Here is a 458,722-nt window from a genome sequence, read left to right on the forward strand (position 1 = left end):
CATGGGGCTCGGTGGGGTGGGGACCCTGGTGTCGGCGGCGCTGGTGGTGCTGATCGGCACCTATCTGATCACCTCGGCCAACGCGGGCACGCTGGTGATCAATACGATTCTGGCCGGCGGCGATCCGGAGCCGCCCACCGCCCATCGCTTGCTGTGGGGCGGCCTGCTCGGGCTGTTGACCGCCGTACTGCTGATGGCCGGCGGTCTGGAGACCCTGCAGGCGGCCGTGATCATGGCCGCGCTGCCCTTCTCGGTGGTGATCATGCTGATGATCGCCGGGCTGCTCAAGGCGCTGCATCGCGAGCGCTTTGCGGCGCGGACCGGCGAGCGGGTCGAAGCGCCGCGCGAGCCCTGGGCCGATCTCGACAATGCCGGTACCGAGCCGGTGCCGGTCTCCGAGGATGAGGCCCACAAGCCGAACTGATGATCGCCGACGAGGAGAGCCGTCATGCCGTTGGTCATGGGAATGAGTGTCCTGCTGGCCTGCCAGTTTGCCGGGGAGCTGCTGGCCCGGGGGCTGGCGTTGCCGATTCCGGGCCCGGTGCTGGGCATGGTGCTGCTGCTGGTGGGGCTGGTGGTGCTGGGGCGCGTGCCGGACAGCCTGCGGCTGACCGGCGAGGGGCTGCTGCGCTATCTGACGCTGCTGTTCGTGCCGGCCGGGGTGGGGCTGATGGTGCATGCCCGGCTGATCGGCATGGACCTGGTGGCCATCCTGGCCACCCTGGTGGTCTCCACGGCGGTGACCCTGGCGGTCACCGCCTGGGTGCTCGATCGTCTGCGGCGCCGTGCGGCCCGGGATGACGTGTCATGACCGTGGTGCCGCTGGACCAGCTGTGGGTCTACCTCTCCGGCCACCCGCTGCTCTCGCTGCTGGTCACCCTGCTGGCCTTCGCCCTGGCGGTGCGGATCGATCGGATGCTGGGCGGCACGCCGCTGGTGCACCCGGTGACCCTATCGATCGCGCTGCTGATCGGTTTTCTGCTGCTGGTGGACATGGACTATGCCACCTACTTCGAGGGCGCCCAGTTCATCCATTTCCTGCTGGGGCCGGCCACGGTGGCGCTGGCCATTCCGCTGTTCGATCATCGCGAGCGCATTCGTCGCCTGCTCTGGCCGCTGCTGCTGGCCTGTATCCTGGGCATCGTCACGGCGGTCGGCTCCACCCTGGGCCTGGCCCTGGTGCTGGGCGCCCAGCCGGAGACGCTGCTGAGCCTGGCGCCGCGCTCGGTCACCTCGCCCATCGCCATGGGCATCGCCGAGCAGATCGGCGGCATTCCCTCGCTGGCGGCGGGGCTGGTGCTGGTCACCGGCTCCATCGGCTGTGCGCTGGGGCCGGGGATCTTCCGCCTGCTGCGCATTCGTGATCCTGCGGTGCAAGGCTTTGCCCTGGGGCTCTCGGCCCACGGTTTCGGTACCGCCCACGCCTTTGCGCGTATCGGCGCCATGGCCGGTGCCTTCTCGGGGCTGGCAATGGGGTTGACGGGGCTCTTGACGGCCTTTGTGCTGCCGCTGTTGGTCAGGCTGTTCGGGCTGAACTGAGAGGCCAGAAAGGCGGCACCGAGGTCGGCGCCGCCCGGCTGCCAGGGGAAGGAGGCGTCAGATCTCCTCCCAGATGCGCTGGCGGAAGTCGTTGGGCAGGTTAGCCACGTGATGCATCCGCTTCATGTGGTGGTCGGCCATCTCCTTAGCGATGTCCTGATAGCAATCGCGGAGCTTTTCGGGGTCATCGCCGTGGGTGTCGTAGCAGGCGGCCAGGCGCTCGCTGGCCTCGGCCATCGCCTTCAGAAACCGGGCCTCCTGATGCATCACCTCGGAAAAACTCGCCATCCAGGCCAGCTGTATCCGGGCCATGGGATTAACGCCCTGCAGCCACTGCTGGGTCCACCACTCCATCATCGGGTTGGCCGCGTCGAGTGCGGGAGCGTTGCCGGTGTCGGGTTTGCTGTTGGTCATGTCGAGCTCCTGTGCCTCCTGTGTCAGGGTGGCGATCAAAGGGTGTGTATCCACTTACAGTATAGGTCAGCCGGCGGGTTGGGCCGCCCGGCCGGCGCGTGGAAATCCATGCCGTTGATGCACATCAATATGCGGTAGTTTTCCCTGCCGAGGCGGGCTGTGCCATGCTGATGGCTCTATGGCGTAGCGTGGGGGCTTGGCGATGTGGCGAGTGGTCAAATCGGTGCTGGCGGCCTTCTTCGGGGTGCAAAGGAGCAGCGGCGCCGTGAGGACTTCGAGCAGGGCAGTCCGGTCGCCTTCATTCTGGTGGGGCTGCTGTTGGCTGCGGGGCTGGTGGCGGTGATAGCCGCCATCGCCATCCTGGTAGCGCGCTGAGGCTGGGTCAGAAGCCTGGCGGCCTCGCCGGCTTCTTGGGCAGCGCCGAGGCTCGCTGCCGGGGGGCTGCGTTGATTGGTCCGTTAGCCAGCCTGCCGTCTCTCTCAGCAAGAGGCTGGCAACCCCTTCTATACTTTTTCCAAGCAGCGGCTAATGTTCCGTTCAGCCAACGGACGAGCCAACCCTGACCTCGGCCGGCCGCTGATAAAGACAATGACAAGAACAGGAGGCGTCAATGCGCACTCTGCTCGTCCGGATGGCGGGAGGGCTAAGCCTGCTCGGCACCAGCCCGCTGGCCTTGGCCAGCGGCTGGAATATGCCGGTGGGGGTTACCGACCTCAGCAGTGAGATCTACACCCTGCACATGACCATCTTCTGGATCTGCGTGGTCATCGGCGTGATCGTGTTCGGGGTGATGTTCTACTCGCTGTTTCGTTATCGCCACTCCAAGGGCGCCAAGGCCGCGAACTTCCACGAGAATACCACCGTAGAGGTGATCTGGACGGCGATTCCGATGCTGATCCTGATCGGGATGGCGATTCCGGCAACGGCGACGCTCAAGAAAATCTATGATGCCTCCGATGCCGAGCTCGATGTCATGGTGACCGGCCAGCAGTTTCGCTGGCGCTATGAGTACCTCGGCGAGGATGTCGCCTTCACGTCCAACCTCAGCACGCCTCGCGCCCAGATTCGCCGCGATGAGCCGTTTGGCGAGAACTACCTGCTGGAAGTCGATGAGCCGCTGGTGCTGCCGATCAATCGCAAGGTGCGCTTTCTGTTCACCGCCGATGACGTGATCCACTCCTGGTGGGTGCCGGAGTTCGCCGTCAAGCAGGACACCATTCCGGGTTTCATCAACGAGAACTGGGTGCGTATCAACGAGCCGGGGATCTACCGCGGGCAGTGTGCCGAGCTGTGCGGTGTGGGGCATGCCTTCATGCCCATCGTGGTGCATGCCATGGAGGAAGACGATTTCGACACCTGGCTGGCCGAGCGCCAGGAGGCCGCCGCCGAGGAGGCGCTGGGGGTGGATCGTGACTGGGAGCGCGAGGAGCTGATGGAGCGCGGCGAGGGCGTCTATGCCGCAATCTGCGCGACATGCCACCAGGCGGAGGGCGAGGGCTCGCCGCCGGCCTTCCCGGCCCTGGCGGGCAACCAGCGAATGCTCGACGACTTCGACTGGCACGTTGACACCATCATCAACGGCGTGTCCGGCACCGCCATGCCGGCCTTTCGCAGCACGCTCAATCCGGTCGAGCTGGCAGCGGTGATCACCTATACCCGCAACGCCTGGGGCAACGATGCCGATGACGAGATCCAGCCCTCGCAGATTGCCGACATGCTGGGACGCTGACGCGGCCAGGTCGAGATCACCAGGACAGACACAGAACAATGAGATGGGAGACTTCCGATGGCCCCTAAGGTACCTCCTCAGCCGTCCCTGGAGCACAGCAGTCCGACTGCCGCCGCCGGAGGGCACGCCCACGAGGCGCCGCCCAAGGGCATCATGCGCTGGCTGCTGACCACCAATCACAAGGAGATCGGCAGCCTCTATCTGATCTTCTCGCTGGTGATGTTCTTCATCGGCGGCATCTTCGCGCTGGTGGTGCGCGCCGAGCTGTTCCAGCCCGGCATGCAGCTGATTCAGCCGGAGTTCTTCAACCAGATGACCACCATGCATGGGCTGATCATGGTCTTTGCGGCGGTGATGCCGGCCTTCACCGGCCTGGCCAACTGGATGATCCCGCTGCAGATCGGTGCCCCCGACATGGCGCTGCCGCGGCTCAACAACTTCAGCTTCTGGTTGCTGCCGGTGGCCTTCACCCTGCTGCTGGCGACGATGTTCATGCCCGGTGGCGGGCCCAACTTCGGGTGGACCTTCTACGCGCCGCTTTCCACCACCTATGGGCCACCCTCGACGACCTTCTTCATCCTGGCACTGCACATCGCCGGGATCAGCTCGATCCTGGGCGCGATCAACATCATTGCCACCATTCTCAACATGCGCGCCCCGGGCATGCGCATGATGGACATGCCGCTGTTCGTCTGGACCTGGCTGATCACCGCCTTCCTGCTGATCGCGGTGATGCCGGTGCTGGCCGGGGTGATCACCATGATGCTCATGGACATCAACTTCGGCACCAGCTTCTTCGATGCCTCCGGTGGCGGCGACCCGGTACTGTTCCAGCATCTGTTCTGGTTCTTCGGGCATCCCGAGGTGTACATCATGATCCTGCCGGCCTTTGGCATCGTGTCGGCGATCATTCCGACCTTCGCCCGCAAGCCGCTGTTCGGCTACGCCTCGATGGTCTACGCAACCGCGGCCATTGCCGTCCTGTCGTTTCTGGTGTGGGCGCACCACATGTTCGTGGTGGGCCTGCCGCTGGCCGCCACGCTGTTCTTCATGTACGCCACCATGCTGATCGCGGTGCCCACCGGGGTGAAGGTCTTCAACTGGATCACCACCCTGTTTCGCGGCTCGATCAGCTTCGAGCCGCCGATGCTGTTCGCCCTGGCCTTCGTGGTGCTGTTCACCATCGGCGGCTTCTCGGGGCTGATGCTGGCCATCGCCCCGGCCGACTTCCAGTATCACGATACCTATTTCGTGGTGGCACACTTCCACTACGTGCTGGTCCCGGGAGCGGTGTTCGCGATCATGGCGGGGGTCTACTACTGGCTGCCCAAGTGGACCGGCCACTATCCCCATGAGCGTCTCGCCCAGTGGCACTTCTGGCTGTCGGTGATCGGGGTCAACCTGACCTTCTTCCCGATGCACTTCTCCGGGCTGGCCGGTATGCCGCGGCGAATTCCCGACTACGCCCTGCAGTTCGCCGATTTTAACCTGGTGTCGAGCCTGGGCGCCTTCCTGTTCGGCTTCTCCCAGCTGCTGTTCGTCGCGGTGGTGATCCTCTGCGTGCGCGGGGCAAAAGGGCCCCGGCCCAGGCCTGGGACTACGCCGAGGACCTGGAGTGGACCGTGCCGAGCCCGGCGCCGCTGCATACGTTCGAAACGCCGCCCACCTACCGCCGGCCGGAGCACTGACACCGGGGCTGTGAGCAGGAGGATGCGATATGAAACGCAGCGACATGGATCAAGAAGCGCAGCGGGGAATACGCCGCACGGTATGGCGCAGCGTGGCCGCCCTGGTCGGGATGTTTGCCTTCGCCTTTGCGCTGGTGCCGCTCTATGACGTCTTTTGCGAGGTCACGGGCATCAACGGCAAGGTGAATACCTCGGCCCAGGCGCTGGTCAAGGAGGAGGTGGATCAGTCGCGCTACGTTACCGTGCAGTTCGTAACGCGAAGTGGTTCTGGGCTGCCCTGGCGGCTGGATGTAGAGACCCGGCAGGTCCGCGTGCATCCGGGGCAGTCCACCGAGGTCAATTTCTCGTTCAATAACCGGAGCAACGGTGAGAGCTGGGGGCGCGCGGTGCCCAGCGTCTCGCCGTCACGGGCCTCGCCGCACCTTCGCAAGGCCAGCTGCTTCTGCTTCGAGGAGCAGCGCCTGGAGGCCGGTGAACGGCTCGAGCTGCCGCTGGTGTTCCAGCTCAGCCACGACCTGCCCGCAGACGTCAATACCGTGACCCTGGTGTACACCCTCTACCCGGTGGAGAGAGGCGAGCCAACGCTTCAGGCGAGCGCCAAGGCCCTGGAAGGACTGGAAGGAGATGAGGCATGAGCGGCAGCTACTACGTTCCAGCCACCAGCAAGTGGCCGGTGCTCGGCTCGGTGGCACTCGGCGTCATGATGGTGGGGCTCGGCATGGTGCTGGTCTACGATCGCGGCAGCCTGATCATGCTGGCCGGCATGGTGGCGGTGGTGGCCGTCATGGCGCTATGGTTTCGCGACGTGGTGCACGAGTCGCGCAGCGGTCTCTATGACAGCCAGATGGACCGCTCCTTTCGCTGGGGGATGGGCTGGTTCATCTTCTCCGAGGTGATGTTCTTCGCGGCCTTCTTCGGTGCGCTCTTCTACGTGCGTACCTTCGCCTTGCCCTGGCTGGGCGGTGAAGGGGAGAAGGGCATCAGCGCCCTGCTGTGGCCGGAGTTCACTGCCCACTGGCCGCTGCTCAGCCCGCCCGATCCTTCGGTGCCCGGGCCGGCGCAGGTCTTCAGTCCCTGGCATCTGCCCCTGGTCAACACCCTGATCCTAGTCTCCTCGAGCATCACCCTGACCGTGGCCCACGAGGCCCTGAAGGAGGGGCACCGGCGCGTCTGTCGCAACTGGCTGGCGGGCACGGTGCTGCTGGGGCTCTGCTTCATCGTCATTCAGGGCGTGGAGTACTACGAGGCCTACGCCCACTACGGCATCACGCTGGAGGCGGGCATCTACGGTGCCACCTTCTTTATCCTGACCGGGTTTCACGGGGTTCACGTCATCGTCGGCACCATTATCCTGGCGGTGATGCTGGTGCGCGTGATTCGCCAGCACTTTACGCGAGAGGACCACTTCGGTTTTGAGGCCTCCTGCTGGTACTGGCACTTCGTCGACGTGGTCTGGATCGGCCTGTTCCTCTTCGTCTACGTGTTCTGAGGCGCCGGCCGCGAACAGCCCGCGCTGGTCTGTCAGGGTCGGCGGGGCTAACCGCCCAGGCTGCCGAAGAAGAAACCGTAGAAGAGCAGGGCAATCAGCAGTGCCGCCAGGCCCACGCGAACTTTCAGGGAGGTCAGCAGGCGGCGGGACTGGGTGCCGTCACGCAGCAGAAAGCCGGCTCCAGCAGCGAGGCTGGCCACCATGGCCAGGAATACCACGGCGATCAGGGTCTTCAAGAACATGGCACACTCCATGAAAGGTCAGGCGTCAGGGGAGGGGCGGAGGGCGGCCAGCGGCCTGCCGGGCTGGCGACTGGGGCTCTGGTGTGCCCTCTGGTCGCTGCTGGTGGCGCTCGGCCTCGCTCTGGGACTATGGCAGTGGGAGCGGGCCGAGGACAAGCGCGAGTATCTTGCCGCCCTGGAGCGCGCGCCCACCCTGGAGGCTCCCACCGAGTCGCCGCCCAACGGGGCCAGCCTGATCCTGAGCGGTGAATTCCTGGGCGACGAGACCCTGTTTCTGGATAACCGGATCCTCGACGGCCGCCTGGGCGTGGCCGCGCTGACGCCGCTACGCACCGATGACGGACGCCTGTGGCTGATCCAGCGCGGCTTCCTGGAGACCGGGCCGACGCGTGACATGCCCAGCGTGGCCACCCCGGAGGGTCGCGTCACCCTGCAGGGACACTGGCAGCCCGCTGGGGATGCCGGGCCCCTGTACGGGCCCAATCGCGAAGGTCGGCGCCTGCAGCAGATCGACCCCTTGGCCTGGCGCGAGCTGGGCGACTTCGCCCATGCCGGCTGGCTGCATCAGGAGAGCGGGCCCGGCCGGCTCAAGGCCTGGTGGCAGCCCAGCGTGATGCCGCCCAGTCGCCATCTGGGCTATGCCGTACAGTGGTGGGGGCTCGCCCTGGCCGCTCTGGCGGTCATGGTGATCGGTGGTCGCCGCCTGGCCCGCGACCGCCGGGAGAGCCGCCGTCTTGTCTGTTCCGAGGAGAATCCCGCGCGCCCCAGCAAGCCATAAGACCCCGTCGCCCCCTGAACCCTCGCCGTCAGCGGCTGAAGCTGATCGCATTGATCGCCATCTTCGCGCTGCCGCTGACGACCGCCTGGGCCATGCTGCAGTGGCGCATCGGCATTCCCGAGCAGCGTACCGCCCACGGCGAGCTTGCCCCGGCGATTCCGTCACTTGCCCACTGGCCGCTCGCCGAGCTCGGTGACGCGGGCGAGGCGGATGTCTGGCTGCTGGCCTTCGACTGTTCCCAGGACTGTGCCGCACTTGCCGACCAGTGGTGGCGCCTGCACCGCGCCCTGGGGCGTGAGGCGCCGCGGCTGGGGCGCCTGAGGATCGGCGGCAGCGGCGAGGTGCTGCCGGGAGAGTGGCAAGCGAACTGGCGCGGTCAGCCGCCCGAGTGGCAGTCGCCGGGGCGTGCCTGGTTGCTGGCGCCGGGCGGTGAGGCGCTGCTGACCTATCCGCCTGGGGTGGCGGCGCGTGATGTGCTGGACGACATCAATCATCTGCTGCGCGTGAATCCGGAGAGCCGTGCCCAGCGAGAGCGCCAGGTCAGCCAGCGTTGATCGCGGCAGTTGTGCTTGAACGGAGTCGAGGGGCAAGCTGAGAGCGAGAGACGTGACCGGGCGGATCTGACAAGGAAAAGACAATGCGGATAGCGTCGACGGCAGGGGGCCGTGAATCGATGGGAGAGGCGTTCGCGGCGCGCCTGCGGCTGCTGCTCACCCTGAGCTTGATCGGAGTGGTCTTTACCAGCGTGGTCATCCTGGTGGGGGTCTGGACCCGGCTGGTGGATGCCGGCCTTGGCTGTCCCGACTGGCCCGGCTGCTACGGCCGGCTGGTGGTGCCAGACGCCGAGCGGGCCATGGCGCACAGCCCCGACGCGCCCCTGGAGGTCTTCAAGGCGTGGGTCGAGATGATCCACCGCTACGTGGCCTCGGCCCTGGGGCTGCTGGTCATCGCCCTGCTGGCCCTGGGGGCGAGGCTGCGGCACCGGCCCGGCTACCCCTGGGGGGTGAGCATGGCGCTGCTTGTCGTGATCCTGCTGCAGGGCGCCTTCGGGGCCTTCACGGTGACCCTGAAGCTGTGGCCCCAGGTGGTGACCCTGCACCTGCTGGGCGGGCTTGCCGTGCTGCTGCTATTCCTGTGGCTGCACCTTCGGCTGCGCCGGTTCGCCGCCGGTGACGACGGCCGTGCGCCGCGGCGTCGCCTGACCCCGCTGTGGGGGCTCGCCATGCTGCTGCTCCTCCTCCAGCTGGCGCTGGGCGGCTGGGTGTCGAGCAACTATGCGGGGATCGCCTGTCAGGGCTTTCCCACCTGCAACGGCCAGTGGTGGCCGGCCATGGACTGGAGCGAGGGCTTCCATCTGACCCAGACCGTGGGGCCCAACTATCTGCACGGCCAGCTTCACCATGATGCCCGCGTCGCCATTCATCAGGGGCACCGCCTGGGCGCGGTGGCGCTCGGCCTGGCGCTGCTGGCGCTGGCGGTGCGCTATCGGCGCGAGGCGCGGCTGCGGCCCTGGCTGGGTGGCCTGATGGCCGTCTATGGCCTGCAGTTCGGGCTCGGCGTCGGCAATGTGCTGCTGTGGCTGCCGCTGTGGCTGGCGCTGCTGCATACCGCCGGTGCCGTGGCCCTGGTGCTGCTGCTGGCGCTTGCCGTGTGGCAGTGGCGAGAGTCCGGCATTGGTGTGGAAACCGGTACAACAGAAGCGGATAAGGAGTGGGCGCATGGCTAATGCGGTATGGAAACGGGATCAGCCGAAACGCGCACTGATGCTGCTGGGGGATCAGATGATGGCCGACTGGTCCTGGCAGGACCTGCTGACGCTGTGCAAGCCTCGGGTCGTGGTCGTGATGCTGGTCTGCGCCCTGGTGGGCATGGCGCTGGCCACGCCGCTACTGCCGTCGCCGAGCACGGTGCTCTTCGGCCTGGTCGGTATCGGCCTGGCGGCGGGGGCGCTGCCGCCTTCAACCATGTGGTGGACCGCCGCCTCGATGCGCTGATGCTGCGCACGGCCCGTCGTCCGCTGGCCAGCCAGCGCATGCCCACCGCGCTGGCGCTGGGCTGGGCGACGCTGCTGTCGATCGCCGGCATCTCCCTGCTGCTGTGGCAGGTTAATGCGCTGACGGCCTGGCTGACCCTGGGTCGCTGATCGGCTATGCGCTGATCTATACCGCCTTTCTCAAGCGTGCCACGCCGCAGAACATCGTGATCGGCGGCGTGGCGGGGGCCGCACCGCCGCTGCTTGGCTGGACGGCGGTCACCGGTCAGCTCGGCCCCGAGCCGCTGCTGCTGATGCTGATCGTCTTCGCCTGGACGCCGCCGCACTTCTGGGCACTGGCCATTCACAAGCGCGACGAGTACGCCCGGGCGGGGGTGCCGATGCTGCCGGTGACTCACGGCGAGGCCTTCACTCGCCTGCAGGTGTGGCTCTACGGCTGGCTGACCGTGGCGGTGACCCTGATGCCCTTCGTCATCGGCATGAGCGGCGTGGTCTACCTGGTGGGGGTCATGGCCCTCAATGCGCGCTTCATGTTCTGGAACTGGAAGGTGTGGCGCGGGCGCGACCCGCGGGCGCCACTCGCCGCCTTCTGGTTCTCGATCCGCTATATCCTCGGGGTGTTCGGCGTGCTGCTGCTCGATCACTACGCCGGTGCCTGGGCGCTGTGAGCGCTCCTTCGAGCGCGACCGTGCTGCCGGATTGCGAGACGCTGCGCACCCTATGCGAGCGCGCCGGCGATGCCATCCTGGCGGTGCGGCGGGAGGGGTGGCATACGCACCGCAAGGCCGACGGCAGCCCGGTGACCGAGGCCGACCTCGCCGCCCACCGCTGCCTGGCCGATGGGCTCCCGGCGCTGCTCGACGTTCCGCTGCTCTCGGAAGAGCAGGCCGCGATTGCCTGGAGCGAGCGGCGCCGATGGCGCTGCTACTGGCTGGTGGACCCCCTGGACGGCACCCGCGAGTTCGTCGACGGCTATGACGACTACACGGTCAACGTGGCGCTGGTGGAGGAAGGCGCGGTGCGCCTGGGGCTGGTGCATGCGCCGGCGCTGGGGGAGAGCTGGGCGGGCGCTGCAGGGCTCGGCGCCTGGCACTGGGTCGGTGGCACTCGCACGCCCATAGTGGTGCGCCCCGAGCGGCCGACGAGAATCCTCGCGAGTCGGTCCCACCTGGACGAGGCGACCCGAGAGTGGCTGGCCGGCTACCCTGAGGCGAGCCTGAGGCGCTGTGGCAGTTCGGTGAAGTTCTGCCGTATTGCCGAGGGGCAGGCCGACTTCTACCCGCGCTTTGGTCCCACCTGCGAATGGGACACTGCAGCCGGGCAGGGGGTGCTGGAGGGGGCCGGCGGGGCGGTGATCTCCCTCTCCACGGGACGCCCCTTGCGCTACAACGCGGCGAACAGCCTATTCAATGGCGCCTTCGTGGCGGTTGCCGACCGCTCGCTTATGGCGACCCCCGACGCCGGTAGGCGCTGAGCGTCGATGCGGCGGGGCCGCTTGCGGTACAATCCCTTCCCCATCCTCTGACAGTCTGGACGTGCCCATGACGACGACGACCGCCCTGATCCTGCTGGCGCTGGGCCTGGCCATCATTGCCGGCCTGGGTGCCTATGCCTATACCCTGTGGCAGGAAGTTCGGCGCCGCGACGCCTGGCGGCAGGACGAGCTGCGCCGAGCCCATGAGAACTGCCTGGAAAATCTCGAAATGGTGGCCGCCGCTCTGCTTCAGGAGCAGGTTGATATTACCGAGGGATCGTGGCGGATCAAGGTGCTGCTGGAAATACTCGATCCGCGCCTGAGCGAGCGCCCCGATTTCCAGCCATTCGGCGACGTTCATGCCCGCACTCGGCATCTTCACACCCACTCGGCGCGCAAGGCGCTGACCCCGCGTGAGCGAATGCGCGAGGATCGCGAGCGGCTCGAGGTAGAGGCGGAGCTGCGCCAGCCGGTGCTCGATGCCGCCCGTGCCGTGCTGGAGTTTCGGCGCGGCTGGCCCGATAGCCTGCACTAGCCTTCCCTGGCTCGGGGGAGCGGCACCTTCCCCACGCGCGGATCTTTCTGGACTTGTACTCCTTGTTGAGGTTGTATCGTTTTTTGCCTTCCGGCATCCTCTCGGGCCCGTCTCCGAGTGGCGTTCCGTGGACTGACTGTTGTCCGGTAATGCTTTGAGCGGCGGCGAATAACGCCTACACTTCACTCGCCGGGCCGAAGAATGCCCGGAACTTTCGGGGTCCTCGTCAGCGGATTGCTCGAGAACGAATCAAGAAGGAGTCTTGTATGAAAAGATCTACGACTGGCTTGCTGTTGGGTTCTGCACTGGCTATTGGCCTGTCCGGCTGTGCGACCCCGACGACCGAACCCTCCTCCGACCGTCCCTGGTACCAGCAGCCGGTAGTCTGCGGTATCGCTGGCGGCCTGATCGGTGGCAGCATCGGCTATGCCACCAGCGGCAGCTCCGATGAAGAGCGCAACGCCGCGCGCGGTGGTACCGTGGGCGCGGGTATCGGCGCCATGCTGTGTGCCGACCGCACCCCTGAGCCGGTGGCCGAGCCGGAGCCCGAGCCGATGCCGGAGCCGCCGCCCCCGCCCGCCTTCGAACCGGTGGTGCTCGATAGCGCGGTGACCTTTGCCTTCGACTCCGCCAAGCTGCGGCCCGAGGCGCGCCCGGTACTGGACGGCGTCGCCGACACGCTGCGCGAGAATCCCGAGGTGCGCGTGCGCATCGAGGGCCACACCGACTCCATCGGCTCGCCGCAGTACAACGAAGGCCTTTCCCAGCGTCGTGCCGACTCCGTCAGGGCGTACCTGGTCTCCCAGGGGATCGACGAGTCGCGCATGATGACCCGGGGCTACGGCGAAGCGCGTCCGGTCGCCACCAACGAGACCGACGAGGGTCGCGCGCAGAACCGTCGCGTGGAAATCCTCAACTGGGACTGATCCGCGTATCGCGTTCCAGGGTCCGCCGAGCGGACCGAGCACCTCAGGGGCACCTTCGGGTGCCCCTGCTGCGTGTGCGAACGTGGCGGGAGTGGCGCGGCTTTGTTAGGCTAGCAGCCTGTCGGACTTAACGCTGATCTGCTACAAAAGCCGGGCTTTCGGCCAATTTCATCGTTCTGATTCGTTAAATAGCGCGCTATTCGCCTCATCAGCTCGATAAACTTGTCTCGAAATCCGGCTTTCTCGCGACGATCGGTCAAATCCGACAGGCTGCTAGGCGGCTGCCGTGACGCGCGGCGGGGCGGCGTTGCCGCACCCGTATCGTCCAGAGTAGTGGGCGGGCCTCGCCTTCACGCGCCAGTTCTGTACCTGATTCACGCCATCAATCGCGCCATGTGATCCTTGGTATGGATCACCACTGTGCAAAGGACACTTCAATGCCCATCGTGACCCTGCCGGACGGCAGTCAGAGATCCTTCGACGAACCCCTTTCCGTGATGCAGCTGGCCGAATCCATCGGGCCCGGTCTTGCCAAGGCCTGTGTGGCCGGCCGCATCGACGGCGAGCTGGTGGACGCCGCGGACGTCATCGACCATGACGCCGACGTCGCCATCATCACCGCCCGCGACCCGGAAGGCCTGGAGGTCATCCGCCACTCCTGTGCCCACCTGATCGGTCATGCGGTGAAACAGCTCTACCCCGAGGCCAAGATGGCCATCGGGCCGGTGATCGACGATGGCTTCTACTACGATATCGATTTCGGCGAGTCGATCACCCCGGAGGATCTGGAGGCGATCGAGAAGCGCATGAAGGCGCTCATCGACACCGAGTACGACGTGGTGCGTGAGTACGTCGACCGGGACAAGGCGATGCTGACCTTCCTGCACCGCAACGAGCCCTACAAGGAGGAGATCGTCCGCGAGATCCCCGAGGGCGAGACCATCCGCCTCTACCATCACGATGAGTATACCGATATGTGCCGGGGCCCCCACGTGCCCAATACCCGGCACCTCAAGGCCTTCAAGCTCACCAAGCTGGCCGGCGCCTACTGGCGGGGCGACGCCTCCAAGCCGATGCTGACCCGCATCTACGGTACCGCCTGGGCGACAAGAAGCAGCTCAAGGGCTATCTCAAGCGGCTCGAGGAGGCGGAGAAGCGCGATCATCGCAAACTGGCCAAGCGCATGAACCTCTTCCATCTGCAGGAGGAGGCGCCGGGCATGGTGTTCTGGCACCCCAACGGCTGGACCATGTACCAGGCGCTGGAGCAGTACATGCGCCGCGTGCAGATCGAGCACGGCTACCAGGAGATCAAGACCCCCAGGTGGTGGACCTGTCGCTGTGGAAGAAGTCCGGCCACTGGGGCCACTACAGCGAGCTGATGTTCATTACGGAGTCCGAGAAGCGCGAGTATGCCATCAAGCCCATGAACTGCCCCTGTCACGTGCAGGTGTTCAACCAGGGCTTGAAGAGCTACCGTGACCTGCCGCTGCGCCTGGCCGAGTTCGGCAGCTGTCATCGCAACGAGCCCTCCGGGGCCCTGCACGGGCTGATGCGGGTGCGCAGCTTTACCCAGGACGATGCGCATATCTTCTGCACCGAGGGGCAGATCCAGGCCGAGGCGGAGGCCTTCATTCGGCTGACCCTGCAGGTCTACCGGGAGATGGGCTTCGAGGACGTGGAGCTCAAGCTCTCGACCCGGCCGGACGACTTCCTGGGCGAGCCGGCGCTCTGGGATCGCGCCGAGGCGGGGCTCGAGGCGGCGCTCAATGCCATCGATCTCGACTGGGAGCTGCAGCCGGGCGAGGGCGCCTTCTACGGGCCCGAGATCGAGTTCTCCCTGCGCGACTGCCTCAACCGGGTCTGGCAGTGCGGTACGCTGCAGCTCGATTTCAACCTGCCTGGTCGTCTAGGGGCGCAGTACGTGGACGAGGACGGGGCGCGCAAGACCCCGGTGATGCTGCACCGGGCGATCCTCGGCTCCTTCGAGCGCTTCCTCGGCATCCTCATCGAGCACTATGCCGGCGCCATGCCGCTGTGGCTGGCCCCCGAGCAGGCGGTGGTGCTGACCATCACCGATGCGCAGCGCGACTTTGCCCTGAAACTGGAGCAGCGTTTGCAGAAAGTTGGCCTTCGCGTCAAGGCGGACTTGAGGAACGAGAAGATCGGCTTTAAAATCCGCGAGCATACGTTGCAGAAGGTCCCTATCTCCTGGTGGTGGGAGATAAGGAAGTCGAAGCCGATTCGGTGGCAGTGCGGACCCGTACCGGCGACGATCTGGGTACCATGACCGTGGATGCCTTCGTCGACCGGATTCAGGCCGAGCGGCAGTAGCGACATCTTCCAAGGCTAAAGTGGAGACGGAACCATCAAGCGAAGCAACCCAAGAGGGCGCGTCCAGGATAAGCGCCCCCCGATGAACGAGCGCATTACCGAGGATCAGGTTCGCCTGATCGACAGCGACGGCGAGCAGCTGGGCATCGTGCCCACCAGTGAAGCACTGGAGCGCGCCGAAGCGGCCGGAATGGATCTCGTGCAGATTTCCAATGCCGATCCGATCGTTTGCAAGATCATGGATTACGGCAAATTCGTCTTCGAGCAGAAGAAGCAGAAAGCGGCTCAGAAGAAGAAGACGAAGCAAATTCAGGTTAAGGAAGTCAAGTTCCGGCCTGGCACCGACGAGGGCGACTATCAGGTCAAGCTGAAAAACCTGACGCGTTTCCTCGAAGGTGGCGACAAGGGCAAGGTCACGCTGCGGTTTCGCGGCCGTGAAATGGCGCACCAGGACATCGGCCGCAAGCTGATGGAGCGGATCGCCGCGGATCTCGAGGAGATCGGGACCGTGGAGTCCTTCCCCAAGATGGAAGGGCGCCAGATGATCATGATCATCGCCCCCAAGAAGAAGTGATCCGAAGGCCTGTCCAACGGGTGGCCGGCGCAAGCGTCGGCCATCGGCCCCGGATTTTCTGAAAAACCTCGAGCGGAGTTTTCCTCATGCCGAAAATCAAGACCAACAGCGGCGCTGCCAAGCGCTTCAAGAAGACAGGTAACGGCTTCAAGCACAAGCAGTCCTTTCGTAGCCACATCCTGACCAAGAAGTCCACCAAGCGGAAGCGTCAGCTGCGCGGGATGAAGCAGATCCACGACGCCGACAAGGCCCTGGTGCAGCGCATGCTGCCCAACCTCTAAGCCGCTGGTCGACCAACTTTAACGTCAGGAGAATGCCATGACTCGTGTCAAGCGTGGTGTCGTCGCTCGTCGTCGTCACAAGAAGATTCTGAAGCAGGCCAAGGGCTACTACGGTGCCCGTTCGCGCGTCTTCCGCGTCGCCAAGCAGGCCGTCATCAAGGCCGGCCAGTATGCCTATCGCGACCGCCGTCAGCGCAAGCGCCAGTTCCGCGCCCTGTGGATCCAGCGGATCAACGCCGGTGCCCGTCAGCACGGCCTGTCCTACAGCCGCTTCGTCGGCGGCCTGAAGAAGGCTGGGATCGAGATCGATCGCAAGGTGCTGGCCGATCTGGCCGTGAACGAGAAGGCCGCTTTTGCCGCCATCGTCGAGAAGGCCAAGGCTGCCCAGTAAGTGACATCGGCCGATGGTGACGGGCCGGCGCGGTTGGCCGGTCCACTCAGTCGCCATCCTGTCGCAGGGGAAGAGCAGCCGCTCTTCCCCTGTTTTTTTTGGTTCTTCGTACTTTAGCTTGAACATGTTTGGCAGGTTTTATGGTGGGAGGCCGGCTCTGCCGGGCGAAGGCGCCGCAGGCGCCCTTTGGGTAGCGCTGCGCGCTACTTCGCGAGCTAAAGCTCCCTCCCACAGGGCAAGTTCACGCAAGTCTGCGATGAATCGTTTTTTTGTCCCAGGCTGACTTATTTTCGGAGCGCAACGGATGGACCACCTTCCCACACTGGTTGCCGAGGCCCGACACGCCATCCAGGCCGCCGACAGCATGCCGGCCCTCGATGAGCTGCGGGTCCGCTATCTCGGCAAGAAGGGCGAGATCACCGCCCTGCTGAAGGGGCTTGGCAAGCTGCCGGCCAAGGAGCGCCCCGCGGCGGGCGAGCGCATCAACCAGGCTAAACAGGCGCTGGCCGAGGAGCTGGAGGCGCGGCGTCAGTCCCTCTCCCGGGCGGCGCTGGAGGCCCGGCTCGCCGCCGAGCGTCTCGACGTGACCCTGCCCGGCCGCGGCCAGCCCAGCGGCGGGCTGCATCCGGTGACCCGCACATTGGAACGCATCGAAGGGCTCTTCACCCGCATCGGCTACGAGGTAGCGGTAGGGCCGGAGATCGAGGACGACTACCACAACTTCGAGGCGCTCAATATTCCCGCCCACCATCCGGCGCGGGGCATGGCCGACACCTTCTACTTCGATGCCACCCGGCTGCTGCGCACCCACACCTCGCCGGTCCAGGTGCGGACCATGAAGGAGCAGGCGCCGCCGATTCGCATCGTCTGCCCCGGTCGCGTCTATCGCAGCGACTCGGATCTGACCCATACGCCGATGTTCCATCAGGTCGAGGGCCTGCTGGTGGACGAGGACGTCAGCTTCGCCGACCTCAAGGGCACCATCGAGGATTTCCTCCACGCCTTCTTCGAGCGCGATGATCTCTCGGTGCGCTTCCGTCCCTCCTATTTCCCCTTCACCGAGCCCTCCGCCGAGGTGGATATCCAGTGCGTGATGTGCGGCGGCGAGGGCTGTCGGGTCTGCTCCCACAGCGGCTGGCTGGAGGTGATGGGCTGCGGCATGGTGCATCCCGAGGTGTTCCGCCACTCGGGCATCGATGCCGAGCGCTACACCGGCTTCGCCTTCGGCATGGGGGCCGAACGCCTGGCCATGCTGCGCTACGGGGTCAACGACCTGCGGCTGTTCTTCGACAACGATCTGCGCTTCCTGCGCCAGTTCGCCTGACCACGCGGCCCGACATCAACTTCGGCAGAAAACAGGATTTGTCATGAAATTTTCCGAACAGTGGCTGCGTGACTGGGTCTCGCCGCAGCTGGGTGCCCAGGCGCTGGCCGACCAGATCACCATGGCGGGGCTGGAAGTGGATGCCGTGGAGCCGGTGGCTGCCGCCTTCGAGGGCGTCGTGGTGGCCGAGGTGCTGGAGAAGACCCAGCACCCCGATGCCGACAAGCTCAATGTCTGCCGGGTCGATGATGGCTCCGGCGAGCCCGTCCAGGTGGTGTGTGGCGCGCCCAACGTGGCGGTGGGGCAGAGGGTGCCCTTCGCCCGGGTCGGCGCCGTGCTGCCCGGTGACTTCGCCATCAAGAAGGCCAAGCTGCGCGGTCAGGCGTCCCACGGCATGATCTGCTCGGCTTCGGAGCTGGGCCTGGAGGAGGAGACCTCCCACGGTATTCTCGAGCTGCCGATTGCCGCTCCCGTGGGCGAGGATTTCCGTGCCTGGATGGGGCTCGACGACCACACCATCGAGGTGGACCTGACCCCCAATCGCGGCGACTGCCTGAGCCTGAAGGGGCTGGCCCGCGAGGTCGGGGTGCTCAACCGGCTGACGGTCCAGGGCCCCGAGATCGCCCCGGTGGCCGCCGCCCACGACGAGACCTTCCCGGTGCGCGTCGAGGATAGCGAGCGCTGTCCGCGCTATATCGGCCGCTTGATCAAGGGTGTCGACGTCAGCGCCGCCACGCCGCTGTGGATGGTGGAGCGGCTGCGTCGCAGCGGCATCCGCGCCATCGACCCGGTGGTCGATGTCACCAACTATGTGATGCTCGAGCTGGGGCAGCCGCTGCACGCCTTCGACCGCGCCAATCTGCACGGGGCGGTAGTGGTGCGCCTGGCCCGCAGGGGGAGCGGCTGGTGTTGCTCGACGGCCAGGAGATCGAGCTGCGCGACGATACCCTGGTGATCGCCGATGAGCGTGGCCCCCTGGCCATCGCCGGGGTGATGGGTGGCGAGCACTCCGGCGTCAGTGCCGAGACCCGGGATATCTTCCTGGAATCGGCGTTCTTCACGCAGCTGGCGGTGGCTGGTCAGGCGCGCACCTACGGCCTGCATACCGATGCCTCCCACCGCTTCGAGCGCGGCGTCGACCCCCAGCTGACCCGCGAGGCCGTGGAGCGGGCCACCGCGCTGCTGCTGGCGATCACCGGCGGCGAGCCGGGGCCGCTGGTCGAAGCGGCGAGCCAGGCCAACCTGCCCGCGCCCCGGCGGGTGACCCTGCGCGCGGCGCGGCTCGAGCAGGCGTTGAGTAAGGCGCTGCCCGCCGATGAGGTGACCGATATCCTGCAGCGGCTGGGCATGCGGGTCAGCGTTGAGGCGCAGGGCTGGCAGGCGGAGGTGCCTAGCTGGCGCTTCGACATCGCCATCGAAGAGGACCTCATCGAGGAGGTGGCGCGTATCCACGGCTACAACCGCCTGCCGGTGCGCCGTCCCGCGGCCCGCCTGGCGCTTCGCCCGGATCACGAGGCGCGCACGCCGCTCTCCCAGCTGCGTCGCCAGCTGGTGGCCCGGGCTACCAGGAAGCGGTGACCTACAGCTTCGTGGCCCCGGAGCTGCAGCAGGCGCTGCTGCCCGACGCCGTCTCGCCGCGGCTGGCCAACCCGATCTCCAGCGATCTGTCGGTGATGCGGGCGAGCCTCTTCCCGGGCCTGGTGCGGGCGCTGGAGCACAACCTCAACCGTCAGCAGACCCGGGTGCGGCTGTTCGAGACCGGGCTGATCTTCCGCGGCGACCTGGACGATCTGCAGCAGATTCCCATGGTCGGCGCCCTGGTGTGCGGCAGCCGCGAGCCCGAGGGCTGGAGCGGCGACAAGTCGCGAGTGGACTTCTTCGACCTCAAGGGCGATCTGGAGAGCCTGATCGCCATGGGCGGTGAGCCCGACGCCTGGCGCTTCGAGCCCGGGAGCATCCTGCCCTGCATCCCGGACAGAGCGCGCGGGTGCTCTATCGCGGCGAGCAGGTGGGCTGGATCGGCGCCCTGCATCCCGGGGTGCGGGAGACCCTCGGGCTCAAGAGCGATGCCCTGCTGTTCGAGGTACGCCAGGATGCGCTGCTGCGCGGTCGGCTGCCGGCCTTCACGCCGCTGTCGCGCTTCCCCGAGGTGCGTCGCGACCTGGCCTTCCTGGTGGGCGAGCAGCAGCCGGTCCAGGCGCTACTGGACTGCGTGCAAGCGCAGGCCGGTCAGTGGCTCGAGGCGCTTCGGCTGTTCGATGTCTATCAGGGCAAGGGCGTGCCGGAGGGTCACAAGAGCGTGGCCCTGGGCTTGACCTGGCAGCATCCTTCGCGCACGCTGAATGACGAGGAAATCAATCAGTTGGTCGATGCCATCGTCGCCGAGTCGCGTCAGCACCTGGGTGCCGAGCTGCGCGGCTGAAGCCGGGGAAAGTGAAAACGCCGGCGGCGGGCTGGACCGCCACCATGAGGGAGACAACATGGGCGCGTTGACCAAAGCGGAGTTGGCCGAGCACCTCCACGCCGAGCTGGGCTTGACCAAGCGGGAAGCCAAGTCGATGGTGGAGGCCTTCTTCGAGGAGATCAGGGCCTGCCTGCGCGAGAACGAGCAGGTCAAGCTGTCTGGTTTCGGCAACTTCGATCTGCGCGATAAGCGCGAGCGGCCGGGCCGCAATCCGAAGACCGGCGAGGAGATCCCGATCTCTGCACGGCGCGTGGTCACCTTTCGTCCCGGCCAGAAGCTGAAGAGCCAGGTCGAGGCCTACGACGGCCCGCCGCCGCGCTGAACGGCGCTGCGTCAGGAGGGGCGTGCCAGCCATCGTGCACGATGGCTGGCACGCCGGGCCGGTAGAAGGGAGGGCGCGTGCCGGGGCGGTGGGGTTAGACCCCGCCGCCACGCTCGATCAGCCAGGTGATCACCACCTTGAACACATAGCCCAGGATGCCGGCGCCGAGCACCACGAACAGCATCAGGGTGCCGAACGTTCCGGCGCGGGACTTGCGTGCCAGGTCCCAGATGATAAAGCCCATGAACAGGATCAGCCCGCCGATCATGATCGGGGTGATCCAGGCTTCGAAGGTTTCCAGCATGTCATCTCCATCAGGTGAAGTCCGAGTATTGTACTCGGACTTTTCGCGAGGTGCATGGAGCGCTTGGGCGACCCAGAGCGATGCTGTCGGGCCTGCCCCGGCCATGTTAATATCCGATCAAAATACTCAGGTATAACGACGACATGCCAAAGCTGAAAATCTTCGTTGGAACCATGTATGGCGGCGCCCTCGATGTCGCCGAGCAAGTCAGCCCGCTGTTCGAATCGGCCGGCTATGAGGTGGCGATCCTCGAGCAGCCTAACCTGGAGGAGCTGGTCGATCCCTTGCCGGATCTGGCGCTGTTCTGCGTCTCTACCACCGGCAGCGGTGACTTCCCGGGCAACTTCGTGCCCCTGGCCCGGGCCCTCGACGAGCAGAGCCCAGCGCTTTCCGGCCTGCGCTACGGTCTCATCGCCCTGGGCGACAGCTCCTACGGCGAGACCTTCTGCGGGGCCGGACGGCGGCTGGACGAGATGCTTCAAGGGCTGGGGGCCAGCCGTTTGGGCGAGCGGTTGGAGGTCGATGCGATGGAGACCTTCATGGCCGATGACGCGGCGCTGCCCTGGGTGGAAGCCTGGATCGATGCCCAGCAGTTGAAGGTAGCCTGATGAAGGTGCAGCCCACCGCTGAGCGGCTCAGTATCATGCTGGGGCTGGTGGTGCTGATGATGGCCACCGTGCCGCGCTATCTGGCCGGGGGGATGACAACCGGCTCACCCTGATCCTGATGGCCGGGGCAGCGGTCGCCGCAGTCTCAGTGGCCCACTGGCGCATGCTGGAACCGTCGGAGCGGCGGCGCCTGCCGACGCTGCTTTGCCGCTTCGGTCTCTGCCTGGTGGCCGGGGCCATCCTGATGGGCGGATGGCATGCGCTGTTCACGGCCTGGATCAGCTGGCAGCTGCTGATCGCCCACGGCGCCACCCTGGGCCTGCTGCTGCACGTCCTGTGGCTCTGGTGGCGTCCGACCGCTGCCAGCTAACCGGGGCCGCCAGGGCGCCTGGCGGCGCCAGTCGCGACGGGGACCGGCGCTCCTACATACGATACATTCTAATGTAGCATCTTCAGATCGCGACAGGAGGCGCAGCCTCCCAGCGGTGTTGCGTACGGAGTCGATAGCCACCCAACACAGCCACCATTCGTAATGCCCCGCGCTACCCCAGCCGATAGCAGGGCTCGTACGCCTTGCCGGGCAGCTTCATCCGGCCCTGGGCGACGAAGGAGCCGAGCAGGTCGTCGAGCCGGGTCATCAGCTCGGGCTCGGCGTGCAGGGTAAAGGGGCCCTGGGCGGCGATGGCGCGAATCCCCTGCTCCTTGACGTTGCCCGCCACGATGCCCGAGAAGGCCCGCCGCAGGTTGGCGGCCAGCTCATGGATGGGCTGCTGGCGATGCAGGGCCAGGCCGGCCATGCTGTCGTGCGTCGGCTCGAAAGGCGCCTGGAAGTCCCGGGCGATGGTCAGGCGCCAGTTGAAGTGAAAGGCGTCCTGCTGATCGCGTCGGTAGACGGTGACCGCATCGATGCCCTTGCGCATGGTGCGTGCCACCTCGACCGGATCGTCGATGATGATCCGATACTTGGCGCGGGCCTTGTCGCCCAGGGTATAGGCCAGAAACTCGTCGATACGCCGGAAGTAGTTGGCGGCGTTGGCCGGCCCGGTGAAGATCACCGGCATCTCCATGTCGGCGTTGTCGGGGTGGAGCAGGATGCCCAGCAGGTAGAGAATCTCCTCGGCGGTCCCCACGCCGCCGGGAAAGACGATGATGCCGTGGCCGACGCGCACGAAGGCCTCCAGGCGCTTCTCGATGTCGGGCATCACCACCAGCTCGTTGACCAGCGGGTTGGGGGCCTCGGCGGCGATGATGCCGGGCTCGGAAACCCCCAGGTAGCGGCCCTCGCTGCGCCGCTGCTTGGCGTGGGCCACGTTGGCGCCCTTCATGGGCCCCTTCATGGCGCCGGGACCGCAGCCGGTGCAGATGTCGAGCTCGCGCAGCCCCAGGTGGTAGCCCACGTCCTTGGTGTATTCGTACTCCTCGCGAGTGATGGAGTGCCCGCCCCAGCACACCACCATGCTGGGATCGCGGCCGGGCTTGAGGGTGCCGGCCTTGCGCAGGATGTGAAAGACCGCGTTGGTGGTGCCTTCGCCGGTGGAGAGGTCGAAGCGCTTGTGGGTCTGAATCTCGTTGTAGACGTAGACGATATCGCGCAGCACCGAGGAGAGATGCTCGCGGATACCGCGAATCATCTTGCCGTCGACGAAGGCCTCGGCGGGCGCATTGCTGAGCTTGAGACGGATCCCGCGGTCCTGCTGCAGGACCTCGATATCGAAGTCCTTGTAGGCCTCCATCAGCTCGATGCTGTCGTCGGTCATGCTGCCGGTGCTCAGTACCGCCAGGGCGCAGCGGCGCAGGATGTCGTGCAGGCCGCTCTTGGAGGTGTCGCGCAGGCGATTCACCTCGTGCTGGGAGAGCACCTCGAGGCTGCGTAGCGGCGAGACGGTGCTGGAGACGGTCTGTGGCGACATGAGAACGGCGGTATCGGGCATTGAGGAAACGTCCGTGTCGGAGGCTAGCGGAGCAAAACGTGTGTCTTGCTGCGATGCTAACATGCCGGCGGTGAGGGCGCAGCGCTGCGTCGAGGGGGTGGGGCTGCTAGAATGGCGCCACCCGGTCCTGTCCGATCTCGCAAGCGATGCCCATGTTCAATGCCCTCTATTTTCGTACCTTCGTGACCCTCGTCGAGACCGGCAGCTTCACCCGCACTGCCCAGCGCCTGGAGATGACACAGCCCGGGGTCAGTCAGCACGTGCGCAAGCTGGAGCAGTACCTGGGCAAGTCGCTGCTGGATCGCCGCGGGCGACGCTTCTCCCTGACTGAGGCCGGTCGTCGCGCCTACGATTACGGGCTGCGGCTGTTCGCCGAGCACGAGCAGTTCCGCCACTCCCTGGATGACGAAGCCCTGGATTCCGGCGAGTGCCGAATTGCCTCGCCGGGCAGCGTGGGCCTGATGTTCTACCCCGATATCCTCGGCCAGCAGCAGATGTATCCCGGGCTCACGGTCAGCTACAGCTTCGCCTTCAGCCAGGAGATCGTTGCCGATGTGCTGGCCGGGCGCCACGATCTGGGCATCATCACCGAGCCGGTGCGCCATGCGGAACTGGATTGCACCCTGTGGCACCAGGAGCCGCTCTGTCTGGTGGTGCCGGCGGACTTTGCCGGTACCAGCCTGGCCGAACTGATGGGCATTGGCTTCATCAACTACTCCGATGGCGTCAACCACGCCGGGGCGCTGCTGCGCAGCAACTATCCTGGAGAGTTCCGCTCCATGAGCCAGTTCCGGCGGCAGGGTTTTACCAACGAGGTGGCCATGGTGCTGGACGCGGTGGCGCGGGGGCTGGGGTTCACCGTGGTGTCACGGCTGGTGCTGGAGACGTCGCCCTGGCAGCGTCAGGTCAAGGAGCTGGATCTGGCCGTCGTGGAACACGAGACCCTGCACCTGGTGACCCGCTCCGGGACCCGGGTGCCGCGCCGCTATGCGCGTTTGCTGGAGGGATTTCGCGATCAGCGCCTGCGTGAGCGTTTCGGTCACGCGGAGGGAGGTGCGCCGCTTTGATCGCCGCGGCGTTCCGCGATGCGCTGCGCCCCGCCGTCTGGCGGGGCGCAGTGCCTTCGGGGGGAATCAGTCGCGGTACTCGTCGATGCTCGGGCAGGAGCAGATGAGCTGCCGGTCCCCATGCACGTTGTCGACCCGATTCACCGCCGGCCAGACCTTGGCGGCCTTGACCGCCTCGGCGGGGAAGGCGCCAAGCTCGCGGTCATAGGGTCGCTCCCACTCGGGATCGATCAGGTCGGCCATGGTGTGGGGGGCGTGGACCAGCGGGTTGTCGTCCGCCGGCCACTCGCCGCGCTCTACCCGGGCGATCTCTTCGCGGATGCTGATCATGGCGTCGCAGAAGCGATCGATCTCGTAGCGTGACTCCGACTCGGTGGGTTCCACCATCAGCGTTCCCGGTACCGGGAAGGACATGGTGGGGGCATGGAAGCCGTAGTCCATCAAGCGCTTGGCGATATCCTCCTCGCTGATGCCGGAGGCGGCCTTGAGCGGGCGGATGTCGATGATGCACTCGTGGGCCACGGTGCCGTTGTCGCCCTTGTAGAGCACCGGGTAGTGGGCTTCGAGCCGGCGGGCGACGTAGTTAGCGTTGAGGATGGCAAGCTCCGTGGCCTCGCGCAGGCCACGCTCGCCCATCATCTTGATGTAGGCCCAGGAGATCGGCAGGATCGAGGCGGAGCCGAAAGCCGCCGCCGAGACCGCGCCGCAGTCGGCGTTGACGCCGGTGATAGGCGTCACCACATGGTTGGCGACGTAGGGCGCCAGATGGGCCTTGACGCCGATCGGTCCCATGCCCGGGCCGCCCCCGCCGTGGGGGATGCAGAAGGTCTTGTGCAGATTGAGATGGCTGACATCGCCGCCAAAATCGCCGGGGCGCGCCAGGCCCACCTGGGCATTCATGTTGGCCCCGTCGATATAGACCTGTCCCCCGTGGCGGTGGACGATCTCGCAGACCTCCCGCACATTGGTCTCGAAGACCCCGTGGGTGGAGGGGTAGGTGATCATGATCGCCGAGAGGCTGTCGCTGTGCCGTTCGGCCTTGGCGCGCAGATCGTCGATGTCGATGTTGCCGTCCTCGTCGCACTCCACCACGACTACCTTCATGTGGGCCATGGCCGCAGAGGCGGGATTGGTGCCATGGGCGGAGCTGGGGATCAGGCAGATGTCGCGGTGCCCCTGGCCCTGGGCGGCCTGATAGCGACGAATGGCCACCAGGCCGGCATATTCGCCCTGAGCCCCGGAGTTGGGCTGCATGGAGATATGCTCATAGCCCGTCACTTCGACCAGGAAGGCCGCCAGCTCGTCGATCATCTGCTTGTAACCCACCGCCTGCTCCCGGGGGGCGAAGGGGTGGATCTGGGCGAACTCCGGCCAGGTGATGGGGATCATCTCGCTGGTGGCGTTGAGCTTCATGGTGCAGGACCCCAGCGGGATCATCGCGTGAGTCAGCGAGAGATCTTTGTTCTCCAGGCGCTTGAGATAGCGCAGCATCTCGGTTTCGCTGCGGTAGCGCTGGAAGGTGGGGTGCTGAAGAAACGCGGAGCGGCGCCGGCAGGCAGCGGGGATGCCGCTCTTGCCTTCGGCGACGACCGCCTCGTCCAGGGCGGTCACCGACAGCCCGTGCTCCTCGCCCAGCAGCACGTCGAACAGGATGTCGAGATCGTGGGCGGTGGTGGTCTCGTCCAGGCTGATGCCGATGTCGCCGTTCTCGAAATAGCGCAGGTTGATCTCGTGGGTCATGGCACGACCATGGATCTTGCCGGCGTCCACGCCGGTGAGTCGCAGGGTATCGAACCAGCTGTCATGCGCCAGCGACACGCCCTTGCGGCTAAGGCCCTCGGCGAGAAGGGTGGTCAGGCGATGGATGCGCGTGGCGATGGTCGTAAGCCCCTCGGCACCGTGGTAGACGGCGTAGAAGCCGGCGATATTGGCCAGCAGGGCCTGGGCGGTGCAGATATTGGAGGTGGCCTTCTCGCGACGGATGTGCTGCTCGCGGGTCTGCATGGCCATGCGCAGGGCGGTGTTGCCGCGACTGTCCTTGGAGACGCCGATGATGCGTCCCGGGATCGAGCGCTTGAGCTTGTCGGTGGTGGCGAAATAGGCGGCATGGGGGCCGCCGTAGCCCATGGGCACGCCGAAGCGCTGGGTGTTGCCCACCACGATGTCCGCCCCCAGGGCGCCGGGCTCGGCGAGTAGCACCAGGCTCATAATGTCGGCGGCCACGCAGGTCATGATGCCCTTCTCCCGGGCGGCGTCGAGGAGCGGGGCCAGGTCGCGGACCTCGCCGCTCTGGCCGGGGTACTGGAGCAGGGCGCCGAAGACATCGTGGGCGGCGAGATCGCCGGCGGGGCCGACGACCAGCTCGAAGCCGAAGTAGTGGGCGCGGGTGCGCACCACGTCCAGAGTCTGGGGCAGGACGTCGTCGGCGACGAAGAAGGCGCGGCTCTTGGTCTTCTTGTTGGCGCGCTGACACAGCGCCATGGCCTCGGCGGCGGCGGTGGCTTCATCCAGCAGCGAGGCGTTGGCCAGCGTCATGCCGGTGAGGTCCATGACCATCTGCTGGAAGTTGAGCAGACCCTCCAGGCGACCCTGGGCGATCTCCGGCTGGTAGGGGTATAGGCGGTGTACCAGCCGGGATTCTCCAGGACGTTGCGCTGGATGACGGCCGGCACATGGGTGTTGTGGTAGCCCTGTCCGATGTAGGTCTTGAAGACCTTGTTCTGCTTGGCCAGACGCTTCAGGTAGTCGAGGGCCTCCGCCTCACTCTTCGGCGGGTCCAGGTCGAGCTCGCGGTCGAGGCGGATGTCCGCCGGCACGGTGCGCTCGATCAGAGTGGCGAGGCTGTCCAGCTCCAGCGTCGCCAGCATGGCGGCAACATCATCGGCTCCGGGGCCGTTGTGGCGTCGGATGAAGGCGTCGTGATCGGCCAGTTCGGCCAGGCGGCGATTGTCGAGAACCATGAGGCACCCTGTGCAGTGGCGGATGGAGTCGAGAGGTAGGGGTAGGCCCCGGCCCAGCGGCCGGGGCGGAACATCAGTCGTCGGCGTCGGCCACGGCCCGGTAGCCGTCCGCGTCGAGCAGTTCGTCGAGCTGCGCGGCGTCGTCGAGGCGCAGCTTCATGATCCAGCCCCCCTCGTAGGGCGCTTCATTGACGGTTTCCGGGGCGTCTTCCAGCGCCTCGTTGACCTCGATGATCTCGCCGGCCAGGGGGGCGTAAAGATCCGAAGCGGCCTTGACGGACTCGATCACGCCGAATTCATCGCCCTTTTCCAGGCTGCGACCCGACTTCCGGCAGTTCGACGAAGACCACGTCGCCCAGGGCCTGCTGGGCGTGATCGCTGATGCCGATGGTGACGGTGCCGTCGCCGTTGTCCAGCACCCATTCGTGGCTGTCGTTGTAGCGCAGGTTGGCAGGAATCGTGCTCATAGTGATTTCCTATACGAAAAAGGTTTTCTGACCGGGGAGATGCTAACGCCATTGGCGGCATTTGGCGAGCCTGGGTATGTCATCCAGGGGCAGATGCCGCTGCCTGGCGCCTTCAGGGTGGCCTGCTTGCTCGCTGTCGTCCAGTCGGTCTTCCGCCACCCGCTCGCCGGACAGGCGATATTCGACAGCTTGGCCGGCCCTCACTAGGCTAAAGGCGTGCTGCAGCGCCAGGACTCTCTCGCGCTCCGTCGGGACGAGCCGCCCGGTACTCTTGGTGCCTGCGTGTTTCCGATAAGAAACCCTGGGCTCGCCGAGGCGGCCGGCTAGGCGGGCGTAGCGGGGCAGGTCGCCTTTTGCCGGGCTGGCGTATGAATGGTGGTTTCCGCTATGGTACGCCGGTTCGCCATGGCGATCATGTGCTAATGCCGCGTCACAGCATGACAAAGTCCCGAGCCAGGGGTGTCTGCCGTTGATCTGTGGCACCGGCGGGCATAACAAAAAGTGCAAGACAACCTGAGGGAGACGTTCGTGGAAACCTTGACATCGATCTTTACCGCCATCAACAGCGTGGTCTGGGGCCCGTTGATGCTGATCCTGCTGCTTGGGGTGGGGCTTTATCTCCAGCTGGGTCTGAAGCTGATGCCGATCCGCAAGCTGGGGACCGGCTTCAAGCTGATGTGGCAGGGACGTGACGCCGAACCGGCCCCGGGCGTCAAGAAGACCAAGGAAGAGGAAGGGGAGATCTCCCCCTTCAACGCCCTGATGACGGCGCTTTCCGCCACCATCGGGACGGGCAACATCGCCGGTGTGGCCACGGCCATCGCCCTGGGGGGGCCCGGCGCGGTGTTCTGGATGTGGATCACGGCGCTGGTAGGCATGGCCACCAAGTTCGCCGAGGCGGTGCTGGCCGTGCGCTACCGGGAAACCGACAGCACCGGCTACCATATCGGCGGGCCGATGTTCTATATCAAGAACGGCCTGGGCAAGAAGTGGCTGTGGCTGGGGGGCGCCTTCGCCTTCTTCGGCGCGGTGGCCGCCTTCGGTATCGGCAACACCGTGCAGTCCAACTCGGTGGCCGATGCCCTGGATTCCACCTTCAACATTCCCCACTGGCTCACCGGGGTGGTGATCATGGTGCTCGCCGGTGCGGTGATCCTGGGCGGGATCAAGCGTATCGCCAAGGTGGCCGGCAAGCTGGTGCCGGTCATGGGGATCGCCTACATCGTCGCCGGGCTGCTGGTGCTGGTCGTCAACGCCGGTCAGATCGGTGAGGCGTTCGGCATGATCTTCTACTACGCCTTCAATCCCCATGCGGCGGTTGGCGGTTTCGCCGGGGCGGCGGTGATGGCGGCGATTCGCTTCGGCGTCGCGCGCGGCATCTTCTCCAACGAGGCGGGGCTGGGCAGCGCCCCCATCGCCCACGCGGCGGCCAAGACCAAGAACCCGGTGCGCCAGGGCATGATCGCCATGCTCGGTACCTTCATCGATACCATCATCGTCTGCACCATCACCGCGCTGGTGATCCTGACCTCGACGGTGTGGATCGAAGGTGAAGCCGGTGCCTCGCTGACGGCGCTCTCCTTCGATGCGGCGCTGCCCGGCTTCGGTAACCAGATCGTCTCGGTGGCGCTGGCCATCTTCGCCTTTACCACCATTCTCGGCTGGTCCTTCTACGGCGAGAAGTGCTTCCAGTTCCTGTTCGGGACCCGCTCGATCATGCTCTACCGCGTGCTGTTCGTGGTCGCCATCCCGCTGGGTGCCATGGCCAACCTGGGCTTCATCTGGCTGATGGCAGATACCTTCAACGCGATGATGGCGATTCCCAACCTGATCGCCCTGGCCCTGCTGTCGCCGGTGGTGTTCAAGGTCACCAAGGACTACTTCGACGGCAAGGAGGTGCTGCCGGGCGAGGACCTCGACCACAGCAAGAGCTGATTGACGGCGACGTCTTCGGGGTGCCCTGTGGAGCACCCCGCTGCGTTGGGCCCCGTCGGTCTCAGCGCCCGTCGCGGCCGTGAACGCAACATCAGATGAGGAAACCCCTATGAGCGATCTCAAGCATACGCCGCTTAATGCCTTGCACCGGGAGCTCGGCGCCAAGATGGTGCCCTTCGCCGGCTATGACATGCCGGTTCAGTACCCGCTCGGGGTCAAGAAGGAGCATGAGCACACCCGGACCGCCTGCGGTCTCTTCGATGTCTCCCACATGGGACAGGTCCTCTTGCGGGGGCCGCGTCCCGCCCAGGCGCTGGAGACGCTGGTACCGGCCGATATCGTCGGCCTGCCTGCCGGTATGCAGCGCTATGCGCTGTTTACCGGGCAGGAGGGGGAATCCTCGATGACCTCATGGTGGCCAATGTCGGCGACCATCTGCATCTGGTGGTCAATGCGGCCTGCAAGGATCAAGACGTAGCGCTGCTGGAGACCGGCCTGGATGTCGAGCACAGTATCGAGGTGCTCGACCGCGGCCTGCTGGCCCTGCAGGGCCCCCAGGCCGCAGCGGTCATGCAGCGGCTCTGCCCGGCGGCCTGCGAGATGGTCTTTATGCAGCACGGGCGCTTCGAGATTGACGATATTCCGGTGTGGGTGAGCCGCAGCGGCTATACTGGCGAGGATGGCTTCGAGATCTCGGTGCCGGCCGATCACGCCGAGACGCTGGCTCGCCGGCTGTTAGCGGAAGAGGAGGTCGAGGCGATTGGCCTGGGCGCCCGGGATTCGCTGCGACTGGAGGCGGGGCTCTGTCTCTACGGCCACGATATCGACACCGAGACCACGCCGGTCGAGGCCGGGTTGATCTGGGCCATCGGCAAGCCGCGCCGGCGCGGCGGCGAGCGGGCGGGCGGCTTCCCGGGGCCGACGTGATCCTGCATCAGGTCGAGGTCAAGGATCACCGCCGCAAGCGCGTGGGCCTGCTCGGGGAGGGGCGGGCGCCGGTTCGCGAGGGCACGGCGCTGTTCGGTGCCGATGACCAGCGTATCGGCACCGTCACCTCCGGCGGTTTCGGCCCCAGCGTCGGCAGGCCGGTGGCCATGGGCTACGTGGACATCGAGCAGGCCGAGGTCGGGACCACGGTCTACGCCGAGGTCCGCGGCAAGCGGCTGCCGATGATCGTCAGCAAGATGCCCTTCGTGACGCCCGGCTACTATCGCGGCTAAACATATGGCTCTTCGCATTTTAGCGTGAACATGTTTGGCAAGCTTCAAGGTGGGAGGTGGGAGGCCCGCTCTGCCGGCGGTTCGACGCTTCGACGAAGGCGCCGCAGGCGCTCCATGGGTAGCGCTGCGCGCTACTTCGCGAGCTGAAGTCGAGGCGTCGAACCGTCCCTCCCACAGATCCTGTTCACGTCAGTATGCGATGAACTTTATCCTTCCGACCCCCAGCGGGTAGCTCCTCCGGCGCCCCCGGCTCATCATGAGTCGGGGTGCCGTTGGTTCATGAGGGCCGGATAAGCCGAAAGGTCAGGCTGATGCGCAGCCCCTGGCAGCGCCGTGGCAGCAGGGCGTGCTGCAGCTGGTGCTGCACCCCAGACCCCATCAGCAGCAGGCTGTCGTGGGGCAAGGGGACGTTGAACGCTTCCCGCGAGCGATCCTTCCAGCGGAAGCGCAGCGGACGCTCCGCCCCCAGGCTCACCGCCGCGATCAGCGGGTCGGGGCCTAGCTCCGGTTCGTCATCGCTGTGCCAGCCCATGCGCTGCTCTCCGTCAGCATAGCGGTTGAGCAGCACGCTGTTGAACTCGGCCGCCATGCCGCGGGCCGCCAGGCGGGCGATGACGGCGTCACGGATAGCGGCCACCGTGGGATGCCAGGGCTCGGGGCTGAACCCTTGGCCTGAGTAGCGATAGCGAGCGTCGCGATCGCCCATCCATACCTGGCGGCGCGGGATCGGATGCTCGCGTCCGAACAGCCGCAGCCGGGGCTGCTGCCACGCCAGCTCGGCATTCAGACGGGCCAGGGCCTCGCTGGCCCGCGGCCCGCCGAGCAGGTCATCGAAGCGGCGCAGCACGGGCGAAGCGTTGAGCAGGGTGTCCGGTGGGGCATGGGTTAACGAAGCACGCGCTGCGGATCGATGGGCTTGCCGCCCTGGCGGATATCGAACAGGAGGTCGTGACGCTCGGTGGCGTTGCTCAAGCCCACCTCGCACAGCGGCGTGCCCTGGCTGACCCTGGTGCCGTCCTGCACCAGCAGCGCGTCGCACAGGGCATAGACGCTCTGCAGGTTGTCGCTGTGATGCACGATCACCACCCGTCCGAGCTGGCGCATGCTGCCGGCGAAGCGCACGTCGCCGTCGGCCACGGCCTTGGCCTTGGCGCCGTTGCCGGTGGCCAGCAGCATGGGCTGCAGGGTGCCGCGGCTGTCGGTGCCGAAGGAGCGCACCACCCGGTAGTCGTCCAGGGGCCAGGGCCAGTTGCCCGCCGAGGCGGGCAGGGCACCGTTGCTGCCAGAGGGCGATGATGCCGATGAAGTCGACGAGGCGCGCGACGACCCGCTGGCCGCGCTGCGGCGAGCCCCCCGCTGCTCGAAGAGGGGCGGCTCGCCGTTGCCGATGCCGCGGCGCCACTGCCGCGCAGCGGCACCTGGATCACCTGCCCGACCCTGAGCTGGGTGGGCTGGGTGCCGGGGTTGGCGGACTGGATGCGCGATGCCGTGGTGTTGAAGCGCCGGGCGATGCCGGAGTAGGTGTCGCCGGGACGCACCTGGTAGCGATAGGGGCCGCCGGAAGGCGCACGCTCCTGGTGAGTCGGCACCAGCAGGCGTTGGCCCACCGCCAGGCGGCGGGCATCGACGCCGGGGTTGAAGCGCTCCAGGCGGGCCAGGGGTACGTCGGCTCTGGCAGCGATGGCGCCCAGCGTATCGCCGCGCTGCACGGTGATCCAGTGGCCGGCGATGCCGGGGTCGCCGCTGCGCTGCACCTCGCCGCCCGATGAGGCACAGGCGGCCAACGTCAGCAGCATCAGCAGGGTCAGCGTGAATCGAGGGCCGCGTCCTTTTCCTGCCACAGGGCGTTGAGCCATGAGTGGAAGCGCTCCTTGTAGTCCGGGTCGTCTTGATAGTCGCCTTCCAGCATCCACGCGGGGACCGGCAGGCGCCTCGCCTCGAACCTGGCGGCGCCCTCGCGGCCGCACAGGAAGTCCCAGAAGCTGGGCGAGGGGTTCTGGTAGCTCAGGGTGACGTCGATGATGCCGCTCAGGCGGTCTCCCAGCAGGTTGACCACCTGGGCGATGCCGCCGGCCCGGGGTTGGAGCAGGTGGCGATAGGGAGAGCCCTGGGCGCGATGCTTGGCGGGGGTGAAGCGCGTTCCCTCGACGAAGTTGTAGATGGCGATGGGCCGCTCGCGGGCGTGCCGGCACATGCGCTCGGTGGCTTGCTGGTCGCGTCGCGCCAGATGCGGGTGACGCTCACGCTGCTCCCGGCTCATGCGGCGCAGCATGGGGAATTCCAGGGCCCAGAACGCCAGCCCGACGATCGGCACCCAGATCAGCTGGCGCTTGACGAAGAAGTGCGGCATGGGGATGCGCCGGTGAAGGGCCAGAAACAGCATGAAGATATCGGTCCAGCTGCGATGATTGGAGAGCACCAGCCACCACCGGTCGCGCGACAGTCCCTCCGGCAAGCGAACATCCAGCTGGGGATTGAGCCAGTGCCGCATCCACCACAGGTTGATGCCGATCCAGTTGAGCGCCACGGCGTTGAGGCCCCTGAGCACCAGCCGACGCAGCCGGCGTCCGGGGGTGATCAGCTTGACCAGGGTCAGGGCGATAAGGGGGATGCCCCAGCCCAGCGTGGTGATGATCATCAGCAGGATGCTGACGAGCCCCTTGAGGGTCGACATGCCGCTCTCCTTCAGCGGGTGATAACGGTAGGTGCCAGTGGATCATGCTAATGGATCGCGGCGGGGCTGCCCAGCGGTTGTGCATGCCCGTCCTCAGGGGGAGCGGGCGCGACCGGTTCTGCGGCCAGGGTGCTCTGGAGTACCTCGTGCAGCGCCCGGGCGGCGACCGAGAGCTCCTGTCCGGCGCTGATGACCACGCCCACCGTGCGGCGGATCTGCGGGTCGCGCAGCGGCAGGCAGCGGGCCCCCAGCTCCTGCATTTGGGCATGGCACAGGGCCGGTACCGCACTGACGCCCAGCCCGCTGGCAACCATGTGACCGACGGTGGCCAGCTGATGACTCTCGAAGGCGACCGGCAGCTCGGAGTAGCGGCGACCCAGCGCCTGTTCGAGCAGGATGCGCACCATGGATGGGCGCTGCAGGGTGATGAAGTCGTAGCGCAGTAATGCCGGCCAATGCACCTCCTCGGCCTCGGCGAGGGGAGAATCGCGGGGCACCACGGCCACGAAGGTGTCCTCGAAGAGCGGCAGGAAATCGATGCCTTCGCGCGTTTCCGGCTCGAAGGCGATGCCGAGCTCGACCTGTTGGCGACGCACCATGTCGATGACCTGCTCGTTGATCACATCGTGCACCGTCACGTTGACGCGCGGGAAGCGCTCGCGAAAGACGCGCAGGGCCGGCGGCAGTCGGTTGCAGGCGAAGGAGGGCATGGCCGCCACGGCGACACGACCCAGCTGCAGGGTAAAGCGCTGACGCAGCAGCTCCTCGGCGTTGTCCCAGTCGGCCAGCAGCCGCTTGGCCAGCGGCAGCAGGGTCTCGCCTTCCGGGGTCAGGCGCACGCTGCGGGTGCTGCGGATCAGCAGCGGTCCGCCAAGACTCTCCTCCAGCCCCTTGATGGCCAGGCTTAGCGCCGGTTGCGACAGGTGCAGCCGTTCGCAGGCCTGAGTGAAGCTCAGCGTCTGGGAAACGGCGAGGAAGGCGCGCAGCTGCTTGGCGGTCATGCTCATGGATTATTTATTTGCCAATCCGATTAATTGATAAAAAAAACAAACTTAACAAATATATTGGCCGAGTCAACACTGAAAGCGTATCGTCATTCATCCATCCCACAACAAAACGAGGCTTTGCGATGGCCGGATTCGACAAGCGCGTCTACTCCTACGAAGAGGCAATGGCTGGCATCGAGAGCGGCATGACCGTGATTGCCGGGGGCTTCGGGCTGTGCGGTATTCCCGAGAACCTGATTGCCGAGATCAAGCGCCGCGGCGTCTCCGATCTGACCGTGATTTCCAACAACTGCGGCGTCGATGGGTTCGGCCTGGGGCTGCTGCTGGAAGATCGCCAGATCAGCAAGATCTATGCCTCCTACGTCGGCGAGAACGCCCTGTTCGAGCAGCAGATGCTCAACGACGAAATCGAGGTCGTGCTCACTCCCCAGGGCACCCTGGCCGAGAAGATGCGCGCCGGCGGCGCCGGTATTCCGGCCTTCTACACCGCCACCGGCTATGGCACGCCGATTGGCGAAGGCAAGGAGGTGCGCGAGTTCAACGGTCGCCACTATATTCTTGAAGAGGCCATGACCGGCGATTTCGCCATCGTCAAGGGCTGGAAAGCCGACCGCTACGGCAACGTGATGTATCGCCATACCGCGCAAAACTTCAACCCCATGGCAGCGACCGCCGGCAAGATCACCGTGGTCGAGGTCGAGGAGATTGTCGAGCCGGGGGAGCTGGAACCTAGCCAGATCCATACCCCGGGCATCTACGTGGACCGTATCATCCAGGGCTCCTTCGAGAAGCGCATCGAGAAGCGCACCGTGCGCGAGAGCTGAGCGTACGGCACGGCTTCCTGACGGCCGGCCTTCGATGCCGGCGCTTCTCAACCGAACACAAGAGGCAACAAGATGGCACTGACTCGCGAACAGATGGCTCAGCGCGTGGCGCGTGAACTCCAGGACGGCTTCTACGTCAACCTGGGTATCGGCATCCCCACCCTGGTGGCCAACTACATTCCCGATGGCATGGATGTCATGCTCCAGTCCGAGAACGGCCTGCTGGGCATGGGACGCTTTCCCACCGAAGACGAAGTCGATCCGGACATGATCAACGCCGGCAAGCAGACCGTGACCGCGCGTCCCGGGGCGGCGATCTTCTCCTCGGCGGAATCCTTCGCCATGATCCGTGGCGGTCATGTCGACCTGACGGTGCTTGGCGCCTTCGAGATCGACCAGCACGGCAACATCGCCTCCTGGATGATTCCCGGCAAGCTGATCAAGGGCATGGGCGGTGCCATGGACCTGGTGGCCGGCGCCGAGAATATCATCTGCACCATGACCCACGCCTCCAAGCACGGTGAGTCCAAGCTGCTCGAGCAGTGCACGCTGCCGCTGACCGGTGCCGGCTGCATCAATCGGGTGCTCACCGATCTGGCCTATCTCGAGATCGAGAACGGCGCCTTCATCCTCAAGGAGCGGGCGCCGGGCGTATCTGTCGAAGAGATCGTCGAGAAGACCGCCGGCAAGCTGGTGGTCCCCGAGCATGTGCCGGAGATGACCTTCGATACTGTCTGATGGCGAGAGGTCAAGGCAGTCACGAGACCCGGGCGTCCAGCGCCCGGGTCTTCATGTTAACGTGATGAAAAATTGACCGGCCTGATCGCCATCCCGGCAGGCTCTCGTCAGAGGCGCGTTACCCCGGCGTCTTGCACAACGTTATCCACAGAATCTGTGGATAACCGCAGGAGGTGCTCAGCAAACATCCGTGAGATCCCTCGCCCCATCGACTCGGGCGGGAGCCGTCACGCGATCTCGCAGCGCGTGTGGTGGGGCAGCAGCAGCTCGACCGCCCGCTCGTGGTCATGGCTCAGGCACTTCTGGACGAGCGCCAGGCCGCCCAGATCGATGCGGTGCTCGTGACCCTGGGCGAAGGCCAGGCGGCGTGAGCAGGTGGGGTAGAAGCTGTAGTCGAGCAGCGGCGAGATCGGAAAGATGCCGTGATGCCGGTCCGGGTTGCCCGCAGCCCGGCCTGGGCGAGACCGGCATCGAGGGTCGCCAGGTCGCTGCCGAGGCGCTCACAGTCGAAGCCGGCATGGTGCATGCTGGGGCCCATGACCGCCAGCCAGCCGGCCAGGGGGTGGGCGTTGCATAGCGTCTGGTAGGTGGCCCAGTCGGGCATCGGCCAGGGGCGGCCGCGGCACAGAAGGTTCTGGCCGCGCCGGTCCTGAGGATGCGTCTGCGATACCAGCTGGGTCAGCTGGTCGCGCGGTTGACGCGAGAGGGTACCCAGCTGCAGTTCGGCCAGCACCAGCCAGGCACCGTCATCCGGCGGCATCAGCAGGGTGACCAGCAGGCCGCGGTCGGCCATGGCATAGTGATGCATGGGGCGATAGCCGATATGGCCCAGGGTCGGTACCAGCTCGGCGGCCGAGAAGGGGCTCTGATTCAGGGTCAGCAGCGCCAGGTACTCCGCCGGGGCATTCGTGGGCCACAGGCGCAGGGCGCCGACATCCGGATGCTGATGGATGTAGTCGAGCCATAGCTGCTGGACAAATTCTTCCCGTTGCATCGTCCCCGTCCCTCTGTCCTGATGCCCCCTGTCGTCACGACCTAAGTATAGGGCGTGGCGGCGAGAGGCTTTCAACGGGGGAACGACGCTTAGGGGGTTGGGGCCGCCCGACGGCGGCCCGGCACGGGGCGTCAGTCGGTGGTGGCGGGGGCCAGCAGGGCCTGCTCGCGGACGTACTGATCGAATTCGGTAAAGCCGCCCACATGGGTCTGGTCGACGAAGATCTGCGGCACCGTCGTCACCGGCTTGCCGATGGTTTTCTCCATGTCGGCCTTGGTGATGCCCTCGGCATGGATGTCCACGTAGCGGTGGCCCTGAATGGCACCGGCGCCTTCCAGTCGTTCGGCCAGCGCCTGGGCACGGACGCAGAAGGGGCAGCCGGGACGGCCGAAGATCACGACGAACATGGCGGTTCTCCTTGCGAATTCATTCGCCGCATTGTGACCGATCGCGCCAGCCGCCGCCAATAGCGGCACGCTAGCGCGGCCATTGCGGTGGGCTATGCGGTGGGCCTCAGAGGTCGGCCAGCTCGTTGGCATCGGCAGCGCGCAGCAGCTCACCCAGCTCGGCATGAATTTCGGGTCCCCGACCAGCAGGTTCTCCCCGTAGAGATCGTCGGGGATGCCCTTGGGGCAGGGGTAGAGATGGCCGGCGCGGGCCCCGGCTTCGCGGGCGATCAGCCAGCCGGCGGCGAAGTCCCATGGAGACACACTTTCATAGTAGGCATCGAGGCGTCCGCAGGCCACGTCGCACAGGTCCAAGGCGGCGGAGCCGTTGCGTCGTACATCCTGGCAGTGGGCGAGCACCGCCATCAGTCGGCGCATGAGCGGGGGGCGGCTGTCGCGGCGATAGGGGAAGCCGGTGCCGATGAGACAGCGCTGCAGATCGGTGGTGCGGCTGGCGTGGATCGGTTGATCGTTGCACCAGGCACCTTGCCCGAGCAGGGCGCTGAAGGTTTCGCCGAGGAAGGGGGCATGCACCACGCCCAGTCGCGTCTTGCCCTCGCTGAACCAGGCGATGGAGACCGCGACATGGTGCAGTCCATGAGCGAAGTTGACGGTGCCGTCGATCGGGTCGATCACCCAGAGATCGTCGCCCCGGCTCAGCACCTCGCGATCCGGCGCAAGCTCCTCGCTCAGTCGCGTCTCGCCGGGCAGGTGGGCGTCCAGCCGTTCACCGATCAGGGTGTCGATCTCCATGTCCACGTCGGTGACCAGCTCCTGGCCGTGCTTGTAGCGGTGGCCGAAGACCTGGCGGTGACGGGCGTCGATGATGCGCTCGCCGGCTTCCCTGGCAATCGTGACGGCAAGCTCGAGGCGCTGTTGCGGTGTCATGGGCATTCCTCGTCGCGGGGGAACTGCCAGAATAGCAGTCGCGAGGCGGCCTTGCCGGAAGGGGCGCTCGACAATTGTCAGTCATCAGAGGAGGCGTCATGCAGGCCCCGAGCCCAGAGCAGTACGAACGGCTACGCGAACTCGCCGCGGCCTGGCAGCGCCAGCAGGGGCGCGACATGAAAGCGGCGCCGCACTATAACCCGAGGCTCAGCGTCGACGCGCTCTGCTTTCAGCGCTGGTCGTTCACGGACGTGGACGACTACCTGGTCGGCGCCCTGGTCGCACCGGTGTCGCTATCGCTGGTGCTGGTGCCGGTGGACCCGGGAAGCCCGGCGCCACTCAGCGATGAGCGCAGGCGCTTTGCACTGCCCTCGGGTCGTTACGAGTTCCTGGTGGAAAGACTCGAGTCGTCGCTGTGGCTGTGGCGCTGCGAGCTGTTGGACGACCTCTCCGATCTGGGCTCACGCCAGGAGGCGAGCCGACTGGCTCAGCGTCTGATGGACCGAGTGATGGCGCCAGCGCCCGCGCAATGAGGCTGGTGTCATCGCCGACCTGGGCTTATGCTGGCTCTGTTCTGCAGGGCTGGGAGCGGCCCTGACTCATCGGTGAGCACGAGGAGGTGTTAATGTCGAATGCAACGACCGCCGCGCCGCGAGTTGCCCTGGTAACCGGCACTGCCAGCGGCATCGGAGAAGCCGTGGTGGGCCATTTTCGCGAACTGGGGTATCAGGTGCTGGCGGTGGACTTCAATGAGCAGGCCCGCGAGAAGGCGGACGCCGTTGGCGCGGCCTTCTTTCAAGCCGACCTGACCGACGGTGACGCCTGCAAGGCTGCGGTGGCGGAGGCAATCAAGCGCTTCGAGCGCGTGGATATCCTGGTCAACAACGCCGGCATCCAGCACGTGTCGCCCATCGAGGACTTCCCTGAGGCCAAGTGGCGCCAGATTCTCGACCTGATGCTCACTGCCCCCTTCCTGCTCAGCCAGGCCGCCTGGCCGTCGATGCGCGCCAACGGCTGGGGCCGCATCATTAATATCGCCTCGGTGCACGCCCAGGTGGCATCGCCCGGCAAATCGGCCTACATCAGCGCCAAGCACGGCATGATCGGGCTGACCAAGACGGCTGCTCTGGAGGGTGGGCCCCAGGGTATCACTGCCAATGCCGTCTGCCCGGCCTATGTGAAGACGCCTCTGGTCGACAACCAGATCGCCGATCAGGCGAAGCTCCACGGTATGGAGGAGCAGGCGGTGGTCGAGCAGATCATGCTGAAGAACGCCGCCGTCAAGCGGCTGATCCAGCCCCATGAGGTGGCCGAACTGGTGGCCTATCTCGCCTCTGACGCCGCCGGTGCAGTGACCGGCTCGAGCTTCAATATCGACCTTGGCTGGACGGCCCAATGACCCGGCTTCGCCGGGAGCTATAAGCTTTAAGCTGTAAGAAAAACCGACGTCACTGGCCAGGCCGGTGGCAACTTCTCGGCTTACGGCTTACGGCTTACCGCCGCACCGGTCGCTTCTGCAGCTTGCGCTGCAGTGTGCGCCGGTGCATCCCCAGGGCGCGGGCCGTGGCGGAGATATTGCCGTCGTGCTCCTGCAGCACCTTCTGGATATGCTCCCAGGCGATGCGGTTGATCGAAGGCGGATTGTCGGCGACTTCGGCATCCGGGTCGCCTCCTTCGCGGCCCAGGGCGACCAGGATCTCCTCGGCGTCGGCCGGCTTGCACAGGTAGTTGACGGCGCCTAGCTTGATGGCCTCGACGGCGGTGGCGATGCTTGAGTAGCCGGTCAGCACCACCACGCGGCAGTTGGGGACCGCTTGCAGTAGCTCCGGCAGTAGTTTGAGCCCCGAGCTGTGCTCCAGCTTGAGATCCAGGGTCGCGAGCCCGGGGCGATGGCGGCGGGCCAGGGCCAGCGCCTGCTCGGCGTCGTGTGCCACCAGCACTTCGAACCCGCGTCTGGCCATGGCTCGCGACAGCACATGGCAGAACATCTCGTCGTCGTCGATGATCAGCAGGCGTGAATCGGCATCTTGCATGGCATCCTCGTCGGTTTGAGTGGCTCAGGCGGCACTGTGGGGGAGCGTCACTTCCGTCAGCGTACCCCCTCAGGATGATTATACAGGCTCACGCCGCCGCCGAATCGGTTGATCGTGGCGTGGGTGAGAAACAGCCCGATGCCCAGCCCCTTGCTCTTGGTGGAGACGAAGGTCTCGCCTAGCTGGTCGGCAATGGCCATGGCGACGCCCGGCCCATGATCGCGGATATCGATGGTCACCTCGTCGGCGGTCCAGTCCAAACGAATGCTGATGTCGTCGGGATTGGCGTCAGCGGCGTTGTTGAGCAGATTGGTCATGGCCTGGTCCAGGGTGGTGTCCACCGTCAGCCAAGGGATGCCTCGCTGGCCGACGATCTCAAGACGGTGGCTGACGTCCGGGCGCAGTACCAGCCAGCGCTGTACCACGCTGGCCAGCCAGTCGCGGGCGTCACGCCGCTCTGGCTCGGCCATGCGGCGCCGATCGGCGTGCTCCACCAGATGGCGGAGTCGCGACTTGCAGACATCGACCTGCTGGCGCAGCAGGTCGATGTCCTTCTCGAGCGCCGGGTCGCCGCGGGCATCCTCGCGCATCTCGCTGAGCAGTACCGCCATGGTGGACAGCGGCGTGCCCAGCTCATGGGCGGTGCCGGCCGCCTGGGTGGCCACTGCGACCACCTGTTCGTTGCGCAGGGCCGCCTCCCGGGTGCGCGACAGCGCCTGGTCGCGGTTGCGCAGCGCATGGGCCATCTTGTAGATGAAGAAGGTCACCAGCCCGGCCGACAGGCCGAAGTTGATCCACATGCCGAGGATATGCAGGTCAAATGGCGAGTTGCCTTGATGGGTCAGCTGGGGGACCGGATGGTAGGTCACCATCAGCAGGGTGTAGGCGGCCATGGCGGTGGCGGCGATGACCCAGGCGTGTCGCCAGGGCAGGGTGGCGGCGGCGATGGTCACCGGCACCAGATAGTAGTTGATGAAGGGGTTGGTAGAGCCGCCGGTGAAATAGAACAGCAGCGTCAGGCCCAGCACGTCGGCAAGCAGGTGAAAGACGTATTCCGTGTCGGTCACGACCCATTGGCGACCGAGGCGCCACCAGGTGAAGAGATTGATCAGGCCCATGCCGACGATGACCGCGATCACCGCCGCCAGCTGTAGGGCGAAATCGAGCAGTTCCACCCCGACGATGGTGGCGATCAGAAAACCGGTCCAGGTGATGCCGCGTACCAGGGTCAGGCGGACCAGGTTGCGACTGGGTGTCGACAGCGGCAGGGGCGGGGCGGCGGGCATACTGGCGTCCTGGTTCCGAGTGGCGGGTTGGCGACATGATAACCCCAGGAGCCCCTCGGGCTTAACGCCGATCTGCTGACGATTCGCGACGTCGTCAGGTGCCTGGCCCGGTCGGGTGGCGCACTCTGCTGGCCAGCCCCGGCGTGGCGTGCCACGCTCACTGTGACAGCCAGCGGATAGCGAGACCCCCTCATGAGCGCCCAGACTCCGCCCCCCCAACGCCGCCTGCGTGGCAGGCCCCGTGGCCGTGAGCTCGATCTCGACGAGCTCGCCGCGCTGCGCACCCTGCTGGGTGATGAGCGCACCCAGCCCGACCTTCGCCGGCGCGACCTTCTGATCGAGCACCTGCATGCCGTTCAGGATGCCCGTGGACATCTGCCGCTGTCGGCACTGCGCGCCCTGGCCGCCTACATGAACCTGCCCATGGCGGCGGTCTACGAGACGGCGACCTTCTACGCCCATTTCGATGTCATTCACGACGAGCAGGTGCCGCCGCCGGCCACCACCGTGCGCGTCTGCGACTCGCTCTCCTGCCAACTGGCCGGCGCGGCGGCCTTGAAGAGGGCGCTGGAGGCCGAAGTGGACCCGGCCGAGGTGCGGGTGGTGCGGGCCCCCTGCATGGGGCGCTGTGACACGGCGCCGGTGGTGGAGGTGGGGCATCGCCACCTGGGAAGCGCCACCCCCGAGGCGGTGGCGACGCTGCTTGAGGATGGCGAACGGCACCCCGAAGCCATCGCCTGGCCGCGTCTGGCGGCCTACCGCGAAGCGGGGGGTATCGCCTGCTGGAAGCCTGTCGGGCGGGAGAGGTGACGGTCGCGGCGCTGATGGCCGAGCTGGAACGGGCCAACCTGCGCGGCTTGGGTGGCGCGGGATTTCCCACCTTCAAGAAGTGGCACTTCGTGCGCCAGGAGGCGGGCCCCCGCTACTGCGTGATCAACGCCGACGAGGGAGAGCCCGGCACCTTCAAGGATCGCTATTTCCTTGAGCGCGAGCCGCATCGTTTCCTCGAAGGTGCGCTGGTCAGCGCCTGGGCGGTGGAGGCCTGCGTCCTCTATATCTACTTGCGGGACGAATATCCCGGTCTGCACCGGGTGTTACACCAGGCGATTGTCGAGCTGGAAGCGGCCGGCCTGGTCGCGCCTGGCTTCGTGGTGCTGCGCCGCGGCGCCGGCGCCTACATCTGCGGCGAGGAGTCGGCGCTGATCGAATCGCTGGAGGGAAAGCCCGGCAAGCCCCGCCACCGTCCGCCCTTCGTCGCCCAGAAGGGGCTCTTCGATCGGCCGACCCTGGTCAATAATGTGGAGACCGTCTACTGGATTCCGCTGATTCATGAGCGGGGAGCCGAGTGGTTCGCCGGCCAGGGGCGTCAGGGGCGGAAGGGCCTGCGCAGCTTCTCGGTGTCGGGACGGGTCAAGCGCCCGGGCGTGCACCTGGCGCCGGCCGGCATCACCCTCAACGAGCTGATTGAGGAGTATGGCGGCGGCATGGCCGAGGGACATCGCCTGGTGGGCTATCTGCCCGGCGGCGCCTCGGGAGGCGTTCTGCCGGCGACCAAGGCGGACATTCCGCTCGATTTCGACACCCTGCAGCCCCACGGCTGTTTCATCGGCTCCGCGGCGGTGATCGTGCTCTCGGATCGCGACGACCTGCGGGCGGTGGCCACCAACCTGCTGGCCTTCTTCGCCGACGAGTCCTGCGGCCAGTGCACGCCCTGCCGGGTCGGCAGCGAGAAGATGCTGGCGCTCCTCGAGCGCGAGAGCTGGGACGCCGCGGCCCTCGAGCGCCTTGCCCAGGTGATGATGGATGCCTCCATCTGCGGCCTTGGCCAGGCGGCGCCCAACCCGGTGCTGGGGCTGCTCAAGGATTTCCGCGGCGAGCTCGCCGCCCAGAACGTGATCGTCAAGGGGTGATGTCATGACCCAAGAACGCTTTACCCTGACCCTTGACGGTGTCGAGGTCGCCGCTCGCCGCGGGGAGACCCTTTGGCAGGTGGCCAAGCGCGCCGGCGAGACCATCCCGCACCTCTGTTTCAACGACGCTCCCGGCTACCGGGCCGACGGCAACTGCCGCGCCTGCATGGTGGAGATCGAAGGCGAGCGGGTGCTGGCCGCCAGCTGCCTGCGGGAGGCAGTCCCCGATATGGTGGTCAAGAGCGCCAGTTCCGAGCGCGCCCGGGTGGCCCGTGAAGGGGTGATGGAACTGCTCGCCGTGGATCAGCCCGAGCGCGACGCGAGCCCCGACCGCTCGAGCCACTTCTGGGCCATGGCCGACAGGCTCGCCGTGGATGCCTCGACGGTGCGCCGGTGGCTGCCCGGCCGCGACGAACGCGCCGCGCCGACCGTACACCATGTGGCGCCCCGCGAGGGCTCCCCGGTCCGGGACCGCTCGCACACCGCTATGGCGGTCAACCTCGAGGCCTGCATCGAGTGCAACCTCTGCGTGCGGGCCTGTCGTGAGGTGCAGGTCAACGACGTCATCGGCCTGGCCCACCGCGGCGCGGCATCGAAGATTGTCTTCGACTTCGATGACCCCATGGGGAGAGCACCTGCGTGGCCTGCGGCGAGTGCGTCCAGGCCTGCCCCACGGGCGCGCTGATGCCGGCCACCCTGGTGGATGCGCAAGGCCGAGGCGACGCCGCCGTGGCCGACCGTCAGGTCGACTCGGTGTGCCCCTACTGTGGGGTGGGCTGCCAGCTCAGCTACCACGTGAAGGATAACCGCATCCGCTTCGTCACGGGCAAGAACGGCCCGGCCAACCAGGGGCGACTCTGCGTGAAGGGGCGCTTCGGCTTCGATTATCCCAACCATCCGGCGCGCCTGACTCGCCCGCTGATCCGCCGCGACGGCGTGCCCAAGCGGCTCGACCCGGCCTTCGCCCCGGCCGAGCCGCTTACCCACTTCCGTGAGGCGAGCTGGGAGGAGGCGCTGGCCCTCGCCGCCCATGGGCTGGCCTCGCTCAAGGCCGCCCATGGGCCCGCCGCCCTGGCCGGCTTCGGCAGCGCCAAGTGCTCCAACGAGGAGGCCTGGCTGTTCCAGAAACTGGTGCGCACCGGCTTCGGTTCCAATAACGTCGACCACTGCACCCGGCTCTGCCATGCCAGCTCGGTGGCGGCGCTGATGGAGTGCATCGGCTCGGGGGCGGTGACCGCCTCCTTCATGCAGGCGGCCAACGCCGAGGTGGTAATCCTCACCGGCTGCAACCCGGCCATCAATCACCCGGTGGCGGCGACCTTCTTCAAGCAGGCGGCCAAGCGCGGTACGAAGTTCATCGTCATCGATCCCCGCGGCCAGGCGATGGATGCCTATGCGCACCGCCGCCTGCGCTTCACTCCCGGCACCGATGTCTCGCTGTTCAATGCCATGCTCAATGTCGTCGTCACCGAAGGGCTGCAGGACGACGCCTATATCGCCGAGCATACCGAGGGCTTCGCGGCCCTCAAGGCCCATGTGGCGGAGATGACACCCGAGGCCATGGCGCCGGTGTGCGGCGTCGACCCGGCCACGATTCGCGAGGTGGCACGGCTCTATGCCACCGCCGAGCGGGCCATGATCTTCTGGGGCATGGGGATCTCCCAGCACACCCACGGCACCGACAACGCCCGCTGCCTGATCTCGCTGGCGCTGGCCTGCGGCCACACCGGGCGCCCCGGTACCGGCCTGCATCCGCTGCGCGGTCAGAACAATGTCCAGGGGGCCTCCGATGCCGGGCTGATCCCGATGGTGCTGCCCGACTATCAACCCGTTGGCGATGCCCAGCTGCGTGCCGCGTTCGAGGCGTTATGGAACACCCTCCTCGATGAGACGCCGGGGCTCACCGTGGTGGAGATCGTCCACGCCATTCACGAGGGCACCGTGCGCGGGATGTACATCCTCGGCGAGAACCCGGCCATGTCCGACCCGGACCTGGAACATGCTCGCGCCGCTCTGGGCAAGCTCGAGCACCTGGTGGTGCAGGACCTCTTCGTAACCGAAACCGCCCAGTTCGCCGACGTCATCTTGCCGGCTTCCGCCTGGCCGGAGAAGGACGGCACCGTGACCAACACCAATCGCCAGGTGCAGCTCGGCCGCGCGGCGGTGCCGCTGCCCGGTGAGGCCAAGCCGGACTGGTGGATCATTCAGGAAATCGCCCGTCGCCTGGGCTTGGCCTGGGACTATGGGCACCCCCGGGAGGTGTTCGCTGAAATGAAGCGGGGTATGGCGTCGCTGGATCACATCAGCTGGGAGCGCCTGGTGTGCGAGACCTCGGTGACCTATCCCTGCGCGGCCGACGACGCGCCGGGAGACGATATCGTCTTCAGCGATGCCTTCCCCACCGCGAGTGGCCGGGCGACGTTCTCGCCGACGCTGCCGCTGCCCCCGGACGAGCCGATCGACGCCGATTACCCGGTAGTGCTCACCACCGGGCGACAGCTGGAGCACTGGCACACCGGGGCCATGACCCGACGTGCCCGGGTGCTCGACGACCTGGAGCCCGAAGCGGTGGCGACCCTGGCGCCGGGGGAGCTGCGGCGCCTGGGCGTGACGCCCGGCGAGGCGATCACCATCACCACCCGCCGCGGCGCCATCACCCTGGCCGCCCGGGTCGACCCGGCGATGCCCGAGGGCATGGTCTTCGTGCCATTCTGCTACGCCGAAGCGGCGGCCAACGTGCTGACCAACCCGGCGCTGGACCCCTTCGGCAAGATTCCAGAGTTCAAGTATGCCGCGGCGCGGCTGGCCAAGGCCTAGCGGCGCCCTGACACGCCGGGTGAGACGCCCAGCGACATCTCGGCGTCGCTCTCACCGATGTTGGCGGGGTGGCCGCTGCCTATTCTGCGGCTAACCAGCGCCTTGGTGGGGCAGCTGATTGGCTGGGTGGCTTGCCTGGCGCGGCCGCGTAAGAGGAGGAGCGCCATGTATCGGCTCCGTCAGTGGGTGGTCCGCCACTCCCGTCTCTTCGAGCGTTTGTACCGGCGCTTCGAACCGCTGCTGTTGCGGCTCGAGCCGCTGTGCCGAGGCGTGGGCTACCGGCGCCTGGAGCCGCCGGTTCGTGGCGTCGAAAAGGTCGTCAAGGGGGCGCTGTTCGACTGCCAGATGTGCGGCCACTGCGTACTCAGCGACACGGGGATGGCATGCCCCATGAACTGCCCAAGCAGATGCGTAACGGGCCCTGTGGCGGGGTGCGCAGTGACGGCCACTGCGAGGTGGTGCCGGAAATGAAGTGCGTCTGGGTCGAGGCGTGGGAGGGCAGCCGGCACATGCAGTACGGTGACCGCATCCAGGTGGTCCAGGCCCCGGTGGATCACCGCTTGATCGGCCGCTCCTCCTGGCTGGGCGTGATCCGTGAACGCGCCCGAGAGCGGCCGCACGACACAGACGTGGGGAGCCGGCTATGAAGTTCGACGACGAGCCGGTCCCCGGCTATTCGCTGCCGATCCTGCCGGGGCATGACTCGCCGGGGCGCTTCGAGCGGGTGCTGCGGGCGGGGAAGTTTGCCGTTACCAGCGAGATCGACCCGCCGGACTCCGCCGACCCGGCCGAGGTGCTCAAGCGAGCCGCTATCTTCGACGGCTACGTGGATGCCATCAACGCCACCGACGGCTCCGGTGCCAACTGCCATATGTCGAGCGTCGGCGTCTGCTCGCTGCTGACCCGGGTGGGCTATGCCACCATCCTGCAGATGTCGTGCCGCGACCGGAATCGCATCGCCATCCAGGGCGAACTGCTGGGGGCCGCCGCCATGGGCGCCTGCAACGTGCTCTGTCTGACCGGCGACGGCGTTCAGGCAGGCGACCACCCCCAGGCCAAGCCGGTATTCGACCTGGATTCGATGTCGCTGCTGGAGATCGCCCGTACCATGCGCGACGAGCACCGCTTCCAGAGCGGTCGTCCGATCGAGACGCCCCCGCGGCTGTTTCTCGGCGCGGCGGAGAACCCCTTCGTGCCACCCCACGATTGGCGGGCCGGACGCGTGGCCAAAAAGGCCGCCGCCGGGGCGCAGTTCATCCAGACCCAGTACTGTTTTGATGTGCCGCGACTGCGGGATTTCATGGCCCGGCTGGGGGACCTGGGCCTGCTGGAGGGCCCTCGGCGAGTCTTTGTCCTGCCGGGGATCGGCCCGCTGGCCTCGGCACGCAGCGCCCGCTGGATTCGCCGCCATGTGCCGGGAGTGTATATTCCCGATGCGGTGATCGCCCGCCTGGAGGGGGCCCGGGATCAGCGGGCCGAAGGCAAGCGGCTGTGCATCGAACTGCTGCAGCAGATCCGCGAGATCCCCGGGTCAGCGGCGCGCATATCATGGCCTACCGCCAGGAGCATACGGTGGCCGAGATCATCGACGCCACCGGCGTTCTCGAGGGGCGCACCCCCTGGTATCCCGGGCGCGACGACCCCGCTCAGCGTAACCCCGAATCCCCGGCGTCCGCCTGCGAGGCGCCGCCCGATCAGCCCCAGGATACCGAAGGGGTCTCCTGAGCGGGCATTGTCGCTGCGCTTGCGCTCGACTCGGCCCTACAACTGCCGGCCGGGAAGGCTTAGAATGCGCGCAATCCTTCATTCACGCGCGGTGCCGGCCGGGCCGGGACCGCACTGACGGCGACACAGACTTCATGTCGGAATCCTCCCTGGCCCGGGAAGTCGGGCTGCGTAGAACCTTCGCGATCATCTCCCACCCCGACGCGGGCAAGACCACCATCACCGAGAAGATGCTGCTGTTCGGCAATGCGATTCAGCTGGCCGGCTCGGTGAAGAGCAAGCGCGATGACCGCCACGCCACCTCCGACTGGATGAAGATGGAGCAGGAGCGGGGCATCTCGGTGACCACCTCGGTGATGCAGTTCCCCTACGGCGGCCGCATCGTCAACCTGCTCGACACCCCGGGCCACGAGGACTTCTCCGAGGACACCTACCGCACCCTTACCGCGGTGGATTCGGCGCTGATGGTGATCGACGGCGCCAAGGGCGTCGAGGCGCGCACCATCAAACTGATGGAGGTGTGCCGCCTGCGCACCACGCCGATCCTCACCTTCGTCAACAAGATGGACCGCGACATTCGTGACCCCATCGAGGTGATGGACGAGGTGGAGACGGTGCTCGACATCCAGTGCGCGCCCATGACCTGGCCCATCGGCATGGGACGCCACTTCAAGGGGGTCTATCACCTCTATAATGACGTGATCCACCTCTATACCCAGGGGCAGGGAAGCCGGATTCCCGATGACAAGCGCATCGAGGGGCTCAACAATCCCGAGGTCGATGCGCTGCTCGGCGAGGATGCCGCCGAGGAGTTGCGCATGGAGGTGGAGCTGGTGCGCGGCGCCTCCCACGAGTTCGACCTGGCGGCCTACCGGCGCGGCGAGCTCACCCCGGTCTACTTCGGGACCGCCATGGGCAACTTCGGCGTGCGCGAGATGCTCGACGGCTTCGTCGAATATGCGCCACCGCCCCAGCCGCGGGAGACCGACACCCGCAGCGTCGAGGCCACCGACGAGCGCTTCACCGGCTTCGTCTTCAAGATCCAGGCCAACATGGACCCGCGCCACCGTGACCGCATCGCCTTCCTGCGGGTCTGTTCCGGCAAGTACGAGAAGAACATGAAGATGCGCCATGTGCGGATCGGCAAGGACGTCAAGATCGCCGATGCGCTGACCTTCATGGCGTCCGACCGCTCCCACGTCGAGGAGGCCTGGCCGGGCGATATCATCGGGCTGCACAACCACGGCACCATCCAGATCGGCGACACCTTCACCCTGGGCGAGGACATGCGCTTCACCGGCATTCCCCACTTCGCGCCGGAGCTGTTCAAGCGGGTCCAGCTCAAGGACCCGCTCAAGCTCAAGGCGCTGCAGAAGGGCCTGCAGCAGCTCTCTGAGGAGGGCGCGACCCAGCTGTTCATGCCGCTGGATAACAACGACCTGATCCTCGGCGCCGTGGGGACCCTGCAGTTCGACGTGGTGGCCCACCGCCTCAAGGAGGAGTACAAGGTCGACTGCGTCTACGAGCCGGTCAACGTCAATACCGCCCGCTGGATCTACTGTGACGATGCCAAGAAGCTCGAGGAGTTCAAGCGCAAGGCCAGCGCCAACCTGGCCATGGACGGCGGCGGCTACCTGACCTACATCGCCCCGACCCGGGTCAATCTGCAGATGACCCAGGAGCGCTGGCCGGAGATCCGCTTTGCCGCCACCCGGGAGCATTGACCGTATCACACTAAGCCGGATCGCTCGGGTTGATCCGGCGGCGGGCCCCGGAGCGCCGGACCGACGAGGAGGCGCTGTGAACCCCTCCCTGGGCGCTACCGATGCCCTGCTGCGCTCTCGCGTCCCGCTCCACTTGCAGGTCCGGTGCTGGCCATCCATGGCCAGCCCGTTCGGAGGAATCCTCCTCACCCCTGGCGCAGGACCTCCTCTTCGGCCCGCCCCGGCACTCCTCTCTTCGAGCACTCAGCAAGGCTGAAGTTTTTGGTTCATCGCAGACTGGCGTGAAGTGGCTTTGTGGGAGGGACGGTTCGACGCCTCGACTTCAGCTCGCGAAGTAGCGCGAAGCGCTACCCAAGGGGCGCCTACGGCGCCTTCGTCGAACCGCCGGCAGAGCTGGCCTCTCACCTTGAAGCTTGGCAAACATGTTCACTATAAAGTGCGAAGAGCCAAGTTTTTTCCTTGTACCTTGCCCCTTGCCCCTTGCCCCTTGCCCCTTGCCCCTTGCCCCTTGCCCCTTGTAACTTCTACCCATGCTGATCGACGCCCACTGCCACCTGGATTTCCCCGACTTCGACGCCGACCGCGAGGCGATGTTCGAGCGGGCCCGGGCGGTGGGCGTCGCCCACTTCGTGGTGCCGGGCACCACCCGTGAGCGCTGGCCGGGGGTGCTGGCATTGGGCAGGCGCGACGATGTCAGCGTCTGCCTGGGACTGCATCCCTATTTCATGGATACCCACGTAGAGGGCGTCCTGGACGCCCTTGAGCAGGCCCTGGCGGCTCACTGCGGGGGCGTCTCACCCAGGGTCGTGGCGGTCGGCGAGTGTGGGATTGACGCCCGCCTCGAGGCGAGCCTGGACGCCCAGTGGGACTATTTCGATGCCCAGCTGCGCCTGGCCAAGGTCTACCGCCTGCCGGTGGTGATTCACTGCGTGCGCGCCAACGACCCGGTGGCCAAGCGGCTGCGCCAGCTCGACCTGCCGGCCGGCGGGCTGATCCACGCCTTCGCCGGCTCGCCCGAGCAGGCGCTTCGCTTTCTCGATCTGGGCTTCACGGTCGGGCTGGGGGCGCGGTGACCCACGAGCGCGCGAGGCGGCTGCATCGCGCGGTGGCCGCGCTGCCCGACGACGGCTATGTGCTGGAGACCGATAGCCCCGACATGCCGCTGGCCGGCCGCCGTGGCGAGCGCAATGAGCCCGCCAGGATCGCCGAGGTGGCCCGGGTGGTGGCGGCACATCGCGGCCAGGCAGTGGAGGACGTGGCGGCGCATAGCACCGCCACGGCCCGACGGCTGTTCGGGGTCGAGGGCGAGGCGTCGCGCTAGGCGCGTTACCTCGAGGTCGCCAGCTGCTCCGGATCCAGGCGCTCGATGGGGTAGGGCAGCTTCAGTTGCTTGAGCTGCTGGCCAGCGACCTGGAGGGGGCCGGTGTCGTCCTTCTGCGTCAGGACGGCAAGGATCTCGGGTTGACCATCAGGCGTCGAGCTCGGCGGCGACTACCTCACCTCGGGACTTGTCATTTTCGTCAGTCACCGCGGCCCCCAGGACGGGCAGGGTGTCGCCCTCCAGCTGGGCCCGCACCAGGCGTTTCTTGACCTGGCCGCGGAAGTGGGCACGGGCCACGACCTCCTGGCCGGTGTAGCACCCCTTCTTGAAGCTGATCCCGCCTAGCGCCTCCCAGTTGAGCATCTGCGGGAGCAGCGCATCGCGATGATGAGGCGTCAGCCAGGCCAGGCCGGCCTGGATGTCGTGCAGGCACCAGACGGCGTTGCCCACTGGGGCTGCCTGAGCGGTGAGCTGGCTGAAGGCCTCGATGGCACGCTCGCTTGGCAGGCAGGCCAGCAGGCGTGGGCGGGTGCCAGGATGGGCCAGCAGCTGAATGTCACCCTGGCTGATCTGGTGCCAGATTGCCGGTGGCACGGCGTCGAAGCGCACCTCGCCCAGCGCCAACGCTTCGCGGCCGATCAGGCCGATGAGCGCGAGGTCGTCGCGGACCTTGAGTTCAGTCTTATAGAAGGCGGCAAACTTGCCCAGGTGCTCGGCCAGGGGGGCCACCAGTCCGCGATGCATCAGCAGCCGGTAGTGCTCCGGCGCCACCTGCATCAGCTGGGCGTTGGCGAGCATGCGCCCCTTGGGGGTGCAGAAGCAGGTCAGAGGGGCGAAGTCTCCGTCGGCGAGATCGACCTGGGCGCTGGCCTGGCCCTGGAGGAAGCGTGCCGCATCGGTGCCGATCACGTCGAGAACACCGAGGTGAACGAGGGGAGCGACCACGGTGCCCTCGAGGGCCTGTCGGGCCGGGCTGCTGCCTTCCTGGGCAGTCGGGAATTCGACGCGATCATCCACGCGCCGGCCGCCCAGGGCGTCAATCCAGTCACTCATACCGTTGGCTCCAGCTGGTTCGCTTTGAGATAAGGGGAATCGTTATCAATGACTGTTATGCGGGCGGTGGGCGGGGATTGCAAGCGGCTGCCTCGCTCGCCATGCCCGTGCTAGACTCGCTGCTTTATTGGTTTGCCAGATCAGGAGGCCCGCATGGCCCATCAGTCGCTCAGTTTTCGGGGGGTCGAGAATGCCGAACAGGTCAATCGCATTACCACCGCCCTGATGATGCTCGACGGCGTCGAGAGTGCCGAAGTGGGGCGGCACGGCGCCGAAGTGGAGGGCCGGGTGCGCCGTGAGGCGCTGATCGAGGCGGTGAAGTCCCTGAAACTCGGCATCGAGGTGGAATAGATGACCATTCGGATCGTCACGGAGCATAACGGCCGCTATCGCCAGCGGGTGGACATTGAGGGCTTCGAGGATCTGTTCGTCGACGTGCCCAAGCCCTACGGCGGCGACGGCACGGCGCCGGACCCGCATGACTATTTCGATCTGTCCTTGGGGGCCTGCAAGGCGATCACCGCCCAGATGTATGCCCGACGCAAGGAGTGGCCGCTGGACGGGGTCAGCGTCACCGTGAAGCGTGATGAACGCGACGAGGCCAAAGGCGTCTATCGTCTCGAGGTGTACATGATCTTCCACGGCATCGATGACCCGGCCCAGCGTGCACGGCTCGAGGAGATCAGCCACAAGTGTCCGATTCATCGCCTGATGACCACCTCCACGGTGGAGATCACCACGCGCAGCGACCTGGGCTGAGCGCGCCGCTGCCGGCCTCTGCCCCATCCAGGAGCCACCATGAGCAAGCCCTTTCGCCTGCAGTCGAACTTTCAGCCGGCCGGCGACCAGCCCGACGCCATTGCCGGCTTGGTCGGCGGCCTTGAGTCGGGGCTCGCGCATCAGACGCTGCTGGGGGTGACCGGCTCGGGCAAGACCTTCACCATGGCCAACGTGGTGCAGACCCTGCAGCGCCCGACCATCGTCATGGCGCCCAACAAGACCCTGGCGGCCCAGCTCTACGGCGAGTTCAAGGCGTTCTTCCCCGACAACGCCGTGGAGTATTTCGTCTCCTACTACGATTACTACCAGCCCGAGGCCTATGTCCCCGCGTCGGACACCTTCATCGAGAAGGACGCCTCCATCAACGACCATATCGAGCAGATGCGCCTGTCCGCCACCAAGGCGCTGCTGGAGCGTCGCGATGCGCTGATCGTGGTCTCGGTGTCGGCGATCTACGGCCTGGGCGACCCCGACCAGTACCTGAAGATGCGCCTGCACTTCACCCGCGGTGAGCTGATCGACCAGCGCGCCTTCCTGCGCCGCCTGGCGGAACTGCAGTACACCCGCAACGACATGGACTTCAAGCGCGGCACCTATCGGGTGCGGGGCGATGTCATCGACATCTATCCGGCGGACTCCGACGAGGAGGCGGTTCGCGTCGAGCTCTTCGACGACGAGATCGATGGGATCAGCCTGTTCGATCCGTTGACCGGCGAGGTGCGGGGCAAGGTGCCGCGCATGACCATCTACCCCAAGTCGCACTACGTCACGCCGCGGGAGACGATCCTGGGGGCGATCGATGAGATCAAGGCGGAACTGGCGGATCGCCTGGCCTGGCTGCGCCAGCACGACCGGCTGGTGGAGGCTCAGCGCCTGGAGCAGCGGACCCTCTACGATATCGAGATGATGCTGGAGCTGGGCTACTGCAACGGCATCGAGAACTACTCGCGCTATCTCTCCGGACGCAATCCCGGCGAGCCGCCGCCCACCTTCTTCGACTACCTGCCCGACGACGCCCTGCTGTTCATCGACGAGAGCCACGTTAGCGTTCCCCAGGTGGGTGGCATGTACAAGGGCGACCGCTCCCGGAAGGAGACCCTGGTGGAGTACGGCTTCCGGCTGCCGTCGGCCCTGGACAACCGCCCCATGACCTTCCAGGAGTGGGAGCGCATCTCTCCCCAGACGATCTTCGTCTCCGCGACGCCGGGCCCCTACGAGGCCGAGCACGCGGGTCAGGTGGTGGAGCAGGTGGTACGGCCCACCGGGCTGCTCGACCCGGAGCTCGAGGTGCGCCCCGCCAGCACCCAGGTGGACGACCTGCTCTCGGAGATTCGCCTGCGTGCGGAGGTGGGCGAACGGGTGCTGGTGACGACGCTGACCAAGCGCATGGCGGAGGACCTCACCGAGTACCTGGATGAGCACGATGTGCGGGTGCGCTACCTGCACTCCGATATCGATACCGTGGAGCGGGTGGAGATCATCCGCGACCTTCGCCTGGGCAAGTTCGACGTGCTGGTGGGCATCAACCTGCTGCGCGAGGGGCTCGATATTCCCGAGGTCTCGCTGGTGGCGATCCTGGACGCCGACAAGGAGGGCTTCCTGCGCAACGAGCGCTCGCTGATCCAGACCATCGGCCGGGCGGCGCGTAACGCCCACGGCAAGGCGATTCTCTACGGCGATCGGGTGACCGACTCCATGCGTCGCGCCATGGACGAGACCGAGCGGCGCCGCGCCAAGCAGATTGCCCACAACGAGAAGCACGGCATCACGCCGACCACCGTGACCCGCTCGGTGGCCGATATCATGGAAGCCGCCCAGGCTCCGGGGAAGAAGGGCAAGGGGCGGCGCAGCGAGCGCAAGGTGGCCGAGGGGGCCGCCGTCTACGACCCCGCCTCGCTGTCCCCGCCGACCTGGCCAAGGAACTGTCGCGGGTGGAGGATGCCATGTTCGAGGCGGCCCAGAACCTGGAGTTCGAGGAGGCGGCCAGGCTGCGCGACCGGCTGCATGAGCTCAAGGAGCGGCAGCTGGCGCTGGGGTAGGCATCGTTGATTGTCTGCTGCGCTCGCCACGGAGCGAGGGGCGCCGGGGCAGGCCGAAGAGGAGGTCCGATTCCAGGGAAGGAAATCGGTAGCGTACAGGGAAGTATTTACAGCGCCTCCTCATAGGCCTGTCCGCGGATCAGCCCCGAGCGGGCCATGATCGCCGGATTCGTTGCTGAGAACGTAAGGAAAAGGGATGCCCGAAGGCCCTGAGATCCGCCGTGCCGCCGACCGGGTGCACGAACAGTTGGCCGGCCGCCGTCTGGACCATGTCTGGTTCGCCTTTCCCGAGCTGGCGCCGGAGGCGGCCGGGCTGGTGGGGCGCGAGGTCACGGCGGTGGACAGCTGGGGCAAGGCGCTGCTGACTCGCTTCGACGACGGTCGGGTGCTCTACTCCCACAACCAGCTCTACGGCGTCTGGAAGCTCCACGACGCCGAGCGCGAGCCGGATACCGAGCGCTCGCTGCGGGTCCGGCTGGTGGCCGAGGGCAGGGCGGCAAGTCTCTATAGCGCCTCGGACGTTTCGCTGTGGCAGGCCGAGCGGCTGTCGGAGCATCCATTTCTCTCCCGTCTCGGCCCCGACCTGCTCACCCACGGCGTCACGGTAGAGCAGGCCATGGCACGCCTCCAGCAACCGAGGTTCCAGCGCCGAGGCCTGGGCGGGCTGCTCCTGGATCAGGCGCTGTTTGCCGGGGTCGGCAACTATCTGCGCTCCGAGATTCTCTTCTTCGCCGGCCTCCACCATAAGGCACGACCCCTCGAGCTGGACGAGGCGGCGCTTGCCCGGCTGGCCCGCAGCCTGCTTGGGATTACCCGGCAGGCCTACGAACAGGCGGGGGTGACCAATCGTGGCGACTGGGCCAAGGCCGAGCGGGCGCGGGGCGCGTCTTTCCGGCGCTGGCGCTTCGCCGTGTTCGAACGCGATGGCCTGCCTTGCCACGCCTGCGGAGCCGCCGTCGAGCGGCGAAGGGTCGCGTCGCGGCGGCTGTATCGCTGCCCGGTCTGTCAGCCAGGCTGCTAGCGGTGTTTTATACCGTTATCTATCCCGGCCAAATCGCTACGCATACGACCTTGGCGGCAAGACGCTGTCGACAAAGAGGGGATAGGGCAGAATCCGCCCCCGTTCGAGCCCGCCGTGCCGGCCGTGAAGTCGCCTCGAGAGCGGGCATGCCGACAATGCCGAGGAGTTCCTTGCCCATGACCGTGATCCGCCAGGACGATCTGATCGACAGCGTCGCCGATGCGCTGCAGTACATCTCCTACTACCATCCCAAGGACTTCATCGACGCCATGGCGGCCGCCTATGAGCGCGAAGAGAATTCCGCGGCCAAGGACGCCATCGCCCAGATCCTGATCAACTCGCGGATGTGCGCCACGGGGCACCGCCCGATCTGCCAGGACACCGGTATCGTCACCGTCTTCGTGCACGTGGGGATGAACGTGCGCTTCGAAGCGGACATGAGCCTCGACGATATGATCAACGAGGGGGTGCGTCGCGCCTATCAACTGCCCGACAACGTGCTGCGTGCCTCGGTACTGGCCGACCCGGACGGCGCCCGCAAGAACACCGGCGACAACACCCCGGCGGTGATCCATCACAAGATCGTCCCCGGTGACACCGTCGAGGTCCATGTGGCCGCCAAGGGGGGCGGCAGCGAGGCGAAGTCCAAGTTCGCCATGCTCAACCCCTCCGACAACGTGGTCGACTGGGTGCTGGAGCAGCTGCCCAAGATGGGCGCCGGCTGGTGCCCGCCCGGCATGCTCGGCATCGGCATCGGCGGTACCGCCGAGAAGGCCATGGAGATCGCCAAGGAGGCGCTGCTCGACCCCATCGACATCCAGGAACTTCAGGCCCGTGGCCCGTCCAATCGTGCCGAGGAGCTGCGCCTGGAGCTGTTTGACAAGGTCAACAAGAGCGGCATCGGCGCCCAGGGCCTGGGCGGGCTGACCACGGTGCTCGATATCAAGGTCAAGGACTACCCGACCCACGCCGCCAACAAGCCGGTGGCGATCATCCCCAACTGCGCCGCGACCCGCCACGCCCACTTCACCCTGGACGGCTCTGGTCCCGCTGCGCTGCCGGCGCCGAAGCTGGAGGACTGGCCGGAGATCACACGCGAGGCGGGGGCAACGTCAAGCGCGTCGACCTCGACAGCGTGACCCCGGAAGAGGTGCAGAGCTGGCAGCCCGGTGACACCCTGCTGCTCAACGGCAAGCTGCTCACGGGCCGCGATGCCGCCCACAAGCGCATGGTGGACATGATCGCCAAGGGCGAGCCGCTGCCCGTGGACATGAAGGGGCGCTTCATCTATTACGTGGGGCCGGTGGACCCGGTGGGCGACGAGGTGGTCGGCCCGGCCGGCCCCACCACCGCCACCCGCATGGACAAGTTCACCCGTACCATGCTGGAGGAGACCGGCCTGCTGGGCATGGTGGGCAAGGCCGAGCGCGGCCCCGCCGCCATCGAGGCGATCCGTGACAACCGGGCGGTCTACCTGATGGCCGTGGGCGGCTCCGCCTACCTGGTGGCCCAGGCCATCAAGAAGTCTCGGGTGGTGGGCTTCGAGGATCTCGGCATGGAGGCGATCTACGAGTTCGAGGTGGAGGACATGCCGGTCACCGTGGCGGTGGACAGTCAGGGCACCTCGGTGCACCAGACCGGCCCGGCCAAGTGGAAGGAGATCATCGCCGAGCGGGCCTGATCTGACGGCCAGTCTGCGAGGAGAAGGACCCCCTCTGCGACTTGTCCCTCGCTTTCCGTAACGGTGATAGTCGACGGAACGGCCCCGCCATCTGGCGGGGCCGCGGCGGTTTGGGGTATGCTGTAGAACGCTGTTTTTTCAGGGAGAGAACATGGCATCCTGGCTGTTCGGGCTGGTGATTTTCCTGGTTCATGTGCTGGGGTTCATATCGGCGGGGCTGGCGCTGATGTCCAGCCGTACCTCCCAGGGCGCCGTGGCCTGGATCATTTCCCTGGTGACGCTTCCCTACCTGGCGGTGCCGGCCTACTGGATCTTCGGCCGGCCGCGCTTCTATGGTTACGTCTCCGCTCGAGGCGAGCGCGACACCGTGCTGCGCCGGGTTCTGGCGCGCTACCGCGAGCTGGTCGAGCCCTACCTGGCGCATGCGCGGGATCCGGACATCCGAGCCGTCGAGCAGCTGGCGATGATGCCGCTGACCAGCGGCAATCGCGCTCAGCTGCTGATCGACGGGCAAGCGACCTTCGACAGTATCTTCGCCGGCATCGACGCCGCCGAGGACTATGTGCTCGTGCAGTTCTTCATCGTGCGTAATGACGCCCTGGGCATGCGCCTCAAGGAGCATCTGGAACGGGCCACCGAGCGCGGGGTGCGGGTCTACTTCCTTTACGACGAGGTGGGGAGCCGCAAGCTGCCGGAAGGCTATCTGCGCGATCTCGCCGAGGTCGGTGTGGAAGTGACCGCGTTTCGCTCGTCCCGGGGCTTCAAGCATCGCTTCCAGCTCAATTTCCGCAACCACCGCAAGGTGCTGGTGGTGGACGGCAAGGAGGGCTGGCTCGGCGGTTTCAACGTGGGGGTCGAATATCTCGGTCAGCATCCTCGCCATGGCCCCTGGCGCGACACTCACCTGAAGCTCACCGGGCCTAGCGTGCTAGGCCTGCAGGAGGCCTTCTGGGAGGATTGGCACTGGGCGACTGGCGAGGTGATCTGGCTCTGCTGGGAGCCCCAGACGACCTGCGTGGAGTGTCAGAACGTGGTGATCGTGCCCTCCGGTCCTGCCGATCGGCAGGAGACGGCGAGCCTGCTGGTGCAGCACGCCATTCACAGCGCCCATGAGCGGCTGTGGGTGACCAGCCCCTACTTCGTGCCCGATCAGGGGGTGCAGGATGCCCTGCGGCTGGCTGCCATGCGCGGCGTCGACGTGCGCATCATGATTCCCGAGCACCCGGACCACCTGCTGGTCTATCTCTCGGCGTTCTCCTTCCTGCCGGATATGGTGCGGGCCGGGGTCAAGGTGTATCGCTACCAGCCGGGCTTTTTGCACCAGAAGGTGATGCTGATCGATGACAGCGCCGCCAGCGTTGGCACGGTGAATCTGGACAACCGCTCCTTCCGGCTCAATTTCGAGATCACCGCCTTCATTCCCGACCGTCGCTTCGCCGCCGAAGTGAGGCTGATGCTCGAGCGGGATTTTGCCGCGTGTCGCCGGATCGGCTATGACGAGCTGCAAAATCGCGCCCTGTGGCGCAAGCTGGTCTCCCGAGCGGCCTATCTGACCTCGCCGATCCAGTAGCCGCTTGGGTTCGCATCGTCGCTGGGGTACATTAGTGCCTGCCAAAACGGACCGTTCTGCTGCCATCAATCGGCACGCCAAGCACGGTCTTGCTGTGAATCAACGCCTGTCATCGGGAGCCGCGGTGAACCTCGAGACCAAATGGCTGGAAGACTTCGTTGCCCTGGCCAATACGCGCAGTTTTTCGGCTTCGGCCCGCCAGCGACATGTCACCCAGCCGGCCTTCAGTCGTCGCATCCGCTCGCTGGAGCAGGCGGTGGGGGTAACCCTGGTGGATCGCTCCACCACCCCCATCAATCTCACGCCGGAAGGGCAGCTGTTTTTGATCACCGCGCGTAATCTGGTGGAGCAGCTCAACGAGTGTCTGGGCCATCTGCGCGGTGTCTCCATGGCCCGTGAAGCGCTGGATATCGTCGCGGCGCACTCCCTGGCATTGAGCTTTTATCCGCAGTGGATCTCGCGTCTCCAGGAGGGGCTGGGGGAGTTGCCGACGCGCCTGGTGGCGATGAACGTCGGCGAAGCCATCCATGTGCTACGCGAAGGCAACTGCGACCTGATGCTCGCCTATCACGACCAGCACGCCACCATGCAGCTCGATGCCGAGGTCTTCCCCTCCTTTTCCATCGGCCAGGTCAAGATGCTGCCGGTCAGCCTGCCGGACGACAGCGGGCGACCCCGTTTCAGCCTCGACAGCCAGGCGCCGATTCCCTACCTCGCCTATACCCAGGGGGCCTTCCTGGGGCGCAGCGTGCGCATGGTGCTGAAGAACGACCCGCTGCGGCTCCGACTGCGAACCGTCTACGAAACGGCCATGGCCGAGGGGCTGAAGGGGATGGTGATGCAGGGGGTAGGGCTGGCCTGGATTCCCGACTTCTGCATACGCGAGGAGCTCAACAGCGGCCGGCTGGTCCGGGCCGGCGACGAGAAGTGGGACGTGCCGCTGGAGATCCGTCTGTATCGCTGTTCGCTGGTTCACAAGCCGGGTGTCGAGAAGCTGTGGCGACAGATGCAGAAGCTGCCGCGCGATTTTCTCCAAGCGTGAGAAGAAAGGGGCTCTTGCTGCGCTCGCGAGACAGGCTCCTGCTTTTGCCGTGCTATATCCCGCCGAAATCGGCCGGCAGCCCGAGGAAGTTCTGAATGATGAAGAAGTGGTCCTCGAACAGGCTCTCGGGTTCGAGCTCTGCCAGGGGCACCCAACGGGCGTGATCGCCCCCCTTGACCGGCTTGAGTCGGGGGAGCTGCTGGTCGGGGCGCAGGGCGAAGTAGAAAGCTTCGGCCAGGGTTCGGCCCCGCCAGCTGCGGTGGGGCTCGTCGAACAGCCGCTGACCGCGCAGCGACCCCTTGAGTACTGGCTCCGGCACCTTGAGGCGCACCCGTTCACGCAGCTCCCGCAGGCAAGCATCCAGCAGCCGCTCATGGGGGTTGATGAAGCCGCCGGGCAGGGCAAGCAGCCCCTTGCCGGGGGCTGCCGTGCGCCGCACCAGCAGCACATGGCCCGACTGCACGACCACCGCGTTGACGGTCACGAAGATGGGCGGGTAGGGCGCCTGGGCCCAGGCCTGGCGGTACTGTTCCAGCAGCTGCTGCTCTTCCAGCAGCTGGCGATGGGCATCGCCATCGACGAACTGACGTAGCGCGGTGCAGACACCGGGCGGTAAATCGTGAGTCGCCCCGGTGCTCAGGTAGTCGGCGGCCGATGAAGCGGAGCGAAACAGCCGCTCGCGAATCTGGCTGGCGGAAATGCCCTCGACCAGCGGCACGCTTGCCGACTCCCACTGGGGAACAGCGACAGGTAGTAGCTCGACTGACCGCGACTGGCGCCGATCAGGCCGATGCGCGGCAGGCGGGCATGATGGTGGCCGGCGATGTCGCGCACCTTGCGCTGCACGTCGCGTACCCAAACATCGTCGTTGTAGAGGGCGTCGAGCAGCGGCACGATCGCCAGGCGCGCATTCTCTTCGTCGTCGAAGCAGCCGCGCAGCATGGCCTGGCGCTCGTCGAAGCGCCAGGGGTTGCGCAGCGAGCGCGCCTGCCAGGCGGAGCCGACCAGCACGATGACCTGGCGGGCATGGCGCAGTGCTTCGTTGATGACCGCCAGGTGTCCAAGGTGGGGCGGCTGAAAACGGCCGATGAAGACCAGGCAGTCGAAATCGGGCGTGGGGGCGGGCATCGGCGGATCCTTCGCTGGCGGCTCGGGGTGCCCATTATGGTCGGGGCTCTGTGGGGCTGCAATCCAGGACAAGCAGCTCGCGCCTGAATCGCATATGCTCAGACGGGATGCTTAACGAACAGGGAGGTGGTGTGCGAAAGCGTGGATGGCAATTCTGGTGGCAGGTGACGCGCGATGCCGTGAATCAGTGGCTGGAGCGCAACGCCTTCAGCTATGCCGGTTCGCTGGCGTTCTACACCCTCTTCTCGCTGGCTCCCACCATCATCATTGCGGTCACGGTGATTGGCGTGGTGCTGGGCGAGGATGCGGCCCAGGGGCAGATCGTCGCTCAGCTCCAGGGGACGCTGGGCGAAGAGGCGGCCCGGGCCATCGAGCAGACCGTGGCGGCGTCACGGATCGAGGAGAGCGGTCTGCTGCCGACGCTGCTCGGGGTCGGGGCCCTGGTGGTGGGGGCCACCACGGTCTTTGCCCAGATGCAGTTCTCGCTCAATACCCTCTGGGGAGTGACCGCCAAGCCCAGCAGCAACAGCCTGCTGGTCTTTCTCAAGAATCGCCTGCTGTCTCTGGCCGTGGTGCTGGCGATCGGTTTCATCCTGCTGGTGTCGCTGGTGCTCGGCGTGCTGGTGCGCGCTATGCTCCATGCTGGCGATGAGCTGGTGCCCTTCATCGGCCTGCTTGGCACCGGCGCCGAGTTTCTGATTTCGCTGCTCATGGTGGCACTGCTGTTCGCCACCATCTTCAAGGTGTTGCCCGATGTGGTGCTGGGCTGGCGAGACGTTTTGGTGGGGGCGGTGGTAACGGCGCTGCTGTTTTCCGTGGGGCGCAGCGTGATCGCCGCCTACCTGGCCTATACGGCCACGGCGTCCGCCTACGGGGCGGCGGGGTCGGTGGTGATGGTGCTGCTGTGGGTCTACTATTCGTCCCTCATTCTCCTGTTTGGCGCGGCCTTTACCCGCAGCCACCTGCTGGCCCGGGGGCGCGAGATCGTCCCCGCAGTACTGCGGTGGTGGTCCGTCGCGAGCTGCTGGGAGAATGACGACTTCGGGCGGCGCCTGCCGCCCGAAGGTGCGAGTGCGGGATCAGCCCGCCAGGCGTTCGCGTGCCAGCTGGTCGGCGATCACCGCCGGGCTGGTCCCCTCGGCGATGGCGCGAACGAAGATCTCGTCCAGGGTGTCGGCGATCCGCTCCACGTGGGCCATCACGGCGTCGCGGGAGTAATCCTCGCGACGCTGCCACTCCACCTCGATGACCCCGCCCGCGTTGGCGACGTAGTCCGGCGCATAGAGAATGCCGCGGTCATGCAGCTGCTCGGCGACCTCCGGGGTGGCCAGCTGATTGTTGGCCGCCCCGCAGACCACGCCGGCCTTCAGTCGGTCTACCACTGAGGGGGTGAGGACCGCCCCCATGGCGCAGGGGCGAAGACATCCACCTCGGCGTCGATGATCGCCTCTGGAGCAGTGATCTCGGCGCCAAGCTCTTCGGCCAGCGCCCCGAGGGCGTCGCGGTCGATGTCGGTCAGCACCAGGCGGGCGCCGGCGGCATGCAGCTGGCGGGCCAGATAGGCGCCGACGTGGCCAACGCCCTGGACGGCGACGCGCAGGCCATCCAGATCATCTCGCTTCAGTCCATGACGTACAGCGCTGCGCAGGGCGCAGAAGACGCCGTGGGCGGTATAAGGGGAGGGGTCGCCGGATTCGCCGGGGCGGCGGCCCAGGCCGCTGACGTGGTCGGTGGCCTCGTGGATGAAGCGCATGTCCGCTTCGCTGGTGCCGGAATCCTCGGCGGTGATGTAGCGACCGCCTAGCGAGTCGACCAGTCGGCCCATGGCGCGCAGCAGCTCGGGGGTCTTGTCGCGGCGCGGGTCGGCGATGATCACCGCCTTGCCGCCCCCCAGCGGCAGGTCGGCCAGGGCCGACTTGTAGGTCATGCCGCGGGACAGGCGCAGCACGTCGGTGAGGGCCTCGGCTTCGCTGGCGTACGGGAAAATGCGCAGGCCGCCCAGTGAGGGGCCGCGTCGGGTATCGTGAATGGCGATGATGGCGCGCAGACCGCTCGCCTCGTCGCTGCCGAATACGATCTGCTCATGGTGATCGAATTCGGGGTGGTCGAAGACCAGCATGGCGTGTCTCCCTTGTGAGGACGCTTGTTGTTGTGCCCGATCAGGGCGTTGGTGGGCGGCCGTTGCTTGTGGCGGTGACGCGCCCTACTGTTCAGGTTAGAGCATTCCGCATGCCACGGGAACCCTGGGCAGGGGGCGCCCGGGGGCTGGGGCCGGGAGCGATGTGCCATGGAGACATTGGAGGGAGAGACAATGAGCAAGCGCTGCGTGAAGGCATTGGTGGTGGGCAAGGTGCAGGGAGTCTGGTACCGCCGGGCCGTACAGGAGCAGGCCTTGCAGCACGGGGTCACCGGGCATGCCAAGAACTTGCCCGACGGCCGGGTGGAGGTGCTGCTCTGCGGGGATGGCCAGGCGGTCAATCAGGTGGCGGCCTGGCTCTGGCAGGGACCGCCGAACGCCCGGGTCACCCACGTGGAGCTCGAGTCGATCGAGCCCCGGGACCCGGATAACTTCGTTACGCTGTGAGGCGTCCTAAGCGAGACGCCCACGGCTAGCCGAGGGTGTCGGCGATCCACTCCACCACGGCGGGGCCGTCCGCCTCGAGGCAGGCCTCCACCACCGGGGTGCGCGCCCAGCGCGATTCGATGAAGGCGCGTCCTTCGGGGGCAAAGACGGTCTGTCCCTCGGCGTCACCCTCGGTCGCCACCGTCAGGTGGCCGGGAGCCGTGGTGAAGAGATCGGGACGCAGCAGCCAGGCCAGGGCGCAGCTGTCGTGGGGGCAGCAGCCGTCGATGCCCAGGAAATCGCGATAGAAGTCCCGGTAAAAGGCATAGCTGCCGGCCAGCACCTCACCGAGAGCGCCCTGGGCCTTGGCGATGCGCGTCATGTGGGCGGGCCCCAGCACGCAGCGGTGCGTGACATCCAGCCCCACCAGGGTTAGCGGCCAGCCGGCGGTGAGCACCCGCGCCGCGGCGTGGGGGTCGTTGAACATGTTGGCCTCGGCCACCGGCGTCACGTTGCCGCCTTCCCGGATCGAGCCGCCCATTACCACCACTCGCTTGACCTTCTCGACCAGCTGCGGATCGAGCTGCAGTGCCGCGGCCAGATTGCCCACCGGTCCGACGCTGACCAGGGTCACCTCGCCGGGCCTAGCATTGACGGTATCGACGATGAACTGCGGTGCGCTGCGCGGATCGGGCGAGCCCGTGACCGCCGGCAGGGCGATGTTGCCGAGCCCGTTGTCGCCATGAATATGGGCGGGCGCCGGATGCCTGGGTTTGACCATAGGAACGGCGGCGCCCTGGGCCACCGGCACCGCTCGCTCCGCGAGCTGGCACAGCAGCAGGGCGTTGTGGGTGGCGGTTTCTACGTCGACGTTGCCGAAAGTGGTGGTCAGGCCCAGCAGCTCGATCTCCGGGTGGCGCAGGGCGATGGCGATGGCCTGGGCGTCGTCCACGCCGGGGTCGGTATCGAAGAGAATCGGATGAGACACGTTGGCTCCTTGAAGTGGCTCAGAAGGGAGGTCAGGCCGACAGGCCGTCGCGCAGGGCGTCATCGACGGCGTCGCGGGTTGGTATGCTCTCGGCGGCGCCTGCTTGCTGTACGCCGAGCGCCGCGGCCATGGCGGCGCGCTCCAGGCAGGCGGACATCGAGCCGCCGGCCTGCAAGGTGGCCAGGAAGTAGCCGATGAAGGTGTCGCCCGCTCCGGTGGTGTCGACGGGGCGCACCGGGATGGCCGGCTGATAGCAGCGCTCGGTGCCTGCCTGGTACCAAGCGCCTTCGCCGCCCAGGGTCAACACCGTGGCGGTATCGGGCAGCCGCTGGCCGAGCCGGGTCAGCAGTACCTCGGCGTCGGCCGCCTCGTCGACATCTGCCAGCCGTGCGGCCTCGACGCGATTGACGAACAGCAGGCGGCAGGCCTCGAGCGGCAGCGCCTGGACGGCATCGGTCATCGGCGCCGGGTTGAAGGCGATGTTTAGCCCGCGATGGCGGGCGTGCGCCATCAGCTCGGACAGGCCGTTGCATTCGTTCTGCGCCAGCAGCCACTCGCCGGGATTCGTCGCTTCGACCCACTGGGCGAGGAGGGCGGGATCGAAGCCGTGGTTGGCGCCGGGGTGCAGGATGATGGCGTTCTCGCCGCGGTCATCGACCTGAATGATGGCGTGGCCGCTGGGCTCGTCCACCAGCTCCAGGTGAGAGACATCCACGCCGGCCCCGGCTAGGGTTTCTCTTGCCCAGGCGTCCTGGCGGCCCAGGCGGCCCCAGTGGGTGACGCTTCCACCCGCCAGCGCCATGGCCAGCGACTGGTTGGCCCCCTTGCCGCCCAGCCCCACACGGTAATCGCGGCTGGTCAAGGTCTCGCCGGGGTGCACCAGATGCGGCACCCGGTAGACATGGTCTAGGTTGATGGACCCGAAGTTGTAGAACATGGTCGGCCCTGCGGTGAGCGAAACAGTGCCCTGAGTATCGAAGCGTCGGCCGTGAGCTGCAACCTTGCCGATATTTATACCGTTATCTTTTACTACAATATAACAAGCCCGAACGACCCGTTCCTCGAGCTGGGGGCGCCTCCAGTCACCTAGGCGCCCTGGCGGAGGCTACCGGCGTTGGCATTGAACGCCAGCTCAGGCAACGCCGCCGGGAGGCTGCGCCTCCAGTCGCGACCTGAAGGTGCTCCTACATTAGAGAGCTTCGTCTGTATGAGCGCTCGGTTCGGCGCCCCGACTTTGCATCGCGACTGGCGATTAGTCGCTTAGATTGTCGGCGGTAAGGTCCACGATACGCTGTCGCGCTTCCGGGGTGATCCAGGCGTTGTGCGGTGTGACGATAAGGTTGAGTGACTCGTACAGCGCATCGAGCAGGGCGTGGCCGTCCCGGGGCGGCTCTACCGGCAGGACATCGACGCCGAGACCGCCTAAGCGGCCCTCGCGCAGCGCGGCCAATGCCGCCGATTCGTCGATGATGCCGCCGCGGGCGCAGTTGATCAGCAGTGCGCCGGGCTTGACGCTGGCCAGCAAGGAGGCGTCGACCAGGTGGTGGGTGGCATCGCTCAGCGGACAGTGCAGGCTGATGACATCGGCCTGGGGGCCAGCTCCGCCAGGGAGGGGCGCGGGTCGGCGGCCTCGTTTCCCGGGCGTGCCGCAAAGCTTATCGCCATGCCGAAGGCCTCGGCCAGTCGGCCCACCCGGGAGCCGAGCTCGCCCTGGCCGACGATGACCAGGTGCTTGCCCTCGAGCTGCAGTGTGGCGTGATCCATCAAGCAGAAGAAGGGGCTCTGGTTCCAGCGTCCCGAGGCCACGTCACGCTGATAGAGTGGCAGTCGATTGGCCAGGGCCAGCATCAGCATCAGGGTATGCTGGGCGACGCTGGCGGTACCGTAGGCGGTGACATTGCGCACCCTGATGCCGAGTCGCTCGGCGGCCGTCATGTCAATGTTATTGGTTCCGGTTGCCAGCACGCAGATGAGCCGCAGCTGAGGCAGCGCTTCCAGGGTGGCGGCGTCCAGCACCACCTTGTTGACGATGGCGACCTCGGCATCGGCCAGGCGCTCGGCCACCTGGGCGGTGGTGCTGTGCTGGTGGACCTCCAGGTCATCCACCCGATGGCGGATTGGCGAGAGGTCGATCTGGTTGCCGAGGCTGGCGGCGTCGAGAATCACGGCTTTCATGGGGAATCCTTCTAGGTGACGGTGCAGCCGGACTGGGACAGGTCGTGCCAGGCAGGTATAATACTTGGCTTTTGCGGCAGGCTTGGAATCCGCGTCGGCCGGCCCTATATCGCTGCAGGTAATGTGCCGTCGAATTCAGGAGTGAGTAGAACCATGCCCATCTACGAGTATCAGTGCAAGGCCTGCGGCCATCGTCTGGAAAAGTTGCAGAAGATCAGCGCCGCCCCTCTGACCGACTGTCCCGCCTGTCAAGCCAGCGAACTCCAGCGGCTGGTTTCCGCCGCAGGCTTCCGCCTGGCCGGCGGCGGCTGGTACGAGACCGACTTCAAGTCCGGCAGCAAGAAGAATCTTGCCGGCGATTCATCAAGCGACGCCAAGAGCGCCTCCAAGGACAGCAAAGCGTCGCCCAAGAAAGATGGCGCGGCGGCCTGAGGGCCGCCCGTCGTAGCACCCTACGATCAACGCAACAGAACAGGATACGACATGCGCAGCCATTATTGCGGCCAGCTGAACGAGACCCTGGTGGACCAGACGGTCACCCTGTGCGGCTGGGTACACCGTCGCCGTGACCATGGGGGCGTGATCTTCCTCGATATGCGCGATCGCGATGGCATCGCCCAGGTCGTGGTCGATCCCGACACCGCCGAGGCCTTCGCCAACGCCGACCGCGCCCGCAGCGAATACGTACTGCGCATCCAGGGCCGTGTACGGCTGCGCCCGGAAGGCACCCAGAACCCCAACATGCCCACCGGCATGATCGAGGTATTGGCCAAGGAGGTGGAGGTCCTCAATACCGCCGCCACGCCGCCGTTTCAGCTCGATGAGCATGGCAAGGTGGGTGAGGAGGTACGGCTCGAGTACCGCTACATCGACCTGCGTCGCCCCGAGATGATCGACAAGCTGCGCCTGCGTTCGCGGATCTCCCACAGCGTTCGCGCCTTCCTCGAAGGGCAGGGCTTCCTGGACATCGAGACCCCGGTGCTCACCCGCGCCACCCCCGAGGGTGCCCGCGACTACCTGGTGCCGAGCCGCACCCATGCCGGCAGCTTCTTCGCCCTGCCGCAGTCGCCCCAGCTGTTCAAGCAGCTGCTGATGGTGGCAGGCTTCGATCGCTACTATCAGATCGCCAAGTGCTTCCGCGACGAGGACCTGCGCGCCGACCGCCAGCCCGAATTCACCCAGATCGACCTGGAGGCTTCCTTCGTCTCCGAGGACGACATCATGGGCGTCACCGAGGCGATGATTCGCCAGCTGTTCCAGGAAGTGCTGCAGGTGGCGCTGCCCGACTTCCCGCGCATGACCTATGCCGAGGCCATGGCGCGCTTCGGCTCCGACAAGCCCGACCTACGCATTCCGCTCGAGCTGACCGACGTCGACGACCTGATGCAGCAGGTGGATTTCAAGGTGTTTTCCGGCCCCGCCAGCGCCGAGGATGGCCGCGTGGCCGCCCTGCGCGTGCCCGGCGGCGCCAAGCTCTCGCGCAAGGAGATCGACGAGTACACCAAGTTTGTCGGCATCTACGGCGCCAAGGGCCTGGCCTGGATCAAGGTCAATGAGCGTGCCAAGGGGCTCGAGGGCCTGCAGTCGCCCATCGTCAAGTTCATGGAGAACGTGGTCGAGGCGCTGCTCGACCGGGTGGGGGCTGAGGATGGCGACATCATCTTCTTCGGCGCCGACAAGGCGCGCATCGTCAACGAGGCGATCGGTGCGCTGCGCGTCAAGCTGGGCGAGGATCTCGACCTCTATACCCAGGCGTGGGCCCCGCTCTGGGTGGTGGACTTCCCGATGTTCGAGGATGACGACAAGGGCGGCCTGACGCCCCTGCATCACCCCTTCACGGCGCCGTCCTGCTCGCCGGAGGCGCTGCGCGATAACCCGGCCGCCGCACTCTCCCGCGCCTATGACATGGTCATCAACGGTACCGAGCTGGGCGGCGGGTCGATTCGTATCCACGACCAGGCCATGCAGCGCACGGTGTTCGAGATCCTCGGCATCGGCGAGGAGGAGGCGCGCGAGAAGTTCGGCTTCCTGCTCGATGCCCTGCAGTACGGCGCGCCGCCCCACGGCGGTTTGGCCTTCGGCCTCGACCGCCTGGTGATGCTGATGGCCGGTGCCCGCACCATCCGCGAAGTCATCGCCTTCCCCAAGACCCAGAGCGCCGGCTGCCTGATGACCGACGCCCCAGGGGAGGTCAGCCAGGATCAGCTCCGCGAGCTCAATATCCGCCTGCGCCAGAAGGTCAAGGTGGAAGAGCCCCAGACGTAAGCGCCGCCATAGCCTGAAGCACGACACCGGCGCCCCAAGGGCGCCGGTGTCGTATGCTGGAGACATCTCGATCTCTGCCGAGGAGAATCCCATGCCACCGCGTCTCCGGGCCATCGTGGCCTGCCTGCCATGCTGATTCTGGGGATCGACCCCGGCTCGCGTATCACCGGGTACGGGGTGCTGGACGTGTCGCGTCCCGCGCCGCGCTACGTGACCTGCGGCTGCATCCGTATCGACGTGGCCCAGCCGGTGGCCCAGCGCCTGGCCCAGGTCTACGCCGGCATCAGTGAGCTGGTGGCGGTGCACGGGCCGGGCGAGTTCGCCATCGAGCAGGTGTTCATGTCGAAGAACGCCGACTCGGCGCTCAAACTCGGCCAGGCCCGCGGGGCGGCCATCGTCTGCGCGGCCAATCACGGTCTGGCGGTCAGCGAGTATGGGCCGCGCCAGATCAAGCAGGCGGTGACCGGCAGCGGCGGCGCCGACAAGGCCCAGGTGCAGCATATGGTGGCCGCCATCCTGGGGCTGTCCGGCACGCCCCAGGCGGATGCCGCCGACGCCCTGGCGATTGCGCTGACCCACGCCCACGCCCGTCTCGGGCTGCTCACCACGGGCAGTTTTGGCGGCCATCGAGCCCGGCGGAAGGGGGCCTCGTGGCGGGATTTCCGGCCATGACAGCGTCGCCTTTTGGCAACGCCTTGCGATTGTCGAACAGCGTTTTATGGCAGGCTGGTCAGCCGCCCAAGCGACCAGTATAGTGGCCCATGATGGCACGGTGGCGTTGGCCGCCGTTCACCCTGGCAGGATTGATAAGCCCCATGATTGGACGCCTGCGTGGCACCCTTCTCGACAAGCAACCCCCCTGGCTGGTGGTAGACGTGGCCGGCGTCGGTTACGAACTGGAAGCCTCCATGACGACCCTGGTGGCCCTGCCGGGCAACGGGGAGAGCGTGTCGCTGTATACCCACCTCAGCGTGCGCGACGACGCCCACTTGCTCTACGGCTTTGCCCGGGAGCAGGAGCGGGCACTGTTTCGTGCCCTGATCAAGGTCAACGGTATCGGCCCCAAGCTGGCCCTGGCGATTCTGTCGGGGATGGACGAGGACGCCTTCATCCGCTGCGTGATGGATGATGACGTCAAGTCGTTGACGCGCCTGCCGGGGGTGGGCAAGAAGACCGCCGAGCGGCTGATCATCGAGATGCGCGACCGCTTTCCCCACTGGGAGGCCAGCCAGGGCGCGGTGGGCCTGGATCGGCCGGTCGCGCCCGGCGATCAGACGGCGTCGGGGAATGCCCTGGCCGATGCCGAGGCGGCCCTGGTCAGCCTGGGCTACAAGCCGGCCGAAGCGACTCGGATGCTCTCCGGCCTGGACGAGACGCTGGCCACCGAGGCGTTGATCAAGGCGGCGCTGACGCGTCGGCTGGCGGGTTGAGCGGGGAGGGGCCCTAAACGTGGAGGCGAGTTGCCGGGATGCTTGAGACCGACCGATTGATCGCCGCCGATGAGCGGGAGGGCGAAACGGGCGTCGATTACGCCATTCGCCCCAAGCGGCTGGCCGAGTACATCGGTCAGCCCCGCGTGCGCGAGCAGCTGGACATCTTCATCAGCGCGGCCCGCGGACGCGACGAGAGCCTCGACCATACCCTGGTGTTCGGCCCGCCGGGGCTTGGCAAGACCACGCTGGCCAACATCATCGCCGCCGAGATGGACGTGGGGCTCAAGTCCACCTCCGGCCCGGTGCTGGAGCGCGCCGGGGATCTCGCCGCCATGCTCACCAACCTGCAGCCTGGCGATGTGCTGTTCATCGACGAGATTCATCGCCTCTCCCCGGTGGTGGAGGAGATCCTCTATCCGGCCATGGAGGACTTCCAGCTCGATATCGTGATCGGCGAGGGGCCGGCGGCACGGTCGATCAAGCTCGACCTGCCGCGCTTCACGCTGGTCGGCGCGACAACCCGGGCCGGCCTGCTGACCTCGCCGCTGCGCGATCGCTTCGGCATCGTACAGCGCCTGGAATTCTACGGCATCGATGATCTGACCGAGATCGTGTCGCGCTCCGCCGGGCTTTTGGGGGTCGCGACCGACCGGGCAGGCGCGCTGGAGGTGGCGCGCCGCTCCCGGGGCACCCCGCGTATCGCCAATCGCCTGCTGCGCCGGGTGCGCGACTACGCCGAGGTGCGCGCTGGCGGGCGCATCGATGCCGAGGTGGCCGACCAGGCGCTCAACATGCTCCACGTCGATCATCACGGGCTCGACCATATGGATCGACGCCTGCTGTTGGCGATGATCGAGAAGTTCGACGGGGGGCCGGTGGGCGTCGACTCGCTGTCGGCGGCCATCGGCGAGGAGCGCGACACCATCGAGGATGTGATCGAGCCCTACCTGATTCAGCAGGGGCTGATGATGCGGACGGCCCGGGGCCGGGTCGTCACCCGTCAGGCCTGGCAGCACTTCGGCCTGGCGCCCCATGACCAGGCCCAGGATGCCAGCGGCGAGGTGCGGCCGTGAGCGAGTTCCGTCTACCGGTGCGCGTTTACATCGAAGATACCGACGCCGGTGGCATCGTTTATTACGTCAACTATCTCAAATACATGGAGCGGGCTCGCAGCGAGTGGCTGCGCAGCCACGGCATCACCCAGCGCGAGCTGTTCGATGCCGGCATTCAGCTGGTGGTCCATCGGCTGGAGTGCCGCTACGCCAGGCCTGCCCGCCTGGATGATGGCCTGGAGGTCAGTGCCGCCATTCAGTCCCATGGCCGCTGTCGCCTGAGCTTTGCACAGACGGTGCGGCGAGGCGGGGAACCCTTGTGCGATGCCAGGGTCGACATCGCCTGTCTGGATGCTGCCCGCCTCAGGCCCACGCCATGGCCGCCGGCGCTCGCCGCGGTCCTTACCGGTTAACTGCAAGATTGACGAGGATGCCCGTGAACGACTCCATGTCCATTCCCCACCTGATCATGAGCGCCAGCACCGTGGTGCAGCTGGTCATGCTGATCCTGGTGATCGGTTCGATTCTCTCCTGGGTAGTGATCTTTCAGCGCACCTTCGTGATGCGCCGCGCGCGGCATACCCATCAGGCCTTCGAGGAACGCTTCTGGTCCGGCGTCGACCTCAACGAGCTGTATCGGGAGACGCCCGCCGAGCAGGAGACCCAGGGCGCCGAGCATGTCTTTCGCGCCGGCTTTCGTGAGTTCAACCGCCTGTTGACCAAGACCAAGAGTCCCGAGGCGATCCTCGACGGCGTCCAGCGCAGCATGCGGGTGGCCTGGTCACGGGAGGAGGATCGCCTCACCCTGCACCTGGTATTCCTGGCCACGGTGGCATCCGCCAGCCCCTATATCGGCCTGTTCGGTACCGTCTGGGGCATCATGGGGTCTTTCCAGTCGCTCTCCATGGCGCAGCAGGCCACCCTGGCCACGGTGGCGCCATGGATCGCCGAGGCGTTGATCGCCACCGCCATGGGACTGTTTGCGGCGATTCCGGCGGTGATCTTCTATAACCGTCTCTCCGCCGAGTCGGGCCGGCTGCTGGGCAAATACGAAGATTTCGCCGAGGAGTTCCACTCCATCCTGCACCGCAACCTGCAGGGTCGCAGCGAAGCCGGCGCCGCCTGAGGGAGTCGCACATGAACGGACCTTTCAATCGCGGCGGACGGCGCAAGCCGATGGGCGAGATCAATGTCGTGCCCTTCATCGACGTCATGCTGGTACTGCTGGTGATCTTCATGATCACCGCGCCGATGCTCACCCAAGGGGTCCAGGTGGATCTTCCCCAGGTGACCTCCGAGCCCATGGATGCCCAGGAAGATAACGAACCCATCGTGGTCTCGGTGGACCGCGAGGGTGGCTACTACCTGCAGCTGGGCGGCGATGAAACCCGCGTCGATCTCGATGAGCTCGCCGAGCGGGTGATCATTCTGCTGGATCGACAGCCGGGCACGCCGGTGATGGTCCGCGGCGACCGCAGCGTGCCCTACGGTGAGGTCGTGACCCTGATGAGTACCCTGCAGGTGTCTGGCGTGGCCAATGTCGGGCTGATTTCCGAGCCTCCCCCGCGTGACTGAGGAGCGAGCAGACGGCATGGTGCGACAGCAGCGGCAGGGACACTCTCGGGATGATCGGCCGGTCGGCTACGGCCTGCCTACGGTGCTGGCAGTGGGCTTGCATCTGGTGGTGGTGGTGCTCAGCGTGGTTACCCTTCCCCAGCGCGAGCCGGAACACCAGACGAGCTCATCGTCCAGGCCACCCTGGTCAGCACCGAGACCACCACCGACCAGGCCCAGCGCGCCGAGGAGGCCCGTGCAAGGGCCGCGGCACGCCAGGCGGAGGAGGCGGAGGCCGACGCCGAGCGCGAGGCCGAACAGGCCGCCGCGGAAGCGGCGCAGCGCGAGGCCGAACAAGAGGCCGCCCGGGAAGCGGAGGCGCTTGCACGTGAAGAGGCGCGCCAGGCCGCCGAGGCCGAGGCGGCGCGACGCGCCGAGGAGGCCGAGCGACAGGCCGAGCTGCGTGAGCAGCAGGAGGCAGAGCGTGAGCGCCAGCGGGAAGCGGCCGCCGAGGCCGAACGGCAGCGACAGCTCGAGGCGCAGCAACGAGCGGAGGAGGAGGCCGAGCGCCAACGGCAGGCCGAGGAAGAGGCTCGCCGTCAGCAGGAGGCCGAGGAGCGCCGCCGCGCCGAGGAGGAGGCCGAACGCCAGCGGCAGGCCGAGGAAGAGGCCCGCCGTCAGCAGGAGGCCGAGGAGCGCCGCCGCGCCGAGGAGGAGGCCGAACGCCAGCGGCAGGCCGAGGAAGAGGCCCGCCGTCAGCAGGAGGCCGAGGAGCGCCGCCGCGCCGAGGAGGAGGCCGAACGCCAGCGTCAGGCCGAGGAAGAAGCCCGCCGCCAGCGCGAAGCCGAAGAGCGTCGCCGCGCCGAGGAGGAGGCCGAGCGTCGCCGTCAGGCGGAGGAGGAGGCCCGGCGTGCGGCCGAGGCCGCCAGCCAGGGCCTCGACCGTGCCATCGAAGGGGAGTCCGAGGCGGTGGCCAATGCCCGCCAGGCCCAGGAGGCGGCCAACAGTTTCATCAACCTGGTGCGGCGTGCCGTGGAGCAGGCCTGGGTGATTCCCCGGGGGCCGGCGGTGGACTGGAATCCACCGTGCAGGTGCAGCTTGGGCCCTCAGGCGAACTGTTTGGCGCTAGCATTACTCAGAGTAGCGGGGACAGCGCTTTCGACCGTTCGGCCCTTCAAGCCGTGGAGGCCGCCGCCCCGTTCGGGGAACTGCGCCAGCTACCTGCCGCGGCGCAACGTGACTTCCGACAATTCAACCTGCGATTCAGACCGGGGATGTACGCTGATGAGAGCCCTGATGACCGCCTGGTTCGGCGCCATGCTGCTGATGTTTGGCACCCTGGCCCATGCCAATCTGACCATCGAGATTACCCGCGGCAGCGACCGCGCCACGCCCATTGCCGTGGTGCCCTTTGCCGAGGACGGGGAGAGTCTGCCCGAGGACGTCGCGCGCGTGATCAGCGACAACCTGGAACGCAGCGGCTACTTCGAGCCACTGCCGCGAAGCGCCATGTTCGACCGGCCGGCGACCGGCGATGACGTCAGCTTCGGTGAGTGGCGCGCCCTGGACGTGCGCTATCTGGTGGTAGGGCGCGTCGCTCGCGAGGGGGACGGCTATCGGATTCGCTATGAGCTGATGGACGTTAGCGGCGCCCGTCGCATGCTGGGCGAGACGGTGACAGCGAGCAGCGGTGAGCTGCGTGGCGGGGCGCACTACATCAGTGACCAGATCTTCGAGGCGATTACCGGCATTCGCGGCGCCTTCGCCACGCGTATTGCCTACGTCACGGCCCAGGGGGTCGGTGACGACATGCAGTTCGGCCTCTATGTCGCCGATGCCGACGGCCGCAACAGCCAGCAGGTGCTCAGCTCCCGTGAGCCCATCCTCTCGCCCGCCTGGTCACCCGACGGTCGCAAGCTGGCCTACGTCTCCTTCGAGACCGAGCGTCCGGCCATCTACATCCAGGAGTTGGCCACTGGCCAGCGGGTGCGGGCGACCTCCTTCGAGGGAATCAACGGGGCGCCGGCCTGGTCGCCCGACGGCCGCAAGCTGGCCATGTCGCTCTCCAAGGACGGCCAGCCGGAGATCTACGTGATGGATGTCGGCGCACGCAGCGTCGAACGCATTACCAACAGCTCCAGCATCGATACCGAGCCGGCCTGGTCCCCGGACGGCCGCAGCCTGCTGTTTACCTCCGATCGCAGCGGTGGTCCTCAGCTCTATCGCCACGACCTGAGCGGTGGCCAGGTCGAGCGCTTGACCTTTACCGGCAACTATAACGCTCGGGGGCGCTTCTCACCGGACGGCGAGGCGATCTTCTTGATCCACCGCTCGAGCAACGGCTACCAGGTGGCGCGCCAGGACCTGGAGTCGGGGCGCCTGGTAGTACTCAGCGAATCGCGCTGGGACGAATCTCCCAGTGTTGCGCCCAACGGGACCATGGTAATCTTCGCCACCCAGGCAGGAAACAGCGGGGTGCTGAGTGCCGTATCGGCCGACGGGCGTTCCTCTTACCGGCTACCCTCGGCACAGGGTGATGTGCGCGAACCCGCCTGGTCGCCGTTCTTAAACTAATGCTCGATGAACCCTGTCATTCGAATCCTTCAAGGAGTTTGACGATGCTATTCAAGTCGCATGCCAGAACCCTGGCCATCGCCCTGTCGCTGGCGGTCGTGGCCGGCTGTTCCAGCACCGGCGGAACACAGGACGGGACCGTGGATCGTGCCCGTGACGGCGCTGCGGGGACCGGCGTGGCCGGCACCGGCCAGGTGAGCGGTACCGGCGTGGGCACCAACGGCGCGCGTGCCGGCCAGCAGGCCGACGGCCGCATCCCGGAAGTGCGCACCATCTACTTCGACTTCGACCGTGACAACATTCGCTCCGAGTTCGAGTCGGTGCTGATTGCCCATGCCCGCTATCTGCGCTCCAACCCCAATGCGCGTGTCGTGCTCCAGGGGCATACCGACGAGCGTGGCACCCGCGAGTACAACATGGCACTGGGCGAGCGCCGGGCGCGTTCCGTCGAGCGCTTCCTGGGCGTGCAAGGCGTTTCGCCCTCGCAGCTGGAAATCGTCAGCTACGGTGAGGAGCGCCCGGCCGTTCGCGGTCACAATGACGAGGCCTATGCCCAGAATCGTCGGGTGGTCTTCGCCTACTGAGGAAACGGGCGCAGCCTGCGCCGATGGAGACATGCATGAGACACGGTCTGAAAGGGCTGTGCGGCGCGGGAGCCCTGGTGCTCCCGCTGCTCGTAGTGAGCCCGACAATGGCGCAGCAGCGCCCGATAGTGGAAGACCTCACGGCCCAGTCGCGCAGCTTCCTCGACCATACGGAAGTGCGCGAGGAGGCCGGAGGCAGCCTGGTGATCTTCAACCAGGTCCAGGAGCATCAGCGCGAGATTCAGCAGCTGCGTGGCGAGATCGAGGAGCTGCGCCACCAGCTCCAGCAGCTACGCAACCAGACCCGCCAGCAGTATCTGGATCTCGATGAGCGCCTGATGGCCGGCAGTGCCGGCATCGAGGCGGCGCCCGAGGTGGATGCCGACGCCGCCCGCCAGGTCGCCGAGGCTCCGTCTCCCAGCGGCGTAAGCGCCGATGCCCAGGCGGCCTACCAGGCGGCCTTTGCGCGGGTCCAGGCCCGGGAGTTCGAGGCGGCGATCAATGCCTTCGAGACCTTCGTGGTCGAACACCCCGACAACAGCCTGACGGCCAACGGCCACTACTGGCTCGGCGAGCTGCACTCGGCGCAGGGCGATCTGGAGCAGGCGGAATCGGCCTTCCAGCGGGTCATCGAGGAGTATCCGCAAAGCAGCAAGGTGCCCGACGCCCTTTACAAGCTGGGCCTGGTCAAGGCGCGCCAGGGGGAGCCGGACACCAGTCGTGCCCTGCTGGAGCGGGTCCGCGAGGACTTCCCTGACAGCAGTGCCGCCAGCCTTGCCAACGACTTTCTTCGCCAGTCCCTGTGAGGCTGGCCACCGACCAAGGAGCCACCATGAGCTGCAAGATCGACTACCAGGCACCGGCCGATCTGCTGAAGGACCGCATCATTCTCGTCACCGGCGCCGGTGACGGAATCGGCCGGGCCGCTGCCCTGGCCTTTGCCGGCTGTGGTGCCACCGTGATCCTGCTAGGGCGCACCACCAGTAAGCTGGACAAGGTCTACGATGAAATCGAGGCGGCCGGCGGGCCGCAGCCGGCTATCGTGCCGCTCAACTTCGAGGGGGCGACCCTGAAGGACTACCATGACATGGCCGAGACCCTGGACAAGGAGTTCGGGCGGCTCGACGGTATCCTGCACAACGCCGGCCTGCTGGGCCGTATCACCCCCTTCGAGCAGTACAATCCGGAGCTGTGGGAGCAGGTGATGCAGGTCAACCTCAACGGTCCGGTGTGGATGACTCAGGCGCTGCTGCCGCTGCTGGAGGCGTCCAAGGATGCCTCGGTGGTCTTTACCTCGTCCAGCGTCGGGCGCAAGGGGCGTGCCTACTGGGGAGCCTATGCCGTCTCCAAGTTCGCCACCGAAGGCTTCATGGAAGTGCTTGCCGACGAGGTCGAGCATCGCGGCATGATTCGTGTCAACAGCCTGAATCCCGGCGCGACGCGCACCCGCATGCGGGCCACCGCCTATCCAGGTGAAGATCCCGATAGCCTGCCGACGCCCGAATCGATCATGCCCACCTACCTGTGGTTGATGGGGCCCGACAGCCGCCGGCATAACGGCGAGCGCTTCGACGCCCAGCCGCCGAAGTGACGAGAGCCTACGCCACCTTAGAGGTCACTGCCCAGTAGGGCCTCAACCAGCGCCTCGCCGGTATCGAACCAGCGGTCCGCCGGCCAGCCGCGATAGTCCTCGCCCTCCTCGATATAGCCGTAACCTACCGCAATAGCAGCCATCCCGGCGGCGCGAGCCGCCTGGATGTCGCGCAGGTGGTCACCGATGTACCAGCACGCGCCGGCCTCTACCCCCAGCTGGCGGGCCGCGGCCCAAAGCGGTTCCGGCGCCGGTTTCTTGACCGGCAGGTCATCGGCGCAGAGCAGGGCGCCGGGGGTCATGCCCAGCGCTTCAATCAGCGGTGCGGCAAAGGCACGCGGCTTGTTGGTGACGATTCCCCAGGGCCGTTGCTGCGCCTCCCAGTGAGTCAGCAGACCTTCCAGCGGCGAGAATATCCGGCTCTCGGCGGCCACGGCTTGGCCGTAGGCCTCGAGGAGATACTGCCTGGCATCGGCATGCCCCGGGTGGGTGACATCCAGGCCCAGGGCCAGCGCCACCAAGGCGCTGCCACCGTTGGAGACCTGGGCGCGGATTACCGGGTAGGGCAGCGGGTCCAGCCCGTGGTGGTGGCGCAGCGCGTTGGTGGCGCGAGCCAGGTCGGGCGCGGTGTCGACCAGGGTGCCATCGAGGTCGAAGAGCAGGGCCCGGGGGTGCTCCATTACTGCGGCTCCCGGCGGCAGTGCATCAGATAGTTGACCGAGACGTCGTGTGCCGATAGCCGGTAGCGGCGTGTCAAAGGATTGTAGACCAGTCCGTTCTGCTCATGCACCGCTAACCCCGCCTCGCGGCACCAGCCGGCCAGCTCCGAGGGGCGAATGAACTTGCGGTAGTCATGGGTGCCCCGGGGCAACATATTGAGCAGGTATTCGGCGCCAAGGATCGCCAGGGCATAGGCCTTGGGGTTGCGATTGAGCGTGGAGAAGAAGACATGGCCGCCGGGTTTTACCAGGGTCGCGCAGGCGCGAATCACCGAGCCTGGATCGGGGACATGCTCGAGCATCTCCAGGCAGGTGACCACGTCGTACTCGCCGGGATGGGCGTCGGCCATCTCCTCGGCGCTGGCCTGCCGGTAATCCACCTCTACGCCGCTTTCCTGGGCGTGCAGGCGCGCTACGCCCAGCGGCGCCTCGCCCATGTCGATGCCGGTCACCCGGGCGCCGCGATGGGCCATGGCCTCGGCGAGAATGCCGCCGCCGCAGCCGACGTCGATCACCTGGCGACCGGCCAGGCCGCAGCGGGCATCGATGAAATCCAGGCGCAGCGGGTTGATGTCGTGGAGGGGCTTGAACTCGCTTTGCGGATCCCACCAGCGTCCGGCCAGCGCCTCGAACTTCGCCACTTCGGCCCGGTCGACATTGTGGCGGTGGGGGAAGCACCATCCTGGAGGGTTGCGCTCATCTGATCTCTCCGTGTAAGGGGCGGCGCACGTGGCATCAACCGGCGCCTTCGGTATCATGGTGCCCATTCTACCCGTAGCCGCCGCCGCTTTCCCATGCCCGAGCGCACCCTGGCCCGGACACCATGCCCGCGGCGGCCGCATTCAACCGCCGTTTATCCCGACAAGGAAGGCGTCATGATTCGTAAGGCCGTTCTCCCCGTGGCCGGCTTCGGCACTCGCTGCTTGCCGGCATCGAAGGCAATTCCCAAGGAGATGATCACCATCGTCGACCGCCCGGTGATCCAATACGTGGTGGAAGAAGCGGTGGCGGCCGGGATTCGCGATATCGTGCTGGTGACCCATGCCAGCAAGAGCGCCATCGAGAACCACTTCGACACGCACTACGAGCTCGAGGCCAGCCTGGAGGCGAAGGGCAAGCAGGCGCTGCTCGAGGAGCTCAGCGCCATCGTGCCCGACGACGTCAACATCATCAGCGTGCGGCAGGCACAGCCGCTTGGCCTGGGGCATGCGGTGCTCTGCGCGCGTCCGGTGGTGGGCGACAGCGAGCCGTTTGCGGTGCTGCTCCCCGACGTGCTGGTGGCTGGCGAAGCGGGCGCCTCCAACGATCTGGCACGCATGATCGAAGCCTATGAGACGCGTGGCTGTGCGCAGCTGATGGTGGAGGAGGTGCCCTGGGAGCGAGTCGACAGCTACGGTATCGTGGCCCCCAAGGGCGCAGCGCCCGGCCCCGGCGAAGGCTGCCCCCTGGCCGGGTCGTCGAGAAACCGTCGCGCGACCGGGCACCCTCCAACCTGGCGGTGATCGGCCGCTACGTACTGCCCGGACGGATCTTTGCCCTGCTGGCCGACACCCCACCGGGTGCCGGCAACGAGATCCAGCTCACCGATGCCATCGACTCTCTGCGCCAGAGTGACGGCGTCGACGCCTGGCGGATGCACGGCACGACCTACGATTGCGGCCATCCCCTGGGCTATCTAGAGGCGATCCTCGCCTACGGTCGTCGACATCCCCGCCTCGGGGAAGGGGTTCGCGAACTGATCGACCGTTACGGCCGGATGGAGTGAGCGCCATGCGCGTGGAAATTCATGGCAGTGAGCTGGCGGCAGCAACGGCGGCCGCCGCGCTCTCCTGGGTGGGGCATCGGGTGCACTGGGTGCCCCATGTCGACATGCCCTGGTCATCGCTGGTTGAGGCCGACTGGCTGCAGCGCGAGCCCGAGCTCATGGCTCGACTGGCAGAGGGGCGGCAGCAGGGGGCGCTGACGCTGGAGGGCAGTGGCGACCGACGCGAACCGGGGCGAGTCGAGATCCTGTGGCTTGCCCTCTCGCCCGAGCAGCGCACCGAGGCGGGCGAGCGGGTCGCCTCCGCTGCCGCGGCCCATGATGGCCCGCTGGTGCTGGTCAACAACTCGACGTTTCCGGTCGGTGAGACCGAGCGGCTCGAAGCCTGCCTGAACGGTGCCGAGCGTCGTGCGGTGACGCTGGTCGACATGCTCGAGGAGGGGCGCGCCTGGCAGACCTTCACGCGACCCTCGCGCTGGTTGCTGGGCTGCGACGACGGCCGCGCCGAGGCCCAGGTGCGCGAGCTGTTGCGCGCCTTCAACCGCCGTCGCGACGCCTTTCAGCGCATGCCCCGACGCGCTGCCGAACTCACCAAGCTGGCCACCATCGGGATGCTGGCAACCCGGATCAGCTACATGAACGAGATCGCCGGCCTCGCCGACACCCTCGGCGTCGACGTGGAGTACGTGCGCCAGGGCATGGGGGCCGATTCGCGAATCGGCTACGAGTATCTCTATCCAGGCTGCGGTTTCGGCGGGCCCCACTTCTCTCGCGACCTGATGCGCCTGGCCGACGTCCAGGAGGCCAGCGGCCGCCACTCGGCACTGCTCGAGCAGGTGCTCGACATCAACGAGCAAAAAGGAGACCCTGTTCCGCAAGCTCTGGGCGCACTTCAGGGGCCGCCTCGAGGGCCGGACCCTGGCGATCTGGGGCGCCGCCTTCAAGCCGGGCTCCGCGCGCATCGACCATGCGCCGGTCTTGACCCTGCTTCGGGCGCTGTGGGCACAGGGCGTGCACGTTCGGCTGCATGACCCGGCCGCGACCCCGTCGCTGCGGGCCGAGCTTGGTGACCACCCGCTGCTGGAGCTGTTCGATGGCGACCCCTATGCCGCCAGTGAGGGGGCCGATGCCCTCATGCTGGTCACCGAGTGGAAACACTACTGGAACCCGGACTGGGCGCGCCTGGCCGGCCAGCTTCGCGAACGACTGCTGCTCGATGGCCGCAATATCTATGACCCGGACCATGTGGCGAGCTGGGGACTGACCTACCGCGGTATCGGACGCCGAGCCGATGCCGGCACACGAGACGCATCGCGTTGAGACGATGGCGTGCGTCTCGCGGGGCCGCCCGCCTACAATGGGCAAGCGCCTGCCGCCCATGGAGACAAGGAGTTAGCCATGTCCGAAGCGCGTCCGCCTGAGCGGCGCCCGATCGTGCCGGACCCGGATGCCAGCGTGTCGCGCCTGCACAGGACGCGACCGCCGGCCCCGCGGCTCTGGCCGCTGTATGTCCTGCTGCTCTTGCTGTCGGGCGCGGTGGGGGCGCTGGGCTGGTTTGGCTGGCAGGAGAGCCAGCGCCTGGAGAGTCAGTGGGAGCGGCTGGCCGGCGAGATATCCAACGTACATGCGCGCTTCGATGTAGAAGAGGGCCGAGGGGAGCGCTTGGACGGCATAGCGTCCAGGCTCGACGCGGTGGAGGCGCGCGGAGACAGTCTCGCCACGCGTACCGCCGACCTGGAGGTCGAGCTGCAGCAGTCGGCCGTGGGGGATCATGCCCGGCTCGAGGCGCTGACCGAGCGTGTAGACGACCTTGCCGACCAGGCCGAGACGCGTGACGCCATGCTGGCGGCGCTGCAGGTGTCGCTGGATGCCTTGGAGCGCGCCGGGGAGGAGGGGCGAGAGGCATTGGCCATGCGCCTGGAGACCTTGGACGAGGCGGGCGAGCGGCGTGCTCAGCGGCTGGAGAGCGAGCTCAGCGCCGAACGTGAGGCGTGGCAATCCCGCCTCGAGCGGCTGACCGAGGCCCAGCGTGAGATGGCCGATGACCTGGCGCAGTCGCGGCGGTCTCAGGAGGCACTGCAGGAGGACATGCGTCGCGTCCAGGAGCGCGCCGACCAGCACCAGGGCGAGCGGGAGGAGCGGCTCGAGGCGCTGTCGGCCCAGCAGCGTGAGTTGGCCGAGGAGCTTGAAGCCCTGGCGGCGAGCCGTGAAGATGAGCAGGAGGGCGTCGTCGGTCTGCAGGGGCGGCTCACGGCCTTGGAGGCCGAGCTGCGCGAACTGCGACAGGCGCAGCTGGCCCTCAGCGCGGGGCTGGAGGCCCTGCGGCAGTAGCTTCGTCTCTCGCCTCGCTCCGGCAGGCCGGGGCAACGAAGCAGAGTCACCCGGCCGGAGGGACGTGCCGCCGGGAAACAGGAGTCAGTCAGGAAGCCGTTGATATGGGAAGACGCGTGATATCACGCCTGGTGGCAGCGGCCTTGTGTCTTGGCATGACTCACGCTGTGTTCGCCCTCGATGCCCGTATTCGCGGGCTGGAAGGCGATGTGGCCGACAATGTACGCCATTACCTCGATGGCCTGGATGCCGCGCAGTATGGCCGGGCTCGCCTCGAGAGTGAAATCCTGCGGCGCACCCGCGAGGCGATGCGCGTCTACGGCTACTACGAGCCCGTGATCGAAAAGGAATTGGACGGTCGCGACCCGCCACGCCGGGTGACCCTCACCATCGAGCCGGGGCCACAGGTGCGCATCGAGGTGCTGGACATCCGTCTCGATGGCGACGCCGCCGACGATCGGCCCTTTCGACGGGCCGTGGACGATTTTCCGCTGGCCCTGGGCGACCCGCTTCGCCATGCCCCTTGGGATCGCCTGCGCAATCGCCTCGCCGCTTTGTCGCTTGAGCGCGGCTACTTCGACTGGCGCTTCATCGACCGGCGTATGGAGGTGCGACCCTTCGATGAGAGCGCCCGGCTTTATCTGGCCCTGGACAGCGGGCCACGCTATCGCTTCGGCCAAGTGTCCATTCGCGGCAGCCATATTGTCGAAGACCGGCTGCGGCGGATGACGCCCTTTACGCCCGGCGACCCTTACCTGGCTGGCGATGTTGCCCTCTACAACCAGCGCTTGGGGCAGGCCGGCTGGTTTGGCTCGGTCAGCGTGCGCCCGAGGCTCGATGCGCGTCGGGAACTGGCCCTGCCGCCGCCGCGCCTGAGCTGGTGGAATGAGGTAGGTGTGTCAGGCGAGTCGGCGCCTGGTCCCGACACGGCCCCGTCGATATCCACTCCACGATTGACCCCGGATGCCCTGGCAACGGCGGCGGCGCTGCGCCCACCGCAACGCCCGGAGATGCCGATCGACGTGGTCGTCACCCCGGCCGACCGCCATCAGTTCGAGGTGGGGGTTGGCTACGCCACCGACGTTGGGCCCCGGCTGCGCTTTGGTTGGGATCAGCCCTGGATCAACCGCTACGGCCACAGCCTCGACCATGATCTCTTTATCTCCCAGCCGGAGCAGCAGCTCACGGGCACCTACCTGATGCCGCTGGACAATCCACTGCGCGATCAGTACCGCCTCCAGTACGGCCTGCGGCATCGTGATAGTGACGATACGCGCACCCTCGAAAGCAGCGTGGAACTGGCCCGGCGCTGGGAGTTCGACAACCGCTGGGTCCAGACGCTGTTCGTTCGCGCTACCTTCGAGGACTTCACCCAAGGGGGGAGTCCGATAGCGTCCTGATCTGATTACCCCGGCGTCAGCTGGTCGCGCACACGGACTCGCGACCCGCGTTTCCCCACCTGGGGCGATCGCCAGCGAATCGCCTTCGAGTATTCCGACTCGCTGTGGGGGTCCGACGCCGACTTCCTGCGCATGACCGGTGACACCGAGTGGATCCGCATGCTGGGCGACAACCATCGCTTCCTGACTCGACTTGGGCTGGGGGCGATCGAGACCGATGATTTTTCCAAGGTGCCGCCCTCGCTACGCTTCTTCACCGGTGGGGATCGCAGCGTACGCGGCTACGCCTACGAGAGCCTGGCCCCGCGAAACGAGGAGGGGCGGCTGCGAGGCGGTCAACAGCTGCTCACTGCCAGCGCGGAGATTCAGCGGCGGGTGACCGGCGACTGGTGGGGCGCGGCCTTCGTCGATACCGGTGACGCCTTCGATGACTGGGCCCCCGACTCGCTCAACACCGGGGCTGGTCTCGGCGTTCGCTGGATCTCACCGGTCGGGCCGGTACGTTTCGACGTGGCTCATCCCTTCGACGACGAGGAGAATGCGTGGCGCCTTCATTTCGCCATTGGACCGGAGTTCTGAGAGCTCGCTTTCCCTGCGTGCGCTTTCCCCGCAGCTGGGCCCTGTTACGGGCCCTGCTGTGGCTGCTGGTGGCCGTGCCGCTCTGGTGTTTGGGGCTAGTGTTGCTGGTCCTCGGTCTCGCGCTGTCGCCCTGGGGCAGCGGGCTGCTGCTGGAGGAGGGGGCCAAGCGCGGCTTCTATGAGCTGGCCGATGCCGAGGGGGCGCCGCTGGACCGACTGGTGCTCCACGATTTTGCCGTCGAAGCCGGTCCCGCCTCGCTGCGCCTGCAGCGTCTGGAGCTGGCCTGGGCGGATGACTGCCTGTTGAGGGGGCAGCTGTGCATCGAGCGGCTGGCCGTGGAGGGCGCGCGACTGCGTCTCGGCGCCGGTGAGCCCGAGGAAACGGTCGAGGCGCCGGCCGCGGAGGAGCCGCTGGAGGCGATTCGCCTGCCCTTTCCCGTGGCGGTTCGTGCCCTGTCGCTGGTGGACGTCGACCTGCGGCTGGCCGACGGCACCCGCATCGTCTTCGACGATTTCAGCAGCGGGGCCGAGGCCCGCGAGTCGACCGTCACCCTGCTCCCCACGCGGCTTCGCGGCCTGGGCATCCAGCTGCCGCTCTCCGCCGGGGCGCGGCTCGCCCTCAGCGAGGCCGAGCATGAGGGAGCCAGGCTTGAGGCCGAGGCGATCGATGCCGCCATTGCCGTGCAGTCGCCGCTGCCGGCGGTGGCCGCCGCAGAGCTGGAGGGCCTCGCCGCGGTGCCGCTGGAGGAGCGCGACCGCTTCGTCCTCCCCGAGATCGAGCTGCCGCTGCACCTGCGGGTGCCGGAATTGATCGTCGAGGACGCGACCGTGGCTGGCCCCTTGGACTACGCCATTCAACGCCTGTCGGTGAGCCTCGAGGCCCAGGGGCATGTGGTCGAGATCTCGCCTCTCGAACTGGCCACGCTCGATACCGATGCCAGCCTGTCGGCTCGGGTAGCGCTGCGCGACGACTACCCCCTGGAGGCTCACCTCCATGCGGCCCTGTGGCTACCCGAACGCTTCCCGGAGCTGGCCGGCGAGCGCCTGGATCTGCGGCTGAACGGTAGCCTGGGGGCATTGGAGGTGGCCTTGCAGGCCCGGGGCCCCGTCGATGCCCAGCTGACGGCCGAGCTGGATGCGCTGGACCCGACCCTGCCGTTTACGGCCTCGTTGACCAGCGAGCTGCTGCAGTGGCCGCTGCCGCGGCGCGGCGACGATAGCATCGCGCCGGAAGAGCAGACGGCACCGGCCGTCCCCTACCTGGCCGAGGATCTGGCCCTGCGCCTGGAAGGCAGCCTGCTGGCCTATCGGGCCGCGCTGTCGCTGCGCGTGGAGGGGCCGGAGGTACCCTTGACCCGGGTGGCGCTGTCTGGGAGCGGCGACTTCGAGCACTTCACCTGGACACCGTTGTCCCTCTCGCTGGGCCGCGCCTCGGTGGTCAGCCGTGGTCGGGCCAGCTGGGCCGAGGGGCTCGATGTCGAAGCCGTGCTGCGGCTGGACAACCTCGATCCCGGGGACTTCACCGATGCAGTGCAGGGGCGGCTCAGCGGCGATGTCGACCTGGCCTTTTCCCAGTCGCCCGAGGGGTGGGACCTGAGGGTTCCAAGGCTTGCCATCGGCGGTGAACTGCAGTCGTTGCCACTTTCGCTACAGGCGCGACTGGCGGGGGATAGCGAGATGCGCTGGGACATCGACGAGCTCGATGTTCGCCAGGGGGATAACCGCCTGACCGCCCGAGGCCGGGTCTCAGAGACCCGGCTGGCCCTCGATGGCGAGCTCGACCTGCCGGCCCTGGACACGCTTCACGATGCGCTTGGCGGCACCCTGGCGGGGCGCTTCAGCGCCGCCGGCAGCCTGGAGGCGCCGCAGCTCGATCTGTCACTGAGCGGCGAGGGCCTGGCGTTTGCCGAGGATCGGCTCAGCAGCCTCGAGCTCTCGGGCCGCGTCAGCGGCATCGACGACCCCGACCTCGACCTGAACCTGGCCATCGCAGGGCTCGACGCCGCTGGCCAGCGCTTCAGCGACGTGACCCTGGCCCTCGATGGTCGCCTCTCGGCACACCGCCTGACCCTCGAGGCGGTGGCCGGGCGTGGCATGCCGCTGACGCGGGCGGCCTTGGCACTGGAGGCGGGGCTCTCCGCGGATCGCCAGCGTTATGCCGGGCAGCTGTCGCCGCTGGAGGTGGACAGCGAGGCCGGTGATATCCGCCTCGAGGCGCCCCTGGCATTCGATGCCGATATCGGCGCCGGCAGCGCCCAGGTGCAGCCCTTCTGTCTACGTCGCGAGCAGGGAGGCAGGGTGTGTCTCGATGAGCCCCTCCAGGCAAGCGCCGAGCAGGGCCGGGCGGTGCTCTCCGTCAGCGATTTGTCCATGGAGATCCTCGAGCAGTGGCTGCCACCGGAGTGGCGCGCCGAGGGGGAGACGCGTCTCTCCCTGACCGCCGAGTGGCGCCAGAGCGGGGCCCAGTGGGGGGCCCAGGCGGATCTGGTGACCACGCTGTCGTTGCAGGGACTCGACGCCTACGGACAGCCATGGACGCTGCCGAACAGCCGCCTGACGCTACAGCTGGACGCCAGCCAGGCGCGCGTCGATCTCGACCTGGGACTGCAGCTGGATGACGCCGGGCGGATCGGCCTGGCGCTGGCCCTCGACGACCCCCGGGCGTGGCGGCCTGGATGGCCGACTGGTCCTTGAGGATATTCGCCTATCGCGCTATCGGACGATGGTCACCGGCATGGATGTGCTGGAAGGGCGCTTGGTCGGCGACGTACGCATCACCGGCAGCCGCGATGCGCCGCAGCTCGACGGCAGCATCGCGCTGGAGGGGCTGCGCGCCAGCGGTCTCGATCTTCCCCTTAGCGTTGAGGATGGCCGGGTTCGGCTCCGCCTGGCGGGCGAACGCGGCGATATTGACGGCACGCTGGTCACCGAGGATGGCCGCCTGGAGATCGTCGGCGATGCGGCCTGGCCGGCGCCGGACGCCTGGCGGCTGGCCATCGATCTGGACGGCACCCGACAGCCGCTGCTGGTGACCACGCCGGAGTTCGGTCGGCTACGGGTAGCCCCGGATATTCGCGTACGTATCGACCCCAGCCTGCTGCAGGTACGCGGTGCGGTGCAGGTGCCCTGGGCGCGGCTGGAGGTGGGCGAGGTCCCAGCCGCGGCGGTCAGCCCGAGCCCCGACGAGATCATCATCACCCGCCGCGACGAGGAGCGGGCACGGCGCGCCGCCGAGCGGGCAGATCTCGATGACGATGCTGGAATGGACGAAACGGCCGCGGCGGCCCTGCGCGAAGCGGGCATGGCCATGGACGTGCGCATCGATCTGCGTCTGGGGCCCGATATGCAGCTGGACGCCTACGGCCTTCAGGCCGGGCTCCGTGGCGTTCTGGAGGTGCGCCAGCAGGCCGGCCCGGTTCAGCTGTTTGGCGACGTCAATCTGCTGGACGGGCGCTTCCGGGCCTTTGGGCAGGATCTGCTGATCCGCCAGGGGCAGCTCTTCTTCAGCGGGCCGCCGGATCAGCCGCTGCTGGACTTCGAGGCCATCCGCAATCCCGATGTCACCGAGGACGGGGTGATCGCCGGGCTGCGTGTCTCGGGCTTCGCCGCCGAGCCGCGCCTGGAGATTTTCTCCGAGCCGGCCATGGACGAGGCGCGGGCGCTTTCCTACCTGCTACGCGGTCGGGCACCTCGTGACGGTGACGCCGACGGCGCTCTGACCTCGGCACTGATCGGCCTGACCCTGGGCAGACCGGTGGTGCGGTGGGAGCTATCGGCGAGGCCTTCGGCATCGAAGATCTGGCGCTGGAAACCGCCGGCGCAGGCGAGGACCAGCAGGTGGTGGTCAGCGGCTATATCACCGAGGATCTGCGGGTAAGCTATGGAGTGGGGATCTCTCGCCCATCGCCGAGCTCACCCTGCGCTATACGCTGTGGCGAAACCTCTACCTGCAGGCGGTTTCCGGGGCGGCCCAGGCGCTCGACCTGGTCTATTCCTTCAGCCTGCCGGGAAGACCCCCGCGGACCGACGCCACTTCCACAGGAGATAGACCATGAGGCTCGATCCTTCCCGTGCCCTGCCGGGCCGCGACACGCCGCTCAGCGTCTCGGGGGTGCATGCCGTCAACGGCCGTTCGATGCTGCCGCCATTCCCGGCGGGACACGCCGTCATCGTGCTAGGACTCGGCTGTTTCTGGGGTGCCGAGCGGCTGTTCTGGCAGCTGCCTGGGGTCTACGTGACCGCCGTCGGCTATGCCGGCGGCACCACGCCCAACCCCACTTACGAAGAAACCTGTAGCGGCCGGACCGGCCATGCCGAAGTCGTGCAGGTGGTCTACGCCCAGCCGAGCTGGCACTCACCGACCTGTTGCGGGTCTTCTGGGAGGCCCATGACCCGACCCAGGGCATGCGGCAGGGCAACGACGTGGGCAGTCAGTACCGCTCGGCCATCTATACCCACGATGATGCCCAGCTGGCCGAGGCCGAGCGCAGCCGTGACGCTTACCAGCGCTCGCTATCCCAGGCAGGGAAGGGGGCCATCACGACCGAGATCGCCCCGCTCACGGCCTTCTACTACGCCGAGGAGTACCACCAGCAGTATCTGCACAAGAATCCCGGGGGCTACTGCGGCCTCAAGGGCACCGGCGTCAGCTGTCCGATCGGGTCAGGTTGACGGCCCCGGTGGCGGTGATTAGCAGGTTATCCTCGATGCGAATGCCGCCGTGGGGCGCCAGGTGGTCGACTCGGCCCCAGTCGATATCCCGTCCGGCAGGCCGGTCGCGCAGCGGCGCCAGCAGCATGGGGATGATATCGAGCCCCGGTTCCATAGTGATCACCATGCCCGCTTCCAGCTCACGGGTCAGGCGCAGGGCGGGGTCTGCGTCGGGTGGCGGCAGCGGGCTGCCGTCGGGGTTGCAGCGCCCGGCGACGTCGTGCACCTGCAGGCCCAGCAGATGGCCCAGACCATGGGGCAGAAGGCTCGCGTGATGCCGCCGGCTACCGCCGCCTCGGCCGAGCCGCGTATCAGGCCGTGCTCCAGGAGCAGCGCGCCCAGTTCGTCGTGCATTCGCTGATGCAGCGCCACATAGCTCACGCCGGGGCGCAGTGCGGCGATCAAACGCTGCTGCAGGGCCGTGACAGCCTCGACCAGCGGAAGGAACGCGGCATCGGCATCCCGGCCGGACCAGGTGCGGGTGATATCGGCGCAGTAGCCACGCACCCGATGCCCGGCATCGACCAGCAGGCTGTGCTGACGCTCGGGCGCCTCGCGATCATAGTGCTGGTAGTGAAGCACACCGCCATGGGCGTTGATGCCAACGATATTGCCGTAAGGGACCTCGCTTTCCCGCTGGCGTGAGGCCTTGAGGTAGGCAAGCTGAACGTCGAGCTCGCTGTCACCGGCCAGGAAGGCATCGCGGGCCGCCCGGTGGCCGCGCATGGCCAGTCGGTTGGCGTCGCGCAGGCAGGCGACCTCGTAGTCGCTCTTGCGCACCCGCAGCTCATCCAGCACCGCCGTCAGCGGCGCCGGATCGAGCTCGGCGCCCAGGGCGTGAGCCGTGGCCGAGTCCACGTCGCCCAGCACGGCGAAGCGCCCTGGGGGCAGCGACGGCGGCGATGCCGTGTCGCGGGGGACGATGGCAAACCGCTGGGCCCAGGCCTCGTCAGGCAGCTGCGGGGCGAGATGCCAGAAGTCCCGGGGGGCATGAAGATAGAGGGTGGGAGGCTGCCCGGCACGTACCAGCAGCCAGCTGCGGGACAGCCCGGCCAGCGGTACCCAGTGCAGAAAGTGCCCGTAGGTGGCGAAGCTGGCCTCCTGGTCGTCGGCGAAGTGGCGATGCGGGTGGCCGCTGTAGAGCAGCACGCCGTCGTAGCCCAAGCCCTCGAGCAGGCGTGCATATGCCTCTTCGAGACCATCGAGATGATGCCCCTGAGCATCGGCGAAGAAGTCGGTCATAAAAGGCTCCGGAAGGCGCCGTGGTGCCTTCCCAAAAGTCATGGAAGGAACGCGAGGAGTCACGCCCATGGCGCACGGGAAGGGGATCAGGCCCCCGGCGCCAGGCGCTCGATGCGGTAGAGTTCGGTGGTCTGTTCCAGGCCCTCGATGGTGCAGTCCAGATCCTTGATATGGCCGTCGTGCAGCCCGAAGACCCAACCGTGGATGGCCAGCGGCTGACCGCGCTGCCAGGCATGCTGGACGATCTTGGTGTGGCTGAGGGTGGTGACCTGCGCCTTGACGTTGAGCTCGCACATCCTGTCGACCCGTTCATCCAGGTCGAGGGTGTCCAGCTCGGCACGGTGCTGCGCATAGAGTTCGCGCACGGAATGCAGCCAGATATCGACCATGCCGCTGTCGCCACCGGCCACGGCGGCCCGAATCCCGCCGCAACCGTAGTGGCCGACGATCATGATATGGCGCACCTTGAGCACGTCTACCGCATACTGCACCACTGACAGGGCATTGAGGTCATTGTGGTGAAGCAGGTTAGCCACGTTGCGGTGAACGAACACCTCGCCGGGGGGCAAGTCGATGATCTGGTTGGCCGGCACCCGGCTATCGGAGCAGCCGATCCACAGGTAGCTGGGGCTCTGCTGCTGGGCCAGGCGGTCGAAGAACGCCGGATCCTGGCGGCGAATGCCCTCGGCCCATTGGCGGTTGCGTGTGACGAGCTGCTCGATCTCTGCTTCCATGACTCACTCATGTCGTGTCGTGCATTGGCGGTTGACCGCAGCGCGGCCGCCGCGGAGGCGGTCGGCTGCGACGCTGCGGTAATGGTACCATCGCTGCACCAAAGACCCACGGCTTCAGGAGAACGACGTGTCCGAGTTCGACTATGACCTCTTCGTGATCGGCGCCGGTTCCGGCGGTGTGCGCGCCGCCCGTACCGCGGCGGCCACGGGGGCCCGCGTAGCCATTGCCGAGGATCGCTACCTGGGTGGTACCTGCGTGAACGTAGGCTGCGTACCCAAGAAGCTTTACTCTTATGCCGCGCATTTCCACGATGCCTTCGAGGATGCCAATGGCTTCGGCTGGCAGCTTCCGGCGCCGCCGTCGTTCGATTGGGCCACGCTGCGCGACAACAAGAGCAGCGAGATTCAGCGTCTCAACCAGATCTATGCGCGACTGCTCGACGGTGCCGGGGTGCGCCTGATCAACGGTCGGGCCAGGGTCGTCGATGCTCATTGTGTGGAAATCGCTGGCGAGACGATCAAGGCCGAGAAGATCCTCGTTGCCGTAGGCGGCTGGCCATGGGTGCCGGCGTTTCCCGGCAGCGAGCACGCCCTGACCTCCAACGAAGTCTTTGATCTGGAGCGCTTTCCGACGCGATTCCTGGTGCTGGGCGGCGGCTATATCGCCGTGGAGTTTGCCAGCATCTTCAACGGTCTGGGTAGCGATAGCCACCTGGTCTATCGGGGCGATCTCTTCCTGCGCGGTTTCGACAACGAGGTGCGGGAATTCACCCGCGATGAGATGGCCAAGAAGGGCGTCAAGCTGCATTTCGGGACCAATATCGAACGCATCGATAAGACCGAGACAGCGCTGCGCGTGACCCTGACCAGTGGGGAGGTGCTCGAGGTGGATGCGGTACTCGCCGCCACCGGGCGCAAACCCAACCTGTCAGGGCTGGGGCTGGACGCCCTGGGCGTCGACCTCAATGCCGACGGGAGCGTGCAGGTCAATGAGCGGTTCGAGACGTCGGTGCCCTCGATCCTGGCCCTTGGCGATATCACCGGTGGGCCCGAGCTGACCCCGGTGGCCCTGGCCGAGGCCATGCAGATGGTTGAATACCACTTCGGCCAGTGCGAGCCGGCGCCATTGGACTACGCCAGGATCGCCACCGCGGTGTTCTGCCATCCCAATATCGGCACCGTAGGGCTCTCCGAGGAGCAGGCCCGGGAGCAGTACGGAACGATTCGCGTCTACCGCACCGATTTTCGCCCCATGAAGCATACGCTCTCCGGCAGCGAGGAGCGCTGCCTGATGAAGCTGATCGTCGACGATGCCAGCGACGTGGTGGTCGGCGCTCATATGGTGGGCGAGGAGGCCGGCGAAGTGATCCAAGGCATCGCCATCGCCGTGCGTGCCGGCCTCACCAAGGCCGATTTCGATGCCACCGTGGGCATTCACCCCACCGGTGCCGAAGAGTTCGTCACCCTGCGAACGCCGACGCGTTAAAGGCGTCCTGCGCCAGCGGATTGTGACGAGGCGTCTTCCAGCAGTACCGTTGTCACGGGCCACCTTCGGGGGCCCGTTCCCGTTGAGGATGAGGGGCAGAGTGCCGGCGAGACTGGGCTAAACTAATCATGTGGCAGGGGCGAGCCCGCTTCCATAATCTGACGTTATGGAAGCGGGCAGCAGCCATAATGGCAATTTTGATTTGGTCGCAAGCCCCTGATATCATGCTCACCGACATCGCTACAGCGAAGCCTAATCATGAACGTGACACCGCAGCCTTTTACCCCCTCTGCCGACCTGGCACGCCCAGCGTGGCCGATGCCGTGGTCGGCAGCGATGCCGCACCGCTGTTCATCCGCAAGCCCAACCCGGATGATGGCTGGGGAATCTATGAGCTGGTCAAGTCTTGTCCGCCGCTGGACGTGAATTCCGCCTACGCCTATCTGCTGCTCGCCACGCAGTTTCGTGATACCTGCGCCGTGGCGACCAACGAGGAGGGGGAAATCGTCGGCTTCGTTTCCGGCTACGTAAAGAGCAATGCCCCCGATACCTACTTCCTGTGGCAGGTTGCCGTGGGTGAGAAGGCGCGCGGCACCGGCCTGGCCCGGCGGCTGGTCGATGCCGTCATGGGCCGCCCGGAACTCGCCGAGGTCCATCATCTGGAGACCACCATCACGCCGGACAACCAGGCGTCCTGGGGGTTGTTCCGGCGGCTTGCCGATCGCTGGCATGCGCCGCTCAACAGCCGTGAGTACTTCTCCACGGATCAGCTCGGCGGCGAGCATGATCCCGAAAACCTGGTGCGCATCGGCCCCTTCGATACCGGCCGGTTGTAACAGGTCCCGCCCCATCAGGCGTGAGGCTCTGTCTGAAAAGTCGACGAGCGATGGTCAGACAAGGCAAAAATCGGTGAAAAGACGGAGTTTACGGCTTGTAAATGAGTACTTTGATCGGACTCGCGCACGAGCCGATTTTTAACGCCGTATGACCGAGCGCAGGCACTTTTCGGACAAAGCCTAGCCCGTCATTCGCGCGGGGCGGTCCACGACTGACCGTCCGCGCTCTTGGTTACCCATACTCTCAGCAAGGAGGTCGCTCAATGCAGACCCAGCTTCTCGAACGCATGGAATCCGAAGTCCGTACCTATTCTCGCTCCTTTCCGGTGGTGTTCACCCAGGCCCGCAATGCGCGCCTGACCGACGAGAATGGACGCCAGTACATCGACTTCCTGGCCGGGGCCGGCACCCTGAACTACGGCCACAACAATCCGAAGATCAAGCAGGCACTGCTCGACTACCTGGCCGAGGACAATATCATCCACGGCCTGGATTTCTGGACCGCCGCCAAGCGCAACTACCTCGAGACGCTGGAAGAGGTGATCCTCAAGCCCCGCGGCCTGGACTACAAGGTACAGTTTCCCGGGCCCACCGGCACCAATGCCGTCGAGGCCGCCATTCGCCTGGCGCGTAACGTCAAGGGTCGCCACAACATCGTTACCTTCACCAACGGGTTCCACGGCGTGACCATGGGAGCCCTGGCTACCACCGGCAACCGCAAGTTCCGCGAGGCCACCGGGGGAGTGCCTACCGTTGGCGGCGCCTTCATGCCCTATGACGGCTACCTGGGCGACGGCACCGATACGCTGGACTACTTTGAGAAGCTGCTCACCGACAAGTCGGGCGGCCTGGACGTGCCGGCCGGGGTGATCGTCGAGACCGTGCAGGGGGAGGGCGGTATCAACGCCTGCGGCACCGAGTGGCTGAAGCGTCTGGAAGGCATCTGCCATGCCCACGACATCCTGCTGATCGTCGACGACATCCAGGCGGGCTGCGGGCGTACCGGCAAGTTCTTCAGCTTCGAGCACGCCGGCGTGACGCCGGATATCGTCACCAACTCGAAGTCGCTCTCCGGGCTTGGACTGCCGTTCTCCCAGGTATTGATGCGTCCCGAACTGGATGTCTGGAGCCCCGGTCAATACAACGGCACCTTCCGCGGCTTCGCGCTGGCCTTTACGACGGCCGCAGCGGCGCTGCGCGAGTACTGGTCCGATGACGCTTTCGCCAAGGAAGTGGAGCGCAAGGGGCAGGCGGTTGCCGAGCGGTTCCAGCGCATTGCGGCCTGGATCAGCGAGCAGGGCATCGAGGCCAGCGAGCGCGGCCGCGGCCTGATGCGCGGCATCGACGTGGGCAGCGGCGAGGTCGCCGACAAGATCACGGCTCAGGCCTTCGAGAATGGCCTGGTGATCGAGACCAGCGGCCAGGACGGCGAAGTGGTCAAGTGTCTCTGTCCGCTGACCATCAGCGACGAGGACCTGGTCGAGGGCCTCGATATCCTCGAGGCCAGTGCCAAGCAGGCGCTGAGCTGAACACGGAATAGTGGATGCCGAGCGCGACAGCGGGCTCGGCATCTGCTGAAATTGAGAAGAGCCCCGTCCCGGGCGGCCTCACCAGGGCCGCCCATTTATTACCGAATTATCGGGAGTCACATCCATGATCGTACGCAACCTTGAAGTCGCGCGTGAGACCGACCGGCTGGTGAAGGCCGAGAATGGCAACTGGGACAGCACTCGTCTCTGCCTGGCCGACGATGGCGGTAGCTGTTCCTTCCACATTACGCGCATCTATGCAGGGACCGAGACGCATATCCATTACAAGCACCACTTCGAAGCGGTCTACTGCATCGAGGGTGACGGCGAGGTCGAGACCCTGGCCGATGGCAAGATCTGGCCGATCAAGCCGGGCGACATCTACATTCTCGATCAGCACGATGAGCATCTGCTGCGCGCCTTCAAGACCATGCACCTGGCCTGCGTCTTCACGCCGGGGCTGACCGGCAATGAAGTGCACCGCGAAGACGGCTCCTATGCACCGGCCGAAGCCGACGACCAGAAGCCGCTCTGATCGTCGCGAGCAAGACGGCGTGGCACCCCGAACCCTTGGGTTCGGGGGTGCTGCTTGTCAGATCGGTGCCGCCGCCGCATCGGCTTGGCTGAAATGCCCGCATGACGTTGGTTCGCAGAATTTATATTATGTTAAATTAGCCAATATCGGGAAGTTGGACAAACCCACTGTGAACTCCTTATCATCCGTTCGCTATGCCAGCCCATTTGCCACCCTCGCCAGACTTACCCCTTGAGGGTCGCCATCCCGGAGGTCCTTGCCTATCATGCGTCTCCCATCGCCGATCGTCGCGCCATGGCTGCTAGGCACGCTCCTGCTGAGCGGCTGTGCCCTGATGCCGGACCAGCGGGCCGAGCCCGATCAGGTGCTGACGCCCGACGCCTTCGAGATGCGCATCGCCGAGCTGGAACGCCATCTGGGTCAGCGCTGTGATATCCAGGCGCAGCGGCTGGTCAGCCAGGACCTTCGTCAAGATGAGCTGAACGCCGATATCCGTGAGGTCGGCAGCCTCCTGCGGCTGCTGCGTGGAGACATCGAGCGCCTGGAACGGCGCGAGGATGAGCCGGTCATCGTGGCGACCGAGTGTGCCGACCGGCAGGCCAACGGTGCGCTGGAGAACAAGGAGCTGGTGGGCCGCTCCGAGTGGATCGGCCTGCCCGATATCGGTACCTACCTCAAGGCTCGTGTCGACTCGGGGGCCAATACCTCGTCGCTCTCCGCCACCGAGATTACCCGCTTCGAGCGCGACGGCGAAAACTGGGTGCGGTTCAAGCTTGGCCTGACCGACGATGACGTGGTGGTCGAGGACGTCCGCGACGAATGGATCGAGGCGCCGGTGGAGCGTCGGGTTCGCATCCTGCAGGCCGCCGGCACGGAATCTCGCCCGGTGGTCAGCCTGATCATGACCCTAGGCGATATCCGCGAGCCGGTCGAGTTCACCCTCAACGATCGGACCCACCTCAACTATCCGGTGCTGCTGGGACGTCGTTTTCTGATGGACCTGGCCATCATCGACGTTGCCGAGACCTATCTCCATCCCCGCCCCGAGTTTCCGGGCGGACGGCCCGCCGATGAGGCTCATGAGGATGAGATCGGCGACCAGGATGAAGACGAGGGCTGAGCCTCGCCCACCCTGCCCTGCAAGGACTCTTCATGTCACGACTGCCCTTCTACTTGATCGTGGGTTTGCTGCTGGCCCTAGGTATCGGTTTCAGCGTGCATCGGCACGTTCAGTTCGAAGTGCCCTGGACCCGGGCGAGCAGCGCCAGACCTGGGAAGTGGAAGCGGTCATCGATTTTACGGCCCTGGGAGAGCCCGTACGGGTGGATTTCGCCCTGCCCTCCCACCAGCGCGGCTTTCGGATCCTGACCGAAAATACCGCCTCGCCGGGCTATGGCCTCTCCTATCTTCAGGATGACGCCGGTCGCCGCGCTCAGTGGTCGATTCGCGAGGCCGCTGGCAGCCAGCAGCTTTACTACTCCCTGCGCCTGTTGGTCACCGACGAACGCGACCAGCAGCCGATACCGCGGCCGCCGCTGCGCAATAGCGTCTGGGAGCAGCCCTACAACACCGCCGCCGCCCAGGTCATCGACCGTGCCTGGGCGCGAAGTGCCGACCCCTATACGTTCGCCCGGGAGCTGATCCGCGACTTCAGCGACGAGCGCCAAGGGAGAATGCCCGTCTGTTGCTGACCCAGTTCGACCGCGGCCCCCTGCTGGTACGGCTGCTCAATCAGGCCGGCGTGCATGCCCGCGAGGTGAGCGGTCTGTTGCTGGAGGATGGGCGGCGCCGACAGTCGTTGACCTCCTGGATTCAGGTCTATGAGGATGACCGGCGCTGGTCGCTGTTCAATCCCGTTACCGGCCAACAGGGGAGCCCCGACAATCTGCTGCTGTGGGAGAGCGGCGGCCGCGCGGTACTCGAGGTCGAGGGCGGCAGCAACTCCCGGGTGAGTTTCTCGATGCTCTCGCGCAGCCAGCCGGCCGCGGCGGCGGTACGCAGCCAGCTGGCCAACGACACCCTGCTCAACTTCTCGATCCACAGTCTGCCGCTGGAGGAACAGGCGCTCTTCCAGACCATCCTGCTGATCCCCATCGGCGCCCTGGTGGTGGTCTTTCTGCGCATCATGGTGGGGATCAAGACATCGGGCACCTTCATGCCGGTGCTGATCGCCCTGGCCTTCATTCAGACCACGCTGCTGACCGGGCTCATTGGCTTCTTGCTGATCGTGGCCGTCGGCCTGGTGATACGCAACTATCTCTCCTACCTCAATCTATTGCTGGTGGCGCGAGTCTCGGCGGTGATCATCACGGTCATCGCCATCATCTCGCTATTCTCGGTGCTCTCCTATCGGGTGGGGCTAAACGCCGGGCTGACCATCACCTTCTTCCCGATGATCATCCTCTCCTGGACCATCGAGCGGATGTCGATCCTCTGGGAGGAGGAAGGCCCCGAGGAGGTGCTTATCCAAGGGGGCGGCAGCCTGATCACGGCGGTGCTGGCCTACCTGGCCATGAACAATCCCTGGGTTCGGCACATCACCTTCAATTTCCTTGGCGTACAGCTGATCCTGATGGCACTGATCCTGCTGCTTGGCAACTACACTGGCTATCGCCTGCTCGAGCTGCGCCGCTTCAAGCCCGTGACCGAGGACTGACGCTATGTGGGCACGCCCCAGCCAACTGTTTCGCCGCGGCATCATCGGCATGAACCGGCGCAATATCCGCTACATCGGCCGCTATAACGATCGCCGTCTCTACCCGCTGGTGGATGACAAGCTGCAGACCAAGCTGCTGGCCGAGCGTCATGGCATCACCACCCCGGCACTGATCGGCACGGTAACCACGCAGTTTGGCGTCAAGCACATCCGCAGCATGGTGGCCGGGCATGCCGGTTTCGTGATCAAGCCGGCCAAGGGCAGCGGCGGCAAGGGCATCCTGGTGATCGAGGGCTGCGATGGCGACGGCTATCTCAAGCCCAGCGGGGCGCGTCTGAAGCTGGCGGACCTGGAGCGTCATGTCTCCAATATTCTCTCTGGGCTCTACTCGCTGGGCGGCTCGCCCGACGTGGCCGTGGTAGAGGCGCTGATCAATTTCGATGAGTCGCTCTCCGCCTACACTTATGAGGGGGTGCCCGATATCCGCGTCATTGTCTTTCGCGGCTATCCGGTGATGGCCATGATGCGGCTGTCGACGGCGGCCTCCGACGGCAAGGCCAATCTGCATCAGGGGGCCGTGGGCGTGGGGCTCGATATCGCCACCGGGGTGGCGCTGCGCGGGGTTCAGTACGACCGGGCGCGTGCCGACCATCCGGACACCGGCCATGAGCTGGCCAGCCTGCGTATCCCCGACTGGCAGACCCTGCTGACGTTGGCGGCCAGCTGCTATGAGATGACCGGCCTGGGCTATCTGGGCACCGACATGGTGCTGGATCGCCATCGTGGCCCTATGCTGCTGGAGCTCAATGCCCGTCCAGGGTTGGCGATCCAGATGGCCAATGGCGAGGGGTTGCGGCCGCGCCTGGACCTGATCGAGCAGCAGGTCGAGGGGGCAGGCGTCGAAGCGCGGGTGGCCTTCGCCCAGCGCCAGTTCGCTCGGCGCGGCGAGCTGCAGCTGCCTCTCGAGCCCCGCCCCTCACTGGTGGCTCCGGCCCCCAGCGCGTAGAATGGGGAGCGTTACCTCAGCAGCGGATCGATCATGGCCGACTCCACCACCCTGCTCCTGCAGGCTGAACGACAGTGTCAGCGACACGGTGCCCGTTTCACGCCGATTCGTCGACGCGTGCTGGAGATGATCGCCGACGCCAGTGGCGGCCTCAAGGCGTATGAGCTTCTCGACCGGCTGGCCGTGGAGCACGCCGCCGCCCGCCCGCCGACCATCTATCGCGCCCTGGACTTTCTGATCGACCAGGGGCTGGTGCACCGCATCGAGTCGCTCAACGCCTATGTCGCCTGCCCCTGTCCCGAGCACGCCCACGGCTTCCAGCTGCTGATCTGCCGCGACTGTGGCCGCGTCGAGGAGCTGCACCTGGATGATGTCAATGCGCAGCTCGACGCCCGCGCCCAGACCCTGGGGTTTCGCATCGAGCGTCAGACCATCGAACTACTGGGGCGTTGCGAGAGCTGCCAGGAGAGTCGCCAGGGGGCGGCCTCGCAGGCGTCTTGAGCTCGATATCTCGATCCGCCGCCCTATTTTCACCCGCAGGAGCTCCAATGGCCGAGACCTTCAAGGAACTGGAGCGTGCCCAGCGCGACTCGCGCTGGCCGCGTGATGCCATTCTCAATGCCGTACGCTTCAACGCCGATGGCCTGATCCCCGCCATCGCCCAGCAGCATGACAGCGGCGAGGTGTTGATGATGGCCTGGATGAACCGTGAGGCGCTGGACGAGACCCTCGAGACCGGCCACGTCTGCTATTGGTCGCGGTCGCGGGGCAAGCTGTGGCGCAAGGGGGAGTCGTCGGGTCAGCAGCAGCACCTGTGTACTGCCCGCCTAGACTGCGACGGCGACACCCTGCTGCTGCAGGTGGATCAGACCGGACCGGCCTGTCATACCGGGCGGCGCAGCTGCTTCTATGTGGCGCTGGAGGGCCAGGAAGCGCGCATCAGCAGTGACCCGCTGATCGACCCCGACACCCTCTACGCCAAGGACAGGGGCTGAGCGATGCCCCGCAGGCTAGCCTGGCCGTTGGGGCTCATGCGCCGAGCGTCCCTGCTGCTGCTGGTCGCCCTGGTCAAGCTCTATCAGGTGACGCTTAGCCCGCTGCTGGGGCCGCGCTGCCGCTACTGGCCGAGCTGCTCCCACTACACCCTGGAAGCTCTGCGTGTCCATGGGCCTCTGAAGGGCAGCCTGATGGCGATCAGGCGGATCTCCCGCTGCCATCCCGGCTGCGAGGGGGGCATCGACCCGGTGCCCGGCGGGCCCAGTGAGCGCCTCTGCCGGGAGGACCCGGAGCTCGACGAGCATTTCCGTCCTCGCTCAGCCCCGGGAAGCAGCGCGCGCGACTGAGCGCCCCTCAGGCCGCCTCCTGCTCGGCGATCTCATAGATGCGTGCCAGCATACTGTTCAAGCCGTTGCTGCGGGTCGGCGACAGGTGCTTGTCCAGGCCTAGGTCGGAGAGGAAATGCGGGCTGGTGTCGCGGATTTCCGCCGCCGGACGATCGTTGTAGATGCGCATCAGCACCGCGATCAGACCCGAGACGATGGCGGCATCCGAGACGGCGTCGAAATGCAGCCGCCCCCCTTCCCGGCGGTGATGCATCCAAACGTTGGACTGGCAGCCCTGGATCTTGAGCTCGGGGGTCTTCCACGACTCGGGAAAGTCGGGCAGCTGTTTGCCCATGTCGATGATGTACTGGTAGCGATCCATCCAGTTATCGAACATCTCGAACTCTTCGAGCAGCTCCTGCTGAGCCTGCTCGGCGGTGGTCTCGGCACTCATGGCGACTCCTAGTAAGCGATGGCCCCCATTATATCGTCTCGGCGCCGCCATCACGATCCTTCGGGCAGGCCGTGGGCCTGCTGCTGGCGATGCCACTCTTCCTCCTCCGCATGCAGGTAGATCGCGGTGGTGTCGAGCCGGGCATGGCGGGCGGTGCCGGCCAGGTAGCGCAGCTCCACGCCGGCCTGGGCCTGATGGGTCAGGGCGGTATGGCGCAACCAGTGGGGGACGCCCGACGCAGCCGGATCACCTCGGCCCTCGCCTGCTCCCCGCCTCGCTCTCCAGCGCAACGGCGGCCTGCTGGAACGTCTCGCGTATCAGCCGGTAGAGTCGGTTGTCACCCAGTCCGCGCTGGCCATCCAGACGGCGCAGCAGCGGGCTCGACTCGTCCGGGGTGGGATGGGCCGGCAGGCCCAGCTGCTCGCGCCACTGGGTCAGTAGCGCGAGCATGTCCGGCGGCACCGGAATCTGCGCCACCTTGCCCCCTTTGCCCACCACCCGCCACCACCAGCGCCCCTCGCGGCGCGCGAAGTCGCCCATGCGCGCCGCGGCCATCTCGCTGATCCGTGGGGCCAGCAGATAGGCGAAGCCGAACAGCAGCCGGCGCCGGGCGTGTTCGAAGCGCGCCCGCTCGTCGGCCCCTCCTCCGGCGCCCGGGCCAGCCACTGCCATAACCACTCCCACAGCGGCCGCTCCAGGTAGCGTTCGACCCGCTGCCGGCGATTGTCGAGGCGGCGGCGCTTGTCACGCATCAGCCGAAAGGGGTTGTGGGCCACCCATCCTGCCTCGGCCAGCCAGGCGAACAGCCCCTGCAGGATCACCAGGCTCTGGCGTCGGCTGGCCGGCGACAGCGGGCCTCGGAAGGGCTTCCAGTCGGGGCTGTGCCGCGGGCGCGGCGGCCCGATCCAGCGCTCCCGGGGGCGGGGATCGCCAAGAAAGGCCTCGAAGGCCTCCAGATCCTCGCGCCGGAGATCCCCGAGCGCCCTGCCCCGCTCACCCAGCCAGAGCAGGAGTCGCTCGGCCTCGCGCCGGTAGGCCCGCAGCGTCTGGGGGCTGGCGTGATACTCGGCCAGCCACTGGGCTACCGCCTCCCCGTCGCTGCGCGCCGCGATATAGGCGCCCTGCCCGGCGACTGGCCAATCGACCAGATCGGGCACGACGCTCGTCGGGACCGGCTCACGGCTCATTCTGCGCTCTCCTCACCTTCCCTCTCCTCACTTGCACCAATGACGCTGGCGGACTGCTTGCCGCCATGCATAGCGAGGGGCGCTGGGGCAAGCCGTAGAGGAGGTCCTGCGCCAGGGATGGCGCCGGTAGCGTACAGGGAGGTATTCACAGCGCCTCCTCAAAGGGTTGCCACCAGATTCAGCCCCGAGCGGTGGCTGGTTGCCAGTCAGTATCCCAGCTCCCCAGCCAGAAAATCAAGATAAGCCGCGTAATCTTGATTTTTCTCCCATTAAAATAAATAATATTACAGTTACGTAATACGTAATAATCTTCCCTTTCGCGACCTCCCGCGCTATCCTGCCGCCAGTGCCGACGCCCTGGTGCGTGCCGGCCGCAGGAAACCGCCGATCCGACGGCAAGCTGACGAGGAGAGCGAGATGGCACGCAGCGGTGTGCGGTACGAGGACGTCCAGCGGGCGATCGACACCCTGCTCGCCCGGGGGATGCTCCTGGCGTTCAGAAGGTTCGCGAGGTGCTGGGCACCGGCAGCTTCACCACCATTAGCGAACACCTCAGGGAGTGGCGAACGCGGCGCGAGGAGAACCGTGACCGCCCGCCGCCGCGCAGCATGCCCGAGGAGATTCAGCAGCTTGCCGAGCAGCTGTGGAAAACGCCCAGGAAGCCGCCGGCGAGGCCCTGGCGCACTATCGGGAGGAGGCCGATGGCAAGGTGGCCTCGGCCGGCCAGGCGGCCGATGAGGCGAGGCGAGATGCTGAAGATGCGGCGCAGCGGGAGGCCGCCCTCGCCGCCCACCTGGCCGCCGTCGAGCAGCGCCTGGAGGCGCGCAGTGCCGAGCTGGCCAGGGTCGAGGCCGAGCGTGACCAGGCCCATCGGCAGCAAGAGCAGCTCGAGGCGCGGCTGGTGCAGGCCGCCCGGCGCGGGGAGGCGTTGCAGGCGGAGGTGGAGCGGCAGGCTCAGGCCCACCGGCAGCGGCTGGAGGAACTCGAGACCCACCATCGGGCCCGCGAGGCCCAGGAGGAGGAGCGTCACGAGGCCGCCGAGGCCCGCCTCATGGCGCTGCTGGACGACCTGCGCCAGGAGCGCCAGGCCGCGGACAAGCGTCAGGCGACCAGGGAGCAGCAGTGGGAGCAGCGCCTGGCGTCACTGCAGGAGGCGCTGCAGCAGGCGCGTCGCGCCCTGACCGAGGAGGAGCAGGCGCACCGGGAGACCCAGTGGGCCAGGTCCCGCGCCGACGAGCAGGCCGAGACCCGGCGACAGGCCCAGGCGCTGCTGCAGGGGCGGGTCGAGGAGCAGCGCCGCCACCTAGACGAGCAGAGGGAGCGGATTCAGGCCCTGGAAACGGCGCTGGCCCGCCGGGAGCAGCAGCTGGCAGACCTGGCACCGGCCGATGGCGATGGCACGGCTGCAGTTACCGCAGAAGGCCCCGCCGTGGCGGGGCCTTCCGATGCATCGACACGAGCCGATTCAACCGACGGGGACGGCCGCTAGCGGTTGGCGCTCCCCTGGGCGGAGCGCCTCCGGCAGGGGGGTCACCGATAGTAAGCGTTGGTGGTGTCGGTGTGGTCGGTGACGTCGCGGATGCCAGCGAGCTCGGGAATCCGCTCCATCAGGGTTTTCTCGACACCCTCCTTGAGGGTCAGGTCCACTGCCGCACAGCCCTGACAGCCGCCGCCGAAGGCCAGCACGGCGACGTTCTGCTCGGTCAGCTCGATCAGCTTGATCTCGCCGCCGTGGGCGGCCAGGCCGGGATTGATCTCGCTATAGAGGATATAGTTGACGCGATCCTCCAGCGGGCTGTCGGCATTGACCTTGGGCATCTTGGCGTTGGGCGCCTTGATGGTCAGCTGTCCGCCCATGCGGTCGGCGTTGAAATCGACCACGGCTTCCTCGAGGAACGGAATGCTGTGCTTGTCGACGAACACCCCCAGCTTGTCGAGATCGAGCCGCTCGTCGCTGGGCTCCTCTTCACCCGGGCGACAGTAGGCCAGGCAGGTTTCCGCATAGGGGGTGCCGGGCTGGGTGATGAAGATGCGCACCGCGATGCCCTCGACGCTCTGCTTCTCGAGCAGCTCGGCAAGGTAGTCCTGGGCGCTGTCGGTAATCTGGATGATCTCGCTCATGTTGGTCTCGCTGGTCGGGCCGCCCCGCAGGCCGGCCATAGGTGACATGCCTGTATGGTAAGCAAAAGCATCCGGCGAGACAATCCCGACTATTTTGGTCGGCTTTTAACCACGCCCTGCCCTCGCTGCGCCGATTTTGCTACCATGTGCGGCCAACTCGGCCGCGCACGAGAAGACGCTTTCAAGCGCTGGCGCGGCTCCCCACCCTGGACGTGACTACGCTGGAGACCGACCCAACCCATGGCCGCCGTTCCCTCTGCCCTGACCGCCACCCTCACCGAGCGCCTCGGCGAGCGCATCCTGATGCTCGACGGTGGCATGGGCACCATGCTGCAGAACGCCGGGCTCGATGAGGCCGATTTCCGCGGAGAGCGCTTCGACGACTGGCCCTCCGACCTCAAGGGCAACAATGATCTGCTGGCGCTGACCTGCCCCGACCTGGTGATCCGCATTCATCGGGAATACCTGGAGGCCGGCGCCGACATCGTCGAGACCAACACCTTCAACAGCACCCGCCTCTCCCAGGCAGACTATGGCATGGAAGCGCTGGTGGTCGAGCTCAACCGGGAATCGGCGCGTCTGGCCCGCCAGGTCTGCGATGCCGTGGCCGCCGAGACCGGGGTGCCGCGTTACGTGGCCGGGGTGCTGGGTCCGACCTCGCGTACCGCCTCGCTATCGCCGGACGTCAACGACCCGGCCAAGCGCAATGTCACCTTCGACGAGCTACGCGACAACTACTACGAGGCGGCCGAGGCGCTGATCGAGGGCGGCTCTGACCTGATCCTGATCGAGACGATCTTCGACACGCTCAACGCCAAGGCGGCGATCTTTGCCCTCGAGCAGCTGTTCGACGAGCGCGGCGAGCGCCTGCCGGTGATGATCTCCGGCACTATCACCGACGCCTCCGGTCGCACCCTCTCCGGCCAGACCACCGAGGCGTTCTGGAACTCGGTGCGCCACGCCCAGCCGTTCTCCATCGGCCTCAACTGCGCGCTGGGGGCGGAGGAACTGCGTCCCTACCTGGAAGAGCTCGCCACCAAGGCCGATACCTTCGTCTCGGCCCACCCCAACGCCGGCCTGCCCAACGAGTTTGGCGAGTATGACCAGACCCCGGAGGAGATGGCGGCCATCGTCGCCGAGTTCGCTCAGAGCGGGCTGGTCAATATCATCGGCGGCTGCTGCGGCAGCACGCCCGAGCATATCGCCGCCATTCACGCCGCCATCGCCGAAGTGGCGCCGCGGAAAGTGCCCGAGCGCGCCCGCGCCTGCCGCCTGGCGGGGCTCGAGCCCTTCAACATCGAGAAGGGGTCGCTGTTCGTCAACGTCGGTGAGCGCACCAACATTACCGGTTCGGCTCGCTTCAAGCGGCTGATCGTCGAGGAGGACTATACCACCGCCCTGGAAGTGGCGCTGGAGCAGGTGGAGAACGGCGCCCAGGTCATCGACATCAACATGGACGAGGGCATGCTGGAGTCCGAGGAGGCGATGGTGCGCTTCCTCAACCTGATCGCCGGAGAGCCGGATATCGCCCGGGTGCCGATCATGATCGACTCGTCCAAGTGGGAGATCATCGAGGCGGGCCTGAAGTGCGTGCAGGGCAAGGCGGTGGTCAACTCCATCTCCCTCAAGGAGGGCGAGGCCGCCTTCGTCGAGCAGGCGACCCTGTGCCGCCGCTACGGCGCCGCCGTGGTCGTGATGGCCTTCGACGAACAGGGACAGGCCGACACTTTCGCGCGCAAGATCGAGATCTGTCAGCGCGCCTACCGCACCCTGGTCGAGGTGGTGGGCTTCCCCCCGAGGATATCATCTTCGACCCCAACATCTTTGCCATCGCCACCGGCATCGAGGAGCACGACAACTACGCGGTGGACTTTATCGAGGCCACCCGCTGGATCCGCGAGCACCTGCCCCACGCCATGGTCTCCGGCGGCGTCTCCAACGTGTCGTTCTCCTTTCGCGGCAACAACCCGGTGCGCGAGGCGATTCACTCGGTTTTTCTCTACCATGCCATCCGCGCCGGGCTGACCATGGGCATCGTCAATGCCGGCCAGCTGGCGGTCTATGACGACCTGCCGGCGGAGCTGCGCGAGGCGGTGGAGGATGTGGTCCTCAATCGGCGCAGCGACGGCACCGAGCGGCTGCTCGACCTGGCCGACAAGTACAAGGGGGACGGCAGCGGCGGCGCCAAGAAGGAAGACCTGGAGTGGCGCAGCTGGGAGGTCGAGAAGCGCATCTCCCACGCCCTGATCAAGGGCATCACCGCCTATATCGAGGAGGATACCGAGCAGGCCCGCCAGCGTGCCGCCCGCCCCATCGAGGTGATCGAGGGGCCGCTGATGGACGGGATGAACGTGGTCGGCGACCTGTTCGGGGCGGGCAAGATGTTTCTCCCCCAGGTGGTCAAGTCGGCCCGGGTCATGAAGCAGGCGGTGGCCTACCTGATCCCCTATATCGAAGCCGAGAAGAGTGACGATACCCAGGCCAAGGGCAAGATCGTCATGGCGACCGTCAAGGGCGACGTCCACGATATCGGCAAGAATATCGTCGGCGTGGTCCTGCAGTGCAATAACTACGACGTCGTCGACCTGGGCGTGATGGTGCCGGCGGAGAAGATCCTGCAGACGGCCAGGGCCGAGAACGCCGATATCATCGGCCTCTCGGGGCTGATCACGCCATCGCTGGACGAGATGGTTCATGTGGCCAAGGAGATGCAGCGTCAGGGCTTCGAGCTGCCGCTGCTGATCGGCGGGGCCACCACCTCCAAGGCGCACACCGCGGTCAAGGTCGAACCCGGCTACGAGCATCCCGTCATCTACGTGGCAGACGCGTCCCGGGCGGTCGGGGTTGCCGGTAAGCTGCTCTCGCCGGAGCTCAAGCCGGGCTATACCGCCGAGATTCGTGCCGAATACGCCCAGGTTCGCGAACGCAATGCCAAGCGTCGGCCGAAGGCGGCCGATCTCAGCTACGCCGAGGCCCGGGCGAGAAAGCTGCCCATCGACTGGGCCGGCTATACGCCCCCAAGCCCCGCCTTCACCGGCCTCAAGGTCTTTCACGACTACGACCTGGAGGAGCTCATCGAGCGCATCGACTGGACGCCCTTCTTCATGAGCTGGGAGCTGGCCGGCAAGTATCCGAAGATCCTCGACGACGCCGTGGTCGGCGAGGCCGCGCGCAGCCTCTTTGCCGACGCCCAGGTCATGCTGCGCAAGCTGATCGACGAGCGCCACATCGAGGCGCGCGGCGTGATCGGCCTATGGCCAGCCAACAGCGTCGACGATGACGTCATCGAGGTGTATGCCGACGAGTCACGCACCCGGGTGATCGAGCGGCTGCACCATATTCGCCAGCAGACCACCAAGAACCGCGACGGCGTCTGCTACAGCCTGGCCGACTTCGTGGCCCCCCGTCCCGATGCCGGCGGCAAGCCCGACTGGATCGGCGGCTTCGCGGTGACCACCGGTCACGGCGTCGAGGCACTGGCCGAGCGCTACAAGGCCGCCGGCGACGACTACAGTGCGATCATGGTCCAGGCGCTGACCGATCGCATGGCCGAGGCCTTCGCCGAGCGCATGCACGAACGGGTGCGCAAGGAGTTCTGGGGCTATGTCCCCGACGAGACGCTGGACAACCAGGCGCTGATCGCCGAGAAGTACCAGGGCATCCGTCCGGCGCCCGGCTACCCCGCCTGCCCGGACCACACCGAGAAGGCCACGCTCTTCCGCCTGCTCGACGCCACCGAGAACAGCGGTCTGGTGCTGACCGAGAACTTCGCCATGTGGCCGGCGGCGGCAGTATCGGGCTGGTACTTCTCCCACCCCCAGTCGAAATACTTCTCCACCGGCAAGATCACTCGGGACCAGGTCGAGGCGCTGGCCAGTCGCAAGGGCATGTCCTTGACGGAACTGGAGCGGTGGCTTGCTCCGGTGCTCTCCTACGACCCGAGCTGATGGCCGCGGTGCGTCACGATCCTGCAGGGGCCGGGCTGCTGCCCTCCCCCTGCGGCGACAGAAGATTCTGCGCCTGGCCCTGCCGATCATCGCCGGCATGCTCTCCCAGAGCCTGATCAACCTGATCGATGCGGCCCTGGTGGGGTCGCTCGGCGAGGTGCCCCTGGCCGGGGTGGGGATCGGCGGCTATGCCATGTTCCTGATCACCGCCCTGGTGTTCGGGCTCTCCTCCGGTGTGCAGGCTCAGACCGCTCGGCGGCACGGCGAGGCAGACTGGGGGCAGCGCGCCATGCCGCTCAATGCCGGCCTGTTCATCGCCTTGTTGGCGGCACTGCCGCTGACCGCGCTGTGCTTCTGGCAGGCCCCCCGGCTGCTGGCGCTGATCAACCAGGATCCGGCGGTCAGCGCCGTGGCCGTGGAGTACTTTCGCTGGCGAGTGCTGTCGCTTGCTGCCGTGGCGATGATCTTCTGCTTTCGCGGCTACTGGAACGGCATCCAGCAGACCGGCATCTATCTGCGCATCATCCTGTTCATGCATCTGGTCAACGTGTTGGCCAGCGTGGTGCTGATCTTCGGCTATCTGGGGCTGCCGGCCATGGGCGCCGCCGGCGCGGGGCCGGCACCACCCTATCACTGTTCGCGGGGCTTGCGGTCTGGGCGGTACTCTCCCTGCGTCATGCCACTGGCAGCGGCTTTCTGGCCGCCCTGCCACGCCGGCTAATCTTCGTCACGACCCTGCGCCTGGCCACGCCCCACTCCTTCCAGCAGCTGTGGTTCGCCGCCGGCTATGCGGTGCTGTTCTGGATCCTTGGTCGGATCGACACCGCCAGTGTGGCGGTGGGGCACGTGCTGGTGAACCTTTCGCTGCTGCTGATCCTGCCCGGGGTGGGGCTGGGCATGGCGGCGATGAGCCTGGTGGGCGAAGCCCTGGGCCAGCGCGCTCACCGCGAGGCGCACCGCTGGGGGTGGGACGTGGTGCGCCTGGCCTGGCTGTGTCTCGCGGCCCTGGCGCTGCCCATGGCGCTGCTCCCCGAGCAGGTGCTGGGGCTGTTCCTGCATGACCCGGCGCTGATCGCGCTGGGACGCCTGCCGCTGCAGCTGGCTGCGGCGATGATCGTGCTCGACGCCGCCGCCCTGGTGCTGGGCCAGGCGCTGCTCGGTGCCGGCGCCAACCGCACCGTCATGACCACCACCCTGACCCTGCAGTGGCTGGTGTTCCTGCCCCTGGCGTGGTGGGTCGGGGTAGTGCTGGAGTTCGGGCTTTTGGGCATCTGGTGGGCCCAGCTCGGCTACCGCTGTCTCAATTCGGCCTGGTTCGTGTGGATCTGGCAGCGACGCCGCTGGCAGTCCGTGCGGATATAGCAGGCGCCCCAGGGATTTGACCTCTTATATGACTTTTTGTATAAAAAGTATGAATATTTATTCTTTCATAGAATAATGCCGAGGCGTTAAGGTGCCCCTGACGCTTCGCCACTCTCACTGCAGCAGGATCGGCTGAATGTATCGCTACGACAACCACGATCAGACCCTGGTCAATGAACGCGTCGCCCAGTTTCGCGACCAGATGAATCGCTATCTGGACGGGCGACTCAGCGAGGAGGAGTTTCTGCCGCTGCGCGTGCAGAACGGTCTCTATGTCCAGCGGCACGCTCCCATGCTGCGCATCGCGATCCCCTACGGCCTGCTGGCCTCCTACCAGCTGCGCAAGCTTGGCGACCTGGCCCGGGACTATGACCGTGGCTACGGCCACTTCACGACCCGCACCAACCTGCAGCTCAACTGGCCGAAGCTGGAAACGGTGCCGGACATGCTGGCCGAACTCGCCAGCGTGCAGATGCATGCTATCCAGACCAGCGGTAACGACATTCGCAACACCAGTACCGATCAGTTTGCCGGCGTGGCCGAGGACGAAGAGGTGGACCCCCGCCCCTGGTGTGAGCTGATCCGCCAGTGGTCCACCTTCCACCCGGAGTTCACCTACCTGCCGCGCAAGTTCAAGATCGCGGTGACCGGCGCCGAGGAAGACCGTGCGGCCATTCAGGTGCACGACGTGGGCCTGCGCCTGTGGCGTGACGCCCAGGGCGAGGTGCGGGTGAAAGTGATGGCCGGCGGTGGCCTCGGCCGCACGCCGATGATCGGCGAAACCGTTCGTGAGGACCTGCCCTGGCAGCACCTGCTGACCTATCTGGAGGCCCTGGTGCGGGTCTACAACCAGTTCGGTCGCCGCGACAACAAGTTCAAGGCACGCATCAAGATCCTGGTCAAGGCGCTGGGCGTGGAGGAGTTCCGTCGTCGCGTGGACGCCGAGTGGGCCCACCTCAAGGACGGCCCCCAGACCCTGACCCGCGATACCGTCAGCGATATGCATCGCCACTTCGTCGACCCCGAGCGTCGCCCGGTCACGGCCGAGGCCATCGATGAGTTCGAGCGCCTGCGCACCGAGAACCGCGCCTTCGGTCGTTTCGTCACCAACAACGTCAGCGGCCACAAAGTGACCGGCTACAAGGCGGTCACCCTGTCGCTCAAGCGCAGCGGCCACTCGCCGGGCGACCTGACCTGGGAGCAGATGCACCAGGTGGCCGACCTGGCCGACGACTACAGCCATGGCGAGCTGCGCGTGACCCACGAGCAGAACCTGGTGCTTTCCGACGTGCCGGTGGACCGCCTGCACGCGCTCTGGCAGCGGCTGGGCGAACTGGGACTCGCCAATCCTACCGTCGGCACCTTGGCCGATCTGATCTGCTGCCCCGGCGGCGACTACTGCGGCCTGGCCAATGCCAAGTCGATCCCCGTCGCCCATGCCATCCAGGAGCGCTTCGAGGATCTCGATTTCCTCTACGATCTGGGGCCGCTGGAGCTGAACATTTCCGGCTGCATGAACGCCTGCGGGCATCACCATGTCGGCCACATCGGCATCCTCGGCGTCGACAAGAAAGGCGAGGAGTGGTACCAGATCTCGCTGGGCGGTGCCCAGGGCAACGGCGCATCGCTGGGCAAGATTCTCGGCCCCTCTTTCAGCCGCGAAAGCGTCCCCGAGGTCATCGACAAGGTGCTGCAGGTCTATGTCGGACAGCGTATCGACGGCGAGACCTTCCTGGAAACCTATCGCCGAATCGGTCTCAAACCCTTCAAGGAGCGGGTCTATGCCTGATCAAAACACTCTTAACACGCGCCCCTTCATTCGTCAGGGAAAGCCGGCCGAGGATCGCTGGACGCTGGTGCGCGACGATCAGGCGGCACTCCCCGCGGGCCCGGCGATCGTACCGCTGGCGCGCTGGCAGGCTGGCGAGCCGAACGATGAGCTCGCACCCTGGCTCTCCAGCGACACCGAACTGACGCCGGCGCTGGCCGATGAACTCGCCAAGGCGCCGCTCATCGCCATCGACTTTCCCAAGTTCACCGACGGGCGCGGCTACAGCCTGGCGCGGCTGCTGCGCGAGCGCTATGGCTATGCAGGCGAGATCCGTGCCATCGGGGACGTGCTGGTGGATCAGTGCTTCTTCCTGACTCGCTGCGGCTTCGATGCGTTGTCGCTGCGCGAGGATCAGTGGTTGGAAGACGCCCTGCGCGCGTTGGGCTTCTTCAGCCGCGCCTACCAGCCGGCCGTCGACCAGCCCGAGCCGCTGTTCCGCCGCCGCGAACGGGAGTGGGCCAAGGCCCGCGACTACGCCCCCGCCTACGCCTGATGGCGCGACTAGCGTAGAAGCTCAAGAGACGCCGGGGCCAGAATCGGCCCCGGTTCTCGCGAGTCCTTCCTTATCCCCGGCGTTTCTGCTGCCGCTCGCGGTTGGCGGCGCGGGCGCGCTCACTCTTGCGCAGCATCACCCAGGTGGCGCCCAGGCCGCCGTCCGCCTGCTGAGCGGAGACGAACGCCTGTACCTCCTCGAACTGGGCCAGCCATTTGGCCAGATAGGAGCGCAACACGTTGGGCGGGCTGTCGATCTCCCGGCCGCGGCCGTGAACGATCAGTACCGAACGCAGATCATGGGCATAGGCCTCCTGGATAAAGGGCGGCAGCGCACGCCGGCACTCGGCAAGGGGGCGCCGCAGCAGGTGGAGACGCGCCTGGGCGGTATAGCCGCCGTGGCGCAAGCGGTCGACGACGCCGCTCTGGATGCCGTCGCGACGGTACTCCAGCGGATCGAAGGGCGGCAGCAGATCGACGAAGTCATCGGAGAGGAAGCTGTCCTGCCCCGCCTCGGCCTGAGCGCTCTCGCGGCGGGCCAGCTGGGCGTCGCTCGGCGGGCGGCGCCGAGGCCCCGGATCGGCGCGATCGCCGCCACTCGCCAGTGGCCTGACATCGCCCATCAGCGCCCGGAAGTCCTGATCATCACGTGCCGACTGGGTCATGGGCCACCTCCGCGATTGTCGTATCTGGAAACATCCTACCAGAGCCGGCGTTAAGGGTTGAATCGGACAGCAAAGGGGCAAGCGTGGCAGCATGCCCCTACCGCTTTCGATCAGGAGTTCCCATGACACGCCTGCGCCTTGTGCTGCTTTGCCTGCTGTTGCTCCCGCTGGCGCTGGCCGGCTGGCTATGGTGGACCATGCTGAGTCCCTACACCTACGACCGCCCCGGGCATCTGCCGCCCATCGAGGAGGGAACCCACGAGGTCTTCGTCTATGGCACCCTGCGCTTCGCCCCGGTGCGCTGGGTGGTGATGGGGCGTGCCGGCGAGACCGAGCCTGCGCTGCTCGAGGGCTTTCGCCGCGAGGGGCTGGATCTGACCGAGGCCCCCGGGGAGCGCGTGGCCGGCGAGCTGATCGAGGTAACGTCCCGGGAGCTGGCCCGGCTGGATCGCTACGAGCGTCTGGGCATTCGCTATGAGCGGGTCCGCCTGGAACTGGAGGATGGCCGTGAGGTCTGGGTCTATCGGCGGCTGGCCGAGGCGTCCGCCTTGCTTCTACAATAGCCGCCACCTTCACGCTCCGACGCGAGGCAGACCCCACAATGGCGATTACTCTCCTGCACAATCCCCGCTGCTCCAAGTCGCGCCAAGCGCTGGCGCTGCTTCAAGAGCATGGCGCCGAGGTGCATGTGCGCCGCTACCTAGACGAGCCGCTGAACGAGAGCGAACTGCGTGCGCTGCTGGCACGCCTGGATACCGACGGCGAGGCCCTGGTGCGCACCCAGGAGGCCGAATGGAAGGCCCTGGACGCCGACATCCAGGACCCGGAACAGGTGATCCGGGCCATCGTGGCGCATCCGCGGCTGCTGGAGCGCCCGATCGCCGACGATGGCCGGCGCGCCATCATCGGCCGGCCGCCGGAGGACGTCCTTTCCCTGCTCGGCGGCGATGATCAATTGCCGCCCCGTTCTTCTGTTTCCCACTCACCAGGAACCACGATGCCTGACACCCTGCCCTACGTGCTGATCCTGTACTACTCCCGCTACGGCGCCACCCGCGCCATGGCCGAACAGCTGGCCGCCGGGGTCGAGTCCTGCCCCGGGTCGCGGCCCGGCTACGCACCGTTCCGCCGGTCTCTCCTACCTGCGAGGCAGTGGACCCGGAGATCCCCGCCGAGGGGGCCGTCTATGCTGACCTGGACGATCTGCGGGGCTGTGCCGCCGTGGCGCTGGGTAGCCCGACCCGTTTCGGCAATATGGCAGCCCCGCTCAAGCACTTCATCGATTCCACCAGCGCCCTCTGGATCAATGGCGCCCTGATCGACAAGCCCGCCTGCGCCTTCACGTCCACCTCGAGCCTGCATGGCGGCCAGGAGACTACCCTGATCTCCATGCTGCTGCCGCTGCTACACCATGGCATGGTCTATGCCGGCCTGCCCTACAGCGAAACCGAGCTGATGAGCACTTCCAGCGGCGGCACCCCCTACGGGGCCAGTCACGTCGCCGGCGTGCGCAGCGACCGACCGCTTGGCGAGGACGAGCGCCACCTGGCCAAGGCCCAGGGCAAGCGCCTCGCTCGGCTGGCCCTCGCCCTCGACGCCATGCGCCGGGAGGCACGATGAGACGCTGGCTAGAGGAGTTGGAGGCCCGTCATGGTCTGGATGCCCTGACCGAGCGAGCGCGCCGCCTGGTGCTGGGCAGCTTCATCCTGCTGATGGTGCTGGTGGTGTGGGGCAGCCTGTCGATGCAGGCCGGCGATAACCCCTTGACGCCGATCATCGTCCGCATCCTGCCGCTGGTGCTGTTCCTGCCGTCGGTGATCGGGCAGCGTCCCAGAGGCCACGCCTGGCTGGCATTTGTCAGCCTGCTCTACTTTACTCAGGGGGTGATGGTCGCGACCCTGCCCGGCCAGGGGCTGCGGGGCGGTCTCGAGGCGCTGACCGCCTTGGCGCTGTTCACCGGCTGCATGTTCTATGCCCGCTTTCGCAGTCGCCAGCTGCGTGCCGAAGGTAATCGCTGACCTGGCATGGCATTCGTTCGTAACGCGCTAAATTGATAAGGACTTCAAGGGAGACCGTGATGAATGTAACGCTCAAGACTTGCTTGGTCGCCGGTGGCCTATCGGTGGGAGTGGCAGTGGCCGGTGTCGCCCAGGCCAGCGACATCGAGGATGCCATCCACTATCGCCAGAGCGCGCTGAGCGTGATCGGCTGGCAGATCGGACCGCTGGGCGCCATGGCCCAGGGCGATATCGACTACGATGCCGAAGCGTTTGCCTATCGCGCCGAGAACCTCGCCTTTCTGGCGTCTCTGCCCTGGGAGGGCTTCGTCGAGGGCTCGCTGCGCGGCGATGGACATGGAGTCGACACCGACGCCCTGGCCGCGATCGCCGACGACTGGGCGGACTTCGAGTCACGCCAGCAGACGCTGATCGAGCAGACCGCTACTCTGGCCGAACTCGCCCAGGGGACGACTTCGGCATCATGCGTCGACAGGTGGCCGACGTGGCAGAGACGTGCCGGGGCTGCCACGATAATTATCGTGCCGACTGAGCCGGCGTGATTGCGCGGTGCGTGCGAGTATAGGGGGCGGCTTCCTGCCGCCCCTTTGCTTATAGGTGGGGGCCCTGGCTCAGGCGTTCCACAGCCAGATCACCGGAGCGGCCGCCAGGGCCAGGGAGACGATCAGCCACCACGGGCGGGGGTTGCGGCCCTCGGCCCCCTTGCCAGGCGCATCTTCCGGTGCCCCTGGCAGTGGCTTGCGACCGGTGATCATGGCCACCACCAGACGCTCTCCTTTCAAGCGATGGACGATGAGCGCCACCAGGTGGGCTGCAATCAACATCAGCAGCAGATCGGCATTGAGATGATGCAGTGTCTGCAAGGTACGACTGACATCGCGGCCGAAAAGGCCGTAAAGCGGCGCCCGGAAGAAGATATCATCGGTCAGGAAGAGCCCACTGACCGCTTGAAAGGTCAGTGAAGCCAGCATGATGATGACCATCAGGCCACCTAGCGGATTATGTCCGGCGAAGGCGGGCGGCGGCCCCTTGAGCAGCCGCCAGGCGTAGCGAGCCATTCGCTTGGGCCCGTAGAGAAAATGCCAAAACTGCGCGTGATAGCTGCCCACCCACCCCCAAAGCCAGCGAAACAGGAGCAGCCCGAGCACCACAAAGCCCGCCTTGGCATGTAGCTCCACGGGAAACAGGAAAGGAGCCCCACCCAGCTTCATGGTATAGAAGGAGAGCGCCACACCGGCCACCAGAGCCCAGTGAAACAGCCTGATGGGCAGGTCCCAGACTGGATATCGCATTTCGCCTCCTTGCCACTTCGTGGTTGACTCGACGGTACAATTCCCTTGTCGCCACGGTAGTCCGTTCGCCCCCCTCTACCCTCGTTGACCCTGTGTAAGTCCGATGGGGTGAATCGGGTGTTGTGCTTCATCCCTGCAGCAGCGACCATGTGCAAAATTTACGAGGAGAACGCCATGACACGCAATATCGCCGATATCCGGCGTGACTACGAGGGCGGCCGACTGGAAGAGGCCCAGGCCCCAGAGGACCCCATGGTCCTGTTCGACGAGTGGATGACCCTGGCGTTAGACGTCGAAGGCGATGACGGCAATGTCATGACGCTGGCCACGGTGGACAGCCAGGGGTTGCCCCATGCGCGCATCCTGCTTCTCAAGGGCTATGATGAGCAAGGACTGGTCTTCTACACCAACTACCACAGCCACAAGGGCAGCGAGCTGGCCAATGCGCCCACGCCGCCATGGTCTTCTGGTGGCCGTCGCTTAGCCGACAGCTACGCGTCGAGGGCCGGGTCGAACAGGTCGGTAGCGATGAATCCGATGCCTACTTCAACAGCCGACCACGGGCCAGCCAGCTCGGTGCCTGGATCGCCACCCAGAGCGTGGTGATCCCCGGCCGTAGCTGGATCGAAGAGCGACAGCACCGCTTCGAGCAGGCGTACGAAGGCCAGGAGATCCCGCGCCCCATCCACTGGGGCGGCTACCGCGTGATTCCCGAGATGTTCGAGTTCTGGCAAGGTCAGCCCAGCCGCCTACATGATCGTATTCGCTACGAGAATCGTGATGGCCGCTGGCATCATTTTCGTATGGCGCCCTGATGAGCCGACGAGTAGTTCTCGTGTAACTCCGCCTCCCTCTTGCCCTGATCCCCGGCTCTTCACAGACTGGCGTGAACTGGCTCTGTGGGAGGGAGCTTCAGCTCGCGAAGTAGCGCGCAGCACTACCCATAGGGCGCCTGCGGCGCCTTCGCCCGGCAGAGCCGGCCTCCCACCATAATCAGCCAAACACGTTCACACTAAAGTGCGAAGAACCCGATTCCTGCCGTTGTGGGCGGTGAATCGGGGCTCGCTCAATCCGGTAGACTCTCCAGTCGGTGGCGCTGCCACTCGCTTACCGGCTCGTTGAGCCGCATGACCGCATCCACCACCTGCTCTTCCATGTTGTAACGACAGCGAAATCCCAGGTGCTTCATCAGCGCCCGCATGGGATGATTGTCGACCATGATCTTGCCGATCATCTCCAGAGTCCCGACGCTCTTGCAGTAGGCGATCATCTTCTTCATCAGCAGGCTGCCGAGCCCCTGCCCCTTCATGTCATCGCGGATGATCACCGAGAATTCGGTACGGATATTATCGGGGTCGTTCCAGACCCTCACCACCCCGAGCATCTCCTTGCTGCCGTCCTCGCGTCGGTGTTCGGCGATAAAGGCCATCTGCCGGTCGTAATTGATATGCGAGAGAATCGACAGGTCGCGCTGGGTAAGGTCGGATTTGTTGTGGAAGTAACGAAAACGAATGCTCTCTTCGGAGAGCTGGGTGTGAAAACTGGTAATCAACGGGGCGTCTTCGGCGCGAATCGGCCGCACTTCGACCTCCATGCCGTTCTTCAGGGTCACCCACTCTCTGAGCTCTTCGGGATAGGGCATGATCGCAAAGCGTGCCGGTGCCCCCAGGTCCATGGCGAAGTCCACGGCGATCATGCCGTCGCGGTTAAGCAGCAGGGGATTGAGCTCGAGGCCGCGCAGTTCGAGCAGGTCCGAGGCCATCTGCGACAGTTTGACCAGCAGCTGACAGAGCCGCTCGAGGTCGCGTTCGGGGTCGCTTGAATGCTCGCGAATCAATCGCGCCGCATGGGTACGCCCCACCACGTCGGCCGCCAGGGTCATGTTCAGCGGTGGCAGCGCCACCTGCCGGTCGGCCAGGACATTGACCTTGTAGCCGCCGATGCCGAACACGATGATCGGTCCGAAGATCGGGTCCCGGGTGATCCCGGCGCAGAGTTGCATGGAGTGCTCGCCCCGCTGCATGGGCTGCAGGCAATACTCTCGGATGACCAGGGAGGGAAGCTTCTCGTGGACCTTGTCGGCCAGCCGCCCGACCCCCTCCACCACTTGCTCCGGCGTATGCAGGTCCTGCAGCAGCCCGGCAGAGAGACGGTGCGGATGTTTGCGGTAGCGAAACGGCTGACAGTTGCCCTCGTGAACGACCTTGAGCGCCATGGGCCCATCGATCTCGACGGCGGCGGAGGCGGCCTCCTCTGAGGTGTGCACGTGCCGGCTGGGTGCCACCGGGATACCGTAGGCCTCGAGCACCCTCGCCGTCTCGGAGTGGTACAGGGTCTCGCGCCCCTGGGCCTTGGCCGTCTCGATGAGGGCGCGGCACTCGGCGCGAATATCGGGGGTGGTGGTAAACGGCAGGCTCGGCGGGGTCTCCTGGAGCAGCGCCTGGACGCGCTGGTAGTCCACCATGTGCATGAAGGCTTTGACGGCTTTCTCCGGTGACACATAGGTGGGAATGCCGGCCATGCTGCACTCGTGGCGCGCATAGAGGGCGCCCTCGAGCCCCATCCAACTGGTCAGCAGATTGCGGCGAAACCGCTTGCGGTTGGCGATGATGGCCTGGGCGGTGGTCTTGGAGGGGGCCAGACGGGTTGGCGCATGCACCACCAGCACGGCATCAACCCCCGGGTCGGCGGCAACGACCTCCAGCGCTTCAACCAGCTTCTCGGGCGTGGCATTGCCGCCCAGGTCGACCGGATTTTCCCCCGGTTTGCTCATGTCGAAATCGGCCTTGCGCAACGCCTGCCGAGTCTCATCGCTGAAACTGGCGAGCCGGCCTCCGGCGCTGATCAGCTTATCGATGGCCAGCATGGCAGGGCCCAGACCATTGGAGACGATGGCCAGGCGATCGCCCTTGAGCGGCTTCATCTGGGACAGCGTCATCAGCGCATCGAAGAGCTCATCCGAGTCGTTGACCCTGACCACCCCGGCCCGCGAGAAGGCCGCATCGAAGACCACGTCGCGGTTGGCTACCCCGGGCGTGGGGGGGACATTGGAGAGATCCGATTCGGGTGTGCGACCGCTCTTGATCGCCAGGACCAAGCGATGCCGGGACGCGTCGCGCAGCGCCGTCATGAAGTGCTGGGCGTCCTGGATGCGCTCCAGGTGCAGCAGTATCGCCTGGGTGGGAGCGTACTGGTTGATGTAGTCGATCAGGTCGGGAAGCATGACGTCGACGCTGTCGCCAACGGTGATCAGGTGCGAAAAACCGATCCCGCGCCCGGCGGCCCAGTCGATCATGGCGTTGCCCAGCATGCCGGACTGCCCCAGGTAGGCGACGCGCCCCGCCTTGACCGGCTGACTGGCATAGGAGGCGTTGAGCTTGCGGCCCGGAACGATCAGCCCCATGCACTCCGGTCCCAGCACCCGTATGCCCGACGTCCGTGCCGCTGCAAGCATCTGCTCACGGATCGAACCCTTTCCCTCACTGGCGTCATCGAGGTCGGAGCCGCCGGATAGGACCAGCGCGGCCTTGACCCCGAAGCGTCCCAGGCGGGCAATGACCTTGGGCAGGCTGTGCGCCGGAGAGCAGATCACCGCCAGATCGGGGGCTCCGGCAGGTCGCGGATGCGTGCCACGCCCGGCTGGCCGAAGACACTGGCATAGCCCTTGCGGTTGACCGCCCAGATCGTGCCGGGAAAGCCGGCATCCTGCAGGTTGCGGATGACCAGTCCACCGATGGAGTGGGGCTTCTCCGAGGCGCCGATGACCGCAATGGAGCGCGGTTCGAAGAAGTGTCGCAGAAATCGGGTACCCGAGTCGCTCCCTCCGCCAGCTCTGTTCCAGTCACCCTGTGTACGACTTATTGACACTGTCGTGCAAGGGTTTAAGGACATTAAAGTGATGTCAGTCATTTTGGAGCATACGCATGATCACGGCCTACATAACGCACCCGGACTGCGACCTTCATCATATGGGGCCGGAGCATCCCGAAAGCCCGCTGCGCCTGGAAGCGATCCGGGCCAGGCTGGCGCTGACGGGGCTGCTGCAGCAGACCATGCAGTCAGAGGCCCGTGAGGCTTCCGAAGAAGAGCTCGCCAGGGTCCACCCGCTGCGCCACCTGCGTGCGCTGGACAAGTGCGTACCCCAAACCGGCATCGTGACCCTCGACAGTGACACCATGATGAACCCGGACAGCCTGCAGGCGGCACGGGTGGCCGCGGGGGCAGTTCTGCGCGGCGTCGATCAGGTCTATCGCCGTCAGGCCGATAACGTGTTCTGTGCCGTGCGTCCGCCTGGCCATCACGCCGAAGCCACCGACGCCATGGGCTTTTGCTTCTACAACAATGTGGCCGTCGGTGCCGCTCATGCACGAGCCAAGTACGGGGCCAGGCGCATCGCCATTCTCGATTTCGACGTCCACCAGTGCAACGGCACCGTCGATATCTTCAAGGATGACCCGGAGACATTAATCTGCACCAGCTTCCAGTACCCCTTCTATCCCTGGCGCTACCTGCGCAGCGAATGGCACAACGTGGTCAACACGCCCCTCGAGGCCGGCACCGACAGCGCCGCCTTCCGGCGCGCCATCGAGGACGACTGGCTGCCGGCGCTGCACGCCTTCAAGCCGGAGCTGGTACTCGTCTCGGCGGGCTTCGATGCGCACCGGGAGGATCCCCTGGCGGAGCTCTGCCTGGAGGACGAGGACTTCTACTGGGTGACCCAGCGCGCCCTGGAGATCGCGGCCCTCTACGCGGAAAACCGCCTGGTCTCGGTACTCGAGGGCGGCTATAACCTGGACTCACTGGCCAGCGGTGCCGAGGCGCATCTCAAGGCGCTGCTTGGACAGCCCTTCAGCGAGTGAGCGCCTCGCGAATTCTTGCTGGGCCATCTCAGTGGCTAGGTCATCTCGGCGATGCGCGGCCCGCCATTTATGGTACGCTTTGGGGAAACTCTGTTTCCGATAGTGAACCTGCCGATGACCGCTACCACCGACCAGGATGCCGCGCTGCGCATCGCCTCCGGCCGCAAACCTTTCGTCGAGCCGCTGCGACTCGGTGAGCGCCTCAAGGAGATCCGTCTGGCCAACCAGTGGACGCTCGAGGATGTCAGCCAGCGCACCGGGCTGGCCCGCTCGACCCTGTCCAAAATCGAGAATGACCAGATCTCGCCGACCTTCACCGCGGTGCAGAAGCTGATCAACGGCTTGGGTATCGATCTGCCCCAGCTGCTAACGCCACCCCGAGTGCAGCCGCGCACCATGGGGCGCCGCGACCTGACCCGCGAGGGGGCGGGCCAGCACCACCCCACCCCCACCTACGAGCACGAGCTGCTCAGCTGCGAGCTGGCCCAGAAGCGCATGATTCCCTTCAAGACTATCGTGCGGGCCCGCAGCTTCGATGAATTCAGCGAATGGGTGCGTCACGACGGCGAGGAGTTCCTGACCGTGCTGGACGGCGAGGTTCGGCTCTACACCGAATTCTATGAGCCGCTACGACTGTCGCGCGGTGACAGCATCTATTTCGATAGCGATATGGGGCACGCGCTGGTGTCGATCAGCGAGCAGGATGCCGTGGTACTTTCGGTTTGCACCCCTGGCGGGGAAATGGTCTAGCGGCTAGCCGCGCCGACGATCGCCGGGGCGCCGCGCGGGGATGGCATCGAGCCGCAGCCGTCCGCCGGTATGGATGGCCTGGAAGTGACGTCCCTTGGCGCGGGCGATCAGCAGGACCCCAAATCGCTCCGCAAGCTCGACGCCCTTTTGTGTCACCCCGGAACGGGACACCAGCACGCTGATGCCCATCTGGGCTACCTTGAGCACCATTTCCGAGGTCAGGCGGCCTGTCGTATAGAAGATATCCGCATTGGCGCTGTCTGCCTCGGCCAGCCACTGACGCCCGGCTAGGGTGTCCACGGCGTTGTGGCGCCCCACGTCTTCCACAAAATCCAACACCTCGGCCTGCCGGCACAGGGCGCAGCCATGAACCGCGCCGGCACTGCGGTAGGTCTCGTTAAAGTCACCCAGTCGCGTGAGCAGCGAGTAGAGCACCGACTGCGACAGTTCGGTCGGTGGCAGCGCCTGCAGCGAGGTCGCCTCCAGCAGGCGCCCGAACACCGTGCCCTGGCCGCAGCCGGTGGTCACGGTGCGCTGCCCCAGCCGTGTCTCCAGGTCCTCGGGCTGGCGACGCGTGACCACGGCCGCTGCCTCCACCTCCCAGTCCACGTATACCGCCACCAGGTCTTCGAGGCTGTCGATCAGCCCCTGATTGCGCAGATAACCCACCACCAGGGCCTCGGGATCGGCCCCCAGGGTCATCAAGGTGACGATCTCCCGTCGGTTGAGATAGAGCGTCAGGGCGCGCTCGGCGGCGATGGCCTGGGAGCGAGACTCGCCATATTCGTCGGATACCGGGATCTCCAGCGTGGTGGGCAACCGGGCATGGCTGCGAGTGAGGGCTGGCATGGCCGACTCCTGTCGCTGTCCGTTCCTGCCATGATGGCATGGGTGGTCTCGGCTGTCGTGAAGTCGCCCACGGCGTCGGCGATGCGGGCAGGCCCTATCACTGCCGATTTTGTTATGCTGGAGGATCGCAGCAACACCCAAGCTTGTCGGGAGAGCCCCCATGCAGCACCTGGATGACACCACTCGAACCGAACTCGAGGCGGCAGCGTTTCGCCGTCTGCTCAACCATTTGGACGAACACAAGGACGTCCAGAACATCGATCTGATGATCCTGGCCGACTTCTGCCGCAACTGCCTCTCCAAGTGGCTCGTGACCGCGGCCGAAGAGCGCGGCGCCGAGCTCGACTACGAGACGGCTCGCGAGTACGTCTACGGCATGCCCTACAGCGAATGGAAGCAGAAACACCAGCAGCCGGCCACGGCGGAGCAGCAGGCGGCCTTCGAGGCACGCCAGGCTGCCAAGCAGGAGTCACAAGGTTAATGAGCGAACCGATGATTCCGCTGAACGTGGCCGTACTGACCATTTCCGATACCCGGGATATGAGCACCGATCGCAGTGGCGCCCTACTGAAAGAGCGGCTTGTGACGGCCGGACATCGCCTCGCCGACCGCCAGATCGTCATCGACGATGTCTACCGCATTCGCGCGGCGGTTGCCGCCTGGATCGCCGATCCCGAGGTTCAGGTGATCCTCACCACCGGCGGCACCGGCTTCACCGGCCGCGACTCCACGCCGGAGGCGGTTTCGGTGCTGCTCGACAAGCGTATCGAGGGGTTCGGCGAGCTGTTTCGCCAGCTCTCCTGGCAGGAGATCGGCAGCTCTACCGTGCAGAGCCGTTGCCTGGGGGACTGGCCAATGCCACCGTGATCTTCTGCCTGCCCGGCTCCACCGGCGCCTGTCGTACCGCCTGGGATGGCATCCTGGCGGAACAGCTGGATAGCCGGCATCGGCCGTGCAACTTCGCCAACCTGGTCATCCCCGAACGAGGTCAGCATGGCTGAGCTGCAGTCTGTGGAGACCGCTCTGGCGGCCCTGCTGGAAGGCGTCACCGTGCTATCGACAGAGAGGCTCAGCTGCGAACGAGCCGCCGGTCGCGTCCTCGCCGAGTCGGTGACCGCCAGGCTCGACGTTCCCGCTTTCGACAACAGCGCCATGGACGGGTACGCCCTTCACCATGAGGATGCCGGACGCCCGCTGCCGATTTCCCAGCGGGTCATGGCGGGCCAGCCCGCAGCACCGCTGGCCCGCGGCAACTGTGCGCGTATCTTCACCGGCGGAGAATTACCGCCGGGCGCCGATTGCGTGGTGATGCAGGAGCGGGTCGAGGTCACTGACGGCGAGGCGGTAATGCCGCCGGATATCCCGGCGGGTGATAACCTGCGCCGACGCGGACGTGACGTGTCGGCTGGCAGTCCCCTGCTCGGCGCCGGCCAGCGACTGGAAGCCGCCGCGCTGGGGCATCTGGCAGGGCAAGGCATTACCGAGGTGGCGGTGCGCCGGCGACCGCGGGTCGCCCTGCTGTCCACCGGCGATGAGATCGTCGCCCCGGGCCAACCCTTAGGCCCCGGCCAGATCTACAACACCAATCGCCCGATGCTGTCGCGTCTGCTGGCGCGTTTCGGCGCCGAGGTGGTATGGCATGCCGATGTGCCTGACAGGGCGGACGAGACGCGCCGACTGCTGGACGAGGCGGCCCAGCGGGCCGACGTGGTGGTCTCTACCGGCGGGGTCAGCGTGGGGAAGCGGATCACGTCAAGCAGATGGTCGCCGAACTGGGCCGGCTCGATCTGTGGCGCCTCGCCGTGCGCCCTGGCAAGCCGCTGGCGCTGGGGCGGCTGCCCCGGAGGACGGGCGGCGAGGCGCGCTTCGTCGGGCTGCCCGGCAACCCGGTGTCGTCCTTTGTCGGGTCCTGGCTGTTCCTCCGCCCGCTGATGGGTGCCCTGCTTGGTTGCCCTAGGCTTGCGAGCCTGCCGATGCTGACGGCCCAGGCCGATTTTACCACCGAGACCGGCCCTCGCCGCCATTACATGCGCGTGCGGCTCGCCTTCGATGAAAGCGGGATTCAGGCCCAGGCCTTCCGTGATCAAAACTCGGCGGTGCTCTCTTCCTGCGTGGAGGCCGACGCCCTGGCGGTCATTCCGGAACACAGCCGCATTCAGCCGGGGACTCGGTGAGGTGCCTCTGGCTGCAGGTGCCCTGATGGAGAGGCTGCGCGCTTCGGGGCACGCTCAGGATTCGTCGCCCAGAGCGGCCTCCAGCTCGGGCCAGAGCCGTCGAAAGTCGTCGGCAAGCCGTGCATAGTCGGCTTCGATCCAGGGCACCAGCTCTGCCAGGCGATTGGGGCCAGAGAGGCGGCGACCGATTCCCTGCACCGCTTGGCAGGTGAACGCGAAATCAGCATAGCGGCGCAGCCAGTCCTGTTCGACCAGCAGCGGCATCATGGGCGCCAGGCGCGCCGGCGCTGGCCGGCTGGTCAGCAGACGATAGCAGCGTGGGATGAGCTGTGGCGCATCTCCCCGCAGGCATAGCCGCTTGGCCACGAAATGATCCCACACCAGATCCAGCGCAATCCCGGAAAAGCGCCGCAGCGGCGTCGGTGACCGGCGGCGCGCCTGGCGTACCACCGGATGGGCATCGACGAAGGCATCGACGCGACGATGGTGGCGAATGCCTCGTGCCACCGCAACCGGCCAGGCCGACAAGTCGCTGCCCTTCACGCCGTCGGCAATCAGGTTGCCGTAAAGAAAGTCGTCGCTGCCGCCGCGGGCCAGCCAGGCATGGGCCAGGAAGTTCATGACGGAGCGGACGTCACAGACAGTTGGCTGGCTTGGGGAGGCCCGCCAGGCGAGCTGCCACGCGGGCCGGACTGTCGGGGAAGAGCTTCATCAGATGCAGCGAGCGGCCCTTCTCCGGCCCCAGGGACTGACCCACCGCCTTGACCAGGGGGCGCATGGCGGGTGAGGACTCGAAGCGCGCATAGAAGGCTCGTAACACCTCAATCACCTCCCAGTGTTCATCCGTTAGCGTGCGCCCCTCCTCCTCTGCGAGGGCCTTCGCCACCGCGGGGCTCCAGTCATCAAGATTGACCAGATAGCCTTCGGGGTCCAGGGGAACGCAGTGTTCGCCCGCCTTCAGGTAACGTGCTATTGCCGTGGATGCCATCAGGACCAGCTCACCGTCTTGTCGGCCTCTTCGGTCAACAGCACGAAGCCGTCGACATCGACCACCTGCACGGCGGCATCGCAGCGGCCATCGAGCCCGCGGGCCGCCAGGTCTTCGCGCAGGGCAAACAGTCGACCCTCGACTCCCTCGAAATGGCGAATCTGCGACGGCAGCGCGCCTAGCACGCCATCTTCAATCAGTAGCAGGCGATCCTCCGGCCCCATGCCGGCCAGGGCGTCACGATAGGTCAGGCTGCTGCTGGGGGGGCGATTGAGAATATGCAGGATCATGGAGGCCTCGACGTTGCAGTGTCCCGGACGCAATTCAAAAGGTTAGCACCAGCCGATGGGCGGCAATCAGGGTGGCGATATCGACGGGCCCTAGCGGTCGCGCGGGGAGCAGCATCTCGCCATCGAGGTCGCGCTCCACCAGGGCGGCACGGTCCAGGTAGAGCGCCTCGATATCGTACATGGCCAGCATGTCCAGGGTGGGCGCGGTCCCCTTCTGCCCAGAGGGCCGGGGCCCTGGCCGGGGGTTAGCGCCATGACGCCATCCCCTTGGAACAGCAGGCTAACCGCCTGGCCGAAGGCGGCGGCCACAAGAGCCGCATCGAGCCCCTCGCGAAGCCAGCTGCTCCCCTGGGGAGGATGGCGCAAGATGACCAGCACATCGCCGCCGAGTGGATTGTCTCGCTCGTACATCGCGTCTCCTCAGGGAGAAAAGGTCACCAGGCGATCGCTGCTCAGTCCCAGGTCGATCAGCTGGCCGAGGCCGGTCAGCTCGAAGGGCGGATCGACGCTGTGCCCCGCCTTGCCGTGGCGGCTGGCTTCGCGCTCGTCGAGCAGCCCCCGCCGCAGCGCCGCAGCGATGCAGACCTGCAGGCGGGTGCCGTGCTCGTCGTGAAGGGCTCGCCAGGCATCCAGCAGGTGGGGCTCGTCCTGGGGCGGTGCCGCCAGCCGGGCGGCATTGTAGACGCCATCGTGGTAGAAGAAAACGCTCTCCAGGGTATGGCCTCTGGCGAGCAGCGCCCTGGCGAAGCGCAGGGCGGAATGGGCAGCCTGTCGGCTGTAGGGCGGCCCCTGTACAAGCAGTGCGTAGCGCATCTTGGCTGGTGTCCCGCTATCTCAAACGCACAGGCCCCGCCGGAGCGGGGCCTGCCGGTTTCGCGTGGCGTGTCGCCGTCAGTCGTTGCTCATGATCCCCAGCAGGGCCAACAGGCTGACGAAGAGATTGTAGATCGACACGTAGAGCGTGATGGTGGCCAGAATGTAGTTGGTCTCTCCGGCACGGTGCACGATCTCGCTGGTCTGGTAGAGGATGGCGGCGGAGGCGAAGAGCACAAAGCCCGCCGAAACCATCAGCATCAGGGTGGGGATCTGGAAGATCAGGCCCGCCACCATGGCCAGGATCAGCACGATGGCACCGGCCATCAGGAAGTTGGCGAGGAAGCTGAAGTCCTTCTTGGACACCAGGGCCACGGCCGACAGACCGATGAAGGTCAGGCCGGTCATCGCCAAGGCGTTCATGATCAGCGCGGCACCGTTGGGCAGTGCCAGGTAGGCACTGAGAATGGGGCCGAGCGTGAACCCCATGAAGCCGGTGAAGGCGAAGGTAGCCAGCAGGCCGGCCGCCGAGTTGGCAGTCTTGTGCACCAGGAACATCAGGCCATAGGCGCCGATGAAAAAGACCAGGATGTTCATGCGCTCGATGCCCATGGCCATGGCGGCGCCGGCGGTCACAGCAGAGAACAGCAGCGTCATGGCCAGCAGGCCATAGGTGTTACGCAGCACCTTGTTAGTCGTCAGCGCCGACTGCTGCTGGGTCTGTGTCACATGCGTTTCGTTATAGGCCATCGATCCAGAGCTCCCTGTGGTTGATCTTGGTTGATCACGGCAGTGGACAAAGGATGCCGTCGCTTGGTTCCCGACGCAAGCCCTCGACCTCACAAGGGTCAACGAAAGCTCAGCGCAGTGGGTCAGCACCCAGCAACTGAAGCGCGATGTCGCGTGCGCTATCGCAGAGCGACGGCTCGCTGCGCAGCGCCGGGATATCCAGCCAGACGACCTCGCTGGCATCGTCGCCGGCCTCCCCCAGCCACGCAGCCGCCGACACAGCACCACGACGACCACGTAGTGGTAGGCAAGCTGACCCTCATGATCATAGTGTAGCTGGTCGATGGCGGTGAGCACGCGTACCGGCGCGGCTTCGATGCCGCTCTCCTCGCGCAGCTCGCGAACGGCGGCCGCCAGCAGTGCCTCGCCCGCTTCGATCCGCCCGCCGGGTAGCGCCAATTTTCCCAGGTTGGGTGCCTTGCCCCGTCGCACCATTAGCACGCGCCCTGCCTCCACCAGCGCCGCGGATACGGCAGGGCAAGGCAGGCTGCGGGCGGCTGGCGCTGTGGCTGACATGGCATCTCTCCTTCGAATCCTGTCGGAACCCCTTGACCTAGCGAGGAATACTGGTAGTATTCTCCGCCGTAAGCCGGAGGGATGGCAGAGCGGTTGAATGCACCGGTCTTGAAAACCGGCGTAGGTGAGAGCCTACCCAGGGTTCGAATCCCTGTCCCTCCGCCACCGTTTCAAAGGGGAATCCGCCGTCAGGCCGATTCCCCTTTTTCTGTTCGCCTGGGCGATAACGCGCCTTGAAGTCGAATGTTGCAACGGGTCGCTATCGCTAAGGACAGCCGCGAGCCACCAGCTCGCCGGCCTCCACCAGCGTCAGCTGCCCGGAGTGGAAGGCGCCAGTATCGATATAGTGAACGTTGCCCAGGGTCAGAGGCGCCTCAACGATAGTGTGACCCACGACCACCATGTCGATGCCAGTCACTGGTGTTGTGTCACACCGGGCGATGCGATCACGCCCCCAGAGCAGTCGTTCGGTATCGGCCTGCTCGATCTGCGCCCAGTCGGCCGGGGCTCGGCGTGGACCAGGCCAACCCGCCGTCCCTCCACCTCGATTTCGCGCGCATAGGGCAGGTGCGGGAGCGCCGCCTCGAGGCGGCGACGTGCGTCCCCGCGCCCATGCCGCAGCACCCAGCAACCGCCATTGAGTAGCCAAAGCCCCCAGGCCCCGGCGCTGCCGTCACAGAGCGCCGCCTTGGCCAGCTGCTCGTGATTGCCCATCACACTGAAGAACCAGGGCTCATTGACGAGGGCCAGGCATCTATGGGAGGCCGCACCGCGGTCGATCAGATCCCCCACCGCGAACAGGCGATCCCTGTCGCGCTTGAAGTCGACATTTTGCAGCGCCCGTTCCAGCAGCGGATACTGGCCGTGGAGATCGCCAATGAAAAAATCGCGACCGCGCGTGTTGGCTTGGTGCCTGATCAACTTGATGCGGCCTCCTTCGCAAGCAGCGCCTGCTTGCCCTGTCAGTCGCCCGCGATGCCGAAACGGCTCTGCCTGCTCTTACCATGGCAGACATTCCGCCTTGGCCGCCATCCCCACAGTGCGACGATACCCCGTTGGCGTAGCGTATGGCATGATGGCGCCCTCCTCCCGCCTAGGTAGCTTCGTTTCATGGCATTAAAGGCACGCATTCACCGGGTTCAGCTCCAGGTCGCCGATATGGAGCGCCACTACTACGCCGACCATGCATTGACCGTGGCCCAGCATCCATCGGAAACCGATGAGCGGATGATGCTGCGGCTGCTGGCCTTCGCCCGGCACGCCGATGAGGCGCTGGCGTTTGGGCGCGGCGTGAGCACCGAGGACGAGCCCGATCTCTGGCAGAAGGACCTTACCGGGGCCATCGAACACTGGATTCAGCTCGGGCAGCCCGATGAGAAGAGTGTTCGCCGGGCCTGCGCCCGCGCCAGGCAGGTAACCCTCTACACCTACAGCGGGCATGGCGCCCAGCTCTGGTGGGAACAGCACGGCCACCGGCTCGCCATGTTCGGTAACCTGAGCGTCATCGATGTCGATCCAGCCTCGGTACAGGCGCTAGCGAGCCTGGTCGGCAGAAGCATGAACCTGCACTGCACGCTGCAGGACGGTATGACGTGGCTGAACACCCCGGATGAGTCGGTGGAAGTCGCCTTGACCTGGCGCAAGCACGCAAGCTGATTGCCTTGCCCACCCCGAGCAGGCGGCGGATGCCACCAGGGCATCCACGACCACATCCGGCGGTCAATAGAGCCTCAGGCCCACTCGCGTCACTTTATTCCCCTCCATCTCGCTGACCACCCAGTGAATGCCGTGCCAGTCCACATCGTCGCCCACCACGGGGTGTCCGCCGACGCGCAGCGAGACGAACTCGGCCAGGGTCATCTCCTGCTCGCCGGGGCTGAGTGTCAAGCCATAGACGCCGGCGATGTCGCGCATCAGGGCGTCGCCATCGAAAGTGAAGGTGCCAAAGAAGGCGCGCTCTCGTTTGAGTTTGGCATCGCCGCTGAACAGGCGATTCAGCGCGGGCAGGTCATCGGCACGGCCGATCACGCAGATCACGTCACCGATCCTGAGCCGCGTGCTGCCCTTCGGATGCAGCATGGCGTGTTCACGAAACAGCGCCGAGATCACGGCGCCGGAGGGAAAGCGCAGCAGGCGAATGGGCACGTCATCCAGGTCTTGATTCTCGACCTGATAGACGAACATCTCATAGTCATTCTCCGGCAGAATGCCCAACGGGCCGCGATGGTTGGGCGTCACCCCCATAGGGACCTCGACGCGCATCCAGCGCGCCATCAGCGGCAGGCTGCCGCCCTGGATCAGCAGCGACATCAGCACCACGGCGAAGGCCACATTGAAGTAGAGCGAGGCATTCTCGACGCCGCCGATCACCGGGAAGATCGCCAGCACGATCGGCACCGCCCCGCGCAGCCCCACCCAGGCAATGAAGCCGAGCTCTCGCCAGCGAAACTTGAAGAACGGCTTGATGCTGACCAGTACGGCCAGGGGGCGGGCCACGAAGATCAGCGCCAGGGCGACCAGCGATGCCGGCAGCGCCACCTCGAGCAGCTCCATGGGGCTGACCAGCAGCCCAAGAATCAGGAAGAGGCCGATCTGACTCAGCCAGGCAAGCCCGTCGTGTACCGGCAAGATGAAATTGAGATGACGGCCAGGCTGGTTGCCGATCATCAGGCCGGTCAGGTAGATAGCGAGAAAACCGCTGCCGCCGAGAAAACCGGTAAGGCCGAAGACCGTGAACCCGAGGGCCAGGGCCAGCAGCGAGTAGAGCCCCGGGGCCAGATCGACCCAGCGCAGAAGGCGGGCGATCAGCCAGCCGGCCCCGAGGCCGATCACCAGCCCGAGGCCGAACTGGGTGACCAGAAACAGCAGGGTATCGGCCACCCCGCCGATCTCGCCCACCAGCAGCTCGACCAGCATGATGGTGAGAAAGATCGCCATGGGTCGTTGGTCCCCGACTCGATCTCCAGAGTGGCACTGACCCGCTCATTGAGGTGCACGCCCCGGCCGCTGAGCATGGAGAACACCGCCGCCGCGTCGGTGGAGCCGACGATGGCCCCCACCAGCAGCCCCTGCACCAACGACAGCTCAAAGACCCACATGGCGATCAGGCCGACCAGGGCGCTGGTCAAGAAGACCCCCAGGGTGGCCAGCGTCAGCGCCGGTTTGAACCCCACCCGAAAGGTCTTGAGGCGAGTGCGAAGCCCACCGTCGAGCAGAATCATCGCCAGGGCCAGGTGGCCGATCACGAAGGCCAGAGAGTGGTCGTCGAACTCGATACCGAGCAGACCGTCCTCGCCTGCCAGCATTCCCAGTCCCAGGAAGATCAGCAGCAGCGGCAACCCCACCAGGGTGGAGAGGCGACTGCCCAGCACGCTCAGGGCGATGAGAAACCCGCTGAGCAGAAAGAGGGTGTTGATGGTATCCATGCCATTCCTCGAAACACAATCACGGGCATTATGACACGGCCATCATGACAGAGCAGTGGCCGGCGGCTGGTCACCGGGCCGTCGGCGAAGCTACACTGGCCGCTCGCCGATGGCCCCGCCGCCGCTGGAGATTTCCCACCCCCATGGCCACCTCGACACTTCGATGGTATGTAACCCGCGCTCTGACCCTGACGTTGGCCGCCGCTGCCCTGGCCCCAGGCCCGGCCATCGCTGAGACGCCAGAAGCCCTCTCCGAGGACGCGTCTCCCCTGCACCTTGATTCCGACGTGATGGTTCCCATCCCACTCCATGACGCTGCGCCTGCCGAGACCCCATCGGCGTCTTTCTCGGCGCCTCCCCTGCTCGAGGCACCCGGCGATGCACCGGCTCGGGTGGCAGTACCGCCGATGGTCGAAGGCCCGGGGAGCATCGACCTGGCGCCGCTGCTCGCCCCCTCACCCGTTGAGGACGAAGCGGTAACGGCGGATGAACCGGTGCCCTCGGTGGCCATTGAGCCCGCCGAGCCCATCGCCCCCCGCCGATGACGGCGCTGGAGATCACCCTGGACTGGTATCTCAACCCCCAGCATGCTGCTCTGCTGGTCGCGCGTGAAAAGGGCATGTTTCAGCGCCGGGGGCTGGAAGTCACCCTGACGAGTCCGGCGGACCCGAATGTGCCTGCCAAGCTCCTGGCGGCCGGACGCACCGACCTGGCGCTCGGCCGCCAAGCGCTGCTGCACCTGAAGGCTGGCAGTGGCCTGCCGCTGATCAGAGTTGCCACCCTGATCGACACTCCGCTGGGAGGGGTGGTCCTGAAGCAGTCGCTGGACGAGGCCCCAGGCGAGCCCGAATTGGCTGGCCTGCGGCTTGGCTATACCGATCAGGACAGTCGCGAGGTGGTCCTCACCGGCCTGCTGGCGAAGGAGGGAGGCCTGGACCGCCTCACCACCCTCACCGATGTGAATTTCTCGGCACTGGACGCCATGCGGGCCGAATCACTCGACGGGGTGGTCGTCAACCAGCGCTACCTGCTGCCCCGTCAACTGGCCGATGAGGGTATCGCCACCCGCACCCTGCGCATCGAAGAGCATGGCGTGCCGGTCCACGATGGCCTGATCCTGATGGCCAACCGAGATCGGCTCAATGGCCAGCGTGAGGCGTTTCGGCATCTGCTCGCCGCCTTGGAGGAGGCCAGCCTGTGGATTCTCGATCACCGGGAGGAGGCCTGGGAACTGCTGATCTCGGCCGAGCCGGCCCTGGACGATCCCAACATGCGCGAGGCCTGGGACGATATCCTGCCACGCCTGACACGACGCCCTGCTGCCGTGGATCAGGGGCGCTATCACCGCTTCGAGAGGTTCCTGCTGGATGCCGGTATTCTCGAGGAAGGCTCAACCGTCGAGCGACTGGCCGTGGACCTGGGTACCCCAGGCCCATAGTCATTCGACGCTATGCCGACAGGCTGGCAAGAAAATCGTTTACTGCCGCCTGGAAGGCGTCGGGCTGCTCGGCGTGCAGCCAGTGCCCCGCCGTTTCGAGGGTGACCACCTGGGCCTGGGGCAGCCGCGCGTAGAGAGCCGGCAGCATCTCCTCGGTCACATAGGCGGATCGGCCGCCCCGCAGGACCAGCGTGGGTCCCTCGAAGCTCCCTTCGCCCGGCGGTGCCTGCATGATATCCGGATAGCCCGCCTCGATCTGGTCCAGCCCCAGGCGCGGCGTCAACCTACCTGCCTCGTCTCGCTCCAGGTTGGTAGCCAGAAACAGCCGAGTTGCCCGGTCCTCGACATGCTCGGCCAACAGCGCATCGGCTTCGCGCCGGTTGGCGGGACGCCCGCTCTCCACGCGCCGCAGGCCGGCGAACACCGCATCGTGGCCGTGACCGTAGGCCACGGGGGCAATATCGGCGACGATCAGCGAGGCGACCCGCTCGGGCGCCTGCTGCGCCAGGCTGATCGCTACCTTGCCACCCATCGAGTGACCCAGCAGGTGGGCGCGCTCGATCCCTAGCCGATCCATCAAGCCTAGTAGATCGTCTGCCATCTCCTCGTAGCGCATGCCAGCGACGTGGGGGAGCGGCCGTGATTGCGAAGGTCCACTGCCACAACGCGCCGATCCGCCTGCCACTGCTTGACATGAGAGCGCCAGTTGTCGGCGCTGCCCAGCAGGCCATGCACCACCAGCAGTGGCGTTCCGCTCCCCCGGTATCAAGATAATTGAGATCGACGGTCATCGAGACTCCCATCATAGCGTTGGTCGGTCAGGCGAGCAGCGTCTGGCGCTTGCCCGAAAAGAGGCGAGAATTATACGCCGTTGCCCTGCGCGCTGACCAATGCCCACCGATCTCATGCGCGGAAGGCCAGCCAACGGGGCTCACAAACGCCAGGACGCCGCCCCGTGGGCGGCGTCCTGGCGTTATCGCGCGTCGTTGGCTCGTCGGATCAGACCTGGCGGGCCTCGTGGGCAGCACCCACGGAGCGCTCCTTCATGGCGTCATGCACGTCCTGCAAGCTGGCCGGATCGTCGATGGTGGACGGTACGCCGTACTCCTTGCCGTCGGCGATGGTGCGCAGCAGTTTGCGTAGGATCTTGCCCGAGCGGGTCTTGGGAAGCCGGTTGACCACCAGCACCTGCTTGAAACAGGCGATGGGGCCGATCTTGTCGCGCACCAGGGCGATCAGTGCCTCTTCCAACGCCACCTCGTCGCCGTCGAAGCCGTCTTTGGGGATTACCAGGCCCACCGGCAGCTGCCCCTTGAGGGCGTCATGGATACCGATCACCGCACATTCGGCGACCGCCGGGTGGGCACCGACCACCTCTTCCATTTCACCGGTGGAGAGTCGATGACCGGCGATGTTAATGACATCGTCGGTACGCCCCATGATGAAGAGATAGCCGTCTTCGTCGAAGTAGCCGCCGTCGCCGGTCAGATAATAGCCCGGAAACGCCGCCATGTAGGCACTGTGGAAGCGCTGGGGGTCTCCCCAGACACCCACCAGGCAGCCGGGAGGCATCGGCTGCTGGATCACCACGCTGCCTTGCTCCATCGGCTTGGCCGGCTCGCCGTCGCGATTGAGGATCTGAACGTTAAAGCCGGGGACCGGCACCGTCGCTGAGCCGGCCTTGGTCGGCATGGGCTCTAGGCCCTGCAAGTTGGCAGCAATCGGCCAGCCGGTCTCGGTCTGCCACCAGTGATCGATCACCGGCACGTCCAGCAGATCGTCTAGCCAGTGGAAGGTTGGCGGGTCGAGGCGCTCGCCGGCCAGGAACAGCGCCTTGAGGCAGGAGATATCATACTGCTGCAGCAGCTTGCCGTCCGGATCCTCCTTCTTGATGGCGCGAAAGGCGGTCGGCGCGGTGAAGAAGCTCTTGACCTGGTACTCGTTGATCAGTCGCCAGAAGGCGCCGGCATCCGGCGTCTTCACCGGCTTGCCCTCATAGACCACGGTGGTACAGCCGCGCAGCAGCGGCGCATAAACGATATAGGAGTGGCCCACGACCCAGCCCACGTCTGAGGCGGAGAAGAACACCTCACCAGGCGCGACATCGTAGATCGCCTCCATCGAATAGTGCAGCGCCACCGCATAGCCCCCGGTGTCGCGCACCACGCCTTTGGGCTTGCCGGTGGTCCCCGAGGTGTAGAGCACGTAGAGCGGATCGCTGCCCTTGACCGGCACGCAGTCGGCCGGCTCGGCGGTCTCCATCAGCGTCGCCCAGTCATGATCGCGTGAGCCGAGCTCGGCGGTCAGCTGCTCTCGCTGCAGGATCACACAGGCCTCGGGCTTGTGCTCGCTCTGCTCGATGGCGGCATCGATGATCGGCTTATAGGGAATGACCCTGTCGATCTCGATCCCGCAGGAGGCAGCCACGACGGCCTTGGGCTGCGCATCGTCGATGCGCACCGCCAGCTCATGGGGCGCGAAGCCACCGAATACCACGGAATGGACGGCCCCCAGGCGGGCACAGGCGTACATGGCCATCAGCGCTTCCGGGACCATCGGCATGTAGATGACCACGCGGTCCCCCTTCTCGACGCCCAGCCCCTTCAGCGCTCCGGCAAAGCGCGCGACCTGGTCGCGCATCTCGCGGTAGCTGACGGTGCGCTTGCTGTTCGTCACCGGGGAGTCCCAGAAAATGGCGGGCTGGTCGCCGCGACCCTGCTCCACGTGGTGGTCGAGAGCGGCGTGACAGATATTGAGCTCGCCGTCGACGAACCAGCGGGCATGCTGCTGTTCATCATAGTCAAGGATGGTCTTGGGCGGCGTGAACCAGGGAATCCGGCTTGCCTGCTCTTCCCAGAATGACTCGGGCTGAGTGATAGAGTGCTGAAATTCTGATGAGTAATTGGTCATGAGTGTCCTGTCCGGCGTCAAGTTGCTGCGGTGATTGTTGACACTCTAGAGATTTTTCCGGGATTTTCCCTCATACCATCGGCTAATTTGGGGGTCAAAATAGCAGAGCCTGCGCACATTGTTGACAACACTCAAGCCATTAGCGGCCGATCCCGGGTGAGAATGCGTTGATTCGACGTTTGACAGCCGCCGCTCCACTATCAATGATGACTAAATGAGTAAGCCATGAGCGTTGCCTCCCGGAGATGGCGTACCGACGAGGCGTGTCACGGGCTCAGGGGAACTGCCCGCCGTCGCCCGCCCCGCTTTCGCCATAAGCATCCGGGCAACCAATACGGGGAAACCATCATGAGCACCTCAGCGAGCGCCGCCGCCCGACTCCTGGAGGCTGGCGATGGCGCCATCGACCAGGCCACCGCCCTGCTCAAGGCACTGGCCAACGAAAACCGGCTGCGCATTCTCTGCCTGCTGGACGGCAGGGAGCTGTCGGTCACCGAACTCAACCGGCGGTTGTCGTTGAGTCAGTCGGCGCTGTCGCAACACCTGGCGATTCTGCGTCGTGAAGGGCTCGTCACCACGCGGCGCGCCTCCCAGACCATCTACTACTCTCTGCAGGGCGAGCAGGCCGGCCAGATGGTGGAGGCGCTGACCCACCTGCAGCAACTGTAGCGGTCAGCGTCGCTCCCAGCGTCCGGCATCCAGGCGCTCCAGCAGGCGCTCGATGCCCCGCTCGACGGCGGTGGAGAGTGAGAGGCCCAGCCGCTCCCCTATCGGCCGGCGAGACTCGAGCGTGACACTCACCACTCTCGCCTCTTCCATGCGCGAGACCAAATAGGCCTCGCAGGTGCCCAGGGCGTCGATCAACCCCTTGCCGAGGGCATCGCGGCCGTACCATATCTCGCCTGTGGCAATCGCCTCGATATCCAGGTTGGGGCGGCGCTCTGCGACATGCGCCTTGAACAGTTCATGGGTGTTTTCCAGGTCCGCCATGAACTTTTCGCGCCCCTCCTCGGTATTTTCGCCGAAGATCGTCAGGGTGCGCTTGTACTCGCCGGCGGTGAGCAGCTCCACGTCGATGTCATGACGTTTCAGCAGGCGGTGCACATTGGGCAGCTGAGCCACCACCCCGATCGAGCCCAGTACGGCGAAGGGTGCCGCCCTCAGGTGATCGGCGGCACAGGCCATCATGTAACCGCCGCTGGCGGCCACCTTGTCGACGCACACCGTGGTCGTCAGGCCGGCCTCCCGCAGGCGGTCCATCTGGGCAGCGGCGAGACCGTAAGCGTGGACCAGCCCTCCTGCCGATTCCAGCCGTACCACGACCTCGTCACCCTCCTCGGCTGCCGCCGTCACGGCAGAAATTTCCTCGGCCAGGCGCCCTGCCCCGCTGGCCTTCAGATCGCCGCGAAACTCCAGCACCCACACCGTCGGACGGGGCGTCTTCTCCTGCTGGTGGCGTCCACGGCGTCCGTCGGACTTGTCGCTGCGGCGAAACGCCTTGAGCAGGCGCTTGCGGGCGCCAGGCTCAGATGCCGCCAGCGCCAGGCGACGGCGCCGATACTCGCGGCTGTGATTGAGCTCCTCCAGCCGTAGCCGCATGCGCTCGCCCCCCTCGCCGCGCGCTCGAGCAATCACCGCCACTACCAGCCCCGCCACCAGCGCCAACAGCATCAGCTGGACCAAGAAGGTTCCGATATCCATCAGCCAATCGTTCACCTTGATTCCCCCGCTTCCCTGAAGATGCCATCATCCTGCCCCCGGCTGTCGGCCGGCACAATGGCCTTGATTGAAACAGTCGTTTGAAATATGCTCGGCAGGGTTCGGGCCCTGACGTGCCAAGCCCCGCCTACCCCCTTTTCATAGAGGAAAGCCGCACATGTCCAGCACCACCCTTGAAAAGCTGCAAGACCGCTTCGATGCCCAGGCCGCCGAAGGCATGGACGACGTCTTCCAATTCCACTTCAGCGATGCCGGTAGCCACTATCTGGTGGTCAAGGACGGTAGCCTGGCGATCGAGGAAGGCGAGCATGAAGACCCCAGTGTCACCCTGAGCCTGAGCACCGACACCCTGAAAGGCGTGATGAACGGACAGATCAACGGCATGACCGCCTTCATGACCGGCAAGCTCAAGGCCACCGGCAACGTCATGCTGGCCACCAAGCTCACCAGCCTCTTCCCGGCACGCTGAGGGCAAAGGCAAGGGGCGTGCTCGGCTCTGCGGGCCGCCCCGTGGCTTACCCAGGTGATTCAGTGCCCCCGCTCACCTCCGCGAGGTGAGTCTCGATCAGCGCGCGTGAGATCGAATAGAGGGGAGGCAGCTGGGGAAGCTGCCGTGGGCTGAACCAGGCAGCATCGGCGATCTCCACCCCATCGATGCGAATCCGGCGCGTGGCGGCTTCGGCGAAATAGCCCAGCATCAGCGAATGGGGAAAGGGCCATGCCTGACTACGGTAGTAGCGTAGCCGTCCCACCGTCAGGCCTACCTCCTCGAAGATCTCGCGCCGCACGGCATCCTCGGCCGACTCGCCCGGCTCAATGAACCCTGCCAGCGTGGAATAGCGTCCCGGCGGGAAGCGCGGGCTTCTCGCCAGCAGCAGAGAGTCTCCATGGGTCACCAGGGTAATGATGCATGGCGATATTCGCGGGTAGTTGCGATGGCCACAGCGCCGGCAGTGCATGGCAAACTCGGCATCCAGCGGGGATGCCGGAGCGCCGCAGCGGCCGCAGTAGCGGTGATCGTTGAGCCAAGCGGCGACCTGCAGCGCCGTGGAGAGCAGCGGGAACCACGACTCTGCCAGCAGCGACAGCCAGCGACGGCCATCCGGCCAGCTCGGCTCCGGCTCGTCCTCCAGGGCCAGGGCAACGGGCGTCTCGTGCCAGTAGCACAGCGGCTGTAGTGCTTCGCCCCAGCGCTGCTCGGGCTGAAGCGGTGAACCGTCAGGCCCCGGCGCGATTCGCCCCTGGGCGATACGAATCACCCGACCCATTCCCCCCGAAGGCGGCAGTTCACGACGCAACATGGCGCTTAATGCCCCTTGCTGGCGAATAGCGCCTCGAGATCATCCCAACAGCAATGGCCCGCTGCCTCGCGGATCTGCTCCAGCTTCGCACGATGGGCGGCCCACTCATCATCGGCAGGTTGCTGGATACGCAGACTGCCGGGAGACAGAGAGAGCCGACGAATGGCCAGGCCGCCGCTCTGGACTTGCTCATCGCCCGCGTGCTCTGCGTCCAGCGTCAGGGCGGTCTGCCCGCCGGTCATGGCCAGATAGACCTCGGCGAGAATCTCGGCATCGAGCAGTGCACCGTGCAGGACCCGGCGACCGTTGTCGATCTCGTAGCGCTTGCACAGGGCGTCGAGATTGTTGCGTTGGCCCGGATGCCGGTCGCGGGCCAGCTTCAGGGTATCCAGAATCCGGCAGTGCTCGGCCACCGGGCCCAGTCGCGGCTCCCCGCGCTTGGCCTGCAGCAGCGTGAATTCATGGTCGATGAAGCCGACGTCGAAGGCGGCATTGTGAATGACCAGCTCGGCACCGCGGATGTACTCCCAGAACGCATCGGCGATCTCAGCGAAACGCGGTTCGTCGGCGACCCGTTCATTGGTAATGCCGTGCACCCCGACGGCTTCGGCCTCGATCTCTCGCTCCGGGTTGATGTACTGATGGTAGTTGTTACCGGTAAGACGGCGGTTGACCAGCTCCACCGCACCGATCTCGATCAGTCGATGGCCCTCTCGAGGGTCGATGCCGGTGGTTTCCGTATCCAGGACGATCTGGCGCATTGGCTCGCTCGTGAATCAGGTGGCTCGAAAATCGGGAAAGGGAAGCGCCGACTACTCGACGGCGGCACGGGTAGTGGCACGATGGGCATCGATGGCCTCGTTGGCCAAGGCGTCGGCACGCTCGTTGCCCGGATGGCCGCTATGCCCCTTGACCCAGTGCCATTGAACCCGGTGGCGCTGGGTTTCGGCCAGCAGTTCCCGCCACAGCTCGGCATTCTTGACCGGTTGGCGGGCCGCGGTCTTCCAGCCGCGCTTGATCCAGCCGTGAATCCATTCGGTGATACCCTTGCGCAGGTACTCGGAGTCGGTCCACAGCTCCACCTCGCATTCGCGCTTCAGCTCACGCAGCGCCATGATCGCCGCCATTAGCTCCATGCGATTGTTGGTGGTGTTGGGCTCGAATCCGTTCAGGGTTTTCTCATGGCGACCGCTGCTGAGCACCGCTCCCCAGCCGCCCGGCCCTGGATTGCCGCGGCAGGCGCCATCGGTATAGACAGTGACCCGCGGCAGCGGGTCACTCTGACGGGATTCGTTCAACCTCGGTCGTCCTTTCGCTTTGTCGTCCAACGCGGGTGGCGTGGCCCAGCGCAGCGCCACCGAGCGCGCCACCCAGCCGCAGGCGTGGTTTCTGTGTCTGCACCAGCCGCGAACGGCGCCGGGCACGGATGATATAGCTGTCGCCCAGCGGGACATTGTGTCGGCGCCCCAAGGTCTCCAGCGCGGCATTGCGCGGCAGGCTGCCGGGCAGATGAAATCCGCAATAGTCTACCCGCTCGATCTGGAAGTCGACAAACGCCAGCCAGTCACGCAGACGCCCCGGCGTCCGCCATTCACCCCGCCAGGGCAGGCGTCGACGGCGCCCCGGCAGGGCGCGCGCCAGGCCAGCCGTTCCCAGGGGCGCCCAACCGAAGATTATCAGGCTGCCATCCGCGGCGGTGACACGCGCCGCCTCATGAAGCAGGCGATGAGGATTGGGCAGGATCTCCAACAGGTGATGGAGCACCACCAGGTGCAGGCATTCGTCGGGCAGCGGCAGAGCCTCGGGGGACAAACCAGAGCTGGCAGGGCCTTCGGCCAGCTCAGCAGTCGGCGCCCAGCGCAGGCGGTGGCGTATCGGACACATGTCGATCAGCGTAGGCGCCATGCCAAGCTCCAGGCTGTGTCCACCATGCAGCTGCTCACAGACCGGACCGAGGCAAGCGCGCTCGGTACGCCAGTGGGCACAGCCATCCTCCGTCGCCCAATAGCGGCGCCCCTCGCGAAACAGGCGCGCCAGTGCAGTCGCATCGTGCGCGTTTGACATTGTCTACCAGACCCTCCAAGATACTCGGTTTTGCAGGCCAATAGCATCATATTGGCAGCACTCAGCCGCCTGGCCGACAGCTCCTCGAGCCCGTCCCTTGAGTTAACCGCTAGGCGACGGCCTGGAGCGAGCGCCCTGCTCCTGCGGTGCCCGACGCGACGAGGACACACTGCCCATGCTGAGCGTGACACCGATTCCCGCTTTTGGCGACAACTATATCTGGCTACTCCGTCAGGATACGAACACCGAGGTCTGCGTCGTGGACCCGGGTGACGCGGACCCGGTGATCGAGATGCTGGAACGCGAGAATCTCACCCTGGGCAGCGTCTTGATTACTCACCATCACCAGGATCATGTCGGTGGTCTGCCCGAACTGATACGCCGCTACTCGCCGCGGGTCATCGGCCCTCACAATCCCAGTATCGAGGGGATCGACGAGCGTGTCGGCGAAGGCGACACCTGCCGGGTCATGGGTCGTCGCTTCGAGATAATGGAAGTGCCGGGCCACACCCTTGACCATATCGCCTTCTTTACGGCGGGCATCCCGCCGCTGCTGTTCTGCGGCGACACGCTGTTTTCCGGCGGCTGTGGCCGACTGTTCGAAGGCACGCCTGAACAGATGTACCGCTCGCTGCAGCGTCTCGCCGACTTGCCAGACGACACTCTGGTATTCGCCGCCCACGAGTACACCCTGGCCAACCTGCGTTTCGCCAGCGCCGCGGATCCTCGTAACCCGGATGTGGCCACGGCGATCGCCAACACCGAGCGCGCCAGGGAACTCGACCGCCCCACCCTGCCCAGCCACCTGGGCGTGAGCGGCGTATCAATCCCTTCCTGCGCTGTGCCGAGCCCGAGGTGCGAAGCGCCGCAGCGGCTCACGGCGACACCGACACCGACCAGGCGACCTTCGCAACCCTGCGCGCCTGGAAAGACCGTTTCTGAACCACGATCCCGGACGCCGCGACGAGGAATCGGCCAGCCCGACCTCGTCCCTGCGGCCAGGAGGAGAACGCATGACCTATCGAACGGCACGGCGCCGAGCCATCGGCCTGGCCAGCAGTATCGCCCTGATCGGCGCCTTGGCGGCAGCCGGCACATCCAGTCAGGCTGCCACTCGGGCCACCGCCACCCCTCCGGCTCAGCTGCATTTCTGGGACGCTCTCGAGCTGCAGCCGGCCTCGGGCAACACCTGGGACAGGCTGCGTGACAACCTGGCGTGGCAGGAGAGGGCCCACGACGAACGGGTTCAACGCTGGATCGATCACTACCGCGACAGCCCCCACAACGTGGTAGAGATTACCGAGCGAGCTCGCCCCTGGATGGCCTGGATCATCGAACAGGTCGAGGCGCGCGACCTGCCCGGCGAGATCGCCCTGATTCCGTTCGTCGAGAGCTCTTTCGACCCGAAAGCCCGCAGCCATCGCGGCGCCGCGGGTCTCTGGCAGTTCATGCCGGGTACCGGCGATGCATTGGGCCTGCGACGTCAGCGCGGCTATGACGGTCGCCTGGACGTCGTCGCCTCGACCCGGGCGGCGCTGGACTATATCGAACTGCAGGCCGAACAGTGGTATGACGGCGACCTGGAGCTATCGCTGGCCGCCTACAACGCGGGCGCTGGCACCGTGAACCGTGCACGGCATGCAGCGGGCGCGCGTGGCGAGTCCACCGACTATTGGCACCTGCGTCTGCCTAATGAAACCATGCAGTACGTGCCCAAGCTGCATGCCATCGCGGCAATCATTGCCGAGCCGGAAGCTTACGGTATCGAACTGCCTGACATCGATGATACCCCGGCCTTCGCCAAGATCCCGGTTGACGCTCCGCTCGACCTTGGCCAGCTAGCCCATCAGGCGGGGGTCAGCCCCAGCGAACTGGCGGCCTTGAACCCGGGCCTCACCAACGGCAGCGCCCACCCGTCGACCGCCGAGGTCGTGCTGGTACCAGCGGAGCGTGAAGAGGTGGTCCTGGCGCGCCTGTCCACCCCGGCGCCGAACGCCACACAGGGCGGGGCCGAGCAGCACCTGGTGCAGCAGGGCGACAGCCTCTCGTCCATCGCCGCTCGCTACGGCATCAGCGTCGCCGAGCTAAGGCAGCATAATGGCCTCAACGGCGACGTCATCCATGCCGGACAGACCCTCGCCGTCCCGCGCCGCAGCCTGGCATCCCGATAAGCGGGGCGGCGTCGGAAGAGGTTTACAAGCCACGGCCGGCCTGACACCTTATGGCGGTTATCGCCCGGGCTTCCGGGCCAGGAACCCCATCAAGGACGTCATCGATGACCCTAGCGCTACGCCGCCTGCTGATTGGTACCGTTGCTGGCATGACCACCGTCTTGGCACCGCTGGTGATAGCCGCCGAACCAGCGGTGCCGACGGTCCACGGTCTCGCGCTCTACGACGAACCCGCGCTCCCCACGGATTTCCCGCACTTCCCCACGTCAATCCCGATGCCCCCAAGGGGGCAGCATGACCCGGGCGGCCGTGGGCAGCAGCTTCGATTCCACCAATCCCTTCATCATTCGTGGTACGCCCGCCATTGGGCTGGGCCAGATCTACGATACCCTGCTCGAGGGCAGTCCCGATGAGCCGTTCAGCGTCTACGGGCTGCTGGCGAACGGCATGCGCCTTGACCCCGAGCGCTACTGGATCGAATTCGACCTTCGCGCCGAGGCCCGCTTCCATGATGGCAAGCCCCTGACCGCCGAGGATGTGGCCTTCAGTTTCGAGCTACTGCGCGACGAGGGGAATCCCTTCTATCGCGCCTACTATGCCGATGTGGAGGGTGTCGAAGTCTTAGACACGCACACCGTGCGTTTCACCTTCAGCAGCAATCACTCCCGGGAGCTGCCGCTGATCGTCGGCCAGCTGCCGGTGCTGCCCAAGCACTACTGGGGGGAACGGGACTTCAGCTCACCGACGCTGGCACACCACCCCGGCTCTGGCCCCTATCGCATCGGCGAGGTGGACCCGGGCGACGCATTGTCTATGAGCGCGATCCCGACTACTGGGGACGGGACCTACCGGTCAATCGCGGACGTCACAACATCGACCGCCTTATCTATGATTACTACCGGGATCGCGACATCGCCTGGGAGGCCTTCAAGGCCGGCGTCATGGACTATCGCACCGATGCCCGGGCCGCAACCTGGGCGATCGGTTACGACTTTCCGGCCTATCGCGACGGGCTGGTCCGGCGCATCACGGTGCCGGACGGCCAGCCGGCCACCATGCAGGCCTTCGTGTTCAACCTGCGCCGCGACACCTTCCAGGACCCGCGGGTTCGCGAAGCCTTGAGCCTGACCTTCGACTTTCCCTGGCTCAATGCCAACATTTTCGATGACGCCTACCAGCGTACCGAAAGCTTCTTCCAGAACTCGGACATGGCCGCCCGAGGGCTGCCAAGCGAGGACGAGCTCGCGCTGCTAGAGCCCCATCGCGATGCCCTGCCAGAGAGGTTGTTCGAGGAGCCGACCCCCATCGAGCATCCGCAGGACCTGCGCGAGCGCCTGCGACTGGCCTATGATCTGCTCCAGGACGCCGGCTATGCGGTCGAGGACGGCCGCCTGGTACACGGCGAAACGGGCCAACCCCTTAGCCTGGAAGTGCTGCTCTTCGACAGCGGCCTGGAGCGGGTGGTGCAGCCGATGCTGCGCAACATGTCGCGCCTCGGCATCCAAGGCAGCCTGCGCATCGTCGACATCAACCAGTATCTCAACCGACTACGCAGCTTCGATTTCGACATCATCACCGGCCAGTTTCCGCAATCCAACAACCCGGGCAACGAACAGCGCGAGTTCTGGACCAGCGAGTTTGCCGAGAGCCCTCAAAGCCGTAACCTGATGGGCCTCGCCGACCCGGTGGTGGACGACCTGGTCGAGCGCATGATTCGCGCCGACAGTCGAGAGGAGCTCAACACCATCGCCCGCGCCCTGGACCGGGTGCTGCTGTGGAACTTCGTGATGATTCCCCACTACCACTCCGGCGAGACCCGCATCGCGATCTGGGACAAGTTCGGCTATCCCGAACCTTTCCCAACCTACGGACTCGATCTCGCCGCCTGGTGGGTCGACGTCGAGCGTGAGGCCGAGATCAACCGTCGACTGCGTCGTCGCTGACGGGAATGCCATAAGGAAAGTGCCATCGTGAGTCGCTATGTCTTGCGCCGCCTGCTGCTGATGATTCCAACGCTGATCGGCATCATGCTGCTCAATTTCGTCATCGTTCAAGCCGCGCCGGGCGGCCCGATCGACCAGATGCTGGCCCGCTTCGAGGGCGTGGACAGCATGGCCAGCACCCGGCTCGATGCCGGCGGCGGGGACGTGGTGGTTCGTGACGAGTCTCGAGGAGCGCGCGGGGTCGACCCCCAGTTTATCGAACAGCTCGAAGCCCAGTTCGGCTTCGATCAGCCAGCCCATGTGCGCTTCGTGACCATGATGCGCGACTATGCCACCTTCGACTTCGGCAACAGCTTTTTTCGCGACCGTCCCGTCATCGACCTGATGATCGAGCGACTGCCGGTATCGATCTCGCTGGGTCTCTGGACCACCCTGCTGGTCTACCTGATCTCGATTCCACTGGGCATTCGCAAGGCCTTGCGACACGGCTCCCGGTTCGATGTCTGGACCTCGGGGCTGGTGATTGTTGGCTATGCCATTCCGGGGTTTCTGTTCGCCATCCTGCTGATCGTGCTGTTTGCCGGCGGCAGCTATTGGGATTTTTTCCCGCTGCGCGGCCTCACCTCCCCCGATTTCCATGAGCTATCGCCCTGGGGCAAGGTCAAAGACTATCTCTGGCATATCACCCTGCCGGTGGCCGCCATGACCATCGGCAGCTTTGCCACCCTGACCATGCTGACCAAGAACAGCTTTCTCGATGAGATCCACAAGCAGTACGTGCTAACCGCGCGAGCCAAGGGGGCCAGCGACCGCGGGGTGTTGTACGGCCATGTGTTCCGCAATGCCATGCTGATCATCATCGCCGGCCTGCCCGGGGCCCTGGTGACCATCTTCTTTACCGGCTCGCTGTTGATCGAGGTGATCTTCTCGCTGGAGGGACTCGGCCTGCTCGGCTTCGAGGCGGTGATGCAGCGCGACTATCCGGTCATCTTCGGCACCCTCTTCCTCTATACCCTGATCGGGCTGATCCTCAAGCTGGTCTCCGACCTGACCTATGTGTGGGTGGACCCGCGCATCGACTTCGAGACAAGGGAGTCCTGAGCCGATGGCATTTCAAGACCGCTTCTCCCCCATCACGCGGCGCCGACTGGCCGTTTTTCGCGGCAATCGTCGCGCCTGGGTCTCGCTGTGGATCTTCCTCGCCCTGTTCGGAATGAGCCTAGCGGCCGAGCTGATCGCCAACGACAAGCCACTGATCATGCACTATGACGGGGAGTGGTACGTGCCGCTGCTGGTGGACTACCCGGAAACCGAGTTTGGCGGCTTTCTGCCGACCCGTACCGACTATCACGACCCTTTATCCAGGCGCAGATCGACGAACACGGCTGGGCCCTGTGGCCACCGATTCCCTTCTCCTACCAGACCCTGGACATGCAGATGATGCGCCCCTCCCCGGCCGCCCCAGATGGCCGGCACTGGCTGGGCACCGACGATCAAGGGCGCGACGTCCTGGCGCGTGTCATCTATGGTTTTCGCCTCTCGGTGGCCTTCGCCCTGGTGCTCACCGCCGGCTCTCTGGTGATGGGCGTGGTCATTGGCGGTATCCAGGGTTATTTCGGCGGCAAGACCGACTTGATCGGCCAGCGTCTCACCGAGATCTGGTCGGGCCTGCCGGTGCTCTTCCTGCTGATCATCCTGGCCAGCCTGGTTCAGCCCGGCTTCTGGTGGCTACTCGGCATCATGCTGCTGTTCTCCTGGTTGGGGCTGGTGGATGTGGTGCGCGCCGAGTTCCTGCGTGCCCGCAACCTGGAGTATGTCAAAGCCGCGAAGGCCATGGGGTTGCCCTCCCACCTGATCATGTGGCGCCATGTGCTACCCAACGCCATGGTGGCCACCCTGACCTTTATTCCCTTTCTGTTTACCGGTGCGATAACTACCCTCACCGCCCTGGATTTCCTCGGCTTCGGGCTGCCACCGGGCTCGCCCTCGCTGGGCGAGCTGGTCGCCCAGGGAAAGAACAACCTGCACGCCCCCTGGCTCGGTATTACCGCCTTCGTCAGCCTGTCACTGATGCTCTCGCTACTGGTTTTCATCGGTGAGGGACTGCGCGACGCCTTCGATCCCCGCCATATCCAGCTGAGCGCGCCTTCCACACCGCTGCCGAGGACCCAAACGAATGCGTGACATGCCCTCTTCTCCGCTCCTCCGACTGGAGAATTTCAGCGTGGCCTTCGATCGGGCCACCGTGGTGGAGCGCCTCAGCCTGGAGGTGAGCCGCGGCGAGACCCTGGCGCTGGTGGGTGAATCCGGGTCGGGCAAATCGGTCAGCGCCCTGGGCGCCATGAACCTGCTGCCCGACAATGCGATGATCGAGGGCCAGCGCTGGCTGGGCGACACCGATCTCAATGGGTTGCGCCGCCGCGACTGGCAGGCCCTGCGCGGAGGGCGTGTCGGCTTCATCTTCCAGGAGCCGATGACCTCGCTCAATCCGCTACACACCGTGGCCAAGCAGATCGGTGAAACACTGCGCCTGCACCAGGGGCTGTCGGGGCGCGTGGCCCGCGACAGAACCCGCGAGCTGCTGGCCCAGGTGAAGCTGCCGCGCCCGGATGAGCTTTTACATGCCTGGCCTCACCAGCTCTCCGGCGGCCAGCGCCAGCGAGTGATGATCGCCATGGCCATCGCCAACGAGCCGGAGCTTTTGATCGCCGACGAGCCGACCACTGCGCTCGATGTCACCGTGCAGCAGGAGATCCTCGCCCTGCTCGACGAGCTGCGCCAGCGCTACGGCATGGGCATGCTGTTCATCACCCACGACCTTAATCTGGTACGCCGCCATGCCGACCGTGTCTGCGTGCTCTTTGGCGGCCGCGAACAGGAAGCCGGTACGGTCACCGAGGTGTTCCGCTCGCCCCGCAGCGCCTACACCCGCACCCTGATCGAGGCCGAACCGGAAGGCGAGCCAGCGCCGGTGGCAGCGTCGCGTACACTGCTTCGGGCAAACTCGCTATCGGTGAGCTTTCAACGTCCGAAGCGACTCTTTGCCAAACGCCCGCCGGCCTTCGAAGCGGTGAAGCCTCTGGAACTGACCCTGGCGCCCGGTGAAACCCTGGGGATCGTCGGCGAGTCGGGTTCCGGCAAGACGACCCTGGCCCTGGCGCTGCTGCGCCTTGCCGAGAGTCGCGGGGAGATTCATTTCGGCGATGCACGCCTCGACCGGCTAAGCGGAGGCGAGCTGCGTCGACAGAGGCACCGTTTCCAGATCGTCTTTCAGGATCCCTTCGGCTCGCTGTCACCGCGGATGCCCGTATCGGAGATCATCAGCGAAGGGCTGCGCTACCATCACCCCTCGCTGAGCGACGACGAGGTGATGCGGCGCGTTCAGGCCACGCTCAAGGAAGTCGGGCTACCGGCCAACTGCGCGGCCCGCTATCCTCATGAGTTTTCCGGCGGGCAACGCCAGCGCATCGCGGTGGCACGCGCCATCATCCTCGAGCCGGAGCTGGTAGTACTGGATGAGCCCACCTCGGCGCTGGATCGCACGGTGCAAAAGCAGCTGGTGGAGCTGCTACGGGATCTGCAGGCCCGGCGCGGACTGAGCTATCTCTTCATCAGTCACGACCTCGCCGTGGTGCGGGCCATGGCCCATCGGGTGATGGTGCTCAAGGAGGGCGAAGTGATCGAGAGCGGCGACTGTCGCGAGGTGTTGGAACGGCCGGAAAACGCCTATACGCAAGCGCTGGTGAACGCAGCGGGGCTAGTTTTGCCGCTCTGAGTTACTTATGTGGTATCGCCGCCGTAGGCAAAGCTTTGTATGAAAGCGGAAGATAACGGTATAAACCTGGGTCTGGCTTAGAATAACGCCACTTCGCTTGCGTCAAGCTCGCGCCACTCGCCGCTTGCCAACCCCCGCAACGCCAGGGGGCCGATCGCCTCACGGTGCAAGGCGGTGACACGATTGCCTATGGCGGCAAACATACGCTTGACCTGATGATACTTCCCCTCATAGAGGATCAGTTCCGCCTCGCTTGGTGAGCGCATGGTCAACTCCGCCGGGCGGGTGGGCTTCTCCTCGCCGTCGAGCTGCACCCCTTCGGCGAACCGGGTCACCGCCGTGGCCAGCGCCTCCCCCTCGAGAGGCTCTGCCAGGGTCACGCGGTACACCTTGCCGCAGCGCTTGCGCGGCGATGTCACGCGATGCGACCACTGGCCATCATCGGTGAGCAGCACCAGCCCCGAGGTATCGACATCGAGCCGCCCCACCGTCTGCAGCCGCTCTCGCTGAGGCAGCTCGATCAGGTCTCTGGCCAGCGGATAGAGCCCGCGTCGGGCGCTGCACTCCACCCCCACCGGCTTGTGGAGCATCACATAGCGCAACCCCACCAGCCTCAATCGCTCGCCGTTCCAGGTCACCCTGTTCGCTTCGTTCACCTGGGTGGCGGCCTGCTTGACGGTCTCTCCGTCGATCTGAACTTCTCCACGCTGCAGCGCCTTCTTCGCCAGGCTGCGAGTCAGGTCGGTGGTCTCGGCCAGGAAGCGATCGAGACGCATCAGAAGCCCACCCCGTCGGCCACGCTGAAGTGATCGGCATCACGCCAGGCAGGAAACTTCTCGCGGAAGGCGTCGAGGGCGTCCCGGGAGAGGGTACCGGTCTTGACGAACGGCCTGTCGGCGGGCTCGTCGATCAGCGCCTCTCCCTTGAAGTCCACCAGCATGGAGTCGCCGGCATAGGCCATGCCATTGGCATCCTCTCCAACGCGGTTGACGCCGATCACCGGGCAGAGATTTTCGATCGCCCGTGCCTGCAGCAGGATGCGCCAGGGGTGGCGGCGTGGTGCCGGCCAATTGGCCACGCACAGCAGGGCATCGTATTCGAAATGTTCGCCGGGGCCCGGCTGCTGGCGAAGCCATACCGGGAAGCGCAGGTCATAGCAGACGCTGAGCAGGATACGAAAGCCGTTGAGGGTGACGATGACGCGCTCATGCCCCATGGCGTAGCGCTCGTGCTCACCGGCCATGCGGAACAGGTGGCGCTTGTCGTAGTGCACCAGGCTGCCATCGGGGCGTGCCCAGATCAGGCGGTTGAAGTAGCTACCGTCCTCCTCTACCGCCACGCTGCCGGTCACCACGCAGCCGCGGCGACGCGCCTGCTCCTGCAGCCACGCCACGCTGCGACTCTGCGCCATGGGCTCGGCCATCTCGCGGGAGTTCATGGTGAAGCCAGTGGCGAACATCTCCGGCAGCACGATCAGGTCGGTGTCGGCCTGCCCCAGTTCGCCGAGCGTCTCTTCTAACATCCGGCAGTTGGCCTCCGGATCCTCCCAGCGCAGATCGCACTGTACCAGTGTCGTACGAAGCTCACTCATCTCGGGTCCCTTAACGCTGATTTTGGCCTTGGCGTTTAGCCAGCCTAACCCAGCGCGTCACTTTCGTCAGCCCGTCGGGAATCGACACAAGGCCTTGGATGCCCGCAGCGCCCCTGGCGTCATCGCCGGATGGCATCCGCTCCAATAGGCTGCTAAGTTATTGGCTTTTGCTCGAGTGCCCAATGACCACCCCAGCCAGTGCGGATCGCGAAACGACCCAAGGCGTGATGTTCGGCCTGGCGGCCTACATCATGTGGGGATGTTTCCCGCTGTTCTTTGCCCTGTTCGAGGGCATCCCCTCCTTTGAGATCCTGATCCACCGTGTGATCTGGTCCTGCCTGTTTCTGGTCGGCGTGATAACGCTGCTGCGCCGCTGGGGAGCGATTCACCTGGCGCTGGCCGAACCACGGCGGCTATGGCGAGTGCTCGGCTGTGCGGTGCTGATCGGCATCAACTGGGGCGTCTACATCTATGCGGTGGAGACACGTCAGGTGTTTCAGGCCAGCCTCGGCTATTTTCTGACCCCGCTGGTCAACGTGGCCCTGGGCATGCTGGTGCTGCGCGAGCGCATGGCCGGCCTGCAGCGGATCGCGGTGCTGATGGCGGCAGTGGCCATTGCCATCCAGCTAGTGCTGCTGGGCGAAGCGCCCTGGATCAGCCTGGTCCTGGCGCTCAGCTTCGGTACCTACGGTTTGATGCGCAAGCAGGTGCCACTCGACGGTCTCTCCGGCCTCTTCGTGGAAACCCTGCTGCTGCTGCCGCTGGCGCTGATGGCCCTGGCCTGGCTGTCGATGGTGGATTTGTCGCATTTCTTCACGACCCAGCAGGCCAGTCTCCTGCTGGTGGCGAGCGGGATCGTCACCGCCCTGCCCCTGTTGGCCTTTGCCGGCGCCGCCCGCCGCCTGCGACTGGCTACGCTGGGGTTTCTGATGTATCTCAACCCGACTCTGCAGTTCTTCATCGCCTTGCTGGTCTTCCGTGAGCCCCTGGAGCCCGTTCAGCTGGCGACCTTCATGCTGATCTGGCTGAGCCTGGTGCTCTACTCCTGGTCCGCCTGGCAGACTCGGAGCGGAGGCGTGCCGGCCGGCAAGGCTCGCTGACACAGCGAAGGAGAAGTCGCCTTGGCGGCCACCATGCACTACGCTCGCCTTATGGACCCCGCCACCACGGGCCTCGAGCACCGCCCCGGCATTGTGCTGGTCGGTGCCGGCCACGCCCATCTGCATGTGCTTCGCCATCGACAGCATCTGGCCAATGCCGAGGTCACCCTGGTCGACCCGGGGCTTCTGGTACTCAGGCATGGCCGCTGGGGTGCTCGGCGGGCGCCTGCTACCCGCCGATGACCGCCTGGACCCCCTGCAGCTGGCTCGTCGCTACGGTGCAAAGGCCCGTCGCGACCGCCTGGTGGGCATCGACCGCGAGGCTCGCTGCGTCCAGCTCGAGCACACCGGCTCCCTCCCCTTCAACCTGCTCTCGCTCAACCTGGGCTCCCAGGCCAGCGTCTTGGAGCCGCGCAGGCCGGGGCCAGCGGTGTGGGCCGTCAAGCCGATCCCCCAGCTCGTTCGTCTGCGACGCCGCCTGGAAGCCGATTTTCGGCTCGGCAAGGCCCCACGACTGGTGGTCGTGGGGGGCGGGGCCAGCGGCGTGGAGGTCGCCTGCAACCTGAGGAGCCTGGCACGGCGCCATCGTGTCGATGCGCCTGTCACGCTCGTCACGCGTCGCGACCGGCTCTTAGCGGGAGCCCCCAGCGCGCCGTTCACTGGCTATGGCGACACCTTGAGCGAACGGGAATCCAGGTGAGGATAGCGACCCGCGCCGTCGGCCACGCACAAGAGGGTCTGATGATCGCCCGGGAAGATACCCCAGTGGCGAAGACAGTCTCAGCCTGCTCGAGGCGGAGCATGTCGTGCATGCCACCGGGTTGACTCCGCCGCAGGTGATCGACTCGCTCGGCCTACCGGTGGTGCCTGGCCGTGGCCTGGCCGTGCAGGACACCCTGCAAAGCCCACAGGACCCGGATATATTCGCCGTGGGGGACTGTGCCGCCATGCTCGATCATGCCCTGCCTCGCCTGGGCGTCTATGGCGTCCGACAGGCGCCGGTGCTGCTTCACAACCTGGCCGCCAGGCTGGCATCGCGTCCCCTGCAACGCTATGTGCCCCAGCGCCAGGCCCTGGCCATTCTGGACGTGGGCCAGGGCAAGGGACTCGCCATCCGCGGGCGTTTCTGGTGGGCCGGTCGCCTCAGCCTGGCCTGGAAAAGCCGGCTGGACCGAGGCTTTCTGCGCCAGTTCCGGCGCTGAGCGAGATCAGGCCGCCTCGGGCTGATAGCCGACCCGAAAGCCTCCCCAATGCTTGCCAGCCACGAACACCGGCACCGAGAGGTCATGCATGATCTCGCCAGTGTCGCGCTTATAGGTCTGCAGCAGCAGCGGCTCCTGATGCGTCGCGCAGCGCTGGCCGGTGGGGTCCTCGTAGATCCGCTTACTGCGGCAGAACTTCAGGTCGTGGGCATAGTCACCCTTGGGCGGCTGGCTGACCTTACGATTATGGGTCGGCACATAGCCCCGGCGATCGATGCCGATGGCATAGGCCAAGCCCAGCTCATCGAGCATGGGTTCCTGGATATCGGGAAAGTGCTGGTCGGTGAAGTGGTCATATTCGGCTCGGTAGAGCACGGGGTTGGTGCCGGCAATCGGGATATAGCGCGGCTCGAAGAGGCTGCGCTCATCCAGTTCGCCACGCGTGAGGGCCCCTTCGAGCAGCTTGCCGACCCGCTCGGCGGCACGACGGGCCGCCTGAAGCGCCTGCTGGTGACGCCCCTCTAGGCGCTGCTGGGCCAAGGCGCCGTCCACGGCCTCTGCCGCCTCCATCAGCGCGCGCGCCTGGCAGGCAAGGCCGTGCATGTCCCGATTGCCCTCTTCGGTTTCCGTCTTGAGCGTAGAGAGGTGCCGGCGACACGCTGGGTGTGTCGGTTGGTGTCGTCCATGGCGTCGGCAATCGAGCGAATCTCGCTCTCGACCTGGTCGAAGTCGCCGGTGATCGAGGAGAGCTGCTCCCCGACGCCGTGCATCTCCTTCGCCCGGTCCCCGACCCGCTGCATCAGGTGGCCGATGGTGTCCACCACGCGATGGCTGCTGTCGCCGATATCGCCCACCAGCGCCTCCACGTTACGGGTCGCATCCGCGGTGCGGCCGGCCAGCTGGCGTACCTCGCCTGCGACCACGGCGAAACCGCGGCCATGCTCGCCGGCACGCGCCGCCTCGATAGAGGCGTTCAGCGACAGCAGATTGGTCTGTTCGGCGATCTCCTCGATCAGCGAGGTCACATGACGGACGCTATCGGCCTTCTCGCTGAGCGCGTTGAGTAGCCCCAGCGCCTCCTCAGAGCGTTCCGCCAGGAACTGCATTTCCTCGATCACCTGGGACAGCGATTCGCGGCTGGCATGACCTGCGTCACGAGATCGGCTGGCCAAGGTGGCAACGTTGGCGGCGCTGGCGGCGACCTGCTCGATGGCCGAGGTGATGGCCGTCATGCTCGAGGATGCTTCCCCAACCACGGCTTCCTGACGGTCCAGGCGCTGATCCATCTGATCGGCGTGGTGCGACACCTCGGCAGACGCAATGGCGGTATTACTGGCCCGATCAATCAAGCCGTGGGCCATGCGACGCAGCGACAGGTAATCTCGGGTCGGAGGCAGCCAAGCGCTTAGCCGTCCCGCCTCCAGGGCCTCGGGGCCAGACCGAAACACGCCAACCGCGCCTGACAGCGCGAACAGCGCCCCGGCCAGCGCGCCGCTAGCCAGGCCAGCAGCGGCAATCCCCAGGTCCACCTCGGCTCCCCGACTCAAGACCACGAGCCCGGCGGCGAGTAGCACCGCACCCGCTAGCCACATCAGCATCCGCATAGCGACTCCCCTCGTTGTTATTGATGTGGGAAGCAGCTTACCGCCTTGGCATGCCATGCTGTGTTGTTCTTTCGACTGACAGACTAAAGCCTGACTCAAGTCAGCTCACGCCATGCCGATAGCGTCACGCCTGGTCATAGAGGCGCGCTGCACTGCCACCCGCTCGGTCGGCAGTGCAGGCACTCGCCGTGGCGGCTCAGGACTGACTGGCGGCCAGCGCCTGGTCCAGGTCGGCGATGATATCGTCGACATGCTCGATGCCGATGGAGAGGCGCACCATGTCGGGGGTGACACCGGCGGCCTTGAGCTCCTCGTCGTTGAGCTGGCGGTGGGTGGTGGATGCGGGAATCGACGAGCAGGTCTTGGCGTCGCCGATGTTGACCAGACGCAGGATCAGGCCCAGTGAGTCGTAGAAGCGGGCGCCGGCCTCGCGTCCGCCCTGGATGCCGAAGCTGAGAATCCCCGAGGCCCGGCCGCCCATGTACTCCTGGGCCAGGCCGTGGTCCTTGTGGCCCGGCAGGCCGGCATACTGGACCCAGGTGACCAGCGGATGCGCCTCGAGGTAGCGGGCCACTGCCAGGGCATTGTCGCAGATACGCTCGATACGCAGCGACAGCGTCTCCAGCCCCTGCAGCAGGTTCCAGGCCGCCTGAGCCGAGAGCGCCGCGCCCATGTTGCGCAACGGCACCACCCGGGCCCGGGCGATGAAGGCCGCCTCGCCCACGTCCCGAGTATAGCTCACCCCGTGATAGGAGACGTCAGGCTCGTTGAGCAGCGGGAAGCGCTCGGCATGCTCGGCCCAGGGAAACTTGCCGGAGTCGATGATCACCCCGCCCACGGTGGTGCCGTGGCCGCCGATGTACTTGGTGCCGGAGTGCACCACGATGTCGGCCCCCTGCTCGATGGGGCGCCACAGGAAGGGCGTCGGCACGGTATTGTCGACGATCACCGGCACCCCGTGGCGATGCGCCACCTCGGCGAGCCTGGCCATGTCGACCACGCTGCCGGAGGGGTTGCCGACGCTCTCGCAGAACACCGCCTTGGTGCGCGCATCGATCAGCGACTCGATGCCGGCGAAATCGTCCTTGTCGGCGAAGCGGACCTCGATGCCCTGACGCGGCAGGGTATGGGCAAACAGATTGTAGGTACCCCCGTAGAGTTCGCTGATCGAGACGATGTTGTCGCCGGCTTCGGCGATGGTCTGGATCGCGTAGGTGATCGCCGCCATGCCCGAGGCCACCGCCAGGCCGGCGATGCCGCCCTCCAGCGCCGCCAGGCGCTGCTCCAGCACGGCGCAGGTGGGGTTCATGATCCGCGAGTAGATATTGCCCTCGACCTTGAGATCGAAGAGATCGGCGGCGTGCTGGGCATTGTCGAAGGCGAAGGAGGTGGTCTGATGGATCGGCACCGCCACGGCATTCTGATTGTCATGCTGATAGCCGTGGTGCAGCGCGAGGGTCTCGAGTTTCATGGCGTGTCCTTGTGCGTCGGATGTGTCAGCCGATGCTACCCAACACTCAACCCGGGCACCAATATCGTTTAGTCTCGTCGGATACCGTGTTGCTCGCCTTCCCCTCTCCCGACGACGAGACCGAATGCTCAAGCGCTACCTGCCCATTCTTACCTGGCTGCCCCACTACAATCGCCGGCTGTGCGGCGCCGACCTGCTGGCCGGCGTCATCGTCACCGTGATGGTGATTCCGCAGTCGCTGGCCTATGCCATCCTCGCCGGCCTGCCCGCGGTGGTCGGCCTCTATGCCAGCATCCTGCCGCTGCTGGCCTATACCCTGCTGGGCACCAGCAGCACCCTGGCCGTGGGACCGGTGGCGATCATCGCCCTGATGACCGGCGCTGCCCTGGCGGGGGTAGCCACCCCGGGCACCCCCGAGTACCTCCAGGCGGCGCTGGTGCTGTCGCTGCTTTCCGGGGGATGCTCACCCTGATGGGCCTGCTGCGCCTGGGTTTTTTCACCAATTTCCTGAGCCATCCGGTGATCGCCGGCTTCCTCTCGGCCTCGGGCCTCCTGATCGCCGCCAGTCAAGCGGCCCACCTACTGGGAGTGGACGCCAGTGGCTATACGGTGGCCAGCCTCGGCTTGAGCCTCGCCGGCAACCTCGACCAGACCCACTGGCCGACGCTGGCCATCGGGGCCGGCACCCTGGTCTTTCTGGTCTGGGTGCGTCGTCGAGGCAAGAGCGCACTGCAGCGACTCGGGCTCCCCGGTGAGATCGCGGCGCTGCTGGCCAGGGCGGGGCCGGTGCTCGCCGTGGCGGTCACCACCCTGCTTGCCTGGTGGCTTGCCCTTGACCAGCGGGGCGTGGCGGTGATCGGCGACATCCCGCGCGGGCTGCCCCCTTTACCCTGCCCGGTTTCGAAAGATCCCTGTGGCAGGCGCTGCTGGTCCCGGCGCTGCTGATCAGCGTGGTGGGCTTCGTCGAGTCGGTCTCCATGGGCCAGATGCTGGCCGCCAAGCGGCGCCAGCGCATCTCACCCAACCAGGAGCTGGTCGCCCTGGGGGCTCCAACATCGCCGCCGCCTTCTCCGCGGGCATGCCGGTCACCGGCGGGCTGTCGCGGACGGTCATCAACTTCGATGCCGGTGCCCAGACCCCGATGGCCGGGCTGTTCGCCGCCCTGGGGATCGCCGTCGTCACTCTCGCTCTGACGCCGCTGCTCTACTACCTGCCGATCGCCACCCTGGCTGCCACGATTAGCGTTGCGGTGCTGACCCTCGTCGACATCCCCATGATTCGCCAGACTTGGCGCTACTCCAAGAGTGATTTCTCGGCCATGGCGGTAACCATCATCCTGACCCTGGTCGAAGGGGTCGAAGCCGGCATCATCGCCGGGGTGCTGCTCTCCATCGGGCTCTTCCTGTATCGCACCAGCCGCCCCACAGCGCCCTGGTCGGTCGCATTCCGGGCACCGAGCACTTTCGTAACATCGAGCGCCACGACACCGAAAGCGCCAGCCATGTGGCGCTGCTGCGCATCGACGAAAGCCTCTACTTCGCCAACGCCCGCTACCTGGAGGACACCGTCTATGCCCTGGTCGCCAGCCGTCCCGCGCTGGAGCACGTGGTGCTGATCTGCTCGGCGGTGAACCTGATCGACGCCTCGGCGCTGGAGAGCCTCGATGCCATCAATGCGCGGCTCAAGGACTCCGGTGTCACCCTTCATCTGGCCGAGGTCAAGGGGCCGGTCATGGACCGGCTCAAGCGCAGCGATTTCCTCGATGACATGACCGGTCGGGTGTTCCTCAGCACCTATGCGGCCTGGCAGGCGCTCACAGCCCCCCCTCCCAATCGGCTTGAGCTGCCCCATCCTTTTCGCGCTTAACCCGGCCCTGATTCTCCCGTCACAGAGACGCTCTCCCTTGCCGACCCTCGGGGCGCTCAGGTTCCGCAATACGAAATGTCATTCTGATTTATTGACAGCACCACTGCATGACGCCATGATGACCACACAGATTCAGAACGAATTTTCTTATTGTAAAACAGGAAGGATTCCATGCCCCCGTCGTCCACTATCGGCGCCTGGATGAGCTGGGAGTAATCCAGATCGACCATCCTCCGGTCAACGCCCTGGGCCAGGCCGTGCGCGCCGGCCTGCTGGCGGCCCTCGAGGAGGGGTTGGCCGACGCCCGGGCCCGGGTGCTGGCGGTGGTCGCCGAGGGCCGTACCTTCATCGCCGGTGCCGACATCCGCGAGTTCGGCAAGCCGCCCAACCTCCTGGCTTGCCTGAAGTGATCGCCCGCCTCGAGGCGAGCACCAAGCCGCTGATCGCGGTGGTGCACGGCACCGCCCTCGGCGGCGGCCTGGAGGTGGCTCTGGGCTGCCACCTGCGTATCGCCCTTCCCGGTACCCGGGTCGGCCTGCCCGAGGTCAAGCTAGGCCTGCTCCCGGTGCCGGCGGCACCCAACGCCTGCCCCGCCTCACCGGCATCGCCCCGGCACTGGAGCTCATCACCAGCGGCCGCTTCGCCGACGCCGAGGAGGCCCTTGCCCTGGGCATCCTCGACCGGATCAGCGCGGCGGGGACGCCCCTGGAAGCGGCCCGCGAGGCGGCCCGGGGGTACTGGCCGGCGAGCTCACTGCGTGTCGCACCGGCGAGCTGCCCGCCCCCGATGCCGCCTCCCTGGCCGTGGCCGAGTGCCGCCAGGCCCTGGAGCGAGACCACCCCGAGCTCTACTCCCCCTTCCGCGCCCTGGAGGCGATCGAGGCCAGCGCCCGGCTTCCCCTGGCGGAGGGGCTGGCCCTGGAGCGCCGCCTGTTTCTCGACTGCATGGCATCACCCCAGCGCGCCGGCCTGATCCACGCCTTCTTCGCCGCCCGCTCGCCCCACAAGGTGCCCGGAGTCGAGGGGGCACCGGCGCTGACTCGTTTCGCCCTGCTCGGTGACCATCCGTTCTTCGCGTCGCTCGTCCGCCGGGCCGAGCGCGCCGGTATCACCCTGTCGACGACGGCCGAAGGGGCCGAGGCCTGCCTGCTCGCCCAGCCAGCCATTGCCCGGCGGGCGGGGCGCTGCGCGTGGGCCTCGCCACCCCCGAGGCGGCCGACCGGGCACCCGAGGCCGAGCTGCTGCTGATAGTCCCCGAGGGGAGCCGCTGCGTGGAGCTGGTCGACCTGGGCGCCGGGCCGCACCGCCAACAGGCTGTGGCCCAGACCCTCAAGGCCCTGCGCCTGACGGTGGTGGTCAGCCACAAGGCTAGTATCTTGGCCCGCCTCCAGCAGGCGCTGGACGACGCCGAAACGCCCCGTGAGACCCTGGAACGGGCGGCCCTCGACATCGCCGCGGCGGGACTCGCCTATCGGAACAGTGACATCGATCTGCTGGCCATCGAGGCCCTCGGCTACCCCCGCCACCTCGGCGGGCCCCACTACCAGGCCGCCACTGCCACCAGGACCACAGAGAGCCGCTGACGCACCTCCATTACCCCCCCGAGGTAATACACCGCCCGCCTTGGTCGACACCGCCTGAGACACTGCATCACGACGTCATAGCGGGAGCCTCCACTACTTGCACTGCACCCCGAAGGTTGGACACCCAATCCAACCTTCGGGTGTTTCTGCGAGCAATCGGGTTGCTGGAACTGGCTGGCGCTCTCGTGGATGCGGAACGAGGGCATCGAGCTGCCGATCCAGCAGTTCCTGATCGCGAAGCATGGGCGTTCCTCGGGCAAGGGTGGCAAGTAGACGAATCGCGGCTTATCTGTGTCGCACATCGAAATCAATGTTCGCAAGACAACTTGTCAGCCCCTCTTGCATAGCCTAGGATGGCAGTCAATAAAATAGAATGTAGTTTCGCTATACGGAACAAAGGTAATCCCGCATGACCATCACGCCCGCTCTTCCCTTCCGCACCCTCGGCATCGTCGGTACCGGCGCAATGGGCCGCGGCATCGCCCAGTTGGCCGCCCAGGCCGGCCTCGAGGTCACCCTCCACGACGCCAGGCCGGGGGCGGTGGCCGAGGCCACCACCTTCATCACCGATCTCTGGGCTCGCGGCGTCACCAAGGGCCGCTTGAGCGAGGCGCAATGCGCGACCTACCGGTCGCGCCTCCATGCCGCCGACAAGCTCGAGGCCCTGGCCGACTGCGATATCGTGGTGGAGGCCATCGTCGAGAAGCTGGAAGCGAAGCAGGCCCTGTTCAGCGACCTGGAAGCACTGCTGGACAAGAGAGCCGTACTGGCCACCAACACCTCCTCGCTCTCGGTGACCGCCATCGCCTCGGCCTGCCGGCATCCGGAGCGGGTGATCGGCTTCCACTTCTTCAATCCCGTCCCGCTGATGAAGATCGCCGAGGTGATACCCGGGGTGCGTACCGCCCCTGAGGTAGTCAAGGCGGTAGAGGCCTTGGGCCAGTCCATGGGGCACTTCATTGCCACGACCACCGACACGCCAGGCTTCCTCGTCAACCACGCCGGTCGCGCCTACGGCACCGAGGCGCTGCGTCTGCTCGGCGAGGGCGTGGCCGATACCGCCACCATCGACCGCATCCTGGAAGACCTGGGGCGCTTTCGCATGGGCCCCTTCACCCTGCTCGACCTGACCGGGCTCGACGTCTCCCAGGCGGTGATGGAAGCCATCTACCACCAGTACTACCAGGAGCCCCGCTACCGGCCGTCGCCGCTCGCCGGCCAGCGCCTCACCGCCGGGCTGCTGGGCCGCAAGAGCGGTGAAGGCTTCTATGCCTATACGGAGGGTCAGCCACAGCGCCCCGCCGAGCCCACCCCGCCGACCAGCGAAGCGCTCCCGGTGTGGATCGACCCCGAGGCCGGGGAGGCCCTGGCCGAACTGGTCGCCGCCGCCGGCTGGCCCCTGGACGCGGGCGAACGCCCCGCCGAGACATCGCTCTGCCTGCTGACGCCGCTCGGCGAGGACACCACCGACTGTGCCCTGCGCCAGGGCCTCGACCCCGCCCGCTGCGTGGCGGTGGAAACCCTGGGCGGCCTCGCCGGGCGGCGCTGCCTGATGGCAAGCCCCGCGACCCGGCGAGGCTACCGCGACGCCGCCTGGGCCCTGCTGGGCCAGGACGGCACCCCGGTGAGCGTGCTCAACGACAGCCACGGCTTCGTGCTGCAGCGGGTGATCGCCGGCATCGTCAACGTGGGCGCCGAGATCGCCCAGCAGCGGGTCGCCGAGCCGGCCACCATCGACCGTGCCGTGGAGCTGGGGCTCGGCTACCCCCGCGGCCCCCTGGCGCTGGGCGATCACTACGGCAGCCGGCGCATCCTGACCATCCTCGAGACCCTGCTGGCCGCGACCGGCGACCCCCGCTACCGGCCCAGCCCCTGGCTGCGCCGGCGCGCCCGCCTCGGCCTGCCCCTGACCACCCCCGACCCCTTCTGAGAGGACACCCCCATGCAAGACGCCTATCTCTACGACGGCATCCGCACCCCCTTCGGCCGCCACGGCGGCGAGCTCGCGGCGGTGCGCCCCGATGACCTGCTGGCCCAGGTGCTGGCCACCCTGGTGGCGCGCAACGGCTTCGCCGCGGAGGCCTACGAGGAGGTGCTGGCCGGCTGCACCAACCAGGCCGGCGAGGATTCGCGCAACGTGGCCCGCCACGGCGCCCTGCTGGCCGGCCTGCCTGTCGAGGTGGCCGGCCAGACGGTCAATCGCCTGTGCGGCAGCGGCCTGGCCACGGTGATGGACGCCGCCTGCGCCGTTACCACGGGCGAAGGCGAGCTGTTCCTGGCCGGCGGCGTGGAGTCCATGTCCCGTGCTCCCTATGTGCTGGGCAAGGCCGAGACCCCCTTCGCCCGCAACCAGGCGATGTTCGACAGCGTGATCGGTGCGCGCTTCCCCAATCCGCGGATCGCCCGGGAGTACGGCAACCACAGCATGCCGGAGACCGCCGACAACATCGCCCACGACCTGGGGATCGGCCGCGAGGCCTGCGACGCCTTCGCCGCCGCCTCCCAGGCCCGCTACACCGCCGCCCTGGCCCGTGGCTTCTACGCCGAGGAGCTGCTGCCCACCGAGGTGCCCCAGGGGCGCAAGCAGCCGCCGCGGCTCGTCGAGCGCGACGAGCACCCGCGTCCCCAGAGCGACCTCGAGGCGCTGGCGCGCCTCCAGCCGCTCTTCGAGGCGGGCGTGGTCACCGCCGGCAACGCCTCCGGCATCAACGACGGTGCCGCCGCCCTGATCGTCGGCAGCCGCGCCGCCGGCGAGTGCGCCGGGGTGCGCCCCGTGGGCGTCTCCTGGCCGGCGCCGTGGCCGGGGTGGCGCCGCGGGTGATGGGGCTGGGCCCGGTGCCCGCCTCGCAGAAGGCCCTGGCCCGGGCGGGGCTCGGTCTCGACCAGATGGACCTGATCGAGATCAACGAGGCCTTCGCCATCCAGGTGCTGGGCTGCCTGGAGGGGCTCGGCCTGGCCGCCGACGACTCGCGCCTCAACCCCAACGGCGGCGCCATCGCCATCGGCCACCCGCTGGGAGCCTCCGGCGCCCGCCTGGCGCTCACTGCCCTGCGCCAGCTGGAGGCCTCGGGCGGTCGCTATGCCCTGGTCACCATGTGCATCGGCGTGGGTCAGGGCATCGCCTGCGTGATCGAGCGCCTGGAGGGCTAGGCCTCGGGGCGGGCCCCGCCCGCCCACTTCCTGTGTTCCTTGCCACCACGAACGCCGCCGCCCGAGGGCGGCGGCGTCGTCTTGGCGAGCCAGGCGGAAATCAGCCGGGCCTCTGTTCCCCGCTCACTTCCGGGAGCGATGCCCGGCGGCGAAGGGGCGTGCCAGCCACAGGTAGGCGCCGCCCAGCAGCACCAGGCCGACGAGATCGCTGCGCCACTCCGGATAGATCAGCAGGCCGGCGGCCAGCAGCAGCCAGAGGCGCGGCAGCCAGCCGAGCATCCCGACCCGATAGAGGTAGCCCTCCATGGCCGCCGCCACCAGCCAGATGGCGGTGATCGCGGTCAGTGCCGAGAGCAGGATCCGATCGAGCGGCCCCTGCAGGATCAAAGAGGGATTGAGCACGAAGAGGAAGGGCAGCACGAAGAGCACCCCGCCGAGGCGCACCGCATGCAGGCTGGTGCGGGTGTTGCTCGCCCCCGCCACACCCGCGGCGGTGATCGCCGCCAGCGCCACCGGCGGGGTGATATAGGAGAGCATGCCCCAGTAGAGGATGAAGAGATGGCTACCCAGGGGATCGAGCCCCGCCGCCACCAGCGCCGGCGCCAGCAGGATCGACAGGAAGATATAGCAGGCGCTCACCGTCATGCCCATCCCCAGCACAAAGCTGGTCACCGCCCCCGCCGCCAGCATCAGCGGAATGCTGCCGCCGGCATAGAGGAGCAGCTCCCGGGAGAAGGAGCCGGCCACGCCGGTATAGGAGAGCCCGCCCACCACCAGGCCGATGCCCGCCAGCACCGCCACCAGGTTGCCGATGCCGTGGGCCAACTGGTAGAGGAAGTCGAGCCCCTTGGCGAGACTCAGCCGCTGCCGGCGCCGGAACAGCGAGATGGCCAGCAGCACCAGGGTGGCATAGTAGGGGCGTAGCTCTCCAGGCGCATCACCAGCAGCATGTAGATCAGCACCGCCAGGCTGAGCAGATAGGGCCAACCCTGCTTCAGGGTGGTGAGCACCCGAGGAATCTCCTCGGGACGCATGCCTTGAAGCCCCTGTCGGGCCGCATAGTGGTCCACCTGCAGCAGCAGCGCCAGGTAGAAGAGAATCGCCGGCAGCAGCGCCGCCACCATCACCTCGGCATAGCTGACGCCGAGGAAGGACGCCATGATGAAGGCCACCGCCCCCATCACCGGTGGCATCAGAGTCCCGCCCGTCGAGGAGCAGGCCTCCACGGCGGCGGAATACTCCCGCGAATAGCCGCTGCGCTTCATGGCGGGGATGGTGATGGCCCCGGTGGTGAGGATGTTGGAGACGGCGCTGCCCGAGAGGCTGCCCATGAAGGCGCTGGAGACCACCGCCACCTTGGCCGGGCCACCGCGGCTCCTGCCCATCAGGGCGGTGGCAAAGTTCATGAAGAACTCACCGCCCCCGGTGATGGTCAGGGCGATGCCGAACACCACGAAGCCGATGATCAGGTTGGCCACCACCTGCATGGGCACCCCGATGATGCTCTCCGCCCCCATCACGTGAGCACGGATCGTCTCGTCCAGGGCGAAGGGATTGCTCCAAAGAAAGCCCGGCATATGGCCGGCGTAGAGCGGATAGAGGCCGAAGACGAGGGCCACGGCGAAGATCGCCCAGCCGCCGCAGCGCCGCACCCCCTCCAGCACCAGCAGGATCGTCAGGGAGGCCACCAGGGTCGCCTCGGGCGGCGCGAAGAACTCCCAGCCCTCCTGGGTCATGCGCAGGCCGTTGAGGCCCAGGTAGCCGGCGCAGCCCAGGGCGGCGGCGGCCAGTGCCCAGTCGTACCAGGGCAGGCGATGGGTATCGGCGGCCCTGGCGGGAAAGCAGAGCAGCGCCGCAGCCAGGAAGATGCCGATCAGGTAGTAGAGGAAGGCGTTGCCGAGGGGGTAGAAGCCGAACAGCTTTAGTCCGAAGGTCTGGTTGATGGCCATCAGCAGCCCGGTGAACCCCAGGAGCATCACCACGCCCCGGGAAACGCCCTTCAACCTCGTGTCGTTGTAGGTATCACTCATGGTCAGGGCCCTTGAGAGAAGCGAGCCGGGGCCGAGGCCCCGGCCATGGCGTTACGGGAGCTCGGCGAGGACCGCCTGGCGACGCTCCTCCCAGAGGGTGGCGAAGGCCTCATCATCCAAGCCATCGCCCTCCGCGACGGCCTGCTCCCAGGCCGCCTTCAGCATCTCGAGGCGGTCCAGGCGCGCCTCGTTCCAGGCCTGCATCTCCTCGGTCCAGATCCCCTTCTCTTCCATGTAGCGCACCGCACCGGGATGGAAGGGGATGTCGATGGGCGGCTTGCCGGCGTCCTCGAGGCTCCAGCGATGGATGGCCGCGGTTGCATCCTTGTAGAGGCCATAGGTCTCGTCCAGGGCCTTGACGAACTCGTAGACCTCATCGCCGTTCTTGTCCGCCTGGGTGGCGATGATCGGGTAGCGGTAGGCCAGCATGGTGGCGGGCTCGTCCTCCGACAGGCCGGCACCGATGGTCTCGGTGAACGGCTGGAAGACCGGGGCCACGCGGTTCATGCGTTTCCAGCCCTCCTCGTCATCGACGGGGATGTCGACCCAGCGAATGCCCCGGGCGGACTCCTCCAACTCGTAGAGCTGGCTAACCGTGGTGGTGGTGCAGGTGGCATCGGCGCGCCCCTGAACCAGCGAGCTCATGGCCGCGCTGAAGGTCGGGAACATGACGATCTCGACGTCGTCGCGGTCCAGGTCGGCGAAGGCCAGGATGGCGTCGCATTTGACATTCACCGAGGGGTTGCCCGCCACATAGGCGACCCGCTTGCCCGCCAGATCGGCGAGACCGTGGATCTCGGCGTCGGCGGCGGAGGGCACGCCGAAGGTGGAGGGGCGGCCGGCCACGGCGCGCAGGTCCTGGGGCCCCCAGCGGCGCTCGGCGAAGTCATAGGTGCCTTCCGAAGCGAAGAAGGACTCGGTGGCCAGATAGGCGTAATCGGCACGCCCGCTGACCAAGGGCTGCAGGCGGCCGATCGCCGAGCCGGCGGGCTGGATGCGAATGCGCGTGCCATAGGCACGTCCGAAGGCATCGGCGATGGCCGAGGCCTCGGAGTGGCCGGTGGAGCCCACGTCATAGGCGGTCCAGGTCATGGTGTCGGGCAGGCCCTCGGCCTGGGCGGCACCGATACCGATCAGGGAAGCGGCCATCAGGCCGGTGGTCAGGTTCTTGAGAGTCATGGCGTTGTACCCTGGTTGTTGTTGAGGATAGTGGAAAGGTGCGCGTCTCACTCGACGCGCGATGGGGGGGTCACCCCCTGGGCCTGCAACTCGGCCAGCCTGGCCGGCGCAAGCCCCAGCTCGGCGAGGACCTCCTCGGTATGCTCGGCGAAGCGCGGCGGCGGCCGCCGGTAATGGGCGGGTGTCCGTCCCAGCTTGATGGGCGAGCCGGTCCCCTGGTAGGCACCGATCTCGACGATCATTTCCCGATGGGCGGTGTGCGGGTGGGTCAGGATGTCACGGGTCTCCAGCACCGGGCCGCAGGGTACCCCGGCACGGATCAGGCGTTCGGCCAGGGCCGTGCCGTCCTGAGTGGCCAGCACCGCCTCCAGGGCCTCGCGCAGGGCCTCGCGATGGGTCAGGCGCGCCCCGTTGTCGACGAAGCGCGGATCCTCCGTCAGCTCCAAGCAGCCGAGCAGCTCGCACAGCCTGGCAAACTGGCCGTTGTTGCCCACCGTCAGGAAGAGCGGCCGGGTCGCGGTGCGGTACACCTCGTAGGGCGCGATGTTGGGATGGGCGTTGCCGGTGCGCCGGGGCGCCGGGCCGCCGTAGAAGACGTTGGGGAAGTGCGGGTGCATCAGCGAGAGTCCCGAATCGAACAGCGCCGCCTCGACGAACTGCCCCTCCCCGCTGCGGGCCCGCTCGTGCAGCGCCAGGGAGATCCCGATCACCGCATTGAGGCCGGTGACGATATCCACCACCGGCAGGCCGACCCGCAGCGGTTCACCGTCCGCTTCGCCGTTGACGCTCATCAGCCCGGCCATGGCCTGGATCACCGCATCGTAGCCGGGCAGCCCGCCGAGGGGGCCGTCGGCGCCGAAGCCGCTGATCCGGCAGTGGATCAGGCGCGGAAAGCGGGCCTTGAGGGTCTCATGGCCCAGCCCCCACTTCTCCAGGGTGCCCGGCTTGAAGTTCTCCACCAGCACGTCGGCCTCCTCCAGCAGCTCGAGCAGCAGCGCCCGCCCCGCCTCCTGGCGCAGGTCCAGCGCCATGCCCCGCTTGCCGCGGTTGAGGCCATGGAAGTAGGAGGAGGCGTCCCCCGAGAAGGGGGGGCCCCAGCCGCGGGTCTCGTCGCCGCCCGGCGGCTCGACCTTGATCACGTCGGCGCCATGGTCGGCGAGCACCTGGGTGCAGTAGGGGCCGCCCAGCACCCGGCTCAGGTCGATCACGCGAATGTCGCTCAGGGAGGTGGCAGGCGTGCTCATGCGGTCACCCCCTCGGCGCGCGGCGCCGCTTGGGGCAGGCCCAGCCCATCGATCAGCTGCGCGACCGCCGCCTCGCCCATGGGGGTCTCGGCCAGCAGCTCGGCGAGCCGCGGCGTCGGCGCCTCGTCCACCGCCAGCGGATCCTGGGGCAGCAGCCGGTAGCGCATCACCAGGGCGGCCAGGGCCTGACGGCGGCAATCATCGCCCTGCTGCCCGGCTTCCCAGGCCAGGAAGACCGCCGAGGCGAGGTGATAGAGGGCGCTGGCGATGCGCCGCACCTCGGCCTCGTCGCTCGGATTGGCAGCGACGCGCTCGGCGGCGTGCGCCCCCTTCTCCAACTGGTCGGCGAGCAGCGCCCGCTCGGACTCGCCCAGGGCCGATTCGCCCAGCAGGCGGCGCAGGTAAGTCACCAGCACCGGCAGGGTGCCCTCGCGGCGAATGGCGCGGAAGACGTCCAGGGCGACGATGTTGCTGGTGCCTTCCCAGATGGAGCCGAGGTGGGCATCGCGCAGCACCCGGGCATCCGACCACTCCTCGATGTAGCCGCAGCCGCCGCGCACCTCCATGCCGTCGCCGGCCACCTTGCGGGCGTCGCGGGTGGTGCGGAACTTGATCAGCGGGGTGAGGATACGCAGCAGCTCGGCGGCCTCCGCGTCACCGCCGTCGGCGCGCCGCAGGCAGTCGGCGGTATGGAAGACCAGGCTGCGCCCCTGCTCCGCGGTGAGCAGCATCTTGAGCAGCTGACGCTGCATCAGCGGCAGGTCGATCAGCCGGCGGCCGAAGGCCTCCCGGTGGCGGGCGATGAACAGCGCCTCGTTGACCGCCCGGCGCATCAGCCCGGAGGAGCGCACGCCGTTGGAGAGGCGCGACATGTTGATCATGTCGGTCATGTGCTTGAAGCCCTTGCCCGGCTCGCCTACCACATAGGCCTCGGCGCCCTCCATCACGATCTCGCCGCTGGCCATGGAACGGGTGCCCAGCTTGTCCTTGAGGCGCAGGATGCGATAGCGATTGAGGCTGCCGTCGGGCAGGCGACGCGGCAGCAGGAAGAGCGTCAGGCCGCGAGTACCGGGCTCGCCCCCTTCCGGCCGCGCCAGCACCATGGCCAGGGCGGCATCCGGATTGGAGCAGAACCACTTGTCGCCGTAGAGGCGCCAGACGCCCTCCTCGAGGCGCGCCTCGGTGGTGATCGCCCCCACGTCGGAGCCGGCATCCTGCTCGGTCATGAACATGGCGCCCTGGAAGAGCTGCTCGTCGTCCTGGGAGGTCAGGTGGCCGAGATAGCGCTCGATCAGTTCGTCGGAGCCGAACTTGCGCAGGGTGCGGGTCAGGGAGTCGGTCATGCTCAACGGGCAGCAGAGCCCGAACTCCGCCTGCACGAAGAGATAGGTCAGGCCGTACTTGACGATGGGTGGCAGCGGCTCGGGCCAGGCGAGCACCCCGCCACGGTGGGACATGGCGGCCAGCCCGAAGTGGGAGTAGGCGTAGTGCTCGAGCCGGCGATAGGCGGGATGCTTGTCGATGCGCTGCAGGTCGGCACCGTGGCGGGTGCGCAACTGCAGCACGGGAGGGTGGCGGTCGGCCTCCAGGGCCAGGGACTCCAGCTCATCGCCCACCAGGTCCCCCAGCTCCTGAAAGGCAGGGGCCAGGTGCTCGCGCAACTCGGGTTCCAGGTAGATGGACAGCAGGCGGGCGAACTCGGGGTCCACGGTGAAGGCATTGTGGCCACGGCTGTCGGGAATGTTGCGGTGGATGGACTCGAACACGCTCGTCTCCTCTTTGCGGTCTTGATATTGTATTCCGCATAATAGAAGCCGATTTCGCCCCATCACCAATACCGATTGCCGATGCTACGATAGCATTTGCTATATCGTCGATCATCCCACCAAGGAGGTGCCCATGGCCCTGACCTTTCGCCAGCTGCGCTACTTCCTGGTGCTCGCCGAGGAGCTCCACTTCGGTCGCGCCGCCCAGCGGCTGCACATCTCCCAGCCGCCGCTGAGCGCCAGCCTGCGCCAGCTGGAGGAGGAACTCGGCGTGCAACTGCTGGCGCGCAGCAGTAAGCACGTGGCCCTGACTACCGCCGGCGAAGCCTTCCAGCGCCAGGCGCGCCGCCTGCTGGAGGATCTCGAGGAGTCCCGCGCGCTGGTGCGCCGCATCGCCGACGGAGCCTCGGGGATACTCCGGGTCGGCTTCACCCCGGCGATGCTCTTTCGTCGCCTGCCTCAGGCCCTCCAGGCGCTACAGGCCGCCCACCCCGGCATCGAGATCCAGCTGCTGGAGCGCAACTCCGCCGACCAGGTTCAGGGGCTGGAAACGGGTCAGTTGGACATCGGTTTCATCCACGCCATGCCGCTGCCCGAGACGCTGGCCACCCTGACGCTCGCCGACGAACCCTTCCTCGCCTGCCTGCCGCGCCACCACCCCCTCGCCTCACGAAGCTCGCTGAGTCTGCGCGACTTGGCCGGCGAGCCCCTGGTGATGTTCCGCCGCGACCTCTCGCCCCACTACTACGACCGGATCCTCGGCCTCTTCCTTGTCGCCGACCTGAAGCCCACCATCACCCACGAGGTCTCCCAATGGCTGACCATCGTTGCCCTGATCGCCCACGGCATGGGGGTGGCCCTGGTGCCCGCGGCCCTGGCGGGCACCCACTTCTCCAACGTGATCTTCCTGCCCCTCGGCGACGCGACCCTTCGCCACCAGTCCCAGTGCGTCTGGCTCGAGGCGAAAGAAGCCCCCAACCGCGACCTGCTGATCGATATCGTCAGGGAGATCGGGCAGGCAGACGGCGTCTGATATGCGATACTAGATTCCGAAATATTCGACTTAGCCCTGGATAGATCTGATGACACAGACGATGCCCCGTGACGACGAGCCGGAACAGGCCGTCAAGGACCGTAACTTCGTCACCGCCCTGGCCCGCGGCCTGGAGCTGCTGCGCGCCTTCGGCGCCGGTGAGGAGTACCTGGGCAATGCGGATCTTTCTAACCGCACCGGCATCCCGCGCCCCACGGTGTCTCGGCTCACCTACACCCTGACCCAGCTCGGCTATCTACAGCGCAACCCCGATATCGAGAAGTATCGCCTGGGCGCCGGGGTGCTCGCGCTGGGCTATCGCTACCTGGCCAATATGGGCATCCGCGATCTCGCCCGCCCTCACCTGCAGCGTTTCGCCGACTCCACCGACTGCAACGTCAGCCTTGGCACCGCCGATCGCACCTCCATGATGTACCTGGAGACCTGCCACGGCACCGGACCACTTATCATGCGGCTCGAAGTGGGATCACGGTTACCCATTGCGACATCGGCGATGGGCCGCGCGTGGCTCTGTGGTATTTCGGCCGAACGGCGTCAGCAAGTTCTAGAAGAACTTGCTGAGATCCACAAAAGTGACTGGGCCATGATCAAGGCCGGTATCGATAAAAGCCTGGCGGAATATCAGAAATACGGTTTCTGTTTATCTGAAGGTGATTGGCAGCCAGAAGTCAGCGCTGTGGCTCTGCCGCTGGTGTTGGAAGGCGGCGCCGAAGTGCTGGCGATTAACTGTGGGGATCTCGCCTGAGGCTGACCCACGACAAGCTGGTAGAGAACCTGGGGCCGAGACTCAAGGCAGTGGCGAACGATATCATCAAGGCCTTGGAGCCAACGCAGTAATGCTCATGGAAGAAAATGGCCTGTTCAATAAGGAAGCGCCTTGCCATGCTTTCAACAAACGTCGCCCCCGGCCGCCTGGAGATCGATGATGGCCGACTGCTGATCACCGGCAGCTGGACCCTGGCGCATTACGCTGCGCTCAAGGACCAGCTGCGCCGTTATGGCTCCACCGACTGGACAAAGGCGGAGCTCTCCGGCATCGAGGGCCTGGACACCTCCGGTGCCGTGCTGCTGGTCGAGCTGCTCGGGGCGCAGCGGATGCGTCGAGTGGGCGACTGGGCCCCGACGCTGCCCGCCGCCCAGCAGGCGCTGCTGGTGGCAGTCGCCGAGGCCATGCGCGAGCCGCTGGACACTGACCCGCCGTCGGTCTTCCCACCGCTGGCTGCCCTGGCCGATCTCGGCCGACAGGTCGAGGGCCTTTGGCAACAGCAGCTTCAGCTGATCGGCTTCATCGGCGTCACCCTGGCCAGTCTGATGGGCAGCCTGCTGCGCCCGCGCCGCTGGCGCATCACCGCGCTGGTGGCCCAGCTGCATCAGACGGGCCTCAACGCCATTCCCATCGTGGCGCTGCTGACCTTCCTGGTCGGGGCCGTGGTGGCCTTTCTCGGTGCCACCGTGCTGCGCGACTTCGGGGCTACCATTTACACGGTCAACCTGGTGGCCTACTCCTTCCTGCGCGAATTCGGCGTGCTGCTGGCGGCCATTCTGCTGGCAGGGCGCACCGCGAGCGCCTTTACCGCCCAAATCGGCGCTATGAAAGCGAACGAGGAACTCGATGCCATCCGTACCCTGGGGCTGAGTCCGGTGGAACTGCTGGTGTTACCCCGCGTGCTGGCCATGATGGTCAGCCTGCCGATCCTGACCCTGATCGGGATGCTCAGCGGCATGCTGGGCGGTGCCCTGGTATGCAGCCTGGCCCTGGAGATCCCCCTGGCACAGTTCCTGGCCATCCTGCAGCGCGATATCCCGCTCACCCACTTCCTGGTCGGCCTCGCCAAGGCGCCGCTGTTCGCTTTTCTGATCGCGGTGATCGGCTGCCTGGAGGGCTTCAAGGCCGCCGGCAGCGCCCAGTCAGTCGGGGAGCACACCACCTCCAGCGTGGTGCAGTCGATCTTCATGGTGATCCTGCTGGATGCCCTGGCGGCGCTCTTTTTCATGGAGATGGGCTGGTGAGCGACGACAACGAGGCGGTCATCGAGGTGCGCGATCTGGTCAACCGCTTCGGTACCCACTGCGTTCACGAGAACCTGGACCTGGACATTTACCGGGGCGAGATACTCGGCGTGGTCGGTGGCTCGGGCACCGGCAAGTCGGTCCTGCTGCGCAGCATCGTCGGACTCAAGCGCCCCGATGCCGGCACGATTCGGGTACTCGGCGAGGATCTGCAGCGCCTTTCGGCCGCTCAGCGATCACGCGTGGAGCGCCGCTTCGGCGTGCTGTTCCAGCGCGGCGCCCTGTTCACCTCGCTCAACCTTCAGGAGAACGTGGCCCTGCCGCTGATCGAACATGGCGGACTCACCCGCCTCGATGCCGAGCATCTGGCCCGGGTCAAATTGGCCCTGGTCGGCCTTTCCCCCAGGCGGCCCGGCTCGCCCCGGACGCCTTGTCTGGCGGGATGGTCAAGCGTGCGGCCCTGGCCCGCGCTCTGGCCATGGATCCTGAGGTGCTGTTCCTCGACGAGCCGACGGCCGGCCTGGACCCCATCGGGGCCGCCGCCTTCGACCGCTTGCTGCAGACCCTGCGCGACGCCCTCGGGCTCAGCGTCTTTCTTGTCACCCACGATCTCGATACGCTGTACAGCACCTGCGACAGGGTGGCGGTGCTGTCGAACCGACGGGTACGGGTTGCCGACCGCCTCGCGGTGGTCGAGGCCACTGATGACCCGTGGATCCGCGATTACTTTCATGGCCCCCGGGGACGGGCAGCCAGCCAGGCCGCGCAGCGACAGGAGTGACCCCCATGGAAACCCGTGCCCACCACGTCATCATCGGCTTGTTTACCGTGCTGGCCGCCGCCGGCGGGGTGCTGTTTGCCGTCTGGCTGGGCAAGGCACCGCCGACCGGGATTTCGCCCACTACGAGGTATTTTTCGATCGCTCGGTAAGCGGGCTGAGCGTCGGCAACGTGGTGGAGTACAGCGGCGTGCGCGTCGGCGATGTCACCGACCTGCGACTCGACCCGACCGACCCTCGCAACGTGCTGGTCCGTATTCGGGTCCAGCGCCACGTGCCCATCAAGCAGGACACGCGGGCGCGCTTGGCGCTAGCCAATATCACCGGCAGCATGTCCATCCAGCTGCACGGCGGCACCCCGGAGAGTCCTCCTCTGCTCGCCGAGGGAGACAGGCCGCCGCGCATCGTGGCCGACCCGTCGCCGATCTCCGCCCTGCTCGACGACAGCGAGGAGATTCTTGCCAACGTCAACAGCGTGCTGGCCGGCCTGGATGCACTGCTCTCGGATGAGAACACCGCCAACGTGACCCGGATCATCGCCAACCTCGAACGCACCAGCGCCCAGCTGGCGGCGCTGGGGGGCGGATCCTCACAGCTGATGGAGCAGCTCGATGCCCTCCTCGACGAAGCGATCCAGGCCATCGGCGAGCTTGGCGAGCTGACTCGCCAGACCGGCAGCCTGCTCGAGGGCCAGGGAGAGCGTATCGTCCTCGGCGCCCGCGAAACCACCGAGAGCCTCGCGCGCACCGCCCGACGCCTCGAATCGCTGCTGGCCGATCATCAGGGCGCCCTGGAGAGCGGCATGCAGGGCATTCAGGGGCTGGGACCGGCCTCCGCGGAGCTGCGCCGCACCCTGGGCACCCTGAACCGTATCGTTCGCCGTCTCGAAGAGAGCCCCGCCGATTTCCTGATGGGCCGCGACGGCATCGAGGAATTCTCGCCGTGAAGGAACCGTCCCGATGAAACCACTGGCCATCGCCTCGCTGCTGCTCACGGCTTCGCTGCTCGCTGCCTGCAATCTGGTACCGACCCGAGAGCCGGCCAGCCTCTATACCCTACCCGCCGAGCCGCTGTCCGCCGGCGCTGCAGACGGCACCGTTGCCGAAATGACCCTGCACCTAGTCACCCCGCAGGCCGGACGTTTGCTCGACGGTACGCGGATCGTGGTCCTGCCCGAACCCCACCGGCCCAGCGTCTATCAGGGCGTCCGCTGGGCCGATGACGCGCCGGTCTTGCTGCGCGACCGCCTGCTGGATGGCTTTCGCGAGGATGGCCGGCTGTCACGCCTTACCCACGGGGCGTCATCCCTTTCCAGCGATCTGACCCTAGCCAGCGACCTGCGCGCCTTCCAAAGCGAATACGAAGCCGACCTGCCCGAAGGGGTGGTGACCCTCGACGTCCGACTCGTCGAGACACGCTCGCAGCGACTGCTGGCGAGCCAGCGCTTTCCCAGCGGCAAGTCGCCGACAGCACCGAGATTGGCGAGGTCGTCGAGGCCCTGGGGATCGCCGCCGATCGCCTCGCCCGGGAACTGGTGGACTGGACGCTGAACGAGGCCCGCCAATATCCCTAGCCGCCTGTCGGACTTAACGCCAAGCCGAGCCTTCTCGCGACGATCGGTCAAATCCGACAGGCGGCTAGTGCAAGAGAGAAATATCCACCCGATTCAAGAGAATCGAAGTCCTGTGGCAACATCGACGGTTACCGGGACACCCCACAATTCGTTATCATGCTCGGTAAATTGAAGGAATACCGACCATGGACATCCCCCCCGCCAGAACCTGGGCATCACGGCCTACCGCTGCCTGAAGCACGACATCATCCGCGGCGTCTTCCAGCCGGGCGAGAAACTGCTGATGAGCGGACTCAAGGAACGATACGATCTGGGCATCGGCCCGCTGCGCGAAGCGCTCTCGCAGCTGGTGGCCGAGCGCCTGGTGGTAGCCATCAGCCAGCGCGGCTATCGCGTTGCCCCCATGTCGCTGGCCGAACTCCACGACCTCTATGACGCCCGGGCTCAGCTCGAAGGACTGATCCTGCGACTCGCCATCGAGCGTGGCGACGATGGCTGGGAGGCCGATATCCTGGCCAAGGCCCACACCCTGGCCAAGGTGATGGAGGTGAACACTCCCGACGAGCTTCTCGAGGTCTGGGATACCCGCCACAAGGCGTTTCACACCGCCATCGCCAGCGGCTGCAATTCCCCGAACCTGCTACAGGTGCGTGAAGGTCTGTTCGACCAGGTCGAGCGCTACCGCCATCTCTGGCTACGCGAGACCGTGTTCTCCGAGGCCGCGCTGGAACGCAAGCGCCAGGAGCACGCCGCCCTGGTCGAGGTCATTCTTCAGCGCCAAGCCGACCGAGCCTCCACCATGATGCGCGAGCATCTGATGACCCCGGTGCCCATCATCACCGAGGTCATGCAGCGCCAGGGGCTGGCCTGATCAGCCGGCCAGCTTGAGGCCCACCAGCCCGGCCAGGATCAGCACCAGGCTGAGCAGGCGCAGCGGCGAGGCGCTATCGCCATAGATCAGGATGCCAAGCAGCACCGTCCCCACCGCCCCGATGCCAACCCAGACCGCGTAGGCCGTGCCCACCGGCAGCACCTTCATGGCCTGGGCCAGCAGATAGAAGCTGGCCACCATGGCCATCAGCGTCAGGATCGAGGGAAGTGGGCGAGTGAACCCGTGGCTGGCCTTCAGACCCAACGCCCAGGCGACTTCCAGCAGACCGGCGACGACGAGCAGCATCCACGCCATGTTCATGTGTTGGCACTCTGTTTGAGCGGGGTCGTCCCCGATGGCGGCAGCGCTTACCGGGTCGTCCCGGCAGCAGAGGCTTGGTGCGGCATCCTCTCACACCCGTGCAGCAGGTCAAGGCGCGCCCCGTCATCGCACTGTCACCGGCGTCAGGCAGACTCAAAAGGTGACAAACTCAAACATGCGTTTTATCTTGATTGCATAGCCAGCGTCTCTTGCCCCCGCTGACGGGCTGCCCAGGAGGCCGCGCCAGGGAGATCACCACATGCCACATCTGCTGCGTTTATCTCACGACATCGAAGCCCGCCTCGAACGGCTCTGCCAGCAGTCCGGCATGAGCAAATCCGTGCTCATCGAACGCTGCATCGCCGCCGGTCTGGCCGACTTCGAAAGCCAGCTGCTCGTCGAGGGTGCCGACAAGCGGCCCAACACGGGCGACACTCCGACCCTCGACCAGGTACTCCGGGAAAGCGGGCTTGGCGCCTGATGGCGACCGCGTGCCAGCTCTCAGCTATCGAGCTCGCTAAGGGCACGGCGTATGGCTCTCACGGCGGCCACCGATTCGGGGTTGTCACCGTGCACGCATAGTGTATCGCAGGGCAGGTCAAGCTCGGTGCCATCGCTGGCCGTCAGGGTCTCCCCACGGGCCAATGTCACGGCCTGGGCCACGATAGCCGCCTGATCATGATGCACCGCGCCCGGCAACCGCCGTGACACTAAGTGCCCTTCGGCATCATAGGCGCGGTCGGCGAAGGTCTCGAACCACAGGGTGATTCCCATCTCGTCGGCCAGCGACCGGTAGGGCTCAGGCTCGGCGGTGGCCATGACCATCAGCGGCAGGGTGGCATCATAGGCACGCACCGCCGCCATGACCGCACGCAGTAGCGACGGATTCCGGGCCATGTCGTTATAGAGGGCCCCGTGGGGTTTGACATAATGCAGGAGTGTGCCTTCCGCCTGACAGATGCCCGCCAGGGCCCCCACCTGGTAAAGCACCAGATCCTCGACCTCCTGCGGCGAGCAGGCCATGGAGCGACGGCCGAATCCCATCAGATCCGGATAGGCCGGGTGGGCACCAATCCGCACCCCGTGTCGGGTCGCCAGGGAGACGGTGTGCCGCATGACATGGGGATCGGAGGCATGAAAGCCACAGGCGATATTGGCGCAGTCCACGTAGGGCATCACCTCGGCATCCAGCCCCATGGTCCAGCTACCGAAACTCTCGCCCATGTCACAATTCAGCAGGGGAATGGCCATGACGACTCCTGATGGGGTAACGGTCGGCGGGATGATCCATCCAGTCCAACCACTATAATGGATCACGCCCGCCCGGCGACAACCGTTTTGGCGGAACTATCGCTCCGGCATGCGGGGGCTGGCCTGAACAAGCGGTTGACGGCAGCCTATTCGGGGATTATCACTGGGAAAGGTCAATAACCAACACAATAGCCTGACTCAGGAGGCACCATGGCCGTTACCGATCCCTTCCACCTGGCCGTCCAGGTGCGCGACATCGATGAAGCGCGTGACTTCTACGGCCGTTTTCTCGGCTGCCCCGAGGGACGCTCTTCGGACAGCTGGGTCGATTTCGATCTATATGGTCATCAATTCGTCTGCCACCTGAACCCCGCACTCAAGGAGCAGCCGGTCAGCAGCCACAAGAACCCGGTAGACGGCCACGGCGTACCAGTCCCTCACTTTGGAGTGGTCTTGGAAATGAAGGCATGGGAAGCGCTGGCCGAGAAACTCCGCAATCACGGCGTGCGATTCGAAATCGAGCCCTATATTCGTTTCCAGGGGGAACCCGGCGAACAGGCCACCATGTTTTTCTACGACCCCTCCGGCAATGCGCTGGAGTTCAAGGCCTTCAAGGATCGCGACGCCCAACTGTTCAAGAAGACTTGAAACGCGGCGCAACAAGTCGAACCCACCGAGCAAGATGCCCGAATGGTGCCAGGGAGTTGGCACAGGGCAATGCATGACCCTCAAGACCCACAATCAAATCCCACAAGAGGTCCGAGCTCATGACCAAGCACAACGTCACCCCGCTGCTGCTAGTGGCCGGCCTGGCCGCAGCCACCAGCGCTCAGGCCATGGAATGGAACATGGCCACCCCCTACGGCGATGCCAGCTTTCACACCCAGAACGTCAAGCAGTTCGCTGAAGACGTGGCCGAGGCCACCGATGGTGAACTTCGCATCAACGTACACAGCGGCGGTTCGCTGGTGGCACATGGGGAGATCAAGCCCTCGGTGCGCCGTGGCACCATCGATGCCGGCGAGATTTTCCTCTCGGTGCTGTCCAACGAGGACCCAATCTTCGAGATCGATACCCTCCCCGGGGTTGCCGGCAGCTACGAGGAAGCCTTTGCTCTGTGGCAAACCACCAAGCCCATGATCACGGAGCTGTTTGCCGACGAAGGACTGATGCCGCTCTATGCCGTGGCCTGGCCCGCCCAGGGGATCTACACTGACTTCGCGCTGGAGAGTGAAGATCAGTTCGAAGGCCTTAGGGTGCGGGCCCCCAACATCAATACGCAACGTTTCGTACAGAATCTAGGCGGAAACCCAACCGAAACCGAGGAGTCGGACATTCCCACGGCGTTCAGTACCGGCCGCGTGGATGCCATGATCACCTCGAGCGCCACCGGCAATGCAATGACCGCCTGGGATTACATTTCGCACTATACTGACGCCAATCTTTGGCTGCCCAAGAACATCGTATTCATCAACCAGCGTGCATTCGATCGTCTCGATGAAACAACACAGCAGGCGCTGCTCGACGCGGCCGCACGTGCCGAGGAACGGGGCTGGCAGATGAGTCGTGATAACAATGAAGCGAGCCTCCAGGCGCTCCAAGACAACGGCGTAACGGTCGCAACACCTGATGACGAGGTGGCAGACGCCTTGCAGGCCGCGGGCGACCAGCTGTTCGCCTCCTGGCAGGAGCGAGCCAGCGATGAGGCCCTGGCACTGCTCGAGGCCTATCGTTCAAGCCTCGATGACTGACCAGACCGGGACGCGGTGCGACGCACCGCGTCTGTTCCCTGCACTCTCAATGGCGTCGCGCGCTTGATGGCCCGGACACCCTGCCGGCTCACCTGCGTCGATCACGTCGGTTTAGTCCTGCCCTGGAGTCAGGAGCTCCCACATGAATTTCAAGCTTGCGCTGCTCTACCGCCTCGGCGCCTGGGGGGCGGCGGCCTGCATGGTGACGATCTGCACGCTGGTGGCCATTCAGGTCTCCTTTCGGGTCCTCGATGCGCTGCTGGTGCTGGTGGGCCTGCGTCGGCTAGGACTGAGCATCACGGGCGTTTCAGAAATCGCCTCATACCTGCTGGTCGGCGCCACCTTTCTGGGGTTGGCCTATACCTTCGTGCACCATGCCCATATTCGCGTGACCCTGCTGATAACACGCCTACCCGCTAGAGTGCGGGTCTGGTTCGAAGTGTTCGGCCTGATCGTGGCGCTGACGATCAGCCTGCTGCTGGGCCATGGCCTGATCACACTGATAGGGGAAAGCCTGCACTTCCGAGATGTCTCCTCCGGCTTCCTGTCGATCCCGCTATGGATCCCCCAGGCCGTGCTGGCAACCGGCGTTGGCCTGCTATGCCTGGCCCTGGCCGAAGCACTGCTGATGACGCTGCGTATTGCCCTACGCGATCCCGCGAGCTTTCGCGAAGCCACTGACGATAGTCACCAACCATGATCGCCGCCGATCCGCTTTGGGAGACCTGACGTGCTCATACTCAGCCTGGCCACCATCCTTACCCTGGCGGTGCTGCTCGGTAGCGGCGTATGGATCGCCTTTGCGCTGATCGGCACCGCCTGGATTGCGCTGGCGTTCTTCAGCCCTTTCGCACCGGGACCGATCCTGGCCTCAGACTTCTGGGGGGCCAGCTATGGCTGGGATTTGACCGCCCTGCCGATGTTCATCTGGATGGGCGAGATCCTGTTTCGTTCGGGGCTTGCCGACAACATGTTTCGCGGCTTGTCCCCGTGGCTCAATCGCCTCCCCGGGCGGCTGCTTCACACCAATGTGATCGGCAGCGGCATGTTCGCCGCCGTCTGTGGCTCCTCGGCGGCCACCTGCGCCACGGTGGGCAAGATGACGCTGCCCGAACTGGAGCGCCGGGGCTATGACCCACAGATGGCCATCGGCACCCTGGCCAGCGCCTCGACCCTGGGCCTGCTGATCCCTCCCTCCATCGTGCTGATCGTCTACGGGGTGGTCACCGAGCAGTCGATCTCGCGACTGTTCATGGCCGGCATCGGGCCCGGTCTTTTAATCCTCGGGCTGTTCATGAGCTACCTAGTGCTCTGGGCGTTGATCAAGGGTAACCGCGCGGGCCTTACCGGGGCGGATGAATCCTCCCTGAAGCTGTTCGACAAGCTGCGCCAAACCTGGTCGCTGCTGCCGATTCTGGCCCTGATCGGCGGCATCATCTTCTCGATCTATGGCGGGCTTGCCTCTCCCACCGAAGCGGCCGCCGTAGGGGTGGTGCTTTCGATCCTCATCGCCCGTTGGAACGGCGAATTCGGGCTGGCAACCTTCAAGGCATCGCTGTTCGCCGCCATACGCACCGCCTGCATGATCGCCTTCATCATCGCCGGCGCTTCGTTTCTTACCTCGGCGATGGGCTTTACCCAGGTGCCCATGCAGCTGGCCCGGGCAATCGGCGAGATGGGTCTCTCGCCGACCATGCTGCTGGTCGCCTTGACCCTGCTGCTGCTGATTATGGGCTGCTTTCTGGACGGAATTTCGCTGATCCTGCTGGTCACGGCGATCATCATGCCGGTGGTCAGCGCCGCGGGCTTCGACCTGATCTGGTTTGGCATCTATCTCGTGGTGGTGGTGGAGATGTCTCAGATCACCCCGCCGGTGGGATTCAACCTGTTCGTTATCCAGGGGCTGACCGGCAAGGATATCGTGACCATTACCAAGGCCACCTTGCCCTTCTTTCTGCTAATGCTGCTGTCGATCGCCCTGCTGCACGCCTTCCCGGAAATCGCGCTCTACTTGCCGCAAGCCATGAACCGATGAACCGGGACGGCAGTTTTCAGACGTTATCGCGCTGCGCCGACCGCGGGTCGCGCGGATAGTAGCGCTCTGGCTGGCGCTCCGTATGGGCGAAGAAACGGGTGTCCTTGTAGGGCATCTTCATGAACCCGGACACGCCGAGTCCCTCGATCAGCCCCACGGCGGCCAAGATGTCGTCGAGCCGTCGGCGGAACTCGGCTTCCCGGGAGGGGTCGAGCAGCCGATAGTAGCTGTGAATCTTGAGGTGCTGGGGTAGCGACTCGAAGATGATCATCCCGGTATGGTGGATCTCGTTGAGGGCCTCGAGGGAGGCGATGATCGCCTCTGGCAGCACCAGGAACTCCTCCGGGTCTGGGCCATCCTCGAAGTAGCTATGCAGCCTTGAGCGATCTTCCAGCTCGGGCACGGCGCTAACCTCGTAACGCAGCCGCATCCCGGGAGTCACCACGAAGGGCTCCGTGGGCGCCTCGCGATCCAGGTGCAGGGTATCGCGGGCATTGAACAGGCAGCTCTTGAAGATCCCCTGGCGGTAGATGGCCCGCGCCAGGTTGACCATATTGTTCACCGCCGCCACGAAGGCCGGCTTGAGTGACGGGTCATGCAGGCTCAGCGAGGTATCGATATAGACGCCGTCGACCTCCCAGCGCACCGCCAACCCGCCCACCACCGGATACTGGCCCAGGCGGCTCACCGCCGCTAGGAAGGCCTTTTCGGTTTCCCCATGCCCTGCATGAAGTTCTTGTAGTAACGGTCGAGTTGGACATCGTTGACGTCGCTCAGGGTTTCCTTGCCGCCCTCCTCGCGCAGGAAGGCCTTGCGCGAGCTGTACACCACGGTGTCGATCTCACGGCTCGAGGGACGCACCCAGGCAGGCACCAGGGGCGTCTCCGCGGGCTCGGGCAGGTCGATCATCACCAGCCGCGCCAGCCTCGGCATCTCGCTGACGAAGTGGTCTCCCGCCTTCATGCGGATGCGCGGGTCGGGATCGAGCATGCCATCGAGCATGCGTGCGAACTCCATGGGCAGGCCCAGCGAGGTGGCCGGAATCGCCCGATGCCCGAAACGGCACGACTGAGCCGAAGCGAGCGCATAGAGCGTGCCGGCGGCGCCCTGCTCATCGAAACGCGGTGACGACAAGGCGCCGTTCAACTGCTCCTCGCCGATGAAGTAGACATCCCCCAGGCGCGCATTGGTCTGCTGCAGGTTGTCCGACATCAGTTCCATGACGTTGGAGGCCACGAACTGCTGGTTAGCATCCAGCTGGGCGAACACCGAGGAGCCCCAGTCGATCAGGGCAACGGCCTCGTTGGCGGCATCGAACACCAGGTTGGAGGGCTTGATGTCGCCATGCACGATGGGCTTGCCCGCCGGCCCGGACTCCATGCGCAGAGTGCGCAGAATATCGGCGAGCTGGTCGGCGATACGCACCACCAGCCGGGGCGACAGTCGCCCCTCGCGCAGGGAGACCTCTTCCAGGTTGAGACCCGGGGCCCGCTCCATCACCAGGATCGACTGGTTGCGCACCCGCTGGAAGACGATCAGCCGAGGCACCCGGGGATGGACGACCTGCTCCAGCATGAAGGCCTCCTCCTCGAGGCGGTCCTGGAGGTGCTGGGGCAGGTTGACCCGGGTGAACTTGAAAACGTACTCCGCCCCTAGCGCCGTGACGCCGGCGAAAACGAAGCCATAGGCGCCCTTCCCGATCAGGGCGATATCACGATAGCCCAGCTGCTCGAGCTGGGCCTGACACAGCGCCACCCACTCCTTGAGCTTGCGGGCATCGTCGTGGCTGAGCAGATAGATGGACTGCTCTTCGGGGATATAGAACTGCTGGAGGGGCGCCTGGCTCATAAGCTCACCATAAGGCTTGCCGAATCGGTGCGGGTAAGCGGTCGGGCATCGCCCCGACGGGAGCGTCCGGGCGCGCTCCCTCCCGCCAGCATGCCAGCGGCGGGAGGGAGCGGCCAGGCCACGGCGGCGTCACCCCAGATGCAACAGCATGCTCTCCGGGGCCTCCAGGTAGCCCTTCCAGGCGTTGCAGAAGCGCGCGATGGTCCCGCCGTCGATCACCCGGTGATCCCCGGCCCAGGTCACGGTCATGATCGCCCGCCGGGTGACCTCGCCCCGGTCGTCGAAGCGCGGCAGCCACTGCGTCTTGCCGATGGCGACAATGGCCAGCTCCGGGGCATTGATGATCGGGGCCGCATAGGTACCGCCCAGCGCGCCGATGTTGGAGATGGTGATGGTACCGTCCTTGAGATCGGCCTGGTCGACCCGCCCTTCCCGCGCTGAGGTGGTCAGTCGCTCGACCTCGCGCGCCACGTCGAGCAGCGTGCGGCGCTCAACCCCCTTGACGTTGGGAACCAGCAGGCCCGACCGGCTATCCACCGCCATGCCCACGTTGCACGACGGCAGGTAGTGGATCTCGCTGACGTCGTCGTTGAGCCGGGCATTGAGGATCGGATGCTCCTGCACCGCCAGCGCCATGGCCTTCATGAACAGCGGCATCAGCGTCAGCCGGGTGCCTTGCGACTCGGCCTGGGGCTTGAGCCGCTGGCGCAGCGCCAGCAGCTCGGTGACGTCGATCTCCTCGCCGTACTGGAAGTGCGGGATGGTGCTGGCGGACTCCACCATGCGTCGGGCCATCACCGCCCGCATGCCGCGAATGGGCTCGACGCGAACCTCGCCCTGGGCAGGCGCCTGCGGCTCTGCCTGGCGTGCGGCAGCGGCCGCCCCTTCACTCGGCGCCGGCGCCTGGGCGCCCTGCTCCAGGTAGCGCAGCACATCCTCCTTGAGCACCCGGCCATCCTTGCCGCTGCCGGGCACGTCCTCCAGGGCGACGCCGTGCTCGCGCACCAGTCGGCGCACGGCGGGACTGGCCGGCACCCGCCCGTAGGGGCCGCGTCCACCGCTGGCCACCGGACGACTCGTGGCGGAGTCGCCGGCTTGGGGGCGGGGCTCGCCGTCTCAGCCACGGCGGGGGCCGGCTGGCTCACCGGTTCGGCCTGCGCCGGCAGATAAGCAAACAGCGGCGCATGGACCTGGGCGATCTCCCCCTTGGGCACGTACAGCTTGGTGACCTGCCCGGCCTCCGGCGCGGTGATCTCCACCAGCGCCTTGTCGGTCATGACATCGACCAGCGGCTGATCCTCCTCGATCGTCTCACCCTCGGCCACGCGCCACTCGACCACCTCGCACTCGACGATCCCTTCGCCGATATCGGGCAGGATGAAATCCTTGGACGCCGCACCGGGCGCAGACGCTTCCGCGGGGCCCCGAGAGACCGCCGGGGCTTCGGCGGCCGGGCTCGCCACTTCGTCCGCGGCCGAAGCGACGGGCCGCGGCGGCTCGGCCGATTGGGCAGCCTCGCCGCCGCCTTCCGCCTCATAGGCGAACAGCGGCGCGTGCACCTTGGCGATCTCGCCCTTGGGCACATACAGCCTGGTGACACGGCCCGCCTCGGGGGCGGTGATCTCCACCAGCGCCTTGTCGGTCATCACCTCAACCACCGGCTGATCTTCCTCGATGACATCGCCCTCGGCGACTCGCCAGTCGACGATCTCGCATTCCACGATACCTTCGCCGATATCGGGCAGCATGAAGTCACTCATTTTGCATCTCCTGTCCTGATATCGAACGTCAGAATTCCACGCTGGCGCGAATGGCCTCGAAGATCTTGAGGGGATCCGGCATGTACTCCTTCTCCAGCGTCAGCGGGAAGGGCGTATCCAGGCCGGTCACCCGTTCGATGGGCGACTCCAGGTACAGGAAGCAGCGCTCCTGGACGGTGGCGGCAATCTCGCCGGCGAAACCGCCGGTGCGCGGCGCCTCGTGAGTGATCAGCAGCCGGCCGGTCTTGAGCACCGACTCCACCACGGTATCCTCGTCCCAGGGCAGGATTGTACGCAGGTCGATGATCTCGCAAGAGATCCCCACTTTCTCGGCCATCTCCACGGCCTTCTCGATCAGCTCCATCTGCGCGCCCCAGCCAAGCACGGTGATGTCGCTGCCCTCCTTGGTCACCTCGGCCTCACCGATCGGCAGCTGGTAGTCGTCTTCCGGCACCTCGCCGGTGGAGGCGCGATAGAGCCGCTTGGGTTCGAAGTAGATGACCGGGTCGGGATCGCGGATTGCGGAGAGCAGCAGCCCCTTGGCCTGGTAGGGGTTGCGGGGCACCACGACCTTCAGGCCCGGCGTATGGGCGAAGTCAGGCCTCCGGCGACTGCGAGTGATAGAGCCCGCCGGAGATCCCGCCGCCATAGGGGGTGCGGATGGTCAGCCCGCCGACGTTGAACAGATCCCCGGAGCGGAAGCGAAACTTGGCCGTTTCGTTGACGATCTGGTCGAAGGCCGGAAAGATGTAGTCGGCAAACTGGATCTCGGCCACCGGCACTGAGCCCTGGGCGGCCAGGCCGTTGGCGAAGCCGATGATGCCCTGCTCGACCAGCGGCGTATTGAAGCAGCGGGACTTGCCGTAGCGCTCCTGAAGATGGCTGGTGGCGCGGAAGACCCCGCCGAACACCCCGACGTCCTCGCCGAAGCAGAGCACCTTTTCATCCTCGGCCATGGCGATATCGAGGGCGTTGTTGATCGCCTGCAGCATGTTCATCTTGGGCATTTCAGGCTCCTCCCTGCTCGCCGCTGTTCTTGTCGGCATCTGCCGTTGCGCTGACATCCGGGTCCAGTGAGCGCGCCCCCTTCGGATAGGCCTCCGGGTGACGGCGAATGTGCGACTTGAGGCGGTCGAGCTGACGCTGCAGCGCCGGCGTCACGTCGGCATAGACGTCGCTGACCAGGCTATCCAGAGGCGGGGGTGGGCGCTTCTCGGCGCGCTTGAGGGTCTCGAGCACTTCACGGCGCAGGCTCTCCTGAAGGGCCTTCTCCTCGTCCTCGCTCCACCAGCCCAGGTCGATCAGCCAGCGCTGCATGCGCAGAATGGGATCCTTTTCGCGCCACGCCTCTTCTTCCTTGCGCGAGCGGTAGCCGGAGGGGTCGTCCGAGGAGGAGTGGGCGGCCAGGCGATAGGTCATCGCCTCGATCAGCACCGGCTGATTCTTTTCCACGGCGATGGCGCGGGCCTGCTGCGTCGCCCGATAGACCGCCAGGATATCGTTGCCGTCGACCCGGATGACGTGCATCCGATAGCCGAAGGCGCGCGGGGCGATACCGTCGGCGGCAAACTGCTCGCTGGCCGGCGTGGAAATGGCATAGCCGTTGTTACGACAGAAGAAGATCACCGGCGCCTTATGCACCGAAGCCATGTTGAGCGCGGCATGGAAATCGCCCTCCGACGCCGCCCCTTCACCGAAGAAGGTGATGGTGCAGAGCCCTTCACCGGCCAGCTTCTGCCCATAGGCATAGCCGGCGGCCTGAGGAATCTGCGTGGCCAGCGGCGAGGAGATGGTCATGTAGTGGAGCTTGCGCGATCCGTAGTGGATCGGCATCTGGCGCCCCTTGCCGTAGTCGAGTTCGTTACCGAACAGCTGGTTCATGAACTCGTCGTAGGTGAAGCCGCGATAGGCCAAGGCGCCCTGCTCGCGGTACTGCGCCATGATCATGTCGGCGTCATCTAGCGCCGCCGCGGCGCCGATGACCGCCGCTTCTTCACCGGTACACTGCATGTAGAACGAGAGACGCCCCTGGCGCTGAGCCGCCAGCATGCGCTCGTCGAGGACGCGGGTGACGAGCATGGCGCGGTAGATGCGCAGCGCCTTCTCCTTGTCCAGATCGGGTGCCTCGGCCCCCTCAAAGAGGGTGCCATCCTGCTGCAGGAGCCGAAAGGTCGGAATGTGCAGCTCGTCGCCGGTCATGAAGGCCAGCGAATGGGTGTCTTGTGTTGTTGTCATCATCCTGGTCCTTGGGTAGTGGCAGGAGGAAAACCGCCCCTTGTGAGGGCAGTGTTGACGTTACTGTAGCCGCACGCCAGGGGTTAGCTCCAGCGCTCAGCCAACGTAGCGCAGTTGACGTTAACGTAAAATGCGGGCGAACGCATCCATTTTGCTGCCCGACGAAGGAAATGCTGACGATTATCCTGTCCGGGCGGTTGTCGACCGTGACCGGGCCCTCTTGCTCAGCGACGCAACTGGCGCGGCTGCAGGCGCTCGAATAGGCTGTCGACGCTGATCGCCAGCAGGCCGATCAGTACGGCACCCTGCACCACGTAGGCGGTGTTGCCGTTAACGATACCGGAAATGATCGGGTCGCCCAGGTTGCTGGCCCCCACGGTGGCACCAATGGCGGCCGTGGCGATGTTGATGGTCACCGAGGTGCGCACGCCGGCCAGGATGACCGGTGCCGCCAGGGGCAGTTCGACCTGACGCAGAATCTGCGCATGGGTCATGCCCATGCCGCGGGCGGCCTCGTGGACGGCTGGATCGATGCCCTCGATACCGGCCAGGGTATTGCGCACGATGGGCAGCAACCCGTAGAGCAGCAGCGCCATGACGATGGGGAGGGTACCGAAGCCGAGCACCGGCACCGCCAGTGCCAGCACCGCTACCGGCGGAAAGGTCTGGCCGATGGAAGCGAGCTGGCCGACCAGGGGGCGAAAATCGCGCCCGCCCGGTCGCGTCACGGCAATAGAGGCACCGATGCCGATCACAATGGCCAGCAGCGACGCCGCCGTCACCACCATGACATGCTGTGCCAGCAGGGTCAGAAAACTGTCACGTCGATAGATCACCTCGCGGCTATCGGGTTCGATCAGCCGCATCAGGCTGTCCAGCTGCTCCATGCCCAGGGTGGCCCCAGCAGCAGGACGAACCACAGTAGCGGCATGGCCCACCGCCACGGCGGCACCCCCGACGCCCTCGCTGTCGTCATGCTCACGTCGGCCTCCCCCGACCAGCCGGCGCAGCGACAGCTCGCCGATGGGGATGTCGTCGTCATCCACCACCGTCAGACGGTCGACCCGGTGCCACAGCATCATCGACAGGGCGTCGCGCAGCGGCGCCGTCTGCGCCACCCGCTCGCTGGCCAGCAGGCGCGGTCCCAGCGGCAGCATCCGCTCGCCGACCCGTGTCAGGCCGGCTTCCTTGAGACCGCGCTCCACGCCGCCCAGCAGCGACGCCACGAAGTCATCGACGGGATCGTGTAGCAGCTCGATCGGCCGCCCCTGCTGAACGATGCGCCCCTCATGCATCACCACCAGCCGATCCGCCAGGGCCAGGGCTTCGTCCATGTCATGGGTGACGAAGACAATGGTCTTGTGCAGCCGCGCCTGCAGGTCGCGAAGTTCCTGCTGCAGGGATTCCCGGGTGATGGGATCGAGGGCACCGAAGGGCTCGTCCATCAGCAGAATTTCCGGGTCGGCGGCCAGCGCGCGGGCCACGCCGACCCGCTGCGCCTGGCCGCCGGAGAGCTGATGCGGATACTTGTCGGCGAACTCCGCAGTCGGCAAGCCCAGCAGCGCCATCAATTCCGCCACGCGAGCACGGACTCGCTCCCTGGGCCACTTGAGCAGCCGAGGCACCAGACCGATATTGCGCGCCACCGTCCAGTGGGGAAAAGCCCGGTGCTCTGGATCACATAGCCGATGCGGCGACGCAGAATCTCCTCATTGAAGGTTCTCACCGGCTGGCCATCGAGATGAATCTCGCCTTCGCTGTGCTCGATCAGGCGGTTGATCATGCGCAGGGTGGTGGACTTGCCACACCCGGAGGTGCCCACCAGCGCACAGAGCTCGCCCTTCTCGACCCGCAGCGAAATGCCATTCACCGCGATCTCGTCGCCGAAACGCTTGGTCACATCGAACAGTTCGATCATCTCGCCCCTCCCGGGCGCAGCCAGTCCGTCAAGGCGCCGAACAGCGCATCCGCCAGCAGCGCCAGAGCAATGATCGGCAGGGCGCCGAGCAGCACCAGATCCATGGCCGCCTGCCCCAGCCCCTGAAAGATGAAGGTGCCGAGCCCGCCGGCCCCGATCAAGGCGGCAACCGCGGTCAACCCGATCGCCTGCACCGTGGTAATTCGCACCCCCTCCAGCATCACCGGAACGGCCAGGGGCAGGCGCACCTGCCAGAAGACCTGCTGGCGACTCATGCCCATTCCCTTTGCCGATTCGATCACCCCGGCATCCACCCCTTCCAGTGCCACGAAGGTATTGCGCACCATGGGCAGCAGGCTGTAGGCCAGCAGCGCCAACCAGGCAGGCGCCCAGCCGATACCGCTCACGCCCAGTGCCGAGAGCCAATCGACTCGTGCCGAGAGCCAGGCGAGCGGCGCCAGCAGCAGGCCGAAGAGTGCCAGACTGGGAATGGTCTGCAGAAAGTTGAGGACCGCGAATCCGGCCCGCTGAAGTCCGGCATGGCGACGCATCGCCAGCGCCAGGGCGACACCCAGCAACAGACTCGCCCCCACGGCGGCCCCACCAGCGCCAAATGGTAGCCGATGGCGGCAATGAACTGGTCGCTACGCCCCTGATATTCGCGGTACAGGGCCAAGGGCTCCAGCCAGTTGGAAAGCGCCAACCACCAGGCCGCGAGGACCGGCAGCAGCAGCGCCCAGCCCTGGAGACGCGACAAGCCCAGTCGGGTGCGTAGCTCCAGCAGCACCAGCAGCCAGAGAAACAGCAGCAGCCAGGGGGAAGCGCCGATCCCCAGCCGCGCCTGGGGAAGCGATGGATCCACCAGGGCCGACACCGCCACCGCAAGCCATAGCGGCAGCGCCGCCAATAGCGCTACAACCAGACCCAGCGCCAGGAGCAGGCGCCGGGTATCGGGTCGCCAGGCCAACGCCATGACCCCCAGCATCGGCAGCGAGGCCAGCAGCGCCAGCCAGCCGCCGATGACGTCGTGGGCCCGAAAGGGGTGCCGGCCACGATCCGGTTGGGCGCCACGTTGACCGCATCCAGCAGCAGCCAGGCCAAGAGCCCTGCCAGCATCAGGCTCAGCAGCACCCAGTTGGGAGACGCGGGTCGCTCTGCCGTCACGCCTTACTCCGCCGCATCCAACTCGGCGAGGAAGTCCGCTGCCACCTGGCGAGGGTCCAGGCCATTGACCGCCACCTCACCGTTGAGCCGCTGGAGGGTGTCCAGATCCAGGGCCTGGAACACCGGCGCCAGCAACGATTCAATCTGCGGATAGGCCTCGAGGACGGACTCGCGCACCACCGGGGCCGGCTGATAGACCGGCTGCACCCCTTGGGTGTCTTCCAACACCACCAGGTCCAGCGCCCCAAGACCGCCGTCGGTGCCATAGGTCATCGCCGCATTGACCCCGCTGGTCTGCTGAGCCGCCGCACGCATGGTCGCGGCGGTGTTCCCCCCGACAGCACCAGGAGCTGATCCGACGTCAGTTCGAAGCCGTAGGCCCGCTGAAATGCCGGAAGCGCCTGCTCGGACTCGACGAACTCGGCGCTGGCGGCAAACTTGAAGTCGCCGCCCTCCTCGAGAAAGGTCGCCAGGTCTTCCAGGGTCGCCAGGCCGTGTTCACGGGCCAGGTCGCCGCGCACGCTCATCGCCCAGGTATTGTTGGCATCCGCCGGCGTGAGCCACACCAGGCCGTTGTCGGCATCGCGTTCGCGCACCGTGGCCAGCGCCTGCTCGGCATCATGCCACACGTCGCTGTCGGCCATATCGAAGAAAAAGGCGCCGTTGCCGGTATACTCCGGGTAGAGATCGACCTCGTCCGCTAGCAGCGCACCGCGCACGATGCTGGTACCGCCGAGCTGCAGGCGGTCGCGGGTCTCGATCCCCCCTGCTCGAGACGCTGCAGTATCAGCTGACCGAGCACCGAGCCCTCGGTATCGATCTTGGAGGAGACCACGACGGGATCATTGGCCTGGGCGGTGGCTAACGTCAGCAGCGAGCCGGCGGCCATCGCCGCCAGGCCGGTCAGGGAGCGTTTCATCGCTATCCCCCATGGGTTGTGAATGTACGCTGAGTATAAGGCGTGTACAGTTTGGCTGTCAGACCCGATTCTCAACGCGGACCCTTTTCATCATGCTGCAACGCTGCACCACCGCGCTCACCCGCTGCCACCATCCGCTGGTGAGAGATCTGGCCTGGATGAGCCAGGCGCCGGACCTGATCGATACGGCCTACCCGGGACGCCCTTCCCGTGAGCAGCTGGGACTGGCGGACGATGCATGCTTTGACGATCTGCTTACGGCGTTGGAAGCTGTCCCGAGCCGCTGGAGCGACGGGTCGGTACTACCGTGAATGGTCGCATGGGGCTCTATCATGAGCGACTCTGGCAGTTCCTGCTCGATACCGCCCCGGGAACCCGGCTGCTGGCCCACAACCTGCGCATACTGCGCGGCAAGCAGACGCTGGGGGAGCTGGACCTGCTCTACCGTCGGCGGGACGATCCGACCCCCATCCATCTGGAGGTCGCCATCAAGTTCTATCTTGGCCTGCCGCAGGGCCCGGGCGACGACCGGGAGCAGGCACGCTGGATCGGCCCGGGGGGCGCCGATAGCCTGGCCAGCAAGCGCGAGCACTTGCTCCGTCACCAGCTGCCCTTATCGGCGCAGGACGAGACCCGTCAGGCCATCCGACTGGTCACCCGCCCCCGCGATATCGGCCCGTCGCCGGAACCAGGCATCAAGCAGCAGCTGGCGATACCCGGCGTGCTCTTCTATCCGTGGCAACAGGCGCTGCCGCCCCCCAGAGAAGCGAGTCCCGACCACCTGCGAGGCCACTGGCTTCGCTGGCGCCGCTGGCGCGACTTTCGCGACGCCCTGCCCGCCGGCACCCGTGGCGCCTGGCTGGCCAAGCCCCACTGGCTCGCCCTCCCCCGGCGCGAGGGGCTGTTGGCACTGCGACACCTCGAGGCGCGACTGGCCCAGCATTTCCGTGCGCCCGCCTCACCAATCCAGCTCGCCCTGTGGCACAACGCGGCCGGATGGCAGCGGGTGTTCGTGGTCGCCGACGACTGGCCACGGCAGATTCCCTTGCCACCCTACCCCAGCGACTGATGGCGCGCATCACCCGTCGATAGAGCTCGGCCTTCTCGGCGGTGACATAGCTGAAGGGGGTGTAATCCAAGCGGGCTCCCGTTTACTCGGTGGGGGCCAGCGCCTGCGCCAGCAGGGCGCGCTTGCGCGGCAGGAGGCTGACCTCCAGGCCTAGGGGCCGGAAGACGCGGTTCTTCACCTCCAGGGTGACGTTGCCCTTGTCGCCTTCCAGGTCAGACAGGGTACGACGGCTGATACCGACCAGGGCGGCATAGCGGGTCTGGGAGAGGCCCAGCACCTCGCGGCGCAGGGCACGCAATAGCTCGCCGTCGCTGAGCTCACCGTCGTAGAAGCGCCTCAGCAGCGCCACCAGCGCCTCTTCACGATCTTCGGGCGCGCGCGGCTTCACCGCAGCCCCCAGCGATCGAGTCGTGTTTCTACTGAACGCAAGCCTACCGCCGGCATGTCCAGGATGCGAGCAGGGACGCCCCGGGCGGCCAGACGCTCATCCACTCCCTGCAGGTCCGCGGCAAGCCCGCGGAGTGCCTCCATCAGCCGCTCGGGGTCCACGAGATCCGCCAGGGAGTCCGCGATAGCCCGCCAGTCATACTCTCCCCCGCTTCCAACGGCGGCCCCACTGGGTGGTACGCGTGATTCCCTCGGGATCGGCCCGCATGGGGGCGAAATCATAGACCGGCGCCAACCCGATGCCTTCGGGGCGCTTGAGCAGGGCCATATTGCGGCCGTGGTTGTCGGAATTGCCGAAGGCGACATTGAGGAGATCTCGCCGAACCCATTCGATCACGAAGGCCTGGGTGTCGAAGGTCTCGCCCCCTTCGCGGACCCGGTACTGCGCCTGGAGCAGCGCCACCAGGTGACGCAGGGTGTCGCCATGCCGGAGAAAGCTGCCGGGCGCCGCGCCCATCAGGGAATAGACGGATTCCAGGCCGTAGCGAACCCAGGTCCCATCAAGGTAGTGCATGTCGAAGCGTGGCAGCCAGAGAGAGGGATAGCGCTCCCCCTCGACGAGGCGCATGCCCCGAACCTCGATGGTATCGATGCCCAGCGCGGCCAGTTCCTGGTAGAAGTGATACTCGGCGCGCAGGATATCGCAGTCGTCGGCGGAGCGGCTTCCGCGGGGAAACTTCACCAACATCGGGAGATCCGGGACCTGAACCTCCTCCTGCCAGGTATCGATCCAAACCCGCTCGTCCTGGGTGAGCCTGATCAGCAGCTTGGGCGCTTCGCCGCCGGCACCGGTCGCACCGCCGCTGGCCGCCCCCATCTGCTGGGCATATTCCAGGAAATCCACGTCGCGCTCCACCACGCTCTGCATCGGAAAGCGCCGCTCCCCCAGGGGATTCTTGAGGCGGTGGTCGGGCACCGCCTCCTTGATGCGCAGGTTGCCCACCGGGGCGATGGTACCTCGGGCCAGCAGCTCCGCGTCCTGGCGTCCGGTCGGCAGATTCCGGATTCCGAGATAGTCCACCCAGAAACGACGACTCGCACCCGACGGCATGATGTCCCCCAGGAAACCGAACCAGCGCGGGGACTCATGGGTCAGCATCAGCTCCACGGGCAGCATCAGGCTGCAGGCGTGCAAGTCGTCATGGAACATCCACTCGACGGCATAGTCGGTGCCGTAGTGCAGGCGGGAGATTCCGCCCGCCCCACGCTCGGGGTCCGGCAAGGAGAGCTCAGCCGCATCGTGCCAGGCTCGGTCGAAGTGAATCTGCACCGTCAGTTTCACGCCACCCCCATGCGCACTATTCCGCTCAAAAGTACCAATCTGCTCTGCCACATGCGCAGCATAGTGCACGACAGCAACAAAATTAAGGCTTTTTGAGCGGGATAGTGCTCATAAGTATGCAAGCGTCGAGCAGGAGGGAGAGGCCCGCCCTCCTCCAACGGCGGGCCGGGCGTCAAGGCCTTCAGCGTGGGACGCCTGCTCTACGACTCGGTCTCGGGCTTCTCGAAGACCCAGCGGGTCCCTTCCCGGGAGTCCTTGAGGATGATGCCGAGTGCGGCGAGCTCATCGCGGATGGCGTCCGCCGTGGCGAAGTCCTTGGCCTGCTTGGCCGCGGCACGCTCGTCGATCTTCGCCTGGATCTCCGCTTCCGAGAGCGGCAACTCGCCGCCCCCTCCCTTGAGGAACGCCGTCGGGTTCTGCTGCAGCAGTCCCAGGATACCGCCGAGGTGCCTGAGCTCGGCGGCCAGCGCCGGGGCCTGCTCGGGCGCTTCCTTCTTGGCCCGGTTCAGTTCGCGCGCCAGCTCGAAGAGCACAGAAAGGGCTTCCGGCGTGTTGAAGTCATCGTCCATGACCGCAGTGAAACGCTCCGCATAGCGGGGATCGATCCCGCCCTCCTGGGGGACCACGCCTTCCAGTGCGTTGTAGAAGCGTTCCAGCGACCTGCGGGCCTCGGCGAGCGACTCCGGTGCATAGTTGATGGGGCTGCGATAGTGGCTGGCTACCAGCAGATAACGCACCACCTCCGGGTCATGGTGCTCGAGCACCTCGCGGATAGTGAAGAAGTTGCCCAGCGACTTGGACATCTTCTCCTGATTGACCCGCACCGCACCGGCGTGCATCCAGGTATTGACGTAGGTCTTGCCGGTGGCCGCCTCCGACTGGGCGATCTCGTTCTCATGGTGGGGAAGGTCGAATCCGGCCCCCGCCGTGGATGTCGAAGGTCTCGCCCAGACAACAGGTAGACATGGCCGAACACTCGATATGCCAGCCGGGGCGCCCCGACCCCCACGGCGAAGGCCAACTGCTCGCCTCGCCCGGCTTGGCCGCCTTCCATAGCACGAAGTCCAGCGGGTCTTCCTTGTGCTCATCCACCTCGATCCGGGCACCGGCGCGCATCTCATCGGGGTCGCGATTGTTGAGCTTGCCGTAATCGGCAAACTGCCTGACCCGGTAGTAAACATCGCCGTTATCCGCGGCGTACGCGAAGCCCTTGGTGATCAGCGTCTCGATCATCCGGATGATCTCACTGATATGGCCGGTGGCACGAGGTTCCTGATCGGGCCTCAACACGGAGAGGCGCGCTTCATCCTCATGCATGGCCGCGATCATACGCTCGGTCAGCGAACTGATCGGCTCGTCGTTCTCCTCGGCACGCCGGAGTATCTTGTCATCGACGTCGGTGATGTTGCGCACATAGGTGACGTCGTAGCCGCGCTGGCGCAAATAGCGGGTGATGACGTCAAAGGCCACCATCACCCGAGCGTGCCCCAGGTGACAGTAGTCGTAGACGGTCATGCCGCAGACGTACATGCGCACTCTGCCCGGCTCGATGGGCGTGAAGGCTTCCTTACGACGGGTCAGCGTATTGTAGATCTGCATGTCAGCCCTTCTTCTGATCGTGCGCTTTCTTCTGGATCTTCGCCCAGCTGTCCTTGAGCCCCACGGTGCGATTGAACACCCGCTTGCCTTCGCTGCAAGCATGACGGTCGGCGCAGAAGTAGCCCACCCGTTCGAACTGGAAGCGACTCTCCGGCGTTACCTCGGCCAGGCTCGGCTCACCGACGGCCTGGCAGACGACCAGCGACTCGGGATTGAGGTGCTCGAGGAAGTCGGCATCCTTATCGCGGTCGGGCTGCTCCACCTGGAAGAGGTTGTCGTAGAGCCGGACCTCCATGGGCACGCCATGGACGGCGCTGACCCAGTGAATCACGCCTTTTACCTTGCGGCCTTCGGGGTTCTTGCCCAGGGTGTCGAAGTCCACCGAGCAGCGCAGCTCGGCAATCTCGCCGGCGTCATCCTTGATCACTTCGTCGCAGCGGATCACGTAAGCGTTGCGCAGCCGCACCTCCTTGCCCGGCGCCAGACGGAAGAACTTCTTCGGCGGCTCCTCCATAAAGTCGTCCCGGTCGATATAGATCTCCCGAGTGAAGGGAATCCGGCGCATGCCCAGATCGTCCCGTGCCGGGTGACCGGGCACCTCATAGGCCTCTTCATGCCCTTCGGGCACGTTGGTCAGGACCACCTTCAAAGGCTTGAGCACGCACATGGCCCGCGGTGCGTTCTCCTCCAGGTCGCTGCGGATGGCGTGGTAGAGCATGGCGATATCCACCAGGCCACCGTCGGCGCGAGTGACGCCGATCATCTCGCAGAACTTGCGAATGGAGGCGGGCGTGTAGCCGCGGCGGCGCATGCCGGAGATGGTGGGCATGCGTGGGTCGTCCCAGCCGTCGACGATCCCCTCGTCCACCAGCAGCTTGAGCTTGCGCTTGGAGGTCAGGGTGTAGTTGAGGTTGAGCCTGGCGAACTCGATCTGCCGCGGCTTGGCCGGCACCGGCAGGTTGTCCAGAAACCACTCATAGAGGGGACGATGGTCCTCGAATTCCAGGGTGCAGATGGAGTGGGTGATGCCCTCGATGGCGTCCGACTGGCCGTGAGCGAAGTCGTAGGAGGGGTAGATCTTCCACTTGTCGCCGGTTTGGTGATGATCGGCGTGGCGAATCCGGTAGAGGATGGGATCGCGCAGGTTGATATTGGGCGAGGCCATGTCGATCCTGGCACGCAGCACTTTCTCGCCTTCGGCAAACTCGCCGGTACGCATTCGCTCCAGCAGGTCGAGGTTCTCCTCGACGCTCCGCTCACGCCAGGGGCTCGGGCGGCCCGGTTCGGTCAGGGTGCCGCGATACTCGCGCATCTCCTCAGGGGAGAGGTCGTCCACGTAGGCCTTGCCCTCGCGAATCAGGTGCTGGGCCCAGGCGTAGAGCTGGTCGAAGTAGTCGGAGGCGTGCCGGACTTCGCCGGCCCAGTGGAAGCCCAGCCACTCGACGTCCGCCTTAATGGCGTCGATATAGGCCTGCTCCTCCTTGATCGGGTTGGTGTCGTCGAAGCGCAGATGACAGTCACCACCGAACTGCTCGGCCAGCCCGAAGTTGAGACAGATCGATTTGGCGTGGCCGATGTGCAGAAAGCCGTTGGGCTCCGGGGGAAGCGCGTGACGATCTTGCCGGTGCGCCCGGCGTCGAGCTCCTCGCGGATCTGGTTACGGATGAAATTCGGCGCGCTGGTGGTGTCGGTGGTCATGGTTGGAAAAACAACCTCTGGTTGGGGTGCGGTCCGGTGCCGTTGCAGATAGCCTTCGCTGCTCGGGGCTTTTCCGGCGACAAGCCTGCGAGGAGGCGCTGTAAACCCATCCCTGGGCGCTACCGATGCCATCCCTGGCATAGGACCTCCTCTACGGCTTGTCCCCGGCGCCCCTCGCCGCTGGCGTCGGTACAAGCGCCTGTCCTGCGACGCTCGTGCTCGCTTCGCGCAGCGAGGCAAAACCGCTATTATAGCGCCACGCCCACGGGCAACGCCAAGGCGTGAGCCCCTTCACGGACAGGAAGGTTTTCGATGATCATTCTGCAGACCAATTTCGGCGACATCGCCGTCGAGCTCAACCACGAGAAGGCCCCCAAGACCGCCACCAATTTCGAGCAGTATGTGCGCGACGGCTTCTATGACGGCACCCTCTTCCACCGCGTCATCAACGGGTTCATGGTGCAGGGCGGCGGTTTCGATGCCGACTTCAACCAGAAACCTACTCGCGACCCCGTCGAGAACGAGGCTGACAACGGCCTGAAGAACACCACCGGCACCCTGGCCATGGCGCGCACCCAGGACCCCCACTCCGCCACCGCCCAGTTCTTCATCAACGTGGCCGACAACGACTTCCTCAACCACAGCGGCAAGTCGATCCAGGGCTGGGGATACTGTGTCTTCGGCGAAGTGGTCGAGGGCATGGAGGTCGTCGAGAAGATCAAGGCGGTGTCCACTACCCGCCGCGGCATGCATGCGGATGTGCCCGCCGAGGACGTGATCATCCAAAAGGCCTACGTCAAAGAGGCCTGATCCCCGTCGCGCCCGCCGTCGCGCGGGCGCCGTCTTGTGAACTCCAGCAAGCGAGCCGCCATGTCCACCCTGCTGATTTCCGACCTGCACCTGCACCCTGGCGCCCCCGAGATCACCGAGGGCTTCCTGCACTGGCTGGAGACGCGCGCCCAGGGCGTCGACGCCTTGTATATCCTTGGCGATCTCTTCGAAGCCTGGATCGGCGACGACCTGCTCGACCTGGTCGACGCCGATCCTAGCGGGAACGCGGCCCTCGCGGTGACTGTCGCCAACGCCCTTGAGCGCCTCTCTAGTGGCGGCACCCGCCTCTATCTGATGCACGGCAATCGGGACTTCTTGCTCGGCGAGCGCTTTGCCAAAGCCGCCGGTGCCGAGCTTCTGGCCGAGCCGGCGATCGTGTCGATGGGAGCGCAGCCCGTGCTGCTGATGCACGGCGACAGCCTCTGCACCCGGGACACTGCCTACCAGGCATTCCGCACCCAGGCGCGCGATCCGCAGTGGCAGGCCCAGGTGCTGGCAATGCCAATTCTCGACCGCATCACGCTGGCCAAGCAGCTGCGCGAGCAGTCCGGCGAAGCGACGTCGAACAAGGCCGAGGACATCATGGACGTAACGCCCGAGGAGGTGGTCAACGTGATGCGCGATCACGGCGTCACCACACTGATCCACGGGCATACCCATCGCCCCGCGGTGCATGACTTCACCCTCGATGACCGCCCCGCCAAGCGCATGGTGCTGGGTGATTGGCAGCCGCAGCAGGGCTGGGAGATTCGGGTCGAGGAGAACGACGCGCCCAGGCTGACCCCCTTTCCGCTCGGCTAACCGAGCACCGGGCATCCGTGACGCTCGTCGCGGCTCACTCCCGCGCTGGCGCCAAAAGACAGGCCGCCAGCGCCCCTTCACACGCCTCGGCGCTCGGCAGGCTGTCGCTGTCGCCGATGATCTCCAGCCGCGAATCTCGGCGCCAGGCGCTGGCACTCAGGCTTACCATCCCCGAGGCCCGGTTGTAGAGCTTCCAGCCGGCATCGGTATGCAGCACTCCCTTGATGCGCAGCCCGGCGGGCATGCCGCCGAGCAGCTCTGCCACCCGATCGAGGTCGAAGCGATCGACCGGATGCCAGCGCCACCCCAGGGTGGCCTGTCCCAAGGCCTCACCGACATCCCGAAACGGCCGGCCCGGCTCCGGCAGCGTAGCGAAGGCATCATCGAGCGCCACCACCTCGGCAGCCTGACTCTGAAGCCGCCGGTGCGCCTCGCTGCGTCGCTCTCCGCCGCGCGCCTCGCGATGTCGGCCGCTCTCCAGCAGCAGCGTAGGCGGCAGCTCGCCGTGCGGCGCCTCCGCCACCCACTTGCGTGGCGGCCACTGAGCGGTCATACGCGACCTGGCCGCCGCCACCTGCTGCGGCGTGGCCAGGTCGGTCATGGTCAATGCCACCGCATCCGCCATGGCCAGCTGATCGCGGAAGGTCTCATGCTCCCGGGATCGCGGGTCGTCCAGGCGGCGCGGATCAAGCACCGCGATGATATCGCGAACCTCCAGCACCCCTTGGAAGGCCTCGCCACGCAGCACGTCCAACAGCCCCGCCGGATGCCCCAGCCCGGAGGGCTCGATGATCAGCCGGTCGGGGCGATGGCGGTGAAGCAGATTGACCAGCGAGGCCTGCATCACGAACGCCAGCTGGCAGCAGAGACAGCCGCCCGGCAGCCCTTTCACGACCAGATCATCCCGCTCGGCGAACATCGCCTGGTCGATACCGATCTGACCAAACTCGTTGATCACGATGGCCCAGGTCTCCTCCGGCGGTTTCTGCTCGATCAGCCCGCGGATCAACGTGCTCTTGCCACTACCGAGAAAGCCGGTAATCAGGTGGACAGGAATCGATTCGAGCGACTTGCCAGGCATGATGACGGCTCCCAAGGCGGTAATTGTTACAGTGTAACATTTTGATCAGACGACCCAAAAGCCGCCCGGCTCGAGCAGCGACGGAAGCTAAAGGAAGATAACGGTATAAATACGATCTAAAAGCGAGGGGCGCACGGGCGCCCCTCGCTTATCGTCACGCCCGGGTCAGCGGCGCTGGATCTCGGCGGTATCGCGAAGGTGTACCTGAAGCCCCTGAACGGCGGCTTGGCCACGCAGCTGCTCGGCCATGCGCGCCACGAAGGCTTCCATCTGGGCGTCAGTCTCGCCCTCTTGGACGGACTCCAGAGCGATCAAATGAACCCTATCCTCATCGCTGGCGTGGCCGTACACCGGCCGGTCGTCGGCAGGATGAGGAAGCCGGAAGGCTGCCCGCAACACGGTCTGGGGGACCTGGCCGCTCTGACGGCCAACTCTCTCGACACGCTCCCAGTCAAGCTCGGGCTCCGCCCCAGCACGGAGCTGGTCTACCCGGTCCCGCGCCACCTCGAGCAGCGCCTCACGCTGCACGCGGCGCTCCACCGCCGCCATGACCTGGTCGCGCACCTCCTCGAGGGGCAGCACCGTGGCCTCACGATGCTCGGCGACCCGCAGCACCATGCGCCGGTCCTCGTCGAGTTCGATCACTTCACTGTTGAACCCTTCACCAAGGACATCTTCGCTAAAGGCCTCGCTCATCACACCCGGCTCGGAGAGCACGCCATCGCCGCCGTCGCGGGAGACCCAGTCGCTCTTGTGCAGCTGCAGGTCGAGACTCTCGGCGACGCTATCCAGGTCATCGGCGGCGAAACTCTCGTCGATCAGCGCCTGGACACGCCGGTTGAAGGTATCGCTGACCTGCGCGAGGGCCAGTTCGCGGGTGAGTTCATCACGCATTTCCTCCAGCGGCGGCTGGTCAAGCTCGGTGACCTTGACAAGATGCAGGCCATTGCTGGTCTCAACGATTCTCGACACCTGTCCGGGGCCAATTCCGAAGGCGGCCTCATCGAAAGCATCACCGAAGAAGCCACGGCTGATGACACCTAGGTCACCGCCCTGCTCGGCCGTGGAGGCATCATCGGAATAAGTCTGGGCCAGATCAGCGAACGCCTCCCCTTCGGCAAGGCGCTCACGCACCGACTCGAGTCGCGAAATGGCCTCTTCGCGGCTGCGCTCACCGTTGAAGGTGACCATGATATGCGATACCCGGCGATCGGCGTCACGTCCTCGTGCCTCCCAAGCGTCGCGCAGGTCGGACTCGCTGATCTCGACGGCCGCGGCCATCTCTTCGCGATCCACAATGACATACTCGAGGCGCACCTGCTCGGGACGCTGATAGCGCTCGGCATTCGCATCGTAATAGGCCTGGAGATCGGCCTCGCTGACGATCACGGGCTCCGGCAGATCCTCAAGGCCGAGCGTATGGTGATGGAAGCTGCGAGTCTGGCGCTGAAGCGCCGCCAGGGCCTCTCGCTCACTCTCGAGGGTGAAGTCGCTGACCGCCAGGCCCTGCTGGAGCTGTTGACGCTTGAGATCGACCCTCAGCGCGTCACGAAAGCTGGTTGGCGTAAACCCGGCACTGGCCAGTCGATTACGGAACAGATCGCTGTCAAAACGACCGCTCTGGTCCTGAAACTCTGGGAGGGTCACGATCACCTGATCGAGCTGCTCCTCGGAGAGGTAGAGTCCGCCATCCTCGGCGAAAGCGGTGATGAGTCGCTCTCCGATCAGCTCGTCAAGCACCTGGCCACGTAGCGCCCGCTCCTGCTCGGGCGGCACCTGACCGGTGCGAATGGCCCGCTGAACCTCCAACTCGAGCTGCTGGCGCGTGATCGTCTGGCCATTGACCTTGGCCACTTCATCCCCGCTTCCGCCAAACAGCCCGACCAATGACTCGACGCCGAACAGTGCCATGGTCACGACCACAGCACCGACGATGATCTTGGCGCCCCAACTTCTGGAACGATCACGAATACTTTGCAGCATGCAGGCCTCGGCTGATGATGATTGGCTGGCAGTCGCGCCATAGTATACGCCTTGCAGCGATGCCTCGACCACGGTGTAGCCGGTTTGCCAGCCCATAAAGAAGGCGCATCGCGGTGGCGATGCGCCTATTTCTCACAGTCGTCGGCGAGACTGACGAGTTCAACTGTCCTCGGCGCAAATGGCCCGTCGGCTCAGTTCACGGAGTCCTTGAGCGCCTTGCCGGCCTTGAAAGTCGGCACCTTGGCTGCGCTGATCTGGATCGGCTCGCCGGTCTGCGGATTGCGTCCAGTGCGGGCAGCACGCTCCTTGACGGAGAAGGTACCAAAGCCCACCAGGGAAACGGTCTCGCCGTTCTTGAGGCTATCGGCGACGGTGTCGACCATGGCATCCAGCGCACGAGTCGCAGCGGCCTTAGGAATATCGGCAGACGCGGCGATGGCTTCGATCAGCTCGGATTTGTTCACACTTCACCCCTTGACTGTTTCGGAAAATGGCTCTAATCAGCGCAACGTTCGGCGAGCAACGCGATCACAGCATGGCTGCAGTTTATAGCAATGCCGCAAAAGATGTGTCAAGCAAACAGCGGCGCAAAACCGCGCCATACCGGGGTTTTACCCCGGCGATGGCACGAAAATCATCATCAATGCGTACTGATCATCGAGGGCGATGATGTCGAGTCTTCCGCTCGCGATTCATCGCTTTTGGCATCGCCCCTTTCGGCTAGCGCTGCCTCAAGCACCTCGTCGATCCAGCGAACGGGCCGGATATCCAGTGCGTCCTTGATATTGTCCGGCACCTCCTTGAGGTCCCGACGGTTCTCTTCCGGAATAAGCACAGACTTTATACCACCCCGCCGGGCGGCCAGCAATTTCTCCTTCAAGCCGCCAATGGGCATGACCTCACCGCGCAGATTGACCTCCCCGGTCATGGCCAGGTCGCAGCGAACCGGCCGGCCCGTGTAGGCAGAGACCATGGCGGTGACCATGGCGATACCGGCGCTGGGGCCGTCCTTGGGCGTGGCCCCCTCCGGCACGTGGATGTGGAGGTCTTCCTTTTCGAAGCGCTCGGGGTCGATCCCCATGCCATCGGCACGCGCCCTGACCACCGTATGGGCCGCACTGACCGACTCCTTCATGACATCACCCAAGGAGCCGGTCTTGTTGATGCGCCCCTTGCCCGGCGTCACGACCGACTCGATGCTAAGCAGCTCGCCCCCCACGGAGGTCCAGGCCAGGCCGGTGACGCGCCCGACCTGGTCTTCCTGGTCGGCCAGTCCGTAACTATAGCGTCGAACACCGGCATGCGCCTCGATATCGGCCGCAGAGAGCGTCTGGGCAGCCTGGGCACCCTCCTTGCCCTCAGCTTCCAGGCGCTGACGCAGCACCTTGCGGCACACCTTGGCAATCTGGCGCTCCAGCTCGCGAACGCCTGCCTCGCGGGTGTAGTAGCGGATCAGCTCAAGCAGTGACTCATCGGAGAACGCCAGCTCGTCCTCCTTGAAACCGTTGGCCTTGAGCTGCTTGGGCACCAGATAGCGGCGTGCAATGGCCAGCTTCTCGTCTTCTGTGTAGCCGGGCAGGCGGATGATCTCCATGCGATCCAGCAGCGGGCCGGGAATGTTCATGGAGTTGGCGGTGCAGATGAACATGACGTCGGAGAGATCGTAGTCCAGCTCCAGATAATGATCGCTGAACTTGTCATTCTGTTCCGGATCGAGCACCTCGAGCAGCGCCGATGCCGGGTCACCGCGGTGATCCATGCCAATCTTGTCGACTTCGTCGAGAAGGAACAGCGGGTTCTTGACCCCGCCTTGCTCATGCGCTGGATCATCTTGCCGGGCAGCGAGCCGATGTAGGTACGCCGGTGGCCACGAATCTCGGATTCGTCGCGAACCCCACCCAGCGCCAGCCGCACATACTTGCGATTGGTGGCACGCGCAATCGACTGTCCAAGCGACGTCTTACCAACCCCGGGAGGGCCTACCAGGCACAGGACCGGCCCCTTGAGCTTCTTGACCCGCTTCTGGACGGCCAGGTACTCCAGGATGCGCTCCTTGACCTCATCCAGGCCGTAATGGTCTTCATCCAGCACCTTGTGTGCATGCACCAGGTCATGCTTGACCCGAGTACGCTTCTTCCAGGGCACCGACACCAGCCAGTCGAGATAGGAGCGCACCACCGTGGCCTCGGCGGAGTTGGGCGACATCATCTTCAGCTTGCCCAGTTCCTGCGTCGCTTTGTCGCGCGCCTCCTTGGGCATGCCCGACTCTTCGATCGCCTTCTCGTACTTCTCGGCCTCGTTGGGTACGTTCTCAAGCTCGCCCATCTCCTTCTGGATGGCCTTCATCTGCTCGTTGAGATAGTACTCCCGCTGAGACTTCTCCATCTGGTCCTTGACCCGCGAGCGAATCCGCTTCTCTACCTGGAGCAGGTCGATCTCCGATTCGATCAGCGCCATCAGGTGCTCGATACGGTCGCGTACGCGATCCATCTCCAGCAGCTCCTGCTTGTCGCCGATCTTCAGGGAAAGGTGGGCGCAAATGGTGTCAACCAGCCGACTGGGGTCCTCGATCCCCGAGAGGGAATTGAGGACCTCGTTGGGTACCTTCTTGGAGAGCTTGACGTACTGCTCGAACTGATTCAGCAGCACGCGCACCAGCGCTTCCTGCTCACGCTCGGAGAGTGGCTGGCTGTCACGCAGCACCGCCTCGGCCAGGCTATACCCCTGGTCGGTGTGGTGGACCTCGCGCAGGTCGGCACGAGAGGTGCCCTCGATCAGCACCTTCACGGCGCCATCCGGCAGCTTGAGCAGCTGCATGATCTCGGCCACGGTCCCAATGGCAAAGAGATCGTCGGTGCCGGGGTCATCCTGACCGGCCTCTCGCTGGGCTACCAGCAGCACGCGCTTATCGGCCGCCATGGCCGCATCGAGAGCCTGGATCGACTTCTCCCGGCCAACGAACAGCGGTATCACCATCTGCGGATAGACGACCACATCGCGCAGTGGCAGGAGGGGCAGACTCAAGGTCTGATCGGCGTTCTGCTGCATCGCAGACGTTCCTCAAACGAATCGGGTGGATACAGAAGGAATGGGGCAGGCTAGCCCCATTGCAAGGGCAAGGCAGGCAGCGCACGCGGAAAGGGGCCGCCCAGGCGACCCCTTCCAAGTCAGCGGTACCGAACGATCGCAGCGATCTTCAGCCGTCGGTGCCGTCGACCCGCTGCTCCTGCTGGGAATAGATCAGCAGCGGCTCACTCTCGCCGGCGATGACCGAAGCGTCGATCACGACCTTGGTCACCCCTTCCATCGAGGGAATTTCGTACATGGTATCGAGCAGTACCGACTCGAGAATGGAGCGCAGGCCGCGGGCACCGGTCTTGCGGGCCATGGCCTTGCCCGCCACGGCGCGCAGGGCGTCGTCGCGGAACTCGAGTTCCACGCCTTCCATGTCGAACAGCCGGGCATACTGCTTGATCAACGAGTTTTTTGGCTCGGTGAGGATCTGGATCAAGGCATCCTCGGTCAGCTCGGTCAGGGTGGCGATCACCGGGAGACGACCGACGAACTCGGGAATAAGACCAAACTTGACCAGATCTTCGGGTTCGACGTCGAGCAGCAGATCGCCGACCCCCTCGGTCTCATCCTTGCTCTTGACTGTCGCATTGAAGCCGATCCCGCCCTTCTCGGCGCGGTCTCGAATGACCTTATCCAGGCCGGCGAAGGCGCCGCCAACGATGAACAGGATATTGGCAGTATCGACCTGCAGGAACTCCTGCTGCGGATGCTTGCGACCGCCCTGAGGGGGCACCGACGCGGTCGTGCCCTCGATCAGCTTGAGCAGCGCCTGCTGAACGCCCTCACCCGAGACATCGCGGGTGATCGAGGGGTTGTCTGACTTGCGCGAGATCTTGTCGATCTCATCGATGTAGACGATGCCGCGCTGGGCCTTCTCCACATCGTAGTCGCACTTCTGCAGCAGCTTCTGGATGATGTTCTCGACATCCTCGCCCACATAGCCCGCTTCGGTCAGAGTGGTGGCATCGGCAATGGTGAATGGCACGTTCAGCAGGCGCGCCATGGTTTCCGCGAGCAGCGTCTTGCCGCTGCCGGTAGGACCGATAAGCAGGATGTTGGACTTGCCCAGCTCGACGTCATCGCCCTTGATGCCGGCGCGAAGACGCTTGTAGTGGTTGTATACCGCGACGGACAGCACCGTCTTGGCACGATCCTGCCCGATCACGTAGTCGTCGAGGGTGCGACGAATCTCGCGAGGAACCGGCAGACGCTCCTCGTCGCTCTCGGCCTCGGCATCGAGAACTTCCTCGCGAATGATGTCGTTACACAGATCGACACACTCGTCGCAGATATACACGGACGGGCCGGCAATCAGCTTGCGCACCTCGTTCTGGTTCTTGCCGCAGAACGAGCAGTAGAGCAGCTTACCGCCTTCGTCCTTGCCTTTGCCGTCGGCCATTCGCGTACCTCTGTCGCTTCGGCGGCCGGGGGCCGCCGGAAATCACGTATGTAGGGCGTGTCTAGAAATTACGCTATCAGGATGTCGGCCGCTTATCCAGCGTGGCGTCGATCAGCCCATACTCTACCGCCTGGCCGCCATCCATGAAGTTGTCGCGGTCGGTGTCCCGAGCGATGGTCTCGATGTCCTGGCCGGTATGATGAGCCAGAATGCGGTTGAGACGATCGCGAATCCCCAGAATCTCGCGGGTATGGATTTCGATATCCGACGCCTGCCCCTGATAGCCTCCCAGCGGCTGATGGATCATCATCCGCGAATTGGCCAGACAGTAGCGCTTGCCCGGCGCACCGCCGGTCAACAGCAGGGCCCCCATGCTGGCCGCCTGGCCAACACAGACGGTGGACACGTCCGGCTTGATGAACTGCATGGTGTCGTAGATCGCCATGCCGGCCGTCACCGCCCCGCCCGGCGAGTTGATATACAGGTGGATGTCCTTGTCCGGATTCTCGGACTCCAGAAACAGCAGCTGGGCCACCACCAGGTTGGCCATGTAGTCTTCCACCGGACCCACCAGGAAGATCACGCGCTCCTTCAGCAGGCGGGAATAGATATCATAGGCCCGCTCGCCACGCGCGCTCTGCTCGACCACCATCGGCACCAGGCCGCCAGCGTTCAGGGTCTCGAACTCGTTGCTCATCAGTGTGATGTCCTTGCATCCGATGAATGGAAGCGGTCGCGCCACCTTCCGGGGGCCTGCCCGGCCCTCGGAAGGGTATCAGGCCGAATGATCAGGCCTTATCCTGCTCACCTTCCGAGGCCGCCTGCGCCTCCTCGTCGGCGTCATCCTGCTCTGCCTGCTGCTGTGCCGCAGCCAGGGCCTGCTGGTAGCTCATCTCGACGTCCTTGACGGTCGCCTGCTCCAGCAGCTTATCGACGGCCTTCTCTTCGAGGATCGCTGACTTGACCTGCGTTTTCAGCTGATCGTTGCTCATATAGTAGTCAACGACCTGCTGCGGGTCCTGATACTGCTCGGCGAGTTCCTCGACGCGGGCTCTGATCTCGTCATCGGTAGCATCGAGCTCGCCGGCCTTGATCACTTCGGCCAACAGCAGGCCGACCTGCACGCGCCCCTTGGCCTGCTCGGCGAACAGCTCGTTGGGCAGCTGGGAAACGTCGAAATCTTCACCAAGACCGAACTGCTGGGCCGCCTGGCGCTTGAGGGCGTCTGTCTCCTGCTGCACCAGCGACTGCGGTACCGGCACGTCGTTGGCTTTCTTCAGTGCCTCGAGCACCTGCTGCTTGACGCGGTTATCGACGGCCTGCTTGGCCTCACGCCCCATATTGCGCTTGACCTCCTCGCGGAACCTCTCGAGGTCGCCGTCTTCCACGCCGAAGCGCTGAATGAACTCCGCGTCGAGCTCCGGCAAGGCCTGACCGCTCACCTTGTGCACCTTGACCTTGAAGGTCGCTTCCTTGCCGGCCAGGTGCTCCGCCTGGTAGTCCTCGGGGAAGGTGACCTGAATCTCCTTGTCCTCGCCCGCCTGAGCCCCCTCCAGCTGCCCTTCGAAACCGGGGATAAGCTGCCAGAGCCCAGCACCAGCTCATGCCCCTCGGCGCTGCCGCCCTCGAACGGCTCATCGCCCAGAAAGCCTTCAAAATCGATGGTGACCTGGTCCCCCTCTTGCGCCGCACGTTCCACCTCTTCCCAGGCGGCGTTCTGCTTGCGCAGGGTCTCGATCATCTCGTCGACATCGGCTTCCGACACCTCGACAACCGGACGCTCAACCTCGGTACCTTCGATCGAGTTCAGCTCGATTTCCGGATAGACCTCCAGGGAGGCAACAAATTCCAGATCCTTGCCAGACTCATTGACCTTCGGCTCGATGCTCGGAAAACCGGCCGGGTTGAGATTTTCCTCGGTAATGGCACGAACATAGCGTTCGCGCATCAGCTCGCCCACCACCTCGTCGCGCACATCGCGGCCATAGCGCTGCCGCACCACGGACATGGGCACACGACCCTTGCGGAAGCCGTTCAGGCGCACGTTCTTGGCCGTGTCCTTGAGGCGTGCCTCGACGGCTTCGTCGACCTCGGCCGCAGGCACCTGAAACGTGACACGGCGTTCGATCTGGGAGGTCGTTTCGACGGAAACTTGCATGAATAGTCCTCTACCGACTGGGGGCGTTCTGTTGAATGCGTGGAAAAGGTCAAAAGGTTGATTCTAAGAATCCCACCTTGCGCTGGCAAGCGCCACCCTGACTGGGTGGGGCTCTGCGGCACGATTTCAAGGCAAACTGGAGCACAGGCGCCCTCCGGCACGCAGCAGAGCTCACCGATTTCGCCAAACACAGCAGACAAAGGGAGGCGGCGACCGGCATACGGAATCGATCGACCAGGAAAGCGAGGGAAAGGAACAGCGACAGGGCCGCGTGCAATGGGGTGGATGATGGGGATCGAACCCACGACCACCGGAGCCACAATCCGGGGCTCTACCACTGAGCTACATCCACCATTGCAAGTACCGCAAACACCTGGGGCGTCGATGTGGGGTGGATGATGGGGATCGAACCCACGACCACCGGAGCCACAATCCGGGGCTCTACCACTGAGCTACATCCACCATATCGACAACAGCTCGAATCGAATCACCGCCGCGAACACGCCGCTCTGGCACGCCCAGCAGGACTCGAACCTGCAACCTACGGCTTAGAAGGCCGTTGCTCTATCCGGTTGAGCTATGGGCGCATTCTACGCTTCATGGCGCCTTACCGCAACCCCTGCCCGAAAAAATATCAAGCACAAACAGAGAGTTGTGGTCGGGGTGGAGGGATTTGAACCCCCGACATCCTGCTCCCAAAGCAGGCGCGCTACCAGACTGCGCTACACCCCGCCGGCCTTCGCACGGCCCCGATGCCGCCACAGGGCCTCATCGAGCGCTGCGTATTCTACGCGAGAATCTCCGTTGGTCAATAGCCACCTGACGGGGCGGGGCTTTTTTGCTCTTTGCCTGAGGGCCGCGGCATGCGAAAATCGCCATCCTTGCATGACTGCCAGAGCCACGGCCGCGTCGGACTGCTGGCCAGCCGCATACACCATCCACCAACGGGGGAGAGACGATGACCGCCCAACGCATCGATGGCAAGGCCATTGCCGCCCATGTCCGCCAGCAAGTCGCACGCCGGGTCGAGGCGCGCCAGGCGGAGGGCAAGCGGACTCCCGGCCTGGCCGTCGTCCTGGTGGGCGATGACCCGGCATCCCAGGTCTACGTGAACAACAAGCATCGCGCCTGCGAGCAAGCTGGAATCCTCTCCTTTCAGCACGCGCTTCCGGCAGACACCAGCCAACGCACCCTGGAGCAGCTGGTCGACGAGCTCAACGAGGACTCCCGTATCGACGGCATCCTCGTACAGCTGCCGCTTCCGGAACACCTCGACCCGCGCCCGATTCTCGAGCGCATCCTGCCGCATAAGGATGTCGACGGCTTCCACCCCTACAACCTGGGCCGCCTCGCGCAGCGGCTACCGATGCTGCGCCCCTGCACCCCCAAGGGCATCATGACCCTGTTGCAGGAGACCGGCCTCGACGTCCGCGGCCTGGATGCCACCGTGGTCGGCGCCTCCAACATCGTGGGTCGGCCGATGGCCCTGGAGCTGATGCTGGCGGGCTGCACCACCACCGTCTGCCACCGCTTCACACGCAACCTGGAGGCGCACGTCCGCCGCGCCGAGCTGCTCGTCGTGGCCGTCGGGAAGCCGGGGCTGGTCAAGGGCGAATGGGTACGCGATGGCGCCATCGTCATCGACGTCGGCATCAACCGCGAAGCCGACGGCCGATTGGTCGGCGACCTGGAGTTCGATGCGGCCGCCCAGCGGGCCGCCTGGATCACCCCGGTTCCCGGGGGCGTCGGCCCCATGACGGTGGCCTCGCTGCTGGAAAACACCCTGTTCGCCGCGGAAGTCCACGATGCCATGACCCCTGCCGCCGAACACGCCTGACGACTCACCCCCTTGCTGGCCGCAGCGCCATCGCGTATGCCCCGATTGGCGGGGTTTGGCAACACGCCCCACCGGCTAACTGGAGACCCCACGGATAATGAAACGCATCGGCATCATCGGCGCCATGCCCCAGGAGGTGGAGCACCTCGCTTCGCTGCTCGTGGGTCGCCGCACCCGCTCTCACGTCGGCTGCACCTTCCACCACGGCCAGCTGCACGGGGTCGACGTGGTGATCCTGCAGTCCGGCATCGGCAAGGTGAATGCCGCCATCGGCACCACTCTGCTGCTGGACGTCTATAAGCCTGAAGCCATCATCAACACCGGCTCCGCCGGTGGCTTCGGTGAAGGACTGGCGATCGGCGACGTGGTGGTGTCCAACGAGGTTCGCCATCACGATGTCGATGCGGTGGTCTTCGGCTATGAACATGGCCAGGTTCCCGACATGCCGGCCGCCTACCTGCCCGACCCGGGCTTGATGGCCCTTGCCCGGGAATGCATCGAAACGCTGGGCGAAGTCCGAGTGGTCGAGGGCCTGATCGCCACCGGCGATGTCTTCATGGCCTGCCCGGAACTGGTCGCCAAGACGCGCAGCCGCTTTCCGACCATGGTGGCCGCCGAGATGGAGGCCGCTGCGATCGCCCAGACTTGCCACCATTACGGCTGCCCCTTCGTCGTCATCCGCTCACTGTCCGATATCGCCGGCGGGGAAGACAATCACCTCTCTTTCGAGGAGTTTCTCGACAAGGCCGCAGCGCATTCGGCGCGCATGGTCGAGACCATGGTGGCCCGCCTGGCCAACCATAGCCAGCCTGTCGACGCCGAGCCGGTGGCGGGCTGACTTCCAGCACCGGCGCGACCGCCCGCGAGCGGCCGCCCCTGTCACTCGCGGCTGGCTCAGTCGCGCAGCTTCCACTCCAGGGTCTCGCCGGCCTTGAGCGGCACGATCCGCTGGCCGCCGGCATAGGGCAGCGAGGCGGGCAGCCGCCAGGACTCACGCACCAGCGTGACGGTATCCGCATTGCGCGACAGACCGTAGAAGTCGGGGCCGAAGTGGCTGGCAAAGCCCTCCAGGCGCTCCAGGGCACCGGCCTGCTCAAAGGCAGTGGCATAGAGCTCGATGGCCGCCGGTGCGGTGTAGGCCCCGGCGCAGCCACAGTCGCTCTCCTTGTCGCCCTGGGCATGAGGCGCACTGTCGGTGCCAAGGAAGAACTTGGGGCTGCCCGAAGTGGCGGCTGCCAGCAACGCCTCCCGGTGACGCTCGCGCTTGAGGATCGGCAGGCAGTAATAGTGCGGACGGATTCCCCCACCAGCATATGGTTGCGGTTGAAGAGCAGATGGTGCGCGGTAATGGTGGCGGCCACATTGGCCGGCGCCTGAGCCACGAACTCGGCGGCATCGGCGGTGGTGATATGCTCGAACACCACCTTGAGGTCGGGGTGACGCGCCAGCAGCGGCTTCATCACTCGCTCGATGAACACTGCCTCGCGATCGAAGATATCGATCTCGGCATCGGTCACTTCACCATGCACCAGCAGCGGCATACCGAGTCGCGCCATGGCCGCAATCGCCGCATCACAATGGGCCAGGTCGGTCACGCCGGAGTCCGAGTTGGTCGTGGCACCAGCGGGGTACAGCTTCACCGCCTGCACCAGACCGCTGGCCTTGGCCCGCTCGATCTCCTCGGCCGGCGTATTGTCAGTGAGATAGAGGGTCATCAACGGCTCGAAGGACGAGCCGGCCGGCAGTGCTGCCAGGATGCGCTGACGATAGGCCAGGGCCTGCTCGGTGCTGGTCACCGGCGGCTTGAGATTGGGCATGATGATAGCGCGCCCCATCTGGCGAGCGGTGGCGGCGACCACGGCGTTAAGCGCCTCGTCGTCGCGCAGATGCAGGTGCCAGTCATCGGGGCGGGTCAGGGTAATAGCGTTCACGGCCGGTCCTGTGATCTGGGTGAATGGACGACACCCATTATACCGAAAGCGAACCGGCGCGGGGCCGGCACCGCAAAGCGGCGGCAAGACGAGGCGATTTCCCGTATCATCGTCGCCGTTTACCGCCGTGAGGAAGATTCACCATGCCCAGGGTCCGCCACTATGCCGATATCGTTGCCATTCTGGCCGGCCTTATGTGGCTATTGGTCTTCTGGTCGATCAGCATCTCAGCCCGGCTGGACAGCGTGGAACCCGTCCTCGCCGCCCTGCTCGCCCTCGGCGCGATGATCCTGGTCAGCTTCGTGCACCGCCCCTTCCGTGTGCACCTCAGCCGCTATCACGTGCGCAAGCGGCGAACCGAGATGTGGATGCATATCCTGGCCCTGCCCATGGCCTTGGCGCTGGCCTTAGGCATCGTGCTGGAGTGGCTGTTCGTGCCGCTCAGCGGACAGCAGAAAATGCTGCTGTTCAACGTCCTCGCCACCGCCGGCTGGGTCGTCTACGTGATGACCCTGGTGATCAAGTTCATCATTCATCAGCTAAGCCGGCGTCGGTGATCTCGGTCAGGTACCGAAACGCTCGGCACGGAAGGGCGTCATGTCGACCGCCGGGGTCTCCCCCACCATCATCTCGGCGACCAGGCGCCCGGTCACCGGCCCCAGCGTGAAGCCCTGGTGGCCATGGCCAAAGGCGAACCACAGCCCTCGATGCCGGGGGGCCGGCCCGATGACCGGCTTCATGTCCGGCAGGCAGGGGCGAGCGCCCTTCCAGGGCGTCTCCTCGAGGCGCTCCCCCAGCGACGGATACAGCTCGCGGGCAACCCGTTCGGCCGCTGCCAGCTGGCCATAATCTGCCGGGGCGTCCAGGGGTTTCAGCTCGGCCCCGGTGGTCAAACGGATACCGGCGGTCATGGGAGCCAGAATATAGCCCACTTCGGCATCGAGCAGCCAGTGATGGAGACGCCGCCCCTCCCGAGCACCGTAGTGCATGTGGTAGCCGCGCTTGACGAACGTCGGTAGCCGATAGCCCAGCGGCTTGAGCATCTGCCCGGCCCAGGGGCCAGTGGCCACTACCACCTCTTCGGCCTCCTGGTGACCGGCATCGGTCGCGACCCGCCAGCCCCTGCCCGATGGCGTCACTCCCTGAACGTCCGCCTGTAGAAAGCGCCCACCCTCCCGCTCGAAGCTAGTCGCGTAGGCGGCCACCAGCCCCCCAGGGTCGGCCACGCTCCAGGCATTGGTCCAGTGAATCGCCCCTACCGGATCCTCGGATATCAGCGGCTCGCGCGTGCGAAGCGCGGCCGTGTCGAGCAGCTCGTGGGTAACTCCGAAGCGCCGCTCGGCATCGCGAGCCTCGCCTGCCCGAGCATCCAGCTCGGCGGCGCTGCGGTAGACCTCAAGCCAGCCCTCTTTCGCACCAGCTCGGCGGCCCCTGCCGCCTCGATCATCGGCTCATGCTCCTGAGTCGACAGCATGATCAGCGACGCATACTCGGGAATGATCCGGGCATGCGGCGCTGGCGCCGAGTGGCGCCAGTAGCTGAACAGCGGTCCCGCTGCCTCCAGCATACCGCCCAGGCTATAGCGAATATCGACTCGACGATTGGGCAGCACCTTCAGCAGTTTGCCCACCTCACGCGGGAAGGGATAGGGACGCACCGCCTCGCGCTGAATCAGTCCGCCGTTGCCGAACGAGGTCTCTCGTCCCGGCGGTCGACGGTCCACCAGGAGCACCGACCGACCGCGCCTGGCCAGATGCCAAGCGATGGAGACTCCGACCATACCGGCCCCGAGGACGATGGTTTCGCGAGACATGCCGCTCCTCCGTTCTACAGACGAAAAGCCCCGGCAATGCTACCGGAGCGAAGCGTCCATTCTAGCAGCCTGGAACAGGCGGCGCTGCGGCGCCCCAGGGCCCGTAACGGTCACGTCTCGCTGCCACCTCCCTGAACCTGCAGCTTGGTACGGATAAAGTCGGAGTGGCTGACATGCAGCAGCTCGGCCAGGCGCCGAATGCGATGCTCCTCCAGCGCATTGTGGCCGCCGTCGGCATTGGCCAGCAGCCACATCATGCGCACCAGCTCACAGCGCTGGTCATAGGCGTAGTGCTGCTTGATCAGGCTGACGAACTGGTAATGATCCACGGCGGCCTCCACCTCCTCACGCGCCATCTCCATCAGCTCCTCCACCGCCGACGCGGATAGCGTGAAATGGGTCATGAGCAGCTCGCGAAGGGCCCCGAGCTGGGTCTGGTCGGTGTGGTAGTCGGCGCGCATCACCTCGCAGAGCAGCGCCGCTGCGGCCAGCTCCAGGGTCGGGGCGGGATCGGTGGCGGTCTCGGGCTCCGCCAGGGCCTGCTGGAAGAAACGCTGAATACTTGCGAGCATACGAATTCCCTTGCGCGTTTCTCGTCTGAGACCCAGGGCGGAGACGAGCGTTCCCTCCGCGGTCACTTGTGCCAATCAATACCCCAGCGTTCGGGGCAGCCAGGTCGTCAAAGGCGGCGCTGCGATCAGAATCAGAATCGTTAGCAAAATAGGGATAAGAAACGGCAGGATCGAGATCACGATCTGTGCGTAGCGCAGCCGGGTAATGCCCACCATCAGAAACAGCACCGTGCCGAAGGGTGGCGTAATGACGCCTACCGACAGAGCGAGCACCATGACGATTCCGAAGTGGATCGGATCTAGCCCGGCCGCCAGGGCGGCGGGCACCACGATCGGCGTAAAGATGAGAATACTCTCGATCACCGACATGAAACAGCCGATCAGCAAGAAGAACAGGGCAAACGCCAGCAGCAGCAGGACAGTGGGCATGTCGATGCCGGCGACCTGGCCAGCCAGCGCCTGAGGTATCCCGATACGGACCAGAATCCAACCATAGAAGCTGGAGACGGCGATGATCAGCAGAATCGCCGCGCTGAACATCAGGGTGCGCCGAAATGCCTTGAACAGGTCGAGCAGGGAGAGATCGCGATAGATCAAGCCGCCAAGAATGACGGCGTAGAGCGAGGCAATCGCACCGGCCTCGGTGGGCGTGAAGAGACCGCCCAGATTCCCCGACGATGATCGCGGGCATCAGCAGTGGCAGGATGGCCCGCTTGCCGGTACGCCATACTTCCTTGCCGTCGAACGGCGCGGGGGCGGCATCGCCACGCGCTTGCCGGCACCGAGCGCCACCGTCATCCCCATGAACAGGACCGCCATGAGGATACCCGGCACCAGCCCCGCCATGAACAGAGCGCCAATGCTGACGTTGGCCAGCCAACCATAGACGACCAGCGCAATGCTAGGCGGGAGAATCGGCCCGATGACGCTCGAGGCAGCGGTGATTCCCGCCGAGTACCCCAGGTCATAGCCCCGCTCCTTCATGGCCTTGATTTCGATGCTGCCAAGACCCGCGGCATCGGCCACGGCAGTACCCGACATCGTGGCGAAGATCGAACTGGCAACGACGTTGGCATGCCCCAGCCCACCCTTGGTGAAGCCCACCAGAGCGGTAGCGAAATCGAATATCCTCGTGGTCGTCGAGCCGGTGTTCATGACGTTGGCCGCGAGGATGAAAGCGGGATGGCCAGCAGCGTAAAGTTGTTGAGCGTCTGCACCATTCGCAGCGACATCAGCTCCACCGGCAGGCCGCCGGCGCCGGTCACCGCCAGGGCGATGAAGGAGGTAATGCCGATGGCCACCACCACCGGCAGCCCGATCGCCATCAATAGCAGCAGGCCGCCGACGAACACCATGAGTTCCTGCATCAGCTGGGCTCCTGCTCGGCGCGAAGGGAATCCTGCCACGGTACCGGACCGCGCAATGTCTGCCACAGCGCCAGCACCGCCATGCCGGCAAAAGCGATGAAGATGCCGTAATAGAGGTAGCTGAAGCTGATACCCAGCGACACCGTGCGGTTGTGGGCACTGGCAACGGACATGGTCAAGGCGCCATAGGCGGCCAAGGAGAAGAATCCACAGGAGAGCAGCGCCACCAGACGGTACTGGAGGCCGCGAGCAAGCCACCCCAAGCGATGGCTGAACAGATCCACGACCAGATGTTCGATCCGCACCCAGGCCGATAGCGAACCGAAGGCAACGGCGTAGATCGCCAGCATGGACGCCACCTCCTCGGTCCAGGGCATCCCCAGGCCGAGGAGATCACGCGCAATCACGGCGGCGACAATCAACCCCAAAATCCCGGCAAGCAGCAGCACACCGACGGCATCACACACCAGGGTGATGCCGCGGAGCAGGTAAAAGGTCGCCCTGTCCAGACCTCTCGGAGGCGGCATAACAGAAGATGTCAAGATGGCACTCCTTTAGGCAGAAAATCAGCGGCGTCCCGGAGGGCGCCGCTGACGAATCGTATCGATATCGGGGCGATGGCGTTCAGTCGGCGGCGCTCTCCCCCATGGCATCGGCCATTACGCCATCGGCCATGTCGGCCATGACGCGCTCGATCGCCGGCAAGGCCGCCTCACGGAAGCTGTCGATGTCAGGCTCGATAACCGTCATGCCCGCCTGCTGAAGCTCCTCGAGGTAGTATTCGTCCAGTTCGCGCTCCACCTCGGTGCCGTGCTGGCGCGCCACGTGGATCGCTTCGGTGATCAAGGCCTGGTCATCTTCCTCGAGCCCATCCCACCAGCGCGAGCTGGCCACCCAGTTCCAGGGGAACATGACATGGCTGGTGAGGATGATGTGATCCTGCACCTCCCACAGCCGACGGGTGTAGGGAGAAGAGAGCGAGTTCTCGTGCCCGTCGACCTGCCGTGTCTGCATGGCCAGATAGATTTCCGGTGCCGGAACGTTGACCACCTGGGCACCGATCTCCTCCCAGACCTCCAGCCACACCGGCAGAGACGGCAGCCGTAGACGGAAGCCCTGCAGGTCATCGGGCGTATGAATCGCCTTGTTGGCGGTCATATGGCGTGGCCCGCGATGCTGTGTACCAAAATACTTGAGACCGCCTTTCTCCTCGGCGATTTCCACCAACCGCTGGCCGGAAGGACTCTCCATGTAGGCGTCCACCTCGTCCCAGGTCGAGAAGAGGAATGGCACGGTGATGGCGTCGTACTCCGGGGCGTACTGCTGTCGCCAGTTGCCTCCGGTGATGGAGATCTGCGTCTGGCCGAGGTTGAGCAGCTCGAGCACCCCATCCTCACTGCCCAGCGAGCCGGCGAGGAAGGGCCGGACGTTGAACCGCCCCGGGGCCTGCTCTTCGAGATAGTCGGCAAAGCGCTCGACGGCAGCGCTTTCCGAGCCGCCCTCGCTCATGGTGTTATTGACCTGAATTTCGATGGAATCGGCCAGCGCGAACGGGGCGCTCAGCATGCCGAAGGTGGCCAGCGTGGCAAGCATGGACTTGCGCATGATGCTCTCCTGATCGTTATGGTTATGAGGGGCTTCGTTGTGCTGTGTCCTGATCTTGAAACAAGCCCCCGCCGCGCTCAAATCGGTTTTGATGAAGGGAGCCTTCGCATTTCACGATGGCTCTGCAGCCCACTAGCCTGGGCGCTTTTCGCCGCTCCCCCTGAAAAGTGCGACCAATGGCTAATATCAACCCGAACGCCGCCGGCACCTCAATAACGAGTCGCATAATGGAGCATTCATCATGCACGAAACCGCACCGATCGCATTCATCACCGGCGCCACCTCAGGCATCGGCCGGGCATGTGCCGAGGCCTTCGCCACCGCTGGCTGGGGCCTCGTCCTTACCGGTCGCCGACAGAGTCGACTCGACGCCCTGCGCCATGATCTCGGGGCTTCGGTGCCCATCCATAGCGCCGCTCTCGACGTGACCGACAGCAAGGCCGTCGAACAGCTCGTCGACTCGCTCCCCGCGTCTTTCCGGGACATCCAGGTATTGATCAACAATGCGGGTGTTGCCCTGGGTAAGGGACCCGCACAACACGCTGAGCTCGACGACTGGTATGCAATGATCGATACCAACATCAAGGGGCTGGTCACAGTGACACGCCTGCTGCTTCCGAATCTCATCGCCCATGGTCAGGGCGCCAGCATCATCAACATCGGCTCCATTGCCGGGCACACCCCCTACCCTGGGGGGCACGTCTATGGCGCCACCAAGGCATTCGTCGAACAGTTCAGCTACAACCTGCGCTGCGATGTCAGCGCCGCAGGCGTGCGTGTCACCGACCTGGCGCCGGGCATGACCGTGAGTGAATTCACCGAGGTACGCATGAAGGGCGACCGAGACTTCGCCGAACGCTACTACGCCGGCACTCGCTCCCTGCAGCCGGCCGATGTTGCGGCCCAGGCACTGCACATCGCTGAGCTGCCCCTCATGTCAACATTACCCGGCTCGAGGTCGCACCGCTCTGCCAGCAATGGTCACCTTTCACCATCCTGCGCGACGAATGACCCGTCGCTGGCGCTTAGATGATCGACCAGGTGCCGCGCGATGACCGGTAGCCCTTCATACTGGCGAATGCCGATCACCAGTTCGCGACGTGCCCAGGGATCGCTCAGGGGGATGCTGTGCAGCTTGAGGTCGCGCAGGTCGCGATAGATGGTGCGCTCGGGCAGCACCCCTACCCCCATGCCGTGGTGGATCATGCGGCAGATGGCATCGAAGCTGCGCACCTGGATGCGCATCCGCAGCGTCTTGCCCGCCTGATTCGCCTGCTCGTGCAACAGAGCCTGCAGCGACGTGTCCTGCTGCAGTCCGACGAAATCGTACGGGGTCGCCTCGTGCAGCTGCAGCGTCTCACGCTGTGCCAGAGGATGGTCGCTGGGCGTCATCAGCACTAGCCGGTCGCTACGGTAGGGAAGGATCTGCAGGCCATCGCAGGGCACATGGCCAGCAAAGACGCCGACGTCGGTCAGGCCATCGCGTACCGCGGAGATCACCTCGGAGCTGACCCGCTCCTGCAGATCGATCTTGATCTGTGGAAACTGCCGAGAAAAGGTACTCAGATCCTGGGCAAGAAGGCGATGATGGCCGACGTATTGGAATGGATCCGCACATGGCCCCTGATCCCCTCCCCGTATTCGCTCAGCTCTGCCGAGAGGCGCTCGAGATTTTCCAGAATACGCCGCGCATGGTGGAGAAAGGCGTGTCCGGCCGGCGTCAATTCGACCCCTCGCGGCCTGCGATACAGCAGCGACGTACCCACCAGCGACTCCAGATCGCTGATCCGCTTGCTGACTGCGGCCAGCGCCATATGCTCGCGCTCCGCGGCAGCGGTTAGCCGCCCTTCGTCGGCAATCGACACGAACAGCTTCAGGGTGACAAAGTCGAATCGGCGCACGTCGCATCCTCGTCGGCAGAGCAGGAAGGACCATGCTACGACAAGACTTCGTTAAAAACGAAACCACACTTCCTCTATCCTGAATTGTTGCGCCGCTCGGTCTCGCCCATGCTGATCCCATCTCGCCCAAGGAGTGCCAACCATGACGCGATCGGATGTCCGGCGCCTGCCGCTGGATGACCTCAAGGTGCTGGAGCTGGGCCAGCTCGATTGCCGGGCCTTTCGCCACCAAGCTGCTCGGTGAATTTGGTGCCGACGTCATCAAGATCGAACCGCCGGGCACCGGAGATCCACTTCGCAGTTGGCGAATGATCGAGGACGGCACCTCGCTCTGGTGGCACGTGCAGACCCGTAACAAGCGCTCGGTATCGCTGGACCTGCGCAGCCAGGAGGGCCAGGACCTGGTGCGCCGCCTGGTCGCCGAGGCCGATGTGCTGGTGGAAAATTTTCGCCCTGGCACCCTCGAATCCTGGGGCCTCGGCTGGGAAGCGCTTTCGGCCATCAACCCCGGACTGATCATGGTGCGCGTCTCGGGCTACGGTCAGACCGGCCCCTATCGCGACAAGCCCGGCTTCGGGGTCATCGGCGAAGCCATGGGCGGCTTGCGCTACCTGACCGGCCATCCCGACCAGCCCTCGGTGCGAGTCGGCGTCAGTATCGGCGACTCGCTATCGGCCCTGTATGCCGTCATCGGCACCCTGCTAGCCCTCCAGGAGCGGGCCCGCAGCGGCCAGGGGCAGGAAGTCGACATCGCCCTCTACGAGTCGGTCTTCGCCATGATGGAAAGCCTGCTGCCGGAGTACGACGCCAGCGGCGATATCCGCCAGCCCAGCGGCAGTGCGCTGCCGGGAATCACGCCCTCGAATGCCTACCGGACCCGCAACGGCGACTACGTGCTGATCGCCGGCAACGGCGACAGCATCTTCAAGCGCCTGATGCAGGTGATCGAACGTCCCGATCTCGCCGACGACCCGGCGCTGGCCCATAACGATGGGCGCTCTCGCCAAGCCGAGCGTATCGATGGCGCCATCCAGGCCTGGACCCTAACGCGAGAGCGTGACGACATCCTCACCCAGTTGGATGCAGCCCGGGTGCCGGCCGGCTACCCCTATACCGCGGCCGACATCGCCAGCGACCCCCACTACCTCGCCCGCGAGATGATCCAAAGCATCACCCGGCCCAACGGCAAGCCGCTGAAGGTACCGGGGGTTCTGCCCAAGCTCAGCGCCACCCCGGGACGATTAGGCAACGGTGGGCCGGCGCTGGGACAGCACACCGACGAGGTACTCGACGAGTTGGGCATCGATACGGCGACCCGCGAGAAGCTGCGCCAGGCCGGCATTATCTGATTCGGCCGCCTCGATCGGCCACCCTCAGGAGAGCTTATGACACGCTTACAGATCAATGAGGTAGCGCCCCGAGACGGCCTGCAGATCGAAGCCGATTTCGTACCCACAGACGCCAAGATACGCCTGATCGATGCCCTATCGACCACCGGCCTGGCCCGTATCGAAGCGACCTCCTTTACCTCGCCGAAGGCGATTCCCAACCTGCGCGATGCCGAGGAAGTGATAAACGGTATTCAGCGCCGCGACGATGTCGGCATCACCGTGCTGGTGCCCAACCGGCGAGGTTGCGAAAGGGCGCTGGCCTGCGGGGTGGACGAAATCAATCTGGTCATGTCGGCGAGCGACTCCCATGGCCGCGCTAACCTGCGCATGACGCCGGAACAGTCGCTCGAGCGGTTTGCCGATATCGTGGCCACCTCGCGTGACAGCGGCGTCTTCCTCAACGCCTCGCTCTCCACCGCCTTTGGCTGTCCCTTCGAGGGCGAAGTCCCCGAGGCCCGGGTGATCGAACTGGTGGAGCGGCTGCTAGCGCTGGGTATCGATGGCGTTACCCTCTGCGACACCACCGGCATGGCCAACCCCGCCCAGGTCGGAAGGCTGTGCGAAGCGGTAGTGGCGCGCTGGCCCGACACGCCCTTCACCCTGCACTTCCACAATACCCGAGGCATGGGGCTGGCCAACGCACTAGCCGCCTGGCAGGCCGGGATCCAGCGCTTCGATGCCTCACTCGGCGGTCTCGGGGGCTGCCCGTTCGCCCCGGGCGCCACCGGCAACGTCTGCACCGAGGATCTGGTCCATATGTTCGAGCAGATGGGGGTCGACACCGGCGTCGACCTGGACGCCCTGCTGGCGGTGGCCGCGGGGCTGCCGGCGCTGGTGGGACACGATACCCCGGGGCAGGTGGTCAAGGCCGGCAAGGCAGACCGGCGCTATCCCATGCCCCGGGGGTGACCCGAACCCGGCGCCTCTCATGCCGAATCGCCGACTCCCCGCACCACGTAATCCCTTGCCACGCCGATATGGTAATCGATGGCCTCGCGACAGCGTGCCGGCGAGGCGCTGGCCAGCGCCTCGAGCAGCCAGCGGTGGCTGTCGGCGATGGTGTCGGGGCTCTCATGGGTCTTGGTGATCAGGGTGATGCACAAACGCAGCTCATGAGCCAGGTCATCGAAGGTCTTGAGCAGGCGGCGATTGCCCGCCGAGGCGATGAGCAGGCGGTGAAAATTCAGGTCCTCCTCGATGCGCCGACTCTCGTTGCCGCTGGCGGCCGCCTCGCAGAGGACGTCCACCTGGCGAGCCAGGGTGTCAAGGGTCTCGGATGCGGCATCCTGCGCGAGCCGCTCGATGGCGTGGCGCTCCAGGCAGAGCCGCAAATCGAAGATATCGTCCAGCTCACGGCCATCCAGGGCACGCACGAAGAAACCCCGGCGCGGCTGGCTGACCAGCAGCCCGCGACTTTCCAGCAGCCGGGCGGCTTCACGTACCGGGGCCCGGCTCACCCCAAGCTCTCGGGCCAGCTGCACCTCGGAGAGGCGCTCGCCGGGGGCAAAGCGCTGGACGATGATGGCCTGGGTGAGAAAGTCGGCGACCTGATCTACCAGGTTGCGCTGCTGAATGACCGTGAAATCTCCTAGGGCTCTGGATGAGGGCATGCTGGCTAGACTCTATGGCGTATCGCTGACGTCAGTATGACGCAATGGTACGGGCTGTCGACTGCCGATTGCCGACTGTCGACAGTTTTTCCAACCGCTGCTATGTTCAAGAAGGCTGCTACGCCTTCGGTCGCACCAGCGCGACGGCCCGCCGTGCATGGCAACGACCCTTCAACAAGGCAACGACACAACAACAAGGTACCGCATCATGATGAAGACTCCGTTGGCCACCGCCATCGCCGCCCTCGCCTTTACCACCGCCACCGCCATTGCCAACGCCGACGAGCCCAGAAGCGGCGGCACCATCAACACCATCATCCAGCCCGAACCGCCGGGCCTGGTACTGGGCATGATCCAGAATGCCCCGACGCGCACCGTGGCCGGTAACATCTACGAGGGGCTGCTTCGCTACTCCACCGACCTTGACCCGATGCCTCAGCTGGCTGAATCCTGGGAGGTTAGTGACGATGGTCTGACCTGGACCTTCCAGCTGCGTGACGACGTGCTGTGGCACGACGGCGAACCGTTCACCGCCGAGGACGTGGTCTTCTCCGCCGATGTGTTCCATCGAGAGCTCAACCCCAGCGCCCGAGCGGTGTTGCAGCACGTCGAGAGCATCGAGGCTACCGACGACCATACCGTGGTGTTCACCCTCGCCGAGCCCTTCGGTCCCTTCCTTCTCTCCTTCGAGGCGGGAACCTTCACCATGGTGCCCAAGCATCTCTACGAGGGCACCGACTTCCGCGACAATGAGCATAACAACCATCCCATCGGCACCGGTCCCTTCAAGTTCGAGAACTGGGACCGCGGGACCGTCATTCAGCTGGTTCGCAACGATGACTACTACGAGGAGGAGCTGCCCTACCTCGACGGCATCAACTGGCACATCATTCCCGACGGTGCCTCCCGCGCCGTGGCCTACGAGAACGGTACCGTCGACGTGCTCCCCAACGGGACCGTGGAGAACTTCGATATCCCGCGGCTCTCCGCCATGGACAACACCTGCATCACCGACAAAGGGCACGAGTACTTCAGCCCCTTCGCCATGCTGTGGATGAACAATCGCGAAGGCCCCACCGCCGACAAGCGCTTCCGCCAGGCGGTGATGTATGCCATGGACCGCGACTTCGCCCACAGCGTGCTGTGGAACGAGCTGGGCCAGGTACCCCTCTCGGCCTTCGGCTCCAACGCGCGGTTCCAGCACGACGGTCTCGAGCCCTACGACCACAACCCAGAACGCGCCCGAGAGCTGCTCGAGGAAATGGGCTATGACGGCGAGGAGGTCCGGCTGCTCCCGCTGCCCTACGGCGAGACCTGGACCCGCTGGGCCGAGGCGGTTCAGCAGAACCTGCGCGAGGTAGGCGTCAACGTGCGTACCCAGTCCACCGACGTGGGCGGCTGGAACCAGCGGCTCTCGGAGTGGGACTACGACATGGCCTTCACCTTCCTCTACCAGTACGGCGACCCGGCGCTGGGCATCACCCGCTCCTACCTGTCCGACAACATCGAGCGCGGCTCGCCCTGGAACAACGTCGGCGGCTACGAAAACGAACGAGTCGACGAGCTCTTCAACGCCGCCGCCACGGCCTTCCCCGACGAGGAGCGCGAGGCCCTGTATCGCGAGGCCCAGGAGATCCTCCACGAGGATGTCCCGGTGGGCTGGCTGATGGAGCTCGGTTTCCCGACCATCTATCGCTGTGATGTCAAAGACCTGATTACCTCAGGGGTGGGCGTCAACGATGGCTTCAAGGACGCCTGGCTCGATCGCTGACGCGTCGAGATTCGCAGCCTGAGGAGGGGCGGCCCCCACCGCCCCTCCCTGACACCCATCGCGTCTTGCTTGCCGCCGAGGCCATCGCATGCTCTACGTCCGACTGATCACGATGCGGCTGTTAAAAGCCGTCATCGTGCTGTTCATGATCATCATCTTCAACTTCGTGCTGATCCAGCTGGCACCCGGTGATCCCGCCGCCATTCTGGCCGGCGAGGCGGGCGCCACCGACGAGGAGTTCCTGCGCCAGCTGCGCGAGCGCTTCGGCCTCGACCAGCCTGTCTATGTGCAGCTATGGCGCTATGTCTCGGGCATTGCCATGCTCGACTTCGGCTTCTCCTATCGCCAGGGGGTGCCGGTGCTCGACCTAATCCTCGCCCGCCTGCCCGCGACTCTGCTGCTCACCGGCACGGCCTTCGTGCTCTCCCTGGCGCTGGGCATCGTCGCCGGCTCCCTGGCCGCCGCCCGCGCCAAGAAACCGTCTGGCTCGGTCATCATGGCCCTGGCACTACTCTTCTATGCCACCCCGCTGTTCTGGGTCGCGCTGATGTCGGTGGTACTCTTCTCCGTCTATCTGGACCTGCTCCCGGCCTACGGCATGTACACCGTGGGCGCCGGCCATACCGGGATGGCGCTGGTGCTGGACGTGGGCAAGCACCTGATCCTGCCGGCCACCACCCTGGCGCTGTTCTTCATGGCCATCTACACCCGGATGACCCGCGCCTCCATGCTGGAGGCCAGCCAGCAGGACTTCGTCAAGACCGCCCGCGCCAAGGGGCTCAAGAACAGCGTGATCCAGCGACGCCACATCCTGCGCAACGCCCTGCTGCCGATCATCACCCTGGCGGGCCTGCAGGCGGGTCAGATGGTGGGCGGTGCCATTCTCACCGAAACGGTATTCGCCTGGCCCGGGATCGGCCGCCTGATGTTCGAGGCGCTGCAGCAGCGCGACTATAACCTGCTGCTGGGCATCTTCTTCTTCTCCGCGGCCCTGGTCATCGTGTTCAACATCATCACGGATCTCGTCTACCGGCTGGCCGACCCGCGTATCAAGGAGGCGTCATGAGTTTCTTTGCCCGCTTCGCCCAGAACCGCGGCGCCCTGGTCGGACTGATCATCCTGATGGCGATCATCCTGATGGCGATCCTGGCGCCCTTCGTGTTCCCAGAGTCCCCGTGGCGCATGGTCCAGCGCCCCTTCCTCCCCCTGGAGGTCGAAGGGTTTCCGCTGGGCACCGACACCATGGGACGCAACGTGGCCGCCGGCCTGATGCACGGCGCCTGGGTCTCGCTGCTGATCGGCCTGGTCTCGACCACCGTGGCACTGATGATCGGGGTGCCACTGGGGGCCATCGCCGGCTACTATGGCGGCCTGGTCGACGATGCGCTGATGCGCTTCACCGAGTTCTTCCAGACCATTCCCAACTTCGCCCTGGCCATCGTGCTGGTGGCGATCATGCAGCCCAGCATTACCTCTATCGTCTTGGCGATTGCCATCGTCAGCTGGCCGCCGGTGGCGCGTCTGGTCCGGGCCGAGTTCATGTCGCTACGCCACCGTGAATACGTCGAGGCGGCGCGCCTGGTGGGCCAGACCAACCGCACCATCATCCTGCGCCAAATCCTGCCCAACACCCTGTCACCGATCATCGTGCTGGCCTCGCTGATGGTGGCCACCGCTATCCTGCTGGAGTCCGCGCTCTCCTTCCTGGGGCTTGGCGATCCCAACGTCATGTCCTGGGGCTATATGATCGGCGCGGCGCGCACCGTGATCCGCCAGGCCTGGTGGCTGAGCTTCTTCCCCGGCGTGGCCATCCTGCTCACGGTGCTGGCGCTCAACCTGGTGGGCGAAGGGCTCGATGATGCGCTCGATCCCAAGCTCGCCCGCGAACGCTCCTGACGAGGAACCTCCCATGCCCGATACCCTGTTGAGCATTCGCGATCTCACCATTGCCCTGCCCAAGGGAGCCGATCGCAAGCATGCCGTGGAAGACGTCAGCTATGACGTGCAGCGCGGCGAGATCATGTGCGTGGTCGGGGAATCCGGCTCCGGCAAGTCGATGGCGGCCAACGCCCTCATGGGGCTGCTCCCCAAGGGCGTGCGAGCCACCGGCGGCGAGGTGATCTTCGACGGCCAGAATCTGCTCACGCTCACCGAAAAACAACACCGTCAGCTGCGCGGCCTGCGCATCGGCATGATCTTCCAGGAGCCGATGACGGCCTTGAACCCCTTGATGCGGGTCGGCGCCCAGATCGCCGAGGTGTTCGAGGCCCATGGTCGATACACCGCCAAGGAGCGCCAGGCCAGGGCCCTGGCGCTGCTGGAAGAGGTCGGCATACCGCAGCCGGACAAGGCGATTCGCGCCTACCCCTTCCAGCTCTCCGGGGGCCAGCGCCAGAGGGTGATGATCGCCATGGCACTGGCCCTGGAGCCGGAACTGCTGATCGCCGACGAGCCCACCACGGCGCTCGATGTCACCACCCAGGCACAGATCCTGGAATTGATTCGAGATCTGCAGCGCCGTCGCGGCATGGCGGTCATGTTCATCACCCACGACTTCGGCGTGGTGGCCGAGGTCGCCACCCGGGTCTGCGTGATGCGCGAAGGCAGAATCGTCGAGCTGGGCAGCGCCGACGAGGTCCTCAACCACCCTCAGCATGAGTATACCCGCGCGCTGATCGACGCCATCCCCAGCAACCTCATTCCCCAGGCGCACGGCCCAGAGCAACAGGCACCGCTTCTCGAGGTCAGGGGGCTCAATAAGGTGTTCCGCTCCCGAGGCGGGCTATTCAAGCCGGCCCGCGAGGTGGTGGCGCTGCGCGATGTCTCCTTCCAGCTGGCCCCCGGCGAGACGGTCGGGATCGTCGGCGAGTCGGGCTCGGGCAAGTCGACCCTCGGGCGCTGCGTGGTGCGTCTGGAACGCCCCGACAGCGGCACCTTGCTGCTCTCCGGCACCGACTTCTCGTCACTCCGAAAAGACGAGCTGCGCCGACAGCGCTGGCGGGTGCAGATGATTTTCCAGGACCCCTACGCGTCGCTCAATCCGCGCACCCGAGTCGGCTATGCCATCGCCCAAGGCCCCATGGCCAACGGCGTGTCGCGCCGGGACGCCATGAAGCAGGCCGGGGAGCTGCTCGATCTGGTAGGCCTGGGCGCCGTCGCCGTGGACCGCTACCCCCATGAGTTTTCCGGCGGGCAGCGCCAGCGTATCGGTATCGCCCGGGCCCTGGCGCTGAACCCCGAGCTGATCGTGGCGGACGAGGCCGTCTCGGCGCTGGATGTCTCCATCCAGGCCCAGATCCTCGAGCTGCTGGAGGATCTCAAGCAAAAGCTGTCGCTGTCGCTGCTGTTCATTACCCACGACCTGCGGGTGGCTGCCCAGATTTGCGACCACATCATCGTCATGCAGCACGGCCGCATCGTCGAGCAGGGTAGCGCCGAGGCGGTCTTTCTCTCTCCCCAGGAGGCCTACACCCGGCAGCTGCTGGAGGCCATTCCCGGTAGGGAAGCGGAGCTGGCCAGCGCATGATGCACACAGGACACCCCATGGATGCACTCCTGAAGGATATCGCCGAGCGTGTCGGCAACGCCGGCCTGCTCATCGGCGACGACGTTGCCGCCCGGCGCGTCGACTGGATGACCGGCGCCGGCTGTCGCGCCGGTGCCATCGTGCGGCCTGCCGACACCGACGAACTGGCGGCGGTGATGCGCCTCTGCCATGAGGCCAACCAGCCGGTGGTGACTCACGGCGGCCTGACCGGCCTGGTGCACGGCGCTGAGGCCGCCCCCGACGAGGTGGTCGTCTCCCTGGAGCGCATGAACGCCATCGAGGCCATCGACCCCGTGGGCGGCACCATGACCGTCCAGGCCGGGGTCGCCCTACAGCGGGTCCAGGAGGCGGCGGCCGCCCACGACCTGCAGTTCGCACTCGACCTCGGCGCCCGCGGCTCCTGCACCATCGGCGGCAATATCGCCACCAACGCCGGCGGCGTGCGGGTGATTCGCTACGGCATGATGCGCCAGCAGGTACTGGGGCTAGAAGCGGTGCTCGCCGATGGCCGCGTGATCAGCTCGATGAACCACATGCTCAAGAACAATGCCGGCTACGACCTCAAGCAGCTGTTCATCGGCAGCGAGGGCACGCTGGGCATCGTGACACGGGCGGTGCTCAAGCTGCAGCCGACCCAGCCCAGCGAGCAGACGGCCCTGGTGGCCTGCCCCTCCTTCGAGGCGCTGACCGGGCTGCTGCAGCAGATGGGACGCCAGCTAGGCGGCGCCCTGGGTACCTTCGAGGTGATGTGGCGTAACCACTATCGCCTGCTCACCGAGGAGAGCGGCCGACATGCCCCGCCCCTGGCCACCACATCACCCTACTATGCGCTGATCGAATCGCTTGGCGTGGATGATGACAGCAATGCCGCACGCTTCAACCAGGCGCTGGAATCGGCCTTCGATGACGGCCTGATCCAGGACGCCGTGGTGGCCCACTCGGAGACCCAGCGCCAGGGCCTATGGGCAATCCGCGAGGATATCGAGGGGCTACTGCAGGCGCTCTCCCCATGTTCACCTTCGATATCAGCCTGCCGATCGCCGCCATGCAGGCCTATGTCGACACCCTCGAAGCCAGCCTGGCAAGGCAGTGGCCCACGGCTCGCATGGTGGTCTTCGGGCATCTGGGCGACGGCAACCTGCACGTCTCGATCAGCGTGGGCAGTCAGGCCCCCGAGGCGCGCCGCGCCGTCGAGGGGCTGGTCTATGCCCCCCTGGCCAGACTCGGCGGGTCAATTTCCGCCGAGCACGGCATCGGCCTGGAGAAGCGCGACTACCTGGCGGTATCACGAAGCCCGGAGGAGATCGCCCTGATGCACACCCTAAAGCGGGCGCTGGACCCAAGGGGACTGCTCAACCGCCATAAGGTACTGGCGCCGGACGGCTGACGTGCCCATGTCGATTTCCGACACCTTGAACGCCAAGCTGCAGGCGCGCCCCGCCATCTCGGCGGCGCTGCTGATCGCCGCCATCGGCCTGTTCTGGGGAGGCAACTGGCCGGCGGTACGCTTCGCCCTGATGGATCTGCCCCCCTTCAGCCTGCGCGCCATCGGCTTCACCAGCGGCGCCCTGATGCTGCTGGGCTGGGCCTGGGCCCGTCGACTGCCGCTGCGAGTGAGCCGGCAGGAGCTACCCTGGCTGGCGGTCGCCGGGGGCTTCACCATTCTCGGCTTCAACGTTGGCACCGCCTTCGCCCAGCTCAACATGCCTACCTCCCAGGCGGCCATTATCGCCTTCACCATGCCCTGCTGGGCCCTGCTGATGGCCATCGGCCTGCTAGGCGAGCGGATCACCGGCCGCCAGTGGCTGGGGCTCGGGCTCGGACAGATCGGCCTGCTGCTGCTCGGCCCGGCCGCCCTGGCAGCGGGTCTCGACGGGCTCATCGGACCGCTGTTCGTGCTTGGAGCCGCGCTCTCCTGGGCCTTCGGCACCGTACTCATCAAGCGGCGCGGTGACTGGCAGGGCCATCCGGTGGTCATCACCGGCTGGCAGTTCGCCCTCTGCGCCATCCCCATGCTGCTGCTTGCCATCGGGCTCGAGGCGCCGCCGCCTCCGGTACAATGGCAGCGCACCACCTGGCTGGGGCTGGGCTATCACCTGATTTTCGCTATCTGCCTCGCGCAGATGCTGTGGTTTCGCAACGTCAACCGCCTGACCATCGGTCAGTCGACCATCAGCACCCTGATCATCCCGGTGGTCGGCGTGATAAGCGCCGCGGTGCTGCTGAATGAGCCGCTTGGCCCGAGGGTTGTGGCAGCCCTTGCCTTGACCCTGGCGGCTGTGGGTATCGTCATGACGCAAAGGAGGCCGTCACCATGACCCCAACGCTTCACTCTCCCACCGATCAGGATCGCGCCGACTGGCAGCGTCTCTACCGCGGCTACGCGGACTACTACGGCATGCCCATGAGCGAGGAGATCCTCGACACCGTATGGGGCTGGATTCACGCCCCGGACGAACCCTTCCACTGCCGCCTGGCGCGCAGCAACAACGGCGAGGCCATCGGCCTGATGCATTATCGCCCATGCCCTCGCCGCTGCGCGGCACCCGAATCGGCTTTCTCGACGATCTCTTCGTCGACCCCGCCCACCGGGGCAGCGGGATCGCCGATGCCATGCTCGACGCCCTTAGAGAAGAGGCGCGCCATCATGGCTGGCCGCTGGTACGCTGGATCACCCGTGAGCACAACTATCGGGCCCGCGCCGTCTACGACCGCTGCGCGCGGCATACCGACTGGCAGACCTATGAGTTGGCCGTGCCGCCGGTCGACTAGTTCCATTCACCCTGGATGATTCGAAAGGCTCCCTATGCCCCGCTTTCCCGACCATCTCACCGGCCAAGGCCCCGACAACCCCTTCCCCGGCATCAAGGTGCTGGAGCGCCGGATCGGCCGCGAGATTCCCCATCGCCTGGGCTCCAACGAGGGCCTGGACATGCCCCACCGGGCGCTGCGCGAACGGTTCGGCGACGCCCTGGCTGAGCACGTCTACTGCTACGGGGACGCCGAGGCCCTGGGCGTGCGCCAGCGGCTGCAGGCCCTCCATGGGCTTCCGCTGGACAACACCCTGGTGGACGCCGGGGCCGACAGCCTGATCGCCCTGGCGCTGCGCGCGCTCACCGTCCCGGGGAGCGGGTAATCAGTGCCGGCGGCACCTACCCGACCTTCGGCTATTTCGCCCGGGGGCACGGCTGCCGGCTGGTCGAGCTTCCCTACCATGAAGCGCCCGGGGTCCTGGCCCCCAATCTGGAGAGCCTGCTCAGCGCTGCGATCAAGGAAAAGGCGCGGCTGGTCTATCTGGCCAACCCCGACAACCCCAGCGGCCACCTCCATGACGACGACGCCATCCGCCGCCTGCGGGAGGCGCTTCCCGACGACTGCTGGCTGCTGCTCGACGAGGCCTACCACGACTTCCGCGACGATGCCGACAGCCCCTTCAGCCGCGAGGCACTCCCCGGGGTGGTACGACTGCGCACCCTCTCCAAGGCCCACGGCCTGGCCGGCCTGCGCATCGGCTACGCCATCGCCGAGCCCGAGACCCTGGCGATAATGATGAAGGTGCGCATTCACTACGCCGTCTCGACCCTGACCCAGGCCGCCGCCGAAACGGTCCTGGATCACAATGACGAGGTGGAGCGGCACGTCCGCGAGGTCAAGGCGCGCCGCGCGCGGCTCGCCGACTACTTCCGGGGGCTCGGCGCCGAGGTACTGCCCAGCGCCACCAACTTCATCGCGCTACGCCTGGGTGACGCCGAGCTGGCGGAGCGCCTCAACCGCGAGCTGCTGGAGGCCGGACGCCTGATCGCTCGCCCCGCCCACCCGGACCTGGGGCATATCCTGCGCATCACCGCGGTGGAGGACGCCCTGCAGCCGGGACGCTTCGAGATCCTCGAGCGCGCTTTGGCCGGCCCCTGAGCCAGGCCGCGGCGGCGACCCCCGCCACTCCCGGCCCCCTTGCGGCCGGGGGTGCACCGACAAAAACGGCTGCCCTTCACGGGCAGCCGTTTTTCGATAGCGTCTCGCTGCGTGGCAGCGATCGAGCGTGCAGACTTACTGCGGCGCTTGCTGCTGCTGTTGCTGCATCTGCTCCTGCATCTGGCGCATCTGCTGCTCTCGCAGCTGGGCCTGTCGCTCCAGCTCGGCGCGCTGTTCGTCAGTAAACACCGACTCCATGCGGGCCTGGAACAGCACATTGTTTGCGGCCATCTCGCCGGTCAGCTCACCAAGCCGCGCCGCATCCTGACGAATCGCCTGCTCGTCATAGTCGGGCCCAATGTGGCCATGGAGCTGCTGCTGAAGCGCCTGGGCTTCGCTCTGCTGCTCCTGCATGCCGTTTTGCATCTCGGTGAGCAGCGACACTAGCTCCTGGCGCTGCCCATCATCCAGCCCCAGCAGTTCGTCGAGCTGATCCACCTGCTGCTCCGGGGTTGGCGCAGCGCCCTGAGGCGCCATCTGCTGAGCCGCCGCCGGGGCCGCCATGGCCAGTGCCAGAAGCGCCGCTGCAAAATACTTGGCTGATGTCATGAAAACTCCGTTGCCATTCATGGATGCGCCCACCCTAACGCGATTCCCCCCGCCGACGACACCCCTCAGCGTAACCGTTTGTACTGGGAAGGCCATCGACAGGCCATGGGGATGGCGTACTATTGGCCTTTCCCCATCGTGACGATTGACAGTGACTGGACCCTCTATGCCCGCTATTCGTCCCTATCAGCCAGAAGACTGGCCTGCCCTCTGGTCGCTCATGGCGCCGGTATTCGTGCCGGCGAGACCTACGCCGTGCCCCGCGATATCACCGAACAGGACGCCCACCGCATGTGGGTGGAGCTCCCCCGGGCAGTACGCGTGGCCGTTGACGAAACCGGCCGAGTGCTGGGCACCTACTACCTGAAGCCCAATCAGCCGGGACCCGGTGATCATGTCGCGAACTGCGGCTACCTGGTTGCCGAATCGGCCCGCGGGCAAGGCATCGCCAGCCGGCTGTGCCAAGACTCGATTCACCAGGCCCTCACGCTCGGCTTCACCGCCATGCAGTACAACCTGGTGGTGGCCACCAACGAGGTGGCGATCCGTCTCTGGCAGCGCCACGGCTTTGCCATCATCGGCACCCTGCCCCACGCCTTCCGCCACCCCGAACAGGGCCCCGTGGACGCCTACGTGATGTACCGCATGCTGTCGTCATGCCCTACTGCTTTAGCCGAAGCGGATTGACCCTATGGGCTGCCATGGGCATGCTCACCGATGGACTGAACCAAGAGAGGAAAACAACAATGAAAGGCTTCGCATCCCGCACGCTGGCACTGGGCATCTCGCTGGCCCTGACCACCGCCGCCAATGCTTCCGACTTTGCCGACATGGACCCGGTCACCCTGCGCCTGGCCCACGTCGTCAACGAGCAAGACGGTTTCCATATTGCCGCCGTGAAATTCCAGGAACTGGTAGAGGCACGCACCGAGGGGGCGGTGAGTATCGATATCTACCCCAACGCCAGCCTCGGCGACGAGCGCACCCTGCTCGAGGGCATGCAGATCGGCACCGTGGACATGGGCGTGATCACCAATGGTCCGGTGGCGAATTTCGTCGAGGAGATGGCAGTCTTCGAGCTCCCCTTCCTGTTTCCCTCCCCCGAGGCCGCCTACGAGGTCCTCGACGGCGAGATCGGCCAGGAGCTGCTCGACAAGCTATCCGAGGTCAACCTCAAGGGCTTGGCCTACGCCGAACGGGGCTTTCGCAACCTGACCAACAGCGAGCGGGAGGTGCGCTCGCCGGCCGACATCGACGGGCTGCGTATCCGGGTCATGGAGAACCCCGTCTACACGGACACCTTTCGCGAGCTTGGCGCCAACGCCATTCCCATGGCCTGGACGGAAGCACTCACTGCCATGCAGCAGGGCACCATCGACGGCCAGGAAAACCCGGTCAACGTCATCCACTCCTTCAAGCTCCATGAAACCCAGAGCCACATGACGCTGTCACGGCACACCTATGCCCCGGCGATCTTCGTGATGGGCATGCCGGTCTGGAACGAGCTGCCGGAACCCGCGCAAGCGGTCATGCTGCAGGCGGCCCAGGAAGCTGCCGAGCATGAGCGCCGTGTCAATGCCGAGATGGAAGCCGAACAGCTGGCGGAGCTGCGCGATGCCGGCATGCAGATCGTTGATGACGCCGACCTCGAGGCCTTCCAGGCCGCTGTAGCACCGGTCTACGAAAAATACGGCGAGCAGTTTGGCGACTACCTGACCCGGATCCGGGCGGCGCTGGACTAAGTGACGAGCCTGACCGCCGCCTTGCTCAAGGCACTGCAGCGAATTGAGCACGCTCTCGACGCCGCCATTCAGCCCGTGGTCTTCGCGGGCATGGCGGCGCTGATCGGCGTGATCACCCTGCAGATCGTCTCGCGCGTGCTCTTCACGGCGGTGGGCTGGACCGAGGAGGTTGCCCGCTTTCTGCTGGTGTGGATCACCTTTCTGGGCGCCACCCTCGCCTTCCAGCGCGGCCGCCATATCGCCGTGACCTTCGTGGTCGACGCCCTGCCCGGCCGCCTGAAGCAGCTGGCGCGTATTGCCGCCCTCCTGGTGGCCCTGAGCTTCATGGTGGCCCTGATCCTGATCGGCTATCGCTACATGCAGGCACAGAGCTTCCAGAAGTCCGCCTCGCTGCGCCTCTCCATGACCTATGTCTATGCGGTCATCCCGATCTCGGCGGCGATCATGGCCTGGTACGCCCTGGTGGATCTGGTCGAACTGCTGATCCAGGGCCCCAGGGGCGGTGACCCCGGGCCCCGCATCCCCAGGAGCCGCCGGCATGACCGGGCTGCTATTCGTACTGTTCTTCTGCTTCATGCTGCTGGGCGTTCCCATTGCCCTGGCCATTGGCGCCAGCACCCTGCTGGCCCTCAATGCCCAGGGCGTACCGCTAATGGTCGTCACTCAGCAGATGTTCCAGGGCATCAACTCCTTTGCTCTGGTGGCGGTCCCCATGTTCATCCTCACCGGGGATCTGATGGCCCAGGGCAAGGTCAGTGAGAAGCTGGTCAATTTTGCCGATGCCCTGTTCGGCTTCCTCAAGGGCGGTCTGTCCATCGTCTCGGTGGGGGCCGGTATGTTCTTCGCCGCCATCTCCGGCTCTGGAGCGGCCACTACCGCGGCGGTGGGCTCAACCCTGGTGCCGGAGCTGCGCAAGAAAGGCTATGATCCGGCTGCCGCCGCCAGCCTGATCGCCGCCAGCGGGACCATCGGGGTGGTGATTCCCCCTTCGGTTCCCATGATCATCTACGCGGTGATCGCCCAGCAGTCGGTGTCGACGCTGTTCCTCAACGGCGTCATCCCCGGGCTTGTCATGGGCCTCGGGCTTGGTGCCATCGCCATCGTCCAGGCCTACCGCAGGAACTACCCCCGCGGCACCGCGCTTTCGGCTGCCACCATCTGGCGTACTTTCCGCAGCGCCAGCTGGGGGCTCATGACACCGGTGATCATCCTGGGGGTATCTTCTCCGGGGTATTCACGCCCAGCGAAGCCGCCGTGGTAGCGGTCAACTACGCCCTGCTGGTGTCGCTGTTTATCTACCGCGACCTGCGCCTGGCCGACGTCTACCGCATCCTCATCCGCTCGGCGATAACGACGTCGGTGATCATGCTGGTGATCGCCACCTCGGCGGTACTCAGCTGGACGCTCTCCAGCTGGCAGGTCCCGGGGGCCATCGCCCAGGCAGTGCTCTCACTGTCCACCGATCCCTTCGTGATCATGCTGTTGGTCGTCGCCGTGATCCTGCTCACCGGGGTGTTCATCGAAACCGCCAGCGCGCTGATCATTCTCACCCCGGTCCTCTTGCCCCTGGTCACCCAGCTCGGCATCGACCCGATCCACTTCGGCATCATCATCGTCATGGGGCTCGCCGTCGGGATGATCACCCCGCCGGTGGCGATCAACCTCTATGTGGCCTCTTCGGTGACCCAGCTACCGCTGGAGCGCATCACCCGCGCCATCGTGCCCTACCTGCTGGGGCTGATCAGCGTGCTGCTGATGGTGGTCTATGTGCCGATCCTCGCCGGCTGGTCGGGCTGAGGGCCTCGAACGGCTTGTGGTAAACGGCCGGGGCGGGCCATGATGAGAAAAGCTAAAGTATCGTTACCTGCCACCCCACACGCCAAGGATGCCCCATGCCTCACCCGACTGTGCTGGCCGCCGCCGGCCTGGCCCTCGCCCTGCTGGCCGGCTGCACCACCTATACCTTTCACGACGGCAGCCGCGAGACGCTGTGGGGCGTGCCCGCCGAGCCGGAAACCCACCGCTACGAGGATGATCGCCAGGCCGAGGGGGTGCGCTATCGTGTGCCCGGCGAGATCGAGGAGTAGCCTCATCCACGCCGCCGCAGTACCACGCTGAGGTTGTTGGCGGGCATCTCTACCACTCGGTCCAGGGCGAGGCCCTGCCGCTCGGCCTCTGCCACCACCGCCTCGAGGTCGCGTACGCCCCAGCGCGGATCGCGGCCCTTGAGATCGGCATCGAAGGCCGCATTGCTGGGCGCGGTATGGTGCCCTTCGCGCCGATAAGGGCCATAGAGAAACAGCACGCCGCCTGCGGTCAAGCGCCGCCCCGCACAGGCCATCAGCGCCTGAGTCACCTCCCAGGCGGAGATATGAATCAGGTTGATCGCCACGATGGCGTCGAAAGGCCCGGGGGACAGCTGAGCGTCACGTCCAGCGCCAGCGGCGGCAACAGATTGGGCAGCTCGCTATGCTCACGCCAAGCGGCAATGGAGTCACGGGCATGGGGGTTGGGATCGCTCGGCTGCCACTCCCAGCCCGGCATGGCGGTGGCGCAGTGAACGCCGTGCTCACCGCTGCCACTAGCGACCTCCAGCACCCTCGCCCGTTCAGGCAGTACGTCTTGCAACACGGCCAGAATTGGCTGACGGTTGCGCTCGGCGGCAGGACTTGTCAAGCGCACGGCATATTCCTCCAGTCGTCACGGCTAAGCCGGCGCCATGATCAGCGGCCGGGCTTGGGTCGGCGTCCCTTGCCGGATTTGGCAGGCTTGGCCAGCCGCCTGCCGGACTTGTGAGCGGGACCGCCCCCTTTGCTAGCCGCCTTGCCTGCCGGCTTGCTCGACGTCTTGGTCCCGGCGGCTTTCTTCGCCGCTGCCTTGGCCTTGGGATCCGCGGCCTTCCCGCCTGGCGTCGCCTTGCCACCCGCCTTCGACTTGGCCGTATCGCGACGATGCGGCGCTCCGGACTTCCCGCGCCCCTTGGCGATACCGCGCTTTCCGCCCGTCGGCTTGCCTCTCGCCGGCTTTTGGCCGCCTCGCTGGCCGGTAGCCTCGGCATCGGCACTGGAGCGCTCGGTAAGCGCTAAAATCGTCTCCACCTCTTGCGGCGTCAGGTCGCGCCAGTCCCCCAAGGCCAGCCCCTTGAGGGACACGTTCATGATCCGGATTCGCTCGAGCCGGGTGACCTCATAGCCGAACACTTCGCACATGCGACGGATCTGGCGATTCAACCCCTGCACCAGGGTGATGTTGAAGACGAAGGTCGACTCCTTCACCACGCGGCAGCGCTTGGTGACTTGCCCCAGGATGGGGACCCCGGCCGCCATGCCCGCGATGAAATCGTCGGTGATCGGCTTGTCGACCGTGACCCGGTATTCCTTCTCGTGGTGATTGCTAGCCCTGAGGATCTTGTTGACCAGGTCGCCATTGTTAGTCAAAAAGATCAGCCCCTGGGAGTCCTTGTCCAGGCGGCCAATGGGAAAGATGCGGACCCCATGCTTGACGAAATCGACGATATTGGCCTTTTCGCTGGGCTCGGTGGTGCTGACGATGCCCACCGGCTTGTTGAGAGCGATAAAGACCAGGTCCTCGGCCTCCTGGGGCTCGATCCGTTGGCCGTTGACCTTGACCACATCCCCGGATACACCTGATCCCCGGTACTGGCACGCTTACCGTTGAGCTGGACATTGCCCTGCTCGACGTAGCGGTCCGCCTCGCGGCGTGAGCACAGGCCGCTCTCGCTGATGTATTTATTGATTCGTGTCGATGATTTGAAGGCCATAGCCGTCCAAGAACTCCCGGGATCATAGCCTGCCCTGGCCGCCTAATGCGGGGCGCCGGGCGGCACTGCAGCAGATGCGTGGCCCCAACATAGCATGCCGGCTCACGGCGGCACCAACCGACCGCCAAGCCGAAGGCCGCAGGGCCCAATGCCGCGTGCCTGGCACCCCTGAGCCAGGTAGACTATTCGTCTATACATTTGCCATTCGTAAAAGGACGCGGCGCAGACCATGGGCAGCTCTCCCCGCTCTACCTGCAGATCCAGCAGCACCTGCTGGACAAGATCCACAGCGGCGACTGGCCGGCCCACCACCAGATTCCGCCGGAGGAGCAGCTGGCACGGGACTTCGGGGTCAGCCGCATGACGGCCAACAAGGCGATCCGCGACCTTGTGCAGAAAGGCTACCTGACCCGCCAGGCGGGGCTCGGCACCTTCGTCACCGACCGCAAGGCGGAGTCCTCGCTGCTCGACGTGCACAATATCGCCGAGGAGGTGCGCGGGCGCGGCCACGCCTACCGCAACGAGGTGCTGACCCGAGAGGCCATCGACGCCGACGACGAGGTGGCGCTGCGGCTGGGCGTGCGGCTCGGCAGCCGGGTCTTCCACACCCTGCTGGTGCACTACGAGGACGAGGTACCCATTCAGCTGGAGAATCGCTACGTCAATCCCCGCTGGGTGCCGGACTACCTGGAGACCGACTTTTCCCGCCACACGCCCAACGAGGTGCTGGTGGCCGCCTGCCCGATCACCGATATCGAGCATATCGTCGAGGCGGTGCTGGTGGATGCCCAGACCGCCGACTGGCTGGCCATCGATACCGCCACTCCCTGTCTGAGCATGGTGCGCCGCACCTGGTCCGGCGAGCAGCTGATCAGCTATGCGCGCCTGATCCACCCCGGCGACCGCTACAAGCTGCGCTCCACCGTCAACAGCCGCCGCGACTAGCTCCCCTGACACAGGAACGCCTCCCGGGCCGGCCCCGGGAGGCGCGGGTCGTTGCGCTGCCACCAGACAACTACCCAATCCGCTTAATGTATATACATGCAATCGAGAAAGCCTCCTCCATATCTTTCTCGAAGCCTTATACTTTTGTCTTAACAACCCCGTAGCCAGCACCTGTCGTTGTGCGACAACAACCAAATAACCCACTGTAGTTAAAGCGATTCTCTGTCTTTTTGGGCTGATATCCACGGCCCCTGACAATTCCGCATCACGGGGTGACTTGACGCCATTTTCCGGCTAGGCTAATTGTATATACATAACGAGTTCAACAAGGAGGCCGCCATGCCATCCCCAGCCACTCGCCGCCTCTGGCGCGATATCACCCTCTTCGATGGCCTACGCACCCTGCCCGAGCCCATGGCGGTGATCGTGGCCGGCGAGCGCCTCGAGCGGGTCGTTCCGATGAGCGAGCTAGACGCCGAGACCCTCGCCGGCTGCGAGCTGATGGCCAGCGGCGGCGTCATGACCCCCGGCCTGGTGGACTGCCATACCCACCTGGTCTTCGGCGGCTCCCGGGCCGACGAATTCGAGCAGCGCCTGGAAGGCGTCAGCTACGAGGAGATCGCTCGCCGCGGCGGCGGCATCCTCAGCACCGTCACCGCCACCCGCGAGGCCAGCGAGGAGGCGCTCTTCGCCGCCGCCCGCCCGCGCCTCGAGGCTCTGATGGCCGAGGGCGTCACCACTGTGGAGATCAAGTCCGGCTACGGCCTGACGGTCGCCGACGAGCTGAAGATGCTGCGGGTGGCCCGCCGCCTGGGCGAGGTCCTGCCGGTGCGGGTGGTCACCACCCTGCTGGGCGCCCACGCCCTGCCCCCGGAGTTCACCGACGACAGCGACGGCTACATTCGCCTGGTCTGCGAGCAGATGATCCCGGCGGTCGCCGCCGAGGGGCTGGCCGATGCGGTGGACGTGTTCTGCGAGACCATCGCCTTCTCGGTGGCCCAGTGTGAGCGGGTCTTCGATGCGGCCGAGGCCCATGGTCTGCCCATCAAGGCCCACGCCGAGCAGCTCTCCAACCTGGGCGGCAGCGCCATGGCCGCCCGCCATGGGGCGCTCTCCGCCGACCATATCGAGTATTTGGACGAGGACGGGGTCGACGCGCTGAGTGACGCCGGCAGCGTCGCCGTGCTGCTGCCCGGCGCCTTTCACACCCTGCGCGAGACCAAGCTGCCGCCGATACCCGCGCTGCGCCGCGCCAGCGTGCCCATGGCGGTGGCCACCGACGCCAACCCGGGCAGTTCGCCGATCTTCGACCCCACCCTGATGCTCAACTTCGCCTGCACCCTCTTCCGCCTCACGCCCCAGGAGGCGCTGGCCGGCATGACCGCCCACGGCGCCCGGGCGCTAGGGCTTCACGACCGGCAGCTCGGCCGCATCGTCGAGGGCGCCCCGGCGGATCTCTGCCTGTGGCACGTCGATACCCCGGCGGCGCTCGCCTATGCGGTCCAGCCCGGCCGCCTGCGCCAGCGGGTGTTCAACGGGGAGGTGAGCCATGACTAAGCTCATCGACATGTCCCCCTGGGCCGGTCGCGAAGATCCCGAGGCGGATAGCCTGCGCTGGCACCAAGTGATCGAGCCGCTTCAGGCCTCCACCACCCCGGGCGTGGCCCTGGTGGGCTTCGCCTGCGACGCCGGGGTGGCCCGCAACCAGGGGCGAATCGGCGCCGCCAAGGGCCCCCGGGCCCTGCGTCAGGCCCTGGCGCCGCTGGCCTGGCACCGCCAAGGCCCTGCCCTGGATGCCGGCGACATCGTCTGCCAAGGCGACAGCGACATGGAAACCGCCCAGGCGCGGCTGGCCGAGCGGGTCGCCGAGCTCATGGCCCAGGGCCACCTGCCCATCGTGCTGGGCGGCGGCCACGAGGTGGCCTTCGGCAGCTGGTCGGGCCTGGCCCGCCATCTGGACGAAGGCGACACCCCGACGCCCCGGGTCGGCATCATCAACTTCGATGCCCACTTCGACCTGCGCGACTCGCGTCATGTGCGCTCCTCCGGCACCCCCTTCGCCCAGATCGCCGAGGCCAGCCAGGCCCGCGGCTGGCCCTTCCGCTACGCCTGCCTGGGCGTCAGCCGGGCCGCCAATACCCGGGCGCTCTTCCAGCGTGCCGCCGAGCTTGGCGTGCTGGTGCGCGAGGATCACGAGATCACCGCGGCCCGCCTGGACAGCCTCGGCGAGGAGCTCACCGACTTTATCGGCCAGTGCGACCGAATCTACCTGAGCATCGATATCGACGTGCTGCCGGCCTGCGAGGCACCCGGCGTCAGCGCCCCCGCCGCCCACGGCGTGCCGCTGGCCCTGATCGAGCCGCTGCTCACCCGGGTGCGCGACAGCGGCAAGCTGGCGCTGATCGACCTGGCCGAGCTCAACCCCGACGTCGATATCGACAGGCGCACCGCCCGGGCGGCGGCGCGGCTGATTCATCATTTGACGCTAAACGGCTAAGCCGTACGGCCCGCCGAACATCACGACACCCTACACCGAACGACCCAACCAAGAGGCGACTCCCATGACCCAGCGCGATCCCCGTCACGACCCGTCCCGCCAGATCGGCGCCCCCACCGGCACCGAGCGCAGCTGCAAGAGCTGGCTCACCGAGGCGCCGCTGCGCATGCTGATGAACAACCTCCACCCGGACGTGGCCGAACGCCCCGAGGACCTGGTGGTCTACGGCGGCATCGGCCGCGCCGCCCGTGACTGGCAGTGCTACGACACCATCGTCGAGACCCTTCGCCGCCTGGAAGACACCCAGACCCTGCTGGTGCAGTCCGGCAAGCCGGTGGGCGTCTTCGAGACCCACAAGGACGCCCCCGGGTGCTGATCGCCAACTCCAACCTGGTGCCGGCCTGGGCCAACTGGGAGCACTTCAACGAGCTGGATAAGAAAGGCCTGATGATGTACGGCCAGATGACCGCCGGCTCCTGGATCTACATCGGCTCCCAGGGCATCGTCCAGGGCACCTACGAGACCTTCGTCGAGGCCGGCCGCCAGCACTACGACGGCGACCTCAAGGGCCGCTGGATCCTCACAGCCGGCCTCGGCGGCATGGGCGGCGCCCAGCCCCTGGCGGCCACCCTGGCCGGCGCCTGCTCGCTCAACGTCGAGTGCCAGCAGTCGAGCCTCGACTTCCGCCTGCGCACCCGCTACCTGGACGAGCAGGCCGAGGACCTGGATGACGCACTCGAGCGTATCGAACGCTACACCGCCGAGGGCAAGGCGATCTCCATCGGCCTGTGCGCCAACGCCGCCGATGTGCTGCCGGAGCTGGTCAAGCGCGGGGTGCGCCCGGATATGGTCACCGACCAGACCAGCGCCCACGACCCGCTGCACGGCTACCTGCCCCAGGGCTGGACCTGGGATGAATACGTGGCCCGCGGCAAGACCCAGCCCGAGGCCACCGTCAAGGCCGCCAAGCAGTCCATGGCGGTGCATGTCCAGGCCATGCTCGACTTCCAGAAGATGGGCGTGCCCACCTTCGACTACGGCAACAACATCCGCCAGATGGCGATGGAAGAGGGCGTCGCCAACGCCTTCGACTTCCCCGGCTTCGTGCCAGCCTACATCCGCCCGCTGTTCTGCCAGGGCATCGGCCCCTTCCGCTGGGCCGCGCTCTCCGGCGACCCGGAGGACATCTACAAGACCGACCAGAAGGTCAAGGAGCTGATCCCCGACGACCCGCACCTGCACAACTGGCTCGACATGGCCCGTGAGCGGATCAGCTTCCAGGGGCTGCCGGCGCGGATCTGCTGGGTGGGCCTCAAGGATCGCGCCCGCCTCGGCCAGGCCTTCAACGAGATGGTCGCCAACGGCGAGCTCAAGGCGCCCGTCGTCATTGGCCGCGACCACCTGGACTCCGGCTCGGTGGCCAGCCCCAACCGCGAGACCGAGGCGATGCAGGACGGCAGCGACGCCGTCTCCGACTGGCCGCTGCTCAACGCCCTGCTCAATACCGCCGGCGGCGCCACCTGGGTCTCGCTGCACCATGGCGGCGGGGTGGGCATGGGCTACTCCCAGCACGCCGGGGTGGTGATCGTCGCCGACGGCAGCGATGACGCCCACGCTCGCCTGGGCCGGGTGCTGCGCAACGACCCGGGCACCGGGGTGATGCGTCACGCCGACGCCGGCTACGACATCGCCAAGCAGTGCGCCCGGGACAACGGCCTCGACCTGCCGATGCTGGATAAATAAAGTTCTTCGCATTTTAACGTGAACATGTTTGGCAAGCTTCAAGGTAGGAGGCCGGCTCTGCCGGCGGTTCGACGAAGGCGCCGCAGGCGCCCCTTTGGTAGCGCTGCGCGCTACTTCGCGAGCTGAAGCTCCCTCCCACAAAGCCAGTTCACGCCAGTATGTGATGAACCATAAATAAGCGCCCTTACATCGCGACATGCCAAGGTACCCTGCCCTGGCGAGGAGCGCCGGGGCAGACCGAAGAGGAGGTCCGATTCCAGGGGTGAGGAGCATTGCTCCGAACGGGCTGGCCATGGATGGCCAGCACCGGCCCTGCAAGCGGCGCAGGACGCAAGAGCGCCGCAGGGAATCGGTAGCGCCCAGGGAGGGGTTCACAGCGCCTCCTCGCAGGTCTGCCCCCGGAACAGCTCCGATCCAGCGAGGTGCTGAAACACGCCCATGTGGCAAACAGGAATCCCAGTCATGACCCATCTCGATATCCAACCCGGCAAGATGACCCTGGCCCAGGCGCGCCGGGTCTATGAAGCCCCCTCCAGGTCAGCCTACCGGCCAGCGCCGACGCCGCCATCCAGCGCAGCGTCGACTGCGTCAACCGCGTCGTTGACGAAAACCGCACCGTCTACGGCATCAACACCGGCTTTGGCCTGCTGGCCCAGACCCGCATCGCCAACGACGAATTGGAAGACCTGCAGCGCTCCCTGGTGCTCTCCCACTCCACCGGGGTCGGCGAGCCCATGGACGACGCCCTGGTGCGCCTGATCATGGTGCTCAAGGTCAACAGCCTGGCCCGCGGCTTCTCCGGCATCCGCCGCGAGGTGCTCGATGCCCTGATCGCCATGATCAACGCCGAGGTCTACCCCCATATTCCCCTCAAGGGCTCGGTGGGCGCCTCCGGCGACCTGGCCCCGCTCGCCCATATGAGCGTGGTGCTGCTCGGCGAGGGCAAGGCCCGCCATAAAGGCGAGTGGCTGCCCGCCCGGGAGGCCCTGGCGATCGCTGGGCTCGAACCCCTGAACCTCGCCCCCAAGGAGGGCCTGGCACTGCTCAACGGCACCCAGGTCTCCACCGCCTATGCCCTGCGCGGCCTGTTCGAGGCGGAGGACCTCTACGCCGCCGCCACCGTCTGCGGCGCCCTCACCGTGGAGGCCACCCTCGGCTCCCGCTCCCCCTTCGATGCGCGCATCCACGAGGTGCGCGGCCAGCGCGGCCAGATCGATGCCGCCGCCGCCTATCGCCACCTGCTCGGCGAACGCAGCGCCATCGGTGACTCCCACGCTCAGTGCGACCGGGTGCAGGACCCCTACTCCCTGCGCTGCCAGCCCCAGGTGATGGGCGCCGTCCTGACCCAGCTGCGCCAGGCCGCCGAGGTGCTGGCCGTCGAGGTCAATGCCGTCTCCGACAATCCGCTCGTCTTCGTGGACGGCGACGACATCATCTCCGGCGGCAACTTCCACGCCGAGCCGGTGGCCATGGCGGCGGACAACCTCGCGCTGGCCATCGCCGAGATCGGCTCGCTCACCGAACGGCGCGTCTCGCTGATGATGGACAAGCACATGTCCCAGCTGCCCCCTTCCTGGTGGAGAAGGGCGGGGTCAACTCCGGCTTTATGATCGCCCAGGTCACGGCGGCGGCGCTCGCCAGCGAAAATAAGGCCCTGGCCCATCCCCACAGCGTCGACAGCCTGCCCACCTCCGCCAACCAGGAAGACCATGTCTCCATGGCCCCGGCCGCCGGCAAGCGGCTCTGGGAGATGGCCGCCAACGTGCGTGGCATCGTCGCCATCGAGTGGCTGGCCGCCTGCCAGGGGCTGGACCTGCGCACCGACGGCAACGGCCGGCGCCTCACCACCTCCGAGGCACTGGAACAGACCCGCGCCCTGCTGCGCGAGCGGGTCGGCCACTACGAGCGAGATCGCTTCTTCGCCCCGGATATCGAAGTCGCCACCGCGCTGCTCGAAGCACGCCGCCTGAGCGAGGCGATGCCCGCCGGCCTGCTGCCGAGCGACTGACCGCCGGATCGACCTGCCATGCCGCGCCGGGGAGCCCATTCGCTCCCCGGCGGGGCACCGGCGCCCTCCTCTCACCGCTACATCCAACGACAAGAGTAAATCACCACATGAATGCCATCGTTCTCGCCATTCTAGTGATGGTCGGCCTGAGCCTGGCGCGAGTCTCCGTGGTCTTCGCCCTGATCGCCGCCACCCTGGTGGGCGGCCTCTATGCGGGCATGCCGCTGGACGAGATTCTCGACGCCTTCAACGACGGTCTGGGCAACGGCGCCACCATCGCCCTCTCCTATGCGGTACTGGGCGCCTTCGCCGTGGCCCTGTCGCGCTCGGGGATCACCGAGCTGCTGGCCAATCGCGCCATCCGCCGCTTCCATGTCGACGAGTCGGGCAGCAGTCGCCGTATGGTCACCTACACCCTGCTGGCGGCGCTGCTGGCTGCGGCGGTGAGCTCCCAGAACCTGATTCCGGTGCATATCGCCTTCATTCCGGTGCTGGTGCCGCCGCTGCTCAAGCTGATGAATCATCTGCGTCTCGACCGGCGCCTCGCGGCCTGCGTGATCACCTTCGGCATCACCGCGCCCTATATGCTGCTGCCGGTGGGCTTCGGCGCTATCTTCCTCAACGACATCCTGCTGGCCAACCTCAACGAGAGCGGTGCCGAGCTAGGGCTGGAGGTAACCCGTCAGATGGTGCCCATGGCCATGGTCATCCCCATCGGCGGCATGGCGCTGGGCCTCGCCGTGGCGGTGCTGTTCAGTTACCGCAAGGGGCGCGACTACGAGGACCGCGACCTCGCCCACGGCGACGAGACGCCGGCGGAGGCCGCTCGCCACCTGGCCGGCTGGCAGAAAGCGGTGCTGGGGGTGGCCCTGGTAGGAACCGTGGCGGTACAGCTCTACACCGGCTCCATGGTGCTGGGGGAATCTTCGGCTTCGCGGTGCTGTCGCTAAGCGGTGTCTTCCGCTGGCACGAGCAGGACGGCATCTTCACCGAGGGCATGCGCATGATGGCCCTGGTAGGCTTCATCATGATCTCGGCGGCGGGCTTTGCCAGTGTGATGCAGGCCAGCGGCGAGGTGAGCGGCCTTGTGCAGAGCTCGGCGGAGCTGATCGGCGATAACAAGGGACTGGCGGCACTGATCATGCTGCTGGTGGGCCTCTTCATCACCATGGGCATCGGCTCGTCGTTCTCGACCATCCCGATCATCGCCTCCCTCTATGTGCCCTTGGCGCTTAGCTTCGGCTTCTCCCCCATGGCCACCGTCGCCCTCGTGGGTACCGCCGCCGCCCTGGGCGACGCCGGCTCGCCCGCCTCGGATTCGACGCTCGGCCCCACCGCCGGCCTCAACGCCGACGGCCAGCACGACCATATTTGGGACAGCGTGGTGCCGACCTTTCTGCACTACAATATCCCGTTGATCGCCTTCGGCTGGGTCGCCGCCATGATCCTGTGAGATAGCGACCGCCTCCTGGCTCGGGCGCAAAAGACAACGCCGGCTGAAGGTGTTGGCAAGCAGACCTTGCCCTGAATCACCGCAGTGCAGCATAGTCTATGCTACACCTTCAGCCACCCGTTGCTGAACGCCCCATGTCGGAGGAAAAGGATGCCCGAAGATCGCGAGCCCCAACGCACTGCCTGGCATGCGCTGCCCGGTGAAAGCGCCCTGGAGAGACTCGATAGCTCCCCCGAGGGGCTGTCCAACGACGAGGCGCAGTCCCGTCTGCAGCGGTATGGCCCCAACCGCCTGCAGCAGGCCCAGGGCCGTCCCTGGTGGCGGCGGTTGCTGGAGCAGTTCAACAACATCCTGATGATGATCCTGATCGTGGCGGCCGCGGCCAGTCTGGTGCTCGGCCACACCCTCGACGCCTTCGCCATTCTTGGTGTGGTGATCATCATCGCCCTGATCGGCTTCATTCAGGAAGGCAAAGCCGAGCAAGCGCTGGAAAGCATCCGTAATCTCCTCTCGCCCAGGCCAATGTGCTGCGCGACGGCAAGCGCCGTACGCTGCCGGCCGAGGAGCTGGTCCCCGGCGATATCGTCTTGATCGAGAGCGGCGACCGAGTCCCCGCCGACCTGCGGCTCATCGAAGCCAAGCGGCTGCGTACCGAAGAGGCCGCGCTCACCGGCGAATCGACTCCCGTGGACAAGGACTGCAAAGCCGTGGATGACGATGCCGACCTTGGCGATCGTCACGGCATGGCCTACGCCAGTACCATCGTGGTTCAGGGCAACGCCCGCGGCTTGGTAGTGGAGACCGGGACTCGCAGCGAGATCGGACGTATCTCCGAGATGCTTCGCGGCGTGGAGCAGCTCAAGACACCGCTGCTGCAGCAGCTCGACCGGGCCGGCCGGGTACTGGCCGCCTTCATTCTCGGGGCCGCCGCCATCACCGGGGCCTTCGGCGCCCTGGTGCACGGCCAGCCGCTGGGCGAGATGTTCATGGCCGCAGTGGGATTGGCAGTAGCTGCCATCCCCGAAGGCCTGCCGGCCATCGTCACCATCACCCTCGCGCTTGGCGTGCAGGTGATGGCGAAACGCAACGCCATCATTCGGCGCCTCCCAGCGGTGGAGACCCTGGGCTCGATTTCGACGATCTTTTCCGACAAGACCGGCACCCTGACCCGCAACGAGATGACCGCCCAGGCGATCTGGCTACCCGATGGAGAGTGCCGGCTCTCCGGTATCGGCTTCGCTCCGGAAGGCGAGCTGCGCGCCGCACCCAGCGATCCGGAAAGCGACGCCAATGGCGAGCCGCTACGCCTCGATGATCACCCAGCGCTGGCCCACTTCCTCAAGGTCGGCGTGCTCTGCAACGACGCCGACCTGGCCAAGGAAGAAGGGAACTGGACCATCCACGGCGACCCCACCGAAGGCGCCCTGGTGGTGGCCGCTGCCAAGGCCGGGCTCGAGACCGCCGAGCTACGAGAGGCCCATCCGCGCCGGGATGCGATCCCCTTCGAATCCGAGCGAAAGTACATGGCCACTCTCAACGAGCTCGATGGTGAAGCTCGCCTGCTGGTCGAGGGACCCGACCGCCTGCTCGAAATGTGCCAGTCGGTGCGCGGTGACAACGGCGATACCGAACTGGATCACGAGACCTGGGAGGCACGCATCCACGATCTTTCCTCCCGGGGGCTGCGGGTGCTCGCCCTGGCGGAGAAGGACCTCGGCGACATCGGCGGCGAGCTGGACGACGCCCACGCCGAGGAGGGCCTGGTGCTGCTGGGCCTGGTGGGACTGCTCGACCCGCCCCGCGACGAGGCCATCGAGGCGGTGACCCAGTGCCTGGGGGCGGGCATTCGCCCGGTGATGGTTACCGGCGATCACGCCGCCACTGCCTTGGCCATCGCCAAGCAGCTCGGCTTTTCCCAGACCGAGCGCGCCGTGACCGGACGCGAGCTGGAGGCCATGAGCGACGAGGAGCTCGAAGCCTGCATCCTGGAGGTGGACGTCTTCGCCCGCGCCGCCCCTGAGCACAAGCTGCGCCTGGTCAAGGCCATGCAGGCCCAGGGCGGCATCTGTGCCATGACCGGCGACGGGGTCAACGACGGACCGGCGCTGAAACGCGCCGACGTTGGGGTGGCCATGGGCATCCAGGGCACCGAGGCGGCCAAGGAGGCGGCCGAGATGGTGCTTGCCGACGACAATTTCGCCACCATCGAGGCCGCCGTCGAAGAGGGCCGCAAGGTCTACGACAACATCCGCAAGACCATTACCTTCATCCTGCCGACCAATGGCGGCCAGGGGCTCGCCATCATGCTGGCGGTGCTGGGGGTACCCTGCTGCCGGTGACGCCGCTACAGGCACTCTGGGTCAATATGGTGGTGGCGGTGACGCTCGGCCTCGCCCTGGCCTTCGAGGATGCCGAGTCCGACCTGATGCAGCGCCAGCCCCGCGACCCTTCGGCCGCCCTGCTGGATCTCTTCCTGCTATGGCGGGTGGTGTTTGTCTCTCTCCTGCTGCTGGCGGGCGTCTTTGCCATGTTCACCTGGATCCTGCTCTACCAGGAGGGCAGCGAGGAGCTGGCCCGCAGCGGCGCCGTGAACATGCTGGTCACGGGCAGCGCCGCCTACCTCATCAACAGCCGCTTCATGGTGGCAAGCTCGCTCTCGGTGAGGGGCATCTTCGGCAGCCGGCCGGTATGGATCGCCATCGCCCTGGTGCTCGCCCTGCAGCTCGCCTGGACCTACTTGCCGTTCATGCAGCTTATCTTCGGCAGCGATGCCCTGGGCCTCGACCACTGGCTGGTCATCCTCGCCGGCAGCGTGGCGATCTTCTTGATCGTGGAGGGGAAAAGTGGGTGCTGCGACGGCGAGACGCCGCCGATCGACCGGCCTCAGGCGATCGCAAGCGCGCCAGCACCGAAGCCTCGTGATGGTGATGGGTCGACAATGGACAGCCTGGGCCTGGCGCCTCGCCCTGTTAGCCCTGCTGTGGTGGGCACTGAGTGCCGGCGACCCACGCGCCTGGCGCTGGGGGCTGCCGGCCATCGTTGCCACGGCGCTGCTGATGCCGGCGCCCGGGGCCTGGCGCTGGCGGTTGCTGGTCGCCCTGACCTTCCTGCCCCAGGCCCTCATGCTCTCGCTGCGCGGGGGAATGCAGGTAGCTCGGCTGGCCTGCCGGGGACGCCTGGCGCTTGACACCAGAGTGATCGAATATCCCTGGCAGCAGCTTCCCGAGGGCCCGGCGCGACTGTTCATGGCCTCCCTGATCAACCTGGTGCCGGGCACCCTGACCCTGCGCCTGACCCAGGACGCCCTTCACGTCCACGTGCTTCACCACCATGACGACACATCACGGGCACTGGCACGGCTGGAGCAACGCATCGCCCGCCTCTATGGCGTCACCCCGCCCGATGGGGCCAAGCCATGATCTCCCAGCTCTACGTGGCCGGCGCCACCCTGCTGCTGATCAATGCCGGCGTCGGCATCTGGCGCATCTGGCGCGGCCCCACCAGCGCCGACCGAATGCTCGCCGCCGAGCTGATCAGCACCTCGGCCATCGCCGTGCTGCTCTTGCTCAGCACCGCCCTGGACCTGCCGGCGCTGGTCGATGTGGCGCTGCTCTTCGCCCTGCTGGCGGCCATCGCCACCGCCAACTTCGTCACCCGCACCTGGACCTTGCTCAGGGAGGACGGCAGTACCCGCGAGGAGGCTCGCCGTGACTGAGCCGCTGGCCTGGCTAAGCCCCGTGCTGGTGGCGCTCGGCGTGCTGTTCTTTGGCGCCGGCAGCCTCGGCCTGGTGCGCTTCCCCGATGTCTATGCCCGCCTTCATGCCCTGACCAAGGCCGATACCCTGGGCCTGGGTCTGATCTGCCTGGGCCTGGCCCTGCAGTCAGCCAGTCTCGCGGTGGCCGTGAAGTACCTGCTGATCTGGGTGCTGATGCTGGTGGCCTCCAGCGTCGGCGCCACCCTGATCGCCGCCACCGCGCTGGCCTGCGGCATCAGGCCGCGTACCGCGTCTCAGCCTGAAACCGAGCGGTCGGAGCCGCCGAGGCCATCGACACGGTGATGGTACTGAGCTGGGCCTTCGACCTGCTGCTGGCCGCCAGCCTGATCGGGCTGGCCTGGCAGACCCTGTTGGCCACCACCGCTTTGCGGCGGTGGTCAGCTTCATGGCTTTCGGCTTGCTGATGGCCCTGGTCTGGGTACGCCTGAGCGCCCCGGATATCGCCCTCGCCGAGGCTGCCATCGGGGCCGGCGTCACCGGCGCCCTGCTGCTCTCGGCCCTAGGCCGCTTGCCGGCGCTTGCGTGGCCTCACCCGACCCCGCCCCCCTGGCAGCGGCCGCTGCAATGGCTGGCCCTGGCCGCGGCCGGCCTATTCGTCGTCTGGCTGGGCTGGGTGGCCCATCGCCTGCCGCGCCCGGGCCTCGTCGAGGACGTCGCCAGTCAACTGGGGGCCACCGGCGTTAGCCATGAGGTCACTGCGTTGCTGCTCAACCTGCGCGGCCTGGACACCCTGCTGGAGGTGGCCGTGATGCTGACCGCGGTGGCGCTGGTCTGGTCGCTGGGGCCGGCGCTACGCCCCTTCGCTCCAGCCACCGCCCTGCCGGGCCTACCGGCACTGTCGCACCTGCTGCATCCGCTGTTCCTGCTGGTGCCTGCCTACCTGCTGTGGCGTGGCAGTCACGCCCCAGGAGGCGCCTTCCCCGCCGGGGCCGTGATGGGCGCTGGAGGGGTGCTGCTGCTTCTTGCCGACAGCGTGCCCTGGATGTACCAAGAGCGACACCAGTGGCGGCTGCGAACCCTCCTGGCCGCGGGCCTGGTGATGTTCCTCGCCGTAGCCCTAGGAGGACTGCTGATCACCGGCACCTTCTTCACCATCCCCACGCCCCTGGCCCCAACGCTTATCCTGGCCATCGAGGTGGCCACGGCGCTCTCCATTGCTCTGATGATGATGGCCTTCTATCTCTTCGGGGAGCCGGGACAATGACTCCCCTCTACGCCCTGCTGTCGGCCATTCTGTGCGTGATGGCCCTGGTCGGCCTATTCCGCTTTTCCGACCCGCTGCGTCGGGTGCTGGCCCTCAACGTGCTGGCCAGCGCCGTCTTCCTGCTGCTGGTGACCCTGGCTCAGAGTAACGAAGGAATCGACCCGGTTCCCCATGCCATGGTGCTGACCGGGATCGTGGTGGCAGTGAGCACCACTGCGGCAGCCCTGGCCCTGATCGTGCACGGCCAAGGGCAGCACCGCGACCCCGGGGAGTCGCCGTGACCGAGACGTTGAGCGCCTGGTCGCTGCCGCTGGTCGTGGTCATCCCGCTGACCCTGGCATTGACGGCCTTCCTGGGGCTTGCCAGCCCACGCCGTCAGGTGGCCCTGGGCCTGACGGCCATGCCGATCGCCCTGGCCATTGCCGCCCTCTCCCTGCTGCCAGACCTCCACAGCCACATCGCCCTGGGCGGATGGCATCCTCCGGTCGGTATCCTCTGGCAGCTCGACCCGCCGCGCGCCTTGATGCTGGGCATGACGGCGCTGGTGGTCGGTGCCGGCAGCCTGGCCCTGCTGCTCGAACGCGAGATCCGCAGCGATCGCTATCTCTGGAGCCTATGGTGGCTGCTATGGGGTGGGCTCAATGCCCTGCTGCTCTCCCGCGATCTTTTCAACCTCTACGTGACCCTGGAGCTGGTGGCGTTGGCGGCGGTGGGTCTGGTCGCCATGTCGCGAGACGACCCTCGGGGGCATGCCGCGCTACGCTATCTGCTCGCCTCGCTGCTCGCCTCACTGCTCTATCTCCTAGGTGTCGCCCTGCTCTACGGCCAGACCGCCCGCCTGGACATGACGCTGCTCGCCGAGGCCCTTGAGGACGGAGGCGCCGCGCGACTGGCGGCGGTCGCCATCAGCCTGGGACTCTTGATCAAGGCCGCCATGGTGCCGTTGCACGCCTGGCTCCCCGACGCCCATGCCCGCGCCCGACCGCCGGTCAGCGCCATGCTCTCAGCGGTGGTGGTCGCCGTGGCGCTGTTCGTGCTGTGGCAGCTGTGGCTTGGCCCGTTCGCCCACCTCCGGCTCCCCCTGGCGACGCTGTTGATGCTGCTGGGCAGCGCCGCGCTGGTGTGGGGCGGGCTACAGGCCCTGCTGCAGTCGCGCCTCAAGCGACTGATCGCCTGGTCCACCCTGTCACAGAGCGGTTACGCCCTGCTGCTGCTGGGATTCGCCGGCGACACCGGCTGGGCCAGCGGCAGTGACGCCCCCCTCCTAGCCACGCAGGGCGCGCTGCTGATGCTGCTGGCCCACGGCCTGGCCAAGGCGGCGCTGTTCCTGGCCGCCAGCGCCATCGCCGCCGCCCACGGACACGACCGCCTGGCCGGTCTGACCGGAAGTGCCACATCGCTGCCGCTGGCCTGGCTCGCCGTGGCATTGGCCGGGATCAGCCTGGTGGGCATCCCGCCTACCGGTGGCTTCATCGGCAAGTGGTGGCTGCTGCAGGCGGCCATCGCCCAGGATCAACCGGTGATCGCCCTGAGCCTGCTGCTGGGTACCCTGCTCACCGCCGCCTGGCTGTGCCGGCTGCTCGATCTGGCCCTGAGGCCGACCGCGTCACGATCGACGACGCCACCTCCCCCCTTTGCCAGCGACGGCCGGAATCCGCGTATCGTCCGGCTCTCCGCGCTGGGGCTGGGGCTCGCCCTGCTGGTCTGGCTGCTGGGCCCCGCCGCGCTGATGACCGGTGGCGCACCCCAGCTGGCGATGCCCTGGCCCGATCCTATGGGCCTGGCCTTCGTGCTGCCGGCGCTGGCGATCTGGCCCCTGGCAATCGCGTTTGCCGCCCGCAGCCACGCGCATATCCCGGCTCCCGGCCGACTGCTGTGGGTGCTGGCCGCGACGGCCGCGGCGCACGCGCTGACGCTCTTGGCCCAGGACCTGCTGAGTTTTTATCTCGGCGTTGCCCTGCTCGGCCTGCTCGGCTGGGCCCTGGTGCAGCACCACGGCACCCCACGGGCCAGGCTTGCCGGGGCGGGCTATCTCGCCATGATGCTGCTGGCGGAGGTGATCATGCTGATGGGCGTGGCACTCGTGGCCACCACCGCCCACGACCTGCGCTTCGCGGCGCTGGCGGCGAACGGCCTGCCCCGCTGGCACTGGCCTGTCTAGCGACGGGACTCGCCATCAAGGCCGGGGTGATCGGCGTGCATGCCTGGCTACCGCTGGCCCACCCAGTGGCGCCTCCCATGGCCAGCGCGCTGCTCTCGGGACTGATGATCAAGGCCGGCGTGCTGGGTGCGCTGCGCCTGCTGCCGGCCGCCGGGGAGATTGCCGCCTGGGGCCTGCCGCTGGTCGTGGCCGGTCTCGTAGGCGCCCTCTACGGCGCCCTTCGCGGGCTCCCCCAGGACGATCCCAAGACACTGCTGGCCTGGTCGAGCGTAAGTCAGATGGGGCTGATCACCGCGCTGATTGGATTGGCCCTGAGGGATGGTCCCGATGCCGACACCCTGAGCGTCCTGCTGCTGCTGGTGGCAGTCCACGCCCTCGCCAAGGCGGCGCTGTTCCTGGGTGCGGGCTTGCTGCCCCGAGCCCTGCCGGCCACTCGCCGCTGGGTGATTCTGGGCATGCTCCTGCCCGCTCTGACGCTGGCCGGCGTCCCGGTCACCGGCGGCGTGCTGATCAAGGCCGGGATGGATGCGGCGCTGACGGGCAGCGGCCTGCCCAGCTGGCCAATCACTCTCAGCGGCGTGGCCACCACCCTGCTGATGCTGCGGCTGTTCTGGCTGTTGCGTCGACAGCCAGCCACCGCGCTGGCGACGCCGCTGCCGCTCGGCCTGTGGCTCGGCTGGTGGGGGCTAGGCGCTGCCGCCGCCCTGCTGCCCTGGGCATGGCAGGCGGCGGCCGCCTTGACCGATGCCCCCGTCCAGTTGCTGGCCAAGGGCAGCGTGGCACCGCTGACGGCCCTGGCACTGGCTGCCCTGGTGCTGCCGGCAACACGCCTGCAGGCCCACCTTGCCGCCCGGCGAGCGGCCTATCACCGCCACCTTGGCCAGCGCCACCAGCGGCTGGCTCGCCAGCTACGCCTGCTGGGCTGGAAACTACGCCGCGCTGACGCCAGGCTGCTGCCCTGGCCCGCCTTCGGCATTAGCCTGGGGCTACTGGCGCTGGCCATGGGCGCGGTGAGCCTGTTACCCGCCTGAAGAGCGGCTGCCCCGCTTGGTGCGCGCAGTGGCCTGGGCGGTGGTGGGATCCTCAGGCCAGGGGTGCTTGGGGTAGCGGCCGCGCATCTCCTTGCGTACCTCCGGGTAGCCGCCCGCCCAGAAGCTCGAAAGGTCCGCGGTGACCTGCAGCGGGCGGCGTGCCGGCGAAAGCAGGTGCAGCAGCACCGCCTCGCGGCCGTCGGCGACGCGAGGCGAGGCCTGCCAGCCGAAGCACTCCTGCAGCTTCACCGCCAGCACCGGCGGCTTGCCCTCCCGGCAGGGCGCGTAGTCCACCCGGTGGCTGGCGCCGCTGGGCACCGGGAGTCGCGCCGGGGCCAGCTCGTCCAGGCGGGCGCGCAGGCGCCAGTCGAGGGTGTCGAGGAGCAGTCGCGCCAGGGGCAGGCGCTCCACGGCGTCGAGCCGGGTGATGCCGTCGAGGTGCGGTCCCAGCCACGCCTCGAGGCTCGCCAGCAGGGCCTCGTCGGACCAGTCGGGCCACGCCGCCTGTGCTTGCGACTCAACCTCCGAACCGAACGTTCGGCGCAGCAGCGCCACCCGCCCCTGCAGCTGGGTCAGGGCCTCATCCCGGGGCAGGCCGCGGCGGCGCAGCGCCTCGAGCAGCGCCGCCCTCACCGCCTCCGGGGGCAGCTTGGCCAGGGGCTTTCGCTCCAGCACCACCGCGCCCAGGCCACGCACCTGCTCGCCGAGCAAACGGCCCTCGGCGTCGGACCACTCGAGGCTCGCTCGCCACTGGCCGCACTCTGGATAGAGCGCCTCGAGCCGCTCCCGAGAGAGCCCCACGGCGCGGAAGATGCGCGCCCCGCTCGCCTCGCCGTCGAGCTCCACCGCCACCAGCAGCTCGGCGTGGGCCAGGGGGTGGCGGTCGGGCAGGGTCGCCAGGCCCCCGCCGGCCAGGCGAAAGCGGCCCGGGCGTCCAGGCGCTGGGCGATGCGCTCCGGATAGGCCAGCGCCAGCAGCTCGCCGAGCGGCGAAAGGCTCGCCACGTCCAGTGACACCCCCACAATGCGCGCCAGGCGTTTGGCGTCGTGCTGCCACTGGCGGTGCTCCCGGGGCTCGCGCAGCCGGCCCCGCAGCGCCTGCTCCAGGTCCCGCTCGTCGTCCGGGCCGCGCCCCTCCAGCAGCGCCACCAGGGCGCAGGCCAGCGGCAGCGCGTCGAGCCCTCGGGCGCGCTCCAGCATGGCCGCGAGACGCGGGTGGGTGGGCCAGCGACCCGCTCGCCGTCCCAGCTCGGTCAGGTGGTGCTCGGCATCCAGCAGCCCCAGGCGCCGGAGCAGCTCGCGCCCGGCGGAAAGCGCCGCGGCGGGGGCGGGGTGACCCAGGCGAGGCTACCCGGGTCGGTGACGCCCCAGCGCGCCAGCTCGAAGGCCAGCGGGGCGAGATCGGCCTGGCGGATCTCCGGCTCGCCGTGGGGGATGAGCGGCTGCTCCTCGGCCCAGAGACGCAGGCAGAGGCCGGGGCCCTGGCGGCCGGCACGGCCCCGGCGCTGGTCGGCGCTGGCGCGGTTGACCCGGCGCGTCGTCAGGCGGGTCAGGCCGCTTCTCGGCTGGAACACCGGCACCCGCTCCTGGCCGGCGTCCACCACCAGGCGCACGCCGTCCACGGTGACGCTGGACTCGGCGATGGCGGTGGCCAGCACCACCCGACGGCGGTCCTCGGGGTCGGGGCGCAGGGCCCGGCGCTGAGCCTCGAGGGGCAGGCGTCCATGAAGCTCCATGACGGCAAGCTCGGGCGAGCGGTGCGAGAGCTCCCGGGCCAGGCGGCGGATCTCCGCCACACCGGGGAGGATCACCAGGGCGTCGCCCTCCTGCTGCCCCATGGCGTCGAGCAGCGCCCGGGCCTGCTGGGGCGCGGCCTCCTCCCGGGCGTTGAGGGCGCGGTAGCGGGTCGCGACGGGAAAGGTACGCCCGGGGCAGTCGATCACCGGGGTGCCCTCCCCCAGCACGCCGAGCAGGGCCTCGACGTCCAGGGTCGCCGACATCACCAGCAGGCGCAGGTCGTCGCGCACCGACTGGGCGTCCAGGGCCAGCGCCAGGCCGAGGTCCGCCTCCAGGCTGCGCTCGTGGAACTCGTCGAAGAGGATGCCGGCCACCCCCTCCAGCAGCGGATCCTCCTGGAGCATGCGGGTGAGCACCCCCTGGGTGACCACCTCGAGGCGCGTGGCGGGCCCCACCCGGCTCTCCCCGCGCATCCGGTAGCCGACGGTCTCGCCGACCTTCTCCCCAAGCTTTCCGCCATAAAGCCGGCGGCGAGCCGCGCCGCCACCCGCCTGGGCTCCAGCAGCAGCAGCCGACCCTCGGCGGCCCAGGGAGCCTCGAGCAGCGCCAGGGGCACCCGGGTGGTCTTGCCGGCCCCGGGCTCGGCCACCAGCAACCCGCGGGAGTGGTCCGCCAGGGCGGCACCGATGGCGTCGAGCCTGGCCTCGATGGGCAGCGACGCTGTCATCGAACTGTCATCCTGTTTCATATACGATTCGCCATATATGCTCTTCCTGCCTTTTCCTGCGACACCCAAGGAGCCCCCCATGACGATACGCATCGGCATCAATGGCTTCGGCCGCATCGGCCGCCTGGCGCTGCGCGCCGGCTGGACGAACCCGGACCTCGCGTTCGTGCAGATCAACGACCCGGGCGGCGACGCCGCCACCTTCGCCCACCTGCTGCAGTTCGACTCGGTGCACGGCCAGTGGACGGGCGGCGGCGATGATATCACGGCGGACGAGTCCTCCCTGACGGTGGCCGGCCGGCACATCGCCTTCACGTCACACCGCGAGATCGATGACACCGACTGGTCCGGCTGTGACGTGGTGATCGAGGCCTCCGGCAGGATCAAGACGCAAGAGAAGCTCCAGCGCTACCTGGACCAGGGAGTGAAGCGCGTGGTGGTGAGCGCCCCGGTGAAGGACGAGGGCGTGCTCAATCTGGTGATGGGCGTCAACGACCACCTGTTCGATCCGGCCAAGCACCGCATCGTCACGGCGGCGAGCTGCACCACCAACTGCCTGGCGCCGGTGGTCAAGGTGATCCACGAGACGCTCGGCATCCGCCACGGCTCCATGACCACCATCCACGACATCACCAATACGCAGACGATTCTGGATGCACCTCACAAGGATTTACGCCGGGCCCGAGCCTGCGGCATGAGCCTGATCCCGACCACCACCGGCTCCGCCAAGGCGATCACCGCCATCTTTCCGGAGCTGACCGGCAAGCTGAACGGCCACGCCGTGCGCGTGCCCCTGGCCAACGCCTCGCTCACCGACATGGTCTTCGAGGTCGCCCGCGAGACCACCGAGGAGGAGGTCAACGCCCTGCTGAAGGAGGCCGCCGAGGGCGAGCTCGCCGGGATCCTCGGCTATGAAGCGCGCCCGCTGGTCTCCATCGACTATCGCACCGACCCGCGCAGCGCCATCGTCGATTCCCTCTCCACCATGGTGGTGGCCGGCACCCAGGTGAAGCTCTACGCCTGGTACGACAACGAGTACGGCTACGCCTGCCGCACCGCGGAGCTGGCCGCCAAGGTCGGCAAGGCCACCGGGGTTGAGAGCGGCAAGGAATGATCGCCCGCGTCGCCGCCCTGCCCCGGGAGATCCGCCAGTACCTGCTGGTCACCGGCAACTACTGGGCCTTCACCCTCACCGACGGCGCTCTGCGCATGCTGGTGGTGCTCTACTTCTATGGGCTCGGCTACTCGGCCCTGGAAGTGGCGCTGCTGTTTCTCTTCTACGAGTTCTTCGGGGTGGTGACCAACCTGGTGGGGGCTGGCTGGGGGCGCGCCTCGGGCTCAACCGCACCATGAACCTGGGGCTCGGCCTGCAGGTGGTGGCGCTTTCCATGCTGCTGGTGCCGATGGCCTGGCTCTCGGTGCCCTGGGTGATGGCCGCCCAGGCGCTCTCGGGCATCGCCAAGGACCTCAACAAGATGAGCGCTAAGAGCGCCATCAAGACCCTGGTGCCGGCCGGCGACGCCGGACACGCCTCGCTCTACCGCTGGGTGGCGCTGCTGACGGGCTCCAAGAACGCGCTGAAGGGGGTAGGCTTCTTCCTGGGGGGGCTGCTGCTGACCCTGATCGGCTTCCAGGGGGCGATACTCGCCATGGCGGTGATGCTGGCCGGGGTGCTGGCGCTCTCTCTCATGCGCCTGGACGGCGACCTGGGCCGCGCCAAGGCCAAGCCGAAGTTTCGCGAGATGCTCTCCAAGAGCCGCGCCATCAATATCCTCTCGGCGGCTCGGCTGTGTCTCTTCGGCGCCCGGGACGTCTGGTTCGTGGTGGCCTTGCCGGTCTTCCTGGCCACCCAGTTCGGCTGGGACAGCTGGCGGGTGGGGGCTTCCTGGCGCTCTGGGTGATCGGCTACGGGGCGGTGCAGGCCGCAGCCCCCAGGATCACCGGACGGAGCGCGGGACGCGGCGCCGCCATCGCCTGGGCCGCGGCGCTGGCCGCCCTGCCGGCGCTGATTGCTCTCCTCATGGAGGTTCAACCACACGTCGTACTGCTAGGAGGGCTCTTGCTCTTCGGCGCGGTCTTCGCGGTGAACTCCAGCCTGCACAGTTTCCTGATCGTGAAGCTGGCCAGAAGCGACGGGGTCTCCCTGGACGTGGGCTTCTACTACATGGCCAACGCCATGGGCCGGCTGATCGGCACCCTGCTCTCCGGCTGGCTCTACATGACCGGCGGCCTCACCGCCACGCTGTGGGTGTCGAGTGCGATGCTCGCGGCGACGGTGGCGATCAGCCTGTCGCTGCCGAGGGAGGCTTGAAGCCTATTGAGGGAAGCGCTCTGTATTTTCCAGCAGACGACGCCCATGGATGACGGCCAGAATCAGGATACGCTCAGCCTCCACGCGATAAATCAGGCGGTAGCTATAGACAAAGCGCTCACGAATATTCGCCTCACCAAGCTCGGGCACGACTCTGCCTAGCTCAGGAAACGCCCCTAGCGCCCGAGCCGTATCCACCAACTTGGTTACGACAGCCCGTGCATAGAAGGCCGAATCTCGCTCGATATACTCAGCGATGAGTGCCAGATCCTCGAGCGCTTCTGGTGACCAGGCTAGCGGTCGAGCCACTTTGCCAGCTTCCTCTCGACCTGTTCTTGGCTCAGAGCCCCCTCGGTCTCGGCGCGCTGACTGCCTCGCTGTACTTTTTCTACGACGTAGAGATGGTACTGGATATCTTCCATCGTACAGTCCTCGGGAAGGGACTCGAGCAGTTGCCGCACATCGTCCTTTGCCGTATTCATGGCTTCACCTTTTCAACATGCGCCTGACAACACTCTATCATGCCCCGCTCCCAGGCGGTCTCACCCCGCACCCCTTGAGGATCACCTGGGTCAGGAAGGCGGTGATCTGTTCCACGTCGCGGTCGGTCAGCGCCTCCTTGCCGGTAATCCCCAGCACCTGGGCCTCGAAGTCGGCATAGTGCTGGGTGGCGGACCAGATCAAAAAGATCAGCCACACCGGATCTACCGGGTCCATCAGGCCGCGCTCAGCCCACTGCTCGAAGATACGCGCGCGCTCTTCCACCCAGGCACGTAGCTCACCGCTCAGATACTCCTGCAGAAAAGGCGCACCGCCGAGAATCTCGGCGGCGAACAGCCGGGAGCCTTCCGGGTGGCGCCGCGACAGCTCCATCTTGCTACGAATAAAGGCCTCGAGCACCTCGGCGGGATCGTCCTCCACGCTGATGTCGTCGAGCAGCGCATTCCAGCGCGCCATCATGCGCTCCAGCAGCCGCACGTAGAGGCCCCGCTTGCTGCCCATGTAGTAGAGCACATTGGACTTCGGCAGCCCCGCCGCTTCGGCAATGGCCTGCACGCTGGCCCCACGGTAGCCGTGCCGAGCGAACACCCGCTCGGCGGCGGCGAGAATCTCGCGCTCATTGCGCTCACGGGTGGCACCGTTGCTGACACTCACGATTCGCGTACGCGGTTTCTCTGGGCTTGGCGTTTGTGGCATCGACAGGCTCCCCACCCTAAGTTTCGGAATGCAAAGAGTGCCCCAGCCCGCTTCGGCCTGCAAATTCTCCAATAGCCCACTTGTCACCACGCGACCCCCAGTGACGGCCCCCACCCCCGGGAAGAACGGATTTTTGCCGCGACCGACCGACCGAGACTTGCAAAGCGCGACAATCTGTCCGATGCTGAAAGCATCCTGACCACATGGTCAACAAGCTGACAGCTTGCGCGATCCCCTAACAACATCAACAGCCAACTCGAGACACGGCGATGATCAACTTCAAGCTCAACGGGCAGCCGCAGCAATGCAGCGTCACGCCCGACACCAGCGTGTTGGAGCTGCTGCGCGATACCCTCGGCAGCACCGGCACCAAGGAGGGCTGCGCCTCAGGCGACTGCGGTGCCTGTACCGTGGCTATCGGTGAACCGGGTCCTGACGGTCAGCTGCACTATCACAGCGCCAATGCCTGTATCACCCCTGCCCACCAGCTCAACGGCCGCCATTTGGTCACGGTGGACGGACTGGCCCAAGGCGAGGCCCTCCACCCGGCCCAGGCGGCCATGGTCGATTGCCACGCCAGCCAGTGCGGCTTCTGCACGCCGGGGATCGTGATGTCGCTGTTCACCCTTCACGAGGAGCAGCGACATCGCCCGGCGCCGCTGACTCCCGAGCGCCTGGAAGCCGCGCTGGGCGGCAACCTGTGCCGCTGCACCGGCTATCGGCCGATCCGCGATGCCGCACTCTCCATGAGCGACCATCCCCATCAGCGCCCCGACTGGTTGGATCTGGCGACCGACGCCACCGCCCCCAAGGCAACCGACGACAACGACACCGCCTTTGCGCAGCCCGCCACCCTGGCCGAGCTGGTTGAGGACCGCCGTCGCTACCCCGATGCCCCGCTGGTGGCCGGCGGCACCGATCTTTGGCTGGAGGTGACGCAACGACTGAAGCGCTTCGCACATCTCATCGATACCACCCGCGTTGCCGAACTCAACGCCATTGACGAGGCGACCCTGGAAGACGGCCGCCAGGGCTGGTGGGTCGGCGCTGCCGTGACCTATACCCGCCTCGAGCCCCTGCTGGCGCAACACCTCGAGCCTTTCGCCCACCTGCTGCATCGCCTGGGCTCGGCTCAGGTGCGCAACCGCGGCACGCTGGGCGGCAATATCGCCAACGCCTCGCCGATCGGCGACACCCCGCCGGTACTGTTGGCGCTGGGCTCGCGGCTGCGGCTAGCCGGCCCCGCGGGCGAGCGCGAGATCCCCCTGGAGGACTTCTTCCTCGACTACAAGCGGACCGCCCTGGGCGAAGGTGAAGTCATCCGCGCCGTGTTTCTGCCGCGGCTGGAAGAGGGACAAACCCTCAAGGTGTGGAAGCTGTCCAAGCGTAGAGAGGATGATATTTCGGCGGTACTCGGCGCCTTCAGCTGGAAGCGCGAGGCCGGCAAGATGCGCGACGTGCGCCTGGCCTTCGGCGGCATGGCCGCGACCCCCAAGCGCGCCGCGAGGGCAGAAGCCGCGCTGGAGGGACAGCCGCCCTCGCCGGCCGCTTTTCAGGCCGCCCGGCTGGCCCTGCAGCAGGACTTCCAGCCGATGTCCGATGTCCGCGGCAGCGCACACTATCGCCAGCTCTCCGCGGCCAACCTGCTGGAACGCCTGCGGCTGGTCATGAATCAGCAAGAAAGCCACTCTCCGGGGGAGGTCATGCTCCATGCGTACGCTCACTAAGCTCGACACAATGGCCGACGCCGACGTCAGCGCTGAATCCGCCAAGGCCCGGCAGGAGCAGGTAGGGCGCATCAAGGGCGACGGCCCCCTGGCCCGCGACACCCTCGCCACCGGGGCAGGCCCCCACGCCCGCGCCCACGAGAGCGCGGTCAAGCATGTCACCGGCCGCGCCGCCTACATCGATGACCTCAAGGCGCCGGCGGATACCCTCTACGTCGCCCTGGGACTTTCGCCGGTGGCCCACGGCCGGCTCAAGGGGCTGACCTCGACCGGGTACGGGCACTGCCCGGCGTGGTCGACGTCATCGCCATCGGCGAGGTGCCGGGCCACACGGATATCGGCCCGGTGTTCCCCGGCGATCCTATCTTCGTCGAGGACGAGATCAGCTACGCCGGTCAGGTGCTCTTCGCCGTGGCCGCCGAGAGCCAGCGCGCCGCCCGCGAGGCGACCAGCCCCGCCGTGATAGCCGAGATCGCCGAGATCGAGGAGGGCGCTCCCCGCCTGGATCCCGTGGCTGCCGCCGAGCGCGGGGAGTTCGTGCGCCCCACCCATGTGCAGCAGAGCGGCGACTGGGAGCAGGCACTGGCCGGTGCCGCCCATGTGGTCGAGTCCGAGCAGTTCGTCGGCGGCCAGGAGCACTTCTATCTGGAGGGCCAGGCCTGCCTGGTGCTGCCCAGCGAGGACGAAGGCGTCACGGTCTACACCTCCAACCAGCACCCTAGCGAGACTCAGAAATTGGTCGCCGAGGTGCTGGGTATCCCCTTCCACGCGGTGACCGTAGAAGTGCGCCGCATGGGCGGCGGCTTCGGCGGCAAGGAGACCCAGGCGTCGCCATGGGCGTGCATGGCCGCGCTGATCGCCCGCCGCACCGGACGCGGCGCCCGCGTCTGCCTGCCCCGCGCCGACGACATGCGCGTCACCGGCAAGCGCCACCCGTTCCACAACCGCTACCGCCTCGGGGTCGATGAACAAGGCGTGATCCAGGGCGGCGAGATCACCGTGATCGGCGACTGCGGCTACTCGCCGGACCTCTCGGATGCCATCGTCGACCGCGCCATGTTCCATAGCGACAACGCCTACTCGCTGGGCGAGGCGCGAGTCACCGGCCATCGCGCCCGCACCCATACGGCCTCCAACACCGCCTTCCGCGGCTTCGGCGGCCCCCAGGGGATGATGGTGATCGAAGCGGCGATGGACGACATCGCCCGACGCATCGGCGAGGACCCGCTTACAGTGCGTAAGCGCAACTTCTATCGCGCCGGCCGCCAGACCACCCATTATGGCCAGCAGGTGGATCAGATCGGCCTGCTGCATGAGCTCGTCGAGCGACTCGAAAGCAGCAGCGACTACTGGGCCCGTCGCCAGGCCATCACCGAGTTCAATGCGGGCAGCCCGATCGTCAAGCGCGGCCTGGCGCTGACCCCGGTGAAATTCGGCATCTCCTTCACCGCCAAGCACCTCAACCAGGCCGGCGCGCTGCTCCACGTCTATACCGACGGCAGCGTGATGATCAACCACGGCGGCACCGAGATGGGCCAAGGGCTGCACACCAAGATCTGTCAGGTAGTGGCCCGCGAGCTGGGACTCGACGTCGACGAGGTGCGCATCACCGCCACGCGCACCGACAAGGTGCCCAATACCTCGCCCACCGCGGCCTCAAGCGGTGCCGACCTCAACGGTCAGGCTGCCCGGGACGCCTGCGTGAAGCTCAAGCAGCGGCTGTTCGACTTCGCCCATACCCATCTGTACAAGAATCAAGGGCTCGACCGCGAGGCGATGCGCCTGGAAGCCGGTCACCTGGTGGCGGGCCACGGCGAGAGCGAGCGGCGCATTCCCTGGGGCGAACTGGTCCAGGAAGCCTATCTCAATCGCATCTCGCTCTCCGAGAAGGGGTTCTACGCCACCCCACTGATCCACTACGACCGCAACGTCGGTCAAGGTCGTCCCTTCTACTACTACGCCTTCGGCGCCGCGGCGGCGGAGGTCAGCGTCGACACCCTCACCGGCGAGTACCAGGTCGAGCGAGTCGATATTCTCCACGACGTGGGCGATTCGCTGAATCCGGCCATCGATATCGGCCAGGTGGAGGGGGCTTCATCCAGGGCATGGGCTGGCTGACCAGCGAGGAGCTGAAGTGGAACGAGGCCGGCCGGCTGATCTCCGACGGCCCGGCCACCTACAAGATCCCGACCTATGGCGATCTGCCGCCCGTGTTCAACGTTGCCCTGATGGAGGGTCACCCTAACTCCATGGCGAGTATCTACCGCTCCAAGGCGGTAGGCGAACCCCCTTTCATGCTCGGCATGGCAGTGTGGTCAGCGCTGCGCGATGCCCTGGCCAGCCTGGCCGACTATGCCGAGGCGCCGAGGCTCGACACCCCGGCGACGCCGGAGCGCGTCTTGCTCGCCGCCGAGGCGCTGCGCGCCAAGTACCACCCCTGGCCGCTGGAACAGGGGGACGCCTGATGGCTCCCGCGCACGACCCGGCCCGGCGCCCGGAGAGCTGGCACACCGCGCTGCACCGCCTGCAGCGCGACGGGCTGCCCCACGCCCTGGTCACCCAGGTGACCAGCGCTGGTTCCACGCCCCGGGAACCCGGGGCGCGGATGGTGATCACCGAGCATGCGGTCTTCGACACCCTGGGCGGTGGCACCTTCGAGTGGCAGGCCATCGCGCTGGCCCGCGGGCGCCTGGATCGAGGGGAAGGCGGCATGAGCCTGGAGGCCTTTCCCTGGGCGGGCGCAGCGGCCAGTGCTGCGGCGGCTTCGTCAACCTGCTGATCGAGGTCTTCCCCGGCAGCGCCTCGACCCTGGCGATCTTCGGCGCCGGGCACGTCGGCACCGAGCTAGTGCGCCTGGCCGCCCCGCTGCCCTGGCGGGTGCTGTGGCACGACAGTCGCGACGACGCCTTCCCGGAGTGGGCCGCCCAGCAGCCCCGGCTCGAGTGCCGGCCAAGCCCCGATCCCGAGGCTGCCGTGGCGGCACTGCCAGCGGGCAGCCATGCCCTCGTGCTGACCCACGACCACGCCGAGGATCGCGCCCTGGTCGACGCCCTGCTCAGGCGGGGCGATATGGCCTCCATCGGCCTGATCGGCTCGAAGAGCAAGTGGGCCAGCTTCCGGTCGCGGCTCACCGACGCCGGCCATGACGAGGCGGCCCTGGCTCAGGTGCGCTGCCCCATCGGCACGGCTTGCGGAGGTACCGGCGGCGACAAGACGCCCTACGCCATTGCACTGGCCACCCTGGCCGAGCTGCTGCCGCTGATGGGTCACGCCGAGCGCCCCGATCAGCGTGGTCTCGACCCGGCTGAGCTGCGCCAGGTGTTTGCCAAGAACTCCCCGTAGGAGCGCTCTTCAGAGCGCGATTGGCGCCGCAGGCGCCCGGTGGCCTCCACCTTCGCGCAGCAAGCTGCGCTCCTGGTATGGATTGACCTGTCAAGGGTTCGGTTGTCTCTGTCGTTTGTGATCATCCTCAATGCCTTCGGATCAGGAAGCGAGGGGCTATCAGCGACGGTGGATCTCTCTGGTATTCGTGGGTTGGGTACCGACCTGTCATCACTTCGTCGCGGAGCTGCCCTGGTCTACAAGCGAGGGTCACCCTGCCCCGGAGGGCGGGGGCCTCATAGGAGCGTCAGGGGTTCTCCCACCGGCCCGACGCTCCCTGACCCGAAGGCACTGGGACGGGAAGCTCATGCCGTGGCTCGACTGGCGTGGGGTTTGCCCATGGCCTCGCAGGCAATCGCCCACAGGAAGCCGGCCAGCTCCCGGGCCACGGCCGTCACCACCTGTTGCTTGACCTTGCCCGTGGCCGCCAGCCGGCGGTAGCGCCCACAGAGCCGCTTCTGCGCCTCCCAGGCAATCGCCTGCACCGTCGGCGAGGTCCTCTCGGCCCGCTGCTCGATGATGCGCGTCTTGCGGGCCGGGAACCGGTAGCTCCAGGCGGCCTCCACCAGCACGCGTCGTACATGCCCGTTGCCGGTCTTGGTGATGCCGCCCTGGCGTCGGCTGCCACCGCTCGAGTGCTCGCTGGGCACCAAGCCCAAGTAGGCCATCAGCTGACGAGGCGAGTCGAAGCGGCTGATGTCACCGAGCTCGGCCAGCACCGTCATCGCCGTGATCAGGCTGACACCGCGCATCGCCTGGATGGCCTCGACCACCGGGGCCAGTGACCAACTCGGCAGCGCTGTCTCCATCTGCCTCTCCAGGCCGGCCACGCGGCGCCGGGCATCGCGCACCGCCTCGATGTACTCCTGGAGCACAATCTGCTGAACCGAGGTGTCGAAGCGCACCGTTTCCAGCCAGCGGAAGTGGGCAGGAAGCCACTTGCTCTTGCCGGGATAGACCTTGCCGTGACGCAGCAGGAAGGCGTTCAGTCGCTGTCGCACCTTGAGCTCGACGGCCTTCATGTCCTCGCGGGCCCGCGTCAGGTCGCGTATCGCCTCCTGCTCCGGCGTAGGCACCCAGACGGGCGTGAGCTCCCCGGACCGCGACAGGCGCGCCAGCATCTGCGCATCGCGGCGGTCAGTCTTGACGCGATCGCCGGCGCGGCGCGGGATCAGGGTCGGGGCCACCACCTCGCAGTCATGCCCGCTGGCCTGGATCTGGTGATAGACCCCGTAGCCGCAGGGGCCAGCCTCGTAACTGAACAGCAGAGGCTGCCCAGCGAAGCGCTCGCTCAGCTGGCGAACCAGCTTGTCGATCGCCTTGGGCTCATTGGGAATCTCGCCACGAAACTCAGGGGTATGCCGCCCCGCCTCGGCGACGGACACCGCAATGCTCGCCTTGTGGACATCCAGCCCGATATAGGCGGCGTGAACGTTGCTGGCGGCGTTGACCTGCTCGGTGACGGTGCGGTCGACAACGGCTCGCTGAGTTGCGTTAGACTGTTTCATGACCTGCCTCCCTCAATAGTGGCTCTGTGTTGTTGCCTCAACCTCAACGTAACCCACGACGTTGAGGAGGGGCAGGTCAATCCATCATGTCTACGAAAACCGTTGGCACCACCCCTGTAGGAGCGCTCTTCAGAGCGCGATGGCGCCGGGTGGTCTCTACCCTCGCGCAGCAAGCTGCGCTCCTACCAAACCCCAAGAGTCCTGACGACATGACAACGAACGACTCCCGCGTGATTCGCGCCCAACTGCTGAGCTTCGATGCCGACCCCGGCGAGGACGATAGCCCGGTCCAGGGCAGCGTGCGCCATTTCCCGGACGGCGCCCTGTGGATCGAAGACGGCCACCTCCGCGCCGTCGACGACTATGCCAGGCTCGCCGCCGAGCTGCCCGCCGGGATCGAGATCGTCGACCATCGGGACAAGCTGATCACGCCCGGCTTTATCGACAGCCATGTGCACTATGTACAGCTGGAGATCATGGCCTCCTACGGGCGCCAGCTGCTCGACTGGCTCAACGACTACACCTTCCCGGAAGAGTGTCGCTTCGCCCAGCGCGAGCACGCCGAGGCCCTCTCCAACGCCTTTCTCGACGAGATGCTGCGGGTGGGCACCACCACCGCCCAGGTGTTCTGCTCCAGCCACCCGGCGTCGGTGGATGCCTTCTTCACGGCCAGCCGGCGTCGCGACCTGCGCATGCTGGCCGGCAAGGTGCTGATGGATCGTCACGCCCCTGAGGCACTGACCGACGACACTCAGGGTGGCATCCGCGACAGTGAACGGCTGATCGGCGACTGGCACGGCAAGAACCGCCTCGGCTACAGCCTGACGCCGCGCTTCGCGCCGACCTCCACCCGCGAGCAGCTCGACGCCACCGGCGGGCTGCTGCGCAACGACCCGAGCCTGTGGCTTCAGACTCACCTGGCCGAGAATACCGGAGAATTGGACTGGGTCGCCGAGCTCTTTCCCGGTAGCCGCGACTATCTTGAGGTCTACGAGCAGTCCGGTCTGGTGGGGCCGCGAAGCACCTTCGCCCACGGCATCCATCTCGACCAGGAGATGCGCGGACGGCTCGCCGCGCTCGGCGCCGACCTGGCGTTCTGTCCCAGCTCCAATATGTTTCTCGGCAGCGGGCTCTTCGATCGCCTTGCCGCTCGCGACGCCGGACTGCAGATCACCTACGCCAGCGACATCGGCGGCGGCACCGACCTGTCCGGCCTTGCCACCCTCAAGGCGGCCTATCAGGTCGGACAGCTGCGGGGCCAGCCGCTGACCGCCTGGCAGGGCTTCTACGGCCTCACCCTGGGCAACGCCAGGGCGCTGTCGCTCGACGACCGCATCGGTCGACTCGCCCCGGGCATGGAGGCCGACTTCGTGGTGCTCGACCCTGCCGCCACACCGCTGCTGGCGCGTCGCACCCGCCGCTGCCGCACCCTGTCGGAGCAGCTCTTCGCCCTGATGATGCTGGGCGATGATCGCACCGTGGCCGAAACCTGGGCCGGCGGCAGGCGACAGCATCGTCGCGACTAGCTCTCTCGAATGGTGTCTATGCAACGGCGATGGCCTCTCGGTCATCGCCGTATTGTTACGCGCCGGGACGTTACCTACCGGTGCTCTTTCAGCCTCATCTCCGTCAAGCACCAGGCGCCAATTCCCATGACAACCTAGGGATATTTTGCCTCTACCACTATGGTCGAAACAGCACTGTCCAATCGGTCAATAATTGTCTAGGCTGTACTCCGAGCAATGCTGACCGAATGGTCAGACAGTGAGCTGTTAACCCACGCTGGACCGACAAGACCGCATTTACTCTGCGGGACAACCTCAAGGCCTCATTCCATCCCGACCTCCAACAACAATGGATCAGCTACTATGGAACCGACCTCCACTTCTCTTGACGACAATACCGATGCGCCTACCCGCTGGATCGATCGCTACTTTGGAGTGACACGCCGCGGCTCATCGCTGCGTACCGAAGTCCTGGCGGGTATCGCCACCTTCCTGGCTTCGATGTACATCATCGTGGTCAATCCGGCGATTCTCTCCGATGCGGGCATCCCCTTCTCCGCCGCGCTGTCGGCCACCGTGCTGATCAGCTTCATGAGCAGCCTGGCCATGGGGCTATATGCCAGAAACCCGATCCTCGTGGCCCCCGGCATGGGCATGAACGCCCTGTTCACCTACACCCTGGTGCAGGGCGCCGGGCTCTCCTGGGAGGTGGCGCTGGGCTGCGTGTTCTGGTCCGGCGTGCTGTTCGCCACCCTGGCGATGTTCAACGTGCGCGAGGCGATCATCAATGCCATTCCACCCTCGCTGCGCTATGCCATCACCTGTGGCATCGGCCTGTTCATCACCTTCATCGGCTTCAAGAATGCCGGTTTCATCGTCGGCAGCGACGCCACCCTGGTAACGCTGGGCAACATGGACCCGGCCTTGATCACCTTTTTCGTCGGCATGATGGCCACGGCGATCATGGTCATCATGCGTCTCAATGGCGCCCTGATCCTGGGGATCGCCCTGACCACGCTGCTGGCCACGCCGATGGGGCGCCTGTGGGGCGGTGACGTGGTAGTAGAATGGAGTGGCCTGGCTGCCTGGCCCGACTTTAGCGCCGTCATGCAGGTGGACATCTGGGGCGCGCTTAAGGTCGCTTATCTGCCGTTCATCTTCGTGATGCTGTTCACCAATTTCTTCGACGCACTCTCCTGCTTCATGGCGCTGTCGGAGTCCGCCGACCTGAAGGACAAGGACGGCAATCCCCGCAACCTCAAGCGCTCCATGACCGTGGACGCCTTCGCCTCCATGATCGCCGCGCCGCTGGGCACCAGCGCGGCCCAGACCTTCATCGAGTCCGGTGCCGGTGTCGCCCAGGGCGGGCGTACCGGCCTGGTGGCCGTGGTTATCGCCTGCCTGTTCCTGCCCTTCCTGTTCCTTTCGCCGCTGCTCTCGCTGGTACCGGGCATCGCCACGGCGCCGGCGCTGGTGCTGGTGGGGCTGTTCATGCTGGCGCCGATCAGCAAGATCGAGTGGTCGCGCTTCGAGCAGGCCTTCCCCGCCTTCCTGGCGATCATCCTGATGCCGCTGACCTACTCGATCACCCTGGGGATCGCCTTCGGCTTCCTCTCCTTCGTGCTGATCAAGGTCTTCACCGGGCGCATCGAGGCGATCAAGCCCGCCATGTGGATCTCGGCGGCCCTCAGCGTGGTGATGCTGGTGACCACCCAGTAATGACAGGCGACAGTAGGCCCGGGGCCGGCCGATGGCCGGCCCCTTCACTGACGATGGATGATGGCATCCACGAGACGAAACGCCACCAGCGCGGCCAATACCCCGAGATAGAGGCTCGGCACCAGATAGTCGGCGCGGGTCAGGATCCATAGGTGGGTGACGCCAAGGCCCGCCGAGACATACACCAGTCGATGCAGCCAGTGCCAGGCGCGGTTGCCCATGGCCACCCGGACGCGCTGGAAGGAGGTCACGGCCAGCGGAACCAGCAGCGCAAGCGCCGCCACCCCGTAGCGCACATACTCCAGCTCAATCATCTCCCGACGAATCCAGGGCCAGTCCCAGTACTGGTCGAGCCCCATCCAGCTCAGCATGTGCGCCACCAGCCAGAAGAAGGCCCAGAGGCCGATCTGGCGGCGGGCGATCATAAAACCGACCCAGCCGGTCAGGCGAAAGGCGGGACTGAACCCGATGGTCACCAGCAGCAGGATCAAGCCGGTATTGCCGGTGTAATGCACCACGGCCTCACCGGGCACCGCCCCCAGGTCGCCGTAGCACCACTGCCAGATCAGCCACACGGCCGGGGCGCTGCAACCCACCAGTACCAGCAGGCGAAAGGCATTGATCGCGATACGTGGGCTCATCCTGCCGGCACTCCTTTAGCGTTCCTTGCGTTTCGTTCAGTAATGACGCTGCAGGTCCATGCCGGAATAGAGATGGGCGACCTCGTCGGCATAGCCGTTGAACATCAGCGTCTCACGGCGGCCGCTCTCGCCGATGCGTCGCTCCCGGGCCTGGGACCAGCGCGGATGATCCACCTCGGGATTGACGTTAGCATCGAACCCGTACTCCTCCGGGCTGCGCTCCTCCCAGGAGCTGAGCGGTCGCTCCTCTACCAGCGCGATCCGCACCACCGACTTGATGCTCTTGAACCCGTATTTCCAGGGCACCACCAGGCGGATCGGCGCACCGCTCTGATTGGGCAAGGTTTCCCCGTAGAGTCCCACCGCCATCAGCGTCAGTGGATGCATCGCCTCGTCGATACGCAGCACTTCGCGATAGGGCCAGTCGAGCACGCCCCGTCGCTGACCGCGAAGGTTGTCGGGGTCATGGATCGACTCGAATACCACATATTTCGCCCGGGAGGTCGGCTCGTGGCGCTTCAACAGCTCCGCCAGCGGAAAGCCGATCCAGGGCACGACCTTCGACCAGGCTTCCACACAGCGCAGGCGATAGATACGCTCCTCCAGATCCTGCCCCTTGAGGACGTCTTCAAGGGCGAATGTGCCCGCCTTGTCCACCTCCCCTTCGATGGTCAACGACCAGGGGTCGGTCACCAGGGTATGGCCATAGATCTCCGGGTCACGCTTGCCGGTGCCAAATTCATAGAAATTGTTGTAGGTGGTGATGTCACGCAGCGACGTCAATGACTCGCCGCCGGCCAGCTCCCGGCTCGGCAGATCGCCGCCTAGCTTGTCATCGAGCACGCCCGGCCAGGCCCTGGCGCTGGGCGACCAGAGCAGACCCGGCGCAGCCGCCGCCATGCCGAGCGCCACCCCCTGGCGCAGGAAGCGGCGTCGCGTCTCGAACAGCGCCCTGGGGGTCACTTCCGATTCGGCAATTTGCGGATAGCGATAGCGCGGCATGTCAACGGCCTCCTCGAACCCAAGCCAGCAGGACGGATAGCCTTGCCATTCTGTACAAGACCTGTCCATCTCTATCGTTCAGTATCCTCATATAACTTGACCCAGCGCAAGATCGGGTCTATTCCGACTTGGCACTTGGTTGATATGTCTCAAGGATAAGGAATAACCTGATTCCGCGATAACGAATATAGACCGTAACGCATCGCCTACCAGGGAGAACCGCCATGACCTATAACGCTCTTACACGGCCCGCCCGACTCGCCGCTGCGGTGTCGCTTGGCGCTGCGCTTGCCTTCTCCGGAAGCGTGGTTGCCGACGACGGCCTCGGTGAGTACCGCGACCGCTTCGAGCCGCTGCCGCACTTCCCGCCGATCCCGGCCGACAACTCCCTGACCCCGGAAAAGGTCGAGCTCGGCAACATGCTGTTCTTCGAGCCGCGCATCTCCTCCAGCGGCGTGATCAGCTGCGCCACCTGCCACAACCCGGCGCTGGGCTGGGCCGACCGCATTCCACGCGCCACCGGTCATGACGGTCAGGTTGGCGAGCGTAATACCCCGACCGTGCTCAACTCCGGCTTCCTCGGCGCCCAGTTCTGGGACGGTCGCGAGCCCGACCTGGAAGGCCAGGCGCTGGGCCCCATCGAGGCCGATATCGAAATGGCCATGGATCTGGACATGGCGCTGGAGCGCCTGGAAGAGTTCGATCTCTACCAGCAGAAGTTTGCCGCCGCCTACCCGGGCGACGACAGCCCGATCAACGCCGACAACCTGGCCAAGGCGCTGGCCAGCTTCCAGCGCACACTGAACACCCCCAACTCGCCCTTCGACCGCTACCTGCGCGGTGACATTGAAGCGCTCGACGAGCAGGAAAAGCGCGGCATGGTGGCCTTCGTCGACAACGGCTGCATCGCCTGTCATAGCGGACCGGCGATGACCGACAGCAACTTCTGGGCGATTCAGGTGCCCGGCTCCACCGACGTGGGCCGTTACGAGGTCACCGGCGATGAAGACGACATGTACAAGTTCCGCACGCCGACCCTGCGCAACGTGGGCGTGACCTACCCGTACATGAACAACGGCGCCACCGAGACCCTCGAAGAGGCCGTGGCCATCATGGGTACCGAGATGCTCGGCCGCGACTTCGAAGATGACACCATCGCCGACATCACCGCCTTCCTGCACACCCTGACCGGCGAGATGCCAGACTTCCAGGTACCGGCTCTGCCGTAAGGGAGACGCGGGCATAGCACCCGGTCATCACGCTTCACGACGCCCCCCTCCCCCGGCCCGGCCGGGGTTTTTCATTGGCCACCAATAACAACGGAATCACCTGCACATGACGCCCAGCGAAACACACCACAAGCCCGTTGCCTCCTCACCCATTGCCGCCAGCCTCAAACGACTTTTCAGCCTAAACCTGCAGAACAAGATCCTGCTGCTGGTGCTGGTACCGCTGATCATCTCTTCTTCCTGCCTGCTGCTCCTCGAAGCCAGGGAGCGGATCGCCGACAATCGCGCCCAGCTCGATCAACAGCGCGAGCTGATGCTGGCCTCCCGCCAGCGCGGGGTCGAAAGCATCGTCGAGCTGGCCCAGTCGATGGTGCAGCAGATCGCCCAGAGCACCGACAGCGAGCGTGAGGCCCAAGCGGCCGCCAGCAGCCTGCTGAGGGAGATGCGCTTCGAGGGCGACAACTATGTGTTCGTCTTCGACTACGACGGCACCATGCTGGTGCAGCCCGCCGTGCCCGATCAGGAAGGCACCGCGATGCTCAACGCCACGGATGCTGACGGCAAACCGCTGATCCGCGATATGATCGAGATCGCCCAGCAGGGTGGCGGTGACTACCACTACGCCTGGCCCAACCCGAGTACTGGCGACGTCGAGCCAAAGTATTCCTATGCCGCCGCCTTTCCCGAGTGGAACTGGGTCATCGGGGCCGGCGTCTATGCCACCGACGTGGACGCCGCCATGGCCCAGATCGAATCCAGCGCTTGGAATAACCTGGTGGCGTCGCTGGTCCGGTTGTTCTTCATCGCCTCCGCGGTCAACCTGACCATCACTTTTCTCGCCATCTGGCTCACCCGCCGTACCGTGCGCCAGATCCGCCAGACGGCCAGCACGATGAAGGAGATCGCCCAGGAAGTCGCAGACGGCAGGGGCGATCTGACCCGTCGACTGACGGTCTCGAGCCGTGACGAGATCGGCGAGCTGGCCACCCAGTTCAACGGCTTCCTGGCCCGCATCCAGGCCACCCTGCTGGATGTGCGCAACGGCGCCCACAGCGTCTATCAAGCGTCAAATGGCATCGCCCAGAGCAGCGAGGAGCTGGCCTCACGCACCGACCAGGCGGCCGCCAACCTGCAGCAGACCTCATCGGCCATGGAACAGATCACCTCTACCGTGGAGAATAACGCCGGCCATGCCTCTCAAGCCGACCAGCTGGTGCAGTCCAGCGCCGAAGTGGCTCGCGAAGGGCAGTCGGCCATGCAGCAGGTCGAGAAGACCATGGGCGACATCAACCAGTCGTCGGCACAGATCGGCGAGATCGTCTCGATGATCGACTCCATCGCCTTTCAGACCAACATCCTGGCCCTCAATGCCTCCGTGGAGGCCGCCAGGGCCGGCGAGCATGGGCGAGGCTTCGCCGTCGTGGCGCAGGAAGTGCGCACCTTGGCCCAGCGCTCCGCCGATGCTTCCAGTGAGATTCGCGAGCTGATTGGCAAATCGGTAGCCCACTCCCAGCACGGCTCAACCATCGTGCAAGCGGCCGGCGAAACCATGCGGCAGATCGTGGCACGTGTCACCGAGGTCACCGACGTCATCGCCGAGATCAGCGCCGGCTCTCAGGAGCAGAGCGCGGGCATTCGCGAGGTCAACACCGCCGTCAACCAGATGGATACCATGACTCAGCAGAACGCCGCCATGGTGGAACACAACTCCAACACGGCCACCGAGATGCGCCGTCAGGCCGAACGCCTCAGCCAGCTGATCGACGGCTTCCAGCTGGGCGACGCCTCGCCGCCGGCGGACTCAACCAGCGCCCCGGCAGCTCCCAGCCTGTCCGCGCCCGGAGTCGAGCGTGCCCGGCCACTGGCCACCTGCGGCGAGCGGGAGCGCCCTGCCACCCGCCAGGCGGAGCCGGAGTGGGAGGCATTCTAAGCGCCGCTCAAGGCCCCACGGCTACCTGCCACGCCCCCCGGCGATTGCCGGGGGCAGCGCGCGGCGGCTTGGCGTGCGACCTCAGACGCTCTCGGCGAGCCGGCGGTGCAGGGCCAGGCGCCGCTCCTGGCTCATGAAAGCGGCCTCGATGGCGGTGCCGGCCAGTTGGATGAAAACCTCCTTCGACCAGCCGAAGGCCTGCTCGCAGGCCAGGAAGTTGGCCAGCATGCCGCCGCCGAAGTAGGCCGGATCATCGGAGTTGAGGGTCAGGCGCAGCCCGGCGTCGAGCAGCCTCGGCAGAGGGTGATCCTCGATACGCTCCACGACCTTCAGTCGCACATTGGAGAGCGGACAGACGGTCAGCACCACGCCCTCATCGCCTAGCCTCGCGACCAGCGAGGGGTCTTCCAGGCAGCGTACCCCGTGGTCGATGCGACACACATCAAGCAGGTCCAGCGCCTCGCGTATGTACTCGGGCGGGCCCTCCTCCCCGCATGGGCCACCCGTGGGATACCCAGCAGCCGGGCACGCTGGAACACATCGCGAAACTTCGACGGCGGATGCCCCCGCTCGGCGCTGTCGAGCCCCACCGCATCAAGCAGCTCCCAGTAGGGGGAGGCAAGCTCCAGCACCGCCATGGCCTCCTCGGCCGGTCGGTCGCGCAGGAAGGCCATGATCAGCGCGGTGGACATCCCAAGCTCTCGCTCGGCCTGGCGACGGGCCAGGCCGAGCCCTTCCATCACCGCCGCGAGTTCGACGCCCCGCACGAGATGCGCCTGGGGATCGAAGTGCAGTTCCACATGCACCACACCCTCCGCGTGGGCGCGGCGAAAGTAGTCCATCGCCAGGTCATGGAAGTCCTCGGCGGTGCGCAGCACGCTCATCCCGCGGTAGTAGAGGTCGAGGAACGACTGCAGGTCCGTGAAGTCGTAGGCGGCGCGGGCCTCTTCGACGGACGCATAGGGCAGTTCGACACCGTTGCGCTCGGCAAGGGCAAACATCAGCTCGGGCTCCAGGGAGCCCTCGATATGCAGGTGAAGCTCGGCCTTGGGCAGGCGCGTCAGGAAGTCACGCATGGCTCGTCTCACTCGTCACGGGTTGTTTTACCCAATCCTGATAGAAACCTCGCCGTTGCGCAAAACCTGAAGGGTAAACCCTACCCCGGGGTAGCGCCCTCTGGCTGCCTCCAGCGCCAGGCGACGCGCCCCACGCCGGCTCTCGGCCTCGATACCATAAGGGAGGCTCAGGTATCGTCCTTGTGTCGCCCCTCGACCAGCGTCAGGGCCCGATCGATCCCCGGCGGATCGAAGGCCCCCCGTTGAGCTGGTGCACCAGGTAGAGCACGCTGCGCCCCTGGAGCCAGACATCCAGACGCGCCGCCAGGGTAACGGCCGTGGCGGCATCGAGACCGGCGAAGGGCTCATCCAGGATCACCATGTCCGGAGCACGCAGATGGAGCCGCGCCAACGCCAGACGCCGGGCCTGGCCACCGGAGAGCTGACTGCCGCCCTCGCCCACCCGGGTCTCGAGCCCCCGGGGCAGCGTGGAGGCCCAGGCGTCTAGCCCTACCCAGGCCAGAGCCGCCCAGAGCTCGGCCTCCTCCGCCTGCGGATAGGCGATACGCAGGTTGGCGGCCAGGCTGTCATCGAGCAGGTCAATGCGCTGGGGAAGCGCCGCCACGCGGCGGCGCAGACTGGCCTCGGACCACTGGGCCGGGGCCAGCCCCCCAGGCGTACCGCGCCCTGCTGGGCCTGAAGCTGGCCCTGCAGCAGCGCCGCCACGCTGGACTTGCCCGCCCCGGAGGCCCCGCAGAGGGCCAGGCGCTCACCGGGCGCGATATGCAGGGTGAGCGCCTGAAGGGCCGGGGTCAGGGCACCGGCGTAGTGCAGGGTCACCCCCTCGAGTTCGGCATCGAGGGCCCCCATGGGCGGCTCCGCCTCCCGTTCGCCAGAGGCGCGGTTGCTGGCCTGGTCCTCCAGTTCATTGAGGCGCCCGGCGGCACCGCGAGTCGCCCCAACCAGGTAAAGGCCGCCGGCAGCGGGGTGAGGACTTCGCTCATGGCCAGCATGGCGATCGGCATCATCACCATCAGGGGCCCGGAGAGCCGCCCGGCCTCCCAGGCGCCGGCGGCCACCCACAGGGTCAGCAGCATGGCGAGCCCCACCAGCAGGCCGGCCAGGGCGTTGCCCAGCGCCACCAGCGCGCCCAGGCGACGCTGGCCACGATAGAGCCGCGCCTCGATAGCGTGCAGCTCGCGACGGTGGCGGGCCAGGCTGCCATAGGCCTCGAGCTCGGCCATGCCCTGCAGCGCCTCCATCATCCGCCCTCTCAGGGCCTCTAACTCGCCTACCTGAGCGCGACTCTCGGCCATGCCCAGCCGTGCTTGTCCCAGGGTGAGCCACAGCCAACCCAGCAGCAGCAGGGCCCCGCCGGCCAGCCCCGCCGCGAGGGAGAAGAACGCCAGGAAGAGCGCAAGGCCGAGGATCGCCAGCAGGCCAACGCCGGCGGGAGCCAGCAGCCGTAGGTAGAGACTGTCCAGGGTATCGATGTCGGCGGTCAGCCGGTTGAGCCAGTCGCTGGCCCGGCGTCGGGCCAGGGCCTCGCCGTCCAGGCCCGATAGCACGCCGAAGAGACGCCCACGTAGATCGGCCAGCAGCCGCAGCACGGTGTCGTGGTTGTAGAGCCGCTCCAGATAGCGTGCCACGGTGCGACTGACCGCAAAGAAACGGATTCCGCCGCCGGGCACATAGACGTCCAGGCTGGCGGCAACACCCGCCGCCAGCAGCAGGCCGGTGAGCCCGGTGGCGGTGATGAACCAGCCGGAGAGCGCCAGCAGGCCAATGGCCGACAGCAGCGTAAGCGCGATCAGCGCCGCACCGATGACCAGGCGTCGCCGCCGCTGATCCAGCTGCCGGAGCCAGGGCCGCAGCTCCCGGGTCAGGGTATCGTGATCAGCGCGATGCGCCATGGGGCACCTCCTCTAGCCGACCCTCGTCGAGCCGTAGCCGGCGGCTGGCCATGGCGATCAGCGCCGGATGATGGGTGGCAATGACCAGGGTGCGCCCCTGGGCCGCCAGCGCCTCCAGGGCCTGGATCACCCTCGCCTCGGTCTCGATATCCAGACTGGCAGTGGGCTCGTCGAGCAGCACCAGGGGCGCCTCGACCAGAAAGAGCCGGGCCAGGGCCAGGCGCTGTGCCTGCCCCCGGAGAGGCCGGCACCCCGCTCACCCAAGGGGGTATCGAGCCCCCGGGCAGGCGTGCCAAGAGTTCGCCGAACCCCGCCCGGCCGAGCGCCTCGACCATGGCCTCGGACGAGGCATCCGGTGCCGCCAGGCGCAGATTGTCGGCCAGACTGCCTTGGATCAGCAGCGGGCGCTGATCCACCCAGGCCAGACGCAGGTCGGGTAGCAGGCGGCGCTGCCCCGCATCGGGACCGACAAAACCGGCCATCAGCTGCAGCAGGGTCGACTTGCCGGCCCCCGAGACACCGGTCAGGACCACCACTTCGCCGCGCTCCAGGGTCAGGTCGCAGGGCGCCAGCACCTGGCCGCGCTCGGGGCGTGTCACACCGGCGCCGACCAGCTGCATCAGGGCGCCAGGCTCGGTGGTCGCCTCGGCCCGGCACCGGCGTACCGGGTCGGGGGCTCGGCCAGCAAGGCCATCAGGCCGTCGGCGGCCCCGAGGGCAGCGGCCCGGTCGTGGTAGTGCTGCGCCAGGGCGCGCAGCGGCTGGAAGAACTCCGGCGCCAGCAGCAGCACCAGCAGGCCGCTGAAGAGAGTGAGCTCCGGCGAGGGGCCATAGGTGATATACCCAAGCAGTCCGAACCCCACATAGATGGCCACCACGGCGATGGCTACCGAAGCGAAGAACTCCAGCACCGCCGAGGAGAGAAAGCGACCCTCAGGGTGCGCATGCTGCGCCGCCGATAGTCATCGGCGGCTCCCTGCACCTCGAGGGTCGCCGACCGGGTATGGTCGAAGAGCTGCAGGGTGGAAATAGCCCGTACCCGGTCGATGAAGTGCCCGGAGAGCCGGGCCACCGCTTCGAACTGATCGCGGTTGAGGCGCTCGGCCCCCATGCCCACCAGGGCCATGAACAGCGGAATCAGCGGCGCGGCCAGCAGCAGGAAGAGTGCCGCCAGCCAGTCCAGCCATAGCGCTACCGCCAGCACCAGTGCCGGGCTAAGCACCGACAGCACCAGCTGAGGACGAAAGCGGGCGAAGTAGCCGTCCAGCGCCTCCACCTGCTCCACCAGCTGACTGGCCAAGCTCGCCGAGTGGCGCCCCGACAGCCAGCCCGGCCCGAGCCTGGCCAGCTGGTCGAGCAGCTCGCCGCGCACCCGGGTGCGGATACGCAGGCTGGCCATCTGACCAAGACGCTCCTGAGCATAGAGGGCGAAGGCCCGCACCAGCAGCAACAGCGCCATCGCGCCAAGCGCCGGCAGGAGTTCGCCCAGCACCGCCCCATCGACCAGCAGGGCACTGACACTCCAGGCCAGCAGGCCGAGCTGACCGACCGTGGCCAGGGTGGCCACGACGCCGGCGGCCACGGCCAGGCCAAGAGAACGACGCTCTCGGGCCGCCAGATGAACAAGCCAGCGGCGGGCATCGCGCCCGCCGCCGGTGGTTTCAGGCGTGGTCATGGCTCAGTGGTAGCCTTCGCCCACCTTGACCTTGCCGCGGAACACCCAGTAGGTCCAGGCGGTGTAGGTCAGCACGATGGGAATCACGAAGAGCACCCCGAGCAGCAGGAAGAGTTGCGACTCCGGCGCCGAGGCCGCATCCCAGATGGTGTAGTTGGGCGGCACGATCACCGGCCACTTGCTCGCCACCAGCCCCAGGTAGGTGAAGATGAAAAGCCCCAGGGTGGCGACGAAGGGCTGCCCCTCCTGACGCCGGCGGGTCGCGCGCCACAGCCAGGCGGCGCAAGCCATGGCCAGTGCCGGGAAGATCCAGATCAGCTGGATGCGATCGAACCAGCGCTCCCACACCTCGGGGTTCACGAACGGGGTCCAGAGGCTGATGATGGCAAAGACCACCAACACCGCCAGCAGCAGCCCCGGCACCATACGGTACGCCCAGTCCTGAACATATCCCTCGGACTTGAGAATCACCCAGGTGGCACCGAGCAGCGCATAGCCGGTCATCAGCCCCAGGCCAGTCAACACGGTGAAGGGGGTCAACCAGTCCATGGCACCGCCGACATAGACGAAGTCCTCCACCGCGAACCCCTGAATATAGGCGCCGACCACGACCCCCTGGGCAAAGGCCGCCACCGCCGAGCCCCAACAGAAGGCACGGTTCCACCAGTGGCGATTACGCCGCGACTTGAAGCGAAACTCGAAGGCGATCCCACGGAAGATCAACCCCGCCAACATCAGGAAGACCCCGATATAGAGGGCCGGCAAAAACACCGAGTAGACCAGCGGGAAGGCCCCCAGCAGGCCGGCCCCGCCAAGCACCAGCCAGGTTTCGTTGCCGTCCCATACCGGGGCCACCGAGTTCATCATCACATCCCGGGCCTCTTCGTCTGGCGCGAAGGGGTAGAGGATGCCCACCCCCAGGTCGAAGCCATCCATCACCACGTACATGATCACGCCGAAACCGATGATCAACGCCCAGATCATTGAAAGATCGAACATTTCCATGGGTCATTTCCTCCAAGTCGGGCTAGCGTCCTGCTCAAACGAGGTATGGGCGGCAGAGAACGGGCGCTTGGGGCGCTCGACTTCACCCTCCACGACCGCCTGTTCATCAGCGGGCAACATGCCGTTGCGCACCACCCGAGTCAGGTAGTAGACCCCGGCCCAGAACACCACCGCATAGACCGCGACATAGCCGACCAGGGTGAAGAGCGCCATGCCGCCGGTGAGTGAAGGCGTCACGCCCTCGGCGTGGGTATAGAGCTCGTACACCAGCCAGGGAGCGCGCCCCACTTCGGTGACCACCCAGCCCGCCAGCACGGCGATAAAGGGCGTCACGCTCATGACTCTCAGCAGCTGCAGGAAGCCACGATGCTCATAGACGCGGCCACCGCGGCGCAGCCAGAGCCCAGCGATGGCCACGCCAATCATCAAGAAGCCAATGCCGACCATGATGCGAAACGACCAGAAGACGATGGCGACCGGGGGCTGCTCTTCCGGCGGCACCTCGCTGATGCCGGGCACCACACCGGACGGGCTGTGCTTGAGGATGACGCTGGCAAGACTCGGGATGCCCACCTCGAAGCGGTTGGCCTGGGCCTCCTGATCCGGCAGCGCAAACAGCAGCAGCGGCACATGGGAGCGAGTCTCCCAGTTACCCTCCATGGCGGCTACCTTGGTGGGCTGGTGCTCGAGGGTATTCAGGCCATGGAAATCCCCCACGACGGCCTGAGTCGGCGTCAGCACCAGCAGCAGCCACAGACACATGGAGAGCGCACGGCGATTGGCCTCCACGTCACGCCCGATCAGCAGGTACCAGGCGCTGACCCCGGCCACCACGAAGCCGCCGGTCAGGAAGGAGGCCATCACCATGTGGACGAAGCGCCAGCCGAAGGAGGGATTGAAGATCGCCTCGGCCCAGAAGTCACCCGGAAGCTGCCATCGATCAGCTCCACGCCAGCCGGGGTCTGCATCCAGCTGTTGGCCGACAGGATCCAAAACGACGAAAGGAAAGTGCCGAAAGCGACCATCACGGCCGAGAAGAGGTGGACCCCTTGGGGCACCTTGCCACGGCCAAACAGCAGCACACCGAGGAAGGCCGCCTCGAGGAAGAAGGCCGTCACCACCTCATAGCTGAGCACTGGCCCCATGAAGTTGGCCGAGGCCTGAGAGAAGTTGCTCCAGTTGGTACCGAACTGGAAGGACATGACGATGCCCGACACCACCCCCATGCCGAATACCACGGCGAAGACCTTGGTCCAGAACAGCGCCAGCCGGTCCCAGGCCGGGTTTTCCGTCCGGTAGAAGAGACCGTGTAGCAAGGCGATATAGGATGCCAGACCGATGGTGAACACCGGGAAGATGGCATGAAAGGAGACCACGAAGGCGAACTGCAATCGTGATAGCAGGAGAGGATCCAGTTCCATGTCGCAAGCCTCATGACAGCGATGGACTCAGATACGTCGCAAGGGATGCGGGACACCTAAAGTGCATTCTTGTGCTTCAGGCGCGACCGTAGCCGTGCCGTGACGCATTCCACCTCGACACCAGGGACAAGGTAAGCCTAGCAGTTTGGCGGCCCCTCTCTGGGCCGCCTCACTCAGCACACAATCAACTAAGCTTATTCCTCCTTGCGCGACAGAGCTTACTATTAGAGACCCCTCGTGATCCCGTCACGTTGCCCGAAATTGACGCGTCTCATTGTCGCAGTGCGGCACGAGTCGTTTCAGGCCATACCGGTCACGACAAGGTGAATCAGCCAGGCGGTATAGGCCAAGAACATCGCCAGCAACGCGCCCCCCTCCAGGCGATTGATGCGCCCCGGCCGCCCCTGCCGGCCCAGCGCAAAGAGCGCCAGCATGGCGGTCATAGTCGCCATCAGGCTCCAGTCGCGCCATAGCACCTCGGCCCCCACCTCGATGGGCGTGATCACCGCCGCGAGGCCCACCACGCCGAGGGTATTGAACAGGTTCGACCCCACCACATTGCCCAGTACCAGGTCATGCTCGCGGCGTCGCAGGGCGCTGATCGAGGCGGCCAGCTCCGGCAGCGAGGTCCCCACCGCGACCACGGTGAGACCGATCACCAGGTCGCTGACGCCGAAGCCCTGGGCGATGGCCACCGCCCCCCAGACCAGCAGCCGGGAGCTGGCCACCAGCAGCACCAGCCCGACGCCGGTCCAGACGAGCCCTGCCGTCAGCGACAGCGGATGCACGGCGAGGCTCTCCTCGGTTTCGGCGGCCAGCGGGTCGCCGGCGCCGCGGCGCGCTTGGGCGATGCTCAGGCCGACGAAGCCCGCCAGCAGCGCCAGCAGCAGCGCCCCCTCGAAGCGGCCGATCACGCCGCCCCACATCAGCAGGGCCGAGAGCAGGGTCACCGCCCCCAGCACCGGCAGCTCACGCCGCACCACCCCGGAGTGCACCGTCAGCGGGGCGATCAGTGCCACCAGCCCGAGAATCATGCCGATATTGGCGATGTTCGAGCCGTAGGCGTTGCCCAGCGCCAGGCCGGGATTGCCCTGCCCGGCAGCCAGCGCCGACACCATGAGTTCCGGCGCCGAGGTGCCAAAGCCGATCACCAGCATGCCGATCAGCAGCGGGGAAAGCCCCAGACGGCGGGAGGTGGCCGCCGCCCCCTCGACGAAACGCTCGGCACTCCAGACGAGCAGCAACAGGCCGACGATCACGGCCGCGACGGGTAACAGCATGGGAGATCCTCGGGAACATTCAGGTGTGCATGTTTGTCTATGGTACGCGTTGCGTCAACGTGTCACACTTCCGTTGGCTGCTTCCCAACGCCTCTCTTCGTCTCAGGTAATCATCGCCGGTGTACAGGCCCCCTTTTACGCTTCCATCACTGCCGCGGGGCGAGCCCCGGGTCGATCAGACACCGCCGGAGGTGCGCACGTCACGGCGCCGGCTGCGCGCCTGTCATGAGTGTGACTGGCTGGTTGCCCTGCCGCCGCTGAGCCCCGGCGAGAAGGCCGACTGCCCGCGCTGCGGCCATACCCTGGCCAGCCGCCACCATCGGCCGGCCCAGCGCAGCATGGCGCTGGCCCTATCGGCGCTGGTGGCGCTTCTGCTGGCAATCTCCTTTCCCTTCGTCAGCTTCAACGTCGGCGGAATCGGCAATCGCATCGAACTCTCGCAGACCGCCACCACGCTGATCGGCTTCCACCAGCCCATCGTCGCCATTGCGGTGATTCTCACCATCGTCGTGCTGCCGGCCGTCTATCTGAGCGGCGTGATCTGGCTGCAGGGGGTCTGTTGCGCGGCCAGCCGCTGCCGGCCAGCCGCAGCATCGCCCGTTCGCTAGCCCATCTGCACCCCTGGATGATGGCTGACGTCTTCATCATTGGCGCCCTGGTCAGCCTGATCAAGGTGGCCGGCATGGCCCAGATCGAATTCGGCATCTCCTTCTGGGCCTTCTGCGTGTTCGCCCTGCTGCTGCTGCTGACCACCCAGTCTCTCGACGCCGACTGGATGTGGTTCTCGCTGACCGGCGAGCCCCTGGCTCCCCCGGGGGCCCGCACCGGCAGCACCGCCGCCTCCCAGGGGCTCACCGGCTGCCCCACCTGCGGGCTGGTCAATCGCCTGGACGAACGCGGACACGGCCAGTGCCGACGCTGCGGTGAGCGGCTGCACGCTCGCCTGCCCCACAGCCTTCAGCGCACCTGGGCCCTGCTGGCGGCAGCGACGGTGATGTACCTGCCGGCCAACCTCTACCCGATCATGACCACCACCAGCCTGGGGCAGACCTCCACCTCGACCATCATCGGCGGCGTGGTCGAGCTGGTACAGATGGGCTCCTGGCCGGTGGCACTGGTGATCTTCGTGGCCAGCGTGATCGTGCCCGTCGGCAAGCTGGTCGCTCTGGCCTGGCTTTGCCTGGTGGTCGAGCGCAGCCATGAACTCAACGCCGGGGCCCGAACCCGGCTCTACCGACTGACCGAGTTCATCGGCCGTTGGTCCATGGTGGACGTCTTCGTGGTGGCCATCCTGGTGGCGCTGATTCGCGCCGGCTCGCTGATGTCGATCACCCCCGGGCCGGCCGCCCTGGCCTTCGGCGCCGTGGTGGTGCTGACCATGCTGGCCGCCATGACCTTCGACCCCCGACTGATCTGGGACACGCCGCTGCCGCGTGATGCCCGCCATACACGAGGAACCCCCGGATGAGCGAGACGCCCCGCGACCCCGACACCCCGCGCGATTTGCATCGCGCCAGGCGCTCTCCCCAGGCTCGGCTCTCGCCGATCTGGATCGTCCCCATCGTGGCCATCCTAATCGGCCTCTGGCTGGTCTACGACAACTATCGCAGCCGCGGGCCGCTGATCACCCTGACCATGAGCAACGCCGAGGGGATCGAGGCCGGCAGCACCCTGATCAAGACCCGCAACGTGCAGGTCGGCCGGGTCGAGCGGGTGCAGCTCGCCGACGATCTCAGCCATACCGTGATCACCGCGCGCATGGCGCCGAACACCGAGGCCATGCTCACCGAGGAGAGCCGCTTCTGGGTGGTCAAGCCGCGCATCGGGCGCGAAGGCATCAGCGGGCTGGGCACCGTGCTGTCCGGCGCCTACCTGCAGCTCGAACCGGGCCCCGGGGAGCCGGGGCGGCGCAACTTCGAGGTCAGCGACCTGCCGCCGGTTTCCCCCGCCGGCGTGGCCGGGCTGCGCATCAGCCTGATCAGCCAGCTGGGCAACTCCCTGCGGGTCGGCGACCCGGTCACCTACCAGGGCTATACCGTGGGCCGCGTCGAGGAGGTGCGATTCGACGCCGAGGCACGACGCATGGAGCAGCGGATCTTCGTCGAGAGCCCCTACGACCGCCTGGTCACCGACAGTACCCGTTTCTGGTCGGCCAGCGGGGTCGACCTGCGCCTGGATGCCGACGGCATCCGGGTCAACGTCGAATCCTTGGAGGCGCTGCTGGGCGGCGGAGTGACCTTCGGCGTGCCCGAGGACCTGCCCCCGGGCACACCGGTGGCCAACGACACCACCTTCAACCTCTATGCCGACGAGGACACCGCCCGCCAGGGCACCTTCGACCGCTACCTGGAATACGTGCTGCTGGTGGACGACACCGTGCGCGGCCTGTCTCGCGGCGCCCCGGTAGAGTTTCGCGGCGTGCGCATCGGCACCGTCGCGGCGGTACCCTGGCAGTTCAACGCCCCCCAGCCGGAGACCCGCAGCGGCTTCTCGATCCCGGTACTGATCCGCATCGAGCCCCAGCGGTTGGGCATCGACAATCAGGACGTGGACCTTGCGGAGTGGGAAGCCCGCTTCGAACGGCTGTTCAACCTTGGGCTGCACGCCTCGCTGAAGTCCGGCAACCTGCTCACCGGCGCCCTATTCGTGGATCTCAACTTCCAGCGCGACGAGGCCGGCCGCTACGTCGCCGAGTCCTTCGCCCAGCGCACCGTCTTCCCCACCACCTCGGCCGGCTTCGCGCAGATCGAGGCCCAGGTCACGGCGCTGCTCGACAAGCTCAACGCCCTGGAGATCGAGCCGCTGTTGGCCGGGCTGGACCGCAACCTGGAGAGTTCCCAGGCCATGCTCGAAGAGGTGCGCGAGCTCGGCGGAGCCTTCCAGGCGCTGCTCGACGACCCCGGCACCCGCGAGCTGCCCCGCAACCTCAACGCCACCCTGGTCTCGCTACGCGATACCCTGGACGGCATGGCGCCAGACTCCAGCGCCTATCGCGAGCTGACCGCCGCGGCCGAGCGCCTGGAGCGGCTGATGCGCGACCTGCAGCCGGTGGCCCGCACCCTGAACGAGAATCCCCGCGCCCTGCTGTTCGACAACCTGGATACCGTCGACCCCCAGCCGCGTGCGCCCCGACGAGCCCCTTGAGGAAGGATGCCCCATGAGAGCCATGCCCTGGATCATCGCCGCCGCTGCCCTGCTCTGGCTGGGGGCTGCGCCACGCCGAGCGCGCCCCACCAGCGCTACACCCTGCCCGGCAGCGACGCCCCCCCGGCCGCCGCCGGCGCCGACGCCGAGCAGGTACTCAAGGTCCGCCCGCCGCGGCTGGCCCACTACCTGGACGTGGATGGCATCGTGCTGCAGCTCGACGACATCACCCTCAACGAGGCGCGCCAGCATCTCTGGGCGGAGCCGCTGGCCCGCCAGCTGGAGCGCGGCCTGCGCAGCCGGCTCGCCGAGGCGCTGCCCGACACCCGGGTGATCCGCGATGACGGCCAGGGCAGCAGCGATGAAGCGCTCACGCTCAGGCTCGAGATCGACCGCTTCCAGGGCCGCTACGACGGCATGGCGCTGGCCAGCGGGCAGTGGCAGCTTCACGCCCCCGACGGCCGACTGCTGGCCACGGAACACTTCCGTGTCGCCACGGAGCTTGCCGACGACGGCTATCCGGCCCTGGTGCGGGCGCTCGGCCACAGCTGGGACCAGGTGGCCGACCAGATCGGCGACGCCATTCGTCGCCAGCCGTAGCGCTGCTGGAGCGCCCGGTTCGGCGTCGCGACTGACGCCGATAGGCGCCCCGGCGATGGGCGAGAATGCGAAATTGCTGCGTCGGCGGCGCTGTTCTGGCATACTGTGGCCTCGCGGCATTCATCGAGTCCCTCCTGCCGCGCCCCTGAACCGATTCTTTTACGCCTTCGCCAGGGACTGGTCGCGCGCCTGATGCACGCGGCGCGGCGAAGACGACTCTGCGGAGACCGCATGACCTTTTCCGACCTCGGCCTGCGTGCCGAACTGCTCCGTGCCGTGGAGGCACAGGGCTACAGCGTTCCGACCCCGATTCAGCGCCAGGCCATTCCCGCCGTGCTCAAGGGCGGCGACCTGCTGGCCAGCGCCCAGACCGGCACCGGCAAGACCGCCGGCTTCACCCTGCCGCTGCTGCAGCGCCTGGCCGATGGCCCGCGCCCCGGCAAGCGCCAGATCCGCGCCCTGGTGCTCACCCCCACCCGGGAACTCGCCGCCCAGGTGGGCGAGAGCGTGGCCGACTACGGCCGCCACCTGACCCTGAAGAGCCACGTGATCTTCGGCGGCGTGGGTCAGCAGCCCCAGGTGGACGCCATCCGCCCGGGCCTCGACGTGCTCGTCGCCACCCCCGGGCGCCTGCTCGACCTCCAGCAGCAGAAGCACGTCGACCTCTCCCGGGTCGAGATCCTGGTGCTCGACGAGGCCGACCGCATGCTCGACATGGGCTTTATTCACGACATCAAGAAGGTGCTGCGCCTGCTGCCCGAGAAGCGTCAGAACCTGCTCTTCTCGGCGACCTTCTCCAACGAGATTCAGGCGCTGGCCGGCAAGCTGCTCGACAACCCCGAGACCATCGAGGTCGCCCGGCGCAACACCACCGCCGAGACCGTGGACCAGGCCATCTACCGGGTCGACCGGGAGAAGAAGCGCGACCTCCTCGCCCACCTGATCAGCCAGCATAACTGGCACCAGGTACTGGTCTTCACCCGTACCAAGCACGGCGCCAACCGCCTGGCCGAACAGCTCTCCAAGCAGGAGATCCCGGCCATGGCGATCCACGGCAACAAGAGCCAGTCGGCGCGCACCCGGGCCCTGGCCGCCTTCAAGACCGGCGACCTGCAGGTGCTGGTGGCCACCGATATCGCCGCCCGCGGCCTGGACATCAGCGAGCTGCCCCACGTGGTCAACTTCGAGCTGCCCAATGTCGCCGAGGACTACGTGCATCGCATCGGCCGCACCGGCCGCGCCGGCAGCGAGGGCCAGGCGGTATCGCTGGTCTGCGTCGACGAGCACGGCCTGCTCAAGGGCATCGAGCGGCTGATCAAGCGCGACCTGGAGAAGCGCATCGAGCCCGGCTTCGAGCCCGACCCCAACGCCAAGCCCGAGCCCATCGAGAACGGCCGTAACCGCCGCGGCGGCAATGGCGGCGGGCGCGGCGGACGCGGCAACGCTCAGGGCCAGCGGCGCGGCGACGCGCCGAGTGGCACAGGTCGTCGGCGGCGTCGTGGCGGCCAGGGGGCTCGCCAGGCCTGACGTCCTGCTTGAACCCGCGCATGGCAGTCTACAACGCAATATGCCAATGTAGGCTGCCATTTTCCCGGCGCCGACTGGAGAGGACAGGGGAATGCGCTCACGCCAGCGCTCCACGACAACTGCGAGCCAGCCATGCTGAAGTGGCTATCCGGCAAGAAGCCCATTTCGGTATGGGCCATCAAGCAGATCGATGGCGGCCTGCTGCATCTTTGCGGACAAGCCCAGGTGACCCCCGAGAAGAAGCGCAGCAGCACGCTGGCGGCACTGAACGAGGGTCGCTACCAGGGCGCCGTCAGCATGGCCGGCAGCGGCCCGGTGCTCAATGCCCGGCTGTTTGCTGCCCTGGTACCGGTCGAGGATCTTACCCTGGATGCCCAGGGCCAGGCCCACTGGCGGGGTCGCTGCTGGCTGGTCTCACAGGTGCCCCAACGCTGCTGGACCTACGAAGGACGACTCACTCCCCAGCGCCAGAACGGCCAGCCGCCGCTGGTCAGCGTCGAAGACGTATCCAACATACGCCGCCAGGCGCGGATCAGCCAAGACCCACAGGTGGTGCCGTTCGGCCATATGGGGCCCGACGACCATCCGCTGATCGCCCCTCTCGACGGTGAGCACACCCGCCCGACGCGGCCGGGAAAGGGCTGGGAACGGCGAGACGACGATGACGCCTAGTGGACCCAACGTAAAACGACTGCTGCTGTTTCTATTTCTGATGGTGCTGGTGGGCCTCAACCTGCGCCCCGCCCTCTCCTCTCTGGCCCCGCTGCTGGTCCGGGTCCAGCAGGAGACCGGGCTCTCGCCGCTGGCGATCGGCGCCCTCACCACCCTGCCGGTGCTCTGCCTCGGCATCTTCGCTCCCCTGGCCCCCTGGCTGACCAAACGGCTGGGCGCCGAGCGTACCCTGTCGCTGGCCCTGGGCCTCTTGATCGTCGGCCTGGCGGTGCGCGGCATCCCGCCCCTCCCGCTGCTGTTCGCCGGCACCCTGCTGGTCGGCGCGGCCATCGGCGTGGCCGGTACCCTGCTGCCGGCGCTGGTCAAGCGCGAACTCCCCGGCAGCGCCGACCTGATGACTGGCGTCTACACCATGGCACTGTGTCTGGGTGGCGCCTTGGGCGCCGGCCTGAGCATTCCCCTGGCCAACCTGCTCGGCAGCTGGCAGGCCAGCCTGATCAGCTGGGCGCTGCTGGCCGCCGCCGCTCTGGCCGCCTGGGTCGGGCTCATGCCGCGTGCGCCCCAGGCCGCTGGCCTGAGCCCTCCCGGCAGCTCCATGCGCCAGCTGCTCAGCCAGCCGCTGGCCTGGCAGGTCATGCTGCTGATGGGCAGTCAGTCCTCGCTGGCCTACATCGTCTTCGGCTGGCTGCCAACCCTGCTGCAGACGCGCGGCTACGGGGAATCGGAGGCCGGCTGGCTGATGGGCGCCTCGGTGATGGTGCAGCTGATCTCGGCGCTGGGCGCGCCCTGGCTGGCACGCCTGGGCCGCGACCAGCGACCCGCCCTGCTGCTGGTGCTGGCCTGCGTGGCCGCCGGGCTGTGGCTGCTGCTGCTCGGCCCGTACGGCTGGCGCTGGGCCGGCGTGGTGCTGCTCGGCCTCGGCCAGGGGGGCTGCTTCAGCCTGGCGCTGACGCTGATCGTGCTGCGCACCGCCAACTCGCGCCTGGCCGGCAAGCTCTCCGGCCTGGCCCAGGGCGGCGGCTACACCCTGGCGGCCTTGGGGCCGCTGGCCGTGGGCGTGCTGCTCCAGCTCGACGTGAGCCTGGCCACCGTTACCACGGTGCTGCTGCTGATCGTCGCCGTTGCCGCCGGCTTCGCGCTGCTGGCGGGCCGCAACCGGCGCCTGGATGTGGATGACAACGGCCAACTGGTGACACGCTAAGGGTGTGGCAGCGTCGGTGGAAAAGTAGCTGCAGGAGCGCTCGGTTCGGCGCTCCGACTCCGCATCGCGACTGGCGCCGATAGGCGCCTTGGCGGAGGCTGCAGCGTTAGCTGTCATCGCCAACTCTGGACAACACCGCCGGGAGGCCTTCGGCCTCCAGTCGTGAGCTGAAGCTTCCTTATATGGACCCGTCCCGTTGTGCAAGCCCGACACGTATCGGCGGGGGTGAGACTGCACGCTTATATCCGGCCTGTCAGTGGCACTTCGTCGGTACCTGGCCATGATGGGATGCGCGCTCTCCGATCTGATCTCCTACTCGGCCTCACGAGTGGCCATACAGCTTCACAGAGTGGCGGAGAGCCGGTCTGACCTGTCCTGCCATCTACGTACGTACCTGCGCAACCTCCGGGGGAATCTAAGTTATTTCATGCCATCTTCGTGCTTCACGGCATGGCTGTGTAGCGCGTGTCACGCGCCATCACCGCCCAGCAGATTCTGCCGAGCTTGTTCGCCAGGGCGACAGTGGCCTTGGCAGCGCCGCGTCGCGCGGCCAAGGAGCATGCCCAACGTGCCAACCGATCCGGCTGTTGCTGGCGCTGCAAGGCACGCAAGGCCGCTCGGGCACCATGCACGAGCTGTCGACGCACCTCGCCGTTGCCCCGTCTGGAGATGCCCATCAATCGCTCCTTGCCGCCACTCGAGTGCTGGCGGGGCACCAAGCCAATCGAGGCGCTGAAGGCGCGGCCATTGGCAAACCGTTTCGGATCGCCGATATGGCTGACCAGCAAGGTGGCATTGACCGGCCCGATGCCGGGCACGCTCATCAAGCGCTGACAAACCGGCGTCGTCTTGGCCAGCCGTGCCAGGCGCTGATCATAGGCACGGATGCGGGCATCCAGCGCCAGCCACTGGTCCAGGACATCATCCAGTACCACGAAGAGGTCGTCGCCCAGCTGGGCTCGATGCTCGGCGAGCACGCGCCTGACCTCCCCCTGGCGAAACACCGAGTGCCCCTTGGCCACGATGATCCCCATTTCGGCGAGCAAGCCATGCAGCTCATTACCCAGCGCCGTCCGGCTGGTGATGGCCCGTGAGCGCACGCGATGCATCGCCTGCAGCGCTTGCTGTTCCAGTGTCTTGGGCGCCACCCGTGGCGTGGCATCCCGGGCCGCTGCCTCGGCAATCGCGCGGGCATCCCGGGCGTCGCTCTTGTGCCCGAGGACGAAGGGCTTCACGTACTGGGGCGGAATCAACTGGACCTCATGCCCCAGCGCCTGGATCTCCCTGGCCCAGTAATGGGCCCCACCGCAGGCCTCCATGGCGACAACGCAGCGAGGCAGTTGGGCTAGCGTGGTGGGAAATGCCGAGCGTGACACCGTTTTGCTGAACACCTGCCGCCCTTTGGAATCGACGGCGTGAAGTTGAAAGACATGCTTGGCGAGATCGATCCCGACGATGCTAATGTGATTCATGGATGGACCCTCTCTTCGAGATGCCGTGTGGTGCCCCGTGCACCCAAGATGGCGTTGCAAACTCATCTTGGCACAGGGAGGGACGGGTCCATCCCATTTCCTACAATCGCGACTGGCGCCGATAGGCGCCTTGGCGGGGGCTGCAGCGTTAGCTGTCACCGCCAACCCTGGGCGACACCACCTCGCTACCGGCGCTGGGAAATGGCCACACCCACCAGGATCAACACCAGCGCCAGCAGGTGGTTCCACTCGGGCCGCTCGCCCAGAAAGAGAATCCCAATGACCACCGCCCAAAGCGGAATCAGGTAGTTGATCAGCGACAGGAAGGTCGGCCCCGCCGCGGCCACCAGAGTAAAGAAGACCACGCTGCCCAGCGCCGTGCAGACGATGCCCAGCACCAGCACCGCCCAGAGCGCCCCGGCCGACAGCGAGAGCCCGGGGACCGACTCGCCCAGGTAGGGTGACACCGCCAGCGGCAGCGTCAGCAGCCACGCCATCCCCAGCACCAGCGCCGAGGTCGACCAGGCATCGCTGGCTGGCTTGTGGCGCGAGACGATGGCATTCACCGCATAGCAGCAGGCCGCCAGCAATACCGCCAGCTGCGCCAGCAGGCTCTCGCCATACCCGCCCAGCTCGCGCAGCGCGGCGGGGCCGATCAGCGCCAGGATGCCGACGAAGCCGATGCTAAACCCGAGCAGGCGCTGGCGGGTCAGCGTCTCGCCGGGGACCAGGAAGTGCGCCAGCACCAGGGTCACCAGCGGCATCACCGCCATCAGGATCCCCGCCAGGCCGCTGTCGATGCGCTGCTGCCCCCAACTGATCAGCAGAAACGGCGCCATGTTGCCGATCACCGCAATGGCCAACATGAAGCCCCAGACACGGCGCCCCCGGGGCCAGGCCCGCCCCAGCAGCAGTACCAGCGCCAGAAGCCCCAAGGCCGCCACCATGTTGCGCCCGGCCACCACCATGGCCGGGGTCAGCTCCGCCACGGCGATCCGGGTCAGCGCGAAGGAGCTGCCCCAGATGATCGCCAGCGACACCAGCAGCCCCCAGTGGGATAAGGGTCGCGTCATTCGTTCAGCCTCCGTGCCGTCATTGCTTGATCCTTGTCAAAGGCAGTACGACTTACCTTTTGCCGATTGCCGTTCACCATATTCCGCGCGACGCTCCCCCTGCATACTGGATCAAGCCCCCGACCTCAGCAGGTTACCGATGCACGACTCGCCACAGGCGGTGTTCCAGACCCGCGGGCTCAAGCGCTTCTACCCGATGGGCGACGTGACCATCCAAGCGCTGCGCGGCGTCGACCTGGAGCTCTTCTCGGGCGAGCTGGTAGTGATGCTGGGCGCCTCCGGCTCAGGCAAGTCGACCCTCCTCAATATCATGGGCGGCCTGGATAGCGCCAGCGAAGGCAGCGTGCACTATATCGACCGGGGCGGCAGACCCATGAACTGACCCACGCCAGCCAGCGGCAGCTGACCGAGTTTCGCCGCCACCACGTGGGCTTCGTGTTTCAGTTCTACAACCTGATCTCGAGCCTCACCGCCCGGGAGAACGTGGCCATCGTCACCGACATCAGCCGCGCGCCCATGGCGCCGGAGGAGGCCCTGGCCATGGTCGACCTGGCGCATCGCCTCGACCACTTCCCGTCGCAGCTCTCCGGCGGCGAGCAGCAGCGAGTGGCCATCGCCCGGGCCATCGCCAAGCGCCCCGAGGTGCTGCTCTGCGACGAGCCCACCGGGGCACTGGACTTTCGCACCGGCATTCGCGTGCTGGAAGTGCTCGAGACCCTCAACCGCACCACCGGCACCACCCTGGCGATCATCACCCACAACGAGGTGATCGGCGAAATGGCCGACCGGGTGATTCGCCTGCGCGACGGCCAGGTGGGGACATCCACGTCAACGCCCGGCGCACCCCGCCCGGCGAGCTGCGCTGGTAACGGGGGCACGGCCGTGAGCGTCCTGCATCGCAAGCTGCTGCGCGACCTCTTTCGCCTGAAGGGGCAGTCGCTGGCCATCGCCGCGGTGATCGCCAGCGGCGTGATGACCCTGATCCTCGCCGTGACCACCCTGGACGCCCTGACCCGCGCCCAGTCCGGCTTCTACGCCAGCCACCACTATCCCGACCTCTTCGTCGACGTCAAGCGCGCGCCGCTGGGGCTGGTCGAGCGCCTGCAGACCCTGGAGGGCGTCAGCCGCATGGAACCGCGGGTGCGCGCCCCGGTGCGGCTGTCGGTAGCGGGCTTCGACGATCCGGTGCGCGGCCAGATGCTGTCGCTGCCCGACGGCCGCCAGCCGAACCTGAACCGCCTTCACCTGGTGGCCGGCAGCCTGCCCGAGCCGGGCGCGCTGACCAGGCGGTGGTCAGCGACGCCTTCGCCGTGGCCCATGACCTGGCCCCCGGCGACAGCCTCCAGGCGATCATCGACGGGCGCCAGACCCAACTGACGCTGAGCGGCATCGCCCGCAGCCCGGAGGTGATCTACCAGGCCGCCCCCACCGACCTGCTGCCCGACTATCGGCGCTACGCCATCCTGTGGATGAACCAGCGCGCCCTGGCCAACGCCTTCGGCATGGAGGGGGCCTTCAACCAGCTGCTGGTGACCCTGCAGCCGGGCGCCGACGCCGACACCCTCGGCGACGCCCTGGACGATATCCTGGCCCGCTACGGCGCCACCGGCACCCAGACCCGCCACGACCAGCAGTCGCACCGTTTCCTGGAGGAGGAGCTGGCCCAGCAGCGGGCCCAGGCGGCGATCCTGCCGACGATCTTCCTGGCGGTGTCGGCCTTTCTGCTCAACGTGGTGATGGGCCGGATCATCCAGACCCAGCGCGAGGCGCTGGCCATGCTCAAGGCCTTCGGCTATCGCGACGGCGAGCTGGCCCGCCACTACGGCATGCTGGCGGGGCTCATCGTGCTGCTGGGCTGGGCCCTGGGGGTGGCCCTGGGCGCCTGGGCCGCCCGGGGCTCGCCGGCATCTACGCCGAGTATTTTCGCTTCGCCGAGATGCACTTTCGGGTGCCGCCCTGGGCCATGGCGCTGGCTCTGGCCGTGGCCGGCATCGCGGCCCTGGCGGGGACCTGGCACGCGGTGTGGCGGGCCGTGCGCGAGCCGCCCGCCCAGGCCATGCGCCCGCCGGCGCCCCAGCGCTTCCGGCGCACCTGGCTGGAGCGCGCCGCCTTGGGGTCCGGGCTTAGCCACGAAGCGCGTATCGTGCTGCGCCACCTGCTTCGCCATCCGGCCAAGGCGGGGCTGTCCGTTGCCGGCATCGCGCTCTCCGCCGGCCTGCTGATGATGGGCGCCTATCAGCTCAGCGCGGTCGAAAGGATGCTCGACCAGCAGTATCGGCAGGTGATGCGCATGGATATCGAACTGACCTTCGGTGAGGTGACCCCGGCCCGGGCCGCCGGCGAGCTGCGCCACCAGCCTGGGGTGCTGGCCGTGGAGACCTGGCGCCGGGTGCCGGTGACCCTGCATCACGCCCACCGGGAGTATCGCACCAGCCTGCTGGGCACCGATGCAAAGCCCCAGCTGCGTCAGGTCCTGGACGGCAGCGGGCGCCCCCAGACGGTACCCAGCGACGGCGTGATGCTGACCCGCTTCCTCGCCGATTTTCTCGAGGCCGAGGTAGGCGACGCTCTGGAGATCGCCGTCATGGAGGGGCGCCGCCAGCGGCTCACCCTGCCGCTGGTGGCCTTGGTGGACGAGCCCATCGGTGTCGGCGCCTACCTGCAGCGCGACGCCCTCAACGCCCTGCTCAGTGAAGGGCCGGCCATCAGCGGCGCCTGGCTGCTGGTCGACCCCGACCTGAACGATCACCTGCACCGGGCGCTCCATGGCCTGCCGGCGGTGGCGGGCATCGGCCTGCTGTCGGAGGCCGAGCGCGGCATTCGCGAGTACATGGACGAGACCATCCTGATGTTCGCCCTGGTCTTCGTCGTCCTGGCGGGCTCCATCGCCTTCGGTGTCATCTACAACAACGCTCGCATCACCTTCTCCGAGCGCGCCCGAGAGCTGGCGACCCTGCGCGTGCTCGGCTATACCCGCAGCGAAGTCGCGCGAATTCTGCTCGGCGAGATCGCCCTGATCACCGCCCTGGCCATTCCGCTGGGCTGGCTGATCGGCATCGGGTTCAGCGCCCTGCTCAACCAGGCCTTCAGCAACGACCTGTTTCGCGTACCGCTGGTGCTTACCCCCTACGCCTTCGGCTTCGCCGCCGCCGGCGTCATCCTCGCCTCGCTGGCGGTCGCCCTGCTCGCGGTTCGCCGACTGGGGCGGCTGGACATGATCGCCGTGCTCAAGGCCGTGGAATAACCAAGGAAACCGCCATGCCATCCAGATCCCGAGGCATCAAACGACTGATCGGCGCCATCGCCGCCCTGGCCGCGGTCGGCCTGCTGGGCTGGGCGCTGTGGCCTGCTCCGGTGACGGTCAGCGTGGCCACCGTCAGCGCCGGCCCCTTCGTCGACTCGGTGACCGAGGAGGGCCGCACCCGGCTGCGCGATACCTGGAACGTCTCGGTGCCCATTGCCGGCTACCTGCAGCGCGTCACCCTCGAGGTCGGTGACAGCGTCGAGGAGGGCGATGTGCTGTTCCGGCTCGAACCGACCCCCGCCCCGGCGCTGGACGCGCGCAGCCGGCAGCAGGCCGAGGACAACCTGCAGGCTGCCCAGGCCCGCCTCGGCACCGCCCAGGCCAACCTGGAGACCGCCCGCGCCGAGCGGCGCTTCGCCGAGTCCGAATACCAGCGCTACCGGCGGCTCCACGAGCGCAACCTGGTGGCCACCGCCGACCTGGAGCACCGCCAGAGCCTGCGCGACCGCCAGCGGGCCCTGGAGAACGCCGCGGCCTCCAGCGTCGAGGTCGCCCGCTTCGAGGTGGAGAGTGCCCGTGCCGTACTGGAGGTGGCCAGCGGCCAGCGCAGCACCCCGGGGACACCCCCGAGCTGGCGGTCAATGCCCCGGTCTCCGGCATCGTGCTGACCCGCTACCGCTGCTGCGAAGGCAGCGTGTCGGCCGGCGAGCCGATTCTCGAGCTGGGCCGCCCCGACGATCTCGAGGTGCAGGTGGACCTGCTCTCCATGGACGCCGTGCAGCTGCGTCCCGGTATGGCGGTGAAGCTCAGCGGCTGGGGCGGCGAGACGCTCAGCGGCCAGGTCCGGCGCGTCGAGCCGGCCGGGTTCACGCGCACCTCGGCGCTGGGCGTGGACGAGCAGCGCGTGCCGGTGATCGTCGACTTCGCCGCCGACGCCGTCCCCGCCCGACAGGGGCTGGGCAGCGGCTTTCGCATCGACGCCGAGTTCATCCTCTGGGAAGCCGATGAAGTGCTGCAGATCCCCACCGGCGCGCTGTTCCGCCATCACGGTGACTGGGCGGTCTTCGTCATCGAAAACGGGCGAGCTGTTCGGCGCAGCGTGGAGATCGGCCGCCGCCAGGGCCTGGTGACCCAGGTGCTCGCGGGGTTGAGCGAAGGTGAGACGCTGATCACCCATCCCGGCGAGCGCGTCGATGATGGCGTCAGGGTGAGGAGCGAGGAGTGAAGCGTTATCATGGCGCTTTTCCCGTTGCCGACAGCCAGGAGCCGCCGTGACCGCCTCTTCCCTCGCCGACCCGCCCGTGCTGGTGCTCTACACTGGCGGCACCCTGGGCATGGTCGAGACCGACCAGGGACTCGCCCCGGGCCGTGACTTCGAGGCGCGACTGCGCCGGGCGCTGGCCACCCTGCCCCCGGCGCGCCAGGCGAGCCTCCCCGACTTCGTGCTGCAGGAGAGCCCCGAGCCCATCGACTCCAGCGCCGCCACGCCGCTCGACTGGCAGCGGCTGGGCCGGGCCGTCGCCGCCGCCCTGCCCGACCATACCGGCGTCGTGGTCCTGCACGGCACCGACACCCTGGCTTGGAGCGCGGCGAGTCTCGCCTATCAGCTGCAGGGAGTGGACCGCCCGGTGGTGGTCACCGGCGCCATGCTGCCGCTGGAGGCCGCAGGCAGCGACGCTCTGGCCAATATCGAGCTGGCGCTGCGCTTCGCCGTCCAGCCCGCACTAAAGGAGGTGGCCGTGGCCTTCGCCGGACGCCTGCTGCGCGGGGTGCGCACGCGCAAGTGGCACACCGGCGCGATGAAGGCATTCGTCAGCCCCAACTACCCCCTGCTTGGCGAACGGGTGGACGACCAGGCCGTACTCTATCCCAGTCGCGGGCTCGCCGTGCAACAACGCGGCGCGCCACGCTTCGAGCTTCCCGACTATTCGGGGCTGGCTGCGGGCAGCGTCGTGCGCCTTTCGCTGTGGCCGGGCATCCAGGCCTGGCAGCTGGCCGCCTGGCTGGAGGATGATCGCGTCAAGGGCGCGCTGCTGGAGGTGTGGGGCGGAGGCAACGTACCGGACGACCCGGCGCTGCTGGGCGTATTGGCCAATGCCTGCGGCGAGGGCAAGCTGCTCGCCGCTGCCAGCCAGTGCCCGGAAGGCGGTGTCGCCATGGGGCACTATGCGGCGGGACGAGGTCTGGTCGAGGCCGGCGTGCTGTCGGCCGGCGACATGACGCCGGAGGCGGCGATGACCAAGCTGCTGCACCTGCTCGCGCAGCCGCTGCCCGACGCCGAGCGACGCCGCCGCTTCCTCACCCCCCTGGTGGGCGAGCGTTGAGAGGGGGAGTCCTTCAATGGTTTCATCGTTGAGGCCTCCTGAGCGCTCAGCCCGGCAAAGCGCTAGGGTGGGAGTAACGCAAGCAAAGGAGCCGTGGCCATGGAACACCCCGTACACCCTTTCACCGAACTCTTCGAACAGCTTGGGCTGCCCGCCGACGACGCCTCCATCAAGGCCTTCATCGAGCGGCATGCGCCGCTGCCCGACACCCTGCCGCTGCACGAGGCGCCGTTCTGGAATCAGGCCCAGTCGGAGTTTCTCCATGAGGCCCTGGAGGAGGACGCCGATTGGGCCGAAGTGGTCGACCACCTCGATGCATCACTGCGTAAAGGCTAAAGGGCGTGAGAAAAGGATGAACTCGCTGACAATTCGGTTATGATAATCACAAAAATTAAACCAACCGTTTTACTCGGGAGCTGTCATGCCGAACCATGCACCGTCGCATTCTATCGATGACGATAGCGGCCTGACGGCTCCTGATCTTCCCCACTTCCCGATGCGCTTCGCGACCGCCTGAGCCGCTGCAGCAAGCTTCCCAGCCTGCCGGCCGCGGCGGCCCAGGTGCTCAACCTGGCCCGCATGCCGGAGCCCCGCCTGGCCGACTTCGCCAAGGTCATCGAGCGGGACCCCGCCCTGACGCTGCGGCTGCTGTCGCTGGCCAATAGCGCCTTCTACGCCCGCAGCGGCGCGCAGGTCAGCACCTGCCTGGACGCCGTCTCACGCCTCGGCCTGGACGCCACCCTGGCAGCGGCCATGAGCTTCGGGCTGCCGAGCACCGGCAACCACTTCGCTCTGGACTACGACTACCTGTGGCAGCGCGCCATCATCGCCGCCTTGGCCGGCCAGCACCTGGCACAGCGGCTCAGCCCCGAGGATGCCGGCCGGGTCTTCACCACGGCGCTGATCCAGGATATCGGGATCATGGCCCTCGAAGCAGTGGACGGCGAGCGCTACAGCGGCGAGATGCCGGGCCTACGGGACCATCACGCCCTCTCCCTGGCCGAGCGCGAGCGCTATGGCTGCGACCACGCCCTGGTCGGCGCCTGGCTGGCCGCCAGCTGGGGAGTACCCGGCCACCTGGCGCAGGGTATTGCCGACAGTCACGGCCCGCTCGAGGAAAGCGATATCCCCGGCTCTGCCTGCGACTCTCCTGCCGCATCGCCGAGGCCTGGCTTGCGCCCGAGCCAGCCCGGGCCATGAGCGACCTGCTGCATCAGCTCGACACCCTCGACAGCCTGAACCCCGAGCTGCTGACAGGCGTACTGCAGCAGCTCCAGCAGCGGCTACCCTCCACCGCGCGGCTCTTCGAGATCACCTGCCCGCCGGACATCGACGCCATCACGCTGCTCACCGAGGCCAAGCAGCTGCTGTTCGAACAGAACCTCCGAATCAGCCGCCACCTGGCCGAACAGCGGCGCGAGCTCGAGGCCCTCAACGCCAGCCATGTGGCGCTGGACAAACGGACCCGCACCGACCCGCTGACCGGACTGGCCAATCGCAGCTGGCTAGAAAGGCTTCTCGACGTCCACTTCGATACCGCCCGGACCCATCAACAGCCGCTGAGCGTGATGTTCATCGACCTGGACCACTTCAAGCGCATCAACGACCGCCACGGGCACCGATTCGGGGATCGCGTCCTGATCCATTTCGCCGGTAGCCTGAAACGGATGGTGCGCGAAAGTGATATCGCCGGACGCTACGGCGGAGAAGAGTTTCTGGTGATCATGCCGCATACCCGTCGCCACCAGGCAGGCGTCCTCGCCGACCGGGTGCGCCAACATCTCGCGGAACGCCCCTGGCTCACGCCCAGGGCAAGCCGGTTCACGTCACCGCATCGATCGGTATCGCGGCGCTGGAAGACAGCGAGTTTGCCAGTGTCGAAGCGCTGGTCGACGCCGCCGACCAGGCCATGTACGGCATCAAGCACGGCGGCCGCAACGGCGTGGGGCTGTATCAGAGCAGCTGATCCTGCCACGCCACTGCGAACCCAGCGACTCCCGCCTACATCTCCCGGCCCTGCTCGACGCGGCGCCGCATCCAGGCGCCGATCAGCAGCAACAGGGTTAGCGCCACCAGCGGCATCACCACGTCGAGGCTCAGGGCGTCCTCCCGCTCCACCGCTTCCAGCGCACCGTGGATGGCACTGGCGTAGACGGCCCACTTGACCCCCAGCCCGATCACGGCGGCAATCACGAAGGTACGCAACGGCAGGCGCCGCAGCCCGGCGGCGTAGTTGATCACCGAGTGGGGAAATCCCGGGAGCACGCGCAGCGCGCACTGGGTGAGAAAATCGCTGCGCTTTTCCAGCATGCGCATGACTTTACGGGTCAGCCCCTTGGGGCTCCAGGCATCGCCAACGCGAGCGGCCAGATGGTAGGCGCCCAGGGCACCGCCTACGCTGCCGACAATCAGCATGGGTGTCGCCACGTGGGGGATAGAAGGGAGCGATCAGCCACAGCCCGATGCTCCCGGGCAGCCCGAACGCCAGGGTCACGGCCATGATCAAGATCACACCCATCACCGTCGCCGGATGGTGGGAGGCCTCTTCGGCCCAATGCTTGATAGCGGTAAGGTCCGGCGAGTGCCAGATCCACAGATAGCCGGCCATCAGGACACTGGCGCCAATGGCAACCCAGCGCCAACGCCAGCGTAGAGAGGTGTCTTGCTGCATCCGCTATCTCTTGCGTGCCAGTGGAAAGCGCCTATGGTGCCATGCGCCCGGGCCCGGGTCACGCAACGCCGACTGCTTCAGGCATCTAGCTCGCCGCTGGGAGGTGTTGTCGCCATCCCCTCCACGTCATGAGACGCCTCCTCCCCCAGGCGCGGCATCGCCGCGACCCGACGATCCACATAGTGAAGCAGGACCAGCTGGAGCCCCAGCGCGACCCAGCACCAGATCAATGCCTTAAGCATGCTCGATTCCTCGTATGAGGCCGGCGGCCTTCTGCCTGCAGTTTAGCCCTCCCCGACAAGGAAAAGTAGCGGAATCACAGGCGCGCCTCCACCCGGGCGAGAATCTCGCGGCTGACCTTGTTGACCAGCGGCTTGGCGGCACGCGTGACGGCCTTTTCCACCAGCCGATTGCGGATGGCGTAGGTGAGGGTGAGGGCCACCTTGGTGCCTTCTTCTACCGCGGTCAGACGATAGCAGCCCTGATTGTGAACACCGTCCAGCGACTCCCAGGCGAGAAGCTCCGGCGGCTGGGATTCGGTGATCTCCACATCGAACGTCCAGTCCATCCCTACCGCATGGACGTGCCAGCGATAGCGCTCCCCGCCCAGCGGTTCGATATCCCGAATCAGGTCCGAGTAGTCGACGAAGTCCTCGACCCGTTCCAGCAGGGCGAACACCCGCTCGGGAGGCGCCTTGAGGATAGCGCTGTGTTCGATGGTGGCCATGGCGTCCCTGTGCTCCTCGACGAAGAATTGATGCGTGTGCATACAAGTACACCAGATTGCAGGCCCGGTTTCGATCACCTCGCATCCGGCAATCGCCGACCTGCCGCATGACAAGCAGACGAAAACGCCGCCCCGGCTAGCCGGGACGGCGTTGTCAGCGTGGGACTGGCTGACGCAAGGCCGACGGCAGCGGCCTTGCAGGGCAGCTTAGTCCTGGCCCATCTGCTGCTTGATCAGGTCGCCGATGGTGGTCGGACCACCGCTCTCGACGCTCTCTTCACGCAGCTTCTTGAGGTTCTGACGGGTGTCGTCATGCTCCTTGGCCTTGATCGACAGGTTGATCTGACGATTCTTGCGATCGACACCGATGATGCGAGCCTCGACGCTGTCGCCTTCGCTCAGCACGTTGCGGGCGTCTTCGACGCGGTCGGCGCTGATCTCGGAGGCCTTGAGCACCGCGACCACGTCAGTGGCCAGCTCGACCTGCGCTTCCTTGGCATCGACCTCCACCACACGACCGGTGACGATGCTGCCCTTGTCGTTGACGGACAGGAACTCGGCGACCGGGTCGGTATCGAGCTGCTTGATGCCCAGGGAAATGCGCTCGCGCTCCGGGTCGATGGAGAGGATCACGGCCTCGGCCTCGTCGCCCTTCTTGAAGCGACGCACGGCTTCTTCGCCGGTCTCGGTCCAGGAGAGGTCGGAGAGGTGCACCAGGCCGTCGATACCGCCTTCCAGGCCGATGAAGATACCGAAGTCGGTGATCGACTTGATGGTACCGGACACCCGGTCGCCCTTGTTGTACTGGGCGTTGAAGGTTTCCCACGGATTGGCGGTGCACTGCTTGATACCCAGCGAGATGCGGCGACGCTCCTCGTCGATATCCAGCACCATGACGTCCACCTCATCGCCGATCTGCACGACCTTGGAGGGATGGATGTTCTTGTTGGTCCAGTCCATTTCGGAGACGTGAACCAGGCCCTCGACGCCCTCTTCCAGCTCGGCGAAGCAGCCGTAGTCGGTGAGGTTGGTGACGCGGGCGGTGACCACGGTGTTCTCGGGGTAGCGATCCTTGATGTTGACCCAGGGATCTTCGCCCAGCTGCTTGAGGCCCAGCGACACGCGGTTACGCTCGCGATCGAACTTCAGCACCTTGACGTTGATCTCATCGCCCACGGCCACGATCTCGGACGGATGCTTGATGCGCTTCCAGGCCATGTCGGTGATGTGCAGCAGGCCGTCGACGCCACCGAGGTCGACGAAGGCGCCGTAGTCGGTGAGGTTCTTGACGATACCCAGGATCTGCTGGCCTTCCTGCAGGGTAGCGAGCAGGGCTTCGCGCTCGGCGCTGTTCTCGGCCTCGAGCACGGCGCGGCGGGACACCACCACGTTATTGCGCTTGGGATCGAGCTTGATGACCTTGAAGTCGAGCTCTTTATGCTCCAGGTGCGTGGTATCGCGCACCGGGCGCACGTCGACCAGCGAACCCGGGAGGAAGGCGCGGATGGAGTCGATGTCGACGGTGAAGCCGCCCTTGACCTTGCCGTTGATCACGCCCTTGACGATCTCTTCCTTCTCGAAGGCCGCTTCCAGGACCTTCCAGGCTTCGGCGCGCTTGGCCTTCTCGCGAGACAGACGGGTCTCGCCGAAACCGTCCTCGACGGCTTCCAGGGCGACCTTGACTTCGTCGCCGACGCCAATGGTCAGTTCGCCATTGTCGTCGCGGAACTGCGCCGCGGGGATCTGCCCTTCGGACTTCAGGCCGGCATTGACGGTGACCCAGTCACCCTCGATGTCGACGACGGTAGCCAGAACAATGGCGCCCGGCTCCATGTTGATGTCCTGAAGTGACTGTTCAAACAGTTCAGCAAAGCTTTCGCTCATGATGTTCCTACGTGATCAACGGTGTTGAGGCGTCGCCGCCTTCTCCGCACCACCAGCGAGTGCGGGCCTTATGTGCCAAGCCCCGGGGATGTTAGCGCTGGTTGGACCTGGCCGGGCTTTCGGAAAGGGGTGCCCGACCATGCCATCACATCCTGACGGGAGCGCCGCAAGGGAGAGTCAGGTGTCGCGAGTGAGGCCGCGCTCGGCCAGCCACTCCGTCAACCGATCCACCACTTCCGGTATGCTCAGGCTCGTGGTGTCCAGCTCGAGGGCGTCATCGGCCGGTACGAGCGGGGCCACGCTGCGCTGCATGTCGCGTGCATCGCGTGCCTGAATCTCCTTTAAAAGACTCGATAGACTAGCATCCACCCCCGCTTCCTGCAACTGAAGGTGGCGTCGCCGGGCGCGTTCGGCGGCCGAGGCGGTGAGGAACACCTTGAGCGGGGCGTCCACGAACACCACAGTGCCCATATCGCGGCCGTCGGCCACCAGCCCCGGCGCCTGGCGGAAGTCTCGCTGGCGCTGCAGCAGCGCCTGGCGCACCGCCGTCAGCGCCGCCACTCGGGAGGCGGCGTCGCCGATCTGCTCGGTGCGAATCGCCGCGGTGGCGTCCTCGCCCTCCAGCTCGATACGGGTGCCATCCCCCTCGGCGACGAACACCACGTCCAGCTCGCGGGCCAGGCTCGCCAGGCCCGCCTCATCGTCCAGCGCCACCCCGTGCCGGTGGGCGGCCAGGGCGGTCAAGCGATACAGGGCGCCGCTGTCGAGCAGATGCCAACCCAGTCGTTCGGCGATCAACCGGCTGATGGTGCCCTTACCGGCCCCGCCGGGACCGTCGATGGCGAGCACCGGCGGCGCATCCTCGGCATGGGTCATGCGCCCTCCTCGCCCGCCGCCTCGGCCTCGGCATCAGGGAAGCGCTCTTCGCTAAGGCTCAGCCCCACCCGTCGGGCCAGATCGACGAAGCCGGGAAACGACGTCGCCACGTTGGCGCAGTCGTCGATGATGATCTCGTCGCTAGCACGCAGCGAGGCGATGGCGAAGGCCATGGCGATACGGTGGTCGCCCAGGCTGTCGATGCGCCCGCCGCCGTAGCTCGGCCCCTCGGCCTTGCCGCTGCCGACGATGTCGATGCCGTCGGCGAGCAGGGTGTGCTCGACGCCGATGGCGGCCAGGCCGTCGGCCATGGCCTGCAGGCGGTCGGACTCCTTGACCCGCAGCTCCTCGGCGCCGCGCAGCCGAGTGGTGCCCTCGGCGTTCGCCGCGGCGATGAACAGCGCCGGGAACTCGTCGATGGCCAGCGGTACCTGGGCCTCGTCGATATCGATCCCCTTGAGCGGCACATAGCGCACGCGGATATCGGCCACCGGCTCGCCGCCGACTTCGGCCTGATTCGAGAGTTCGAGGTCGGCGCCCATGGCCTTGAGGATATTGATCACGCCGATGCGGGTCGGATTGATGCCGACGTGCTCGAGGGTCAGGTCGGCCCCGGGGGTGATCGCCGCGGCCACTAGGAAGAAGGTGGCCGAAGAGATATCCGAGGGCACATCGATGGGAGCGGCGGTGAGCTTGCCGCCGCCGGACAGCCAGCAGGTGTCGCCGTCGCGCTCCACGGCGTAGCCGAATCCTTGCAGCATGCGCTCGGTGTGATCGCGGGTCGGCGCCGGCTCACGCACCCGGGTCTCGCCCTCGGCGTAGAGCCCAGCGAGCAGCAGGCAGGATTTCACCTGAGCGCTGGCCATGGGCATGTCATAGGTGATGCCCTTGAGCGCCTTGCCGCCATGGATGTGGAGCGGCGGGCGGCCACCCTCGGCGGTGTCGATCTCGGCGCCCATCAGGCGCAGCGGATCGGCTACCCGGCCCATGGGGCGCTTGGTCAGGGAGGCGTCGCCGGTGAGTTCGGTATCGAAGGCCTGGCCGGCCAGCAGGCCGGCGAACAGGCGCATGGCGGTACCGGCATTGCCCACGTAGAGCGGCCCGGCCGGCGCCTGGAGGCCGTGCATGCCCACTCCATGGATGGTCACCCGCCCCTGATGGGGACCCTCGATGGCCACGCCCATCTCCCGGAAGGCCTGCAGGGTGGCCAGGCTGTCCTCGCCTTCCAGGAAGCCTTTCACCTCGGTGACGCCCTCGGCCAGGGCGCCGAGCATGATGGAGCGGTGAGAGATCGACTTGTCGCCGGGCACGCGAATGCGGCCGGCCACGCTGCCACCGGGACCCGCCCGGAAGCGCAGATTGCCTCGTTGTTGCATCTTATATTCCGCCTGATAGCTGGTCTGGTTCAGGAGAGTATCGAAATAGTGGCGCGCATGGCTCGCACGATCGAAGGTCGCCAGCATGGCATCGCCGTCGCCCGCCTCCACGGCGCGGCGAAGTCGGGCCACCCCGACCTCGAAGTCGTCCAGGGAGGCGAGCACGGCGTCGCGGTTGGCGATGAAGATATCGCGCCACATCACCGGATCGCTGCCGGCGATGCGGGTGAAGTCGCGAAAGCCTCCGGCGGCGTAGCGGAAGATCTCCAGCCGCTCGTCCTGGCGCGCCAGGGTGTCCACCAGGGAGAAGGCCAGCAGGTGCGGCAGATGGCTCGTGCGGGCCAGCACCTGGTCGTGGCGCTCGACCTCCATCTCCAGCACCTCGGCGCCGCAGGCCGCCCACAGCGCCCGCACCCGGGCCACGGCCACGGGATCGGTCTCGGCGCCAGGGGTCAGGATCACCTTGTGGTTGACGTAGAGCCGCGGGTTCGAGGCCGCCACGCCGCTCTTTTCGGAGCCGGCGATGGGATGCCCCAGCACCAGGTTGGGCGGCCGCCGACCGAAGACTCGCCGTGCGCAGTCGCGAATGGCGCCCTTGGTGCTGCCCACGTCGGTGATCACCACCCGCCCATGGGCCGATGCCAGGCTGTCGGCCAGCTCGCGCATCACCGGCTCCATGGCCAGCACCGGCACCGCCAACACGATCAGCGTGGCATCTTGCACCAGCGGTGCCAGCCGGGTGCCGCCGCGGTCGATCAGCCCCATCTCGATGCCGCGGGCGATCTCGTCGGCATCCGGGTCGCAGGCGACGATCTCCGCTCTCTTCACCGGCCCGCCCCCGCCGGTCGGTCCGACGCCGCCGGCAGCATCGCTGTCGCAACGCCCGTAGCCGCTCGCCCGAAGGGCGGCGGCCAGCGAGCCACCGATCAGCCCCAGGCCGACGATCAGGATCCGCGACTCCTCCACCCGACACGCCCCGTCCAACGCTTGCCGCATGTCTAGAGCACGCCCATGGGGTAGGAGCCCAGCACCTTGAGCTCGGCGGCGCGCAGGCGCACCTCCTCCAGTACGGCGGCGACCCGCGGCTCGTCTACGTGCCCCTTGAAATCGATGAAGAAGACGTAGTTCCACACGCCGCTGCGCGACGGCCGCGACTCCAGGCGAGTCAGATCGATCTGATGGCGGTGGAAGGGCTCCAGCAGGTCGTGCAGTGCACCCGGCTGGTTGCGCATGGCCACCACCACCGAGGTCTTGTCCTCGCCGGAAAGCGGTACGTGCTGGCTGCCAATGATCAGAAAGCGCGTGGAGTTGTCGGGGCGGTCCTCGATCTTCTCGGCGATCTTCTCCAGCTCGTAGAGCTTGGCCGCCATGTCGCCAGCGATGGCGGCACTGTGCCACTCGCCCTTGATCATCTTAGCGGCTTCGGCGTTGGACGACACCGGCACCCGCTCGGCTCGGGGGTAGTGGGCATCGAGCCACTTGCGGCACTGGGCGAAGGACTGCGGGTGGGAGTAGATCCGCGAGACCTTGTCGCGGCGCGTGGTGTCGGCCACCAGCAGGTGATGGTGAATGCGCAACACCACCTCGCCGCAGATACGGATGGAGGAGTCCATGAAGGAGTCCAGGGTGTGACTGATGACACCCTCGGTGGAGTTCTCCACCGGCACGACGCCGTAGTTGACGGCGCCCGCCTCCACCTCGCGGAACACCTCGTCGATGGCCGCCATGGGCAGGCTCACCGCACTTTCACCGAAGTGCTTGAGCGCGGCCTGCTGGGTAAAGGTGCCCTCCGGGCCCAGGTAGGCCACCTTGATGGGCTGCTCCAGCGCCAGGCAGGCGGACATGATCTCGCGGAACAGGCGCGCCATCTCCTCGCTGTCCAACGGACCGGCGTTGAGCTCCATGATGCGGCGCAGCACCTGGGCTTCACGCTCGGGGCGGTAGAAGACCGCGCCCGGATCGGTCTTGGTCTTCACCTCGGCGACCTGCTTGGCGCAGTCCGCCCGGGCACTGATCAGCCTAAGGATCTCGTTGTCCAGGCTGTCGATGCGCTCGCGCAGCGCATCCAGATCGATGGGGGTTCACTCATGGGCGCTTCCCTGAATTGTTGATGACCGTAAGCCGTAAGCCGTAAGCCGTAAGCCGTAAGCCGTAAGCCGTAAGCCGTAAGCCGAGATGCTACTACCAGCCCCGTCGCTGGCAACGGTTTTCTCTTACAGCTAAAAGCTTACAGCTTATAGCTCCCCGAAGGGGTCAACCGTGACGCCGCTCGAAGTCGGCCATGAAGGCGATCAGAGCGTCGACACCCGCTTCCGGAACGGCGTTGTAGAGACTGGCCCGCATGCCGCCCACGCTGCGATGCCCCTTCAGATTGAGCAGCCCGGCCGCCTCGGCCTCGGCGAGAAACGGCTTGTCCAGGCGCGCGTCGGCGAGCACGAAGGGCACGTTCATCCGCGAGCGGTTGCGCTCGGCGATGGGGTTCGAATAGAGCTCGCTGGCGTCGATGGCCGCGTAGAGTTTGGCGGCCTTGCGGGCATTGATGACGTCCATGGCGGCCAGGCCGCCAATATCCTGCTTGAGCCACTGGAAGACCAGCCCCGCCAGGTACCAGGCAAAGGTGGGCGGCGTATTGACCATGGAGCCGGCATCGGCCAGGCCGCGGTAGTCGAACAGGCTCGGAATGGCATTCCCCGCCCGGTCGAGCAGATCCTCGCGCACGACCACTAGGGTCAGGCCCGCCGGGCCGATGTTCTTCTGGGCGCCGGCATAGAGGATGCCGAACTTCGACACATCCAGCGGCCCGGAGAGAATCGACGAGGACATATCGCAGACCAGGGGCGCGCCAACCTCGGGAATGTAGTCAAACTCGAGCCCGCCGATGGTCTCGTTGGCGGTGTAGTGCAGGTAAGCAGCGTCGTCGGACAGGGCGATCTGCGACGGCTCGGGCACCCGGGTATGGCCGCTAGGTTCGCTGGAACCCGCCAGGTGCACCGGAAAGCCCAGGCGCTCGGCCTCGGCCAGGGCCTTCTTTCCCCAGATACCGGTATAAACAAAATTGGCGCGTCCGCCCCGCCCCAGCAGGTTCATGGGCACCATGGCGAACTGCAGGCTGGCGCCGCCTTGAAGAAAGAGCACCCTGTAGTTGGCCGGAATGGCCAGCAGCTCGCGCAGGTCGCGCTCGGCCTGCTCGGCGATGGCGACGAACTCGGGGCTGCGATGGCTCATTTCCATCACCGAGAGTCCGCGCCCCTGGTAGTCGAGCATCTCCTCGCGAGCCCGCTCCAGCACCGGCGCGGGAAGCGCCGCGGGGCCGGCGCAGAAGTTATAGTGGCGTGTCATCAGCGTGGTGTTCCGTTTTTCTCATGTCTCGTGACCAAGCGGGATGAGCGCCGGGGACAAGCCGTAGCGAGGGTCTTTTGCCATGGATGGCAAAAGTAGCGCCCAGGGATGGGTTCACAGCGCCCTCGCGAGGCTTGTCGCCGGAACAGCTCATCGCTTTCCGGGCTTGAAGCGCGATTACTCGCCGTTTCGCGGCTCGCTTTCTTCCGGGCCCTGCCCTTCCTGCTGCTCACCCTCGAGCTCGTTCTCGACGCCGCTTTCCGGCTCATCCTCTAGCTCGCTCTCAGGCTCGTCGATGCGCACGGTCTTGACCAGCTTCTCGTCGTTGCCCAGGCGAATCAGCATGACGCCCTGGGTGTTGCGCGAGGTGATCGAGACCTCATCGACTCGGGTACGCACCAGAGTGCCGCGGTCGGTGATCAGCATCATTTCGTCGGTGGAGTAGACCTGCATGGCGGCCACCAGCGAGCCGTTGCGCTCGCTGGTCTGCATGGCGATGACCCCCTGGCCGCCGCGACCGCGAAGCGGGAACTCCTCGAGCCGGCTTCGCTTGCCGTAACCGTTTTCGCTGGCGGTGAGAATATAGATCTGCCCGCCGTTGCCGTTCTCGCGGGGCTCGCCGTTTTCATCCTCGGTTTCCAGGTCGGCGTTGGCGTCGATCTGCTGGCTCTGAGGAATGATCAGACTGATCACCTCGGCATTATCCTGCAGGCGCATGCCGCGCACCCCTCGAGCGGTGCGGCCCATGGCGCGCACGTTGCCCTCCTCGAAGCGGATCGCCTTGCCGTTGGAGGAGAGCAGCATGGCGTGGTCGCTACCCGAGGTGATGGCGGCCCCCACCAGGCGATCGCCCTCCTCCAGGTCGATGGCGATCAGGCCCACGCTGCGCGGCCGGGAGAACTGATCCAGGCTGGTGCGCTTGACGGTGCCCTTGGCGGTGGCGAAGAAGATGTAGCTCTCGGCGCAGTAGTCGCGCACCGGCAGGATGGCGTTGATCGCCTCGCCCTCCTCCAGCGGCAGCAGGTTGACCAGCGGCTTGCCACGGGAGCCACGGCTGGCCGCCGGCATCTCGTAGACCTTGAGCCAGTAGACCTTGCCGCGATTGGAGAACAGCAGCACGGTGTCGTGGGTGGAGGCCACCAGCAGGTGCTCGATGACGTCCTCGTCCTTCATGGCGGTGGCCGACTTGCCGCGACCACCCCGGCGCTGGGCCTGGTAGTCCGAAAGCGGCTGGGTCTTGGCGTAGCCGGAGCGGGACACGGTGACCACCATGTCCTCCTCGGCGATCAGGTCCTCGATGGAGAGGTCGAGATGGCTGGCCTGGATCTCGGTGCGCCGGGGATCGCCAAACTGGTCGCGAACCGCGTTCAGCTCTTCACGAATCACCTCGAGCAGCCGCTCGCTGGAGGCCAGTATCGCCATCAGCTCGGCGATCTTCTCGAGAATGCCCAGGTACTCGTTGAGAAGTTTCTCGGTCTCAAGGCCCGTCAGGCGGTGCAGGCGCAGCTCGAGGATCGACTGGGCCTGGGCCGGCGAGAGCCGATACTCGGTGCCAGTCGGGCTGAGGCCGAAGCCCTCCGGGAGGTCCTCCGGCTTGCAGGAGGTGGCGCCGGCACGTTCCAGCATCCCGGTGACCTGCCCTGGCTGCCAGGTCCGGGCCAGCAGTTTCTCCTTGGCCTCGGCGGCACTCGGCGAGGCCTTGATCAGCTCGATCACCTCGTCGATATTGGAGATCGCCACCGCCAGCCCCTCGAGGATGTGGCCGCGCTCGCGGGCCTTCTTCAGCTCGAACAGGGTGCGACGGGTGACCACCTCGCGGCGATGACGGATGAAGGCCTCGAGCACCTCCTTGAGGTTGAGGATCTTCGGCTGGCCGTCTTCCAGGGCCACCATGTTGATGCCGAAGACGTTCTGCAGCTGGGTCTGGGCGAAGAGGTTGTTGACCACGACCTCGCCGGACTCGCCGCGCTTGACCTCGATCACCACCCGCAGGCCGTCCTTGTCGGACTCGTCGCGCAGTTCGGCGATGCCCTCGACCTTCTTGTCCTTGACCAGCTCGGCAATCTTCTCGATCAGCCGCGCCTTGTTCACCTGGTAGGGCAGCTCGGTGACGATGATATGGTCACGCCCGCTCTTGTCATCGTGCTCGATGGTGTGGCGAGCGCGCACGTAGATGCGTCCGCGGCCGGTGCGATAGGCCTCGAGGATGCCGGCACGGCCGTTGATGATCGCCCCGGTGGGGAAGTCGGGCCCCGGGACATACTCCATGAGCTGATCGACCGACAGGGTGTAGTCGTCGATCAGCGCCAGGCAGGCGTCGATCACCTCGCCCATGTTATGGGGCGGGATATTGGTGGCCATGCCCACGGCGATGCCCGAGGAGCCGTTGATCAGCAGATTCGGCACCTTGGTGGGCAGCACATCGGGGATGCGCTCGGTACCGTCGTAGTTGTCGACCCAGTCGACGGTGTCCTTCTCCAGGTCGGCGAGCAGCTCGTGGGCGAGGCGTGCCATGCGCACCTCGGTGTAACGCATGGCGGCGGCGCTGTCGCCGTCGATGGAGCCGAAGTTGCCCTGGCCATCCACCAGCACATGACGCATGGAGAAGTGCTGGGCCATGCGCACGATGGTGTCGTAGACGGCGCTGTCGCCGTGGGGATGGTACTTACCGATGACATCGCCCACCACGCGGGCCGACTTCTTGTACGGCTTGTTCCAGTCGTTACCGAGCTCGTGCATGGCAAATAGCACGCGCCGGTGCACCGGCTTCAAGCCGTCGCGCACGTCCGGCAGCGCGCGGCCGATGATCACGCTCATCGCGTAATCGAGGTACGACTGCTTGAGCTCGTCCTCGATGTTGACTGGCAGAATCTCTCTGGCGATGTCACCCATGGGTCGTCGAATCCTTTGCACTGCAGCAGGTTGGCACGCCGCCGAGCCATCTAAGGGGCGCGCCATAACAGCCTGCCATCATACCACTCTGCTCAGCACAAAGGCAGCGCAGGGAGCGCTCGCCCAGGGCAATCGCACGACAAGAACGACTCTCGTCATAGGGCGATTCCTACCGTGGGAGGCCGCTTCAGCGGGCGAAGCAGCGCGTCGTGCTGCCAGAGAATGGGCGCCTGTCGGCGCCTTCGCGCGGCAAAGCCGCCCTCCCACCTGCCATCCCTTGCCAATCAGAAGCCACCCGATGAGAAAACATTGCATCATGCAATCGCCCTAAGCGCTCACCGCCGTCGCATGACGACGGCGCGCCGGCTGACCGGCATTAGCGGTGAGCCTCAGTCCGCCAGCACCAGGGGCGCCAGGGCATCACGCAGCTCCCCTTCGATGGCCAGCGAGCGGTTGGCCTTGACGTCGAGCAGCACGAAGGTGAGGTCGGCGTCGGCCACCACCGCCCCGTCATCGACACGGCGAATCTCCTGATGCATGCGGGCGCTGCGCGTACCCAGCTCGGCCAACCGGGTCACCACCTCTAGATCGTCGCCGGCCACGGCGGCAAGCCGGTAGTTGATATTGAGGTTGACCGCCACGAAGGCGGGATTGCCGCTGGCAAACCGCCGGGCGACATCGGGGCGGTCATCGAAATACCCCCAGCGCCCCTCCTCGAGAAACTCCAGGTAGCGAGCGTTGTTGACATGACCGTAGCCGTCCAGGTGGTAGCCGCGCACGCGCAGGGTGGCGCGGGAGAGTCGTGAATCCATCGAACAAGCTCCTTGCAGGGGAAAGGACCGATTCTAGGCCCAGCCCCGACACACTTTCAAACAGCAGTTTGAATCCATGCGATAACGTTCAACACTTCTGCCGTGGCCCGCGCACTGGTACAGCCGCCCCCGTTCGCCATAATATGCCTCCTTTTCATTCTGGGAATGCGCCATGTGGTTCAAGCACTTGCATCTTTACCGCCTGCACGGCTCAACGGCGATCCCGGCTGCCGACCTGGAAGCGGCCCTGGCCGAGCAGGCCGCCCGCCAGCCGGGCGGTAGCGAAGCGAGGCGTCTGGGCTGGTGCCCCCCGCCGGCCGTGCCGGCACGGCGCTGCTGCACGAGCTTCAGGGCCAGCGGCTGATGACCCTCCTGCGCCAGGAGCGAATGCTGCCGGCCAGCGTGGTTCGCGAGGAGGTCGAGGAGCGTGCCAGCGACATCGAGGCCCGCGAGGGCCGCAAGCTGCGTCGCCAGGAGAAGCAGGAGATCAAGGAACAAGTCTATGAGGAGCTGCTCCCCCGCGCCTTCATTCGCCGCCAGAAGGTCGACCTGTGGTGGGACACCCGCCGCAGCCTGATCGCGGTGAACACCAGCTCCCGCAAGCGCGCCGAGGAAGCCCTGGATCTGCTGCGCGAGACGCTGGGCAGCCTGAAGGTAACGCCGCTGGCCACCCGAGCCCTGCCGATGCGGGCCATGACCCAGTGGCTAGCGGATGAGCAGACCCGCCCTGCCGATCTGCTGCTCGGCGATCAGGTCGAGCTCAAGGCCAAGGGCGACGACGGCGTACTGCGCGCACGCCAGGTGGACCTGGACAGCGACGAGATCCAGCAGCTGCTGTCCGCAGGCCGTCAGGCCAGTCGCATGGCGCTGGAGCGGGAGGGCCAGCTAAGCTTCGTCCTGCACGACGACCTGGCGCTGAAATCGCTGCGGTTCAATGACGCACTGATCGACGAGGCCGGCGAAATCGAGGACGATGGAGACGCCATCGTGCGCCTGGAGGCCGACTTCATGCTCATGACCCAGGCTCTGGCCGAGCTGATCGAGCGACTGATAGAGTGGCTCGACGGCGAAGCCGAGAACAGTCCGACGCAGGGCGTCGCATGACTCACCCAGGCCGACAAGACGCAACAATGAACGACGCGACTCCCCCGCGCAGGATCCCTGGGCCGACATCCGCCCCTATCACGACGACGAAGTCGCCGCGGTGCTGACACGCCTGGCCGGCAATCGGGAGCTGCTGGACGCCCTGACCCGCTACCGTCTGCCGCGACTGAGCCGGCTGCTGCCCGGCCTGGCCCGAGCCATCGCCGCTTTCGCCATTCGCCGGGAAACCCGCGGCGTGGCCAGCGTGCACGACTTCCAGATGCGCGTCGCCTACTACATGGAGCGCATGATTCGTACCTCCACCGCCGACTTTCGGGTCGACGGCCTGGAGCACCTGGCGCCGGATACCGCCTATTTGTTCATCGGCAACCATCGCGACATCGCCCTGGACCCGGCCTTCGTCAACTTCGCCCTGCACCAGGCGGGGCGCGACACGGTGCGCATTGCCATCGGCGACAACCTGCTCAAGAAGCCCTACGTCACCGACCTGATGCGGCTCAACAAGAGCTTCATCGTGCCCCGGGCCCTGCGTGGCAAGCGCGCCATGCTGGCCGCCTACCAGACGCTCTCCGACTATATCCGCCACTCCATCACCGCCGACAACCACTCCATCTGGATGGCCCAGCGGGAGGGGCGCGCCAAGGACGGGATCGACCGCACCGACCCTGCCATCATCAAGATGCTGACCATGGCGCGCCGTCGTGAGGATCGCCAGGCCCCCATCGGCGACGCCATCGCCGAGCTGAGGCTGGTGCCGGTATCGGTCAGCTACGAGTACGACCCCTGCGACCTGCAGAAGGCCCGCGAGCTGCACGCCGTGCACACCGCTGGTCGCTACGACAAGGGGGAGTTCGAGGATATTCTCTCCATCGTTACCGGCATTACCGGCCACAAGGGGCGCGTGCAGCTGCGCTTCGGCGAGCCGCTGGGCCCCGGCTTCGATACGCCCGAAGCCGTCGCGGCAGAGATCGACCGCCAGGTCATCTCGGGCTATCGCCTCTTCCCCAGTCACTATCTGGCGCTGGAGGCCCTCGGCGACGCCCCCGAGCTGCTGGATATGCAGGAGGTGACCGAGGCCGATCGCGCCCGCTTCCAGGCACGTCTGCACGAGATTCCCCGGCGCTACGCGAATGGTGGCTGGCCCAGTATGCCAATCCGGTTCGCCATCGTGCCGGAATGATCGACAGCTGACCGCGGAGGGCGAGCGCCATGGGGCACACCCCCTCGCACCATTCACCGGACCAGGGCGCCCAGACCCGCGAGGCCCACAAGGTCACGCTGATCGGCGCCGCGGTGGACTTCCTGCTCGGCCTGATGAAGCTCATCACCGGCTGGCTGGTTGGCTCGGCGGCGCTGATCGCCGACGGTATCCACTCCTTTTCCGACCTGGTGACCGACGGCTTCGTGCTGGCCGCCACCCACTTCGGTCGCCAGGCTCCCGATAGCAATCACCCCTACGGTCACGGCCGCATCGAGACCCTGGCGACGCTGTGGCTGGGCAGCGTGCTGATCTTCGTCGCCGGCGGCATCGCCTGGGCGAGCCTCGTGCGTCTGATCGGCGGCGAACCGATTGCCGCACCCGGCCTCTGGGCCATCGGTGTCGCGATTCTCGCTCTGCTCGCCAAGGAGTGGATCTTCCGCTATACGATGCGCGTGGCCAGGCGAGTCAACTCCAGGCTGCTGGAGGCCAACGCCTGGCACTCTCGCTCCGACGCGCTCTCCACGGTGGTGGTGCTGGTGGGCCTGGTGGCCGCCCAGTTAGGAGCCGGCTGGGTCGACGCGGCGGCCGCCATCATCGTTGGCGTCATGGTCGGCCGAGTGGGATGGCGGCTGCTGTGGGAGTCCAGTCAGGAACTGATCGATACGGCGCTGCCGGCGACAGAGCGCGAGGCCATGCAGACCCTGGCGGAGACCGTGCCCGGCGTGCAGGGCGTGCATGACCTGCGAACCCGATCGCTGGGCAGCCAGGCGGTGCTCGATCTGCATATCGTGGTAGCCCCTCGACTCACGGTGTCGGAGGCCCATGAGATCGGCAACGAAGTCAGCCGACGCCTGCGCGAGGACAATCCCGCCCTGGCCGATGTCACCTTCCATATCGACCCCGAGGACGACGCCGGGGAGACCGAGCACAGCCTGCGCCCCGGCCTGCCCCTGCGCCGCGATGTAGAAGGGGTGCTAGACAGGGTGTGGTCATCCAGCGCCGTTTGGCAGAGTCGGGTAGCGCTGGACCTGCACTACCTCGACAACCAGGTCGATGTCTCCGTCTATGTCAATGCCCTGCCCGCCGGTCAGAGCCTGGAGGCTGCCGCCAGGGAGCTGCGTGACGCCTCCCGGGAACTGACCTGGCTCGGTCGTCTGCGGGTCTGGCAAGGGCCGGGGAAAGGCTGAACGTGAACTGATGCCAACGACTGGGGTCCCTGGTACCGGTAGCAACGCCGGCACCCGCCTCCTACACTTGAGCAAGTGCTCATTCATCCTGCGACACTTCATGCGACAGCCCATCACCTCCCATCGCTGCCACACCGGACGCCGCCGCTTTCTGGTGGGCCTGGGAGCGCTTGTGCTGACGGCGGGCCTGGGGCTGACGTCCGCCCCGCTCGAGGCCGGCATCAACCGCGCCCGGCTGCGCGACAGCATGCGCCAGATGCACGGGCCGCAAGGGGTCCAGGCGCTGGAGGATTGGTTCGACCTGCTCGACCAGCTTCGCCACAGCGACCTCGAAACACAGCTTCGCAGTGTCAACGATTTCTTCAATCGTCGGATACGCTGGGTGGACGACATCGACAACTGGGGGCAAGAGGACTTCTGGGCGACACCGCTGGAAACCCTGGGCCAGGGTCAGGGCGACTGCGAGGACTATTCGATCGCCAAGTATATCTCCCTCAAGGAGCTGGGCGTCCCGGGAGATCGGCTGCGGCTGATCTATGTCAGGGCCCGGATCGGTCGCAGCCAGATCGTGCAGGCCCACATGGTGCTGGGCTACTACCAGACCCCCGCCGCCGAGCCGCGCATCCTCGACAACCTGGTGCCCTCGATCACGCCGGCCTCGCAGCGCACCGACCTGGACCCGGTCTTCAGTTTCAACAGCGAAGGGCTCTGGGCAGGCGGCTCGACCCAATCCAGGGCCGACCCGCTGGCACGTCTGTCGCGCTGGCGCAGCGTCGTCGGCCGCATGCAAGAACAAGGATTTATCTGAGCCGCCACAACAACACGCGACCACGCGACAAGGGACCTAACGCCCGCAGGGGGAGACAAGATGTCACTGATCAAGCAGCTCTGGTTGACCATCGTGGCACTGCTGATACTGGCCTTCGTTGGCAGTCTGTTCGTCAGTATCAGCAGCAGCCGGCACTATATCGAGCAGGAAGTCCGCATCAAGAATAGCGATAACGCCAACGCCCTGGCGCTGTCCATGAGCCAGCTGGAAAAGGACCCGGTGATTCTCGAGCTGCTACTGGCTGCCCAGTTCGATACCGGCCACTATCGGCGCATCGAGCTGCGCGACCCCGAGGGCCAAGTCATCGAACGGCGCGTCGGCAACGAGGCCATCGACGAGGTCCCCGGCTGGTTCGTGAACCTGGTGCGATTCGACGTGCCACCGGGGCGCGCCGTGGTCCAGGATGGCTGGCGTCAGTACGGCACCCTGATTCTCGAGAGTCACCACAGCTTTGCCTACCATTCGCTGTGGCGCAGCAGCCTGACGCTTGCCGGCTGGTTTGCCGTTGCCGCCGCCATCAGCCTGCTGCTGGCCGCCTGGATCGTGCGCACCATCCGCCAGCCGCTACGCAACGTAGTGAATCAGGCCCAGGCCATCGGCGAGCAGCGCTTCGTCACCTCGCCAGAACCGAGAACCCGTGAGCTACGCGAGCTGGTCAAGGCCATGAACCGCCTCTCGGAAAGCGTGCGCACCATGCTGGGCAGGGAGAGCGAGAAGCTCGACCAGCTCAGGCGCCGCCTGCAGCACGACCCGGTGACCGACACCCTGGCCCGCGCCCCCTTACTGGAGCGTCTCGAGTCAAGCCTGGCCAGCGACAGCCACGATGCCAGCGGCACCCTGGCCATGATTCGCGTCGGCAATCTGAGCGAGGTGAATCAGCAGCTCGGCCACCAGAAAACCGATGCCCTGCTGGTCGAGCTAGCACGCCGCCTCAAGCAGCTCAGCCTGATGAACGGCGATGGCCGGGTAGGCCGTCTCAACGGCAGCGACTTCGCTCTACTGATTCCCCGCGCCCACGACCTGAAAAGGCTGGGGGACGAGCTGACCGAGCACCTCGAAGCGCTTGTCAACCAGTCTGGCGCCTCTCTGACGCTACCCTCGGCGCTGACAGAATACGCCCAGGGCAAGAGTCGCGAAGGTTTGCTGGCAAGCCTCGACGGGGCCCTAGCCGCCGCCGAGAACCAGGGCGTTGTCGGCCAGGTCATCGTGGAATCCCCCGATCAGGAAGCCCTATTCACCACCCATGACGAGTGGCGGCATGCCTTGGAAGACGCCCTGAAGCAAGGCGTCTATCTCGCCCACTTCCCGGTCCTGGACACCGAGGGCAAGCTGCTCCACTACGAGGCCCCCACGCGCCTCAAGCTAAAGGGCGAGTGGCGACCGGCCGGGGTCTTCCTGCCGTGGATTTCGCGCCTGGAGATGGCCACCCAGCTGGATCTCGCCGCGGTGGCGGCAGCGCTAGACGACACGGCGATAAGCGGCAAGCCCGTTGGCATCAACCTTTCCCCGCGCTCACTGCGCGACGGGCGATTCGTCAGCGAACTGATCGCCACGCTTCGCGCCCACCCGCAGGAAGCCGCACGGCTGTGGCTGGAGCTGCCGGAAGCAGTCGCTATCCACAATCCCGAAGGGTTCAGCAGCCTGTGTCGTGAAGTACGGACGCTGGGATGCCAGATGGGCCTGGAGCACGCCACCAGCCAGTTCGGGCAGATCGAGGGGCTGCAGCACCTCGGGCTGAGCTATCTGAAAACCGACGCCTCGTTAAGCAAGGGCATCGCAGAGAATCAGGAGCATCAGAGCCTGCTGCGAGGCGTGTCGACCCTGGCCCACTCGCTGGGTATCACAGTCATTGCCGAGGGGGTGGAGACTCAAACGGCAGCCCGCACGCTGTTCGAACTCGGCATGGACGGGGTGACCGGCCCGGGAGTTCGCCAGAACGGCAGCGAGCGCAAGGACTGACGACCTGCAGGCAAGGCGGTGCGTGGATCCGCTAGGCACAGAGCGGCGGTAAGTGCCATGATCCACGCACCGCTGCCTCACCCCTGCCCTGGCGCGACTTAGATGACGCCGCTGTCGTCGTCGGTCTCCGACATTAACCCGACGCTGTTCAAGCGTTGGCGCAGTGACTGGCGCTCCATCAGCTTGCGCTGAGCGGGCTCAGGCAGGTCGGTAAAGCTGATGACGCCCTTGTCCATCAGCACATCGATCACATCCTCCAGCACCCGCACGAAATCCAGATCAGATTTCGAAAGCGCCTGGTTCTTCAGCTCATCGTCGTCCCCGACGAAGGCCTGAAGCTCCGGCGAGCATGGGGGCGCAAACTCCCGGCACTCCTCGGTGGCCTCGCGGCTGACCTGGACGATCTCGCCCGACTCGTTGCGTTTGATGAACACACGTCTCTCCCCAGAGTGATGGCTTCGTTCTGCTTAGCCTAGCAAAAAGCCCCACCCGGCGAACCGGGCGGGGCCAACTCAACACAGTTAAAGGTTACTGATCGGTGGTGTTGGTCGTGGTATCCAACTCGTCGGGGCCGGAGGAATAGCCCACAGAAGGATCGTCACCGCCATTCACCGACTTCGGCATCTTGTCCATAGAGGAATCATCGTCTTTCAGAAGTTCATCGTCATCGCTGACGACATCCTGAAGCTTGATGCCATCTTCCTTCTCGTCCTCTTCGGCACGCTCATCCTTATCGTCTTTGTCAACACTGCCAGACTCGGCAACCTGCTCCTCCTCATCGGAGCTGTAAGAGTCGCCCTCGTCATCTTCAGTAGCATCCTCGGGCGCTGTGCCTGCCTCATCATCCTGTGCTGAATCTGCATTTTCATTCTCAGGCTCATCAATTGCGTCTTCACCCTCGATTACAGGCTCATTCGCACCTTCCTCGCCCTCTTTCTCGTCGCCTTCATCCTCATCTTTAGACTCTGACTCCGTGTCGTCTTCGTCTGTGGGCTCAGGCTCCACTTCATCATCTTCAACGGCATCCTCAGACTCATCGGAGGCGGCGGCATCTTCTTCCCCGCTTAGCGCGTCAAGGTCCTCCAGCGAGAAGAGACCAAAGCCTGTTGCCTGAATCTCGCCACCCTGGTCGCCAGCCGGCTGGGCATTGCCACCGATATCGATCGTCAATGTCGCCGTGACCGACTCTCCGGCCGGATGCGTCAGCTGGATCTCGAAGGCTTCTGACTTCCCTACGAAGTCCGCATTGGCTTCCGGCGTGTAGACATAGCTCCCATCTTTCTGAATCACCAGGGTGCCGTACTCTCCAGCCAGCGTCAGGCCCGCTTCACCGACCTCCTGCCAGTCTCCATCCGGCAGCTTGACGCTAAGGGTCGAGTTGATGGAGCCCGGCGTCGCCCCTTCAAGCACGTTACCTTCAAACTCACTGACCGAAAGCTCTTCATAGGGGTCGGCCAGGAACTCGGACTCAAGCTCTCCAGCACTGACCGATGGATATTGATAATTGCTCCACCAAGCCCACCAAGGCGCAGTATCGTGTCGCCCACTCGCTTCAGCCTCAAAGACAGCCTGATACTCACCGGACTCAAGCCCATCCACCGAGTGGGTGCCAGAGCCAACGGTGCCACCGACACCCTCGACCTGCTGCCAATCACCGTTGCTATCCAGCTTCTCCAGGTGCCACTTGAGAGAGGCCGAGCTGCTACCCGGTGAAGACAGTTCGGCGGTAAAGCTAAAGCTACCTGTGCCGCCCTCCTCAACCGTGAAGCTTTCGCTCTCCCATGTATCCTCGACGCCATTACTATGATTACTGGACGTTGTCTGAATCTGGCCACCACCTGCGATGGAGCCCGCAGGGACCGGATCGGGTGTCACGGTATCACTGTTGATCTCGGCGCTGGCCTGCTGGCTATCCAGATCAATCGAGTTGACGGCACCCTCCAGGGTGATGGTCAGCGTCGAGGGCACACGATCTCCATCGGCATCCTGGAGGTAATAAGTGAATACGTCCTCCTTGTCTTCTCCGATATTAATGTTGTCGCGTGTTTCGCGGCTAACCTCATAGGTATAGCTGCCATCATCACTTACGATCAGCGTGCCAAACTGCCCTTCAATTGACAGCGTCTCCCCCTCGGCAACTGCCTGATCTCCCTCGGCCGTGGACCACAGCAGCGGCTCCTCTTCATCAGGGCCATCGGCACCCCAGAATGGCTCTTCAATCTGCCCCGTGAGCACAGGAAGATCATCCGTAGAGGAAATTCGTCCAACCAGTTCGAAGCTGTTGGATGCATCCTCGAAGGTGATCACTTCGTTGACGGGCTCGCCATCCGGCTCGCCGATAGGCTTGAAGCCAAGGATATCGAAGACATACTCACGATCACCGACTTCAATCGGTACCTGAGTCATGGCATTGGAGATAGTGACGATATCCGCAGCCTCTTCAGGGGGCAGCGGATTACCCCAATCATCATAGTTGGGCGTCTCATCATGCTCGATATTGATGGTGTGCGTCACCGTCGTCTCGACACCATCAATCACAATGGTGAACTCCATAGTCAGATCTACTGACTGAAGCACGCCCCCATCAGCAAAGATCGGGAAATTGTTATGGGTAAAAGTGCCAAGCACAAAAGTCTGGTCAACCTTACCGGTGTCAAGATCACGCAGGTCTTCATTATCATCGAAGACATAATTCGAGCCTTCAGAGCCACCCGCCGGAGTACCCCAGGAAATCAGATCCTTGAAGTCATCCTCATCGAGATCCTCAGCGTTGAACTGACCGTTAGTGGTGTTGATATTGATCCACCCCGCAGCCCAGTCACCCACGATGACCTCGCTGATCGGCACCTGAATGGTTTGACCACCCTCGAACTCACCAGGCACGTCATCAATGATGACAATCGACATCTCGGACTCAGAGGTGCTGTCAAAGCGATCCTCAAGAACTACCGACACCTCTTTCTCCAACTCATCTCGCCCTTGCTCGTCGTGGGCTAGCGAGTTGTCTTTCAGCTCATAGGTGTAGCTGACCTCACCACCATACAGATCGCCATCGAAACCGGTGATGGAGAGTACGTTACCACTTGGAAGCTCAATCACCACGGGGGCACTATTTGAAAGTTCCTGCAAGTTCTCCCAGGTAATTTCCTTCCCAGCCACGGTCAACGAGCGAATACCCCCTCGGCCTCGAGAGTAAAGGTGTCGTGCTGCAACAGGTTGCCTTCGCCTTCTTTAGTGCCGCCTTCCAGCCAGGCTTCATCGACAACCACATCGCCACCTGAAGCACCCAGTCCAAGAATTGCCGGCCCATCAGGATCTGACGGCGGATTTGGCTCATTAACAGACTCGACAGGCTCGAAGGTGATGTCGAAATCACTTGAGGCAGGATCGCCATCACCATCAACCACATCAACGTTTACAGGTAGCTGGTACGGGAGTAGCGTATCCAGGAACGTCCCGCTAAAGTCATTGACATTATACTGATCGCCACCTGAGCTTCCGTAGAAACGAATTTCATCGAAACCATCAGGGTAATCAACCGTCAACTCAGAGCCTGTGCCAACCGACTCACCGCCGCTGAAAATCTCCCAGCTCATCGCGCCGCTGTTACCCATCTTGAAGGAAAGCTCTGTCAGTTGCTGACTGAATTGCGCCACGAGCGTCTCACCGGCACCAATCAGATTGTTGTCGACACCAATCCCATTGGTTGACCAGTTGACTTGCCCACCCAAGGCAAAGAACTCTGCCTCCAGGTTCGGGCTGCTGATTTCCAGCTCGCCATCTATGCCGCCGCCTTGCGTACCGGCCACATCAGAAGTAAAGGAGGCAGCTACCGGATCAAGCTCTTGGATCACATTGAGCTCGTAGCTATTGCCATCAATGCTGAAATCGATGGTAAATACCGGGCTTTCACTACTCTCGCCTTCCTTGAAGGCGATCAGCTGCTGGCTATCCTGATCAAACTCATACTGGAGCTTGCTGCCATTAGAGGTCAGGAAGGCAGTGTTTGACTCCCCGTCATCAGTATATTGAACCTGAATGAAGCCGCCGCTTTCCTGCAGCGTAACATTCTGCACGAAGGCACCATCGCCATCAGCACCAATGGTGAGGTTCAGGTCACCAGAAGCATCGCTGCCCTCAGCTGCGGACACGGTGACATCATCAATTCCAGCCTCATCAAACTCGGGAACATCATCGATGATCTCCACATCCAGCGAGGCTGGATCCGAATCACGCCCTAAGGTGTCGAAGAGAACGATTTCGAACTCTTTGAAGAGCGAGTTTCTTCCACCGCCTTCCTCATGCTCAAGGTTATTGACCAGAGTGTATTCATACGACACTTCACCAGTCGCTGAATCATAGTTAATAAGCGACAGCGTATTCCCGGAAGAGGAAGTGATCTGGACCGGATCCGTCGGCTCAAGAGCCTCTAGCTCGGCAAGGGTAACTTCCTTGTCACCAACGGTCAGCTTGTCGATGCCTGCAGGTGCTACAAGGGTAAAGACACCGCCTTGTGTCAGCTTCTCTTCAGCAGGCTTGGTACCATCCTCAAGGTGCTTCTCGTTGAGCACGACATCGGCACCCTCTCCATCGAGACCCTGGATTCGGGGTGGGTCTACAGGCACTTCCACTGTTGCGGAATCAAAATCAGTGATATTGAATTCATTCAGCAGACCTTCCGCAATCACCTGGTTGCCGGTCACGGTGACATTGGCCCCCGCCGGGTCGAACTGGCCGTTGCGGATCGCCTCGGCGCCATCCTCGGTCAGCACCAACACCGGGTTGCCATCGGCGTCCTCGCCCAGTTCGAAGTAGTCGTTGTCATTACCGCCGGTGATCGCGTAAGTGACGTCGCCGGCCAGGGACTCATGGATCCCATCCAACGTGGTCTCGCTGCTAATGGTGAAGGCGGTCTGACCCGCTTCGGCATCGGCGCTGCTGTCGAGATCCAGGGCCGCGTCAACGCTGACCTCCAGGCTCGGGGACGGCGCCGGCACTTCAACGCCGGCATCGTCACTGGCGTTGAGCGTGAACTCGTTGAGCTCGCCCTCGGCAATCACCTGGTTGCCGGTCACGGTGATAGTGGCACCCGCCGGGTCGAACTGGCCGTTGCGGATCGCCTCGGCGCCGTCCTCGGTCAGGACCAGCACCGGGTTGCCGTCGCTGTCTTCTCCCAGCTCGAAGTAGCCTTCGTCGTTGCCGCCGGTGATCGCGTAAGTGACGTCGCCGGCCAGGGACTCATGGATCCCATCCAACGTGGTCTCGCTGCTAATGGTGAAGGCGGTCTGACCCGCTTCGGCATCGGCGCTGCTGTCGAGATCCAGGGCCGCGTCAACGCTGACCTCCAGGCTCGGGGACGGCGCCGGCACTTCAACGCCGGCATCGTCACTGGCGTTGAGCGTGAACTCGTTGAGCTCGCCCTCGGCAATCACCTGGTTGCCGGTCACGGTGATAGTGGCCCCCGCCGGGTCGAACTGGCCGTTGCGGATCGCCTCGGCGCCATCCTCGGTCAGCACCAACACCGGGTTGCCATCGGCGTCCTCGCCCAGTTCGAAGTAGTCGTTGTCATTACCGCCGGTGATCGCGTAAGTGACGTCGCCGGCCAGGGACTCATGGATCCCATCCAACGTGGTCTCGCTGCTGATGGTGAAGGCGGTCTGACCCGCTTCGGCATCGGCGCTGCTGTCGAGATCCAGGGCCGCGTCAACGCTGACCTCCAGGCTCGGGGACGGCGCCGGCACTTCAACGCCGGCATCGTCACTGGCGTTGAGCGTGAACTCGTTGAGCTCGCCCTCGGCAATCACCTGGTTGCCGGTCACGGTGATAGTGGCCCCCACCGGGTCGAACTGGCCGTTGCGGATCGCCTCGGCGCCATCCTCGGTCAGCACCAACACCGGGTTGCCATCGGCGTCCTCGCCCAGTTCGAAGTAGTCGTTGTCATTACCGCCGGTGATCGCGTAAGTGACGTCGCCGGCCAGGGACTCATGGATCCCATCCAACGTGGTCTCGCTGCTGATGGTGAAGGCGGTCTGACCCGCTTCGGCATCGGCGCTGCTGTCGAGATCCAGGGCCGCGTCAACGCTGACCTCCAGGCTCGGGGACGGCGCCGGCACTTCAACGCCGGCATCGTCACTGGCGTTGAGCGTGAACTCGTTGAGCTCGCCCTCGGCAATCACCTGGTTGCCGGTCACGGTGATAGTGGCCCCCGCCGGATCGAACTGGCCGTTGCGGATCGCCTCGGCGCCATCCTCGGTCAGCACCAACACCGGGTTGCCATCGGCGTCCTCGCCCAGTTCGAAGTAGTCGTTGTCATTACCGCCGGTGATCGCGTAAGTGACGTCGCCGGCCAGGGACTCATGGATCCCATCCAACGTGGTCTCGCTGCTGATGGTGAAGGCGGTCTGACCCGCTTCGGCATCGGCGCTGCTGTCGAGATCCAGGGCCGCGTCAACGCTGACCTCCAGGCTCGGGGACGGCGCCGGCACTTCAACGCCGGCATCGTCACTGGCGTTGAGCGTGAACTCGTTGAGCTCGCCCTCGGCAATCACCTGGTTGCCGGTCACGGTGATAGTGGCCCCCGCCGGGTCGAACTGGCCGTTGCGGATCGCCTCGGCGCCATCCTCGGTCAGCACCAACACCGGGTTGCCATCGGCGTCCTCGCCCAGTTCGAAGTAGTCGTTGTCATTACCGCCGGTGATCGCGTAAGTGACGTCGCCGGCCAGGGACTCATGGATCCCATCCAACGTGGTCTCGCTGCTAATGGTGAAGGCGGTCTGACCCGCTTCGGCATCGGCGCTGCTGTCGAGATCCAGGGCCGCGTCAACGCTGACCTCCAGGCTCGGGGACGGCGCCGGCACTTCAACGCCGGCATCGTCACTGGCGTTGAGCGTGAACTCGTTGAGCTCGCCCTCGGCAATCACCTGGTTGCCGGTCACGGTGATAGTGGCCCCCGCCGGGTCGAACTGGCCGTTGCGGATCGCCTCGGCGCCATCCTCGGTCAGCACCAACACCGGGTTGCCATCGGCGTCCTCGCCCAGTTCGAAGTAGTCGTTGTCATTACCGCCGGTGATCGCGTAAGTGACGTCGCCGGCCAGGGACTCATGGATCCCATCCAACGTGGTCTCGCTGCTGATGGTGAAGGCGGTCTGACCCGCTTCGGCATCGGCGCTGCTGTCGAGATCCAGGGCCGCGTCAACGCTGACCTCCAGGCTCGGGGACGGCGCCGGCACTTCAACGCCGGCATCGTCACTGGCGTTGAGCGTGAACTCGTTGAGCTCGCCCTCGGCAATCACCTGGTTGCCGGTCACGGTGATAGTGGCCCCCGCCGGATCGAACTGGCCGTTGCGGATCGCCTCGGCGCCATCCTCGGTCAGCACCAACACCGGGTTGCCATCGGCGTCCTCGCCCAGTTCGAAGTAGTCGTTGTCATTACCGCCGGTGATCGCGTAAGTGACGTCGCCGGCCAGGGACTCATGGATCCCATCCAACGTGGTCTCGCTGCTGATGGTGAAGGCGGTCTGACCCGCTTCGGCATCGGCGCTGCTGTCGAGATCCAGGGCCGCGTCAACGCTGACCTCCAGGCTCGGGGACGGCGCCGGCACTTCAACGCCGGCATCGTCACTGGCGTTGAGCGTGAACTCGTTGAGCTCGCCCTCGGCAATCACCTGGTTGCCGGTCACGGTGATAGTGGCCCCCGCCGGGTCGAACTGGCCGTTGCGGATCGCCTCGGCGCCATCCTCGGTCAGCACCAACACCGGGTTGCCATCGGCGTCCTCGCCCAGTTCGAAGTAGTCGTTGTCATTACCGCCGGTGATCGCGTAAGTGACGTCGCCGGCCAGGGACTCATGGATCCCATCCAACGTGGTCTCGCTGCTAATGGTGAAGGCGGTCTGACCCGCTTCGGCATCGGCGCTGCTGTCGAGATCCAGGGCCGCGTCAACGCTGACCTCCAGGCTCGGGGACGGCGCCGGCACTTCAACGCCGGCATCGTCACTGGCGTTGAGCGTGAACTCGTTGAGCTCGCCCTCGGCAATCACCTGGTTGCCGGTCACGGTGATAGTGGCCCCCGCCGGGTCGAACTGGCCGTTGCGGATCGCCTCGGCGCCATCCTCGGTCAGCACCAACACCGGGTTGCCATCGGCGTCCTCGCCCAGTTCGAAGTAGTCGTTGTCATTACCGCCGGTGATCGCGTAAGTGACGTCGCCGGCCAGGGACTCATGGATCCCATCCAACGTGGTCTCGCTGCTGATGGTGAAGGCGGTCTGACCCGCTTCGGCATCGGCGCTGCTGTCGAGATCCAGGGCCGCGCCAACGCTGACCTCCAGGCTCGGGGACGGCGCCGGCACTTCAACGCCGGCATCGTCACTGGCGTTGAGCGTGAACTCGTTGAGCTCGCCCTCGGCAATCACCTGGTTGCCGGTCACGGTGATCGTGGCCCCCGCCGGGTCGAACTGGCCGTTGCGGATCGCCTCGGCGCCATCCTCGGTCAGCACCAACACCGGGTTGCCATCGGCGTCCTCGCCCAGTTCGAAGTAGTCGTTGTCATTACCGCCGGTGATCGCGTAAGTGACGTCGCCGGCCAGGGACTCATGGATCCCATCCAACGTGGTCTCGCTGCTGATGGTGAAGGCGGTCTGACCCGCTTCGGCATCGGCGCTGCTGTCGAGATCCAGGGCCGCGTCAACGCTGACCTCCAGGCTCGGGGACGGCGCCGGCACTTCAACGCCGGCATCGTCACTGGCGTTGAGCGTGAACTCGTTGAGCTCGCCCTCGGCAATCACCTGGTTGCCGGTCACGGTGATAGTGGCACCCGCCGGATCGAACTGGCCGTTGCGGATCGCCTCGGCGCCATCCTCGGTCAGCACCAACACCGGGTTGCCATCGGCGTCCTCGCCCAGTTCGAAGTAGTCGTTGTCATTACCGCCGGTGATCGCGTAAGTGACGTCGCCGGCCAGGGACTCATGGATCCCATCCAACGTGGTCTCGCTGCTAATGGTGAAGGCGGTCTGACCCGCTTCGGCATCGGCGCTGCTGTCGAGATCCAGGGCCGCGTCAACGCTGACCTCCAGGCTCGGGGACGGCGCCGGCACTTCAACGCCGGCATCGTCACTGGCGTTGAGCGTGAACTCGTTGAGCTCGCCCTCGGCAATCACCTGGTTGCCGGTCACGGTGATAGTGGCCCCCGCCGGGTCGAACTGGCCGTTGCGGATCGCCTCGGCGCCATCCTCGGTCAGCACCAACACCGGGTTGCCATCGGCGTCCTCGCCTAGTTCGAAGTAGTCGTTGTCATTACCGCCGGTGATCGCGTAAGTGACGTCGCCGGCCAGGGACTCATGGATCCCATCCAACGTGGTCTCGCTGCTGATGGTGAAGGCGGTCTGACCCGCTTCGGCATCGGCGCTGCTCTCCAGCGCCAGGGCCGGCTCGACGGTGACCTCCAGGCTCGGGGACGGTGTCGGGACTTCGATGCCGGCAGTGTCGTCATCGGTGACCGTGAAGCTGCCCACTTCTTGGCTGCCGGTCACGGTGATAGTGGCACCCGCCGGGTCGAACTGGCCGTTGCGGATCGCCTCGGCGCCATCCTCGGTCAGCACCAACACCGGGTTGCCATCGGCGTCCTCGCCCAGTTCGAAGTAGTCGTTGTCATTACCGCCGGTGATCGCGTAAGTGACGTCGCCGGCCAGGGACTCATGGATCCCATCCAACGTGGTCTCGCTGCTAATGGTGAAGGCGGTCTGGCCGGCTTCGGCATCGGCGCTGCTCTCCAGCGCCAGGGCCGGCTCGACGGTGACATCCAGGCTCGGGGACGGTGTCGGGACTTCGATGCCGGCAGTGTCGTCATCGGTGACCGTGAAGCTGCCCACTTCTTGGCTGCCGGTCACGGTGATAGTGGCACCCGCCGGGTCGAACTGGCCGTTGCGGATCGCCTCGGCGCCGTCCTCGGTCAGCACCAACACCGGGTTGCCGTCAGCGTCCTCGCCCAGTTCGAAGTAGCCGTTGTCATCGCCCCCGGTGATCACATAGGTAACGTCACCAGCCAAGGCGGGATCAATGCCGTCTAGCGTGGTCTCGCTGCTAATGGTGAAGGCGGTCTGACCCGCTTCGGCATCGGCGCTGCTCTCCAGCTCCAGGGCCGACTCGACGCTTACGCTCAGACTCGGTTCAGGCACCGGCTCCGGATCTTCCGGCTCGGGCTCAGGTTCCGGCTCGGGCTCGGGCTCGGGTTCCGGCTCAGGCTCGGGCTCGGGTTCCGGCTCAGGCTCGGGCTCGGGTTCCGGCTCGGGCTCGGGCTCGGGCTCGGGTTCCGGCTCGGGCTCGGGCTCGGGCTCAGGTTCCGGCTCCGGCTCTTCGACGGGCTCTTCCTCTTCTGCCAGCAGTGCAGGTTCATCTTCTGGGAAATCTACGGCGCCAAGCTCAATGCCTTGAGTTTCAAAGGCAAGCGGGTCGACGTCTTCAGCGATCCGCCCAGCATCACGAAGCTATGGCCACCGTCAGCGGCACCACCCGGGCCTGCACCGGCAGCAGTAGCATCGAGCAGGTCGAGCAGGTCGCCTTCCCCTTCGTCGATTGCCGCAAGGAGGGCATCGAGGTCGTCATCTTCGGCGCTGAAATCAAAGGCTTCAGCAGGCTCGCTGGCATCCAGCTCCGGTGCCATGACGATCTGCTGATCGCCAGCGATCACCGTGGGGTCCAGACCATCGCCAAAGTCGAGCTGCACGCGCGCGTTCTCCGCGGTGACGAGCACCTCCCCTTCTTGCAGGGTGTCCCCCACACGCAGCTCTCGTAGATTGCCATCGGCGTCGCGCGCCCAGGCCTGTCCGGTGATAGCTATGACAGTTGCGATGGTCATGGTAAGACTCCCTGCATGAAAGCGTTATCAAGGCAAGACGACACAAGGCCGGCTATTACCCTTAAGGTATCCGCTGTACGGAAGAAGCAGTATTGGACCGATGGACAGGTCAAGACACCCCACAAATGCCATAGGCCGAGAAGCTTATGCCCTCGGCCTTTAGCATTGTGCAACCTGTCATTGACGTTGGTCAGGTAGAGCTCGACACAACCTCGGCGTTGCGCCCCGATAGCCGCAACACAAGCTGGATCCGGTCCCTCACACCCAGCTTGTGGAACACAGCACCAAGGTGCGCCTTGACGGTACGCTCGGTGATGCCCAGCTTTCGTGCCACTTCCTTGTTGGAAAGGCCCTCCAGCACTGCTTCGGCCACGGCTCGCTCCCGCTCTGTGAGATCGTCCAGCGCGCCAGCGCTCTCCTCATGGACGCCACCCAAGGCCCGGAACGTGCCACCTGCCACGCGGGCCATCAGCTCCGATGGCACCCAAATCCCTTGATGCGTCATTACGACTTGAACCTGACGGAGCACTTCCGGCGCAGCTAGCGCGTGAGTATATCCCCTGGCTCCGGCTTCCAGTGCCTGCAAGGCCTCTCTGGCCTCGGGTCGATACGTTAGCACTGCCATAAAGGCACCACGTGCAGCCAAGTCCCTGACCAGCTCCTCCCAACCATCCAACCTCGACATGACCCAGACACTGTCCCCACGACCTACGCTGCGAGCCTGATCGGGCACGATGATTTCAGCATCGCTGAAGGCCTCGCGCCAGCGTGGAAACTCATCACGTCCTTGACTGATGAAGTAGACCGCCATCATCGCTCTCCCATCGAATTGCTCCAGGCCCGCAATACGGGCTTCAGCATGAACTGCATCACAGTGCGCTTGCCGGTCATGATGTCGACTTGAGCCGTCATTCCGGGTATCACGGCAAGTTCACTGTCCACTTCTTCCCCCTCGATGCTGCGCACGCGCACCAGGTAGAAGGTATTGCCGTCATCGTCGGTGATCGTATCGGCACTGATATGGTCGAGTTCCGCCTGGAGTCCGCCATAGACGGCGAAGTCATAGGCGGTGAGCTTGATGGTGGCTGGCTGCCCGGGACGCAGGAAGGCGATATCCTGCGGCGCGATACGGGCCTCGACCAACAGCTGATCATCTGAGGGAACGATCTCGACGACTTCCTGCCCCTGCTGGGCCACCCCGCCGATGGTATTGATGTTGAGCCGCTGCACGACCCCATCCACCGGTGACCGAATCTCGGCGAGGCGCACCCGATCCTGCAGGCCAGCGCTCGACTCATCCAGCGCATTGAGGTCCCCCAGGGTTTGGGCCAGGTCGTTGCGCCAGTCGCTTCGCCGCTCGACGCCAAGCTCGCTCAACTGATTGCGGGCCTCTTCCACCGCCGCCTGCAGCCTGGCCATGGAGGCCTGGGCCTGATCCCGCTCACCGGTGGCACGTGACACCTCGCGCTCGAGTCTCAGCACATCCACTTCGGATACAGCACCGGATTCCAGCATCGGGCGAGTCAGGTTAAGCTCCCTGCTGGCCATATTGGCCTCACGCTGGGCAGTGTCGCGCCGGGCGGTTGCTTCATTGAGCTCCTCTTCACGCTGACGGATGCGGTCACGCAGCACCTGCTCCTGCTCACGAAGCTCCTCCCGCCGGCTTTCATACACCTCGCGCTCCTGGGCCACGATGTGTGGGGCTTCGACACGCAACTCCTCATCAGGATCGAACGGTGTATCGGTCACCAGCGCCCGCAGGCGTTCGGCACGTGCTTTCAACGCCAAGGCCTGTGCCCGATTCTCTCTGAAACTGGCGACAAAGCGCGTGGGGTCGATACGCATGAGGACCTGCCCCGCCTCAACCAGCTGCCCCTCTCTCACCAGGATTTCCTGAACCACGCCGCCATCGAAACTCTGTACACGCTGCAGTTGACTGGAGGGAATCACCCGCCCACTGCCGCGCGTCACTTCATCAATGGCAGCAAAGTAGGACCACACCAGCAGCGCCGCCACAGTCAGCAGCACGATGTAAAGAAAAGCACGTGCCCGAAGAGGATCCTGCTGCATGCGCGCCCAGTCAGCGTCACTCGCCCAATCACGATTGAGGTGGGCGGAGGTCACTCGCCTAGCGAATAGCCGGTCGATGAAAGGTCGAAACGGCTTGCCCCGGCCTCCGAGAATCGCCCGATCGCTTCGAACCCCCGCTGTTCAGCGCTGCGACTATTCTTGCCGGCCATTAGCTTGCCCTCCCGATCTGCCCCTTGCGCAGTGCATCTACCACTTTGTCACGCGGACCGTCTGCAACCACCTTCCCGCCATCAATGACTATGATGCGGTCAACCAGGGAAAGCAGCGAGGTCCGATGGGTCACGACAATCATGGTCTTGGCGCGAGCATACTCCTTGAGGCTGGCCTTGAAGGCCTCTTCGCTGGCGTGATCCATCGAGCTGCTGGGTTCGTCGAGCAGCAGCACCTGAGGATCGTTGACCAGGGCACGGGCAATAGCCACGGCCTGGCGCTGGCCACCGGAGAGCGCCTGACCGCGCTCACCGACCTGCAGGTCAACCCCCTGAGGGTGGGCATTGACCAAGGCTTCTAGACCGCTGAGTTTGATGGCTCGCAGGAGCGCTTCATCGTCGACGCCATCGCTACCGCCACCGGCGACAATGTTCTCGCGCAGCGTCCCGAAGAACAGGTTAACGTCCTGGGGGACATAGCCGATCTGCCGGCGCAGCTGAAGCGGGTCGATCTGGCGCAGGTCAACGTCGTCGATCATCACGGCGCCGGCCGTCGGCTGGTAGAGACCCAGAATCAGTTTTTGCAGCGTAGTCTTGCCACAGCCAACGCGTCCGAGTAACGCTACCTTCTCCCCGCCTCAATCTTGAGCGAAATATCACGCAGTGCCTCACGCTCCTCCTCAGGGTAGCGAAGGCTCACCTTGTCGAAGCGGATTTCACCACGGATCGCGGGGCGACTAACGAATGCCTTGCCCTCCGGACGCTCTATTGGGCGCTCCATGACATCATTGAGCGATTGCAGTGCGGTCGATGACTGGTGGTACTGGGCGAGCAGGGAGGCCGCCTGACTGACGGGCGCCATCGCCCGCGACGAAAGCAAATAAGCGGCTATCAATCCACCCTGGGTGAGATTGCCCTCCATGATCTGGTAGACGCCAATGATGATCACGCATACCGCTACGCTGTGCTGGGCCCAAAGCGCCACACTAGAGACGGAAGAGCTGACCAGGCGCAACTGGGCTGCCGTGCGCGACAGGAAAGCCGAGGCTTTCTCCCAAAAGGCTTGGATACGACTTTCTGCACGTAGCGCTTTCACCGTCTCGAGCTGCGAGACCGTTTCCACCAAGGTGGCATTACGCTGTGCACCAACCCGCCAGGTGGTTTCAGAGAGTTCATGCAGTTTACCCTGCGCGGCCAGCGCATAGAGCAGCACGAAGACGATCCCCACCAGCACGGGGATCACGAGTGGCGGACCAATCAAGGCGATGATCGCTGCAAACAGCAGAACGAAAGGCAAGTCGACCAAGGCCACCACCGTGGCTGACCCGATGAAGGAGCGAACGGATTCAAAAGACTGCAGTGTCGCAGCGAATGAGCCTGTGGAGGCGGGCTTGGCCTCCATACGCAACCCCAGCACGCGCGACATGATCGACGACGACAGTTTGACGTCGGCCCGGCTGGCAGCAAGATCAACAAAGGCGTTACGCATTAGCCTTAACGCCAGATCGAAACACAGGACAACGAAGATTCCCGCTGCCAGGACCCAGAGGGTTTCCGTGGCATGGTTAGGCACGACCCTGTCGTATACGTTGAGGACGAACAGCGGCATCGCAACCGCGAACAGGTTGATCATCACCGAGCCGGCGATGACGTCACGATACAGCTTGCGATTTTCCCGAATGACGCCCCAGAACCAGTGGCGAGACCTCTGCTTCTTGATTTCCGGCCCACGCGCATCGAAATGAAAGCGTGGACGCACATAGATAGCATGCCCGCTATAACTGGACTGCAAGCCATCTAGGCTGACTTCACTGACCGCGTCGCCAAGCTCAGGAAAGATGACTTGAGCTCGTCGTGCCTTGAGATCGAGCGCCACGAGCACGCAGGCTCTCCCTGGTTCGAGAAGCAGCACGGCCGGAAACAGGGACGGGTTGAGCTGCACCAGGCGACTCTTAATCAAGCGCGCCGTCATGCCAACTCTGGCGGCAGCACGTGGGAAGACACCTGGCGTCACCCGACCGTCTTCAAGTGGGAGGCCTGCTACCAGTGACTCAGCGGTAGCCGTGCGATCATGGACCTTCGCTACTGTCTGGAGACATTCAAGCAGCTCATCCCGCACCACCGGGCGGGATGAGCCAGGCGACGTATCGAGGTTCTCTTGTTGCGTCACATACACCTCAGAGTTCAACCCACCCGGCATTGCGCCGGATGGGACATCAAGGGTAACCGGCTGAAGCGGATGTCAAGCCGGCAGGTGATAAATGCGACGCCTGTCATCCCTTTACGGCATAGCTGTCCGAGTAGCCCAGCCGAGACAGTTCATTTTGCAGCGCTTCCAGCTCCGCTGAACTCCCCACAGGTCCCAGCTGGACGCGGTAGAGGCCTCCTCCGTTCACTAGCCGCGCCGGCTGTGCAAGGGTGTCCGAGATTCTGTTCGCCAGCATCCCGGCACGCTCTGCGTCACTGAGTGCTACCACCTGCAGGTAGCTCTTATCAGCCGATGGCGCTTTCGGCAGCTCCTGCACAGAAGCGTGGCCTCCGGCATTGCCAATCCGCGGTTGGTCAACGTCTGAGACAGCCAGTTCATGGAAAATGCTCACGCCACTCATCCCTTGAGGCGTAGAGGCTTCGACCTGATCAGCGACGTCTTCTACCATGCCATCACGAGTCGATTCGAACGCAGGCGGTTGAAGCGACAGGTCTGGCATTTCGCCATTGCGCTCCAGCGTGACCTCGACGCGGCGATTCTGACGCCGACCCTCCACCGTCTCGTTGCTGGCTACCGGACGATGGGAGCCATAACCACGAGTTTCGATAAGCCCGGGGTCCACCCCCTGAGACGCCAGGTAGTTTGCCACGCTGTCGGCACGGCGCTGGGAGAGCGGATCATTAATGGCGTCAGTGCCGGTAATATCCGCGTGGCCGGCGATGAAGATACGCTGCAGGTTGCCAATGCCGTCGATCTGAGCGACAAGAGCATCCAGCTCCTCTCTTGCGTTGGCGCTTAGCTCGGCGCTGTTGATGGCAAAGAGTGCATCGGCGGACAGTGTCACGTCAGGCGCACGCGTCGGTGCCGGGGCACTGACGCCACCGGTCAGATCCTGCAGGGTAAAGCCCGCAGGCCCTTCGACCGGGCAGATGACATCAGGGTTGATCTCCACACCCTCGCTGCCCAGCTCGGCGAGAGTGGGCATGTCATCGCGCATCACGCCCAAGGTTTGCATCAGCTGCCCCATGGCCGCGAGCGTCCGTGCATCGGCCAATGCAATATCATACTGTGCATTGACGAAGGCGCGGCTTGCTTCGAAATACTCGTTCTCGCTATCCAGCACATCCAGCAGCGTGCGCTCGCCGATATCGAACTGCTGCTGATAGGCTCCTCGGACACGGTCAATGGATTGGCGGTGCTCATTGAGATACTGCAGCTGCTCGCGAAGACGCCGGGTATCGTTGTAGGCGATCTGGGTGGTCTGGCGAACATTATGGCAGGCTAGTTCACGCTGATTTACCGCCTGCTCTACTCGGTCGCTGGCCGCTCGGAAAGAGGCGCGATCACTGCCCCCGCGGTACAGGTTCATGCTGGCCACCAATTCGATGCTATGACGGTCACGGCGACCCAGCGGGTCGAAATTGCCATCATTGCTGTCATAGGTGCCGGTGCGTCCCCGCAGGTCGAGTCGTGGCTGAAAAGCAGAACGCGCTCCGTCTTCTTCTGCACGAGTCGCATTGATGTTCTCGATGGCGGCATGAAATTCGGGATTGCCCTGAAAGGCCATATCCACGGCCTGGGCCACCGACGGCGGCAGCCGGTCGTCGAGCTCGGGCGTGGGGGCCAGGTTCTCGGCGGGCAGGTGGCCAACGATACGCTGATAACGCGCCGTGACATCGTGCAGGTTGGATGCCTCGGTCATCAGGTTGGACTCGGCCAGCGCCAGACGCCCACTGATCTGCTGCAGGTCCACCCCACGGCCGGCACCGCTGCGCACCCGCTCCTCGATCTGGTCGAATACCCGCTGGTGCTCGCCGTAGTTCTCCTGGGCCAGCCTGACCAGGTCCCGGTAGCGGCTGACATCCAGATAGGCTCGTGCCGCCTCCAGAGCCACGTTCTCGCTGGCGCCCAGCAGCTCGTAGTACTGCACCAGCTTGGCTCGATTGAGCCGTTCGACCTCGCTACGCGTGGCAAAGCCGTCGTAGATCATCTGGCTGAGGGTCAGCTCGGCGAAACTGGTACTGTAGCTGCCGCGACCATCATCCTGGCGGTCTTCGCGCCCCACCCCTGCGGAGACATCGATACTGGGCAAGTAGTTGCCTCGGGCAACGCCCACGTCGTTGTCTGCGGCACGCAGGCCACTCCAGGCTGCCTGCACTTCAGGGTTGGTCGCCAAGGCCTGGCGAACTACCTCCTGAATGTCTGTCGAGCCGGGTGTCGCCATGCCGGGGGGCAGCGTCTGCGCCACGGCAGCGGAGATTGGCAGCAGCGTGAGCGAGGAGCCCACCACGAGGACCTTGGCAAGACGGCGGGCGCGAGTCAGTTCAGACCGAGTCAGTTCAGACAGGTGATTCATAGGGTTCCCTTATATGCGTATCGTCTTCGTCCGGGCATGCCCGCATGGGCTGCTCGGCGGGGTTGTGGATATTGGCTCTTATCGTTGTTGCGGGCCGCACCCCGGCGTGACAGGGCGGTGCATCCTTTCCCGATTCCCTTTCGAAACCCGTTCATGTCGACCTTTTTGGCAAGCCAAGCCAGTCTTAGAGGCATGAACGCAAGCATACTTTAAGCTGAAAGCATCTGATTTGTAATCAAGCGTAAACCATCTTGTCCGTTTGTCCAATAACTGCTTGTCCACGCTAGCGACGTCATCTCTGACACTCTCTGTAGGATATTTCTTACAAAGCCGCCTTAGCTGTCCTTGCTTCACCTCATGGCATATCGCGGATCGCCCCTCTTCCGGCCGACAGCAAACGTGATATCTTCGGCGCATAGCCAAACTGGGCGCATCATCACAAGGAGACCGCCATGTCCGCTTCGGAAATTCAGAAAACTCGCGTAATCAACGAGCTGCGTGGCTTCATCAAGAAACTGCTGCAGGACCCCAGGATTCTCGAACAGTCGCTGGAGGTCGCCCGGCGCCACCTGGGCGAGGGCAGCCAAGAGGACCTGATGGCCCGTATTGCCAACGAAATCTCCGAGACCACCAGCGTGCATATCCCCGAGGACCCGTCGGAGCACTCCGAGGCCGACAAGCTGTTCCTCGAGCTGCTGAAGGAAGTCGTGAGCGAGGAGCAAGCGCTCTACTGACGTCACCCCCTTTCTAGGAGTCTCCCCACATGAGCCCGGCACTGGCCGGGCTCATGTGCTGTGGGCAACGACTCTCCCACGGCGGCCAGCTCTGGTATAATGCCAACCAATTGTTTTTACAAATCTTTCACAAGCGGTTGGCAATGTACTATCTGTTGAAGCTGTTCCCCGAGATCACCATCAAGTCACCCTCTGTACGGCGGCAAATGACGCGCTGCCTGGTCAGCAACGTGCGCAACGCCCTGCGGCCGCTTGGCGATAGAATCAGGGTGCGGGGCGGCTGGGACGCCCTGCGGGTCATGGTCGCCGAGGACGCCAGCGACCACCTGAAGGGTGAGCTGGAAACAGCGTTGACACGCATCCCCGGCATTCATGAGATTCAGAGCGTGGAAGAGGTCCCTTTTACCTCTTTCGATGATACGGCTCGACGACTAATTGAGGTCTGGCAGGCCGCCCTACCCGGCCGCGCTTTTCGGGTCAGCGTCAAGCGGCGCGGTGAGCACGACTTCAGCTCCGAGGACCTGGAGCGCTACCTGGGACGAGCGCTGCTGGATGCCGAGCCAAGTGCCCGGGTCAACCTCAAGCACCCAGACCTCGATCTACGCCTCGACGTGGATGCCAACCGTCTGCGCCTGGTGCGCGAGCGCCGCAGCGGCCTGGGCGGCTATCCGCTAGGGGTTCAGGGCCAGGCACTGGCGCTGCTCTCCGGCGGCTACGACTCACCGGTAGCCGCCTGGAAAATGATCCGTCGCGGCATCAAGACTCATTTCCTGTTCTTCAGCCTGGGCGGCCCGGGCCATGAGCCGGCCGTGCGCGAAGTCGCCTACCAGCTTTGGCAGGACTATAGCCGCTCCCACCGGGTGAAATTCATCTCCATCCCCTTCGAAGCGGTGGTGGCAGAAATGCAGCGCAGCATCCCTGATGGGCTGATCGGGGTGGTGCTCAAGCGGATGATGATGCGCGCGGCCAGTCGGGTGGCATGCCGGGCGCGCATCCCGATGCTGGTCACGGGCGATGCGGTGGCGCAGGTATCCAGCCAGAGCCTGACCAACCTCGCCCTGATCGACGCTGCCAGCGACCTACCCATTCTTCGCCCGCTAATCGCCGAGGACAAGCAAGACATCATCGACACGGCTCGCGATATCGGCACGGCCCGCTTCGCCGAGTCGATGCCCGAGGTGTGCGGTGCCATCTCGCGCCGCCCCAATATCAAGGCGCCTCGCGCCAAGGTCCTCGCGGCCGAGCAGGAGTTCGACTTCTCGGTGCTGGACCGCGCCGTCGATCAGGCCAGCATTACCCGCTCCGACCGCCTGCTGGAAAACCGCCAGCCCCAAGCGGAGGTGCGCACCGTGCAAAGCGCTCGAGCGCTGGCCCAGGAGCCCGAACTTCGCGTGATCGACATTCGCACGCCGGATGAGCGCGATGCGGCACCGCTGCGCCTGCCGGTCGAACCGCTGGCCATCCCCTTCTATGAGCTGCAGTCACGCGCTGACAGCCTGCCCGATGATCGACACTACCTGCTCTACTGCGATCAGGGCGTGATGAGTCGTCTGCAGGCCCTGCACCTGGCCGACAGAGGGCTCAACCACTTCGGGGTCTACCGGGAGGGCGCTTCAACGGAATCTTGACGACCCTCCCCAACGGGCCGAGTTCGAGCTACGCTACAAACAGAAACCTTCTGTAACCGGGGCACCTGTCGGACGTAACGCGGATTTCACCGGTCACGTCCGACAGGCCCCCAGTGGCGTGGAGTGGCCGATGCACGGAGCGCCGCCGTCATCACATCCGGGTCCGAGTCGCCGCCTCCTTTCCCCGACAGGGGCTGGCCCGAAGACGCCGAGCTATTGCCGCTTCAGGACGCCAGACCGCCCCGCCGCCGGCGGCTCGGCCTCTGGCTGCTGGGGCTCACCCTACTGCTGGCCATTCCTCTGACCACGCTGCTGGTCGCCGAGGCAAGAACGGCGCACTTCCAATCACAGGAGCTGTCGCGCTACGCGCAGAGCCTGACCTACACCCTGCTGCCCGGGCCCAGCGAACGTATCGTCTTTCCCGAGCACGGGCCCTTTAACACGCGACTGGGCTACACCCGCCTGCCCGACTTCAGCCAGCGCCTCACCACCCGTCACTTCGTGATCGAACAGCAGGCCAGGTTCTCCCCAAGCCTGATGGATTACCGCCGCTGGGGGTCTGTCCCCCTTTACGGAGAAGTCCCGTGCCGGCCTGACCCTGGAGGAGTGTCGGGGCGAACCGCTCTACAGGTTCCGCCACCCCCAGCGCCACTACCCGCACTTCGATGCCGTTCCCCGCTGGTGCTGCAGACACTCCTGTTCATCGAAAACCGCGAACTGCTCGACGCCTCCACGCCCAACGCCAACCCCGCCGTGGACTGGCCACGCTTTGCCCGCGCGGCACTCTCCCAGGTGGGGCGCGCGCTGGACCTGCCCGGCCAGCCCGCCGGCGGCAGCACCCTGGCCACGCAGATCGAGAAGTATCGCCACTCGCCACGCGGCCTGACCGACTCCCCCAGGAGAAGTTTCGCCAGATGGTCTCGGCCAGCGTGCGCGGCTATCGCCATGGCCCTCAGACTCTCACCGCCCGACAGGACGTGGCCCTGGAGTACCTCAACACGGTGCCGCTGGCCGCCGCTCCGGGCTATGGGGAGGTACACGGCCTCGGCGACGCACTCTGGATCTGGTTCGGCGCCGACTTCGATGCGATCAACCGCCTGCTAGTGCCCGACTTCAATGACGCAGCCAGTCGCGACCAGCAGGGCCTCGCCCTGCGCCAGGTGTTGGCATTGATGATCGCCCAGCGCCGCCCCTCCTGGTATCTCAACGGGGGCCGTGAGCCGCTTGAAAGGTTGACCGACAGCTACTTACGCCTGCTGGGCGACGCCGGCATCATCGACCACGGACTTCGTGATGCCGCCCTGGCACAGCGTCTGACGTTTCGCGACTTCGCCGCCGCCCCCGTGCGGCTCAGGGTCGAGAACGACAAGGGCCTCCAGGTCGCCCGGGGCAGCTCGCCAGGCTACTCGGCGTCAGCCACTACGATCTGGACCGGCTCGACCTGACCGCACGTACCACCCTGCACAGCGGCCTGCAGCGCGAGGTGACACGCTACCTGCGCGACCTGGCCGATCCGGACGTGGCCGCGGAAGTCGGGCTGTTCGGGGAGCGGCTGCTGTCCCCGGAGACGACGGCGGAGGTGAACTACAGTTTTACCCTGCTCGAGCGAGGAGAGGACGGTTTTCGGGTGCGCGTGCAGACAGACAGCACCGACCAGCCTTTCGATATCAACGCCGGCAGCAAGCTGGAGCTGGGCTCAACAGCCAAGCTAAGGGTGCTGGCCACCTATCTCGAGGTGATCGCCGAACTGCACGGTCGGTATGCCGGCCTGCCGGCAGACGCGCTACGCCAGGTTGACGTGGACCGCCAGGACAGTCTACGACGCTGGGTGATCGACAGGCTGCTGGTAGACCCCTCGATATCGCTCGAGCCCCTGCTCGAGGCCGCCATGCAGCGTCGCTACTCGGCCAGCCCCCACGAAGCCTTCTTTACTGGAGGGGGCAGGCACACCTTCAGCAACTTTCGCCGCGAGGACAACGGCCGCCATCCGACCCTCGAAGAGGCGATGCGCGAGTCGCTCAATCTGCCCTTCGTACGCCTACTCCGTGACCTGGTGCTCCATAGCATGCATCAAGACGCCCAGCGCCGGCAGCTGCTCGAAGACGATGGGGATCCTCGCCGACTGAACTACCTCCAAGGCTTTGCCGAGCGCGAGGGCCGGGTCTTCCTGCAGCGGTTCTGGCGCAAGTATCAGGGCAAGACGAGCGAGCAGCGACTCTCGGTTTTCCTGGATGGTCTGCGTCCTAGCGCCGCCCGGCTGGCCAGCGTCCATCGCTATCTCTATCCGGAAGCGGACCTCGAGACTTTCGCCACCTTCCTTCAAGAGCGCCTGCCCGGAGAGAGCGTCAGCGAACGACGTTTCGCAGAGCTTTACGAACGGTATTCCCCGCAGCGCCACACCCTTTCCGATCAAGGCTATCTCGCCCGGGTCCATCCCCTGGAGCTGTGGCTGGTGGGCTTTCTGCTCGACGATCCGGAAGCCGACTACGCCGACGCGCTGCTCGCCAGCCGCGACCAACGCCAGGACGTCTACGGCTGGCTGTTCAAGACCCGTCACCGCAGTGCCCGGGATCTGCGCATCCGCACCATGCTCGAAGTGGAAGCGTTTTTGGACATCCATCAACGCTGGCAGCGCCTGGGCTACCCCTTCGACCACCTGGTGCCGTCGCTGGCCACCGCCGTGGGCAGCTCCGGCGATCGTCCGGCCGCCTTGGCCGAGCTGATGGGCATCATCCTCAATGACGGGTCCGGATGCCGATACTGCGTATCGATGCCCTACACGTTGCCGAAGCGACGCCCTACGAAACCCGCTTCCTGCCGGCAGCAGACCGGGCGGAACGCGTGATGGCGCAGGAGGTCGCCGCCGTGCTGCGTCACTCCCTTGCCCAGGTGGTCGAGGGCGGCACCGCCAGACGCCTGCAGGGCAGCTATGCCTTCGATGAGGAACGACCGCTGGCGGTGGGGGCAAGACCGGCACGGGCAATAACCGCTTCGAGACCGTGACGCGCAGCGGCCAGGTCATCGACTCTCGAGCCCGCAACCGGACCGCCACCTTCGTCTTCTATTTGGGCGAGGACCATTTCGGCACCTTGACCGCCTTCGTAACGGGCAGCGAGTCGGATCGCTTCCGCTTTACCTCCGCCCTGCCGGTGCAGGTGCTAAAGGGCATGGAGCCGCTGCTGCGCAGCCACCTGACCCCCGACAGCCGCACGCACTGCCTACCGGCCGCTCCCACCAGCCTGCGAGCGGACCAGCTGCGGACCTCGCCAGAAGAGCAAGCCCCCGAGGCCCCGGAAAGCACCGGCGGCGTCGATACCGCCAGGCTGAACGCCAGGCCAACCCCCACCCTGCGCGGCTAGTCGGATCTTCCCCTCGACCGTGAGGGCGACCGTCGTCACGAAATGCGAGGGCGCTGAGCAAGCCCCGAGCGATACAAGGGCCGTGGCGGATGCAGCGCGAAGCGAAGATGGCTACAATCGTGGGTCTGATTTTCTTGGGAATTCCACTGCCGCCATGTCGAATACCGCCAGCGCCCCGCGCAAGATTCTGGTCACCAGCGCCCTGCCCTACGCCAACGGCGCCATCCACCTGGGTCATCTGCTGGAGTACATCCAGACCGATATCTGGGTGCGCTTCCAGAAGAGCCGTGGCCACCAGTGCCACTACGTCTGCGCCGACGACGCCCACGGCACCGCGATCATGCTGCGAGCCGAGCAGGAGGGCATCACCTCCGAGGCGCTGATCGAGCGAGTCTCCCGGGAGCACCAGCAGGATTTCGCGCATTTCGGCGTGGCCTTCGACAACTACCACTCGACCCACTCCGACGAGAACCGCCACTTCAGCGAGCTGATCTACACCCGGCTACGCGATGCCGGCCATATCGCCACCCGCGACATCGAGCAGATGTACGATCCGGTCAAGGGACTCTTCCTGGCCGACCGCTTCATCAAGGGCAGCTGTCCGAAGTGCGGCGCCGCCGACCAGTACGGCGACAACTGCGAGGTCTGCAGCGCCACCTACACGCCGGCGGAACTGATCGATCCGGTCTCGGCGATCTCAGGCGCCACCCCGGAAGTGCGCACCTCCACCCACTATTTCTTCAAGCTGCCCGACTTCGCCGACTTCCTCAAGGCGTGGATTCGTGACGATCATGTCCAGCCGCAGATCCGCAACAAGCTGATGGAGTGGTTCGAGGCGGGTCTCAACGAGTGGGATATCTCCCGGGATGCCCCCTACTTCGGCTTCGAGATTCCCGACGCCCCCGGGAAGTACTTCTACGTCTGGCTCGACGCCCCAATCGGCTACCTCGCCAGCTTCAAGAATCTCTGCGATCGTGAAGGGCTGGACTTCGATGCCTACTGGAGCAAAGACGCCGACGCCGAGGTCTACCACTTCATCGGCAAGGATATCGTCTACTTCCATGCCCTGTTCTGGCCGGCCATGCTGCACGGCGCCGATTTTCGTACGCCGACGGCGGTGAACTGCCACGGCTTCGTGACGGTCAACGGCGCCAAGATGTCCAAGTCCCGCGGGACCTTCATCAAGGCGGCCACCTATGCCGAGTATCTCAACCCCGAGTACCTGCGCTACTACTTCGCCGCCAAGCTGACCTCGCGGGTCGACGACCTGGACCTCAACCTCGAGGATTTCGCCCAGCGGGTCAACAGCGACCTGGTGGGCAAGGTGGTCAATATCGCCAGCCGCTGCGCCGGCTTCGTCAAGAAACTGGGCGGCGGGAAGCTCTCAAGCCACTGCGCGGAACCCGAGATGGTCGCGCGGTTCATCGCCGCCGGGGACGGAATCGCCGAAGACTTCGAGGTCAGAGAGTTCGGCCGTGCCATGCGCAAGGTGATGGAGCTGGCCGACGAGGCCAACACCTATATCGCCGACGCCGAGCCCTGGGTGCTGGCCAAGCAGGAGGGACGCGAGCAGGACGTCCTGGACATCTGCTCGGTGGGCATCAACCTGTTTCGCCAGCTGATGGTCTATCTGGCGCCGGTGGTTCCCACCATGGCCGACGGCGCTCGAGCGTTTCTCAAGCTCGACACCCTGGACTGGGAGAGCCGCCACAAGGTGCTGCTCGGACACGAAATCGCCAAGTTCAAGCCGCTGATGACCCGCGTGGAGCGGGACAAGATCGACGCCATGATCGAGACCTCGAAGGAGGATCTGGTGGAAGAACAGAAGCTCAAGGAGACCCCCAAGGGGCCTCTGGCCGACGACCCTATCGCCCCTGAGATCGCCTTCGACGACTTCGCCAAGGTCGACCTGCGTATCGCCAGGATCGGCAGCGCCGAGTACGTGGAAGGGGCCGACAAGCTGCTCAAGCTCACCCTCGACCTGGGCGGCGAGACCCGCACGGTGTTCGCCGGCATTCGTGCCGCCTACGCCCCGGAGGCCCTGGAAGGCCGCATGACGGTGATGGTGGCCAACCTGGCACCGCGCAAGATGCGCTTCGGCGTCTCCGAAGGCATGGTGCTGGCCGCCGGCAGCGGCGAGGGCATCTACCTGCTGTCGCCCGATACGGGCGCCGAGCCCGGTCAGCGGGTCAAGTAAGGGACAGAGGTGACCGACACGCACGCGCTGATCGAGGCCGTCGACGCCCTGCTGCCCCAGACCCAGTGCGGGAAGTGCGGACAGCCGGGCTGTCGCCCCTACGCGGAGGCGATCGCCGCCGGTGAAGCGATCAATCGCTGCCCACCCGGCGGCCAGGCCACCGTGGAGCGCCTGGCCGAGCTGACGGGCCGGCCAGCCCTGCCCCTGGAGCAGCCTGCCCAGACGCCGCTGGTGGCCTACATTCGAGAGGCCGAGTGCATCGGCTGCACCAAGTGCATCCAGGCCTGCCCGGTCGATGCCATCCTCGGCGCGTCAAAGCGCATGCACACGGTGATCATCGACGAGTGCACCGGCTGCGAGCTCTGCGTGGCCCCCTGCCCGGTGGACTGCATCGACCTGCTCCCGCATCCCCAGTGGCAAGCGGCCGAGAGCCCAGCCGCGCAGGAGGCCTACCTGGCCCGGCGCGCCGCCAAGGGGCGCGAGCGCTTCGCGGCCCGCAACCATCGCCTGGCCCGGGAGCAGCGCGAGAAGCGCCGCGAGCGTCAGCAGCGCATGATCCAACAGCGCTCGCGTGCATCGCGCAGCGCAGGCGGCGCCACCGCACGGCGTCAGCGGCAGATGGCCGTGAAGGCCGCCGAACAGGCCCTCAAACGGGTACAGCAACAGTTGGAGAGCGCCCGGCGCCGCGCGGATGCCGAGGCAGAGGCCACCGCCCGGGCACAGCTGCCCGAGGCCGAGCGGCTACTGGCCGAGGCCAGGTGCGCGCTGGAGCAGACGGACACGGCCGAATAACCTGATGACAACTTCCCGACTCACCGCTCGGGGCTGATCCGGGGACAGGCCGGCGAGGAGGCGCTGTGAATACTTCCCTGTACGCTACCGACGCCATCCCTGGCGTAGGACCTCCTCTTCGGCCTGTCCCCGGCGCCCCTCGCTCCTCGCTCCTGCCAGGGACTGCCATGAACGCCCAGAAACGCTACGAGATCTTCGCGCGGCTGCGCGACCACAACCCCGAACCCACCACCGAGCTGAACTGGTCGACCCCCTTCGAGCTGCTCACCGCGGTGCTGCTCTCAGCCCAGGCCACCGACGTGGGGGTCGACAAGGCCACCGCCCGGCTCTTCCCGGTGGCCAACACCCCCAGGCGATCCTCGACCTGGGCCTCGAGGGGCTCAAGGCGCATATCAAGACCATCGGCCTCTACAACACCAAGGCCGAGAACCTGATGAAGACCTGCCGCATCCTGCTCGACCAGCACGGTGGCGAGGTGCCCCGCACCCGCAGCGCCCTGGAGGCGCTGCCTGGCGTGGGTCGCAAGACCGCCAACGTGATTCTCAATACCGCCTTCGGCGAGCCAACCATCGCCGTGGATACCCATATCTTCCGGGTCGCCAACCGCACCGGCATCGCCAAGGGCAAGAACGTGGTCGAGGTGGAGCAAAAGCTGATCCGCCACGTCCCCCGGGAATTTCGCCAGGATGCCCACCACTGGCTGATCCTGCACGGGCGCTACACCTGCCTGGCCCGCAAGCCGCGCTGCGGCAGCTGTGTGATCGAGGACCTGTGCGAATTCAAGGAGAAGGTGGAGATCGGCTAGAGCTTGACCAATCGTCGCGAGAGATTCGACCAACCGCCACTTGGCATCGAGGGCGAAGCTAGTGGACCCTAGGGGCGAACAACAATAATTCATCGCCATCATCGAGCCCTAAATGCGAATCCACGATCGTCCCATTCAGGAGCGTATCGACGCGCTGTTGGCCCTCTCCCGGGAGCACGCCGACACCTTCTGCAGCCCAGCCGCCTGGCTGGCCCGGCAGCGCTACCTGGCCGCCCACCCCACGCGGATCATCGCCATGAAGTGCATGGACGGGCGCATCCACCTCCCCATGCCACCCGCACGCCGCTGGGCATCATCATGCCCTTTCGCAATTTGGGCGGGATCTTTCACCTCGGCTGGCCCTATCTGGGTGAAATGCTCACCGACGCCGTCACGAGCGCTGTCGGTGCCGGCCACGGTGTGTTGATGATCATCACTTACCACTTTTCTCGCGGCTCTCGCGCCCGAGGCTGTGCCGGTTTCGACTGCAATGCCGAAGAGGCGCTGGCCCATGCACGAGACATCCGCGCCCAGGCCGAACAGCTGTTCGGTCTTGACCATCGCCACGTCTACCCGCTGGTATGCGGCTTCGAGACCGACAGCGATGCGCTGATCGTTCACGGCGACCAAGGTGCCACCCTCGATATGGGCGACCTCCGGCCACCCGATGCCGAGGGCCTCGACCGTCGCCTGACCACTCTCTGTCCGGATATGCCGGCCGATATCCGGCGCGACCTGCTCCCGCTGCTCGAAGGCAACCTGCACCATGTCGACGCCCTGCGCGGCGTAGAGCGGGAGCTAGACATCGAGCATCGGGAATGGGTGATCTGCGTAGGCCGCGGCTTCGACTTCTTGCATCTACCCAACACCGCGCTGATCGTCGGGCCCTGATAGCCCGGATCTTTCGGAACCCATCGGCACCGCCGCGGCAATCATCGACGCTAACATGAAGGCCGGGCGGATTCCCGATGACGGCTTCCTGCTGCTGGCCTCCACCCCCTACCAGGAGGTCGGTGTGGATCGCGCCCGCGCCGAGATGAAGTCTCGCTTTCTGGCCGAATTCGCCACCCGGGTCATTCATCGCGAGCATCCCAAACTGGCCAAGCGCATGCTGCACCGAACCGCCGTGGTCCACTGGCCCAGCCGCCGGCTTGAATCGGTGGAAGACGCTACCGCCGTGGGGAGGTGAGATGAGTCTGCTGAAAGTGTGGCTACTGCCCCCTGGGCTCAATGTGCTGCTGGTGCTGCTCGGACTGCTGCTCGGGGCACGCCGCCTGCTCGGAGCGCTGCTGGTGATCGCGGGCCTGATGGGACTGCTGCTGCTTGCCACGCCGCTGGCGAGCCATGCGCTGCGTCATAGCCTGGAACCCACCGAGGTACCGGGCCCCGAGCAGCTTGGCCGCGCCGAGGCCATCGTCATCCTGGGCGGTGGGCGTGACTATGTCGCCCCGGAATTCGGCTGGGGCGACGCCCCGGCCAACCCCACCTGGCGCCGGCTCGCCTACGGGGCTCACCTGCAGCGTCGAAGCGGCCTACCGATTCTGGTCAGCGGCGGGCGGGTACACGGTGAGGAGGTCACCGAAGCCAGCCTGATGGCCGCAGCGCTGCGCGAAGTGTTCGAGGTGCCGGTCCAGTGGCTGGAGGGCGAGAGCCGCAACACCGCTGAAAATGCGCGCTTTAGCGCCGAGCTGCTACGACAGGACGGTATCAGCGAGATTCTCCTGGTCTCTCAGGCCTGGCACCTGCCACGGGCTGCGGCGGCCTTCGAAGGCGCCGGCCTGGAGATCACGGCGGCGCCCACCGAGTTCGCCAGCCCGCCTCCCCAGGGGCTGCGCGCCTGGCTACCCAGTGCCTATCATCTCAACCAGAGCAGCCGCGCCCTGAACGAATGGCTGGGGCGGGGCGAGCAGGCGCTTAGAGAGCACCTGCTGCGTCGCTAGAACCCCAGCAAGTCCAGTCGATCTGCCAGCTGCTCAAGGATGGGAATGCCCTGCACATCGGTGGGCAGCCAGGGCAGACGCGGACGCGGGAGACGTGCCAGCTCGGCATCGATGCGTGCCAGGTAGGTTGCCTCCTGTTCGCGCCGCGCCTGCAGAAAATCACCGTCGGCCTCCTCGGGAATCACCCGGTTCACCAGGGTGCCGGCAACCGGGATCTGTACCGCCTCGAGGGCCTCCACGGCGCGCACCGTCTCGAGAATCGGGAGCCGCTCGGGGGTCATCACGAACAGGAAGCTGGTCTGCTCGGCATTCTCGATCCGCCGCCGGGCGCGATGAAACAGTCGGCGTCGCTCGATCAGGGTCTTCGCCACGTCCCGAGTGCGCTCGTCCAGATCGCGGAGGGGATCCTCCTGAGGGTCGTCGAAGGGCGTGGCCACATCCTGGCCACGCTTGGGGGTCAGGTGAGAGAGCACCTTGCCCAGCTCCTCCGAGCGGCGGTTGTGCGCCAGCAGGCCATCGGTCCAGGCCGCCATGGCCTCGGGCAACGTCAGCAGGCGCAAGGTATGGCCGGTGGGCGCGGTATCGAAGATGATCAGGTCATAGGGGGCTGCGTCGTCGGTGACCAGCCGTGACAGCCGCTCCAGCAGCGCCGCCTCCTGGGTGCCCGGCGACTGGCGGGTCAGGCGCATCTGGCGCTCCAGCTCGGCCATCATCTCCGGTGCTGCGAAACGGCGCATCTGCTCGGTGACCCGCGCCAGATGCGCCTCGACCTCGGCATCGGGGTCGATCTCCATGGCATCCAGGTTGGGCAGCAGGCGGCGCGGGGCGTCGTCGAGCTCACGATCGAAGACATCGCCCAGGCTATGGGCGGGGTCGGTAGAGACCACCAGCACGCGCCGTCCGCGCCGCGCCGCCAGCACCGCCAGCGCCGCCGATACGGTGGTCTTACCCACCCCACCCTTGCCGCCCACCCATAGCAGGCGTTTTTCCAGTAACTCTTTCATTTCACTCCCAAACAAATAGACTCAGGAAGGGCGAAGGAAGCCGGCTCCCCTCGGAGCTTTTCCGATGACAGCCAATGTCCCCTTCCTTGAACCTCGGCGCTAGCAGCATCTGAAATGATCCAGCGGGGAGTGCTCCATGCCCATGCGCTTGTGCCAGTCGTGGAAGCGCTCCAGCAGCAGCGGCTGCAGCTCCAGGGTGTAGTAGGCCGCCGGATTGGGCACCCCCATCATCTCGGAGAAGACCAGCAGCATAAACAGGTCGTCCTCGTCCCGGCGGGCCCGGGCGATGGCCCCGCGGTAGCGGGCCGAGTAGATCTCTTCGGCGACGAAGCGGGCCTGGCTCAGCCAGGCCCGAATCCGTTCGCGGCGGGGATCATGCCCGGTTTCACGATCATCAGGCATCGAACCGCTCCTCAGTGAATTGGCAGGCTACTCCTTGGGCTCGGCGGCCATCTCCTGTCGGGAGCGCTTGAGCGCCGAGGCGCACTCCATGGCCACCAGAATTGCGGCCACCAGCACCACGATATCCAGCACCAGCAGGAAGTAGTTGCCCTGCTCGAAGAAGGTCCGCAGCTGGATAAGCAGCGCACCGATGGTCATCACCAGCAGGAAGCACAGCGGCACCAGGGTGTACCACATGGGACGACGCAGGCGCACCAGCATCACCGTGACCACCAGCAGGGTCAGACCGGCCAGCAGCTGGTTGGTGGTACCAAACAGCGGCCAGATGATCATGCCGCCCGTGCCATCGGCGCCGCCGGCCCCGAAGGCCAGCAGCAGACAGCTGCCCACCGCCAGCAGGGTCGCCGGCACATTCTTCTTCATCCACGGCTGGTTATAGATCTCCCCCACTCCTGGAAGATATAGCGCTGCAGGCGCAGACCGGTGTCCATGGTGGTACCGGCGAACAGCGCCGCCATGACCGTGAGCAGCGTAGCGGCGGTGGCTTCCGGCAGGCCGATGCCGTAGTGGATCATGAAGGCGCCCCCCTCGACAAAGGCGGTCACGCCGCCAGCGCCGAAGGTGGTATACATGGCCTGCCAGTCGGCGAAGGTGGCAAACCCCGCGGTGGCGGCCAGAATCGCCGCCAGCGCCAGCATGCCTTCGCCCACGGCACCGAAGTAGCCGACGAAGCGCGCGTCGGACTCCCGGTTGAGCTGCTTGGAGGTGGTGCCGGAGGACACCAGCCCGTGGAAGCCCGAGATGGCGCCACAGGCGATGGTCACAAACAGCAGCGGAATCATCGAAGGCGTGCCGGCCGGCACATCGGCATTGACCATCGGCGCCACCAGGGTCGGGTTGAGCAGCACAATGGCCCCATAGAGCACGATCAGGCCGATAAACAGCTGCAGACCGTTGATGTAGTCGCGAGGCTGCAGCAGCACCCACACCGGCAGCAGCGAGGCGATGGCCGCATAGCCGAACAGGATCAGGATCCACACCGCGTTGCCCGACATCGCCCCGACCTGCTCGGGCATCTGAATCGGCACCGAGGGGCCGATGGCGATCAGCGAATAGAGGGCGATGACCCCGACGATCGACACCATGGGCAGGCTCATCTTGCGCCGATAGATCAGCTGACCGATCACCAGCGCCACCAGAATGGCGCCCCACACCGGTACCACGGCGCTGGAGAAATTCATCATCAGCCCGGCGATGACCACCGCGAATACCGCATTGACCATCAGCAGCACCAGGAAGATGACGATCATGAAGATACTGCGAGCCCGCTTGCCCACCACGTCGCCGGTGAGCGCGCCAACGGACTTGGCCTTGTTGCGCACGCTGGCCCAGATGGCGCCAAAATCATGCACCCCGGCGAAGAAGATGGTGCCGAGGATGACCCACAGGAACGCCGGCAGCCATCCCCAGATCACTGCGATGGCCGGGCCCACGATCGGCGCGGCACCGGCAACGGATGTGAAATGATGCCCCCAGAGGATGAAGCGGTTAGTGGGCACGTAGTCGACGCCATCCTCGAACTCGTGTGCGGGCGTTTCGAAATCAGGGTCCAGGCGATAGATCTTCTCGGCGATGAACTTGGAGTACAGGAAGTACCCCGCCGCCAGCCCGCCAAGACCCAGTACCAGCAGCACAATGGCACTCATGGGCGTGTCTCCTGATCAGATTATGGTTATGGTTTGCTGAACAGACTGTAAGAGCTTGGCAGCGATTCGGCGTTTGTTCAAAAGTCGTACAGCGCCGACGGCGGCGAAGGCGTTACGCTGGCCACACGATTCCCAGGACCCGTCAAGGCGAGACCCCCATGCAAGAGATTCTGCTTCCCATGGCCATGGCCGCCACCTTCGGCGCCTTTACCGGCTCACTGTTCCGGCTCTCACGCCGCCCCGGCTATCAGCGCCCTTTCATGTTTCCCGTGGTGGGGCTGATCGCCGGCTTCACCGCCTACCTCATCTACCATGTCCTGGTCTCGGTGACCGGTGCCCCGGCCTGGCTGCTGCCGGTCCTGGTAGTGCTACAGGTCTGGCTGTGGCTTGGCCCGCTGGGTCCCAAGTTCAAGCGCCAGGAGAACGGCGACAACGGCCAATAGGCGGCCAATCAGCCGCCCATGGAGCCGAACTCGCCGCCCTTCTCCACCGCTCGCCGATAGGCCTCACGTTCCCGACAGCGAGCCAGGAAGCCTTCCAGCCCCGGATAGCCGGTGAGGCCCCTGCCGCTTTCCAGCGCCAGCAGCGGGAAGCTCATCTGAATATCGCAGGCGCTGAAGTCCTCACCGGCAAACCACGGCGACTTCGTCAGGGCCTGTTCCCAATACTGCAGCAGGGCCTCGATCTCGGGCCCCAGAAACTGCTGCTCCACGCCTTTGGCAAACTGACGGCCCAGCGGGCGTACCAGTGCCGGCACCGGCGGTTTGCCTAGCCGGGAAAACACCAGGCGCATCACCAAGGGGGGCATCGCCGAGCCTTCGGCATGATGCAGCCAGTGACGATAGCGCTCGAAGGCGTCGCTGCCGGCGGGCGGCCGCAGCCGTCCATCCGGATCGTAGTGGTCGAGCAGATACTCGAGAATGGCGCCCGATTCCGCCACGACGCGATCGCCCCGTGACGTGTCGCTGATCACCGGCGACTTGCCCAGCGGATGGATCTCGTGCAGCGAGGCCGGCGCCCTCAGGGTCTTGGGGTCGCGCTGATAGGCGATGATGCGATACTCGACTCCCAGCTCCTCCAGCAGCCACAGCACCCGTTGAGAACGGGAGTGCTCCAGATGGTGAACGCATATCATGGGGAAAACTCCTGGCTGCGGCCGAACTCCTTGGCCCAAGGTCGTCTTTGCCGCCACGGGCGCGGTCACTAGACTTATCGTCAACAACTTACAATGAGGAGACAGCCATGGCCAAGGTACTGGTGGTGGACGATGAGCCCAACATCGTCCTGTCGCTGGAATTCCTGATGCAGCAGGCCGGCTTTGACGTGATCACCGCCGAGGATGGCGAAAGCGCCCTGACTCGTGTCGAAGAGTCACCGCCGGACCTGATCCTGCTGGACATCAGCCTGCCGGGCATCAGCGGCTTCGACGTGCTGGAGCAACTTCGCAACGACCCGGCCCACGCCCGCCTGCCGATCATCATGCTCACCGCCCATGGTCGGGAAGTGGAGCGCGAGAAGGGGCTGGCCCTGGGGGCTGACGACTATGTCACCAAGCCCTTCTCCACCCAGGCGCTGGTCGAGAAGGTCAAGACGCTGCTGGTCGAGGATGCCTGATGGTGGGGCGCAAGCTACCCAGGCGCCAGCGGCTGATCGGCCTCTGGCTGCTGCTCAGCGGCATCAGCATCTTCGGTGGGGCCACCTTCGCCGCCTGGCTGGATCATCTCTTCCAGCCCCAGGGCTTAGCGCGCATCGTGCTGTGGCTGGGCTGCTTTTCCGGGGGCGGTACCATCTTCCTGGTGGGCCTGCTGCTCGAGCGCATGCTGTTCACCCCGCTGCGCCATCTGCAGGTTCAGCTGGCACGGCTGGTGGCCAACCCCGACGCCCGCGAGGACTACCCGCCGGAGGGGTGGTTGCGCGGCCTGGGACCGGACCTGATGCGGGTGCGCGAGGCTTGGCGCGCCGACCGCCAGCGCCTCGCCACCGCCCACGCCGAGGGCGCACGAAGCGCGGCGCGCATTCGCCAGGAGCTCGAGACCCTGCTGCAGGTGCTGGATACCCCGCTGCTGCTGTGCGACCACCACCGCCGGCTGCTGCTGCTGAACCACGCGGCCGAGACGCTGTTCGACGGCCACCCCGGCCTGGGGCTCGGCAAGCGTCTGGACGCCCTGCTGCCGGCCAGCAGCCTGCAGGACGCCCTGAGCCAGCTTCCCGATGACGGCTCCCCCGGGAGCTACTGGTACCCAGCGACGAGCGCTGGCTGCGGGTGGTGCTGCGCCGCGTGCCCAACAGTAACGGCGAGACCCTGCTCACGCTGAGCGACACCACCGCCGCCTGGACCAGCGAGATGGGCGCACGGGCCGGGCTCGCCGACACCCTTCCCCGCTGCGCGGCCACGGCGCCAGCCTGAGTAGCGCCGCCGAGGCGCTAGGCAGCGCACGCCATGCCGGTCATCTGGATGACCGCCTGCGCGAGCGCTTGGAAACCGTGATCGACGAGGAGAGTCGCGCCCTGAGCCAGGGTATCGAGCAGCTCGGCAAGCTGATCGAGGACATGCAACAGCAGGGCGAGCGCCTGGTGCCGCTGTGGTCCAACGACCTCTGGCAGTCGCTCAACGAGCGGCTCAAGGACAACCCCGTGGAGGTCCAGCCGATCGGCATGCCCGCCTGGTTCAAGGGCGATGCCCCTGCCCTGCTGGTGCTGCTGGAATCACTGCTCGAGCGCCTCCAGCAGCATAGCGGCAACCCCGCCTTCGAAGGCGAGATGCTGCTTGGCAACCGCCGGGTCTATCTCGATCTGATCTGGCGCGGCGCGCCGCTCTCCCAGCGCGAGCTGGCCGCTTGGAGCGAATCGCGCCTGGAGGCGCTGCCGCTGAACCCGCGGGTCGGCGACCTGTTGCGCCAGCACGCCAGCGATGCCTGGAGCCTGGCCGACGACGACGGCATTCACGCCCGCCTGCGCCTCCCGCTACCGGCCGTGGAGCGGGTTGGCGCTCCACGCACCCAGGCGCCACCGCGTCCCGAATTCCATGATTTCGGCATCGCCGACCTGCCGCCGCCGGACGCCGAGCTGGCCGCGCGTCCGCTGCGCTCGCTCCCGGTGGTGGCCTTCGATACCGAGACCACCGGCCTGGAGCTGCGCCGCGGCGATACCGTGATCAGCATCGGCGCCTGCCGCATCGTCAACGCCCGGCTGCTGGCCAGCGAGGTCTTCGACGTGCGCGTCGATCCCGGCAAGCCGATCCCCCCCGCCAGCACCGCCATTCACGGGCTCACCGATGCCGACGTAGCCGGTGCCCCGCCGCTGCCGGTGATCCTGCCGCGCTTCCGCGACTATATCGGCGATGCGGTGATCCTCGCCCACAATGCGGCCTTCGACCTGCTGGCCCTGCAGCCGGCGGGGGCCGGGGTGGCCTTCGACATGCCGGTGCTGGATACCCTGCTGATTTCCCGCGCCCTGGACGACAGCCTGGACGGCCACGACCTGGATACCCTGGCCGAGCGCTACGACCTCAGCTTCCCGCCGGGGACGCGGCATACCGCCCTGGGCGATGCCCGTGTCACCGCCGAGCTGTGGCTGGCCCTGCTGCCGCGCCTGGAAGCCCGCGGCATCGAGACCCTGGAGCAGGCCCTGGCACTGCAGGCCACCGCCCTGACCAAGGAGGACGCCTTCGCCTCATGATGAGCCCCTCGCGCCTCAAGGAGCGGCTGATTGCCCTGATCGTGGCAGCCGCGGTGCTCTTTCTACCGCCGATGGTGATGGTGGTGGATCGTCCGGCCGAGGCGGGGCTCTCCTGGCTGCCGCTGTACATCTTTTTCACCTGGGCCCTGGTCATCGCCCTGGCAGCCTGGCTGCTCGAACACCGCTCGGGAGAGTGACGAGATGCGCACGGATGCCATCGTCATCACCGTCGCCTTCGGCTACCTGGCCCTGCTGTTCGTGATCGCCGCCTGGGGCGACCGCCGTGCCGAACAGGGCCGCTCGCTGATCGGCTCACCCACCGTCTACGCGCTTTCCATCGCCGTCTACTGCACTGCCTGGACCTTCTACGGCAGCGTCGGCCGCGCGGCCCAGTACGGTCCCGGCTTTCTGCTGATCTACCTTGGCCCGACCCTGGCCATGCTGATGGCCCCCTTCATGATCCGCAAGATGGTGCGTATTGCCCAGGTCCAGCGCATCACTTCCATTGCCGACTTCATCAGCGCCCGCTACGGCAAGAGTCAGGGGCTCGGTGCCCTGGTGGCGCTGATCGCACTGATTGGCATCACCCCCTACATCGCCCTGCAGCTCAAGGCGATTACCGTCAGTCATGCGGTGCTGGTCAACTACCCCCTGGCCCCGGAGCTGAGCCTGGCCGACGAAACCTTCTGGGTCGACAAGTCATTCTGGGTAGCGCTGGTGCTGGCGGTCTTCATCATCCTATTCGGCACCCGCCACCTCGATGCCAGCGAACGTCACGAAGGCATGGTGGCGGCCATCGCCTTCGAGTCGCTGGTCAAGCTCCTGGCGTTCCTGGCGGTGGGGGCTTCGTGGTCTTCAGCATGTTCCACGGTCCCGGCGACATTTTCGCCCAGGTGGCCGCCACCCCGGAGCTGGTCGGCGCGCTGAGCCTCGAGGCGGTGCCCGGCGGCGCCAGCGGCTGGGTGGGCATGCTGGTGCTGGCCTTCCTGGCCTTCATCACCTTGCCCCGTCAGTTCCAGGTGCTGGTGGTGGAGAACGTCGACGAGCGCCATATCACCCGGGCCAGCTGGCTGTTTCCCCTCTATCTGCTGGCCATCAACCTGTTCGTGATTCCCATCGCCATGGCCGGCCTGCTGCTGCCCGCCGGCAACCCCGACCCAGACAGCTTCGTACTCACCCTGCCGCTCTCCGCCGGGCTCGACGGCCTGCCCCTGCTGGTCTTCATCGGCGGGCTCTCAGCGGCCACCGGCATGGTAATCGTCGAGACCATCGCCCTGTCCACCATGGTCAGCAACCAGCTGGTGATGCCGCTGCTGCTGCGTTCCAAACGCCTGCACCTGAGCTCCCAGGGAGAGCTGGCCGGCTGGCTGCTGGGCATCCGCCGGGTGGCCATCGTGCTGATCCTGCTACTGGGTTATCTCTATCATGCGCTGATCGGCGACTCCTACAGCCTGGTGACCATCGGCCTGGTCTCCTTCGCCGCCGCCTGCCAGTTCGCCCCGGCCATGCTGATCGGTCTCTACTGGCGAGGCGCCACGCGGCGCGGCGCCGCCCTGGGGCTGATCGCTGGCACCCTGGTGTGGGCCTGGACGCTGCTGATCCCCGGCTTCGCCCAGTCGGGCTGGCTCAGTGATACCTTCCTGGAGCTCGGTCCCTGGGGCATCGCCTGGCTGCGCCCCTATGCGCTGTTCGGCCTGGAAGGGTGGGACATCTATAGCCACTCGCTGCTGTGGAGCCTGATGGCCAACGTGGGGCTGCTGGTGGGAGTCTCGCTGTTCTCCCGGCAAAGTCCGGTGGAGAAGACCCAGGCGGCGCTGTTCACCGAGGCGATGCACCCCGGGCTGATCCAGACCTCGCTCTGGCACGGCCAGACCACCCGCGGCGAGCTGCGCAGCCTGCTCAATCGCTACCTGGGCTCAGGCGCCACCGCCCGGGTGTTTGCCGATGTTCCCGATGCCGGCCTCGACGACGCGGGACCGGCGCCCCCGACCTGATCACCCGTGCCGAGCAGGCGCTGGCGGGGGCGCTGGGCAGCGCCTCATCGCGGGTGCTGATCAACTCCCTGGTGCGCGGCGAGGCGCTGGATCTGGAGTCGGTGCTGAGCATCCTCGACACCACTTCCGAGACGCTGGAGATGAACCGGCGCCTGGAGCAGCAGTCCCGCGAACTGGCCCAGGCCAGCGAAGAGCTGCGCGCCGCCAACGAGCGGCTGCGCGAGCTCGACCGCCTCAAGGACGAGTTCGTGGCCATGGTCAGCCATGAGCTGCGCACCCCATTGACCTCGATCCGCGCCTTCGCCGAGATTCTGCGCGACGGCAAGGAACTGCCGGACGAGAAGCGCATCCATTTCCTCGACGTGGTGGTGTTGGAGAGCCAGCGCCTGTCGCGGCTGATCGAGGAGATCCTCGACCTGGCACGGCTGGAGAGCGGCCGGCTGACGCTAAGCCCCAGCGGCTCGACCTGGTCGCCCTGGCGCGCCACAGCGTGGATGCGGTGCACCGCCTGCAGGAAGACCGGGGGGTCGAGCTGGAGGTGGATATCGAGCTGGAGGAAGCGCCGGTGATCGGCGACCCGGACCGGCTCGAGCAGGTGATCATCAACCTGCTGGACAACGCCGGCAAATTCGCCGCCGACGACGCCCCGCGAGTGCGCCTGCACCTCGCCCCCCACAAGCAGCACTATCGCCTCAGCGTAGAGGATAACGGCCCCGGCATCGCTGAAGAAGAGCGCGAGCGAGTCTTCGAGAAATTCCATCAGATCAAGCGCTATGGGGGCACTGCCGGAAAAGCCAAGGGGCGGCCTCGGGGCAGCGGACTGGGCCTGCCAATCAGCCGCGGCATCGTGGCCCATCTCGGCGGCCGGCTGTGGGTCGATGACGCCCCAGTGCTCAAGGGCGCCTGTCTGGTGATGGAGCTGCCCATGGCACCGGAACAGAGCGGCACAGAAAACTGAATTCAACCAAAGTGCGATGATCCTTTTTCCCCACCGACTCAAGAAGCTCATGTCGCGGCCGATAGAGCAGGAAGCGAAGGCAACATAACTCGCGAGAACAACAACCTGCCTGAAAGGCCGAGCGAACGCTCGGCCCACGCCTCAACAACAACAGCATTCATCAAGAAATGAATGGGAGACTCTATTGAGCCAGAGCCTCCAGAGACTGCCCCTGCCTGATCGCCTTGCTGGGGCACGCCACTCATGTCTCCGTCATGCATAACCGGTAACCAGAGAGTCCATAATGAACGCACTATCTCGCTTGACACTGACACAGAAGCTGTTGGGGGCTATCGGCCTACCGCTGCTGCTGGCCTTTGCTGCCCTTGGGATCATCATCAACACCCAGCTCAACAATGCGATCCCACCGATGGTGGAAAACACCAGCGCACGCCAGGTTGAAGCCCGGGCTGATGAAATCGGGCGCTGGATCGAAGGCTATCGCGCCTGGCTGGCCGGCATGGCCAAGGAGGAGCGGCTCGTCGAGTCGGTTCCTGTGGAGGCGCACCTGCCCTGGCTGGAGTCGCGCTTTCCTGGCGATGCCACCATCGAATCCTTCTACGTTGCCGATGCCGACGGCAACGTGGTGACCCATACGGGCGCCACCGCCGATATCAGCGGGCGCGGCTATTTCCAGGAGCTGGTGACCAACGGCACCCACGACCGCCTGCTGGCCGACCCGGTGCTGTCGCTGGTAAGCGGCCTGCCTACCGCCATCATCGCCGAGACCCTCTTCGATGCCCGAGGTAATCGTGTCGGGCTGATCGGCATTACTCTCTCCATGGAAGCGGTCTCCGAGATCACCTCGGCGATCAACGTTGGCGAGGGCAGCTACGGCTACATGGTCGACAGCACCGGCATGATCGTGGCTCACCCCGACCCCGAACTGCGCATGAACCTCAACGTCACCGAGGCCGACAGCGCCGGCTTCGCAGGTGCCAATGCGCTAGGACGAGACTTTCTGTCCGGCGAGACGGGCGTCGGAGAAGTACGTTCACCCGAGGGAGAGCGTGTCACCATGATCTGGAACCCGATCCAAGGCACCGACTGGGTGCTGGCGGCCTCGGTCCCTAACCACGCCTTTACCCAGGTGACGCACAGCCTGCTTCGCTCGCTGCTGCTGGCCGGCATCGTGATCCTGGCAGCGCTGCTGGTCATCGTTGGCATGACGGCCCGTCGTTCACTGAAACCCATTGGCCAAACCGCCAGGGCCCTGGCCGATATTGCCAAGGGCAAGGGCGATCTGACCCGCCGTCTCCCGGTCGACAGTCAGGATGAGGTAGGCGAGCTAGCGAAGCAGTTCAATGCCTTCGTCGAGCGCATGCAGCTGACCCTGCGGGAAGTGCGCCACAACGCTCACACGGTACTGGCCGGCGCCAATGAAATGGCCGACGGCAGCCAGGAGCTCTCGTCACGCACCGAACAGGCCGCCGCCAACCTGCAGGAAACCTCGGCCTCCATGGAGGAGATCCACTCCACCGTGACCCACACCTCGCAGGCCTCCGAGCAGGCCAACAGCCTCTCCACCGATGCCGCCGCCACCGCCGAGCGGGGCAACGAGGCCATGGCCGAGATGGAGGCCAAGATGGCCGCCATCAACGAGTCTTCGGGCAAGATCAGCGAGATCATCAGCCTGATCGATTCCATCGCCTTCCAGACCAATATCCTCGCGCTGAACGCCTCGGTGGAGGCCGCCCGGGCCGGCGAACATGGGCGCGGCTTCGCCGTGGTGGCCCAGGAAGTCCGCAACCTGGCAAGCCGCTCCGCCGATGCCGCCCACGACATCCGCGAACTGATCGACGCCTCAGTGGCCAACACCCGCGAAGGGGGCGAGATCGTCAAGGGCGTGGCCGAGCGGATGCGCGAGATTCATCAGAGCATCACCCAGGTATCCGATGTGATCGGCGAGATCACCGCCGGTGCCCGCGAGCAGACCTCGGGTATCGAGCAGGTGAATACCGCCGTGGCGGAGATGGATACCATGACCCAGCAGAACGCTGCCATGGTGAGCCAGAACGCTGGCCTCGCCGCCACCATGCGCGACAATGCCCGTCAGCTGGATTCCCTGATGAGTGAGTTTGTGCTGGGCGATGCGCCCGATGCCCAACCCACCCCACACCAGCGGCTCCCGCAAGCCGCTGCCGCGCTTCCCTCGGCAGTCACCGTCAAATCCGGCGCTGCCAAACCCTCGCCCTCACACCAGACCGAGCCGGAGTGGGAGGCGTTTTAAGGCCTGTCACCGACAGGGGCGGGGCGGCCTCAGCCCCGCCCCACCGATGATTTGGCCTGCTTGATCAGACGACGAATCTGCTGCATGTCGTGGCGCATCAGCAGCCGTTCGTCCTCTTCCAGGCGCGCGATATCGATCCAGCCATCGGGGATGCCCCCTGCTTGAGGGTCACACGCTGGGCGTCCAGCAGCTGCGCCTGCAGCCGCGCCAGGGTCGAGGCCAACGCCTGCGCCTGGCGGTTGGACAGCGCCTCCTCGACCACCAGAGCGGCCAGACGCGAACGGGTATCCGGCACACGCACGCCATGGCGCAGCGCCAGCAGCCGCACGGCGGCCACCAGCGGCAGCAATCCCTGGCGCTTGAGGTTGAGCGCGTTGTCGTGGGGGGCCCCTTCTCCATCACCGACGAGCCGTCCCAGGCGGTCCAGAGCGACCGGGAGCTCATCGAGTAGTGCGGCCATTTCATCGAGGAAAAGCCCCGCCCCGGGCATCAGCTGCTGCACATGCCCACCCAGGGACTCGGCCAGGCGCGCCTCACCGAAGACCGGAGAGAAGTCCAAGAGGATATTGGCTTGCTGCACCCGCTTGACCCGCCGATCGGCGCTCCACAGCGTCAGCTGCTCGCACCACTCCGCCAGGCGCTTGCGCCACATCGGCCAGCGCGCCATCACATGGCCGCTGCACAGGGGAATGCCGGCTTCGTCCAGTCGGGCGGTGAAGCGCTCTCCCAGCGACTGGAAATAACCGTCGATCTCGGTATGCCCCGCGTCCGGGTAGTCCTCGATAATCATGGCATTGTCCTGGTCTGGCCCCAGCAGACTCTCATGGCGGGCAGCGGACCCCAGGGTCAGCACGCAGAACGCCGCCGGCGGGTTGCCCCACCCCTGCCCGGTCATCTCGTTGAGCGAGAGTTCGATGGCGCGCCGATAGAGCCAGTCGTTGTGATCACTGATCAGCTGACTGATCCGCCAACCCGGCAGGTCGAGCCGGTCCAGGGCCTCTACCAATCGTCCCTGCCAGGCATGGGACTGGGCCAGGCTGGGAGCGGGCCCCAACTCGGCAAGCGCATCGCGTAGCGGCGCCAGTAGCGGCGGAAGTGTGGCGGGATCCGGCGGAGCATCGCCGGCAAAGAGGTCACGCCAGGGTGAGGCACGGTGCAGCAGGCGCATACTGGCTCCGGATGTCGGGTACCGGCCCAGTGTAATGCGGCAGCGCGATGCTTTCCCTTCGCCTAAGGATGAATAGCCCCCAACAGGAAGCGGGCGGTATGCCCCTCAGCGGGGGTATTGAACATCTCGTCACCCACCTGATCGATATAGCGCTGGGCCTTGCTGATCATCAGCTGGTCGCAGGCCTCGCGGCCGGGCACCAGGTCGGAGCGCTCGAAGCGGTGCTCGCGCAGCTCGCCCTCCGCCCCCTCGGCCGGCTTGCGAATCCAGCCGCTGACTCTGAACTGACCACCCTGCTCCTCCGGCTCGGAGACGATCTGGTAGCCCTTGTATTCCACCGGCTCGGCGGCTTGGCGCGATGCCGGCTTGTCATCGCCGCCGCCGAACAAGCCGGACAATAGTTTCTTCAGCACAGGCCCTCTCCCGGAAAGGTGACGAAAAAACTGGGTTCTTCGCACTCTAGCGTGAACATGTTTGGCAAGTTTCAAGGTGGGAGGCCGGCTCTGCCGGGAGAAGGCGCCGCAGGCGCCCCATGGGTAGCGCTGCGCGCGACTTCGTCGAAGCGTCGAACCGGAGCTAAAGCTCCCTCCACATGACGGAATGCCAGCTCAGTCCTGTTGACGGCCCTTGCCGGCGGCAATGCGCAGACGCAGGGCGTTGAGCTTGATGAAGCCCTCGGCGTCTTTCTGGTCGTAGGCGCCGGCATCGTCCTCGAAGGTGGCGATGGACTCGTCGAACAGCGACTGCTCGGACTTGCGCCCCACCGGTGTGGCGTTGCCCTTGTAGAGCTTCATGCGCACCACGCCGGAAACGTTCTTCTGGGTCTCGTCGATGGCGGCCTGCAGCATCCGACGTTCCGGACTCCACCAGTAGCCGTTGTAGATCACCTCAGCGTACTTGGGCATCAGCTCATCCTTGAGATGGGCCTCTTCGCGGTCCAGGGTGAGCGACTCGATGGCACGGTGGGCGCGCAGCATGATGGTGCCGCCGGGGGTCTCGTAGCAGCCGCGGGACTTCATGCCCACGTAGCGGTTCTCGACGATATCGAGCCGGCCGATGCCGTTGTCACCGCCCAGCTTGTTGAGGGTCTCGAGCACCTCATGGGGCTTCATGGGTTTGCCGTCGATGGCGACGATGTCGCCCTGCTCATAGGTCAGCTCCACGTAGGTGGGCGTATCTGGCGCGGCTTCCGGCGACACGCTCCAGCGCCACATGTCTTCCTCGGCCTCGGCCCAGGGATCCTCGAGGATGCCGCCCTCGTAGGAGATGTGCAGCAGGTTGGCATCCATGGAGTACGGTGACTTCTTCTTGCCGCTGGCGAAATCGACCGGAATCTCATGCTGCTCGCAGTAGGCCATCAGCTTCTCGCGAGAGGTCAGGTCCCACTCGCGCCACGGCGCGATGACCTTGACGCCGGGCTTGAGCGCATAGGCCCCCAGCTCGAAGCGGACCTGGTCGTTGCCCTTGCCGGTGGCCCCGTGGGAGATGGCGTCGGCGCCGGTCTCGTTGGCGATCTCGATCAGGCGACGGGCGATCAGCGGCCGAGCGATGGAGGTACCAAGCAGGTACTCGCCTTCGTAGATGGTGTTGGCGCGGAACATCGGATAGACGTAGTCGCGAACGAACTCCTCGCGCAGGTCCTCGATGTAGATCTCCTTGACGCCCAGGGCCTCGGCCTTGGCACGGGCCGGCTCGACCTCCTCGCCCTGACCGATGTCGGCGGTGAAGGTCACGACCTCGCAGTCGTAGGTTTCCTGCAACCACTTGACGATGACGGATGTGTCCAGGCCGCCGGAATAGGCGAGCACGACCTTCTTGACATCGGACATGCTGGGGCTCCTTGTGATGAACGTCTAGGGTCGGTGATTATAGCGTGGCAACGGCGTCGCGAATACCGGCGGGGGACGTGCCGCAGCCAAGCTGCTAGACTGCGCGGATTCGCCTGGGGCCTGCCGCCGGGCGGGGCGACCGAGACTGAAATACGCAAGGAGAGGTTAATGAGCGAGGCGATCGCCCGCGAGCTGATGGCCCAGCGCTTCCGCAGTTTTCTGCCCGTGGTGGTGGACCTTGAGACCGGCGGCTTCAACGCCGACCGCGACGCGATCCTCGAGATCGCCGCCGTGACCCTGACCATGGACCCCGAGGGCAATCTTCTGCCCGATGCCACCTATGCCTTTCATATCAAGCCCTTCGAGGGCGCCAACGTGGAACAGTCGGCGCTGGACTTCACCGGCATCAAGCTCGACGACCCGCTGCGTCAGCGGGTCGCCCTGAGCGAGGCGGAAGCCCTGGGCGAAATCTTCCGGCCGGTACGCAAGTCGATCAAGGCTCACGGCTGCACCCGGGCGGTGCTGGTGGGACACAACGCCGCCTTCGATCACGGTTTTCTGAATGCCGCCGTGGCGCGCTGCGGCATCAAGCGCAACCCCTTTCACCCCTTCTCCAGCTTCGACACCGCCAGCCTGTCCGGGCTGGTCTACGGCCAGACGGTGCTGGCCCGGGCCTGCCGCGCCGCCGGCATTGCCTTCGACAACCAGGAAGCCCACTCCGCCCGCTACGATACCGAACGCACCGCGGAGCTGTTCTGCGCCATCGTCAACCGCTACAAGGATCTTGGCGGCTGGGCGCTGGCCCAGCGCGAGCAGGGGATGGAGGAGGCCTAGGGGCGAGGTGCGAGGGGCGTGGTGCGAGGGGTTAAGTCAAACAGGCTATGTGGGAGGGAGCTTCGGATCGCGAAGTAGCGCGCAGCGCTACCCATGGGCGCCTTCGTCGAAGCGTCGAACCGCCGGCTGAGCCGGCCTCCCACTATAAAACCTGCCAAACATGTTCACGCTAAAGTGCGATGAACAAAGAAAAAGAGCCTTTGCTGCCCCCTGAACGAAGCAGGCCCGCCATCTCTCTGGCGGGCCTGCTTCGTAGCGCCTATCGCTTACCGCTCGATGCGCCGGGCGAAGCCCGGCTCAAGCGTCGTCCTTGTGCTTGGCGGCGGTTTCCTTGATCAGCTTCTCGAGCTCGCCGCTCTGGTGCATCTCCGCGACGATATCGCAGCCGCCCACCAGCTCGCCCTCGACCCACAGCTGCGGGAAGGTGGGCCAGTTGGCGTACTTGGGCAGCTCGGCGCGGATATCGGGATTGTCCAGCACGTTGACGAAGGCGAAGCGCTCGCCGCAGGACATCAGGGCCTGGACGGTCTGGGCGGAAAACCGCACTGCGGCAGCTGCGGCGTGCCCTTCATGTAGATAAGGATGGGGTTTTCGCCGATCTGACGCTGGATGTTCTCGATGGTGGTGCTCATGTGCGCTCCCTGTTGGGTCACGTGGACGCCGAGGCCGCCGGGCCAATACCCGAGTACGGCGCTCAGCCTTTGCTGTTGGCCATCATTCTACTGATGCCGGGCGCATTGCGCATCCCCCGGCGCCTGGCTAGGATGGGGGTTTTTTCGCGCGGAGAGATCCCTCATGGCGACACGCCATTTTCTGACCCTGCTGGACCTGAATACCAACGAACTCGACTACCTGATCCAGCGGGCCATCACGATCAAGAACCGCCTGCGGACCCAGGGACCGAGCTACTCGCCCTTCACCAACCGCACCCTGGCGATGATCTTCGAGAAGTCGTCGACCCGCACCCGGGTCTCCTTCGAGACCGCCATGGCCCAGTTCGGCGGCCATGCGCTGTTCCTCTCGCCGCGCGACACTCAGCTTGGCCGCGGTGAGCCGATCGAAGACACCGCTCGCGTGCTGGCGGAAATGGTCGACATCGTGATGATCCGGACCTTCTCCCACGAAGGCCTGGAGCGCTACGCCGCCGCCAGCGCGGTGCCGGTGATCAACGCGCTGACCGACGACTACCATCCCTGCCAGCTGCTGGCCGATGTCATGACCTGGACCGAGCTGCGCGGCAGCGTCAAGGGGCGCACCGCGGTCTGGATTGGGGACGGCAACAACATGTGCCACTCCTGGATCAACGCCGCACGCCAGTTCGATTTCCACCTGCGCATCTGCTGCCCGGAAGGCTACGAGCCGCGCCAGGATATCCTCGAGGCCGCCGATGACCGGGCCAGCATCGTTCGCGACCCTGCCGAAGCGGTGAGCGGCGCCGACCTGGTGACCACCGACGTCTGGGCCTCCATGGGCCAGGAGGAGGAGCAGGCCAAGCGCGAGGCCGACTTCGCCGGCTTTCAGGTCACCGAGGCGCTGCTCGACCGCGCCAAGGCCGACGCCCTCTTCCTGCACTGCCTGCCGGCCCACCGCGGAGAAGAGATCAGCGAAACACTGCTCGATGATCCCCGCGCGGTGGTCTGGCAGGAGGCCGGCAATCGCCTGCACGCCCAGAAGGCGCTGATCGAGTTCCTGCTGCTCGGCCGCATCGAGGACTGATCCGCCGACGGCGTCGCCGGATCAGCGTCCGGCGGCGCAGGTCGAGCTCTCCAGCAGCTCGGTGAGCGCCTCGATGGGTAGCGGGCGAGCATACAGGTAGCCCTGATACGCCCGGCAGCCGTGCTCGGCCAGCCAGTCTTGATGGGCCTGGGTCTCCACCCCCTCGGCGATCACCTCCAGCCCCAAGTTGCTGCCCAGGCTCACGATGGAGGCAGAGATCACCTGGTTCGCCGGGTCCTCGAAGAGGGTCCGGACGAACGACTGATCGATCTTGAGCTGATCCAGCGGCAGCCGGTTGAGGTAGGAAAGCGACGAGTAGCCGGTACCGAAATCGTCCAGCGAGAAGCGGATGCCCATCGCCCTGAGCCGGTGCATGGTTGCCTTGGCGAGATCCGGCTCCTCCATGAAGACCGACTCGGTGAGCTCCAGCTTGAGGCGCTCGGGCCTGGCGCCGGTGCTCGACAGGATTGCCTCCAGGTCGGCCACGAAGTCGGGCTGCTGGAACTGATGCGGGCTGATATTGACCGCCATGGTCAGCCCGGCCTTGTCGGAATCTAGCGACCAGCGAGCCAGCTGACGGCAAGCAGTCTCCAGCACCCAGGCGCCAATCGACACGATCAGATAGCTCTCCTCCGCCACGGGGATGAAATCGCCCGGCGGCACCATGCCGTGATCCGGATGTTCCCAGCGCAGCAGCGCCTCGACGCCGGTGACCCGCTGCCGATCGTCCACCTGGGGCTGATAGAAGAGCCGCAGCTGCTGACGCGCCACGGCCTGACGCAGGTCGCTCTCGAGCATGGCGCGGCGCACCGCCACCGCCTGCATCACGGGGTCGAAGAAACGCAGGGCGTTGCGCCCGGCCTGCTTGGCCTGATACATGGCCATCTCCGCCTGCTGCAGGCTCTCCTCGGCGCTGTGTGTGCCGTCACCCAGCAAGGTAATGCCAATGCTGCCGGAGAGCTGGTAGCGATCCTCCCCCAGACGGAACGGCTCGGCAAGGGCGCCCAGCAGCTTGCTGGCGACACGCTCAACCAGCGCCGAGGCCTCATCAATGGAGACGCCTAGCCCTTCGAGCAGCACCGCGAACTCGTCCCCGCCCAGCCGAGCCACAAGATCCGACTCCCGACTCATCTCGGCAATCCGGTCAGCCACCTGCTGCAGCAGTTCATCGCCCTGTCGATGCCCCAGGCTATCGTTGATCTGCTTGAAACCGTCCAGATCGATGAACATCAGGGCTCCCTGATGTTCGCTTCTCTGCGCCTGTTGAATCGCCCGGTCGGCCCGGTCGAGCATCATGCGCCGGTTGGGCAGCCCCGTCAGCGGGTCATAGAAGGAGAGTCGGTGGGCTTCCTGCTCGGCGGCGCGGCGCAGCGTCATGTCGCTGAGCGTGGCCACATAGTGGGTGATCTCGCCGGATGCCGATTTGACGGCGCTAATGGTGACCCACTGCGGATAGGTGTCACCGTTCTTGCGCCGGTTCCACACCTCGCCCTGCCAGCTGCCTTGTGCATGAATGGTCTCCCACATCTTGCGGTAGAAGTCGCTGTCATGGCGTCCCGAGTTGAGCAGCCGAGGATTCTGGCCTAGCACCTCCTGTTCGCTATAGCCGGTGATCGTCTCGAAGGTAGCGTTGGCCTTCTGAATCGTCCCCTGAGCATCGGTAATGAACATGCCCAGGTGAGTTTCAAAGGCCATGTCGGCAATACGCAGCTCGGCCTGCAGCGAACGGTTGATCTCCCACAGCCGCTGCTCGCTGAGGTACAGCTCGGCCTCGGTACGCGACAGTCGCAGGTAGTGAAGCAGGATGAATCAGCCCCAGCACGGCAACGGTCAACCAGCCAAGGGTCAGCACCATCACCTTCTGGCGCCAGTCGGCCAGCACGGCGGCGGCGCTGTGGCCCACGATCACGGCGAACGGCAACCCCTCCAACCGGCTGATGCCGAAGACCCGCCGGTCACCATCCAGCGGCGAGGTGAGAATGAACGTATGACCATTGGGCTCGGCGATGACCTCGGCAACCGCAGGCGCATCGACCTCCATGCCCAGCGCCTCGGTGGCCGACACGCCACTGACTCCCGGACGGCGGGCGATCAGGCGCATGTCATTGTCGATGAAGGCGACACTCTCCCCTTCTCCCAACTGAAGCCGCTGCAGGGCATGGGTGAAGAAGAAGAGATCGAGACGCGCCACCGCCACCCCGGTAGAACGGCCCTCGGCATCGAAAATGCGCCTTAGATAGAGCATGCGATGATCGCCGCCTTCCGGCTCCCAGTAGACCGCTTCCAGAGCGGTCTCGGATGCCTGCAGAAAGTCGCGGATAACGGCGCGCTCTCGGGCATCGTGACTGGGAAACCCCGGGCTGCCGGTGGAATAGAGGGTGTCACCGGCGTGATCGATGATGCCGATCGCATCCAGAAACGGCAGGCTCCGCTGACGCTGGGAGAGTAGGGTCTCGAACGCCTCGGCCAGCGGGTCATCCAGGTGCCCCTCCGCCTCAAGCGATAGGGCGAAGAGATTCGCCAGGCCGCTCAGGGTATTATCGGTACTGGTAAAGGCGCCGGACGCCCACTCCGCCACCAGCTCACCGTGGGCCAGGGTCTTGTCTCCCGCCCCGTCTAGCTCGCGATGATAGCGGTCATTGAGCGCCCAGAGCATCGCCGTCAGCAGGCTCAACAGCAGTACCCCGTAGAGCCCCCTGCCTGCCATGCCGACCAGCGCCTCCGGCGCTGCTGTACGTCACTTTGCAACAAAAATGAGCCCCCGCTCAGAGAGTGCGCGCTGTCGAATCGACCCGTTAGGGTCCGCCGACTTCCTGTCGCAGCAGCAGCTCCACACGACGGTTGGCGGCACGCCCCTGTGCCGTCTCATTGCTTTCCAGCGGGCGGGTATCGGCATAGCCGACCGCCCGCAGTCGTTCGGCCTGCACCCCCACCTCATCGAGATGGCGCAGCACGGCGATGGCGCGCGCCGAGGAGAGTTCCCAGTTGGAGGGAAAGCGCGCGGTAGAGATGGGGATGCTGTCGGTATGGCCTTCCACGGAAATCTCCCCTTCGAAGGCGTCGAGCACCTCCCGCAGGCTTGCCACCACCTCCCTGCCCTGGGCGGTGAGCTCTGCCTGGCCGCTGGCGAACAGCAGGTTGTCGTCGATGCGCAGGGTGATCCCCTGCTGCCCCTGATCGACGCTGACCCCCTCGATATTGAGTCCGGAAAAACGTGGCTGCAGCCCGTCGTGGCGCGGCTGGATCCCCGGCGATAGACGCCCGGCCACCACCATCGCGGCAAGCTGCGCTTCCGGGGTGATCTGCTGATCGGCCACCCCGCCGTGCTGGCCCCCGTGGGTGGCCATGCCATTTCCCATCATCGAGACCAGCAGCACGAACAGGGTGATCAACAGGGTCAGCACGTCCAGGTAGCTCATCAGCCACCCCTCCCCATCACCGTCTCCGGACATGGGTTGAAGGGTGTCGCGGGTCGTGCGATCAAGCATTCTGCCCGGCCTCGTCAGGATCGCGGCGGCCGGCGGCGGGATCGCGAATCTCATCGTGGTAGTTGGCCACGAAGGAGTTGAGCGTCTCCTCGATGAAGGAGGGCAGGCGCCGCTTGGTGATCAGGGAGATACCCTCGAGCACCATGTTCATGGCGATCAGGCGCTCCTCGGTACGCCGCTCCAATTTCACCGCGATGGGCTTGAACACCAGATTGGCCAGCAGGATGCCGTAAAAGGTGGTCAACAGGGCCACCGCCATGCGCGGGCCGATGACGTGGAGATCCCCCGCTTCCATCACCTCCAGCATGTTCACCAGGCCCACCAGGGTGCCGATCATGCCGAAGGCCGGCGCATAGGTCGCCATGGTGCGAAAGATCTGTGCCTCGGCGTGCTCACGCGCCTTGAGCCGGGCGATCCGCCAGCGCAGCAGATCGAAGATTTCCTGCTCCTTGGTGTTGGCGATCACCAGCTGGATGCCAGTACGCAGGAAGGGGTTGCGGGTCTTCTCCAGGGCCTCCTCCACCGCCCTGACATCCCCTTTGAACCACAGTCGCGACATATCCACCAGCTCCTTGATGTCGTCGCGGGTGTAGGTGTTTTCACGGCGAAAGACCAGTCCCACCAGGCGCACCACGCGCAGCACTTCCCTCAGCGGATAGCTGATGAAGGTGGCGGCCATGGTGCCGGCCAGGACGATGGCAAGGCCGGGCAGGTTCATGAAACTCTGCGGCGACTCGGCGGTGAAGAACAGCACGCTGACCAGCAGAACGATGCTTGCCAGCATGCCGATAATCGTGGATGGATTCATCTAGGGCTCCTGACTGCGGGGCTCGGTCGAGTCTTGATCCATGTCATCGGCCGAAGCGACCAAAACTTGAGGCGAAATCCTCACTCGGCCTCAAGTCACTTCGGCAACGGCCGATAACAAGAGAACAGACCAGTCTCGAGCATACAAGGAGACACCATGCGCCAATGCGCTGAAGTGAAGGGTAAATGTGCCCGTTGTGACGGTGCGCTGCCGTTCGATTTCACCATGGCCTTTCAGCCGATCGTCGATCTGACCTCGGCCCGGGTGACCACCCACGAGGCCCTGGTTCGCGGCCCTGCCGGCGAGTCGGCCTTCAGCATCCTGTCGCAGGTCACTCCCGAGCTGCTCTACCGCTTCGACCAGGCCTGCCGGGTAAGGGCCATCGAGCTGGCCAGCCGGCTGGAGATGCAGGAAGCCCTGTCGATCAACTTTCTGCCCAATGCGGTCTATGAGCCCGAAGCCTGCATCCAGGCCACCCTGGCGATCTCCGAGCAGGTCGGCTGGCCCACCCAGCGGCTGGTCTTCGAGATTACCGAAACCGAGAAGGTGCAGGACCAGCGCCATCTGCAGCGCATCATCGAAGCCTATCGCGAGATGGGCTTTGCCACCGCCCTGGACGACTTCGGCAATGGCTATGCCAACCTGGACCTGCTCACCGAACTGCGTCCCGACCGGCTCAAGCTGGACCGCGTCCTGATCATGGGCTGCGACCAGGACCCGCGGCGCCAGGCGATTCTTCGCTCCCTGGCCGGCCTCGGCCAGACGCTTGCCATCGACATGATCGCCGAAGGCGTCGAAACCCGGGAAGAAGCCCTGTGGCTGGGACGCAACGGCCTGCCCCATCAGCAGGGCTTCTGACTATGCCCGCCCGCAATTCGAAGCCTTGGCCACCGGCCTGGTGCCCAAACTGCAAGCGCTGCGCGAAGCGCTCGCCGCCCCCGAAGGCCCGTAACGGCCAGGCCGTATCATCCAGCGCATCCCGCCGCCGCGATGAGTGGGGCGATTGACGCCGTTCGGTGGGGACGCCTTGGCCAGCATCCCGTATCATGCGAACTATCTGGTCACATGCGCACCGGCAGGGAGGCAGCAAAGTATGACCGAACCGCTCGAGATCGACCCTTGCACTATCGCCCTTCACCCCATCCACGATGCCGATCATCGCCACGTGGCGGATCGTGTCGCCTATCGGCAGCAGCAGGATTCGGAAGGGGACGACACCATGGCGGCCACGGCGCGCGCTCTGGCCAGCGCCGTCTATGAGCTGGGCGATGCCGGCCTGCTGGGCAACCGCACGCTATTCGTCACCCTGCCGAGCCAGTGGCTGGATCGCCCGGAGCTGCTGCCCACCCCGGCACCGCGCATGGCGATTGGCATTGCCGACGCCGAGCGGGTGACCGACACCCTGCTGGGTCGACTGGACGAGGTCCGCGAGCGCGGCTATCGCGTGGTGGTTCCCGCCCGCCTGCTGAAGCAGGATCCCGAGGCGCTGCTGCCCCGAGCCGATATCATCACGCTGATCTCTCCCGACGAGCTCGGCCCCGACCTCCTGGCACCGCTTCCCCAGCGCAAGATCAAGCTGCTGGTGGAAAACATCCGCAACCCCGAGGAGCTGGCACGTTACCGCCATATGGGTTGCCACTTCTACAACGGCGACTACCTGGCGCGCCCCAGCTTCATCGCCGCGCGCCCGAGGGGCCGACACGGCAACCGAGCCGCGCAGATCCGCCTGATCCGGGCCCTCTACGACCACGATACCGACCTGAAGACACTGCAAGAGCTGGTCGTGCAAATGCCGCATCTGCACGTGGCGATTCTGCGCCGGGCCAACTCGAGCTATTTCAATCGCGGCGGCAAGGAGGCCGATCTAGCACGCGGCATGCAGCTGCTCGGCCAGATCGAGCTGCGTCGACTGATCCTTACCCTGACCCTGGCAAGCCTTCAGCCCTCGTCGCGGATCGTGCTGCGCATGGCGCTGCAGCGCGCCTTCATGTGCCGTAACCTCGCGGTCCCATTTGCCGAGCTCGACGCCGAGGACGCCTTCACCACCGGACTGTTCTCGCTGATGGATGCGCTGTTGGAAGAGGACCGCGACACCCTGCTCGAGCAACTACCGCTGAGCCAGCCGATCCTTCGGGCGCTGAGACGCCGCGAAGGGGCGCTGGGGGCGGTGCTGAAACTGTGCGAAGACCATGAGCGCCAGCTGGAGGCATCCGACTCACAGACCCCGCCTGATCGGCTGCACCAGTGCTATCTGGAGGCCCTGGAGAGCACGCGCTCGCTGATGGGCCATCTTTAAGAAAAATCTTCCGTCAATCGCTGCCAGCCAGCCGCGCCCGAAGCCGGCTGACCGCTTGGCTATGCAGCTGGCAGACCCGGGACTCGGTGACCCCCAGTACAGCCCCGATCTCCTTGAGGTTGAGCTCTTCCTGGTAGTAGAGCGCCATCAGGAGTTTTTCTCTCTCGGGTAGCGCCTCGATGCCGGCTACCAGCTGCTGTCGCTTCTGCTCATCGATCAGCTGATTGAAAGGGGTATCGGCAGCGCTGTCCACTATCCCAGGCTCCACCCCCTCCTCGAGCAGCGCCTCGAAGGGCAGCAGGTGGCCGCTGTTGGTGTCGTTGAGCAGCTGGTGATACTCCTCAAGACTCATGTCCAGTTCGGCGGCGATCTCTGTCTCTTCGGCGGGTCGCCCCAGCTGCTGCTCCAGCCGTCTCACGGTTTCATCCACGGCCCTGGCATTTCGGCGTACGCTGCGCGGCAGCCAGTCGCGGCTACGCAGCTCATCGAGCATAGCGCCGCGTATTCGCTGGCTGGCGAAGGTGGCAAAGCTGGCTCCCTGGGCCGCATCGTAGCGCCCCAGTGCCTCGAGCAGCCCCACCATCCCGGCCTGAATCAGGTCATCGAGCTCGATACTCGCCGGCAGTCTCACCTGCAGCGACAGCGCCTGGCGCCTCACCAGCGGCAGGTACTCATCGAGCAGGTCGCGCTGATTTATCTTGCCTCGTGCTGTGTACATGCAGTCGTCTCGCAGCCGTCAGTCCCATTCATAAGCGGTCATCCGGTTTTTATGACTCTTCGCAGACTGGCGTGAACTGGCTCTGTGGGAGGGACGGTTCGACGCCTCGACTTCAGCTCCGGTTCGACGCTTCGACGAAGTAGCGCTCAGCGCTACTCGTAGGGCGCCTGCGGCGCCTTCGCCCGGCAGAGCCGGCCTCCCACCATAAAACCTGCCCAACATGTTCACGCTAAAGTGCGAAGAACTGTTTCTATGGCTGCCTTGCCGGTGGCTGCCGATGATTGACGATCACCTGCAGCCCCTGCAGCGTTATGGCGCGCTGTCGACGATCGAGCAGCGCAAAGCGAAAATGCAGCGGCGCATCGGCCGGCAGTCCCGCCAGCGCCTCGGTCTGGCCGCGCTGGCCCGGCAGTGACACGCAGCGCCCCGGGTGACACAACCAGGCCTGCACATCCTCACCAGGAGGCAGCCGGTACTGCCAGCTAAGTCGCCCGATTTGCTGTCCATGAGCAAGCTCCGGAGCTGGCGCAATGAGGTCGGCCGACCTCGCCGGTCGATCTACCATCGAGACGTGCACAGCCGGCGCCGTAGCCACCCAGCTGCCCGCCGCCAAGGCAGTGGTCGTTGCCAGGTCGCCAATCATCAGACCACCTACCAGCGCCCAAGTCGCCAGCACAGCCCAAGGCCGCCTCGTGAGACGTCCAGGAGGTATCATCTCGCCAGCACCAGCAGCTCGATTCCCAGATAGTGCCACGCCGCGCTGCGCAGGTTGTCGAGCAGCCCCTGACGTCCGATATCCGGCGGATGCACGACCAGCAATCGCTGCGGCCCCCCCACCTCCGCCACCTGCTTGAGCACCCGATAGGCACGCCGAAAAGCTTCAGGGTCACTGTCAACCCAAAGCGCCCAGCGCGGCTGCTGATCCGCCAGCAGCGGCAGATGGGGGCTGTCCACGCCCAGCGCCACAACGCGCCAGGCTCTAGGATCCCCTACCCATTGCCGCCCTTCTTCTGCCCACGCTTCCAAAAGGTCATGGACTCGCTGCGTGTATCGCTCGGCTCTGCCTGGCAGCCCTACCACCATCAGGGTAATCGAGCCATCGGTTCGACTAGTCACTGTGTTGCTAGACGCTGTGCTGCCTGATGCCTTTCCATGCTGCGGCGCGCGCGACGTCGGTGGCCGTTCATTAGGCAAGCCAGATGCCAGCTCCAACAATGCCTCTGCAACATGCAAGGGGCACTGGTCTGCCGAACCGGCCTGTCCCGTGCTGGAAGCCCACTGACGCAAGCCTGCGGCCTGATCCATACCCATTTACCCTGTCTCCTGCTCACCGAGCCCCAAGTGACGAATGGCATCGCGCACCAGGAAAAGTTGTACCAGCGCCTCGAGCAGCGCCACGTCGCGCCGCCGACGACGCCCTCCCGTAAGCCCCAGCAGCTCGGCTCGCAGATCCATGGCCGGCTCATCATCGGCCAGATCCAGATGCACCGCCACGGCCGCCAGGCCACTGGCAAGCAGCAGCCGCACATCCGGGCGCAGCTCGCCCAGCTCGCGCGGGTCGAGTCGCTGCCAGGCCCGCCGGGTCAGCTGCGGCAAGGCATCGCCCTGAAGCTGTGAAAGCAGCAGCGCAGCGGGCTCCCGCCCTAATCTCCCAGGCGTCAACCAGTACCGAGTTGCCAACGCTCTGCCGCTTTCGGCATCGCGCAAGCTGCCGAACCAGGCCTGAGCCGGCATCAGTTCGGCATCGCGCCGATTGCCCTTAGGAGTCAACGCCACCGGCAAGGTCGCCAGCGCCAACCGCGCCGGCGCGCCGCGGAAGCGACAGCCTGTCTCGTCCAGCGGCTCGGCCAGTTCCTTAAGGGCCGACAGCGACTGGCGTTCCCCGGCATGATCGACCCGCTGGCTGCCGCGAACCAGGCTCGACCAGGTGAGCTGCCGCTGCTCCAGCCAGCGGCAGGCCCCTGCGTCGGGAAGTCCGACCAGCAGATGCACGCTGATCCCGAGTCGATATAGCATGTCCTCGAATCTGGCTTGCTGCCCTGCCACTTGGCGATGCTGAAGCAGCGGCAGCGCCAGCCAATGGCCATCGGGGTTGAGCGCCACATCGGGCATCGACCAGTGCTCTCCCTTGATTCCCCGGCGATCGCCCCAGAGCATCCCAAGCGCCTGGCCGTGGGCCGGATAGGCGGCGAGCAGCGCCTCGAGACGCGACTCCTGCACCGAGGTCGGCAGCCCCAGCAGATCCCACACCGCTTCAAGCTCACCAAAGCCATCCAGACGCTGGTGCAACGCTTTGAGGGTCGTTGCCAGCCGACGTCCCTGGCCCAGCAGACTGCGCGAAAGCCCTGAAGGCTCGTTGCTCGGCACAGCCGGCGCCTCTGTCGCCATGGGCACACGGCTCTCCAGGGCCTGGGCAATCAGCGCGTCCGGCTCGGCCACCGACATGTCTTCCGGCACTCGCTGACCATGGGAGACGAACAGCAGGCGAAGGCCATGGCGCATGATGATATCCAGCACCGGACCCAGCCGCCCTGCCTCGTCCTGCTTGGTGATCACGCAGTCCGTCAGCTCAGCGCCCGCGGCCTGAGCTGCCTGGCGGTAGCGAAGCACCACCTCTTCCAGGGTCTCGACCTGGCTGGCCGCGTTGAGGGCCAGCACCAGACGTACCGGGGACTCACCACCGCGCAGGTGTGCCACCTGTTCGATGACTCGCTGGTCGCGCTGACTCATCCCTACGGTATCGATGATCACCCAGGACTTGCCGCGCATACGCTCCAGGAGGTCAGAAACCGGCTGGTCGGCGTTGAGAGCGTACATCGGCACGTCAAGCAGCCGCGCATAGATGCGCAGCTGCTCATGGGCGCCGATACGAAAACTGTCGGTGGTCACCAGCGCCACCGGCCGGGTGCCGTGGCGACGCACATAGCGGGCGGCAAGCTTCGCGGTGGTGGTGGTCTTGCCTACCCCGGTAGGGCCGATCAGGGCGACGATGCCGGTGCGATCCAAGAACGTCGACTCATCCGCGGGCCCCTTCAGCCGCATCTGCAGCTGGCGATGCAGCCAGGCCATGGCCCGCTCGTCCACTGTCTCAAGCGTCCCCAGCTCGTCAGGCAACGTGGCGAGCACCTCCTGGGCCAGCTCGAGGTGAAAACCGGCTTCCAGCAGTACCTGCTGAAGCCTCTCACGCAGGCCACCGCTGACGGTGGTTCGGTTATTCTGCTCTCGGGCCAGCAGGGTGCGCATATCGCGCATTTCCTCGAGCAGGCGAGCGCTCATCGCCTCGAACCCACCGGGCGCAGCTGACGTAGACGAAGCATCGGCGTCCGACGATTCCTGTCCCGAGGCTGGCAATCCAGGCACCGATGATGTGGACGCCTCGCGAAGCTGCCTCGACGGCGATGCTTGTGGCGGCTGCGTAGCGGCATCGGCCGCAGATTCCGTCATGGCCAGGATCTCGACGCCTTCGTCGACCCGGCGGTTGGCCAGGATCAGCGCTTCATCGCCCAGCGCCTCGCGTACCTGGCGCATGGCATCCCGGCTGTTGGCTCCTACGAAACGCATGACGCTCATCGCTTATCGATCTCCCACTCATGTCGACCTGCCATGTCTAACGCCCACCCACCAGTGTGGTGACACGCAGGGTTCGGTCATCGGGAATTTCCGCCTGGGACATCACCACCAGGTGGCGCAGTCGCCGGCGCAGGAAGCGCGACAGCAGCGGGCGCAGGCTGTGCTGCACCACCAGCACCGGCGGTTCACCGCTGGCCTCATGCCGTGCCAGGGCCTGCTCGGCCTGGGTCATCAGCGTCTCGGCGAGCCCGGGTTCCAGAGCACCGTTGCCGTTCATGGCCTGCATCAGCACCTGTTCGAGCTGTGCCTCCAGGCCGATCACGTTCAACGTATCCTGTCCCGGGAACCACTGCTGGGTAATCGCCCGGCCCAGGCTGACACGCACCAGGGCGGTCAGCTCGTTGGGGTCCTGCTGCTGCGGCGCGTACTCGGCCAGAGTATCGAGAATGGTGCGCATGTCGCGAATCGAGACATCCTCGTCGAGCAGGTTCTGCAGGATGCGCTGCAGCGCCGTCAGGCTGACCAGCTTGGGCACCACGTCCTCGACCAGTGACTTCTGCTCCTCGCCGAGCTTGTCGAGCAGCTTCTGTACCTCGGCGCGCCCCAGCATCTCAGCGGCATGACGGTGCAGCAAATGGTTGAGATGGGTGGCCACCACAGTGCCGGCATCCACCACGGTGTAGCCGTAGACCTGTGCGTGCTCCCGCTGACCGCTATCCACCCATACCGCCGGCAGGCCGAAGGCCGGATCCTCGGTGGGCGTGCCCTGCAGCTGGCCGGTCACCTGGCCGGGGTCGATGGCCAGCCACTGCCCTGGGAAGGCATCGGCGCGGCCGATCTCGGCACCCTTGAGAGTGATCACATAAGTGTTGGCGCCCAGCTCCAGGTTATCGCGGATATGCACGACCGGCGGCAAGAAGCCCACCTCCTGGGCAAACTTCTTGCGCACGCTCTTGATGCGCCCGAGCAGTTCCCCCTGCTGGCGCTGATCCACCAGCGGGATCAGCCGATGCCCCACTTCCAGGCCCAGAGTATCCACCAGTTGGACATCGTCCCAGCTCGCTTCCGGCGCCGCGGGTGGTGGTGGCGGCTCAGCGGCGATCTCCTCGGCCACCAGCCGCTGCTCCTTCTGCCGCATCAGCGCCCAGGCCAGCCCGGCAAGCAGCCCGGTAAAGAGCAGGAAGACCAGGTTCGGCATGCCCGGGACCATCCCCAGCATGCCCATTACCAGCGCCGCCAGAATCATCACCTGGGGGTTGACGAACAGCTGGCTGATCATCTGCTGGCCGACATCCTGATCGGTATTCACGCGGGAAACCGTGACACCGGCCGCCGTCGAGATCACCAGGGCGGGAATCTGCGCCACCAGGCCGTCGCCGATGGTCATCAGCGTGTAGGTGCGGGCGGCATCGCCGAAGTCCATGCCGTGCTGCAGCATGCCGATCAAAAGCCCGCCAATAACGTTGACGACCATGATCACCAGGCCCGCCATGGCATCGCCGCGCACGAACTTGCTGGCGCCATCCATGGAGCCGTAGAAATCGGCCTCCTGGGCCACTTCCCCACGCCGTTTGCGGGCTTCGTCTTCGCCTATGAGCCCGGCATTGAGATCGGCGTCGATGGCCATCTGCTTACCCGGCATGGCGTCGAGCATGAAGCGTGCACCGACCTCGGCAATGCGCCCCGCCCCCTTGGTGATGACCATGAAGTTGATGATCACCAGGATCAAGAAGACCACCAGGCCCACGGCGAAGTTGCCGCCCACCAGGAACTGGCCGAAGGCCTCGATGACCTTGCCTGCCGAATCGCCCCCACCGTGGCCCTCCATGAGGATGACCCGGGTGGAGGCGACGTTGAGCGACAGCCGCAGCAGGGTGGTGAACAGCAGCACCGCGGGGAAGGCGGCAAAATCGAGCGGCTTCTGGGTAAACATGCTCACCAGCAGCACCATCACCGCCAGGGCGATATTGAAGGTGAAGAGCATATCCAGCGCAAAGGGTGGCAGCGGCAGGATCATCATGGCCAGGATCATCAGGATCAAGACCGGCCCTGCCAGCAGCTTCATGCGCGCGTCACCCATCCAGTCGGTGCGCCCCAAAAAGTGGCTGAGCGATTTCATTGGCGTGCCCCGCGCGTCTCATCCGCGTCGGCGACGTTGGCATCGCCCGGCGCCGCCATGGAAGGCGGTACCGTCAGATTCTCGGGCGTTGGTGGCACCTCTCCTCCCTCTTGCGTCACATGCTTGAGACGGAAGGCCCAGGCCAGCACCTCCGCCACCGCGGTATACAGATCAAGTGGAATCTCGGCATCGAGATCCACATGGTGGTAAAGCGCCCGAGCCAAGGGGGCGGCTTCCAGTAGCGGCACCCCCGACTCACGGCCAAGCTCTCGAATTCGCCCGGCCACGGCATCGGCCCCCTTGGCGATTACCCTAGGGGCGGCCATACCGCCCTCCTCGTACTTCAACGCCACGGCGTAGTGCGTCGGGTTGGTGATGATCACATCGGCCTCGGGGACCTGGCTCATCATGCGCCCTCTCGCCATGGCCTGCTGCTGCTGACGAATGCGTGCCTTGACATGGGGATCACCTTCGGACTCCTTGTGTTCCCGCTCGACCTCATCCTTGGTCATGCGCAGCTTCTTGGCGTGGCTCCATAGCTGGTACGGCACGTCGATCAGAATCACCACGATCAGCGTCAGCACCATCAGCCCGCAGGCCTGAGCGGCCAGCATCAGCGCACGCGCCAGTGCCTGGGTCGTCGGCTGGTCCAGCAGGGACAGGTACTCGCCGCGATTGAGATACAGAAACGACATGCCCACCCCGCCAACCAGAAACGACTTGGCGATCGCCTTGGCCAGCTCGGCAAGCGCCTGGACGCCGAAGATGCGCTTGAGCCCCTTCATGGGGTTGAGCTTGGACAGCTGCGGCTTGAGCGACTTGGCCGAAATCAGCCAGCCTCCCAACATTGCCGGCGCCACCAGCGCGATGACCGCCAGCAGCAGAAACAGCGGCAGCATGGTCAGCAGCGTGCGCTCGGCAAGCTCCAGGACGTTACTCAGCATTGGGGCCGTTTCGAAGGCCTGCTGCCGCTCGAACAGAAAGGCCTGCTCCATCACCAGCCCCAGCTGATCGTAGAGCATGGCGCCCATGGTCCAGAAGCCCACGACGCCGCCCAGCAGCAGCATGAAGGTGGTCAGCTCGCGGGATCGCGCAACCTGCCCCTCTTCGCGGGACTTCTGCAGGCGTCGTGGCGTGGCCTCTTCTGTCTTTTCCTGATCACTGCTCTCGTCGGCCATGGCCAGCTACCGGGCATTCGGGTGCACAGTGGCCATTGTGGCGGTATGCGGGTAGGGGTAATACGCCAAAAAGCGCCGATGATCGTGGCCTTATCGACCATGAGCATCGGCGCCGAAGCGCGTTCTGGGCAAGGGGCGCGAACGCGTTAGAAGCCTAGCTGATCGAGCAGGTCATCGACCTGATCCTGGTTGGCCACCGTATCGGCCCCTTCGGGTTTGATCTGAGGGCCGTTGAGCAGCCCCTCTTCACGCCGACGGGCGTCATTCTCCCACTGGTCGTTGGCCTTGCGCTGCATCGATTCGCGCCCCTGCTCATCGGGCACATTGTCGATCAGCACCTGGACCAGCTGGTGCTCGATCTCGCGGATGACGTCCATCATCTTCTTGATCACCTGGCCGGTCAGGTCCTGAAAGTCCTGGGCCATCATGATCTCGAGCAGTTCCTTCTGGGTAGCCTGGGTCTTGTCCGGCACTTCCCCCAGATAGGCGCGGGTCTCGGTGACCAGTTCGCGGGCCTGATCGAGCTCCAGGGGCTCGGCGAACCAAGCCGCCCAGCGCTTGTCCAGCGCTTCGGCCCGCTCGCTCAGCGAATCCTGAAGCGGCTGGGCGCGGTCGATGGCGTTCAGTGCCCGGTCGGCCGCCTGCTCGGTCATCGTGGCAACGTAGCTCAGCCGGTCCCGGGCGTCGGGAATGGCGTCGGCCGCCTTCTCGATCTCCTTGTCCAGCCCCAGCTCGCGCATGTTCTCCCTCAGCATGCGTGTCAGCTGACCGATACGCTGCACCAGATCCTCGCCGCCTGACTGCTGGGCCTCGTCTGGCTGCTCGTTTGCGCTCATCGTGTCGTCTCCTGTAAACCGGCGGGCAGCGCCGCCAGCATCACTTGCCCAGTTTCTCGAATATCTTGTTGAGCTTCTCTTCCAGGGTGGCAGCGGTGAATGGCTTGACCACGTAGCCGCTGGCGCCGGCCTGAGCGGCTGCGATGATGTTCTCCTTCTTGGCCTCGGCGGTCACCATCAGCACCGGCAGGTCCTTGAGGGCATCATCGGCGCGAATCTGCTTGAGCATCTCCAGGCCATCGAGGTTGGGCATGTTCCAGTCGGATACCACGAACTCGAAGCTGCCGGAGCGCAGTTTGCTCAAGGCATCCTGGCCGTCCTCGGCCTCCTCGACGTTGGTGTACCCCAGCTCCTTGAGCAGACTGCGAACGATCCGACGCATGGTCGGGAAATCGTCTACCACCAGAAAGCTCATGTTCTTGTCGGCCATCAGGATTCCTCTCTCATATGCATGGCGTCAGATAACGGCGGGCGACCCGCCATCGTGATTCAAAACTCTTCCCATTCGCCTTCGGCAACCGATTCTTCACGGGCAGCGCTGCGCCGACGCGGCTTGGGATCCACCTCGGCCAGCGCGCGCGATGGCGCCGAAGACGACGCAGCCGAACCGGTGCTTGTCTGAGCCTCCCTCGCCGAGGAATCGCCGCCGGCTTGAAGCCCCGACCCGTCACCGGTCAGCCGGAACACGGCCACCGCCTGCTCAAGGCGGCTGGCCTGTTCCTCCAGCGAAGCGGCCGCTGCCGTAGCCTGCTGCACCAGCGAGGCGTTCTGCTGTGTCACCTGATCCATCTGGCCAACCGCTTGGCTGACCTGCTCGATGCCGTCGCTCTGCTCCTGGGAGGCGGCCGAGATTTCATCCATGATATCGGTGACCCGACGCACCGCCTTGACCACGTCGCTCATGGTCTCACCGGCCTCGCGGACCTGCTGGTTGCCGTCGTTGATCTGAGTGACGGAACCATCGATCAGCGTCTTGATCTCCTTGGCCGCCGTGGCGCTGCGGCTGGCCAGGTTGCGCACCTCGCCGGCCACCACCGCGAAGCCGCGGCCCTGCTCACCCGCGCGCGCCGCCTCCACCGAGGCGTTGAGCGCCAGGATATTGGTCTGGAAGGCGATGGAATCGATCATGCCGGTGATGTCGCTGATCTTCTGGGAGCTGTCGGTGATCCCGTCCATGGTGGCGACCACGCGCTGCACCACCTCACCGCCACGCTCGGCGGTGCTCGACGCCTGCTGGGCCAGTCCACTGGCCTGACGGGCATTATCGGCGTTCTGGCGCACGGTAGCGGTGAGCTCTTCCATGCTCGACGCCGTCTCCTCCAGCGACGCGGCCTGTTGCTCGGTGCGCGACGAGAGATCGGCATTGCCGCTGGCGATCTCTCGGGTACCCACGTGAATCGATTCGCTGCTGCCGCGCACTTCACCGACAATGCGCACAAGGCTCTGCTGCATATCGCGCATGGCGGCGAAGAGCTGCCCGACTTCGTTGCGGCTCCCTTCAGGAATCGTCGTTCTGAGATCGGCCTTGGCGATGGTCTGCAGATTCACGACCGCACGATTGAGCGGCCGAATCACGGTGGTGCGCAGGCCAAGATAGACCAGCATCAGCACCACGGCCGCGACCAGCAGGGCGCCCAGCTTGATCCACTCGAACAGGCTGGCCCGAGCGCCGAAGCTAGCCACGGCCGCTTCGCCACTCTGGAAGCCATGACGGACAAAGGCGGTCATGGACTCCCCCAACGCCTCGCCGGGCGCCATGAGCTCCTCGCGCAAGCGATTGAATTGCGGCGTGTCTAGTTCATCGAGGGCGACATGCTGGGAACGGACGCCTTCCAGCATGGTGGCAAAATTGCCCTCCAGCGCCTCGGCCAGGGCCTGGCCCCCATCGGTCTTGGGCACGGCGACAAAATTGGCAAAACGCTGCTCGCTGCGTTCGAGCTGATCCGCGGCAATATCGAGCATCTCATTGGCCTGGGCCATGCGCCCCAGCATGATCTCATTGGACGCAATCTCCAGGTTGACCCGCGCACCGTTGAGCAACGCATCGGCCCGGTTGATCTCATTGAGCTGCTGCACGTTGATCTGGTTGAGCTGCGCCATGGTGTGCCCGGCCTGCCGGTCGGAGAGCGCCGACAGCAGCGCCACCAGCCCGATCAACAGGGCGAAGCTCACCAAGGCCACGATCACGGACACATGAATGCTGATATTGCGAATCAGTCGGCTCATTGCGGCACTTCCTCACTTGACTGGAACAAGAGTTATCGTCGTTATTGTGGTTGTCGAATCAAACCCGCTGAGCCCGCCCCGACGCCGCCACCAGCGACATCAGGCGCTCCGGAATGGCATCCAGGCCGATCACCTCGGCGGCCCCGCCAAGGGCGATCGCCTCACGCGGCATGCCGAACACCACGCAGCTCGCCTCGTCCTGGGCCAGGGTGGACGATCCGGCCTGACGCATCTCCAGCAGCCCGGCGGCACCGTCCTTGCCCATGCCGGTCAGCAGCACGCCGATGGCGTTGCGTCCGGCCTGGGTCGCCGCCGAGTGGAAGAGCACGTCCACCGAGGGCCGATGGCGATTGACCGGCGCCCCGTCATCCAGGCGAGCCACATAGTTGGCACCGCTACGGGCCAGCTTGAGATGGCTGTCACCCGGGGCGATATAGGCATGCCCCGGCAGCACGCGCTCGCCGTCGCTGGCCTCTTTGACGGTGATTCGGCACAGCCGGTCGAGCCGCTCGGCGAAGGAGCGCGTGAAGCCCCCCGGCATGTGCTGGGTAATCAGGATGGCCGGACTGTTGGCGGGCAGCGGCTCGAGCACCGCGCGGATCGCCTCGGTGCCACCAGTGGAAGCACCAATGATGATCAGTTTTTCACTGGAGGTCAGCGGCGCCTTGAGGCGTGTCGGCGCCGGGGCATCCTTCCGCCTGGCCTGGCGAGGCCGCGACTTGGCAGCGGCACGAATCTTCTCGGCGATGTCGTTGGCGTACTCCATCATGCCGCTGCGGATACCCAGCGACGGCTTGGCCACGAAGTCCACCGCCCCCAGCTCCAGGGCACGCAGCGTGACCTCCGAACCGGCCTGGGTCAGCGACGACACCATCAGCACCGGCATCGGCCGCAGCCGCATCAGCCGCTCCAGAAAGTCGAGCCCGTCCATACGGGGCATCTCGACGTCCAGGGTCAGCACGTCGGGGTTGTGCCGCTTGATCAGGTCGCGAGCGACCAGCGGGTCGGGCGCCACGGCCACCACTTCCATGTCGGGCTGCTCGTTGATGATCTCGCTAAGCAGATCGCGAATCAGCGCTGAGTCATCAACGCACAGCACCTTGATCGTGTTCGATCCCAAGGCGGGCCTCCTTGTGTTTCGGGTCGCACCAGGCGACCCACGGCAATCACTGACTTAGATGGGCATCGGCTGCGTGGGTGAAAACTTTAACTCTGAGTCAACAGCGCGACACAACGTCTGTAGCTTCGGACCCCAGGCGCGGCACGCACTGAGAATGCTCAGCGGCGGTCGGCGAGGGTATAGACGGTCTGGCCACGCAGACGAAACGCCTTGCTGATGTAGGAGAAGTTCTCGGAGTGACCGGCAAACAGCAGCCCATCGGGTTTTAACAGCGGCGCAAAGCGCTCGAGAATACGTGCCTGCGTCTCCTTGTCGAAGTAGATCATGATGTTACGACAAAAGATCGCATCGAAGGGTCCTTGCACCGCCCACTTGGGGGCCAGCAGATTCAGGGCCTTGAACTCCACCAGCGAGGTGACTTCGGGACGCACCCGGGCCAGGCCTTCGTGGCGCCCCCGGCCTTTCTGGAAGAAGCGCTTGACTCGCGCCTCGTCGAGCTTGTGCACCTGCTCCACCGGGTAGATACCCGCCCGGGCCCGCTCCAGGGCCTCGGTATCGATATCGGTGGCGACCACCTTGGCGTTGGTCGCCCGCGAGCCAAGCGCCTCCAGCAGCGTCATGGCGATGGAGTAGGGTTCTTCCCGGTGGAGGCCGCCGCGCTCCAGATGCGCACCGGCTCCCGTTTATCGCGCACGTGCGCGGCGAGCAGCGGAAAATGATGCGCCTCGCGAAAGAAGGCGGTGAGGTTGGTGGTCAGGGCGTTGGTGAACGCCTCCCACTCACGCGCCTCGGGCTGGCGCGCAAGGCGCGCCAGGTAGTCGCTGAACCGCGTCATGCCGTGATGACGCAGCCGCTTGGCCAGCCGGCTATACGACCATCTCCCGCTTGTGCTCGGCCAGCACGATCCCCGCCCGCTGATAGATCAGCTCACGAATCTGGCGAAAGTCCTCATCGGTCAGGATCAGGTCGCGCTCCATCTGGCCCGACCCGGACCACTGGCCTGCATCGTTGGCAGGGCCTTCCACTGGCTCGCTCAAAATGTTTCCCACTCCTCTTCGACTGCCGTTCTCTGATCGGCTTCAGCCTTTTCGTCACGCTTGGCGACGTCGTTGCGCGAGCGCGCAGCGGGTAGCGGATCACGCTGCCTCGTCAGCGCCGCGGGTGGTTCGGCTTCGCCGCGACGCTCACCCAAGGGTTCCACTGTCTCCGCGCCTGCCCCGCTCAGGCGGTAGACCCCGATCTCGCGGGCCAGCCGCTCGGCCTGGGTCTGAAGCTCGGCGGCCGCAGAGGCCGTCTGCTGCACCCGGGCAGCGTTCTGCTGGGTCACCTGATCCATCTCGGTGATCGCCTGGTTGATCTGGCCAATACCACCGCTCTGCTCTTCGGAAGCCGCGGTGATCTCACCCATGATGTCGTTGACCCGCTGCGAGGCGGCCACCACCTCACTCATCGCCCCCTCGGCCTGCTGCACCTGGGCGGCGCCGCTCTCGATCTCGCCGTTGGAGGTAGCGATCAGGCCGCGAATCTCCTTGGCGGCATCCGCGCTGCGGCCGGCCAGATTGCGCACCTCGCCCGCCACCACAGCAAAGCCACGGCCCTGCTCGCCGGCCCTTGCCGCCTCCACCGAGGCGTTGAGGGCCAGGATATTGGTCTGGAAAGCGATGGCGTCGATGGTGTTGATGATATCGGTCATCTTACGCGAGCTGGCAGTGATCCGCTCCATGCTCTGCACCACCTCCTGCATCAGGTCGCCGGTCTCACGCACCCGATTGGCATTGTCCAATGCCAGGCCGCTGGCCTGTCGGGCATTGTCGGTGTTCTGCTGCACAGTGGTGGTCATCTCTTCCATGCTCGAGGCGGTCTGCTGCAGAGACGCCGCCTGCTGCTCGGTGCGCGCCGAGAGGTCTTCGTTGCCCTTGGCAATGGACCCGCTGGCCGGCGTGACGATATCCACGCCCTCTTTGATTGTCTGAGTCGTGAGATAAAGACTGTGGCGCATGATGCCAATTGCACTCATCAGCCGCCCCACTTCGTCCTGCTTCATGGCCGGAACCCGCGTGGCCAGGTTGCCGGAGGCGATCTGGAGCGTGACATTCATCGCCCGGCGCAGCGGGATAGTGATCGCCCTCATGATCCACACGCTGATGATCAGCAGCAGCAAAAAGCCGAACGCGAGGAAGCTGGCCTGACCGACCAGCATTTGCCGCTGTCCCTGTTCGGCCGCCTCGGCCATGGAGAGCGCCGATAAGCGCTGCTGCTCCACCAGCTGATTGACCAGACCCGAGAGCGATCCCGCCTCTTCACGCAGGGCGGCGGCGTCGTTATTGAGGGCCATCATGGCATCATAGGCCTCAGGCGCTCCCAGGGCCTCGGCCATGGGCGTCAGATGATCCTGCAGATAGCCAGCAAGCCGGGCATCGAACTCCGCGGCGACCTCGGTGCGATTGACCTCGCGCGCCTGGTACTCCGACCAAAGCCCCCCAAGGCTTTCGCCGATGTCGCCTAGCCGTTCGGCAATGGCCTCGCGCTGATTAAGCAGCTCCATACGCTGGTCCGATGCCAGGCGTTGGGGCCCCTCGCTGATCAGCTGGTCGATCTGTTGCAGGCGAATCACATCCTGCAGGCCGTCACGGTTCAGCTCCGCCACCCGCTCGCCGGATACTTGAAGCCCGTACAGTCCAACCGCCCCGCTGACCGTCAACAGCAGCAGGGCCGAGCAGGTGAGCATCACCAACTTGGCCCGAATGGTGCTCAGGTTGAAGCGCGCCAAACGCCCTACCACGCCGCGCCGCACAATGCGTCCACGACGCAGGGTGAAACGACTTCCCTTGCCATTGCGCAGCGCTTGATAGCGCTGGTCTGCCCGCCGAATCGCCTCGGGCTCTGCCTTGACGCGCACCGAGGTGTAGCCCTGACACTGCCCATCCTCCATGATCGGCGTGACCGTGGCGTCGACCCAGTAATGATCGCCATCCTTGCGGCGATTCTTGACCAGGCCACGCCAACTCTCCCCATCTTGGATAGTCCGCCACAGGTCGGCAAAGGCCTCCTCCGGCATATCGGGGTGGCGGATGAGATTATGGGGCGCGCCCATCAGCTCATCGCGGCGGTACCCGCTGACCTCGATGAAATCGTTATTGACGTAGGTGATGCGCCCCTTGAGGTCGGTCCGAGTGATCAGCAAGTGCTCATCACTCATTGAGTATTCACGCTGCGTCACCGGCTGATTATCGCGCATGGCGTTATGGCTCCCTTACAGCTGAGTCGTTCCCCGCGAACACGAGCCATGCTGCGCGTCAGGGGGCGGCAAACGACCGTGTTGTTGTGTTTGATGCGACGACGAGGGGTCCTCTAGAAGGACGCCCACTCCTCCTCTTCGCTGGTCTCGCTGCGGCGCGAGTCGGCTGATCTCGCCCCTTGCGTGCCAGCGGGCGGCGACGCGGCCGTTGCCTGGCGAGAGCCAGGCTTGGGGTCGCTAGCGGGCACCGGAAGCGGTGAGGGGCGCGGCGCTTCGCCTGCCACCTTGGCATCCCCCGACGCCTGAGCGTGGCCGGCGAGCTGGAAGCGCAGCACGGCTTCGCGAAGATGGCCCGCCTCGGCCTCGAGCTGAGTGGCGGCGGTCGCCGCCTGCTGCACCAGCGCAGCGTTCTGCTGGGTAACCTGATCCATCTGGGTCACCGCCTGATTGACCTGGCCGATGCCGTTGCTCTGCTCCTGGGAAGCCGAAGCGATCTCGTCCATGATGTCGCTGACCCGCTGCACCGCGGCGACAATCTCGCCCATGGTCTTGCCCGCCTGGTCGACTCTCTCGGTGCCGGCGTCGACCCGGTTCAGCGACGTCTGGATCAGCTCTCGAATCTCCCCCGCCGCCGAAGCGCTGCGACCGGCAAGGCTTCGCACCTCCTGGGCCACCACGGCGAAGCCGCGGCCATGCTCGCCGGCGCGAGCGGCCTCCACCGAGGCATTGAGTGCCAGGATATTGGTCTGGAAGGCAATGGTGTCGATCACACCGATGATGTCCGACATCTGGTGCGAGCTGGCACTGATCTCGTGCATGGTGGTGACCACCTCGCCGACCACCTCTCCCCCTGCTCGGCGGTGCGCGACGCCTCGGCCGCCAGCTGCGTCGCCTGGCGCGCGTTGTCGGCATTCTGCTCGACGGTGGAAGCGAGCTGCTCCATGCTCGAGGCGGTCTCGGCCAGCGAGGCCGCCTGCTGCTCGGTACGCGAGGATAGCTCGTTGTTGCCCTGGGCGATGTCCTGGGCGCCGTGATAGATACCCTCGCTGCTGCGACGCACCGTCCCCACGGTGCCGGAGAGGCCCTCCTGCATGTGGGCCAGCGAGTTGAACAGCCGCCCGATCTCATTGTTGCCGCGTTTTTCGACGGGCTGCGGAGATCCCCCTGGGCCAACCCTTCGAAGTACCCCACCAGGCGCGCCAGCGGCTTGAGCACATTGACGGTAATCCCCCACATCACCACCGCCATGACCAGGGCCGAGCCGATCAGCACAGCAACGATGACCAGGCGCATCCAGCCGGCCTGGGACACGAACGATTGCGACAGGGCCGTTCCGCTCTCGCCGGCCTGAGGGGCGATCTCCGCCACCGCGGTGGTGCCCAGATGCAGAGCGTAGAGCCCCAGGCCGCCGAGCACCACCAGCATGCCGGCAAAGAAGACCAGCACCAGGCTCCAGCTGAGTCTCACGGTCATGTTATTGATAAGCTTCACGTCGTTCCCTCATGATCGCCAGGCAAGCCGCCTGATCGTTATTGTCGACCCGCCGGCAGTCGGTGACCGCCGGCCGCCTGTTCGGCCTCACGCATCCACGGGCTCACGCCGCGCATCCTGTGACCACTCGCTGTCCGGTGCCTGCCGGGGCAGGGAAAGCGGCCGCGGATCCGCGGCAGTTGGCGCGCTCGACCGTCCTGACGTGCGGAAGTGCGCCACCTGGTGGACCAATTCGCGGCTCTGGGCACGCAGCCGTTGGGTCGCGGTGTTGCTGGACTGAACCAGCTGAGCGTTTTGCTGGGTCATCTGGTCCATCTGGGTGACGGCGAGGTTGACCTGCTCGATGCCGCTGCTCTGCTCCACTGAGGCCGACGAGATCTCGGCCACCAGGGTGCTGAGCTGGGTGATGTCGCGCACCATGCCCTGAATCACCTCGCCGGTCTCGCGCACCAGTTGACTACCCTGGCTTACCTGGCTGTCGGACTCTTCGATCAACGCCTTGATCTCCTGGGCCGCTTCCGAGCTGCGGCTGGCCAGCTTGCGCACCTCCTCGGCCACCACGGCAAAACCGCGCCCGTGTTCCCCGGCCCGGGCCGCCTCCACCGAGGCGTTGAGCGCCAGGATGTTGGTCTGGAAGGCGATGGATTCGATGGTGTCGACGATGCTGGTCATCTGCACGGCGCTGTCGTTGATGCTCGACATCGCCTCGATGACGCTCTCCATCGACTGACTGCCCTGCTGGGCGCTGCGCTCGGTGGTGCCAGCCAGCTCGCGGGCCTGATCGGCATGCTCGGCGTTCTGCCGCACCGTTTGCGTCAGCTCCTCCATGCTCGAGGCGGTCTCCTCCAGCGAAGCGGCCTGCTGCTCGGTACGGGTCGCCAGCTCGTCGTTGACGCCGACGATGCTGTCCACTTCGTGATCCACCTCCTCGGCGCGACGATTGATCTCGCCGATGGTAGCGGCAAGCGAGCCACGCATGCGGTCGATATGATAGAGCAGGCTGCTTTGATCGCCCTTGCGCAGCGCCACCTCCGGGGTCAGGTCGCCATCGGCGATGTGTCCAACGAACGCGGCGGCACGATGGGGCTCGCCGCCCAGCTGCCGGGAGATGTTGCGAAACACACCGGCGATCAGCAGCGTCAGCGGCAGACCCACGCCGACCAGGCGCACCAGGCTCCAGATCAGCGTCGAGAGAAACTCCTGATTGACGTCATCGATATAGACGCCGGTGCCCAGGTACCACCCCCAGGGCGCGAATTCCGCGTTGTAGGAGGACTTGGGCGTCAGCTCCCCATCCGACTCGTGGGCCCAGAGGTAATCGACGAAGCCATCGTCGTGGTGCACCGACTCGATGAATTCATGAAAGAGCCGACGCCCCTCGTCGTTCTCGAAGTCGCCGACATAGGTGCCTTCAGGCAGCCGGGGGTGAGCGAGAAGCTCGAAATCGTCATTGAAGACGAAGAAATACCCACGCCCCTCGTCATATACCATGTCACGCACGGTGGCGGCGGCCAGGGTGCGCGCCTCCTGCTCGTCGACCTCGCCTGCGGCGGCGCGCTGGGCCTGACCCTCAACGGCGTTGAGGGCCATGTCCATATAGTCGCGCAGCGCGCCCTTGCGCTCATCGAGCATGATCTGCCGGTTTTCCCAGGCTCCCCAGGCCACCAGCAGGATCATCGCCAACCAGATGAACCCGAAAGACCCCCACAGTTTCTGCATCGTCGACAGTCTGAGCATGCAACACCCTGATCCCATTGGCTTTAAAGCAAGAAGCCAGATTATTGTATATCGGTTCTGGCTAAAGCGACTTGACCTCGGCCAAGGGCCTTATTCGGCCACGCGCTCGACGAGCGCCATCTCATCGCTGGTCAGCAGCTTGTCGATATCGACGATCACCAGCATGCGGTCCTCCAGGCTGCCGAGCCCGCTGAGGAAGTCAGAGGAGAGCGTCACCCCGAACTCCGGCGCCGGCTTGATCTGATCCGGGGACAGGGTCATGACATCGGAGACGCCATCGACCACGATGCCCACCACGCGATCCTCGACGTTGACCACGATCACCACCGTCTGGCCGCCATACTCCACCTTGTCGAGGTGGAACTTGATGCGCAGATCGACGATCGGCACGATCACCCCGCGCAGGTTGGTCACGCCCTTGATGAACTCCGGCGCGTTGGCGATACGCGTGACATTCTCGTAGCCGCGGATCTCCTGCACCTTGAGGATATCCACCGCGTACTCCTCGTCGCCCAGGGAAAACACCAGGAACTCACGGTTGTGGGCTTCGGCGGCGGCCATGGCCGCTTCGGGAGTCTGATTCATGATGATGTCTCCAGCTCATTGACAGAAAAGGCTTCGAGTGACTGGGCGTCCCGCGCAGGGCGGCGCGCTTCCTTCTTGGCCCGGCTCAGCGCATGCAGGCCGGTGATATCCAGGATCAGCGCCACGCTGCCATCCCCCAGGATGGTCGCCGCCGATACCCCGGGGACCTTGCGATAGTTGGTTTCCAGGTTTTTCACCACGACCTGCTGCTGACCCACCAGGTCGTCCACCAGCAGGGCGTAGCGACGCCCCTCGCCCTGCACGATGACCGCGATGGTCTCGGTCAGCTCGGTCTTGGCATTGGCTACGTCCAGCGCCTCGTGGACAGCCACCACCGGCAGATACTCGTCGCGTACCTTGAGAACCACGTCATCGCCGGCCATGGCATAGAGATCCTCCTTGGCGGGCTGCAGCGACTCGAGCACCGCCGACAGCGGCAGGATGAACATCTCATCGCCGACCTTGATCGACATGCCGTCGAGAATCGCCAGGGTCAGCGGCAGCACGATGCGAATGGTCGTGCCTTCACCGGGCTGGGACTTGATCACCACGTGACCGCCCATGCCCTGGATGTTTCGCTTGACCACGTCCATGCCTACGCCGCGACCGGAAACGTCGGTCACCGCCTTGGCGGTGGAGAAGCCCGGGGCGAAGATCAACTGCCACACTTCGTCATCGCTCATGGTGTCGGAGACACTCAGGCCGTTCTCGCGCGCCTTGGAAAGGAGCTTGTCGCGATTCAGCCCGGCGCCGTCGTCGATCACCTCGATGATGATGTTGCCGCCCTGATGCTTGGCCGAAAGCGTCAGCTTGCCGGTACGCGACTTGCCGGCCGCCTCGCGGTCGTCGGGCATCTCGATGCCGTGGTCGAGGCTGTTGCGCACCAGGTGAGTCAGCGGGTCGATGATCCGCTCGGTCAGGCTCTTGTCGAGCTCGGTGGACTCGCCCTCGGTGACCAGCTCGATATCCTTGCCCAGCTTGCCGGCGGTCTCCCGCACCACCCGGGGAAAGCGGCTGAAGACGAAATCCATGGGGATCATGCGGATGGACATCACGGCTTCCTGCAGGTCTCGCGCGTTGCGCTGCAACAGGCTCATGCCGTTGACCAGGCTGCCGTTGGCCGGGCCATCCAGCTCACTGACGGTCTGGTCGAGCATCGACTGGGTGATGATCAGCTCGCCCACCAGGTTGATGATCTGGTCGACCTTATCGACCGAGACGCGGATCGAGGAGCTCTCGCTGCCCCCGGCCTTGGCCTTGCTCTTCGGCTTGGCCTTGGGTTTGCCGGCCGGTGCCTTCTGTTCGGAGGCGTCTTGCTTGGAGGACGCCTGCTGAGGCGTGTCCTGCTGAGACGGGGCCGGCGACTCGCCCTGCGCCTTGGCGTCGGCGTTTTGCGACGGCTCGGACTTGTCGGCATCCGGCTTGGCCGTCGGCTCGTCCGCTTTAGGCGCGGCCTGGGCGCTGATCTCCAGCTGGTCAGCATCGACGATGAAGCACATCACCGCCTCGATGTCGTCATTGCTGATGGTCGACTCCAGCACCACCTCATAGCGGGTCTGGTCGCCGCGCTGCTCGATCACCTCGCCAAGCTGACCCAGCTCCTCCACCAGCAGCTCGCGGTCCTTGTCGGCGACGCCCAGCAGGGCGACCACGCGCCGTGCCCCGGCGTCATCGGATGCCGGGGCCGCTGCCTCTTCCCCACCGGAGGATTCAGGCGCCGGCGTGGGTTCAGGTTCGGGCGCCGGTGCGGCAGGGGCAGGCCCGCCCTCCAGATCCTGGCCGATTTCCTCCAGCGCCAGCTGCTGAAGGGTGCGGCAGATGCGCTCGAAGGCCTCCTGATCGGGCGCTTCGCCGTTGCGGTAGGCGTCCAACTGATCGCTGAGCATATCCTTGGTTTCCAGAAAGGTGTCGACGATATCGCTGCGCAGGGCCAATTCTCCCTTGCGGGCATGGTCCAGCAGGTTCTCGAAGAGGTGCGTGGTCTTCTGCAGCACGTCGAACCCGAAGGTTCCCGCTCCGCCCTTGATCGAGTGGGCCGCGCGGAAGATCGCGTTGAGCTGCTCGATATCCGGCTCGTCTACGTCCAGTTCCAGGAGGTGACGCTCCATATCGGCCAGCAGCTCCTCGGCTTCCTCGAAGAACGTCTCATAGAAGTCCGTGATATCCATGCGCATTACCACCTGGTGTCAGATTGGGTTCCAAGTCACGCTCACTGGGCACGCAGCGAACGCTGTAAGCTTTCCGTAAACTGTTGCACCGGCGCCAGCTCCACCTCGCTCTCCAGGCGCAGGCTCATGGGGCTTGGCACACCGGGCCCGCCGAGCAGGCTGGGGCGACGAATGTAGTCGGCCACATCAGGCAGCAGCACCAGCAGCTCGATGCGCCGGTTGATCGCATCCCGCGGATCGGTATCCGGCAGCACCACCCGGTCGGCCAGCCCCGAGACCCGCAGCAGCTTTGGGGCTCGAGCCCGCCGGCCACCAGTTCACGACGCGAGGCGTTGGCGCGGTCGCTGGAAAGCTCCCAGTTGCTGTAGCCGCGGTAGCCGCCGATGAAGGGGCGGCTGTCGGTATGGCCGCTGATGCTCAGGTAGTTGGGCAGCTCGTTGAGCAGCGGCGCAATGGTACGCAGCAGGTTGCGCATGTAGGGCTCGACTCGGTCGCTGCCAACATCGAACATGGGCGCTGCTCGGTATCGAGCAGCTGGATGCGCAGCCCCTCCTGGGTCAGGTCGAAGCGCATCTGCTGACGCAGCTCACGCAGCTCCGGGTCGGCTTCGATGGCTGTCTCGATGCGCCGCTGCAGATCGGTGAAGAAGCGCCGCTGCTGCTCGCTGGGGCGACTGAACTGACGGGTATCCACCCTTGCCCGCTCGCCGTCGCTGTGAGCCGGGTCCGGTCCACCGCCGGGAATCACCTGGGTGCTGCCGGCACGATCGCCGCCGCTGATCGCACTCACCAGCGGCGTGCTGAAGTACTCTGACACGCCCTGGCGCTGCTCCTCGGTGGCCACCGAGAGAATCCACATGACCAGAAACAGCGCCATCAGCGCGGTCATGAAGTCGGCCAGGGCGATCTTCCAGCTGCCGCCGTGATGGGCGTGCACCACCTTCTTGCGCCGAATGACGATCGGACGCTTGCCACCGCTCTCACTCATTCGCCGACAGCACCCGTCTTGGCGTTACGCACGTACTCCTCGAGCTCGGTGAACCCGGGGCGCTCCTCGGTGAACAGCGCCTTGCGGCCGAACTCCACCGCCAGCTGCGGCGCATAGCCGTGCAGGCTGGCCAGCAGGGTAATACGCATGCACTGCAGCATCTTCTCGGCCTCCTTGATCTGGCGTTCGATGCTGCTGGCCACCGGATTGATGAAACCGTAGCCCATCAGAATCCCCAAAAAGGTGCCCACCAGGGCATGGGCGATCATCTCGCCCATCTGGTCGGGACCGGCATCGGCATAGGTCAGCGCCTTGACCACCCCCATCACCGCGGCCACGATGCCAAACGCCGGCATGGCATCGCCCACCTTGGCGATGGCGTCGGCGGGGATATGCGCCTCCTTCTCGAAGGTCTCGATCTCATGGAGCATCAGCTCGTCGATCTCCATGGGATCCATGCCCCCGCTGACCATCAGGCGCAGATAGTCGGTCAGGAAGTTCATCACCATGGGGTCGGCCAGCACCAGGGGGTGCTCCTGAAAGAGCGCGCTCTCCTGAGGGCTGTCGATGTCGCGCTCGATGCCCAGCATGCCCTCGCGGCGAATCTTGCTGAGCAGTTTGTACTGCACCGCCAGCAACTCCAGGTACATGGTCTTGTTGTACTTCTTGGTGCGCTTGAGCTTGGAAAACACCTTGAAGGTGGCCTTGATCGCCTTGCCGTTGTTGGCAGCGATGAAGGCGCCCACCCCGGCACCGCCGATCATCAGCAGCTCGGTGGGCTGGTAGAGCGGCCCAAGAAAGCCCCCCGCCAGAACGAAGCCGCCAAATACACAGAGTATGACGACGATATAGCCAACCAGAATCAGCACAACCGATATCCTTTCATGGACGCGACTTATCGATACCCGAGCTATCGGCCGGAGACACGCCGACTTGAGCCCGGATACGAAAAAATGAGTGAAAAAATGGACGAAAGAAGCCCCGCCCCAGCCAAAGGCCGGGACGGGGCAGCGCCATGGCTCGATGCAACACCGCGCCCCGAATTCGCTCAGGTGCCGCTACGTCGCGCCGCCACTTCCGGCACCACGACCCCGCCAGCGCCCAACTCGCGACGCTTCGCTTCGCGCTCGCGGCGCTTGCGCGTCTTGCCCGCACGGGAGGGCGGCATGCAGATTCCGCACACGTAGTCGTGATCCGGCGTATGCGCGTGGGCAACGAAATGGCCACCACACTGATGGCAGGTGGAAAGCTGCAACAGGTCGCTCTCGAAGAAGCGGATCAAGGTCCAGGCCCGGGTCAACCCCAGCACCGGCTCCACACCATCGATGGCCACCTGCTCACCGTAAAGACGATACGCGGTCACGAAGGCGCGCATCCGCTCGCACCCCTGATCCTTCATCAAGCGCCGGTAAATGTTGTAGAACAAGGACGCATGCACATTGGGCAACCAGGTAATGAACCAGTCGGTGGAGAACGGCAGCATGCCCTTGGGCGGCGACATTCCCCGCACCTCCTTGAACAGCCTTATCAAGCGGGCCCGACTGAGATCGGTCTCGGTCTCCAGCACCTGGAGACGCGCTCCCAGCTCGATCAGCTCGATGGCAAGCTGCACCTGCTGCATTTCAGCGATCAGGCTTTTCTGTGTCATGCCCTACCCCTCCACGACTGACTGCTCACCGCTCCGCCCCGCCATCAGCAGCGAGGCATGGAACCGAGAAAGACCGTTGTCGCGGGGGTTTTCGACGACCTGCCGCAGCTGCTCCGCTTCGTCATAGCCGAAGTGACAGAGCAGCTGATTGCTGCGAGCCAGCTGAGCCAGCTGGGCGGCACCCAGCGACTGCAGCAGGTCCGCCATCTCATCATTGATCTTGAGGCGAAACTGGGCAGCGCAGCGGTCTTCGTTGAGCAAACGCTGAGCCAGCAACAAATAGGCGAGATTGAGCTCCTGGATTTCCTCCAGGTGATGCATGTTGGTCATGATGATGTTCCCTGCACGCAAAGGCTGCGTGTCCTTATTTTTTTGCGTTCCGCTAGACGTATGGCAGACAGCATGCGGCAGCGCCGACACACTCCCCACACATCGCCTAACAAGCGCCTACATTCTCCGACTTGGCAGCCTCCTTGCCAACAGACACGGCATCACGCTCGATCCTACCTTCGCATGATGCAAGTCAATACTTTTTCATGAGTTTTCTAAGCCCTTGGCCTGCGGGACAAAAGCCCACGGCACTGCGCTTGACAACTACAAAATCCACAGAGAAGCGGCGCACTTCATAACAAAAAATTACATTTACTCACCAAAGCCGCTATCCGACTGCGCCTCCGAAAGCTCGTAGACCCATACCAGCAGCTCGGCAATGACCTGGTATAGCGCCGGAGGGATCCGCTCATCCAGGTCAAGCCCCATCAGCAGACCAACCAGCTCCGGGGCATCGTGCACATAGATCCCTTGACGTCGGGCCTCGGCAAGAATGCGCTCGGCCATATCGCCATAGCCCTTGGCCAGCACCCGCGGCGCATCGTCGCCATCGCGGTAGGCCAGGGCGACTGCCTGACGGCGTCGCTCAGTATCACGCTCCGGCATCGCCCATCCCCTCTTCGTTCAGCGGGCGCGCCTCGACAACGACACTCCCCATGCCGGCCGCCCTCAGCCGCTGTTCGAGACGAGGCACACCGTCGCGCAGTGCGATCAGCGCCGCCTCGTCGGCGGCGGACAGCTCCAGCCTGACGTCGGCATCGCGGAGCCACATCATCACCCGAATGTCGCCCAGGCGCGGCACTTGCAGCGTCAATTCGGAGTGCCAAACATCCTGATCCGCCGACGCCTGCTCCTGCTCCCCCTGAGCCTCGCCGCCATCACGCTGCGCCGAGGACGGCAGCTGCACCATCAGCGCCATGAAGATGCCCGACCAAACATCCCCCTCCCAGCGCAGCACCGGGGATACCAGCATCTCGAGCTGATGCCGAACCACCCCATGAAGGCTTTCATGTACCGGCTCCCCGCCAGCGGGACGCGACCGCGCGGCGAGCTCGGCGGCATCCCGCGAAGCCGCTCCTGCCGCCTCACTGCCCCCCTGGACACCCGGGCCACCCTGAGCCTGGCCGGGCGTCGCACGCAGCGGCGCGGCCGCGGCGCTGTCACGCGGCGCCATGCCCTCTGTGCCACCGCTACCCGACGGCAGCAGCGCCCCGGTCGCCGCATAAGAGCCGGCACCCTGACTGGCTACCGTGGGCGTGGCCCCGCCCGCCTGGGCGGCAGCCCCTTGGAGCGGCGACCCCTGGAGCGGCGCCCCGGCCGCGCCTGGCATGGGACTAGATGTAGGGCTGCCCTGCGGCGTCGAGCCTGTCGCTGGCGCCGCGGCGTGGGCCGCGGAAGCAGCGGCCAGGCCGGGCGCCGCCCCCGAGCCCGGCGCGGCGGTCGTGCTGGAAGCCGGCGAAGCCGCCGCACGGAGGGCCGCTCGCTCAGCCAGACTCGCCGCGGCAGGGGTAAAGCGCTGAGTTCGCCACATCTGTGGTTCGCTCTCGAGCTGCTGGCGCGACATCTCTCCCCGGTACCAGCGCGACAGATGCGACTCATAGAAGAGCCCGCTATCGCGCACGCCGGCCTGCAAGCGGCTAGCCAGAGTCGTGGCGCTGGGCGGCTCCTCGGCGCCCATCAGAGGGGCGCTGGTGCTCAGCACCGAGGGCGGCGCCGGAAAGCGCACCAACAAGTCGGCAATGGTGCGGGCCGAAGGGCTGAAATGCGTCTGAAAGGAGTGCGGTCGCGCCGGGTCGGCGGGGGCTGCGGGCGTGCTCGCTGCCTCGCCACGCTGACCAGCGGGCGCGCTGCCGGTCAAGGGCGCCGAGGCGGACCGTCGGCCGTCCAGACGCGAATCACTGTGCAAGGCCTTGGGCCCCTCCCCCGCATCGACGGGGCGCACCGGCTCGTTGAGATCCCGCGCCCGCGGCACATCGACCCGCTTGCCCAGCACCTGGTGGAGCAGGGTATCGATCAGAGGGGTGATGCCACTCACGGCTCTCGCTTACCGGCCGGATCGGAAGGGTCCACGCCACCGTGCTCCAGCGCAGACGCGGCTTGCCGACCATAGGCGCGATGCATCTGACGCTGGCGTCGCGACGCTGTCAGCAGCTCGCCGAGTTCGTCGCGGCGCGCCATCAGCTGTTGGCGAACCTGCAGATCATCGTCGAGGATCGCCTCGAGCAGCTCCCCCTTGCGGGTCATGCCGTCGACATCCAGCGCCACGTCGACGTCGAGTCGACGCAGCCGATCGACCTGCCGCAGGTAGTCGGCCTGAGAGTCAAGGAGTGCATCCCAGTCACCCGCCTGGGCCAGCTCCCGCATACGAGCGGCCTGCTGTCGCAGACGCTCATAGGCCTCGATGACGCTCTGCTGACCGCCCGCTGTCGCCATGGTCATTCAGCCCTGTGTTCCGGCACTGCCGATGTCACGCCACGCCGAGGCAATGTCCTCGAGGAGCCGTTCGGCCTGATCGAGACTCTCATGATCATCATGCAGGTTAGCAGCCAGCAGCAGCCGGGCAATGTAGTCATAGAGCGACGCCAGGCGCTCGGCGATCTCGCCGCCCTTTTCGCTATCCAGCGCGGCCATCAGGCCATTGTTGACGATATCCAATGCCTTGGAGATCTGCTTGCCCTTCTCGGCGGTATTGCCCGCCTGCATGTGAATGCGTGCCGCGCGAATTGACGCCTGGGCGCCGTCGAACAGCATCACGATCAGCTGATGGGGGCTGGCCGACATGGTGGCACTTTCGACACCCACCCGGGCATAGGCCCCGGCACCACGGCCGCCATAGGCAGCGGCTCCTCGCATTGCAGTCATGGCGCTTGCTCTCCTCTAGTGTCTTGCCGAGGCGAGGCCGGTAACGTGCCCCGCCGCTTGCCTTGGCCTTGCGCAGTCTGACAGGCCTGCAGCCGTTGGTTTGGTTGAAAAGACCGCCGCCAAGGAGGTATTTCCCTATATCGGCACCACAGACAGCAACTTTAGGCGCTCCGCCGCTGAGCGTGAAACGGCTTTGTGGAGGGAGCGTCCTTCGGTTCGACGAAGTCGCACCCAGCGCTACCCAACCGCTCGCTGAAGCCTGCCGACCAAGCGGGGCGCTCAGGTAGAGACCGCCAGTTCCTCCACCGGCTCGCCGAGGCGGGCCACCACGTCGCCGCGTATCACCTCGCCAAGGGCCTCGCCCGGCGGCTCGACGGTATCGGTGAGCTGCACCTGGAAGGGCCGCCCCTGCTGATCCAGGCGCTGGATCCATGCCATGTCACCTCCGGCGAAGCGCACCAGCGACCCGATCGGGCGCAGCCCGAAGCGCTGGATATAGCGCTTGACCCAGCGCGGGTCGAACTGGCCGGGCGCCTTGAGCAAGTGACGGTAAACGGCGTCGATCCGCCAGGCCGGGCGATCCGGTCGATCGCGACGCAGGGCATCGACCACATCGACCACCGCGCTCATCCGCGAGAGTTCGTGCAGCTGCTCACTGCTCGCCCCCTGGGGATAGCCGCTGCCGTCCAGGCGCTCGTTGATGCCCCCCACCACCGACTTGGCGACGCTGGCGGACAGCCAATGGCAGCGGGTCAGACGCTCCAGCACGGCGGGCACATGCCCTTTGAGCTGGTTGTACTCGGCCGGAGAAAGCGCCTTGGCCGTCAGCAGCGAAGCCGGAAGGCAGCCCTTGCCCAGATCGTGGATCATGGCGCAGGCAGCCACCGCCTTGCGCACGTCGCGCGGTACCGAACTGCCGCCAGCCAGCGCCAGCAAATGCACGGCCACGGCAAGCCCGTGGCGCACCAGCAGCGGCTCGCGCTGCAGACAGCGGGTGGCGAACAGCAGCGCTTCGATGTCCTCGTCGGCCAGCATCAGGAGAAAATCGGCATGCCGAGAGAGTTGCACCGGGTCGACGTCGCCCTCCTCCTGCAGCTCAAGCAGCTGGGCATCCAGATAGCCGGCCACCCTTGCCAGGCGACGCGCCATGGGCGTTGGGTAAACCAGCATGTTGCGGCGCCCCACCGATGGCGCCGAGACGGCCTGGGCCTGAGCCTGAAACAACATCGAGGGCAGACGCCCCGTGCTGCCCTCGTCGGCATGACGCGAGGCCTCACGCTCGATCTCCCGCACGAAGAACCAGAGCTTGCGCTCCTGGTCGGCGGTCCGCCCTTCAAAGCGAAACCCGACCCGCATGGTCTGGCGCTCGGTGTTCACGCTCTGGTGCCGCGGCGACGCCTTGACGGTAAAGCGCGTACCGTTGGGAAAGCAAAGCTCGACCTCCAGCGGGTGCGGCGCACTGGAGAGCAGCCCGGCCACCGACGCCGGCAGCTCGAGCTGGCAGCCCTCCTGGGAAAGATCGAGGAGATCGCCCTGTACCGTGGCCTCATCGTCGGCCCGCACGATGGCTCCCACCTCCATGCCCAGGCGCAGCCGGGCCCGGAAGGACTCCCTGCGCTGCAACTCCTCGAGATAGCGGGGATACTCACAGTGACAGGTGACCCGACTATCCGCCGCCTGTGTCTCCAGCGCCTTGATGGGCGGGGTACGCACCATCTTGCCCTGCACCTGCCCCAGCAGGCGAAAGCCAAGACCGCGCTTGATCTCACCGGCGACCTCCCGCACCGCGGTGATATCCACCACCAGCGACTCGCCGGTCTCCTGCTCCATGAGCAGCACCGGGAGCGGCGTCGCTTCGGGCTTGTCGAGCAGCAGCGAAGCCCCGCCCGACTCAATCATCAGATCCAGCAGGGATTCAATCTCCGCGGGGCTGGTCACCCGGATAAAATCGTCTTGCACCTGCGCCATCCTGGTCTCATCCACGTCGGATCAGGCAAGCCTGACCGCTCATTCAATTCGCAGCCTATCTATCGGCCGTCGCCTGACTCACTTTAATGCCCCTCGCCGGACGCCGCTCGACCAGAAAGCGCGACAGCTGCTCCAGCGGCATCGGTCGGGCAAAATAGAACCCCTGGAACACATCGCAGCCGTGGGCCGCCAGATAGTCGCGCTGCTGCACCTCTTCGATCCCCTCCGCCACGACCTCGAGCCCAAGGTGGTGCGCCATGGAGATGATCCCTTGGACGATGGCGCTGTCATGGGGACTGGTAGTCACGTCGCGAATGAAGCTGCGATCGATCTTGATCTTGCCGATCGGTAGCTGCTTGAGGTAGCTGAGACTGGAATACCCGGTCCCGAAGTCGTCGATGGAGACCTCGACGCCCATCTCACGCAGCGCCCTGAGCGTCTCGATGGCGGCATCGGTATCGTTCATCAGGATACCTTCGGTGAGCTCCAGCTCCAGGCACTCGGGATCAAGCCCGGTCTCCTGCAGCGCCTGCTGCAGATTGGCAAGAAAATGGGGGCGATGGAACTGCAGCGGCGAGAGATTCACCGAAACCCGATAGCGCCCCAGGCCCTCGGCCTCGAGCCGGCGCATGTCACGACAGGCCTGGCGCAGCACCCACTCACTGATCAGCACGATCTGCCCGGTATCCTCGGCCAGCGGGATGAAAAGCCCCGGCGAGAGATAGCCGTGCTGCGGATGCTTCCAGCGCACCAGCGCCTCGAAGCCCGCCACGCTGCCGTCATCGGCATTCAGCAGCGGCTGATAGTGCAGCTCGAAGCTGCCCGCTTCGATGGCCTCCTGAAGGTCGTTGCGCAGCGCCATGCGCGAGCTCACCTCATCGTTGATCTCGCCGGTGAAGCACTCCCAGGCGTTGCGCCCCTTCTGCTTGGCCCGATACATGGCCATGTCCGCCTGCTGGATCAACGCTACCGGGTTGGCCAACTCCTCGCGCAGGAAGGCCACGCCCACGCTGGCACTCAGGTAGAGCTCGTGTTCCTGCACGCGATAGGGACGGGAGATACAGGTCAGCAACCGCTCGGCCAACGACAGCGCGTCGTCCTCCTGGCGAAGCTCCGGCAGCAGAACCAGGAACTCATCCCCCCGAAGCGCGCCAGAGTATCGCCGGGGCTCAGCTCATCGCCCAGCCGCCGCGCCACCTGGATCAGCACCTGGTCGCCGATCTCGTGGCCCAGGCTGTCGTTGATCGGCTTGAAATCATCCAGGTCGACGAACAGTACCGCCAGGCAGCCGTCATGACGCTGCGCCAGCTGCACGTCGTGGATCAGGTGATCCTCGAACAGCGAGCGGTTGGCAAGCCCGGTCAGGGCGTCGTGGCTGGCATGAAACGCCAGCTTGGCCTCGTAGGCCTTGCGCTCGGAGATATCGTGCTGCACCCCCACGAAGTGCGTCACCACGCCCACGCCATCACGCACCGGCGCCAGAAAGAGGTTGTTCCAGAACGGCGAGCCATCCTTGCGATAGTTCAGCAGGGTGACGTTGATCTCGCGACGCTGGGCGAGCGCCTCGCGAAGCTGCTGCACGGCGGCGGGATCGGTTTCGCTGCCCTGCAGCAGGCGACAGCTGCGACCCAGTACCTCGTCGCGGCGATAGCCGGTAATGCGCTCGAAGGACTCGTTGACATAGATCAGCGGCATACCCGGCTCGCGGGCATCGGCGATCACCACCCCGTTGATGCTCGCCTCCACGCTGCGCTGCAGGATGCGCAGCTCGGTCTCTCGCTCATGGCGCTCGGTCATATCCTTGGCGATGCCGTACAGGCCGATCACGCGATCGTCGACGATGATGGGCAGGTTGGTGAGATCAACGAAGACGCTGCGCCCGTCACGGCGCCTCACCTCCAGCGAATAGCGAAACGCCTCGCCCGGCCGGCGGCCAGGAAGCGCTGCTCGATGCGCTGCCGGTCTGCCGTGTCGATCAGGGAACCGAAGTGCATGCCGATCAGGCGTTTGAGGGGATAGCCGGTGAGCTCGCTGCAGGCCGAGTTGGCGGTGAGGAAGTGCCCCTCCAGGTCGAGGGAGAACACCGCATCCGGGTGGTAGGCAAACAGTGAACGGTAGCGCTGCTCGCTCTCGCGCAGTGCGCGGCGGTTCTGCTCCCGTTCCACCGCCAGCGCCACCAGCTCGGCCGCCTCGACAATGCGCCGCCGATCATTGGCGTCGGGTTCGCCCGGCTCGCGAAAGTAAGTGGCGAAGGTGCCAAGCAGTCGGCCGTCGCTGGCGATCACCGGGTAGGACCAGCAGGCCCACAGCCCATGGGCCGCGGTAAGGTCATGGAATCCTCGCCACAGCGGGTCGCTCGCCAGGTCACGGCAGATCACGAAGTCACGGGTATGAGCCGCCCGCCCGCAGGCACCCGCTTCGGGATGCACATCCACGCCACTCACCGCCTCCAGGTAGGCCTTCGGCAGGCTGATGCTGAAGATCCGATCCAGACGCTGTCCATCGCGACTGGCCAGCATGATCGATGACAGCGCACCCGGCGACTGCGCTTCGACCAGGCGACAGATCGCCTGAAGGATCTCCGGCAGCGGCTTGTCCTGGGCCACCATGGTCTGTACCCGCTGCTGCGCCCTGAGGTGGCGCTGGGTCATGGCAAGCGTCAAGGAGCGCTGCGTACTGACCCCCGCCAACCCCAGACTGAACGCCAGCAGATAGCTCAAGGTCAACCCACCGATCCCGACGCCCAGCGGCAGCAGGCCGCCCAGGCTGGGTGCCGCGGCGGCCACCGCGTGCCCACGAGTCTCCAGGGTCATCCCGCCCGGCAGCACCAGCAGCCCGCGGCCGAGCTCCGCCCAGGCTCGCCGTGATCCTCGCTATTCGTAAGTAGCCGGCCTGCCCCGTGGCGAACGGTCAATATCAGGGGCGTCACGATGGAGCGGACATCCTCGCTGAGCAGCATTTCCAGATCGATCACCGCCACCAGCTGGCTCGCCGCCGGTTCGGGCAGAGGCACCGCTACCAGCGCCAAACTGGGGCGTGCGGGGTCCGGCAGCACCCAGCGCGGATATGAGCCGCCAACGGCCAGCCAATCCAGCAGCCAGCCGCCGTCACGGTCGAGCCACTCAGCCAGGTTCGGCGAGTCGCCACGCTGGCGCCCCCAGCGAAAACGCTCCTGCTCATCCTGCCAATGAAGGGCCACCAGGCTGGGGGTATCACGAAAAATGGCCTCGAGCTCAAGCTCGCGAAACGCTGGGTCGGGCAAGCCGCCCAGCTGTTCCCAGCGCTCGGCCATGCGCACGAGCTGCAGCTGACGAGCATCCATCGCCTGCTCGGCCGCCACCTTGAAATTGCTCAGCAGCTGATCCGCCTGGCGGCGCTGGGCATCATGCTGCTGCCAGGTCAACGCCGACCAGGCCAGGCCGCTGGCCAGCACCCCGCCGGCCATCGAAAGCACCATGGCCCGCTGCACGGCGGCGGCGTTCGAGGGGCGACCGCGCGCCAGCAGCAGCATGGCAGTACCACACAGCAGGCCCGGCAAGGCGGTAAAGGCGGAGGAGAAGGCACTGCCCCAAGGGCTGGTGCCAATGGCACCGGGCCACAGCTCGCCCAGCACGCTGAGCCCGCCCACCAGGGTCACGATCAGGCCCGCCACCAGCCATATCAACCTGGCCCGCGGCGAGCCTACGCCAAGCAGCAGGCAAAGCGAGAGCAATAGCACCACCACGCTGGTGGCGGAGGTCATGGGTAGCGGCCAGTACTGCAGTGGAGAGTCGGGGAAGAGCGCCAGCAGCGGACCATGCAGCCCCATCAGCAGCAGCGCAGCAGCGCTTAGCCAGGCAAGCCCCTGCCACCCCATCAGCATGGCCAACAGCCCGACGCCCGCCAGCACCATCAGCGGCAGGCTGACCACAGGAGGATGCAGGTCCGCCGGCATGAGCCACACCGCCGCTCCGTTGATCACGCCCATGACGATCAGCATCACCGGCACCAGGATCAGCCAGGTCTGCAACGCCATCTGACGCGTACTGTTTGGCATGCCGCCACCTTTAAGAATTGTTGGTGGTATCGGTATCGGCGTGACGTCGCGATACTTGAGCGCCTCCGGCGAGATCGCCACGCTCTGGCAAGCGGCCCAAAATGACCTCGGTCAGGCCGGTGTCGCTAGGTGTCTGTCGGCACTGACAACCCGATTGCGACCCTGGTGCTTGGCTTGATACAGCGCCTGGTCCGCTCGCTTGAGGGCCTCCTGGGGCGGTTCGTGCTGAAGCAGCTGGGTGACCCCGATGCTGGTTGTCACCGGTACCCGGCGCTGCTCATGATCGACGAACTCATGGCGCGCCACGGCGCAGCGGATCCGCTCGGCGACCTCTTGCGCCCGAACGGCATCGCTGCCCAGCAGGATGACCACGAACTCCTCACCCCCATAGCGAGCGGCACAGTCCTGTTTGCGCGTCTGGGTGGTGAGAATGGCCGCCAACTGCCGCAGCACCGAGTCACCGATGGAGTGGCCGTGGCGATCATTAATCTGCTTGAAGTGATCGAGATCGAGCATCAGCACCGAACAGGGAGCTCCGCCTAAGTGCTGCTCGCCCTCCATCTCCCGCTGCCAGGCTTGTATCTTGCCAAGATGGACCTCCAGGGCCCCGCGGTTGAACAGCCCGGTGAGCGGATCATGGGTCGCCTGGCGGTAGAGGCGCAGCAGCAGGCTGAGCTGGAAATGATTGGCCGCCAGCGAGACCAGCAGCAGGCTGGAGAGCAGCCAGAAGGCCTCCACGCCCCTGCCGGTCATCCAGCTGCCCTCGAGGAGCTGCGCGAAGGCCAGGAGCCCCAGCATGGCCAGGCCAGCCAGCAGCGACTCGAGCAGGGTAAAGGGAAAGACGCTCAGTGCAGCGACCAGCAGGAAAGGAATGAAGCCGTAACCCACCAGATTGCGAATTTCGCCGGCCGGCAGCATCAACAGCACCAACACGTAAAACGCGGCGGGTAGCGCCAGCAACATGCCAGCGCAGAGGCGGATACGACGAATTCTGTCCCGACTGAACATGGCCAGCAGCAGCACCGCCACCAGCCCCAACATCAATATCACCCGCCCCACCAGGGTATACCGTAGCAGCTCGGCGGGCAGCACCAGCGAGTCCACCACGATCCACAGCGGCGACAGCAGAGCAAAGATGATACCCAGCGCCAGCACACGGCTGCGCAAGTAGTAGGCATGGGCAAAGGCAAAATCGCGGGAGTGGTAGCGGCTGGTCAGCGTATCCCGCAGCGAACTCAACCCAACGAACAGCTCATGACTCGCCTCCGGCGGCTCCGCCAGCGAATCCAGCTGACGACTCTGCTGCACCCTCGCAGCGCTTCCTTGCTTCACCCCTGCAGGCATAATTTGGCCTATCGCGTGGCGGGCACCGCATCAGTGTCGGCACCAAGAATGAACACAACCCCTGTCCCTATGGCGCCCATCCTACCAGAAAGCCGCCTGCGACTTGCTCCTCCCGGCTTGATCTAAACCAAATCCCCATCGAAAAGGATCACCCGATCCGCTGAATCGACTCGAAGCGCCCTTCCGGCGAAAAGCGCAGGCGAAAGACACCGTGGACGCCCTCGCGGGTGACCACCCGGCGCAGCGCCTCGGCAGGAAAGATCACCCGGCGGCCGTCCAGGCTATGGGTATGCACCTGACCGACCCGCCCTTCGTAGTGCGCGAGGCAGGCCTCGGCAGAGAGCTCGATCACCACGTCGATGGTTGGCATGGGCACACTTGTCGTTGGCAGCAGGTTGGCTAATACTTTACCCCATTAGGCCCTTGCCACCGGCTCTCATCAGCTCGAACCACCGGACAATCCGCCATGTTTGCATCCACCGTTATCGGCCCCGTCTCTTTCACGCCTGCGCCTGCCCAGACAAGCAACCAGCCCGGGCATCAGGCCGACGGCGTGCGTCAGATCGGCGAGCCTGGCAAGCCGGACAGTGCCGCCACGGCCAGCGAGGAAGCCGCCCAAGGCAAGGTGGCCAAGAGTGATACGGCACAGAAGCCCAACGGCGAAACCTTGAGCGAGGAGGAGCTGCGCCTGCTCGAAGAGCTGAAAACCACCGACCGAGAGGTGCGCCAGCACGAACTGGCCCACCAGATTGCCGGCGGCCGATCTACCGGCGCGGCAAGCTACCAGTACGAACGCGGCCCGGACGGCCAACGCTACGCCGTAGCCGGCGAGGTGCCCATCGACTACGGCCCGGTACCGGGCGATGCGCGCGCCACCATCGACAAGATGCAGCAGGTCATCAGCGCCGCCCTGGCCCCCGCCGACCCCTCGCCCAAGGATCACCAGGTCGCCGCCCAGGCACGCCAGTACCTGCTGACCGCCCAGCTGGAACTGGCGCAGCAGGCCAACGACATGCACCGTGCCCGCGAGGCCGGCCAGGGGAACAGCGGCAGCGTAACAGTCGATGACACACCGTCACTCAGCCGCTATGACATCGTGACCCGAGCCGCCCAGGCCAGCGCCAGCGATTCGCTACGCAGTTGATGAGTTCAGCCAGCTCGCGCTAGGAGCCTGTCGGGTTTGACCGATCGTCGCGAGGAACACGGATTTCGAGACAAGTTTATCGATCTGATGAGGCGAATAGCGCGCTATTTAACGAATCAGATCGATGAAATTGGCCGAAAGCCCGGGGTTCGCAGCAGATCAGCGTTAAGTCCGACAGGCTCCTAGGCCTCCGGCTTGTCCAGCATCGCCAGCGTATGCGCTCGCTGGTCCTTCACGGCCCGATCCAGAATCGCGAGCAGCTGCCGGTAATCCTCCGGCATGCGCTCGTCCATGCCGGCGGCCTCGAAGCGGTCGATGGTTTGCCGGGTCTCCTCAATGACCAGCTGCAGTTCATGGATCACGCGCTGGTAGTCATGCTGCATCATGCGCCGCTACCCCACCCTATCCTTATGCAGGCTCATATGACTCCTCCACCTCGAAGGCCACGATCTGGCGCTGCTCCCTCGAGAACTCCACGCCCACGAGATGAATCGGCATGCCCCGGCCCCGGTACTTGTCTGCATAACCGCATGCCTTGAGCTGCTCCAGGGCCCGCCCCTCGGGGAGCTGCTCCACCACCTTGAACTCGAACAGGTAGAGGTGCCCGAAGGCCTCCACGGTCATGTCCACTCGGCCGTGGTGGCTGGCGTCCTCCACCGCCACCCGCACCCCCAGGGCGGCGAAGTGGCTGTAGAAGACGCTGGCATAGTGGCCTTCGTACCTGGCGATGGGGTTGTTGCGATACCAGTCATGGGGAAGGCTGGCGTAAAGCGCCTTGAAGTAGGTTTCCAGCCCCGCAAAGTCTGCCGCCCTGAGCAGGCCCGGCAGCCGCAGTATCAGCTCGTCCTGGGCATCATCAATTAGCCCCAGTACCGGCAGCAGCGCCTCGTTGAGGCTCATCTCCACCTCCTGGTTGGGGAAGCCCAGGCGATAGAAAGGCCGGTGGGGAATCTCCTCGCGCACCTCGTGCAGCGTCAGGTACCCAGTCTGAAAGAGCAGTGCCTCAGTCGCGATATCGTCCACATCGAAACGCCCCAGCAGCGCCGGACGACTATGCCAGGCAGTGAGGGCAGGCGTGAACACGCCGCGCTGCCGAAGCAGCTCCACCAGGAAACTGGGCGTGGCGCTCTCGAACCAGTAGGGGCCAAACTGACGCTTCTGAAACAGCAGCAACACATCGAAGGGATTGTAGACCGACGTCACTGCCTCCCCGCCCCAGCGGTAGCCGTTGTACCAGTGGCGGATCTGCTCACGATCCAGACCCGGCAGCTCGGCCGCGAATACCGCCTCGAGATCGGGATCGGTATAGCCGCAGAGCGTGGCGTAGGGTGCATCCAGGGTGATGTCGTTGAGGTTGTTCAGTCCCGAGAAGAGGCTCACCTTACTGAACTTGGAGACCCCGGTGAGCAGCACAAAAGCCAGGTGCGGGTCCGCATCCTTGAGCACGCTATAGAGATTCTTCAGCCCCTCGCGCAGGGCCCGGGCGCGCTCCGACTCCATGAGGTTGTCGAGAATCGGCTTGTCATACTCGTCGATCAGTACCACCACGCGCTCGCCATGCCGGGCGTGGGCGTCGCGAATCAGCGCCGAAAACTCCCCGGCAATGTCGGTCTCACGCGTAAGCGATACCCCCAGGCGCTCTCGCTCGCGAAACAGCTGGTCGCGGATGCGGACATCCAGCGCCTCGCGACTCTGCAGCACGCCATCGCCAAAGCTCAGCCGTATCACCGGATGGCGGCGCCGCCACTCCCATTTGTCGTGGATATAAAGGCCACGGAACAGCGCCTCGCGTCCCTCGAAGAGGCAGGCCAGGGTATCCAGGGTCAGGCTCTTGCCGAAGCGCCGCGGGCGCGAGAAGAAATAGTACTTGCCCTCCTCCACCAGCCGATGAATCAGCGGCGTCTTGTCGACGTAGTGGTAGCCCCCCTCGATGATATCGGCGAAGGTCTGAATACCGATGGGCAGCTTCTTGCGAGCGGGGGTGGACATGGCGCCTCCAGGTACGACGGTGCAGCAGAAGCGCCAGTGTAGCACCAGAGGCTCCATGGAGGTCTGCAGGGCCTTCTGGGATGTTCTCGCTAGAAGTACCAGGAAAACCCCGGACCCAAAAGGCGATCAGTCAAGGAGACCTCCCCCTCTACACCATCAACGAAGATCACATCCGGCCGATAGCCAGGCAAGAGCTTTCAACGAATCGGCGCTGCCGTTGACCAGAACATGCGACACTTCATTCCGCATTGCGCGCTCCCCACGAAGGCCAGTCTGCGAGTTTCCTCATCCGCACTGAGCTCGCGGATACGGCTCATGGCTCGATTTACCGGTTCGGTGGGCAATCCTGGCCATGGTGAATTCCTCTTGCCGTCATGCAGCCGGCTCCTCATGTGGACGCGCCGTCAAGTCCACGCCCAACGCACGCATCACCGCAAGCATGGTTTTTAGCGTCGGATTGCCTTGCTCGCTGAATGAACGATAAAGCTGCTCACGGGATAATCCGGTTTCGCGGGCTAACTCTGTCATGCCTTTGGCACGAGCCACCACGCCCATTGCCCTCGCAATGTAGGCGGAATCTCCGGTTTCCAACGCATCGGCAAGGAACACGGCAATGGCTTGCTCGCTCTCCAACGCCGCTGCCGGATCGTAGTCGTATATCTTATCACTCATGATGCCTCCCACTCTGCTGCCAGGCGCTGTGCGGTTTCGATATCGCTGTGCTGGGTGCTTTTATCACCACCACACAGGAGGATGAGGATCTCGCCACCGCGCTGCTTGAAGTAAATGCGATAACCTGGACCATGGTGAATGCGTAGCTCGCTAATGCCTTGCCCTACGGGCTTCACATCACCTGGCAATCCGTTAGCCAACCGGAAAACACGGGCCGCAATCAGGGCCTTGGCACGCTGATCACGAAGCTTGCGCTCCCACTTTCGGTAGGTATCCGTTTGTTTGATATCAAGCATGGCCACAGTGTAGTTTTTGGACTACACAGGCGCAAGGAAAATCACTATCACGCCACCCGCCACTCGAACACCTCACGCGCCGCTCGCCTGCCTCTCAGATGCCGCGCCTGGCGGGCGATGGACTCGTTGAGCACGCGCATGAACCAGGAGACATCCGCCAGCCGCTCTCGATAGGTCGACGCGCACTGCGCCACGGCCTGACTCGCGCCGGGTGCGAGTCCTTCCCCACCGCTCTCCAGGTACTGCCGCACCAGCAGCGGCCCGGTGAACAGCGACGTCCAGCGCCACAGCACCTCGTCGTCACTCCACTCCGCCGCCCGCAGTGCATCTACCCGCACCACCAAGTGGTAGTGGTTGCTCATCACCGCGTAAGCCGCCACGTCGATGGCGAACACCCCGGCCAACTGGTGGAGCCGGTCGGCGATCCAGCCAAGAGCGTCAGTGCTGAGCCTCGGCACGCAGCCGGGCCACTTCCTCAGCCGAAAGCCCGGCAATCTCAGCGATCATGCCGTCGTCCATTTCGGTACGGGAGATCAGGTTACGGGCGGTCTCACGCTTGTTTTTTTCAATGCCGCGCTGTTCACCCTCCCGCTTGGCTTCGTTGAGCAACGACACCTCATCCCCCAGTGCGCGCTCCCGCACAAAGGCCAGCCTGCGAGCTTCCTCATCCGCACTGAGCTCGCGGATACGGCTCATGGCTCGTTTTACCGGTTCGTGGGCAACCTTGGCCATGGTAAATTCCTCCTGCCAGTGCGTGAAGAAAGTGATCCAGGCGCGTAACGGGCCTTCTGGCAATCCCAGGCGATCCGCCTTGTTCAATTCGATCAGGTTCATCTGCAGGATGTTCCCCAGCGACACCTCAGGCTGGCGTTCATCACGCATCTCGAATCGCCAGATAGCTTGCTGACGCTCGGCTTCGATCGCCGTGAATAAAGGGAAGGATCAGTGCTTATCCTCAACGCGCAGCACACGGACATCAGTCACCGCCAGGCCGGTGGCCTCGGCGATCTGCTCATCGCTGAGCACACCCAACTTGATCAGATTACGGGCAGTCTGTTCGGCACGCAGTTGCTCGCCCTCCTGACGCCCTTCCTGACGCCCTTTCTCTAATGCCAGGCGCTCAATCGTATTCACGTAAGGCATGTGCTTTTCCTCCTGTATGGCATGGACCGCCTGGGCAAACTCGGGTTCCAGAGCACGGGGCAGTTGGAGCATCCAATCGATGATGTTGAACAGCAGCACGACCTGATCGCGGCTGTAGCCTCGTTCATAGAGCAGCCGAATCAGTGCAATCTTGACATCCTTGCGCGTGGCGTCGTCCTTGATCCGCTTGGCGTGGATCTGAGCCATCACCACCAGCGCGAAGACGTTGCTGCTGACCTCCAGCTCAGCCCAGCGGGCTTCCCAGTCAATCAGTTTAGCCGCGGGGAAAGCAAAGGTCAGCGCGCATCCCCAGCGCTGATAGCGAAAGCTCGTGGGCCGGAAGCTGTCGCGGGTATCGGCCAGCACCGCCAGGCTCACCACGTCCACCCCGTAGCGGTCCCGCAGCCGGTACTGGTAGGTGTACATGCGCTCGGCAAAGGTCTCTTCTGGCTCGCCCTGCACTTCGACGTGGATCAGCACCCAGGTCTCGCTACCGTCGCGGGCGTAAACCTTGATCAGCTTGTCAGCGTAGTGCCGGCCGCTGTTGGCATCCGGTGTGACCTGCTGCAGTTCCTTATCGAGGAAGCTGTAACCTTGGCTCCAATCCACCTGCTCATGGATCTCCGGGAACAGCAGATCAAGGAACTCCTGAAAGTAGGCATCCGAGGCTGGCCGGCGCGCCCACGGCGCTGCCGAAGCGCTTGAGCAGCGTGGTGGAGGCAGCGATAAAGGCTTCTGGCTCGATGCCCAAGCGGTCCAGCAGCCTGGGTGCCCGCTCGGCGATGGCACCGCGCTTGTCCGGGCGCTGGCAGCGGCCGGTGGTCTCGACCAGCTCGAGACTGCCCTTCGAGATCGATCGAAGCTGAACGGAATCGCATTGGGCATCAGCGGCTGGAATGGAAGGACATCGCACCAGGCCGGCACGCTAGCAGCCGCGGGCGGTGCCGCCTCGCCCTCTTCCGCCGGTCCGGTGTGCTCGGCCTCCGGCCCCAGCGCGGCGATGCGCTCGGCTACCGAGGTGTGTTCGCTGGTCTCCTGTCAAATAAGGGGAATAAGTGGGTGTCCTCTCTTTCCTCCTCTCTTTCCTCTCTTTTCTCTTTTCTCTTTTGTTAGCTTTGACGGATCGATTTTTACGGGGTTACTATAACCCTCACATGAGACGACATGGAGTCGGGGGTGAAGAGCAGCGAACTGATCAAGGAGCTCGAAGCGGATGGCTGGGCGCTGGATCGTATCAAGGGCAGCCACCATCACTTCAGGCACCCCGCCAAGCCCGGCACCATCACAGTGCCTCACCCGAAAAAGGATCTAAAGAAGGGCTTGATACAGGGCATCAGGAAGCAAGCCGGCCTCAAATGAAACCGATCACACCGGCTCCCCACAGGAGAAATGCCATGTACTATCCCATTGCCATCGAGGTAGGTGATGACCAGCATGCTTATGGCGTGGCTGTGCCCGACCTGCCGGGTTGCTTCTCGGCCGGTGACACCTTCGACGAGGCGATAGCCAACGCCCGCGAGGCCATCGAGGGGCATCTCGAGAGCCTGGCTGAGCACGGCGACCCCATCCCCTCGGCCAGCGCCATCGAGCAGCACTTGGCGAATCCCGACTATGCCGGCTGGGTATGGGCAGCCGTCGAGATCGACATGACCCCCTATCTGGGAAAGAGCCACAAGGTCAACGTCACACTGCCCGACCTGCTCATCAAACGTATCGATAGCGCAGTCGAGCGCCATAGTGAGTTCAAGAGCCGCTCCGGCTTTCTCGCCCGCGCCGCCCTGCACGAACTTGAACGCCACGCACAATAACGCTAACGCGGCAATTCGCTCGTTTTCCTAGATACCATCTCTCCTAACCGGCCACAAACATTCCATCAGGCGGTTTGTGGCCGATATTCGGTCTGGGTCTTGAGGACACCGTAGGCGATGTGGATTAGCTTCCGCATCGCCGCCCCCAAGGCCGCCATTTTGCTCTTGCCGTTTGTTGTAAGCCGCTGGTATAGCGCGGAGATATCCGGATTCCGCCTCAGCCCGACAACGGCTGCCATGTACAGGCTCTGCCTCAGTTTCGGATTGCCGGCTTTCGACAAGCGAGGCCGCCCACGTACGGAGCTGCCCGATTCCCAACTAACAGGCACAAGCCCCGCAAACGCCGCGGCCTGGCGGGCGCTTTCGAAAGCGCGGCTACGCAGCATCGCCAACAGTCGGAGAGATACCGCAGGGCCAATGCCGGGAATTGTTTGCAACAAGGCGCGATCCTGCTTCAAGCCAGGGTGCTGATCGAGGTGGTCATCGATCTCCTGTTGGAGGCGATCCCGCTCACGAGTCAATGCCAACAGGATGTCATCGATCGAGCGGAGGATATCGCTTGCCATGGCGAACTCGGCTTTCTCGCGCCGGTTTCGCTCACGCTGGATGTCCTTGTCCAGCGCGTCGAGTCTCGCTGCCAGCGCCTTGAGCTTGCGCACTTCCTCGGGCTCCGGCTTCCAAGCCTCAGGTCGTTGCGTCGCGCCATAGCGTGCCAGCACCACACTGTCCTTCTTATCCGTTTTGCCGCGTACTCCCAGGCTTCGGGAGAAGTCGCGCACCTGCGCGGGGTTGAGGACATAAACCTGGATGCCGGCAGCATGCAGCCAATACGCGAGCGTTTCGTGATAGATGCCGGTGGCCTCCATCAACACATGCAACTGATCCTGTGGCTCCCCGGTCTGGTGTTCGAGCCATTCAAGCAAGCGAGGAAAGTCCTGCCGACGATTAGGGAATACACGGGTCTTGACCTTGCCGCTCGCCACATCGCGCAGCCAGGCGCAGTCGATCTTCTGCTTGCTGACGTCGATACCGATCACTGCCATGCTCTCGTCGCCTTTCCTTGTTCGTGCAGCCTCACTCCGGGTTGGGAGGGGCTTGGATACCATTCAAGCTATCGAGATAGAGGGCATCAGGGGGCATAATCTAAATCCCAGGCTGTTGCGCCTCAGGCTCTGTGGATGCTCACCCTGATGCCAGGCCTGCTGGTAGCTAATCAACAAGCCCGGAGAGACACAAGGCTCTGTCTGAAACTGGCTGCGCTCGACCATACGGCGTTAAAAATCGGCTCAAAGTACTCATTTACACCACGTAAACTCCGTCTTTTCGCCGATTTTTGCCTTGTCTGGCCTTCGCTCGCCGACTTTTCGGACAAAGCCTAGGGCACTTTCCGGCATAGACAGCTGGCTCGCAGGGCCTTGCGCACGCCAGCAGATCGGGTTTCAGCCCAACATACCCATTGTATGCTCCCGCTGCTGCTTCACGGCGTCATCCAGAATCGCCAGCAGCTTATCAGAATCTTCCGGCATCTCGGTCGCCATGCCGGTAGCCTCGAAGCGCTCGATAGTCAGTTGGGTGTCGTCAATGACCCCGCCTTATTCACAAAGGTACCGAATCGCGCGTTATGACCCCATGGCTTGTCGGCTGCGCTTGCCACCAGCAGCGGTTGTCGCCTGAAGGGCACTCCACTTATTTCTTCCGAGCAGCCTTGATGGGCTCTTTTATATCGTTCAGGCATAGATGATGGCCATCCAGGCAGCCGTGCTCGCCGGCCATCATTATGATTGCCTTGTTCTCGGTCACTCGTCATCGCGTAGAGCATCAGTGCAGCGCGGTCAGCTTCGGCAGCCCCTTCAGCAGCGTCGGCCACCATTTATCAGCAGCAGCGCCGAGGTGAACGGTGATGCGCCGGGCGTGCAGTGACAAGGTGGCAGCGACCTTGAGCACCTGTTCGCGCATCCGGCTCAGGCTCCAGCCCTGCCGGGTCTGTCGCTCCAGCAGGCAGCGCAGGCCATGCAGGACTTGGTAGGCATAGAGGCTCAGCAGCAGGCTCACCTCGTTGCGGGCCATCACGTCCTGAACCGTGGAGGCGCCGCGATCCGTCGACGAGAGGTGCACGTCGAGCGCCGATTTCACTTCGCCCATGTGCGCTTCGGCGCTGCCGCGCTTGCGGTATAGCGCCAGGACCTTCTCCGGCGGCCAGTCGAACTTGCCGAGGTTGGTGACCAGGAAGAAGGCATGCAGCAACAGATCATCGGGACGTTCCTGCACCACCAGCACCACGCGTCGAGGCGCCGTCCAGGAACCGGCTTGGTACTCAAGGTCATGGCACCATTCTCGAAGCTGCTCAGGAGGTCGGCCGCGGGGCCGCTTCAAGTATGGCGCCGCCAGTTTGTGAAGGCCCTTGTGGCTGCGTAACCGGCCCAAGTACTCGATGTCGCGCTCTTCCAGCGCCTCCAGCGTGTCATTGTCGGTGAAGCCGGCATCGATACGCACTCGAACCTGGGCCCCGGCGCTTTCGTGGAGTCGCCGCACCAAGTGGGGAATCCAGGTATCGGCATTCTCGGCCGGGCCGGCGTTACCCTCGCGAAGTAGACCGCCCACCATGTCACCGGTTTCGGCCAGCGAGGCCACCAAGGGCGAGTAGATTCGGGCCCCGTAAAGTCCATGAAATGCCGAGCCGCCCTGGTGGCCATGGACCTCGATCGGCAGGCCGTCGATGTCCAGCGTCAGCTGCTTGGGGCGCTCGCCATTCTTCAGCGAGGTCAGGCGCCAGATCACTAATCGCAGCAGGCCTTCGTGCACGGCGTCGATGTTGTCGTTACGGCCGAGGCAGGTCAGCAGCCGCGACAGCGTGGCTTGAGACGGCCGGTCCTGGGCCAGGGGCGTCATGCCGCGCGCATCGCTGCAGGCCAGCTGCCAGAGCGGGTCACGACGCAACGTGTCGGTATCGCTGAGATCGATCCAGCCCATCGCGCGCTGCAGCACCAGGGTGCGCAACTGGCTGGCCAGCGAATGACGGATGCGCAGCGGATGGCGCCGATCGACCAGATTGTCTTCGAGTGCCTCGATCACGCCGCTGTTGTCGAGGGCGTCACGCAGCAGCAGCGCCCCGCAGTCGCTGGTGGTGCGCTGGCCGCTCAGCTCGACACGAACAGAGCCGTTGCACGAGGGCGTCCAGGTGGATAGGCTTTCACCCATAGCGGATGGTCCTCTGGAATCAGGTTCTTGCCGGAACGTTCTGATTTCTCAAGAGAATACCATCCGCTATCTTCGTTTTCAGGCTGGCCTCATGAATAAGCAGGGATGACATCTTGAAGCCGATCGGCAACTTACTGGTGTTCATCCGGCGTCATGCCCTCTCCGCTTACCACTTGAAAAAATGAGGGCCTGTCCCTGAGGGATCCCCACGCCCCGATCACGCCACCCGCCGCTCGAACACCTCCCGCGCCGGGTGCGAGCCCTTCCCCACCGCGCTCCAGGTACTGCCGCACCAGCAGCGGCCCGGTGAACAGCGACGTCCAGCGCCGCAGCACCTCGTCGTCGCTCCACTCCGCTGCCCGAGGTGCATCCACCCGCACCACCAAGTGGTAGTGGTTGCTCATCACCGCGTAGGCCGCCACGTCGATGGCGAACACCCCGGCCAGCTGGTGGAGCCGGTCGGCGATCCAGCCAAGAGCGTCAGTGCTGAGCCTCGGCACGCAGCCGGGCCACTTCCTCAGCCGAAAGCCCGGCAATTTCGGCGATCATGCTGTCGTCCATTTCAGTTCGGGCGATCAAGTTGCAAGCGATTTGTTCAGCCCGCCTATGCTCGCCTTTCTCGCGGCCAAGCTTCTCACCCTCTTCCAGGCCTTCCCGCTTGGCTTCGTTGAGCAGCGACACCTCATCCCGCAGCGCGCGCTCCCGCACGAAGGCCAGCCTGCGAGCTTCCTCATCCGCACTGAGCTCGCGGATACGGCTCATGGCTCGTTTTACCGGTTCGTGGGCAACCTTGGCCATGGTGAATTCCTCCTGCCAGTGCGTGAAGAAAGTGATCCAGGCGCGTAACGGGCCTTCTGGCAATCCCAGGCGATCCGCCTTGTTCAATTCGATCAGGTTCATCTGCAGGATGTTCCCCAGCGACACCTCAGGCTGGCATTCATCACGCATCTCGAATCGCCAGATAGCTTGCTGACGCTCGGCATCGGTCGCCGTGAACAAATCGAAGTCCAGCAAGTGAAGCCCCACCGAGGCGCGCAGTTCCTGGTAGTCCTCGCCGGTGCCAAGCTGCAAACCCAGCGTGCGCGCCAAATAAAAGAGCCCGCGCTTGTGCCAGGCCCCGTAGCGACGTACCTGAATCTCGACATTGTAGCAGTGCCCTTCCCCATCACGAGCCAGTACATCCAGGATGATGTATTTGCCAGTAAGCTCACTTGGCTCGATATTCGGGTTGAGCACCTCGACGGACGCAATGTCAGGCAGATCCGGTCGCAGGTCGTTGATCAGATCCACCAACAGATCAGGCGCCTCAGCAAACAGACGTTTGAAGACATAATCGTTGGTGGGGTCGAGTAATTCGTTCATGCGCCACTCCCGTCCGTTGCCGGCAGTGTACCATGGCCGGCTTCGCACCCTCGCACGCCCCGATCACGCCACCCGACGCTCGAACACCTCACGCGCCGCGCGCATGCCTCTCAGATGCCGCGCCTGGCGGGCGGCGCAGCGGGCGGTGAGGCTGGCCGGCGTACCCACGGCGCTGCCGAAGCGCTTGAGCAGCGTGGTGGAGGCAGCGATAAAGGCCTCCGGTTCGATGCCCAAGCGCTCCAGCAGCCTGGGGGCCCGCTCGGCGATGGCGCCGCGCTTGTCCGGGCGCTGGCAGCGGCCGATGGTCTCGACCAGCTCGAGATAGTCCTCGAAGCCGAACGGAATGGCATTGGGCAGCCGCGCCGTGGCATCGAAGGGCATCAAGGGCTGAAGCGGCAGTGACGCGCACCAGGCCGGCACGCTAGCTGCCGCGGGCGGTGCCGCCTCATCCCCTCCCGCCGGCGCCACATGCTCTGCCTCTGGCGCCAGCGCGGCGACACGCTCGGCTACCGAAGTGTGTTCACTGGTCTCCGGTGTTTCGGCGATGCCGGCGCGAATGGGATTCAAGTCGACATAGGCCATGGCGCTGAGGATCGCCGCCTCGTCGAGCAGCGCCTGGCTCTTGAAGCGCCCCTCCCAGAAGCGCCCTTTCACACCATCCTCGGCGTTGGCCTGGCGGGCGATGGACTCGTTGAGCACGCGCATGAACCAGGAGACATCCGCCAGCCGCTCTCGATAGGTCGCCGTCCACTGCGCCACGGCCTGGCGCATTCCTGGCGACATCCCCTCCCAGCCGCTCTCCAGGTACTGACGCACCAGCAGCGGCCCGGTAAACAGCGAGGTCCAGCGCCGCAGCACCTCGTCGTCGCTCCACTCCGCCGCCCGAGGTGCATCCACCCGCACCACCAGATGGTAGTGGTTGCTCATCACCGCGTAAGCCGCCACGTCGATGGCGAACACCCCGGCCAGTTGGTGGAGCCGGTCGGCGATCCAGCCACGACGATGCTCAAAGCACTGGCCGCTTGCGGGATCGCTGCCACACAGGAACGCCCGGCGCACGCAGCGGTTGACGAGGTGATACCAGGGCGTGGCATCCAGCGAGACGAGAGCAGCGCGGGGCTGAGTCATGGTGGTGTCCGATAACGGGAGCTTTATCTCAACGTAGCCCGCCGAGGCGAGCTGTCAAATAAGTGGGTGTCCTTTCTTTCGCCCCCCCTCAGAATATGGCCCCAAGTAGATGTTAATAGATATATCTGCTTACCATCAGCCGCTGTTCAGGGTCTAACGATGACTCGGAATAGCAGTAGGATCATGACAAGCAATTCAATTCTCATCCTATCCGCCAGGGAAGCCCCTCAACGCAATTTTGCGTTACGCCTATGGGTAGACATAGGCTGCAGCTAGAAATCATCTCAGCGTGGCTATCAGGGCGACCCAGGCAGTATTGGATGAAGTGGCTCCGAGATATCCAGCATCTGGAGCACATAACGCCGCTGCTCCTTGACCATCTGCGTGGCAATTGCTTCCAGCTTGGCGTAGTCATCCGGCATCTGCTCATCCATGCCTGTAGCCTCGAAACGGTCCATGGTGGCGCGAGTGTCGTCCAGCACGGCCTGAAGCTCATCGATCACGCACTGGTGCTCGTCAACGGTCATGCGATGCTCCCATGAAGCAAGAAACCGGCCCCTCGAAAGGAGCCGGTTCGATGGCAGTGCCAAAGGGAAGAAACCTATTCCCTAGCAGCTCAACCTTAGCCCAGCAGAGACAGCACGTTCTGCGGGATCTGGTTGGCCTGAGCCAGTACGGAAGTACCGGCCTGCTGCAGGATCTGCGCGCGGGTCATGTTGGCGACTTCCGCTGCGTAGTCGGCATCCTCGATCCGCGAACGAGCGGCAGCAAGGTTTGTCTCGTTGGTCTGCAAGTTAGTGATGGCAGACTCGAAACGGTTCTGAATGGCACCAAGGTCGGAACGGAGTGCATCGACTTGATTGAGAGCTGCGTCCAGAGTCTCAAGCGGATTTTCGGTGATGGTACGATCATGTACAGACTCAAGGCTCAAATCACCTTCTTCAGTCACATAGACTGCATGACTTTCACCACCCAGCACACTAACAAAGGAGCCGTCATCTTTCTCAGTGATGGTCTGCGCTGCTGCATCTGCAGCAGCGGCTGCAGTGACAATAGTCTCGTCATCGAAGCCGGAAATATAGACGAAATCACCGACGCCATCTACTAGATATTCCCCTGCTGCAGCACCGTCTTCGCTGTAACTAAATCGAGTATTAGCATCAGAATCTTCGACGGTGAAATCTCGACCAGCACCTGTTTGAGCCTCAATTGCAGCCTGAAGTTCTGTGCGTGTGATAGTATCGTTGGTTACATCAACAAGCTGGTTGGCTGTGCCATCTCCCGTGAAGCTTGTGGTACCATCACTGACAGTAATAGAATCACCATTAGCCCCAACAAGGAACTCAGCAACATCGGCAATATTTGCCGCACCATCACCAGAAACATCGGTGTCATTCAGGTCGCCAGTTGTCTGATTGAAGTAAAGCTGGGCGCCATCACTATTGCGAGTAATGTTGCCATTCGAATCCACCGATACTTCGACAGCCTCGTTACCTGTAATATTCAAAGTATTGCTATCATCACCAGACGGAGTAAGTCGATCAGCAAGATCTGCTCCCGCTGCTCCCACGTCTCGCGCAGCCTCATCGAAAGTAAAGGCGCCGAGACTTTCGCTGAAGGTATATTCACCGTCAGTTGCATCACCCGCATTAAAAGTCACCACGTCGCCATTTTCTACACGACTGATGGCATCGCCGATGGTGCCTGCCGCATTGAAGGTGGTGTTGGTAAAGGTCCCATCGCCGTTGCTGATGAACCCGTTGGCAGCCAGATCGGTCTGTGATGCCAGTTCATTCGGCGTGCCTGTCCCATCAACATTGAAACCACCTGAATCCGTGAGGTCAGCCACCCGAAATGCTTCTAACTCACTGACCTGAATGGCAATATAGCTGATATCGCCGTTCACCCAGACAGTTCCATCCATGCCCAACGTCAAATTCCGCGCCAGTCGCCGCACCCTTACCAGCCACGCCGGGCTATCCATCATCGGGCAGTGCTTCGAGATCGCCGGCGTCGACAGCATCGACGGCCGTTTCCCCACCACGCTGGGCATGCGCACCAGCGACGTGGTCAAGAGCTACCTGGGCCTGCTGTGCCTGGGCATGAGCGACTATGATGCCATCGAAAACTTCCGTCGCGACAAGCCCTTCCAGCAACTGCTGACCCTGCAGAAGGTGCCGAGCACGGCGACGCTGCGACAGCGGCTGGAGAAGCTTGCCGCCAACGACCTGCAGGCACGCACCGCCACCTGGTCCACCACCCTGCTGTCGCTGGTGGAGGCACCGATCACCGCCGAGACGACACATGTCTGCCTCGACATCGACACCTTCGTCATGGACAACAGCAACTCGAAGAAGGAAGGCGTCTCGCGGACCTACAAGAAGGTCGACGGCTACACCCCAATCGCCGCCTACCTGGGCAACGAAGGGTGGTGTCTGGGCCTGGAACTGCGTCCCGGCAAGCAGCACACCATGAAGGAGAGCAACGCCTTCCTGGAGCGGGTGCTGCCCCGCGCCCAAGGCCTGACCGAGCGACCTATCTTGCTGCGCGAGGACAGCGGCTTCGACAGCCAAGCGCACCTGGCCCTTCTCGAACGGCAGCGGCTGGCCTTTGCCGAGGAGGGCCGCCGGCTGGACTACCTCGTCAAATGGAACCCGCGGGACTCGGCCACGGCCGATCAGGACACCTGGCTGGCCGTGGCGGCGGACTATTGGGAAGAATTGCGCCCCGGAAAGCGCCAGGCACTATGGACGCAGACCGTCTCGATCCGCGATGGTCGGTCTGAGTACGAGCTCAAGCGCGTGATGCGCCTGGTGGAGCGCACCGCCGATCACGATGGCCAGTTACTGCTCGAACCGGAGTATGAGCTGGAAGGCTGGTGGACCAGCCTGGACGAGGCGCCGGAGGCGGTGATCAAACGCTACCAGGCGCATGCCACTCATGAGCAGTTTCACAGCGAGATCAAGACCGATCTCGACCTGGAGCGGCTGCCGTCGGGAAAGTTCGCCACCAATGATCTGATTCTGCACCTCGCCCAGCTGGCCTACAACATCCTGCGGCTGATGGGCCAGATGGGCATGACCGGCGAGCTGAGCCCGGTGCGCCATCCCGCCAAGCGGCGCCGGATCCGCACCGTGCTCCAAGAGTTGGTACATCGCGCGGCTCTCGTGATCCACAAGGCACGGCAGGTCATCCTCGACTTCGGGCAGGACATCGGGCGCATGACGGTGTTGAACACCCTGCGATGCCGCCTTCGCTATCCCCGAGGCACACCATGCTGATCGTCTGTCGGACAACGACATCACGTAGAGGGCTGACGGTCACCGGCAGCCAGCATCACCGTGCCCGGCGGGTAGCTATGCATGTCAAAACGGGCTGCCGTCGCCGGTCGACGCCGCCCTGGTCGGCCATCACCGGCATGCATTGGGCAGTTGAGACGGAATCGGAGGTCAAAAAATGCGCACTGGCGGTGATAGGGGAAGTGTCGGCGCTGGCTTCACGGAATCAGGAAACCAGTCAGGCCCAGTGTTTCAGAAGTAATCTTGTTCAGATCGACACTGATGGCTTCCCCATCATTAGCACCAACCTGAATTTGGACACCTTGGTTAGTTGCGAGCACCTGAACACCGTTGAAGGTAGTTTCTTCAGAAATACGGTTAATTTCGTTCAGGCGTTGGCCGATCTCATTCTGGATTGAGGTCAGGTCATCCTGAGAGTTGGTGCCGTTCTGGGCTTGAACACTCAGCTCACGAATACGCTGCAGGTTGTCGTTGACCTGATTCAGGGCGCCCTCAGCAGTCTGAGCCAGCGAAATGCCATCGTTGGCGTTACGCTGGGACTGAGCCAGACCGGTGATCTGGGAGGACATGCGGTTGGCGATGGCCTGACCGGCGGCATCATCCTTGGCGCTGGTAGACAGCCTTGACAAGAATGACTTGATTAGCAAAGACTTTTTGTGATGCTAATAGTATCACGACAATCTCTTTCTACTCATTTTCTACTGCGCGAGCCTCGCAAAGGTGTAGCTGGCGCTTCGAATATCTCCACCAACCCATTGATATAAAAGAAATAAATGCTGTTTTTGTTTTCTACGACTGATCTTTTTCGTCCTTGGCCAGCTTGCTCAGCGTCGCCTGCGTTCTTTTCGCTACCTTCTCGCGTTGCTCCTTGCTCAGCCGGACAGGCTTCAGAACACCGATTCCGGTCTGCGTCCTATCCTGCCGCCGCCGCCCCTGATCGGCTAAGCGTTCCTTGAGGGATTCAAGTGCCTGCGGTTCGAACTCGATATGAACGCTATCCGAGTAGAGGGTATCGACCTTGACGCCGATTTCTCTCAGTTTTCTTAGCACGCTGGAATATGAATCCAGCCGCATGGCGACTTCCATGGTCTCTGCACGAGCAATGGTCGGCTTGGAGACGCCGACCAGTTCAGCGAACTCGGCCTGGTTGAGGCCAAGGGCACCACGAACAGAACGCAGCGCTACGGCTATCTTGAGGTGGGTGTCGATGTCTTCGCTCAAAGCCAAGGCTCCAATGATACTATCAGTATCTTTATTCTAGACAGGTTGCCGTCATCGTGATACTGTTAGCATCACGAGGTGACAGCCATGCCAAAAATCAAACTCACACAACCCTTTGTAGCAACTGCTTCCTGCCCCACAGGCAAGCAGAAGATCGACCATTTTGACACAGAAGTCCCCGGCTTGCTGCTCAAGGTCATGCCCACGGGCAAGCGAACCTACTATGTCCGGTACAAGGATCCGCACGGCAAGATGAAGGAGCGTAGGCTCCATGATGCCAGCGTGGTCAGCCTTGAGGATGCGCGCCAGCAAGCGAAGCAGACTCTTTCCAAAATTGAGCTTGGCCAGGATCCATTTGCCGAGAAGATGTTGAAACGTGAGGTGCCCACGCTGAATACGTTCATCCATGACACCTACCTTCCCTACATCAAGGCAGCCAAGAAAAGCTGGCAACTGGATGAGGCACAATTGCGCCTGCATGTGCAGCCTTGTATCGGAAAGCTGTACATGGATGAGATTACTTCTCAGCATATCAACGGCCTATTCATAGCTCACAGCAAAATTCACAAGCCAGCGAGCACTAACCGGATGCTGAACGTCCTTCATCGGCTGTTCGTTTGTGCGATTGACTGGGAAACTCCCGGTGTAAAGCAGAATCCTGCGGCCAAGATCCGCAAGCTCAAGGAGAATAATCAGCGAGACAGGTATCTCTCTGAAAATGAATTAAGGTCACTTTGGAAAGTGCTGGATGAACTGGAATCTACCGTTCATGCCAACCTATTCAAAATGCTGATTTTGACAGGAGCGAGAAGAAATGAAGCTGCTGAATGCAAGTGGTGCGACATTGATCTAATTCAGAAGCAGTGGCGAATTCCAAATAACAAATCGGGCAAGGTTCGCTATGTTCCTCTTTCTGACTATGCCGTGGGCCTGCTGAAAACTATTGAAAAATTCGCTGGTTGTGATTACGTTTTTCCGAATCCTGAGACACTGAAGCCTTATGTCAATCTATTTCATGCTTGGGATGCAATTCGCAAGGATGCTGGAATCCCCGATGTTAGAATTCATGATCTGCGACATACACACGCCAGCTATCTGGTCAATAACGGGACTCCGATTTACGAAGTAAAGGAATTGCTGGGACATTCAAATGTTGCAACGACACAGCGCTATGCTCATCTGAGCAATTCCACGCTTCTGCGTGCAACAAATATGGTGGCAAGCTATGTCGATCAAACACTTGCCACCATTCCTGGTGAGATCCAGAGTGGGAACTTGCTAATTGAGAGCAGGGCTTAATTAGGGCGAAGATTTCGCCCACTCAAACTCAATTGATCCCAAACAATTACATCATTTGATTTCCGCTGGGTAAGATCCAATTGCTTCAACATGTATCCCACAGTAGATCTCACGTTGTCAATTCGCTTTAGCCACTCATCACCAGAAGATGACAAGGCAGGATTACCGGCGGATGAGCTAGCAGCTAACCATGATTCGATGACAGCATCCCTCAATTCAAATCGATTTATACGACTGTCATTCAAGATCCTACCTGTTGGATCTTGAATCATCATGTGAACATGAAGGGAATCATCAAAAGATCCAACCTCAATTACAGAGAACGACACAATTCGCTTTTTGGAACGACTACCAAACGCTTTCTCGCTGAGATTGTTCAGGAATTTCTCGATTGTTTTAGAAACTGTAATTCTATCTCTGACAGGGTGCTTGAAAGTCAATGTCAGAAACCAATCCCACTCATTCTCCATCAGAAGATTTGTGACTTCATTGACATAGCGACCTAACCTCTTCTCTTCATCTGTTAGGATAATTCCATTCAGCTTACTGCTATTCAGAATATTAGATAATGACATGATTTCTCCTTTAGCTTATGCTCATCATATTTCATTCACTGTTCCTTTAGGTAATAGGATAACCAAGGCACCACTTATGAAGGTTCCGTTACCCGTTACCACTGTTTCGTCATGATGAAACCGACCAAATGCGAATCGCCTTTTGCGTTAGACGCTGGTAAGCTTCCCCTTATATAGGCGACCTAAAACGGATCAGTCTCACATGTCTCAGAAAACTACTCATACACCCGAGTCACGTTTTCAAGCAGTTGTGGATGTGAAAGAGCTGGTCGAACAAGGCTACAGTTCAACAGAAGCTTGCAACGAGCTAGGAATTTCTCCCGACAGTTACCGTCGATGGCGCGATAAACTGGCTAAAAATCCGGCATGGGTTAAGCAAAGAAGAGTTTACGACGACAGCCGCCGTCCCAAACGTATTGCACGAGAACTAAACGAGAATACCAAGCAGCGTATAATTGAGACAGCGAAGCAGCCGCATCATCAATCAGCCCACAGCATAGCTAAGCAGTTGCGTACTGAAGGCATCAGGATAGGGAACGGCGCAGTAAACAAAATCTTGGTTGAGGCCGGATTATTCGGTGAAATTTATGTTCAGAAACCGGATGGAACATACGTCCGCAAGATGGGATTGCTCAGGCTGTGCCAGAAGCGCCAGCAAGGGTTTCAGAAAGACGAAAGCAATGAGACCTAGCATTGCCTACCCTGTTCGCTAAAAACGCTCAGCGAGCCTTACAGGGCGATTCGGCTCATCATCTCAACCTATGCTACCACTGCCACTGTACAGCGCCCCTCAGAATATGGCCCCAAGTAGATGTTAATAGATATATCTGCTTACCATCAGCCGCTGTTCAGGGTCTAACGATGACTCGGAATAGCAGTAGGATCATGACAAGCAATTCAATTCTCATCCTATCCGCCAGGGAAGCCCCTCAACGCAATTTTGCGTTACGCCTATGGGTAGGCATAGGCTGCAGCTAGAAATCATCTCAGCGTGGCTATCGGGGCGACCCAGGCAGTATTGGATGAAGTGGCTCCGAGATATCCAGCATCTGGAGCACATAACGCCGCTGCTCCTTGACCACCTGCGTGGCAATCGCTTCCAGTTTGGCGTAGTCATCCGACATCTGCTCATCCATGCCGGTGGCTTCGAAACGCTCAATGGTGGCGCGAGTATCGTCCAGCACGGCCTGAAGCTCATCGATCACCTGCTGGTGCTCATCAATGGTCATGTCATGTCCCCCATGAACCAAGAAACCGGCCCCTCGAAAGGAGCCGGTTCGGTTGGCAGTGCCAAAGGGAAGCAACCTATTCCCTATTAGCTCAACCTTAGCCCAGCAGGGACAGCACGTTCTGCGGGATCTGGTTGGCCTGTGCCAGTACGGAAGTACCAGCCTGCTGCAGGATCTGCGCGCGGGTCATATTGGCCACTTCCATTGCGTAGTCAGCGTCCTCGATGCGCGAACGAGCAGCCGCAAGGTTGGTTTCATTGGTGCTCAGGTTGTTGATAGCATCTTCGAAACGGTTCTGCACCGCACCCAGCTCGGAGCGCTGCTCATCGATCAACTTCAGCGCATCGTCAAGAGTCTTCAGCGGGTTAGCCGTAGAAGACAGCCCTGCTTCGACATCATCCTGATAATCTTCAGCGAGACCATCAAGCGCAGCTTGGTCAAAACCAGCAGCAACTGTAAAGGTTCCGTCACTGGTATCAAACTCAATACCGGTGCCGTCGATTTTGTACAAGTTACCATTTTCATCTTGCAGGGCATAGTTGGCATAAGTACCAGCAGCCGAATCGAAGTCGCCATAGCCACGCAGAGTGAGTGACTGGCCCTCAAGCAAACCACCCGAATCAGTAAGCGCATTCAGCCCATCGAAATCGATCTTAGTGGTTTCGGTGACAGTGCCATCATCAGAAGTGATTGATGTAATGGCTCCGGACAGAGCGCTCACATTGAATCCTGCCAGGTCAAGCGAGCCGCTATCCATTTTCTTCAGATTGACATTGATGGTTTCGCCGTCGTTGGCACCAACCTGAATTTGGAGGTTTTGGTTACTATCCAGAACCTTAACGCCGTTGAAGTCCGTTTCTTCAGAGATACGGTCGATTTCAGATAGACGCTGGTTAATCTCGTCCTGAATGGACTGCAGGTCTTCAGAAGAGTTAGTGCCATTCTGCGCCTGAACAGTCAATTCGCGAATACGCTGGACATTGTCGTTGATCTGGTTCAAGGCACCTTCAGCGGTCTGTGCGACGGAGATACCGTCGTTGGCATTACGCTGCGCCTGAGCCAGACCGGTGATCTGGGCGGTCATGCGGTTGGCGATGGCCTGACCGGCCGCATCATCCTTGGCGCTGTTGATACGCAGGCCGGAGGAGAGACGCTCCATGCTGGTCTGCAGGGCGTTCTGGCTCTTCTGGAGATTGGACTGGCCAATCATGGAAGTGATGTTGGTATTGATCACAGACATGGGATCATTCCTTCTACGTTGAGGGCTCCATTGGCGGGCCCGCTAGACCTTGTACCCGGCCCAGCAACTGGGCCTACCGCAACGGCGCCGTTGGCCGTTACTTCTTATAACGGCGGCTTGCGCCAGGACTTTAGGGGTAAAAGAAAAAAATTTAGCTTAGCCCGCATACCACAGCGCCCGGCGGAGCCGGGCGCTGTGGTTGGGCAGTGGTCGGCACCGCCGCTAGCGCTTCTGGTTGCCCAGCTGCGCCAGCATGTCGAACTGCTGGGTCAGGTAGGAGCTGGTCTGGTTCATCTGGGCGATCATGGCGTCGAGCTGGCCGAACTGCACCCGGTAGCGCTCGATGGTGCGATCGATGCTTTTCTCCATGCGCTCGTAGCGCTGGTCCAGCCGCTCCATGCGGCTCTCGGCGCCCTCCACGGAGAGGCTGATCAGGCCGTTGTCATTGAGCATTCCGTCCAGGGTGGTGTTCATCTGCCCGGCCATGCCGCCCTTGCCATCGGCGCCGGCAAAGAATTCACCCAGTGCCGCCATGTCGCCGCTGACCACATCGTTGAGCACGTCGTCATCCAGCTTCAGGGTGCCGTCGCGCTGCAGGCTGATGCCGACATCGCTGAGCATGCGCAGTTCGCCTTCGGCCACGCCGCCGGCGAGTACGCTGCGCAGGCGCGATTCGATGGTACGCACGGTGGCATCGCCGTTGAGCTCGCCGGCCTGGCCGGTCTCGGCATTGAAGGAGCTCAGCGTGCCGATGGTGCCCTTGAGGTCATTGAAGGCCTTGACGAAGCCCTGCACCGCCTCGCGGGCCTTGAGGGTGTCCTGCTCCACCCGCAGGGTCTGGGGCTGGCCCTCCTCCGTGGTTTCTTCCAGGTTGAGCGTCACCCCCTGAATGGCCCCCTCCACCCGGTTGGTGGCGCTGGTGATCTCGATGCCGTTGACCTTGAGCTCGGCATCCTGGCCGGACTGGGTAATCACCTGGTTGTCGGCGAAACTGGCCACATCCTCCTCGGCATCGGCGCTGAGGATGTCGTGAAAGTTGGTGCTGGCGATGGAGGCGTCGGCACCGGTCTCGGTGGAGTTCAGCGCCAGGCGGTAGCCGCTGCCGTCGTTGACGATGGAGGCGCTGACGCCGGCGCCCTCCTTGGCGTTGATGGCGTCACGGATATCTTCGAGGGTGTCACCCTCGGCAAGCTCCACCTCGACCGGGGCCACGTCGTCCCCAGCGAAGTCCAGCACCAGCTTGACGTGTGTATCACCCTCAGCGGGCTGGCCGACGATGGACTGATCCGGTGCCGTCACGCGCTGGGTGGCCAGGGTGCCGGCCCGCGCCAGCTGGCTCACTTCCACGCTGTAGGTGCCGGGCTGGGCCTCCTTGCCGGCGCTGGCGGTAAAGGCGTCGCCGCGCACATTGGTGGAGAGGCTCTGGTAGAGCGAGGCGTCGTTGAGCTTGGCCACGCTGTCTTGAAATGACGTGAGCGAGCTCTGCAGCTGGCCGTAGGCGGAGATCCTGGCTTGCTGCTGCGCCTTCTGCCGCTGGATGGGCTCGAGCTTGCCGCGCTCGGCATCTCGCAGCTGGTCGAGCAGGCCGGTGAGGTCGAGGCCTGAGCCCACGCCGAGTGAGGTGATGGTTGCCATAGGGTGCACGTCCTTTGTCGAAACCCATTACGGGCTTGACAAGGTTTATCGGCGCCGCAAGCGACAACTTTAGCACCGTGAGAAAAACCCGGCCGAAGCCGGGTGGAGTCTGTGTGAAGGAAGGGCTTGGCGATCAGTCGCGGCCCAGCTGGGCATCCATGGCAGCGAGCAGCTGAGCCTTGTTGCCACGGAACAAGTAGACAGATAGACTATTCAAAAATAGTTTTTGTGTCCACTTATGAACTATCAAACGGCTCGACAACGCTTCGATGAGTGGGATCGCCGTGAGGGGCGCAGCCTGTTTACCCGACGCGACCTGGCAAAGCTCTTTCTCGAAGATAGCCCCAAGACGCTGCAGGAAGGTATCAACCGGCTGCGGCGGCAGGGGTTGCTGGAAGGCGTTGCCAGAGGCATTTACGTCTATGCGCTGGCCAGAACGGAAGATCCTTACCGACTCGAGAGAATCGCCCGCGCCATGCGCCGCGGGGAGTACAGCTATGTCAGCCTGGAGTCGGCCCTGTCGGAGTATGGGGTTATCTCGCAGATTCCCGTCGACCGCCTCACTATCATGACGACCGGGCGTAAGGGCACCTACCGCACTCCCTACGGCACCATCGAGTTCACTCATACCAGCCGACCCGTTTCCGACTTGCTCGCCAGGACACAGGACGTGGGGCGCCCTCTGCGCCTGGCAACTCCTGAAGCCGCCTGGGCAGACCTGAAGCGTGTCGGGCGCAATACCCATCTCGTCGACACAGAGGCACTCACCGATGATTGATCCTGCCGATTTCGAAGCGCTGGTGGCCCGCGCCATGGCAGAGCCGGGCAGGCAGGCCATGCGCCCGGTGATCGAGAAGGAGCTACTCCACTTCGATATTCTCTTTGCCCTGGATCGCGAGGGGTTGCTCGACGACCTGACCTTCCAAGGAGGCACATCGCTGAGGCTTTGCTACGGGGCCTCCCGTTTCAGCGAGGATCTTGACTTCGCCGGTGGCAGTGACTTCCAAAGCGCGGACGTGGCCGCGATCAAGGCTTGCATCGAAACCTATGTCAGCCAGCGATATCGCCTCGAGGTGACCGTCAAGCCGCCCGCAGCGCTTCGCCACGAGCCGGCCTACGAAGAGATCAAGGTCGATAAATGGCAGGTGGCCGTGGTGACCTCACCCAGCCGCCCTGACCTTGCCAAACAGCGCATCAAGCTGGAAATTGCCAACATTCCTGCTTATACCCGGCAGGCCAGAAGCCTGCAGGTGCACTACCCCTTCCTGCCGGATGGCTACGGTGACCTGCTTGTCATCTGCGAGAGTCTCGACGAGATACTAGCCGACAAGCTGGTATCTCTGGTCAATACACACAAGTACGTAAGATACCGCGATATCTGGGACCTGCAGTGGCTCAAGCAGCAGGGAGCCAAGCCGAACACCGACTTGATTGAACAGAAGCTGCGGGACTATCGCGTCGAAGGATACGAGGAAAAGGCAAGAGCAATGGTCGATAGGTTGCCTGACATCATCGACAGCGATGCCTTCATGAACGAAATGACCCGCTTCCTTCCGGCAGACACCCTTGAGCGTACCCTGCACAAGGTCAAGTTTACGGCGTTTCTCTGTCGAGAGCTGAGCGAGACGCTACTCGGCGTAGTGGTGGCACTTGAAAAGGGCACCACCACACCGCCATCGTTCAGACTTTAGCTTGCAGAAATTCCCGATCAGTCGCGGCCCAGCTGGGCATCCATGGCGGCGAACTGGCCGGTCAGGAATTCGCTGGTCTGATTCATCTGGGCGATCATGCCGTCGAGCTGGCCGAACTGGGCGCGATAGCGCTCCATGGTCTGTTCGATGCTCTGCTCCATGCGCACATAGCGTTCGCCCAGGCTTTCGATACGGTCCTCGGCGCCGGAGATAGAGCTACCGAGCGCGCCGTTGCTGCTGAGCAGCTGGTCCGACGTGTCGGCGAGTCGCCCTGCCATGCCCGGCGTGTCACCGTCCCCGGCGAAGAAGGCGCCCACGCCGTCCATGTTGTTGGCAACGGCGCTGTCGAGCTGGCTTTCGTCCAGGCTCAAAGTGCCGTCAAGCTCGAGCGAGATGCCCACGTCGCTGAGCAGCGCCACGCTGTCCTCACCGGGGGTGCCGACCATGGCGCTGAGGTCGTTGCGCAGCCGCGACTCCACGGTGCGAACGGCGCTGTCGCCGAGCAATTCGCCGGCCTGGCCAGAGTCGGCATCGAACGAGGTATGGCCACCAATGGTGCTCTTGAGGGCGTTGTAGCTCTCGACAAAGTCTTGAACCGCCTCGCGCACGGCACGGGTGTCCTGCTCCACCGCCACGCTGCTGCTACCTTCCTGCTGCAGGTTCAGGGTCACACCCTGGATGGCGCCTTCGACCTGGTTGGTAGCGCTGGTGATGTCGATGCCGTTGACGCTGAGAGCGGCATCGCGCCCTTCCTGAACCACTACGCCTTCGACGTCATCCTCGGGGTCGCTGACGACAACGCCGTCGGCAAAGAATCCCGCCTCGAAGGTCATGCCGGTGATGGAGGCGGCCTCGCCGGTCTCGTTGGACATCAGGGCCAGGCGGTAGCCGTCGCCGTCGTTGACCACGCTGGCCGAGACATTAGCCCCTTCATGGGCGTTGATGGCGTCGCGGACATCCTCGAGGGTGCTGCCGGCGGCCACGGTGACATCGATGGCCTGCGGCTCACCGTCCGGGGCATTGTCGAAGGCCAGGGTCAGGGTCCGTTCGCTGTCGGTGAGGGCCTGGTCGAGGTCGGCTTCGATCCGCTGGGAGGCGAGCGTCCCGGCGCTGGCCAGCTGATCGACCTCGATGGCGTACTGCCCCGGCGAGGCCTCGCTGCTGGCGGCGGCCTGCACCGCCTCGCCGCCAACGCTGGCGGAGAGGCTTTCATAGAGGGAGGCGTCGTTGAGCACGCTGGCGCTGCTCTGGAAGCCGGAAAGCGCCCCCTGCAGCTCGCCATAGGCGGAGATCTTGACCTGCTGTGATTCGATCTGCTGTTCGATGGGCTCGAGCTTGCCGCGCTCGGCCTCGTTGAGCTGGCCCAGAAGACCGTTGAGATCCAGGCCGGAGCCAACGCCGAGGGAAGTAATGCTAGCCATGAGAACTGCCTTTGGCCGGTGAGTTTTGCTGCTCGCTGCTTATGATATCGGCAGGTGCCGGTGGGACTTTAGATACCATCTCTCCTAACCGGCCACAAACATTCCATCAGGCGGTTTGTGGCCGATATTCGGTCTGGGTCTTGAGGACACCGTAGGCGATGTGGATTAGCTTCCGCATCGCCGCCCCCAAGGCCGCCATTTTGCTCTTGCCGTTTGTTGTAAGCCGCTGGTATAGCGCGGAGATATCCGGATTCCGCCTCAGCCCGACAACGGCTGCCATGTACAGGCTCTGCCTCAGTTTCGGATTGCCGGCTTTCGACAAGCGAGGCCGCCCACGTACGGAGCTGCCCGATTCCCAACTAACAGGCACAAGCCCCGCAAACGCCGCGGCCTGGCGGGCGCTTTCGAAAGCGCGGCTACGCAGCATCGCCAACAGTCGGAGAGATACCGCAGGGCCAATGCCGGGAATTGTTTGCAACAAGGCGCGATCCTGCTTCAAGCCAGGGTGCTGATCGAGGTGGTCATCGATCTCCTGTTGGAGGCGATCCCGCTCACGAGTCAATGCCAACAGGATGTCATCGATCGAGCGGAGGATATCGCTTGCCATGGCGAACTCGGCTTTCTCGCGCCGGTTTCGCTCACGCTGGATGTCCTTGTCCAGCGCGTCGAGTCTCGCTGCCAGCGCCTTGAGCTTGCGCACTTCCTCGGGCTCCGGCTTCCAAGCCTCAGGTCGTTGCGTCGCGCCATAGCGTGCCAGCACCACACTGTCCTTCTTATCCGTTTTGCCGCGTACTCCCAGGCTTCGGGAGAAGTCGCGCACCTGCGCGGGGTTGAGGACATAAACCTGGATGCCGGCAGCATGCAGCCAATACGCGAGCGTTTCGTGATAGATGCCGGTGGCCTCCATCAACACATGCAACTGATCCTGTGGCTCCCCGGTCTGGTGTTCGAGCCATTCAAGCAAGCGAGGAAAGTCCTGCCGACGATTAGGGAATACACGGGTCTTGACCTTGCCGCTCGCCACATCGCGCAGCCAGGCGCAGTCGATCTTCTGCTTGCTGACGTCGATACCGATCACTGCCATGCTCTCGTCGCCTTTCCTTGTTCGTGCAGCCTCACTCCGGGTTGGGAGGGGCTTGGATACCATTCAAGCTATCGAGATAGAGGGCATCAGGGGGCATAATCTAAATCCCAGGCTGTTGCGCCTCAGGCTCTGTGGATGCTCACCCTGATGCCAGGCCTGCTGGTAGCTAATCAACAAGCCCGGAGAGACACAAGGCTCTGTCTGAAAACTGGCTGCGCTCGACCATACGGCGTTAAAAATCGGCTCAAAGTACTCATTTACACCACGTAAACTCCGTCTTTTCGCCGATTTTTGCCTTGTCTGGCCTTCGCTCGCCGACTTTTCGGACAAAGCCTAGGGTTCAAGGGCTTCCACCTCGAGGGCGACGATCTGGCGCCGCTCCCGGGAGAACTCCACGCCGATCAGGTGGATCGGCTTGCCCTGGCCGCGGTACTTATCGGCGTAGCCTTTTGCCTTGAGCTGCGCGAGGGCACTGCCGTCGGGCAGCTGCTCCACCACCTTGAACTCGAACAGGTAGAGATGGCCGAAGGCGTCGACGGTCATGTCGACCTTCCCGTAGTGGCTGGCGTCCTCCACCGTCACGCTCACGCCCAGGGCGGCAAAGTGGCTGTAGAACACACTCGCATAGTGTCCTTCATAGCGGGCGATGGGGTTGTTGCGGTACCAGTCGTGGGGCAGGCCGGCGTAGAGGGCCTTGAAGTAGGTTTCCAGGCCCGCCATGTCGGCGGCCTTGAGCAGGGCCGGCAGCCGTAGCATCAGCTCGTCCAGGGCATCGTTGCCCAGACCCAGCACCGGCAGCAGCGCCTCGTTGAGGCTGCTTTCCACCTCTTGGTTGGGAAAGCCCAAGCGGTAGACGGGGCGGTGGGGAATGTCTTCGCGCACGCCGTGCAGGGTGAGGTAGCCCGCCTGGAAGAGCAGCGCCTCGGTAGCAATATCGTCGACATCGAAGCGACCCAGCAGCGCAGGCCGGCTGTGCCAGGCCGTGAGTGCCGGGGTAAACACACCGCGGGCCTTGAGCAGCTCGACCAGAAAGGTCGGCGTGGCGCTCTCGAACCAGTAGGCACCGAACTGGCGCTTCTGGAACAGCAGCAGCGCGTCGAAGGGGTTGTAGACCGACGCCACCGAGGCATCCCCCAGCGATAGCCGTTGTACCACTGACGTATGGCATCACGATCCAGCCCCGGGAGCTCCGGGGCGAATACGGTATCGATATCCTCGTCGGTGTATCCGCAGATCGTGGCGAAAGGGGCATCGAGGGTGATGTCATTGAGGTTATTCAGCCCGGAGAAGAGGCTCACCTTGCTGAATTTGGAAACCCCGGTGAGCAGCACGAAGGCCAGGTGCGGGTCGGCGTCCTTGAGCACGCTGTAGAGGTTCTCGAGCCCGTCACGCAGCTCCCGGGCGGTTTCAGGTTCGAGAAGGTTGTCGAGGATCGGCTTGTCGTACTCATCGATCAGCACCACCACCCGCTGACCACGGTGCCGATGCGCCTGCTGGATCAGCTCGCGAAAACGGCCTGCGATGGAGCTGTTCTGCAGCGTGACGCCCAGCGACTCGGCTTCGGCCCGCAGCAGTTCGGTGATATGCAGATCAAGCGCTTCACGGCTGTGCAGCACGCCATCGGCGAAGCTCAGACGAATCACCGGATGCTGCACCTGCCAGTCCCACTTGTCGTGGATATAGAGCCCCTGGAACAGCGCCTCGCGGCCCTCGAACAGGCAGCGCAGGGTGTCGAGCAGCAGGCTCTTGCCGAAGCGCCGCGGCCGGGAGAGGAAGTAGTAGCCGCCCTCTTCCACCAGCCGATGGAGCATTGGCGTCTTGTCGACATAGTAGTAGCCACCCTCGCGCAGCTTGTCGAAGGCTTGAATACCGATGGGCAGTTTCTGGCGAGCGCCTTGCGACATGACCTCTCCTGAGCCTGATGGCGTCATCGAACAGCAACGAGCATCGGGTCAGGATAGCATGGCGCCCCTGGCCTGGGAGAGCAGGGGCGCGGAGCATGCTACGTCAGCCGCTGCAGGTCGGCGGTGGCGCTGTCGCTTAGGGTAAAACCGCCGACGGCTTCGGCCAGCCGCTCGGCCTGCTCCTTGAGCTGTTCGGCAGCGGCAGTGCTCTCTTCTACCAGGGCGGCGTTCTGCTGGGTGACGCGGTCCAGCTCGGCCACCGCCAGGTTGACCTGACCGATGCCATCGCTCTGTTCGCCGGTGGCGGCGCTGATCTCGCCGAGGACGTCGGCCACGCGCTTGACGCGCTCCACCAGGCTCTGCAGGGTCTCGCCAGTCTGATGAACCAGGGTGGTACCCGCTTCCACTTTGGTTTCAGAGCGGTCGATCAGCTCGCGGATCTCCCGGGAGGCATCGGCGGAACGGGTCGCCAGCTGGCGCACCTCGTCGGCCACCACCGCGAACCCCCTGCCCTGCTCACCGGCCCGGGCGGCTTCCACCGAGGCGTTGAGGGCCAGCAGATTGGTCTGGAAGGCAATGCCGTCCATGACCTTGACGATGGCGGCGATCTGGCCGGAGGCGTTACGAATCTCCTCCATGGTGCTGACCACCTGCTGCATCTCGTCACCGCTCTGGGAGGCCACCTCGGCGGCGGACTGGGAGAGGCCGTTGGCCTCACGGGCAGAGTCGGCGGTGTGGCCCACGGTGCTGCTGATCTGTTCCACGGAGGCGGAGGTTTCCTGCAGGCTGGAAGCGGCACTCTCGGTGCGCCGCGAGAGATCCTGGTTGCCCAGGGTAATCTCACCCGACGCCAGCCGCACCTGCTCGCTGCTGTCGCGAATGGTGCGCATCACGCCTTCCATGCGCGAGACGAACTGGTTGAAGGCGGTGGCGATCTGCGCCACCTCGTCGCTGCCACCCTCCGGCAGGCGACGCGTCAGGTCGCCCTCGCCGCTGGCGATATCGACCATGGCATCGCGGGCCGTCTTGAGCCGGCGGAACATCACCCGCAGCAGGGCACCCAGCACCAGCGCCGCGGCGCCGGCTACCGCCAGCAGCGTCACCGCCGAGGTGCCCAGAACGGCGCGCAGCCCGGCCGTGGCCTCCGCGTCGTTGAGCGCCACCACCAGCTGCCAGTCGGTGCCGGCAATCCCGGCGCTGCGCAGGCGCTTGGCCTCGCCGGACAGGTTGACGGGCATGGGTTCGCGGGTGGCCTCCAGCTCGGCCAGGCGGGCGGCATCGAGCGAGGGGGCAAGCTCGGTGGTGGCGGCCAGGCTCATCTCGGGGTCGGGGTGGGCCACCAGGGTGCCGTCTGCGGTGGTAAGAAACGCCAGACTCGACGGCGTGGGCGCAATCTCGGTGACGATATCGATGACGTCGGAAATGACGATATCGCCACCGGCAACGGCGTTCAGCCGGCCGTTACGATAGAAAGGCGTGGCGATGGTGACCACCAGGTTGCCGGTATTGGCGTCGACGTAGGGGGCGGTGATGATGGTCCCTTCCGCCTCGACGGCGGCGCGATACCAAGGGCGCTGGCGCGGGTCGAAGTCATCGCCGGGCTGCCAGCCATCGGAGAAGACGGTGCCGCCATCGCGCGGGTCGCCGAGATAGACGGCGAGAAACCCGCCCGCCTGCTCGACGAGCAGCAGGTCGTCGAGGGAGTCGTCAATGTCGCTGCCCACGCGCAGCGCCTCCATCATGGCGATTCGCGGGGCGAACCACTCGCTGATGGCATTGGCGTTACCCTGGGACACGGCGGCCAGGTTACGACCGATCTGGTCATCGTTGTGGGAGCGCACCGTCAGGTAGTTGGCCAGGGCATTGGCCAGCAACGCCAGCACGATAACCACCAGAGTGGTGAAGAGGATACGGAGTCGCAGGGAAGACAACATAGGGAGTCGCTCGCGGTCATTGTGTCGGATGCCAGGGGCCGCACGAGGGTGCTGCGCGCGGAGCCTTCCAGGGCTATCGTCCGATGACGCGAAAACTTGAAGAAAAACAGCCTACGAGATTGGCAAATCGCCAGATCAAAAGCCTTCCAGATGCACGGCCGACTTGATACCGATCAAGTCGGCGCGACACTGGCCGCCAGCCCCTGCCATTCTTGGCGCCGCGGCCATTCGGCCAACCAGTCGGGCAGCGCTCCGGCGGGCATGGGGCGGGCGATGCCGAAGCCCTGGGCCAGTCGGCAGCCGAGGCCCAGCAACTCGGTGGCGTGGTCTAGGCTCTCGACCCCCTCGGCCAGCAGGGCCCGGTCGAAGCGCTTGGCCATGTAGATGACGCTCTCGACGATGGCGCGGTCGCTTTCGTCGCTGAGCATGTCGCGCACGAAGCTCTTGTCGACCTTGATCAGGTCCACCGGCAGCTGGCGCAGGTAGGTGAGTGAGGAGAACCCGGTGCCGAAGTCGTCGATGGCCACCTCCACGCCCATCGCCTGGCAGCGGGAGATCACCTTCAGGGCCGCGGCGATGTCATGCATGGCGGCGGTTTCCACCACCTCGAGCTTGAGCCGCGAGGGTGACACCGCGGGCATGGTGGCCAGCAGGCCGGAGAGCTGGGTGACGAAGTCGGGGGCGAGTAGGTGGGCGGGACTGATATTGACGCTGACCGGGAGATCGCCGCCCTCCCCCGTCCAGCACGCCAGCTGCTCCAGGGTCGCCTTGAGCACCCATTCGCCGAGCACCGCCTCCAGCCATGAGCCTTCGATCAGCGGCAGGAACTCGCCCGGCGCGAGCAGCCCCTTGTCGGGATGCTGCCAGCGCACCAGCGCCTCGAAGCCCACCACGGCGGCCGTGGCCATGTCGATCTGGGGCTGGTAGTGCAGGCAGAGCTCGTTACGCTGGATGGCCTGTTCGAAGCGTCGGCGCTCGATCTGGCAGCGCTGAAGGCGCCGGTCCTGGCCCGGGTCGAAGCGCGTCAAGGTGTTGCGGCCGTTCTGTTTGGCGCGATACATCGCCTGCTGGGCGTGGCGCAGCAGCACATCGGCTTCCACCTCGTCCATCGGGAAGGCCGCCAGCCCCAGGCTCGCCGTCACGCTCACCGAGCGCCCCCCAACCGGAAGGGCTGACGGATCGCCTCGAGCAGCGCTTCGAAGGCCGCCTCATCGGCGACGTCGTGCATCAGCAGCACGAACTCGTCGCCACCGGTGCGCACGATCAAATCCTCGCGGCCCAGATGGCGGTTGATGCGGTGGGTCAGCGCCAGCATCAGCCGGTCGGCCAGCGCGCTGCCCATGCGCTCGTTGACGCGCTTGAAGTGGTCGACATCCAGGGCGCAGACGGTAAGCGTGCCGCTGCGGCGGCTGGCCTGCACCAGCGCCTCCTCGAGCCGGCGGGCCAGCTGGGCGCGACGGGACGCCCCGCGATATTCGTCGATGAAGCGGGGTGCGGCCGGCAACAGCACCTCGGCCGGCGCGGAAGGCTCGACCGCCTCGGCGTCTTCCGGGTCGACCTCTACCCGGTTGCGGCCGCGCCCCTTAGCCCGATACAGGGCCGCATCGGCCCGCTGGATCAGGTCGCGGGCGCTGTCGCCGGCAGTGAAAGCGGTCAGGCCCAGGCTGATGGTCACGCCCGGGCCAGGCATGGCGGCGGCAGCCACGTCGGCGCGCAGCCGCTCGGCCAGCTGTCGGGCGCCATGCAGGGGCGTGTCCGGCAGCAGCAGGGTGAACTCTTCGCCCCCCAGCGCGCAAGCAGGTCGCTCTTGCGTAGCCGCTGCTGCACGAGATCGGTCAGGGCATGCAGGATGGCATCACCGACGTCGTGGCCATGGTTGTCGTTGACGCGCTTGAAGTGATCGATATCGAAGAACATCAGCGACAGCTCGGCCCCACTCTCCCGCGCGACCTTCACCGACTTGACCAGGGCGCGATCGAAGGTGCGACGGTTGGCGGCACCGGTCAGGTGATCGCGGCTCGCCTCCTGGGCCAGGGTAAGCTCGAGCCGCTTGCGCTCGGCGATATCGTGAAACACCGACACGTAGTGATGCACGCGATCGTCCTCCCCCTTCACGGCGGTGATCGACTGCCACACCGGGTAGATCTCGCCGTGTCGGTTACGATTCCAGATCTCACCCTGCCAGTGGCCCTGATGGCGCAGCGCATCCCATAGACGGGCGTAGAAATCTGGCCCGTGGCGGCCGGACTTGAACATCCGCGGGGTGTTGCCCAGCACCTCATCGGCCCTGAAGCCGGTAATCTGGGTGAACGCCCGATTGACGCGCCGAATGCGCATTCGTTCATCGGTGATGATGGTGGCCTGGCCGGTCTCGAAGGCCGTGGCCATCAAGCGCAGCTGATCCTTCGCACTCATCGACTCGACGTCGCTTTCCGCATTTCCTTGATCGCTTCGAACCGCCATCGATGCGCCGTGATACTCCGCCTGCTCCTTACCCATCACCCGATTCCTTGTCCCGACTGGTTGCCGCCCCGGTGGTGCCCAGGCCTGATCCCGATTGATAATGCGATCACCGGGCCTTGGCCAGGCATCTTTTTCTATATCCTGATAAAGCATCGCGCAACTTGATGGATGTCAACAATAGCGCCATTTTCTTGTACATACGCTGTACAGGATTTTCCTCACTATAGTGGGACTTTTACCGTCCCGCAAATGAAACGGGGAAAGGGCTATGCAAGAACGATACAAAGTGGCCGGCGACGTCACTCACTGGGCGTGAATGATCACCTCGACCCGACGGTTCTGCGCCCGGCCTTCCACACTGTCATTGTCGGCCAGCGGGCGGGTATCGGCCAGCCCCACGGCGCGCAGGCGGCTGGTGGCCACCCCCGCCCGCTCCAGGGCGTGGACGATGGCGATGGCGCGGGCGCTGGAGAGCACCCAGTTGGAGGGAAATTCCGGGGTCTGGATGGGGCGGCTGTCGGTGTGGCCTTCCACGGCCACCTCGCCGTCGTGGCGCTGGATGATCTCCACCAGGCGTCCGACCAGCGCTTCGCCCTCTTCGGTGAGCTCGGCCTCGGCGGTGGGAAAGAGCCACTGGTCTTCCACCTGGAGCTTGATGCCCTCCGCCACCCGGGAGACGGCGACGCCCTCCAGGTCGGGCAGATACGGCGACTGGGCAACGCGCTCGGCAAGCGCCTCTGCACCGGCTACCGCCTCGGGCGCCAGTTCGCGGGCATGCGAAGGCGGGCGGTCAGTGAGCACCAGCATGTAGTCGGCCAGCGGGGATGGCAGTGCCTGGTCGGCCTGCAGCACCGCCTGGGGCATGGCGATCTGCAGCGGTATGCGCTCTTCCAGGGCCGGCCGTTGCGGGGCCGGGGCCAGGGCCACGGTGGGCAGCGGTCGCGCCAGCAGCGGCGGCACGCGGGGAGCTGGTGGGCGCGGCGGCAGCCCAGCCACGCCCAGAGCAGCGGATACCGCGGACGGGCTCAGCGCTCCGTCCACGGGGCGCAGCGGTTCGCGGTTCATGGTGGCCAGGGCACGCTGCAGCTCCGGCGGCAGCGGCACCACGCCGGGGGTGGCGGCAAGCGGCTCGCGGGGCGGCTCGGCCTCGTCGCTGCCGCCACCCGCGGCGAACGACAGGGTGAAGATTAGCACCAGCAGCGCCACCAGCAGGGTCATCACGTCCAGATAGCCGATCATCCAGGCGCTGTCCTGATCATGGTCATGATGCGGAGGCGTGAGCGATTCGTGGCGCATGGGGCCACGATGGTCGCGGGTGCCGCTGGTGGTGGGTCGGAGCATGGAGGGCCGTCGAGTGGGAAAAGCCGCCGCCTAGCCTACCCGCAGCGGCGCTGTCATGAAACCGCGAAAAGCGCGCCCTAGCGGGCGCTGCTTGTCGCTGACGGGTCACTCTGAGAGCGACTCCCGCACGCTTTGGCAGCGGCTTGCCAGGTAGCGCCGCGAGAATTCGCCGGCGGTGACCGGCCTGCCCAGTAAAAAGCCCTGCAGCCGATCGACATGGTAGCGGGCCAGGGCCAGGCGCTGGGACTCGCTCTCGACGCCCTCGGCCACCACGGCAAGCCCCAGCTCGCGGGCCATGCCGGTCACCGCGGCGACGATGGCCGCGCTGCCGCGACGGGCCTCCTCCAGGCGCTGGACGAAGCGACGGTCGATCTTGAGGGTGGTCACCGGCAGCTCCTGCAGGTAGCTCAGCGACGAGTAGCCGGTACCGAAGTCGTCGATGGCGATATCACAGCCCAGATCGCGCAGCCCCTGAAGAATCGCCACCGCCTGCTGTGGTTTGTCCAGCAGGGTGCTTTCGGTCAGCTCGAAGCCCACCAGGCCGGGCGGCAGCTCATGCTCGGCGAGCAGCTCGGCCACCCGGGCGGGCAGCTCCGCCTGCCAGAACTGGCGGGCGGAGAGGTTGACGGCCACCGGCACCGGCGCCAGCCCTGCCCGACGCCACTGGGCGAGTTGGCTACACACCTGCTGCAGAATGCGATCGCCCAGCGCCGCCATCAGCCCGGCGCGCTCGGCCAGGGGGATGCAGTCGCCGGGCGGGATCGCGCCGAGCACCGGGTGGTGCCAGCGCAGCAGCGCCTCGGCGCCGCAGGGGGTATCGTTGCCGGGCGCGAACAAGGGCTGATAGTGCACCTCCAGGCCTTCGCCGGTCTCCACGGTGTTGCGCAGCGCTGTCTCGAGGATCAGCTGGTGGCTGTCCTGGTCGTTCATCTCCGCGCGGTAGAGGCGATAGGCGTTGCGCCCCTCCTGCTTGGCGCGGTACATGGCCATGTCGGCACAGTGGATCAGCGCCTCGGGTTCGTCGGCATCGTCGGGGTAGAGGCTGATGCCCAGGCTGCAGCCGACGCGAAACGCCTGATCACCCAAAGTGCAGGGCTCGCTGACCGCCTCGATGAGCCGGCGGGCGATGCGGGTGACCTCCTCCACCTCCTCCAGGTCGGGCAGCAGGATCAGGAATTCGTCGCCGCCGAGCCGCGCCAGGGTGTCGTCCTCGCGCAGCCGGTGGCGCAGCCGTTCGGCCACCAGTACCAGCAACTCATCGCCCACCCCGTGGCCCAGGCTGTCGTTGACCTGCTTGAAATGGTCGAGGTCGAGAAACAGCACCGCCAGCCGGGTGGCATTGCGGTGGGCGTGGCGGATCGCCAGCTCCAGGCGATCCTCCAGCAGGCGCCGATTGGGCAGCTGCGTCAAGGGGTCGTAGTAGGCCAGCTTGCGGATGCGCTCCTCGTTCTCGCGGATATGGGTGATATCGTTGAACAGCGCCGCATAGTGGGTCACCTGCCCTTCGTCGTCGGTAATGGCGGTGATGGTCAGCAGCTCCAGGTAGAGCTCGCCGCTCTTGCGCCGGTTCCAGATCTCGCCCCGCCAGTAGCCGCAGCGGTCGAGGGCCTCCTGCATCTGACGATAGAAGGCGCCATCATGACGCCCCGAAGAGAGGATCGCCGGGGTCTTGCCCAGCGCCTCCTCCAGGGTGAAGCCGGTCATGTGGGTGAAGGCCGGGTTGACGAACTCGATGCGGCTCTTGGCATCGGTGATGATGATGCCCTCCAGCGAAGAGTCGATGACCCGCTCGGCCAGCTGCAGGTTCTGGCGCGACTGGGCCAGGGCGTGGTCGCGCTGCTCCAGGGCGGCGCGCAGGTCCTGCATGTAGAGGTGCTCAGCGCCGGCCAGCATGTCGCGAAAGCCCAGCAGCCCCACCACGCTCCCGTCGTCGTCGAGCACCGCCAGATGGCGCACCCGCTTGCCCAGCAGCCGGTCGCGGGCCGAGATTAAAGTGTCGTGCTGGTGCACGGTGAGCAGCGGGCGACTGGCCAGCTCGGTGACCGGGGTATCACCGGGATAGCGTGCCACGCAGCTGACCAGGTCGCGCTCGGTGAGAATACCGAGCCCCTCGCGCTCGCACTGCACCACGGCGGCATCGCAGCCGGACTGGCGCATGCGCCGGGCGGCCTGGGAGAGCAGCAGGGCCCCCTCCAGCAGCAGCGGGCAGCGGCGCATGGCGCCGTGCACCTCGCGCAGGCGCAGGTAGGGTTCCAGGCCCTGATTCAGGGCCACGTCGGTCTGGGTGACGATGCCCACCGGGACCTCTTCGGCGTCGACCACCAGGTAGTGGCGGCGCTGCTCGGCGCTGAAGCGCAGCGCCGCCTCGCCCACCGGCGTGTCGGCCGGCAGGGTCGCCACCGGCCGGCTCATCGCCTCGCGGATCGGGCGGCGCACGGCATGAGGGTCGGCGAAGTTCACCGCCAGGGCATCGTGCTCGGTCCATATCCCCAGCGGCTGGCCGGCCTTGACCACCAGGATCGAACTGCACTGTCGCTCGGCCATGCGCTCCGCCGCGGCAAACAGCGGGGTCTCCGGCTCGCAGGTGAGAAGCCCGGTTTGCATGATGCGCTCGATGGGAAGCTCGTGACTCATGGGGCCTCGCTGACGGCAGAACTCACAGGAATGGAAGGCTGATACAGATCAAGACGCCATGATCCTAGCCGATACGGCACAAGATTTCCGCTACTGCCCCACGCATACCACCCACATACGCCTACTCCCCCCATGCTGCCTACGCGGCAGAGGGCACTGTTCGGCGCTTCAGCAGGTGGATTCGGTCGCCGGGTCAGCCAACGCCGGGGGCTGCGCTGCCGGCTGGTCCGCCGCCAGCGCCCGGCGCGCCGCAAAGCGCTGCTGGCGGTCGACCCACTCCTTGCCGTTGCCGCCCTGGCGCAGCGCAGAGATCGCCACGGTCAGGGTCTCGACCTGGGCGGCCAGCAACGTGCCCAGCGACGCCGAATGCGAGACCTGCTCGGCGGTCTCGCGCGTCACGGTGTCCATCTGCACCACCGCCTCGTTGATCTGCTCGAGTCCCACCGCCTGCTCCCGCGAGGCGGTGGCGATCTCGCGGATCAGGCCGTCGATGCTGGCCACCGCTTCCACCACGCCGCGATTGTTGGCCTCGAGCTGCTCGATGCGCTGCTCGCCGTCGCGAACATCGGCCAGGGTGCCGTCGATCAGTCGGCGAACGTGGTCGGCCGACTCCGCCGAACTCTCCGCCAGCCGCCTCACCTCCTGGGCCACCACGGCGAAACCGCGACCATGGACTCCGGCTCTCGCGGCTTCCACCGAGGCGTTGAGGGCCAGCAGGTTGGTCTGGAAAGCCAGCGACTCGATGGCGTCGATGGCCTGGGTCATCTTGCCGGCACTGCTGGCGATCTGCTGCATGCTCGCCACCAGCCGGCCCACGTCCTGGTCGCTTTCGCCCACCGCCCGATGCGCCCGCTCGGCCTCGCGCTCGGCCTGCTCGGTGTTGCCGGCGTTCTGGTGCACGGTGGCGGTCAGCTCCTCCATGCTGGCGGCGGTCTGCTGCAGCGAGGCGGACTGGCGATGGGTCCGGGCGGCAAGCTCGCGGTTGTCACGCTCGAGATCGCCGGTCTCGCGCTCGACGATTCCCAGGGTGTGGTGGATGTCCAGGGAAATATTGGCCAGGCTGCGCTGCATGATGGCCAGAGCCGTGACGACCTCGCCCATGCCATCGCCGTTGACCTTCGGTGGCTTCGCGGCCAGGTTGCCGGCGGCCACCTGCATGGCGAAGCGACGGGCCCGCTTGAGGGCGCCGTCCAGTCGAGTCGCGCTGTAGGCGGCCATCGCCACCACCGCCAGGCCACCGAGCAGCTGGCCCGGCCAGCCGATGGCTCCGGCGCCAAGGATCGCCAGCAGCGCCGTCGACGCCATGAGCGCGATGATGACCTGGACGCCCCCCAGCCGGAGCCCGGCTAGCCTGCCCAGCACGCCGCCTTGCCGAATCTCCCCGCGTACCAGGCGAATTCCGCGGCCCCGACCTTCCCGTAGGCGGCGATAGACGCCCTCCGCCCGCTTTTTGGCGCCGGGCGCGGGCTTGACCCGTACGGAGGTGAAGCCCTGGATCTCCCCTTCTTCCAGGATCGGCACCACATGGGCGTGCACCCAGTAGAAGTCGCCATTCTTGCGCCGGTTCTTGACCAGCCCCGACCAGATCTCGCCGGCCTCGATGGTTTGCCACAGGTTGGCGAAAGCGGCCTCCGGCATGTCCGGGTGGCGTATCAGGTTGTGAGGGGAGCCGATCAGCTCCTCCCGGGAAAAGCCGCTAACCTCGACGAAGGTCGGCGACGCATAGGTGATGCGCCCCTGCATGTCGGTGCGTGAGATCAGGTTCTGGTCGTCGCGTATCTCATACTCTTGGTCGGTGACCGGCTGGTTATGTCGCATCGTTTCCCTGCTTATTTCTTATGTGATGATGAGCGGTCGAGCGTTACCGACCGACATGACACGCTAATGAAGGAAACCGGCATCAAACATGACGCTGGTCAATGTCTCCCCACATCCACGATTCTTCAACCAAGGCAGCAAGCGATTTGCTCACCAACCGAGAAGGTTCACGCTTGCTGGAGAAGAGAACCAAAGTCTTCATAGGCAAAGCCCGAGCATCAGACTCAGAAATTTGATGTGCATCAATTTACCCGCCAACACCTCCCCAACCTCCTAAAGCCGCCCATTCAGCGGTCGACATCTAGTTCAGCTGCCACGCGCCTCGTGGCACCCTTGCACCGCTCTGGGGAGACGCTCCCGATGACCCGACTGCTCCACCGCATCAACATGGGCTGGAAGTTCCTGCTGGCCCTGTCACTGCCGTTGCTGGCCATGACCTGGTTCGCCGCTACCGGCGTACTGGAACGCCAGCAGCTGGCGACCAACATGGCCGACCTCGAGGAGATGACCCGCATCTCTCAGCGGGCCGGCAACCTGATCCACGAACTGCAGCGGGAACGCGGGATGACGGCGGGGTTTCTGAGCAGCGGCGGCGAGAATTTCCGCAACGGCCTGCCGGATCAGCGCCGCGCCACCGATGGCCAGCTCGAGACGTTCCAGCAGTACCTGAACAACCTCGACCTGGTGGCTCTGGATGCCCGCCTGGCGGCGCGCATCGACGACACCCTGGACCAGCTGGCCGCCACCGAGGCGCTGCGCCAGCGCATCGACGGCCTGGCGATACCCACCGGCGAGGCCATCGCCCACTACACCGCCATCAACAACGCCCTGATCACGGTGATCGGCCGCATGACCCTGGCCACCGAGGAGGCCGCCGTCTCCAGCCGGCTAACCGCCTACTACAGCCTGCTGCAGGCCAAGGAGCTAGCCGGCATCGAGCGGGCAGTGCTCTCCGGCGCCTTCAGCGCCGACGCCATGGAAGCGGCCACCTACCAGCGCCTGCTGACGCTGGTCGGCCAGGAGGCGGCCTATCTCGAGAGCTTCGACACCCTGGCCACGCCCGCCATGCGCGAGCGGCTGCGCGACATCGCCGCGAGCCCCGAGGTCGAACGCGTCACGCCTTTGCGGGAAATCGCCATTGCGCGGGGCACCGAGGGCGGCTATGGGGTAGATGCTCAGCAGTGGTTCAACTGGCAGACCGACAAGATCGATCTGCTCAAGGAGGTGGAGGACGCGGTGGCCGAGGATGTGCTGGCCACGGCGATCAGCCTGCGCAGCAGCGCCTTCGGCGACCTGATTCGTCATCTGGTGGTGGCGGGCCTGGCCGGGGGCCTGGCGGTGCTGCTGGCCGCGATCATCGTGCGCAGCATCGTGCTGCCGCTGCGCGACACCCTCACGGCGATCCGCCGCAGCAGCGGCGATCTCACCCTGCGCCTGGCGGCGCCGGGCAGCGACGAGCTCGCCCAGCTCTACCGCGCCTTCAACGAGTCAACGGCCAACTCGGAGCTGCTGGTCGCCAACATCAAGCAGGGCGCCATGTCGGTGGCCGTGGCCAGCAGCCAGATCCACCAGGGCAACCAGAACCTCGCCCAGCGCACCGAGGAGCAGTCCTCGTCGCTGGTGGAGACCGCCTCCAGCATGGAGCAGATGACCGCCAGCGTGCGCCAGACCGCCGACAACGCGCGCCAGGCGCAGGGGCTTTCCGACCAGGCCGCCAGCGAGGCGACCGAAGGCAGCAGCGTGGCCTCGGAGGCGCGCACCGCTATGACCGAGATTCATGCTGCCAACCGCGAGGTGACGCGTATCGTCGAGGCCATCGACAATATCGCCTTCCAGACCAACCTGCTGGCACTCAACGCCTCGGTGGAGGCGGCCCGGGCCGGCGAGCACGGCCGCGGCTTCGCGGTGGTGGCAAGCGAAGTGCGCAAGCTGGCCAGTCGCAGCGCCGAGGAAGCGGAGCAGATCCGCCGACTGATCGACAACAACGTGGCGCGCATCAACGCCGGCGAAAAACTGGTCAACGCCACCAGCGACACCCTGGAGTCGATCTCGACTCGGGTTCAGCAGGTGGCCGACATCATCGCCGAGATGTCGAGTGCGGCCGGCGAGCAGTCGTCGGGCATCGAGCAGATCAATCAGGCGATCAGCCAGCTCGAGGAGGTCACTCAGCACAACGCCACCCTGGTCGAGCAGGTGGCGGCGGCCAGCCGCTCGCTGGACGGCCAGGCCGACGACATGACCCGGCTGATCGCTCGGTTCAAGGTGGGCGAGTCGCCCCGCGGGGAGCCGGTGCCGATGCAGACGCTGGAACACCTGACGGAACGGGTGCCGGCCTATGAGCAGTAGCCGTTGCCACGTCACCAGCATACGCAACGAATCGCGGCGGCAAGTGCGCGTGACAAGCACCTGCTAAAGTATTGCGTGCGACCGGCCGATAGGGATAGCAGGGAGTGATCGGCAACACGCCGATCTTCAAGGGCAAACAAAAAAGGAAGCACACCATGTCATCGCCATTGACAGACGCCACCAGCACACTCAGCACATCAGCGCTTCACGACATGACGCCGCGGGAGCGCAAGGAGTCGGTGATCGCCTCGCTACCTACCGCCGGCACCCAGCTCGCCCAGGCGGAGAGCCATGCCCAGGGACCCGGGCCGGCGGACCTGGTGGAGCCTATACAACGCATCAACGAGGTACTGCGTCAATACGGGGTAGAGTTCGAGATCAACGAGATCCCGTCGCGGGTGGTGACCCGTATCATTGACCGGGAGTCCGGCGAGGTGCTGCGCCAGATTCCCGCCGAGGAGGTGCTGGAGATTGCCGAGCGGCTCAACGAGCTGCAGGGGCGGCTGATCGATCTGGAGGCCTGATCCCCGAGAGCGTCCCCCGAGAGCGTCCCTTGGCCAGACAAGGGATGATGCCCCTGCACGTCAGCCAGCCGGGCCGTCAGACCTGCATGTTCATGACATCACGATAGGCGCTGACCAGGCGGTTTCGTACCTGCATGCCCATCTGAAAAGCCACGCTGGCCTTCTGCATGTCGACCATGACATCGTTGAGTTCCACGTTGGGGTCACCGGCCTGAAAGGCCATGGCCTTGCTGCTGGCGGTTTGCTGCAGGCGATTGATGCGCTGGATCGACGCTTGCAGCTCCCCGGCGAACCCCCCTGCCCCACCAGGGAGGAGACCTGCTGGCCTTTGGCAGCCTGCCCGCCGGCCTGTGTGGCCATGGCCTGCATCTGGGCTAAGGTCGACTGGATGGCAGGTGAGCTCATGATATTCGCCCCTTTGGGTAGATGTCAGCCGCTTGGCTGCAGAAAAAGCCATATCTGGACGTCTGCCACAGGCTACCAGCCACTCCCCTCTGGCCATATCACCAAAAGGCAGGAAAAAACTGGGCTTTTCCTGCCTTTGGCATAGACAACAGTTCGCATAATGGCGTCCATCAGAGTTACGCCCGGTGAGGGCGAACCGAACGCGATGAACGGATAGCACGCAATGCATTCTTCCACCACAAGCAGGGTTCACGAGACTCATGCACGCTACTGGGGGCGCGCATGAGCAATGGCGCCGCGACGCCGGGTAAGCAGGACACCCCCTCTCAGCCATCAGTCGGCAATGTGATGGAGCGCGTGCTCGAGCCACTGCGCAACAATCCGCTGGTGGCCGTGATGATCGGCGGCGCCGCCTTCATCGCCATCGTCGTGGCGCTGCTGATGTGGGCGCGCGCGCCGGAGTACCGAGTTCTCTACAGCAATCTCAGCGAAGCCGACGGCGGCAGCATCATCAACGAGCTGGACAGCCGCGGCATCCCCTACCGCTTCAGCGACGGTGGCCAGGCACTGCTGGTGCCCGGCGACCAGGTCCACAATCTGCGCCTGCAGCTGGCCGAGCAGGGGCTGCCCCGGGGCGGCAACGTCGGTTTCGAGCTGATGGACAACCAGGCCTTCGGCATCAGCCAGTTCGCCGAGCAAGTCAACTTCCAGCGCGGCCTCGAGGGGGAGCTGTCGCGCTCCATCGAGTCGCTGGGCCCGGTGTCCCGCGCCCGGGTGCACCTGGCCATGGCCCGTTCTTCGGTATTCGTGCGCGACCGGGAGCCCGCCAAGGCCTCGGTGGTGGTGACGCTGCAGCCCGGTCGCGTGATCGGCGACGGCCAGGTCAGCGCCATCGTGCACATGGTCTCGAGCAGCGTACCGGACCTGGCCACCGAGGACGTCACGGTGGTCGATCAGAACGGGCGGCTGCTGTCGATGCCCAGCGCCAACGGACGCGACCTGGACGGTACTCAGCTCGACTACGTGGCCGAGGTGGAGCGCTCCTACCAGCAGCGCATCGAGAACATCCTGATCCCCATCCTCGGCGCACAGAGCGTGCGCGCCCAGGTCGCCGCCCAGATCGACTTCTCACAGCGCGAAGAGACGTCCGAGCGATACGGCCCCGACCAGCCGCCCAACGAGGCGGCGGTACGCAGCCGACAGTCGAGCCTGAACTTCAACGCCGGGGACGACCTGGCCGCCGGGATCCCCGGCGCCCTGAGCAACACACCCCCCGGCGCCGCGCCCTCCCCGATCAACCTCACCCTGGCCGAAGGCGAGGATGGCAACGCCGAAGACGATGCGGCCCAGGCCGAGGAGACCGCCGTCCAGGCGATCAACAACCTACGCCAGGACGACGTGATCAACTATGAAGTGGATCGCAGCATCGAGCATGTCCAGCATCGCCGCGGACGGGTCGAACGCCTGTCGGCAGCGGTAGTGGTCGACTATCGTGAGGAGCAAGACGAGGACGGCGTCTGGCAGCGGGTACCGCTCAGCGATGTCGAGATTGCCCAGCTCGAACGCCTGATCCGCCAGGCCATGGGCTTCTCTCAGGCCCGAGGCGATGAAATCGAAGTAGTCAACAGCCCCTTCACCCGCGAGCCCGAGGAAGGCGAACTGCTGGAGTGGTGGCAATCTCCGGAGATTCACTCGCTGGCCCTCACCTTCGGCCGCTACCTGCTGGTAGCACTGGGGATTCTGCTTGGCTACCTGCTGATCCTGCGCCCGCTGATCAAGCGCTACACACAGCAGCCGGCGCTGCCCGCTGCCACCGGTCCGGGGTCTGCTCTGCAGGTGCGAGTCGGCGACGACGAGACCGAGTCCGCCGAGGCGGACGCTTCGCAGGCCGAAAGCGACGTGCAGCCTTATACCAAGCCCAAGCGCAAGCGGAAGTCGTCGGCCTATGAGGACCATCTCCAGGAGCTTCGCGAGCTGGCCCAGGACGACCCACGCATGATCGCCATGATCGTTCGCAGTTGGATGAACAAATGAGCACCGACAAGACCATGAGCGGCAAGCGCCGCAGCGCCATCCTGATGCTGGCCCTGGACGAGGACAGCGCGGCCGAGGTGTTCAAATACCTCGACCCCAGAGAGATTCAGCAGCTGAGTCTGGAAATGGCTGAACTCGGCCAGGTCTCTCATGAGGACATGCAGCAGGTGCTCAAGGAATTCCACCGGGAAACCGAAGAGTTCATCGCCTTGAACCTCAACTCCAGCGATCACATTCGCTCGGTGCTGACCAAGGCGCTAGGCAGCGAGCGTGCTACCAGCCTGATCGAAGACATCCTGGAAACCCAGGGCAGCAGCAGCGGCATCGACTCGCTGAACCTGATGGAAGCGCCCATGGTGGCGGAGCTGATCCGCGACGAGCACCCGCAGATCATCGCCACTATCCTGGTTCATCTGGAGCGCCACCAGGCCGCCGACGTGCTGGAGCTGTTCGACGACAAGCTGCGCAACGACGTGGTACTGCGGATCGCCACCTTCAGCGGCGTTCAGCCCGCCGCGCTGCAGGAGCTCACCGAGGTGCTGTCGGGCATGCTCGACGGTCAGAACCTCAAGCGCAGCAAGATGGGCGGCGTAAGAACTGCCGCCGAGATTCTCAACCTGATGAACTCCAACCAGGAAGAGACCGCCATCGAGACGGTGCGCGCCCACAGCGAAGACCTGGCACAGAAGATCATCGACGAGATGTTCCTGTTCGAGAACCTGCTCGACCTGGACGATCGCAGCATCCAACTGGTGCTCAAGGAGATCGATACCAACTCGCTGGTGGTGGCCCTGAAGGGAGCCCCCGAAACGCTCATGGAAAAATTCCTGCGCAACATGTCGCGGCGTGCCGCCGACCTGCTGCGAGAGGACATGGAGGCGCGCGGCCCGATCCGCGTCTCTCAGGTGGAAGCCGAACAGAAAGCGATCCTGCAGGTGGTACGGCGCCTGGCCGACGCCGGCGAGATCGTGCTGAGCGGCGGAGACGATACCTATGTCTGACGGCAAGCCGGATCACGCCGAGCGCTACGCGCCCTGGCGGCGCTGGCAGATGGGCGAGCTGGAGACCGCTCGCGCCCGGCCGGAGGGCGAGCGCCAGCAGGCCAGCGCCGCTCAGGCTGCGAAGCGTCAGCAAGCCCGCCGTCAGGCCGAGTTGGACGCCCTGCGCGAGAAGATCATTCAGGAGGCCCGCGAGGAAGGATACCAGGCCGGCTTCGAGCAGGGGCGTCACGAGGGTCAGGCACAGGGCTTGCAGGAGGGGCGCAGCCAGGCCGAAGAGGAGCTGGAAAAACGCACCCGCGAGTCCCTGGCACCGCTGACGCCGCTGGCCGAGCAGTTTTCCGAGGCCCTGGCGGCGCTGGACGAGTCGATCGCCGACGAACTGGTGGAGCTGGCACTCGCCACCGGCCGCCAGCTGGCCGGGGAGGCGCTAAAATCGCGCCCTCGTCAGGTCCTGGAATTGGTGCGTGCACTGCTGCACACCGAGCCGCCGCTGACCGGCCAGCAGCGGCTCTGGCTGCATCCCCTGGATCACAAGCTGGTGGAGCAACATCTTGGCGAGGAGTTGGCGGCGGCGGGCTGGACGCTGCAGCCCGATGACCAGCTCAGCCGCGGCGGCTGCCGCGTGACCAGCGCCAGTGGTGAACTCGATGCCACCTGGGAGAGCCGCTGGAAGAGCGTCAAGGCCCAGGTGCGTCGCCGCCGCCCCGCCACTCCCCCACCGGAAAACGACTGACGAGGCGCTTTCGCACATGCTCGACACCCTGGCACAGGCCAACAACCCCCATCAGGCACGCTGGCAGCAAACGCTGCAGCATGTGCGTGAGCGGGTGGAGAGCGTGCCCGGCTACCGCACCAGCGGGCGGGTGTTGCGGGCCACCGGGATGGTGATCGAAGCGGTAGGGCTGCGCGTCGCCCTGGGCAACGCCTGCCGCATTGAGCTGCTCTCCGCAGGCGGGCATGAGGCGCCCCGCTACGCCGAGGCCGAGGTGGTCGGCTTTGCTGGAGAGCGGCTATTCTTGATGCCACTGTCGGAAGTCAGCGGCCTGATGCCCGGGGCCCGGGTCTTCCCGCTGGGCGACGGCCCCGACCACGCCGCCCGGCGTTTCCCGCTCGGCACCTCGCTGCTGGGCCGGGTGGTGGATGGTAACGGTCAGCCGCTGGACGGCCGAGGACCGCTGGAATCGGCACCCCGCGCTCCACTGGCCACCCCGCCGCTGAACCCGCTGGCCCGCGCTCCCATCGAGGAGCAGATCGACGTTGGCATTCGCGCCATCAACGCCCTGCTCAGCGTCGGCCGCGGGCAGCGCATGGGGCTGTTCGCCGGCTCCGGCGTGGGCAAGTCGGTGCTGCTGGGCATGATGGCCCGCTATACCGGCGCCGACGTGATCGTGGTCGGGCTGATCGGCGAGCGGGGCCGCGAAGTCCAGGACTTCATTGACAACATCCTGGGCCCGGACGGACGCCAGCGCGCCGTGGTGGTGGCCGCGCCGGCCGACACCTCGCCGCTGCAGCGCCTGCAGGGCGCCGCCTATGCCACGCGGCTGGCGGAAGACTTTCGCGATCAGGGGCAGAACGTGCTGCTGATCATGGATTCGCTGACCCGCTACGCCATGGCCCAGCGCGAAATCGCCCTGGCCATCGGCGAGCCGCCGGCCACCAAGGGCTATCCACCGTCGGTTTTCGCCAAGATTCCCAGCCTGGTGGAGCGCGCCGGCAATGCCGAGCGCGGCAAGGGCTCGATCACCGCCTTCTATACGGTCCTCACCGAAGGCGACGATCAACAGGATCCCATCGCCGATTCGGCCCGGGCGATACTCGATGGCCATATCGTGCTCTCGCGCACCCTGGCCGAGGCCGGCCACTACCCGGCCATCGATATCGAGGCCTCCATCAGCCGCGCCATGACGCACATCATCGACGAGTCCCAGCTTCAGCTGACCCAGGCCTTCAAGCAGCTGTTCTCCCGCTATCAGCGCAACCGCGACCTGATCAGCGTGGGCGCCTATACCCCGGGCCATGACCCCAAGCTCGACGAGGCGGTACAGCGCTACCCGAAGCTTGAGGCCTTCCTGCAGCAGCGCATCAATGAGAATGCCTCCATCCAGGCCTCACGGCAGGCCCTCGGTGATACCCTAGGAGTCCGGCAATGAGTGCAACTTCGCAACTCGGCATGCTCAGCGACCTGGCCAGAGACGCTCGCGACCAGGCCGGCCAGCTGCTGGCCGGAGAGCGCCGGAACGAGCAGCAGGTGGCAGCACAGCTGGAGTCGCTGTCGCGCTACCGCCTGGAGTATGCTCAGCGTCTGCAAACCGCCATGCGCGACGGTATCGACCCCGCCAGCATGCACAACTACCAGCAGTTTCTGGCATCGCTCGATGCCGCACTCGACCGCGCTCGCCAGGCACTGGCCGATCAGCGACAGCGCGTTCAGCAGACCCAGAAGCAGTGGCAGCAGGAGCAGAAGCGGCTGTCCGCCTATGACACCCTTGCCTCGCGCCGCCATGCCGAACTGCAGCGACAACAGGATCGGCGCGAACAGCGCAGCAGCGATGAACTAGCGGCCGGGCGACTGCTTCGCCAGCGGGCCAACCAGTACGATTCGTGATCCGAATCGGGAGAACACAATGAACGTAAAAATGATGCTGGCCAGCCTGGCAGGACAATCACCTACCAGTCACGTGACCTCCGGTGGGCGCACGACCGCCAGCCAGTTCTCCTTGAGCCTGGCTGGCGCCGCTAACCAGGCGACAGCCGACAAGGCCTCGATTCAGCCGAGCCCAAGTGAAAGGCACCCGCTGCCGGCCGGCCAAGCCAGTCGCGACGCCCTACTGCAGCGCCTGGCGTGGCACGCCAGCAAGCAAGGCGTTACCGACTCGGACCTGCCTGCCGGGCTGCCTAGCAGTCAGGGCCAAGCGGCCATGGGCTCACTGCCGCCAGACATGGATTCGCTACCGCTTGAAGCGCTTCTCGAACGCGCCGACTGGGCTAGCAACCTCGAGCGCCTGGCCGAATGGGAGCTGCCTGACAGCAAGGGGAAAGAAGTCGACTCCCTGCTGCGTGAGGCGATGCTCGAGCGTCTTGCCCAGCAGCGCAGCTCGATCGATATGGCCAACAGGGACTTGCCGGAAGGCGACACACCTGAAGGCTCCCTGCCTCTTGAGGCTATTATCGAGCGCTTGGCGCTGATTCAGGGCATGCAGGACACGCCGCAGCCCCTTGCCCAGCCCAGTCGCCCAGCGCACAGCGCCCTTGCGAACAACCTGAACGATGAAGAGAATGATCGCCCAGCCGACAACCGCATGTCCGAGTCAGAGACAGAGGCCTTCGTGACGGTGCCGCTCATGCCTGTCCCCAAGAGGGGCAGCAAGCAGCAGGCGTCGTGAGCCAGCCGGAACGTACGACACGGGATGGTCTCTCCGCGCAGTGGGCATCCCTTCGCGACGATGCGCCTCGCGGTCAGGGGCAGAGCGCCATCCCGGTAACCGCCGACAATCCACCGCGCCAAGGCTTTTTTAGCCAGCTCGACGCTCGAGGCGAGTTCCCGAATCGCAGCCTGGAGTTTTCCACGTCAACAAGCTCAACGGTGATAGCGACATCAGGACCGAGCGTCCCAACCGCCGAGGCATCACGGCCGGCGATGGCGAACCCCGACACCTCGCCCCTGACGTCCACGACGCCGGGCAGCGGCAGCACCGCCGCGCCTCAGCCAGCCGCGGCGCAGTCGACCCTGAGCTCTCCGCTTCAGAGCCAGGCCTGGCCCAATCAGCTGGGCCAGCAGCTGGTGCAATTCGCTCGTCTGGGCGGTGAACAGCGCATCGAAATGCAGCTCCACCCGGCCGAGCTGGGCCCGCTGTCGGTCACCCTCAAGATGACCGAACAGGGTGCCCAGGCACAGTTCCTTTCGGCGCATGCTCAGGTCCGCCAGGTCCTCGAGCAGGCGATCCCGCAGCTGCGTGATGCCCTTGCCGAACAGGGCATCGAGCTCAGCGACACCTCGGTGGGCGAGCAGCGTCAGCAGGATACCCAGGCCTTTGCCGAGGGTAACGGCCAAGGTAGCCAGGCGGGCAGAAACGGCGAAGATCCCGATGGCACCCTGGCCGATGTCGATGGGCTTGAAGGTCAAGCGGCCAACACTGGCATCAGCCTGGATGGGCGAGTGAATCTCTACGCCTGAAACAAACGGCCAAGATAGCGCCGTTCACGCAGCCTGTTCCCTTCATCGCGACAGGCGCGTTTTCCGCATACTGGTGCTTCGCGGCTCGATCCACATTTCACAATGGGCAAGGCAATGGCGAAATCGAAAGGCGGCTCATCCAAGCTGATGTGGCTGATGGTAATGCTGGTGTTCGTTTCACTCGCGGCAGCTAGCGCGGCGATCTATATGGTCATGAGCGACGATAGCCCAGGCCAGGGCCAGATGCAGAGCCAGCAGATCGAGCGGCAGGCACCGATTTTCCTCAAGATCGACCCCTTCACGGTCAACCTGGCCGACGATGATTTTGGCTCTCGGCTTCTCTATGTCGGGATTTCGCTGAAGATCGGCAACGAGGAAACGCGGGATATCCTGAAGGAGCATATGCCGCAGGTCCGCAGTCGCCTCTTGATGCTCTTCTCCGGCAAGGAGGCTCAAGAGCTGGTAACGCCCGATGGCAGACGCCGCCTGGCCGATGATGTCATGGCCACTCTCAATGAGCCCATGTCACAGCAGCAGCCATCCCTGGACATCCAGGACGTACTATTCACCGAGTTCATCGTGCAATAAACGGGTGCCCTGGCCACCATGTCCCAAGACGACCTGCTATCACAGGAAGAGATCGACGCGCTGCTCACGGGCGTCAGCGGCGATGAAGAACCTGCCGCGCGCAGCGATGGCGACTCGCGCGTACGCCCCTATGACCCCGCGTCTCAGCACCGGGTCGTTCGCGAGCGTCTCCAGGCCCTGGATATCATCAACGAGCGCTTTGCTCGACATTTCCGCATGGGGCTGTTCAACCTGCTGCGCCGCAGTGCCGACATTACCGTGGATTCGGTTCGCTATCAGAGCTACAGCGACTTCTCGCGCAACGTCCCGGTGCCCACCAACATCAACATCATCGCCATGAAGCCGCTGCGTGGCTCGGCGTTGATCGTGTTTCCCCCAACCTGGTATTCATGGTGGTGGACAACCTGTTCGGCGGCGACGGGCGCTTCTTGACCAAGTCGGAGGGGCGCGAGTTCACCAATACCGAGCAGCGCATCATCCAGCGACTGCTGTCGCTGGCCATCGACGCTTACGAAGAGTCGTGGAAGTCGGTCTATCCGCTGGAGATCAGCTACCTGCGCTCCGAGATGCAGTCAAAGTTCGCCAATATCACCAACTCGCCCAACGAGATCGTGGTGAATACCGGCTTCAATATCGAGGTGGGCAACCTCTCCAGCAGCTTCCAAATCTGCGTCCCCTACTCCATGGTCGAGCCGATACGCGACCTGCTGGCCAACCCGCTCAGCGACGGCAGTCAGAACCAGGACGGAACCTGGACACAGCGAATGGCCGGTGAGATTCGTCACTCCGAGATCGAGCTGGTCGCCAATTTTGCCGATATCCCGAGCCGGATTGCCCACGTGCTGGCGCTCAAGGTGGGCGATGTGCTGCCACTGGAACTCCCCGAAACCGTCACCGCCAGCGTAGACGGCGTGCCGGTAATGGAGTGCGACTACGGTAGTCAGCGCGAACAGCGCGCACTGCGTGTCAGGCGCATCATCGATCATGGTGCCGACAACCCCGCGTCTCCCGACGCATTCAAGAAGGGCGCTGCGCCTCAAGCCAAGGAATCCAAGCATGACTGATCCCAAGAAACCCGATCAGAACGTTTCCGAAGACGACTGGGCAGCCGCCATGTCCGAGCAGGAGAGCGAGGAACAGCCCGCCGCCGAGGACGACCCCTGGGCGGAGGCCATGGCCGAGCAGGAGGCTGCCGAAAGCCAGTCCAATGCCGATCAGGGCGACTCCGACCCTTGGGCAGAGGCACTGGCTGAGCAGCAGGAAACCG

General features: G+C 65.5%; 372 protein-coding genes, 5 tRNA genes and 93 pseudogenes (3 of these 470 running past the window's edge). 250 read left to right on the forward strand and 220 right to left on the reverse strand.

From position 1 onward, the window contains the following. On the forward strand, positions 1-53 hold the end of the coding sequence (locus ACSJDS_RS11510) for a BCCT family transporter (RefSeq protein WP_473033391.1). 1,201 nt of this gene lie to the left of the window's left edge; the window shows 53 of its 1,254 coding nt (coding positions 1,202-1,254); the start codon falls outside the window, past its left edge; the stop codon is at positions 51-53. Beyond that, on the forward strand, positions 1-424 hold the 3' portion of the coding sequence (locus ACSJDS_RS11515; RefSeq protein ID WP_473033393.1) for a BCCT family transporter. Its footprint begins 32 nt before the window's first position; only the last 424 of its 456 coding nucleotides appear in the window; its start codon lies beyond the left edge, outside the window; it ends in the stop codon at positions 422-424. Before ACSJDS_RS11510 ends, ACSJDS_RS11515 begins: the two co-directional genes overlap by 85 nt. 24 nt (positions 425-448) lie before the next feature. Further along, positions 449-811, forward strand: a complete 363-nt coding sequence (locus ACSJDS_RS11520) for a CidA/LrgA family protein (protein ID WP_473033394.1) — start codon at positions 449-451, stop codon at positions 809-811. Next, positions 808-1,539 (forward strand): LrgB family protein, encoded by a 732-nt coding sequence (locus ACSJDS_RS11525; protein WP_473033395.1) that lies wholly within the window; start codon positions 808-810, stop codon positions 1,537-1,539. Before ACSJDS_RS11520 ends, ACSJDS_RS11525 begins: the two co-directional genes overlap by 4 nt. Positions 1,540-1,596: 57 nt before the next feature. On the opposite strand, the gene ACSJDS_RS11530 is transcribed toward ACSJDS_RS11525, so the two are convergent. Then, the gene (locus ACSJDS_RS11530) at positions 1,597-1,953 is read right to left on the reverse strand and encodes a hypothetical protein (RefSeq protein WP_473033396.1); all 357 of its coding nucleotides are present in this window, start codon (positions 1,951-1,953) and stop codon (positions 1,597-1,599) included. Between the two features lie 204 nt (positions 1,954-2,157). Here ACSJDS_RS11530 and ACSJDS_RS11535 point away from each other — a divergent pair, with 204 nt between their 5' ends. The 5 genes and pseudogenes from ACSJDS_RS11535 (at position 2,158) to ACSJDS_RS11555 (ending at position 6,859) form a co-directional block, all read left to right on the forward strand. Next, positions 2,158-2,328 (forward strand): DUF2970 domain-containing protein, encoded by a 171-nt coding sequence (locus tag ACSJDS_RS11535; protein ID WP_473033398.1) that lies wholly within the window; start codon positions 2,158-2,160, stop codon positions 2,326-2,328. Between the two features lie 235 nt (positions 2,329-2,563). Continuing rightward, complete coding sequence (gene coxB, locus ACSJDS_RS11540) at positions 2,564-3,682, forward strand: cytochrome c oxidase subunit II (RefSeq protein WP_473033399.1); 1,119 nt, start codon at positions 2,564-2,566, stop codon at positions 3,680-3,682. A 57-nt stretch (positions 3,683-3,739) separates the two neighbouring features. Continuing rightward, positions 3,740-5,370 (forward strand): annotated as a pseudogene (ctaD, locus tag ACSJDS_RS11545) (cytochrome c oxidase subunit I). A gap of 29 nt (positions 5,371-5,399) precedes the next feature. Next, the gene (locus ACSJDS_RS11550) at positions 5,400-6,005 is read left to right on the forward strand and encodes a cytochrome c oxidase assembly protein (RefSeq protein WP_473033401.1); all 606 of its coding nucleotides are present in this window, start codon (positions 5,400-5,402) and stop codon (positions 6,003-6,005) included. After that, a complete protein-coding gene (locus ACSJDS_RS11555; protein ID WP_473033403.1) occupies positions 6,002-6,859 on the forward strand; it encodes a cytochrome c oxidase subunit 3 in 858 nt (285 codons plus the stop codon). The genes ACSJDS_RS11550 and ACSJDS_RS11555 overlap by 4 nt, the downstream gene beginning before the upstream one ends. Before the next feature lie 47 nt (positions 6,860-6,906). Here ACSJDS_RS11555 and ACSJDS_RS11560 read toward each other — a convergent pair whose 3' ends face one another. Further along, entirely contained in the window at positions 6,907-7,101 is a 195-nt protein-coding gene (locus ACSJDS_RS11560) for a DUF2909 family protein (RefSeq protein ID WP_473033405.1), read from the reverse strand. A gap of 10 nt (positions 7,102-7,111) precedes the next feature. Here ACSJDS_RS11560 and ACSJDS_RS11565 point away from each other — a divergent pair, with 10 nt between their 5' ends. The 14 genes and pseudogenes from ACSJDS_RS11565 (at position 7,112) to ihfA (ending at position 20,496) form a co-directional block, all read left to right on the forward strand. Then, a complete protein-coding gene (locus tag ACSJDS_RS11565; protein WP_473033407.1) occupies positions 7,112-7,879 on the forward strand; it encodes an SURF1 family protein in 768 nt (255 codons plus the stop codon). A 50-nt stretch (positions 7,880-7,929) separates the two neighbouring features. Next, positions 7,930-8,433, forward strand: a complete 504-nt coding sequence (locus ACSJDS_RS11570) for a hypothetical protein (RefSeq protein WP_473033408.1) — start codon at positions 7,930-7,932, stop codon at positions 8,431-8,433. A gap of 119 nt (positions 8,434-8,552) precedes the next feature. Further along, complete coding sequence (locus ACSJDS_RS11575; protein WP_473033409.1) at positions 8,553-9,605, forward strand: COX15/CtaA family protein; 1,053 nt, start codon at positions 8,553-8,555, stop codon at positions 9,603-9,605. A 37-nt stretch (positions 9,606-9,642) separates the two neighbouring features. Continuing rightward, positions 9,643-10,540 (forward strand): annotated as a pseudogene (gene cyoE, locus ACSJDS_RS11580) (heme o synthase). 20 nt (positions 10,541-10,560) lie between these two features. Then, positions 10,561-11,346, forward strand: a complete 786-nt coding sequence (gene cysQ / locus ACSJDS_RS11585) for a 3'(2'),5'-bisphosphate nucleotidase CysQ (RefSeq protein WP_473033410.1) — start codon at positions 10,561-10,563, stop codon at positions 11,344-11,346. A 67-nt stretch (positions 11,347-11,413) separates the two neighbouring features. After that, entirely contained in the window at positions 11,414-11,881 is a 468-nt protein-coding gene (locus tag ACSJDS_RS11590; RefSeq protein ID WP_473033411.1) for a DUF2489 domain-containing protein, read from the forward strand. Positions 11,882-12,147: 266 nt separating this feature from the next. Beyond that, positions 12,148-12,807 (forward strand): OmpA family protein, encoded by a 660-nt coding sequence (locus ACSJDS_RS11595; RefSeq protein ID WP_473033413.1) that lies wholly within the window; start codon positions 12,148-12,150, stop codon positions 12,805-12,807. Between the two features lie 437 nt (positions 12,808-13,244). Then, positions 13,245-15,140: pseudogene (thrS, locus tag ACSJDS_RS11600) on the forward strand (threonine--tRNA ligase). A 34-nt stretch (positions 15,141-15,174) separates the two neighbouring features. Continuing rightward, complete coding sequence (gene infC, locus ACSJDS_RS11605) at positions 15,175-15,714, forward strand: translation initiation factor IF-3 (RefSeq protein ID WP_309674564.1); 540 nt, start codon at positions 15,175-15,177, stop codon at positions 15,712-15,714. An 86-nt stretch (positions 15,715-15,800) separates the two neighbouring features. Next, positions 15,801-15,995, forward strand: coding sequence for a 50S ribosomal protein L35 (gene rpmI, locus ACSJDS_RS11610; protein ID WP_473033414.1), 195 nt, complete (start codon positions 15,801-15,803; stop codon positions 15,993-15,995). 37 nt (positions 15,996-16,032) lie between these two features. Next, positions 16,033-16,386 (forward strand): 50S ribosomal protein L20, encoded by a 354-nt coding sequence (gene rplT / locus ACSJDS_RS11615; protein ID WP_013332273.1) that lies wholly within the window; start codon positions 16,033-16,035, stop codon positions 16,384-16,386. 304 nt (positions 16,387-16,690) lie between these two features. Further along, positions 16,691-17,710: a phenylalanine--tRNA ligase subunit alpha gene (pheS, locus tag ACSJDS_RS11620; RefSeq protein WP_473033415.1), complete on the forward strand. Its 1,020-nt coding sequence runs from the start codon at positions 16,691-16,693 to the stop codon at positions 17,708-17,710. Positions 17,711-17,753: 43 nt separating this feature from the next. Then, a pseudogene (gene pheT / locus ACSJDS_RS11625) lies at positions 17,754-20,132 on the forward strand (phenylalanine--tRNA ligase subunit beta). Between the two features lie 58 nt (positions 20,133-20,190). Then, positions 20,191-20,496: an integration host factor subunit alpha gene (ihfA, locus tag ACSJDS_RS11630; RefSeq protein ID WP_473033416.1), complete on the forward strand. Its 306-nt coding sequence runs from the start codon at positions 20,191-20,193 to the stop codon at positions 20,494-20,496. Positions 20,497-20,590: 94 nt separating this feature from the next. On the opposite strand, the gene ACSJDS_RS11635 is transcribed toward ihfA, so the two are convergent. Beyond that, positions 20,591-20,800 carry a DUF2788 domain-containing protein gene (locus tag ACSJDS_RS11635; protein ID WP_473033417.1) on the reverse strand — a complete coding sequence of 70 codons (210 nt, stop codon included), beginning with the start codon at positions 20,798-20,800 and terminating at the stop codon, positions 20,591-20,593. A 143-nt stretch (positions 20,801-20,943) separates the two neighbouring features. Here ACSJDS_RS11635 and ACSJDS_RS11640 point away from each other — a divergent pair, with 143 nt between their 5' ends. Both ACSJDS_RS11640 and ACSJDS_RS11645 read left to right on the forward strand, forming a co-directional pair. Then, positions 20,944-21,408: a flavodoxin domain-containing protein gene (locus ACSJDS_RS11640; RefSeq protein ID WP_473033418.1), complete on the forward strand. Its 465-nt coding sequence runs from the start codon at positions 20,944-20,946 to the stop codon at positions 21,406-21,408. Between the two features lie 163 nt (positions 21,409-21,571). After that, complete coding sequence (locus ACSJDS_RS11645; RefSeq protein ID WP_473033419.1) at positions 21,572-21,778, forward strand: hypothetical protein; 207 nt, start codon at positions 21,572-21,574, stop codon at positions 21,776-21,778. Between the two features lie 172 nt (positions 21,779-21,950). Here ACSJDS_RS11645 and ppnN read toward each other — a convergent pair whose 3' ends face one another. After that, entirely contained in the window at positions 21,951-23,339 is a 1,389-nt protein-coding gene (gene ppnN, locus ACSJDS_RS11650; protein WP_473033420.1) for a nucleotide 5'-monophosphate nucleosidase PpnN, read from the reverse strand. A 152-nt stretch (positions 23,340-23,491) separates the two neighbouring features. Between ppnN and ACSJDS_RS11655 the strand changes: the two genes are divergently transcribed. Then, positions 23,492-24,406, forward strand: a complete 915-nt coding sequence (locus ACSJDS_RS11655; protein ID WP_473033421.1) for a LysR family transcriptional regulator — start codon at positions 23,492-23,494, stop codon at positions 24,404-24,406. A 66-nt stretch (positions 24,407-24,472) separates the two neighbouring features. On the opposite strand, the pseudogene gcvP reads toward ACSJDS_RS11655, so the two are convergent. Both gcvP and gcvH read right to left on the reverse strand, forming a co-directional pair. Continuing rightward, positions 24,473-27,366 (reverse strand): annotated as a pseudogene (gene gcvP, locus ACSJDS_RS11660) (aminomethyl-transferring glycine dehydrogenase). 73 nt (positions 27,367-27,439) lie between these two features. Next, positions 27,440-27,833 (reverse strand): annotated as a pseudogene (gene gcvH, locus ACSJDS_RS11665) (glycine cleavage system protein GcvH). A 528-nt stretch (positions 27,834-28,361) separates the two neighbouring features. Between gcvH and ACSJDS_RS11670 the strand changes: the two are divergent. The 3 genes and pseudogenes from ACSJDS_RS11670 (at position 28,362) to ACSJDS_RS11680 (ending at position 30,988) form a co-directional block, all read left to right on the forward strand. After that, a complete protein-coding gene (locus tag ACSJDS_RS11670) occupies positions 28,362-29,768 on the forward strand; it encodes an alanine/glycine:cation symporter family protein (protein ID WP_473033422.1) in 1,407 nt (468 codons plus the stop codon). 190 nt (positions 29,769-29,958) lie between these two features. Then, positions 29,959-30,695, forward strand: a pseudogene (locus ACSJDS_RS11675) (aminomethyltransferase family protein). Further along, positions 30,692-30,988: a glycine cleavage T C-terminal barrel domain-containing protein gene (locus tag ACSJDS_RS11680; RefSeq protein ID WP_473033423.1), complete on the forward strand. Its 297-nt coding sequence runs from the start codon at positions 30,692-30,694 to the stop codon at positions 30,986-30,988. Before ACSJDS_RS11675 ends, ACSJDS_RS11680 begins: the two are co-directional and overlap by 4 nt. 277 nt (positions 30,989-31,265) lie before the next feature. Here the strand turns inward: ACSJDS_RS11680 and ACSJDS_RS11685 are convergent, their stop codons facing one another. Together ACSJDS_RS11685 and ACSJDS_RS11690 are read right to left on the reverse strand one after the other, a co-directional pair. Next, positions 31,266-31,835 (reverse strand): alpha-ketoglutarate-dependent dioxygenase AlkB family protein, encoded by a 570-nt coding sequence (locus ACSJDS_RS11685; RefSeq protein ID WP_473033425.1) that lies wholly within the window; start codon positions 31,833-31,835, stop codon positions 31,266-31,268. Between the two features lie 38 nt (positions 31,836-31,873). Continuing rightward, complete coding sequence (locus ACSJDS_RS11690; protein ID WP_473033426.1) at positions 31,874-32,209, reverse strand: murein hydrolase activator EnvC family protein; 336 nt, start codon at positions 32,207-32,209, stop codon at positions 31,874-31,876. Between the two features lie 356 nt (positions 32,210-32,565). Between ACSJDS_RS11690 and ACSJDS_RS11695 the strand changes: the two genes are divergently transcribed. Next, positions 32,566-32,757 (forward strand): hypothetical protein, encoded by a 192-nt coding sequence (locus ACSJDS_RS11695; RefSeq protein WP_473033427.1) that lies wholly within the window; start codon positions 32,566-32,568, stop codon positions 32,755-32,757. 35 nt (positions 32,758-32,792) lie between these two features. Here the strand turns inward: ACSJDS_RS11695 and ACSJDS_RS11700 are convergent, their stop codons facing one another. Further along, positions 32,793-33,662: an acyltransferase gene (locus ACSJDS_RS11700; protein WP_473033428.1), complete on the reverse strand. Its 870-nt coding sequence runs from the start codon at positions 33,660-33,662 to the stop codon at positions 32,793-32,795. Between the two features lie 47 nt (positions 33,663-33,709). Continuing rightward, the gene (locus ACSJDS_RS11705; protein WP_473035025.1) at positions 33,710-34,663 is read right to left on the reverse strand and encodes a LysR family transcriptional regulator; all 954 of its coding nucleotides are present in this window, start codon (positions 34,661-34,663) and stop codon (positions 33,710-33,712) included. Between the two features lie 128 nt (positions 34,664-34,791). On the opposite strand from ACSJDS_RS11705, the gene ACSJDS_RS11710 reads away from it, so the two are divergent. Continuing rightward, positions 34,792-35,493 carry a CoA transferase subunit A gene (locus ACSJDS_RS11710; RefSeq protein WP_473033429.1) on the forward strand — a complete coding sequence of 234 codons (702 nt, stop codon included), beginning with the start codon at positions 34,792-34,794 and terminating at the stop codon, positions 35,491-35,493. 72 nt (positions 35,494-35,565) lie between these two features. Beyond that, on the forward strand, positions 35,566-36,231 hold the full coding sequence (locus tag ACSJDS_RS11715; protein ID WP_473033430.1) for a CoA transferase subunit B: 666 nt from the start codon (positions 35,566-35,568) through the stop codon (positions 36,229-36,231). Between the two features lie 292 nt (positions 36,232-36,523). Here ACSJDS_RS11715 and ACSJDS_RS11720 read toward each other — a convergent pair whose 3' ends face one another. The 3 genes and pseudogenes from ACSJDS_RS11720 to ACSJDS_RS11730 form a co-directional block, all read right to left on the reverse strand. Next, positions 36,524-37,225, reverse strand: coding sequence for a VOC family protein (locus tag ACSJDS_RS11720; RefSeq protein ID WP_473033431.1), 702 nt, complete (start codon positions 37,223-37,225; stop codon positions 36,524-36,526). Between the two features lie 131 nt (positions 37,226-37,356). Further along, on the reverse strand, positions 37,357-37,632 hold the full coding sequence (locus tag ACSJDS_RS11725; RefSeq protein WP_473033432.1) for a GrxA family glutaredoxin: 276 nt from the start codon (positions 37,630-37,632) through the stop codon (positions 37,357-37,359). A 106-nt stretch (positions 37,633-37,738) separates the two neighbouring features. Beyond that, positions 37,739-38,559, reverse strand: a pseudogene (locus ACSJDS_RS11730) (inositol monophosphatase family protein). A 98-nt stretch (positions 38,560-38,657) separates the two neighbouring features. On the opposite strand from ACSJDS_RS11730, the gene hybE reads away from it, so the two are divergent. Further along, positions 38,658-39,092, forward strand: a complete 435-nt coding sequence (hybE, locus tag ACSJDS_RS11735) for a [NiFe]-hydrogenase assembly chaperone HybE (RefSeq protein WP_473033433.1) — start codon at positions 38,658-38,660, stop codon at positions 39,090-39,092. Between the two features lie 92 nt (positions 39,093-39,184). After that, positions 39,185-39,958, forward strand: a complete 774-nt coding sequence (locus ACSJDS_RS11740; protein WP_473033434.1) for a 3-hydroxybutyrate dehydrogenase — start codon at positions 39,185-39,187, stop codon at positions 39,956-39,958. A gap of 94 nt (positions 39,959-40,052) precedes the next feature. On the opposite strand, the gene ACSJDS_RS11745 is transcribed toward ACSJDS_RS11740, so the two are convergent. Both ACSJDS_RS11745 and ACSJDS_RS11750 read right to left on the reverse strand, forming a co-directional pair. Then, complete coding sequence (locus ACSJDS_RS11745; protein ID WP_473033435.1) at positions 40,053-40,592, reverse strand: response regulator transcription factor; 540 nt, start codon at positions 40,590-40,592, stop codon at positions 40,053-40,055. Positions 40,593-40,616: 24 nt separating this feature from the next. Next, a pseudogene (locus ACSJDS_RS11750) lies at positions 40,617-41,878 on the reverse strand (ATP-binding protein). Between the two features lie 192 nt (positions 41,879-42,070). Here ACSJDS_RS11750 and ACSJDS_RS11755 point away from each other — a divergent pair. From ACSJDS_RS11755 to ACSJDS_RS11790, 8 genes and pseudogenes are all read left to right on the forward strand, one after another. Next, positions 42,071-42,688 (forward strand): NADH-quinone oxidoreductase subunit NuoE family protein, encoded by a 618-nt coding sequence (locus ACSJDS_RS11755; RefSeq protein ID WP_473033436.1) that lies wholly within the window; start codon positions 42,071-42,073, stop codon positions 42,686-42,688. After that, positions 42,685-43,788 carry a complex I 51 kDa subunit family protein gene (locus ACSJDS_RS11760; protein ID WP_473033437.1) on the forward strand — a complete coding sequence of 368 codons (1,104 nt, stop codon included), beginning with the start codon at positions 42,685-42,687 and terminating at the stop codon, positions 43,786-43,788. Before ACSJDS_RS11755 ends, ACSJDS_RS11760 begins: the two co-directional genes overlap by 4 nt. A 4-nt stretch (positions 43,789-43,792) precedes the next feature. Then, complete coding sequence (locus ACSJDS_RS11765) at positions 43,793-44,473, forward strand: 2Fe-2S iron-sulfur cluster-binding protein (RefSeq protein WP_473033438.1); 681 nt, start codon at positions 43,793-43,795, stop codon at positions 44,471-44,473. Next, positions 44,428-46,605 (forward strand): formate dehydrogenase subunit alpha, encoded by a 2,178-nt coding sequence (fdhF, locus tag ACSJDS_RS11770; protein WP_473033439.1) that lies wholly within the window; start codon positions 44,428-44,430, stop codon positions 46,603-46,605. Before ACSJDS_RS11765 ends, fdhF begins: the two co-directional genes overlap by 46 nt. 345 nt (positions 46,606-46,950) lie before the next feature. Continuing rightward, a pseudogene (locus ACSJDS_RS11775) lies at positions 46,951-47,252 on the forward strand (methylenetetrahydrofolate reductase C-terminal domain-containing protein). Continuing rightward, complete coding sequence (locus tag ACSJDS_RS11780; RefSeq protein ID WP_473033440.1) at positions 47,249-48,448, forward strand: methylenetetrahydrofolate reductase; 1,200 nt, start codon at positions 47,249-47,251, stop codon at positions 48,446-48,448. Before ACSJDS_RS11775 ends, ACSJDS_RS11780 begins: the two are co-directional and overlap by 4 nt. 16 nt (positions 48,449-48,464) lie before the next feature. Beyond that, positions 48,465-50,054 (forward strand): peptide chain release factor 3, encoded by a 1,590-nt coding sequence (prfC, locus tag ACSJDS_RS11785; protein ID WP_473033441.1) that lies wholly within the window; start codon positions 48,465-48,467, stop codon positions 50,052-50,054. A 530-nt stretch (positions 50,055-50,584) separates the two neighbouring features. Next, positions 50,585-51,375: pseudogene (locus tag ACSJDS_RS11790) on the forward strand (TatD family hydrolase). Positions 51,376-51,522: 147 nt separating this feature from the next. On the opposite strand, the gene ygfZ reads toward ACSJDS_RS11790, so the two are convergent. Continuing rightward, positions 51,523-52,428, reverse strand: coding sequence for a CAF17-like 4Fe-4S cluster assembly/insertion protein YgfZ (gene ygfZ, locus ACSJDS_RS11795; protein WP_473033443.1), 906 nt, complete (start codon positions 52,426-52,428; stop codon positions 51,523-51,525). 153 nt (positions 52,429-52,581) lie between these two features. Here ygfZ and ACSJDS_RS11800 point away from each other — a divergent pair, with 153 nt between their 5' ends. From ACSJDS_RS11800 to ACSJDS_RS11830, 7 genes and pseudogenes are all read left to right on the forward strand, one after another. Continuing rightward, on the forward strand, positions 52,582-52,779 hold the full coding sequence (locus ACSJDS_RS11800; protein WP_473033445.1) for a hypothetical protein: 198 nt from the start codon (positions 52,582-52,584) through the stop codon (positions 52,777-52,779). After that, positions 52,780-53,187 carry an OsmC family protein gene (locus tag ACSJDS_RS11805; RefSeq protein ID WP_473033447.1) on the forward strand — a complete coding sequence of 136 codons (408 nt, stop codon included), beginning with the start codon at positions 52,780-52,782 and terminating at the stop codon, positions 53,185-53,187. A 39-nt stretch (positions 53,188-53,226) separates the two neighbouring features. After that, positions 53,227-55,247 (forward strand): annotated as a pseudogene (gene uvrB, locus ACSJDS_RS11810) (excinuclease ABC subunit UvrB). 196 nt (positions 55,248-55,443) lie between these two features. Then, a complete protein-coding gene (gene nei / locus ACSJDS_RS11815; protein ID WP_473033449.1) occupies positions 55,444-56,268 on the forward strand; it encodes an endonuclease VIII in 825 nt (274 codons plus the stop codon). A gap of 176 nt (positions 56,269-56,444) precedes the next feature. After that, positions 56,445-57,949: pseudogene (locus ACSJDS_RS11820) on the forward strand (fumarate hydratase). Positions 57,950-58,100: 151 nt separating this feature from the next. Continuing rightward, entirely contained in the window at positions 58,101-59,519 is a 1,419-nt protein-coding gene (gene cls / locus ACSJDS_RS11825) for a cardiolipin synthase (protein WP_473033450.1), read from the forward strand. Between the two features lie 124 nt (positions 59,520-59,643). Further along, positions 59,644-60,561, forward strand: coding sequence for a LysR substrate-binding domain-containing protein (locus ACSJDS_RS11830; RefSeq protein ID WP_473033452.1), 918 nt, complete (start codon positions 59,644-59,646; stop codon positions 60,559-60,561). A gap of 52 nt (positions 60,562-60,613) precedes the next feature. Here the strand turns inward: ACSJDS_RS11830 and ACSJDS_RS11835 are convergent. Continuing rightward, a pseudogene (locus tag ACSJDS_RS11835) lies at positions 60,614-61,689 on the reverse strand (bifunctional nicotinamide-nucleotide adenylyltransferase/Nudix hydroxylase). Positions 61,690-61,796: 107 nt separating this feature from the next. Here ACSJDS_RS11835 and ACSJDS_RS11840 point away from each other — a divergent pair. Beyond that, positions 61,797-62,725, forward strand: a pseudogene (locus ACSJDS_RS11840) (YihY/virulence factor BrkB family protein). Positions 62,726-62,768: 43 nt separating this feature from the next. Here the strand turns inward: ACSJDS_RS11840 and ACSJDS_RS11845 are convergent. Beyond that, positions 62,769-63,095 (reverse strand): Rossmann-fold NAD(P)-binding domain-containing protein, encoded by a 327-nt coding sequence (locus ACSJDS_RS11845; RefSeq protein WP_473033453.1) that lies wholly within the window; start codon positions 63,093-63,095, stop codon positions 62,769-62,771. Further along, positions 63,065-63,808, reverse strand: a complete 744-nt coding sequence (locus tag ACSJDS_RS11850; protein ID WP_473033454.1) for a Glu/Leu/Phe/Val dehydrogenase dimerization domain-containing protein — start codon at positions 63,806-63,808, stop codon at positions 63,065-63,067. Before ACSJDS_RS11850 ends, ACSJDS_RS11845 begins: the two co-directional genes overlap by 31 nt. A 192-nt stretch (positions 63,809-64,000) precedes the next feature. Here ACSJDS_RS11850 and ACSJDS_RS11855 point away from each other — a divergent pair, with 192 nt between their 5' ends. Continuing rightward, complete coding sequence (locus ACSJDS_RS11855; protein ID WP_473033455.1) at positions 64,001-64,273, forward strand: acylphosphatase; 273 nt, start codon at positions 64,001-64,003, stop codon at positions 64,271-64,273. 25 nt (positions 64,274-64,298) lie between these two features. Here ACSJDS_RS11855 and ACSJDS_RS11860 read toward each other — a convergent pair whose 3' ends face one another. The 3 genes and pseudogenes from ACSJDS_RS11860 to ACSJDS_RS11870 all read right to left on the reverse strand — a co-directional run bounded on the left by ACSJDS_RS11860 (position 64,299) and on the right by ACSJDS_RS11870 (position 67,415). Then, the gene (locus ACSJDS_RS11860; RefSeq protein ID WP_473033456.1) at positions 64,299-65,240 is read right to left on the reverse strand and encodes a nucleoside hydrolase; all 942 of its coding nucleotides are present in this window, start codon (positions 65,238-65,240) and stop codon (positions 64,299-64,301) included. A 31-nt stretch (positions 65,241-65,271) separates the two neighbouring features. Next, entirely contained in the window at positions 65,272-66,177 is a 906-nt protein-coding gene (locus ACSJDS_RS11865; RefSeq protein ID WP_473033457.1) for a ribokinase, read from the reverse strand. Between the two features lie 315 nt (positions 66,178-66,492). Continuing rightward, positions 66,493-67,415 (reverse strand): annotated as a pseudogene (locus ACSJDS_RS11870) (D-2-hydroxyacid dehydrogenase). Between the two features lie 153 nt (positions 67,416-67,568). On the opposite strand from ACSJDS_RS11870, the gene ACSJDS_RS11875 reads away from it, so the two are divergent. From ACSJDS_RS11875 to tolR, 8 genes are all read left to right on the forward strand, one after another. Continuing rightward, entirely contained in the window at positions 67,569-67,847 is a 279-nt protein-coding gene (locus ACSJDS_RS11875; protein WP_473033458.1) for an FmdB family zinc ribbon protein, read from the forward strand. 51 nt (positions 67,848-67,898) lie between these two features. Next, positions 67,899-69,680 carry an aspartate--tRNA ligase gene (gene aspS / locus ACSJDS_RS11880; RefSeq protein ID WP_473033459.1) on the forward strand — a complete coding sequence of 594 codons (1,782 nt, stop codon included), beginning with the start codon at positions 67,899-67,901 and terminating at the stop codon, positions 69,678-69,680. 129 nt (positions 69,681-69,809) lie between these two features. Continuing rightward, the gene (ruvC, locus tag ACSJDS_RS11885; protein WP_473033460.1) at positions 69,810-70,352 is read left to right on the forward strand and encodes a crossover junction endodeoxyribonuclease RuvC; all 543 of its coding nucleotides are present in this window, start codon (positions 69,810-69,812) and stop codon (positions 70,350-70,352) included. Positions 70,353-70,495: 143 nt separating this feature from the next. Then, positions 70,496-71,110, forward strand: a complete 615-nt coding sequence (gene ruvA, locus ACSJDS_RS11890) for a Holliday junction branch migration protein RuvA (RefSeq protein ID WP_473033461.1) — start codon at positions 70,496-70,498, stop codon at positions 71,108-71,110. A gap of 38 nt (positions 71,111-71,148) precedes the next feature. Next, on the forward strand, positions 71,149-72,186 hold the full coding sequence (ruvB, locus tag ACSJDS_RS11895) for a Holliday junction branch migration DNA helicase RuvB (RefSeq protein WP_473033462.1): 1,038 nt from the start codon (positions 71,149-71,151) through the stop codon (positions 72,184-72,186). Next, a complete protein-coding gene (gene ybgC / locus ACSJDS_RS11900; protein ID WP_473033464.1) occupies positions 72,183-72,578 on the forward strand; it encodes a tol-pal system-associated acyl-CoA thioesterase in 396 nt (131 codons plus the stop codon). Before ruvB ends, ybgC begins: the two co-directional genes overlap by 4 nt. Positions 72,579-72,601: 23 nt before the next feature. Beyond that, positions 72,602-73,291 (forward strand): protein TolQ, encoded by a 690-nt coding sequence (gene tolQ / locus ACSJDS_RS11905; protein WP_473033465.1) that lies wholly within the window; start codon positions 72,602-72,604, stop codon positions 73,289-73,291. An 11-nt stretch (positions 73,292-73,302) separates the two neighbouring features. After that, complete coding sequence (gene tolR, locus ACSJDS_RS11910; protein WP_473033466.1) at positions 73,303-73,740, forward strand: protein TolR; 438 nt, start codon at positions 73,303-73,305, stop codon at positions 73,738-73,740. Between the two features lie 66 nt (positions 73,741-73,806). Here tolR and ACSJDS_RS11915 read toward each other — a convergent pair whose 3' ends face one another. After that, positions 73,807-74,292, reverse strand: a complete 486-nt coding sequence (locus ACSJDS_RS11915; RefSeq protein ID WP_473033467.1) for a hypothetical protein — start codon at positions 74,290-74,292, stop codon at positions 73,807-73,809. A 518-nt stretch (positions 74,293-74,810) separates the two neighbouring features. Between ACSJDS_RS11915 and ACSJDS_RS11920 the strand changes: the two are divergent. The 5 genes and pseudogenes from ACSJDS_RS11920 to ACSJDS_RS11940 all read left to right on the forward strand — a co-directional run. Beyond that, a pseudogene (locus tag ACSJDS_RS11920) lies at positions 74,811-74,876 on the forward strand (hypothetical protein); the annotation flags it as partial. 127 nt (positions 74,877-75,003) lie between these two features. Then, on the forward strand, positions 75,004-76,293 hold the full coding sequence (gene tolB, locus ACSJDS_RS11925; protein WP_473033468.1) for a Tol-Pal system beta propeller repeat protein TolB: 1,290 nt from the start codon (positions 75,004-75,006) through the stop codon (positions 76,291-76,293). A 44-nt stretch (positions 76,294-76,337) separates the two neighbouring features. Further along, positions 76,338-76,877, forward strand: a complete 540-nt coding sequence (pal, locus tag ACSJDS_RS11930; protein ID WP_473033469.1) for a peptidoglycan-associated lipoprotein Pal — start codon at positions 76,338-76,340, stop codon at positions 76,875-76,877. Between the two features lie 35 nt (positions 76,878-76,912). Next, a complete protein-coding gene (gene ybgF, locus ACSJDS_RS11935; RefSeq protein WP_473033470.1) occupies positions 76,913-77,683 on the forward strand; it encodes a tol-pal system protein YbgF in 771 nt (256 codons plus the stop codon). A 26-nt stretch (positions 77,684-77,709) separates the two neighbouring features. After that, positions 77,710-78,468: a YciK family oxidoreductase gene (locus ACSJDS_RS11940; RefSeq protein WP_473033471.1), complete on the forward strand. Its 759-nt coding sequence runs from the start codon at positions 77,710-77,712 to the stop codon at positions 78,466-78,468. Between the two features lie 17 nt (positions 78,469-78,485). On the opposite strand, the gene ACSJDS_RS11945 is transcribed toward ACSJDS_RS11940, so the two are convergent. Beyond that, a complete protein-coding gene (locus ACSJDS_RS11945; protein ID WP_473033472.1) occupies positions 78,486-79,148 on the reverse strand; it encodes an HAD-IA family hydrolase in 663 nt (220 codons plus the stop codon). Continuing rightward, the gene (ubiG, locus tag ACSJDS_RS11950) at positions 79,148-79,828 is read right to left on the reverse strand and encodes a bifunctional 2-polyprenyl-6-hydroxyphenol methylase/3-demethylubiquinol 3-O-methyltransferase UbiG (RefSeq protein WP_473033473.1); all 681 of its coding nucleotides are present in this window, start codon (positions 79,826-79,828) and stop codon (positions 79,148-79,150) included. The genes ACSJDS_RS11945 and ubiG overlap by 1 nt, the downstream gene beginning before the upstream one ends. Positions 79,829-80,062: 234 nt before the next feature. Between ubiG and galU the strand changes: the two are divergent. The 8 genes and pseudogenes from galU (at position 80,063) to msrA (ending at position 89,929) form a co-directional block, all read left to right on the forward strand. Next, positions 80,063-80,952, forward strand: a pseudogene (gene galU / locus ACSJDS_RS11955) (UTP--glucose-1-phosphate uridylyltransferase GalU). A 5-nt stretch (positions 80,953-80,957) separates the two neighbouring features. Continuing rightward, positions 80,958-82,269: pseudogene (locus ACSJDS_RS11960) on the forward strand (UDP binding domain-containing protein). A gap of 78 nt (positions 82,270-82,347) precedes the next feature. After that, positions 82,348-83,280 (forward strand): hypothetical protein, encoded by a 933-nt coding sequence (locus ACSJDS_RS11965; RefSeq protein ID WP_473033474.1) that lies wholly within the window; start codon positions 82,348-82,350, stop codon positions 83,278-83,280. Between the two features lie 104 nt (positions 83,281-83,384). Then, positions 83,385-84,680 carry an autotransporter assembly complex protein TamA gene (locus tag ACSJDS_RS11970; RefSeq protein ID WP_473033475.1) on the forward strand — a complete coding sequence of 432 codons (1,296 nt, stop codon included), beginning with the start codon at positions 83,385-83,387 and terminating at the stop codon, positions 84,678-84,680. Between the two features lie 75 nt (positions 84,681-84,755). Then, positions 84,756-85,259: pseudogene (locus ACSJDS_RS11975) on the forward strand (autotransporter assembly complex protein TamA); the annotation flags it as partial. Next, complete coding sequence (locus ACSJDS_RS11980; RefSeq protein WP_473033476.1) at positions 85,223-87,952, forward strand: translocation/assembly module TamB domain-containing protein; 2,730 nt, start codon at positions 85,223-85,225, stop codon at positions 87,950-87,952. The pseudogene ACSJDS_RS11975 and the gene ACSJDS_RS11980, both read left to right, overlap by 37 nt. Then, positions 87,873-89,135: a translocation/assembly module TamB domain-containing protein gene (locus ACSJDS_RS11985; protein WP_473033478.1), complete on the forward strand. Its 1,263-nt coding sequence runs from the start codon at positions 87,873-87,875 to the stop codon at positions 89,133-89,135. Before ACSJDS_RS11980 ends, ACSJDS_RS11985 begins: the two co-directional genes overlap by 80 nt. Positions 89,136-89,309: 174 nt before the next feature. Then, positions 89,310-89,929, forward strand: a pseudogene (msrA, locus tag ACSJDS_RS11990) (peptide-methionine (S)-S-oxide reductase MsrA). Here the strand turns inward: msrA and ACSJDS_RS11995 are convergent. From ACSJDS_RS11995 to can, 3 genes are all read right to left on the reverse strand, one after another. Next, positions 89,904-90,194, reverse strand: coding sequence for a M24 family metallopeptidase (locus tag ACSJDS_RS11995; RefSeq protein WP_473033479.1), 291 nt, complete (start codon positions 90,192-90,194; stop codon positions 89,904-89,906). The pseudogene msrA and the gene ACSJDS_RS11995 sit on opposite strands and share 26 nt — an antisense overlap. Continuing rightward, a complete protein-coding gene (locus tag ACSJDS_RS12000) occupies positions 90,116-91,210 on the reverse strand; it encodes a M24 family metallopeptidase (protein WP_473033481.1) in 1,095 nt (364 codons plus the stop codon). The genes ACSJDS_RS11995 and ACSJDS_RS12000 overlap by 79 nt, the downstream gene beginning before the upstream one ends. A gap of 86 nt (positions 91,211-91,296) precedes the next feature. Continuing rightward, positions 91,297-91,944: a carbonate dehydratase gene (can, locus tag ACSJDS_RS12005; RefSeq protein ID WP_473033483.1), complete on the reverse strand. Its 648-nt coding sequence runs from the start codon at positions 91,942-91,944 to the stop codon at positions 91,297-91,299. 127 nt (positions 91,945-92,071) lie between these two features. Between can and gorA the strand changes: the two genes are divergently transcribed. The 10 genes and pseudogenes from gorA (at position 92,072) to yidD (ending at position 101,335) form a co-directional block, all read left to right on the forward strand. Continuing rightward, positions 92,072-93,430 carry a glutathione-disulfide reductase gene (gene gorA / locus ACSJDS_RS12010; RefSeq protein WP_473033485.1) on the forward strand — a complete coding sequence of 453 codons (1,359 nt, stop codon included), beginning with the start codon at positions 92,072-92,074 and terminating at the stop codon, positions 93,428-93,430. A 258-nt stretch (positions 93,431-93,688) separates the two neighbouring features. Next, positions 93,689-94,266 (forward strand): annotated as a pseudogene (gene ectA, locus ACSJDS_RS12015) (diaminobutyrate acetyltransferase). 263 nt (positions 94,267-94,529) lie between these two features. Beyond that, positions 94,530-95,795 (forward strand): diaminobutyrate--2-oxoglutarate transaminase, encoded by a 1,266-nt coding sequence (gene ectB / locus ACSJDS_RS12020; RefSeq protein WP_473033487.1) that lies wholly within the window; start codon positions 94,530-94,532, stop codon positions 95,793-95,795. 124 nt (positions 95,796-95,919) lie between these two features. Beyond that, on the forward strand, positions 95,920-96,330 hold the full coding sequence (locus ACSJDS_RS12025) for an ectoine synthase (protein WP_473033488.1): 411 nt from the start codon (positions 95,920-95,922) through the stop codon (positions 96,328-96,330). Positions 96,331-96,595: 265 nt separating this feature from the next. Further along, positions 96,596-97,450: an ATP-dependent zinc protease family protein gene (locus ACSJDS_RS12030; protein ID WP_473033490.1), complete on the forward strand. Its 855-nt coding sequence runs from the start codon at positions 96,596-96,598 to the stop codon at positions 97,448-97,450. Positions 97,451-97,482: 32 nt separating this feature from the next. Then, a pseudogene (locus ACSJDS_RS12035) lies at positions 97,483-98,986 on the forward strand (inactive transglutaminase family protein). A 4-nt stretch (positions 98,987-98,990) separates the two neighbouring features. Next, entirely contained in the window at positions 98,991-99,992 is a 1,002-nt protein-coding gene (locus ACSJDS_RS12040; protein WP_473033491.1) for an alpha-L-glutamate ligase-like protein, read from the forward strand. A 33-nt stretch (positions 99,993-100,025) separates the two neighbouring features. Beyond that, positions 100,026-100,493 carry a Fur family transcriptional regulator gene (locus ACSJDS_RS12045; protein ID WP_473033492.1) on the forward strand — a complete coding sequence of 156 codons (468 nt, stop codon included), beginning with the start codon at positions 100,026-100,028 and terminating at the stop codon, positions 100,491-100,493. Between the two features lie 47 nt (positions 100,494-100,540). Next, positions 100,541-100,987, forward strand: coding sequence for a phosphoribosyl-AMP cyclohydrolase (hisI, locus tag ACSJDS_RS12050; protein ID WP_473033493.1), 447 nt, complete (start codon positions 100,541-100,543; stop codon positions 100,985-100,987). A 3-nt stretch (positions 100,988-100,990) separates the two neighbouring features. Beyond that, positions 100,991-101,335, forward strand: a complete 345-nt coding sequence (gene yidD, locus ACSJDS_RS12055) for a membrane protein insertion efficiency factor YidD (protein WP_473033494.1) — start codon at positions 100,991-100,993, stop codon at positions 101,333-101,335. A 7-nt stretch (positions 101,336-101,342) separates the two neighbouring features. On the opposite strand, the gene ACSJDS_RS12060 is transcribed toward yidD, so the two are convergent. From ACSJDS_RS12060 to ACSJDS_RS12075, 4 genes are read right to left on the reverse strand one after another with little or no spacing between them, the layout of a single operon-like run. After that, positions 101,343-101,768, reverse strand: coding sequence for a SufE family protein (locus ACSJDS_RS12060; RefSeq protein WP_473033495.1), 426 nt, complete (start codon positions 101,766-101,768; stop codon positions 101,343-101,345). 50 nt (positions 101,769-101,818) lie between these two features. Continuing rightward, a complete protein-coding gene (locus tag ACSJDS_RS12065) occupies positions 101,819-101,986 on the reverse strand; it encodes a hypothetical protein (RefSeq protein ID WP_473033496.1) in 168 nt (55 codons plus the stop codon). Between the two features lie 28 nt (positions 101,987-102,014). Further along, positions 102,015-102,218 carry a hypothetical protein gene (locus ACSJDS_RS12070; RefSeq protein ID WP_473033497.1) on the reverse strand — a complete coding sequence of 68 codons (204 nt, stop codon included), beginning with the start codon at positions 102,216-102,218 and terminating at the stop codon, positions 102,015-102,017. Then, positions 102,203-102,955, reverse strand: coding sequence for a hypothetical protein (locus tag ACSJDS_RS12075; protein ID WP_473033498.1), 753 nt, complete (start codon positions 102,953-102,955; stop codon positions 102,203-102,205). Before ACSJDS_RS12075 ends, ACSJDS_RS12070 begins: the two co-directional genes overlap by 16 nt. A 512-nt stretch (positions 102,956-103,467) precedes the next feature. On the opposite strand from ACSJDS_RS12075, the pseudogene ACSJDS_RS12080 reads away from it, so the two are divergent. Together ACSJDS_RS12080 and ACSJDS_RS12085 are read left to right on the forward strand one after the other, a co-directional pair. Continuing rightward, positions 103,468-103,548, forward strand: a pseudogene (locus tag ACSJDS_RS12080) (hypothetical protein); the annotation flags it as partial. A gap of 50 nt (positions 103,549-103,598) precedes the next feature. After that, on the forward strand, positions 103,599-104,444 hold the full coding sequence (locus ACSJDS_RS12085; RefSeq protein WP_473033499.1) for a hypothetical protein: 846 nt from the start codon (positions 103,599-103,601) through the stop codon (positions 104,442-104,444). Between the two features lie 41 nt (positions 104,445-104,485). Here ACSJDS_RS12085 and nfuA read toward each other — a convergent pair whose 3' ends face one another. Further along, complete coding sequence (gene nfuA, locus ACSJDS_RS12090) at positions 104,486-105,076, reverse strand: Fe-S biogenesis protein NfuA (RefSeq protein WP_473033500.1); 591 nt, start codon at positions 105,074-105,076, stop codon at positions 104,486-104,488. Positions 105,077-105,316: 240 nt separating this feature from the next. Here nfuA and metH point away from each other — a divergent pair. From metH to ACSJDS_RS12110, 4 genes and pseudogenes are all read left to right on the forward strand, one after another. Beyond that, positions 105,317-109,023: pseudogene (gene metH / locus ACSJDS_RS12095) on the forward strand (methionine synthase). A 97-nt stretch (positions 109,024-109,120) separates the two neighbouring features. After that, a pseudogene (locus tag ACSJDS_RS12100) lies at positions 109,121-110,385 on the forward strand (MATE family efflux transporter). A gap of 136 nt (positions 110,386-110,521) precedes the next feature. Then, on the forward strand, positions 110,522-112,174 hold the full coding sequence (locus tag ACSJDS_RS12105; protein WP_473033501.1) for a nitrite/sulfite reductase: 1,653 nt from the start codon (positions 110,522-110,524) through the stop codon (positions 112,172-112,174). After that, positions 112,167-112,709, forward strand: coding sequence for a DUF934 domain-containing protein (locus tag ACSJDS_RS12110; protein WP_473033502.1), 543 nt, complete (start codon positions 112,167-112,169; stop codon positions 112,707-112,709). The genes ACSJDS_RS12105 and ACSJDS_RS12110 overlap by 8 nt, the downstream gene beginning before the upstream one ends. Positions 112,710-112,779: 70 nt before the next feature. Here ACSJDS_RS12110 and smrA read toward each other — a convergent pair whose 3' ends face one another. After that, a complete protein-coding gene (gene smrA, locus ACSJDS_RS12115) occupies positions 112,780-113,373 on the reverse strand; it encodes a DNA endonuclease SmrA (protein WP_473033503.1) in 594 nt (197 codons plus the stop codon). Positions 113,374-113,495: 122 nt separating this feature from the next. On the opposite strand from smrA, the gene ACSJDS_RS12120 reads away from it, so the two are divergent. The 5 genes and pseudogenes from ACSJDS_RS12120 (at position 113,496) to ACSJDS_RS12140 (ending at position 115,933) form a co-directional block, all read left to right on the forward strand. After that, positions 113,496-113,936, forward strand: coding sequence for a gamma-glutamylcyclotransferase family protein (locus ACSJDS_RS12120; RefSeq protein ID WP_473033504.1), 441 nt, complete (start codon positions 113,496-113,498; stop codon positions 113,934-113,936). 38 nt (positions 113,937-113,974) lie between these two features. Beyond that, a pseudogene (locus ACSJDS_RS12125) lies at positions 113,975-114,292 on the forward strand (ArsC/Spx/MgsR family protein); the annotation flags it as partial. Positions 114,293-114,370: 78 nt separating this feature from the next. Further along, positions 114,371-114,993: pseudogene (wrbA, locus tag ACSJDS_RS12130) on the forward strand (NAD(P)H:quinone oxidoreductase). Further along, a complete protein-coding gene (locus ACSJDS_RS12135) occupies positions 114,990-115,391 on the forward strand; it encodes a DUF2069 domain-containing protein (protein ID WP_473033506.1) in 402 nt (133 codons plus the stop codon). The pseudogene wrbA and the gene ACSJDS_RS12135 overlap by 4 nt, the downstream one beginning before the upstream one ends. 59 nt (positions 115,392-115,450) lie before the next feature. Next, positions 115,451-115,933, forward strand: a complete 483-nt coding sequence (locus tag ACSJDS_RS12140) for a c-type cytochrome (RefSeq protein WP_473033508.1) — start codon at positions 115,451-115,453, stop codon at positions 115,931-115,933. 69 nt (positions 115,934-116,002) lie between these two features. On the opposite strand, the gene ACSJDS_RS12145 is transcribed toward ACSJDS_RS12140, so the two are convergent. After that, positions 116,003-116,623 (reverse strand): cytochrome b/b6 domain-containing protein, encoded by a 621-nt coding sequence (locus ACSJDS_RS12145; protein WP_473033509.1) that lies wholly within the window; start codon positions 116,621-116,623, stop codon positions 116,003-116,005. A 234-nt stretch (positions 116,624-116,857) separates the two neighbouring features. Here ACSJDS_RS12145 and pdxH point away from each other — a divergent pair. Next, a pseudogene (gene pdxH, locus ACSJDS_RS12150) lies at positions 116,858-117,498 on the forward strand (pyridoxamine 5'-phosphate oxidase). A 251-nt stretch (positions 117,499-117,749) separates the two neighbouring features. Here pdxH and ACSJDS_RS12155 read toward each other — a convergent pair. Beyond that, positions 117,750-120,550 (reverse strand): annotated as a pseudogene (locus ACSJDS_RS12155) (bifunctional acetate--CoA ligase family protein/GNAT family N-acetyltransferase). A 56-nt stretch (positions 120,551-120,606) separates the two neighbouring features. On the opposite strand from ACSJDS_RS12155, the gene ACSJDS_RS12160 reads away from it, so the two are divergent. Together ACSJDS_RS12160 and ACSJDS_RS12165 are read left to right on the forward strand one after the other, a co-directional pair. Next, a complete protein-coding gene (locus ACSJDS_RS12160; protein WP_473033510.1) occupies positions 120,607-121,542 on the forward strand; it encodes a histone deacetylase family protein in 936 nt (311 codons plus the stop codon). A 114-nt stretch (positions 121,543-121,656) separates the two neighbouring features. Continuing rightward, a complete protein-coding gene (locus tag ACSJDS_RS12165) occupies positions 121,657-122,292 on the forward strand; it encodes a helix-turn-helix domain-containing protein (protein WP_473033511.1) in 636 nt (211 codons plus the stop codon). Positions 122,293-122,295: 3 nt separating this feature from the next. Here the strand turns inward: ACSJDS_RS12165 and ACSJDS_RS12170 are convergent, their stop codons facing one another. Next, positions 122,296-123,141: a formate dehydrogenase accessory sulfurtransferase FdhD gene (locus tag ACSJDS_RS12170; RefSeq protein ID WP_473033512.1), complete on the reverse strand. Its 846-nt coding sequence runs from the start codon at positions 123,139-123,141 to the stop codon at positions 122,296-122,298. Between the two features lie 160 nt (positions 123,142-123,301). On the opposite strand from ACSJDS_RS12170, the gene ACSJDS_RS12175 reads away from it, so the two are divergent. The 3 genes and pseudogenes from ACSJDS_RS12175 to ACSJDS_RS12185 all read left to right on the forward strand — a co-directional run bounded on the left by ACSJDS_RS12175 (position 123,302) and on the right by ACSJDS_RS12185 (position 125,341). Continuing rightward, the gene (locus ACSJDS_RS12175; protein ID WP_473033514.1) at positions 123,302-123,622 is read left to right on the forward strand and encodes a DUF1244 domain-containing protein; all 321 of its coding nucleotides are present in this window, start codon (positions 123,302-123,304) and stop codon (positions 123,620-123,622) included. Further along, positions 123,622-124,142, forward strand: a pseudogene (gene moaB / locus ACSJDS_RS12180) (molybdenum cofactor biosynthesis protein B). The gene ACSJDS_RS12175 and the pseudogene moaB overlap by 1 nt, the downstream one beginning before the upstream one ends. Continuing rightward, positions 124,135-125,341 (forward strand): annotated as a pseudogene (locus ACSJDS_RS12185) (molybdopterin molybdotransferase MoeA). Before moaB ends, ACSJDS_RS12185 begins: the two co-directional pseudogenes overlap by 8 nt. A gap of 28 nt (positions 125,342-125,369) precedes the next feature. On the opposite strand, the gene ACSJDS_RS12190 reads toward ACSJDS_RS12185, so the two are convergent. The 9 genes and pseudogenes from ACSJDS_RS12190 to ACSJDS_RS12230 form a co-directional block, all read right to left on the reverse strand. Further along, positions 125,370-125,936, reverse strand: a complete 567-nt coding sequence (locus ACSJDS_RS12190) for an acyl carrier protein phosphodiesterase (protein WP_473033515.1) — start codon at positions 125,934-125,936, stop codon at positions 125,370-125,372. A gap of 13 nt (positions 125,937-125,949) precedes the next feature. Continuing rightward, entirely contained in the window at positions 125,950-126,303 is a 354-nt protein-coding gene (locus ACSJDS_RS12195) for a TusE/DsrC/DsvC family sulfur relay protein (protein WP_473033516.1), read from the reverse strand. Further along, a complete protein-coding gene (gene tusB / locus ACSJDS_RS12200) occupies positions 126,303-126,593 on the reverse strand; it encodes a sulfurtransferase complex subunit TusB (RefSeq protein ID WP_473033517.1) in 291 nt (96 codons plus the stop codon). Before tusB ends, ACSJDS_RS12195 begins: the two co-directional genes overlap by 1 nt. A gap of 34 nt (positions 126,594-126,627) precedes the next feature. After that, positions 126,628-126,774, reverse strand: a complete 147-nt coding sequence (locus ACSJDS_RS12205) for a hypothetical protein (protein ID WP_473035105.1) — start codon at positions 126,772-126,774, stop codon at positions 126,628-126,630. A 101-nt stretch (positions 126,775-126,875) separates the two neighbouring features. Further along, a pseudogene (locus ACSJDS_RS12210) lies at positions 126,876-127,004 on the reverse strand (sulfurtransferase complex subunit TusC); the annotation flags it as partial. A 9-nt stretch (positions 127,005-127,013) separates the two neighbouring features. Then, positions 127,014-127,406: a sulfurtransferase complex subunit TusD gene (gene tusD / locus ACSJDS_RS12215; protein WP_473033518.1), complete on the reverse strand. Its 393-nt coding sequence runs from the start codon at positions 127,404-127,406 to the stop codon at positions 127,014-127,016. Between the two features lie 78 nt (positions 127,407-127,484). Further along, positions 127,485-128,156, reverse strand: a complete 672-nt coding sequence (locus ACSJDS_RS12220; protein WP_238976213.1) for a Bax inhibitor-1/YccA family protein — start codon at positions 128,154-128,156, stop codon at positions 127,485-127,487. 109 nt (positions 128,157-128,265) lie between these two features. Beyond that, positions 128,266-128,415 carry a hypothetical protein gene (locus ACSJDS_RS12225; protein WP_473035106.1) on the reverse strand — a complete coding sequence of 50 codons (150 nt, stop codon included), beginning with the start codon at positions 128,413-128,415 and terminating at the stop codon, positions 128,266-128,268. Positions 128,416-128,468: 53 nt separating this feature from the next. Then, positions 128,469-128,711 (reverse strand): annotated as a pseudogene (locus ACSJDS_RS12230) (NUDIX domain-containing protein); the annotation flags it as partial. Positions 128,712-128,786: 75 nt separating this feature from the next. Here ACSJDS_RS12230 and ACSJDS_RS12235 point away from each other — a divergent pair. Continuing rightward, a tRNA-Ser gene (locus tag ACSJDS_RS12235) sits at positions 128,787-128,876 on the forward strand. A gap of 100 nt (positions 128,877-128,976) precedes the next feature. Here the strand turns inward: ACSJDS_RS12235 and ACSJDS_RS12240 are convergent. Both ACSJDS_RS12240 and ACSJDS_RS12245 read right to left on the reverse strand, forming a co-directional pair. Next, positions 128,977-129,129, reverse strand: a complete 153-nt coding sequence (locus tag ACSJDS_RS12240) for a hypothetical protein (RefSeq protein WP_473033519.1) — start codon at positions 129,127-129,129, stop codon at positions 128,977-128,979. Further along, positions 129,126-129,632: a metallophosphoesterase gene (locus ACSJDS_RS12245; protein WP_473033520.1), complete on the reverse strand. Its 507-nt coding sequence runs from the start codon at positions 129,630-129,632 to the stop codon at positions 129,126-129,128. Before ACSJDS_RS12245 ends, ACSJDS_RS12240 begins: the two co-directional genes overlap by 4 nt. Positions 129,633-129,821: 189 nt before the next feature. Between ACSJDS_RS12245 and ACSJDS_RS12250 the strand changes: the two genes are divergently transcribed. After that, complete coding sequence (locus ACSJDS_RS12250; RefSeq protein WP_473033521.1) at positions 129,822-130,367, forward strand: YaeQ family protein; 546 nt, start codon at positions 129,822-129,824, stop codon at positions 130,365-130,367. 63 nt (positions 130,368-130,430) lie between these two features. Here the strand turns inward: ACSJDS_RS12250 and ACSJDS_RS12255 are convergent. After that, positions 130,431-132,136: pseudogene (locus ACSJDS_RS12255) on the reverse strand (potassium/proton antiporter). Between the two features lie 287 nt (positions 132,137-132,423). Between ACSJDS_RS12255 and ACSJDS_RS12260 the strand changes: the two are divergent. Together ACSJDS_RS12260 and ACSJDS_RS12265 are read left to right on the forward strand one after the other, a co-directional pair. Further along, positions 132,424-132,681 carry a hypothetical protein gene (locus ACSJDS_RS12260; protein WP_473033522.1) on the forward strand — a complete coding sequence of 86 codons (258 nt, stop codon included), beginning with the start codon at positions 132,424-132,426 and terminating at the stop codon, positions 132,679-132,681. Further along, positions 132,678-133,574, forward strand: coding sequence for an ABC transporter substrate-binding protein (locus ACSJDS_RS12265; protein ID WP_473033523.1), 897 nt, complete (start codon positions 132,678-132,680; stop codon positions 133,572-133,574). Before ACSJDS_RS12260 ends, ACSJDS_RS12265 begins: the two co-directional genes overlap by 4 nt. Before the next feature lie 10 nt (positions 133,575-133,584). Here the strand turns inward: ACSJDS_RS12265 and ACSJDS_RS12270 are convergent. Both ACSJDS_RS12270 and ACSJDS_RS12275 read right to left on the reverse strand, forming a co-directional pair. After that, positions 133,585-134,365, reverse strand: a pseudogene (locus ACSJDS_RS12270) (alpha/beta fold hydrolase). A 208-nt stretch (positions 134,366-134,573) separates the two neighbouring features. Then, positions 134,574-136,484 (reverse strand): propionyl-CoA synthetase, encoded by a 1,911-nt coding sequence (locus tag ACSJDS_RS12275; RefSeq protein WP_473033524.1) that lies wholly within the window; start codon positions 136,482-136,484, stop codon positions 134,574-134,576. Positions 136,485-136,832: 348 nt separating this feature from the next. On the opposite strand from ACSJDS_RS12275, the gene ACSJDS_RS12280 reads away from it, so the two are divergent. Continuing rightward, positions 136,833-137,153: an ArsR/SmtB family transcription factor gene (locus ACSJDS_RS12280; protein WP_473033526.1), complete on the forward strand. Its 321-nt coding sequence runs from the start codon at positions 136,833-136,835 to the stop codon at positions 137,151-137,153. Positions 137,154-137,156: 3 nt separating this feature from the next. On the opposite strand, the gene sohB is transcribed toward ACSJDS_RS12280, so the two are convergent. Continuing rightward, on the reverse strand, positions 137,157-138,200 hold the full coding sequence (gene sohB, locus ACSJDS_RS12285; RefSeq protein ID WP_473033528.1) for a protease SohB: 1,044 nt from the start codon (positions 138,198-138,200) through the stop codon (positions 137,157-137,159). A 160-nt stretch (positions 138,201-138,360) separates the two neighbouring features. Between sohB and ACSJDS_RS12290 the strand changes: the two genes are divergently transcribed. After that, a complete protein-coding gene (locus tag ACSJDS_RS12290) occupies positions 138,361-138,672 on the forward strand; it encodes an SCP2 sterol-binding domain-containing protein (protein WP_473033529.1) in 312 nt (103 codons plus the stop codon). A 46-nt stretch (positions 138,673-138,718) separates the two neighbouring features. On the opposite strand, the gene nudC is transcribed toward ACSJDS_RS12290, so the two are convergent. Genes nudC through ACSJDS_RS12310 form a run of 4 tightly spaced genes read right to left on the reverse strand, consistent with a single transcriptional unit; the run spans position 138,719 to position 141,568 of the window. Further along, entirely contained in the window at positions 138,719-139,504 is a 786-nt protein-coding gene (nudC, locus tag ACSJDS_RS12295; protein ID WP_473033531.1) for an NAD(+) diphosphatase, read from the reverse strand. A gap of 5 nt (positions 139,505-139,509) precedes the next feature. Then, positions 139,510-140,265, reverse strand: coding sequence for a DNA polymerase III subunit epsilon (dnaQ, locus tag ACSJDS_RS12300; protein WP_473033533.1), 756 nt, complete (start codon positions 140,263-140,265; stop codon positions 139,510-139,512). A gap of 51 nt (positions 140,266-140,316) precedes the next feature. After that, the gene (rnhA, locus tag ACSJDS_RS12305) at positions 140,317-140,802 is read right to left on the reverse strand and encodes a ribonuclease HI (protein ID WP_473033534.1); all 486 of its coding nucleotides are present in this window, start codon (positions 140,800-140,802) and stop codon (positions 140,317-140,319) included. Further along, positions 140,780-141,568, reverse strand: coding sequence for a methyltransferase domain-containing protein (locus ACSJDS_RS12310; protein ID WP_473033535.1), 789 nt, complete (start codon positions 141,566-141,568; stop codon positions 140,780-140,782). The genes rnhA and ACSJDS_RS12310 overlap by 23 nt, the downstream gene beginning before the upstream one ends. Before the next feature lie 175 nt (positions 141,569-141,743). On the opposite strand from ACSJDS_RS12310, the pseudogene gloB reads away from it, so the two are divergent. From gloB to ACSJDS_RS12340, 6 genes and pseudogenes are all read left to right on the forward strand, one after another. Then, positions 141,744-142,510, forward strand: a pseudogene (gene gloB, locus ACSJDS_RS12315) (hydroxyacylglutathione hydrolase). 71 nt (positions 142,511-142,581) lie between these two features. Beyond that, positions 142,582-143,739 carry a transglycosylase SLT domain-containing protein gene (locus tag ACSJDS_RS12320; protein WP_473033536.1) on the forward strand — a complete coding sequence of 386 codons (1,158 nt, stop codon included), beginning with the start codon at positions 142,582-142,584 and terminating at the stop codon, positions 143,737-143,739. Between the two features lie 447 nt (positions 143,740-144,186). Further along, positions 144,187-145,682, forward strand: a pseudogene (locus ACSJDS_RS12325) (extracellular solute-binding protein). Positions 145,683-145,709: 27 nt separating this feature from the next. Beyond that, complete coding sequence (locus ACSJDS_RS12330; RefSeq protein ID WP_473033537.1) at positions 145,710-146,783, forward strand: microcin C ABC transporter permease YejB; 1,074 nt, start codon at positions 145,710-145,712, stop codon at positions 146,781-146,783. A gap of 4 nt (positions 146,784-146,787) precedes the next feature. Further along, positions 146,788-147,866: pseudogene (locus ACSJDS_RS12335) on the forward strand (ABC transporter permease). Position 147,867: 1 nt separating this feature from the next. Beyond that, positions 147,868-149,457, forward strand: coding sequence for an ABC transporter ATP-binding protein (locus ACSJDS_RS12340; protein ID WP_473035026.1), 1,590 nt, complete (start codon positions 147,868-147,870; stop codon positions 149,455-149,457). 77 nt (positions 149,458-149,534) lie between these two features. Here ACSJDS_RS12340 and ACSJDS_RS12345 read toward each other — a convergent pair whose 3' ends face one another. Continuing rightward, positions 149,535-150,233 carry a pseudouridine synthase gene (locus ACSJDS_RS12345; RefSeq protein WP_473033538.1) on the reverse strand — a complete coding sequence of 233 codons (699 nt, stop codon included), beginning with the start codon at positions 150,231-150,233 and terminating at the stop codon, positions 149,535-149,537. Continuing rightward, positions 150,233-151,048, reverse strand: a complete 816-nt coding sequence (locus ACSJDS_RS12350; protein WP_473033539.1) for an amidohydrolase — start codon at positions 151,046-151,048, stop codon at positions 150,233-150,235. The genes ACSJDS_RS12345 and ACSJDS_RS12350 overlap by 1 nt, the downstream gene beginning before the upstream one ends. Before the next feature lie 182 nt (positions 151,049-151,230). Here ACSJDS_RS12350 and rarD point away from each other — a divergent pair, with 182 nt between their 5' ends. The 4 genes from rarD to ACSJDS_RS12370 all read left to right on the forward strand — a co-directional run bounded on the left by rarD (position 151,231) and on the right by ACSJDS_RS12370 (position 153,350). Then, positions 151,231-152,148: an EamA family transporter RarD gene (gene rarD, locus ACSJDS_RS12355; protein WP_473033541.1), complete on the forward strand. Its 918-nt coding sequence runs from the start codon at positions 151,231-151,233 to the stop codon at positions 152,146-152,148. Between the two features lie 21 nt (positions 152,149-152,169). After that, positions 152,170-152,391, forward strand: a complete 222-nt coding sequence (locus tag ACSJDS_RS12360) for a hypothetical protein (RefSeq protein ID WP_473033542.1) — start codon at positions 152,170-152,172, stop codon at positions 152,389-152,391. Next, complete coding sequence (locus ACSJDS_RS12365) at positions 152,348-152,848, forward strand: FAD-dependent oxidoreductase (protein ID WP_473033543.1); 501 nt, start codon at positions 152,348-152,350, stop codon at positions 152,846-152,848. Before ACSJDS_RS12360 ends, ACSJDS_RS12365 begins: the two co-directional genes overlap by 44 nt. 106 nt (positions 152,849-152,954) lie before the next feature. Continuing rightward, on the forward strand, positions 152,955-153,350 hold the full coding sequence (locus ACSJDS_RS12370) for a hypothetical protein (RefSeq protein WP_473033544.1): 396 nt from the start codon (positions 152,955-152,957) through the stop codon (positions 153,348-153,350). Between the two features lie 6 nt (positions 153,351-153,356). On the opposite strand, the gene ACSJDS_RS12375 is transcribed toward ACSJDS_RS12370, so the two are convergent. From ACSJDS_RS12375 to ACSJDS_RS12385, 3 genes are all read right to left on the reverse strand, one after another. Continuing rightward, positions 153,357-153,953: a hypothetical protein gene (locus ACSJDS_RS12375; RefSeq protein ID WP_473033545.1), complete on the reverse strand. Its 597-nt coding sequence runs from the start codon at positions 153,951-153,953 to the stop codon at positions 153,357-153,359. Then, positions 153,920-154,948 (reverse strand): methyl-accepting chemotaxis protein, encoded by a 1,029-nt coding sequence (locus ACSJDS_RS12380; protein WP_473033546.1) that lies wholly within the window; start codon positions 154,946-154,948, stop codon positions 153,920-153,922. Before ACSJDS_RS12380 ends, ACSJDS_RS12375 begins: the two co-directional genes overlap by 34 nt. Before the next feature lie 202 nt (positions 154,949-155,150). After that, positions 155,151-156,425: an O-acetylhomoserine aminocarboxypropyltransferase/cysteine synthase family protein gene (locus ACSJDS_RS12385; RefSeq protein WP_473033547.1), complete on the reverse strand. Its 1,275-nt coding sequence runs from the start codon at positions 156,423-156,425 to the stop codon at positions 155,151-155,153. A gap of 124 nt (positions 156,426-156,549) precedes the next feature. Between ACSJDS_RS12385 and ACSJDS_RS12390 the strand changes: the two are divergent. The 7 genes and pseudogenes from ACSJDS_RS12390 to ACSJDS_RS12420 all read left to right on the forward strand — a co-directional run bounded on the left by ACSJDS_RS12390 (position 156,550) and on the right by ACSJDS_RS12420 (position 163,023). Next, positions 156,550-158,291: pseudogene (locus ACSJDS_RS12390) on the forward strand (SulP family inorganic anion transporter). A 257-nt stretch (positions 158,292-158,548) separates the two neighbouring features. Further along, on the forward strand, positions 158,549-158,701 hold the full coding sequence (locus tag ACSJDS_RS12395) for a hypothetical protein (RefSeq protein WP_473033548.1): 153 nt from the start codon (positions 158,549-158,551) through the stop codon (positions 158,699-158,701). A gap of 38 nt (positions 158,702-158,739) precedes the next feature. After that, positions 158,740-158,796 (forward strand): annotated as a pseudogene (locus tag ACSJDS_RS12400) (hypothetical protein); the annotation flags it as partial. A gap of 298 nt (positions 158,797-159,094) precedes the next feature. Then, a complete protein-coding gene (locus tag ACSJDS_RS12405; protein ID WP_473035107.1) occupies positions 159,095-159,538 on the forward strand; it encodes a hypothetical protein in 444 nt (147 codons plus the stop codon). Next, positions 159,481-159,873 carry a hypothetical protein gene (locus ACSJDS_RS12410; RefSeq protein WP_473033549.1) on the forward strand — a complete coding sequence of 131 codons (393 nt, stop codon included), beginning with the start codon at positions 159,481-159,483 and terminating at the stop codon, positions 159,871-159,873. The genes ACSJDS_RS12405 and ACSJDS_RS12410 overlap by 58 nt, the downstream gene beginning before the upstream one ends. A gap of 409 nt (positions 159,874-160,282) precedes the next feature. Continuing rightward, a complete protein-coding gene (locus ACSJDS_RS12415; RefSeq protein WP_473033550.1) occupies positions 160,283-161,803 on the forward strand; it encodes a 3-hydroxyacyl-CoA dehydrogenase in 1,521 nt (506 codons plus the stop codon). A 12-nt stretch (positions 161,804-161,815) separates the two neighbouring features. After that, positions 161,816-163,023: pseudogene (locus ACSJDS_RS12420) on the forward strand (3-oxoadipyl-CoA thiolase). A 123-nt stretch (positions 163,024-163,146) separates the two neighbouring features. Here the strand turns inward: ACSJDS_RS12420 and ACSJDS_RS12425 are convergent. From ACSJDS_RS12425 to ACSJDS_RS12440, 4 genes and pseudogenes are all read right to left on the reverse strand, one after another. Further along, positions 163,147-165,053: pseudogene (locus ACSJDS_RS12425) on the reverse strand (TRAP transporter permease). 51 nt (positions 165,054-165,104) lie between these two features. Next, on the reverse strand, positions 165,105-166,232 hold the full coding sequence (locus ACSJDS_RS12430) for a TAXI family TRAP transporter solute-binding subunit (protein ID WP_473033551.1): 1,128 nt from the start codon (positions 166,230-166,232) through the stop codon (positions 165,105-165,107). A gap of 47 nt (positions 166,233-166,279) precedes the next feature. Beyond that, on the reverse strand, positions 166,280-167,476 hold the full coding sequence (locus ACSJDS_RS12435) for a CaiB/BaiF CoA transferase family protein (protein ID WP_473033552.1): 1,197 nt from the start codon (positions 167,474-167,476) through the stop codon (positions 166,280-166,282). Next, on the reverse strand, positions 167,473-169,242 hold the full coding sequence (locus ACSJDS_RS12440; RefSeq protein ID WP_473033553.1) for an acyl-CoA dehydrogenase family protein: 1,770 nt from the start codon (positions 169,240-169,242) through the stop codon (positions 167,473-167,475). Before ACSJDS_RS12440 ends, ACSJDS_RS12435 begins: the two co-directional genes overlap by 4 nt. Before the next feature lie 133 nt (positions 169,243-169,375). Here ACSJDS_RS12440 and ACSJDS_RS12445 point away from each other — a divergent pair, with 133 nt between their 5' ends. From ACSJDS_RS12445 to csiR, 8 genes and pseudogenes are all read left to right on the forward strand, one after another. Beyond that, positions 169,376-170,275, forward strand: coding sequence for a LysR family transcriptional regulator (locus ACSJDS_RS12445; RefSeq protein WP_473033554.1), 900 nt, complete (start codon positions 169,376-169,378; stop codon positions 170,273-170,275). A gap of 49 nt (positions 170,276-170,324) precedes the next feature. Next, complete coding sequence (locus ACSJDS_RS12450) at positions 170,325-171,041, forward strand: IclR family transcriptional regulator (RefSeq protein ID WP_473033555.1); 717 nt, start codon at positions 170,325-170,327, stop codon at positions 171,039-171,041. Between the two features lie 137 nt (positions 171,042-171,178). After that, on the forward strand, positions 171,179-172,306 hold the full coding sequence (locus ACSJDS_RS12455) for an MlaE family ABC transporter permease (RefSeq protein ID WP_473033557.1): 1,128 nt from the start codon (positions 171,179-171,181) through the stop codon (positions 172,304-172,306). Continuing rightward, a pseudogene (locus ACSJDS_RS12460) lies at positions 172,300-173,087 on the forward strand (ABC transporter ATP-binding protein). Before ACSJDS_RS12455 ends, ACSJDS_RS12460 begins: the two are co-directional and overlap by 7 nt. Positions 173,088-173,092: 5 nt before the next feature. Then, the gene (locus ACSJDS_RS12465) at positions 173,093-173,236 is read left to right on the forward strand and encodes a hypothetical protein (protein ID WP_473033558.1); all 144 of its coding nucleotides are present in this window, start codon (positions 173,093-173,095) and stop codon (positions 173,234-173,236) included. 20 nt (positions 173,237-173,256) lie between these two features. Further along, the gene (locus ACSJDS_RS12470; protein ID WP_473033559.1) at positions 173,257-174,030 is read left to right on the forward strand and encodes an MlaD family protein; all 774 of its coding nucleotides are present in this window, start codon (positions 173,257-173,259) and stop codon (positions 174,028-174,030) included. A gap of 13 nt (positions 174,031-174,043) precedes the next feature. Then, positions 174,044-174,634 (forward strand): ABC-type transport auxiliary lipoprotein family protein, encoded by a 591-nt coding sequence (locus ACSJDS_RS12475; RefSeq protein ID WP_473033560.1) that lies wholly within the window; start codon positions 174,044-174,046, stop codon positions 174,632-174,634. A 231-nt stretch (positions 174,635-174,865) separates the two neighbouring features. Continuing rightward, positions 174,866-175,528 (forward strand): DNA-binding transcriptional regulator CsiR, encoded by a 663-nt coding sequence (csiR, locus tag ACSJDS_RS12480; RefSeq protein ID WP_473035027.1) that lies wholly within the window; start codon positions 174,866-174,868, stop codon positions 175,526-175,528. Here csiR and sugE read toward each other — a convergent pair whose 3' ends face one another. After that, positions 175,529-175,843, reverse strand: coding sequence for a quaternary ammonium compound efflux SMR transporter SugE (sugE, locus tag ACSJDS_RS12485; RefSeq protein ID WP_473035028.1), 315 nt, complete (start codon positions 175,841-175,843; stop codon positions 175,529-175,531). A gap of 265 nt (positions 175,844-176,108) precedes the next feature. Between sugE and ACSJDS_RS12490 the strand changes: the two genes are divergently transcribed. Further along, a complete protein-coding gene (locus tag ACSJDS_RS12490) occupies positions 176,109-176,330 on the forward strand; it encodes a hypothetical protein (RefSeq protein WP_473033561.1) in 222 nt (73 codons plus the stop codon). A gap of 20 nt (positions 176,331-176,350) precedes the next feature. Here the strand turns inward: ACSJDS_RS12490 and ACSJDS_RS12495 are convergent, their stop codons facing one another. Beyond that, positions 176,351-177,100: a 5-oxoprolinase subunit PxpA gene (locus ACSJDS_RS12495; RefSeq protein WP_473033562.1), complete on the reverse strand. Its 750-nt coding sequence runs from the start codon at positions 177,098-177,100 to the stop codon at positions 176,351-176,353. Positions 177,101-177,310: 210 nt separating this feature from the next. On the opposite strand from ACSJDS_RS12495, the gene ACSJDS_RS12500 reads away from it, so the two are divergent. From ACSJDS_RS12500 to ACSJDS_RS12515, 4 genes are all read left to right on the forward strand, one after another. Next, entirely contained in the window at positions 177,311-177,748 is a 438-nt protein-coding gene (locus ACSJDS_RS12500) for a VOC family protein (protein WP_473033563.1), read from the forward strand. Positions 177,749-177,867: 119 nt separating this feature from the next. Beyond that, positions 177,868-178,851 (forward strand): TRAP transporter substrate-binding protein, encoded by a 984-nt coding sequence (locus ACSJDS_RS12505; protein WP_473033564.1) that lies wholly within the window; start codon positions 177,868-177,870, stop codon positions 178,849-178,851. 142 nt (positions 178,852-178,993) lie between these two features. Then, positions 178,994-179,551, forward strand: a complete 558-nt coding sequence (locus ACSJDS_RS12510) for a TRAP transporter small permease (RefSeq protein ID WP_473033565.1) — start codon at positions 178,994-178,996, stop codon at positions 179,549-179,551. Positions 179,552-179,581: 30 nt separating this feature from the next. Further along, complete coding sequence (locus ACSJDS_RS12515; protein ID WP_473033567.1) at positions 179,582-180,886, forward strand: TRAP transporter large permease; 1,305 nt, start codon at positions 179,582-179,584, stop codon at positions 180,884-180,886. Between the two features lie 16 nt (positions 180,887-180,902). On the opposite strand, the pseudogene ACSJDS_RS12520 reads toward ACSJDS_RS12515, so the two are convergent. From ACSJDS_RS12520 to osmF, 9 genes and pseudogenes are all read right to left on the reverse strand, one after another. Beyond that, positions 180,903-182,734 (reverse strand): annotated as a pseudogene (locus ACSJDS_RS12520) (protein kinase domain-containing protein). Between the two features lie 129 nt (positions 182,735-182,863). Beyond that, positions 182,864-184,494 (reverse strand): annotated as a pseudogene (locus tag ACSJDS_RS12525) (dihydrolipoyllysine-residue acetyltransferase). A 28-nt stretch (positions 184,495-184,522) separates the two neighbouring features. After that, a pseudogene (locus ACSJDS_RS12530) lies at positions 184,523-185,501 on the reverse strand (alpha-ketoacid dehydrogenase subunit beta). A gap of 1 nt (position 185,502) precedes the next feature. Further along, on the reverse strand, positions 185,503-186,729 hold the full coding sequence (locus ACSJDS_RS12535; protein WP_473033568.1) for a thiamine pyrophosphate-dependent dehydrogenase E1 component subunit alpha: 1,227 nt from the start codon (positions 186,727-186,729) through the stop codon (positions 185,503-185,505). Between the two features lie 224 nt (positions 186,730-186,953). Next, positions 186,954-187,705 (reverse strand): annotated as a pseudogene (locus tag ACSJDS_RS12540) (ABC transporter permease). 19 nt (positions 187,706-187,724) lie between these two features. Further along, positions 187,725-188,647: pseudogene (locus ACSJDS_RS12545) on the reverse strand (ABC transporter ATP-binding protein); the annotation flags it as partial. Next, positions 188,644-189,198 carry an ABC transporter permease gene (locus ACSJDS_RS12550; protein WP_473035029.1) on the reverse strand — a complete coding sequence of 185 codons (555 nt, stop codon included), beginning with the start codon at positions 189,196-189,198 and terminating at the stop codon, positions 188,644-188,646. The gene ACSJDS_RS12550 and the pseudogene ACSJDS_RS12545, both read right to left, overlap by 4 nt. A gap of 361 nt (positions 189,199-189,559) precedes the next feature. Further along, on the reverse strand, positions 189,560-189,811 hold the full coding sequence (locus ACSJDS_RS12555) for a hypothetical protein (protein ID WP_473033569.1): 252 nt from the start codon (positions 189,809-189,811) through the stop codon (positions 189,560-189,562). 3 nt (positions 189,812-189,814) lie between these two features. Further along, positions 189,815-190,730: pseudogene (gene osmF, locus ACSJDS_RS12560) on the reverse strand (glycine betaine ABC transporter substrate-binding protein OsmF). 92 nt (positions 190,731-190,822) lie between these two features. Between osmF and ACSJDS_RS12565 the strand changes: the two are divergent. Further along, the gene (locus tag ACSJDS_RS12565; RefSeq protein WP_473033570.1) at positions 190,823-191,041 is read left to right on the forward strand and encodes a hypothetical protein; all 219 of its coding nucleotides are present in this window, start codon (positions 190,823-190,825) and stop codon (positions 191,039-191,041) included. 8 nt (positions 191,042-191,049) lie between these two features. Further along, complete coding sequence (locus ACSJDS_RS12570; RefSeq protein ID WP_473033571.1) at positions 191,050-191,799, forward strand: DUF1853 family protein; 750 nt, start codon at positions 191,050-191,052, stop codon at positions 191,797-191,799. Between the two features lie 82 nt (positions 191,800-191,881). Here ACSJDS_RS12570 and ACSJDS_RS12575 read toward each other — a convergent pair whose 3' ends face one another. The 4 genes and pseudogenes from ACSJDS_RS12575 to ACSJDS_RS12590 form a co-directional block, all read right to left on the reverse strand. Next, entirely contained in the window at positions 191,882-192,187 is a 306-nt protein-coding gene (locus tag ACSJDS_RS12575; protein ID WP_473033572.1) for a helix-turn-helix domain-containing protein, read from the reverse strand. A gap of 195 nt (positions 192,188-192,382) precedes the next feature. Continuing rightward, entirely contained in the window at positions 192,383-193,528 is a 1,146-nt protein-coding gene (locus tag ACSJDS_RS12580; protein WP_473033573.1) for a type II toxin-antitoxin system HipA family toxin, read from the reverse strand. 200 nt (positions 193,529-193,728) lie between these two features. Next, positions 193,729-195,127, reverse strand: a pseudogene (gene cysS, locus ACSJDS_RS12585) (cysteine--tRNA ligase). Position 195,128: 1 nt separating this feature from the next. Beyond that, positions 195,129-196,825 (reverse strand): annotated as a pseudogene (locus ACSJDS_RS12590) (glutamine--tRNA ligase/YqeY domain fusion protein). A 312-nt stretch (positions 196,826-197,137) separates the two neighbouring features. Here ACSJDS_RS12590 and ACSJDS_RS12595 point away from each other — a divergent pair. Continuing rightward, positions 197,138-197,635 carry a peptidylprolyl isomerase gene (locus tag ACSJDS_RS12595; protein WP_473033574.1) on the forward strand — a complete coding sequence of 166 codons (498 nt, stop codon included), beginning with the start codon at positions 197,138-197,140 and terminating at the stop codon, positions 197,633-197,635. A gap of 60 nt (positions 197,636-197,695) precedes the next feature. Next, a complete protein-coding gene (locus ACSJDS_RS12600; protein ID WP_473033575.1) occupies positions 197,696-198,457 on the forward strand; it encodes a UDP-2,3-diacylglucosamine diphosphatase in 762 nt (253 codons plus the stop codon). A gap of 34 nt (positions 198,458-198,491) precedes the next feature. Here ACSJDS_RS12600 and ACSJDS_RS12605 read toward each other — a convergent pair whose 3' ends face one another. From ACSJDS_RS12605 to ACSJDS_RS12655, 11 genes and pseudogenes are all read right to left on the reverse strand, one after another. Continuing rightward, complete coding sequence (locus tag ACSJDS_RS12605) at positions 198,492-199,538, reverse strand: CobW family GTP-binding protein (protein ID WP_473033576.1); 1,047 nt, start codon at positions 199,536-199,538, stop codon at positions 198,492-198,494. 165 nt (positions 199,539-199,703) lie between these two features. Then, positions 199,704-201,521, reverse strand: a complete 1,818-nt coding sequence (locus tag ACSJDS_RS12610) for a SurA N-terminal domain-containing protein (RefSeq protein ID WP_473033577.1) — start codon at positions 201,519-201,521, stop codon at positions 199,704-199,706. Between the two features lie 191 nt (positions 201,522-201,712). Further along, a complete protein-coding gene (locus ACSJDS_RS12615; protein ID WP_238976310.1) occupies positions 201,713-201,985 on the reverse strand; it encodes an HU family DNA-binding protein in 273 nt (90 codons plus the stop codon). A gap of 176 nt (positions 201,986-202,161) precedes the next feature. Continuing rightward, positions 202,162-204,569, reverse strand: a pseudogene (gene lon, locus ACSJDS_RS12620) (endopeptidase La). A 148-nt stretch (positions 204,570-204,717) separates the two neighbouring features. Further along, entirely contained in the window at positions 204,718-205,995 is a 1,278-nt protein-coding gene (gene clpX / locus ACSJDS_RS12625; RefSeq protein WP_473033578.1) for an ATP-dependent Clp protease ATP-binding subunit ClpX, read from the reverse strand. 76 nt (positions 205,996-206,071) lie between these two features. Then, the gene (clpP, locus tag ACSJDS_RS12630) at positions 206,072-206,692 is read right to left on the reverse strand and encodes an ATP-dependent Clp endopeptidase proteolytic subunit ClpP (protein WP_473033579.1); all 621 of its coding nucleotides are present in this window, start codon (positions 206,690-206,692) and stop codon (positions 206,072-206,074) included. 91 nt (positions 206,693-206,783) lie between these two features. Beyond that, positions 206,784-208,153: pseudogene (gene tig, locus ACSJDS_RS12635) on the reverse strand (trigger factor). Positions 208,154-208,430: 277 nt separating this feature from the next. After that, positions 208,431-208,505: transfer RNA gene (locus ACSJDS_RS12640), tRNA-His, on the reverse strand. 35 nt (positions 208,506-208,540) lie between these two features. Beyond that, positions 208,541-208,615: transfer RNA gene (locus tag ACSJDS_RS12645), tRNA-His, on the reverse strand. 48 nt (positions 208,616-208,663) lie between these two features. Continuing rightward, positions 208,664-208,740, reverse strand: a tRNA-Arg gene (locus ACSJDS_RS12650). Positions 208,741-208,808: 68 nt separating this feature from the next. Further along, positions 208,809-208,885, reverse strand: a tRNA-Pro gene (locus ACSJDS_RS12655). Between the two features lie 226 nt (positions 208,886-209,111). On the opposite strand from ACSJDS_RS12655, the gene folD reads away from it, so the two are divergent. Together folD and mtnN are read left to right on the forward strand one after the other, a co-directional pair. Further along, positions 209,112-209,990, forward strand: a complete 879-nt coding sequence (gene folD / locus ACSJDS_RS12660) for a bifunctional methylenetetrahydrofolate dehydrogenase/methenyltetrahydrofolate cyclohydrolase FolD (RefSeq protein WP_473033580.1) — start codon at positions 209,112-209,114, stop codon at positions 209,988-209,990. A gap of 97 nt (positions 209,991-210,087) precedes the next feature. Continuing rightward, on the forward strand, positions 210,088-210,828 hold the full coding sequence (gene mtnN, locus ACSJDS_RS12665; protein WP_473033581.1) for a 5'-methylthioadenosine/S-adenosylhomocysteine nucleosidase: 741 nt from the start codon (positions 210,088-210,090) through the stop codon (positions 210,826-210,828). A 56-nt stretch (positions 210,829-210,884) separates the two neighbouring features. Here the strand turns inward: mtnN and pyrC are convergent. Then, a pseudogene (gene pyrC / locus ACSJDS_RS12670) lies at positions 210,885-211,921 on the reverse strand (dihydroorotase). A gap of 143 nt (positions 211,922-212,064) precedes the next feature. Between pyrC and ACSJDS_RS12675 the strand changes: the two are divergent. Beyond that, a complete protein-coding gene (locus ACSJDS_RS12675; protein ID WP_473033582.1) occupies positions 212,065-212,478 on the forward strand; it encodes a hypothetical protein in 414 nt (137 codons plus the stop codon). A gap of 6 nt (positions 212,479-212,484) precedes the next feature. On the opposite strand, the pseudogene ACSJDS_RS12680 reads toward ACSJDS_RS12675, so the two are convergent. From ACSJDS_RS12680 to ACSJDS_RS12705, 6 genes and pseudogenes are all read right to left on the reverse strand, one after another. Then, positions 212,485-213,734, reverse strand: a pseudogene (locus ACSJDS_RS12680) (NAD(P)/FAD-dependent oxidoreductase). A gap of 110 nt (positions 213,735-213,844) precedes the next feature. Continuing rightward, positions 213,845-214,306, reverse strand: coding sequence for a tellurite resistance TerB family protein (locus ACSJDS_RS12685; RefSeq protein ID WP_473033583.1), 462 nt, complete (start codon positions 214,304-214,306; stop codon positions 213,845-213,847). A gap of 75 nt (positions 214,307-214,381) precedes the next feature. After that, positions 214,382-215,461: pseudogene (locus ACSJDS_RS12690) on the reverse strand (TRAP transporter large permease). Next, positions 215,458-215,673, reverse strand: a complete 216-nt coding sequence (locus tag ACSJDS_RS12695; RefSeq protein WP_473033584.1) for a TRAP transporter large permease subunit — start codon at positions 215,671-215,673, stop codon at positions 215,458-215,460. Before ACSJDS_RS12695 ends, ACSJDS_RS12690 begins: the two are co-directional and overlap by 4 nt. Next, positions 215,673-216,122, reverse strand: coding sequence for a TRAP transporter small permease (locus ACSJDS_RS12700; protein WP_473033585.1), 450 nt, complete (start codon positions 216,120-216,122; stop codon positions 215,673-215,675). Before ACSJDS_RS12700 ends, ACSJDS_RS12695 begins: the two co-directional genes overlap by 1 nt. Before the next feature lie 175 nt (positions 216,123-216,297). Next, the gene (locus ACSJDS_RS12705; RefSeq protein ID WP_473033586.1) at positions 216,298-217,278 is read right to left on the reverse strand and encodes a TRAP transporter substrate-binding protein; all 981 of its coding nucleotides are present in this window, start codon (positions 217,276-217,278) and stop codon (positions 216,298-216,300) included. A 241-nt stretch (positions 217,279-217,519) separates the two neighbouring features. Here ACSJDS_RS12705 and ACSJDS_RS12710 point away from each other — a divergent pair, with 241 nt between their 5' ends. Then, positions 217,520-218,311, forward strand: a complete 792-nt coding sequence (locus tag ACSJDS_RS12710; RefSeq protein ID WP_473033587.1) for an SDR family NAD(P)-dependent oxidoreductase — start codon at positions 217,520-217,522, stop codon at positions 218,309-218,311. On the opposite strand, the pseudogene ACSJDS_RS12715 reads toward ACSJDS_RS12710, so the two are convergent. Further along, positions 218,260-219,179: pseudogene (locus ACSJDS_RS12715) on the reverse strand (LysR substrate-binding domain-containing protein). The gene ACSJDS_RS12710 and the pseudogene ACSJDS_RS12715 sit on opposite strands and share 52 nt — an antisense overlap. 142 nt (positions 219,180-219,321) lie before the next feature. On the opposite strand from ACSJDS_RS12715, the pseudogene ACSJDS_RS12720 reads away from it, so the two are divergent. Beyond that, a pseudogene (locus ACSJDS_RS12720) lies at positions 219,322-220,528 on the forward strand (CaiB/BaiF CoA transferase family protein). 36 nt (positions 220,529-220,564) lie between these two features. Further along, positions 220,565-221,479, forward strand: a complete 915-nt coding sequence (locus ACSJDS_RS12725; protein ID WP_473033588.1) for a hydroxymethylglutaryl-CoA lyase — start codon at positions 220,565-220,567, stop codon at positions 221,477-221,479. Positions 221,480-221,496: 17 nt separating this feature from the next. Here ACSJDS_RS12725 and ACSJDS_RS12730 read toward each other — a convergent pair whose 3' ends face one another. Next, positions 221,497-222,180 carry a GntR family transcriptional regulator gene (locus ACSJDS_RS12730; protein ID WP_473033589.1) on the reverse strand — a complete coding sequence of 228 codons (684 nt, stop codon included), beginning with the start codon at positions 222,178-222,180 and terminating at the stop codon, positions 221,497-221,499. A gap of 211 nt (positions 222,181-222,391) precedes the next feature. Between ACSJDS_RS12730 and ACSJDS_RS12735 the strand changes: the two genes are divergently transcribed. From ACSJDS_RS12735 to ACSJDS_RS12770, 8 genes and pseudogenes are all read left to right on the forward strand, one after another. After that, positions 222,392-223,951 carry an ABC transporter substrate-binding protein gene (locus ACSJDS_RS12735; protein ID WP_473035030.1) on the forward strand — a complete coding sequence of 520 codons (1,560 nt, stop codon included), beginning with the start codon at positions 222,392-222,394 and terminating at the stop codon, positions 223,949-223,951. An 88-nt stretch (positions 223,952-224,039) separates the two neighbouring features. Further along, the gene (locus ACSJDS_RS12740) at positions 224,040-225,017 is read left to right on the forward strand and encodes an ABC transporter permease (protein WP_473033590.1); all 978 of its coding nucleotides are present in this window, start codon (positions 224,040-224,042) and stop codon (positions 225,015-225,017) included. Next, the gene (locus ACSJDS_RS12745; protein ID WP_473033591.1) at positions 225,014-225,847 is read left to right on the forward strand and encodes an ABC transporter permease; all 834 of its coding nucleotides are present in this window, start codon (positions 225,014-225,016) and stop codon (positions 225,845-225,847) included. Before ACSJDS_RS12740 ends, ACSJDS_RS12745 begins: the two co-directional genes overlap by 4 nt. A gap of 13 nt (positions 225,848-225,860) precedes the next feature. Then, positions 225,861-227,477 carry an ABC transporter ATP-binding protein gene (locus ACSJDS_RS12750; RefSeq protein WP_473033592.1) on the forward strand — a complete coding sequence of 539 codons (1,617 nt, stop codon included), beginning with the start codon at positions 225,861-225,863 and terminating at the stop codon, positions 227,475-227,477. A gap of 17 nt (positions 227,478-227,494) precedes the next feature. After that, positions 227,495-228,885: pseudogene (locus ACSJDS_RS12755) on the forward strand (FAD-binding oxidoreductase). A gap of 7 nt (positions 228,886-228,892) precedes the next feature. Further along, entirely contained in the window at positions 228,893-229,816 is a 924-nt protein-coding gene (locus ACSJDS_RS12760; RefSeq protein WP_473033593.1) for a DMT family transporter, read from the forward strand. A 205-nt stretch (positions 229,817-230,021) separates the two neighbouring features. Next, positions 230,022-230,270, forward strand: coding sequence for a GNAT family N-acetyltransferase (locus tag ACSJDS_RS12765; RefSeq protein ID WP_473033594.1), 249 nt, complete (start codon positions 230,022-230,024; stop codon positions 230,268-230,270). A 34-nt stretch (positions 230,271-230,304) separates the two neighbouring features. After that, positions 230,305-231,410 (forward strand): annotated as a pseudogene (locus tag ACSJDS_RS12770) (pyridoxal phosphate-dependent aminotransferase). Positions 231,411-231,545: 135 nt separating this feature from the next. Here ACSJDS_RS12770 and ACSJDS_RS12775 read toward each other — a convergent pair. Beyond that, on the reverse strand, positions 231,546-232,019 hold the full coding sequence (locus ACSJDS_RS12775) for a Spy/CpxP family protein refolding chaperone (protein ID WP_473033595.1): 474 nt from the start codon (positions 232,017-232,019) through the stop codon (positions 231,546-231,548). A gap of 111 nt (positions 232,020-232,130) precedes the next feature. Here ACSJDS_RS12775 and ACSJDS_RS12780 point away from each other — a divergent pair, with 111 nt between their 5' ends. The 5 genes and pseudogenes from ACSJDS_RS12780 to ACSJDS_RS12800 all read left to right on the forward strand — a co-directional run bounded on the left by ACSJDS_RS12780 (position 232,131) and on the right by ACSJDS_RS12800 (position 235,848). Next, positions 232,131-232,706, forward strand: coding sequence for a GNAT family N-acetyltransferase (locus ACSJDS_RS12780; RefSeq protein ID WP_473033596.1), 576 nt, complete (start codon positions 232,131-232,133; stop codon positions 232,704-232,706). Between the two features lie 59 nt (positions 232,707-232,765). After that, positions 232,766-233,761: a TRAP transporter substrate-binding protein gene (locus ACSJDS_RS12785; protein WP_473033598.1), complete on the forward strand. Its 996-nt coding sequence runs from the start codon at positions 232,766-232,768 to the stop codon at positions 233,759-233,761. Then, positions 233,762-234,253 (forward strand): annotated as a pseudogene (locus ACSJDS_RS12790) (TRAP transporter small permease); the annotation flags it as partial. 82 nt (positions 234,254-234,335) lie between these two features. Next, positions 234,336-235,558, forward strand: a pseudogene (locus tag ACSJDS_RS12795) (TRAP transporter large permease). A gap of 95 nt (positions 235,559-235,653) precedes the next feature. Then, the gene (locus ACSJDS_RS12800) at positions 235,654-235,848 is read left to right on the forward strand and encodes a hypothetical protein (RefSeq protein ID WP_473033599.1); all 195 of its coding nucleotides are present in this window, start codon (positions 235,654-235,656) and stop codon (positions 235,846-235,848) included. A 2-nt stretch (positions 235,849-235,850) separates the two neighbouring features. Here the strand turns inward: ACSJDS_RS12800 and ACSJDS_RS12805 are convergent. Further along, a pseudogene (locus ACSJDS_RS12805) lies at positions 235,851-236,443 on the reverse strand (DUF938 domain-containing protein). Positions 236,444-236,484: 41 nt separating this feature from the next. After that, positions 236,485-237,542, reverse strand: a pseudogene (gene rluF, locus ACSJDS_RS12810) (23S rRNA pseudouridine(2604) synthase RluF). Positions 237,543-237,740: 198 nt separating this feature from the next. Between rluF and hutC the strand changes: the two are divergent. The 17 genes and pseudogenes from hutC (at position 237,741) to ACSJDS_RS12895 (ending at position 254,360) form a co-directional block, all read left to right on the forward strand. Then, positions 237,741-238,487: a histidine utilization repressor gene (gene hutC / locus ACSJDS_RS12815; protein WP_473033600.1), complete on the forward strand. Its 747-nt coding sequence runs from the start codon at positions 237,741-237,743 to the stop codon at positions 238,485-238,487. A gap of 339 nt (positions 238,488-238,826) precedes the next feature. After that, positions 238,827-240,044 carry an imidazolonepropionase gene (gene hutI / locus ACSJDS_RS12820; protein ID WP_473033601.1) on the forward strand — a complete coding sequence of 406 codons (1,218 nt, stop codon included), beginning with the start codon at positions 238,827-238,829 and terminating at the stop codon, positions 240,042-240,044. Next, positions 240,037-240,984, forward strand: a complete 948-nt coding sequence (gene hutG, locus ACSJDS_RS12825; RefSeq protein ID WP_473033602.1) for a formimidoylglutamase — start codon at positions 240,037-240,039, stop codon at positions 240,982-240,984. Before hutI ends, hutG begins: the two co-directional genes overlap by 8 nt. 64 nt (positions 240,985-241,048) lie before the next feature. Continuing rightward, a pseudogene (gene hutU, locus ACSJDS_RS12830) lies at positions 241,049-242,727 on the forward strand (urocanate hydratase). Positions 242,728-243,189: 462 nt separating this feature from the next. Continuing rightward, a pseudogene (gene hutH, locus ACSJDS_RS12835) lies at positions 243,190-244,735 on the forward strand (histidine ammonia-lyase). Between the two features lie 107 nt (positions 244,736-244,842). Next, positions 244,843-246,188 (forward strand): annotated as a pseudogene (locus tag ACSJDS_RS12840) (Na+/H+ antiporter family protein). 150 nt (positions 246,189-246,338) lie between these two features. After that, positions 246,339-246,779: a cation-transporting P-type ATPase gene (locus tag ACSJDS_RS12845; RefSeq protein WP_473033603.1), complete on the forward strand. Its 441-nt coding sequence runs from the start codon at positions 246,339-246,341 to the stop codon at positions 246,777-246,779. Next, positions 246,713-248,527 (forward strand): cation-translocating P-type ATPase, encoded by a 1,815-nt coding sequence (locus ACSJDS_RS12850; protein ID WP_473033604.1) that lies wholly within the window; start codon positions 246,713-246,715, stop codon positions 248,525-248,527. Before ACSJDS_RS12845 ends, ACSJDS_RS12850 begins: the two co-directional genes overlap by 67 nt. A 26-nt stretch (positions 248,528-248,553) precedes the next feature. After that, positions 248,554-248,964: pseudogene (locus ACSJDS_RS12855) on the forward strand (cation transporting ATPase C-terminal domain-containing protein); the annotation flags it as partial. A 151-nt stretch (positions 248,965-249,115) separates the two neighbouring features. Beyond that, a complete protein-coding gene (locus ACSJDS_RS12860) occupies positions 249,116-249,607 on the forward strand; it encodes a Na+/H+ antiporter subunit E (protein WP_473033605.1) in 492 nt (163 codons plus the stop codon). Beyond that, positions 249,604-249,903, forward strand: coding sequence for an MrpF/PhaF family protein (locus ACSJDS_RS12865; RefSeq protein WP_473033606.1), 300 nt, complete (start codon positions 249,604-249,606; stop codon positions 249,901-249,903). Before ACSJDS_RS12860 ends, ACSJDS_RS12865 begins: the two co-directional genes overlap by 4 nt. After that, positions 249,896-250,246 carry a monovalent cation/H(+) antiporter subunit G gene (gene mnhG, locus ACSJDS_RS12870; RefSeq protein ID WP_473033607.1) on the forward strand — a complete coding sequence of 117 codons (351 nt, stop codon included), beginning with the start codon at positions 249,896-249,898 and terminating at the stop codon, positions 250,244-250,246. Before ACSJDS_RS12865 ends, mnhG begins: the two co-directional genes overlap by 8 nt. Continuing rightward, a complete protein-coding gene (locus ACSJDS_RS12875; RefSeq protein WP_473033608.1) occupies positions 250,246-250,368 on the forward strand; it encodes a hypothetical protein in 123 nt (40 codons plus the stop codon). The genes mnhG and ACSJDS_RS12875 overlap by 1 nt, the downstream gene beginning before the upstream one ends. Next, positions 250,350-251,168 (forward strand): MnhB domain-containing protein, encoded by an 819-nt coding sequence (locus ACSJDS_RS12880; protein ID WP_473033609.1) that lies wholly within the window; start codon positions 250,350-250,352, stop codon positions 251,166-251,168. The genes ACSJDS_RS12875 and ACSJDS_RS12880 overlap by 19 nt, the downstream gene beginning before the upstream one ends. Beyond that, positions 251,165-251,449, forward strand: a complete 285-nt coding sequence (locus ACSJDS_RS12885; protein ID WP_473033610.1) for an NADH-quinone oxidoreductase subunit K — start codon at positions 251,165-251,167, stop codon at positions 251,447-251,449. Before ACSJDS_RS12880 ends, ACSJDS_RS12885 begins: the two co-directional genes overlap by 4 nt. Further along, on the forward strand, positions 251,446-253,329 hold the full coding sequence (locus ACSJDS_RS12890; protein WP_473033611.1) for a complex I subunit 5 family protein: 1,884 nt from the start codon (positions 251,446-251,448) through the stop codon (positions 253,327-253,329). Before ACSJDS_RS12885 ends, ACSJDS_RS12890 begins: the two co-directional genes overlap by 4 nt. Positions 253,330-253,364: 35 nt before the next feature. Next, the gene (locus ACSJDS_RS12895; protein WP_473033612.1) at positions 253,365-254,360 is read left to right on the forward strand and encodes a proton-conducting transporter transmembrane domain-containing protein; all 996 of its coding nucleotides are present in this window, start codon (positions 253,365-253,367) and stop codon (positions 254,358-254,360) included. On the opposite strand, the gene ACSJDS_RS12900 is transcribed toward ACSJDS_RS12895, so the two are convergent. From ACSJDS_RS12900 to ACSJDS_RS12910, 3 genes are read right to left on the reverse strand one after another with little or no spacing between them, the layout of a single operon-like run. Further along, the gene (locus ACSJDS_RS12900) at positions 254,349-255,071 is read right to left on the reverse strand and encodes an ATP-dependent helicase C-terminal domain-containing protein (protein WP_473033614.1); all 723 of its coding nucleotides are present in this window, start codon (positions 255,069-255,071) and stop codon (positions 254,349-254,351) included. The genes ACSJDS_RS12895 and ACSJDS_RS12900 overlap by 12 nt on opposite strands. Beyond that, positions 254,990-255,559: a hypothetical protein gene (locus ACSJDS_RS12905; RefSeq protein WP_473033615.1), complete on the reverse strand. Its 570-nt coding sequence runs from the start codon at positions 255,557-255,559 to the stop codon at positions 254,990-254,992. Before ACSJDS_RS12905 ends, ACSJDS_RS12900 begins: the two co-directional genes overlap by 82 nt. 53 nt (positions 255,560-255,612) lie before the next feature. Beyond that, positions 255,613-256,551, reverse strand: coding sequence for a helicase-related protein (locus ACSJDS_RS12910; protein WP_473033616.1), 939 nt, complete (start codon positions 256,549-256,551; stop codon positions 255,613-255,615). A 351-nt stretch (positions 256,552-256,902) separates the two neighbouring features. Between ACSJDS_RS12910 and ACSJDS_RS12915 the strand changes: the two genes are divergently transcribed. Further along, positions 256,903-257,937, forward strand: a complete 1,035-nt coding sequence (locus tag ACSJDS_RS12915; protein ID WP_473033618.1) for an ArsJ-associated glyceraldehyde-3-phosphate dehydrogenase — start codon at positions 256,903-256,905, stop codon at positions 257,935-257,937. Then, positions 257,934-259,134 (forward strand): annotated as a pseudogene (gene arsJ, locus ACSJDS_RS12920) (organoarsenical effux MFS transporter ArsJ). Before ACSJDS_RS12915 ends, arsJ begins: the two are co-directional and overlap by 4 nt. A 3-nt stretch (positions 259,135-259,137) precedes the next feature. Here arsJ and ACSJDS_RS12925 read toward each other — a convergent pair. From ACSJDS_RS12925 to ACSJDS_RS12935, 3 genes are read right to left on the reverse strand one after another with little or no spacing between them, the layout of a single operon-like run. Next, entirely contained in the window at positions 259,138-259,443 is a 306-nt protein-coding gene (locus ACSJDS_RS12925) for a type II toxin-antitoxin system RelE/ParE family toxin (RefSeq protein WP_473033619.1), read from the reverse strand. Continuing rightward, on the reverse strand, positions 259,428-259,616 hold the full coding sequence (locus tag ACSJDS_RS12930) for a hypothetical protein (protein ID WP_473033620.1): 189 nt from the start codon (positions 259,614-259,616) through the stop codon (positions 259,428-259,430). Before ACSJDS_RS12930 ends, ACSJDS_RS12925 begins: the two co-directional genes overlap by 16 nt. 37 nt (positions 259,617-259,653) lie before the next feature. Then, positions 259,654-260,331 carry a TetR family transcriptional regulator C-terminal domain-containing protein gene (locus tag ACSJDS_RS12935; RefSeq protein WP_473033621.1) on the reverse strand — a complete coding sequence of 226 codons (678 nt, stop codon included), beginning with the start codon at positions 260,329-260,331 and terminating at the stop codon, positions 259,654-259,656. 269 nt (positions 260,332-260,600) lie between these two features. Here ACSJDS_RS12935 and xdhA point away from each other — a divergent pair, with 269 nt between their 5' ends. The 3 genes and pseudogenes from xdhA to xdhC all read left to right on the forward strand — a co-directional run bounded on the left by xdhA (position 260,601) and on the right by xdhC (position 265,400). Beyond that, the gene (gene xdhA, locus ACSJDS_RS12940; protein WP_473033622.1) at positions 260,601-262,058 is read left to right on the forward strand and encodes a xanthine dehydrogenase small subunit; all 1,458 of its coding nucleotides are present in this window, start codon (positions 260,601-260,603) and stop codon (positions 262,056-262,058) included. Continuing rightward, positions 262,042-264,523 (forward strand): annotated as a pseudogene (gene xdhB / locus ACSJDS_RS12945) (xanthine dehydrogenase molybdopterin binding subunit). The gene xdhA and the pseudogene xdhB overlap by 17 nt, the downstream one beginning before the upstream one ends. Then, positions 264,523-265,400 (forward strand): annotated as a pseudogene (gene xdhC / locus ACSJDS_RS12950) (xanthine dehydrogenase accessory protein XdhC). Before xdhB ends, xdhC begins: the two co-directional pseudogenes overlap by 1 nt. A 344-nt stretch (positions 265,401-265,744) precedes the next feature. On the opposite strand, the gene ACSJDS_RS12955 reads toward xdhC, so the two are convergent. Further along, on the reverse strand, positions 265,745-266,947 hold the full coding sequence (locus ACSJDS_RS12955) for an IS110 family RNA-guided transposase (protein ID WP_473032606.1): 1,203 nt from the start codon (positions 266,945-266,947) through the stop codon (positions 265,745-265,747). 209 nt (positions 266,948-267,156) lie between these two features. Here ACSJDS_RS12955 and guaD point away from each other — a divergent pair, with 209 nt between their 5' ends. Both guaD and ACSJDS_RS12965 read left to right on the forward strand, forming a co-directional pair. Beyond that, complete coding sequence (gene guaD, locus ACSJDS_RS12960; RefSeq protein ID WP_473033623.1) at positions 267,157-268,473, forward strand: guanine deaminase; 1,317 nt, start codon at positions 267,157-267,159, stop codon at positions 268,471-268,473. Between the two features lie 342 nt (positions 268,474-268,815). After that, the gene (locus ACSJDS_RS12965; RefSeq protein WP_473033624.1) at positions 268,816-270,171 is read left to right on the forward strand and encodes an NCS2 family permease; all 1,356 of its coding nucleotides are present in this window, start codon (positions 268,816-268,818) and stop codon (positions 270,169-270,171) included. A gap of 44 nt (positions 270,172-270,215) precedes the next feature. Here the strand turns inward: ACSJDS_RS12965 and ACSJDS_RS12970 are convergent, their stop codons facing one another. Both ACSJDS_RS12970 and msrP read right to left on the reverse strand, forming a co-directional pair. Beyond that, positions 270,216-270,812, reverse strand: a complete 597-nt coding sequence (locus ACSJDS_RS12970) for a protein-methionine-sulfoxide reductase heme-binding subunit MsrQ (protein ID WP_473033625.1) — start codon at positions 270,810-270,812, stop codon at positions 270,216-270,218. Positions 270,813-270,848: 36 nt separating this feature from the next. Further along, entirely contained in the window at positions 270,849-271,814 is a 966-nt protein-coding gene (msrP, locus tag ACSJDS_RS12975) for a protein-methionine-sulfoxide reductase catalytic subunit MsrP (RefSeq protein ID WP_473033626.1), read from the reverse strand. A gap of 224 nt (positions 271,815-272,038) precedes the next feature. Between msrP and ACSJDS_RS12980 the strand changes: the two genes are divergently transcribed. Both ACSJDS_RS12980 and ACSJDS_RS12985 read left to right on the forward strand, forming a co-directional pair. Next, positions 272,039-273,043, forward strand: coding sequence for a cytochrome-c peroxidase (locus ACSJDS_RS12980; RefSeq protein ID WP_473033627.1), 1,005 nt, complete (start codon positions 272,039-272,041; stop codon positions 273,041-273,043). 106 nt (positions 273,044-273,149) lie between these two features. Next, the gene (locus tag ACSJDS_RS12985) at positions 273,150-274,973 is read left to right on the forward strand and encodes a methyl-accepting chemotaxis protein (protein ID WP_473033628.1); all 1,824 of its coding nucleotides are present in this window, start codon (positions 273,150-273,152) and stop codon (positions 274,971-274,973) included. An 81-nt stretch (positions 274,974-275,054) separates the two neighbouring features. On the opposite strand, the pseudogene ACSJDS_RS12990 reads toward ACSJDS_RS12985, so the two are convergent. From ACSJDS_RS12990 to ACSJDS_RS13040, 11 genes and pseudogenes are all read right to left on the reverse strand, one after another. Beyond that, a pseudogene (locus ACSJDS_RS12990) lies at positions 275,055-276,049 on the reverse strand (adenosine deaminase). Between the two features lie 202 nt (positions 276,050-276,251). Next, entirely contained in the window at positions 276,252-276,653 is a 402-nt protein-coding gene (locus tag ACSJDS_RS12995) for an ATP-binding cassette domain-containing protein (RefSeq protein WP_473033629.1), read from the reverse strand. After that, positions 276,539-276,898, reverse strand: coding sequence for an ATP-binding cassette domain-containing protein (locus ACSJDS_RS13000; RefSeq protein ID WP_473033630.1), 360 nt, complete (start codon positions 276,896-276,898; stop codon positions 276,539-276,541). The genes ACSJDS_RS12995 and ACSJDS_RS13000 overlap by 115 nt, the downstream gene beginning before the upstream one ends. Further along, on the reverse strand, positions 276,865-277,941 hold the full coding sequence (locus ACSJDS_RS13005) for an ABC transporter transmembrane domain-containing protein (protein ID WP_473033631.1): 1,077 nt from the start codon (positions 277,939-277,941) through the stop codon (positions 276,865-276,867). The genes ACSJDS_RS13000 and ACSJDS_RS13005 overlap by 34 nt, the downstream gene beginning before the upstream one ends. Continuing rightward, on the reverse strand, positions 277,925-278,122 hold the full coding sequence (locus tag ACSJDS_RS13010) for a hypothetical protein (RefSeq protein ID WP_473033632.1): 198 nt from the start codon (positions 278,120-278,122) through the stop codon (positions 277,925-277,927). The genes ACSJDS_RS13005 and ACSJDS_RS13010 overlap by 17 nt, the downstream gene beginning before the upstream one ends. Positions 278,123-278,357: 235 nt before the next feature. Beyond that, a pseudogene (locus ACSJDS_RS13015) lies at positions 278,358-278,561 on the reverse strand (ATP-binding cassette domain-containing protein); the annotation flags it as partial. Continuing rightward, complete coding sequence (locus tag ACSJDS_RS13020) at positions 278,561-278,851, reverse strand: hypothetical protein (protein WP_473033633.1); 291 nt, start codon at positions 278,849-278,851, stop codon at positions 278,561-278,563. The pseudogene ACSJDS_RS13015 and the gene ACSJDS_RS13020, both read right to left, overlap by 1 nt. Continuing rightward, entirely contained in the window at positions 278,827-279,615 is a 789-nt protein-coding gene (locus ACSJDS_RS13025; protein WP_473033634.1) for an ABC transporter transmembrane domain-containing protein, read from the reverse strand. Before ACSJDS_RS13025 ends, ACSJDS_RS13020 begins: the two co-directional genes overlap by 25 nt. 3 nt (positions 279,616-279,618) lie before the next feature. Next, positions 279,619-280,620, reverse strand: a complete 1,002-nt coding sequence (cydB, locus tag ACSJDS_RS13030) for a cytochrome d ubiquinol oxidase subunit II (protein ID WP_473033635.1) — start codon at positions 280,618-280,620, stop codon at positions 279,619-279,621. A gap of 3 nt (positions 280,621-280,623) precedes the next feature. Continuing rightward, positions 280,624-282,041: pseudogene (locus tag ACSJDS_RS13035) on the reverse strand (cytochrome ubiquinol oxidase subunit I). Between the two features lie 299 nt (positions 282,042-282,340). Further along, positions 282,341-283,321, reverse strand: coding sequence for a calcium/sodium antiporter (locus ACSJDS_RS13040; protein WP_473033636.1), 981 nt, complete (start codon positions 283,319-283,321; stop codon positions 282,341-282,343). Positions 283,322-283,470: 149 nt separating this feature from the next. Between ACSJDS_RS13040 and ACSJDS_RS13045 the strand changes: the two are divergent. From ACSJDS_RS13045 to ACSJDS_RS13070, 6 genes and pseudogenes are all read left to right on the forward strand, one after another. Further along, positions 283,471-284,789, forward strand: a pseudogene (locus ACSJDS_RS13045) (PqiA/YebS family transporter subunit). Further along, positions 284,786-286,465 carry an intermembrane transport protein PqiB gene (pqiB, locus tag ACSJDS_RS13050; protein WP_473033637.1) on the forward strand — a complete coding sequence of 560 codons (1,680 nt, stop codon included), beginning with the start codon at positions 284,786-284,788 and terminating at the stop codon, positions 286,463-286,465. Before ACSJDS_RS13045 ends, pqiB begins: the two are co-directional and overlap by 4 nt. A 6-nt stretch (positions 286,466-286,471) precedes the next feature. Then, the gene (locus ACSJDS_RS13055) at positions 286,472-287,065 is read left to right on the forward strand and encodes a PqiC family protein (RefSeq protein ID WP_473033638.1); all 594 of its coding nucleotides are present in this window, start codon (positions 286,472-286,474) and stop codon (positions 287,063-287,065) included. Positions 287,066-287,296: 231 nt separating this feature from the next. After that, positions 287,297-288,592 carry a DEAD/DEAH box helicase gene (locus ACSJDS_RS13060; protein ID WP_473033640.1) on the forward strand — a complete coding sequence of 432 codons (1,296 nt, stop codon included), beginning with the start codon at positions 287,297-287,299 and terminating at the stop codon, positions 288,590-288,592. 132 nt (positions 288,593-288,724) lie between these two features. Next, positions 288,725-289,264 (forward strand): hypothetical protein, encoded by a 540-nt coding sequence (locus ACSJDS_RS13065; RefSeq protein ID WP_473033642.1) that lies wholly within the window; start codon positions 288,725-288,727, stop codon positions 289,262-289,264. Further along, positions 289,254-290,465: an MFS transporter gene (locus ACSJDS_RS13070; RefSeq protein WP_473033643.1), complete on the forward strand. Its 1,212-nt coding sequence runs from the start codon at positions 289,254-289,256 to the stop codon at positions 290,463-290,465. Before ACSJDS_RS13065 ends, ACSJDS_RS13070 begins: the two co-directional genes overlap by 11 nt. Before the next feature lie 443 nt (positions 290,466-290,908). On the opposite strand, the gene ACSJDS_RS13075 is transcribed toward ACSJDS_RS13070, so the two are convergent. Together ACSJDS_RS13075 and ACSJDS_RS13080 are read right to left on the reverse strand one after the other, a co-directional pair. Next, positions 290,909-291,937, reverse strand: coding sequence for an IS110 family RNA-guided transposase (locus ACSJDS_RS13075; protein WP_473033380.1), 1,029 nt, complete (start codon positions 291,935-291,937; stop codon positions 290,909-290,911). A 185-nt stretch (positions 291,938-292,122) separates the two neighbouring features. After that, positions 292,123-293,010 (reverse strand): DMT family transporter, encoded by an 888-nt coding sequence (locus ACSJDS_RS13080; protein ID WP_473033644.1) that lies wholly within the window; start codon positions 293,008-293,010, stop codon positions 292,123-292,125. 139 nt (positions 293,011-293,149) lie between these two features. Between ACSJDS_RS13080 and ACSJDS_RS13085 the strand changes: the two genes are divergently transcribed. The 9 genes from ACSJDS_RS13085 to ACSJDS_RS13125 all read left to right on the forward strand — a co-directional run bounded on the left by ACSJDS_RS13085 (position 293,150) and on the right by ACSJDS_RS13125 (position 299,778). Then, positions 293,150-293,392 carry an ATP-binding cassette domain-containing protein gene (locus tag ACSJDS_RS13085; protein WP_473033645.1) on the forward strand — a complete coding sequence of 81 codons (243 nt, stop codon included), beginning with the start codon at positions 293,150-293,152 and terminating at the stop codon, positions 293,390-293,392. A gap of 53 nt (positions 293,393-293,445) precedes the next feature. Continuing rightward, positions 293,446-294,387, forward strand: a complete 942-nt coding sequence (locus tag ACSJDS_RS13090; RefSeq protein WP_473033646.1) for an ABC transporter ATP-binding protein — start codon at positions 293,446-293,448, stop codon at positions 294,385-294,387. Further along, positions 294,321-295,232: an ABC transporter permease gene (locus ACSJDS_RS13095; protein ID WP_473033647.1), complete on the forward strand. Its 912-nt coding sequence runs from the start codon at positions 294,321-294,323 to the stop codon at positions 295,230-295,232. The genes ACSJDS_RS13090 and ACSJDS_RS13095 overlap by 67 nt, the downstream gene beginning before the upstream one ends. Continuing rightward, positions 295,154-296,254 (forward strand): ABC transporter permease, encoded by a 1,101-nt coding sequence (locus ACSJDS_RS13100; RefSeq protein WP_473033648.1) that lies wholly within the window; start codon positions 295,154-295,156, stop codon positions 296,252-296,254. Before ACSJDS_RS13095 ends, ACSJDS_RS13100 begins: the two co-directional genes overlap by 79 nt. A 14-nt stretch (positions 296,255-296,268) precedes the next feature. Beyond that, positions 296,269-296,922: an efflux RND transporter periplasmic adaptor subunit gene (locus tag ACSJDS_RS13105; protein ID WP_473033649.1), complete on the forward strand. Its 654-nt coding sequence runs from the start codon at positions 296,269-296,271 to the stop codon at positions 296,920-296,922. Beyond that, positions 296,916-297,479, forward strand: a complete 564-nt coding sequence (locus ACSJDS_RS13110) for an efflux RND transporter periplasmic adaptor subunit (RefSeq protein WP_473033650.1) — start codon at positions 296,916-296,918, stop codon at positions 297,477-297,479. Before ACSJDS_RS13105 ends, ACSJDS_RS13110 begins: the two co-directional genes overlap by 7 nt. A 46-nt stretch (positions 297,480-297,525) precedes the next feature. Next, complete coding sequence (locus ACSJDS_RS13115) at positions 297,526-298,578, forward strand: asparaginase (protein ID WP_473033651.1); 1,053 nt, start codon at positions 297,526-297,528, stop codon at positions 298,576-298,578. A 99-nt stretch (positions 298,579-298,677) separates the two neighbouring features. Further along, entirely contained in the window at positions 298,678-298,914 is a 237-nt protein-coding gene (locus ACSJDS_RS13120; RefSeq protein WP_473033652.1) for a DUF2789 domain-containing protein, read from the forward strand. A gap of 204 nt (positions 298,915-299,118) precedes the next feature. Further along, positions 299,119-299,778 (forward strand): HDOD domain-containing protein, encoded by a 660-nt coding sequence (locus ACSJDS_RS13125; RefSeq protein ID WP_473035031.1) that lies wholly within the window; start codon positions 299,119-299,121, stop codon positions 299,776-299,778. A gap of 83 nt (positions 299,779-299,861) precedes the next feature. On the opposite strand, the gene ACSJDS_RS13130 is transcribed toward ACSJDS_RS13125, so the two are convergent. Further along, positions 299,862-300,023: a hypothetical protein gene (locus tag ACSJDS_RS13130; protein ID WP_473035108.1), complete on the reverse strand. Its 162-nt coding sequence runs from the start codon at positions 300,021-300,023 to the stop codon at positions 299,862-299,864. Here ACSJDS_RS13130 and ACSJDS_RS13135 point away from each other — a divergent pair. Beyond that, positions 300,024-300,326, forward strand: a pseudogene (locus tag ACSJDS_RS13135) (GGDEF domain-containing protein); the annotation flags it as partial. Between the two features lie 47 nt (positions 300,327-300,373). Then, entirely contained in the window at positions 300,374-300,544 is a 171-nt protein-coding gene (locus ACSJDS_RS13140; RefSeq protein ID WP_473035032.1) for a GGDEF domain-containing protein, read from the forward strand. Between the two features lie 35 nt (positions 300,545-300,579). On the opposite strand, the gene ACSJDS_RS13145 is transcribed toward ACSJDS_RS13140, so the two are convergent. The 10 genes from ACSJDS_RS13145 to ACSJDS_RS13190 all read right to left on the reverse strand — a co-directional run bounded on the left by ACSJDS_RS13145 (position 300,580) and on the right by ACSJDS_RS13190 (position 313,155). Next, a complete protein-coding gene (locus tag ACSJDS_RS13145; RefSeq protein ID WP_473033654.1) occupies positions 300,580-300,993 on the reverse strand; it encodes a VTT domain-containing protein in 414 nt (137 codons plus the stop codon). Positions 300,994-301,326: 333 nt separating this feature from the next. Beyond that, positions 301,327-301,491 carry a hypothetical protein gene (locus ACSJDS_RS13150; RefSeq protein WP_473033656.1) on the reverse strand — a complete coding sequence of 55 codons (165 nt, stop codon included), beginning with the start codon at positions 301,489-301,491 and terminating at the stop codon, positions 301,327-301,329. A 74-nt stretch (positions 301,492-301,565) separates the two neighbouring features. Beyond that, positions 301,566-301,976 (reverse strand): SRPBCC family protein, encoded by a 411-nt coding sequence (locus tag ACSJDS_RS13155; protein WP_473035033.1) that lies wholly within the window; start codon positions 301,974-301,976, stop codon positions 301,566-301,568. A 207-nt stretch (positions 301,977-302,183) separates the two neighbouring features. Further along, on the reverse strand, positions 302,184-303,860 hold the full coding sequence (gene rpsA, locus ACSJDS_RS13160) for a 30S ribosomal protein S1 (RefSeq protein WP_473033657.1): 1,677 nt from the start codon (positions 303,858-303,860) through the stop codon (positions 302,184-302,186). Positions 303,861-304,037: 177 nt separating this feature from the next. Then, positions 304,038-304,736 carry a (d)CMP kinase gene (cmk, locus tag ACSJDS_RS13165; RefSeq protein WP_473033659.1) on the reverse strand — a complete coding sequence of 233 codons (699 nt, stop codon included), beginning with the start codon at positions 304,734-304,736 and terminating at the stop codon, positions 304,038-304,040. Beyond that, positions 304,733-307,108 (reverse strand): bifunctional prephenate dehydrogenase/3-phosphoshikimate 1-carboxyvinyltransferase, encoded by a 2,376-nt coding sequence (locus ACSJDS_RS13170; protein WP_473033661.1) that lies wholly within the window; start codon positions 307,106-307,108, stop codon positions 304,733-304,735. Before ACSJDS_RS13170 ends, cmk begins: the two co-directional genes overlap by 4 nt. A 2-nt stretch (positions 307,109-307,110) precedes the next feature. Then, the gene (gene pheA / locus ACSJDS_RS13175; protein ID WP_473035034.1) at positions 307,111-308,187 is read right to left on the reverse strand and encodes a prephenate dehydratase; all 1,077 of its coding nucleotides are present in this window, start codon (positions 308,185-308,187) and stop codon (positions 307,111-307,113) included. 178 nt (positions 308,188-308,365) lie between these two features. Next, complete coding sequence (serC, locus tag ACSJDS_RS13180) at positions 308,366-309,451, reverse strand: 3-phosphoserine/phosphohydroxythreonine transaminase (RefSeq protein ID WP_473033662.1); 1,086 nt, start codon at positions 309,449-309,451, stop codon at positions 308,366-308,368. A gap of 177 nt (positions 309,452-309,628) precedes the next feature. Then, complete coding sequence (gene gyrA, locus ACSJDS_RS13185; protein WP_473033664.1) at positions 309,629-312,343, reverse strand: DNA gyrase subunit A; 2,715 nt, start codon at positions 312,341-312,343, stop codon at positions 309,629-309,631. 389 nt (positions 312,344-312,732) lie between these two features. Continuing rightward, positions 312,733-313,155, reverse strand: coding sequence for an acyl-CoA thioesterase (locus tag ACSJDS_RS13190; RefSeq protein ID WP_473033665.1), 423 nt, complete (start codon positions 313,153-313,155; stop codon positions 312,733-312,735). Between the two features lie 172 nt (positions 313,156-313,327). Between ACSJDS_RS13190 and ACSJDS_RS13195 the strand changes: the two are divergent. From ACSJDS_RS13195 to ACSJDS_RS13215, 5 genes and pseudogenes are all read left to right on the forward strand, one after another. After that, positions 313,328-314,259 (forward strand): annotated as a pseudogene (locus ACSJDS_RS13195) (recombination-associated protein RdgC). Positions 314,260-314,326: 67 nt separating this feature from the next. Beyond that, positions 314,327-315,450, forward strand: a pseudogene (locus ACSJDS_RS13200) (1-acyl-sn-glycerol-3-phosphate acyltransferase). Positions 315,451-315,468: 18 nt separating this feature from the next. After that, entirely contained in the window at positions 315,469-316,647 is a 1,179-nt protein-coding gene (locus tag ACSJDS_RS13205) for a cation diffusion facilitator family transporter (protein WP_473033666.1), read from the forward strand. A 100-nt stretch (positions 316,648-316,747) separates the two neighbouring features. Beyond that, positions 316,748-317,455 (forward strand): transglutaminase-like cysteine peptidase, encoded by a 708-nt coding sequence (locus ACSJDS_RS13210; RefSeq protein ID WP_473033667.1) that lies wholly within the window; start codon positions 316,748-316,750, stop codon positions 317,453-317,455. A gap of 60 nt (positions 317,456-317,515) precedes the next feature. Further along, a complete protein-coding gene (locus ACSJDS_RS13215) occupies positions 317,516-319,435 on the forward strand; it encodes an EAL domain-containing protein (RefSeq protein ID WP_473033668.1) in 1,920 nt (639 codons plus the stop codon). A 98-nt stretch (positions 319,436-319,533) separates the two neighbouring features. On the opposite strand, the gene ACSJDS_RS13220 is transcribed toward ACSJDS_RS13215, so the two are convergent. From ACSJDS_RS13220 to ACSJDS_RS13255, 8 genes and pseudogenes are all read right to left on the reverse strand, one after another. After that, on the reverse strand, positions 319,534-319,869 hold the full coding sequence (locus ACSJDS_RS13220; protein ID WP_473033669.1) for a tryptophan synthase subunit beta like protein: 336 nt from the start codon (positions 319,867-319,869) through the stop codon (positions 319,534-319,536). Positions 319,870-319,963: 94 nt separating this feature from the next. Beyond that, the gene (locus ACSJDS_RS13225) at positions 319,964-322,537 is read right to left on the reverse strand and encodes a BapA/Bap/LapF family large adhesin (protein ID WP_473033670.1); all 2,574 of its coding nucleotides are present in this window, start codon (positions 322,535-322,537) and stop codon (positions 319,964-319,966) included. Between the two features lie 59 nt (positions 322,538-322,596). After that, positions 322,597-329,604, reverse strand: coding sequence for a beta strand repeat-containing protein (locus ACSJDS_RS13230; protein ID WP_473033671.1), 7,008 nt, complete (start codon positions 329,602-329,604; stop codon positions 322,597-322,599). A 230-nt stretch (positions 329,605-329,834) separates the two neighbouring features. Beyond that, positions 329,835-330,284 (reverse strand): retention module-containing protein, encoded by a 450-nt coding sequence (locus tag ACSJDS_RS13235; protein WP_473033672.1) that lies wholly within the window; start codon positions 330,282-330,284, stop codon positions 329,835-329,837. Positions 330,285-330,474: 190 nt separating this feature from the next. Further along, on the reverse strand, positions 330,475-331,098 hold the full coding sequence (locus tag ACSJDS_RS13240; RefSeq protein WP_473033673.1) for a LuxR C-terminal-related transcriptional regulator: 624 nt from the start codon (positions 331,096-331,098) through the stop codon (positions 330,475-330,477). Next, positions 331,095-332,524, reverse strand: a pseudogene (locus ACSJDS_RS13245) (HlyD family type I secretion periplasmic adaptor subunit). Before ACSJDS_RS13245 ends, ACSJDS_RS13240 begins: the two are co-directional and overlap by 4 nt. After that, positions 332,524-334,631 (reverse strand): annotated as a pseudogene (locus ACSJDS_RS13250) (type I secretion system permease/ATPase). Before ACSJDS_RS13250 ends, ACSJDS_RS13245 begins: the two co-directional pseudogenes overlap by 1 nt. A 166-nt stretch (positions 334,632-334,797) precedes the next feature. After that, entirely contained in the window at positions 334,798-337,089 is a 2,292-nt protein-coding gene (locus ACSJDS_RS13255) for a TolC family outer membrane protein (protein WP_473033674.1), read from the reverse strand. 452 nt (positions 337,090-337,541) lie between these two features. Here ACSJDS_RS13255 and ACSJDS_RS13260 point away from each other — a divergent pair, with 452 nt between their 5' ends. From ACSJDS_RS13260 to ACSJDS_RS13320, 13 genes and pseudogenes are all read left to right on the forward strand, one after another. Then, positions 337,542-337,823, forward strand: a complete 282-nt coding sequence (locus tag ACSJDS_RS13260; protein WP_473033675.1) for a hypothetical protein — start codon at positions 337,542-337,544, stop codon at positions 337,821-337,823. Between the two features lie 143 nt (positions 337,824-337,966). Then, positions 337,967-339,451, forward strand: a complete 1,485-nt coding sequence (gene thiI / locus ACSJDS_RS13265) for a tRNA uracil 4-sulfurtransferase ThiI (RefSeq protein WP_473033676.1) — start codon at positions 337,967-337,969, stop codon at positions 339,449-339,451. Positions 339,452-340,365: 914 nt separating this feature from the next. Then, the gene (locus tag ACSJDS_RS13270; RefSeq protein WP_473033677.1) at positions 340,366-340,896 is read left to right on the forward strand and encodes a hypothetical protein; all 531 of its coding nucleotides are present in this window, start codon (positions 340,366-340,368) and stop codon (positions 340,894-340,896) included. A 38-nt stretch (positions 340,897-340,934) separates the two neighbouring features. Beyond that, complete coding sequence (locus ACSJDS_RS13275; RefSeq protein ID WP_473033679.1) at positions 340,935-342,296, forward strand: hypothetical protein; 1,362 nt, start codon at positions 340,935-340,937, stop codon at positions 342,294-342,296. Beyond that, positions 342,296-342,454 carry a hypothetical protein gene (locus ACSJDS_RS13280; RefSeq protein WP_473033680.1) on the forward strand — a complete coding sequence of 53 codons (159 nt, stop codon included), beginning with the start codon at positions 342,296-342,298 and terminating at the stop codon, positions 342,452-342,454. Before ACSJDS_RS13275 ends, ACSJDS_RS13280 begins: the two co-directional genes overlap by 1 nt. Continuing rightward, positions 342,451-342,810, forward strand: coding sequence for a hypothetical protein (locus tag ACSJDS_RS13285; protein WP_473033681.1), 360 nt, complete (start codon positions 342,451-342,453; stop codon positions 342,808-342,810). Before ACSJDS_RS13280 ends, ACSJDS_RS13285 begins: the two co-directional genes overlap by 4 nt. Before the next feature lie 154 nt (positions 342,811-342,964). After that, positions 342,965-345,007 carry a methionine--tRNA ligase gene (gene metG, locus ACSJDS_RS13290; RefSeq protein ID WP_473033682.1) on the forward strand — a complete coding sequence of 681 codons (2,043 nt, stop codon included), beginning with the start codon at positions 342,965-342,967 and terminating at the stop codon, positions 345,005-345,007. A 9-nt stretch (positions 345,008-345,016) separates the two neighbouring features. Further along, the gene (rsxB, locus tag ACSJDS_RS13295; RefSeq protein WP_473033683.1) at positions 345,017-345,799 is read left to right on the forward strand and encodes an electron transport complex subunit RsxB; all 783 of its coding nucleotides are present in this window, start codon (positions 345,017-345,019) and stop codon (positions 345,797-345,799) included. Positions 345,800-345,966: 167 nt separating this feature from the next. Next, positions 345,967-346,604: pseudogene (nth, locus tag ACSJDS_RS13300) on the forward strand (endonuclease III). Positions 346,605-346,716: 112 nt separating this feature from the next. Then, positions 346,717-347,031, forward strand: a complete 315-nt coding sequence (locus tag ACSJDS_RS13305; RefSeq protein ID WP_473033684.1) for a hypothetical protein — start codon at positions 346,717-346,719, stop codon at positions 347,029-347,031. Continuing rightward, positions 347,031-347,495 carry a hypothetical protein gene (locus ACSJDS_RS13310; RefSeq protein ID WP_473033685.1) on the forward strand — a complete coding sequence of 155 codons (465 nt, stop codon included), beginning with the start codon at positions 347,031-347,033 and terminating at the stop codon, positions 347,493-347,495. The genes ACSJDS_RS13305 and ACSJDS_RS13310 overlap by 1 nt, the downstream gene beginning before the upstream one ends. Positions 347,496-347,550: 55 nt before the next feature. Beyond that, positions 347,551-347,793 (forward strand): hypothetical protein, encoded by a 243-nt coding sequence (locus tag ACSJDS_RS13315; RefSeq protein ID WP_473033687.1) that lies wholly within the window; start codon positions 347,551-347,553, stop codon positions 347,791-347,793. Position 347,794: 1 nt separating this feature from the next. Further along, on the forward strand, positions 347,795-348,544 hold the full coding sequence (locus ACSJDS_RS13320) for a YdcF family protein (RefSeq protein WP_473033688.1): 750 nt from the start codon (positions 347,795-347,797) through the stop codon (positions 348,542-348,544). On the opposite strand, the gene ACSJDS_RS13325 is transcribed toward ACSJDS_RS13320, so the two are convergent. From ACSJDS_RS13325 to ACSJDS_RS13335, 3 genes and pseudogenes are all read right to left on the reverse strand, one after another. Next, positions 348,541-349,548 (reverse strand): ArsA family ATPase, encoded by a 1,008-nt coding sequence (locus ACSJDS_RS13325; RefSeq protein ID WP_473033689.1) that lies wholly within the window; start codon positions 349,546-349,548, stop codon positions 348,541-348,543. The genes ACSJDS_RS13320 and ACSJDS_RS13325 overlap by 4 nt on opposite strands. Before the next feature lie 99 nt (positions 349,549-349,647). Next, positions 349,648-349,950 (reverse strand): cory-CC-star protein, encoded by a 303-nt coding sequence (locus tag ACSJDS_RS13330; protein WP_473033690.1) that lies wholly within the window; start codon positions 349,948-349,950, stop codon positions 349,648-349,650. A 27-nt stretch (positions 349,951-349,977) separates the two neighbouring features. After that, positions 349,978-351,656: pseudogene (locus tag ACSJDS_RS13335) on the reverse strand (carbon starvation CstA family protein). A gap of 158 nt (positions 351,657-351,814) precedes the next feature. Here ACSJDS_RS13335 and ACSJDS_RS13340 point away from each other — a divergent pair. Next, entirely contained in the window at positions 351,815-352,099 is a 285-nt protein-coding gene (locus ACSJDS_RS13340; protein ID WP_238974695.1) for a hypothetical protein, read from the forward strand. Between the two features lie 8 nt (positions 352,100-352,107). Here the strand turns inward: ACSJDS_RS13340 and ACSJDS_RS13345 are convergent, their stop codons facing one another. Continuing rightward, the gene (locus ACSJDS_RS13345) at positions 352,108-352,791 is read right to left on the reverse strand and encodes a glutathione S-transferase (RefSeq protein ID WP_473033691.1); all 684 of its coding nucleotides are present in this window, start codon (positions 352,789-352,791) and stop codon (positions 352,108-352,110) included. A 107-nt stretch (positions 352,792-352,898) separates the two neighbouring features. On the opposite strand from ACSJDS_RS13345, the gene ACSJDS_RS13350 reads away from it, so the two are divergent. The 5 genes and pseudogenes from ACSJDS_RS13350 (at position 352,899) to ACSJDS_RS13370 (ending at position 360,555) form a co-directional block, all read left to right on the forward strand. Next, entirely contained in the window at positions 352,899-353,270 is a 372-nt protein-coding gene (locus ACSJDS_RS13350; protein WP_473033692.1) for a response regulator transcription factor, read from the forward strand. Continuing rightward, positions 353,270-355,334 (forward strand): annotated as a pseudogene (locus ACSJDS_RS13355) (3'-5' exonuclease). The gene ACSJDS_RS13350 and the pseudogene ACSJDS_RS13355 overlap by 1 nt, the downstream one beginning before the upstream one ends. Further along, positions 355,331-355,531: a hypothetical protein gene (locus ACSJDS_RS13360; protein WP_473033694.1), complete on the forward strand. Its 201-nt coding sequence runs from the start codon at positions 355,331-355,333 to the stop codon at positions 355,529-355,531. Before ACSJDS_RS13355 ends, ACSJDS_RS13360 begins: the two are co-directional and overlap by 4 nt. A gap of 4 nt (positions 355,532-355,535) precedes the next feature. Further along, positions 355,536-358,286 (forward strand): annotated as a pseudogene (locus ACSJDS_RS13365) (ATP-binding protein). A 283-nt stretch (positions 358,287-358,569) separates the two neighbouring features. Further along, the gene (locus tag ACSJDS_RS13370) at positions 358,570-360,555 is read left to right on the forward strand and encodes a methyl-accepting chemotaxis protein (RefSeq protein WP_473033695.1); all 1,986 of its coding nucleotides are present in this window, start codon (positions 358,570-358,572) and stop codon (positions 360,553-360,555) included. Between the two features lie 97 nt (positions 360,556-360,652). Here the strand turns inward: ACSJDS_RS13370 and ACSJDS_RS13375 are convergent, their stop codons facing one another. The 3 genes from ACSJDS_RS13375 to ACSJDS_RS13385 all read right to left on the reverse strand — a co-directional run bounded on the left by ACSJDS_RS13375 (position 360,653) and on the right by ACSJDS_RS13385 (position 363,552). Beyond that, complete coding sequence (locus ACSJDS_RS13375; protein ID WP_473033697.1) at positions 360,653-361,723, reverse strand: DUF294 nucleotidyltransferase-like domain-containing protein; 1,071 nt, start codon at positions 361,721-361,723, stop codon at positions 360,653-360,655. Positions 361,724-361,785: 62 nt separating this feature from the next. Beyond that, a complete protein-coding gene (locus tag ACSJDS_RS13380) occupies positions 361,786-362,136 on the reverse strand; it encodes an HlyU family transcriptional regulator (RefSeq protein WP_473033699.1) in 351 nt (116 codons plus the stop codon). A 195-nt stretch (positions 362,137-362,331) separates the two neighbouring features. Further along, positions 362,332-363,552: an argininosuccinate synthase gene (locus ACSJDS_RS13385; protein WP_473033700.1), complete on the reverse strand. Its 1,221-nt coding sequence runs from the start codon at positions 363,550-363,552 to the stop codon at positions 362,332-362,334. Positions 363,553-363,720: 168 nt separating this feature from the next. On the opposite strand from ACSJDS_RS13385, the gene rnt reads away from it, so the two are divergent. Further along, positions 363,721-364,386 (forward strand): ribonuclease T, encoded by a 666-nt coding sequence (gene rnt, locus ACSJDS_RS13390; protein WP_473033701.1) that lies wholly within the window; start codon positions 363,721-363,723, stop codon positions 364,384-364,386. Between the two features lie 297 nt (positions 364,387-364,683). Here rnt and ACSJDS_RS13395 read toward each other — a convergent pair. Further along, positions 364,684-365,018, reverse strand: a pseudogene (locus ACSJDS_RS13395) (Grx4 family monothiol glutaredoxin). Positions 365,019-365,181: 163 nt separating this feature from the next. Here ACSJDS_RS13395 and argF point away from each other — a divergent pair. After that, positions 365,182-366,102 (forward strand): ornithine carbamoyltransferase, encoded by a 921-nt coding sequence (gene argF / locus ACSJDS_RS13400; RefSeq protein ID WP_473033703.1) that lies wholly within the window; start codon positions 365,182-365,184, stop codon positions 366,100-366,102. A gap of 21 nt (positions 366,103-366,123) precedes the next feature. On the opposite strand, the gene ACSJDS_RS13405 is transcribed toward argF, so the two are convergent. From ACSJDS_RS13405 to ACSJDS_RS13420, 4 genes are all read right to left on the reverse strand, one after another. After that, the gene (locus ACSJDS_RS13405; RefSeq protein ID WP_473033704.1) at positions 366,124-367,797 is read right to left on the reverse strand and encodes a putative bifunctional diguanylate cyclase/phosphodiesterase; all 1,674 of its coding nucleotides are present in this window, start codon (positions 367,795-367,797) and stop codon (positions 366,124-366,126) included. Continuing rightward, positions 367,787-368,809, reverse strand: coding sequence for a cache domain-containing protein (locus tag ACSJDS_RS13410; RefSeq protein WP_473033705.1), 1,023 nt, complete (start codon positions 368,807-368,809; stop codon positions 367,787-367,789). The genes ACSJDS_RS13405 and ACSJDS_RS13410 overlap by 11 nt, the downstream gene beginning before the upstream one ends. Before the next feature lie 88 nt (positions 368,810-368,897). After that, positions 368,898-369,590, reverse strand: coding sequence for an OmpA/MotB family protein (locus ACSJDS_RS13415; protein WP_473033706.1), 693 nt, complete (start codon positions 369,588-369,590; stop codon positions 368,898-368,900). After that, entirely contained in the window at positions 369,583-370,398 is an 816-nt protein-coding gene (locus ACSJDS_RS13420; RefSeq protein ID WP_473033707.1) for a motility protein A, read from the reverse strand. The genes ACSJDS_RS13415 and ACSJDS_RS13420 overlap by 8 nt, the downstream gene beginning before the upstream one ends. A gap of 225 nt (positions 370,399-370,623) precedes the next feature. Between ACSJDS_RS13420 and ACSJDS_RS13425 the strand changes: the two genes are divergently transcribed. Further along, positions 370,624-371,256, forward strand: coding sequence for an EAL domain-containing protein (locus tag ACSJDS_RS13425; protein WP_473033708.1), 633 nt, complete (start codon positions 370,624-370,626; stop codon positions 371,254-371,256). A gap of 235 nt (positions 371,257-371,491) precedes the next feature. After that, positions 371,492-372,694 carry an EAL and HDOD domain-containing protein gene (locus tag ACSJDS_RS13430; RefSeq protein WP_473033709.1) on the forward strand — a complete coding sequence of 401 codons (1,203 nt, stop codon included), beginning with the start codon at positions 371,492-371,494 and terminating at the stop codon, positions 372,692-372,694. A 13-nt stretch (positions 372,695-372,707) separates the two neighbouring features. On the opposite strand, the gene ACSJDS_RS13435 is transcribed toward ACSJDS_RS13430, so the two are convergent. From ACSJDS_RS13435 to ACSJDS_RS13590, 32 genes and pseudogenes are all read right to left on the reverse strand, one after another. Then, on the reverse strand, positions 372,708-373,412 hold the full coding sequence (locus ACSJDS_RS13435) for an RNA polymerase sigma factor FliA (protein WP_473033710.1): 705 nt from the start codon (positions 373,410-373,412) through the stop codon (positions 372,708-372,710). Positions 373,413-373,662: 250 nt separating this feature from the next. After that, positions 373,663-374,127, reverse strand: coding sequence for a flagellar protein FlhE (locus ACSJDS_RS13440; protein ID WP_473033711.1), 465 nt, complete (start codon positions 374,125-374,127; stop codon positions 373,663-373,665). Next, positions 374,124-374,366 carry a hypothetical protein gene (locus tag ACSJDS_RS13445; protein WP_473033712.1) on the reverse strand — a complete coding sequence of 81 codons (243 nt, stop codon included), beginning with the start codon at positions 374,364-374,366 and terminating at the stop codon, positions 374,124-374,126. The genes ACSJDS_RS13440 and ACSJDS_RS13445 overlap by 4 nt, the downstream gene beginning before the upstream one ends. Before the next feature lie 357 nt (positions 374,367-374,723). Further along, positions 374,724-376,982, reverse strand: coding sequence for a flagellar biosynthesis protein FlhF (flhF, locus tag ACSJDS_RS13450; protein WP_473033713.1), 2,259 nt, complete (start codon positions 376,980-376,982; stop codon positions 374,724-374,726). A 37-nt stretch (positions 376,983-377,019) separates the two neighbouring features. Then, positions 377,020-379,101 (reverse strand): flagellar biosynthesis protein FlhA, encoded by a 2,082-nt coding sequence (flhA, locus tag ACSJDS_RS13455; protein WP_473033714.1) that lies wholly within the window; start codon positions 379,099-379,101, stop codon positions 377,020-377,022. Then, entirely contained in the window at positions 379,098-380,279 is a 1,182-nt protein-coding gene (flhB, locus tag ACSJDS_RS13460) for a flagellar biosynthesis protein FlhB (RefSeq protein ID WP_473033715.1), read from the reverse strand. The genes flhA and flhB overlap by 4 nt, the downstream gene beginning before the upstream one ends. 146 nt (positions 380,280-380,425) lie before the next feature. Then, positions 380,426-381,115: a protein phosphatase CheZ gene (cheZ, locus tag ACSJDS_RS13465; protein WP_473033716.1), complete on the reverse strand. Its 690-nt coding sequence runs from the start codon at positions 381,113-381,115 to the stop codon at positions 380,426-380,428. A 40-nt stretch (positions 381,116-381,155) separates the two neighbouring features. Beyond that, positions 381,156-381,545 (reverse strand): chemotaxis response regulator CheY, encoded by a 390-nt coding sequence (gene cheY / locus ACSJDS_RS13470; protein ID WP_238974746.1) that lies wholly within the window; start codon positions 381,543-381,545, stop codon positions 381,156-381,158. A 59-nt stretch (positions 381,546-381,604) separates the two neighbouring features. Next, positions 381,605-383,341: a methyl-accepting chemotaxis protein gene (locus tag ACSJDS_RS13475; protein WP_473033717.1), complete on the reverse strand. Its 1,737-nt coding sequence runs from the start codon at positions 383,339-383,341 to the stop codon at positions 381,605-381,607. 58 nt (positions 383,342-383,399) lie between these two features. After that, positions 383,400-384,461 carry a protein-glutamate methylesterase/protein-glutamine glutaminase gene (locus ACSJDS_RS13480; protein ID WP_473033718.1) on the reverse strand — a complete coding sequence of 354 codons (1,062 nt, stop codon included), beginning with the start codon at positions 384,459-384,461 and terminating at the stop codon, positions 383,400-383,402. 158 nt (positions 384,462-384,619) lie between these two features. Then, positions 384,620-385,438, reverse strand: a pseudogene (locus tag ACSJDS_RS13485) (CheR family methyltransferase). 56 nt (positions 385,439-385,494) lie between these two features. After that, positions 385,495-387,699, reverse strand: coding sequence for a methyl-accepting chemotaxis protein (locus ACSJDS_RS13490; RefSeq protein ID WP_473033719.1), 2,205 nt, complete (start codon positions 387,697-387,699; stop codon positions 385,495-385,497). Positions 387,700-387,812: 113 nt separating this feature from the next. Further along, positions 387,813-388,517 (reverse strand): methyl-accepting chemotaxis protein, encoded by a 705-nt coding sequence (locus ACSJDS_RS13495; protein WP_473033720.1) that lies wholly within the window; start codon positions 388,515-388,517, stop codon positions 387,813-387,815. Further along, positions 388,466-388,792, reverse strand: coding sequence for a hypothetical protein (locus ACSJDS_RS13500; protein WP_473033721.1), 327 nt, complete (start codon positions 388,790-388,792; stop codon positions 388,466-388,468). Before ACSJDS_RS13500 ends, ACSJDS_RS13495 begins: the two co-directional genes overlap by 52 nt. Before the next feature lie 485 nt (positions 388,793-389,277). Beyond that, positions 389,278-390,927, reverse strand: a complete 1,650-nt coding sequence (locus tag ACSJDS_RS13505; protein ID WP_473033722.1) for a methyl-accepting chemotaxis protein — start codon at positions 390,925-390,927, stop codon at positions 389,278-389,280. A 90-nt stretch (positions 390,928-391,017) separates the two neighbouring features. Further along, the gene (locus ACSJDS_RS13510) at positions 391,018-391,512 is read right to left on the reverse strand and encodes a chemotaxis protein CheW (protein ID WP_473033724.1); all 495 of its coding nucleotides are present in this window, start codon (positions 391,510-391,512) and stop codon (positions 391,018-391,020) included. Beyond that, positions 391,509-393,680: a chemotaxis protein CheA gene (cheA, locus tag ACSJDS_RS13515; RefSeq protein WP_473033725.1), complete on the reverse strand. Its 2,172-nt coding sequence runs from the start codon at positions 393,678-393,680 to the stop codon at positions 391,509-391,511. The genes ACSJDS_RS13510 and cheA overlap by 4 nt, the downstream gene beginning before the upstream one ends. Before the next feature lie 41 nt (positions 393,681-393,721). Next, a pseudogene (motB, locus tag ACSJDS_RS13520) lies at positions 393,722-394,667 on the reverse strand (flagellar motor protein MotB). Next, positions 394,664-395,536, reverse strand: a complete 873-nt coding sequence (motA, locus tag ACSJDS_RS13525; protein WP_473033726.1) for a flagellar motor stator protein MotA — start codon at positions 395,534-395,536, stop codon at positions 394,664-394,666. The pseudogene motB and the gene motA overlap by 4 nt, the downstream one beginning before the upstream one ends. Before the next feature lie 179 nt (positions 395,537-395,715). Next, positions 395,716-396,315 carry a flagellar transcriptional regulator FlhC gene (gene flhC, locus ACSJDS_RS13530; protein ID WP_473033727.1) on the reverse strand — a complete coding sequence of 200 codons (600 nt, stop codon included), beginning with the start codon at positions 396,313-396,315 and terminating at the stop codon, positions 395,716-395,718. A gap of 3 nt (positions 396,316-396,318) precedes the next feature. Beyond that, positions 396,319-396,645, reverse strand: coding sequence for a flagellar transcriptional regulator FlhD (gene flhD / locus ACSJDS_RS13535; protein ID WP_473033728.1), 327 nt, complete (start codon positions 396,643-396,645; stop codon positions 396,319-396,321). Positions 396,646-396,957: 312 nt separating this feature from the next. After that, positions 396,958-397,251 carry an EscU/YscU/HrcU family type III secretion system export apparatus switch protein gene (locus ACSJDS_RS13540; RefSeq protein WP_473033729.1) on the reverse strand — a complete coding sequence of 98 codons (294 nt, stop codon included), beginning with the start codon at positions 397,249-397,251 and terminating at the stop codon, positions 396,958-396,960. Beyond that, entirely contained in the window at positions 397,238-398,680 is a 1,443-nt protein-coding gene (gene fliK, locus ACSJDS_RS13545; RefSeq protein ID WP_473033731.1) for a flagellar hook-length control protein FliK, read from the reverse strand. Before fliK ends, ACSJDS_RS13540 begins: the two co-directional genes overlap by 14 nt. Continuing rightward, entirely contained in the window at positions 398,677-399,084 is a 408-nt protein-coding gene (locus ACSJDS_RS13550; protein WP_473033732.1) for a flagellar protein FliT, read from the reverse strand. The genes fliK and ACSJDS_RS13550 overlap by 4 nt, the downstream gene beginning before the upstream one ends. Continuing rightward, entirely contained in the window at positions 399,085-399,507 is a 423-nt protein-coding gene (fliS, locus tag ACSJDS_RS13555; protein WP_473033733.1) for a flagellar export chaperone FliS, read from the reverse strand. Positions 399,508-399,786: 279 nt separating this feature from the next. Then, complete coding sequence (locus ACSJDS_RS13560) at positions 399,787-401,475, reverse strand: HD domain-containing phosphohydrolase (RefSeq protein ID WP_473033734.1); 1,689 nt, start codon at positions 401,473-401,475, stop codon at positions 399,787-399,789. Positions 401,476-401,530: 55 nt separating this feature from the next. Continuing rightward, positions 401,531-402,421 (reverse strand): putative bifunctional diguanylate cyclase/phosphodiesterase, encoded by an 891-nt coding sequence (locus ACSJDS_RS13565; protein WP_473035035.1) that lies wholly within the window; start codon positions 402,419-402,421, stop codon positions 401,531-401,533. A 15-nt stretch (positions 402,422-402,436) separates the two neighbouring features. Continuing rightward, positions 402,437-403,272: pseudogene (locus ACSJDS_RS13570) on the reverse strand (diguanylate cyclase domain-containing protein); the annotation flags it as partial. 95 nt (positions 403,273-403,367) lie between these two features. Further along, on the reverse strand, positions 403,368-404,288 hold the full coding sequence (locus ACSJDS_RS13575) for a GAF domain-containing protein (RefSeq protein ID WP_473033735.1): 921 nt from the start codon (positions 404,286-404,288) through the stop codon (positions 403,368-403,370). After that, positions 404,285-405,511: a hypothetical protein gene (locus ACSJDS_RS13580; protein WP_473033736.1), complete on the reverse strand. Its 1,227-nt coding sequence runs from the start codon at positions 405,509-405,511 to the stop codon at positions 404,285-404,287. The genes ACSJDS_RS13575 and ACSJDS_RS13580 overlap by 4 nt, the downstream gene beginning before the upstream one ends. A gap of 111 nt (positions 405,512-405,622) precedes the next feature. After that, positions 405,623-406,819 carry a GGDEF domain-containing protein gene (locus ACSJDS_RS13585; protein WP_473033737.1) on the reverse strand — a complete coding sequence of 399 codons (1,197 nt, stop codon included), beginning with the start codon at positions 406,817-406,819 and terminating at the stop codon, positions 405,623-405,625. Positions 406,820-407,003: 184 nt separating this feature from the next. Beyond that, positions 407,004-407,225, reverse strand: coding sequence for a DUF2835 domain-containing protein (locus ACSJDS_RS13590; protein WP_473033738.1), 222 nt, complete (start codon positions 407,223-407,225; stop codon positions 407,004-407,006). A 96-nt stretch (positions 407,226-407,321) separates the two neighbouring features. On the opposite strand from ACSJDS_RS13590, the gene ACSJDS_RS13595 reads away from it, so the two are divergent. Then, positions 407,322-407,999, forward strand: a complete 678-nt coding sequence (locus ACSJDS_RS13595; protein WP_473033739.1) for a putative metalloprotease CJM1_0395 family protein — start codon at positions 407,322-407,324, stop codon at positions 407,997-407,999. Between the two features lie 182 nt (positions 408,000-408,181). Here ACSJDS_RS13595 and ACSJDS_RS13600 read toward each other — a convergent pair whose 3' ends face one another. The 7 genes from ACSJDS_RS13600 to ACSJDS_RS13630 all read right to left on the reverse strand — a co-directional run bounded on the left by ACSJDS_RS13600 (position 408,182) and on the right by ACSJDS_RS13630 (position 412,708). Further along, positions 408,182-408,385: a hypothetical protein gene (locus tag ACSJDS_RS13600; protein WP_473033740.1), complete on the reverse strand. Its 204-nt coding sequence runs from the start codon at positions 408,383-408,385 to the stop codon at positions 408,182-408,184. Positions 408,386-408,407: 22 nt separating this feature from the next. Next, positions 408,408-409,988: an ATP-binding protein gene (locus ACSJDS_RS13605; protein WP_473033741.1), complete on the reverse strand. Its 1,581-nt coding sequence runs from the start codon at positions 409,986-409,988 to the stop codon at positions 408,408-408,410. A gap of 372 nt (positions 409,989-410,360) precedes the next feature. Further along, complete coding sequence (locus tag ACSJDS_RS13610) at positions 410,361-410,660, reverse strand: addiction module antidote protein (RefSeq protein WP_473033742.1); 300 nt, start codon at positions 410,658-410,660, stop codon at positions 410,361-410,363. Beyond that, a complete protein-coding gene (locus tag ACSJDS_RS13615) occupies positions 410,657-410,956 on the reverse strand; it encodes a type II toxin-antitoxin system RelE/ParE family toxin (RefSeq protein WP_473033743.1) in 300 nt (99 codons plus the stop codon). The genes ACSJDS_RS13610 and ACSJDS_RS13615 overlap by 4 nt, the downstream gene beginning before the upstream one ends. A gap of 47 nt (positions 410,957-411,003) precedes the next feature. Beyond that, entirely contained in the window at positions 411,004-411,414 is a 411-nt protein-coding gene (locus tag ACSJDS_RS13620; protein WP_473033744.1) for a hypothetical protein, read from the reverse strand. Further along, positions 411,395-411,838, reverse strand: coding sequence for a nuclease/transposase family protein (locus ACSJDS_RS13625; protein WP_473033745.1), 444 nt, complete (start codon positions 411,836-411,838; stop codon positions 411,395-411,397). Before ACSJDS_RS13625 ends, ACSJDS_RS13620 begins: the two co-directional genes overlap by 20 nt. Positions 411,839-411,898: 60 nt before the next feature. After that, positions 411,899-412,708 (reverse strand): RpnC/YadD family protein, encoded by an 810-nt coding sequence (locus ACSJDS_RS13630; protein WP_473033747.1) that lies wholly within the window; start codon positions 412,706-412,708, stop codon positions 411,899-411,901. Between the two features lie 567 nt (positions 412,709-413,275). On the opposite strand from ACSJDS_RS13630, the gene ACSJDS_RS13635 reads away from it, so the two are divergent. Next, complete coding sequence (locus ACSJDS_RS13635) at positions 413,276-413,458, forward strand: type II toxin-antitoxin system HicA family toxin (RefSeq protein ID WP_473033748.1); 183 nt, start codon at positions 413,276-413,278, stop codon at positions 413,456-413,458. Between the two features lie 35 nt (positions 413,459-413,493). Then, a complete protein-coding gene (locus ACSJDS_RS13640) occupies positions 413,494-413,907 on the forward strand; it encodes a type II toxin-antitoxin system HicB family antitoxin (RefSeq protein WP_473033749.1) in 414 nt (137 codons plus the stop codon). Between the two features lie 65 nt (positions 413,908-413,972). Here the strand turns inward: ACSJDS_RS13640 and ACSJDS_RS13645 are convergent, their stop codons facing one another. The 7 genes from ACSJDS_RS13645 to ACSJDS_RS13675 all read right to left on the reverse strand — a co-directional run bounded on the left by ACSJDS_RS13645 (position 413,973) and on the right by ACSJDS_RS13675 (position 421,501). After that, positions 413,973-414,950 carry an IS110 family RNA-guided transposase gene (locus tag ACSJDS_RS13645; protein WP_473032061.1) on the reverse strand — a complete coding sequence of 326 codons (978 nt, stop codon included), beginning with the start codon at positions 414,948-414,950 and terminating at the stop codon, positions 413,973-413,975. Between the two features lie 775 nt (positions 414,951-415,725). Continuing rightward, complete coding sequence (locus ACSJDS_RS13650; RefSeq protein WP_473033750.1) at positions 415,726-417,105, reverse strand: IS1380 family transposase; 1,380 nt, start codon at positions 417,103-417,105, stop codon at positions 415,726-415,728. A 131-nt stretch (positions 417,106-417,236) separates the two neighbouring features. Next, positions 417,237-417,605, reverse strand: a complete 369-nt coding sequence (locus ACSJDS_RS13655) for a hypothetical protein (protein WP_473033751.1) — start codon at positions 417,603-417,605, stop codon at positions 417,237-417,239. Then, positions 417,586-418,467 (reverse strand): Rpn family recombination-promoting nuclease/putative transposase, encoded by an 882-nt coding sequence (locus tag ACSJDS_RS13660; protein ID WP_473033752.1) that lies wholly within the window; start codon positions 418,465-418,467, stop codon positions 417,586-417,588. The genes ACSJDS_RS13655 and ACSJDS_RS13660 overlap by 20 nt, the downstream gene beginning before the upstream one ends. A gap of 63 nt (positions 418,468-418,530) precedes the next feature. Further along, a complete protein-coding gene (locus ACSJDS_RS13665) occupies positions 418,531-419,595 on the reverse strand; it encodes a transposase (RefSeq protein ID WP_473033753.1) in 1,065 nt (354 codons plus the stop codon). Between the two features lie 296 nt (positions 419,596-419,891). After that, positions 419,892-420,122 (reverse strand): hypothetical protein, encoded by a 231-nt coding sequence (locus ACSJDS_RS13670; RefSeq protein ID WP_473033754.1) that lies wholly within the window; start codon positions 420,120-420,122, stop codon positions 419,892-419,894. A 95-nt stretch (positions 420,123-420,217) separates the two neighbouring features. After that, a complete protein-coding gene (locus tag ACSJDS_RS13675) occupies positions 420,218-421,501 on the reverse strand; it encodes a flagellin (RefSeq protein WP_473033756.1) in 1,284 nt (427 codons plus the stop codon). A 16-nt stretch (positions 421,502-421,517) separates the two neighbouring features. Between ACSJDS_RS13675 and ACSJDS_RS13680 the strand changes: the two genes are divergently transcribed. Further along, entirely contained in the window at positions 421,518-422,876 is a 1,359-nt protein-coding gene (locus ACSJDS_RS13680; protein ID WP_473033757.1) for an IS1380 family transposase, read from the forward strand. Positions 422,877-423,091: 215 nt separating this feature from the next. Here the strand turns inward: ACSJDS_RS13680 and ACSJDS_RS13685 are convergent, their stop codons facing one another. Then, positions 423,092-423,523, reverse strand: coding sequence for a flagellin N-terminal helical domain-containing protein (locus ACSJDS_RS13685; RefSeq protein ID WP_473033758.1), 432 nt, complete (start codon positions 423,521-423,523; stop codon positions 423,092-423,094). A 160-nt stretch (positions 423,524-423,683) separates the two neighbouring features. Beyond that, positions 423,684-424,115 carry a helix-turn-helix domain-containing protein gene (locus tag ACSJDS_RS13690; RefSeq protein WP_473033759.1) on the reverse strand — a complete coding sequence of 144 codons (432 nt, stop codon included), beginning with the start codon at positions 424,113-424,115 and terminating at the stop codon, positions 423,684-423,686. An 87-nt stretch (positions 424,116-424,202) separates the two neighbouring features. Here ACSJDS_RS13690 and ACSJDS_RS13695 point away from each other — a divergent pair, with 87 nt between their 5' ends. After that, the gene (locus ACSJDS_RS13695) at positions 424,203-425,414 is read left to right on the forward strand and encodes a tyrosine-type recombinase/integrase (protein WP_473033760.1); all 1,212 of its coding nucleotides are present in this window, start codon (positions 424,203-424,205) and stop codon (positions 425,412-425,414) included. Here ACSJDS_RS13695 and ACSJDS_RS13700 read toward each other — a convergent pair. Beyond that, on the reverse strand, positions 425,411-425,989 hold the full coding sequence (locus ACSJDS_RS13700; RefSeq protein ID WP_473033761.1) for a rolling circle replication-associated protein: 579 nt from the start codon (positions 425,987-425,989) through the stop codon (positions 425,411-425,413). The two genes, ACSJDS_RS13695 and ACSJDS_RS13700, sit on opposite strands and share 4 nt — an antisense overlap. A gap of 202 nt (positions 425,990-426,191) precedes the next feature. Between ACSJDS_RS13700 and ACSJDS_RS13705 the strand changes: the two genes are divergently transcribed. After that, a complete protein-coding gene (locus tag ACSJDS_RS13705) occupies positions 426,192-426,680 on the forward strand; it encodes a transposase (RefSeq protein WP_473033762.1) in 489 nt (162 codons plus the stop codon). A 304-nt stretch (positions 426,681-426,984) separates the two neighbouring features. Here the strand turns inward: ACSJDS_RS13705 and ACSJDS_RS13710 are convergent, their stop codons facing one another. From ACSJDS_RS13710 to fliD (ACSJDS_RS13720), 3 genes are all read right to left on the reverse strand, one after another. Next, entirely contained in the window at positions 426,985-427,218 is a 234-nt protein-coding gene (locus ACSJDS_RS13710; protein WP_473033763.1) for a hypothetical protein, read from the reverse strand. Positions 427,219-427,315: 97 nt separating this feature from the next. Next, positions 427,316-428,458 (reverse strand): FliC/FljB family flagellin, encoded by a 1,143-nt coding sequence (locus ACSJDS_RS13715; RefSeq protein ID WP_473033764.1) that lies wholly within the window; start codon positions 428,456-428,458, stop codon positions 427,316-427,318. Between the two features lie 222 nt (positions 428,459-428,680). Next, positions 428,681-430,093 (reverse strand): flagellar filament capping protein FliD, encoded by a 1,413-nt coding sequence (gene fliD / locus ACSJDS_RS13720; protein ID WP_473033765.1) that lies wholly within the window; start codon positions 430,091-430,093, stop codon positions 428,681-428,683. A 238-nt stretch (positions 430,094-430,331) separates the two neighbouring features. Between fliD (ACSJDS_RS13720) and abiEi the strand changes: the two genes are divergently transcribed. Both abiEi and ACSJDS_RS13730 read left to right on the forward strand, forming a co-directional pair. After that, complete coding sequence (abiEi, locus tag ACSJDS_RS13725) at positions 430,332-430,871, forward strand: type IV toxin-antitoxin system AbiEi family antitoxin (RefSeq protein WP_473033766.1); 540 nt, start codon at positions 430,332-430,334, stop codon at positions 430,869-430,871. Beyond that, entirely contained in the window at positions 430,864-431,784 is a 921-nt protein-coding gene (locus ACSJDS_RS13730; RefSeq protein WP_473033767.1) for a nucleotidyl transferase AbiEii/AbiGii toxin family protein, read from the forward strand. The genes abiEi and ACSJDS_RS13730 overlap by 8 nt, the downstream gene beginning before the upstream one ends. A 17-nt stretch (positions 431,785-431,801) precedes the next feature. Here the strand turns inward: ACSJDS_RS13730 and fliD (ACSJDS_RS13735) are convergent, their stop codons facing one another. The 11 genes and pseudogenes from fliD (ACSJDS_RS13735) to ACSJDS_RS13785 form a co-directional block, all read right to left on the reverse strand. Beyond that, complete coding sequence (gene fliD / locus ACSJDS_RS13735) at positions 431,802-433,205, reverse strand: flagellar filament capping protein FliD (protein ID WP_473033768.1); 1,404 nt, start codon at positions 433,203-433,205, stop codon at positions 431,802-431,804. 106 nt (positions 433,206-433,311) lie between these two features. Next, positions 433,312-434,289 (reverse strand): IS110 family RNA-guided transposase, encoded by a 978-nt coding sequence (locus ACSJDS_RS13740; RefSeq protein ID WP_473032061.1) that lies wholly within the window; start codon positions 434,287-434,289, stop codon positions 433,312-433,314. 333 nt (positions 434,290-434,622) lie between these two features. Continuing rightward, positions 434,623-435,411, reverse strand: coding sequence for a PD-(D/E)XK nuclease domain-containing protein (locus ACSJDS_RS13745; RefSeq protein WP_473033769.1), 789 nt, complete (start codon positions 435,409-435,411; stop codon positions 434,623-434,625). A 224-nt stretch (positions 435,412-435,635) separates the two neighbouring features. After that, positions 435,636-436,220, reverse strand: a pseudogene (locus ACSJDS_RS13750) (AAA family ATPase); the annotation flags it as partial. Positions 436,221-436,291: 71 nt separating this feature from the next. Beyond that, positions 436,292-438,127, reverse strand: coding sequence for a methyl-accepting chemotaxis protein (locus ACSJDS_RS13755; protein WP_473033770.1), 1,836 nt, complete (start codon positions 438,125-438,127; stop codon positions 436,292-436,294). Between the two features lie 173 nt (positions 438,128-438,300). Next, positions 438,301-439,275 carry a putative bifunctional diguanylate cyclase/phosphodiesterase gene (locus ACSJDS_RS13760; RefSeq protein WP_473033771.1) on the reverse strand — a complete coding sequence of 325 codons (975 nt, stop codon included), beginning with the start codon at positions 439,273-439,275 and terminating at the stop codon, positions 438,301-438,303. Continuing rightward, positions 439,272-439,637, reverse strand: a complete 366-nt coding sequence (locus ACSJDS_RS13765; RefSeq protein WP_473035036.1) for a GGDEF domain-containing protein — start codon at positions 439,635-439,637, stop codon at positions 439,272-439,274. Before ACSJDS_RS13765 ends, ACSJDS_RS13760 begins: the two co-directional genes overlap by 4 nt. A gap of 105 nt (positions 439,638-439,742) precedes the next feature. Further along, a pseudogene (locus ACSJDS_RS13770) lies at positions 439,743-440,743 on the reverse strand (GGDEF domain-containing protein); the annotation flags it as partial. A gap of 150 nt (positions 440,744-440,893) precedes the next feature. Next, positions 440,894-441,931, reverse strand: coding sequence for an OmpA family protein (locus ACSJDS_RS13775; RefSeq protein ID WP_473033772.1), 1,038 nt, complete (start codon positions 441,929-441,931; stop codon positions 440,894-440,896). A 105-nt stretch (positions 441,932-442,036) separates the two neighbouring features. Next, positions 442,037-444,565, reverse strand: a complete 2,529-nt coding sequence (locus ACSJDS_RS13780) for an EAL domain-containing protein (protein ID WP_473033773.1) — start codon at positions 444,563-444,565, stop codon at positions 442,037-442,039. A gap of 168 nt (positions 444,566-444,733) precedes the next feature. Next, positions 444,734-446,383, reverse strand: a complete 1,650-nt coding sequence (locus tag ACSJDS_RS13785; RefSeq protein ID WP_473033775.1) for a methyl-accepting chemotaxis protein — start codon at positions 446,381-446,383, stop codon at positions 444,734-444,736. 360 nt (positions 446,384-446,743) lie between these two features. Here ACSJDS_RS13785 and ACSJDS_RS13790 point away from each other — a divergent pair, with 360 nt between their 5' ends. Further along, complete coding sequence (locus tag ACSJDS_RS13790; RefSeq protein ID WP_473033776.1) at positions 446,744-448,729, forward strand: methyl-accepting chemotaxis protein; 1,986 nt, start codon at positions 446,744-446,746, stop codon at positions 448,727-448,729. Between the two features lie 155 nt (positions 448,730-448,884). After that, a complete protein-coding gene (locus tag ACSJDS_RS13795) occupies positions 448,885-449,253 on the forward strand; it encodes a flagellar protein FlaG (RefSeq protein WP_473033777.1) in 369 nt (122 codons plus the stop codon). Positions 449,254-449,329: 76 nt separating this feature from the next. Here the strand turns inward: ACSJDS_RS13795 and fliE are convergent. Continuing rightward, positions 449,330-449,658 (reverse strand): annotated as a pseudogene (gene fliE / locus ACSJDS_RS13800) (flagellar hook-basal body complex protein FliE). A 282-nt stretch (positions 449,659-449,940) separates the two neighbouring features. Here fliE and fliF point away from each other — a divergent pair. The 11 genes and pseudogenes from fliF to fliN form a co-directional block, all read left to right on the forward strand. After that, complete coding sequence (gene fliF / locus ACSJDS_RS13805; RefSeq protein ID WP_473033778.1) at positions 449,941-451,692, forward strand: flagellar basal-body MS-ring/collar protein FliF; 1,752 nt, start codon at positions 449,941-449,943, stop codon at positions 451,690-451,692. Further along, a complete protein-coding gene (gene fliG, locus ACSJDS_RS13810; RefSeq protein ID WP_473033780.1) occupies positions 451,689-452,693 on the forward strand; it encodes a flagellar motor switch protein FliG in 1,005 nt (334 codons plus the stop codon). The genes fliF and fliG overlap by 4 nt, the downstream gene beginning before the upstream one ends. After that, complete coding sequence (locus ACSJDS_RS13815) at positions 452,686-453,426, forward strand: flagellar assembly protein FliH (protein WP_473033782.1); 741 nt, start codon at positions 452,686-452,688, stop codon at positions 453,424-453,426. Before fliG ends, ACSJDS_RS13815 begins: the two co-directional genes overlap by 8 nt. A gap of 16 nt (positions 453,427-453,442) precedes the next feature. After that, positions 453,443-454,843 (forward strand): flagellar protein export ATPase FliI, encoded by a 1,401-nt coding sequence (gene fliI / locus ACSJDS_RS13820; RefSeq protein WP_473033783.1) that lies wholly within the window; start codon positions 453,443-453,445, stop codon positions 454,841-454,843. Next, positions 454,840-455,298, forward strand: a complete 459-nt coding sequence (fliJ, locus tag ACSJDS_RS13825; protein ID WP_473033785.1) for a flagellar export protein FliJ — start codon at positions 454,840-454,842, stop codon at positions 455,296-455,298. Before fliI ends, fliJ begins: the two co-directional genes overlap by 4 nt. A 19-nt stretch (positions 455,299-455,317) precedes the next feature. Next, on the forward strand, positions 455,318-456,076 hold the full coding sequence (locus ACSJDS_RS13830; protein WP_473033786.1) for a hypothetical protein: 759 nt from the start codon (positions 455,318-455,320) through the stop codon (positions 456,074-456,076). Between the two features lie 254 nt (positions 456,077-456,330). Next, the gene (locus ACSJDS_RS13835) at positions 456,331-456,867 is read left to right on the forward strand and encodes a flagellar hook-length control protein FliK (protein ID WP_473033788.1); all 537 of its coding nucleotides are present in this window, start codon (positions 456,331-456,333) and stop codon (positions 456,865-456,867) included. 102 nt (positions 456,868-456,969) lie between these two features. Beyond that, positions 456,970-457,455 carry a flagellar basal body-associated protein FliL gene (gene fliL / locus ACSJDS_RS13840; protein ID WP_473033789.1) on the forward strand — a complete coding sequence of 162 codons (486 nt, stop codon included), beginning with the start codon at positions 456,970-456,972 and terminating at the stop codon, positions 457,453-457,455. 18 nt (positions 457,456-457,473) lie between these two features. Next, positions 457,474-458,105, forward strand: a pseudogene (gene fliM, locus ACSJDS_RS13845) (flagellar motor switch protein FliM); the annotation flags it as partial. A gap of 114 nt (positions 458,106-458,219) precedes the next feature. Next, the gene (locus ACSJDS_RS13850; protein WP_473035037.1) at positions 458,220-458,519 is read left to right on the forward strand and encodes a FliM/FliN family flagellar motor switch protein; all 300 of its coding nucleotides are present in this window, start codon (positions 458,220-458,222) and stop codon (positions 458,517-458,519) included. Further along, positions 458,512-458,722 carry the 5' portion of a flagellar motor switch protein FliN gene (fliN, locus tag ACSJDS_RS13855; RefSeq protein ID WP_473033791.1) on the forward strand. Its footprint extends 371 nt past the window's final position, so 211 of the gene's 582 nt are visible here — the first part of the coding sequence; its start codon is at positions 458,512-458,514; its stop codon lies beyond the right edge, outside the window. Before ACSJDS_RS13850 ends, fliN begins: the two co-directional genes overlap by 8 nt.

The sequence above is a fragment of the Halomonas sp. SL18_1 genome, assembly GCF_055755715.1.

Excerpts from the sequence above, each read along its gene's own strand:
- ACSJDS_RS12955 (WP_473032606.1), bottom strand. The coding sequence starts at position 266,947 with ATGAAACAGTCTAACGCAACTCAGCGAGCCGTTGTCGACCGCACCGTC.
- ACSJDS_RS13260 (WP_473033675.1), top strand. The coding sequence starts at position 337,542 with ATGTCCGCTTCGGAAATTCAGAAAACTCGCGTAATCAACGAGCTGCGT.
- ACSJDS_RS12415 (WP_473033550.1), top strand. The coding sequence starts at position 160,283 with ATGACCATCACGCCCGCTCTTCCCTTCCGCACCCTCGGCATCGTCGGT.
- ACSJDS_RS12455 (WP_473033557.1), top strand. The coding sequence starts at position 171,179 with ATGCTTTCAACAAACGTCGCCCCCGGCCGCCTGGAGATCGATGATGGC.
- ACSJDS_RS13560 (WP_473033734.1), bottom strand. The coding sequence starts at position 401,475 with ATGGCGCAGGTGCAAGACGATTTTATCCGGGTGACCAGCCCCGCGGAG.
- ACSJDS_RS12710 (WP_473033587.1), top strand. The coding sequence starts at position 217,520 with ATGCACGAAACCGCACCGATCGCATTCATCACCGGCGCCACCTCAGGC.
- pheS (WP_473033415.1), top strand. The coding sequence starts at position 16,691 with ATGGACCACCTTCCCACACTGGTTGCCGAGGCCCGACACGCCATCCAG.
- ACSJDS_RS13650 (WP_473033750.1), bottom strand. The coding sequence starts at position 417,105 with ATGGGTGAAAGCCTATCCACCTGGACGCCCTCGTGCAACGGCTCTGTT.
- ACSJDS_RS12170 (WP_473033512.1), bottom strand. The coding sequence starts at position 123,141 with ATGCCAGCCCTCACTCGCAGCCATGCCCGGTTGCCCACCACGCTGGAG.
- mtnN (WP_473033581.1), top strand. The coding sequence starts at position 210,088 with ATGAAACGCATCGGCATCATCGGCGCCATGCCCCAGGAGGTGGAGCAC.
- ACSJDS_RS13075 (WP_473033380.1), bottom strand. The coding sequence starts at position 291,937 with ATGAATCACATTAGCATCGTCGGGATCGATCTCGCCAAGCATGTCTTT.
- ACSJDS_RS12705 (WP_473033586.1), bottom strand. The coding sequence starts at position 217,278 with ATGCGCAAGTCCATGCTTGCCACGCTGGCCACCTTCGGCATGCTGAGC.
- fliL (WP_473033789.1), top strand. The coding sequence starts at position 456,970 with ATGGGCAAGGCAATGGCGAAATCGAAAGGCGGCTCATCCAAGCTGATG.
- ACSJDS_RS13610 (WP_473033742.1), bottom strand. The coding sequence starts at position 410,660 with ATGAGTGATAAGATATACGACTACGATCCGGCAGCGGCGTTGGAGAGC.
- ACSJDS_RS12765 (WP_473033594.1), top strand. The coding sequence starts at position 230,022 with ATGCCCTCGCCGCTGCGCGGCACCCGAATCGGCTTTCTCGACGATCTC.
- ACSJDS_RS12160 (WP_473033510.1), top strand. The coding sequence starts at position 120,607 with ATGATCACGGCCTACATAACGCACCCGGACTGCGACCTTCATCATATG.
- ACSJDS_RS13325 (WP_473033689.1), bottom strand. The coding sequence starts at position 349,548 with ATGAAAGAGTTACTGGAAAAACGCCTGCTATGGGTGGGCGGCAAGGGT.
- flhB (WP_473033715.1), bottom strand. The coding sequence starts at position 380,279 with ATGGCCGACGAGAGCAGTGATCAGGAAAAGACAGAAGAGGCCACGCCA.
- ACSJDS_RS12105 (WP_473033501.1), top strand. The coding sequence starts at position 110,522 with ATGTATCGCTACGACAACCACGATCAGACCCTGGTCAATGAACGCGTC.
- ACSJDS_RS11640 (WP_473033418.1), top strand. The coding sequence starts at position 20,944 with ATGCCAAAGCTGAAAATCTTCGTTGGAACCATGTATGGCGGCGCCCTC.
- ACSJDS_RS11710 (WP_473033429.1), top strand. The coding sequence starts at position 34,792 with ATGGCCGGATTCGACAAGCGCGTCTACTCCTACGAAGAGGCAATGGCT.
- ACSJDS_RS12280 (WP_473033526.1), top strand. The coding sequence starts at position 136,833 with ATGAGCACCTCAGCGAGCGCCGCCGCCCGACTCCTGGAGGCTGGCGAT.
- ACSJDS_RS13155 (WP_473035033.1), bottom strand. The coding sequence starts at position 301,976 with ATGGCCACCATCGAACACAGCGCTATCCTCAAGGCGCCTCCCGAGCGG.
- ACSJDS_RS13055 (WP_473033638.1), top strand. The coding sequence starts at position 286,472 with ATGCCCCATGAGAGCCATGCCCTGGATCATCGCCGCCGCTGCCCTGCT.
- ACSJDS_RS11745 (WP_473033435.1), bottom strand. The coding sequence starts at position 40,592 with ATGCAAGATGCCGATTCACGCCTGCTGATCATCGACGACGACGAGATG.
- ACSJDS_RS13255 (WP_473033674.1), bottom strand. The coding sequence starts at position 337,089 with ATGAATCACCTGTCTGAACTGACTCGGTCTGAACTGACTCGCGCCCGC.
- ACSJDS_RS12915 (WP_473033618.1), top strand. The coding sequence starts at position 256,903 with ATGACGATACGCATCGGCATCAATGGCTTCGGCCGCATCGGCCGCCTG.
- ACSJDS_RS12845 (WP_473033603.1), top strand. The coding sequence starts at position 246,339 with ATGCCCGAAGATCGCGAGCCCCAACGCACTGCCTGGCATGCGCTGCCC.
- ACSJDS_RS11940 (WP_473033471.1), top strand. The coding sequence starts at position 77,710 with ATGAGCTGCAAGATCGACTACCAGGCACCGGCCGATCTGCTGAAGGAC.
- ACSJDS_RS12740 (WP_473033590.1), top strand. The coding sequence starts at position 224,040 with ATGCTCTACGTCCGACTGATCACGATGCGGCTGTTAAAAGCCGTCATC.
- fliD (WP_473033768.1), bottom strand. The coding sequence starts at position 433,205 with ATGGCTAGCATTACTTCCCTCGGCGTTGGCTCCGGCCTGGATCTCAAC.
- ACSJDS_RS13120 (WP_473033652.1), top strand. The coding sequence starts at position 298,678 with ATGGAACACCCCGTACACCCTTTCACCGAACTCTTCGAACAGCTTGGG.
- ACSJDS_RS12250 (WP_473033521.1), top strand. The coding sequence starts at position 129,822 with ATGGCATTAAAGGCACGCATTCACCGGGTTCAGCTCCAGGTCGCCGAT.
- ACSJDS_RS12785 (WP_473033598.1), top strand. The coding sequence starts at position 232,766 with ATGAAAGGCTTCGCATCCCGCACGCTGGCACTGGGCATCTCGCTGGCC.
- flhD (WP_473033728.1), bottom strand. The coding sequence starts at position 396,645 with ATGACCAACATGCATCACCTGGAGGAAATCCAGGAGCTCAATCTCGCC.
- ACSJDS_RS12780 (WP_473033596.1), top strand. The coding sequence starts at position 232,131 with ATGGCGTACTATTGGCCTTTCCCCATCGTGACGATTGACAGTGACTGG.
- ACSJDS_RS13795 (WP_473033777.1), top strand. The coding sequence starts at position 448,885 with ATGTCATCGCCATTGACAGACGCCACCAGCACACTCAGCACATCAGCG.
- ACSJDS_RS13085 (WP_473033645.1), top strand. The coding sequence starts at position 293,150 with ATGCACGACTCGCCACAGGCGGTGTTCCAGACCCGCGGGCTCAAGCGC.
- ACSJDS_RS12205 (WP_473035105.1), bottom strand. The coding sequence starts at position 126,774 with ATGTACGATATCGAGGCGCTCTACCTGGACCGTGCCGCCCTGGTGGAG.
- ACSJDS_RS13550 (WP_473033732.1), bottom strand. The coding sequence starts at position 399,084 with ATGACCATGGCGACAGCGGGCGGTCAGCAGAGCGTCATCGAGGCCTAT.
- ACSJDS_RS13350 (WP_473033692.1), top strand. The coding sequence starts at position 352,899 with ATGGCCAAGGTACTGGTGGTGGACGATGAGCCCAACATCGTCCTGTCG.
- ACSJDS_RS12490 (WP_473033561.1), top strand. The coding sequence starts at position 176,109 with ATGCCACATCTGCTGCGTTTATCTCACGACATCGAAGCCCGCCTCGAA.
- ACSJDS_RS11635 (WP_473033417.1), bottom strand. The coding sequence starts at position 20,800 with ATGCTGGAAACCTTCGAAGCCTGGATCACCCCGATCATGATCGGCGGG.
- ACSJDS_RS11970 (WP_473033475.1), top strand. The coding sequence starts at position 83,385 with ATGGGAAGACGCGTGATATCACGCCTGGTGGCAGCGGCCTTGTGTCTT.
- ACSJDS_RS13740 (WP_473032061.1), bottom strand. The coding sequence starts at position 434,289 with ATGGCAGTGATCGGTATCGACGTCAGCAAGCAGAAGATCGACTGCGCC.
- ACSJDS_RS13580 (WP_473033736.1), bottom strand. The coding sequence starts at position 405,511 with ATGCCAAACAGTACGCGTCAGATGGCGTTGCAGACCTGGCTGATCCTG.
- ACSJDS_RS12775 (WP_473033595.1), bottom strand. The coding sequence starts at position 232,019 with ATGACATCAGCCAAGTATTTTGCAGCGGCGCTTCTGGCACTGGCCATG.
- ACSJDS_RS13835 (WP_473033788.1), top strand. The coding sequence starts at position 456,331 with ATGGCGAACCCCGACACCTCGCCCCTGACGTCCACGACGCCGGGCAGC.
- ACSJDS_RS13190 (WP_473033665.1), bottom strand. The coding sequence starts at position 313,155 with ATGGATTCACGACTCTCCCGCGCCACCCTGCGCGTGCGCGGCTACCAC.
- clpX (WP_473033578.1), bottom strand. The coding sequence starts at position 205,995 with ATGGCCGACGGCAAAGGCAAGGACGAAGGCGGTAAGCTGCTCTACTGC.
- nudC (WP_473033531.1), bottom strand. The coding sequence starts at position 139,504 with ATGTTGCGTCGTGAACTGCCGCCTTCGGGGGGAATGGGTCGGGTGATT.
- ACSJDS_RS12195 (WP_473033516.1), bottom strand. The coding sequence starts at position 126,303 with ATGGCATCCACGGCAATAGCACGTTACCTGAAGGCGGGCGAACACTGC.
- ACSJDS_RS12600 (WP_473033575.1), top strand. The coding sequence starts at position 197,696 with ATGTCCACCCTGCTGATTTCCGACCTGCACCTGCACCCTGGCGCCCCC.
- ACSJDS_RS13790 (WP_473033776.1), top strand. The coding sequence starts at position 446,744 with ATGACCCGACTGCTCCACCGCATCAACATGGGCTGGAAGTTCCTGCTG.
- ACSJDS_RS13425 (WP_473033708.1), top strand. The coding sequence starts at position 370,624 with ATGGCCTTTCAGCCGATCGTCGATCTGACCTCGGCCCGGGTGACCACC.
- ACSJDS_RS12800 (WP_473033599.1), top strand. The coding sequence starts at position 235,654 with ATGCCTCACCCGACTGTGCTGGCCGCCGCCGGCCTGGCCCTCGCCCTG.
- ACSJDS_RS13240 (WP_473033673.1), bottom strand. The coding sequence starts at position 331,098 with ATGATGGCGGTCTACTTCATCAGTCAAGGACGTGATGAGTTTCCACGC.
- fliS (WP_473033733.1), bottom strand. The coding sequence starts at position 399,507 with ATGACTGCAATGCGAGGAGCCGCTGCCTATGGCGGCCGTGGTGCCGGG.
- ACSJDS_RS13000 (WP_473033630.1), bottom strand. The coding sequence starts at position 276,898 with ATGGGGGCCCTCGATGCCGAACTCGAGGGGGTGACCCTGCACTACGCC.
- ACSJDS_RS12135 (WP_473033506.1), top strand. The coding sequence starts at position 114,990 with ATGAGACGCTGGCTAGAGGAGTTGGAGGCCCGTCATGGTCTGGATGCC.
- folD (WP_473033580.1), top strand. The coding sequence starts at position 209,112 with ATGACCGCCCAACGCATCGATGGCAAGGCCATTGCCGCCCATGTCCGC.
- ACSJDS_RS13375 (WP_473033697.1), bottom strand. The coding sequence starts at position 361,723 with ATGCGCCTGCTGCACCGTGCCTCACCCTGGCGTGACCTCTTTGCCGGC.
- ACSJDS_RS12610 (WP_473033577.1), bottom strand. The coding sequence starts at position 201,521 with ATGCTGCAAAGTATTCGTGATCGTTCCAGAAGTTGGGGCGCCAAGATC.
- ruvB (WP_473033462.1), top strand. The coding sequence starts at position 71,149 with ATGCTTGAGACCGACCGATTGATCGCCGCCGATGAGCGGGAGGGCGAA.
- ACSJDS_RS12495 (WP_473033562.1), bottom strand. The coding sequence starts at position 177,100 with ATGGCCATTCCCCTGCTGAATTGTGACATGGGCGAGAGTTTCGGTAGC.
- ACSJDS_RS12505 (WP_473033564.1), top strand. The coding sequence starts at position 177,868 with ATGACCAAGCACAACGTCACCCCGCTGCTGCTAGTGGCCGGCCTGGCC.
- ACSJDS_RS13510 (WP_473033724.1), bottom strand. The coding sequence starts at position 391,512 with ATGAATCAGACTCCCGAAGCGGCCATGGCCGCCGCCGAAGCCCACAAC.
- ACSJDS_RS12745 (WP_473033591.1), top strand. The coding sequence starts at position 225,014 with ATGAGTTTCTTTGCCCGCTTCGCCCAGAACCGCGGCGCCCTGGTCGGA.
- ACSJDS_RS12735 (WP_473035030.1), top strand. The coding sequence starts at position 222,392 with ATGAAGACTCCGTTGGCCACCGCCATCGCCGCCCTCGCCTTTACCACC.
- ACSJDS_RS12695 (WP_473033584.1), bottom strand. The coding sequence starts at position 215,673 with ATGCAGGAACTCATGGTGTTCGTCGGCGGCCTGCTGCTATTGATGGCG.
- ACSJDS_RS12025 (WP_473033488.1), top strand. The coding sequence starts at position 95,920 with ATGATCGTACGCAACCTTGAAGTCGCGCGTGAGACCGACCGGCTGGTG.
- ACSJDS_RS11740 (WP_473033434.1), top strand. The coding sequence starts at position 39,185 with ATGTCGAATGCAACGACCGCCGCGCCGCGAGTTGCCCTGGTAACCGGC.
- guaD (WP_473033623.1), top strand. The coding sequence starts at position 267,157 with ATGACAACGAACGACTCCCGCGTGATTCGCGCCCAACTGCTGAGCTTC.
- ACSJDS_RS11555 (WP_473033403.1), top strand. The coding sequence starts at position 6,002 with ATGAGCGGCAGCTACTACGTTCCAGCCACCAGCAAGTGGCCGGTGCTC.
- ACSJDS_RS13665 (WP_473033753.1), bottom strand. The coding sequence starts at position 419,595 with ATGACTCAGCCCCGCGCTGCTCTCGTCTCGCTGGATGCCACGCCCTGG.
- ACSJDS_RS13150 (WP_473033656.1), bottom strand. The coding sequence starts at position 301,491 with ATGCTTAAGGCATTGATCTGGTGCTGGGTCGCGCTGGGGCTCCAGCTG.
- thiI (WP_473033676.1), top strand. The coding sequence starts at position 337,967 with ATGTACTATCTGTTGAAGCTGTTCCCCGAGATCACCATCAAGTCACCC.
- ACSJDS_RS11755 (WP_473033436.1), top strand. The coding sequence starts at position 42,071 with ATGAGCGCCCAGACTCCGCCCCCCCAACGCCGCCTGCGTGGCAGGCCC.
- ACSJDS_RS11875 (WP_473033458.1), top strand. The coding sequence starts at position 67,569 with ATGCCCATCTACGAGTATCAGTGCAAGGCCTGCGGCCATCGTCTGGAA.
- ACSJDS_RS12760 (WP_473033593.1), top strand. The coding sequence starts at position 228,893 with ATGTCGATTTCCGACACCTTGAACGCCAAGCTGCAGGCGCGCCCCGCC.
- ACSJDS_RS13320 (WP_473033688.1), top strand. The coding sequence starts at position 347,795 with ATGAGTCTGCTGAAAGTGTGGCTACTGCCCCCTGGGCTCAATGTGCTG.
- ACSJDS_RS11655 (WP_473033421.1), top strand. The coding sequence starts at position 23,492 with ATGTTCAATGCCCTCTATTTTCGTACCTTCGTGACCCTCGTCGAGACC.
- hutG (WP_473033602.1), top strand. The coding sequence starts at position 240,037 with ATGACTAAGCTCATCGACATGTCCCCCTGGGCCGGTCGCGAAGATCCC.
- ACSJDS_RS13775 (WP_473033772.1), bottom strand. The coding sequence starts at position 441,931 with ATGCTCCGACCCACCACCAGCGGCACCCGCGACCATCGTGGCCCCATG.
- ACSJDS_RS12500 (WP_473033563.1), top strand. The coding sequence starts at position 177,311 with ATGGCCGTTACCGATCCCTTCCACCTGGCCGTCCAGGTGCGCGACATC.
- ACSJDS_RS12040 (WP_473033491.1), top strand. The coding sequence starts at position 98,991 with ATGTGGGCACGCCCCAGCCAACTGTTTCGCCGCGGCATCATCGGCATG.
- ACSJDS_RS13210 (WP_473033667.1), top strand. The coding sequence starts at position 316,748 with ATGCGACAGCCCATCACCTCCCATCGCTGCCACACCGGACGCCGCCGC.
- ACSJDS_RS13495 (WP_473033720.1), bottom strand. The coding sequence starts at position 388,517 with ATGCACGAGATCAGTGCCAGCTCGCACCAGATGTCGGACATCATCGGT.
- ACSJDS_RS12905 (WP_473033615.1), bottom strand. The coding sequence starts at position 255,559 with ATGCTGGAGCGCGCCCGAGGGCTCGACGCGCTGCCGCTGGCCTGCGCC.
- ACSJDS_RS12320 (WP_473033536.1), top strand. The coding sequence starts at position 142,582 with ATGACCTATCGAACGGCACGGCGCCGAGCCATCGGCCTGGCCAGCAGT.
- ACSJDS_RS12970 (WP_473033625.1), bottom strand. The coding sequence starts at position 270,812 with ATGAGCCCACGTATCGCGATCAATGCCTTTCGCCTGCTGGTACTGGTG.
- ACSJDS_RS12060 (WP_473033495.1), bottom strand. The coding sequence starts at position 101,768 with ATGAGTGCCGAGACCACCGCCGAGCAGGCTCAGCAGGAGCTGCTCGAA.
- gyrA (WP_473033664.1), bottom strand. The coding sequence starts at position 312,343 with ATGGGTGACATCGCCAGAGAGATTCTGCCAGTCAACATCGAGGACGAG.
- ACSJDS_RS13700 (WP_473033761.1), bottom strand. The coding sequence starts at position 425,989 with ATGTCATTATCTAATATTCTGAATAGCAGTAAGCTGAATGGAATTATC.
- ACSJDS_RS12550 (WP_473035029.1), bottom strand. The coding sequence starts at position 189,198 with ATGCGTCGCCATGCCGGACTTCAGCGGGCCGGATTCGCGGTCCTCAAC.
- ACSJDS_RS13660 (WP_473033752.1), bottom strand. The coding sequence starts at position 418,467 with ATGAACGAATTACTCGACCCCACCAACGATTATGTCTTCAAACGTCTG.
- ACSJDS_RS11765 (WP_473033438.1), top strand. The coding sequence starts at position 43,793 with ATGACCCAAGAACGCTTTACCCTGACCCTTGACGGTGTCGAGGTCGCC.
- cydB (WP_473033635.1), bottom strand. The coding sequence starts at position 280,620 with ATGGAAATGTTCGATCTTTCAATGATCTGGGCGTTGATCATCGGTTTC.
- ACSJDS_RS12985 (WP_473033628.1), top strand. The coding sequence starts at position 273,150 with ATGACGCCCAGCGAAACACACCACAAGCCCGTTGCCTCCTCACCCATT.
- nei (WP_473033449.1), top strand. The coding sequence starts at position 55,444 with ATGCCCGAAGGCCCTGAGATCCGCCGTGCCGCCGACCGGGTGCACGAA.
- ACSJDS_RS12045 (WP_473033492.1), top strand. The coding sequence starts at position 100,026 with ATGGCCGACTCCACCACCCTGCTCCTGCAGGCTGAACGACAGTGTCAG.
- ACSJDS_RS13640 (WP_473033749.1), top strand. The coding sequence starts at position 413,494 with ATGTACTATCCCATTGCCATCGAGGTAGGTGATGACCAGCATGCTTAT.
- tolR (WP_473033466.1), top strand. The coding sequence starts at position 73,303 with ATGAACGGACCTTTCAATCGCGGCGGACGGCGCAAGCCGATGGGCGAG.
- ACSJDS_RS12875 (WP_473033608.1), top strand. The coding sequence starts at position 250,246 with ATGGTACTGAGCTGGGCCTTCGACCTGCTGCTGGCCGCCAGCCTGATC.
- ACSJDS_RS12345 (WP_473033538.1), bottom strand. The coding sequence starts at position 150,233 with ATGCGTCTCGATCGCTTCCTGGCCGAGACCACCGACCTGACTCGCAGC.
- fliG (WP_473033780.1), top strand. The coding sequence starts at position 451,689 with ATGAGCACCGACAAGACCATGAGCGGCAAGCGCCGCAGCGCCATCCTG.
- ACSJDS_RS12070 (WP_473033497.1), bottom strand. The coding sequence starts at position 102,218 with ATGCTCGCGCTACTGACCCAGTGGCGCGAGCAGCTGGGCCTGCCGGCC.
- ACSJDS_RS13005 (WP_473033631.1), bottom strand. The coding sequence starts at position 277,941 with ATGGCGCATCGCGCTGATCACGATACCCTGACCCGGGAGCTGCGGCCC.
- ACSJDS_RS12375 (WP_473033545.1), bottom strand. The coding sequence starts at position 153,953 with ATGCACGGCCTTGCCTGCCAGGCGCGCGCGCTGATGGAGGCGGCAGAG.
- ACSJDS_RS12120 (WP_473033504.1), top strand. The coding sequence starts at position 113,496 with ATGACACGCCTGCGCCTTGTGCTGCTTTGCCTGCTGTTGCTCCCGCTG.
- ACSJDS_RS11595 (WP_473033413.1), top strand. The coding sequence starts at position 12,148 with ATGAAAAGATCTACGACTGGCTTGCTGTTGGGTTCTGCACTGGCTATT.
- ACSJDS_RS13715 (WP_473033764.1), bottom strand. The coding sequence starts at position 428,458 with ATGTCTGTGATCAATACCAACATCACTTCCATGATTGGCCAGTCCAAT.
- ACSJDS_RS13615 (WP_473033743.1), bottom strand. The coding sequence starts at position 410,956 with ATGCTTGATATCAAACAAACGGATACCTACCGAAAGTGGGAGCGCAAG.
- ACSJDS_RS12565 (WP_473033570.1), top strand. The coding sequence starts at position 190,823 with ATGCTGCAACGCTGCACCACCGCGCTCACCCGCTGCCACCATCCGCTG.
- ACSJDS_RS12430 (WP_473033551.1), bottom strand. The coding sequence starts at position 166,232 with ATGACTCTCAAGAACCTGACCACCGGCCTGATGGCCGCTTCCCTGATC.
- ACSJDS_RS11550 (WP_473033401.1), top strand. The coding sequence starts at position 5,400 with ATGAAACGCAGCGACATGGATCAAGAAGCGCAGCGGGGAATACGCCGC.
- ACSJDS_RS12865 (WP_473033606.1), top strand. The coding sequence starts at position 249,604 with ATGATCTCCCAGCTCTACGTGGCCGGCGCCACCCTGCTGCTGATCAAT.
- ACSJDS_RS13695 (WP_473033760.1), top strand. The coding sequence starts at position 424,203 with ATGCCAAAAATCAAACTCACACAACCCTTTGTAGCAACTGCTTCCTGC.
- ACSJDS_RS12165 (WP_473033511.1), top strand. The coding sequence starts at position 121,657 with ATGACCGCTACCACCGACCAGGATGCCGCGCTGCGCATCGCCTCCGGC.
- ACSJDS_RS12175 (WP_473033514.1), top strand. The coding sequence starts at position 123,302 with ATGCAGCACCTGGATGACACCACTCGAACCGAACTCGAGGCGGCAGCG.
- ACSJDS_RS11720 (WP_473033431.1), bottom strand. The coding sequence starts at position 37,225 with ATGCAACGGGAAGAATTTGTCCAGCAGCTATGGCTCGACTACATCCAT.
- ACSJDS_RS11965 (WP_473033474.1), top strand. The coding sequence starts at position 82,348 with ATGTCCGAAGCGCGTCCGCCTGAGCGGCGCCCGATCGTGCCGGACCCG.
- aspS (WP_473033459.1), top strand. The coding sequence starts at position 67,899 with ATGCGCAGCCATTATTGCGGCCAGCTGAACGAGACCCTGGTGGACCAG.
- ACSJDS_RS13505 (WP_473033722.1), bottom strand. The coding sequence starts at position 390,927 with ATGCTCAGACTGTCGACGATGCAGAAACTGTGGGGGTCTTTCGGGTTC.
- flhF (WP_473033713.1), bottom strand. The coding sequence starts at position 376,982 with ATGAGCGTCATGCGTTTCGTAGGAGCCAACAGCCGGGATGCCATGCGC.
- ACSJDS_RS12450 (WP_473033555.1), top strand. The coding sequence starts at position 170,325 with ATGACACAGACGATGCCCCGTGACGACGAGCCGGAACAGGCCGTCAAG.
- ACSJDS_RS13360 (WP_473033694.1), top strand. The coding sequence starts at position 355,331 with ATGATGAGCCCCTCGCGCCTCAAGGAGCGGCTGATTGCCCTGATCGTG.
- flhC (WP_473033727.1), bottom strand. The coding sequence starts at position 396,315 with ATGACACAGAAAAGCCTGATCGCTGAAATGCAGCAGGTGCAGCTTGCC.
- ACSJDS_RS12685 (WP_473033583.1), bottom strand. The coding sequence starts at position 214,306 with ATGCTCGCAAGTATTCAGCGTTTCTTCCAGCAGGCCCTGGCGGAGCCC.
- ACSJDS_RS13780 (WP_473033773.1), bottom strand. The coding sequence starts at position 444,565 with ATGAGTCACGAGCTTCCCATCGAGCGCATCATGCAAACCGGGCTTCTC.
- ACSJDS_RS13590 (WP_473033738.1), bottom strand. The coding sequence starts at position 407,225 with ATGCCAACCATCGACGTGGTGATCGAGCTCTCTGCCGAGGCCTGCCTC.
- ACSJDS_RS12930 (WP_473033620.1), bottom strand. The coding sequence starts at position 259,616 with ATGAATACGGCAAAGGACGATGTGCGGCAACTGCTCGAGTCCCTTCCC.
- ACSJDS_RS12725 (WP_473033588.1), top strand. The coding sequence starts at position 220,565 with ATGACACGCTTACAGATCAATGAGGTAGCGCCCCGAGACGGCCTGCAG.
- ACSJDS_RS13270 (WP_473033677.1), top strand. The coding sequence starts at position 340,366 with ATGGTCTCGGCCAGCGTGCGCGGCTATCGCCATGGCCCTCAGACTCTC.
- ACSJDS_RS13830 (WP_473033786.1), top strand. The coding sequence starts at position 455,318 with ATGAACGTAAAAATGATGCTGGCCAGCCTGGCAGGACAATCACCTACC.
- ACSJDS_RS13850 (WP_473035037.1), top strand. The coding sequence starts at position 458,220 with ATGGCCGGTGAGATTCGTCACTCCGAGATCGAGCTGGTCGCCAATTTT.
- ACSJDS_RS12220 (WP_238976213.1), bottom strand. The coding sequence starts at position 128,156 with ATGGCCTATAACGAAACGCATGTGACACAGACCCAGCAGCAGTCGGCG.
- dnaQ (WP_473033533.1), bottom strand. The coding sequence starts at position 140,265 with ATGCGCCAGATCGTCCTGGATACGGAAACCACCGGCATCGACCCTCGA.
- ACSJDS_RS12310 (WP_473033535.1), bottom strand. The coding sequence starts at position 141,568 with ATGTCAAACGCGCACGATGCGACTGCACTGGCGCGCCTGTTTCGCGAG.
- ACSJDS_RS11565 (WP_473033407.1), top strand. The coding sequence starts at position 7,112 with ATGAAAGGTCAGGCGTCAGGGGAGGGGCGGAGGGCGGCCAGCGGCCTG.
- ACSJDS_RS13340 (WP_238974695.1), top strand. The coding sequence starts at position 351,815 with ATGCAAGAGATTCTGCTTCCCATGGCCATGGCCGCCACCTTCGGCGCC.
- ACSJDS_RS12885 (WP_473033610.1), top strand. The coding sequence starts at position 251,165 with ATGACTCCCCTCTACGCCCTGCTGTCGGCCATTCTGTGCGTGATGGCC.
- prfC (WP_473033441.1), top strand. The coding sequence starts at position 48,465 with ATGTCGGAATCCTCCCTGGCCCGGGAAGTCGGGCTGCGTAGAACCTTC.
- ACSJDS_RS13080 (WP_473033644.1), bottom strand. The coding sequence starts at position 293,010 with ATGACGCGACCCTTATCCCACTGGGGGCTGCTGGTGTCGCTGGCGATC.
- ACSJDS_RS12110 (WP_473033502.1), top strand. The coding sequence starts at position 112,167 with ATGCCTGATCAAAACACTCTTAACACGCGCCCCTTCATTCGTCAGGGA.
- ACSJDS_RS13440 (WP_473033711.1), bottom strand. The coding sequence starts at position 374,127 with ATGATACCTCCTGGACGTCTCACGAGGCGGCCTTGGGCTGTGCTGGCG.
- flhA (WP_473033714.1), bottom strand. The coding sequence starts at position 379,101 with ATGAAATCGCTCAGCCACTTTTTGGGGCGCACCGACTGGATGGGTGAC.
- ACSJDS_RS12935 (WP_473033621.1), bottom strand. The coding sequence starts at position 260,331 with ATGCCACAAACGCCAAGCCCAGAGAAACCGCGTACGCGAATCGTGAGT.
- smrA (WP_473033503.1), bottom strand. The coding sequence starts at position 113,373 with ATGACCCAGTCGGCACGTGATGATCAGGACTTCCGGGCGCTGATGGGC.
- ectB (WP_473033487.1), top strand. The coding sequence starts at position 94,530 with ATGCAGACCCAGCTTCTCGAACGCATGGAATCCGAAGTCCGTACCTAT.
- ACSJDS_RS12380 (WP_473033546.1), bottom strand. The coding sequence starts at position 154,948 with ATGCTGATGTGGCTAGCGGGTGCGGTGCTACTCGCCGCCGGGCTCGTG.
- ACSJDS_RS12275 (WP_473033524.1), bottom strand. The coding sequence starts at position 136,484 with ATGACCAATTACTCATCAGAATTTCAGCACTCTATCACTCAGCCCGAG.
- ACSJDS_RS11525 (WP_473033395.1), top strand. The coding sequence starts at position 808 with ATGACCGTGGTGCCGCTGGACCAGCTGTGGGTCTACCTCTCCGGCCAC.
- metG (WP_473033682.1), top strand. The coding sequence starts at position 342,965 with ATGTCGAATACCGCCAGCGCCCCGCGCAAGATTCTGGTCACCAGCGCC.
- ACSJDS_RS12675 (WP_473033582.1), top strand. The coding sequence starts at position 212,065 with ATGCCCAGGGTCCGCCACTATGCCGATATCGTTGCCATTCTGGCCGGC.
- ACSJDS_RS12465 (WP_473033558.1), top strand. The coding sequence starts at position 173,093 with ATGGAAACCCGTGCCCACCACGTCATCATCGGCTTGTTTACCGTGCTG.
- ACSJDS_RS12730 (WP_473033589.1), bottom strand. The coding sequence starts at position 222,180 with ATGCCCTCATCCAGAGCCCTAGGAGATTTCACGGTCATTCAGCAGCGC.
- ppnN (WP_473033420.1), bottom strand. The coding sequence starts at position 23,339 with ATGCCCGATACCGCCGTTCTCATGTCGCCACAGACCGTCTCCAGCACC.
- ruvA (WP_473033461.1), top strand. The coding sequence starts at position 70,496 with ATGATTGGACGCCTGCGTGGCACCCTTCTCGACAAGCAACCCCCCTGG.
- ACSJDS_RS11780 (WP_473033440.1), top strand. The coding sequence starts at position 47,249 with ATGAAGTTCGACGACGAGCCGGTCCCCGGCTATTCGCTGCCGATCCTG.
- ACSJDS_RS11590 (WP_473033411.1), top strand. The coding sequence starts at position 11,414 with ATGACGACGACGACCGCCCTGATCCTGCTGGCGCTGGGCCTGGCCATC.
- ACSJDS_RS12595 (WP_473033574.1), top strand. The coding sequence starts at position 197,138 with ATGATCATTCTGCAGACCAATTTCGGCGACATCGCCGTCGAGCTCAAC.
- ygfZ (WP_473033443.1), bottom strand. The coding sequence starts at position 52,428 with ATGAGTGACTGGATTGACGCCCTGGGCGGCCGGCGCGTGGATGATCGC.
- rpsA (WP_473033657.1), bottom strand. The coding sequence starts at position 303,860 with ATGAGCGAAAGCTTTGCTGAACTGTTTGAACAGTCACTTCAGGACATC.
- ACSJDS_RS13280 (WP_473033680.1), top strand. The coding sequence starts at position 342,296 with ATGGCGCAGGAGGTCGCCGCCGTGCTGCGTCACTCCCTTGCCCAGGTG.
- ACSJDS_RS12140 (WP_473033508.1), top strand. The coding sequence starts at position 115,451 with ATGAATGTAACGCTCAAGACTTGCTTGGTCGCCGGTGGCCTATCGGTG.
- pal (WP_473033469.1), top strand. The coding sequence starts at position 76,338 with ATGCTATTCAAGTCGCATGCCAGAACCCTGGCCATCGCCCTGTCGCTG.
- ACSJDS_RS11645 (WP_473033419.1), top strand. The coding sequence starts at position 21,572 with ATGCTGGAACCGTCGGAGCGGCGGCGCCTGCCGACGCTGCTTTGCCGC.
- ACSJDS_RS12965 (WP_473033624.1), top strand. The coding sequence starts at position 268,816 with ATGGAACCGACCTCCACTTCTCTTGACGACAATACCGATGCGCCTACC.
- ACSJDS_RS12510 (WP_473033565.1), top strand. The coding sequence starts at position 178,994 with ATGAATTTCAAGCTTGCGCTGCTCTACCGCCTCGGCGCCTGGGGGGCG.
- ACSJDS_RS11705 (WP_473035025.1), bottom strand. The coding sequence starts at position 34,663 with ATGACCGCCAAGCAGCTGCGCGCCTTCCTCGCCGTTTCCCAGACGCTG.
- ACSJDS_RS12340 (WP_473035026.1), top strand. The coding sequence starts at position 147,868 with ATGCCCTCTTCTCCGCTCCTCCGACTGGAGAATTTCAGCGTGGCCTTC.
- ACSJDS_RS12880 (WP_473033609.1), top strand. The coding sequence starts at position 250,350 with ATGGCTTTCGGCTTGCTGATGGCCCTGGTCTGGGTACGCCTGAGCGCC.
- argF (WP_473033703.1), top strand. The coding sequence starts at position 365,182 with ATGGCGACACGCCATTTTCTGACCCTGCTGGACCTGAATACCAACGAA.
- ACSJDS_RS13670 (WP_473033754.1), bottom strand. The coding sequence starts at position 420,122 with ATGACCGTTGACGAGCACCAGTGCGTGATCGATGAGCTTCAGGCCGTG.
- ACSJDS_RS12475 (WP_473033560.1), top strand. The coding sequence starts at position 174,044 with ATGAAACCACTGGCCATCGCCTCGCTGCTGCTCACGGCTTCGCTGCTC.
- ACSJDS_RS13625 (WP_473033745.1), bottom strand. The coding sequence starts at position 411,838 with ATGCGTGATGAACGCCAGCCTGAGGTGTCGCTGGGGAACATCCTGCAG.
- ACSJDS_RS13680 (WP_473033757.1), top strand. The coding sequence starts at position 421,518 with ATGCCCAACGTCAAATTCCGCGCCAGTCGCCGCACCCTTACCAGCCAC.
- ACSJDS_RS13785 (WP_473033775.1), bottom strand. The coding sequence starts at position 446,383 with ATGCGACATAACCAGCCGGTCACCGACCAAGAGTATGAGATACGCGAC.
- ACSJDS_RS13405 (WP_473033704.1), bottom strand. The coding sequence starts at position 367,797 with ATGGCCTTTGAAACTCACCTGGGCATGTTCATTACCGATGCTCAGGGG.
- cheA (WP_473033725.1), bottom strand. The coding sequence starts at position 393,680 with ATGGATATCACGGACTTCTATGAGACGTTCTTCGAGGAAGCCGAGGAG.
- ybgF (WP_473033470.1), top strand. The coding sequence starts at position 76,913 with ATGAGACACGGTCTGAAAGGGCTGTGCGGCGCGGGAGCCCTGGTGCTC.
- ACSJDS_RS13370 (WP_473033695.1), top strand. The coding sequence starts at position 358,570 with ATGAACGCACTATCTCGCTTGACACTGACACAGAAGCTGTTGGGGGCT.
- fliD (WP_473033765.1), bottom strand. The coding sequence starts at position 430,093 with ATGGCAACCATCACCTCACTCGGCGTGGGCTCAGGCCTCGACCTCACC.
- ACSJDS_RS12075 (WP_473033498.1), bottom strand. The coding sequence starts at position 102,955 with ATGAGCCGTGAGCCGGTCCCGACGAGCGTCGTGCCCGATCTGGTCGAT.
- ACSJDS_RS13130 (WP_473035108.1), bottom strand. The coding sequence starts at position 300,023 with ATGGCTGGCGTTGAGGGCCTCGAGCTCGCGCCGCTGTTCGGCCAGGTG.
- ACSJDS_RS13345 (WP_473033691.1), bottom strand. The coding sequence starts at position 352,791 with ATGATATGCGTTCACCATCTGGAGCACTCCCGTTCTCAACGGGTGCTG.
- ACSJDS_RS11530 (WP_473033396.1), bottom strand. The coding sequence starts at position 1,953 with ATGACCAACAGCAAACCCGACACCGGCAACGCTCCCGCACTCGACGCG.
- pqiB (WP_473033637.1), top strand. The coding sequence starts at position 284,786 with ATGAGCGAGACGCCCCGCGACCCCGACACCCCGCGCGATTTGCATCGC.
- rarD (WP_473033541.1), top strand. The coding sequence starts at position 151,231 with ATGACCACCCCAGCCAGTGCGGATCGCGAAACGACCCAAGGCGTGATG.
- ACSJDS_RS11805 (WP_473033447.1), top strand. The coding sequence starts at position 52,780 with ATGACCATTCGGATCGTCACGGAGCATAACGGCCGCTATCGCCAGCGG.
- tusD (WP_473033518.1), bottom strand. The coding sequence starts at position 127,406 with ATGCGCTACGCACTGCTTGTACAGGGGCCGCCCTACAGCCGACAGGCT.
- ACSJDS_RS13410 (WP_473033705.1), bottom strand. The coding sequence starts at position 368,809 with ATGGCAGGCAGGGGGCTCTACGGGGTACTGCTGTTGAGCCTGCTGACG.
- ACSJDS_RS11850 (WP_473033454.1), bottom strand. The coding sequence starts at position 63,808 with ATGCTGGTCTTCGACCACCCCGAATTCGATCACCATGAGCAGATCGTA.
- ACSJDS_RS13430 (WP_473033709.1), top strand. The coding sequence starts at position 371,492 with ATGACCGAACCGCTCGAGATCGACCCTTGCACTATCGCCCTTCACCCC.
- ACSJDS_RS12365 (WP_473033543.1), top strand. The coding sequence starts at position 152,348 with ATGGCCGCTGGGGTGCTCGGCGGGCGCCTGCTACCCGCCGATGACCGC.
- ACSJDS_RS12290 (WP_473033529.1), top strand. The coding sequence starts at position 138,361 with ATGTCCAGCACCACCCTTGAAAAGCTGCAAGACCGCTTCGATGCCCAG.
- ACSJDS_RS11985 (WP_473033478.1), top strand. The coding sequence starts at position 87,873 with ATGACGCCGGGCGGATCGGCCTGGCGCTGGCCCTCGACGACCCCCGGG.
- fliJ (WP_473033785.1), top strand. The coding sequence starts at position 454,840 with ATGAGTGCAACTTCGCAACTCGGCATGCTCAGCGACCTGGCCAGAGAC.
- sugE (WP_473035028.1), bottom strand. The coding sequence starts at position 175,843 with ATGGCGTGGATGCTGCTCGTCGTCGCCGGTCTGCTGGAAGTCGCCTGG.
- ACSJDS_RS13705 (WP_473033762.1), top strand. The coding sequence starts at position 426,192 with ATGTCTCAGAAAACTACTCATACACCCGAGTCACGTTTTCAAGCAGTT.
- ACSJDS_RS13105 (WP_473033649.1), top strand. The coding sequence starts at position 296,269 with ATGCCATCCAGATCCCGAGGCATCAAACGACTGATCGGCGCCATCGCC.
- ACSJDS_RS11945 (WP_473033472.1), bottom strand. The coding sequence starts at position 79,148 with ATGGAGCACCCCCGGGCCCTGCTCTTCGACCTCGATGGCACCCTGGTC.
- ACSJDS_RS13145 (WP_473033654.1), bottom strand. The coding sequence starts at position 300,993 with ATGCTGATTGTCGGCAGCGTAGGCGGTGCCCTGGGCGCCTACCATCTG.
- ACSJDS_RS12570 (WP_473033571.1), top strand. The coding sequence starts at position 191,050 with ATGGGGCTCTATCATGAGCGACTCTGGCAGTTCCTGCTCGATACCGCC.
- abiEi (WP_473033766.1), top strand. The coding sequence starts at position 430,332 with ATGAACTATCAAACGGCTCGACAACGCTTCGATGAGTGGGATCGCCGT.
- ACSJDS_RS13435 (WP_473033710.1), bottom strand. The coding sequence starts at position 373,412 with ATGTACACAGCACGAGGCAAGATAAATCAGCGCGACCTGCTCGATGAG.
- ACSJDS_RS12030 (WP_473033490.1), top strand. The coding sequence starts at position 96,596 with ATGCGTCTCCCATCGCCGATCGTCGCGCCATGGCTGCTAGGCACGCTC.
- hutI (WP_473033601.1), top strand. The coding sequence starts at position 238,827 with ATGCCATCCCCAGCCACTCGCCGCCTCTGGCGCGATATCACCCTCTTC.
- ACSJDS_RS13205 (WP_473033666.1), top strand. The coding sequence starts at position 315,469 with ATGGGGCACACCCCCTCGCACCATTCACCGGACCAGGGCGCCCAGACC.
- ACSJDS_RS12860 (WP_473033605.1), top strand. The coding sequence starts at position 249,116 with ATGGGTCGACAATGGACAGCCTGGGCCTGGCGCCTCGCCCTGTTAGCC.
- ACSJDS_RS13755 (WP_473033770.1), bottom strand. The coding sequence starts at position 438,127 with ATGTTGTCTTCCCTGCGACTCCGTATCCTCTTCACCACTCTGGTGGTT.
- coxB (WP_473033399.1), top strand. The coding sequence starts at position 2,564 with ATGCGCACTCTGCTCGTCCGGATGGCGGGAGGGCTAAGCCTGCTCGGC.
- ihfA (WP_473033416.1), top strand. The coding sequence starts at position 20,191 with ATGGGCGCGTTGACCAAAGCGGAGTTGGCCGAGCACCTCCACGCCGAG.
- hisI (WP_473033493.1), top strand. The coding sequence starts at position 100,541 with ATGGCCGAGACCTTCAAGGAACTGGAGCGTGCCCAGCGCGACTCGCGC.
- ACSJDS_RS13605 (WP_473033741.1), bottom strand. The coding sequence starts at position 409,988 with ATGTCCACCCCCGCTCGCAAGAAGCTGCCCATCGGTATTCAGACCTTC.
- rnt (WP_473033701.1), top strand. The coding sequence starts at position 363,721 with ATGAGCGAGGCGATCGCCCGCGAGCTGATGGCCCAGCGCTTCCGCAGT.
- ACSJDS_RS13490 (WP_473033719.1), bottom strand. The coding sequence starts at position 387,699 with ATGCGCGATAATCAGCCGGTGACGCAGCGTGAATACTCAATGAGTGAT.
- ACSJDS_RS13565 (WP_473035035.1), bottom strand. The coding sequence starts at position 402,421 with ATGGCCATGTATCGGGCCAAGCAGAAGGGGCGCAACGCCTGGGAGTGC.
- msrP (WP_473033626.1), bottom strand. The coding sequence starts at position 271,814 with ATGCCGCGCTATCGCTATCCGCAAATTGCCGAATCGGAAGTGACCCCC.
- ACSJDS_RS11575 (WP_473033409.1), top strand. The coding sequence starts at position 8,553 with ATGGGAGAGGCGTTCGCGGCGCGCCTGCGGCTGCTGCTCACCCTGAGC.
- can (WP_473033483.1), bottom strand. The coding sequence starts at position 91,944 with ATGGAAGCAGAGATCGAGCAGCTCGTCACACGCAACCGCCAATGGGCC.
- ACSJDS_RS11865 (WP_473033457.1), bottom strand. The coding sequence starts at position 66,177 with ATGTTCTACAACTTCGGGTCCATCAACCTAGACCATGTCTACCGGGTG.
- ACSJDS_RS13235 (WP_473033672.1), bottom strand. The coding sequence starts at position 330,284 with ATGACCATCGCAACTGTCATAGCTATCACCGGACAGGCCTGGGCGCGC.
- ACSJDS_RS11845 (WP_473033453.1), bottom strand. The coding sequence starts at position 63,095 with ATGGGGGCGGTCCTCACCCCCTCAGTGGTAGACCGACTGAAGGCCGGC.
- clpP (WP_473033579.1), bottom strand. The coding sequence starts at position 206,692 with ATGAGCAACGAGTTCGAGACCCTGAACGCTGGCGGCCTGGTGCCGATG.
- ACSJDS_RS13385 (WP_473033700.1), bottom strand. The coding sequence starts at position 363,552 with ATGTCCGATGTCAAGAAGGTCGTGCTCGCCTATTCCGGCGGCCTGGAC.
- ACSJDS_RS13040 (WP_473033636.1), bottom strand. The coding sequence starts at position 283,321 with ATGCTGTTACCCGTCGCGGCCGTGATCGTCGGCCTGTTGCTGCTCGTC.
- ACSJDS_RS13420 (WP_473033707.1), bottom strand. The coding sequence starts at position 370,398 with ATGAATCCATCCACGATTATCGGCATGCTGGCAAGCATCGTTCTGCTG.
- ACSJDS_RS11800 (WP_473033445.1), top strand. The coding sequence starts at position 52,582 with ATGGCCCATCAGTCGCTCAGTTTTCGGGGGGTCGAGAATGCCGAACAG.
- ACSJDS_RS13600 (WP_473033740.1), bottom strand. The coding sequence starts at position 408,385 with ATGATGCAGCATGACTACCAGCGCGTGATCCATGAACTGCAGCTGGTC.
- rplT (WP_013332273.1), top strand. The coding sequence starts at position 16,033 with ATGACTCGTGTCAAGCGTGGTGTCGTCGCTCGTCGTCGTCACAAGAAG.
- ACSJDS_RS13310 (WP_473033685.1), top strand. The coding sequence starts at position 347,031 with ATGATCATCACTTACCACTTTTCTCGCGGCTCTCGCGCCCGAGGCTGT.
- ACSJDS_RS13170 (WP_473033661.1), bottom strand. The coding sequence starts at position 307,108 with ATGCGGCAAGCGTTGGACGGGGCGTGTCGGGTGGAGGAGTCGCGGATC.
- xdhA (WP_473033622.1), top strand. The coding sequence starts at position 260,601 with ATGATCAACTTCAAGCTCAACGGGCAGCCGCAGCAATGCAGCGTCACG.
- ACSJDS_RS13595 (WP_473033739.1), top strand. The coding sequence starts at position 407,322 with ATGTTTGCATCCACCGTTATCGGCCCCGTCTCTTTCACGCCTGCGCCT.
- ACSJDS_RS13575 (WP_473033735.1), bottom strand. The coding sequence starts at position 404,288 with ATGACCCTGGAGACTCGTGGGCACGCGGTGGCCGCCGCGGCACCCAGC.
- nfuA (WP_473033500.1), bottom strand. The coding sequence starts at position 105,076 with ATGAGCGAGATCATCCAGATTACCGACAGCGCCCAGGACTACCTTGCC.
- ACSJDS_RS13215 (WP_473033668.1), top strand. The coding sequence starts at position 317,516 with ATGTCACTGATCAAGCAGCTCTGGTTGACCATCGTGGCACTGCTGATA.
- ACSJDS_RS12385 (WP_473033547.1), bottom strand. The coding sequence starts at position 156,425 with ATGAAACTCGAGACCCTCGCGCTGCACCACGGCTATCAGCATGACAAT.
- hybE (WP_473033433.1), top strand. The coding sequence starts at position 38,658 with ATGCAGGCCCCGAGCCCAGAGCAGTACGAACGGCTACGCGAACTCGCC.
- ACSJDS_RS12000 (WP_473033481.1), bottom strand. The coding sequence starts at position 91,210 with ATGACCGACTTCTTCGCCGATGCTCAGGGGCATCATCTCGATGGTCTC.
- cheY (WP_238974746.1), bottom strand. The coding sequence starts at position 381,545 with ATGGCCGACAAGAACATGAGCTTTCTGGTGGTAGACGATTTCCCGACC.
- ACSJDS_RS13025 (WP_473033634.1), bottom strand. The coding sequence starts at position 279,615 with ATGACCACGCCTGAAACCACCGGCGGCGGGCGCGATGCCCGCCGCTGG.
- fliF (WP_473033778.1), top strand. The coding sequence starts at position 449,941 with ATGAGCAATGGCGCCGCGACGCCGGGTAAGCAGGACACCCCCTCTCAG.
- tusB (WP_473033517.1), bottom strand. The coding sequence starts at position 126,593 with ATGATCCTGCATATTCTCAATCGCCCCCCCAGCAGCAGCCTGACCTAT.
- serC (WP_473033662.1), bottom strand. The coding sequence starts at position 309,451 with ATGACACGCCACTATAACTTCTGCGCCGGCCCCGCGGCGCTTCCCGCG.
- ACSJDS_RS12750 (WP_473033592.1), top strand. The coding sequence starts at position 225,861 with ATGCCCGATACCCTGTTGAGCATTCGCGATCTCACCATTGCCCTGCCC.
- ACSJDS_RS12190 (WP_473033515.1), bottom strand. The coding sequence starts at position 125,936 with ATGAACTTCCTGGCCCATGCCTGGCTGGCCCGCGGCGGCAGCGACGAC.
- ACSJDS_RS13060 (WP_473033640.1), top strand. The coding sequence starts at position 287,297 with ATGACCTTTTCCGACCTCGGCCTGCGTGCCGAACTGCTCCGTGCCGTG.
- ACSJDS_RS13500 (WP_473033721.1), bottom strand. The coding sequence starts at position 388,792 with ATGCAGGAGGGCCTCTCCGGCACCGTGGGGACGGTGCGTCGCAGCAGC.
- ACSJDS_RS13330 (WP_473033690.1), bottom strand. The coding sequence starts at position 349,950 with ATGCCTGATGATCGTGAAACCGGGCATGATCCCCGCCGCGAACGGATT.
- ACSJDS_RS11520 (WP_473033394.1), top strand. The coding sequence starts at position 449 with ATGCCGTTGGTCATGGGAATGAGTGTCCTGCTGGCCTGCCAGTTTGCC.
- ACSJDS_RS11700 (WP_473033428.1), bottom strand. The coding sequence starts at position 33,662 with ATGTCGACCCTCAAGGGGCTCGTCAGCATCCTGCTGATGATCATCACC.
- ACSJDS_RS13540 (WP_473033729.1), bottom strand. The coding sequence starts at position 397,251 with ATGCCGGAGCGTGATACTGAGCGACGCCGTCAGGCAGTCGCCCTGGCC.
- cheZ (WP_473033716.1), bottom strand. The coding sequence starts at position 381,115 with ATGAGCGCAAACGAGCAGCCAGACGAGGCCCAGCAGTCAGGCGGCGAG.
- ACSJDS_RS12350 (WP_473033539.1), bottom strand. The coding sequence starts at position 151,048 with ATGAGTGAGCTTCGTACGACACTGGTACAGTGCGATCTGCGCTGGGAG.
- ACSJDS_RS11855 (WP_473033455.1), top strand. The coding sequence starts at position 64,001 with ATGAGCAAGCGCTGCGTGAAGGCATTGGTGGTGGGCAAGGTGCAGGGA.
- yidD (WP_473033494.1), top strand. The coding sequence starts at position 100,991 with ATGCCCCGCAGGCTAGCCTGGCCGTTGGGGCTCATGCGCCGAGCGTCC.
- ACSJDS_RS12605 (WP_473033576.1), bottom strand. The coding sequence starts at position 199,538 with ATGCCTGGCAAGTCGCTCGAATCGATTCCTGTCCACCTGATTACCGGC.
- ruvC (WP_473033460.1), top strand. The coding sequence starts at position 69,810 with ATGCTGATTCTGGGGATCGACCCCGGCTCGCGTATCACCGGGTACGGG.
- ACSJDS_RS13645 (WP_473032061.1), bottom strand. The coding sequence starts at position 414,950 with ATGGCAGTGATCGGTATCGACGTCAGCAAGCAGAAGATCGACTGCGCC.
- ACSJDS_RS13315 (WP_473033687.1), top strand. The coding sequence starts at position 347,551 with ATGAAGGCCGGGCGGATTCCCGATGACGGCTTCCTGCTGCTGGCCTCC.
- ACSJDS_RS13305 (WP_473033684.1), top strand. The coding sequence starts at position 346,717 with ATGCGAATCCACGATCGTCCCATTCAGGAGCGTATCGACGCGCTGTTG.
- ACSJDS_RS13065 (WP_473033642.1), top strand. The coding sequence starts at position 288,725 with ATGCTGAAGTGGCTATCCGGCAAGAAGCCCATTTCGGTATGGGCCATC.
- ACSJDS_RS13730 (WP_473033767.1), top strand. The coding sequence starts at position 430,864 with ATGATTGATCCTGCCGATTTCGAAGCGCTGGTGGCCCGCGCCATGGCA.
- ACSJDS_RS12445 (WP_473033554.1), top strand. The coding sequence starts at position 169,376 with ATGGCCCTGACCTTTCGCCAGCTGCGCTACTTCCTGGTGCTCGCCGAG.
- ACSJDS_RS13815 (WP_473033782.1), top strand. The coding sequence starts at position 452,686 with ATGTCTGACGGCAAGCCGGATCACGCCGAGCGCTACGCGCCCTGGCGG.
- ACSJDS_RS12435 (WP_473033552.1), bottom strand. The coding sequence starts at position 167,476 with ATGAGCACGCCTGCCACCTCCCTGAGCGACATTCGCGTGATCGACCTG.
- ACSJDS_RS12265 (WP_473033523.1), top strand. The coding sequence starts at position 132,678 with ATGACGGCGCTGGAGATCACCCTGGACTGGTATCTCAACCCCCAGCAT.
- ACSJDS_RS12535 (WP_473033568.1), bottom strand. The coding sequence starts at position 186,729 with ATGACAACAACACAAGACACCCATTCGCTGGCCTTCATGACCGGCGAC.
- cmk (WP_473033659.1), bottom strand. The coding sequence starts at position 304,736 with ATGACCCATGCCGAGGATGCGCCGCCGGTGCTCGCCATCGACGGTCCC.
- tolB (WP_473033468.1), top strand. The coding sequence starts at position 75,004 with ATGAGAGCCCTGATGACCGCCTGGTTCGGCGCCATGCTGCTGATGTTT.
- ACSJDS_RS13475 (WP_473033717.1), bottom strand. The coding sequence starts at position 383,341 with ATGAGCCGACTGATTCGCAATATCAGCATTCATGTGTCCGTGATCGTG.
- ACSJDS_RS13710 (WP_473033763.1), bottom strand. The coding sequence starts at position 427,218 with ATGACCATTGATGAGCACCAGCAGGTGATCGATGAGCTTCAGGCCGTG.
- ACSJDS_RS12980 (WP_473033627.1), top strand. The coding sequence starts at position 272,039 with ATGACCTATAACGCTCTTACACGGCCCGCCCGACTCGCCGCTGCGGTG.
- rpmI (WP_473033414.1), top strand. The coding sequence starts at position 15,801 with ATGCCGAAAATCAAGACCAACAGCGGCGCTGCCAAGCGCTTCAAGAAG.
- ACSJDS_RS13070 (WP_473033643.1), top strand. The coding sequence starts at position 289,254 with ATGACGCCTAGTGGACCCAACGTAAAACGACTGCTGCTGTTTCTATTT.
- fliI (WP_473033783.1), top strand. The coding sequence starts at position 453,443 with ATGCTCGACACCCTGGCACAGGCCAACAACCCCCATCAGGCACGCTGG.
- cls (WP_473033450.1), top strand. The coding sequence starts at position 58,101 with ATGGCATCCTGGCTGTTCGGGCTGGTGATTTTCCTGGTTCATGTGCTG.
- ACSJDS_RS11725 (WP_473033432.1), bottom strand. The coding sequence starts at position 37,632 with ATGTTCGTCGTGATCTTCGGCCGTCCCGGCTGCCCCTTCTGCGTCCGT.
- ACSJDS_RS11560 (WP_473033405.1), bottom strand. The coding sequence starts at position 7,101 with ATGTTCTTGAAGACCCTGATCGCCGTGGTATTCCTGGCCATGGTGGCC.
- ACSJDS_RS11715 (WP_473033430.1), top strand. The coding sequence starts at position 35,566 with ATGGCACTGACTCGCGAACAGATGGCTCAGCGCGTGGCGCGTGAACTC.
- ACSJDS_RS13415 (WP_473033706.1), bottom strand. The coding sequence starts at position 369,590 with ATGCTTGATCGCACGACCCGCGACACCCTTCAACCCATGTCCGGAGAC.